At 58.7% G+C, this 454,746-nt stretch carries 440 protein-coding genes, 10 tRNA genes, 1 other RNA gene and 3 pseudogenes (1 of these 454 only partly in view); 262 read left to right on the forward strand and 192 right to left on the reverse strand.

Features of this window, described 5'->3' with window-relative positions; all coding sequences use genetic code 11:
- Positions 1–119 precede the first annotated feature (119 nt).
- Positions 120–1,391 carry an NAD(P)/FAD-dependent oxidoreductase gene (locus ACR0C6_RS00005; RefSeq protein WP_480617820.1) on the forward strand — a complete coding sequence of 424 codons (1,272 nt, stop codon included), beginning with the start codon at positions 120–122 and terminating at the stop codon, positions 1,389–1,391.
- A 2-nt stretch (positions 1,392–1,393) separates the two neighbouring features.
- Here the strand turns inward: ACR0C6_RS00005 and ACR0C6_RS00010 are convergent, their stop codons facing one another.
- Complete coding sequence (locus ACR0C6_RS00010; protein ID WP_480617821.1) at positions 1,394–2,095, reverse strand: SDR family oxidoreductase; 702 nt, start codon at positions 2,093–2,095, stop codon at positions 1,394–1,396.
- Between the two features lie 103 nt (positions 2,096–2,198).
- Between ACR0C6_RS00010 and ACR0C6_RS00015 the strand changes: the two genes are divergently transcribed.
- Positions 2,199–3,050, forward strand: a complete 852-nt coding sequence (locus tag ACR0C6_RS00015; protein WP_480617822.1) for a LysR substrate-binding domain-containing protein — start codon at positions 2,199–2,201, stop codon at positions 3,048–3,050.
- Here ACR0C6_RS00015 and ACR0C6_RS00020 read toward each other — a convergent pair.
- On the reverse strand, positions 3,041–3,943 hold the full coding sequence (locus tag ACR0C6_RS00020; RefSeq protein ID WP_480617823.1) for a LysR family transcriptional regulator: 903 nt from the start codon (positions 3,941–3,943) through the stop codon (positions 3,041–3,043). The genes ACR0C6_RS00015 and ACR0C6_RS00020 overlap by 10 nt on opposite strands.
- Positions 3,944–4,018: 75 nt before the next feature.
- On the opposite strand from ACR0C6_RS00020, the gene ACR0C6_RS00025 reads away from it, so the two are divergent.
- The 5 genes and pseudogenes from ACR0C6_RS00025 (at position 4,019) to ACR0C6_RS00045 (ending at position 11,192) form a co-directional block, all read left to right on the forward strand.
- Complete coding sequence (locus ACR0C6_RS00025) at positions 4,019–7,231, forward strand: 2Fe-2S iron-sulfur cluster-binding protein (RefSeq protein WP_480617824.1); 3,213 nt, start codon at positions 4,019–4,021, stop codon at positions 7,229–7,231.
- A gap of 125 nt (positions 7,232–7,356) precedes the next feature.
- Positions 7,357–8,223 (forward strand): FAD binding domain-containing protein, encoded by an 867-nt coding sequence (locus tag ACR0C6_RS00030; RefSeq protein ID WP_480617826.1) that lies wholly within the window; start codon positions 7,357–7,359, stop codon positions 8,221–8,223.
- Entirely contained in the window at positions 8,220–8,699 is a 480-nt protein-coding gene (locus tag ACR0C6_RS00035; protein ID WP_152458906.1) for a (2Fe-2S)-binding protein, read from the forward strand. Before ACR0C6_RS00030 ends, ACR0C6_RS00035 begins: the two co-directional genes overlap by 4 nt.
- Positions 8,699–10,954, forward strand: a pseudogene (locus ACR0C6_RS00040) (xanthine dehydrogenase family protein molybdopterin-binding subunit). The gene ACR0C6_RS00035 and the pseudogene ACR0C6_RS00040 overlap by 1 nt, the downstream one beginning before the upstream one ends.
- Positions 10,947–11,192: a MoaD/ThiS family protein gene (locus ACR0C6_RS00045; RefSeq protein WP_152458904.1), complete on the forward strand. Its 246-nt coding sequence runs from the start codon at positions 10,947–10,949 to the stop codon at positions 11,190–11,192. Before ACR0C6_RS00040 ends, ACR0C6_RS00045 begins: the two are co-directional and overlap by 8 nt.
- Here the strand turns inward: ACR0C6_RS00045 and ACR0C6_RS00050 are convergent.
- Complete coding sequence (locus ACR0C6_RS00050) at positions 11,189–11,893, reverse strand: lysophospholipid acyltransferase family protein (protein WP_480446000.1); 705 nt, start codon at positions 11,891–11,893, stop codon at positions 11,189–11,191. The genes ACR0C6_RS00045 and ACR0C6_RS00050 overlap by 4 nt on opposite strands.
- A 141-nt stretch (positions 11,894–12,034) precedes the next feature.
- Here ACR0C6_RS00050 and ACR0C6_RS00055 point away from each other — a divergent pair.
- Positions 12,035–12,110 (forward strand) — tRNA-Trp (locus ACR0C6_RS00055).
- 427 nt (positions 12,111–12,537) lie between these two features.
- Here ACR0C6_RS00055 and ACR0C6_RS00060 read toward each other — a convergent pair.
- Positions 12,538–13,464 (reverse strand): alpha/beta fold hydrolase, encoded by a 927-nt coding sequence (locus ACR0C6_RS00060; RefSeq protein ID WP_480445998.1) that lies wholly within the window; start codon positions 13,462–13,464, stop codon positions 12,538–12,540.
- Positions 13,465–13,682: 218 nt separating this feature from the next.
- Here ACR0C6_RS00060 and lptF point away from each other — a divergent pair, with 218 nt between their 5' ends.
- On the forward strand, positions 13,683–14,822 hold the full coding sequence (gene lptF / locus ACR0C6_RS00065; protein WP_171232822.1) for an LPS export ABC transporter permease LptF: 1,140 nt from the start codon (positions 13,683–13,685) through the stop codon (positions 14,820–14,822).
- A 3-nt stretch (positions 14,823–14,825) separates the two neighbouring features.
- Here the strand turns inward: lptF and ACR0C6_RS00070 are convergent, their stop codons facing one another.
- Positions 14,826–15,659, reverse strand: coding sequence for a LysR family transcriptional regulator (locus ACR0C6_RS00070; RefSeq protein WP_480445996.1), 834 nt, complete (start codon positions 15,657–15,659; stop codon positions 14,826–14,828).
- Between the two features lie 102 nt (positions 15,660–15,761).
- Here ACR0C6_RS00070 and ACR0C6_RS00075 point away from each other — a divergent pair, with 102 nt between their 5' ends.
- A complete protein-coding gene (locus ACR0C6_RS00075; RefSeq protein WP_171363862.1) occupies positions 15,762–16,364 on the forward strand; it encodes an HD domain-containing protein in 603 nt (200 codons plus the stop codon).
- 39 nt (positions 16,365–16,403) lie between these two features.
- Here the strand turns inward: ACR0C6_RS00075 and speB are convergent, their stop codons facing one another.
- From speB to ACR0C6_RS00125, 10 genes are all read right to left on the reverse strand, one after another.
- Positions 16,404–17,246 (reverse strand): agmatinase, encoded by an 843-nt coding sequence (gene speB / locus ACR0C6_RS00080; protein ID WP_480617829.1) that lies wholly within the window; start codon positions 17,244–17,246, stop codon positions 16,404–16,406.
- Positions 17,243–18,412, reverse strand: coding sequence for a carboxynorspermidine decarboxylase (nspC, locus tag ACR0C6_RS00085; protein ID WP_480617831.1), 1,170 nt, complete (start codon positions 18,410–18,412; stop codon positions 17,243–17,245). Before nspC ends, speB begins: the two co-directional genes overlap by 4 nt.
- A gap of 105 nt (positions 18,413–18,517) precedes the next feature.
- Positions 18,518–19,741 carry a saccharopine dehydrogenase family protein gene (locus ACR0C6_RS00090; protein WP_480617833.1) on the reverse strand — a complete coding sequence of 408 codons (1,224 nt, stop codon included), beginning with the start codon at positions 19,739–19,741 and terminating at the stop codon, positions 18,518–18,520.
- A gap of 25 nt (positions 19,742–19,766) precedes the next feature.
- A complete protein-coding gene (speA, locus tag ACR0C6_RS00095; protein ID WP_171206199.1) occupies positions 19,767–21,656 on the reverse strand; it encodes a biosynthetic arginine decarboxylase in 1,890 nt (629 codons plus the stop codon).
- Positions 21,657–21,757: 101 nt separating this feature from the next.
- The gene (locus ACR0C6_RS00100; protein WP_480445989.1) at positions 21,758–22,840 is read right to left on the reverse strand and encodes a DUF1513 domain-containing protein; all 1,083 of its coding nucleotides are present in this window, start codon (positions 22,838–22,840) and stop codon (positions 21,758–21,760) included.
- A gap of 3 nt (positions 22,841–22,843) precedes the next feature.
- A complete protein-coding gene (locus ACR0C6_RS00105) occupies positions 22,844–23,854 on the reverse strand; it encodes an imelysin family protein (protein WP_480617835.1) in 1,011 nt (336 codons plus the stop codon).
- Positions 23,855–23,857: 3 nt separating this feature from the next.
- Complete coding sequence (locus ACR0C6_RS00110) at positions 23,858–25,348, reverse strand: di-heme oxidoreductase family protein (protein ID WP_480618803.1); 1,491 nt, start codon at positions 25,346–25,348, stop codon at positions 23,858–23,860.
- 16 nt (positions 25,349–25,364) lie between these two features.
- On the reverse strand, positions 25,365–25,850 hold the full coding sequence (gene bfr, locus ACR0C6_RS00115; protein WP_170346155.1) for a bacterioferritin: 486 nt from the start codon (positions 25,848–25,850) through the stop codon (positions 25,365–25,367).
- A complete protein-coding gene (locus ACR0C6_RS00120; RefSeq protein WP_480617836.1) occupies positions 25,798–26,091 on the reverse strand; it encodes a (2Fe-2S)-binding protein in 294 nt (97 codons plus the stop codon). The genes bfr and ACR0C6_RS00120 overlap by 53 nt, the downstream gene beginning before the upstream one ends.
- 86 nt (positions 26,092–26,177) lie before the next feature.
- Positions 26,178–27,449: an imelysin family protein gene (locus tag ACR0C6_RS00125; RefSeq protein WP_480617838.1), complete on the reverse strand. Its 1,272-nt coding sequence runs from the start codon at positions 27,447–27,449 to the stop codon at positions 26,178–26,180.
- 249 nt (positions 27,450–27,698) lie between these two features.
- On the opposite strand from ACR0C6_RS00125, the gene ACR0C6_RS00130 reads away from it, so the two are divergent.
- Positions 27,699–28,256 (forward strand): ZrgA family zinc uptake protein, encoded by a 558-nt coding sequence (locus ACR0C6_RS00130; protein ID WP_480617840.1) that lies wholly within the window; start codon positions 27,699–27,701, stop codon positions 28,254–28,256.
- A gap of 51 nt (positions 28,257–28,307) precedes the next feature.
- Positions 28,308–28,478, forward strand: a complete 171-nt coding sequence (locus ACR0C6_RS00135) for a hypothetical protein (RefSeq protein WP_480617842.1) — start codon at positions 28,308–28,310, stop codon at positions 28,476–28,478.
- Positions 28,479–28,731: 253 nt separating this feature from the next.
- Here ACR0C6_RS00135 and ACR0C6_RS00140 read toward each other — a convergent pair whose 3' ends face one another.
- A complete protein-coding gene (locus ACR0C6_RS00140; protein ID WP_171206193.1) occupies positions 28,732–29,682 on the reverse strand; it encodes a GlxA family transcriptional regulator in 951 nt (316 codons plus the stop codon).
- Here ACR0C6_RS00140 and ACR0C6_RS00145 point away from each other — a divergent pair.
- Genes ACR0C6_RS00145 through ACR0C6_RS00165 form a run of 5 tightly spaced genes read left to right on the forward strand, consistent with a single transcriptional unit; the run spans position 29,681 to position 34,325 of the window.
- Positions 29,681–29,854 carry a hypothetical protein gene (locus tag ACR0C6_RS00145; protein ID WP_480617844.1) on the forward strand — a complete coding sequence of 58 codons (174 nt, stop codon included), beginning with the start codon at positions 29,681–29,683 and terminating at the stop codon, positions 29,852–29,854. The two genes, ACR0C6_RS00140 and ACR0C6_RS00145, sit on opposite strands and share 2 nt — an antisense overlap.
- Positions 29,851–30,561, forward strand: a complete 711-nt coding sequence (locus ACR0C6_RS00150) for a GntR family transcriptional regulator (protein ID WP_480445976.1) — start codon at positions 29,851–29,853, stop codon at positions 30,559–30,561. Before ACR0C6_RS00145 ends, ACR0C6_RS00150 begins: the two co-directional genes overlap by 4 nt.
- A gap of 7 nt (positions 30,562–30,568) precedes the next feature.
- Complete coding sequence (locus ACR0C6_RS00155; protein WP_152458886.1) at positions 30,569–31,486, forward strand: dihydrodipicolinate synthase family protein; 918 nt, start codon at positions 30,569–30,571, stop codon at positions 31,484–31,486.
- A gap of 5 nt (positions 31,487–31,491) precedes the next feature.
- Positions 31,492–32,988, forward strand: a complete 1,497-nt coding sequence (locus tag ACR0C6_RS00160) for an aldehyde dehydrogenase (protein WP_480445974.1) — start codon at positions 31,492–31,494, stop codon at positions 32,986–32,988.
- Positions 32,985–34,325 carry an NAD(P)/FAD-dependent oxidoreductase gene (locus tag ACR0C6_RS00165; protein WP_480445973.1) on the forward strand — a complete coding sequence of 447 codons (1,341 nt, stop codon included), beginning with the start codon at positions 32,985–32,987 and terminating at the stop codon, positions 34,323–34,325. The genes ACR0C6_RS00160 and ACR0C6_RS00165 overlap by 4 nt, the downstream gene beginning before the upstream one ends.
- A 10-nt stretch (positions 34,326–34,335) precedes the next feature.
- Here ACR0C6_RS00165 and ACR0C6_RS00170 read toward each other — a convergent pair whose 3' ends face one another.
- From ACR0C6_RS00170 to ACR0C6_RS00185, 4 genes are all read right to left on the reverse strand, one after another.
- Positions 34,336–35,070 carry an SDR family NAD(P)-dependent oxidoreductase gene (locus tag ACR0C6_RS00170; protein WP_480445972.1) on the reverse strand — a complete coding sequence of 245 codons (735 nt, stop codon included), beginning with the start codon at positions 35,068–35,070 and terminating at the stop codon, positions 34,336–34,338.
- A complete protein-coding gene (locus ACR0C6_RS00175) occupies positions 35,067–35,798 on the reverse strand; it encodes an SDR family NAD(P)-dependent oxidoreductase (RefSeq protein ID WP_480446188.1) in 732 nt (243 codons plus the stop codon). Before ACR0C6_RS00175 ends, ACR0C6_RS00170 begins: the two co-directional genes overlap by 4 nt.
- Before the next feature lie 15 nt (positions 35,799–35,813).
- Positions 35,814–36,917, reverse strand: a complete 1,104-nt coding sequence (locus ACR0C6_RS00180; RefSeq protein ID WP_480445971.1) for a mandelate racemase/muconate lactonizing enzyme family protein — start codon at positions 36,915–36,917, stop codon at positions 35,814–35,816.
- Positions 36,918–36,989: 72 nt separating this feature from the next.
- On the reverse strand, positions 36,990–38,537 hold the full coding sequence (locus ACR0C6_RS00185) for a trimethylamine methyltransferase family protein (RefSeq protein WP_480617847.1): 1,548 nt from the start codon (positions 38,535–38,537) through the stop codon (positions 36,990–36,992).
- A gap of 226 nt (positions 38,538–38,763) precedes the next feature.
- Between ACR0C6_RS00185 and ACR0C6_RS00190 the strand changes: the two genes are divergently transcribed.
- The 4 genes from ACR0C6_RS00190 (at position 38,764) to ACR0C6_RS00205 (ending at position 41,687) form a co-directional block, all read left to right on the forward strand.
- Positions 38,764–40,236 (forward strand): flavin-containing monooxygenase, encoded by a 1,473-nt coding sequence (locus tag ACR0C6_RS00190; protein WP_480617849.1) that lies wholly within the window; start codon positions 38,764–38,766, stop codon positions 40,234–40,236.
- On the forward strand, positions 40,237–41,223 hold the full coding sequence (locus ACR0C6_RS00195; RefSeq protein WP_480617851.1) for an alpha/beta fold hydrolase: 987 nt from the start codon (positions 40,237–40,239) through the stop codon (positions 41,221–41,223).
- Between the two features lie 72 nt (positions 41,224–41,295).
- Positions 41,296–41,372, forward strand: a tRNA-Met gene (locus tag ACR0C6_RS00200).
- Between the two features lie 96 nt (positions 41,373–41,468).
- Positions 41,469–41,687 (forward strand): hypothetical protein, encoded by a 219-nt coding sequence (locus tag ACR0C6_RS00205; protein WP_480617853.1) that lies wholly within the window; start codon positions 41,469–41,471, stop codon positions 41,685–41,687.
- A 559-nt stretch (positions 41,688–42,246) separates the two neighbouring features.
- On the opposite strand, the gene ACR0C6_RS00210 is transcribed toward ACR0C6_RS00205, so the two are convergent.
- The 3 genes from ACR0C6_RS00210 to ACR0C6_RS00220 form a co-directional block, all read right to left on the reverse strand.
- Positions 42,247–42,864: a DUF4329 domain-containing protein gene (locus tag ACR0C6_RS00210; RefSeq protein WP_480617854.1), complete on the reverse strand. Its 618-nt coding sequence runs from the start codon at positions 42,862–42,864 to the stop codon at positions 42,247–42,249.
- 1,070 nt (positions 42,865–43,934) lie between these two features.
- Complete coding sequence (locus tag ACR0C6_RS00215; RefSeq protein WP_480617855.1) at positions 43,935–45,254, reverse strand: hypothetical protein; 1,320 nt, start codon at positions 45,252–45,254, stop codon at positions 43,935–43,937.
- A gap of 344 nt (positions 45,255–45,598) precedes the next feature.
- Positions 45,599–45,904 (reverse strand): hypothetical protein, encoded by a 306-nt coding sequence (locus ACR0C6_RS00220; protein WP_480445962.1) that lies wholly within the window; start codon positions 45,902–45,904, stop codon positions 45,599–45,601.
- 366 nt (positions 45,905–46,270) lie between these two features.
- Here ACR0C6_RS00220 and ACR0C6_RS00225 point away from each other — a divergent pair, with 366 nt between their 5' ends.
- Positions 46,271–47,986: an adenylate/guanylate cyclase domain-containing protein gene (locus ACR0C6_RS00225; RefSeq protein WP_480445961.1), complete on the forward strand. Its 1,716-nt coding sequence runs from the start codon at positions 46,271–46,273 to the stop codon at positions 47,984–47,986.
- 324 nt (positions 47,987–48,310) lie between these two features.
- Here the strand turns inward: ACR0C6_RS00225 and ACR0C6_RS00230 are convergent, their stop codons facing one another.
- The 4 genes from ACR0C6_RS00230 to ACR0C6_RS00245 all read right to left on the reverse strand — a co-directional run bounded on the left by ACR0C6_RS00230 (position 48,311) and on the right by ACR0C6_RS00245 (position 52,273).
- Positions 48,311–48,580, reverse strand: a complete 270-nt coding sequence (locus ACR0C6_RS00230) for an HlyU family transcriptional regulator (RefSeq protein ID WP_480445959.1) — start codon at positions 48,578–48,580, stop codon at positions 48,311–48,313.
- A 208-nt stretch (positions 48,581–48,788) separates the two neighbouring features.
- Positions 48,789–50,063, reverse strand: coding sequence for an O-antigen ligase domain-containing protein (locus ACR0C6_RS00235; protein ID WP_480445957.1), 1,275 nt, complete (start codon positions 50,061–50,063; stop codon positions 48,789–48,791).
- Positions 50,063–51,544, reverse strand: coding sequence for a GumC domain-containing protein (locus ACR0C6_RS00240; RefSeq protein ID WP_480617856.1), 1,482 nt, complete (start codon positions 51,542–51,544; stop codon positions 50,063–50,065). Before ACR0C6_RS00240 ends, ACR0C6_RS00235 begins: the two co-directional genes overlap by 1 nt.
- A 114-nt stretch (positions 51,545–51,658) precedes the next feature.
- Positions 51,659–52,273 (reverse strand): LuxR C-terminal-related transcriptional regulator, encoded by a 615-nt coding sequence (locus ACR0C6_RS00245; protein ID WP_480445952.1) that lies wholly within the window; start codon positions 52,271–52,273, stop codon positions 51,659–51,661.
- 330 nt (positions 52,274–52,603) lie between these two features.
- Between ACR0C6_RS00245 and ACR0C6_RS00250 the strand changes: the two genes are divergently transcribed.
- From ACR0C6_RS00250 to ACR0C6_RS00265, 4 genes are all read left to right on the forward strand, one after another.
- On the forward strand, positions 52,604–53,899 hold the full coding sequence (locus ACR0C6_RS00250; protein ID WP_480617857.1) for a WecB/TagA/CpsF family glycosyltransferase: 1,296 nt from the start codon (positions 52,604–52,606) through the stop codon (positions 53,897–53,899).
- A 20-nt stretch (positions 53,900–53,919) separates the two neighbouring features.
- Entirely contained in the window at positions 53,920–54,801 is an 882-nt protein-coding gene (locus ACR0C6_RS00255; RefSeq protein WP_480617858.1) for a UTP--glucose-1-phosphate uridylyltransferase, read from the forward strand.
- 101 nt (positions 54,802–54,902) lie between these two features.
- The gene (locus ACR0C6_RS00260; RefSeq protein ID WP_254443861.1) at positions 54,903–55,409 is read left to right on the forward strand and encodes a putative pterin-binding protein; all 507 of its coding nucleotides are present in this window, start codon (positions 54,903–54,905) and stop codon (positions 55,407–55,409) included.
- A gap of 45 nt (positions 55,410–55,454) precedes the next feature.
- Positions 55,455–57,992, forward strand: a complete 2,538-nt coding sequence (locus ACR0C6_RS00265) for an ATP-binding protein (protein WP_480617859.1) — start codon at positions 55,455–55,457, stop codon at positions 57,990–57,992.
- A 1-nt stretch (position 57,993) separates the two neighbouring features.
- Here ACR0C6_RS00265 and ACR0C6_RS00270 read toward each other — a convergent pair whose 3' ends face one another.
- A complete protein-coding gene (locus ACR0C6_RS00270; protein ID WP_480617860.1) occupies positions 57,994–59,223 on the reverse strand; it encodes a polysaccharide biosynthesis/export family protein in 1,230 nt (409 codons plus the stop codon).
- Positions 59,224–59,418: 195 nt separating this feature from the next.
- Between ACR0C6_RS00270 and ACR0C6_RS00275 the strand changes: the two genes are divergently transcribed.
- The 15 genes from ACR0C6_RS00275 to ACR0C6_RS00345 all read left to right on the forward strand — a co-directional run bounded on the left by ACR0C6_RS00275 (position 59,419) and on the right by ACR0C6_RS00345 (position 70,279).
- Entirely contained in the window at positions 59,419–60,657 is a 1,239-nt protein-coding gene (locus ACR0C6_RS00275; RefSeq protein ID WP_480617861.1) for an oligosaccharide flippase family protein, read from the forward strand.
- Positions 60,654–61,568, forward strand: a complete 915-nt coding sequence (locus ACR0C6_RS00280) for a glycosyltransferase family 2 protein (protein WP_480617862.1) — start codon at positions 60,654–60,656, stop codon at positions 61,566–61,568. The genes ACR0C6_RS00275 and ACR0C6_RS00280 overlap by 4 nt, the downstream gene beginning before the upstream one ends.
- Positions 61,569–61,588: 20 nt before the next feature.
- Positions 61,589–62,575, forward strand: coding sequence for a glycosyltransferase family 2 protein (locus ACR0C6_RS00285; protein WP_480617863.1), 987 nt, complete (start codon positions 61,589–61,591; stop codon positions 62,573–62,575).
- Between the two features lie 13 nt (positions 62,576–62,588).
- A complete protein-coding gene (locus tag ACR0C6_RS00290) occupies positions 62,589–63,500 on the forward strand; it encodes a glycosyltransferase family 4 protein (protein ID WP_480617864.1) in 912 nt (303 codons plus the stop codon).
- 591 nt (positions 63,501–64,091) lie between these two features.
- A complete protein-coding gene (locus tag ACR0C6_RS00295) occupies positions 64,092–65,297 on the forward strand; it encodes a tyrosine-type recombinase/integrase (RefSeq protein WP_480617865.1) in 1,206 nt (401 codons plus the stop codon).
- Positions 65,294–65,944: a hypothetical protein gene (locus ACR0C6_RS00300; RefSeq protein ID WP_480617866.1), complete on the forward strand. Its 651-nt coding sequence runs from the start codon at positions 65,294–65,296 to the stop codon at positions 65,942–65,944. Before ACR0C6_RS00295 ends, ACR0C6_RS00300 begins: the two co-directional genes overlap by 4 nt.
- Before the next feature lie 330 nt (positions 65,945–66,274).
- Positions 66,275–66,727: a hypothetical protein gene (locus ACR0C6_RS00305; protein WP_480617867.1), complete on the forward strand. Its 453-nt coding sequence runs from the start codon at positions 66,275–66,277 to the stop codon at positions 66,725–66,727.
- On the forward strand, positions 66,724–67,014 hold the full coding sequence (locus tag ACR0C6_RS00310) for a hypothetical protein (RefSeq protein ID WP_480617868.1): 291 nt from the start codon (positions 66,724–66,726) through the stop codon (positions 67,012–67,014). Before ACR0C6_RS00305 ends, ACR0C6_RS00310 begins: the two co-directional genes overlap by 4 nt.
- A 199-nt stretch (positions 67,015–67,213) precedes the next feature.
- Positions 67,214–67,498: a helix-turn-helix domain-containing protein gene (locus tag ACR0C6_RS00315; protein WP_480617869.1), complete on the forward strand. Its 285-nt coding sequence runs from the start codon at positions 67,214–67,216 to the stop codon at positions 67,496–67,498.
- Positions 67,499–67,520: 22 nt separating this feature from the next.
- The gene (locus ACR0C6_RS00320) at positions 67,521–68,204 is read left to right on the forward strand and encodes a helix-turn-helix domain-containing protein (RefSeq protein WP_480617870.1); all 684 of its coding nucleotides are present in this window, start codon (positions 67,521–67,523) and stop codon (positions 68,202–68,204) included.
- A gap of 244 nt (positions 68,205–68,448) precedes the next feature.
- A complete protein-coding gene (locus ACR0C6_RS00325) occupies positions 68,449–68,931 on the forward strand; it encodes a single-stranded DNA-binding protein (RefSeq protein ID WP_480617871.1) in 483 nt (160 codons plus the stop codon).
- Entirely contained in the window at positions 68,918–69,241 is a 324-nt protein-coding gene (locus ACR0C6_RS00330) for a hypothetical protein (RefSeq protein WP_480617872.1), read from the forward strand. The genes ACR0C6_RS00325 and ACR0C6_RS00330 overlap by 14 nt, the downstream gene beginning before the upstream one ends.
- On the forward strand, positions 69,231–69,452 hold the full coding sequence (locus tag ACR0C6_RS00335; RefSeq protein WP_480617873.1) for a hypothetical protein: 222 nt from the start codon (positions 69,231–69,233) through the stop codon (positions 69,450–69,452). The genes ACR0C6_RS00330 and ACR0C6_RS00335 overlap by 11 nt, the downstream gene beginning before the upstream one ends.
- Positions 69,449–69,889 carry a hypothetical protein gene (locus ACR0C6_RS00340; protein ID WP_480617874.1) on the forward strand — a complete coding sequence of 147 codons (441 nt, stop codon included), beginning with the start codon at positions 69,449–69,451 and terminating at the stop codon, positions 69,887–69,889. Before ACR0C6_RS00335 ends, ACR0C6_RS00340 begins: the two co-directional genes overlap by 4 nt.
- A gap of 156 nt (positions 69,890–70,045) precedes the next feature.
- Positions 70,046–70,279 (forward strand): hypothetical protein, encoded by a 234-nt coding sequence (locus ACR0C6_RS00345; protein WP_480617875.1) that lies wholly within the window; start codon positions 70,046–70,048, stop codon positions 70,277–70,279.
- A 419-nt stretch (positions 70,280–70,698) separates the two neighbouring features.
- Here ACR0C6_RS00345 and ACR0C6_RS00350 read toward each other — a convergent pair.
- Positions 70,699–70,773, reverse strand: a tRNA-Thr gene (locus ACR0C6_RS00350).
- Positions 70,774–70,856: 83 nt separating this feature from the next.
- Between ACR0C6_RS00350 and ACR0C6_RS00355 the strand changes: the two genes are divergently transcribed.
- From ACR0C6_RS00355 to ACR0C6_RS00435, 17 genes are all read left to right on the forward strand, one after another.
- Positions 70,857–71,012, forward strand: coding sequence for a hypothetical protein (locus tag ACR0C6_RS00355; protein ID WP_170346170.1), 156 nt, complete (start codon positions 70,857–70,859; stop codon positions 71,010–71,012).
- A 6-nt stretch (positions 71,013–71,018) separates the two neighbouring features.
- Positions 71,019–72,287 (forward strand): UDP-N-acetylglucosamine 1-carboxyvinyltransferase, encoded by a 1,269-nt coding sequence (gene murA / locus ACR0C6_RS00360; RefSeq protein WP_480445939.1) that lies wholly within the window; start codon positions 71,019–71,021, stop codon positions 72,285–72,287.
- Positions 72,284–72,760, forward strand: a complete 477-nt coding sequence (locus ACR0C6_RS00365) for a DUF2948 family protein (RefSeq protein ID WP_152458869.1) — start codon at positions 72,284–72,286, stop codon at positions 72,758–72,760. The genes murA and ACR0C6_RS00365 overlap by 4 nt, the downstream gene beginning before the upstream one ends.
- Positions 72,761–73,282, forward strand: a complete 522-nt coding sequence (locus ACR0C6_RS00370; protein WP_480445937.1) for a GNAT family N-acetyltransferase — start codon at positions 72,761–72,763, stop codon at positions 73,280–73,282.
- 61 nt (positions 73,283–73,343) lie between these two features.
- Positions 73,344–74,645 (forward strand): histidinol dehydrogenase, encoded by a 1,302-nt coding sequence (gene hisD, locus ACR0C6_RS00375; RefSeq protein WP_480617876.1) that lies wholly within the window; start codon positions 73,344–73,346, stop codon positions 74,643–74,645.
- 98 nt (positions 74,646–74,743) lie between these two features.
- Positions 74,744–75,223, forward strand: coding sequence for a UPF0262 family protein (locus ACR0C6_RS00380; protein WP_152458863.1), 480 nt, complete (start codon positions 74,744–74,746; stop codon positions 75,221–75,223).
- 3 nt (positions 75,224–75,226) lie between these two features.
- Positions 75,227–75,679 (forward strand): arsenate-mycothiol transferase ArsC, encoded by a 453-nt coding sequence (locus ACR0C6_RS00385; RefSeq protein WP_480617877.1) that lies wholly within the window; start codon positions 75,227–75,229, stop codon positions 75,677–75,679.
- A gap of 2 nt (positions 75,680–75,681) precedes the next feature.
- Positions 75,682–76,080, forward strand: coding sequence for a ketosteroid isomerase-related protein (locus tag ACR0C6_RS00390; RefSeq protein WP_152458860.1), 399 nt, complete (start codon positions 75,682–75,684; stop codon positions 76,078–76,080).
- On the forward strand, positions 76,073–76,666 hold the full coding sequence (locus ACR0C6_RS00395) for a GNAT family N-acetyltransferase (protein WP_171230692.1): 594 nt from the start codon (positions 76,073–76,075) through the stop codon (positions 76,664–76,666). The genes ACR0C6_RS00390 and ACR0C6_RS00395 overlap by 8 nt, the downstream gene beginning before the upstream one ends.
- Positions 76,667–76,729: 63 nt before the next feature.
- Positions 76,730–76,999, forward strand: a complete 270-nt coding sequence (locus ACR0C6_RS00400; protein WP_152458857.1) for a DUF4242 domain-containing protein — start codon at positions 76,730–76,732, stop codon at positions 76,997–76,999.
- Between the two features lie 67 nt (positions 77,000–77,066).
- Complete coding sequence (locus tag ACR0C6_RS00405) at positions 77,067–77,942, forward strand: carbon-nitrogen hydrolase family protein (protein WP_480617878.1); 876 nt, start codon at positions 77,067–77,069, stop codon at positions 77,940–77,942.
- 91 nt (positions 77,943–78,033) lie between these two features.
- Positions 78,034–78,252, forward strand: a complete 219-nt coding sequence (gene infA, locus ACR0C6_RS00410; RefSeq protein WP_005978431.1) for a translation initiation factor IF-1 — start codon at positions 78,034–78,036, stop codon at positions 78,250–78,252.
- An 11-nt stretch (positions 78,253–78,263) separates the two neighbouring features.
- Positions 78,264–78,842, forward strand: coding sequence for a Maf family protein (locus tag ACR0C6_RS00415; protein ID WP_480445929.1), 579 nt, complete (start codon positions 78,264–78,266; stop codon positions 78,840–78,842).
- On the forward strand, positions 78,839–79,861 hold the full coding sequence (locus ACR0C6_RS00420) for a ribonuclease E/G (protein WP_480445927.1): 1,023 nt from the start codon (positions 78,839–78,841) through the stop codon (positions 79,859–79,861). Before ACR0C6_RS00415 ends, ACR0C6_RS00420 begins: the two co-directional genes overlap by 4 nt.
- On the forward strand, positions 79,858–80,040 hold the full coding sequence (locus tag ACR0C6_RS00425) for a DNA gyrase inhibitor YacG (protein WP_152458850.1): 183 nt from the start codon (positions 79,858–79,860) through the stop codon (positions 80,038–80,040). Before ACR0C6_RS00420 ends, ACR0C6_RS00425 begins: the two co-directional genes overlap by 4 nt.
- A gap of 79 nt (positions 80,041–80,119) precedes the next feature.
- Positions 80,120–80,194: transfer RNA gene (locus ACR0C6_RS00430), tRNA-Phe, on the forward strand.
- A 61-nt stretch (positions 80,195–80,255) separates the two neighbouring features.
- Positions 80,256–81,434: a DUF6538 domain-containing protein gene (locus ACR0C6_RS00435; protein ID WP_480617879.1), complete on the forward strand. Its 1,179-nt coding sequence runs from the start codon at positions 80,256–80,258 to the stop codon at positions 81,432–81,434.
- 513 nt (positions 81,435–81,947) lie between these two features.
- On the opposite strand, the gene ACR0C6_RS00440 is transcribed toward ACR0C6_RS00435, so the two are convergent.
- The 6 genes from ACR0C6_RS00440 to ACR0C6_RS00465 all read right to left on the reverse strand — a co-directional run bounded on the left by ACR0C6_RS00440 (position 81,948) and on the right by ACR0C6_RS00465 (position 89,035).
- Positions 81,948–82,781, reverse strand: coding sequence for a protein NO VEIN domain-containing protein (locus ACR0C6_RS00440; RefSeq protein WP_480617880.1), 834 nt, complete (start codon positions 82,779–82,781; stop codon positions 81,948–81,950).
- Positions 82,782–82,810: 29 nt separating this feature from the next.
- The gene (locus ACR0C6_RS00445; RefSeq protein WP_480617882.1) at positions 82,811–84,709 is read right to left on the reverse strand and encodes an SNF2-related protein; all 1,899 of its coding nucleotides are present in this window, start codon (positions 84,707–84,709) and stop codon (positions 82,811–82,813) included.
- 2 nt (positions 84,710–84,711) lie between these two features.
- Positions 84,712–86,058, reverse strand: coding sequence for a hypothetical protein (locus tag ACR0C6_RS00450; RefSeq protein ID WP_480617883.1), 1,347 nt, complete (start codon positions 86,056–86,058; stop codon positions 84,712–84,714).
- A gap of 10 nt (positions 86,059–86,068) precedes the next feature.
- Positions 86,069–86,524, reverse strand: coding sequence for a BglII/BstYI family type II restriction endonuclease (locus ACR0C6_RS00455; RefSeq protein ID WP_480617885.1), 456 nt, complete (start codon positions 86,522–86,524; stop codon positions 86,069–86,071).
- A gap of 2 nt (positions 86,525–86,526) precedes the next feature.
- A complete protein-coding gene (locus ACR0C6_RS00460) occupies positions 86,527–87,351 on the reverse strand; it encodes a DNA-methyltransferase (protein WP_480617886.1) in 825 nt (274 codons plus the stop codon).
- A gap of 1,108 nt (positions 87,352–88,459) precedes the next feature.
- On the reverse strand, positions 88,460–89,035 hold the full coding sequence (locus ACR0C6_RS00465; RefSeq protein ID WP_480617887.1) for a hypothetical protein: 576 nt from the start codon (positions 89,033–89,035) through the stop codon (positions 88,460–88,462).
- 547 nt (positions 89,036–89,582) lie between these two features.
- On the opposite strand from ACR0C6_RS00465, the gene ACR0C6_RS00470 reads away from it, so the two are divergent.
- On the forward strand, positions 89,583–89,717 hold the full coding sequence (locus ACR0C6_RS00470; RefSeq protein ID WP_480617888.1) for a hypothetical protein: 135 nt from the start codon (positions 89,583–89,585) through the stop codon (positions 89,715–89,717).
- Between the two features lie 137 nt (positions 89,718–89,854).
- On the opposite strand, the gene ACR0C6_RS00475 is transcribed toward ACR0C6_RS00470, so the two are convergent.
- From ACR0C6_RS00475 to ACR0C6_RS00525, 11 genes are all read right to left on the reverse strand, one after another.
- The gene (locus ACR0C6_RS00475; protein ID WP_480617889.1) at positions 89,855–92,515 is read right to left on the reverse strand and encodes a molybdopterin-dependent oxidoreductase; all 2,661 of its coding nucleotides are present in this window, start codon (positions 92,513–92,515) and stop codon (positions 89,855–89,857) included.
- Positions 92,515–92,847, reverse strand: a complete 333-nt coding sequence (nirD, locus tag ACR0C6_RS00480) for a nitrite reductase small subunit NirD (RefSeq protein ID WP_170713628.1) — start codon at positions 92,845–92,847, stop codon at positions 92,515–92,517. The genes ACR0C6_RS00475 and nirD overlap by 1 nt, the downstream gene beginning before the upstream one ends.
- Complete coding sequence (gene nirB, locus ACR0C6_RS00485) at positions 92,844–95,279, reverse strand: nitrite reductase large subunit NirB (RefSeq protein ID WP_480445883.1); 2,436 nt, start codon at positions 95,277–95,279, stop codon at positions 92,844–92,846. Before nirB ends, nirD begins: the two co-directional genes overlap by 4 nt.
- 4 nt (positions 95,280–95,283) lie before the next feature.
- On the reverse strand, positions 95,284–96,963 hold the full coding sequence (locus ACR0C6_RS00490; protein WP_480445882.1) for an ABC transporter ATP-binding protein: 1,680 nt from the start codon (positions 96,961–96,963) through the stop codon (positions 95,284–95,286).
- A 5-nt stretch (positions 96,964–96,968) separates the two neighbouring features.
- Complete coding sequence (locus ACR0C6_RS00495; RefSeq protein WP_152458841.1) at positions 96,969–98,051, reverse strand: ABC transporter permease; 1,083 nt, start codon at positions 98,049–98,051, stop codon at positions 96,969–96,971.
- 71 nt (positions 98,052–98,122) lie between these two features.
- On the reverse strand, positions 98,123–99,487 hold the full coding sequence (locus ACR0C6_RS00500; RefSeq protein ID WP_171172771.1) for a CmpA/NrtA family ABC transporter substrate-binding protein: 1,365 nt from the start codon (positions 99,485–99,487) through the stop codon (positions 98,123–98,125).
- Positions 99,488–99,757: 270 nt separating this feature from the next.
- Positions 99,758–100,927: an ABC transporter substrate-binding protein gene (locus ACR0C6_RS00505; protein ID WP_480617891.1), complete on the reverse strand. Its 1,170-nt coding sequence runs from the start codon at positions 100,925–100,927 to the stop codon at positions 99,758–99,760.
- A complete protein-coding gene (locus ACR0C6_RS00510) occupies positions 100,924–101,508 on the reverse strand; it encodes an ANTAR domain-containing response regulator (protein ID WP_171227792.1) in 585 nt (194 codons plus the stop codon). Before ACR0C6_RS00510 ends, ACR0C6_RS00505 begins: the two co-directional genes overlap by 4 nt.
- An 830-nt stretch (positions 101,509–102,338) precedes the next feature.
- Positions 102,339–102,413, reverse strand: a tRNA-Gln gene (locus ACR0C6_RS00515).
- A gap of 89 nt (positions 102,414–102,502) precedes the next feature.
- Entirely contained in the window at positions 102,503–103,492 is a 990-nt protein-coding gene (locus tag ACR0C6_RS00520) for an NADPH:quinone reductase (protein WP_480445878.1), read from the reverse strand.
- Between the two features lie 96 nt (positions 103,493–103,588).
- Positions 103,589–104,050 carry an SH3 domain-containing protein gene (locus ACR0C6_RS00525; protein ID WP_171205541.1) on the reverse strand — a complete coding sequence of 154 codons (462 nt, stop codon included), beginning with the start codon at positions 104,048–104,050 and terminating at the stop codon, positions 103,589–103,591.
- Positions 104,051–104,248: 198 nt separating this feature from the next.
- On the opposite strand from ACR0C6_RS00525, the gene ACR0C6_RS00530 reads away from it, so the two are divergent.
- The 6 genes from ACR0C6_RS00530 to ACR0C6_RS00555 all read left to right on the forward strand — a co-directional run bounded on the left by ACR0C6_RS00530 (position 104,249) and on the right by ACR0C6_RS00555 (position 112,061).
- Positions 104,249–105,235, forward strand: coding sequence for a 2-hydroxyacid dehydrogenase (locus ACR0C6_RS00530; RefSeq protein ID WP_480618804.1), 987 nt, complete (start codon positions 104,249–104,251; stop codon positions 105,233–105,235).
- A gap of 20 nt (positions 105,236–105,255) precedes the next feature.
- The gene (locus tag ACR0C6_RS00535; protein WP_480617892.1) at positions 105,256–105,645 is read left to right on the forward strand and encodes a GFA family protein; all 390 of its coding nucleotides are present in this window, start codon (positions 105,256–105,258) and stop codon (positions 105,643–105,645) included.
- 108 nt (positions 105,646–105,753) lie between these two features.
- Positions 105,754–107,541: a gamma-glutamyltransferase gene (gene ggt, locus ACR0C6_RS00540; RefSeq protein ID WP_480617893.1), complete on the forward strand. Its 1,788-nt coding sequence runs from the start codon at positions 105,754–105,756 to the stop codon at positions 107,539–107,541.
- 94 nt (positions 107,542–107,635) lie between these two features.
- Positions 107,636–109,045, forward strand: coding sequence for an FAD-binding oxidoreductase (locus ACR0C6_RS00545; protein WP_480617894.1), 1,410 nt, complete (start codon positions 107,636–107,638; stop codon positions 109,043–109,045).
- Between the two features lie 87 nt (positions 109,046–109,132).
- On the forward strand, positions 109,133–109,411 hold the full coding sequence (locus ACR0C6_RS00550; RefSeq protein ID WP_480617896.1) for a hypothetical protein: 279 nt from the start codon (positions 109,133–109,135) through the stop codon (positions 109,409–109,411).
- A gap of 142 nt (positions 109,412–109,553) precedes the next feature.
- Positions 109,554–112,061: a GcvT family protein gene (locus ACR0C6_RS00555; RefSeq protein ID WP_480617897.1), complete on the forward strand. Its 2,508-nt coding sequence runs from the start codon at positions 109,554–109,556 to the stop codon at positions 112,059–112,061.
- Between the two features lie 42 nt (positions 112,062–112,103).
- Here ACR0C6_RS00555 and ACR0C6_RS00560 read toward each other — a convergent pair whose 3' ends face one another.
- The 3 genes from ACR0C6_RS00560 to ACR0C6_RS00570 all read right to left on the reverse strand — a co-directional run bounded on the left by ACR0C6_RS00560 (position 112,104) and on the right by ACR0C6_RS00570 (position 114,235).
- The gene (locus ACR0C6_RS00560) at positions 112,104–112,439 is read right to left on the reverse strand and encodes a carboxymuconolactone decarboxylase family protein (protein WP_171329503.1); all 336 of its coding nucleotides are present in this window, start codon (positions 112,437–112,439) and stop codon (positions 112,104–112,106) included.
- A gap of 72 nt (positions 112,440–112,511) precedes the next feature.
- The gene (locus ACR0C6_RS00565; protein ID WP_480445867.1) at positions 112,512–113,165 is read right to left on the reverse strand and encodes a DUF938 domain-containing protein; all 654 of its coding nucleotides are present in this window, start codon (positions 113,163–113,165) and stop codon (positions 112,512–112,514) included.
- Positions 113,162–114,235 carry an NAD(P)/FAD-dependent oxidoreductase gene (locus ACR0C6_RS00570; protein ID WP_480617898.1) on the reverse strand — a complete coding sequence of 358 codons (1,074 nt, stop codon included), beginning with the start codon at positions 114,233–114,235 and terminating at the stop codon, positions 113,162–113,164. The genes ACR0C6_RS00565 and ACR0C6_RS00570 overlap by 4 nt, the downstream gene beginning before the upstream one ends.
- Positions 114,236–114,397: 162 nt before the next feature.
- On the opposite strand from ACR0C6_RS00570, the gene ACR0C6_RS00575 reads away from it, so the two are divergent.
- Positions 114,398–114,826 carry a hypothetical protein gene (locus ACR0C6_RS00575; RefSeq protein WP_480617899.1) on the forward strand — a complete coding sequence of 143 codons (429 nt, stop codon included), beginning with the start codon at positions 114,398–114,400 and terminating at the stop codon, positions 114,824–114,826.
- Positions 114,823–116,055, forward strand: a complete 1,233-nt coding sequence (locus ACR0C6_RS00580; RefSeq protein WP_171639030.1) for an HlyD family secretion protein — start codon at positions 114,823–114,825, stop codon at positions 116,053–116,055. Before ACR0C6_RS00575 ends, ACR0C6_RS00580 begins: the two co-directional genes overlap by 4 nt.
- 60 nt (positions 116,056–116,115) lie before the next feature.
- Here the strand turns inward: ACR0C6_RS00580 and ACR0C6_RS00585 are convergent, their stop codons facing one another.
- From ACR0C6_RS00585 to ACR0C6_RS00615, 7 genes are all read right to left on the reverse strand, one after another.
- Positions 116,116–117,261, reverse strand: coding sequence for an iron-containing alcohol dehydrogenase (locus tag ACR0C6_RS00585; RefSeq protein ID WP_480617900.1), 1,146 nt, complete (start codon positions 117,259–117,261; stop codon positions 116,116–116,118).
- A 67-nt stretch (positions 117,262–117,328) separates the two neighbouring features.
- Entirely contained in the window at positions 117,329–118,711 is a 1,383-nt protein-coding gene (locus ACR0C6_RS00590) for an aldehyde dehydrogenase family protein (RefSeq protein ID WP_480445860.1), read from the reverse strand.
- A gap of 94 nt (positions 118,712–118,805) precedes the next feature.
- Positions 118,806–120,158 carry a glutamine synthetase family protein gene (locus ACR0C6_RS00595; RefSeq protein ID WP_480617901.1) on the reverse strand — a complete coding sequence of 451 codons (1,353 nt, stop codon included), beginning with the start codon at positions 120,156–120,158 and terminating at the stop codon, positions 118,806–118,808.
- Positions 120,159–120,247: 89 nt separating this feature from the next.
- Positions 120,248–121,279: a TRAP transporter substrate-binding protein gene (locus tag ACR0C6_RS00600; protein WP_170343589.1), complete on the reverse strand. Its 1,032-nt coding sequence runs from the start codon at positions 121,277–121,279 to the stop codon at positions 120,248–120,250.
- Between the two features lie 67 nt (positions 121,280–121,346).
- Complete coding sequence (locus tag ACR0C6_RS00605) at positions 121,347–122,672, reverse strand: TRAP transporter large permease (protein WP_171205339.1); 1,326 nt, start codon at positions 122,670–122,672, stop codon at positions 121,347–121,349.
- On the reverse strand, positions 122,672–123,190 hold the full coding sequence (locus ACR0C6_RS00610) for a TRAP transporter small permease subunit (RefSeq protein ID WP_171114702.1): 519 nt from the start codon (positions 123,188–123,190) through the stop codon (positions 122,672–122,674). Before ACR0C6_RS00610 ends, ACR0C6_RS00605 begins: the two co-directional genes overlap by 1 nt.
- Positions 123,191–123,206: 16 nt before the next feature.
- The gene (locus ACR0C6_RS00615) at positions 123,207–123,992 is read right to left on the reverse strand and encodes an N-formylglutamate amidohydrolase (RefSeq protein WP_480617902.1); all 786 of its coding nucleotides are present in this window, start codon (positions 123,990–123,992) and stop codon (positions 123,207–123,209) included.
- 103 nt (positions 123,993–124,095) lie between these two features.
- On the opposite strand from ACR0C6_RS00615, the gene ACR0C6_RS00620 reads away from it, so the two are divergent.
- From ACR0C6_RS00620 to ACR0C6_RS00645, 6 genes are all read left to right on the forward strand, one after another.
- The gene (locus tag ACR0C6_RS00620; protein WP_171114706.1) at positions 124,096–124,968 is read left to right on the forward strand and encodes a MurR/RpiR family transcriptional regulator; all 873 of its coding nucleotides are present in this window, start codon (positions 124,096–124,098) and stop codon (positions 124,966–124,968) included.
- A gap of 93 nt (positions 124,969–125,061) precedes the next feature.
- Positions 125,062–125,135 (forward strand) — tRNA-Gly (locus ACR0C6_RS00625).
- Positions 125,136–125,264: 129 nt separating this feature from the next.
- Positions 125,265–127,085, forward strand: coding sequence for an ABC transporter transmembrane domain-containing protein (locus ACR0C6_RS00630; RefSeq protein ID WP_171329516.1), 1,821 nt, complete (start codon positions 125,265–125,267; stop codon positions 127,083–127,085).
- Positions 127,086–127,245: 160 nt separating this feature from the next.
- Positions 127,246–129,135 carry an acyl-CoA synthetase gene (locus ACR0C6_RS00635; RefSeq protein WP_480617903.1) on the forward strand — a complete coding sequence of 630 codons (1,890 nt, stop codon included), beginning with the start codon at positions 127,246–127,248 and terminating at the stop codon, positions 129,133–129,135.
- Positions 129,136–129,147: 12 nt separating this feature from the next.
- Positions 129,148–130,071 carry an alpha/beta hydrolase gene (locus ACR0C6_RS00640; protein ID WP_480617904.1) on the forward strand — a complete coding sequence of 308 codons (924 nt, stop codon included), beginning with the start codon at positions 129,148–129,150 and terminating at the stop codon, positions 130,069–130,071.
- A gap of 99 nt (positions 130,072–130,170) precedes the next feature.
- Positions 130,171–130,974, forward strand: a complete 804-nt coding sequence (locus tag ACR0C6_RS00645; protein WP_171329522.1) for a class I SAM-dependent methyltransferase — start codon at positions 130,171–130,173, stop codon at positions 130,972–130,974.
- Between the two features lie 23 nt (positions 130,975–130,997).
- Here ACR0C6_RS00645 and ACR0C6_RS00650 read toward each other — a convergent pair whose 3' ends face one another.
- From ACR0C6_RS00650 to ACR0C6_RS00715, 14 genes are all read right to left on the reverse strand, one after another.
- Positions 130,998–131,834 carry an alkaline phosphatase family protein gene (locus ACR0C6_RS00650; protein WP_171114717.1) on the reverse strand — a complete coding sequence of 279 codons (837 nt, stop codon included), beginning with the start codon at positions 131,832–131,834 and terminating at the stop codon, positions 130,998–131,000.
- A gap of 154 nt (positions 131,835–131,988) precedes the next feature.
- Positions 131,989–133,626 (reverse strand): ABC transporter ATP-binding protein, encoded by a 1,638-nt coding sequence (locus ACR0C6_RS00655; RefSeq protein ID WP_152458795.1) that lies wholly within the window; start codon positions 133,624–133,626, stop codon positions 131,989–131,991.
- Positions 133,623–134,438, reverse strand: coding sequence for an ABC transporter permease (locus tag ACR0C6_RS00660; RefSeq protein ID WP_152458793.1), 816 nt, complete (start codon positions 134,436–134,438; stop codon positions 133,623–133,625). The genes ACR0C6_RS00655 and ACR0C6_RS00660 overlap by 4 nt, the downstream gene beginning before the upstream one ends.
- Positions 134,435–135,391 carry an ABC transporter permease gene (locus ACR0C6_RS00665; protein ID WP_152458791.1) on the reverse strand — a complete coding sequence of 319 codons (957 nt, stop codon included), beginning with the start codon at positions 135,389–135,391 and terminating at the stop codon, positions 134,435–134,437. The genes ACR0C6_RS00660 and ACR0C6_RS00665 overlap by 4 nt, the downstream gene beginning before the upstream one ends.
- A gap of 15 nt (positions 135,392–135,406) precedes the next feature.
- Positions 135,407–136,993 carry an ABC transporter substrate-binding protein gene (locus ACR0C6_RS00670; RefSeq protein ID WP_152458789.1) on the reverse strand — a complete coding sequence of 529 codons (1,587 nt, stop codon included), beginning with the start codon at positions 136,991–136,993 and terminating at the stop codon, positions 135,407–135,409.
- 236 nt (positions 136,994–137,229) lie between these two features.
- A complete protein-coding gene (locus ACR0C6_RS00675) occupies positions 137,230–138,333 on the reverse strand; it encodes a glycerate kinase type-2 family protein (RefSeq protein ID WP_480445850.1) in 1,104 nt (367 codons plus the stop codon).
- Positions 138,333–138,770: a D-aminoacyl-tRNA deacylase gene (gene dtd, locus ACR0C6_RS00680; RefSeq protein WP_480445848.1), complete on the reverse strand. Its 438-nt coding sequence runs from the start codon at positions 138,768–138,770 to the stop codon at positions 138,333–138,335. Before dtd ends, ACR0C6_RS00675 begins: the two co-directional genes overlap by 1 nt.
- 42 nt (positions 138,771–138,812) lie before the next feature.
- Positions 138,813–139,481: a nitroreductase gene (locus ACR0C6_RS00685; RefSeq protein ID WP_371814331.1), complete on the reverse strand. Its 669-nt coding sequence runs from the start codon at positions 139,479–139,481 to the stop codon at positions 138,813–138,815.
- Positions 139,482–139,582: 101 nt separating this feature from the next.
- Entirely contained in the window at positions 139,583–140,698 is a 1,116-nt protein-coding gene (locus ACR0C6_RS00690) for a TFIIB-type zinc ribbon-containing protein (protein ID WP_480617907.1), read from the reverse strand.
- 147 nt (positions 140,699–140,845) lie between these two features.
- Complete coding sequence (locus ACR0C6_RS00695; RefSeq protein ID WP_480617908.1) at positions 140,846–141,994, reverse strand: SPFH domain-containing protein; 1,149 nt, start codon at positions 141,992–141,994, stop codon at positions 140,846–140,848.
- Positions 141,995–142,016: 22 nt separating this feature from the next.
- Positions 142,017–142,937, reverse strand: coding sequence for a DUF2927 domain-containing protein (locus ACR0C6_RS00700; protein ID WP_480617909.1), 921 nt, complete (start codon positions 142,935–142,937; stop codon positions 142,017–142,019).
- 49 nt (positions 142,938–142,986) lie between these two features.
- Positions 142,987–144,177, reverse strand: coding sequence for a toxic anion resistance protein (locus tag ACR0C6_RS00705; protein WP_480617910.1), 1,191 nt, complete (start codon positions 144,175–144,177; stop codon positions 142,987–142,989).
- Positions 144,178–144,206: 29 nt separating this feature from the next.
- Entirely contained in the window at positions 144,207–145,121 is a 915-nt protein-coding gene (locus ACR0C6_RS00710) for a 5-bromo-4-chloroindolyl phosphate hydrolysis family protein (protein ID WP_480617912.1), read from the reverse strand.
- 175 nt (positions 145,122–145,296) lie between these two features.
- The gene (locus ACR0C6_RS00715) at positions 145,297–146,112 is read right to left on the reverse strand and encodes a pseudouridine synthase (protein WP_171167082.1); all 816 of its coding nucleotides are present in this window, start codon (positions 146,110–146,112) and stop codon (positions 145,297–145,299) included.
- A 62-nt stretch (positions 146,113–146,174) separates the two neighbouring features.
- Here ACR0C6_RS00715 and ACR0C6_RS00720 point away from each other — a divergent pair, with 62 nt between their 5' ends.
- The gene (locus ACR0C6_RS00720; protein WP_480617914.1) at positions 146,175–146,639 is read left to right on the forward strand and encodes a nucleoside deaminase; all 465 of its coding nucleotides are present in this window, start codon (positions 146,175–146,177) and stop codon (positions 146,637–146,639) included.
- A gap of 15 nt (positions 146,640–146,654) precedes the next feature.
- On the opposite strand, the gene ACR0C6_RS00725 is transcribed toward ACR0C6_RS00720, so the two are convergent.
- Positions 146,655–147,347: a metal-dependent hydrolase gene (locus ACR0C6_RS00725; protein ID WP_480445836.1), complete on the reverse strand. Its 693-nt coding sequence runs from the start codon at positions 147,345–147,347 to the stop codon at positions 146,655–146,657.
- 60 nt (positions 147,348–147,407) lie between these two features.
- Between ACR0C6_RS00725 and ACR0C6_RS00730 the strand changes: the two genes are divergently transcribed.
- Positions 147,408–148,079: a ceramidase domain-containing protein gene (locus ACR0C6_RS00730; RefSeq protein ID WP_480445834.1), complete on the forward strand. Its 672-nt coding sequence runs from the start codon at positions 147,408–147,410 to the stop codon at positions 148,077–148,079.
- A 71-nt stretch (positions 148,080–148,150) separates the two neighbouring features.
- Here the strand turns inward: ACR0C6_RS00730 and ACR0C6_RS00735 are convergent, their stop codons facing one another.
- Together ACR0C6_RS00735 and ACR0C6_RS00740 are read right to left on the reverse strand one after the other, a co-directional pair.
- Positions 148,151–148,714 (reverse strand): DUF4202 domain-containing protein, encoded by a 564-nt coding sequence (locus ACR0C6_RS00735; RefSeq protein WP_171231191.1) that lies wholly within the window; start codon positions 148,712–148,714, stop codon positions 148,151–148,153.
- Positions 148,715–148,870: 156 nt separating this feature from the next.
- Positions 148,871–149,029, reverse strand: coding sequence for a hypothetical protein (locus ACR0C6_RS00740; protein WP_171167089.1), 159 nt, complete (start codon positions 149,027–149,029; stop codon positions 148,871–148,873).
- A gap of 228 nt (positions 149,030–149,257) precedes the next feature.
- On the opposite strand from ACR0C6_RS00740, the gene gatC reads away from it, so the two are divergent.
- The 5 genes from gatC to rnpB all read left to right on the forward strand — a co-directional run bounded on the left by gatC (position 149,258) and on the right by rnpB (position 152,958).
- A complete protein-coding gene (gene gatC, locus ACR0C6_RS00745; RefSeq protein ID WP_171092525.1) occupies positions 149,258–149,545 on the forward strand; it encodes an Asp-tRNA(Asn)/Glu-tRNA(Gln) amidotransferase subunit GatC in 288 nt (95 codons plus the stop codon).
- Positions 149,546–149,548: 3 nt separating this feature from the next.
- Positions 149,549–151,036: an Asp-tRNA(Asn)/Glu-tRNA(Gln) amidotransferase subunit GatA gene (gene gatA, locus ACR0C6_RS00750; protein ID WP_152458765.1), complete on the forward strand. Its 1,488-nt coding sequence runs from the start codon at positions 149,549–149,551 to the stop codon at positions 151,034–151,036.
- A 38-nt stretch (positions 151,037–151,074) separates the two neighbouring features.
- A complete protein-coding gene (locus ACR0C6_RS00755; protein ID WP_480617916.1) occupies positions 151,075–151,773 on the forward strand; it encodes a hypothetical protein in 699 nt (232 codons plus the stop codon).
- The gene (locus ACR0C6_RS00760) at positions 151,730–152,434 is read left to right on the forward strand and encodes an N-acetylmuramoyl-L-alanine amidase (protein WP_480617918.1); all 705 of its coding nucleotides are present in this window, start codon (positions 151,730–151,732) and stop codon (positions 152,432–152,434) included. The genes ACR0C6_RS00755 and ACR0C6_RS00760 overlap by 44 nt, the downstream gene beginning before the upstream one ends.
- 124 nt (positions 152,435–152,558) lie before the next feature.
- An RNA gene (gene rnpB / locus ACR0C6_RS00765) (RNase P RNA component class A) lies at positions 152,559–152,958 on the forward strand.
- A 6-nt stretch (positions 152,959–152,964) separates the two neighbouring features.
- On the opposite strand, the gene ACR0C6_RS00770 is transcribed toward rnpB, so the two are convergent.
- The 3 genes from ACR0C6_RS00770 to ACR0C6_RS00780 form a co-directional block, all read right to left on the reverse strand.
- Positions 152,965–153,297: a GYD domain-containing protein gene (locus ACR0C6_RS00770; protein WP_152458759.1), complete on the reverse strand. Its 333-nt coding sequence runs from the start codon at positions 153,295–153,297 to the stop codon at positions 152,965–152,967.
- A 67-nt stretch (positions 153,298–153,364) separates the two neighbouring features.
- Complete coding sequence (locus ACR0C6_RS00775; protein ID WP_480617919.1) at positions 153,365–154,207, reverse strand: DUF2182 domain-containing protein; 843 nt, start codon at positions 154,205–154,207, stop codon at positions 153,365–153,367.
- 13 nt (positions 154,208–154,220) lie between these two features.
- Positions 154,221–154,856: a DUF1326 domain-containing protein gene (locus ACR0C6_RS00780; RefSeq protein ID WP_480445829.1), complete on the reverse strand. Its 636-nt coding sequence runs from the start codon at positions 154,854–154,856 to the stop codon at positions 154,221–154,223.
- 278 nt (positions 154,857–155,134) lie between these two features.
- Between ACR0C6_RS00780 and ACR0C6_RS00785 the strand changes: the two genes are divergently transcribed.
- A complete protein-coding gene (locus ACR0C6_RS00785; RefSeq protein WP_480445828.1) occupies positions 155,135–155,842 on the forward strand; it encodes a DUF533 domain-containing protein in 708 nt (235 codons plus the stop codon).
- A 127-nt stretch (positions 155,843–155,969) separates the two neighbouring features.
- On the forward strand, positions 155,970–156,137 hold the full coding sequence (gene rpmG, locus ACR0C6_RS00790) for a 50S ribosomal protein L33 (protein WP_037309480.1): 168 nt from the start codon (positions 155,970–155,972) through the stop codon (positions 156,135–156,137).
- A gap of 74 nt (positions 156,138–156,211) precedes the next feature.
- On the opposite strand, the gene ACR0C6_RS00795 is transcribed toward rpmG, so the two are convergent.
- Positions 156,212–156,367, reverse strand: coding sequence for a hypothetical protein (locus ACR0C6_RS00795; protein WP_480617921.1), 156 nt, complete (start codon positions 156,365–156,367; stop codon positions 156,212–156,214).
- On the opposite strand from ACR0C6_RS00795, the gene ACR0C6_RS00800 reads away from it, so the two are divergent.
- Positions 156,357–156,851, forward strand: a complete 495-nt coding sequence (locus ACR0C6_RS00800) for a hypothetical protein (RefSeq protein WP_480617923.1) — start codon at positions 156,357–156,359, stop codon at positions 156,849–156,851. The genes ACR0C6_RS00795 and ACR0C6_RS00800 overlap by 11 nt on opposite strands.
- A gap of 136 nt (positions 156,852–156,987) precedes the next feature.
- On the opposite strand, the gene ACR0C6_RS00805 is transcribed toward ACR0C6_RS00800, so the two are convergent.
- Both ACR0C6_RS00805 and ACR0C6_RS00810 read right to left on the reverse strand, forming a co-directional pair.
- Positions 156,988–157,767: a Bax inhibitor-1/YccA family protein gene (locus ACR0C6_RS00805; RefSeq protein ID WP_171114763.1), complete on the reverse strand. Its 780-nt coding sequence runs from the start codon at positions 157,765–157,767 to the stop codon at positions 156,988–156,990.
- A 184-nt stretch (positions 157,768–157,951) separates the two neighbouring features.
- On the reverse strand, positions 157,952–158,110 hold the full coding sequence (locus ACR0C6_RS00810; RefSeq protein WP_480617924.1) for a DUF1127 domain-containing protein: 159 nt from the start codon (positions 158,108–158,110) through the stop codon (positions 157,952–157,954).
- Between the two features lie 175 nt (positions 158,111–158,285).
- Here ACR0C6_RS00810 and ACR0C6_RS00815 point away from each other — a divergent pair, with 175 nt between their 5' ends.
- A complete protein-coding gene (locus ACR0C6_RS00815) occupies positions 158,286–159,167 on the forward strand; it encodes a LysR family transcriptional regulator (protein ID WP_480445825.1) in 882 nt (293 codons plus the stop codon).
- Positions 159,168–159,173: 6 nt separating this feature from the next.
- Here ACR0C6_RS00815 and ACR0C6_RS00820 read toward each other — a convergent pair whose 3' ends face one another.
- Complete coding sequence (locus tag ACR0C6_RS00820) at positions 159,174–160,130, reverse strand: NADPH:quinone oxidoreductase family protein (RefSeq protein ID WP_480445823.1); 957 nt, start codon at positions 160,128–160,130, stop codon at positions 159,174–159,176.
- A gap of 362 nt (positions 160,131–160,492) precedes the next feature.
- Between ACR0C6_RS00820 and ACR0C6_RS00825 the strand changes: the two genes are divergently transcribed.
- The 3 genes from ACR0C6_RS00825 (at position 160,493) to ACR0C6_RS00835 (ending at position 163,145) form a co-directional block, all read left to right on the forward strand.
- Positions 160,493–160,864: a helix-turn-helix domain-containing protein gene (locus ACR0C6_RS00825; protein ID WP_152458749.1), complete on the forward strand. Its 372-nt coding sequence runs from the start codon at positions 160,493–160,495 to the stop codon at positions 160,862–160,864.
- Positions 160,865–160,904: 40 nt separating this feature from the next.
- Positions 160,905–161,696 (forward strand): histidinol-phosphatase, encoded by a 792-nt coding sequence (gene hisN, locus ACR0C6_RS00830; protein ID WP_480617926.1) that lies wholly within the window; start codon positions 160,905–160,907, stop codon positions 161,694–161,696.
- Between the two features lie 114 nt (positions 161,697–161,810).
- The gene (locus ACR0C6_RS00835) at positions 161,811–163,145 is read left to right on the forward strand and encodes an 8-oxoguanine deaminase (protein WP_480617927.1); all 1,335 of its coding nucleotides are present in this window, start codon (positions 161,811–161,813) and stop codon (positions 163,143–163,145) included.
- Here the strand turns inward: ACR0C6_RS00835 and guaD are convergent.
- Positions 163,142–164,428 (reverse strand): guanine deaminase, encoded by a 1,287-nt coding sequence (gene guaD, locus ACR0C6_RS00840; protein WP_480617928.1) that lies wholly within the window; start codon positions 164,426–164,428, stop codon positions 163,142–163,144. The genes ACR0C6_RS00835 and guaD overlap by 4 nt on opposite strands.
- A 136-nt stretch (positions 164,429–164,564) precedes the next feature.
- Here guaD and mgtE point away from each other — a divergent pair, with 136 nt between their 5' ends.
- Together mgtE and ACR0C6_RS00850 are read left to right on the forward strand one after the other, a co-directional pair.
- The gene (gene mgtE / locus ACR0C6_RS00845; RefSeq protein ID WP_171114777.1) at positions 164,565–165,959 is read left to right on the forward strand and encodes a magnesium transporter; all 1,395 of its coding nucleotides are present in this window, start codon (positions 164,565–164,567) and stop codon (positions 165,957–165,959) included.
- Positions 165,956–166,513, forward strand: coding sequence for a 5-formyltetrahydrofolate cyclo-ligase (locus tag ACR0C6_RS00850; RefSeq protein ID WP_480617929.1), 558 nt, complete (start codon positions 165,956–165,958; stop codon positions 166,511–166,513). Before mgtE ends, ACR0C6_RS00850 begins: the two co-directional genes overlap by 4 nt.
- 3 nt (positions 166,514–166,516) lie before the next feature.
- On the opposite strand, the gene ACR0C6_RS00855 is transcribed toward ACR0C6_RS00850, so the two are convergent.
- Positions 166,517–166,744, reverse strand: a complete 228-nt coding sequence (locus ACR0C6_RS00855) for a putative hemolysin (RefSeq protein WP_224853568.1) — start codon at positions 166,742–166,744, stop codon at positions 166,517–166,519.
- A 133-nt stretch (positions 166,745–166,877) separates the two neighbouring features.
- Between ACR0C6_RS00855 and ACR0C6_RS00860 the strand changes: the two genes are divergently transcribed.
- From ACR0C6_RS00860 to ACR0C6_RS00870, 3 genes are all read left to right on the forward strand, one after another.
- The gene (locus ACR0C6_RS00860; protein ID WP_171329562.1) at positions 166,878–167,693 is read left to right on the forward strand and encodes a TIGR00282 family metallophosphoesterase; all 816 of its coding nucleotides are present in this window, start codon (positions 166,878–166,880) and stop codon (positions 167,691–167,693) included.
- An 87-nt stretch (positions 167,694–167,780) separates the two neighbouring features.
- The gene (locus tag ACR0C6_RS00865) at positions 167,781–169,559 is read left to right on the forward strand and encodes an SLC13 family permease (RefSeq protein WP_171231204.1); all 1,779 of its coding nucleotides are present in this window, start codon (positions 167,781–167,783) and stop codon (positions 169,557–169,559) included.
- 95 nt (positions 169,560–169,654) lie between these two features.
- Positions 169,655–170,392, forward strand: coding sequence for a YbaY family lipoprotein (locus ACR0C6_RS00870; protein ID WP_254443803.1), 738 nt, complete (start codon positions 169,655–169,657; stop codon positions 170,390–170,392).
- A 13-nt stretch (positions 170,393–170,405) separates the two neighbouring features.
- Here the strand turns inward: ACR0C6_RS00870 and ACR0C6_RS00875 are convergent, their stop codons facing one another.
- The 4 genes from ACR0C6_RS00875 to ACR0C6_RS00890 all read right to left on the reverse strand — a co-directional run bounded on the left by ACR0C6_RS00875 (position 170,406) and on the right by ACR0C6_RS00890 (position 175,532).
- A complete protein-coding gene (locus ACR0C6_RS00875) occupies positions 170,406–172,067 on the reverse strand; it encodes an FAD-binding dehydrogenase (protein WP_480617930.1) in 1,662 nt (553 codons plus the stop codon).
- Positions 172,068–172,077: 10 nt separating this feature from the next.
- Complete coding sequence (locus ACR0C6_RS00880; protein ID WP_480617931.1) at positions 172,078–172,935, reverse strand: bile acid:sodium symporter family protein; 858 nt, start codon at positions 172,933–172,935, stop codon at positions 172,078–172,080.
- Between the two features lie 73 nt (positions 172,936–173,008).
- Positions 173,009–173,743: a glutamine amidotransferase gene (locus tag ACR0C6_RS00885; protein WP_480445811.1), complete on the reverse strand. Its 735-nt coding sequence runs from the start codon at positions 173,741–173,743 to the stop codon at positions 173,009–173,011.
- A 16-nt stretch (positions 173,744–173,759) separates the two neighbouring features.
- The gene (locus ACR0C6_RS00890; protein ID WP_480617934.1) at positions 173,760–175,532 is read right to left on the reverse strand and encodes an SLC13 family permease; all 1,773 of its coding nucleotides are present in this window, start codon (positions 175,530–175,532) and stop codon (positions 173,760–173,762) included.
- A 110-nt stretch (positions 175,533–175,642) separates the two neighbouring features.
- On the opposite strand from ACR0C6_RS00890, the gene ACR0C6_RS00895 reads away from it, so the two are divergent.
- Complete coding sequence (locus ACR0C6_RS00895; protein ID WP_152458737.1) at positions 175,643–176,383, forward strand: YebC/PmpR family DNA-binding transcriptional regulator; 741 nt, start codon at positions 175,643–175,645, stop codon at positions 176,381–176,383.
- A 149-nt stretch (positions 176,384–176,532) separates the two neighbouring features.
- The gene (locus ACR0C6_RS00900) at positions 176,533–177,810 is read left to right on the forward strand and encodes a permease (protein ID WP_171639064.1); all 1,278 of its coding nucleotides are present in this window, start codon (positions 176,533–176,535) and stop codon (positions 177,808–177,810) included.
- An 11-nt stretch (positions 177,811–177,821) separates the two neighbouring features.
- Here ACR0C6_RS00900 and ACR0C6_RS00905 read toward each other — a convergent pair whose 3' ends face one another.
- Together ACR0C6_RS00905 and ACR0C6_RS00910 are read right to left on the reverse strand one after the other, a co-directional pair.
- Entirely contained in the window at positions 177,822–178,511 is a 690-nt protein-coding gene (locus ACR0C6_RS00905; RefSeq protein ID WP_480445807.1) for a nitroreductase family protein, read from the reverse strand.
- Between the two features lie 26 nt (positions 178,512–178,537).
- Positions 178,538–179,431, reverse strand: a complete 894-nt coding sequence (locus ACR0C6_RS00910; RefSeq protein ID WP_480617936.1) for a LysR family transcriptional regulator ArgP — start codon at positions 179,429–179,431, stop codon at positions 178,538–178,540.
- An 87-nt stretch (positions 179,432–179,518) separates the two neighbouring features.
- Between ACR0C6_RS00910 and ACR0C6_RS00915 the strand changes: the two genes are divergently transcribed.
- The 7 genes from ACR0C6_RS00915 to ACR0C6_RS00945 all read left to right on the forward strand — a co-directional run bounded on the left by ACR0C6_RS00915 (position 179,519) and on the right by ACR0C6_RS00945 (position 186,004).
- Positions 179,519–180,118, forward strand: coding sequence for a LysE/ArgO family amino acid transporter (locus ACR0C6_RS00915; RefSeq protein WP_480617937.1), 600 nt, complete (start codon positions 179,519–179,521; stop codon positions 180,116–180,118).
- Positions 180,119–180,158: 40 nt separating this feature from the next.
- Entirely contained in the window at positions 180,159–181,067 is a 909-nt protein-coding gene (locus ACR0C6_RS00920) for a DMT family transporter (protein ID WP_480617938.1), read from the forward strand.
- Positions 181,068–181,154: 87 nt separating this feature from the next.
- Positions 181,155–181,727, forward strand: coding sequence for a choline-binding transcriptional repressor BetI (gene betI / locus ACR0C6_RS00925; RefSeq protein WP_171167131.1), 573 nt, complete (start codon positions 181,155–181,157; stop codon positions 181,725–181,727).
- Complete coding sequence (gene betC, locus ACR0C6_RS00930; RefSeq protein WP_171227851.1) at positions 181,724–183,232, forward strand: choline-sulfatase; 1,509 nt, start codon at positions 181,724–181,726, stop codon at positions 183,230–183,232. Before betI ends, betC begins: the two co-directional genes overlap by 4 nt.
- Before the next feature lie 70 nt (positions 183,233–183,302).
- Positions 183,303–184,961, forward strand: coding sequence for a choline dehydrogenase (gene betA / locus ACR0C6_RS00935; protein WP_480445800.1), 1,659 nt, complete (start codon positions 183,303–183,305; stop codon positions 184,959–184,961).
- Between the two features lie 97 nt (positions 184,962–185,058).
- A complete protein-coding gene (locus ACR0C6_RS00940) occupies positions 185,059–185,664 on the forward strand; it encodes a thermonuclease family protein (RefSeq protein ID WP_480445799.1) in 606 nt (201 codons plus the stop codon).
- A gap of 100 nt (positions 185,665–185,764) precedes the next feature.
- The gene (locus tag ACR0C6_RS00945) at positions 185,765–186,004 is read left to right on the forward strand and encodes an HP1242/YdcH family protein (protein WP_152458727.1); all 240 of its coding nucleotides are present in this window, start codon (positions 185,765–185,767) and stop codon (positions 186,002–186,004) included.
- A gap of 81 nt (positions 186,005–186,085) precedes the next feature.
- Here ACR0C6_RS00945 and ACR0C6_RS00950 read toward each other — a convergent pair whose 3' ends face one another.
- A complete protein-coding gene (locus tag ACR0C6_RS00950; RefSeq protein ID WP_480445797.1) occupies positions 186,086–187,486 on the reverse strand; it encodes a helix-turn-helix domain-containing protein in 1,401 nt (466 codons plus the stop codon).
- A gap of 63 nt (positions 187,487–187,549) precedes the next feature.
- Complete coding sequence (locus ACR0C6_RS00955; RefSeq protein ID WP_171666368.1) at positions 187,550–188,755, reverse strand: multidrug effflux MFS transporter; 1,206 nt, start codon at positions 188,753–188,755, stop codon at positions 187,550–187,552.
- A gap of 183 nt (positions 188,756–188,938) precedes the next feature.
- On the opposite strand from ACR0C6_RS00955, the gene ACR0C6_RS00960 reads away from it, so the two are divergent.
- From ACR0C6_RS00960 to ACR0C6_RS00970, 3 genes are all read left to right on the forward strand, one after another.
- Positions 188,939–190,471 carry an acyl-CoA carboxylase subunit beta gene (locus ACR0C6_RS00960; RefSeq protein ID WP_152458724.1) on the forward strand — a complete coding sequence of 511 codons (1,533 nt, stop codon included), beginning with the start codon at positions 188,939–188,941 and terminating at the stop codon, positions 190,469–190,471.
- Between the two features lie 108 nt (positions 190,472–190,579).
- Entirely contained in the window at positions 190,580–191,065 is a 486-nt protein-coding gene (locus ACR0C6_RS00965) for a DUF6497 family protein (protein ID WP_171114817.1), read from the forward strand.
- Between the two features lie 133 nt (positions 191,066–191,198).
- The gene (locus ACR0C6_RS00970; protein ID WP_171639072.1) at positions 191,199–191,552 is read left to right on the forward strand and encodes a hypothetical protein; all 354 of its coding nucleotides are present in this window, start codon (positions 191,199–191,201) and stop codon (positions 191,550–191,552) included.
- A gap of 86 nt (positions 191,553–191,638) precedes the next feature.
- Here the strand turns inward: ACR0C6_RS00970 and ACR0C6_RS00975 are convergent, their stop codons facing one another.
- Both ACR0C6_RS00975 and ACR0C6_RS00980 read right to left on the reverse strand, forming a co-directional pair.
- Entirely contained in the window at positions 191,639–192,373 is a 735-nt protein-coding gene (locus ACR0C6_RS00975) for a DcaP family trimeric outer membrane transporter (protein ID WP_480617939.1), read from the reverse strand.
- 9 nt (positions 192,374–192,382) lie between these two features.
- Positions 192,383–192,790, reverse strand: a complete 408-nt coding sequence (locus ACR0C6_RS00980) for a hypothetical protein (RefSeq protein ID WP_480617940.1) — start codon at positions 192,788–192,790, stop codon at positions 192,383–192,385.
- 650 nt (positions 192,791–193,440) lie between these two features.
- Between ACR0C6_RS00980 and ACR0C6_RS00985 the strand changes: the two genes are divergently transcribed.
- The gene (locus tag ACR0C6_RS00985) at positions 193,441–193,644 is read left to right on the forward strand and encodes a hypothetical protein (protein ID WP_152458720.1); all 204 of its coding nucleotides are present in this window, start codon (positions 193,441–193,443) and stop codon (positions 193,642–193,644) included.
- A 116-nt stretch (positions 193,645–193,760) separates the two neighbouring features.
- Positions 193,761–195,809, forward strand: coding sequence for an acetyl-CoA carboxylase biotin carboxylase subunit (locus ACR0C6_RS00990; RefSeq protein WP_480617942.1), 2,049 nt, complete (start codon positions 193,761–193,763; stop codon positions 195,807–195,809).
- A gap of 76 nt (positions 195,810–195,885) precedes the next feature.
- Here ACR0C6_RS00990 and ACR0C6_RS00995 read toward each other — a convergent pair whose 3' ends face one another.
- Complete coding sequence (locus tag ACR0C6_RS00995; RefSeq protein ID WP_152458718.1) at positions 195,886–196,332, reverse strand: DUF4174 domain-containing protein; 447 nt, start codon at positions 196,330–196,332, stop codon at positions 195,886–195,888.
- 168 nt (positions 196,333–196,500) lie between these two features.
- Between ACR0C6_RS00995 and scpA the strand changes: the two genes are divergently transcribed.
- From scpA to ACR0C6_RS01025, 6 genes are all read left to right on the forward strand, one after another.
- Complete coding sequence (gene scpA / locus ACR0C6_RS01000; RefSeq protein WP_480617943.1) at positions 196,501–198,627, forward strand: methylmalonyl-CoA mutase; 2,127 nt, start codon at positions 196,501–196,503, stop codon at positions 198,625–198,627.
- Between the two features lie 105 nt (positions 198,628–198,732).
- Entirely contained in the window at positions 198,733–199,335 is a 603-nt protein-coding gene (locus tag ACR0C6_RS01005; RefSeq protein ID WP_171231223.1) for a VOC family protein, read from the forward strand.
- Positions 199,332–199,820, forward strand: a complete 489-nt coding sequence (locus ACR0C6_RS01010) for a GNAT family N-acetyltransferase (protein WP_171231224.1) — start codon at positions 199,332–199,334, stop codon at positions 199,818–199,820. The genes ACR0C6_RS01005 and ACR0C6_RS01010 overlap by 4 nt, the downstream gene beginning before the upstream one ends.
- 45 nt (positions 199,821–199,865) lie before the next feature.
- Entirely contained in the window at positions 199,866–200,546 is a 681-nt protein-coding gene (locus ACR0C6_RS01015; protein WP_171114829.1) for a molecular chaperone DjiA, read from the forward strand.
- Positions 200,547–200,550: 4 nt separating this feature from the next.
- A complete protein-coding gene (locus ACR0C6_RS01020) occupies positions 200,551–201,552 on the forward strand; it encodes an endonuclease/exonuclease/phosphatase family protein (RefSeq protein ID WP_480618805.1) in 1,002 nt (333 codons plus the stop codon).
- Positions 201,553–201,589: 37 nt separating this feature from the next.
- Positions 201,590–201,964, forward strand: a complete 375-nt coding sequence (locus ACR0C6_RS01025) for a hypothetical protein (protein ID WP_171231225.1) — start codon at positions 201,590–201,592, stop codon at positions 201,962–201,964.
- Between the two features lie 12 nt (positions 201,965–201,976).
- Here the strand turns inward: ACR0C6_RS01025 and ACR0C6_RS01030 are convergent, their stop codons facing one another.
- From ACR0C6_RS01030 to ACR0C6_RS01050, 5 genes are all read right to left on the reverse strand, one after another.
- Complete coding sequence (locus tag ACR0C6_RS01030) at positions 201,977–203,521, reverse strand: Ppx/GppA family phosphatase (RefSeq protein ID WP_480445790.1); 1,545 nt, start codon at positions 203,519–203,521, stop codon at positions 201,977–201,979.
- Between the two features lie 49 nt (positions 203,522–203,570).
- Positions 203,571–204,260, reverse strand: coding sequence for a P-loop NTPase family protein (locus ACR0C6_RS01035; protein ID WP_480617944.1), 690 nt, complete (start codon positions 204,258–204,260; stop codon positions 203,571–203,573).
- A complete protein-coding gene (locus tag ACR0C6_RS01040; RefSeq protein WP_171227865.1) occupies positions 204,261–205,334 on the reverse strand; it encodes an AI-2E family transporter in 1,074 nt (357 codons plus the stop codon).
- Positions 205,335–205,423: 89 nt separating this feature from the next.
- Positions 205,424–206,398, reverse strand: coding sequence for an isopenicillin N synthase family dioxygenase (locus ACR0C6_RS01045; protein ID WP_171227866.1), 975 nt, complete (start codon positions 206,396–206,398; stop codon positions 205,424–205,426).
- Positions 206,398–207,762: an FAD-dependent oxidoreductase gene (locus ACR0C6_RS01050; RefSeq protein WP_480617946.1), complete on the reverse strand. Its 1,365-nt coding sequence runs from the start codon at positions 207,760–207,762 to the stop codon at positions 206,398–206,400. The genes ACR0C6_RS01045 and ACR0C6_RS01050 overlap by 1 nt, the downstream gene beginning before the upstream one ends.
- 190 nt (positions 207,763–207,952) lie before the next feature.
- On the opposite strand from ACR0C6_RS01050, the gene ACR0C6_RS01055 reads away from it, so the two are divergent.
- Together ACR0C6_RS01055 and proS are read left to right on the forward strand one after the other, a co-directional pair.
- The gene (locus tag ACR0C6_RS01055; protein ID WP_480617947.1) at positions 207,953–208,771 is read left to right on the forward strand and encodes a methyltransferase domain-containing protein; all 819 of its coding nucleotides are present in this window, start codon (positions 207,953–207,955) and stop codon (positions 208,769–208,771) included.
- Between the two features lie 71 nt (positions 208,772–208,842).
- Positions 208,843–210,183, forward strand: a complete 1,341-nt coding sequence (proS, locus tag ACR0C6_RS01060; RefSeq protein ID WP_152458706.1) for a proline--tRNA ligase — start codon at positions 208,843–208,845, stop codon at positions 210,181–210,183.
- Between the two features lie 116 nt (positions 210,184–210,299).
- Here the strand turns inward: proS and ACR0C6_RS01065 are convergent, their stop codons facing one another.
- Both ACR0C6_RS01065 and ACR0C6_RS01070 read right to left on the reverse strand, forming a co-directional pair.
- Complete coding sequence (locus tag ACR0C6_RS01065) at positions 210,300–210,659, reverse strand: hypothetical protein (RefSeq protein ID WP_152458705.1); 360 nt, start codon at positions 210,657–210,659, stop codon at positions 210,300–210,302.
- A 17-nt stretch (positions 210,660–210,676) separates the two neighbouring features.
- Positions 210,677–210,997 carry a hypothetical protein gene (locus tag ACR0C6_RS01070; RefSeq protein ID WP_480617948.1) on the reverse strand — a complete coding sequence of 107 codons (321 nt, stop codon included), beginning with the start codon at positions 210,995–210,997 and terminating at the stop codon, positions 210,677–210,679.
- A gap of 18 nt (positions 210,998–211,015) precedes the next feature.
- Between ACR0C6_RS01070 and ACR0C6_RS01075 the strand changes: the two genes are divergently transcribed.
- Positions 211,016–212,311, forward strand: coding sequence for a lipoprotein-releasing ABC transporter permease subunit (locus ACR0C6_RS01075; RefSeq protein WP_480617949.1), 1,296 nt, complete (start codon positions 211,016–211,018; stop codon positions 212,309–212,311).
- Positions 212,304–212,990, forward strand: coding sequence for an ABC transporter ATP-binding protein (locus ACR0C6_RS01080; protein ID WP_152458702.1), 687 nt, complete (start codon positions 212,304–212,306; stop codon positions 212,988–212,990). Before ACR0C6_RS01075 ends, ACR0C6_RS01080 begins: the two co-directional genes overlap by 8 nt.
- Here the strand turns inward: ACR0C6_RS01080 and ACR0C6_RS01085 are convergent.
- Positions 212,974–213,411, reverse strand: coding sequence for a DMT family transporter (locus ACR0C6_RS01085; protein ID WP_171114855.1), 438 nt, complete (start codon positions 213,409–213,411; stop codon positions 212,974–212,976). The two genes, ACR0C6_RS01080 and ACR0C6_RS01085, sit on opposite strands and share 17 nt — an antisense overlap.
- Before the next feature lie 97 nt (positions 213,412–213,508).
- On the opposite strand from ACR0C6_RS01085, the gene ACR0C6_RS01090 reads away from it, so the two are divergent.
- Positions 213,509–213,916 (forward strand): c-type cytochrome, encoded by a 408-nt coding sequence (locus tag ACR0C6_RS01090; protein ID WP_480617950.1) that lies wholly within the window; start codon positions 213,509–213,511, stop codon positions 213,914–213,916.
- Here ACR0C6_RS01090 and ACR0C6_RS01095 read toward each other — a convergent pair.
- Together ACR0C6_RS01095 and ACR0C6_RS01100 are read right to left on the reverse strand one after the other, a co-directional pair.
- Positions 213,913–214,605 (reverse strand): hypothetical protein, encoded by a 693-nt coding sequence (locus tag ACR0C6_RS01095; RefSeq protein WP_480617951.1) that lies wholly within the window; start codon positions 214,603–214,605, stop codon positions 213,913–213,915. The two genes, ACR0C6_RS01090 and ACR0C6_RS01095, sit on opposite strands and share 4 nt — an antisense overlap.
- A 42-nt stretch (positions 214,606–214,647) precedes the next feature.
- Entirely contained in the window at positions 214,648–215,310 is a 663-nt protein-coding gene (locus ACR0C6_RS01100; protein ID WP_480617952.1) for a DNA-3-methyladenine glycosylase I, read from the reverse strand.
- 419 nt (positions 215,311–215,729) lie between these two features.
- Between ACR0C6_RS01100 and ACR0C6_RS01105 the strand changes: the two genes are divergently transcribed.
- The 5 genes from ACR0C6_RS01105 (at position 215,730) to ACR0C6_RS01125 (ending at position 221,162) form a co-directional block, all read left to right on the forward strand.
- Complete coding sequence (locus ACR0C6_RS01105) at positions 215,730–216,680, forward strand: ABC transporter substrate-binding protein (protein WP_480617953.1); 951 nt, start codon at positions 215,730–215,732, stop codon at positions 216,678–216,680.
- 24 nt (positions 216,681–216,704) lie between these two features.
- Complete coding sequence (locus ACR0C6_RS01110) at positions 216,705–217,739, forward strand: quaternary amine ABC transporter ATP-binding protein (protein WP_174829323.1); 1,035 nt, start codon at positions 216,705–216,707, stop codon at positions 217,737–217,739.
- Positions 217,736–219,802 (forward strand): ABC transporter permease, encoded by a 2,067-nt coding sequence (locus tag ACR0C6_RS01115; protein ID WP_480445777.1) that lies wholly within the window; start codon positions 217,736–217,738, stop codon positions 219,800–219,802. The genes ACR0C6_RS01110 and ACR0C6_RS01115 overlap by 4 nt, the downstream gene beginning before the upstream one ends.
- 102 nt (positions 219,803–219,904) lie before the next feature.
- Positions 219,905–220,570 carry an NnrU family protein gene (locus ACR0C6_RS01120; protein WP_480445775.1) on the forward strand — a complete coding sequence of 222 codons (666 nt, stop codon included), beginning with the start codon at positions 219,905–219,907 and terminating at the stop codon, positions 220,568–220,570.
- A 70-nt stretch (positions 220,571–220,640) separates the two neighbouring features.
- Entirely contained in the window at positions 220,641–221,162 is a 522-nt protein-coding gene (locus ACR0C6_RS01125; protein WP_171114871.1) for a DUF2478 domain-containing protein, read from the forward strand.
- Between the two features lie 78 nt (positions 221,163–221,240).
- Here the strand turns inward: ACR0C6_RS01125 and ACR0C6_RS01130 are convergent, their stop codons facing one another.
- Together ACR0C6_RS01130 and ACR0C6_RS01135 are read right to left on the reverse strand one after the other, a co-directional pair.
- Entirely contained in the window at positions 221,241–221,915 is a 675-nt protein-coding gene (locus ACR0C6_RS01130) for a VPLPA-CTERM sorting domain-containing protein (protein WP_480445773.1), read from the reverse strand.
- A gap of 151 nt (positions 221,916–222,066) precedes the next feature.
- Positions 222,067–222,150: transfer RNA gene (locus ACR0C6_RS01135), tRNA-Tyr, on the reverse strand.
- Positions 222,151–222,266: 116 nt separating this feature from the next.
- Between ACR0C6_RS01135 and rlmB the strand changes: the two genes are divergently transcribed.
- From rlmB to ACR0C6_RS01155, 4 genes are all read left to right on the forward strand, one after another.
- Positions 222,267–223,037: a 23S rRNA (guanosine(2251)-2'-O)-methyltransferase RlmB gene (gene rlmB, locus ACR0C6_RS01140; protein ID WP_480445772.1), complete on the forward strand. Its 771-nt coding sequence runs from the start codon at positions 222,267–222,269 to the stop codon at positions 223,035–223,037.
- Positions 223,021–223,335 carry a hypothetical protein gene (locus ACR0C6_RS01145; protein ID WP_253283489.1) on the forward strand — a complete coding sequence of 105 codons (315 nt, stop codon included), beginning with the start codon at positions 223,021–223,023 and terminating at the stop codon, positions 223,333–223,335. The genes rlmB and ACR0C6_RS01145 overlap by 17 nt, the downstream gene beginning before the upstream one ends.
- A gap of 79 nt (positions 223,336–223,414) precedes the next feature.
- Positions 223,415–223,891 carry a YHS domain-containing (seleno)protein gene (locus ACR0C6_RS01150; protein WP_480617954.1) on the forward strand — a complete coding sequence of 159 codons (477 nt, stop codon included), beginning with the start codon at positions 223,415–223,417 and terminating at the stop codon, positions 223,889–223,891.
- A gap of 196 nt (positions 223,892–224,087) precedes the next feature.
- On the forward strand, positions 224,088–224,558 hold the full coding sequence (locus ACR0C6_RS01155; RefSeq protein ID WP_480445769.1) for a CoA-binding protein: 471 nt from the start codon (positions 224,088–224,090) through the stop codon (positions 224,556–224,558).
- On the opposite strand, the gene ACR0C6_RS01160 is transcribed toward ACR0C6_RS01155, so the two are convergent.
- From ACR0C6_RS01160 to ACR0C6_RS01175, 4 genes are all read right to left on the reverse strand, one after another.
- On the reverse strand, positions 224,555–225,127 hold the full coding sequence (locus tag ACR0C6_RS01160; RefSeq protein ID WP_480617955.1) for a hypothetical protein: 573 nt from the start codon (positions 225,125–225,127) through the stop codon (positions 224,555–224,557). The two genes, ACR0C6_RS01155 and ACR0C6_RS01160, sit on opposite strands and share 4 nt — an antisense overlap.
- Positions 225,128–225,196: 69 nt before the next feature.
- Entirely contained in the window at positions 225,197–225,514 is a 318-nt protein-coding gene (locus tag ACR0C6_RS01165; RefSeq protein WP_170343689.1) for a phosphoribosyl-ATP diphosphatase, read from the reverse strand.
- Positions 225,511–226,272 (reverse strand): imidazole glycerol phosphate synthase subunit HisF, encoded by a 762-nt coding sequence (hisF, locus tag ACR0C6_RS01170; protein ID WP_480617956.1) that lies wholly within the window; start codon positions 226,270–226,272, stop codon positions 225,511–225,513. Before hisF ends, ACR0C6_RS01165 begins: the two co-directional genes overlap by 4 nt.
- A 107-nt stretch (positions 226,273–226,379) precedes the next feature.
- Complete coding sequence (locus ACR0C6_RS01175) at positions 226,380–228,602, reverse strand: fused MFS/spermidine synthase (protein WP_480617957.1); 2,223 nt, start codon at positions 228,600–228,602, stop codon at positions 226,380–226,382.
- Positions 228,603–228,882: 280 nt separating this feature from the next.
- Here ACR0C6_RS01175 and ACR0C6_RS01180 point away from each other — a divergent pair, with 280 nt between their 5' ends.
- Positions 228,883–229,275, forward strand: a complete 393-nt coding sequence (locus ACR0C6_RS01180; protein WP_171116471.1) for a DUF302 domain-containing protein — start codon at positions 228,883–228,885, stop codon at positions 229,273–229,275.
- Positions 229,276–229,286: 11 nt separating this feature from the next.
- On the opposite strand, the gene ACR0C6_RS01185 is transcribed toward ACR0C6_RS01180, so the two are convergent.
- Positions 229,287–229,751, reverse strand: coding sequence for a DUF2867 domain-containing protein (locus ACR0C6_RS01185; RefSeq protein WP_480617958.1), 465 nt, complete (start codon positions 229,749–229,751; stop codon positions 229,287–229,289).
- Positions 229,752–229,755: 4 nt separating this feature from the next.
- Positions 229,756–230,478: a 1-(5-phosphoribosyl)-5-[(5-phosphoribosylamino)methylideneamino]imidazole-4-carboxamide isomerase gene (hisA, locus tag ACR0C6_RS01190; RefSeq protein ID WP_480617959.1), complete on the reverse strand. Its 723-nt coding sequence runs from the start codon at positions 230,476–230,478 to the stop codon at positions 229,756–229,758.
- 134 nt (positions 230,479–230,612) lie between these two features.
- Here hisA and ACR0C6_RS01195 point away from each other — a divergent pair, with 134 nt between their 5' ends.
- Positions 230,613–231,014: a DUF2147 domain-containing protein gene (locus ACR0C6_RS01195; protein WP_152458683.1), complete on the forward strand. Its 402-nt coding sequence runs from the start codon at positions 230,613–230,615 to the stop codon at positions 231,012–231,014.
- Between the two features lie 3 nt (positions 231,015–231,017).
- On the opposite strand, the gene hisH is transcribed toward ACR0C6_RS01195, so the two are convergent.
- Both hisH and hisB read right to left on the reverse strand, forming a co-directional pair.
- Positions 231,018–231,656, reverse strand: coding sequence for an imidazole glycerol phosphate synthase subunit HisH (gene hisH / locus ACR0C6_RS01200; protein ID WP_480617961.1), 639 nt, complete (start codon positions 231,654–231,656; stop codon positions 231,018–231,020).
- Complete coding sequence (gene hisB, locus ACR0C6_RS01205) at positions 231,657–232,244, reverse strand: imidazoleglycerol-phosphate dehydratase HisB (RefSeq protein ID WP_480617962.1); 588 nt, start codon at positions 232,242–232,244, stop codon at positions 231,657–231,659.
- Between the two features lie 154 nt (positions 232,245–232,398).
- On the opposite strand from hisB, the gene ACR0C6_RS01210 reads away from it, so the two are divergent.
- Positions 232,399–232,638, forward strand: a complete 240-nt coding sequence (locus ACR0C6_RS01210; protein ID WP_050602861.1) for an Lrp/AsnC family transcriptional regulator — start codon at positions 232,399–232,401, stop codon at positions 232,636–232,638.
- On the opposite strand, the gene ACR0C6_RS01215 is transcribed toward ACR0C6_RS01210, so the two are convergent.
- From ACR0C6_RS01215 to ACR0C6_RS01225, 3 genes are all read right to left on the reverse strand, one after another.
- Positions 232,635–233,495, reverse strand: coding sequence for a GNAT family N-acetyltransferase (locus ACR0C6_RS01215; protein WP_480617963.1), 861 nt, complete (start codon positions 233,493–233,495; stop codon positions 232,635–232,637). The two genes, ACR0C6_RS01210 and ACR0C6_RS01215, sit on opposite strands and share 4 nt — an antisense overlap.
- An 81-nt stretch (positions 233,496–233,576) precedes the next feature.
- A tRNA-Gly gene (locus tag ACR0C6_RS01220) sits at positions 233,577–233,651 on the reverse strand.
- A 33-nt stretch (positions 233,652–233,684) separates the two neighbouring features.
- A tRNA-Gly gene (locus tag ACR0C6_RS01225) sits at positions 233,685–233,759 on the reverse strand.
- A 150-nt stretch (positions 233,760–233,909) separates the two neighbouring features.
- Here ACR0C6_RS01225 and ACR0C6_RS01230 point away from each other — a divergent pair.
- A complete protein-coding gene (locus tag ACR0C6_RS01230; RefSeq protein ID WP_171167198.1) occupies positions 233,910–234,062 on the forward strand; it encodes a hypothetical protein in 153 nt (50 codons plus the stop codon).
- Between the two features lie 15 nt (positions 234,063–234,077).
- Here ACR0C6_RS01230 and ACR0C6_RS01235 read toward each other — a convergent pair whose 3' ends face one another.
- The 4 genes from ACR0C6_RS01235 to ACR0C6_RS01250 all read right to left on the reverse strand — a co-directional run bounded on the left by ACR0C6_RS01235 (position 234,078) and on the right by ACR0C6_RS01250 (position 241,075).
- Complete coding sequence (locus ACR0C6_RS01235) at positions 234,078–234,461, reverse strand: MAPEG family protein (protein WP_480617964.1); 384 nt, start codon at positions 234,459–234,461, stop codon at positions 234,078–234,080.
- 79 nt (positions 234,462–234,540) lie between these two features.
- Entirely contained in the window at positions 234,541–237,978 is a 3,438-nt protein-coding gene (locus ACR0C6_RS01240) for a pyruvate carboxylase (RefSeq protein ID WP_480617965.1), read from the reverse strand.
- Positions 237,979–238,138: 160 nt separating this feature from the next.
- Positions 238,139–239,260, reverse strand: coding sequence for an alpha-hydroxy acid oxidase (locus ACR0C6_RS01245; RefSeq protein WP_480617966.1), 1,122 nt, complete (start codon positions 239,258–239,260; stop codon positions 238,139–238,141).
- Positions 239,261–239,299: 39 nt separating this feature from the next.
- A complete protein-coding gene (locus tag ACR0C6_RS01250) occupies positions 239,300–241,075 on the reverse strand; it encodes a sensor domain-containing diguanylate cyclase (protein ID WP_480617967.1) in 1,776 nt (591 codons plus the stop codon).
- A gap of 179 nt (positions 241,076–241,254) precedes the next feature.
- Between ACR0C6_RS01250 and ACR0C6_RS01255 the strand changes: the two genes are divergently transcribed.
- Positions 241,255–243,648: an ATP-dependent helicase gene (locus tag ACR0C6_RS01255; protein ID WP_480617969.1), complete on the forward strand. Its 2,394-nt coding sequence runs from the start codon at positions 241,255–241,257 to the stop codon at positions 243,646–243,648.
- Between the two features lie 19 nt (positions 243,649–243,667).
- Here the strand turns inward: ACR0C6_RS01255 and ACR0C6_RS01260 are convergent.
- Together ACR0C6_RS01260 and ACR0C6_RS01265 are read right to left on the reverse strand one after the other, a co-directional pair.
- Positions 243,668–243,943 (reverse strand): annotated as a pseudogene (locus ACR0C6_RS01260) (DUF1330 domain-containing protein); the annotation flags it as partial.
- A gap of 373 nt (positions 243,944–244,316) precedes the next feature.
- Positions 244,317–244,541 carry a DUF1127 domain-containing protein gene (locus ACR0C6_RS01265; RefSeq protein WP_152458673.1) on the reverse strand — a complete coding sequence of 75 codons (225 nt, stop codon included), beginning with the start codon at positions 244,539–244,541 and terminating at the stop codon, positions 244,317–244,319.
- Positions 244,542–245,506: 965 nt separating this feature from the next.
- Here ACR0C6_RS01265 and mraZ point away from each other — a divergent pair.
- The 10 genes from mraZ to ACR0C6_RS01315 all read left to right on the forward strand — a co-directional run bounded on the left by mraZ (position 245,507) and on the right by ACR0C6_RS01315 (position 255,430).
- Positions 245,507–246,010 (forward strand): division/cell wall cluster transcriptional repressor MraZ, encoded by a 504-nt coding sequence (gene mraZ, locus ACR0C6_RS01270; protein WP_480617970.1) that lies wholly within the window; start codon positions 245,507–245,509, stop codon positions 246,008–246,010.
- Positions 246,011–246,014: 4 nt separating this feature from the next.
- Positions 246,015–247,010 (forward strand): 16S rRNA (cytosine(1402)-N(4))-methyltransferase RsmH, encoded by a 996-nt coding sequence (gene rsmH / locus ACR0C6_RS01275; protein ID WP_480618806.1) that lies wholly within the window; start codon positions 246,015–246,017, stop codon positions 247,008–247,010.
- Positions 247,007–247,375 carry a cell division protein FtsL gene (ftsL, locus tag ACR0C6_RS01280; RefSeq protein ID WP_152458671.1) on the forward strand — a complete coding sequence of 123 codons (369 nt, stop codon included), beginning with the start codon at positions 247,007–247,009 and terminating at the stop codon, positions 247,373–247,375. Before rsmH ends, ftsL begins: the two co-directional genes overlap by 4 nt.
- The gene (locus ACR0C6_RS01285) at positions 247,372–249,159 is read left to right on the forward strand and encodes a peptidoglycan D,D-transpeptidase FtsI family protein (protein ID WP_480617971.1); all 1,788 of its coding nucleotides are present in this window, start codon (positions 247,372–247,374) and stop codon (positions 249,157–249,159) included. The genes ftsL and ACR0C6_RS01285 overlap by 4 nt, the downstream gene beginning before the upstream one ends.
- 22 nt (positions 249,160–249,181) lie before the next feature.
- The gene (locus ACR0C6_RS01290; protein WP_480445745.1) at positions 249,182–250,681 is read left to right on the forward strand and encodes a UDP-N-acetylmuramoyl-L-alanyl-D-glutamate--2,6-diaminopimelate ligase; all 1,500 of its coding nucleotides are present in this window, start codon (positions 249,182–249,184) and stop codon (positions 250,679–250,681) included.
- Complete coding sequence (locus ACR0C6_RS01295; RefSeq protein WP_480445744.1) at positions 250,678–252,072, forward strand: UDP-N-acetylmuramoyl-tripeptide--D-alanyl-D-alanine ligase; 1,395 nt, start codon at positions 250,678–250,680, stop codon at positions 252,070–252,072. Before ACR0C6_RS01290 ends, ACR0C6_RS01295 begins: the two co-directional genes overlap by 4 nt.
- A 36-nt stretch (positions 252,073–252,108) precedes the next feature.
- On the forward strand, positions 252,109–253,191 hold the full coding sequence (mraY, locus tag ACR0C6_RS01300; protein WP_152458667.1) for a phospho-N-acetylmuramoyl-pentapeptide-transferase: 1,083 nt from the start codon (positions 252,109–252,111) through the stop codon (positions 253,189–253,191).
- Between the two features lie 13 nt (positions 253,192–253,204).
- Positions 253,205–253,546, forward strand: a complete 342-nt coding sequence (locus tag ACR0C6_RS01305; RefSeq protein WP_171639104.1) for a hypothetical protein — start codon at positions 253,205–253,207, stop codon at positions 253,544–253,546.
- A gap of 3 nt (positions 253,547–253,549) precedes the next feature.
- Positions 253,550–254,950 (forward strand): UDP-N-acetylmuramoyl-L-alanine--D-glutamate ligase, encoded by a 1,401-nt coding sequence (gene murD / locus ACR0C6_RS01310; protein ID WP_480445742.1) that lies wholly within the window; start codon positions 253,550–253,552, stop codon positions 254,948–254,950.
- 105 nt (positions 254,951–255,055) lie between these two features.
- Positions 255,056–255,430: a glycine zipper family protein gene (locus ACR0C6_RS01315; protein ID WP_245217959.1), complete on the forward strand. Its 375-nt coding sequence runs from the start codon at positions 255,056–255,058 to the stop codon at positions 255,428–255,430.
- Here ACR0C6_RS01315 and ACR0C6_RS01320 read toward each other — a convergent pair.
- Positions 255,427–256,608: a BaiN/RdsA family NAD(P)/FAD-dependent oxidoreductase gene (locus ACR0C6_RS01320; protein ID WP_480617972.1), complete on the reverse strand. Its 1,182-nt coding sequence runs from the start codon at positions 256,606–256,608 to the stop codon at positions 255,427–255,429. The two genes, ACR0C6_RS01315 and ACR0C6_RS01320, sit on opposite strands and share 4 nt — an antisense overlap.
- A 189-nt stretch (positions 256,609–256,797) precedes the next feature.
- Here ACR0C6_RS01320 and ACR0C6_RS01325 point away from each other — a divergent pair, with 189 nt between their 5' ends.
- The 17 genes from ACR0C6_RS01325 (at position 256,798) to ACR0C6_RS01405 (ending at position 274,173) form a co-directional block, all read left to right on the forward strand.
- The gene (locus ACR0C6_RS01325; protein ID WP_171205418.1) at positions 256,798–257,133 is read left to right on the forward strand and encodes a cupin domain-containing protein; all 336 of its coding nucleotides are present in this window, start codon (positions 256,798–256,800) and stop codon (positions 257,131–257,133) included.
- A 226-nt stretch (positions 257,134–257,359) separates the two neighbouring features.
- Entirely contained in the window at positions 257,360–258,523 is a 1,164-nt protein-coding gene (gene ftsW, locus ACR0C6_RS01330) for a putative lipid II flippase FtsW (protein WP_480617974.1), read from the forward strand.
- Complete coding sequence (locus ACR0C6_RS01335) at positions 258,523–259,620, forward strand: UDP-N-acetylglucosamine--N-acetylmuramyl-(pentapeptide) pyrophosphoryl-undecaprenol N-acetylglucosamine transferase (RefSeq protein WP_480617976.1); 1,098 nt, start codon at positions 258,523–258,525, stop codon at positions 259,618–259,620. Before ftsW ends, ACR0C6_RS01335 begins: the two co-directional genes overlap by 1 nt.
- Positions 259,617–261,026, forward strand: coding sequence for a UDP-N-acetylmuramate--L-alanine ligase (gene murC, locus ACR0C6_RS01340; RefSeq protein ID WP_480617978.1), 1,410 nt, complete (start codon positions 259,617–259,619; stop codon positions 261,024–261,026). The genes ACR0C6_RS01335 and murC overlap by 4 nt, the downstream gene beginning before the upstream one ends.
- A 75-nt stretch (positions 261,027–261,101) precedes the next feature.
- Positions 261,102–261,350 (forward strand): DUF2484 family protein, encoded by a 249-nt coding sequence (locus tag ACR0C6_RS01345; RefSeq protein WP_480617979.1) that lies wholly within the window; start codon positions 261,102–261,104, stop codon positions 261,348–261,350.
- A complete protein-coding gene (locus ACR0C6_RS01350; RefSeq protein ID WP_152458657.1) occupies positions 261,347–261,613 on the forward strand; it encodes a DUF2484 family protein in 267 nt (88 codons plus the stop codon). The genes ACR0C6_RS01345 and ACR0C6_RS01350 overlap by 4 nt, the downstream gene beginning before the upstream one ends.
- A gap of 24 nt (positions 261,614–261,637) precedes the next feature.
- Complete coding sequence (locus ACR0C6_RS01355) at positions 261,638–261,931, forward strand: hypothetical protein (protein WP_480445733.1); 294 nt, start codon at positions 261,638–261,640, stop codon at positions 261,929–261,931.
- Entirely contained in the window at positions 261,928–262,854 is a 927-nt protein-coding gene (murB, locus tag ACR0C6_RS01360; protein ID WP_480445732.1) for a UDP-N-acetylmuramate dehydrogenase, read from the forward strand. Before ACR0C6_RS01355 ends, murB begins: the two co-directional genes overlap by 4 nt.
- Positions 262,855–262,962: 108 nt before the next feature.
- Positions 262,963–263,880 (forward strand): D-alanine--D-alanine ligase, encoded by a 918-nt coding sequence (locus tag ACR0C6_RS01365; RefSeq protein ID WP_480617981.1) that lies wholly within the window; start codon positions 262,963–262,965, stop codon positions 263,878–263,880.
- Entirely contained in the window at positions 263,868–264,875 is a 1,008-nt protein-coding gene (locus ACR0C6_RS01370; protein ID WP_480617983.1) for a cell division protein FtsQ/DivIB, read from the forward strand. Before ACR0C6_RS01365 ends, ACR0C6_RS01370 begins: the two co-directional genes overlap by 13 nt.
- A gap of 8 nt (positions 264,876–264,883) precedes the next feature.
- Positions 264,884–266,218: a cell division protein FtsA gene (gene ftsA / locus ACR0C6_RS01375; RefSeq protein ID WP_170344711.1), complete on the forward strand. Its 1,335-nt coding sequence runs from the start codon at positions 264,884–264,886 to the stop codon at positions 266,216–266,218.
- Positions 266,205–266,624, forward strand: coding sequence for a hypothetical protein (locus tag ACR0C6_RS01380; protein ID WP_152458652.1), 420 nt, complete (start codon positions 266,205–266,207; stop codon positions 266,622–266,624). The genes ftsA and ACR0C6_RS01380 overlap by 14 nt, the downstream gene beginning before the upstream one ends.
- Before the next feature lie 348 nt (positions 266,625–266,972).
- A complete protein-coding gene (gene ftsZ, locus ACR0C6_RS01385) occupies positions 266,973–268,577 on the forward strand; it encodes a cell division protein FtsZ (RefSeq protein ID WP_480617985.1) in 1,605 nt (534 codons plus the stop codon).
- A gap of 213 nt (positions 268,578–268,790) precedes the next feature.
- Positions 268,791–269,711 carry a UDP-3-O-acyl-N-acetylglucosamine deacetylase gene (gene lpxC / locus ACR0C6_RS01390; protein WP_171231262.1) on the forward strand — a complete coding sequence of 307 codons (921 nt, stop codon included), beginning with the start codon at positions 268,791–268,793 and terminating at the stop codon, positions 269,709–269,711.
- Positions 269,712–269,837: 126 nt separating this feature from the next.
- On the forward strand, positions 269,838–270,701 hold the full coding sequence (locus tag ACR0C6_RS01395) for an outer membrane protein assembly factor BamD (protein ID WP_152458649.1): 864 nt from the start codon (positions 269,838–269,840) through the stop codon (positions 270,699–270,701).
- Positions 270,702–270,737: 36 nt separating this feature from the next.
- Positions 270,738–272,387, forward strand: a complete 1,650-nt coding sequence (recN, locus tag ACR0C6_RS01400; protein WP_480617987.1) for a DNA repair protein RecN — start codon at positions 270,738–270,740, stop codon at positions 272,385–272,387.
- A 100-nt stretch (positions 272,388–272,487) separates the two neighbouring features.
- The gene (locus ACR0C6_RS01405) at positions 272,488–274,173 is read left to right on the forward strand and encodes a chloride channel protein (RefSeq protein WP_171114940.1); all 1,686 of its coding nucleotides are present in this window, start codon (positions 272,488–272,490) and stop codon (positions 274,171–274,173) included.
- A gap of 3 nt (positions 274,174–274,176) precedes the next feature.
- On the opposite strand, the gene ACR0C6_RS01410 is transcribed toward ACR0C6_RS01405, so the two are convergent.
- The 5 genes from ACR0C6_RS01410 to cobS all read right to left on the reverse strand — a co-directional run bounded on the left by ACR0C6_RS01410 (position 274,177) and on the right by cobS (position 280,967).
- Positions 274,177–275,544 carry a DUF3179 domain-containing protein gene (locus ACR0C6_RS01410; protein WP_480617989.1) on the reverse strand — a complete coding sequence of 456 codons (1,368 nt, stop codon included), beginning with the start codon at positions 275,542–275,544 and terminating at the stop codon, positions 274,177–274,179.
- A gap of 91 nt (positions 275,545–275,635) precedes the next feature.
- Complete coding sequence (locus ACR0C6_RS01415; protein ID WP_480445721.1) at positions 275,636–275,977, reverse strand: DUF427 domain-containing protein; 342 nt, start codon at positions 275,975–275,977, stop codon at positions 275,636–275,638.
- 63 nt (positions 275,978–276,040) lie between these two features.
- Positions 276,041–277,831 (reverse strand): aminopeptidase P family protein, encoded by a 1,791-nt coding sequence (locus ACR0C6_RS01420; protein WP_480617991.1) that lies wholly within the window; start codon positions 277,829–277,831, stop codon positions 276,041–276,043.
- A gap of 150 nt (positions 277,832–277,981) precedes the next feature.
- Positions 277,982–279,859: a cobaltochelatase subunit CobT gene (gene cobT / locus ACR0C6_RS01425; RefSeq protein WP_480617993.1), complete on the reverse strand. Its 1,878-nt coding sequence runs from the start codon at positions 279,857–279,859 to the stop codon at positions 277,982–277,984.
- Between the two features lie 121 nt (positions 279,860–279,980).
- Positions 279,981–280,967, reverse strand: coding sequence for a cobaltochelatase subunit CobS (gene cobS, locus ACR0C6_RS01430; RefSeq protein WP_152458642.1), 987 nt, complete (start codon positions 280,965–280,967; stop codon positions 279,981–279,983).
- Between the two features lie 454 nt (positions 280,968–281,421).
- On the opposite strand from cobS, the gene ACR0C6_RS01435 reads away from it, so the two are divergent.
- Entirely contained in the window at positions 281,422–282,309 is an 888-nt protein-coding gene (locus ACR0C6_RS01435; RefSeq protein WP_480445716.1) for a Hint domain-containing protein, read from the forward strand.
- A 160-nt stretch (positions 282,310–282,469) separates the two neighbouring features.
- Here the strand turns inward: ACR0C6_RS01435 and ACR0C6_RS01440 are convergent, their stop codons facing one another.
- Positions 282,470–282,916: an NYN domain-containing protein gene (locus ACR0C6_RS01440; RefSeq protein ID WP_480445715.1), complete on the reverse strand. Its 447-nt coding sequence runs from the start codon at positions 282,914–282,916 to the stop codon at positions 282,470–282,472.
- A 275-nt stretch (positions 282,917–283,191) separates the two neighbouring features.
- A complete protein-coding gene (locus ACR0C6_RS01445) occupies positions 283,192–283,818 on the reverse strand; it encodes a J domain-containing protein (protein WP_480445713.1) in 627 nt (208 codons plus the stop codon).
- Positions 283,819–283,925: 107 nt separating this feature from the next.
- On the opposite strand from ACR0C6_RS01445, the gene ACR0C6_RS01450 reads away from it, so the two are divergent.
- Entirely contained in the window at positions 283,926–284,180 is a 255-nt protein-coding gene (locus ACR0C6_RS01450) for a BolA family protein (protein ID WP_171167246.1), read from the forward strand.
- 13 nt (positions 284,181–284,193) lie between these two features.
- Here the strand turns inward: ACR0C6_RS01450 and ACR0C6_RS01455 are convergent, their stop codons facing one another.
- The 7 genes from ACR0C6_RS01455 to pepN all read right to left on the reverse strand — a co-directional run bounded on the left by ACR0C6_RS01455 (position 284,194) and on the right by pepN (position 293,319).
- Positions 284,194–285,270 carry a PLP-dependent cysteine synthase family protein gene (locus tag ACR0C6_RS01455; RefSeq protein ID WP_480617996.1) on the reverse strand — a complete coding sequence of 359 codons (1,077 nt, stop codon included), beginning with the start codon at positions 285,268–285,270 and terminating at the stop codon, positions 284,194–284,196.
- A 185-nt stretch (positions 285,271–285,455) separates the two neighbouring features.
- A complete protein-coding gene (locus tag ACR0C6_RS01460; protein ID WP_480617998.1) occupies positions 285,456–285,875 on the reverse strand; it encodes a DUF4177 domain-containing protein in 420 nt (139 codons plus the stop codon).
- Between the two features lie 80 nt (positions 285,876–285,955).
- Entirely contained in the window at positions 285,956–287,212 is a 1,257-nt protein-coding gene (gene pepT, locus ACR0C6_RS01465) for a peptidase T (protein ID WP_480618000.1), read from the reverse strand.
- 147 nt (positions 287,213–287,359) lie between these two features.
- A complete protein-coding gene (gene gatB / locus ACR0C6_RS01470; protein ID WP_480618002.1) occupies positions 287,360–288,871 on the reverse strand; it encodes an Asp-tRNA(Asn)/Glu-tRNA(Gln) amidotransferase subunit GatB in 1,512 nt (503 codons plus the stop codon).
- Between the two features lie 81 nt (positions 288,872–288,952).
- Entirely contained in the window at positions 288,953–290,212 is a 1,260-nt protein-coding gene (locus ACR0C6_RS01475; protein WP_480618004.1) for a hypothetical protein, read from the reverse strand.
- 129 nt (positions 290,213–290,341) lie between these two features.
- On the reverse strand, positions 290,342–290,770 hold the full coding sequence (locus ACR0C6_RS01480) for a hypothetical protein (protein ID WP_480618006.1): 429 nt from the start codon (positions 290,768–290,770) through the stop codon (positions 290,342–290,344).
- Positions 290,767–293,319 carry an aminopeptidase N gene (gene pepN, locus ACR0C6_RS01485; RefSeq protein ID WP_480618008.1) on the reverse strand — a complete coding sequence of 851 codons (2,553 nt, stop codon included), beginning with the start codon at positions 293,317–293,319 and terminating at the stop codon, positions 290,767–290,769. The genes ACR0C6_RS01480 and pepN overlap by 4 nt, the downstream gene beginning before the upstream one ends.
- Before the next feature lie 206 nt (positions 293,320–293,525).
- Between pepN and ACR0C6_RS01490 the strand changes: the two genes are divergently transcribed.
- The 6 genes from ACR0C6_RS01490 to ACR0C6_RS01515 all read left to right on the forward strand — a co-directional run bounded on the left by ACR0C6_RS01490 (position 293,526) and on the right by ACR0C6_RS01515 (position 298,972).
- Complete coding sequence (locus tag ACR0C6_RS01490; protein ID WP_480445702.1) at positions 293,526–295,661, forward strand: malate synthase G; 2,136 nt, start codon at positions 293,526–293,528, stop codon at positions 295,659–295,661.
- 71 nt (positions 295,662–295,732) lie between these two features.
- Positions 295,733–296,158 carry a GlcG/HbpS family heme-binding protein gene (locus ACR0C6_RS01495; RefSeq protein WP_152458631.1) on the forward strand — a complete coding sequence of 142 codons (426 nt, stop codon included), beginning with the start codon at positions 295,733–295,735 and terminating at the stop codon, positions 296,156–296,158.
- Between the two features lie 219 nt (positions 296,159–296,377).
- Positions 296,378–297,157 (forward strand): gamma-glutamyl-gamma-aminobutyrate hydrolase family protein, encoded by a 780-nt coding sequence (locus ACR0C6_RS01500; protein WP_171227922.1) that lies wholly within the window; start codon positions 296,378–296,380, stop codon positions 297,155–297,157.
- 532 nt (positions 297,158–297,689) lie between these two features.
- Positions 297,690–297,884, forward strand: coding sequence for a hypothetical protein (locus ACR0C6_RS01505; RefSeq protein WP_480618010.1), 195 nt, complete (start codon positions 297,690–297,692; stop codon positions 297,882–297,884).
- Positions 297,885–298,112, forward strand: coding sequence for a hypothetical protein (locus tag ACR0C6_RS01510; RefSeq protein ID WP_480618012.1), 228 nt, complete (start codon positions 297,885–297,887; stop codon positions 298,110–298,112). It begins immediately after the preceding gene.
- A gap of 50 nt (positions 298,113–298,162) precedes the next feature.
- Complete coding sequence (locus ACR0C6_RS01515) at positions 298,163–298,972, forward strand: autotransporter outer membrane beta-barrel domain-containing protein (protein WP_480618014.1); 810 nt, start codon at positions 298,163–298,165, stop codon at positions 298,970–298,972.
- A 58-nt stretch (positions 298,973–299,030) separates the two neighbouring features.
- On the opposite strand, the gene ACR0C6_RS01520 is transcribed toward ACR0C6_RS01515, so the two are convergent.
- A complete protein-coding gene (locus ACR0C6_RS01520) occupies positions 299,031–301,271 on the reverse strand; it encodes a xanthine dehydrogenase family protein molybdopterin-binding subunit (RefSeq protein WP_480618016.1) in 2,241 nt (746 codons plus the stop codon).
- A gap of 3 nt (positions 301,272–301,274) precedes the next feature.
- Positions 301,275–301,739, reverse strand: coding sequence for a (2Fe-2S)-binding protein (locus tag ACR0C6_RS01525; protein ID WP_152458626.1), 465 nt, complete (start codon positions 301,737–301,739; stop codon positions 301,275–301,277).
- 99 nt (positions 301,740–301,838) lie between these two features.
- Between ACR0C6_RS01525 and ACR0C6_RS01530 the strand changes: the two genes are divergently transcribed.
- Positions 301,839–302,417, forward strand: coding sequence for a TetR/AcrR family transcriptional regulator (locus ACR0C6_RS01530; RefSeq protein ID WP_480618018.1), 579 nt, complete (start codon positions 301,839–301,841; stop codon positions 302,415–302,417).
- Here ACR0C6_RS01530 and kynU read toward each other — a convergent pair.
- Positions 302,410–303,603: a kynureninase gene (kynU, locus tag ACR0C6_RS01535; RefSeq protein ID WP_480618020.1), complete on the reverse strand. Its 1,194-nt coding sequence runs from the start codon at positions 303,601–303,603 to the stop codon at positions 302,410–302,412. The two genes, ACR0C6_RS01530 and kynU, sit on opposite strands and share 8 nt — an antisense overlap.
- A 174-nt stretch (positions 303,604–303,777) precedes the next feature.
- Between kynU and ACR0C6_RS01540 the strand changes: the two genes are divergently transcribed.
- The 6 genes from ACR0C6_RS01540 to ACR0C6_RS01565 all read left to right on the forward strand — a co-directional run bounded on the left by ACR0C6_RS01540 (position 303,778) and on the right by ACR0C6_RS01565 (position 310,504).
- A complete protein-coding gene (locus ACR0C6_RS01540; protein WP_480618022.1) occupies positions 303,778–304,227 on the forward strand; it encodes a methyltransferase family protein in 450 nt (149 codons plus the stop codon).
- A gap of 129 nt (positions 304,228–304,356) precedes the next feature.
- Complete coding sequence (locus ACR0C6_RS01545; protein ID WP_480618024.1) at positions 304,357–305,928, forward strand: Re/Si-specific NAD(P)(+) transhydrogenase subunit alpha; 1,572 nt, start codon at positions 304,357–304,359, stop codon at positions 305,926–305,928.
- Positions 305,929–305,941: 13 nt separating this feature from the next.
- Entirely contained in the window at positions 305,942–307,396 is a 1,455-nt protein-coding gene (locus ACR0C6_RS01550; protein ID WP_152458621.1) for an NAD(P)(+) transhydrogenase (Re/Si-specific) subunit beta, read from the forward strand.
- 161 nt (positions 307,397–307,557) lie between these two features.
- On the forward strand, positions 307,558–307,914 hold the full coding sequence (locus ACR0C6_RS01555; RefSeq protein WP_480618026.1) for a VOC family protein: 357 nt from the start codon (positions 307,558–307,560) through the stop codon (positions 307,912–307,914).
- 107 nt (positions 307,915–308,021) lie between these two features.
- Positions 308,022–309,299, forward strand: coding sequence for a DUF3422 family protein (locus ACR0C6_RS01560; RefSeq protein WP_480445692.1), 1,278 nt, complete (start codon positions 308,022–308,024; stop codon positions 309,297–309,299).
- Positions 309,300–309,367: 68 nt separating this feature from the next.
- A complete protein-coding gene (locus ACR0C6_RS01565; RefSeq protein WP_480445691.1) occupies positions 309,368–310,504 on the forward strand; it encodes an MFS transporter in 1,137 nt (378 codons plus the stop codon).
- Between the two features lie 7 nt (positions 310,505–310,511).
- Here the strand turns inward: ACR0C6_RS01565 and ACR0C6_RS01570 are convergent, their stop codons facing one another.
- From ACR0C6_RS01570 to ACR0C6_RS01580, 3 genes are all read right to left on the reverse strand, one after another.
- A complete protein-coding gene (locus ACR0C6_RS01570; protein ID WP_152458617.1) occupies positions 310,512–311,492 on the reverse strand; it encodes an ABC transporter permease in 981 nt (326 codons plus the stop codon).
- Positions 311,485–312,492 (reverse strand): ABC transporter permease, encoded by a 1,008-nt coding sequence (locus tag ACR0C6_RS01575; RefSeq protein ID WP_171114986.1) that lies wholly within the window; start codon positions 312,490–312,492, stop codon positions 311,485–311,487. The genes ACR0C6_RS01570 and ACR0C6_RS01575 overlap by 8 nt, the downstream gene beginning before the upstream one ends.
- Before the next feature lie 94 nt (positions 312,493–312,586).
- Positions 312,587–314,293 carry a peptide ABC transporter substrate-binding protein gene (locus tag ACR0C6_RS01580; protein WP_152458615.1) on the reverse strand — a complete coding sequence of 569 codons (1,707 nt, stop codon included), beginning with the start codon at positions 314,291–314,293 and terminating at the stop codon, positions 312,587–312,589.
- 285 nt (positions 314,294–314,578) lie between these two features.
- Between ACR0C6_RS01580 and ACR0C6_RS01585 the strand changes: the two genes are divergently transcribed.
- The 5 genes from ACR0C6_RS01585 to ACR0C6_RS01605 are packed head-to-tail and all read left to right on the forward strand — an operon-like array spanning position 314,579 to position 321,147.
- Entirely contained in the window at positions 314,579–316,399 is a 1,821-nt protein-coding gene (locus ACR0C6_RS01585; protein WP_171227932.1) for an ABC transporter ATP-binding protein, read from the forward strand.
- 5 nt (positions 316,400–316,404) lie between these two features.
- Entirely contained in the window at positions 316,405–317,574 is a 1,170-nt protein-coding gene (gene argE, locus ACR0C6_RS01590; protein ID WP_480618029.1) for an acetylornithine deacetylase, read from the forward strand.
- Positions 317,575–317,614: 40 nt separating this feature from the next.
- Entirely contained in the window at positions 317,615–318,781 is a 1,167-nt protein-coding gene (locus ACR0C6_RS01595; protein WP_480445686.1) for a M20 aminoacylase family protein, read from the forward strand.
- A gap of 16 nt (positions 318,782–318,797) precedes the next feature.
- The gene (locus ACR0C6_RS01600; protein WP_171722943.1) at positions 318,798–319,961 is read left to right on the forward strand and encodes a M20 aminoacylase family protein; all 1,164 of its coding nucleotides are present in this window, start codon (positions 318,798–318,800) and stop codon (positions 319,959–319,961) included.
- Between the two features lie 22 nt (positions 319,962–319,983).
- Positions 319,984–321,147, forward strand: coding sequence for a M20 aminoacylase family protein (locus ACR0C6_RS01605; RefSeq protein ID WP_480445684.1), 1,164 nt, complete (start codon positions 319,984–319,986; stop codon positions 321,145–321,147).
- Positions 321,148–321,219: 72 nt separating this feature from the next.
- Here ACR0C6_RS01605 and ACR0C6_RS01610 read toward each other — a convergent pair whose 3' ends face one another.
- Both ACR0C6_RS01610 and moaA read right to left on the reverse strand, forming a co-directional pair.
- Positions 321,220–322,518 carry a 3-deoxy-D-manno-octulosonic acid transferase gene (locus ACR0C6_RS01610; RefSeq protein ID WP_480618031.1) on the reverse strand — a complete coding sequence of 433 codons (1,299 nt, stop codon included), beginning with the start codon at positions 322,516–322,518 and terminating at the stop codon, positions 321,220–321,222.
- 1 nt (position 322,519) lies between these two features.
- Positions 322,520–323,527: a GTP 3',8-cyclase MoaA gene (gene moaA / locus ACR0C6_RS01615; RefSeq protein WP_480618033.1), complete on the reverse strand. Its 1,008-nt coding sequence runs from the start codon at positions 323,525–323,527 to the stop codon at positions 322,520–322,522.
- Between the two features lie 90 nt (positions 323,528–323,617).
- Between moaA and ACR0C6_RS01620 the strand changes: the two genes are divergently transcribed.
- A complete protein-coding gene (locus tag ACR0C6_RS01620; protein WP_480618035.1) occupies positions 323,618–324,049 on the forward strand; it encodes a hypothetical protein in 432 nt (143 codons plus the stop codon).
- On the opposite strand, the gene ACR0C6_RS01625 is transcribed toward ACR0C6_RS01620, so the two are convergent.
- The 4 genes from ACR0C6_RS01625 to glmU are packed head-to-tail and all read right to left on the reverse strand — an operon-like array spanning position 324,037 to position 328,454.
- A complete protein-coding gene (locus tag ACR0C6_RS01625; RefSeq protein WP_480618036.1) occupies positions 324,037–324,723 on the reverse strand; it encodes a DNA alkylation repair protein in 687 nt (228 codons plus the stop codon). The two genes, ACR0C6_RS01620 and ACR0C6_RS01625, sit on opposite strands and share 13 nt — an antisense overlap.
- A 5-nt stretch (positions 324,724–324,728) precedes the next feature.
- Positions 324,729–325,271: a pyridoxamine 5'-phosphate oxidase family protein gene (locus ACR0C6_RS01630; protein ID WP_480618037.1), complete on the reverse strand. Its 543-nt coding sequence runs from the start codon at positions 325,269–325,271 to the stop codon at positions 324,729–324,731.
- A 3-nt stretch (positions 325,272–325,274) separates the two neighbouring features.
- Entirely contained in the window at positions 325,275–327,098 is a 1,824-nt protein-coding gene (gene glmS, locus ACR0C6_RS01635; RefSeq protein ID WP_480618039.1) for a glutamine--fructose-6-phosphate transaminase (isomerizing), read from the reverse strand.
- Between the two features lie 3 nt (positions 327,099–327,101).
- The gene (gene glmU / locus ACR0C6_RS01640) at positions 327,102–328,454 is read right to left on the reverse strand and encodes a bifunctional UDP-N-acetylglucosamine diphosphorylase/glucosamine-1-phosphate N-acetyltransferase GlmU (RefSeq protein ID WP_480445674.1); all 1,353 of its coding nucleotides are present in this window, start codon (positions 328,452–328,454) and stop codon (positions 327,102–327,104) included.
- Positions 328,455–328,588: 134 nt separating this feature from the next.
- Between glmU and ACR0C6_RS01645 the strand changes: the two genes are divergently transcribed.
- The 3 genes from ACR0C6_RS01645 (at position 328,589) to ACR0C6_RS01655 (ending at position 331,819) form a co-directional block, all read left to right on the forward strand.
- Positions 328,589–329,260, forward strand: a complete 672-nt coding sequence (locus ACR0C6_RS01645; protein ID WP_480445672.1) for an HAD-IA family hydrolase — start codon at positions 328,589–328,591, stop codon at positions 329,258–329,260.
- A 39-nt stretch (positions 329,261–329,299) separates the two neighbouring features.
- Complete coding sequence (locus ACR0C6_RS01650) at positions 329,300–330,490, forward strand: DegT/DnrJ/EryC1/StrS family aminotransferase (protein WP_480618040.1); 1,191 nt, start codon at positions 329,300–329,302, stop codon at positions 330,488–330,490.
- A 165-nt stretch (positions 330,491–330,655) separates the two neighbouring features.
- The gene (locus ACR0C6_RS01655) at positions 330,656–331,819 is read left to right on the forward strand and encodes an isovaleryl-CoA dehydrogenase (protein ID WP_480445669.1); all 1,164 of its coding nucleotides are present in this window, start codon (positions 330,656–330,658) and stop codon (positions 331,817–331,819) included.
- A 52-nt stretch (positions 331,820–331,871) separates the two neighbouring features.
- Here the strand turns inward: ACR0C6_RS01655 and ACR0C6_RS01660 are convergent, their stop codons facing one another.
- A complete protein-coding gene (locus ACR0C6_RS01660) occupies positions 331,872–332,474 on the reverse strand; it encodes an OmpW/AlkL family protein (RefSeq protein ID WP_480618041.1) in 603 nt (200 codons plus the stop codon).
- A gap of 136 nt (positions 332,475–332,610) precedes the next feature.
- On the opposite strand from ACR0C6_RS01660, the gene ACR0C6_RS01665 reads away from it, so the two are divergent.
- The 30 genes from ACR0C6_RS01665 to ACR0C6_RS01810 all read left to right on the forward strand — a co-directional run bounded on the left by ACR0C6_RS01665 (position 332,611) and on the right by ACR0C6_RS01810 (position 361,271).
- Entirely contained in the window at positions 332,611–334,221 is a 1,611-nt protein-coding gene (locus ACR0C6_RS01665) for an AMP-binding protein (RefSeq protein ID WP_480618042.1), read from the forward strand.
- On the forward strand, positions 334,218–334,745 hold the full coding sequence (locus ACR0C6_RS01670; protein WP_480618043.1) for a lysozyme inhibitor LprI family protein: 528 nt from the start codon (positions 334,218–334,220) through the stop codon (positions 334,743–334,745). Before ACR0C6_RS01665 ends, ACR0C6_RS01670 begins: the two co-directional genes overlap by 4 nt.
- A gap of 87 nt (positions 334,746–334,832) precedes the next feature.
- Positions 334,833–336,437, forward strand: coding sequence for a carboxyl transferase domain-containing protein (locus ACR0C6_RS01675; RefSeq protein WP_480618044.1), 1,605 nt, complete (start codon positions 334,833–334,835; stop codon positions 336,435–336,437).
- Between the two features lies 1 nt (position 336,438).
- Positions 336,439–336,864 carry an ASCH domain-containing protein gene (locus tag ACR0C6_RS01680; RefSeq protein ID WP_171615922.1) on the forward strand — a complete coding sequence of 142 codons (426 nt, stop codon included), beginning with the start codon at positions 336,439–336,441 and terminating at the stop codon, positions 336,862–336,864.
- Positions 336,865–336,869: 5 nt separating this feature from the next.
- Positions 336,870–338,804: an acetyl/propionyl/methylcrotonyl-CoA carboxylase subunit alpha gene (locus tag ACR0C6_RS01685; RefSeq protein WP_480618045.1), complete on the forward strand. Its 1,935-nt coding sequence runs from the start codon at positions 336,870–336,872 to the stop codon at positions 338,802–338,804.
- 78 nt (positions 338,805–338,882) lie between these two features.
- Positions 338,883–339,734: a hydroxymethylglutaryl-CoA lyase gene (locus ACR0C6_RS01690; protein WP_480618046.1), complete on the forward strand. Its 852-nt coding sequence runs from the start codon at positions 338,883–338,885 to the stop codon at positions 339,732–339,734.
- Position 339,735: 1 nt separating this feature from the next.
- Positions 339,736–340,518 carry a crotonase/enoyl-CoA hydratase family protein gene (locus tag ACR0C6_RS01695; protein ID WP_480618047.1) on the forward strand — a complete coding sequence of 261 codons (783 nt, stop codon included), beginning with the start codon at positions 339,736–339,738 and terminating at the stop codon, positions 340,516–340,518.
- A gap of 194 nt (positions 340,519–340,712) precedes the next feature.
- Complete coding sequence (locus tag ACR0C6_RS01700; RefSeq protein WP_068335558.1) at positions 340,713–341,078, forward strand: NADH-quinone oxidoreductase subunit A; 366 nt, start codon at positions 340,713–340,715, stop codon at positions 341,076–341,078.
- Positions 341,069–341,602: a NuoB/complex I 20 kDa subunit family protein gene (locus ACR0C6_RS01705; protein ID WP_010442777.1), complete on the forward strand. Its 534-nt coding sequence runs from the start codon at positions 341,069–341,071 to the stop codon at positions 341,600–341,602. The genes ACR0C6_RS01700 and ACR0C6_RS01705 overlap by 10 nt, the downstream gene beginning before the upstream one ends.
- 11 nt (positions 341,603–341,613) lie before the next feature.
- Positions 341,614–342,219: an NADH-quinone oxidoreductase subunit C gene (locus ACR0C6_RS01710; protein WP_171227954.1), complete on the forward strand. Its 606-nt coding sequence runs from the start codon at positions 341,614–341,616 to the stop codon at positions 342,217–342,219.
- On the forward strand, positions 342,219–342,392 hold the full coding sequence (locus ACR0C6_RS01715) for a hypothetical protein (protein ID WP_010442775.1): 174 nt from the start codon (positions 342,219–342,221) through the stop codon (positions 342,390–342,392). The genes ACR0C6_RS01710 and ACR0C6_RS01715 overlap by 1 nt, the downstream gene beginning before the upstream one ends.
- A 123-nt stretch (positions 342,393–342,515) precedes the next feature.
- Complete coding sequence (locus ACR0C6_RS01720; protein ID WP_171115034.1) at positions 342,516–343,739, forward strand: NADH-quinone oxidoreductase subunit D; 1,224 nt, start codon at positions 342,516–342,518, stop codon at positions 343,737–343,739.
- Positions 343,739–344,896 carry an NADH-quinone oxidoreductase subunit E gene (locus tag ACR0C6_RS01725; protein WP_480445661.1) on the forward strand — a complete coding sequence of 386 codons (1,158 nt, stop codon included), beginning with the start codon at positions 343,739–343,741 and terminating at the stop codon, positions 344,894–344,896. Before ACR0C6_RS01720 ends, ACR0C6_RS01725 begins: the two co-directional genes overlap by 1 nt.
- A 30-nt stretch (positions 344,897–344,926) precedes the next feature.
- Positions 344,927–345,148, forward strand: a complete 222-nt coding sequence (locus tag ACR0C6_RS01730) for a DUF5337 domain-containing protein (RefSeq protein ID WP_171092174.1) — start codon at positions 344,927–344,929, stop codon at positions 345,146–345,148.
- A gap of 12 nt (positions 345,149–345,160) precedes the next feature.
- On the forward strand, positions 345,161–346,459 hold the full coding sequence (gene nuoF, locus ACR0C6_RS01735; protein ID WP_152458587.1) for an NADH-quinone oxidoreductase subunit NuoF: 1,299 nt from the start codon (positions 345,161–345,163) through the stop codon (positions 346,457–346,459).
- Positions 346,460–346,464: 5 nt separating this feature from the next.
- The gene (locus ACR0C6_RS01740) at positions 346,465–346,881 is read left to right on the forward strand and encodes an MAPEG family protein (protein ID WP_171115040.1); all 417 of its coding nucleotides are present in this window, start codon (positions 346,465–346,467) and stop codon (positions 346,879–346,881) included.
- 37 nt (positions 346,882–346,918) lie between these two features.
- Complete coding sequence (locus tag ACR0C6_RS01745; protein ID WP_480445657.1) at positions 346,919–347,269, forward strand: hypothetical protein; 351 nt, start codon at positions 346,919–346,921, stop codon at positions 347,267–347,269.
- Positions 347,270–347,367: 98 nt separating this feature from the next.
- Positions 347,368–347,772 carry a DUF5333 domain-containing protein gene (locus ACR0C6_RS01750; protein ID WP_171227957.1) on the forward strand — a complete coding sequence of 135 codons (405 nt, stop codon included), beginning with the start codon at positions 347,368–347,370 and terminating at the stop codon, positions 347,770–347,772.
- A 5-nt stretch (positions 347,773–347,777) separates the two neighbouring features.
- Positions 347,778–349,799: an NADH-quinone oxidoreductase subunit NuoG gene (gene nuoG / locus ACR0C6_RS01755; RefSeq protein WP_480618048.1), complete on the forward strand. Its 2,022-nt coding sequence runs from the start codon at positions 347,778–347,780 to the stop codon at positions 349,797–349,799.
- A gap of 204 nt (positions 349,800–350,003) precedes the next feature.
- Positions 350,004–351,041 (forward strand): NADH-quinone oxidoreductase subunit NuoH, encoded by a 1,038-nt coding sequence (gene nuoH / locus ACR0C6_RS01760; RefSeq protein ID WP_152458581.1) that lies wholly within the window; start codon positions 350,004–350,006, stop codon positions 351,039–351,041.
- A gap of 1 nt (position 351,042) precedes the next feature.
- Positions 351,043–351,537, forward strand: coding sequence for an NADH-quinone oxidoreductase subunit NuoI (gene nuoI / locus ACR0C6_RS01765; protein WP_152458580.1), 495 nt, complete (start codon positions 351,043–351,045; stop codon positions 351,535–351,537).
- Positions 351,534–351,944, forward strand: coding sequence for a carboxymuconolactone decarboxylase family protein (locus ACR0C6_RS01770; protein ID WP_152458579.1), 411 nt, complete (start codon positions 351,534–351,536; stop codon positions 351,942–351,944). The genes nuoI and ACR0C6_RS01770 overlap by 4 nt, the downstream gene beginning before the upstream one ends.
- Positions 351,941–352,543 (forward strand): NADH-quinone oxidoreductase subunit J, encoded by a 603-nt coding sequence (locus ACR0C6_RS01775; RefSeq protein ID WP_171115048.1) that lies wholly within the window; start codon positions 351,941–351,943, stop codon positions 352,541–352,543. Before ACR0C6_RS01770 ends, ACR0C6_RS01775 begins: the two co-directional genes overlap by 4 nt.
- A gap of 4 nt (positions 352,544–352,547) precedes the next feature.
- A complete protein-coding gene (gene nuoK, locus ACR0C6_RS01780; RefSeq protein ID WP_005984024.1) occupies positions 352,548–352,853 on the forward strand; it encodes an NADH-quinone oxidoreductase subunit NuoK in 306 nt (101 codons plus the stop codon).
- A 6-nt stretch (positions 352,854–352,859) separates the two neighbouring features.
- A complete protein-coding gene (nuoL, locus tag ACR0C6_RS01785; protein WP_480445653.1) occupies positions 352,860–355,010 on the forward strand; it encodes an NADH-quinone oxidoreductase subunit L in 2,151 nt (716 codons plus the stop codon).
- Positions 355,010–356,554 carry an NADH-quinone oxidoreductase subunit M gene (locus ACR0C6_RS01790; RefSeq protein WP_480618049.1) on the forward strand — a complete coding sequence of 515 codons (1,545 nt, stop codon included), beginning with the start codon at positions 355,010–355,012 and terminating at the stop codon, positions 356,552–356,554. Before nuoL ends, ACR0C6_RS01790 begins: the two co-directional genes overlap by 1 nt.
- A gap of 15 nt (positions 356,555–356,569) precedes the next feature.
- Positions 356,570–358,012 carry an NADH-quinone oxidoreductase subunit NuoN gene (gene nuoN / locus ACR0C6_RS01795; protein WP_171115054.1) on the forward strand — a complete coding sequence of 481 codons (1,443 nt, stop codon included), beginning with the start codon at positions 356,570–356,572 and terminating at the stop codon, positions 358,010–358,012.
- Positions 358,013–358,066: 54 nt separating this feature from the next.
- The gene (locus ACR0C6_RS01800; protein WP_480618050.1) at positions 358,067–358,816 is read left to right on the forward strand and encodes a biotin--[acetyl-CoA-carboxylase] ligase; all 750 of its coding nucleotides are present in this window, start codon (positions 358,067–358,069) and stop codon (positions 358,814–358,816) included.
- Between the two features lie 11 nt (positions 358,817–358,827).
- Positions 358,828–359,607, forward strand: coding sequence for a type III pantothenate kinase (locus ACR0C6_RS01805; RefSeq protein ID WP_152458573.1), 780 nt, complete (start codon positions 358,828–358,830; stop codon positions 359,605–359,607).
- Entirely contained in the window at positions 359,604–361,271 is a 1,668-nt protein-coding gene (locus ACR0C6_RS01810; RefSeq protein WP_480618051.1) for a ribonuclease J, read from the forward strand. The genes ACR0C6_RS01805 and ACR0C6_RS01810 overlap by 4 nt, the downstream gene beginning before the upstream one ends.
- Before the next feature lie 10 nt (positions 361,272–361,281).
- On the opposite strand, the gene ACR0C6_RS01815 is transcribed toward ACR0C6_RS01810, so the two are convergent.
- Together ACR0C6_RS01815 and ACR0C6_RS01820 are read right to left on the reverse strand one after the other, a co-directional pair.
- Positions 361,282–361,983 (reverse strand): NUDIX hydrolase, encoded by a 702-nt coding sequence (locus tag ACR0C6_RS01815; protein ID WP_480618807.1) that lies wholly within the window; start codon positions 361,981–361,983, stop codon positions 361,282–361,284.
- A gap of 25 nt (positions 361,984–362,008) precedes the next feature.
- Complete coding sequence (locus ACR0C6_RS01820; protein ID WP_480618052.1) at positions 362,009–362,407, reverse strand: DUF983 domain-containing protein; 399 nt, start codon at positions 362,405–362,407, stop codon at positions 362,009–362,011.
- Positions 362,408–362,626: 219 nt separating this feature from the next.
- Between ACR0C6_RS01820 and ACR0C6_RS01825 the strand changes: the two genes are divergently transcribed.
- From ACR0C6_RS01825 to ACR0C6_RS01840, 4 genes are read left to right on the forward strand one after another with little or no spacing between them, the layout of a single operon-like run.
- On the forward strand, positions 362,627–363,097 hold the full coding sequence (locus ACR0C6_RS01825) for an EF-hand domain-containing protein (RefSeq protein WP_171205470.1): 471 nt from the start codon (positions 362,627–362,629) through the stop codon (positions 363,095–363,097).
- 6 nt (positions 363,098–363,103) lie between these two features.
- Positions 363,104–363,721, forward strand: a complete 618-nt coding sequence (locus tag ACR0C6_RS01830) for an RNA polymerase sigma factor (RefSeq protein ID WP_480618053.1) — start codon at positions 363,104–363,106, stop codon at positions 363,719–363,721.
- A complete protein-coding gene (locus ACR0C6_RS01835; protein ID WP_480445643.1) occupies positions 363,711–364,064 on the forward strand; it encodes a hypothetical protein in 354 nt (117 codons plus the stop codon). The genes ACR0C6_RS01830 and ACR0C6_RS01835 overlap by 11 nt, the downstream gene beginning before the upstream one ends.
- Positions 364,061–364,534: a periplasmic heavy metal sensor gene (locus tag ACR0C6_RS01840; RefSeq protein WP_480445641.1), complete on the forward strand. Its 474-nt coding sequence runs from the start codon at positions 364,061–364,063 to the stop codon at positions 364,532–364,534. The genes ACR0C6_RS01835 and ACR0C6_RS01840 overlap by 4 nt, the downstream gene beginning before the upstream one ends.
- Before the next feature lie 5 nt (positions 364,535–364,539).
- On the opposite strand, the gene ACR0C6_RS01845 is transcribed toward ACR0C6_RS01840, so the two are convergent.
- Entirely contained in the window at positions 364,540–365,940 is a 1,401-nt protein-coding gene (locus ACR0C6_RS01845; protein ID WP_480618054.1) for a diguanylate cyclase, read from the reverse strand.
- An 88-nt stretch (positions 365,941–366,028) separates the two neighbouring features.
- Here ACR0C6_RS01845 and ACR0C6_RS01850 point away from each other — a divergent pair, with 88 nt between their 5' ends.
- The 5 genes from ACR0C6_RS01850 (at position 366,029) to ACR0C6_RS01870 (ending at position 370,403) form a co-directional block, all read left to right on the forward strand.
- Positions 366,029–366,313, forward strand: coding sequence for a DUF3572 domain-containing protein (locus ACR0C6_RS01850; RefSeq protein WP_480618055.1), 285 nt, complete (start codon positions 366,029–366,031; stop codon positions 366,311–366,313).
- 24 nt (positions 366,314–366,337) lie between these two features.
- Entirely contained in the window at positions 366,338–367,030 is a 693-nt protein-coding gene (locus ACR0C6_RS01855; RefSeq protein ID WP_480618056.1) for an HAD family hydrolase, read from the forward strand.
- A gap of 118 nt (positions 367,031–367,148) precedes the next feature.
- Positions 367,149–368,708, forward strand: a complete 1,560-nt coding sequence (locus ACR0C6_RS01860; protein ID WP_480618057.1) for a trimethylamine methyltransferase family protein — start codon at positions 367,149–367,151, stop codon at positions 368,706–368,708.
- Positions 368,709–368,826: 118 nt separating this feature from the next.
- Positions 368,827–369,414: a heme NO-binding domain-containing protein gene (locus ACR0C6_RS01865; RefSeq protein ID WP_171227970.1), complete on the forward strand. Its 588-nt coding sequence runs from the start codon at positions 368,827–368,829 to the stop codon at positions 369,412–369,414.
- Entirely contained in the window at positions 369,411–370,403 is a 993-nt protein-coding gene (locus tag ACR0C6_RS01870; protein WP_480618058.1) for a diguanylate cyclase domain-containing protein, read from the forward strand. The genes ACR0C6_RS01865 and ACR0C6_RS01870 overlap by 4 nt, the downstream gene beginning before the upstream one ends.
- Before the next feature lie 37 nt (positions 370,404–370,440).
- Here ACR0C6_RS01870 and ACR0C6_RS01875 read toward each other — a convergent pair whose 3' ends face one another.
- The 8 genes from ACR0C6_RS01875 to ACR0C6_RS01910 all read right to left on the reverse strand — a co-directional run bounded on the left by ACR0C6_RS01875 (position 370,441) and on the right by ACR0C6_RS01910 (position 378,014).
- On the reverse strand, positions 370,441–371,139 hold the full coding sequence (locus ACR0C6_RS01875; protein ID WP_480618059.1) for a CbiX/SirB N-terminal domain-containing protein: 699 nt from the start codon (positions 371,137–371,139) through the stop codon (positions 370,441–370,443).
- A gap of 61 nt (positions 371,140–371,200) precedes the next feature.
- Positions 371,201–372,133, reverse strand: a complete 933-nt coding sequence (locus ACR0C6_RS01880) for an AEC family transporter (protein WP_480618060.1) — start codon at positions 372,131–372,133, stop codon at positions 371,201–371,203.
- A 54-nt stretch (positions 372,134–372,187) separates the two neighbouring features.
- Positions 372,188–372,985 carry an MBL fold metallo-hydrolase gene (locus tag ACR0C6_RS01885; RefSeq protein ID WP_171115079.1) on the reverse strand — a complete coding sequence of 266 codons (798 nt, stop codon included), beginning with the start codon at positions 372,983–372,985 and terminating at the stop codon, positions 372,188–372,190.
- The gene (locus ACR0C6_RS01890; protein WP_480618061.1) at positions 372,982–373,788 is read right to left on the reverse strand and encodes a TatD family hydrolase; all 807 of its coding nucleotides are present in this window, start codon (positions 373,786–373,788) and stop codon (positions 372,982–372,984) included. The genes ACR0C6_RS01885 and ACR0C6_RS01890 overlap by 4 nt, the downstream gene beginning before the upstream one ends.
- The gene (locus ACR0C6_RS01895; protein WP_480618062.1) at positions 373,785–374,906 is read right to left on the reverse strand and encodes a DNA polymerase III subunit delta'; all 1,122 of its coding nucleotides are present in this window, start codon (positions 374,904–374,906) and stop codon (positions 373,785–373,787) included. Before ACR0C6_RS01895 ends, ACR0C6_RS01890 begins: the two co-directional genes overlap by 4 nt.
- A 3-nt stretch (positions 374,907–374,909) precedes the next feature.
- Positions 374,910–375,536, reverse strand: a complete 627-nt coding sequence (gene tmk, locus ACR0C6_RS01900) for a dTMP kinase (RefSeq protein WP_480618063.1) — start codon at positions 375,534–375,536, stop codon at positions 374,910–374,912.
- Positions 375,533–376,699 carry a D-alanyl-D-alanine carboxypeptidase family protein gene (locus tag ACR0C6_RS01905; protein WP_480618065.1) on the reverse strand — a complete coding sequence of 389 codons (1,167 nt, stop codon included), beginning with the start codon at positions 376,697–376,699 and terminating at the stop codon, positions 375,533–375,535. The genes tmk and ACR0C6_RS01905 overlap by 4 nt, the downstream gene beginning before the upstream one ends.
- 16 nt (positions 376,700–376,715) lie before the next feature.
- A complete protein-coding gene (locus ACR0C6_RS01910) occupies positions 376,716–378,014 on the reverse strand; it encodes an SPOR domain-containing protein (RefSeq protein WP_480618066.1) in 1,299 nt (432 codons plus the stop codon).
- A 202-nt stretch (positions 378,015–378,216) separates the two neighbouring features.
- Here ACR0C6_RS01910 and ACR0C6_RS01915 point away from each other — a divergent pair.
- Positions 378,217–378,306: transfer RNA gene (locus tag ACR0C6_RS01915), tRNA-Ser, on the forward strand.
- 422 nt (positions 378,307–378,728) lie between these two features.
- On the opposite strand, the gene ACR0C6_RS01920 is transcribed toward ACR0C6_RS01915, so the two are convergent.
- Both ACR0C6_RS01920 and ACR0C6_RS01925 read right to left on the reverse strand, forming a co-directional pair.
- Positions 378,729–380,366, reverse strand: coding sequence for a GMC family oxidoreductase (locus tag ACR0C6_RS01920; protein ID WP_480618067.1), 1,638 nt, complete (start codon positions 380,364–380,366; stop codon positions 378,729–378,731).
- Positions 380,367–380,376: 10 nt separating this feature from the next.
- Positions 380,377–381,405: a LacI family DNA-binding transcriptional regulator gene (locus tag ACR0C6_RS01925; RefSeq protein WP_171228342.1), complete on the reverse strand. Its 1,029-nt coding sequence runs from the start codon at positions 381,403–381,405 to the stop codon at positions 380,377–380,379.
- Positions 381,406–381,643: 238 nt separating this feature from the next.
- On the opposite strand from ACR0C6_RS01925, the gene ACR0C6_RS01930 reads away from it, so the two are divergent.
- The 8 genes from ACR0C6_RS01930 to ACR0C6_RS01965 all read left to right on the forward strand — a co-directional run bounded on the left by ACR0C6_RS01930 (position 381,644) and on the right by ACR0C6_RS01965 (position 390,608).
- Complete coding sequence (locus tag ACR0C6_RS01930) at positions 381,644–383,110, forward strand: aldehyde dehydrogenase family protein (protein WP_480618068.1); 1,467 nt, start codon at positions 381,644–381,646, stop codon at positions 383,108–383,110.
- A gap of 55 nt (positions 383,111–383,165) precedes the next feature.
- Positions 383,166–384,140, forward strand: coding sequence for an ABC transporter substrate-binding protein (locus tag ACR0C6_RS01935; RefSeq protein WP_171167374.1), 975 nt, complete (start codon positions 383,166–383,168; stop codon positions 384,138–384,140).
- Between the two features lie 67 nt (positions 384,141–384,207).
- Positions 384,208–385,743: a sugar ABC transporter ATP-binding protein gene (locus ACR0C6_RS01940; protein ID WP_254705297.1), complete on the forward strand. Its 1,536-nt coding sequence runs from the start codon at positions 384,208–384,210 to the stop codon at positions 385,741–385,743.
- Positions 385,728–386,705: an ABC transporter permease gene (locus tag ACR0C6_RS01945; RefSeq protein ID WP_480618070.1), complete on the forward strand. Its 978-nt coding sequence runs from the start codon at positions 385,728–385,730 to the stop codon at positions 386,703–386,705. The genes ACR0C6_RS01940 and ACR0C6_RS01945 overlap by 16 nt, the downstream gene beginning before the upstream one ends.
- Positions 386,706–386,708: 3 nt before the next feature.
- Complete coding sequence (locus tag ACR0C6_RS01950) at positions 386,709–387,707, forward strand: ABC transporter permease (protein ID WP_480618071.1); 999 nt, start codon at positions 386,709–386,711, stop codon at positions 387,705–387,707.
- Positions 387,704–388,804, forward strand: a complete 1,101-nt coding sequence (locus ACR0C6_RS01955) for a mandelate racemase/muconate lactonizing enzyme family protein (RefSeq protein WP_480445620.1) — start codon at positions 387,704–387,706, stop codon at positions 388,802–388,804. Before ACR0C6_RS01950 ends, ACR0C6_RS01955 begins: the two co-directional genes overlap by 4 nt.
- Positions 388,801–389,841 carry a zinc-dependent alcohol dehydrogenase gene (locus ACR0C6_RS01960; protein ID WP_480445618.1) on the forward strand — a complete coding sequence of 347 codons (1,041 nt, stop codon included), beginning with the start codon at positions 388,801–388,803 and terminating at the stop codon, positions 389,839–389,841. Before ACR0C6_RS01955 ends, ACR0C6_RS01960 begins: the two co-directional genes overlap by 4 nt.
- Positions 389,838–390,608 carry an SDR family oxidoreductase gene (locus ACR0C6_RS01965; protein ID WP_480445616.1) on the forward strand — a complete coding sequence of 257 codons (771 nt, stop codon included), beginning with the start codon at positions 389,838–389,840 and terminating at the stop codon, positions 390,606–390,608. Before ACR0C6_RS01960 ends, ACR0C6_RS01965 begins: the two co-directional genes overlap by 4 nt.
- A 30-nt stretch (positions 390,609–390,638) precedes the next feature.
- Here the strand turns inward: ACR0C6_RS01965 and ACR0C6_RS01970 are convergent, their stop codons facing one another.
- The 7 genes from ACR0C6_RS01970 to ACR0C6_RS02000 all read right to left on the reverse strand — a co-directional run bounded on the left by ACR0C6_RS01970 (position 390,639) and on the right by ACR0C6_RS02000 (position 397,402).
- Complete coding sequence (locus ACR0C6_RS01970; protein ID WP_480445614.1) at positions 390,639–391,058, reverse strand: secondary thiamine-phosphate synthase enzyme YjbQ; 420 nt, start codon at positions 391,056–391,058, stop codon at positions 390,639–390,641.
- A 112-nt stretch (positions 391,059–391,170) separates the two neighbouring features.
- Positions 391,171–392,034 carry a sugar phosphate isomerase/epimerase family protein gene (locus tag ACR0C6_RS01975; protein WP_480445612.1) on the reverse strand — a complete coding sequence of 288 codons (864 nt, stop codon included), beginning with the start codon at positions 392,032–392,034 and terminating at the stop codon, positions 391,171–391,173.
- An 11-nt stretch (positions 392,035–392,045) separates the two neighbouring features.
- Positions 392,046–392,936 carry an NAD(P)-dependent oxidoreductase gene (locus ACR0C6_RS01980; protein WP_480618072.1) on the reverse strand — a complete coding sequence of 297 codons (891 nt, stop codon included), beginning with the start codon at positions 392,934–392,936 and terminating at the stop codon, positions 392,046–392,048.
- Positions 392,937–393,160: 224 nt separating this feature from the next.
- Entirely contained in the window at positions 393,161–394,342 is a 1,182-nt protein-coding gene (gene uxuA, locus ACR0C6_RS01985; protein WP_480445608.1) for a mannonate dehydratase, read from the reverse strand.
- Complete coding sequence (locus ACR0C6_RS01990; RefSeq protein WP_480445607.1) at positions 394,339–395,391, reverse strand: Gfo/Idh/MocA family protein; 1,053 nt, start codon at positions 395,389–395,391, stop codon at positions 394,339–394,341. The genes uxuA and ACR0C6_RS01990 overlap by 4 nt, the downstream gene beginning before the upstream one ends.
- Positions 395,388–396,389, reverse strand: coding sequence for a Gfo/Idh/MocA family protein (locus ACR0C6_RS01995; protein ID WP_480618073.1), 1,002 nt, complete (start codon positions 396,387–396,389; stop codon positions 395,388–395,390). Before ACR0C6_RS01995 ends, ACR0C6_RS01990 begins: the two co-directional genes overlap by 4 nt.
- Positions 396,386–397,402, reverse strand: a complete 1,017-nt coding sequence (locus ACR0C6_RS02000; RefSeq protein WP_480618074.1) for a Gfo/Idh/MocA family protein — start codon at positions 397,400–397,402, stop codon at positions 396,386–396,388. Before ACR0C6_RS02000 ends, ACR0C6_RS01995 begins: the two co-directional genes overlap by 4 nt.
- Before the next feature lie 123 nt (positions 397,403–397,525).
- On the opposite strand from ACR0C6_RS02000, the gene uxaC reads away from it, so the two are divergent.
- The gene (gene uxaC / locus ACR0C6_RS02005) at positions 397,526–398,869 is read left to right on the forward strand and encodes a glucuronate isomerase (RefSeq protein WP_480618075.1); all 1,344 of its coding nucleotides are present in this window, start codon (positions 397,526–397,528) and stop codon (positions 398,867–398,869) included.
- Positions 398,870–400,066: a mannitol dehydrogenase family protein gene (locus ACR0C6_RS02010; RefSeq protein ID WP_480618076.1), complete on the forward strand. Its 1,197-nt coding sequence runs from the start codon at positions 398,870–398,872 to the stop codon at positions 400,064–400,066. It begins immediately after the preceding gene.
- On the opposite strand, the gene ACR0C6_RS02015 is transcribed toward ACR0C6_RS02010, so the two are convergent.
- From ACR0C6_RS02015 to ACR0C6_RS02060, 10 genes and pseudogenes are all read right to left on the reverse strand, one after another.
- Positions 400,053–400,916 (reverse strand): sugar kinase, encoded by an 864-nt coding sequence (locus ACR0C6_RS02015; protein WP_480618078.1) that lies wholly within the window; start codon positions 400,914–400,916, stop codon positions 400,053–400,055. The two genes, ACR0C6_RS02010 and ACR0C6_RS02015, sit on opposite strands and share 14 nt — an antisense overlap.
- The gene (locus ACR0C6_RS02020) at positions 400,913–401,794 is read right to left on the reverse strand and encodes a DMT family transporter (RefSeq protein WP_480618080.1); all 882 of its coding nucleotides are present in this window, start codon (positions 401,792–401,794) and stop codon (positions 400,913–400,915) included. Before ACR0C6_RS02020 ends, ACR0C6_RS02015 begins: the two co-directional genes overlap by 4 nt.
- 3 nt (positions 401,795–401,797) lie before the next feature.
- Positions 401,798–402,721: pseudogene (locus ACR0C6_RS02025) on the reverse strand (NAD(P)-dependent oxidoreductase); the annotation flags it as partial.
- Positions 402,722–402,823: 102 nt separating this feature from the next.
- Entirely contained in the window at positions 402,824–403,828 is a 1,005-nt protein-coding gene (locus ACR0C6_RS02030; RefSeq protein WP_480618081.1) for a Gfo/Idh/MocA family protein, read from the reverse strand.
- Positions 403,825–405,327 carry a UxaA family hydrolase gene (locus ACR0C6_RS02035; RefSeq protein ID WP_480445592.1) on the reverse strand — a complete coding sequence of 501 codons (1,503 nt, stop codon included), beginning with the start codon at positions 405,325–405,327 and terminating at the stop codon, positions 403,825–403,827. Before ACR0C6_RS02035 ends, ACR0C6_RS02030 begins: the two co-directional genes overlap by 4 nt.
- Before the next feature lie 24 nt (positions 405,328–405,351).
- Positions 405,352–406,302, reverse strand: a complete 951-nt coding sequence (locus ACR0C6_RS02040; RefSeq protein WP_480445590.1) for a phytanoyl-CoA dioxygenase family protein — start codon at positions 406,300–406,302, stop codon at positions 405,352–405,354.
- A 10-nt stretch (positions 406,303–406,312) separates the two neighbouring features.
- Entirely contained in the window at positions 406,313–407,935 is a 1,623-nt protein-coding gene (locus tag ACR0C6_RS02045) for a TRAP transporter large permease (protein ID WP_171227998.1), read from the reverse strand.
- Entirely contained in the window at positions 407,935–408,777 is an 843-nt protein-coding gene (locus ACR0C6_RS02050) for a TRAP transporter small permease subunit (RefSeq protein ID WP_174829330.1), read from the reverse strand. The genes ACR0C6_RS02045 and ACR0C6_RS02050 overlap by 1 nt, the downstream gene beginning before the upstream one ends.
- Before the next feature lie 16 nt (positions 408,778–408,793).
- Positions 408,794–409,963, reverse strand: coding sequence for a mandelate racemase/muconate lactonizing enzyme family protein (locus ACR0C6_RS02055; protein WP_171228346.1), 1,170 nt, complete (start codon positions 409,961–409,963; stop codon positions 408,794–408,796).
- A 79-nt stretch (positions 409,964–410,042) separates the two neighbouring features.
- The gene (locus ACR0C6_RS02060; RefSeq protein WP_152458529.1) at positions 410,043–411,056 is read right to left on the reverse strand and encodes a TRAP transporter substrate-binding protein; all 1,014 of its coding nucleotides are present in this window, start codon (positions 411,054–411,056) and stop codon (positions 410,043–410,045) included.
- A 198-nt stretch (positions 411,057–411,254) separates the two neighbouring features.
- On the opposite strand from ACR0C6_RS02060, the gene ACR0C6_RS02065 reads away from it, so the two are divergent.
- A complete protein-coding gene (locus tag ACR0C6_RS02065; protein ID WP_171231342.1) occupies positions 411,255–411,905 on the forward strand; it encodes a GntR family transcriptional regulator in 651 nt (216 codons plus the stop codon).
- Here ACR0C6_RS02065 and denD read toward each other — a convergent pair.
- On the reverse strand, positions 411,902–412,870 hold the full coding sequence (gene denD / locus ACR0C6_RS02070; RefSeq protein WP_480618082.1) for a D-erythronate dehydrogenase: 969 nt from the start codon (positions 412,868–412,870) through the stop codon (positions 411,902–411,904). The genes ACR0C6_RS02065 and denD overlap by 4 nt on opposite strands.
- Positions 412,867–413,751, reverse strand: coding sequence for an NAD(P)-dependent oxidoreductase (locus tag ACR0C6_RS02075; protein WP_171232015.1), 885 nt, complete (start codon positions 413,749–413,751; stop codon positions 412,867–412,869). The genes denD and ACR0C6_RS02075 overlap by 4 nt, the downstream gene beginning before the upstream one ends.
- Before the next feature lie 190 nt (positions 413,752–413,941).
- On the opposite strand from ACR0C6_RS02075, the gene ACR0C6_RS02080 reads away from it, so the two are divergent.
- The 5 genes from ACR0C6_RS02080 to ACR0C6_RS02100 are packed head-to-tail and all read left to right on the forward strand — an operon-like array spanning position 413,942 to position 418,876.
- Positions 413,942–414,700 (forward strand): SDR family oxidoreductase, encoded by a 759-nt coding sequence (locus ACR0C6_RS02080; RefSeq protein WP_480618083.1) that lies wholly within the window; start codon positions 413,942–413,944, stop codon positions 414,698–414,700.
- A complete protein-coding gene (locus ACR0C6_RS02085) occupies positions 414,697–416,493 on the forward strand; it encodes an IlvD/Edd family dehydratase (RefSeq protein ID WP_480618084.1) in 1,797 nt (598 codons plus the stop codon). Before ACR0C6_RS02080 ends, ACR0C6_RS02085 begins: the two co-directional genes overlap by 4 nt.
- A gap of 11 nt (positions 416,494–416,504) precedes the next feature.
- Complete coding sequence (locus ACR0C6_RS02090; protein ID WP_480618085.1) at positions 416,505–417,353, forward strand: fumarylacetoacetate hydrolase family protein; 849 nt, start codon at positions 416,505–416,507, stop codon at positions 417,351–417,353.
- A complete protein-coding gene (locus ACR0C6_RS02095; RefSeq protein ID WP_480618086.1) occupies positions 417,346–418,269 on the forward strand; it encodes a 2-hydroxyacid dehydrogenase in 924 nt (307 codons plus the stop codon). The genes ACR0C6_RS02090 and ACR0C6_RS02095 overlap by 8 nt, the downstream gene beginning before the upstream one ends.
- A gap of 16 nt (positions 418,270–418,285) precedes the next feature.
- Positions 418,286–418,876 carry a LysE family translocator gene (locus tag ACR0C6_RS02100; RefSeq protein ID WP_480618087.1) on the forward strand — a complete coding sequence of 197 codons (591 nt, stop codon included), beginning with the start codon at positions 418,286–418,288 and terminating at the stop codon, positions 418,874–418,876.
- Positions 418,877–418,924: 48 nt separating this feature from the next.
- Here the strand turns inward: ACR0C6_RS02100 and ACR0C6_RS02105 are convergent, their stop codons facing one another.
- Positions 418,925–419,692 carry an SDR family oxidoreductase gene (locus ACR0C6_RS02105; RefSeq protein WP_480618088.1) on the reverse strand — a complete coding sequence of 256 codons (768 nt, stop codon included), beginning with the start codon at positions 419,690–419,692 and terminating at the stop codon, positions 418,925–418,927.
- Positions 419,693–419,761: 69 nt separating this feature from the next.
- Here ACR0C6_RS02105 and ACR0C6_RS02110 point away from each other — a divergent pair, with 69 nt between their 5' ends.
- The gene (locus ACR0C6_RS02110; protein WP_480618090.1) at positions 419,762–420,820 is read left to right on the forward strand and encodes an L-idonate 5-dehydrogenase; all 1,059 of its coding nucleotides are present in this window, start codon (positions 419,762–419,764) and stop codon (positions 420,818–420,820) included.
- Positions 420,813–421,634 (forward strand): phytanoyl-CoA dioxygenase family protein, encoded by an 822-nt coding sequence (locus tag ACR0C6_RS02115; RefSeq protein ID WP_480618092.1) that lies wholly within the window; start codon positions 420,813–420,815, stop codon positions 421,632–421,634. Before ACR0C6_RS02110 ends, ACR0C6_RS02115 begins: the two co-directional genes overlap by 8 nt.
- Before the next feature lie 533 nt (positions 421,635–422,167).
- Here the strand turns inward: ACR0C6_RS02115 and ACR0C6_RS02120 are convergent.
- Entirely contained in the window at positions 422,168–422,950 is a 783-nt protein-coding gene (locus ACR0C6_RS02120) for an MOSC domain-containing protein (protein WP_480618094.1), read from the reverse strand.
- A 400-nt stretch (positions 422,951–423,350) separates the two neighbouring features.
- On the opposite strand from ACR0C6_RS02120, the gene ACR0C6_RS02125 reads away from it, so the two are divergent.
- The 10 genes from ACR0C6_RS02125 (at position 423,351) to ACR0C6_RS02170 (ending at position 433,840) form a co-directional block, all read left to right on the forward strand.
- The gene (locus ACR0C6_RS02125; protein ID WP_480618095.1) at positions 423,351–424,670 is read left to right on the forward strand and encodes an ABC transporter substrate-binding protein; all 1,320 of its coding nucleotides are present in this window, start codon (positions 423,351–423,353) and stop codon (positions 424,668–424,670) included.
- Between the two features lie 80 nt (positions 424,671–424,750).
- Positions 424,751–425,698, forward strand: coding sequence for a carbohydrate ABC transporter permease (locus tag ACR0C6_RS02130; protein WP_171115163.1), 948 nt, complete (start codon positions 424,751–424,753; stop codon positions 425,696–425,698).
- Entirely contained in the window at positions 425,695–426,633 is a 939-nt protein-coding gene (locus ACR0C6_RS02135; RefSeq protein ID WP_152458516.1) for a carbohydrate ABC transporter permease, read from the forward strand. Before ACR0C6_RS02130 ends, ACR0C6_RS02135 begins: the two co-directional genes overlap by 4 nt.
- Positions 426,630–426,818: a hypothetical protein gene (locus ACR0C6_RS02140; protein WP_480618096.1), complete on the forward strand. Its 189-nt coding sequence runs from the start codon at positions 426,630–426,632 to the stop codon at positions 426,816–426,818. The genes ACR0C6_RS02135 and ACR0C6_RS02140 overlap by 4 nt, the downstream gene beginning before the upstream one ends.
- Positions 426,819–426,820: 2 nt before the next feature.
- Complete coding sequence (locus ACR0C6_RS02145) at positions 426,821–427,918, forward strand: ABC transporter ATP-binding protein (protein WP_152458515.1); 1,098 nt, start codon at positions 426,821–426,823, stop codon at positions 427,916–427,918.
- Positions 427,911–428,903, forward strand: coding sequence for an ABC transporter ATP-binding protein (locus ACR0C6_RS02150; RefSeq protein WP_171115168.1), 993 nt, complete (start codon positions 427,911–427,913; stop codon positions 428,901–428,903). The genes ACR0C6_RS02145 and ACR0C6_RS02150 overlap by 8 nt, the downstream gene beginning before the upstream one ends.
- Before the next feature lie 11 nt (positions 428,904–428,914).
- Positions 428,915–430,537, forward strand: a complete 1,623-nt coding sequence (locus ACR0C6_RS02155) for a dihydroxyacetone kinase subunit DhaK (protein ID WP_480445571.1) — start codon at positions 428,915–428,917, stop codon at positions 430,535–430,537.
- A 37-nt stretch (positions 430,538–430,574) separates the two neighbouring features.
- Positions 430,575–431,603, forward strand: coding sequence for a LacI family DNA-binding transcriptional regulator (locus tag ACR0C6_RS02160; RefSeq protein WP_367397080.1), 1,029 nt, complete (start codon positions 430,575–430,577; stop codon positions 431,601–431,603).
- A 27-nt stretch (positions 431,604–431,630) separates the two neighbouring features.
- Entirely contained in the window at positions 431,631–432,686 is a 1,056-nt protein-coding gene (locus tag ACR0C6_RS02165) for a sugar phosphate isomerase/epimerase family protein (protein ID WP_480618097.1), read from the forward strand.
- A complete protein-coding gene (locus ACR0C6_RS02170) occupies positions 432,686–433,840 on the forward strand; it encodes a Gfo/Idh/MocA family protein (RefSeq protein WP_480618098.1) in 1,155 nt (384 codons plus the stop codon). Before ACR0C6_RS02165 ends, ACR0C6_RS02170 begins: the two co-directional genes overlap by 1 nt.
- Before the next feature lie 113 nt (positions 433,841–433,953).
- Here the strand turns inward: ACR0C6_RS02170 and ACR0C6_RS02175 are convergent, their stop codons facing one another.
- Genes ACR0C6_RS02175 through ACR0C6_RS02190 form a run of 4 tightly spaced genes read right to left on the reverse strand, consistent with a single transcriptional unit; the run spans position 433,954 to position 436,946 of the window.
- A complete protein-coding gene (locus tag ACR0C6_RS02175; protein WP_480618099.1) occupies positions 433,954–434,520 on the reverse strand; it encodes a TetR/AcrR family transcriptional regulator in 567 nt (188 codons plus the stop codon).
- A complete protein-coding gene (locus ACR0C6_RS02180) occupies positions 434,511–435,587 on the reverse strand; it encodes a flavin monoamine oxidase family protein (protein WP_480618100.1) in 1,077 nt (358 codons plus the stop codon). Before ACR0C6_RS02180 ends, ACR0C6_RS02175 begins: the two co-directional genes overlap by 10 nt.
- A gap of 3 nt (positions 435,588–435,590) precedes the next feature.
- Positions 435,591–436,274 (reverse strand): SDR family NAD(P)-dependent oxidoreductase, encoded by a 684-nt coding sequence (locus ACR0C6_RS02185; protein ID WP_480618101.1) that lies wholly within the window; start codon positions 436,272–436,274, stop codon positions 435,591–435,593.
- Positions 436,275–436,277: 3 nt separating this feature from the next.
- Positions 436,278–436,946 carry a cupin domain-containing protein gene (locus ACR0C6_RS02190; RefSeq protein WP_480618103.1) on the reverse strand — a complete coding sequence of 223 codons (669 nt, stop codon included), beginning with the start codon at positions 436,944–436,946 and terminating at the stop codon, positions 436,278–436,280.
- 603 nt (positions 436,947–437,549) lie between these two features.
- Between ACR0C6_RS02190 and ACR0C6_RS02195 the strand changes: the two genes are divergently transcribed.
- The 4 genes from ACR0C6_RS02195 (at position 437,550) to ACR0C6_RS02210 (ending at position 442,233) form a co-directional block, all read left to right on the forward strand.
- On the forward strand, positions 437,550–438,500 hold the full coding sequence (locus ACR0C6_RS02195; RefSeq protein ID WP_152458505.1) for an ABC transporter substrate-binding protein: 951 nt from the start codon (positions 437,550–437,552) through the stop codon (positions 438,498–438,500).
- Between the two features lie 78 nt (positions 438,501–438,578).
- The gene (locus ACR0C6_RS02200; protein WP_152458504.1) at positions 438,579–439,616 is read left to right on the forward strand and encodes a quaternary amine ABC transporter ATP-binding protein; all 1,038 of its coding nucleotides are present in this window, start codon (positions 438,579–438,581) and stop codon (positions 439,614–439,616) included.
- The gene (locus ACR0C6_RS02205) at positions 439,609–441,198 is read left to right on the forward strand and encodes an ABC transporter permease (protein ID WP_171115188.1); all 1,590 of its coding nucleotides are present in this window, start codon (positions 439,609–439,611) and stop codon (positions 441,196–441,198) included. Before ACR0C6_RS02200 ends, ACR0C6_RS02205 begins: the two co-directional genes overlap by 8 nt.
- Positions 441,199–441,252: 54 nt before the next feature.
- On the forward strand, positions 441,253–442,233 hold the full coding sequence (locus ACR0C6_RS02210) for an arginase family protein (protein ID WP_480618105.1): 981 nt from the start codon (positions 441,253–441,255) through the stop codon (positions 442,231–442,233).
- Here ACR0C6_RS02210 and ACR0C6_RS02215 read toward each other — a convergent pair.
- Positions 442,230–443,198: an agmatinase gene (locus ACR0C6_RS02215; RefSeq protein WP_480618107.1), complete on the reverse strand. Its 969-nt coding sequence runs from the start codon at positions 443,196–443,198 to the stop codon at positions 442,230–442,232. The genes ACR0C6_RS02210 and ACR0C6_RS02215 overlap by 4 nt on opposite strands.
- A gap of 73 nt (positions 443,199–443,271) precedes the next feature.
- The gene (locus ACR0C6_RS02220; RefSeq protein ID WP_480618109.1) at positions 443,272–444,792 is read right to left on the reverse strand and encodes a trimethylamine methyltransferase family protein; all 1,521 of its coding nucleotides are present in this window, start codon (positions 444,790–444,792) and stop codon (positions 443,272–443,274) included.
- A gap of 181 nt (positions 444,793–444,973) precedes the next feature.
- On the opposite strand from ACR0C6_RS02220, the gene ACR0C6_RS02225 reads away from it, so the two are divergent.
- From ACR0C6_RS02225 to ACR0C6_RS02245, 5 genes are all read left to right on the forward strand, one after another.
- On the forward strand, positions 444,974–447,409 hold the full coding sequence (locus ACR0C6_RS02225) for a GcvT family protein (protein WP_480445552.1): 2,436 nt from the start codon (positions 444,974–444,976) through the stop codon (positions 447,407–447,409).
- A gap of 90 nt (positions 447,410–447,499) precedes the next feature.
- Complete coding sequence (locus ACR0C6_RS02230) at positions 447,500–448,471, forward strand: LysR family transcriptional regulator (RefSeq protein ID WP_171615803.1); 972 nt, start codon at positions 447,500–447,502, stop codon at positions 448,469–448,471.
- Positions 448,472–448,693: 222 nt separating this feature from the next.
- Positions 448,694–449,302 carry a carboxymuconolactone decarboxylase family protein gene (locus tag ACR0C6_RS02235; RefSeq protein WP_480618110.1) on the forward strand — a complete coding sequence of 203 codons (609 nt, stop codon included), beginning with the start codon at positions 448,694–448,696 and terminating at the stop codon, positions 449,300–449,302.
- A gap of 261 nt (positions 449,303–449,563) precedes the next feature.
- Positions 449,564–450,487 carry a polyphosphate kinase 2 gene (gene ppk2, locus ACR0C6_RS02240; protein ID WP_171205518.1) on the forward strand — a complete coding sequence of 308 codons (924 nt, stop codon included), beginning with the start codon at positions 449,564–449,566 and terminating at the stop codon, positions 450,485–450,487.
- A gap of 119 nt (positions 450,488–450,606) precedes the next feature.
- Complete coding sequence (locus ACR0C6_RS02245) at positions 450,607–451,965, forward strand: MATE family efflux transporter (protein WP_480618112.1); 1,359 nt, start codon at positions 450,607–450,609, stop codon at positions 451,963–451,965.
- Here ACR0C6_RS02245 and ACR0C6_RS02250 read toward each other — a convergent pair.
- Together ACR0C6_RS02250 and ACR0C6_RS02255 are read right to left on the reverse strand one after the other, a co-directional pair.
- Positions 451,962–452,363, reverse strand: a complete 402-nt coding sequence (locus ACR0C6_RS02250) for a hypothetical protein (RefSeq protein ID WP_480618113.1) — start codon at positions 452,361–452,363, stop codon at positions 451,962–451,964. The genes ACR0C6_RS02245 and ACR0C6_RS02250 overlap by 4 nt on opposite strands.
- Positions 452,364–452,365: 2 nt before the next feature.
- The gene (locus tag ACR0C6_RS02255) at positions 452,366–453,568 is read right to left on the reverse strand and encodes a pyridoxal phosphate-dependent aminotransferase (protein ID WP_171167473.1); all 1,203 of its coding nucleotides are present in this window, start codon (positions 453,566–453,568) and stop codon (positions 452,366–452,368) included.
- Positions 453,569–453,660: 92 nt separating this feature from the next.
- Here ACR0C6_RS02255 and ACR0C6_RS02260 point away from each other — a divergent pair, with 92 nt between their 5' ends.
- The 3 genes from ACR0C6_RS02260 to ACR0C6_RS02270 all read left to right on the forward strand — a co-directional run.
- A complete protein-coding gene (locus ACR0C6_RS02260) occupies positions 453,661–454,053 on the forward strand; it encodes a helix-turn-helix domain-containing protein (protein WP_171115209.1) in 393 nt (130 codons plus the stop codon).
- Positions 454,054–454,082: 29 nt separating this feature from the next.
- Positions 454,083–454,307, forward strand: coding sequence for a succinate dehydrogenase assembly factor 2 (locus ACR0C6_RS02265; protein WP_170344713.1), 225 nt, complete (start codon positions 454,083–454,085; stop codon positions 454,305–454,307).
- Positions 454,308–454,384: 77 nt separating this feature from the next.
- Positions 454,385–454,746, forward strand: partial view of a MarR family winged helix-turn-helix transcriptional regulator gene (locus ACR0C6_RS02270; protein ID WP_299894401.1) — the 5' portion only. 136 nt of this gene lie beyond the right edge of the window; the window shows 362 of its 498 coding nt (coding positions 1–362); it begins with the start codon at positions 454,385–454,387; the stop codon falls past the right edge of the window.

Below are 454,746 nucleotides of genomic sequence, written 5' to 3' on the forward strand. Positions count from 1 at the left end.
GGCCCGGGCAAAGCCCGGGCCTGCCGGGCCTGTTTCGTTGTCGCAGCACGGGTCAAAAGGCCGCTTGCAAAGGGGGGGTGTCGGTATGATGATCCGCCGACAAGACTCAGAGGCCCGACGTGAACGATCCCGAACATGCGCTTTGGCAGACCACCTGCACCGAAACAGTCCCCGCACCGCCCCTGACCGCTGACGCAGCGGTTGATCTGGCTGTCATCGGAGCTGGCTACACCGGCTGTTCAGCGGCTTTGACCGCAGCCCGCGCCGGCGCGTCGGTCTGCTTGCTCGAGGCGCAGGAGATCGGGTTTGGCGGTTCGGGGCGCAATGTCGGTCTGGTCAATGCGGGGCTGTGGTTGCCGCCGGACGACATCCGGGCGCATATCGGTATTGAACCGGGGAACCGTTTGATCGACTTGCTGGCCAAGGCGCCGTCGGATGTGTTCGCCTTGATCGATGAATATGGCATTGCCTGTGAGCCCGTGCGCAACGGAACCCTGCATTGCGCCCATTCCGCGTCGGGTTTGAAAGACCTGCGAACGCGTCATGCGCAGTTGAGCGAAGCCGGAGCACCGGTTGAGCTGTTGTCGGCGGACCAGGCCGGTGAGCGCACCGGCAGCCAGGCCTTTCACGGTGCCTTGTTCGATCCACGGGCAGGAACCATTCAGCCTTTGGCCTATGCGGTGGGTTTGGCGCGCGCGGCGTCACAGGCCGGGGCGCGCATACATACGCAAAGCCCGGTGCAGACCATGACATATGAGGGCGGGCACTGGGTTCTGGTGACACCGGGCGGGGCGGTTCGGGCAAGATCGGTCATTCAGGCGACGAATGCCTATCATCTTGCGCTGCCGGATACCGCGCCTGCCTATGTGCCGGTCTACTATTTCCAGTACGCCACGGCCCCGCTGACCGACAATTTGCGCGCCAGTATCCTGCCAAGGAAAGAAGGGTGTTGGGATACCGGGCTGATCATGACGTCATTCCGGCTGGATCAGGCGGGTCGGATGATCATTGGCGGCATGGGGGATCTGGAACATGCCGGCCGGGTTGCACATTCCGGTTGGGTCCGGCGCAAGCTGGCCGAGCTCTATCCGCAATTGGCCGACCAGTCGTTTGAACACGGGTGGCACGGGCGGATCGCAATGACATCGGATCATATTCCAAAGATCACGCAGATCGGCCCCAACGCCTTGGCCGCACATGGGTATTCCGGTCGCGGCATCGGCCCGGGCACGGTGTTCGGTCGCATGATGGCCCAAAGCCTTCTGGCCGATGATCCCTCGCTTCTGCCGGTTCCCGCCGTGTCGGAACACCGCGAAAACTGGACGCGCGTGCGCCGCGCCTTTTTCGAATCCGGCGCGGCGCTGACGCATCTTGTAAAGGCGCGGTTCTAAGCTCAGACAGACCGGGTGATACCGCCGTCCACCCGGATATTCTGTCCGGTGATGTAACCGCCGCCCTCCGAGGCGAGCAGAGCGACGACCGAGGCGATCTCGTCGTAGCTGCGCCCATAACGACCCATCGGAATGCGGCTGCGGAATTCTTCTTTCTCGGGCAGGCTGTCAATGAAGCCCGGAAGAACGTTGTTCATGCGGATATTCGCGGCGGCATATTTGTCCGAGTACAGCTTGGTGAAGGCGGCCAGCCCGGCGCGGAACACGCCCGACGTCGGGAAAACCGGATCCGGCTCGAACGCGGCAAAGGTCGAGATGTTGATGATCGAGCCTCCCCCCTGCGCCTGCATGATCGGGGTCACAAGCCGGGTTGGGCGCACCGCGTTCAGGAAATAGACATCCATGCCGGTGTGCCAATCCTCATCCGTCAGCTCGAGGATCGGGGCGCGGGGACCGTGACCGGCAGAATTGACCAGAACGTCAATACGCCCCCAATGGGCCATGGCGGCATCGACAAGTTTCTGCAAATCCTCGGTGGACTGGTTCGAGCCGGTAATGCCGACGCCACCCAGCTCTTTTGCCAAAGCTTCCCCTTTGCCCGAGGAGGACAGAATGCCGACCTTGAAACCGTCCGCCGCCAGCCTCCGGGCGGAATCTGCCCCCATGCCGCTGCCGCCCGCCGTGATAAGTGCTACTTTTTCCATCTGACATCTCCGTTTTCAGTTGATCCCAAGATGGCCGTCGGACAGTGGTTTGACCAATCAGTTCTGCTGCCTCTATTCTGTAGAAAATCTACAGGATAACAGCATGACCGCCCTTCCACCCCTTAACGCCTTGCGCGCTTTCGAGGCTTCGGCCCGTCACTTGAACTTTCGACTGGCCGCCGAAGAGCTGGGCGTGACGCAGGGCGCCGTCGCGCAGCAGGTGCGCGGGCTTGAGGCGCGATTGAACGAGGTTCTGTTCGACCGCCTGCCGCGCGGGTTGCGCCTGACGGATGCCGGGCGGCGGTTTCACGCGCCCCTGCGGCGTGCTTTCAGGTTGATCGAAGAGGCTGTGGCCGACCTGTCTCCGGACCGGCGGATCACATTGTCGGTCACGCCCAGCTTTGCCTCGAAATGGTTGGTGCCGCGTTTGTCGGGCTTCACGGACCTGTATCCGGACATCTCGGTTCAGGTGGATGCGCGCGAGCGTCTGGCGGATTTCAGTTCGGATGGCGTCGATCTTGCGGTCAGGCAGGGTCGGGCGCCGTTTGCGGCGGAACTGGAGGCGGTGCCTTTGTTCTCGACCGAATTCATCCCGGTATGCAGCCCTTCTGTTGCGGGCGGAATCAGCACCCCTTCTGACTTGATGAAGCAGGTATTGCTGAACGATACCCACGGATTGTGGCCCTTGTTCCTTGAACGGGTGGGTGCAAGCGGAAAGCCCAGAATGATGAGCTTCAGCCAGACCAGCCTTGCGATCGATGCCGCAGTTTCGGGGCAGGGGATAGCACTGGCCAATGCGCCTCTTGTCGTGCCCGAGGTGGCCTCGGGCCGTCTTGTTCAGCCGCTCGCGGATGTCCTGGTTGCAGATATGGGGTTTTACGTGGTTGCGCCCCGCAAGCCGCGCCAGCCGCAACTGGTCAGGATCATGCGCGACTGGCTGTTGTCTCAGGTCTGAAGAGACGCGGCGATCGCCTCGATCCGGGCCCGCACCCAGCGATGGGCCGGGTCATTGGCCGACCTTTGGTGCCAGACCATGTAGATCGACACCGGCGCGCATTCGAACGGCAGTGGCGCGCAATCCAGCATGGCCAGCGGGCCCTGTTTCATCAGCGCCGTGTCGGTCGAGATCAGGTCGCTGCCGAGTATGAAGGCCGGAATGGCGTTGAAATGCGGCAGGGTCACCACCGCTGGCCGGATCTGGCTTTGATCGACGCCACGCATGACGGCGCGGGCATTGCGGCCATCGGCAAAGCGAACCTCGACATGATCGCAGTTGCAATAGGCGTCCCAACTGTCCGGGGGCGTGCGCTGTGTGGCGTCATAGAACAGCATCAGCGGGCTGGTCATCAGACGTTTTTGAAAGATATCCGGCCCGTCCGGCGGCAACGGGGTCAGCATCAACTGGCATCTGTCACTGCGCAACAGCTCGGGGTCGGGCACGCCTGAAGGAATGAATTCCAGCCGCAGACCTGCGTCTTCGGCACGTGTTTCTCGAAGCAGCTGCGGAAAGATCAACTCGCGTGGCATGTCATTGGTGGCGATGCGGATCCTGATCTGTTCAGACTGCGGGTCGAACGGCCGCCCTTCGGTCAGCGCCCGCATTCCGTCCAGCACCTTTTGTGCGGGCTCCTTCAGGGACAAGGCGCGCTCGGTCGGGGTCAGGCCCTGACCGGAACGAACAAACAACGGGTCGCCCAGCACCAGCCGGAGCTTGGCCAGCGTGTGGCTGATGGCCGATTGCGTGACGCCCAGCCGATCCGCAGCTTTCGAAACCGAGCTTTCCTCGAGAATGGTCAGAAAGGTGCGCAGAACCTTGCCGTCGAGATCGGTGAAATCGATTTTCTTCATACCGCTTATGATTATGCATGAATGGTTTCGCTGTCCACGACGGGGTAGGGGATGAGTGGCAACAGGAGGCGTACAATGGGAATCCGCTTTTTCTCGGACAAGAACCGGCCCGTTCACATGGGGCGATACCCGTTGGAGCGTTTGGCCCGACAAGATACCATGCCGGATTTGTCGCGCGTGCCCGCCATGGGCGAACTGAGCTTCCACCGGCCGGAACGGCCCGACAGCATCGTCAACGCCATGGGCGAGTTTCAGGCGATGCTGGACGCGATCCGCGACGGGTTGGTGAACCCGATTGCATCCGAGATCCCCTCAGATCCGCAGGAGCGCGCAAACCATCTGAAGGCATTTGGGTATTTCAACGACGCATCGATGATGGGCTGTGGGCCGTTGCCGTCGGATGCACTGCTGGACGAACCACGCCGCAACCCCGATATCGACCGGCTTGCCCACGCGCTGCGCACGCGCCAGACCAAAACGCTGGCCTCTGGGATCGATCTCATCATGGCCGATCTGAAAGACAGTATGGAGGCCGCGCCCAAGCCGATTGACGACCACCGTCACGCCATCGTCTTTCTTTTCGAACATAACCGCGACCCTGACCCTTCCGAACCCGGTGCGGACTGGATCATCGACGCGCAGGATCACCGTGCCTGCCTGCTGGCAACCGAGAATGCCGTGGTCATCGCCAACTATATCCGACTGCTGGGTTTTGACGCCCGCGCGCACAGCGTGATGTCGTCCGAAGTTGATCTGGGCAAGCTGGCCTTGGCTGCCGGTCTGGCCTCGGTCGAGGGCGACCAGCTGGTTGCGCCTTGGCTGGGCACCCGGTTTGGCCTTGCAGCCGTGACGACCGAGATGCCCATCGCGCATGACCGGCCGCTGAGGCCCATGGCGCAACAGCCGTGGTTTCGAACCCAAGGTCCGGCATGGTGGCTGGGCACGGAATTTGCCAAGAACGCCCTCAACCGTGACCCATATGCCAAACGACGCTATGTGGACGGGGCCCATCCCTTCGAAAAGCTCAAACGGGTCGAGGCTCCGACAACCTATATCGACGAAGAAAATGTTGCCCGCGTTCCCAAGCGCGCCGACATGTTCGCCCGCGCCCAGTTCGGCGACATGGGCAAGTCATTGCAAGACGCCGCGAAAGGCGGGTACTACGTGCGCAAGGCCGCGCCCAGCTTTGCCCAGCGTCGCGCGCTGGGTGCATTCGTTCTGTTGCAGGATGGTGAAAGCGCCGAGGTCGCCGGATACACCGATGCCGAGCGCAATGCGGCGAACATCAAGGCGGCGACCTATTTCCTCGGGGTCGATGCGGTGGGCCTCAGCCGCTGCCCGGAATGGGCGTGGTATTCTCATGACGCCACGGGCGAAGAAATCGTGCCGCCTCATGATCAGGCCATCAGCATGATCATCGATCAGGGCTATGAAACGATGGAAGGTGCCAGCGGTGACGACTGGATCAGCGTCGCCCAATCCATGCGTGCCTATCTGCGCTTTTCGCTGCTGGGCGGAGTGATTGCCCAGCAGATCCGCAACCTGGGCCACAAGGCCAAGGCGCATACGGTGATGGATGGCGAGGTGCTGCAACCGCCGCTTTTGTTGCTGTCCGGTTTGGGCGAGGTCAGCCGGATCGGAGAAGTGATCCTGAACCCCTATCTGGGCCCGCGCCTGAAATCAGGCGTGGTGACGACCGACATGCCGATGGCGCATGACAAACCCATCGATTTCGGCCTGCAAACCTTTTGCGCATCCTGCAACAAATGCGCCCGCGAATGTCCCTCGGGCGCGATCACCGCGGGACCGAAGCTGATGTTCAACGGTTATGAAATCTGGAAATCCGACAGTCAGAAATGCGCCACGTACCGTGTGACGACCCCGGGCGGTGCGATGTGCGGGCGCTGCATGAAGACCTGCCCGTGGAACCTCGAAGGTCTCTTCGCCGAGCGCCCCTTCCGGTGGGCTGCGATGAACATCCCCGCCGCCGCGCCCGCGCTGGCCAGGCTGGACGATGCGGTCGGCAATGGCGGGCTGAACGACATCAAGAAATGGTGGTGGGATATCGAGTTGCAGCCCGACGGCGCCTATCGCCCCACGACGCACCCGTTGAACCGGCGCGATCTGCAAAAGGATCTGGACCTGAAATACGAGGATCAGACCCTGGCCGTCTATCCTGCTTATCTGGCTCCGCACCCCTGGCCCTATCCCTTTGCAATGGACCGAGAGGCCGGGATTGCAGCCTATGAGGCCATGGTGACGGCCGACGAGTACGAGGCCCGCAAGGCAAGCGGGGACATGTCGATCATCCATCGCTATCAGATCGCCGGTGATGCACCTGTGATGCGGGTCGCCGTGACCAAGGTTGAAAAGATGACGGCGGATGTCACGAAATACGAATTTGCATCGCTGGACGGTGCGCCCCTGCCGGGATGGACAGCGGGCGCACATCTGGACGTCCTGGTCGCGCCGGAATTTCTGCGGCAATATTCCATGTCGGGCGACCCGTCGGATCGTACGAAATATCAGATCGGCGTGCTGCGCGAGAATGACGGGCGTGGCGGGTCCGCGCTGTTGCATCGCATCTTCACCGAGGGCCGAAAGGTTTTCGTGTCCAAACCGATCAACCACTTTGAATTGGATGAAACGGCAACCAGAACATTCCTCATGGGCGGCGGCATCGGAATCACCCCGATGATCGCATTTGCCCATCGCCTGCATGCGCTGGGCCGCGAGTTCGAATTGCACTATTCGGCCAGCACACGGGGCGGGGCGGGGTATCTGGATGATCTGGCCTCCATGCCCTGGGCGGATCGAATACATTACCATTTCTCGGATGAAGGCACCCGCGCTGAACTGAATGTGATTCTGTCCGGTTACCAAGATGGATGGCATGTCTATACCTGCGGGCCGGATCGTTACATGGACGGCGTGATTCAGGCGGCCGAGAAGCAGGGCTTTCCCGAAGAGGCACGTCATCTGGAATACTTCTCGGTTCCTGAAACGCCTGAATATGAAAACCACGCGTTTGAGCTCAAGCTTGCGCGTTCGGGCCGGACACTGCCCGTGCCCGCGGACAAGGACGCGGCGCAAGTTCTGAACGAATCCGGTTTTCATGTGGATGTGAAATGCGCTGACGGCATCTGCGGTGTCTGTAAATGCGGTGTCATTTCGGGCGAGGTCGAGCATCGGGATTTCGTTTTGTCCCGCAAACAGCGCGAAGGCGCCATGATCCTGTGCCAAAGCCGCGCGGCGGAACCTGATGGTGTGATCGAGATCGATCTCTGAACCCTGTCCAAAAGCGACATTTGGAAGTTGAATTTTGGTCGCTCGGCCCATGGACGCCGGACGAGGGGTGAATTAACGTCGCCGCGAACCCAGATATTCCTGACCAACAGGTACGAGGTAGCTTCATGGATTATCACAGCCCCGCCAGCTTTGCCGAAGCTTCGGCTCTGGCCGCGAACGCGACGGGCATCACACGTTTTCTGGCGGGCGGTACGGATGTATTGGTACAACTGCGCTCGGAACTGGTGACGCCCGATACGCTGATCGACATCAAGAAGATCGACGGCGTGCGTGACATCAACCGCAATGCCGACGGCAGTTGGACGATCGGCGTGGCCGTCATCGGCGCCGAGATGAGCGAGCACCCCGAGCTTGGTCGCGACTGGCCCGGTGTGGTCGAGGCGATGGACCTGATCGGTTCAACTCAGATTCAGGGCCGCGCGACGTTGACGGGCAATCTGTGCAATGGCTCTCCTGCGGCTGATTCCGTGCCCGCCATGGTGGCCGCAGGCGTGACCGTCACCGTAACCGGCCCCGATGGCACGCGTGACGTTGCGGTCGAGGACATCCCGACCGGGCCCGGCAAGACCTCGCTGGCGAAGGGCGAGTTGATCTCGGCCGTCAACATCCCTGCACGCGGCGAGAATGGGGGCGACGCCTATCTGCGGTTCATCCCCCGTACCGAAATGGACATTGCGGTGGTGGGCGTTGGCGTGAACCTCCGTCTGGATGGTGACGTCATCACCGAGGCGCGCGTGTCGCTGGGTGCCGTGGCACCGACCGTTCTGTTGGTTGAAGACTGTGCCAACGCGATCATCGGCAGCACATTGGACGATGCCGCCCTTGACGCACTGGCCGCGGCCGCGTCGGCCGCCTGCAATCCGATCGATGACAAACGAGGTACGATCGCATTCCGTACCGAAGTCGCTGGCGTTCTGGCCAAGCGTGCCGCAAAGATCGCCTATGCCCGCGCGAAGGGAGAAAACGCATGAGCAAGCTCCATGTATCCACCACCGTGAACGGGGACGCAGTCGAATACCTGTGCGACCCGCGCGAAACCCTGCTGGACTGTCTGCGCGACAAGCTGAACCTGACCGGCGCCAAAGAGGGCTGCGGCACCGGCGATTGCGGCGCGTGTTCGGTCACCGTCGATGGCCGCCTTGTGTGCTCGTGCCTGATGCTGGGTGTCGAGGCCGAAGGCAAGCAGATCGAGACCGTCGAAGGGATTGCGGATGGTGACATCCTGCACCCGTTGCAGAAGAAGATGATCGAATATGCCGCGCTTCAATGCGGCATCTGTACCCCGGGTATTCTGGTGGCGGCGAAGTCGCTGTTGGAGAAGAACCCCAATCCGACCGAGGAAGAAACGCGCTATTGGCTGGCGGGCAACCTGTGCCGCTGCACCGGCTATGACAAGATCATTCGCGCCGTGATGGACACGGCCGCTGAGATGCGGGAGGCGTCATAATGGCTCTGGACGATCGCAAAACTGATTTCACCTTCGTTGGCACCCGCCCCGATCGCCCTGACGGTCTGGACAAGGTGACGGGCCGGGCCAAGTTCGGTGCGGATATCTCGGCCCCCGGCATGTTGCACGGCGCGATTCTGCGCTCACCCCATGCCCATGCCCGGATCGTCAGGATTGATACCTCGAAAGCCGAGGCATCGAAGGACGTCAAAGCCGTCGTGACCCGTGCCGATTTCGCCGATGTCCCATTCAAGCCCGGGCTCGAAGGTGAATTCTGGAATGTGCTGGAAAACGTCATGGCGGGGGAAAAGGCGCTCTATGACGGGCACGCGGTTGCTGCGGTGGCGGCCACATCTGCCTTGGCGGCACGTGACGCGCTGAAACTGATCGAGGTCGAATACGAGGTGCTGCCGCACGTCACCGATGTGGACAAAGCGATGGCCCCGGATGCGCCGGTGATCCGGGAAGGTGCTGCGGATTATTCGGTGCCGGAAGGGATGCACCCGAACGTCGTGCGTTATCACGAAAGCGGGCACGGCGATGTCGAGGCTGGGTTTGCCGAGGCCGATCTGGTCATCGAAGACAGCTTTGTGACCGAGGCGACCCATCAGGGGTACATCGAACCGCATGCCTGTCTGGGCATGCTGGGCAATGACGGCAAGGGTGAGCTGTGGTGCACAACTCAGGGCCACTGGATCGCGCAGAAAACCTGTGCGGCGTTGCTGGGGATCGAAACCTCGCAACTGCGCGTGACTGCGTCTGAAATTGGCGGTGGTTTCGGCGGTAAGACCACGGTGTTCATCGAACCCGTTGCTCTGGCGCTCAGCCGCAAGGCAAACCGACCGGTCAAGATCGTGATGACCAGGTCCGAGGTTTTCCGGGCCACCGGGCCGACCTCTTCGGCGTCAATGGACGTGAAGATCGGCATGAAGAAAGACGGCACGATCACGGCGGCGCAGGGTGTCTTCCGCCTGCAAGGCGGGGCCTTCCCCGGCGCCCCGGGCGATATGACGGCCATGTGTGCCTTTGCGCCCTACAACCTGACCAACGTCAAGCAGATCGGTTACGATGTGATGTCGAACCGTCCGAAACAGGCCGCCTACCGCGCGCCGGGTGCACCCATGGGCGCCTTCGCCGTTGAATCCGTCATTGATGAGCTCTGCAAAAAGCTGGGCCTTGATCCTATTAATGTGCGTATGAAAAATGCCGCGCATGAAGGCACGAAGGCCAGCTATGGCCCGACCTACGAACGCATTGGTCTGGTCGAAACCCTTGAGGCTGCCAAAGCGCATCCCCATTACTCGGCCCCGCTGAAGCCGGGGCAGGGGCGCGGGGTTTCCTGCGGTTTCTGGTTCAACCACGGGGGCGAGACCAGCGTTTCACTGGCACTGTCCGAGGATGGTTCGGCGCAGTTGATGGTCGGAACACCCGACATCGGCGGGTCGCGCGCATCCATGGCCCTTATGGCGGCCGAGGTTCTGGGCATTCCGTATGAAAACATCCGCGTGACCATCGCCGACACGGCGACGCTGGGTTACAACGACGTGAGCCATGGTTCGCGCGTGACCTACGCGTCGGGCCTCGCGACGATCAAGGCCGCAAGACACGCGGTCGAGAAACTGTGCGAACGTGCGGCGGCCAAGTGGGGCATCCCGGTCGATGCGGTGAAATGGGAAGACGGCTGCGCGGTGCCCTCGGGGCCCAATGCAGGGGATTTCGACCCGATGCCTCTGGCCGACATCACGGCGGATATGGGATCGACCTGAGGCCCGATTTCGGGCCATTTCGAAGCCACCCCCGAAGGCGCGGGCGTATCCTTTGGCACCCATATCGTCGATGCCGAGGTCGATCCGGAAACCGGCAAGACATCGATCACCCGCTACACGGTCATTCAGGACGCCGGAAAGGCGATCCACCCGACCTATGTGGAAGGGCAGTTCCAAGGTGGTGCCGCACAGGGCATCGGCTGGGCACTGAACGAGGAATACATCTATGGCGAAGATGGCCGGTTGCAGAACTCGATCTTTCTTGACTACCGGATTCCCGTTGCCAGTGACCTGCCGATGATTGACACGGTGATCGTCGAAGTGCCCAACCCGGGCCACCCGTTCGGGGTGCGCGGCGTGGGCGAGACGGGCATCGTGCCGCCCCTGGCCGCCATCGCCAATGCGGTGTCCAATGCGGCGGGTGTTCGGATGAAGCAACTGCCGATGTCTCCGCCGCGCATTCTGGCGGCCCTGAAGGAAAATGGTTGAGGTCCACCTCTGGTCCGGCCTCCGGTCACTGACCGGGGGCCAGCAAGTGGTTGAGGTCGAGGCCAAAACCACCGGAGAGCTTTTGCGGGCTCTGGTCCGGGCCCACCCGCAGTTGCAGGCCCCCATTGACGCGGGGGTCTCCATCGCGATCGACGGGCGTGTCATTGCCACAGGGCTTACCGAGCCGATTCCCGAAGGCAGCGAAGTCTATCTGATGCAACGTCTCAGGGGCGGTTAGGCGTCAGGTGACCAGGGCTCGCGCCCGACCATCCGGTCAGCTTCTGCCGTGATGTCGTTCATATGCTGCTCCAGGCTCAGGCGCAGGGTCTCGATTTCCTCTTCGCTGGCCTTGCGGGGCACTGTTTCAGCCCATTCCCGGCACAGAAACACGCCTTCATTTCGCCAGGGGCGGGGCATCAGAAGGTGATCCCAGGTTCCCGCTTCGCGACCATGTTTCGTGGAAAAGGTGATACCGAATACGCGCTTTCCCGAGGTGCGCGCCCATACCAGCGGAACCGTCGACAGAACCCGTTCCGGCCCGCGCGGTCCGTCTGCCGCGATCCCGATAGAGATACCCTGCTTCATCTTGCCCAGAACCTGACGTGACAAGGCGACGTGGCGTGTCTTGCTGGCCATGGCGATCGTGTCCATGCCAAACAGCTTTTGTACGCGACCCACCATGCTGCCCGCCCGGGCAGAGGAGGTGATCGAACAGATGCGCCCCTTGTCCAGCGGGAAGAAATAGGGCGACTGCGCCAACCGTTGGTGCCAAAGCACAACGATGACAGGTTCACCTTGTTCGACCAGCTGATCCAGTTCTTCGTATCCGATGCGCTGCCAGCGTGTGTTGCGGTTGACCAATCGAATGTAAGTGGCGATCCGGCGGGCCACCCAGTTCAGCACGGCTTCGCTGTCTGCGATCTTCTTGCGGAGGTTCACACGGGGTTCCTTTTGCTGACCGGACCTTGTCTTAGCGCACTGCACATTTTGCGCAACTTGTTTGTCGGCTCAGATAGTGGTGTGGAATTCGAAAAAGCCTCTTGAGTCCGCCGCGCGGCTGTCATATCTGGGGCTCACCACAGGGGTATAGCTCAGTTGGTAGAGCGACGGTCTCCAAAACCGTAGGTCGCGGGTTCGAACCCTGCTGCCCCTGCCATCCGCATCAAAACACCAATCGGCAATCGTGCCTGGCGCGTTTCCAGCGCGCGCGGCTTTCGACTATGGCAGGGGCGAACCGGCAATCAGGACGCATGCAGGCATAGTGAGCCGCAGTGCAACCAAACCCTATATGCCATCAAAAAATTCCGGCCCAGAGTGTGAACAGCGTCACTGACTGACATCGGGAAGTCTGGTTATCTGAGGATGTCAAAGAGTTGGCGTTCAGGTTCTGCACAGAACGCAGGTTTTCAGTTTCTCCCTTGTGACTGGGGCGCGCTTGTGGTCGAGCGCGCCCTTTCCGTTTCTGGTCAGCAACGCATACTGACGATATCAGAACGTGCAGAGAATCTGCCCAAAGGCGGTGCTTGAGCAAAACCCTAAAAATCGGGCTTTGCGCCAGAGAAAGGCGTGTGGCGGCCGGTCAGTCAGGCCAGCAGCGCCAGATCCCCGATATTTGTCTTGTGCCGGGTCGGCATCGTTTTTGCCGAATGGCCGTCGATCGTCAGGGCGAGGTCCTCATAAAACCCGCCGCTGTCGAACCACCAGCGATGCGACTTCATCATCTTGCGCTGCCCTTTGGGGACGTCTCGTTGATATTGGTGGTCACAGAAAATATCCCAATGCCCTTTCGAGGTCAGCTTCGGCATCCCGACACGGCCCGCCCGCGGCCGCCCTCCGTTTACAATCCCGCCGGCCAGGGCCAGCACCTTGTCTTTCCGGCTGTAGTAATTGGTGAATCGCTTGCACCGTTTTTTCAGAACCAGATCGCCCCATGCGCCCTTTTCCAGCCATTCTGAATCGATGTCCGCTGACGCGAACATGACCTGATCCGCCGACCATATCTTGTTGCCGGGCCCGGCCGAATCCCCGAAGTCAGAGAATGCGCGCAGTACCACCAACGCTCCCATGGAATGAGCGATCAGATGCACCTTGGGGCGCGGCGACATTCCCAACAGCGGCAAGATCCCGTCCCCCACCAGATGCGGTGCCACCGCCTTGGCATCGGAGCGGTCCGAGTCATAGGTGTGCACCGATCCGTCGCTGGGCCAGTCAAAGGCAACGACCGCGCCCTGATACCCGTTGCCCCTGAGATTGGTTTCTATTTTCCCCAGCCGGTCCAGCATGCCCTTCTGGTTGGTGTTGAACCCGTGAACATAGATCAGGACGGCCGAATCCCCGCCCTCCTGTCGCACGAGATCCAGCCATTTGGCTTTTTTGACAATACTTCCCTTACGAATTTTTCCACCGGGGCTTTGCTGGGTGATGTGAACATATCTCGTCTTTGCCGCCGGCTTTAACGTGAACTTTTTCTTCTGCGCGTTATAGGTGCGGCGTGAAAAAAACAGTGCCATTATCCAAACTCCATTCTAATCAATTCGTAAAATGTGCCATGAGCCGCTGTTTTCACAAAGCGTAATCTCCCGGCCCTTCTGATGCCAAAACGGGGATGTGCGATGAAGCCGGTATGCGCCAAGGTTGCATACAGGCGCATCCTGACGTCCAATGCCTGTTTCCTCTGCCGGCTTAATGCCCTAGTGTCCGCTGCAAACGAACACACGCACGAGGCCCCATGTCGCGTTTTGATGGATATTTCCTGCGGCAATTGCTGATTCTGTTTGGCTTTTTCACCCTGGTGCTTGTCGGTGTGTTCTGGATCACCCGGTCTGTCAGCCTGTTTGACAGGGTGATCAGCGGTGGGCAGTCGGCAATGGTCTTTCTGGAATTCACCGCGCTGACTTTGCCGACCCTGATCCGCACGGTCATGCCCATGGCCGTGTTTGCCGCCGCCGTCTATGCCACAAATCGCCTGAGCCGCGAAAGTGAGCTGACGGTTATGCTGGCCACCGGATCCAGCCCTTGGCGGCTTGCCCGGGCGGTGCTGCTGTTCGGTGTGATTACCGGGGTGATGATGGCGATCATCAGCGTGTTCCTGCGCCCGGCCTCGGTGGAACAGCTGGAAATCCGGCAGGCTGAAGTGGCCGGAGATGTGACGGCTCAACTGCTGAACGAAGGCGAGTTTCTGCACCCCGCCGAAGGTGTCACGGTTTACATAGGCAGCATTGATCTGGACGGCACACTCCACGAAGTGTTCGTGTCTGACCGCCGCGATCCTGAAAACGCGGTCAGCTATTCAAGCGTAACGGCCTATCTGGTCAATAATGATGCGGGCATCCACCTTGTGATGGTTGATGGGGTTGCATTGCGCCTGAACAAGGAAGGCAAGGTGTTGTCATCGACCCTGTTCCAGGACGCGTCCTACGACATCTCGGAACTGACGAATACAAACCCGATGGCCCGGCGCAGCCTCGAAGCCATTCCAACGGCGGACCTGATCCGCAACCGGGATGAGGTTTCAGCCACGGAAGGGTTCAGCCAAGGCAAGCTGATCGAAGAGCTGCACCAGCGGTTCTCGTGGATCGCGATTTGCATCGCCGTGGCGCTGGCCGGGTATTCAACCCTGATGCTGGGCAGCTTTTCCCGGTTTGGATTGTGGCCTCAGATATTGGGCGCCTTCACCATTCTTGTGCTGCTTGAAGGTGTGCGCGGGTTTGTTTCCCCGGTGGTGATCGATGACCCGGAGCTTTGGTTTCTGCTGTACCTTCCCGCAATCATAGGGGTGCTGATCTCGGGCCTGTTCCTGCTTGTTGCTGGTCGGCCGCTGATGCGAAAACGGCAGCGCGCGCCCCAGATCATGCCGACGCCGGCCTGAGTTCTAGCCGCGAAGATCCACCAAACAGCTGTGAATGTTGTCAAATTCCTCGCGATCACCGCGGGTGACCAGATACATGGGCAGCGGCAAGCTGATACTGTCCTCGACCCGCTCCAGAGCACCCGAGGCCAGATGTTCGGAAATGACGTAATCGGGGAAATAGCCGTTTCCGCCTCGGTGCAGAACATATCGCAGCGCCATCATGCAATTGCCAAGAAACACTGTCTGACCCGACGCCCGTCGCGCAGCCGATCTGACGTGGTCCTGATAGACCTCGCCCAGTTCAAGGTTGACGAAGATCATGTCAGCGTTCGTGCCGTCAGTCTTTGGCGTCCGGACCAGGGACAAAAGCTCGGGTTCAAGCGCGTACCACGTGACACGCCGGTCCGCCGGCTTTTCATGTGTGATCGCCGCGTCCAGAACATGGGTTGCCACCGCTTCGACCATGTTCAGGTCGTGGTCATAGTTCAGCGTCAACAGCAATTTGCCGAAGCGCTGTTCGAACCGAACCGCCAGGTCCACCAGCAACGGATCCCAGATGCTGAGCTGGCCCCCCAACCGCAGCGCCGGGCGGTTCTGTGCCTGTACCGGCAGGTCGCGCGACGCAAAGCCCCAAAGGGACAACATCTGTTCCGCATAGGGTTTGAACTGCCGGCCGAACTCGGTCAGCGCCGTTCCGCCGGCACCGCGCGTGAACAGCGCCCTGCCGGTTTCCTCCTCGATCAGGCGAATACGCGCGCTGACAGCGGTCTGCGTCACGTTCAACTTGCGGGCGGCGGCGTGAAAGCCACCGGTTTCGGCCACGCAGAGAAAAGTTTCCAGAGCTTTGAATTGCATGTCGAAAGTATTTTTTGATCATTGTGATAAAATCAATTCATTTTTTTTGGAGGTTGGTTTCGAACTACGCTTCCGTTCAGGACACATGCCAAAGGATCAGCCATGCTGGACAAAAGCCACAAACCCACCTGGACCAGTTTCGAAACAGCCACCAAGGCCGACTGGGACGCCGTGATGGAGTATGAAGAGGCGTATAATGCAGCCCTGCCAGACCGCATCCTCGATGCCATCCGCTCGTTGGACGAAGAATGGACGCCCTATCCGGTGAACCGCTACCAGCACAGCCTGCAAGCCGCGACCCGTGCTTACGAGGACGGTGCAGATGAAGAACTGGTGGTGGCTGCGCTGATCCACGATACCGGCGATATCCTGTCACCCTACAATCACGGAGAGCTGTCAGCGGCGATGATGAAGCCTTACGTCAGCGAAAAGACGTATTGGATTCTCAAGCATCATTGCGTGTTTCAGGGGTACTACTACAACCACCATCTGGGCGGCGACCGCAACGCGCGCGACAAATATCGCGACAGTCCTTATTGGGAAGATTGTCGCTATTTCTGCCATGAATACGATCAGAAGGCGTTTGACCCGAATTATCCGACCAAACCGCTGGAGTTCTTCGAACCCATGTTGCGCCGCGTTCTGAGCAGGGGCGAAGGCCATATGGAGCTGAACGAAACCGCCGATGACGGCAAAACCGGCTAGGAACCGGATCAGGCGGGCCAGCCCGGCCCGCCTGCCTGATCAGCAGCTTGCCATCAGGCGATAGACGATCTGCGCCGCGGTGAAATCCCAGGCGGCATTGCCGTCGGGGGCCAGTTCGACCACGTCGAAGCCGACGCAGCGGCGGCCCTTCAGGGCGTGTTCGACGAGGCGAAGCGCCTGATAGTATCCCAGCCCGCCCGGAACGGGCGTGCCGGTCGCGGGCATCTGCGCCGGGTCCAGCCCATCAACGTCAAAGCTGACATAGACCAGTTCGGGGAAATCCTCGGGCAGGTCGACGGCATGGATGTTGTCGGTGACCAACTCTTCGGCATCCACGTGGAAGACGCGGTTCCTCAGACGGCTTTTTGCTTCCTCGGTGGAAAAGGCGCGCACGCCGAACTGGGCCAGTGGGATACCTTCCTCGGCCAGCAGGTGCATGACCGAGGCATGGCTGTGCCTTTCCCCCTGGTAGGCGTTGCGCAGGTCGGCATGGGCGTCGATCTGCACGATACCGACGGGCTGACCCAGGGCGCGGGTCACCCCCATGACCGCGCCATAGCTGAGCGAGTGTTCACCGCCCAGCGTGACCGGCACCTTGCCGGCGCGGATGGCGGCCTCGGTGCGCTGGGCGAGGCGCTCCATGACATCCGGCAGCGGGCCGTCGCAATCCAGCGGGGCTTCGGTAAAGATGCCTTCGACGCAGGGTTCGACGTGGCCGGTGATGCGTTCGAGTTCATTGCTGGCCGCGATGATTGCGGCGGGGCCGTTTGCCGTGCCCGAGCCGTAGGAGACCGTGCGTTCCAGAGGCACAGGGATCACGCGGAACCGGGCGTCTTCGCTGCGTTCGGCGTCGGTCAGTTCGCTGTCGAGGAAAATGCTCATGAAAGTCTGTCCTTAAAGTCGTCATAGCCGAATTGCCTGATGATTTTCAGATCGTCGGTTTCGCTGTTCCACAGGGCGATGGTGGGCAGGGGCACGCCGTTGAACGTGTTGGTCTTGACCATCGAGTAATGCGCCTGATCGAGGAAGGCAAAGCGCTGCCCGATCCGCAGCGGCTCGGGCCAAGTGTAGTCACCGATCACGTCGCCCGCCAGGCACGAGGGGCCGCCCAGGCGATAGGTGTGGCCGGTTTCAGCCTCGTCCATCAGGGCGGGGCGATAGGGGGCCTCGATCACGTCGGGCATGTGGCAGGTGGCCGAGATGTCGGTGATCGCCAGATCCATGCCGTTGTGAGGCAGGTCGAGGATTTCGCCCACAAGGATGCCCGCATCCAGCGCCACCGCCTCGCCGGGTTCCAGATAGACCTCGATGCCGTATTTGGCGCGGATGGCCTTGATGAACTCTACCAGCCCGTCGCGGTCATAGTCGCTGCGGGTGATGTGGTGGCCGCCGCCGAAATTGAGCCATTTCAGGCCATTCAGAAAGGGGGCGAGTTTAGGTTCAACCGCCGCCCATGTGCGTGCCAGCGGCTCGAACCCCTGTTCGCAGAGCGTATGCATGTGCAGGCCATCCACGCCCTCCAGCGCCTTGGCGTCCAACTGGCTGACCGGGGTGCCGAGGCGCGAGCACGGGGCGCAGGGGTCGTATTTCGCAACCTCGCCTTCGGAATGCTCGGGGTTGATGCGCAGCCCGACCTGCCGCCCGGCGGCCTGTGCCTTGGCCAAAAAGCGGTCTTTCTGGGCGGGGCTGTTGAAGATGATGTGGTCCGACAGCGCGAGGATTTCGTCGATGTCGGAATCCTTGTATCCCGCGCAGAAGGTCGCGACCTCGCCGCCGTATTCCTCGCGGCCCAGCCGGGCCTCGTAGATGCCGCTGGCGCAGGTGCCGCCGAGATACTGGCGGACAAGCGGGGCCAGCGCGAACATGGAGAAGGCCTTGAGCGCGGACAGGATATGCGCGCCAGAGCGCTCACCGATATCGGCCAGTACCGCCAGATTTCGCTCCACTGCCTTTTCGTCAACGACGAAGCAGGGAGAGGGGACGCGTGTCAGGTCGAATTTGCGGAAGGCTCCGGCGTCTCCGGCCTGTGTGGTCATCATGTCGGACATGTCGGGCGTCTCCGATTGGTGGAGAGGCCGGGGGCGCTGCCCCCGGACCCCCGGGATATTTTTAGCCAGATGAAGCAGGGCAGTCGTGCGGACCGCCCCGAGGGATCAGAAGTCGACGGGGCCGTCGAGTTCGTGGACCTGCCACGGCAGGCCGTGTTCGTTCAGCATGTCCATGAAATCGTCCGGGTCGAGCTGTTCCATGTTCCAAACGCCCGGCTCGCGCCAGTTGCCTTTCAGCACTTGCGCCGCGCCGATCATGGCGGGGACGCCGGTGGTGTAGCTGACGGCCTGGCTGCCGACCTCGCGATAGCATTCTTCGTGGTCGCAGATGTTGTAGATGTAATAGGTTTTCTCGCCCGAGCCGTCCTTGGCCTGACCCGTGGCGATGTCGCCGATGCAGGCCTTGCCCTTGGTCTCCGCCCCCAGATCGCCGGGATCGGGCAGCAGGGTTTTCAAGAACTGAATCGGGATGATTTCCTTGCCGTCATGCATCACCGGGTCGATGCGGGTCATGCCGACGTTTTCCAGCACTTTGGCATGGGTGATGTAGGCATCGCCGAATGTCATCCAGAAGCGGGCGCGCTCGATCTCGGGGAAATGGGTGCTGAGCGATTCCAGTTCCTCGTGATACATCAGGTACATGTTCTTGGGGCCGATGGCGGGGAAGTCGAATTCGACCTTGTGGGTCATGGCGGGAGAGTGCTTCCATTCGCCGTTCTCCCAGTGGCGCACCTCAGACAGGACTTCGCGCAGGTTGATTTCCGGGTTGAAGTTGGTGGCGAATTCCTGATCGTTCTGGCCGCCATTGGCGTCCAGCACGTCGATCTGGCGGATCGTGTCCAGCTTGTGTTTCTTGAGCCACTTGGCGAAGACGGATGTAACACCCGGATCGAAGCCCGAGCCGAGGATCGCGGTCAGGCCGGCCTGTTTGAACCTGTCCTGATAGGCCCATTGCCAGTGATATTCGAACTTGGCCTCGTCCTCGGGCTCGTAGTTCGCAGTGTCGAGATAGTGGCACCCGGCCTCGAGGCAGGCGTCCATCAACACCAAGTCCTGATAGGGCAGGGCCAGGTTCACCAAGATTTCCGCGCCTGTTTCCTTGATCAGCTTGACCGTGTCTTCGACCTTGTGGGCGTCAAGCTCGGCGGTGGCGATGTCAACGCCCACGCGCTCTTTCACCGATTTGGCGATGGTGTCGCATTTCGACTTGGTCCGGCTGGCCAGTGTGATTTCAGTAAAGATGTCCGAATTCATCGCCATCTTGTGCACGGCGGCGTGGGATACGCCGCCCGCGCCGACAACCAGTGTTTTGCCACTAAGTGAACCCATGGGGGTAATCTCCTCTCACAGGGGGTTATTCGTAATAGGTGTAGCCGTTGATCGAGTCGCGATAGGCGCTCATCAGGGTTTTGCGGTCCTTGGCTTTCAGAGTACCGGTCGAGATCGCCTCGTCCACCATTTTGCGGAAGGCGGCGACGCAGTCGGTGGGGTCGAATTCGACATAGGACAGCACCTGGCTGATCGTGTCGCCCTCTTGTTCGTGCAGCAGGTCGAACCCTCCGTCAGCGCGCAGGTCGATGGTGACGACGTTGGTGTCGCCAAAGAGATTGTGCAGATCGCCCAGCGTTTCCTGATAGGCGCCGACGAAAAAGACGCCCATGAAATATTCATCATCTTCGGGCAGGGTATGCACCGGCAGACTGGGTGAAACACCGTCGGCCAGGATGAACCGGTCGATCTTGCCGTCGCTGTCGCAGGTGATGTCGGACAGGACTGCGCGGCGGTCGGGCGTTTGGTTCAGGCCCTGCAAGGGCACGATCGGATGCAGCTGGTCGATGGCCCAGACGTCTGGCAAGGACTGGAACAGCGAAAAGTTGCAGTGATAGATATCGGCCACTTTCTCAAGCTGGTCGTCCACGTCGGTTTCCAGATCGTCACTGGCCGCCAGCGCCTTGAGGCGGGCCATCAGCGACAGGTAGATACGTTCGGCCCGGGCCATCTGGCGCAGGTCTACATATCCACGGCGGAACAGGGCGCGCAATTCGTTGCGATAGAAGGTGGCGTCGTTCCAGCATTCCTGAAGACGGTCTTTGCTGAGATAGCCGTGCACCGCGGCAAGGTCTGAAACCATGTGGTGATCGTCGGCTTCAACCTCGGGGCCGTTGGGCGCATCATAGAGCGTGCTTTCCAGCACGTTGAACACCAGCATCGACGACGTCGCCACCACCGCGCGGCCGCTTTCGGTGACCAGCGTCGGGTGGTCCACCTCGGCCTCGTCCATCGCATAGGCCACGGTTTCCACCACGTTGGCGCAGTATTCCTCGACAGTGTAGTTGATCGAGTTCTCGGCCGCCTTCTTTTCACCGGTATAGTCCACGCCCATTCCACCGCCGAGGTCCAGATGGGTCAGCGGCACGCCCTCGCGCGTCAGTTCGGTGTAATAGCGGCAGGCCTCGCCCACCGCGCGGCGCACGTCGTTGACGTCCTGCACCTGAGAGCCCAGATGCGAGTGCTGCAACTTCAGGCAATGCAGAAGGCCCGCGTCGCGCAACTTGTCCACCGTGGCCACCAGTTGATCGGTGTTCATACCGAAAGCCGAGCGGTCGCCCGAGCTTTCTTCCCATTTGCCGCTGATCTGGTTGGTCAGTTTCACCCGCACGCCAATAAGCGGTTCGACCTCCAATTCTTTGTAGACCTCGATCACCGTGTCAGCCTCTTTCGGGCTTTCCAGAACGATCACCGTGTTGAACCCGATCTTGCGGGACAGGATGGCCAGCTGGATGAACTCGGCATCCTTGACGCCGTTGCAGACGATCAGCGCTTCGCTTGCCAGCCGATGTGCCAGCGCGATCACCAGCTCGGGTTTGGACCCGGCCTCGAGCCCATAGTTGTACTTCTTGCCGAATTCGACGATCCGGTCGACGACCTGGGCCTGCTGGTTCACTTTGATCGGGAACACACCGCGATAGCTGCCCCTGTAACCGACGCGGGCGATGGCGTCGCGGAAGCTTTCGTTAAGATGCGCGATCTCGTGTTCCAGATAGGAAGACACGCGCAGAACCATCGGGGCCTTGATGCCGCGGTCGTCCAGATCGCTGAGAATACCGGGCAGGCTGATCGCGCCAACCTCGGGAGCCAAGGGATTGCGCAGACCGATTTCGCCCTGCTCCGTCACCTCGATGAGGCCTTTGCCCCATTTCTCAACTCCGTAGATGGAATGCGGTGCGTCGGGCGTCTGTTTCAATCAAGTCGGTCCTTAACGTAGGGGTGCCAGTTTCGCGCCCGCCAATACGGCAGCTGTTTGATTCTTCCAAGCCTAAACTATGTGACGGAAAAATCCGAGTTTCATGCCGGTGGGGTGATCCGGACCAGATGATTGTCCCACTGGCACTTCGCGCGGGTCCGGATCTTGGGGTGCGCAGTGGTCAACGCGCCGAACACACCGGTTCCGGTGGTGAAAACCAAGCCGCTGCCGGATCCAAGCCCGCAGACATCCTCAAGCTCGAACGCATCCCTGAATGTGCCACTGGCCACGTCGAACCGATGCAGCGCGTTGCCGCGCGGACAGGTGATGGCAACGGTTGCGCCATCCGCCGAAAACGCGATGCTGCCCGCATAACCCTGTAGCGTGGCTTGGTCCTGCTCAGGCGCTGACAGAAGGTGCGGGGTTTCCCCCTGACGGTGCAGGCCCAGCAAGGGCGGATGTTCGGCCTTGCTGCCCTGCCACTGCATCGCAAAGCCCACCAGCCCGTCGCGACGGACCGCCAGATGGCGGATCGAGTTCTTGTGAAGGGCAGCCGCCAGCGACACCTGTTCCTGAACCAGACCCGACAGGGAAAGGTAGGTCAGGTTGGGCTCCATCGTCGGCAGGTTCAGCTTCGTGCGCCCGGTTTCGGGATGGGTTTCGATCCCGCCATTGGCAATCACAAGCGTTTTCCCACCCGGCATCAACCGCATGTCATGCGGCCCGACGCCGCCGGACGGGAATTCACCCGAGCGCGCAAAGGTTTCGGCGTCCCAGACGCCTATGATACCTTCTCCGGCCTCGTAATCGTTTTCGGTGGCAAAGAAAATCGCGCCATCGGCTGAAAAAGTACCGTGACCATAGAAATGCCGGCCTTCCGGCGCCGTCAGCCGCGCGATCGGTGATCCCGTCACGCAATCAATCACCACGGCAAAGGTGCCCGGACGGCGCGCAAAGGCCACGGCCTGTGGTTTGACCGGATGTGCCGCCGCCGCATGACCGCGCGCGGGCAGGGGCACGGAAAACAGCAGCGTTCCCTGTGCATCCAGCCCGGCCAGTCGATACGAACCATCCGGAAACAGCGCTGCGGCCAGAAACTCCGGCCTGCCCACCGAGGCCCATCCATGGATCGGAGGCAGAGAGGTTGCAGCAAGCCCTGCAAGAAAACGGCGGCGCGATGTCATGGGTCAGTCCCCGTCCAGTGAATTGAAGCCTGCGCTGATGCCCAGCGTCGGGCCAAGTTCAGTCGACGCAATGGCGCGAATATCGTGGATGGACTGTTGCAGGGCCTCGATACGGAACCGGGCCTGCGGATCCGAAACGCCCGCCAGCGCCGGGTCGTCAATGGCCTGGGCATTCTCGATGGCGCGCGCAAAGGCAGCGTCCAGATCCGCGGCGATATCGGGATGATCAAAGGCCAATCGCGATGCAAGATCACGAAGGGCCATCAGTGAAAGCTCGACATGGCGCAAGGATCGCTTCGACCGCCACGCTTCGGCGCGGTTCGGGCGCGGGCGGTCGAACGTGCCCAACGGGCGACCAAGCCGTGTGTCGGCCGTGAATTCAAGACCCGTGGACAAAGCCTTGAACAGTTCCTGCATCGCTTCGTCCTGCGTTCGGTATCGGCCGTTCTCGCCGGGCCGGGTCAGGCCGGGGGCATAGCTTTGCCAGTCATCGGCCATCGCCCGCGCGTTGGCATCAATATCCGCCGCGATCGCCTGAATCAGCGCGCAGCGGTAATCCGCATTGCCCTGCTCTGCAAAGGCGGGATCGAACAGCATCCGTTCGAGCGCAAAGAACCCGCGCCCCGCTATGGATGTCTCGGCATAGGCTTCCGGGTCTTGCACGGCGTCATCCTCGGTCGCGATATGCTGGGACAGGGCTTTGGTGGTGAATCCTTTGGTGTCGGGCCAGAACGCCATGGCAAATGCACGGTCATCGACCTCGGTCGGACCGAACCGCAGGTTGCTGGCGGAAATCCAGCTGTCGAAGGCCGCATCATAAGCCGCGCGCAACGCCGGTGAGGTCGGATCGCAATCCACCCGCGAAGCACTGAGCAGAGCCCGGGTCGTTTCCGGCAGCTTGTCGAACCTGGGCAGGATATGTGTCTCGGCAACGTCCATCAGGATCGGTGCGCGGTCCTGCGCCTGTGCGGCAAGCGGCATCATCAACGCGGCAACAAAGGTAAGAATACGCATGGGTCAGAGGCTCTCCAGAAAACGGATCAGGGCGTCGCGGTCAGTTTTCGGCATCGACACAACCGCATCGCGCGCGGCCTGGGCTTCGCCGCCGTGCCACAGGATCGCCTCGAGCAGATTGCGTGCCCGCCCGTCATGCAGAAACTGCGTTTGGCCCGAGACGCGTTCGGTCAGACCAATGCCCCACAAAGGCGGCGTCCGCCATTCGCGCCCCGTCGCGCGGGCCTCGGGGCGGTGATCCGCCAGACCTTCGCCCATGTCATGCAGCAGCAGGTCGGTATAGGGCCAGATCAACTGAAAGCTGTGCTCGGGCCGGTCTTCCAGCCGGTGGGTGACATGGGCCGGAGTATGACAGGATGCGCAGCCGATCGTGTGAAACACCTCTTTGCCGCGCAACACCTCGGGGTCGTCGACATCACGGCGGCCGGGCACGCCCAGATTGCGGCTGTAGAAATCCACCAGGTCCATGCCCTGCTGATCGATCTCGAACGCGCGGGTATCGGTGTCGCCATGCGGGGCCTCGACGCAGTTCACCTGCAAATCCGTGCAGTCCCCCTGAGGTGCCGGGTAAAGCGGGCTTGAAATACCGATATCCCCGGCAAAGGCCGCGGCGGATTGCTCCATGACCGTCGGCATGCCTGCCTTGTGCCCGAACCGGCCCATCATCGGGGCGCCGTATTCAACAGACCAGACGATGTTCGGGCGGCCCGAGATGCCATCCCCGTCCACGTCATCGGGATCAGCCCGGGCCAACAGGTCTTCGACCGGGATCGCCTCCAGCAGGCCAAGCCCGATCATCTGCGGTGCGACCCGCGGGCTCAGCATCGCATCCGGGTGCAGCGGGCCATAGCCCAGATCAGCGGCCCTGTAAGACGGGCGGCGCAGTGACGCGGTTTCGCCGTCAGAAAGTTCAACAGGGACTTCTTCGTAAGAGATATCCAGCCGATATTCCGCAGGATGTCCCACAAGCGCGAAATCCTGCATCTGCCCGCCATAGTTGGGTTCGGGCCGGGTGGCGATGTAGTCTTCGATCCCGGCATACCCGTCTTCCGGCGCACCGGGGATCGAGACCCGAAGGAACATCGAGACCGCGTTGTCATCAGGGCCGTTGGGAGTGTGCCCCCGCCCATCCTTGATATGGCAGCGCTGGCAGGATCGCGCGTTGTACAGCGGCCCCAACCCGTCAGAGGCCAATGTGGATGATGGTGACGACACCCAGATTTTCTTGAACAACCCGTTGCCGACCTTGAAATCCAGCTCCTGCTCGAAGCTCAGATTGTCCGAGGGTTGCGAAAACGCATCCGCGTCGTTGCGGACCCGGACAGTCGCCGCCCCGGCAGAGAGTTCTTCGAACGGCTGCGACACGCCATAATCCTGCGGGGGCGCGGTCGCGGCCGCAATGCGGGCGCGTTCCTCGTCGGTGCGGGGGGTGAATTTCAGATGCAGGTCCCGCAGCTCGGCTGACAGGGAGGGGGTGGCCGCCAGGGCGACCACCGACAAGGCAAGAAGGCTATTCGCCTTCGTCCATTTTCGATGCGTTGAGTTGCGCATAATTGGCTTCGCCGATCCTTTCATACAGGTCGAGCTGCGTTTCGAGGAAGTCGATATGTCCCTCTTCATCGGACATCAACTGTTCGAACAGCGACATGGAGACAAAGTCGCCGGCCTCCCGACAATATTCGCGCGCTTCCTTGTAAAGTGCCCTGGCGTCGATCTCGGCCGCCAGGTCGCATTCCAGCGTTTCCTTCGGCGTCTGACCGATCCGCAACGGGTCCAGTTTCTGAAGGTTGGGGTGACCTTCCAAAAAGATGATCCGTTCGATCAGCTTGTCCGCGTGGCCCATCTCTTCGATGCTTTCCTCGCGGCTTTTCTTGGCCATATGGCCAAGGCCCCAGTCTTCTTGCAGGCGGTAATGCAGCCAGTATTGACTGACGGCAGTCAGCTCATGCCGCAGAGACTTGTTCAGATATTCGATGACCTTCGGATCGCCCTTCATCAGCCTTCTCCTGTGTTGCTCCGACACGCAAAGTGCGGAGTTGCATGGGGACTTCCAGATTATCGCTGGCCCGCATTGTGTCTAGGAACAACGGCATGCACCCGCCACAATCCGCCGATTTGCCAAGGGCATGGTAGATTTTGCCGGGGGTTATGATGGTCCGCGGATCCGCCGTGCGCATCCAGTCGATGGCGGCACGGATGTCGTGATCGGATATGTTGGTGCAGTGGCAGACAATCATTGGTCTTGGCTCGTTTCGCCGCCTTTACAGACGATCAGTAAGGTTTGCAGGGGCCGGAAAGAAACCCTCTCCGGCCCGCTTGAAGATTAATGGAAGACGGCGTCCGGGTTATCCAGGCTGTCTGACCCTTCAAATGCAACCCCGTCCAGTTCCAGTGCGGCTACGATACGTTCGATCGTTTTGGTCTGATCGATCAGGCCGTTGACGCCGCCCATGATCAGGGCTTCACCGCCTTCGTTGCCGCGCTCAAGCATCTGGTCATAAGCAAATCCCGCCTCGGCTGTTGTCTTGATCTTGCCCAGGGCCTGCATGGTGGCGGCCAGTTTCGCTTTCATCTCGGTATCCAGTGCTGGATCCGTGGCGATGACCAGATCGGCCAGAGATGCGCCCGAAACCGGGGTGCCATCGATGCGGGTATAGCTGCCCAGATAGACGTTCTGGATGCCCAACCCGTCATAGTAATGGCTGTTGTGGGTGTTGTCAGAAAAGCAGTCATGTTCTTCTTCGGGATCGTTCAGCATCAGGCCAAGGCGCATCCGTTCGCCGGCTTGCTCACCATACGAGAGAGAGCCCATGCCGGTCAGGATCGTGCTGATGCCTGCTGCTTCGTTTTCCATCAGGGCTGCGCGCGCCGCTCCGCCGTCTTTCCACTGATCCGCCATCCAGGCCAGATCGCTGACCAGCAGTTCGGTCGCAGCGCTCAGGTATTGCGCGCGACGGTCGCAATGGCCGCCGGTACAGTCCTCGCCCTGCGCATAATCGGTCGCTGGGCGGTTGCCGGCACCGGCGCCATGGCCGTTCATGTCCTGACCCCACAGAAGGAACTCGATGGCGTGATAGCCGGTTGCCACATTCGCCTCGATACCGTCGGCTTCGTGCAAGGTGTCGCTCAGCAGTTCGGGGGTGATTTCGCTGGCATCAATGGTCTCGCCCGACAGTTGGAAGCTGGGGTTGGCGATGACGTTCAGCACGGCAAATTCGTTTTCGTCCGTCGCACCGCCATAGGCCGCGTCGACATAGTCGATCAGACCTTCGTCCAAGGGCCAGGCGTTCACCTTGCCTTCCCAGTCATCAACGATGGCATTGCCGAAGCGATAGACTTCCGTCTGCTGATAAGGGACACGCGCAGCAACCCAGGCCGCGCGCGCCGCGTTCAACGTTGCGTCCGAGGGATCGGCGATCAGTGCGTTGACCGCATCCTGCAATTTCCTGGCTGAAATCAGGCTGTCCTCAAATTTGGCTTCCGCAATATCGGCATAGGTGTTCAGTACATCTGCCTTGGTGGGGGCATCACCCGAGATTGCGGCGGTCGCCATGCAAAATGTCAGGGCGCTGGCAGTGGTGAATAACTTGGTCATAGGAGTTCGGTGCTTTCCTGTCAGAACTGTCGGATCGCGCGGGGATGTACCGCGGGTTTCGCGAAGAAATAACTGAGTGATTTAGTCGGCAATGTCAACCTGAGTTTTATTGTCGGATATAGACAATGATGGTTGAATCCCACGCTCCTCCCCAAATCTGGCGAGCTCCGATCCGAGGGTTAACGTTGCGTAGCAGGTGATTCGCGGTAAAATCACTCTTGTGATTCTGTTAAAGGCGGTTTTTGGTTAATGAAGTGCTCTGTTCTGGCGTTGTCTCTTTTTCCGGCAGCTCTTGCCGCTCAGGCGACGCAGATCACGCCCACCCATCAACATGGGTCCGGTCAATTGGAAGTCGTGTTTACGGGCACGGAATTTACGCTGTCCCTTAGGGTTCCAAGCATTGACATCATTGGGTTCGAGACCCCGGTGGCAAGTGATGACGAGCGTACGCGTGTCGCCATCGCGATTTCCGAACTGTCCAAACCACTGGATCTGTTTGTCGTCCCGCCCGAGGCCGTGTGCTTTACCGCATCTGCAAACGTGATCCTGACGCATGATATTTCGGGGCAGCAGGATAACGCGGGCGAGGGGGGCACGTCATTCGCAACGGGCGAACATTCGGAATTCCAGGCTGACTACGTTGTTCAATGTCAGGATATGGATGCGCTAACCACGATGGAATTTGCGTATTTCCAGCGGTTCAGCGGGACAGAGAAGCTGAACGTTCGCGTCGGATCAGGCGCGGCGACCAGCGCCCATGAAATCACGCGCGCCGCGCCCAGTCTCGATATGACGCAATTCCGCTAGAGATGGTGCTTGTACGCCCGTTTGGCGTTTTGAAGCGCGCAACCGAAGCAGTTGAGCCAAGATTGCCTTGCCCATGCCTGGGGCTGCGCAGAAAACGAACACGCTGGATTCAAGGCGGAAAAACTGCTCCTCAATGCGGTCCTTGAATGCAGCAATGAGCGAAACCCAAAAATTATTTTTTCACAAGTGGATATGGACTTTGAGGTTGCCGGACTTCGCTGAATCAAAAGTCTCCAATTGAGGCAAAGATTAACGAATAAGGGCACAAGAATCGCATGTATGACAAGTTCTCGCAAAACTTATGCCAATATCCAATTCTAATGGTACATCATCCTGCCGATCTGTTGACTAGTCCGGTTTTAATGAGGGGGTATCTCGGCAGGGTTAGGGGGATGCCCGTTCAGGCCCGTCATGGGCCGACAAAGCGCGGCATCCCCTGCCGTATCGATTTCGGCAAGTCCACTACCCGATACTGTCAGTCGATCTTGTTGCGTTGCGCGTGCGGGGTGACGCCAAAGCTTGACCGGTAGACGCGCGAAAAATGGCCCGGGTTTTCAAAGCCACAGGCCACGGCAACCTCGGTGACGGATGCTTCGGTCTGAAGCAACAGTTTCTGGGCGCGCTCCAGCCGCATTTCCATGAAGTATTTCTTGGGCGACGTGTTGAGGTATTTGCCAAACAACCGCTCAAGCTGTCGGGTTGAAATGCCAAGCTCTTCTGCAATGAACGAAGGCGAAACCGGGGTTTCGATACTGTCCTGCATGATGGTGATCGCCTTGGCGAGGTGCGCATTGCGCATTCCGTTGCGTGATTGCAGGGAAACCCGTTGTTTGGCCGTGGCATTGCGTACCGCGTTGTAGACCATCTGATCCGCCACATCGATGGCCAGTTCCTCACCGTGATCGCGTTCGATCAGGTGCAGCATCAGATCCGCCGTTGCCGTTCCGCCGGATGCGGTAATGTGCTTTTCATCGGCCACGAACACGCTGCGCACCAGGTTGACCTCGGGAAAGGCTTCCATGAACGCGTCGTGATATTCCCAGTGGATCGCTGCCTGCATTCCGTCGAGAAAGCCAGCCTCGGCCAGCACCCATGCCCCCGAGCACAGGGCACCGATTTTCGTGCCGCGCGCGCGTTCGCGGCGCAGGGTTGCAAGCAGGGGGCGGGTGACGTGGTCACGCATGTGAATGCCCGACAGAACAAACAGCTGATCACATTTGGCCAGGCCCTGAAGGCCGGAATGCACCAGCGTTATGGATCCGTTCGAGCACACGGCCTGCTCGCCATGTTCGGACACAAAGGACCAGCGGTACAGTTCTTCGCCGCTCACAAGATTGGCGATCCGCAAGGGTTCGACCGCGCATGAAAACGCAAGGTGCGAGAACTCCTCGACAAGGATGAAAGTGATGTGCCGCGTCTGAGGCATGAGCAGTACCGTTTGCAAGCTGGGACAAAGCCCGGAACATGAGTCTATTTCGCAGGCTCCCATGCTGCACGAATTTTTATTGTATACAAGTTGTATTTTTATAGAATACAAAACCGTGACCGCACGCGATTCGACCGCGGTCGCCGAACAGAAGGATGAGGCCAAAGCATGAAAGACGAAGCCAAGTCTCGTAAAAGCGCGCTGAGAGAGCACCTGAAAGTGTCCATCCTTACGCTGCGCCTGCGCCCGGGTGCCGATCTGGACGAGGCGCATTTGTCAGAGGAATTCGGCTTGTCGCGCACGCCGCTGCGCGAAGTGTTTCGACAGTTGGCTGGCGAAGGCTATCTGGATCTGCGGACAAACCGCAGCGCCCGGGTTTCCGAGATGTCCTATACCACCCTGCGCGACTTCTTCCTTGCCGCGCCGATGGTATACGGAGCGATCCTGCGTTTGGCGGCTTTGAATGCGTCGAATGCCCAGATCAATGATTTGAAAGAGGCTCAGCAGGCGTTCAAGGCGGCCCTTCGGTCCGGGTCCGGCGAGGACCGGGCCTTGGCCAACAACCGCTTTCATGACGTGACCGGCGAAATGTCCGGCAATGTCTACCTGCTGCCGTCTTTCAACCGGTTGTTGATCGATCACGCCCGGATCGGCATGACGTTTTACCGGCCACAGACCGGAGAAATGTCGGAAAACCTGTCGCTGGCCAGCCAACAGCATGATGCGATCATCGCAGCCATCGAGGCGCGCGATGAAGCGACGGCGGCCAGGCTGGCCGAAGATCACTGGAACCTGTCACGCGATCAGATCGAGATGTTCGTGATGCCTGACGCGCTGGATGTCCCGATGGGCGTCCCGCCCCTTTCGAAACCTGCATGAGGACGGAATGAACCCGATTTTCAAGTTTGAGGGGATCTATACCCCTGTGGTCACGCCTTATCACGACGATGGCAGCGTGAATTGGGACGCCTTGTCCGACGTGATCGAATACCTGATCGAAAACGGCGTGCATGGCCTGATCTCGGGTGGTTCGACCGGTGAGAACTATGCCCAGACCGTCCACGAACGTGTGGAACTGGCCCGGTTCACGCATGAGCAGTTGAAGGGCCGGTTGCCATTGGTGGTTGGCACAGGCGCGATGCTGACGCCGGATTCGATTGCCCTTGCCGCCGGCGCGCGCGAAATCGGCGCCGATGCGATCCTGCTGGCCAGCCCGCCGTATTCGGTGCCGACTGATCGGGAAAACGCGCTGAATGCGCTGGCCATCGACAAGGCCGCCGATCTGCCTGTTATGCTGTACAACTACCCGCACCGCACCGGTACGATGATGGGCGAAGAGTTCCTTGACCGTGTGGGCCGCAGCCGCAACTTCTGCGGCATCAAGGAAAGCTCGGGCGATATCAACCGGGTGCATTTGCTGGCCCGCGACTATCCGCATATCCAGCTTGGTTGCGGAATGGACGATCAGGCGCTCGAATTCTTTGCCTGGGGTGCGCCGTTCTGGGTGTGCGGCGGGTCGAACTTCCTGCCTGCCGAACATGTGGCTCTGTATCAGGCCTGCGTGGTCGAAGGGAATTTCACCAAAGGCCGCCGGATCATGTCCGCGATGATGCCGCTGATGCGGGTGCTGGAACAGGGTGGCAAGTTCATCCAGACCATCAAGCATGGCGTCACCATGAATGGAATTGATGCCGGCGCTATGCGACCTCCGCTGAAGGGCCTGAACAAGGACGACAAACGCGCGCTGGAACAGGTCACGCGCGTGCTGAAAAAGACAATCGCCGACATCGTGGCTGAAGGGTAAGAGACATGGATCTGCTGACACAGGACGAATACAAATCCATCGCCGCAGGCCTGACCCTGCCGACCGGGGCGTTCATCGACGGGGCATTCCGCCCGGCGATCTCGGGTGAGACGTTTGCAAGCGTGAATCCGGCCACCGGCGACAAGCTTGCCGATATCGCATCCTGCGGCGCAGCGGATGTGGATTTTGCGGTCGAAAAGGCGCGTGAGGCCTTCGACGATGGCCGCTGGTCGAAACTGCACCCGTCCGAGCGCAAGGACGTGCTGATTCGGCTGGCCAAGCTGATTACCCGCAATGCCCGTGAACTGGCGGTGATGGAAAGCCTCGACAGTGGCAAGACCATCTATGACTGCGAAACCGTGGACGTGCCCGAAACCATCCACTGCCTGAAATGGCATGCCGAAGCGATCGACAAGATCTACGATCAGGTCTCACCTGCCAGCGACGACCATATCGCCATGGTGGTGCGCGAACCGATCGGTGTCGTGGGGCTGGTGCTGCCGTGGAACTTCCCCCTGCTGATGCTGGCGTGGAAGATCGGGCCTGCCTTGGCGGCGGGATGTTCAGTGGTTGTGAAACCCGCGGCTGAAACCACACTGACCGCGCTGCGTATGGCCGAACTGGCGATGGAGGCTGGCCTTCCCCGCGGCGTGCTGAACATCGTACCGGGTGGCGGTGCCGACGTGGGCGAACCCATCGGGCGGCACATGGATATCGACATGGTTTCCTTCACCGGCTCGACGGTGACGGGCAAGCGGTTCCTGACCTATTCGGCGGAAAGCAACGCCAAGGAAGTGGTGCTTGAGATGGGCGGCAAGAACCCTGCCATCGTCATGGACGACGCCGAAAACCTCGACCGGGTGGCGGCGCATGTGGTGAACGGTGCGTTCTGGAACATGGGAGAGAACTGCTCGGCCTCGTCGCGCCTGATCGTGCACAAAAACGTGAAAGCTGAACTGCTGGACCGCATCGCGCATCACGCCAAACAGTGGAACATCGGCGACCCGCTGGATCCTGAAACCCGCATGGGCGCGCTGGTCAGCGAAGGGCATTACGACAAGGTCTGCGGATATCTCGATCAGGCCGAGAACGTGGTGATCGGCGGCAAGGCCGATAAAGGCTTTGTCGAGGCCACCGTCGTCGAAGTGCCGGGCAATGACTCGACATTGGCGCGCGAGGAGATCTTCGGCCCGGTCCTGTCGGTGATCGAAGTGTCGGGCTTTGACGAGGCCATCAAGATCGCCAATGACACCGACTATGGCTTGTGTGCCTCGATCTTCACCGCCAACGCCAAACGGGCCATTCGCGGCGCGCGGGCCATCCGGGCGGGCACCGTGACCGTCAACAGCTTTGGCGAAGGCGACATCACCACGCCGTTTGGCGGGTTCAAGCAATCGGGCTTTGGCGGGCGTGACAACTCGATCCATGCGCATGATCAGTACACCCAGCTGAAAACCATCTGGATCGATCTTGCAGACGATGCCGACGAGGCCGTCGATTGACACGATACGAGGCCAAAAGACTGCCGCGGCAGACCGGTCCGGCGGGGTGGAATGCCATCCTGCCGCCCCAGGAGCCTCTGCCGGTGCTCGAACAGGACCTGACCGCCGACATCACCATTGTCGGCGGAGGGTTTGCCGGGCTGACGGCGGCGCGGCGGTTGCACCAACTGGACCCTTCGCTGAAGATCGCCCTGTTGGAAGCGGGCCGATTTGCCGATGGTTCGGCGGGGCGGAATTCGGGATTCATGATCGACCTGCCGCATGATCTGGCCTCGGACAATTACGCAGGCGATGGGCTGGAAGCGGATCGCGCCGCCATTGCCCTGAACCGCAAGGCCATCGCTTTCGCGACCGAGGTCGCCGCCGATTGCGACCTGCCGCAGGAAATGTTCGACCCTTGCGGAAAATACAATGCGGCCGCCACACGGGCAGGAGACGCCCATAACCGCGCCTTCGCCGAGCATCTGACCAAACTGGGTGAGCCGCACACGCTGTATGACCAAAAGCAGATGCAAGAGATCACGGGCAGCCCGCATTATGTTTCGGGGCTGTTTGCGCCGGGGACGGTGATGATCCAGCCCGCAGCCTATGTACGGGCGTTGTCGGGCCAACTGGCTGGCCAAATCAACGTATTCGAGAACGCGCCAGTCATCAGCTTTGAAAAGCAGGGCGCAGGCTGGGTGGTCAACACCGCCAGGGCCAAAGTCAGCACCGGGCGGATCGTTCTGGCCAACAATGGCCATCTGGAAAGCTTCGGATTTTACCAACGGCAATTGATGCATATCTGCCTCTACGCCTCGATCACGACCTCGCTGACCGAGGCACAGATCAATACACTGGGCGGGCAACCGCGCTGGTCGGTCACCCCGGCGGATCCGATGGGCACCTCGGTCCGGCGTATTTCGGGCAGCTACGGGGATCGTATTTTGATCCGCACCGGATCCAGTTTTCACCCGACGATCGAAACCAGCCGGATGCGGTTGCGCAATGCCGGCTGGGTGCATGACCGGAAGTTCCGGGAACGCTTTCCGCATCTGTCGGATGTCCGGATGGAGCATCGTTGGGCCGGGATGCTGTGCCTCAGCCGCAATGGGTCTGCGGCCTTTGGCGAATTGGAGGATGGCGTGTTCTCGGCCTGCTGTCAGAACGGCCTGGGCATCGCCCGCGGCACCCTGCAAGGCATGGGCATCGCAGAGCTGGCGCTGCAAGGCGGATCAGAGATCGCGGATCACTTTCTGGCGCAGCCGGATCTTCCGCGTTTGCCGCCCGAGCCTTTCGCCTCGCTTGGGGCGAACAGCTATCTGATCTGGAAAGAATGGCGGTCCGGCAAGGAATGACGTGTGGGCGTCAGGGCAAGCTCAGCTTGGCCATGCGCCCACCGTCCACCGTATAGACCTGCCCGGTGATGAAACCCGCATCCCCGGACGCCAGAAACGCGACGAGCGCTGCAACTTCTTCAGGCCGTCCCGTTCGGGCCACCGGGTGGATCTTGGCGATGTCGCGACGGAATGCGGACGGGTCGGGCATGGATTCGATGAAATCCTCGTTCAATTCGGTATCGATCCAACCGGGCGCGACGGCGTTGCAGCGGATACCTTCGCCCCCGTGATCCACGGCTACGGCGCGGGTCAGGCCGTGCAACCCTGCCTTTGATGCGCAATAGGCGGCGTGACCAGGATTGCTGCCCAGGCCTTCGATGGATCCGGTGTTGACGATTGCGCCCTTTGTGTCGCGCAGATGCGGCAGCGCGGCTTTGATCATCAGGAACGGGGCGGTCAGGTTCACCGTCAGGTTGAGATGCCAGTCCTCAACGCTCATTCCCTCGACCGAGGCTTCCTGCATCATGCCGGCGTTGTTGACCAGCACGTCCAGACGCCCGGCTTTCACGATCACTTCGCCGACCACCTGTGCCGGGCTGTCGGGAAGGGTGAAATCCGCAGCGATGCCGTGGAATTCGGTGTCCTCTCCACGTTGGGCGGTAAAGACCCGTGCGCCTTCGTCGTGCAAACGCCGGGCAATGGCCTTGCCGATGCCGCTGCGCCCGCCGGTGACCAGTGCCACCTTTCCATCGAACCGCCTCATGATACCGGTTTTCCTCCGTTGACCTCGACGAGCGTGCCGCAAACATAGCGCGACGCGTCCGAGACAAGGAACATGATGACATCGGCGATGTCCTCGGGCTCGGCGATCCGGCCCAGCGGCACGGTCCGGCCCAGTTCGGCCACGGCTGTATCGGGGTCAAAGCCGCGCTTTTCAAAGCCTGATCGCAGCATCGGTGTATTCACCTCGTTCGGGCATACCGCGTTGATCCGGATGCCCTGATGGGCATGATCCATACCCATGCACTGGGTCAGGGACGCGATGGCCGCCTTGGTCATGCAATAGACCGCATGATTGGGGCCGGGGCGCAGCCCCCAGCAGGACGCGGTGTTGACGATGGTCCCGCCGCCAACGTCCGCCATGATCGGAATTGCCGCACGACAAATGCGGAACGGGGCTTCGACATTGACACCCAATGACAGAGACCAATCCGCATCAGTCGTATCCGTGACCGACCCGCGCGTGATGACGCCCGCATTGTTGATCACGATGTCAAGTCCGCCCAATGCGGACGCGGCTGCGCCGGGCAGCTGGTCTGCATATTCGGGATCAAGCAGATCACCGGGCAGATGTGCCTCGGCCTCGATGGCATCGACAGCCCGGTCGGCGACGGCGACCCGCGCCCCGGCGTTGCGCAGGCGTTGAACGATTGACGCCCCGATGCCGCCAGCCGCGCCAGTGACCAGAGCCGATTTTCCTTTCAGATTCATAACGTCATCCATTTTTTAGAATGATGCGACAGGTGTGCCGAGCAGGCTTTCATCAGGAACCACGCCCAGCCCCGGCCCGGTTGGCAGCGCGATATGCCCGGCCTCGACCCGGATGCCGTTTTCGGGATCGTAGTTGCCTTCGATATATGGCGCAGCCAGCCAGGCGCCTTCCAGCAGGTCGGGCCGAACGGTTGCACCGATATGGGTGCATGCAGCGGCGATGATGTCCCCGCCCCAGCTGTCATCGCAGGTATGGGGCAGGTTGCGCGCCTCGCAGATGTCGCGGAAGGCGCGCATCGGATGCAGGCCGCCGATGCGGGTGACCTTCATGCCGAACCCGTCGACCAGACCGGTGCCCGCCGCCGAAATCACGGTGTTCAGGCTGGTGCTGTTTTCATCCATATAGATGCCATGCGTGACCTGAGGCCGGATCTTTTTCAGGTCTTCGATAGTGTTGCAGGGCTGTTCCATGATGAAGGGGATTTCGGGGCACTCGCGGCTGACCCGCAGGGCGTCTCGTGTGGTCCAGCCCCGGTTGCCGTCGACGGCCAGACGCATACCCGATCCTTTGACCACGTCCCAGACCTTTCGAATGGTTTCGATGTCGATCTCGACCGGGCGACCTCCGACCTTGATTTGCAGACGCGGGTAGCCTTCGGCCATTTTCTCGGCAGCCAGTTTCGCGATGTCGTCGGGTGCGCCGACGCCCGTGGCATAATAGGACGGCACCTTTTCCGAGACCGCTCCACCCAGCAAATCGGAAACCGGAACACCCAAGTGATTGCCAAGCAGGTCGTGCCCTGCAATGTCGACGGCCGCCTTGGCATAGCCATGACCGTTCAACAGCCCATCCATCCGGCGATGCAAGGCCAGAGGCAGGACTTCTGTTCCGATAAGGCCCGGGGCCATTTCGACCAGAGCGGCGCGCGCCCCGGCGGCGTGCGCCTCGGCATAGGTCGGGCCAACCGGGCAGGTCTCGCCCCAGCCGATCAGACCGTTGTCCGACACGATTTTGACCAGCGTGGTGTCCAGCGCCCAGACCCGAGCGTTGGCCATGGTATAGGGCCCGTTTTTGACCGGCAGGTCGTGGCTGTAGATATGCAGTTCGGCGATCTTCATCTTGGTTTACGTGTCTTGACCGGAAAAAAGGGCCCACCCGGATGACGGGTGGGCAAGTACGGGGAGTGTGGATCAGTATGTTTGGTTCAACTCGTCCGCCGCCGGGATTTCCCTTTCGCGACGCGCGATATAGTCCAGAAGGGCCTCGTTCCTGGCCTCGTCCAGCTTTGGTTCTTCATATTCGGCCAATAGTTTCCGTGCATGTTTCAGGGCGCGTTCGGTGATCTCAACTTCGCCTTCGGCGACCCATTGTTCGATCGAGTTGTTGTCGAACAGCTCCGGCATAAAGAACGCGGTTTGAAAGTTGTCCTGCGTGTGCGGATGACCCAGATAATGCCCGCCGGGCCCCACATCCGGAACCGCTGCCAGGGCCTGATCGAAATCGTGCCACTTTGGACCTTCCGCCATCCGGCAAGCCATCGCGCATTGTTCGGCGTCGACGATGAACTTGGCGACCGAACAATGCATGCCCGCCTCGTTCCAGCCTGCCGAATGCCAGATATAGTTGGCCCCGGCGTGAATGACCGCGCTGAGCGTCGTGGCGGATTCGTACCCGGCCTGTGCATCAAAGGTCTTGGCCCCACCCAGAGTGTTCGAAGTGCGCCACGGTACGTCGTAAAAGCGCGCCATCTGGCCGATCATGAAGTTCATAAGGCTGATCTCGGGCGTGCCGGCCATCGGCGCGCCGGATTTCATCGATACGGTCGACAGGTAATGTCCCCAGATCGCCGGGCAGCCCTTGCGGATCACCTGCGTATAGGCCAGTGCCGAAAGCGCCTCGGCGGTCAGCTGCGCCACGGTCGCGGGCACCGATGCCGGGGTGTTCGCGCCACCCAGAACGAAGGGCGAGCACAGAACCGGCTGATTGCGGCGGCAGAAGGCCCGCATCGCACCCAGCATGGTTTCGTCCCACACCAGAGGGCTGTTGCCGTTACAGTTGCCGGTGGTAACCGGATGATCGTCAATGAACCCTTCGCCGAACAGGATATCGCACATATCCATCACATCCTCGGCATTCCTGGGCGAGGTGGTCATGCCCATGAAGGTCTTGTCCGAGTATTTCATCGACGAATAGGTGATGCGCAGGTGTCGCTGGCTGATCGGGTGGTCGTAGGGCTCGACAATGTGATGGGCCGAGCTGTGCAGCGCCGGCATCATGTGCGACAGCTTGTGGAACATCGCCAGATCATCCAGCGTCGGGTTTCGGCGTACATCGTCCAGATCGCGCAGGAATGGCGCGCCGGTCATCGGCACGAAGATCGCGTGCTTGCCGCCCAGTGCAAGGTTCTTTTTCGGATCACGCGCGTGATAGGTGAACTGCGCCGGAATGGTCGAGATCAGCTCGCGCACCATATTGCGGTCCAGATAGACCAGTTCGCCGTCAACCTTGGCTCCGGCTTTTTTCCAGTCTTTCAGCGCGATGGGGTCGCGGAACTGAACGCCGACATTTTCCAGAATGTCCATCGCCGCATTGTCGATGCGTTCTACCTGGGTTGCGTCCATGACTTCGCAAACGGGAATGCCTCGGGTCAGGCCCGGCAGCATGTCAAAATTTGGAGCGGTGCGTTGGGCTCGGCGGGCAGAACGTCCGCCGGAACGCGTGGCAGTGCGAGTGGTCAAGGGGCAATCCTCCAATTTTGAAACAAACTGACGGATTCGCGGCGCAACCACCTCTCTGATTGCGATATGTGCTTGCAATAAGCGACACGGGTCATTCCAAATAGTTTTGTCCCTGCGTAACGAAAAGACGCCGGGTCATTGTTACCTGTGTGACCTACTTCACAGCCAAGCAAGTGCATACATCTGCAACAGATAAACGCAGGGTTGTTTCAGAAGGCACTCACTCATGCACCACAGAACACAGATGCTGATCGTCGGCGCCGGGTTTGCCGGGCTGACGATGGCGCTTGAGGCACGCAAGCGCGGCATCAAGGATATCGCGATTTTGGAAAAGGCCGATGATATCGGGGGGACATGGCGCGATAATACCTATCCCGGTGTCGCCTGTGATGTGCCGTCGCATCTGTATTCCATGGCGACCCATCTCAACCCGCATTGGAGCCGCGCATATGCCGGTGGCGCGGAAATCCAAGCTTATCTGCAAAATGTCGCGCGTCGGGAAGGGTTGTATGACCTGTGCCATTTCCGGCAGGAGCTGAAATCGGCCAGGTGGGATGGAACGCGATGGCAAGTTGAAACGATGGATGGCCAGTACTGGTCGGCGCGGTTTCTGGTCTCGGCCATTGGTGCACTTCATTATCCCAGCATCCCGGATATCCCCGGCGCCGACAGTTTTTCGGGGCCCAGTTTCCACTCGGCCGAATGGAATCACGATGTCGATCTGACCGGCAAGCGCGTGGCGGTCGTTGGAACCGGCGCATCCGCCATTCAGTTTGTACCCGAGATCGCCAAGATTGCAGGCCACGTCACGATCTTTCAACGCAGTGCGCCTTACGTGATGCCGCGTCCGGATGGTCCGATTGCGCCCTGGGTGCGCAGCCTTTACGCCCGGTTTCCCATTTTGCCCCGCATTCGGCGCAAGCTGATATTCATGATCTTCGAATTTCGCCACCGCGTGTTTCGCGGTGAGGAACGCGCGGTGAATTTTGCCTTGAAAATGTGGCGAAAGGCATTGGAGCGCGCCATCACCGATCCGGCCGAACGGCGGATTCTGACCCCCGACTACCAGATCGGCTGCAAACGTATCCTGAGTTCGAACGATTGGTACCCGACCCTGGCCCGCGACAATTTCCGCGTTGTTCCGAAGGGCGTCGCTCGAATCGAAGGTGACACGGTCATCGCGGCGGATGGCACCCGGACCAAGGCGGATGTTTTGATCTGGGGCACCGGGTTTCACGTAACCGACGTGGTCGAGCGTCTGGACATTACCGGTACAGACGGGCTGACGCTGCGCTCTGCCTGGTCGGATGGCATGTGCGCGCATTTGGGTACCGCAGTTGCGGGTTTTCCAAATTTCTTCCTGCTTCTGGGGCCTCATACCGGGCTGGGGCACAACTCGGTCGTGCTGATGATCGAGGCCCAGGTTGGCCACATCGGCCGGGTCCTGAGCGAGATGCAGCGCGAAGGGCTGTCCGCAATCACTCCTGACGCCGCAAAACAGGCGGCGTTCACGCGGGAAATGCACAGCCGCCACGCGGACGGCGTCTGGCAGGCCGGAGGTTGTACATCCTGGTACATGGATGCGGAAGGCCGAAACACGACCTTGTGGCCCGGCACCGTTGCCGAGTTTCAGAAACGCATGGCACAATCAGGGTTGGAGCAATACAGACCCGCCGCCCTTGGCAATGGAGAAAACTGAATGACAACCGTTCTGATCGTAATCGCCGTTTTTGTTGCCTTCCTGTTTGTCATGAACCTGTGGACACGGAAGATTACCCGCCGCGGTCTTGAAACCGTGCCGCAGCTAGGTCAGATCACACCCGTTCGCGGCGGCAGCATCCACTATGTGGAAAAGGGAAACCCCGAGGCGCAGACCATCGTTATGATCCACGGCTTGGCCGGGCAGTTACAGCACTTTGCCTATGCGCTGGTGGATCTTCTGGCCGACGATTACCACGTTATCGCGCTGGACCGGCCGGGATGCGGGTATTCAACGCGCGATACGGCCGAGCTGGCGCAATTGCCCCACCAGGCTGGCATGATTGCCGAGTTTCTGGACAAAAAAGGCGTGGACCGCGCCGTTCTGGTCGGCCATTCACTGGGGGGCGCGGTTTCACTGGCGATGGCACTGGACCACCCGGCCCGGATCGCTGGTCTGGCGCTGCTGGCGCCGCTGACGCATAAACTGCCCGAAACCCCGGCGATCTTCAAACCGCTCGAGATCCGCTCCGAATGGATGCGCAGCCTGATCGGCAACACGCTTGCCGTTCCCCTTGCGTCCAAAACCGCGCCGCACACGTTAAGTGCCGCGTTTGACCCGGAAACCCCGCCTGATGACTTTCTGGACCGGGCAGGTGGCGCGCTTGGCCTGCGGCCCTCCGCCTTTGTCACGGCCTCTCAGGACGTCGCCGGCGTCGATGCCAGTATCAACGCGCAGGTCGCGCGCTATCCGAATCTGACCGTCCCAGGGGGCATCTTGTATGGCCGCCAAGACGCGATACTGTCGCCGCCGCTGCACGGGCCGACAATGACCGAATTCGGGTTGAGTTACGAAGAGCTGGACGGGTTCGGCCACATGATTCCGATCACAGAGCCCGAAATCTGTGCCGCCTTCATCCGCAGGATGACCGAAGCGACCACATCCCCCCAGACATCCTTGCAGGACAAGCCATCAGAGCAGGCGTGAAAGAAATCTTGAGGTTGGTTGATTTCCCTCTTGACCCTCCCGGGCCCCTCGCTTAAATCGCCTCTCACTCAAGGCGGAGTAGCTCAGTTGGTTAGAGCAGCGGAATCATAATCCGCGTGTCGGGGGTTCAAGTCCCTCCTCCGCTACCAAATCTCTCAAGTCCAACATCTGATTTCAGAAGCAATTCATGTTCTGTCTTTAGGTTGCCCTGCCATCATTACCACCACTTGGGTTTTCAAAACCAATTGGAAGGAAAAATGATTCAAAATGGATCACTTAAGGAATCCAGTAGCGTAGTGCTCGGTGTGGATTATCAAGCTGCTGGTTTGGCGGTAGCGCTGGACAACGCGATTTTCCTCGACAACTGCAAGCTGCAAGACGTACACCTCCAAGCTTTAGAGGCCTCGGACGGCACAGAAAAAGCGTTGTACAGATCCACGGACGTGCTCCTCGACCAGATATGATCTTTCGATCTGGCAATCTATTGGGCAATGACAACTGATGAACGTCCACAACTGGTGAAGAACGGATAGAAGAAAGAGCCCGGACAGAGCCAAGGATAACTCGCGGCGATCTATGAATGAGCACAAGTTTTGTCGGCCCATTATCCGTGCGGCAAGACTTTGTGAAGACTACCATTGCTGAGATTGACGCAGCCGCTGCGAAATTTCACCTTGTCCGCGCTTTCCCTTTTCACCCAGCGGAACTGAACGTCCGAACTGTGCCGTCTGCGACTTGCTGCGCGAGGATGGAAGAAAATGTCGCAAAGGCAGCAAGTGACCCATCCCGCCTTGCACACAGCACTTCGGATGGGTGGGACGCCAACATAGTTTCTGTTTCCACAACATGGTGATTGGCCTTCAGTCTTCGCAAGAGCAAGAAGACCGAGTGTTGTCAGCGCAGGAAAATCCGAGGGGAAAAGAACCGTTCACGCGAGTGTCAACCGCTCTCTTCCTCGGATCCTCTTACTTGTAGTCTTCAGTATCGTAGCAAGGTAACGGTTTCGTGGGCTCTTTGCCCCAACTAGTCATTCTCGTATTCGAGAAGATCTTCATAAGAGTAAACCGATGAGATTTCCCCTTCCAAACCCGGAACGAAACCAGGGTCTTTTGGCAAACATCCGATATCGCAGATTTGTCTCACTTCCATTCGCTCCGTATCGACGTACCACAAACGTCCACCCGGAGTTGACACAAAGCCGTCGATGCCCTCGTCTTCATCGGCCTCAATGTCTGCAACGCTTGGAACTTCCGAACTATATTCCGGGTCGAACCTCCCGTGCGTGTGGTAAGATAAGACAAGCACCAAACCATTTTCTGCTTGATCCCAAACGCAGCTTTTGTTGTCGCCACGTTGAGCAGGAGTAGCAACAAGTTTCCCGGCTGGGTCATATGCAAGGTAGCCGCAATACTCTGTGTCATTGTTGAAAGAAATACCCTGTAGGCTAGACAGTGTTGCTTTCGCTACGCTGATTTCTTCCTGTGATTGGGCCAGGGTGGCCGCGGGTGGCCAGAGTATCAAGACAACTAAGGTATAGCGAAGGCGGCGTGCGGCTTCACATTTGCCTTCTGCAAGACCAAGTTGACGAGCCGCACAAAGAAGGCAAAGTCCTGACAACGCAATAATGCTAAACTCGATCATGTTTTGCTCCTTATTATGAACTTATTAAAGCAGCGCTAACGCTGTAGGGATAGCTTGAAGAAAGGTGCTGACTGCGACCAAGGCAATCCATCCATCGCTGTTGCATACTCCTAGACATCGTTTTGCGCCTTCCTAGTGTTTTCCAGTCCGCCTTATCGTTCGACACTAATCTATCTGCGTTGTCTTCGGTCGCTGCATGTACAGCGAATAAGCAGCTCTACCTGCCGCTATCAACGTTACCGTGGAACCAAACAACGTTAACAACGGCGACCTGTTTCAACCATAAATCTCAAGCCGTTTCGCTCCGTTAGTCTTTTCGAAAGAACCGGTGCAGCAGCATAGGCCAACAACACCCAACACAACCAATTGCTCGCAACCTGTGCGTTTCAGGGACAGCCAAACAAAAAACCGCTATGAAGGCGAATGCGAGCAGACAAACAAACGCGGCCACCCAAAAAACACCAAGCAAATCCTGCATCTAAGTTGCTCCAATTCTTTGCAAACGGAAGTACTATGCCGATGATCCGGTCTGTCGTGCTGCGCAAAGTGTTTGCAAGATTGATCCGATCAGCCAGCAGCGGCGTACACCTGTCACCCCGAACACTTGCCCCGCGCTTGCTCCTATCCCTCAGCAGCGCGGGTTTTTTCTTGCCTGCGGCGCTACGACACGGGGCCGGTTCAGGCCACAACGCTACATCCTTTTTACTACCACCCTTCGGGGGGCCCGCGTTGCTCTTGTCCCCTCTAGCTTGCTTGCAGCGCGGGTCTATTTCAGGCGTGATGTGAACTTGAATTATTGAACTGTTTAGACAGCCAGCCTGTCGCTTAGGCCCTCTCCATTAATCACCAAGGTCTCTCTCGCCCAAAATATCTGGGTCTGGTATACCTCCGGCGTGACCCAGATTTTCTCGATTTCGGTTAAGCAGTCTCCAAATCTCTTGGCCGGTTTTCGGTTCAAAGCGAAAGACCCCAGTTTTGAACAGCAGAATTACGCAGTTCATCCTTTGGCAAACCACCAGCACACAAGGAAATCACATCAAACTCACGGTCGCCAAATACCCGAAGTCAAATCACTCGTCATTGCCTGTGCTGGACCTAGTAAGCAGGCGTTCTCGGATGGTGCGCCAAGAGTCTGGAACAAGAAACGCAGTTCCGTTGGGAGTTAAATTGTAAATCCGGTACATTAACGCCCTGGGATTCCCTACTGATTTGCGAGCGACTAAATCGAATGCAGCTGGTTCATTGAGCGCTACGCCCTCGTCACCAACGTGAGGCACAGTCAAGAAGTTGTGCGCAATTTCGTGGGAAACTAAGGTGCCGAACGAATTGTCCATAGGAGGGTCCACATTCAGAGTAACCCCCGCGATGCTCCCGTTTGGTCCAGATTGGGCACTTCCGCCAAGCGGCATTTCTCCGGGTTGTTGAGTGCGTATTGTCAGGACATGCTCGGCCCGATCCGGCCTGCCAGCAGCAGACTGCTCCTGGTTGAATTCGGCCAGGCGCTGCGCAACGGGAGTCCGATCAGGCCACGCGAAATCAATTGGTATCGGCTCAATTCGGTAGCGCAGCCCGGCTTCCTGATCCCCATCCAGAGGCGCCAAACCTGATCGAATAGGAAAAATTCGAGACAAGTCCTCCAGAGCCTGAAATAGAATTTCCCATTTCTCTGCAGGAAAGGGAAAGATCTCAACGACAACAAGAATTCGCAGATCCTTCGTCGGATGAAACTGTGGTTGCCCAAGAGACTTTTCGCCGACAAGAGTACCGTTGCGATAAAGCCGTGCAGTAAAACGATACCGTCCAGGCTTTGAGATTTCCCGACCGCGGATATAGAAGTTGATATTGTCGTCTTCGGAGAAACTCTTGGTATCATTTGAGAATACGCCATCACCAATATCACCTGGAATAACTGTTGTCCCAGATGGGCCGGAAATCTCAAGTTCGGCATAATCAATCCGGGCTGGATTGAAGGGCAACGAATGGATTGGAAGGGAATTCAGATCAAATCCGAGGGCTTTAGACGAATAGTCAGAGTCCGCGTCATCCAAAAGTTCTGATGCCATAACAACTACGGGTGGGCGGCGACCAACAAATATTCTTGCAAGAGTATCTTTACCCGCGACAAGCTCGTAACCAGGGATACCTTGAGTCACCTCAGAACCGAAATCTGACATATCCGCCGGAACTTGCGGCAATGGGGGCCCGCTCTCCTCACACGCCTTAAGAGCCCCCCTTTTTCGCTGAAGCAGTGACAGCGACTGCTTTCTAAATCGAAAAAGCGCAGACTTTTGTATTGGGTCAACAGTGTTTTGAATCTGAATATCGAGAATTTCAATACTTTGCTCAAGCGTCTCAATTTCATCCCGAATACTTTGACAATGCGCAGACATACGGCCACCTGAGGAGGTTAGTGTTGAGTAGAACTTGTTCAGAAAACTACTCTAGCACGAAAACCAAAAAAGAGACGAATCTGGCTGGTCGAGAAATGTACTTGCAGGAATAATTCGTTTGTTTGGCAAGTTTAAAGCAATGAAAAATAAGCCAAAACAAAAACTTCCCGAAAGACAGGCCTTTGTAGCAGGCACAACGCGTGGAGCGTGACAAAGGTATTTTCTGTACGATCCGGATCCAAGGAGCAGGCATTAGAGGCAGGCTTTTGCTGCGGTTTCAAACTGTTTGCGGTTTTTCGAGCCAGAGAAACGAAAATCCGTTTAACTCCAGATTTGAATTTCCTTCAAATACCTAAAGAATGATTGATAAATCGGCCATTACGCCGCTTGAACGGCTTGGTGGCTTCTCCTGCTGCGAATTCAAACTCCTTTCCGACCGGCTTGCCAGATGCGTTGAGTTCGCGACGTTCTCGATTGCAGGCGCGGATGAACCCATCGATGCAGATTGGCTTTGACAACTCTTTCCCTAGTTCCCCTGGCAGGGCGTGCCCGTTCTTGTCGATGCAAACCTTCCCATTGTTTTTGCAGGAGCCTCTCTCTTCGGTCGTCGAGCAACGGATGGCCGTCACCGTCAGGATCAGTTTGTCCAAGGTCTGATTTTGAAACTGCGCGTTTCAGCCGTTCGCTTTCATTCTTAAGCGGTTCCAGTTCCTTATATTGATCAACACCCATTCCACCGTTCTTGTTACTTCAGCGGTGGTGGGGCTGTTAAGCGCCGACAATCTGCCTGATTGCATCAAGACGGGACATGCCGTGCCCCAGATTCCTCAATGCAACCATGGACCAGATCAGTTGGGTAGGCTCAGTCAACTACGACAAACTATTCCAAACAGCGGCCGTTCAGAAAATTATAGATTGGAACAGGTTTGCCCACAAAGTGGCCGGTTGGCGTTTGTGCAGAGTCTCTAAAAATAAGATGTCTTTTCCATGCAACGCGTTATGCGTTACGAATAGACATGAACGGGAACCGCAGACTTTCCGCAGTACTCTCGGCCGATGTAGTAAACTACTCGGGTCAGATAAAGGCGGATGAGAACAGGACTCTCAGCGAACTCCGTGTCCTGCGTCGAGAGTTGTTCGATCCATTGGTAAGTGATCATCGCGGCAATATCGTGAAGAGGATGGGCGATGGATGGCTGGTCGAGTTCAGCTCGGTCTCGGACGCAGTGCGGTGCGCCCTCGATCTTCAAAGCCAAGTGTCAGCCCAGTCATCGCTTAAACTTCGCGTGGGCGTTCATCTGGGAGATGTCGTATTTGACGAAGATGACATCTTCGGCGATGGGATCAACATAGCCGCGCGGCTACAAGAGGCTTCCAACGAAGAGGCTGTGTTAATTTCCGATGTCGTCCATCGCAGCCTTGATGAGAGGCTCGCCGAGCGATTCCACCGCGCTGGCGAACGGCAGTTCAAGAATGCCCCGTCACCAGTGGAAGTGTTCCAATGGTCGCCACCCGGTTCCGCCCCACCGCGAGTGACTCCAGCCAGTCACTCGAAGTCATTGCTGATCGGCGTTCTACCCTTTGACAATCTTTCTTCCGACCCCGATCAGGAATTTTTTGCCGATGGCATTACCGAAGAGATAATTACCACTCTGTCAAAACTCCCGAACTTACTGGTCGTCGCGCGCAACTCTACGTTCGCCTATAAGGGGCGCTCGGTAGACGTGAAACAAGTCGGACTGGAGCAGGGCGTCGATCTTGTTCTCGAGGGAAGTGTCCGCCAAAGCGGTAGTCGAGTGCGAATTACCGCGCAGCTAATCGATGCGAAGTCCGGAATGCACATTTGGGCAGATCGGTTTGATCGCCTGATAGAAGACGTATTCGAGGTTCAGGATGAAATTGCCCTGAGAATTGCGACTGAACTTCAAGTCGAATTACTGGCGGGCGAGATGGCCCGCTTCAGAGGTTCGGGGACTAAACATCTGGATGCCTGGACTGCTCAGCTGCAAGCTGTGGAAGCCTCGCGCAGAATAACTAAGGAAGCACAGGCTGACGCTCGTCGGTTTGCTCAACAGGCAATTTCCCTGGATCCTGGCTACTCCGCGCCATATTGCACTTTGGGGTTCATTTGTACTGTCGAAGCAAGGCACGGTTTTGTAGCAGACCGAAATGCGGCGCTGGCAGAGGCCCGCGACTGCGCTCGACGTGCTCTGGAGATAGACAGCTACAACCCAGAGGCTCACGCAATTGCGGGTTTCGCGGATGCAATCGACGGTAAACTGGAATCTGCTATCGGGAAGTTCAACAAGGCACTGCAGCTAAATCCAAACCACGCTGATGTGGCTTCAAGGCTGTCGATTACATTGGCATTCAATGGGCAGGCAAAAGAAGCGATCCGCGTGGCGCGGCAAGCCATTACTCTCAACCCTCACTATCCGGGCTGGTATGCTGGCGTATTGGGTTTGGCACTTCGGCTCGACGGTCAATATGAGGAAGCCAAGAAGGCATTCACCGAATACGGTCAAAGAGTTGAAGGCTTTGGGCACCTCGACCTCGTAATCGTACACATGGAAACGGATAACGTTGAGGCCGCTCGCGATGAGGCGCGGAATGTGATGAAATACCGCCCTCAGTTTTCCATATCGGACTGGGCAAAAACTCAGCTTTTCTCTGATGCAGAACGATTGGAGAAAGACTGCGCGTCTCTGCGTTTGGCCGGTTTGCCCGAATAAGTGCCGCGCGGATTTCCGGCAAAGCGATTTTTCCTGGAAAGTGACACCCAACGCATCGGCTATGGGTTCGAAGCTAAAGCCCGACAAATATGACCGATCACCCCCTCTGGGGACAAACCTGCAATCCAATGTTTTACGCGATTGCCCGCTTTATGCGCTTTGCGACGGCAGCTAACACAACAACAGGGCAGATAAACTGCTGCACGACTACTTCTTCGCCGAACAAAGTTTGACCAATGGTAACCTTTTGAGTCCGTTCAGAATTATACGCATAAGCATACTCATCGGTTCCGCTCGTAGATCAGGCTTCAAGCTAGGACCTCCCTAGCTGAAAATGCTGTCGCCTTGCTCATCAATGACCTGTTTCGCCTTTGCTATACTAAAGCTTTCGGCCTGTTCCCGACTGTCGAAGACATCCGCCCTGATCACCGTATGTGTCTTTCGATCTCCGCCGATGGTCTTTTCGATACGGGCCATCAGGCGAAATTTGCTGCCCTCGGCCATCAGGTCGGGGAATATCTCGAACCCTTTGTAAGAAACCGGATCTGGCTTGGACTTCTCAACGCCGCCGAAGAGTTTTGAGAAGAGGGACATCGGGTGGCTCCTTTCAGCGTTGTTCAGGGCAGAGACTAGCGCCGCTCAAGGCCGGAGTGAAGGGCGTTGCACGGTCAGGTCACTGGTTCCAGGGTTCGGAAGCGCGCACCGTTCAGAGTCACAATGCCCCAAAAAAAGCGGCGAAGGATCCGCCCTTGAAAAGCAACGGCAAACACCGCGCTTGCGTTTCAACAAACCAGCCGACATGTCAGTTTCCCCGATTTACCGATTTGACCTCTCTTAGATGGCATCCGAGCATTAGGAGGCTTGGCCAGAGCAAATAGGTTTGAATCTCAACGTTTTCTCCAAAAGTTAGGAGGACAATGGTAAGCAGTAGTCCCAGCGGAAGCTTGCCACGTTCACACTTTATTGCGTCCAGCGTGACGACCCAGAAATGAACTGACAAAGGCACAAGGAAAGCTGTAAATCCTGTCAGACCTTTGACGAATAAAAGCCCGTACCAAGTGTGGTGACTGCCGATCGGCATGTATTCAACAAGATGCGCTCCGGGTCTGACTGTGCCATGCCCGAAAACCATTGCATCCGATTGCCACCGTTCATACGCAATGCGCTGCAGAGTTTCGCGCACGCGGGTACTGTCGGCGCGCGCGGATTTGAAGCTGTAGAGGGCTCTGTTCCCGAACTCGACAAAGGCGACACCCCGAACGGCAACGGCTGTTGTGACTGACGACAATAAGACCCACCCCAAGCTGCGGGCGACAAGGGGCAAGAGGCGGGGTGACATTGAGCAGAACACCAATCCGACTAAACCCATACGGGACTTGGACATCAAGATCATCAGAACACCCGCAGCCAATCCGATGATCTTCCACCTGGGGTGTTTTTCCTCCAACGCAAACAAGACCAAGCAGACACCAAGCAGGGCGGCGAAAGGAGACCAGGGCGCAAAGAACTGCCAGCGCGGCGTGCCGCTGGCTGGGTCAATTGTATAAAGGTAGACCGAGAAATATTCGGGTCCCGGACCGCCTACTGCTTTCAGCGGGGACGTAAACAACAGGTGCGGTAGGCCCACATAGGGGGCGACAGCGAGCAACGGCAAAAGGCACAAGGTCCAGAGGCCCAGAACGCTTTGCCCTCTGACCAGAAGCTCGCGTCGGATTGGCAACACTGCTCCGGCAAGGATGAACAACGGTATCAGCGCCCAGCCTTTGGCCCATCCGATGCTCGATTTGATCGTTTTGGTTGTGCCTAGGTTCCAATCCGCATGGCCTGCCCAAAGTGAGACCAGCATCACCAGCATGCCTGCGCTCCAGACCCAAACCACGGCAGGCACAGGGCCCGTTGCTTGCATATCCGAGCGGATCACCGGACCGAGATAGAGCGACAACCCGGCCATCGCAGCCAGTGTCCAACCCAGAACCGGGCCGACGACATAAAGCGCGCCAAGCCCGTAGAGTGGCCATGTCCAGATCAGTGTATGCCAGACGATTTTTTCGGCTGGGGTTTGAGGGGACACGTGCATTATGCAGCGGCCTCTTTCTGGTCCTTCAGCAGCTTTGAAATCAATGGGTTTCGGATCCAGGCCAGCGTCAAACCCATCAGCAGCATAAGGCTCGCAGCGATTCCGGCGGCAATCGATATTTTCTTGTTCGGTGAAGATGGGTGTGTCGGCAGCGAAGGATTCTCGAGCACTTGGATCAAGGGGTAGGAGGCATAGACATCGGTCTTTTTCGACTCGGATCGGGCTATGGCAGAGGCGAACACGGCTTCCGCCACGGCGAAATCTCTTTGCCGGTCTTCCAATTCGGCGGCGATGGGTGCGAGGTCTGACAAGCGCAGAGTATCCAGACGGACTTGTTCACGCAGCGTCGCAACATGCTTCTCCAACCCGGCACGCAAGGCGTCTTCGCGCACCAATTCACTTAGCAATTGGGCTCTTTGCCCTTCCGGCGCACGATCCAACCCGCCGAGTTGCTCGACCGCCAGACCAGTCACTTGCGACGCTCGTTGCAAAGCTACTGATCGCGCGCCTTCATAGTCGTTCTGAGCATTCACATAGATCGGGTGGCGTGCTCCGTAGGTCGCATCGGCTTGTGCCAGCTTTGCAGCCCCCACCGACACGTCCTCAAGCAAGGATAGGTACTGAGCATCGGCATAGAGCTTAAGCGTTGCCGCCGCTGCATCAGACGGCAGATCCAACGCGACCTGAAGCGCGGCGACACGTTCAGATTGCCGTGCGAGTTCGCTCTCCTGCGCACGCAATTGCTGCTTTGCACTGTCATTTGCCGCGACCTGCTCTTGGTATTGCGCGACTGATATCAGACCGCTTTGCGACTGCAGTTGCTTGATCTCGTGTCGCGTCGTCTGAATTGCACGGGTGTAGTCTTCAATCGCGCCCGTATTGCTGGCCTCGCGCGTGGCTATTTCGTCGGCGCGCAGGGCGTCAATCTCAGCGAAAAAGGCGACCACTAAGGCGTCACCATATTGCTGTGCATCAGCAGGAGAGGCCGCTTGAAGCTCGATATGAATCAGGCTGGTTTGATCAACCAGTTGTACCCGCGGCTTGCCGAACGCATCCCGATCAGCATCCACAGCCTTTGCAGCCGCATCGAGGATGCGATCTGCCGACAACAGACGTTTGTACGTCTCGGTTGGGCTGATCGACCCATTGGCAAAGGCTGAATTCGCGTAAGAGGACGCCTGACCGATATTGGCCAGATTGACCGATGCCGATGCGCCGGATCCGGGCAGGATAAGTGAGGCGTGGGAGGTGTATTTGACAGGCGCGGTTGCCAGATATCCGCTGATCGGGGCCCAGATGCAACTTGCCCCCAAAAGGAACAGCGCCACATAGCGCGGGAGGCGGCCCGCATCGCTGAGACGACCGCCTTTTACGATGCGACGCCACCCGGGCGATCTGAAGTTGGATCGGGATATGCGCGCCCAATTCAGAAATTGCGTGTCGTGCGTGGATTCAGAGGTGTTCGAAATCTGTTGCGGCATAGAAAAACCCTTTCTTGAAAGGGTGATACACCGCATCCCATCGCTGTTCAGTTGCCCAGCGGGCTAGGGGGTGAGGGGATTGGGAGCGCACCCTATCCCTTCGGATAACGAGGTTTAGAACAATCCAGCTTCGCGCGCCGCCAGGGCGGCCTGTGTTCGGTTGCTGACACCGACTTTACGATAGAGTGTTTTCATATGCAGTTTGATCGTCGGCTCGGACAGGTCCAGATCACGGGCGATTTCCTTGTTGGATTTGCCCTCAGTCAGCCCTTTCAGAACCTGCCGTTCGCGCTCGGTCAGCTTTTGGGCCATGGGATGTGAGTCTTCCGGCTGCTCTGCGTTCATGAACCCCGCAGGAAGGTACTGTTCCCCCATTGCCATAAAGCGGATCGCATTCACCAGGGATTTTGCCGGCAGAGTTTTGGGGACGAAACCAGCAGCCCCAAGTTCCAGCGCGCGTTGCGCTAGATCGCGCGAAGTATCGCCGGTAAACAAGGCCACGTGCTGGGCGCCGTCCAAGGCGATGCAGGTTTCAAGCCCGCTCAACCCGTTCATGCCGGGCATGTTGAGGTCCAGAAGGACCAGATCAAAAGCTCCGTCGTTCTCAATCAAAGATTTCGCGGCGGGAAAATCCGGCGCGGTCTCAACTTCGATCCCACCTGCGGCATCTATGAAGGCGACGAGCGTGTCCAAAATAAGCTCGTGGTCGTCAGCAATAAGAACTTTCATCTCAAATCTCCGTCTTCCCCCAACCACACATGGATGCGTTAATAAATCATTGAACGCATGGTATGAAGCCTGCCTGAAGGACAGGTAAATATCCAATCGGATAGGTCATAGGGCCGTTTCCTCCACGCTATGTGCTGCGGGGTCGTTTGGATAGACCTATTCTCCGATCCCTCTCCGGATGCTCGCCTATCGGTTGCGCGATCACATTGGCAGTCTGATGACACAGATTGTTATCGTTGATCGGAGAGTTCCATGCAGTTCCTGTCAGTCCAAGATATGTATAAGGGCGCGCAGCCAGCACCCGGACCAACCCTTGAAAAAACCGCGATTTTGGGTTTGCCAGTTGTGAATGCCCAATCCGGGCAGGTGATTTCAAAACTGCTGGACGGGACGCGCCAGACGGTGTTTTTCCTGAATGCTCATTGCGCAAACATCCGGGCCCGCAACCTTACCTACCGAGCAGCATTGGCCCGTGCAGATATGATCCTACCTGATGGAATTGGGGTAGAGGTCGCGGCAAAGTTGCAAGGTGTCCGGCTGACCGAGAACCTGAACGGCACTGATTTTGTTCCCAATCTATTGAAACGGGCCGCGCGTCTGGGGCAGTCGGTCTACCTGTTGGGGGGACGTCCCGGAACAGCTCAGACGGCAGCGGCCCGGTTGCAGCATATGATCCCCGATTTGACCGTGGCTGGTGCGCGCGATGGTTACGAGGGGGCTGCGCGAGTTGATGAGGCGATCGCCGATATCAACCAGTCGGGCGCTGACATTCTGTTGGTTGCAATGGGCGTCCCGCTGCAAGAGCTGTGGATCACGCAAAACCGGCACCGGCTAGACCCTCGTATCGCGTTGGGAGTGGGTGCTTTGTTCGACTTCCTGGCCGGCAATGTGCGCCGGGCACCGCGTATCGTTCGCCGCGCCCGGATGGAGTGGGCATGGCGGTTGGCGATGGAGCCGCGCCGTATGGCCCGCAGATACATACAGGGCAATTTTGAGTTCCTCGGGCGTGCCGCACACAATTCTCTTTCTAAGGTCACAGCATGTCGTTTGCTGGACATCACTTTGGCGGCGGTCGCGCTTTCTCTTCTGGCCCTGCCCATGGCAGCAATCGCGGCATTGGTGCGATTGGACAGTCGCGGCCCCGCCTTTTTTCGACAAACACGGATTGGTCGAAACGGGGTACCCTTCACAATGTACAAGTTCCGCTCGATGGCGCAGGACGCCGAAGCGCGGCGTGCAGATCTGCTCGCCCACTCAGATCGTGAGGGCGTGTGCTTCAAAGCCAAGAATGACCCGCGCGTAACCCGCGTAGGGCAGGTTCTTCGCCGGTTTTCGCTGGATGAACTGCCGCAAATCCTCAACGTTCTCAGAGGCGACATGTCGCTGGTTGGCCCGCGCCCGGCTTTGCCCGAAGAGGTCGCCGCGTATCCTGAACAGGCGCTGGAGCGCTTGCAAGTGCGCCCTGGTATCACCGGCCTTTGGCAGGTTTCGGGTCGTGCGGGCGTCGGATTTGACCGCATGGTCGAGCTGGATACGGCCTATGTCCGCTCTCGCTCGCCGCTATTGAACCTCATCCTCATCGCAATGACCGCGCGTGCTGTTGTGTCGGGCAACGGCGCTTACTGATCAAACCCAGGAGCATTGAAATGACACGTATTCGCAAAGCCGTTTTTCCGGTCGCTGGATTGGGCACAAGGTTTCTGCCCGCGACCAAATCGGTGACCAAGGAGATGTTGCCACTTATTGACCGGCCGTTGATCCAATATGCGGTCGACGAGGCCCGCTCGGCCGGAATTGATGAGTTCATCTTTGTCACCTCAACCGGCCAATCGGCGCTTGAGTCTTACTTCGGGTGTAACTCGGTGCTGGAGCGCAAGCTGAAAGATGGGGGCAGAACCAGCCTGCTAAACCGCTTGCGCCAAACGAACCTTGAAGATGAGACATACAGCTTTATCCAACAAGACAGCCCCCGCGGATTGGGTCATGCTGTATCTCTGGCGCGCGACGTCGTCGGTAATGAGCCCTTTGCGGTGATCCTGCCGGATGATGTGATCCACGCGCAGCGCTCGGTCCTGGCGCAAATGGTAAAGAACTTTGAAGGCAGCCACATGATTGCGACCCAAGCCGTTTCATCCGATCGGATCAGTGCCTATGGCGTAGTCGATATCGCGCAGAAATCAGGGCAGGTACAGCACTTGCGGGGTTTGGTTGAAAAGCCTTCCGCCGATCAGGCTCCGTCAGAGTTTGGTATTGTCGGGCGGTATCTGCTGCAACCTACGATCTTTGATCGTCTGGATGGCCTGGCACCCGGCGCGGGCAACGAAATCCAACTAACGGATGCGATAGCTGCGGATATCGGGGGGGTGGGATGCAATGGCTTTGCCTTTCACGGAGAGCGCTTCGATTGTGGTTCGGTCGCTGGATACCTTGAAGCAACCACTGTCTTTGCGTTGGAGCGTGCCGAACTGCGAGACGGTTTCCAATCCATGTTGCGTCAGCGCATGAACCTCCTTTCTGTCGCCGCATGAGATCCAGGCACCTATCCGTTCGGATAGGTGCTTATCCCCATGCCCATCTGTCGCCGCCGACCTCTTTCTGGTTTCTTGGGGTCAAAGAGATGGAGATTAAGATGCGTCTGTTTTTTGCGATCATTGCAGCGGCTTTCACCTTTTGCCTTACGTCTGCTCAGGCCAAGGAACTGGTGACCCCGACAGGGGAGGTCGTCTTGACCATTTCCGGCAACATCGGGCAAGCCGGACCCGATGGAACTGCGCAGTTTGATATGGAAATGTTGCAAGCACTGCCGCAGCGCAGCTTTGAAACCTCGACGATCTGGACCGAAGGCAAGGCCAGTTTTGTCGGCGTCCCTCTGTCGGTCTTGATGAAACGGGTCGGGGCAGAGGGCTCTGCGATCCGGGCAACGGCGATCAACGATTATGCGGTTGAGATCCCTGCGGACTCAATCTCGGCGCAGGATCCGATAGTAGCCTATGAGATGGACGGCGCGGCGATGTCCCGACGGCAGAAGGGGCCGCTTTGGATTGTTTATCCGTATGACAGTGACACCAAGTACCAGACCGAGGTGATCTACTCTCGCAGTATTTGGCAACTCGACAGGTTGGAGATCGTTAAATAGCGTGGGGTTACAATAAAGTATGAAGTGGTTGTTGCAGGCGAAACATTGACAAGAGAATTCCAAAACCACTCGCGACGCCGGTGGGCCTTCTGGCTCATCGGTATCGCCGTTTTATGCGCCCTTGTTTTGGTCGTCTTGCTGTCGGTCAAGGTGATGTCCGACCTGCGCGACCGGCAGTCTGCCCGAACCGACAACGTCCAATGGACGCTGACGCAGGTTGAGGTTGAGTTCCTGTCCTATCTCAACGCGCTTGAGGCAGGTGTATCGGATGCGGAGTCAAAGCAAGAAACCCTGGACATTGTCCGCCGCCGTTTCGACCTTTTTTACAGCCGCATCGATATTCTGAGCACTTCGCGTCTGTTTGAAACGCTGCGTGCTGATCCGAAATTCGCCGAGCCTCTGGCGCAGGTTTCTGATTATCTTGAAGCATCGGTTCCCACAATCGATGCGGCAGATGCGAAACTGAAAACCGGGTTGCCTGATCTCTATCAAGGCGCCCGAGAAATATCTCCGCAGGTGCGTGAGCTTTCGGTCTCTGCGATCTCTTACTTTGCAAGCCAGTCAGATCAGCGCCGTGAGGAAACCGCGCTAAGCCTGTTTCAACTGGCCATTTTGTCCGGTGGGTTGTTCCTGACTCTCGCTGCAGTCAGCGCCTATCTTTTGGCGGTCAACCGCAAGGCCGAAAGGCGCGGGCGGGCGATCCGGCAGGCCAACCAACGTATGAATACGATCCTCTCGACCTCATTGGATGCAGTCATCGTGGTGGATGCCGCCGGTAAAGTGCTGGAGTTCAACGCTGCTGCACAAGCGATTTTTGGACATTCCGAGGATGAGGCCAAAGGGCATTTGATCGGTGATCTGATCGTGCCTGCGCATCTTCGCGACGCTCATACCGCCGGAATGGAACGTATGCAGCGCGGAGGTGATCGCCACGTCGTTGGCAAGGGCCGTGTTCAGCTTGAGGCGATGCGCAAAAATGGTGATGTCTTTCCTGTCGAACTCGCCCTGCAATCCGCCCAGGCTGGCGACGAAGAAATTGTTATCGGCTTTGTCCGCGATATCTCGCAAAGCGTGGCGGATCAGAAAGAGCTTGTCTCGGCCCGCGACCGCGCCCTTGCCGGGGAAAAGGCCAAGTCGGATTTCCTGACCGTCATGAGCCATGAGATCAGGACACCGTTGAACGGGTTGCTGGGCAATCTGACCCTGCTCAAAAACACACGCACGACCAGGCAGCAATCCCAGTTTGTCCGCAACATGGAGATCTCGGGACAGATTCTGCAAAATCATGTGGATGCGGTGCTGGATATCGCTCGGTTTGAGGCCGGTAAGCTGTCTATTGCGCGTGAACCGACTGACCTGAATGCGATGCTGCAGGACTTGGTGGATGGCCAAAGCGGCAATGCGGCCTCGCGCGGCAACTCGATTTCGTGGCAATGGGTGGGCGGAGCGTTTCCGAATGTCGCAACTGACGCACAGAGGCTACGGCAAATTTTGCTGAACTTAGTAGGCAATGCGATCAAGTTCACCGAAAACGGCCGAATATCGATTGAGGTTGAAAGATGTGAAGCTGCGGATCAGGGAAAGGCACATATCTACGAAGTGCGTGTGATCGATACCGGGGTTGGCATCGCCGAGGATGAAATCGACGCCATTTTTGATGACTTCTACACCAGCGATCCCTCAATCGGTCGCACGGCCGGAGGGACCGGGCTTGGCCTGGGGATCGCCCGTCGGTTCGCGCAGGCGATGGGTGGCGAGCTTGGGGCAGAAAGCACATTGGGCGCCGGCAGCGTTTTCTGGTTGCGGTTGCCATTGCAGTCGTCGGCGCCCGACCAGTTGCTTGACGCTGCTCAAATCAGTACCAAGACCGTTCGCCCCCTGAACCTGCTGGTTGTCGAAGACAACGAGATCAACCTCGAGGTTATCTGCAACATGCTGGCGCTGGACGGTCACTGTGTGACGACAGCAAAAAACGGGCAGGTCGGCGTCGAAAAGGCCAAGGGACAGCGCTTTGACGCGATCCTGATGGATATCAGTATGCCAGTGATGGATGGGCCAACCGCTGCGCATCATATTCGTAACGGTCAGGGGCAATCGGCAGATGTGCCGATTATTGCGGTGTCGGCCAACGTTCTTCCAGACGCAGTTGAGGCCTTTCGCGCCGCTGGAATGACGGCTTTCATCGGCAAGCCAATTTCTATTGACGCACTGCGCAGGGCGCTTTCGATGGTAACGCAACCCGAGATGCAGGTTTCGCAGAGTGCGCAGCCTGATCCATTGGCAGAATTGAAAGACAGCGTCGGGCCTGAAGTCTTTGCCCGCCTTCATGCCCAGTTTATTGCCGAAGGGGATGAGTTCATTGGATGGCTCGAAACCCGAGCATTTGATCGGTCAGATTCGAATGACCTCGCACGGGCCTGCCACAAACTGGCCGGTAGTGCGGCGACCTTCGGAGCGGAAGAGTTTCGAGAGGCGTTAGTTGCGGTAGAGATTGCAGCAAAAGAACACAAAGACATCACTGACAAGCTCGCTGCAGTCTCCACCGCTTGGGAGCGGGCGAAATCATCGCCCGCTCGGGATTGATTTACGGGGCCAGCAGCGCCGCAGCACCGACGATACCAACCGCACGGGCAACCTCGGTCAAGCCGGTCACCTTACTGTCGTAGCAGGCAATGGCATCACCCGGCAGAACATAGGGGTCATAATCATCCCGATCCCCGCGCCGCAGCAGTTTTTCGATATTGCGTTCAATGACGATCGAGTTGCCTGTCATTGGGTTGCGGGTGAACAGGACCGCGCTGCGATTGGCATTGGTGGTCTTGGCTCCGCCGACGCAGTTGGTGTCGACAACTGCCTGAAGATAGCGCGTGCCATAGGGAACTTCGCGCACGTCGCGTCCGATGGCCGATTCCGCGTTTCCGGTGGCTGGTTGAGTGAGGTTTGACATGTACAGCGTTACACCGGGCGGGCTGATCGGACTGGGACGCATCAAGTCATCCTGGAAACATCCCCGGCTGTTGACCACGATCTTGTCCCCGGTCAGCAGCATAATGTCGGTCGGGTCGGTGCCTTCGAACACACCGCGCAGATCCATACGATAGATCGTGCCATGACGGTGCAGTTCGACCGCTGACAGATCAGCATCCGGGCGTACGCCTCCAGCGGAACGAATGGCAACCGACAGGTTGCGCGCCTCGGTCGAGGCCCCCAACACACCCTGACGTCCTCGATCCAGCGCGTCGCCGGGGATGCCTCCGATCTCAACCGAGTGGGGTTCAAACACTGCACCTTGCACGCCGACAGTAACCGAGGCGAAGTCGCTAATGCGCGCCGTTACGCGCGGCGTGCTGTCATAGAACTGCGCCTCCACCAGAACACGGGCCACATCCCGCTCCACCTGCTCGGTTGTTCGACCCTGCGCGCGCACCGGTGGCAGGTAGGGCAGCTTCAGGTCGCCATCGCGAGACACAACGTAGGTGTCGCTGAGAAGTTCGTCACCGTCGATTGTGATCTGCACCATGTCATTGCGCGAAAGCTTTTCGCCCAACAGCGGACGAAGAGCAGGCTGTGACCATTTGGCAAAGGCGCTTGCGCCTTGATCCCCGGCCTGAGACCGACATGCGCGCCCGTTCATATGCTCCGATTGCAGCAAAGGCGCGTTTGCAAGGCGCCGCGATGGGGACCGGTACTGCGCTTGATAGCTTTCGCCTTTCGCGACGGATTCGATGTTGCGCGGGGTCTTCATGCTACTACAGCCCGACAGAGCAATTGCGCTGACGGTTCCTAAAACCAAAACTTTGAAATGTCGTATCATTTTCAACTCTCCTGAACTGCATCCACAGCTACAGCAGTGCTTTCCTATGTGTCAGACCGGCATCGGGATTGCCGCCTATCCCATTCGGATAGGTCGCTCACCGGATGGTTCGTTCGGCTGTCCACCCGCGTCTGGGACAGAGACTTCGCCGCCAATTAAAACTGAGCTCAACACTGTTTTTGGACATCTGGTGAGATGACTCAGCGATTGGCACATTCCGGTTTCTTGCAGCACCTGCTGGCTTACGCGGCGTCTGAAGTTGCGGCAAAAGCCTCGCGTCTTGTTGTGGTCGTCGTAGTGGCCCGCAATCTCAGCCCCGAGGCGATCGGTCTGGCTGCTGCTGCCCTTGCGGCGGGGGATATCCTCAAGGCGCTCACCGAGAACGGTGTAGTTCAAAGGATCATCCAAGCCCCGCGGGCCGAGCTGGAACAGCGTTGCAACTCCGCAAATCGTATTTTCTGGGGCTGGTGTGGAGGACTATTTCTGCTGCAGGTGACTATCGCTGCGGTCCTCTACGCGATGGGGCATCAGACTTTGGCGCTGCTTCTCGCCATTCTGGCCGGAGAATATCTGTTTATGCCTGCAGGTTTGGTGCAGGCTGCGCTTGCGATGCGCGAAGGCAAGCTGCAACAGACTGCCGCCATTGCCGGAGGTCAAGTGGTTGGTGCGAATGTCATGGCGGCTCTTCTGGCGCTGCTCTGGGCCTCGCCGCTGGCCTTGGTGCTGCCCCGGTTGCTGGCCGCCCCGATCTGGCTGGTCTTGATGCGCCGCCTGCGCCCCTGGGCGTCGGACGCGAAACACGGGTTTGCCGCCCTGCGTCCCTTTGTTGGTTTCGGCTGGGCCGTTCTGGGGGTCGAGATTGTCAAAGTTCTGCGTCTACAGGCCGACAAACTTGTCGTCGGTGCGATGCTTGGGGCTGAAAGCCTTGGCATCTACTTCATGGCCTTCAACGCCGGGCTCGGTTTGGCGACTTCTTTCACGCAAGCTTTCTCGGTTGTTCTGTTCCCACACCTTTGCGCGGCTGAGGACAAGACCAAGGCGCTGCGTCACGGGCTCGGCACGTCCCTCCTGGTGCTGAGCCCGCTTGTTCTGCTGCAAGCTGCTCTTGCGCCGGTCTATGTGCCACTGCTGCTGGGCGCAGAGTGGCAGCAGATTTCACCGGTGGTCACTGTTCTTTGCCTTGCGGCTTTGCCCAGTGTCATCTGGTCCGCTGTAGCGGGTTGGCTGCGGTCCGAGAACCGCGCGATCACTGAGCTGCGGGTAAGCGCTGCACTTGCTTTTGCACTGATCCTCAACACCGCGGTCATGGCTCCTTTCGGGCTGATGCCGGTGGCGATCGGATACCTGCTGACCAGTACTGTCCTGATGCTGACGGCTTCTTGGGTGCTGCTGCCTCGGGATCACAAAACAACAGAAAGGTTCGGCTTCCAATGACCCGCTTTACCATCATCATTCCGTTTCACAGCGATGCGGACACAATCGCCGACACGCTGACCAGCATTCGCACGCAAAGCTTTCCGAATTGGGAGGCGATCTGCGTCGGCGACCGCCCCTCGAAGGCATGTTTGTCTGTGGTGTTGGATCACATCGCGCAAGACCCACGCATCCGGGTCGCTGGCAGCCCGCTTGATGGCCCAAGTGCGGCCCGCAACTATGGGGCCGAGTTGGCCAAAGGTGACATACTGGCGTTCTGTGATGCAGACGATCTGTGGCACAAGTACAAGCTGGCGCAGCTAAACGAGGCCTTCCAACCCGCCTCTACGGATGCAGTCTTTGGGCAGATCCGGTTCTTCGCCGATCAGCCCGGAGATTCTCAGACGTGCTCGACCGTTCCTGACGCACCACTGACCATTCAGGACCTGTTGGCCGAGAACCCGGTCTGCACCATGTCCAATCTTTCGATCCGCCGCGAAGTCTTCAACGCGATCGGCGGCTTGGACGCAAGAACGGTGCATAACGAAGACTTGGAGCTGTTGATCCGCCTCGCAGGTGAGGGCTTTACCATCAAAGGCGTCGACCGGTTTCAGGTCTGGTATCGCACCAATGCCGGTGGATTGTCCTCGAACCTTAATGCAATGCGCGCTGGGCGGGCCTACGCGGTAAAAACGGCTGCGTCATATGGCGTTTTCCCGTCGCGGTCGTCCGAAGCCGTCTATTTGCGATATCTCGCGCGCCGGGCATTGCGATTGGGGCATCAGAGCCAGGCTCTGTCCTATACACGCAACGGCCTGGGTTTGCATGCGCGTAGTTTCCTGCTGCCTCTGCGCCGGGGTCTGCCCACCGCGGCAGGGGCAACACTGGCCCCGATCCTGCCGGAAGTGATCAAACGCACGTTGTTTTCATGAGAATTCTGAAGGAGATCACCATGCCCACCGCATCTATTGTCGTACCTGCCTACAATGCCGAAACTACTTTGGCCGAAACACTCGCCTCGCTGCAGGCGCAGACCCATGACGATTTTGAAATTATCATCGTCGACGACGGATCCCAGGATACAACCCCGACGATTGCCCGCGCGCATCAAAGCGACCCGCGCGTACGACTTGTTCAGCAGGCCAATCGAGGGCTGGCGGGCGCCAGAAACACCGGCATCGCTGCCGCGTGCGGAACGTTCATCGGCTTTTGCGATGCCGACGATCTGTGGATGCCCGAGAAGCTTGCGGCTCATATTCACCATCTCAAGAAAGAGCCGGACGTGGGGATAAGTTACTCCGGCAGTGCCTTGATCGACGAGGCGGGGTGTATGATAGGGATCAAACAAACACCCCGCCTGAAGAATGTGACCGCAGCCCATGTTCTGAACCGTAACCCGATTGGCAATGGATCGGCGGCCGTTATTCGTAAGACTGTGCTTGAGGCTCTGGCCTATCGCCCGACTTTTGAGACCGAGCGGGATTGGGTCTTCGATGAGACCTTCAGGCAGTCCGAAGACATCGAATGCTGGATGCGGCTGATGTTGACGACCGACTGGCAGATCGAAGGCGTTCCGGGGCTTATGACCCACTACCGGATCAGCGCGGGCGGGTTGTCGGCGGCTTTGGATCGTCAACTGGAGGCGTGGGAGAGGATGGTCGCGAAACTACGTCCGCTCAACCCTGAATTCTTCGCCCGGCACGAACACTCGGCCCGTGCTTATCAGCTGCGCTATCTGGCACGGCGGGCCATCACCAACCTCGACCGCGACATAGCTTGGGAGTTGTCTGAGCGCAGCTTCAACGAAAGCCTCCGCCCCGTGCTGGAAGAACCTCTGAAGTCGTTCAGTACTTTCGCCGCAGCCATTGTTTTGAAAACGTTCGGACCCGGCCCGATCAACCGAGTTGGGCAAATGAAATCCAAGATTCTGTCGATCTAAGAAGGGCATCATCGTGAAAAAGAAAAAGATTCTCCATCTGGTTGACGATACGACGGCGGGCGGTGTGATGCGGATGCTCGACCATCTTATGACGCAACCCGATCTGTCTGAGGCGGTTGAGCAAAAAGTTTTGAAGGTCAAGCGTACCGCGTTTTCTTGGGGCAATCTGAAGGCGGATGTCATTGTATCCCATGTCGTGCCAAGCTGGAGAAGCCTGCCAGCGTTCTCAGCCCTTCGCGCCTTGCATGTCGACACAGAACTGGTCCATGTCGAGCACAGCTATACCCGGGCGTTCACCACCCTGAACGTCCCGCATAAACGTCGGTTTTTTGCGATGCTTCGCGTGATCTATTCCTTATTTGATAAGGTTGTCGCGGTCAGCCATACGCAGTCGGAATGGATCAAGGAACGTCGTCTGACAGAGCCGGAAAAGCTGGCCGTTGTTCCTCCTACCGTTGATCTTGAGCAGCTGGCTCGCAATACGACGCCCCCCAGATCCACGACCAAAATCGGTGCCATCGGGCGTCTGGAGCGGCAGAAAGGCTTTGACATCCTGATTCAGGGTTTCCGATCAACCTGCACGCCAGAGGCGCGTTTGTTGATTTTTGGTGAAGGCAGTCAGCGATCATACCTTGAACAGTTGGCAGGGGGTGATCCGCGCATTGAATTTCGGGGCCACGTGGATGACCCAGCAGAGGCCTATCAAGCAGTCGATGTCGTCGCGATCCCGTCGCGGTGGGAGGCGTATGGGCTTGTGCTGGACGAAGCGCTTGCAGCACAGCGGAACGTGATAGCCAGTAAAGTTGATGGCTTACGTGACCGTGAGGGAGATACGAGAGTCTCTTTCTGTAACCTTGACCCTCATGAATGGGGGCGTGCGATCAATGAATTCCTGTTTTCTGGCGGTATTGAGATAAGCAGCTGAAACAAAGCCTGAAATATAAATTTTTTGGGTTTCAACTGTTTTGGCATTCGAGGTTACAATAAATTTTTGAAGACAGAGGGGAAAATTCTGAAGTTTCAGCGATGGAAATTGGATGGTTTAGGTTTTGGGTTCGATCACCATTGGTACATGATTGTCTCAAATGATACGCAAGCCTGGCGAACAATCGCTCAGCCTGCTTGAGGGTTGCCGGGGGTGAGTGAGACGGGTTCGACTGCCTCGCCGAGTACGAAACCAATCATAGTTCAATAGTATTGTCTTGGCGCCGAATGCGTTGAGCAAACGAATCTTTTTGCGACTAAGCTTGCGCAGTGGTCGCCATTTGGTCGCCACACAATCATTTTACCACCAAATGCGTCGCGATTTTCTGAGAAGATGGTGCTGCTGGAGAGAATTGAACTCTCGACCTCTCCCTTACCAAGGGAGGTGTGTTATTTGCCAGACGCTGCCACATGCCGTCAAAACCCTTTTAAATATGGGTTTTTGTTGCTATCTGGATGACGGGAGCCGCCACAGCTACGCAGATGTGTGTTACCCCGGTGTTACCCTGCCAACTGATGAAGCGATGAGACGATGACAACAAAGCAAACGCCGGGCGTAGTGCGCCTGCGCCAGAAACCGGCCCAGCCGGTTCCCCTCACCAGCACTCGGGTGCGCAACCTGAAACCACGCACCCAGCGCTATGAGGTGCGCGATGCGCAGACACCGGGCCTGCTGGTGCGCGTGTTTCCCAGCGGTGTGAAATCATATTGCCTGCGCGCCCGTGTTGGGCATGGCCGGAAGGCACCGATGCGCAATGTCAGGATTGGCAGCGTTGCCGAGGTGAGTTTGGCCGATGCCCGCGCTGAGGCCCTGCGCCTGCTGGCGCTGATGCGGCAGGGCATTGACGTGACAGACGGCAGGGAAGCCATAACCGTTGCCCAGTTGATTGAGGCATACGCGGGCAGTCTGGAGGCGCGGCATGTGGTGAAACGTGCTGACGTGGTTTCCAACCTCACCCGCAACCTGCACAGCCACCGAAACCGGCCAGCGGTGGATTTGACGCGCGCGCATATCACCGCGCAGATGGCGGCATTGGAAGCGGCTGGGCAGCAGGCTGATTACTTCCGCAAATGCCTGTCTGGGCTGCTGACGTGGGCGGCAAATGATGGGCATGTGCCTGCCAACGTTCTGGCCGGGTATCGCCAACCCAAAGCAACTCGCGCGGCAAAACTGAATGCGCGCGCCAAAGTGACGTTCACCACGGCTGAGGAAATCAAAGCGTTCTGGGCTGCAACTGCCACGCTGAACAACCCAACACACCGGGATTTGATGCGGTTTATGCTGCTGACCGGGCAACGGCGCAGTGAAACGGCGTGGATAACGCGGGCCGATGTGGCCGAGGGTGTTTGGACGGTTCCGGCTGCACTGCACAAGATGGGCGAGGCGGTGAAGGTTCCGCTGGGCGTGCATTCACAGCACCTGCTGGACGCGCAGCCAATATTGGCCGGTGTTGGGCTGTATTTCCCCGGCAGGCACGGCAAACGCATCAGCGGCTATTCCCAACTGCTGCGCCCTGTGCGGGACGCGTTGGGCAATCCTGACGTTGGGTTTCAGGCGCTGCGCAGGACGTACCGCACCGGACTGGAGGAACTGAGCGTACCGGAACGGATTTGCGAGTTGATGATTGGCCACCGACGCCCTGACCTGATGCAGCGCTATTCAGCGGCTGAACTTTGGGCGCAGCGGGTTGAGGCGCAGACGCAATGGGAATGGCACGTGCATGAGGCGACGCGATGAGCCCGGGCAAAAAAAACGCGCAGGAGCGCGTCACGCTTGGCCATGTGCGGCTGAACAGTCTGGGCGACGCAGAACGGCTTGCGGCTGCTGCTGGGGAACTACTTGATGCGCTGGGCGTGGCCAGCAACCCGGGCGTGTCACAGGCGGCACAGGAGGGCGTCGCGTTACGGGGCGTGCTGGCGTTTGTGCAGGAGGCGTTGCCTGACTTGCGGTACACCACGCTGCTGGACGGGCTAAAACGGCGGGCAGATTGCGTGTTGCAGGAGCAAGTCACCGCGCAAACGCGGGCCGATGGCAGGCCCCCGGTGCAAGCGTCTGAGGCACTGTTGCGCTGTCATGCGGTGGGCTGTGTGCGGTTTCTGGTGCAGCACGGGCAGATGAACAAAACCAAGGCCCGGCAAGAGGTGGCCGATGTGCTGAGAAAATCGGGCCGCAGTGTTGCGCCCAGCGCCGTGAAAAACTGGGAAACCCGGTGGGTTCCAGCGCAAGAAATCTCGCCCGAGTTTGGCCCGGTGATGCGCGCCGCCAGCCCCAGCGTAACGGTGGAAACGGTGCAGGACACGTTGGCCGAGGCGTATCAGAGTCGCGGCGGTGATCCGGTGCGCATGGTTGCAAACGTGTTGCGCGCGGTGTTGGGCGTCAGGTAGCGATCACGTTAGACACTTGTGGCCGTGCATGGTGCGAAGCTGGGATGCGATCACGGCGGAGTAGGGTGAAGCGCTTTCATCAGAAACGGCGGCGCTTTATAAGGCGGCAACGTTGCGCAGCCACAAGCATCTAACGAGCCTTTGGTATTACCGGAAGTTTGGCAGTGTTTGGCAACAGATTGGCACGAGTTCACAAGTGTTTCCGTCCAGTTGCCTCCAATTTCCGTGAATGCGAGGCAGCCGGAAGAACGAATCCAGGATCAATGCTGGTTTCACATTGTAGGTGATCCTCGTCGTAACATCACTGAAGCCGTGAAAGGAACCGGACCAATGAAAAATCTGATAACCGCCGCCCTGATTGCGGCGGCAGCCTCCCCAGCCGCCGCCATGACGCCGCTGCTGGACACCCTGATCGAGAACCGCGACGACCCGGTCACTTACTCGACCATCGTCGGCACTCGATGCGCAGCGGTCTACGGACAGGCCGCTTCGGACGCCATGAACACACCCGCCATGAACCACATGGCCGATGGGTTCGCCGCTCTGGCCAATGAGTTCTTGGCGCTGGGCGCAATGGCCATCCAGCAGGGCAACCCGAGCCTGTCAGTTGAGCAGGCCACAGAGGTCGCCGCTGGCCGCTTTGAGATCGCGTTCAACGCATACGGGGCAGAGACTGAGGCCGCGCGCACATTGCATGGCGCAGCCACCCCGGAGAACACGAACTTCTGGAACGACATCGCGGTCTGCAAGCAGATCGCCACAGAAATGGGGATGGGCGCATGAATAACGCACGACGCAAAGACCTGAGCATCGCTCACCGACTGCTGGAGATCGCCCGCGAGATCGTCGAGGACGTCAAGATTGAGGAATTTGATGCGCACGAGAATCTGCCTGAGAATATGCAGTTCAACACGGAGCGCAGCGATGAAATGCAGGAAGCCATCAATGCCATGGGCACGATCATCTCCGAGATCGAGTCCGCTGAGCATGGTCTCGTACCGTTCACAATCGACATAAGCTCGAAAGCCATTCAGGACTTAGTGACGTTGAGGGCAGTCGGACAACCATAAAATTACGTGTGCTGGTTTTCAAACCGCTAAAATGCCCGTCCGGTTCCAGCCGGGCGGTTTTTTTACGCCCCGCTCCGCTCCGCGTGAATGAATTTCAACGAACTAGTTGGTAGGTGCCAAATAGTTACCTTTCCACCATCCAATTGAACCGGGTTTCCGTGCCATGCCGGAGGGGTAACGCTTTGCGGAGGTAGCGCACATGACACACGACACCGACACCGGTGCAATCCCAGGCGAGTTGAGCGGTGAGGTTCTACAGCCGGTGAAGCCCAGCGTTCTGGCAACCTCAGACGGACGGATTGAACCGGATGTTTTGTATTCCACGTCCGAAGCCGCGCAAATACTGGGCCTCAGCGTCCGTAGCTTGGAGCGTTGGCGCAAGGATGGCCGAGGGCCACAAATCACCCGTCTGTTTGTGAACGCACCGCCCCGCTATCGCGGCCTGCATCTGCTGGAGGCGATGGACCGGAGTGCGGAGGGTTGAGGGCTGGGTTGCAGGCGGGGCGATGAACCCCCGCCTGCGCCAACTGTCACCGCAGCAACGTTTGCACGAGGCTGATGCAGTGAACGATGCAAAAACATATGCACATCAGGGCCACAGCGCGCAACCGGGGTTGGCGCTGGGCGAGGTGGTGAGGTTCAGCAATCAAAAGCAGGCGCGGAAATGGGCTGAGACTGTTATGGCGCTGAACCCCGGCAAAGCTATGACGCCAACGGCGCGGTTGGTTCTGCTGGCATTGGCAACGCGCTGGCATGGAAAGCATGACCTGCACGGCATACGCGGTTCAGTCCGGTACCTGCAAAAAGTGCTGGGCTGCGGAAAAAACTCGATTGAACGCGCGTTGAAGGAACTCCAGCAGGGCGGGGCGATTGAAAACATAGAAACCAACCCGGACAAATCCGCCCGATGGATACTGAACCCGCGCGGCGGCGAGGTGGTGGAGTGTCCCCAAAATGCAGACACCCCGGCAGATGGAGGGTGTCCCCAAAATGGGGACACCCCCAACCCCAAAATGGGGACACCCCCAACCCAACAGTGTCCCCAAAATGGGGGCGAGATGTATAGAAGCGCCCCAGCGCGCGGATTTGAGACACCAAACGGCACCGCAGAAACCGGGTGCAAAGTGGCCGATGACAGCGCGCCATATCCGCCCGGTTATCCGTGGCCGGGCGATTGGATGCCGGAATGACGGGCCGTGCAACATACCCACCAACGGACCACCCAGTGGCATCTGTTGTTCAGGTGCTGGGGAATGGATGCGAGGGCCGAGGCCGTAGCGCTTCAACGCCCAGCGCTGGGCAGGATGTGCGGCCGATTGCTCCCGCACAACCATTCACAGCGCCGGCGCAACATGGCCACGGGCGCAACACCCGAGTTTCTGGGCGGGCGGCAAAAAAAGCATGACCAAACACCAACGCAGGAGGAAAACAGCAATGGTGCAGAAGTCAGGGGCAACCGTCAGCTTTGGCGGGTTCATCGTGAAGGGCGCGACACTCAGCAACGCGGGCAACAGCGTGGTTGCCAACTTCCGGGCGCAGTCTGGACGCGGCGAGGTTGCTGAAACGTTTGATTGCGCGCTTTGGGGCAAACGTGCTGAGGCGCTGGCACCGTACCTGAAGCAACGGATGCCGGTTCATATTTCAGGCTATCTCGGGCGCAGTGAGTATCAGGGCAGCACGACGTTGACCTGCAACGTGCTGGAAATCGCCCTGCTATCCAATCTGGAGACGCTGGAACGGGAACGGCAGCACCACATTGCCCGGCGCGAGGCCAAAAAGCAGCAGCAGGCACAGCAGCCCGAACTGCCGCACACGCAACAGCAGGGCAAGCGCAACGTGATTGCCGAGGGCGGCGGGCCGAACGGCGATGATGTGATTGATGATGTGTTTGGGGGGCGCGGCGATGGCGAACGCTAGACACACGGCAGGGCAAATCATGCCGGACGCAGCAGAACGGCGCAGCGATGCCCGGCAGGCGATAGAAACTGACGCGCAATATTATGCCTGTGCTTTTGTGGATGCGATGACGGTTGACGATGGCGAGGCGGCATTGGCGGCATTGCCCGACGCGGAAAGCGCCTCAGGGCTGGCCGTGGCTGCGTCTCAGGGTTGGTATGGCATCGCAGCGCCTCAGCAGGCTGAACTGCTGCGTTCCCTGCGCCGTTGGGCAGCTGATGAGTTGCACGCGCTGGGCGCACCGCTGGAGATTGAGGCCGATGACGGATGAACCCAGCACCCCGGCCCAGAAACGCGCATTCACTCAGGGCAAAGTTGCGTATCTGGCGGGGGAAAGCATCATTGATAACCCGCATATGACGGACACCGCTTTCCGGTGGTGGCGTCGGGGCTGGAAAGCGCAGGAACAGACGGAAACCGCAGGGCAGGACAGATGCCCATATTGCAAACGCCTGCTGCCACAGCAGGAGGAAACGCGATGACAGAACCCAAACAATGCCCGGTGTGCGGTGAAGCGCTACAGAACGACAACCCGGTGTATTCAATGCCCCTGCGACGTTCCCACCCGGCGTACCGCTGGCGGCGGGATTTGCCGTTGTACACACGCCGAATTGTACCGGCAATGCACGATGCCGCCAACCGGCTGAACTGCTGCACCAAAGCCTGCGCCAACCGGGCGCTACAGCGCAGCGATGAGGGATTGCCCCTCAGTGATGCGGATACAGCCCAGATGCGCGAGGCCGCCAAACGGCAAAAAAAAGCGGAACATCAGCAGCAGCGCCTGCAACAAAAGCAGGACGCAGGCAAACGCGCCCGGCTGTGTGATTGGTGCGGCAAAGCGTTTGAGATACGACGCATCACCGCAAAGTTTTGCAGCGCCTCCTGCCGGGCCAAAGCTGACCGCGCCAAAGCTGGATAACGGGCTATAGCGGCAGAATAACGGTCTAGCGCGCCGACGCGTAGCACCACACAGCGGCGAAACGCCCGTCTGGGATTGGGGCATGTATTGTGGCAGGAACGCTTTCGTGACAATCCTGGGCCATAACCTGACCCGGAGACTGAAATGCTTAGAACGATGGCACTTGTTGCACTGTTTGTGATCGCTGCCTGTGACAGCAGGACTGAACGACTGACGCAGGAGTATCAGATCGGCGAAGAGTTGATGATTGATTGTCAGGAAAATGGGCAGCGCTGCCCCGAGTATCTCGATTTCAAAAAACGCTTCGAAGCAAATGTAAACAACGTCACCACCTTTGAGCGCAGTCTAGCGGCCCACAAGGCTCGGATAGCGCGGGGCGCTCCGGTGTAACTTCCAGTTGTTTTGACGGGTTATCAGGTTCGGGTTCTGGGATGTCGCCACGGACGGAGATTTCCCCGGCTTTACCCCCTGACCATGGCTAGCACGGCATCTGGGGCAGGATGAATGCGGCACCGAACGATAAAAACGCGGGTGAAACTGTACCATTTGAGGCGGCAGGTATCTGGGAACGCTGGAAAAACCCCTCAGTACTCAGCACCAGCACCCGGTTTATGCTGCGTTTGGGGTTCTGGGGCGTGAGGCAAACGGCAAAACGCAGGGTGAAACAGCCAGTTGAGGTGGCGCATGTGGCTGGGATTGCTGGGGAAAGCGTCCAGCGCTTCACTACCCATTTTTTTGGCGTGGTGATACCCCGGTGTTACCCCAACAGCGTTGGGATTTGGTGAATGTCGCGTAAATCATTGAAAAGATGGTGCTGCTGGAGAGAATTGAACTCTCGACCTCTCCCTTACCAAGGGAGTGCTCTACCTCTGAGCTACAGCAGCGCTGTGGGCGGGTGATTAGACTCAAACGAAACGCGGCGCAAGGGTGTCTGGACGGTTTTTTTCGCCTCCTGTAGAGAAAGATCATGACGGATAAAAATTCACCCAAAAAACAAGGCAAATCCGGGGATGCGCGCGAAGAGCGGCTGAAAGCGGCGCTGAAGGCCAATATGGCGCGGCGCAAGGCGCAGGCCAAGGCGCGGGCGGCCTCTGGGGACAAAGCCGACAAGGACGAGGGATAAGAGCAGATGGATTCGATTCTGGTGACGGGCAACGGCCCGCTGAACGGTCAGATACCGATTGCGGGGGCCAAAAACGCGTGTCTGACGCTGATGCCCGCGACCTTGCTGAGCGAAGAACCGCTGACGCTGACCAACGCACCACGTCTCAGCGACATCAAGACCATGACGGCTCTGCTGCAATCGCTGGGGGCCGAGGTGTCGTCGCTGCAAGATGGTCAGGTGATCGCGATGTCGAGCCATAACCTGACCAGCCAAACGGCGGATTATGACATCGTGCGCAAGATGCGTGCCTCGAATCTGGTGCTGGGACCTTTGCTTGCGCGATTTGGACAAGCGGTCGTTTCTCTGCCCGGTGGCTGCGCGATCGGAGCCCGTCCGATGGACCTGCACGTGGAAGGGCTCGAGGCGCTGGGCGCCGAGATCGAGCTGAAAGACGGGTATCTGCACGCCAGGGCTCCGGGAGGGCTGAAAGGGGCGGTGCACGAGATGCGCTTTGCCTCGGTCGGGGCCACCGAAAACATCGTCATGGCGGCGACGCTGGCCAAGGGCACCACGGTGCTCAAGAACGCCGCGCGCGAGCCCGAGATCGTCGATCTGGTCGAATGCTTGCGCAAGATGGGTGCACAGATTTCGGGCGAGGGCAGCTCGACCATAGAAATTCAGGGTGTCGACCGGCTGCACGGTGCCACCCATCAGGTTGTCACCGACCGGATCGAACTGGGCACCTATATGCTGGCCCCGGCGATTTGCGGCGGCGAGGTCGAACTGCTGGGCGGGCGCATGGCGCTGGTTGAATCCTTCGCGGCCAAGCTTGACGCGGCGGGGGTCAGTATCACCGAAACCCAAAACGGCTTGAAAGTGGCGCGCAAGAACGGCCGGGTGCAGGCTGTGGATGTGGTGACCGAACCTTTCCCGGGTTTCCCGACCGACCTTCAGGCGCAGATGATGGCGCTGATGTGCACGGCCGAAGGCACCTCGGTTCTGGAAGAGCGTATTTTCGAAAACCGTTTCATGCATGCCCCGGAACTTGTGCGCATGGGTGCGAATATCGAGGTGCACGGCGGCACCGCCACCGTCACGGGTGTCGAAACCCTGAAAGGCGCCCCAGTGATGGCGACGGATCTGCGGGCTTCGGTGTCGCTGATCCTTGCCGGATTGGCGGCAGAAGGTGAGACAACGGTAAGCCGGGTCTATCATTTGGACCGCGGATATGAACATGTGGTTCGCAAGCTGGAAGGCGTGGGCGCAAAAATCGAACGGATCAAAGGCGAATGACGGACGCAAGTTTTGAAGACGGGCGCGAAGCCCCGCTGAATTTGGGGGCTGAGGATGCAGAAGATCTGAAGGTGATCTCGACCCTCGTGCAGGATGCGGTTTTTCCCGTGACCGAGATGAAATGGCAACCGTCGCACCGCCGCTTTGGCCTGTTGCTGAACCGCTTTCGCTGGGAAGACAAGGATGCCGCCGCCCGCCGTGACCGCCCGTTTGAACGGGTGCAGTCGGTGCTGGTCTTCGATTCCGTTCTGTCCGTGGCCAGCCAGGGCATTGATCGCAGCGAGAAGGACATGGTCATGTCGCTGCTGTCCGTCGAGTTCGAACCCGGCGAGGATGGCGCGGGCCAGGTCTTGCTGACCCTGGCGGGTGACGGCGCGATCCGCCTGAAGGTCGAGGCGTTGGATGCCACGCTCAAGGACGTCACGCGCCCGTATCGGGCCCCATCCGGCCGGGCGCCGCAGCACCCCGAATAGATGCAGAACAAGCGCGGCATTTCTCAGGCGTTTTCAAATGTGCCCGAGGGTATTGCCCTGCGTCCGGCGACGGTGTTCGATGTGTTCGACATCAGCCGCGTGCTGATCCGGTCGATCACGCAGCTTTGTGTGGCCGATCACAACAACGATCCCGACCATCTGGAACAATGGACCGCGAACAAAGACCCGGCGACCATCCGGGGCTGGTTCAAGCCGGGATCACAGATCTGGCTGGCCGAGCGTGAAGGGCGGGTGGCCGCGGTCGGTGGGTTGTTCGAAACCGGCAAGATCACCTTGCTCTATGTTGACCCGGATCACGTCGGCAGCGGGGTGGGGGCCGCGTTGCTCAACCGGCTGGAACGGCAACTAGCTGCGTGGGGCTGTACCGAGGTGCATCTGGACGGCACGAAAACCGCCCGGGAATTCTATTTGCGCCACGGCTGGAAGGTTACCGGTCAATGCAGCGACAGTCAGGATCTGACCTGCTTTGCCATGCGCAAATCGCTGCACCCCCAGGGCTGAGGGTTGAGGCCGCGCCCCGTGGGCGATATGTCCCGTGGCGCAACGCCCGGAGTGCCAGATCATGCCTGTTTTCCTTGACGCCACATCACCCGATTTCGAAACCGCCTTTCAGGCTCTGCTGTCCGCCAAGCGCGAGGACAGCCCGGATGTGGACGCGGTTGTGGCGCAGATCATCGACGATGTCCGCAACCGGGGCGACGCGGCGGTCATTGAATTGACCGCGAAATTCGACCGGCTGGAGCTGACGCCCGAAACACTTGCCTTCAGCGCGCAGGAGATCGCAGACGCCGTGGCGCAGGTCGGGGCCGAAGACCGCGCGGCGCTGGAACTGGCCGCCGCCCGCATCCGGGCCTATCACGAACGTCAGATGCCCAGCGATCACAGCTGGACGGATGAGGTCGGGGCCACCCTTGGCTGGCGCTGGTCAGCCGTTTCGGCTGCCGGGTTGTATGTGCCGGGCGGGCTGGCTTCTTACCCGTCTTCGGTTCTGATGAACGCCATCCCGGCCAAGGTGGCGGGGGTTGAACGGCTGGCCATTGTTGTGCCCACGCCGGACGGGCAGGTGAATCCACTGGTTCTGCTGGCCGCGCAACTGTCGGGCGTGGACGAGGTCTATCGCATCGGCGGCGCGCAGGCCGTGGCGGCGCTGGCCTATGGCACCGACACCATCGCGCCGGTCGACAAGATCACGGGCCCGGGCAACGCCTTTGTGGCGGCGGCCAAACGGCGGGTATTCGGCAAGGTGGGCATCGACATGATCGCAGGCCCTTCCGAGATTCTGGTCATCGCCGACAAGGACAACGACCCCGACTGGATCGCGCTGGACCTGCTCAGCCAGGCCGAACACGATGAAAGCGCGCAGTCGATCCTGATCACGGATGATGCCGCTTTTGGCCAAAGCGTCGCGAAGGCGGTCGAAAAACGCCTCGAAACCCTGCAACGCCGCGCCATTGCCGGGGCCAGCTGGCGCGACTTCGGCGCCATCATTACCGTTCGTGATCTGGATCAGGCTGCAATCCTGTCGAACCGTATCGCCCCGGAACATCTGGAGCTGTGCGTCGCGGACCCGGTGGCGCTGAGCGAAAAAACCATCCACGCCGGGGCCATCTTTCTGGGCCAGTACACGCCCGAAGCCATCGGCGACTATGTCGGCGGCCCCAACCACGTGCTTCCGACGGCCCGGTCCGCGCGGTTCTCGTCCGGGCTCAGCGTGATGGATTTCCTCAAACGCACCACGCTCAGCCAGATGACCCCCGAGGCCCTGCGTGCCATCGGGCCCGCCGCTGAACAGCTGGCGCAATCAGAAAGCCTCGAGGCGCACGGCCTTTCTGTCACGGCGCGTCTGAATCGCCTGAATGGCTGAAATGACGCAAAGACCGGACACATATGGCTCATCTCTGCGTTGCCGACTGGATTCCGTTGATATAGGTCTGTGCTGACAAAAGGATTGTAGCCATAACGATGACCCGCATTTCGCATATCGAACTGGATGACCGAAACCTGCCGCCGCCGACCCCTGAGATCGAGCAGGAACGCAAGGTTGCCATCTATGATCTGCTGGAAGACAACAGCTTTTCGCTGCCCAATCGGGATGACCGAGTCATTCCTGATGGGCCTTACCACGTGCAACTGTCGATCCGCGACAAACGGCTGGTCTTTGATATCGCGACCGAAGAGAATGAAAAAGCCGCCGAATTTCACCTGTCGCTTGGCCCGTTCCGGCAGGTGGTCAAGGATTACTTCCAGATCTGCGAAAGCTATTTCGACGCGGTCAAGTCGCTGCCTCCCAGCCAGATCGAGACCATAGACATGGCCCGCCGCGGCATCCACAACGAAGGCAGCCGTGTGCTACAGGAACGGCTGGAGGGAAAGGCAGAAGTGGATACCGATACCGCCCGGCGCCTGTTCACGCTGATCTGCGTGCTGCATTTCGGGGGCTGACGGGTGACGCCTCTGCCGCAGTCGGTCCTGTTCTGTTGCGACCACAACTCGGTTCGATCTCCGATGGCCGAGGGGCTGATGAAGAAGTTTTACGGCACGGGCACCTATGTGCAGTCCGCAGGCGTGCACAACGATCTGGAAATCGACGGGTTCTGCATCGCGGCCTGCCACGAGGTGGGTGTGGAACTGTCCCGTCACCGTTCGCGGTCCTTTGACGAGATGCAGGAATGGGGCGACGATCTCAGCTCGTTCGATCTGGTGGTGGCGCTTTCGCCCGCCAGTCAGCGCCGGGCGCTGGAACTGACCCGGGTTTTTCACCTCGATGTCGATTATTGGCCAATAATGGACCCTACCGGGTTGGGCGAGACCCGCGAAGAAAAGCTACATCACTACCGACAGACCCGCGATCAGATTATCAAACATCTGAAAGACCGCTGGGGCGAACCTACGGAGTGACCATGAACCAGACCGTCAAAACCTATTTCGAAGCCTTCAATGCCGGTGACGTGGATGCCATGCTGGCTTGCCTGTCCGATGACGTGGCCCATCACGTGAACGAAGGCCAGATCCGCATCGGCAAGGACAAGTTCGCCGCGTTCTGCGCGCACATGAATCGCTGCTACAAAGAAAACCTGACCGACATCGTCGTGTTCGAAGCCGAAGGCGGCACCCGCGCAGCAGCCGAATTCATCGTCAACGGAACCTATCTGGAAACCGATGACGGCCTGCCGGATGCGCATGGCCAGACGTACCGCCTGCCTGCGGGCTCGTTCTTCGACCTGAAGGATGGCAAGATCACCCGCGTCACCACTTTCTACAACCTGGCGGACTGGACCAAACAGGTTTCGAATGGCTGAGGTCACCGCCGTCCGCCCCCTGACCGGAGCGGCACTGGAAGCCGCCCTGGATGACGTCGCCCGGCTGCGCATCAAGGTATTTCACGCCTGGCCGTATCTTTACGATGGCGACCTGGAATATGAACGGAAATACCTGCAATCCTACCGCGACAGCGACAAGGCCATCGTGGTGGGCGCATTCGACGACGACCGCCTGATCGGCGCATCAACCGGCGCCCCTCTGACCGACCACGCCGAAGATTTCGCGGCGGCCTTCGAGGGCACCGGGTTTGATCTGAAGGACATCTTCTATTGCGCCGAATCGGTGCTGCTGCCCGACTATCGCGGGCAGGGTGTCGGTCACAAATTCTTCGACGCCCGCGAAGCCCACGCCCGCGCGCTGGGTTTCACCAAATGCGCGTTCTGCGGCGTGCAACGCCCGGCAGATCATCCGATGCGGCCCGACGATTACCGCCCGCTGGATGCCTTCTGGCGCGCGCGGGGGTATGAACCATTGCCCGGTGCGATCGCGCAGTTTTCGTGGAAAGATATCGGGCAAGAGGGCGAGACCCAGAAGCCGTTGCAGTTCTGGATCCGGGATCTCTGAATGCCAAACGCAGAAGAAATCCCCGAATCATGGTAGTGTTGGGTTTTCTGTGGGGGAATTGCCATGAAACGCTATGTTATCGAACGCGATCTTCCGGGTGTCGGTTCCATGTCCGGTGACGAACTATGCGGCGCGTCTGCGAAGTCGAACGAAGCGCTGGCGCAAATACCCGGCGTACAGTGGGAGCATTCCTATGTTGCTGGTGACAAGACCTTTTGCATCTATCTGGCCGAGAGCGAGGACGCGATCCACAAGCATGCGGAACTCAGCGGGTTCCCGGCCAACACGATCACCGAAGTGACCACGATCATCGATCCGACGACCGCAGGGTAAATGGGCTGTACTCCGGTCTGCGTCCGCGACTAAGGTCATGCGAATTTGACCGCACGGGGACGCTGCCATGAAAGTCGCAACCGCCGCCTATGATCTCGACTGGCTCGACAGTTGGGCGCAATACGAAGACAAGCTGAACCGCTGGGTATCCCAGGCCGCAGGGCAGGGGGCCGAATTGCTGGTCTTTCCCGAATACGGCGCGATGGAGCTGTCGACCCTGGACGGGGCCGAGGTTGCCGGCGATCTGGAACGTTCGATCCGGGCCGTGTCCGACCGGATGGAGGATGTACAAAACCTGCACACCCGCCTCGCCAGGACGTACAAAACCTACATTCTGGGTGCGTCCGCGCCGGTTGTGGATGGCCCTGGGCGTCCGGTGAACCGTGCCGCCTTCTATGCGCCGGATGGCAGTTGCGACCATCAGGACAAACAGATCATGACCCGGTTCGAACGCGAGGATTGGGACATCGCCCCCGGTGGTCCGCTCAAGCTTTTCGACACCGCGCTGGGCAAGATCGGTGTGTTGATCTGTTATGACAGCGAGTTTCCGTTGCTGGGCCGCGCGTTGAACGAAGCAGACCTGATTCTTGTGCCATCCTGTACCGAAGCGCTTTCAGGTTACTGGCGCGTGCGGATTGGCGCAATGTCAAGAGCTTTGGAAAATCAATGTGTTACGGTTATGGCCTCGCTGGTCGGGAACAACGAGTGGTCCGAGGCGGTGGATAAGAACACCGGGACCGGAGGCGTCTTTGGCCCGCCCGACAAGGGGTTTCCGGCCACCGGTGTGCTGGCCGAAGGCACTTTGAATCAGCCGGGCTGGACCTATGCGGATGTCGACCTGTCAGCCATCGCCGAGGTCCGCGCAGACGGTCACGTGCTGAACCGAACCCATTGGGAGGAACAGGCCGCTCGAGTCGAATCGGTCACAATATCCGCTCTTTAGGTGATTCCGCCCTTGAAATAAGGCCGAAATAGGCTCATTTAAGCGCAAACCCCCGCAGATTCTGCGGGTGCAACGTAATGATGGAGACAACATGGCCAAGGAAGATACGCTCGAATTTCCCGGTGTCGTGAAGGAACTCCTGCCTAATGCGACGTTTCGGGTCGAGCTGGAAAACGGCCATGAGATCATCGCACATACGGCAGGCAAGATGCGCAAGAACCGCATCCGTGTTCTGGCCGGCGACAAGGTTCAGGTCGAGATGACCCCATATGATCTGACCAAGGGTCGGATCAACTATCGCTTCAAGTAACGCCTGCCGCAATGGCGTTCATTCTCGGATCGGGCAGCCCAAGACGGCTGGACCTGCTGGCCCAGCTTGGCGTGCGGCCCGATGCCATTTGCCCTCCTGACATCGACGAAACGCCTTTGAAGGGCGAGCTTCCAGTTCCGTATTGCCACCGCATCACGCGCCAAAAAGTGCAGGCTGTTCAAGCGGATAGGGACGACGTTACCCTCTGTGCAGATACCACCGTGGCCTTGGGACGTCGGATTCTGGGAAAGCCCGAGGATGCGGGGCAGGCGGCGGAGTTTCTGCATTCCCTGTCTGGTCGCCGTCACCGCGTGATCACCTCGGTTGCGGTCCGGCGCGGAGACCGTGTACTACAGCGTGATGTCGTCTCACAGGTCAAGGTCAAACGTCTGTCGGATGTCGAGATCAACGCCTATCTGGCGACCGGAGACTGGCGCGGCAAGGCAGGTGCTTATGCGATTCAGGGCCCCGCAGGGGCTTTCATTCCATGGATTTCGGGGTCGTTTACCGGCATCGTCGGCCTGCCCCTGTCCGAGACCGCGGCCTTGCTGCAAGGCATCGGCTATCCACTGTATCGAGAGGCATCATGAAAGGTCGCACCATTGTTCTGGACCACATCCAAGGCCGCGAAGCGGCTGCGCTGATGGTCGACGGCAAGCTGGATGACTTCCTGATCGCCGCGGACGCCCCTGCGCCCGGCACCATCTACCGCGCCCGTGCTGACCGCCCGGTCAAGGGGCAGGGCGGAATGTTCCTGACCACGCCAGATGGCCCTGCGTTCTTGCGACAAGTCAAGGGCTTGGGTCCCGGCGCCCTGTTGTTGGTACAGGTCAGCGGGTTTGCCGAGCCCGGCAAAGCCATCCCGGTGAGCAATCGCATCCTTTTCAAAAGCCGCTATGCGATTGTCACGCCGGACGCTCCGGGCCTGAACATTTCGCGCAGTATCAAGGACGAGGACATACGTGATCAACTGCTTGAAATCGCCCATGAACAGATGGGTGACAGCGCCTATGGTCTGATCCTCCGCTCCTGTTGTGCAGGAGCAGATGCCGAGGATATCTCGGAAGATATTTCGGCCATGTTGGCGCAGGCCGAGCAGGTGATGAGTGACGACGGGTCCGAGCCGGAACTGCTCAGCGAAGGTGACAGCCCCCATATCCTTGCCTGGCGCGACTGGACCGACCCGGCCGAAGTCGTGACACAGGCGGGCGGGTTCGAAACCCACGGCGTTCTGGATGCGCTGGATACGGTGCGTGGAGCGTCCGAGCCTTTGCCGGGCGGGGGGCATCTTTTCATCGAACCCACACGCGCATTGGTCGCCGTGGATGTGAACACCGGAGCGGACACCTCGCTCGCGGCGGGCACCAAGGCCAATTTCGCCTGCGCCAAGATGCTGCCCCGTGCTTTGCGCGTACGTGGGCTGGCTGGTCAGATTACGCTGGACCTCGCGCCCATGCCAAAGAAGGATCGTCGCGGGTTTGAATCCGCTTTACGCGCCGCGTTCAGATCAGACCCAGACGAGACGATTCTTGCAGGCTGGACCCCGCTGGGCCACTTTGAGTTGCAGCGAAAGCGTGGTCGCGTTCCTGTGATGGAGGTCCTGAAATGAGCTGCCCGATTTGCGGTGCCGAGACCGAGCAGAAATTTCGTCCGTTTTGTTCCAGGCGGTGTGCGGACATTGATTTGGCCAAGTGGCTGAACGGGTCCTACTCGGTTCCGTCGCAGCGCGAAGAGGACCTTGAAGTTGAGGATGACACGCAGGACTTCACGCCAAAGCGACCACATTGAAAAAATGTGAAAAAGCCTCTGGACACCGCTGGTAGCAAGTCATAGAAGGCCCCCACCCAACGACGAACGTCGTTCCCGTGCCCGGGTAGCTCAGGGGTAGAGCAGTGGATTGAAAATCCTCGTGTCGGTGGTTCGATTCCGCCCCCGGGCACCACTTCCTCAGGTAAACCCTTGGTTTCACTCCAGCTTTTAACAGCAGGTTGGAGCCGTAGACCATGTCAGAGACCATTTCTCCCAAGTACACCTTCGTGAAAGAGGGTGTTTTTTACTTCAGTCGCCGCATCCCCAAGGAGCTTTGCCGCTACTACTCGTCTTCTCGGATCGCATTTTCTTTGCGTACTCACTCGGCAAACGTAGCGGCGACGAGAGCAAGAAGAGCGGCTGATCAACTGGATGAGTATTGGTTTCACCTGAGGTCGCAGGATACAGAACTGCCTGGAAAGCACATGTTGCGTCTTGGCGCATCCAACTCCGCCGTAACACCAGTTGTTCAGAACGAGACTTCTGCTGCCTCTGTACTGTTGTCTGAGGCAGTCGAGATTTATCTTACACAGAAGGGCCAAGGACGCCCCGTGACGTTTCACCGGGGCGCTCAGAGAGCGTGTGGCTACGTGATTGATGCCTGTGGCGACAAACACCTCGAAGTCTATACCAAAGCGGACGCGAACAAGTTCCGCGACGCACTCATCGCGCGTGGTCTCGCCGGTAGCAGCCTCACAAGGATTTTCGGTACAGTCAGAGCCGTAACCAACTTCGCAGCGAGTGAGCAGGGGCTTTCGCTGCACAACCCTTTCTCAGGAGTTTACTACGACCGCTCCGCTGGAGTCGCTGGACGCAACCCATTGCCTAGAGAAGCGATAGTGACCGTTCAGGCGAAATACAGGGAACTTGATGACGACTTGCGTTGGTTGGTGGCTTTGGTTTCAGACACAGGCATGCGGCTTGCAGAAGCTGCTGGGCTGGGAAAAGAAGACTTCATTTGTGCGGACGATGGTTCTCTCTCAGTTCGCGTTCGCCACCATCCATGGCGTCGTTTGAAGACGCAGGACAGTGAGCGTGATGTACCACTTGAAGGAAACGCTAGATGGGCAGCGCAGCGCATACTCAAAGAAGCCGGCTCGTCTCGGTTCGCATTCCCAAGATACAACAGGTCCGATACCACCAATGCCAATGCGGCTAGTGCCGCCTTGAACAAGTGGATGAGGGAACTTGTCCCAGCGGGATACACCATGCACGGTTTCAGGCACTCAATGCGGGATCGTCTAAGAGCCGTAGAGTGTCCGGCAGACGTGGTCGATCAGATCGGAGGCTGGCGTACAGATGGTGTAGGCCATTCCTACGGGACAGGTTACCCGCTTGAGGTTCTCAGAAAGTGGATGAAACAGGTAACCTGAGCTGACATGGTCTACGGCTCCAACCTGCTGTTAAAAGCTGGAGTGAAACCAAGGGTTTACCTGAGGAAGTGGTGCCCGGGGGCGGTGTTCTATTCCCGTTACAGGCACTTCTTCAGCCGGTCTCTCCAGCAAAACAAGGGGTATGCGACGGGCTGTGTCGCTGTCAACAGGCACCATATGGTCTACGGAATGGTCTACGGCTGCTGTGAACGTCCCTCAGTGACTCCCTGAGGCCCCGTTCGATTCCCGGGGGCGTACCCACATCGACTGCCGGTAGGCCACTGTGTGAGTCCCTGCAGGCCTCTCCGCGCCCCCTCTGTGTTCATCTTAGAATTGGCTGGTTGGTCACCCTGGGAGGGGGAGCAGACTAAGGCCACGACTTGTAAAAGGCGCAGAGATTTTTTTGCCGGGATAATCCGGTGTTTCTGATCGACACCGCAATACATGTACTTGGGTACTCACGTAGATTGGCAGAAAAAGCGACGATCTCTAGTCGATGCGGTCAACATCTGCCTAAAATTCTTGGATCGAATATTTCAAACAGATTTCTTCTTCTTTCAGTAAGTCAAAACTTATTTCGCATTTTTCCCACTTTATTCCATCCGCTTCAGGAAACGGAATTAAGGAAAGCAAACTCCTTGAGTGGTAATAGCAAACTTCTTTTTTGATTACGCTGACAACTACCAGCTGCCATTCCGCACCCAAAATCTTAGCCATCCTGGCCTCGCGCCAAGTCAAAAAAAATGTTCGATCGTTAGTTGTCGTCTTAACCTCTAGATAAATTTTGGAATGAGTTCCCGATCCGTCTCGAAATGATGTGATATCCCAACCTTTGAAGTTGTCCTCAAACGAAACTAGTTCAGGAGTGGGGTTCCCCACTAAGTTACGACAAAGCTTCTTTTCATTCTGAAATACGAGTAGTTCACCTTTTCGACCCAGCTTACTCTTATCTAGGTCTGGTTGATCAAATGATCGCTGTTGGGCCAAGTCTGAGATGCTACACCACCAACTGTCTACGAAACCACCAGGTTCATAGCTACCGAGTAGTTGAGCATGTCGAAAAATGTCGTGAAGATCGCGATCGAAATTCAATACAGAGTTCAGTACTACCTCTCTGCCATAATGGGCGGAGCGAAATACCGGCGGATCAGTTACTTCTATCCAACGGTAGACGATCTCTCTGCAAAATTGGGCATAACTATCAAGAAAGCCAGTGCTGTTGTGCCGTGGATACAGCTCCAGCAAGGGGACTAATTTATTAGATAAGTGAGGCTTACTTTCGCGAATAAAGCTGACAGTATCCTCACCGTCAGGCTTTCGATTAAGCTCTGCGTACAGGATGCTCAAATCGGAGTTCGTTAAGGAGTGAACTTGCATTAGTCCAAGTCCCTATCCTCGAACTCAAGATGCGATTTTCGTAAAAGCTGTAAAGTGGCGTAGAGATCAGCTTTGTCAGCAAACGTAGCTGCATCATCTTCGTCATCGGTATCGGAGGACGCCTCATACTCGAACTCGACAACATCCTGAATTTCCTGGTCATTCAACAATTCGTTCATCGCCGATATCTTCTCGTGCATTCTCCGTGCGACGGCTAGATCAATACTCGGAACCTCCGGGGAGACCGTGCTTTGAAGGATGGTGACATTTGTTTTTTGATCGTCATCGATGCCGAGTCTGTGAATTCTGTCGATTGATTGAAGGTAATGCGCCGCATTGAATGTGCGATCCAGGTAGATTGCATCATGGCAAACCTTGTGAAGCGACATTCCCTCGGAACAAGCCGCGGGGTTCGCAATCAAAACATTGTGGTCGTCGCCGTGAAATAGCCAACGGTTATATTCTCTGGTGTTTGGCGTTTCTTGGTCTCCCACGGGTATTCCACCGTTCATCGGTAGTGGGTTCAAATGTGATAGGCGGCTTTCAAGTATCTCTCCGTTTGAGCGGAAGGCGGTCCAGACTAAGGCTTTCTTACCCGACGCAATTAAGTTCTCGACTTCGTCTACACATCGGTCAATTTTTGCGGAGTGCCCCTCGGCGGCTGCTCGCTTTAGAAGTTCGAGCATACCAACGTTGTTGCTTAATCGTGCTTCAAACTCGAGCCTTCGAATTGCCACGAGGGGGTTTGTCATCAAGACCAAAAGCGTGAATACAGACTTTCTCAGTCTTTGAACCGACGCATTGTCTTCATAGTCAAAGTTCATTCTCTGACTTACCAAATCATCTTTTACCATCGCATAAAGTAGCGCTTGATTTGTGCTCATCGGAACGCGCACAAACGACTTATCCGCCGGAGGAAGCTTTAGGTCTGCTTTTGTGGTTCGTACGTAGTAGTCACCAATTGTTCTTTGGATATCTTCACCGAAAGTTATTCCGTTCGTGATCTTTGGGTCATTCCATAGGAACTCAAACTGGCTTATGAAGTCGGATTTCGATTGCGGTGCGGGCGTTCCAGAAAGAATGTCTTTCCGTCCATCGACGTCACTTAGATCGAGAATAACCCTGCCACGGGTGCTGTTGCGGCCCGCCTTTATGCGATGGCTTTCGTCTACGACAAAATGCGTTGGCCTGCTGTGTAAGAACTCAGCGAAGTCGTTTCGATTGTTGACGAGATGTTCATAGTTTGTGATTACCCGACGATGGTTGGCCAACAGAAGGCGTAGAGCGTTTCCTCTCAAACCATTAGCGGTGACAAACTTTTGCGAAAGCCAGCCCGTCGAGGTCTCGTCTAGGCATTCCCCAACCACATCCCTCCAAGCGCCGAAGGCACTAGGTGGACAAACGACCAGAAAGTTCCAATCAGGGCCAGCTGAAAGACTGTGAATTGCAAAGGTAACGGTGGTCTTTCCGGCGCCAGGAACAGAAAAATTCGCGCCGTGCGGTAAGGACATCAGTTTGACCGCGTCGCGAAGCTGTGGATCGCGCAACTCGCGCTTCCACCCTAGATGAAGTAGTCTCTTTTCGATGTCTTCTTTGCTCAGGGTTTGCGCGGCTTGATCCCGGCGCTTGCGCTTGGCCAGGTAGGATTTAATTTTTTCTCGCGCCAGAGCGTCGGGAAGAATTTCTATCCCGTTGGTGGATAAAGATCGAATACTTGGCAAAATGCGCAAGAAACTCGGCCATGGTAGTTCCAAAGAAAAACCTTCAGAAAAAACACATTCATCCATTGCCGAGAACACAGATCTAACCCACGGCCAATCGCTCTCGCTACCAGTAAACTCTACTCCCGCGAAATTGCCGAGTTTCTTTCGAACAAACTTAATCGAAAGGGCAGTCATTTTCAGTCTTCTGGGTCCAAATGAGCTTCAGCGCCTTCGATCAAAACGAAAAGCTTCTCACAAAGAGCTTCAGCTTGCGCTTTTAACTCCTTGGCGTGTTCTGGCGACACATCATCCGCACCAAATGGGTGTAAGTCTCCAAGTGTTTTCCGAATGACCTTGAGCGGTTTTTCTTTCAATGCACCCTTTTGTTTCGCGGACAACATATCTTGGGCTGCGTTCTTGACTGGTTCGAACACTTGTTCGGAGTTTTCCGGTGAACCAAGGTAGTTCACTGCCGAGAAGCGGAGACTATCTCCTCGTTCATCTTCTAAGTCCGCAAAAAGGTCGTCTTCGGACGGGGCGGACTGGGCTTCCACTTTGTAGTCCTCAGGAAGCTCAAACTCTTTTCTTTTTTCAAGAGCAAGCCAAAAGTTCTGGACGTTTTCGGTTTTTCCCAAAGGTTGAATAAAACTGTAAAGGCGCTCGCCGAGTGTAGGTGCCTGTTTAATGAGGACGTGCGCAATTGCGCGAACTTCTGCCTTACCCTGATCATCCTTGGATGATTTCACAGCTTGGGCAAGGTTCTTGAATGCAGTTTCAGATTTTTCGAGCAACTCATAATCGCCGGGCCTTTGCACATAGTGAGCTAGATAGATATCGGCCTCGGTCAAGGAATCTAGACTATTCCTGACTTTCGGTGCAGTGACTCCATGGCCAACGCGTTTGGCGATCTCATCGGCCGAAATTCCTTCGTCTTCAAAGCTCCGATAAGTTAGGCCATCGTTGATCCAAGTGTACTTAAGCTTGGTTTCAGGTGCCATTTGCACAGCTACCTCAAGGAACCGGACATCTAGGTCCGTCACCTCTGGGGGAAGAACCGCACAAAGCGCGTATTGATAGTCTGAGAATTGCTCTGCGTTTAGCTCAACCAGCTCGCGCATCGTTGCAAGACGACGGTTTCCATCTACAACAGTTCCATCGGAAGTAATGAGGAGTTCGCTCGTCTGAACTTTTGAGGTGCTCAATGCGCTAAGTATTGAAATTCCCTCTGAACCTGCCCGGCGTTGGGCGAGCTCCCACAAGAAAAGGTGCTGCTGGTATTGCCTTGTTTGATCCTCTTCGTGGTCCGTAAACCAAGAACGGTCTTCACCAAAATGGGAAGCAAATGCCGCTTGCTGCGAGCGTGTCCGTCCATTGTCCAGTCGATACATCAGATCAGCCGTAGCCAACCTCTTTATGGGAAGAGGTTTTGTTATTGAAAATGCTGGAAATATCTTTTCGGATATGGCCGGTTGCTCAGAGATGTTTCCACGCCGAACATTTTTGGAGTTGTAGGCTATAGTTTCTAGTTTTGGTTCTTCCACCATCACGATGCCTTTAGTCGTTTATGCCTAAGATCAATAGAGGCATTGCATGTGCTCTCGTAAGAAAATCAGCTTCTCGCGAGACGCGCTCAAAAAAAGTCTTGTTTCCGCTCCCGTTGATCTCATGCATGGGCGCAATGAAGATAGCAACGTCTACCGAACCAGTGCCGTAAAGACCGCTAAGCTTTAGGATATCGTAAGCTGCTCTTGCGATGTTACCTGTTTGAAATGCTATTGCCGTGCGTTCTTTAACTGCCGAAAGCGTTATTTTCAGTTGCTGATCCAGGATACAATTTGTCGCCCAACCTCGGCAAGCAAGGGCGGCCAAGAAGTTCTTTTTCGGTTCAACCCAACCAGCCTTACTCACACGGTGTATTTCGCCAATGGCCTCCTCTATTTCGGATAGCGAAGCTAGGTTCTTTGCAATTTCAGTGGCTCCACGAATGTCGTGCCTTTCTTGAATGCGCATGGTTAGCTTCTTTGACTTGGCGGAACATAGGTTTCTTGGTTCATCGCGCGAAGTTTCAGTTGCCCTTTTTCAAGTTGTCGCAGCCTTTTGCGGGCGATTTTCGCGTACTTGGGACTAGTGTCGCATCCGATACCACGACGACCGTTCTTTACGGCAGCTATTACAGAACTACCGGTACCAACAAACGGATCGAACACCAGACCTCCGGGTTCGGTCAAAGCAAGAACCAGACGCTCGATCATCCCGACAGGGAACTGGCAGGGGTGGTCAGTCTTTTCTACATGGTTAGATTTAACATTAGGGATGTCCCATACATCACCTGGGTTCATGCCCTTCGGATTGCCGGAGAATTCACCTTTTCGTTCACCTTTGAAGTGTTTCTTGTTTGGGTATCTGGACGGAACGCGAACTTCGTCAAGATTGAATGGATAATCGTCGCCGTTCGTAAACCAGAGGATCACTTCGTGGCGTCCCGAAAAGCGTGTCGTTTCGTTGAGGCCATGCCGGAAATGCCAGACAATCCTGTTTCTGAAGACTAGGTCCGGGCAGTGGTCCTGAATTAGATCGAAAAAATAGTAATCAAGCGGTCGAAATCTTCGGCGTTTGCCGGATGCAGAAGCAGTTGGCTTCTCGACAAACGTCCCAACTTGCCAACACAGTGAGCCACCGTGCGCTAGGACACGGCCACATTCCTCAAGCACCTTTGCTTGCCAAACAAGGTACTCTTCAAAGCTCATCTCATCTTGGTGTTTGTCGTAGGGTTTTCCTACATTGTAAGGAGGCGAGGTAACTACAAGATCGACCGAATTGTCTTTCAGCTTTTTCATGTACTTAAGGTTGTCGGTGCACTTGATATCCCATTCGAACTCCAACGTTTTATCACTCTCCCTACAATCGAACGGTGACATTTCTTTCTGTACGCCTCTGCTTACTCCTTGGGCAGCCAACCTACTCAACCTGAAGTATCTTACAAGGCGGAAGTCGCAAAACAGCGGTAATAACCGACGCCACTAGAAATTCAGCCTTTTGAGATAGGCTGGAAAATGTAGTCGGCAATTCTCAAAAAAGGTAGGATCAGTGACGCGCTAGAGAATACCGCAATTCAATCCAGATGGCTGTGGGCAATGCCCTCATCATATTGAAAAGGGCTCTTCACTTAAGCAGCGACGGCGTCACCAATCGAAACACCCCAGTTTGTCGTGACAAACCTTGAGGCCTCTTGAGGTATCGTCGGATATGCTCTGGATCCTCGGTAGTTGTAGACCTTACTCCCTTCCTTGGCCTTCAGGAGATACAAGTTGGTCAGAATTTCTTTGACACTTTTGTCGCCATTTCGCGCTCGGTCGATCAAACCTTCAAGGTAGTCCGGGCGGTCTGCGGGAGGCATCCCATAGTATGTTTTGCACAGGATCATGTGGAGGTTGAACAATTCGTCCTCTCGACGGCGTTTTGTCGGCGAAGTCCTACGGTTCTCTGGAACGCCTCCTCGTGACGCAGCTTTGCGACAAGTTGAGTTGCAGAACTTTGATGATGAGCGTTGCGCATAGAAATACGCCCCGCACTGTTGGCAGGTTTTGGATATCATTAAGTGTCCTTTGGGAGTTAGCGTGACGCCACTATAGAGAGAGGACCTGAGGGTTAAGACGCAGGCCTTTTCACGACGTCACTAATGATTATGGAGTGCATCTGGGTGTAATGATCAGGCAATTACCTGATGTTCAGACCAGATGTGGTAGACCAAAGATGAGGTTGTAGGAGGTGGACCTACGACCAAATATAACAATTCAACATAGCGAAATTTCATGATCGAAAGACACTCTGAGAGGTGTGTTTCAGGTGTTATTCGATGTGGAAGACTAGTGTGTCTTTGTTCGACGATGTTACGACGACCACCTTCTTTATTGTTGCTCAATGGGTATCTGCCATCTTCGTTTGCTACTTTTGACTAGTTGGTTTTGCAGGATTGCGTTTTAGCAATATCCGCTTACGCTTGGTCTCGATCTTTGGGTAAGGTCTACTCTTGTTCGGACCTAGCTTGGTCTTGGAGGGCTTTTTCGTCACTGGCGCTTCATCAGTCTTAGAAGCTGGTCGGCAACCTTCGAGCTTCTGTCTTTTGTCCTCACCGTCGTCGTTGATACCATGACAAGTGATCACGTTTTTCTTTGCCGCTTTCTGGTCTGCGTAACGCTTCTTAGCTGTTCTTCTTCTTTTTTGGTCTCTTTCTTTTCGGTCTTGCCACTTAGCTTCTATGAGAACTCTGAGTTCATCATCGGAGAGATGTCGAAGATGATCCTGATTGCGATGCCAACGTAGAGAGTGTTGCATTCGCTCTTCGTATCTAACCGATGCGTCAACGGCTTCAGTTTTGCGCTTATTGTGCGCGAGAACTCGACAGCTGTCGGAGCAGTATTGGGAGGTCTTTCTGTAAGGCGTGTATCGCCGTTTGCAGTGCTTGCAGCTCTTACGTGCCTTTGGCTTCGCTGTTTTGGTTCTGGTTTCGTCAGCGGTCATCTCATCAGTCTCATGTCGGGTGAAAAGCCTAGCGTTTTGTTGTATTCATGGGTGGGGTGAAATTGAATTATCTTTTGTTTCAGATGTTTGAGAGAGTTGCGAAATTAACGCTAAGAGAGGCCCAGCAGCTGTCTCTCAGGCATTCCGCGAGATGCAACGTGGTCTCTACTCAGACTGACCCTGTAGCACCCACTGTATTTCCCGGCAAAAAAATCTCTGCGCCTTTTACAAGTCGTGGCCTTAGTCTGCTCCCCCTCCCAGGGTGACCAACCAGCCAATTCTAAGATGAACACAGAGGGGGCGCGGAGAGGCCTGCAGGGACTCACACAGTGGCCTACCGGCAGTCGATGTGGGTACGCCCCCGGCACCACTTCCTCAGGTAAACCCTTGGTTTAAATCGAGCTTCAAACGGCAGGGTGGAGCCGTGGACCATGTCAGAGATCCTTTCACCCAAGTACAAATTCGTAAAAGATGGTGTGTTTTACTATAGTGCCGCGTTCCCAAAGAGTATTGCCGCTACTATTCGTCTTCTCGAATTGCATTTTCTTTGCGTACTCATTTGGCGAACATCGTGGCGGCGAAGGCAAGAAAGGCTGCTGATCAACTGGATGAGTATTGGTTTCATCTGAGGTCGCAGGACACGAAATTGCTCAGTAAGCATATATTGGCGCTTGGAGCGTAGGACGACGCCATCCTTCCACCGAATTGCCCGAACCGGTGAATCACGTTCAACCAGGTTTTGGGTATCGAGTGAGTAGAAACCGCTCCTACCTTGATAACCTACCAAAACAGACTGTCGTCCAGCTCCAAAACCCGGGTCTATCCTAACTGTTCTTGCGAGAAACTCTTCGGTGTATTGCGTTTCAACTTCGAATGCTCCGCGACCAATTCAGCCAACTCTGGCCGGCATGAACCGCAGTTTGTTCCAGCTTGAAGGGCATCTCCGATATTGTTCACATCAATCAAACGTTTGTCGCGAATGGCGTCGATGATGGTTTTTAGTCCGACCCCAAAACACGAACAGATAATTGGTCCACAATCTTCAGAAGCAGCAGATGACCGGCCAGACAGTATCTGGATGAGCGAAACCTCAGGCAAACTTGCCAAATAGTCTCGCATCAGAGTGATAGGTTGGCGGGAGACGAAAAGCGCTGCCAAGAGGCGCTGTCCGTCTGACAGCGCGATCCTATGCGAGCCGCGCTTGGGGTCTTCGATTGAAGTCACCATGGCATCAGGTAGTCCAAACCACTCGCGGGCTTTGTGTTCCCAATCGTCGATGTCCTGCTTACCTGCCAACTCCATCCTGTAGCCTTTGTCCGTTTTGCTCATTGCCCAGTATTCTGCCGTAGGCAAGGCCGCATCGACGGAAATGGCGAAGCCGTACCAGGAAGCATTCAGACGCCGCACAGAAACAGCCGTCGCCTTGCTTTCAGGCTGTCCAGATATCGGGTCAGTCACACTTGGAACAAGCACATCCACACGGGCTGAAGGTGCCGTTTCACCCGTCCAGTGAATTGGTGCGAACACTTGCCCGGGCGCGACAGCTTCCGAGATTCGAAGGCGAAAGACACCGCTTCCAACTGAGCTGTCGAGTTGTACCAAATCTGCGGCGCTAAGGCCCAACCGATCAACGTCCGTTGGATTCATGTCAACATAAGGTTCGGAAAGGTGGGCTGATAAACGAGGCGACAAACCTGACCGTGTCATGGTATGCCACTGATCCCGGTTTCGCCCTGTGTTTAAAAGAAACGGGAATTGTGCACAGGTTTTCACTTTGGGCGGCTTGTGAGAAACCGGAACAATACGCGCTTTGCCATCAGGATGAAAAAACTGTCCATCGCCAAAGAACCGCTTGTCGGTCGCACCAAGTGTCGTTGGCCATTGTGTGGGGCTCAGCGAATCATAGTCTTCATCCCCAATGTCGGACAACTCGGTAATATCGAAGTCCTTGCCAAAAGACGCCGCAAGTGAGGTCATGCTCGCGTATTCTCTGAAAATCTGCGCCGGAGAGTCGTAGTTAAATGCCTCTTCCCAACCCATCCTACGGCCGACCTCGGCCAAGATATCCCAGTCCGAGCGGGCTTGCCCCGGAGGCCTCAAAACGGCACGTTGTCTGCTTATCGTGCGATCTGAATTGGTTACAGTCCCCGATTTTTCTGCCCATCCCGCCGCTGGCAGCAGCACGTCTGCGATACGCGCGGTATCTGTCCGCGCGGTAAGGTCGCTGACAACTGTAAATGGGCAGTTTTCGATAGCTGCGCTCACTCTGTCCGCGTCCGGCATGGTAGCCGCAGGGTTGGTGTGGATGATCCAGAGCGCCTTGATCTGACCGTCTTCGATGGATCGGAACAGATCGACAGCTTTCAATCCTTGCCTCCGAGGGATGTTGGGCGAATTCCAAAAGTGTTTCACCGCCTGACGATGGTCCTCGTTTTCTATGTCCAGATGGCAAGCGAGCGTATTGGCCAGACCACCCACCTCTCGACCGCCCATGGCGTTAGGCTGACCTGTGACCGAGAACGGCCCCATCCCTTCGCGACCAATTCGACCGGTGGCCAGATGGCAATTCAAGATCGCATTGACCTTGTCGGTACCGCTGGAAGACTGGTTTACACCCTGACTAAAGACCGTAACGACCCGCTCAGTACCGATCCACAAATCGCAAAACGCCTCAATCTCAGATGGGCTGAGCCCCGTCTCGTCAGGATCGTCAAGCTGCGCCAGTTCGAGGGCTTCAGAGAACCCATTGCTTCGTTCCAGGAATTCGGCGGATACATGGCCGGTGTGGTGAATTCTGCAAAGCAATCGGTTGAAAAGCGCTACATCGCTGCCTGGCTGAAGCGCCAGATGAAGGTCCGCCTGATCACAACTCGCTGTGCGGCGTGGGTCAATGACCACGATCTTCGTGCCACGCGCCTGACGCGCCGCCATGACCCGCTGATAGAGAACGGGATGACACCAGGCAAGGTTTGAACCAACCAGCACAACCAAGTCAGCGTGATCCAGATCTTCATAAGTTCCGGGCACTGTATCGGTTCCGAAGGCGCGTTTATGCCCGGCTACAGTTGACGCCATACACAACCGCGAATTGGTGTCGATATTGGCTGAGCCGATGAAGCCTTTCATCAACTTGTTGGCAACATAGTAGTCTTCGGTCAGCAATTGGCCCGAGACGTAAAAAGCTACGCTGTCCGGTCCGAACTCTCTGATCGTGGTCGAAAAGCGATCGGCAACCAATTGCAGTGCTTTATCCCAACTGGTGTCCTGGCCGAACGCGCGTGGGGTCAACAACCGGTGGTCTAGACCCACGGTTTCGTCCAAAGCCAACCCTTTCGAGCATAGACGCCCGTAATTCGCCGGGTGGTCCGGGTCGCCTCGCACTGTCAGACCACCGGCACCATCGGGGCGCAAAAGAACACCGCAGCCGACGCCGCAATAGGCACATGTTGACCGGACCTCTGGCAGGCTAGTTCCGTCCATCAGGCCGCACTCCGCCGGGTGACGGCGCTGTCGTCAAGCAGGATGCGCCCATCTTCCAAACGTACGGGGTAGGTGGTGATGCGACCATCATCTGCGCCCTGAGCCTCGCCCGTATTCAAGTCGAAAACCCAGTTGTGCAGGGGGCAGGTGACCGACTGGCCGTGGACGATGCCTTCAGACAAAGGGCCACCCTTATGGGGGCAGCTATTGGTTGCGGCGTACACTTCAGCCTCAGCAGTACGGAATACGGCGATGCAGCCGATATGGGTTTTCACCAACCGCGCCCCGCGCAAGGGAACCTCGTCGATATGTCCGATGTCGATCCAGCTCATTCCGCTGCCTCCAGTGTGAAATCTGCAATCGGCGCGTAGGTCTGCGCTTTTTCTTTGACGTGTTCGGCCCACGGGTCTTTACGGTAAATGCTTTGCGACAACTCGAACCTGGCGACCAAGCCGGTGCGGTTTTCAAGGTCGTCCACGACCTGAGCTTTGACCCAGTCCATGCCGACCTTACCCAGCCATTTATACAATCGATCCAGATATTTGCCGCCTTCGCGATAGGCTTGCGTGACGGCCATCACCACCTCAATCGCTTCGCCCTCGGTCTGGACCTGACACAGCAATTCGGTCTCTTTCACGTCCATACCGGCGGCCCCTCCGATACTGATCTGATAGCCTGAGTCCACGCAGACAACGCCGATATCCTTGCAAGTCGCCTCAGCGCAGTTGCGAGGACAGCCCGACACGGCCAGCTTCAGCTTATGCGGAGTCCAAGACCCCCACAGGATTTTCTCAAGCTTGATGCCGAGGCCGGTGCTGTCCTGCGTGCCGAACCGGCAATGATCGGTTCCGACGCAGGTTTTGACCGTCCGCAGGCCCTTGGAATAGGCGTGACCCGAGACCAGACCGGCCCTGTTCAGATCCGACCAGATCGCAGGCAGGTCTTCACCCTTCACGCCCAGCAGATCGATGCGTTGGCCGCCGGTGACTTTTACGGTTGGCACGTCGTACTTGTCGGCGGCGTCGGCAATGGCACGCAGTTCTTCGGGTGTGGTGATCCCGCCCCACATGCGCGGCACGACGCTGAACGTACCGTCTTTCTGGATATTCGCGTGTTTGCGTTCGTTAACGAAGCGGCTTTGTGGATCATCCTGATATTCCAGTGGCCAATCCGCCAGAAGGTAATAGTTGATCGCCGGGCGGCAGACATGACAGCCGTTGGGCGTATTCCAGCCGAGTTCCTGCCAGACTGCGGCCTGGCTTTTCAGTTCCTGCCCTTTGATCAGACGGCGTACATCTTCATGCGTCAGGTCGGTGCAACCACAGATCGGTTGTGCCGCTGGCATCTGGAACGCATCGCCTAAAGTGACCTGCAGGACCTGTTCGACCAGACCCGAACATGTTCCGCAGGAAGCGCTGGCCTTGGTACTTGCCCGCACCGCGCCCAGATCGCCGGCCCCTGAATGGATCGCCTCGACAATGTCGCCTTTGCATATGCCGTTGCAGCCGCAAATCTCCGCCTCAGGCGGCAATGCTGCAACGGCTGAGAGAGGGTCCGCGGTGTCGCCCCCCTGGTAGGCCGGGCCGAAGATCAGCGTCTCACGCATGTCTTCGATGCTGGTGCCATCCTTGATCAGGCCGAAAAACCAGCCGCTGTCGGCCGTGTCACCGTACATGACAGCGCCGATCAGACGGTCCTGTTCGATCACAAGACGCTTGTAGACGCCCCGCGATGGGTCGCGGAACACGATATCCTCACGCCCCGGTCCATCTGCGAAATCGCCAGCGCTGAACAGATCGCAGCCGGTGACTTTCAACTTCGTTGAAAGAGTTTTTTGCTCAAACGCGGCCTCTTTATCCAATAAGGCATGCGCCGCCACTTTCGCTTGATCGTAGAGCGGCGCGACAAGACCAAAGACCTCTCCGTTATGCTCGACGCACTCACCCACAGCGTAAATATCCGGATCCGAGGTCAACATTTGGTCGTCCACATGAATGCCACGCCCGGTGGCCAGACCGGCCTCCTGCGCCAGCGCTGTATTGGGACGGATGCCAACGGCCATGACCAGCAGATCACAGGGCAGCTCGGTCCCGTCGTCCAGCAAAAGTGCGCGGACCTTGCCATCTTGCCCAAGGATTTCCTTGGAGTTCGCCTGTAGGCAGATTTTGATTCCTTTGTCTTCCAGCGACTTCTTCAGCAGGTAGCCTGCGGCTTCATCCAACTGACGCTCCATCAGGTGGCCCATGATGTGGACCACGGTGACGTCAACGCCGTGCGCGGCCATGCCCGCCGCAGCTTCAAGCCCCAGCAAGCCGCCGCCGATCACGACGACCTTGTTGTCGGGGCCCATGTCCATCATCTGCTGGGTGTCTTCCAGGTCGCGATAGGCGATGACACCGTCCAGATCATGACCGGGCAGGGGGATGATGAACGGGTTCGACCCAGTCGCGATCACCAGCTTGTCGTAGGGAAGGTGTCCGTGCTCGCCCTCGACAACTTTCATCTCGCGGTCGATCTTTGCAGCTTTCTCACCGAACCGGCAAGCAATCCCCCGCTCGGCGTACCAGGCGTCATCATGTGTGACGATCTCTTCATAAGTCTTCTCACCCGACAGAACCGGGCTCAGCATGATGCGGTTGTAGTTCCCGCGGGGCTCGGCGTTGAACAGGGTGATGTCGAACGCATCCGGCGCGGCGTCAGTCAGGTGTTCCAGCACCCGACCCGAGGCCATGCCTGCGCCGATGACAACAAGTCTTTGTTTCATGGTTTCACTCCGCTGCAATCGCCTTGGGGGCGGGTGTTTTTGGCTTGGCGCCGTGTTCGTATTCTTCGAGGAAATCGAGGACCTCCTGCCGGTAGGCGTAGTAGTCCGGATGCTCCAGCAGCGCTTTGCGGGTGCGCGGGCGCGGCAGGTCGACCTTGGTGATCTTGCCTATGGTCGCTTGTGGGCCATTGGTCATCATCACCACGCGATCGGCCAGCAGGATCGCCTCATCCACGTCATGGGTCACACAGATTGCGGTGACCTTGGTGCGGGACCAGACCTCCATCAGCACTTCCTGCAATTCCCAGCGGGTCAGACTGTCGAGCATCCCGAAGGGTTCATCCAACAACAGCAGTTTGGGCGATAGGGCAAAGGCGCGGGCGATGCCGACGCGTTGTTTCATGCCGTTCGACAGGTCGCTTGCGGATTTGTCCATCGCATCGGCCAGACCGACGCGTTCCAGATAATATTCAACGACATCCTGACGCTCGGCGATGCTGGCCTTGGGATAGACTTTGTCGACCCCGATCGCGACGTTTTCCTTGGCAGTCAGCCATGGGAACAGGTTGGGGGATTGGAACACCACGGCGCGTTCGGGATCAGCCCCCTCGACATGACGACCATCCAGCTTGATCGCGCCCTTCGATATATCGTTTAGCCCGGCGGCCATGGTCAGAACCGTAGATTTTCCGCAACCTGAATGGCCGATCAGCGAGATGAACTCGCCCTTATCGATCTTCAGATCGAAATCCTCAACAACAGTCAGAGGGCCCTTGGGCGTCGGGTAGACTTTATGAAGCTGTGAGAAGTCGAGGAAACGACTCTCGATCATCCCCATTTGTGCCTCGGCCACCGCCGTTGGCACTCCATGGATCGGTGTAACATCGGGCAGGATGCGCGAGCCTTCGACCTTGGCTTCGATCCCCACATCCATCAGGTACTTGGTGACGTCGGCGCGCAGGCGCTTGAACGTCTCGTCGTTGTTCATTGCACCGCGTTCGCGAGGGCGCGGGATCGATACGCGGAATTCCTGGCCCAACGTACCATCGGGGTTCAGGGCGATGATCCGGTCGGCCAGAATGATCGCCTCGTCCACGTCATTGGTGATCAGAACGCAGGTCTTTTTGTCGGCCTCCCAGATATGTTCGATCTCATCCGCCAGATTGGCACGGGTGAGCGCGTCGAGCGCCGACAGAGGCTCATCCAGCAACAAAACCTCGGGGTTCATCGACAAGGCACGCGCCACGTTGACCCGCTGACGCATCCCACCCGACAGTTCCGCCGGGCGGCGCGTGGCAGCGTGGCTGAGACCCACCATCTGCACATAATGCGCGACCTTCTCGGCCTTCTCAGTCTTGCCGAGGCCCGGAAAGACCGTATCGACCGCCAGCCCCACATTGCCGCTGACCGTCAGCCAAGGCATCAGTGAATAATTCTGAAATACTACGCCACGTTCCGGGCCCGGCCCCTTGATCGGAGTGCCTTTGAACGTGACCTCTCCGCCAGTTGGAGTATCCAGACCGGCCATGAGGTTAATCAGGGTCGTTTTTCCGGTGCCGGAAAAGCCGAGGATCACCAGAAACTCGCCCTTCTGCACGTCCAGATCGATGCCTTTCAGCACATCCGTCCGCGCGGCGCCTTCACCGAAGGATTTCGTGGCGTTTTTGAAGCTCAGTATGCTCATCGCGCTCACCGGTTGTTCGTGAATGTGAAGAGGGATTGCAGTGCGTACATCACCCGGTCCAACAGGAAACCGATGATGCCGATGGTGAAGACCGCAACCATGATCTTGGCAAGCGAGCTGGACGAACCGTTCTGGAACTCATCCCAGACAAACTTGCCCAAACCGGGGTTCTGCGCCAGCATTTCCGCCGCGATCAAAACCATCCAGCCGACACCAAGCGATAGGCGCAAACCTGTGAAAATCAGCGGCAACGCCGAAGGCAGCACCAGCTTAGTGACTTTGGTATAGGTGTTCATTTTCAGAACCTTGGAGACGTTCACCAAGTCCTTGTCGATGGTCGCCACACCCAGCGCGGTGTTGATCAGGGTTGGCCAAAGCGAACACAGGGTCACGGTGATGGCCGAGATCAGGAAGGACTTGGCGAACCAACCGTCGTTGGTGACGTAGACGGCCGAAACGATCATGGTCACGATCGGCAGCCATGCCAGAGGTGAGACCGGTTTGAATATCTGGATCAGCGGGTTCAGCGCCGCATTGGCGGTCGGCGACAGTCCGGCAGCGATCCCAAGGGGAACGGCCACAACGGTCGCGATCAGAAACCCGAAGAACACGGTTTTGATAGAGGTCCAGATTTGCTGGTAGTAAGACGGCGCGCCGGTGTAGGCGACTTGTTTGACCTCGTCCGCGCGGCCCGTATCGATCAGCTTCTGGTTCCGTTTCTCAACCATTGCCTCGAACTTGGCGCGCTTGGCGGCCTTGGCCTGTGCGTCCTCGTTGAGGTTGACCATTTCTGCCCAGACCTGAGCTGGGCCTGGTACGGCGCCCAGGGAAGTTTGCACTTTCGGGGCGAGCGTCCCCCAAAGCAGCAGGAAGGCGCAGATCGACAGCAGGGGGACGACCAGAAGACGCCAGATTTCGGTCATCTGAGCGCGGGGGTTGTCTCCGGCGGCAGCTTTCAGGACCGGGGTGGCCCAGCTTAGGCCAAGAATCTGGAACCATTTGTCGGCGGCGTTGATGCGGGTGAACAGGCGGGTGCGACGCGCCTCTTTGGCGGCGTCTGCGTTGAATTCGGGATCGACCGTTGTCATCTAATGTGTCCTTGCGATGGCGGGGCACTTTGGGGTGTGCGCCCGACTGATACCGGGCGCGACGCATGGGATTAGCCTTGCACGTCCGAGCCGACGATCTTCTGATCGCCCTTCAGACCAATGGACAGGCTTTCGAGATAGGCGTTGGGGGTGCGGCCGTCATAGGTGATGCCGTCGATTATATCCTCGGCCGGGGTGGGCGCTTTGTAACCATCACTGTCCCAGGGGAAGTCGGCCTCATTCGCCAGGCCTTCATCGACTAGCAGGCGCGCGGCTTCCAGATAGATCTCGGGTTTGTAGACAGATTTGGCAACCTCGTCATACCAGCTGTCGGGCTTGGATTCAGGGATCTGACCCCAGCGGCGCATCTGTGTCAGATACCAGATCGCGTCCGAATAGAACGGGTATGTCGCGTTGTAGCGGAAGAACACGTTGAAATCAGGAACTTCGCGCTTGTCGCCTTTTTCGTATTCAAATGTGCCGGTCATCGAGTTGGCGATCACGTCATAATCTGCGCCCACATATTCCGCGCGGCTGAGGATCTCGACCGCCTCGGGGCGGTTGGCGTTGTCGTTCTCATCCAGCCACATCGCGGCGCGGATCAGGGCCTTGGTCACAGCCAGCGTGGTGTTGGGATACTCTTCTGCGAACTCGGCTGTGATGCCAAAGACCTTCTCAGGGTTGTTCTTCCACAGCTCATAGTCCGTGATGACCGGCACGCCGATACCCTTGAACACAGCCTGTTGGTTCCAAGGCTCGCCCACGCAGTAGCCGTATATCGTGCCGGCCTCCAACGTGGCAGGCATCTGCGGCGGTGGCGTTACTGACAGGAACACATCTGCGCCGATCTGGCCGGTTACGTTGTCAGGGCTGTAGTAGCCGGGGTGCAGTCCACCGGCGGCAAGCCAATAGCGCAGTTCGTAATTATGGGTCGAAACGGGGAAGACCATGCCCATGTTAAAGGGCTTACCTTCGGACTTGTATTTCTCGACGACTGGAGCAAGCGCCTCGGAGCTGATAGGGTGTTGGGGACGACCATCCTCCATCACCGGGATGTTCGGTTTCATCTCTTCCCAAATCTCGTTCGAGACGGTGATGCCGTTGCCGTTCAAGTCCATCGAAAATGGCGTGATGATATGCGCCTCGGTGCCGTAACCGATGGTCGCGGCCAAAGGCTGCCCGGCCAGCATGTGCGCGCCATCCAGCTGCCCGTCGATCACGCCATCCAGCAGCACTTTCCAGTTGGCTTGTGCTTCCAGCGTCACGAAAAGGCCTTCGTCAAGAAAGTACCCATTCTCATAGGCGACAGCCAGCGGCGCCATGTCAGTCAGTTTGATAAATCCAAACGTTAGCTCGTCTTTTTCCAGTTCCAGTTCGGCCAGTGCCGGTGACACAAGCGCCGTCGTCGCAGCAAGGCCTAAAAGAAGCTTTTTCATCTCGTTCCCTTTCGGTTCAGCCCAACCCGTTGGGCAAACAAAAAAGCCGCCGACACAGTCCGCCGGGAGGAGGTGGCGGATGGTCGAGCGGCTTTGCTCTTGTGAGGTGCCCTGGACTATGGGCGAATTCCGTCGGTGGGCGTCGTTGCCTTCCGATGTTCCGATTTAGCCAGTCACGCAGCGGCGCGTCATCAATTTTCCGCGTTTTCACCTCGAAAATTCTGCGTCGCAGCAATAACAGATGCTGCACTGCAAAAATTTTGTGCAGACTTACCCCGCTGGCTCGAAAATGCGTCGGTCGAAAAAGACGTTCCGAGACAGAATCAGGCTGCCATTGGTCGAGGCAACCGCCGTCGACTCGGGTAACGCCCCTTCAAGTTTCTCGGACGCGCCGGGTGTTTCCACACCAAGCCCTTGCAATTCGCGACGATAGAGATCACTGCGAAAGACCTTTGCGGATTGTCGTTCCGCAGTTCCGGCGTCCAGCCCGTTTCGTTGCGCCAATTGATGCGCAACCCATTTCGCCTGACTGCGCCATGGGAAGGTGGCAGCGCCGTCAAAAAACTCGACAAACCCATCGACATGGCGCTGCTCGCCGCGGGCCGATATAGTGAATTCGCCCATCAGCGCTCGGTCAATCAGCTCGGGTGAGACGTTGAGATAGGTTTTACGCGACAGCATCTCGGATGCAGTTGTTCGGCTGTCAGTGTTCGAAAGCCAGCGTCCTGCGCGCCAAACGGCCCGCATAAGGCTGCCCAGCAAATGTGGTTCGGTTTCGGCCCAGTCGTTTCTGACCGCCAGCACCTTTTCAGGTGCACAGGACCAGATCGCCTTGCCGGGCAACAGCAGTGCACCGACATTGTCGTCTACAGCGAATGAGCCCCAGGGCTCACCCACACAGAAGGCATCGATCTCACCACCTGCGAGCGCCTGCGCCATGAGTGGAGGCGGGACGGTTCGGATTTCGACCTGTTTCGAGGCCAGTTCGGTTCCAGCGACCCAATAACGCAACAATTCAACATGCATCGAAAACGGAAAAGGTACACCGAACACCAAAACGTCGCCGGCGGCCTGTGCCAGTGCAGCCCCAGCTGCAGCAGCATCGGAGAAATCGAAGCCGTAGCCCTGGTCGGCCAACCGCCCAGCCAATTGAGTTCCAACACCTATGACATTGCCATTGAGCGACAGGACAGACACGGCGGATAACGGTGTCGCAATGCCTCCAAGACCCAAAGCCATCGCAACGGGGACGGGTGACAGCAGATGTGCCGCGTCCACGTGCCCAAAGGCCAGCATATCACGCAGAGACGACCAAGATGGAGCTGGTCGCAGGTCCAACGAGATGCCTTCGGCGTGGTCAAACCCCATCTCGCGTGCCACGATCAGTGGAGCGGCATCAACCAAAGGCATATAGGCGACAGGCAGGGTTACCGTTCTCATGACAACAAACCTGATGCTGTGACCAAGGCTTCGGACACCTCGGCAACCCGGCGATTCTGATTCATCGCGGTTTTACGGAGCAGGGCATAGGCTTCATCTTCCGAAACGCCCTTGGCCTTCATTAACAAGCCCTTAGCTCGGTCAATCACTTTGCGCTCTTCCAGCGCACGGCGGGTTTCGGCCAGTTCGGTCCGCATCTGACGTAACACCTGAAACCGGGCAATAGCGGTATCGATCACAGGTTTAATGCGCTCGGCTTGCAAACCGTCGACGACATAGGCCGACACCCCGGCCTCAACTGCGGCTTTCGCCAACCCGCCCGCAGCGCTCGAGACAAACATCGCCACGGGACGTTCCAATGGACCTGAAGCAACGGTGAGTTCTTCCAGCATATCCCGCGATGGATTGTCGATGTCGATCAGGACAATGTCTGGGCTATGCGTTGCAATTTTACGTGCCAGACCGGAGACATTGCCAATTACAGAAACGTCTACGTCGCCAGCCTCTTTTAGGGCATCTACGATCGCAAAAGCACGCTCTTGGTTCTGTTCGACTACAACGACAGTCAGATGTTGATTCATAGAGTCTCAACTGAGACCAAGGTTCATTGATCGCAATTCCAAGGCCAATAATATGTTCACCAGGCTGCCGGTTCGCCCATAATATCAGCATATTTTCGCATTTAGCGGAATGTCTGCACAGTTTTTCTACATGGCATCAAAGAAATCTGCGGTGAGCGCTGCAGTGGCGTCTCGCATCGAACCTTGTGTTTTTCACTTGCTCTAACGGTCGTAGGATTTTTCAACAACTCTGATCTGTCCGATCGCATCAAGACGGGGCATGCCTTGCCCCATCAGAAGTTCAAACTGCCGCAACTTCGAATCTACCTCTTCTGGCTTCGGTCGCTTGTTTGCTATTCGTGGTTCTCCGTTTCCTAAACATAACGGTGGACCAGTTCAGTTGGGGAGGCTCAAAGCTGCGCATCCTGCTTTGTTCTGCCAGGACCCCTACCAGTTCCGCTGAGAGATCTTCAGTCAGCAGGGCTCAGGTCTTGAGAGGCGTGGGCGTACACGATTTCTTTCTCCATTCGCTCATAGATCGTGAGAAGCTTGGCGGCTCGTTTCACGGCGTCGAGCGGGAGGTCGGTACGCAGGGAAAGGTACAGAGATGAGTTTGATTGTAAGTTTGATCGCGCCCTGGGAAGGCATTTGCGGAAATGGAATGCCCGACCCATTCGCATGAGGTAAGGGCCGGCGCAGTGTTTTGGCTTCTGATGGGACGAGCCGGAGCGCTTGCGCGCATAGTGCGCAACGGTTAGTGTTGCACCCTCTGTCACAGTTTCGGGCGACTGAGACGCATTGTCTAAGATGAGCTTGGGAAAGCTCTTATTTTCTCGACATTTCATGGAAAGTGGCTGGGGTGGTAGGATTCGAACCTACGATACACGGTACCAAAAACCGCTGCCTTACCACTTGGCTACACCCCAACAGTGAGCGGCTGTCTACGATTGTTGTTGGCAGGGATCAAGAGCGTTTTGTCAAAAAATCTCACGTTGAACAGTTTTTTTCAGGGCGGTCATTTGGTGTCGATCAACACGGCTCCGGTCCGGTTTCCATCCTGCACCATTGCATGCGCAGACGCGCATTCCTCAAGTGCAAAGACCTTTTGAACAGGGCAGGTCAAAGCGCCATCCGTCAATGCTTTGTGAAGGATCTTCACGGCATTGGTACGAAGATCCGGCGGAAGAAGATAAATCAAAATGGTCTCAAGCGTCATGGCTTTGAACATCATCGGTCCGAACGGAAACACGGGGGTCATGTCTTGGGCAGAGCCATAGGCGTTGATGCGACCGTTCTCGGCGATGACCGTGGCGTTTGTTTGAATATTCCGGCCGAATTCGACGTCGATGATTCGGCCGATTGTCTTTCCTTTATTTGCATCGAGAATTTCGGTGGACAGATCCTCGCTGGCGTAATCAATCACGATATCTGCGCCGGCTTCCCGGACCCGGTCAAAGTTGCGAGGGCTGGCCGTCGCGATCACGCGCGCGCCTGCCCATTTGGTAAGCTGAACGGCCAGAAAGCCGACGGTGCCCGCGCCACCATGTATCAAGATCGTTTGCCCATCGGGACGGCCGCCTGAAAACACCGCGTGGCAGGCGGTAAGACCGGGAATGCCCAGAATCGCGCCGGTCTGCAACGATACTGCATCCGGCAAAGCCACGGCCTGCGCATCGGGAAGGGTGATGTGGCTGGCGGCGGTGCCGAAAGGGCGTTGCCATTGCCCGTTCCAGATCCACACGCGCTGACCGATCCGAGATGCGGAAACTCCGTCGCCAACGGCCGAGATCACGCCAGAGCCATCACTGTGCGGGATGATCAGGGGGAACGGGGGCTCCGTCACGCCCGGTCTGGTCCCGGCGCGGGCTTTGACGTCGGAAGGGTTCACCCCGGAAAAGGACAGCTCTACCGTGACCTCGCCCGGACCCGGCGGGACCGGAGGGAGGTCCTGTATCCGCAGGACATCGGCCGGGTCTCCGAAGGTGGAATATGTAACTGCGCGCATGATCGCCTCCGTTTCGGTCGAGTTTCACAGCATATCGGCGGGAAACTCAAACACCTTGTCGCGTGTCCGCAACGCGGGGGAAGGTCGGCCCTGTGGTTATTCGCGAATCTCGGACGGGTCGACCCCCCATAGATTCGACTTCAAGGTCCACCCCCGATACCCGCCAGCGGTGATCCGGCACCAGTCCAGCGAACAGGTTCCCAGTCGGGCCACGACCCCGGATTCGAAATGCGCATTCACGGGGGAGGTCGGATCGGGTCGGGCATAGACAGGCAGCATTTCAGATTCAATCAGTACTGTCCGAACACCCGACAATAGGGCGTAGTGAACCCAGCCTCCAGCGCCGTCGCGGTCCTGAACCCGTCGCCAGTTGCCGTATTCGGCAGTGACCTGAAGCGGCATTCCGCGCCGTTTGAACACCCAGTCGATTCGATGTGTCAAAGAAGGTCCGCGCCGCACGTTGCCTTCTGCTGCTTTCATCGAGACATAACGGGGCAGGGGGAGGTTGGTGACGGATCCTCGTTTCACGTCGGCATGAGCAGCCCATGCGCCGAACATGATCAGAAATACGGATAGTGCCGCCAGACAGCGGCGATTTACCGGTCGAATACCACTCACTGACTGCCTGCTCTTATGCCTGTTGATCCGGTTCCGAAAAAAGGTCGACTCAATGCCAAAGGGGTTCTTGTGCCCCGCCTTATCCTGCGCCACGATGCCATGGCGCGCGTCCGTTTGCAAAGCAGTGGGAGGGCCGAGGTGCCAAGAGAACGTTTGAGTGTTGTCGTTACGCGACGGTTGCCCGAAGCGGTCGAAACACGTTTGAGCGAGTTGTTTGATGTGCGCTTGCGCGACGATGACACTCCGATGACGCGCGAAGAACTGGTGGCCGCAGTGCAGGAAGCTGATGTCCTGGTGCCTACGGTAACCGATGCGATTGATGGCGGTCTGCTGGGCCAGGCGGGCGAAAGGCTTAAGCTCATCGCCAATTACGGTGCCGGTGTCGACAATATTGACGTGTCCACCGCGCGCCAGCGTGGGATTCTGGTGTCGAACACGCCGGGGGTTCTGACCGATGACACCGCCGACATGACCATGGCCCTGATTCTTGCCGTCACCAGACGCATTCCTGAAGGTCTGAGCGTGATGCAGCAGGGAGATTGGTCCGGCTGGGCGCCCACCGCCTTTCTGGGAGGCCGTATCGGAGGTCGTCGTCTGGGCATTCTGGGCATGGGCCGGATCGGGCAGGCGGTGGCGCGACGTGCGAAAGCATTTGGAATGCAGGTTCATTATCACAACCGCCGCAGGCTGCGCCCCGAGACCGAGCAGGAGCTGGAGGCAACCTATTGGGAAAGCCTGGATCAGATGGTCGCGCGGATGGATGTGATCTCGGTCAATTGCCCCTCAACGCCGTCGACCTTCCATCTGATGAACGCTCGTCGTCTGAAACTGATGAAACCCTCGGCGGTGATCGTCAACACGTCACGTGGTGAAGTCGTGGACGAAAACGCCCTGACCCGGATGATCCGCGCAGGTGAAATTGCGGGGGCGGGGCTGGATGTCTACGAACAGGGCACTGACGTGAACCCGCGCCTGCGGCAGCTGCCCAATGTGGTTCTGTTGCCTCATATGGGATCGGCAACGCTCGAAGGCCGGGTGGAGATGGGCGAGAAGGTCATCATCAACATCAAGACCTTCGAAGACGGCCACCGCCCGCCGGATCAGGTTGTGCCGGCAATGCTCTAGCGCTCTGGAAAGGAGCAGGAATGGACGTCTATGAAGGAGGGTGCCGTTGTGGAAATCTGCGCATCATGGCTTCGGGTCGTCCATTGCGGGTCGGAATCTGTCACTGTCTGGACTGCCGCAAGCATCATGGCGCGGTGTTCTATGCGGCGGCCGTTTTCCCGGACGACAGAATAGAGGTTTCCGGCGAAGCGCGTGGTTATGCTGACAGGTTCTTTTGCCCCGGGTGCGGCTCTCCGGTCTTTGCGCGTAGCGGAACCGAAGTGGAGGTGCATCTTGGATGCCTTGATGCGCCAGATCAGTTGACGCCAACATATGAAAGCTGGGTCTCCCGGCGTGAAGCGTGGTTGCCCGAGTTCCGCGGTATGACCCGCTATGATCAGGATCGATTGGTGGGCGAAGCAAAGCCTTAACGCGTGCTGCGGACGTCGGCCATGTGTTGATGGTGCAGCTTGGACTTGTTCAGAGCGTGTTCGGCGCGCAGTTTTGAAAATCAGGGATGTATTGGAGGATTAGATCAGATGAGACGTGTTTCAGTTCTACTGTTTTCTGCATTTTGTTTTGCAGCTCCGGGGGTCGCTCAGGAAGCGGCCGATGCCGTTGCCCCCGAAACGGCCACGGAAGGGCAGGTACAGGCCATGACCGACGAGGTCATCGCGGCGCTCGAGGCCAAACTGGATGGCGTTCCGGTCACATCCCAGAACTGGATGGTCGCCGCGGCCAACCCGCTGGCGGTGGAAGCCGGTGCCAGAGTATTGCGCGCAGGTGGATCTGCCGCAGACGCCATGGTTGCGGTGCAGGTCGTGCTGGGCCTGGTCGAGCCGCAATCCTCGGGCTTGGGCGGCGGTGCGTTTCTGGTCTGGTACGATGCAGCGACCGGTCGGATGACAACTCTGGACGGGCGAGAAACGGCGCCGCTGGCCGCCACACCGACCCTGTTTCAGGACGAAAACGGTGAGCCGCTGAAATTCTTCGATGCGGTTGTCGGCGGGCTGTCCGTGGGGACGCCGGGCACACCTGCCTTGCTGGAAGAGGCGCATCGCCGCTGGGGGCGTTCCTCGTGGCCCGGATTGTTTGCCGATGGAATCCGGTTGGCGGATGAAGGGTTCCTGGTGTCCCCGCGTCTGGCCAGCCTTGTTGAAAACGATGCCGAGCGTTTGTCGCGCTTTCCAGAAACCGCTGAATATTTCCTGCCGGGGGGCGCGCCGCTGCAACAGGGACAGCGCCTGATGAACCCGGCTTATGCCGAAACTCTGCGTGTGCTGGCCCGCGATGGGGCGGCCGGTTTCTATGGCGGTGAGATTGCAGCGGATATCGTGCGCACGGTTCGCAACGCGCCGGGCAATCCCGGTGTTCTGTCCGGTGCGGATCTTGCTCTGTATCAGGTGATCGAGCGCGAGCCGGTTTGCGCGGCATACCGCGCCTATGAAGTCTGCGGCATGGGCCCGCCGTCGTCGGGTGCGCTGACCGTGGGGCAAATTCTGGGGATGCTGAACAGTTATGATCTGGCGGCCATGGGGCCGGAAAGCGCCGAGGCCTGGCGGTTGATCGGGGACGCTTCGCGCCTCGCCTTTGCGGACCGCGGCCGGTACATGGCTGACAGCGATTTCGTGCCCATGCCGACCAAGGGGCTGGTTGATCCGGCCTACCTGTCGCAACGAGCGGAATTGCTGAACACCGAAGGCGCGCTGGCAGATGTCGGGCCCGGTCAGCCGGAATTCGACCACGCGCTGAACTGGGCGGATGATGTGTCGCTGGAGCTGCCTTCGACCTCGCATATCTCGATTGTGGACAGCTATGGCAACGTGCTGTCGATGACCACGACCATCGAAAACGGCTTTGGCTCACGCCTGATGACGAACGGGTTCCTTCTGAACAACGAATTGACGGATTTTTCGTTCAAGACCCACAGCGATGGTGTGCCGATCGCCAACCGGCTGGAGCCCGGAAAACGCCCGCGTTCGTCCATGAGCCCGACCATCGTGATGCAGGATGACGCGCCGGTTCTGGCGATTGGCTCGCCGGGCGGCAGTCGGATCATCGGCTATGTGGCCAAATCGATCATCGCATGGGCCGACTGGGGTATGGATGTGCAACAAGCTGTGTCGCTGCCGCATCTTGTCAATCGTTTCGGGACATATGATGTCGAGGTCGGCACCTCTGCCGAAGGCTTTTCCGACGGGCTGACCCAGTTTGGGTTTGAGGTAAACCCGCGTGACCTGACATCTGGCCTTCACGCCATCGAAATCGGCGACGGGCTGAGCGGTGGTGCCGACCCCCGTCGCGAAGGTATTGCGCTGGGCGAATAGGGCCTCGGTATTTGTGGGGATTGCCCGCATTTGGTGGGCCCTTTAGTCATGAACTGAAGGGCCCGCGACGTGCCGGGGACAGGGGAGGATGACGATGGTGCAGGCGACCGCTTTGCCTCGGAATGAAACAGGTATCGAAACCGTCATAGGCGTTCTGAAACAACGTTTTGGCGACAGGCTGCAAACGGGTGCCGCGATCCGTGAACAGCACGGGCACACCACGACCTGGATCGAAAACCAGAGCCCGGATGCCGTGGTTTTCCCGCATACTGCGCAGGACGTGTCGGAAATTGTCAAAACCTGTGCCGCGCACCGGGTGCCGGTGATTCCCTTTGGCACGGGAACGTCGTTGGAAGGGCATGTGAATGCGCCAGCGGGGGGGATCTCGGTCGATCTGATGCAGATGGACAAGGTGCTGGCCGTCCACGCCGAGGATCTGGATTGTGTCGTGCAACCCGGCGTCACGCGCGAGGCGCTGAACACCCATTTGCGGGATCAGGGTTTGTTCTTTCCGATTGACCCGGGGGCGAATGCCTCGCTGGGCGGTATGGCGGCGACCCGCGCATCGGGCACCAATGCGGTGCGATACGGAACGATGCGCGACAACGTTCTCAGCCTCGAAGCGGTCATGCCGGACGGCCAGATCATCCGTACCGGTCACCGGGCCAAGAAGTCATCGGCCGGGTATGATCTGGCACGCCTTCTGATTGGGGCGGAAGGCACGTTGGGTATCATCACCGAGCTGACTCTGCGCTTGCAGGGCATCCCCGAAGCGATCAGCTCGGCCAGGTGTTCCTTTCCTTCGGTCGATGCCGCGTGTCGCGCGGTGATGATGACCATTCAGTATGGCATTCCGGTCGCCCGAATAGAGTTGCTGGATGAAATGTCGGTTCAGGCGGCAAACGCCTATTCCGGGCTGAGTCTTCCGGAAACGCCATTGCTGCTGCTTGAATTCCATGGCTCTGAAACCGGTGCGGCGGAACAGGCTGAAACCTTTGGTCAGATCGCCGAGGAGTTCGGCGGTACGGATTTTGCTGCGACCTCGACCACCGAAGAACGGAACAAGCTTTGGCAGGCGCGCCATGATATGTATTGGGCTTGTCTGCAACTGCGCCCCGGCGCGCGTGGTATTTCAACGGATGTCTGCGTGCCGATCTCGCGCCTGGCGGAATGTGTGACAAGTACTCAGCAGAAGGCAGCGGATCTTGGCTTGCTCGCGCCAATTGTGGGGCATGTGGGGGATGGGAACTTTCACACGCTTATTTTGATCGACATGCGGAACACCGAAGAAGTTGCCAAAGCCGAAGAGTTTGTCGGATGGTTGAACGACCTGGCAATTTCAATGGAAGGCACCTGCACAGGTGAACACGGAATCGGCCAGGGCAAACGGCCATACCTTATCAAGGAACTGGGCGCCGCCACGCAGTATATGGCCGCAATCAAGGCTGCTTTGGATCCCGAGAACATCATGAATCCCGGCAAGGTATTATCCGGCCAATCCTAGCGGTTTTCGCGTTCTGGCCCGCATTGCGCCTTCAAATCGTCCACATGTTCTGGTTTCACAATCCTCGATTGAGAACAGGTGGTCGACATGAGTGCAAAATATCTGGCAGGGTTTGCAGCAGTCTGTGGAGTTGTCGTTGCTGGGCTGGATTATTATCAGCAGGCCAAGGCATCCGAGACCGGGCTGGGCCTCAAAGGTTATGTTGCCTCGGTATCCACGCGTGTCGGGATTTCGGACGGTCGGCTTGATGCAAAGGCTCAACCTGTACAGCCAGAGGAACCTGCGGCGAAGACACCGGCAGAGGAGACTAAGAAACTCGTCTGCACCACGATCGGGACAAGCAAGCGCTGTCGCTCCAGCGGTTGAGCTCACGGGTTTCATGACCGATCTGCGGCCCGCATTCGATGATCGGGTCGTTTTTTTCATATCACTGGTCGGATGAATGTCGCGCGATCCCCCTCAAGTGCGCCATATGGTGTCAACTGATTTCAAGGGGAGACGCCCGGTTATGAAAACCCAAGTCAAAGCACTGGTCGTTGGCGGCGGCGCCGTTGGGACCTCGATTGCCTATCATCTGGCCAAAGCGGGCTGGGACGATGTGATGTTGATCGAACGGGACGAGCTGACGTCCGGGTCCACCTGGCACGCGGCTGGTCTGCTGCCATTGTTCAACATGTCCTATGCGACAACGCACATCCACAAGTACTCGGTCGACTTCTACAAGACGCTGGAAGAAGAAACCGGGCTGAACGCGGGCTTCGCCGTCGTCGGCAACCTGCGCATGGCACAGACGCAGGAGCGTATGGACGAGTACATGCTCTACGCCTCCACCGCCGAAACCTGCGATGTTGCCTATGAGTGGCTGACCCCCGAGCAGATCAAAGAACGCTGGCCGCTGATCGAAACATCGGATCTGAAGGGTGCGATCTACCACACCGAAGACGGTTACATTAACCCCGCTGATGTGACGCAGGCGATGGCCAAGGGGGCCCGTCAGCGTGGCGTCGAGATCGTGCGCAAGATGCAGGCGGATGCCTTCCACTGGAACGGCACCCATTGGGAAGTCACCTGCACCAAGATGGTGGAAAAAGGCGGCAACCTTGTCGAAAGCGACGAAAAGGTCGTGATCACTGCCGAACATGTCGTCACTGCATCGGGCAACCACGCACAGCGCACCGCCAAGATGCTGGGCATCAAGATGCCTGCGATCCCGGTCGAACACACGTTTATCGTCATGGACAAGGACCCTGAACTGGTCAAATGGCGCGAAGCAGGCAACCCGGAACACCCCGTCGTGCGCGACGCCGACAACGAATCCTACGCCCGTGAAGAACGCGGCGGCTGGATTCTGGGTATCTATGAACATGGCGCCCCCGCCCGGTTTGAACACGGTGTGCCGGACAGCTTCCGCGCGGATCTGTTCCCGCTGGATCTGGATCGGATCGCGGATCAGTACATGGCCATGGCCGAGCGCGTGCCGTCCTGCGCTGAATCCGGTCTGAAAGACGACTTCAACGGCCCGATCTGTTATACGCCTGACGGCAACCCGCTGGTCGGCCCTGCGCCGGGCCTGCGCAACATGTGGCTGGCCGAAGGTTTCAGCTTTGGCATCACCGCGGCAGGCGGCACCGGCTACTATCTGGCGCAGATGATGGTCGATGGCGAAGCCGAGATCGACATGGCCTCGCTGGACCCCAAACGGTATTCCAGCAACTGGATGACCACCGAGTTCGCGGCCCGCAAGAACGAAGAGTGCTATGAGCACGTCTACATCCTACACCACCCGGACGAAGAGCGTGAAGCCTGCCGCCCGCTGCGGACCGTTCCGGCATATGATCGACAGAAAGCACGCGGTGCCCAGTTCGGCTGGGTCAACGGCTGGGAACGTCCGAACTATTTCGGCCCCGTCGATGCGCCCGAGAACTTCGACAAGGAAAGCCGCTCGTTCCGTCGTGGCGGCTGGTGGCAATATGCCGTCGAAGAAGCCAAGGCGATCCGCGAAGGCGTTGGCCTGATCGACGCGTCGGCCTTCACCAAGCACGTCGTCAAAGGCCCCGGTGCCACCCAGTTCCTGGATTGGTTCACCTGCAACAAGCTGCCCAAGGTCGGCCGCATCAATCTGACCTATGCGCTGACCTCGCACGGCACCACCCGCACCGAATACACCATCGTCCGCAATGGCGAGAACAACTATTACCTCGTCTCTGCCGGAGCCTGGACCGAGTACGACGCCGACTATCTGCGCAAGGCGGCCGAGGACAAGATGGAGGAGTTCGGATATATCGAAATCCAGGACGTGACCACGCAATGGGGCGTCTTCGCCATCGCTGGACCCAAGTCGCGTGACGTTCTGAAAGAGGTCATCAAGGACGCCGATCCGGAAACCGCCCTGTCGAACAAGCGCTTCCCGTGGCTGTCGGCGCGCCAGATCGAACTGGGCATGTGCCCTGTCAATGCGATCCGCGTGGCCTATACCGGCGAGCTGGGCTGGGAACTGCACCACCCGATCGAGATGCAGAACTACCTGTTCGACCTGCTTGAAAAAGCCGGCGAGAAGCATGGCATGAAGCTGGTCGGTGCCCGCGCTCAGAACTGGCTGCGGCAGGAGAAATCCTATCGCGCCTTCGGCACCGAACTGGGCCGTGACGCGAGCCCGCTGGAGGCCGATCTGCCGCGCTTTGTCGATCTGTCGAAAGACTTCCACGGCAAGGCCAAGCTGGAAGAGACCGGTGTGCGCGTGAAATGCTGTACCCTGCTGATCGACGGGCCGGAGGATGCCGACCCATGGGGCCGCGAGGCATTGTACACACCGGAAGGTGAACGCGTGGGTCGATTGACCTCGGGCGGGTATTCCGTGGTGTTCGAGAAATCCATCGGCATGGGCTATGTGAAGCCCGAGCTGGCAGTCGAAGGTACAAAGCTGAAGGTCAAGATGCAGGACAAGCTGTGGGATGCGGTCGTGACCTGCGACAGCCCCTACGACCCGAAAAACGAAACCATCCGCAAGGACGGTTGATCGCAGAAAGGCCCCGGAAACCTTCGGGGCCTTTTCTTTTTGTCATCCAGACAGTTCGTCGAAACATTCCAACGCCTTGGCCGCGTACATCATGGCTGGGCCGCCGCCCATCTGGATCGCCATGGCCAACACGTCGGACACTTCTTCCCGTGTCGCACCGGCCTTGATCAAAGCTTCGGTGTGCAGGGTGATGCAGGGTTCGCATCGCAGGGTGACTGACATTCCCAACGCAATGAGTTCCTTGGTCTTGTAGTCGAGGGTCCCGCCCTCTTTGACGGCTTTGCCAAGCGCTCCGAATGCGCGTGTCGTATCGGGAATGGATCCGTTCAGGTTTCGCAAACTCTTTCGTGTTGCCGAGAGTTTTTCTTGCCATGCCATTGCTGAGTGCCCTTCTTCATATCTAGCAACCGGAATATGAAGTGGGTTGCGACTGTTTGACTTTGATCTCGATCAGACGTCAGGGCGTTCGGCAATGAATGCAAGATTGTTGGCAGGCATTTCGACCGGTGCCAGCGTGTGAAGCCCGACGTTTTTGAACAGGTCCAGAATGTCCGCGTCGTTTTTGTAGCCGATTTCCGGGTCTTGCTGGATCAAAGCCTTATGAAAGCGGACATCCCCGTCACTGGTGAGTTGGCCCGAGCGTTTGAACGGACCGTACAAGATGAACCGCCCCTTTGGTGACAGGGATTGGGCGACTTCTGAAACGATGGTTCTGGCTTCCCGCCAACTGATCAAGTGAATCAAGTTTATCAGAACGATCAGATCCTGGTCGCAAAACCGCCTGTGCCAGCCCGAAAGCGTTGCATCCAGTTCTGCGACCTGCGCGACATTGGGCAGGTCGCGGGTATAGGCATCGATACTCACGCGCCGCTCAGGGTCAACTTCCGAAGGCTGCCAGGCCAGCCCGGGCAGCTCTTCGGCGAAGGCCCTGACATGCTGACCAGTCCCGCTTGCGATTTCCAATGCCTGGCCCTGGGAGGGGCCCCATTCTTGCAACACTGCACACAGCGCGTCGGTGTTCCGGGATGCTGCCGGGGCCACCAGCTTGCCATCTTCAGACTCATTGGCGACGCTTGCAGACGAGGGGAGGCTGCGTTTGATCATCGCTTCAGCCTGTCAGGGGTCAGCATATCCACTATGTCAGGTTCCAGTTCAGGTGTGTTTCCGACAACAAGATCGCACAGCAGTTGCGAGGCCGCCGGTGAGGTTTGAAAACCATACCCGCCCTGACCGCCACACCAGACAAACGAAGGGTCCAGCGGGTCGCGCCCAAGCACCAAGGTTCCGTCCGGGGCAAAACTGCGCAAGCCCGCCCAATTCGTTTCAACTCTTGTGACAGGTTCGGTCATCAACTCCTCATACCGTGCCAGACCCTCTGCCAGCACCATATCATCGGCATAAGCATCCTGTGGCGCAACCGGATCGGCTTCGGATGGTGAGACCAGCAGCTTGCCCGCATCCGGTTTGGCGTACCATGTTTCGCCGGCGCCCAGCATCATCGGCCAGACAGATACGTCATGCCCTCCGGGTGCGGGTAGGCGGGCCATCGACCGGCGGCGAGGTGTGATACCGATACCGGGCAGCCCTGCAAGCTGTGCAACCTCATCCACCCAGGCCCCGGCTGCGTTGATCAGAGTGCGGGCTTCAAAGATCTCACCGGCCTCAACCGCCCAGTGTTTTTCTTTTCGAATGCCGGTGACTCTGCTTTTCGTCGAAACCGTTCCCCCGTTTTGCCGGATGGTCCGGGCGAAATCCTGCAACAGGCGATCCGTATCGATGTCAAACGCCGCTTCGCTGATGGCCGCAGACCCGACCTTGTCCGGGTTCAGGATCGGAACGCGCGACATGGCCTGATCCATCGGTATTTTCACCATGTTGAGATCGGCACAATCGGCTTCGAACATGTCGGGCTGGTCAATTGCTCCGACCAGCATCAATCCGCGCGGGGTCAGGTAACCGCCATTCTGCGTATGAAGAAAGGCAGCCCCCGCTTTGTTCAGGGCGACGACCGAAGGCGGTCCATAGCTTTCTTCGAACAAGGCCGCTGACCGGCCCGACGCGTGATAGCCCAGGGCGTCTTCCGCTTCCAGAACCATCACGGTTCCGTGCTGCGACAGGCGCGCACCGGCGCTCAGCCCGGCGATGCCGCCTCCGATTATCAGAAAATCAATCATGACTTGCGATCCATCCTGTACAGAGACGCAACAGGTTTCTTGAGTTTCATGCTGGCGCCAGAGCTCCTCATTCGCCACGCGTTTGGGTTCCCGGACTATAAGCAGCCTTGAAATTGTGCTTCAACCCGGTCAAAGACGTATCAAATTATACAGGAGGGTAAGGTGACCGCAGCAGACCTTCATCCAATGGCCGCAGGGCATATTCCAGGGTATGTTGTCGCAGCTGACGGAAGCGATTACCTTTTCTCCGCCATGGTCGTTTTTTTCGTCGTTCTGGTGGTGCTGATTGGTGTCGGATACCTGACGCTGCATTCGGTTCCCGAAAAAATGGCCCACGAAAACAATCACCCGCAATTTCAGTTGGTGGGCATTCTGGCGCTGCTGGCGTTGTTTACACATAACGGGCTTTTCTGGATTGCCGCGATATTGGTGGCAGGGTTTCAGTTTCCGGATTTTGCCACCCCGCTTCGAAACATTGCCGATGCCATTCGTTCTTTGGGTCGGTCACCTGTTCCGGAACCGGTGCCTGAAACAACGGTGCCGGCATCGCCAGAATCCGAATCCAGCGACGCGCAGGAGCAAGCCACATGATCGAGACCATGCTCTGCGCCCTGATAACGGTGCTGCCCGACTATCTGTTCCGCCGTTTTGTACAGGGCAAGCGGATCGGTCACGAGATCACCTTGTTCACCATGTGGTACGAACTGCGTTGGGGGTTGACCACCTGTGCCATTCTGGCGCTGACCGTCATCACCACGCTGTTTTACTTCCATCCGGCCAGCAAAACCGCGGCATCCTATTTCCGGACGGTGACCATTCTGCCGCAATTGGGCGGCCGTGTTTCCGAGGTTTTCGTCAAGAACAACGAGCTGGTAACTGCGGGTCAACCGATTTTCCGGATCGAGGATTTCAGCCAGACTGCCCAGGTTCAGGCGGCAAATGCGCAGATTGCACAGGTGCAGGCCTCGCTTAAGGTTGCGGAAACCGATTTGGCCGAGGCGGAAGCTGGAATTGCAGGTGCCAAGGCAGCCCTTGCGCAGTCTCTGGAGGATCTTGAACGCAACACGACCTTGCGCGACGAAGGTTCAAGCGCCGTGAGGCTGGCCGAGATTGAGAGGCTGGAAAACCTTGTCGCCGAGCGAGAGGCCCAGGTTCTTGCAGCGGAATCCAAACGTGCCGCGGTTGAGCAGCAGATCGAAGAACTGATCCCCGCGCAGCTGGCCAGTGCCATTGCGCAACTGGATGCTGCACAGACCGAGTTGGACAAAACGGTGATCACCGCGGGCGTCACAGGGCGGGTCGAACAGTTCGGCCTTCAGGTCGGTGACTACGTAAGCCCGTTGTTGCGCCCCGCGGGCATTCTTGTGCCATCGCACACAGGGCATGATCGTTTTCAGGCTGCTTTCAGCCAGCTTTCTGCCCAGGTGATCAAGCCGGGCATGATTGGTGAATTGGGTTGCATGACAAAGCCATTCACCGTGATCCCCACCGTGGTGGTCGAGGTGCAGGATGTCATCCCGTCTGGCCAGATCCGCCCATCGGACGAATTGCGGGACGTGCAGAGCAACAACAATCCGGGCTCGATTCTGGTCTATATGGAACCGCTGTACAAAGGTATGGCCGATGACATTCCGCCGGGCAGCAATTGTCTGGCCAATGTCTACACAGACAACCACGAGCGGTTGGAGCACGAGGATCTGGGCTTTTGGGAGGCGGCCTTCCTGCACGTGGTCGACACGATCGGCGTGGTGCATGCCGCGGGTCTGCGCCTGCGTTTGATCCTGATGCCGGTGAACACTCTGGTTTTGACCGGGCATTGATCTGATCTTGGCAATCCGAACGCAAAGGGCCCGGCAAGTTTCGCCGGGCCCTTTGGTTTCTTACAGCGCTGCTTTGAACAGCTGCGTCAGGTTGTCTTTCGTCAACTCAATCGGGTTGCCGCCGCATGACGGATCGATGATCGCCCCTTCGACAAGCTCTGGGATTGAAGCTTCGGTCACACCCAGGTCGGACAATCTGCGGGGGATGCCAAGGCTGTCGTTGAAATTCTGCACGAAGGCGCGGAAACCGTCGAAGCCGCCGTCGATGCCCAGATATGCCGCAGCTTGCTGGAACCGGTCTGCAATGGCCGGGGCGTTGAAGTCCAGCACCGCGGGCATGCAGACCGCGTTCGTGGTGCCATGATGGGTGTTGAATACCGCGCCAATTGGGTGGCTCATCGCGTGGATCGCGCCAAGGCCCTTCTGGAAAGCCGTTGCGCCCATGGCAGCGGCGCTCATCATCTGGGCGCGGGCTTCGATATCGGTGCCGTCAGCATAGGCACGGGGCAAATACTCCTTCACCAGTCGCATACCCTCCAGCGCGATGCCCTGGCTCATCGGATGATAATGCGGGCTCGAGAAGGCTTCGACGCAATGCGCGAAGGCGTCCAGGCCTGTTCCCGCCGTGATGAACTTGGGCATCCCGACGGTCAGCTCTGGGTCGCAAATCACCACGGTCGGCAGAACCTTGGGATGAAAGATGATCTTCTTGGCATGGGTCTCGGAATTGGTTATGACGCTCGCGCGGCCCACTTCCGATCCTGTCCCTGCGGTGGTCGGAACCGCAATGATTGGCGCGATCGCGTCGGCATCGGCTCGTGTCCACCAGTCGCCGATATCCTCGAAATCCCAAACGGGGCGCGTCTGACCGGCCATGAAGGCGACCATCTTGCCCAGATCCAGCCCAGAGCCGCCGCCAAAGGCGATCACCCCGTCATGGCCACCCGCGTTATAGGCCGCAACTCCGGCTTCAAGGTTCTTCTCATTCGGGTTGGGGTCCACATCGCTGAACAGGCCGCGGCCCAGTCCGGCGGCTTCCATGATATCCAGTGTTGCGGTGGTGATGGGCAGATCGGCCAGCCCCTTGTCCGTGACCAGCAATGGTTTCTTCATTCCGGCGGCGGCGCAGGCTTCGGGCAACTCCCTGATGCGCCCGGCTCCGAATTTGATGGCGGTCGGATAGGACCAGTTTCCAACAAGTGTCATGTCAGGTTTCCTTTGCAAAATAAGGCCTGCTTCGGCGAGGGGGTGGATCCGAAGCAGGCCGTCGTCCTTAGCCCGTTACCTTTTTGAGGTGGTAGGATTTGGGACGTGTCAGGTTGTGATATCCGATGACGGACAGACCGCCGCCGCGCCCGGTGTTCTTGCAGCCCGTCCAGCACAGGCCGGGGTCCAGGTAATCGGCGCGGTTCATGAACACGGTCCCCGTTTCGATCCGGTCACCCACCCGCGCCGCACGATCCACATCGCGGGTCCACAGGCTGGCAGTCAGGCCAAACTCACTGTCATTCATCAAGGCGATGGCCTCCTCGTCCGAGGACACTTTCATGATGCCCACCACGGGCCCAAAGCTTTCGTCCCGCATCACGCGCATGTCATGAGTGACATTGGTCAGGATTTGCGGTGTCAGGTACGCGCCACCGTCGTCTTCAGCAAAGGTGTCGATATGCGCAACCGCGCCGGCTGCAACCGCCTCGGCGATCTGGGCCCGCACCTCATCGGCAAAACGCACATTGGCCATCGGGCCAATCGTTGTCTCGGCATCCAGCGGGTTGCCCAGCTTGTAACCCTTCACGATGTCCACCGCCTTGGCGACAAAATCATCATAAAGGCTCTCGTGAACATAGATCCTCTCGATTCCGCAACAACACTGGCCCGAATTGAACATCGCACCGTCAATCAGCGTGTCGACCGCGGCATCCAGGTCGGCGTCGTCCATGACATAGCCGGGATCCTTGCCGCCCAGCTCGGTGCCGACGCCGGTAAACGTGCCCGCCGCAGCACGTTCCATCGCCTGACCGCCGCCGACTGATCCGGTGAAGTTCACGAAATCAAATGCATTGCCCGCGATCAGGTCGTTGGTCACGTCATGGCTCAGGAACACATTCTGGAATACGTCCTCGGGCACACCTGCCGAATGGAACGCCTTCGCCATGCGCTCGCCCACCAGCAACGTCTGTGTCGCGTGTTTCAGAACGACCGTATTGCCCGCGATAAGCGCCGGAGCGACCGTGTTGATCGCCGTCATATAGGGATAGTTCCATGGCGCCACCACAAAGACCACCCCATGAGGAATGCGCTTGATGTAGCGCTTGAACGTTTCGTCTTCACCGACGGCGATATCTGCCAGAGACGTCTCGGCAATCTCCGCCATATGGCTGGCACGTTCGTTGAATCCACCGAACTCGCCGCCATAACGCACCGGGCGACCCATCATATGGGCCAGTTCCGGCACGATCTCATCGTTCATGGCGCCAATGGCGGCCACACCCGCCATCACAAGATCGATCCGCTCCTGCACCGGACGAGCTGCCCATTCCGCCTGAGCAGCCCGAGCACGCGCCGCGGCCCTGAAAGCGGCCTCTCGCGACAACACTTCACGTTCGGCATAAACCGATCCGTCGATCGGCGAGACACATTTCAACATCTGCCCCATTTTCACTCCATTTCCGAAAGAAACAGGATCCCTGCTTCATCTGGCCCAAAATATCCCGGGGGTCTGGGGGCAGAGCCCCCAGCGCGACCCGACCTTACGCCCGCTCGAATCCGCGGGCGATTTCCCAATCCGTGACCACGCGTTCGAACTCCTCGATCTCGACCTCCGCGGAACGGGTATAGTGGTCGACGACGTCATCTCCCATGGCCGCGCGCAACATGACCGATCCGTGCAGCGCATCCCGCGCGGCGCGAAGGTTGCCCGGGATCATGGCAGTCTCACCCTGGTAAACGTCGCCCTTGGTCGGCGGTTGCAGATCCAGCCCTTCCTCGATGCCCGCGATCCCTGCCGCCAGCATGCCAGCCATCGCCAGATAGGGGTTCATATCTGAGCCCGGAATTCGGCACTCGACGCGTACGGCCTTGGTACCGTCACCGCACAGGCGGAACCCGGCGGTGCGGTTGTCCACGGACCAGATGATCCGCGTTGGCGCGAAGGTGCCTTTCATGAAGCGTTTATAACTGTTGATGTAAGGTGCCATGAAATAGGTGTAATCAGGGGCATATTTCAGCAGCCCAGCCATATAGCTTTTCATCAGCGCCGACATGCCCAGATCGTCCCCGGCGTCATAGAAGGCAGGCTGTCCATCCGCCCATAGTGACTGGTGCACATGGGACGAGCTACCAACTTTCTCGTGGTGCCATTTCGGCAGGAACGTCGCTGCGTGACCATGTTGCCACGCGATCTCTTTCACAGCGTTCTTGGCGATCGAATGATACTCGGCTGTTTCCATCGCGGGTGCGTATTTGATGTTCAGCTCTTCCTGCCCGGTCTCGGCCTCACCTTTGGAGTTCTCAACCGGAATGCCCGCATCCCACAGATGGTTGCGGATCGGACGCATCACATGCTCTTCCTTGGTGGTCTGAAGGATATGATAGTCTTCGTTATAGCCCGAGATCGGCTCCAAATCCCGGAAACCTTCCTTGCGGATCTGGTCAAAGCTTTTCTCAAACAGGAAAAACTCAAGCTCGGTCGCCGTCATGGCGTCATAGCCCATGGCTTTCAAACGGCTGACCTGTCTTTTCAGGATTGAGCGCGGCGCGTGCAGCACTTCCTCGTGCGTGTGATGATCCAGCACGTCACACATCACCATCACCGTGCCTTCAAGCCACGGCACCGGGCGCAGGGTGCTGAGGTCAGGTTTCATGACATAATCGCCATAACCCCGTTCCCAACTGGTCGAGGCATAGCCATCGGGTGTCGCCATCTCCAGATCGGTGGCCAGCAGGTAGTTGCAGCAATGGGTCTCTTCCCATGCGCCTGCCACGAAATGGCCCGCGTGAAAGCGTTTGCCCATCAACCGGCCCTGCATGTCCACCATGCAGACCAGAACCGTATCAACCGAACCTTCGGATACCTGCGTTTTAAGATGTTCGAACGTGAGCATGTGCCACCTTTGTCTTTGCCGAAATCCTTCATCGGCCATTCGTTCAGTCAGACCCGCCCCATGCAAGGGGCGGGTCGCTTGGCCAAGTCTTAGCCGTAGCGGTAGGGCCGTCCAGCCTTGAGCATGTCGGCGTTGTACTGTTTGAAGATTTCAACAACCTTCGCCTTGGTTTCAGATTCGGCTGCGATCTCGTCCCAGAAGGCAACGGCCGCAGCTTCGACGGTTGCCCATTCTTCGTCCGGAATCGACGTCAGCTGCATCTTGTCTCCGTTGACGCGCAGGCTGGCTTCACCGCCCCAGTACCACCATTGACGATAATAGTGGGACTGATCGGTGCAGACGCGGAACAGGGTCTGCAAATCTTCGGGCAGCTCGTTCCAGCGGTCCATGTTGGCAAAGAACGAACCGGCCCAGGCACCCGAGATGTTGTTGGTCAGGAAGTAGTTGGTCACATCCGCCCAGCCGACTGTGTAGTCTTCGGTGATACCGGACCACGCGATGCCGTCCAGCTCGCCGGTTTGAACCGCAACTTCGATGTCTTCCCAGGGCAGGGTGACCGGCACAACGCCGAACTGAGACAGGAAGCGGCCCGCGGTCGGGAAGGTAAACACACGTTTGCCCTGAAGGTCTGCCAGGCTGTTGATCGGGTCTTTCGTTGCAAAGTGGCACGGGTCCCAGGCACCGGCCGAAATGTGCTTGACGCCGACTTTCGAGTATTCCTCGTCCCAGATCTCGTTCAGCCCGTACTGGTTGAACAGAACCGGCACGTCCAGCGAGTAGCGCGAGGCAAAGGGGAAATAGCCGCCGAACACGGTGACCTCGGTGGGCGATGCCATCGAGTCATCATCCGACTGCACGGCATCAATCGTGCCGCGCTGCATGGCGCGGAACAGCTCGCCCGTCGGAACCAGCTGGTCGGCATAGAACAGCTCGATCTGCATCCGGTCTCCGGCGATCGTGTTGAACATCTTGATGGCCGGGTCGATCACGTGTTCGGCCAGCGCCGGGCCGGCATAGGTCTGCATCCGCCATCTGATGGTCGATTGCGCCAGTGCAGGCGTCGCCAGAGCAGCGGCGGGAGCGGCCGCAGCACCTTTCAGAAATGTACGTCTGTTCGTCATTCTCTCTCTCCGTTGGTCAGTTTCGATTGTGCGGGGATTGCCCGCGAAGCCCCGGTTTGATCCGGGATCATTTGTTGTAGATGTATTCAGGCAGCCACAGTGCGATCTGCGGGAACGTCATGATGATCGCCAGCGCCAGCGTCATCACCATCACGAAGGGCAGGATCGAACCGTAAATGTCGCGCAGCGATATCTCTGGTGGCGCCATCGCGCGCATCAGGAACAGGTTGTAGCCGAAAGGCGGCGTCATATAGGCGATCTGGGTGGTGATCGTGTACAGAACCCCATACCAGATCAGGTCGAACCCCAATGCACCCACGAGCGGCACGTACAAAGGTGCGACGATCACCAGCATGGCCGTATCGTCCAGAAACGTGCCCATCAGAATAAAGCTGAGCTGCATCAAGATCAGGATCACCCAAGGGTTGAGGCCCAGCCGTTCGGTAAACAGGTTCTCGATTGCCCGAACGGCGCCCAAACCGTCGAAAACAGCGCCAAAGGCAAGCGCAGCCAGGATGATCCACATGAACATACAGGTGATGCCCAGCGTTGACCGTACAGACGTCTCGAAAACCTCACGTGTCATACGGCCCTTGAGGATGGCCGCGGCGAACGCCGTCAACGCTCCGATGGCCGAGCTTTCGACCAGCGAGGTCCAGCCGTTGACGAAGGGCACCATCATCGCGGCGAAAATGCCCAAGGGCAGCAGGCCCGCACGCAACAGGCGCAGTTTCTCTGCCATGGGCACGTCGCGCTCCTCGGCTGACAAGGCGGGCCCCAAGGCCGGGTTGATGCGGCAGCGGATCACGATGTAAAGGATGAACATGGCGGCCATCATCAGCCCGGGAAGCAGCCCTGCAAGCCAGAGCTGCCCGACAGGCTGGCGCGCGATCATCGCGTAAAGAACCAGCACGACGGAGGGCGGCACAAGGATGCCCAATGACGATCCGGCTTGTATCACACCGGTCACCATTTTCTTGTCATAGCCACGTTTCAGCAGTTCCGGCAGCGCAATGGTCGCGCCGATGGCCATGCCCGCGACACTCAGCCCGTTCATGGCCGAAATCAGCACCATAAGACCGATTGTGCCGATTGCGAGCCCACCGTTCAGGCCGCCCATCCAAACGTGGAACATCTTGTACAGATCGTCTGCAATTTTGGATTCGGCCAGAACATAGCCCATGAAGATGAACATCGGCAGGGTCAGCAGCGGATACCATTTCATCAGCTTCATGGCGGCCGAAAAGCCAATGTCATAGCCGCCGCGATCCCCCCACAGAAACAGGGCGGCCATCACGGCGACAAAACCAATCGCGCCAAAAACGCGCTGCCCGGTCAGCAGCATCAGCATCATGGTCGAAAACATCAGGATGGCGATCAATTCGTACGACATCAGATCACCTCGCGCGGGATGTCATCGCCCCTGAGGCGCAGAATATCTTTGAACAGTTCCGAGATCGCCTGAAGCAACATCAGGAACAGGCCCACGACCATGATGACCTTGATTGGCCACAGGTATGGACGCCACGCGGTTGGGCTGCGTTCGCCATATTGCAGCGAATAGCTCAGCGAGTCGTATCCGCCGTAGATCATCACGCCCAGGTAGATGATCAGGAAAAGGACGGTGATCGCATCCGTCCACGCGCGACGACGGTCGGACCATTCGCCGTACAGAAGGTCCATGCGGACGTTGGACCCCATCTGGATCGAATAGGGGCCGCCCAGAATGTAATAGGCGACCATTGCGAACTGGGCCATTTCCAGGGTCCACAGCGATGGCAGGAAAAAGGTTTTTGAAATCGAGGACCAGAGCAGGATGCCCATCATGACGAAGATGCCGTACATGACGAAGCGTCCGACCCAGCGGTTCGTGCGGTCAATGACCGCCACATATCCCCGCATGAAATTCATCCCGATACCTCTGCTCTCATGGTTTCGCCTCTGCGTGCGATAAGTCTTGGATGACCGATTGCAGAATTGGCGTAAGCAATCCCGCAATGCGGTTCACGCCGTCTGCTGTGTCGATCAGATCGTTTCGAACCTCGATCATGACATTTGGAAGCCCGCGCCGGACCGCGTGTTCGCGCAACGTGTGCGTGACGCCATCCGTCGCCGAGTAAGGTTCGTTCAAAGCCACGCGCAATCCCGAGCTTTCCGCGTGGCTCAGCATCAGCTGCGCGGCGCGGTCGTCTTCGTCATGAAGAATCCCTAGCTCTACCGTTCGGGGGGCTCCCTTGTAGACGGGCGTGAAACTGTGGATCGTGATGACAACCGGAGGTTCAGGCCGTTCGTCCAAAGTGGATGAAACCAGCGTTTTGAAAGGCTCATACACGTCGCGTACCCGCTGGGCGCGCTGAGCATCTGTCAGGTTCATGTTGCCGGGAATGGAAAACACTTCGCTGACTTGCGGCATGGCATCTTCGCGTTCGGGCGGGCGGTTGCAGTCATAAACAAGGCGACTGACGCGCGAGTGGACCAGCGGCGCATCCAAAGCGCCCATCAGCTCCACCGACAGGTCCAGCGCGCCGATGTCCCAGGCCGCGTGAGAGCTGGCCGCCGCCTCATCCAGCCCCAGTCCATCCAGCGCGGCCGGAATAAACCGGCTTGCATGTTCGCATATCAGCACGGCAGGCGCGCGACCGTGCGCATTGAGCACGCGGGCTGCCGGGGCTTCGGTCGGCAAAAGCAATGATGACTCGGTCTCGTGACGCATAGGTAGCATTTGTTACAGCAACTTCTCACCTGTCAAGAAAATTTCTGTAGACAAAATTTCAAACGAACATATCCTGTAACAAATTCAAGAAACGAGGGCGCCGATGGCCACCGTTGCCAAACTTGTCAAACAGAGGATTCAGGATGAGCTGGACGATCTGACACGGTCTGAACGTCAATTGGCCTCGGTCCTGTTGCAGGATTATCCGATGGCCGGTTTGCAATCGATCACCAAGCTGGCCGCTGCGGCGCAAGTTTCGACCCCGACCGTCATTCGCATGGCGCGCAAGCTTGGGTTTGACGGGTTCCCCGACTTGCAGGATGCGCTGCGCGAAGAGGTTGCGGCGCAGATCAAAAAGCCGATCTCAAAACGGGACGCCTGGGTTGTGGATGACGAGGCAGAACATCCGACGACGCGTTTTGCCCAGGCCGTATGGACCAACATGCGCCACACGCTGGAACGTCTGGACAAAGAGATGTTCGATGCCGTCGCGCGTCTTTTGGCCGAGACAGAGCGTCATCTTTACGTCGTTGGTGGCCGCATCACGCGGTCAAATGCGGATTATCTGTTCAATCACATGCAGATCATCCGGCCCAACGTCACGATGCTGGGCAATTCGGCGAATGTCTGGCCGCAATACCTTCTAGATATGGATGAATCATCCGTTCTGGTGATCTTCGACATCCGCCGTTACGAGGCGCATCTGGAGAAGCTGGCACAGGTTGCCTCGGGCCGCGGCGTCACCGTTGTTCTGTTTACGGACCAATGGGGTTCGCCGATCGGAAAGACCGCCAATTATTCTTTCCACGCATTGGTCGAGGCGCCATCCAGTTGGGATTCGACCATTGCGTTGCAGTTGATCTCGGAAACGCTGATTGCCGAAGTGCAGGAGGCACGTTGGGAAGAAAGCAAGGAGCGGATCGAAGAACTGGAGCGGTTCTTTTCCTCGACCCGGATATTTCGCAATCAGGACTGACGGGCCGAGCAGTGTCGGAAGAATTGCGCCACTAAATTTGCCACTTCCGGCTTGACGATCCCGAAAGCATGACTTAACCAGCGCAAACCATTTGCGGGTATAGCTTAATGGTAAAGCCCCTGCCTTCCAAGCAGGCTATGTCGGTTCGATTCCGTCTACCCGCTCCACGCCTTCCCTGAAATTCTGCGTCAAATGGCCCTTTCGACCTGCCGATTGCGGTTGTGATGCTTGACCATACCTGCCGCTACCTCCAAGAAAGCGGTCACTCAGTACGGTTCAGGATACAAGGGCCAGACATGGCAAGACAAGCCGCCAGCAAGCCAACGCATACCGCCGCGCCCGGAGCCTCCGAGGAACGCGCCCGTTCAAAGAAGATTGGGGTTCTGGCCTCGCTTTGGCCGTTCATGAAACCCTACAAATTCCTGATGATCGGCGCGACGCTGGCGTTGATTCTGACGGCCAGCATGACCCTGACGCTGCCATTGGCGGTGCGGCGCGTGGTCGACAATTTCCGAATTCAGGATGGAGAGCTTCTGGATTGGTATTTTCTGGCCGCGCTGGTCATCGCTGCCGTTCTGGCCGTGGGTACCGGTATTCGGTATGCGCTTGTGACCCGTCTGGGCGAACGGGTAGTGGCCGATATCCGCAAGGCGGTGTTTGATCGGGTCATCGGCATGAGCCCGGAATTCTATGAGCGAATCATGACCGGTGAGGTGCTGAGCCGGATCACCACTGACACGACGCTGATCCAATCTGTTCTCGGCTCGTCCGTGTCCATTGCCCTGCGAAACATACTGATGTTCGTCGGTGGGCTGGTTCTGATGCTACTGACATCCGCCAAGCTGACCGGGCTGGTATTGTTGCTGATCCCGGTGGTCATCGTGCCGATCCTTGTACTTGGTCGCCGTCTGCGCGTGATCAGCCGCGAGAATCAGGACTGGATCGCGGCCTCGTCCGGCAACGCGGGTGAGGCATTGGGTGCGGTACAGACCGTTCAGGCATTTTCTCATGAACAGGCCAGCCGCCAGCAATTCAGTGAGATGACCGAGACATCTTACAGCGTCTCGCTGCGCCGCATACAGACCCGCGCGGTGCTGACGGTGATCGTGATCTTCCTGGTTTTCTCGGGCATCGTGGGCGTTCTGTGGATGGGTGCCAATGACGTACGAAATGGCGTGATGACCGAAGGCGTTCTGATCCAGTTCGTCATCTATTCGATCATCATGGCGGGCTCGGTCGCCGCCCTGTCCGAAATCTGGAGCGAACTTCAGCGTGCCGCGGGGGCCACCGAACGTCTGGTCGAGCTGCTGCATGCAGAAGATACCGTGACCGACCCTGCCAATCCCAAAGCGCTTCCCAAGAACATTCAGGGCGAAATCCGGTTTGAAGATGTCAGCTTCCGCTATCCCGCGCGGCCCGATACGGTTGCATTGGATCATCTGTCACTTCTGGTGAAGCCAGGCGAGACGGTCGCATTCGTCGGGCCATCCGGGGCAGGAAAAACAACCGTGATCCAACTGATCCAGCGGTTCTATGATCCGAACTCGGGCCGCGTGACGCTGGACGGTCTTGATCTGCGCGACATCAACCGGTCAGATTTCCGCCGCCACATGGCTCTGGTGCCTCAGGATCCTGTGATCTTTGCTGCATCCGCGCGGGAAAACATCCGCTTTGGCCGTCTGGATGCCTCGGATGCTGAAGTCGAGGCCGCCGCCCGGGCCGCTGCCGCGCATGATTTTATTGCGGCCTTGCCCCAAGGATATGACAGCTTTGTCGGCGAACGCGGTGTCATGCTGTCTGGCGGGCAGAAGCAGCGTATTGCCATTGCCCGCGCAATCCTGCGCGACGCGCCGGTTCTGCTGCTGGACGAGGCGACTTCAGCGCTGGATGCGGAAAGCGAACGCGCAGTGCAGGGCGCGGTGGACAAGATGCGTGCCGGGCGCACGACCCTGATCGTCGCGCACAGATTGGCGACCGTTAAGAAAGCGGACCGCATCATCGTGCTAGAGGAAGGCCGCATCGTTGCACAAGGCAGTCACGAGGATCTGGTGTCTCAGGACGGGCTGTATGCACGCCTTGCCCGGTTGCAGTTCACCGATGGTGTCGCCGCAGAATAAGAGTGACGCTCCGGCACTTGCGAATTCGCCGTAGCGTCATTCTACATTTTACTCCCCTTGAAGGCTAAGGCCTCGCTTGCGCGAGGTTCGTTTTGCTTCCATCTTGGTTGCGAACAACAAGCCCGCGCAAAACGCGGGAGAATAATACGGGAGGAACCACATGGCCTTTGTGGGTTTGGAAGACAAGAAGCGCATGGAACAGGAAATGCCGTGGGAGGATCGGGATTTGCCCGTCACCTTCCATCAGCTTTTGTCGCGCACAGCAGGGAAGTTCCCCAACCACAATGCCATAAGCTTCCAACTGTTCTCGGGCCCGAATGACAAGGCCGAGACTCTGACCTGGTCGCAACTTCTGGCTCAGGTCAACCAGGCGGCGAACCTGTTCCGCTCGCTGGGTGTGGGTGAAAAGGACGTGGTCGCCTATGTGCTGCCCAACTGCAACGAGACACTGGTGACGATGATGGGCGGCGCGGTTGCGGGGATCGTGAACCCGATCAACCCCTTGCTTGAACCGGAACAGATTGCCGCGATCCTGCGCGAGACCGGCGCCAAGGTCGTGGTGACGCTGAAATCTTTCCCGAAAACAGATGTCGCGCAGAAGGTCGAAGAGGCGGTGCGCCACGCACCCAAGGTCAATACCATTCTGGAAATCGATCTGAACCGGTATCTGACCCCGCCCAAATCATGGCTGGTGCCGTTTCTGCGCCCCAAGATGGGCGACAAGGAAAAGCTTGCCCATGCGGATTACAAGAACTTCCACACGGAACTGGCCAAGCAACCGACGACGCTGACGTTCGAAGACAGCAAGGAAGATCGTGTCGCCTGTTATTTCCATACCGGCGGCACCACGGGTATGCCGAAGGTGGCGCAGCACAAGTATTCTGGCCTGATCTACAACGGCTGGTTGGGAAACACGCTTCTGTTCGACGAAAACGACGTCATCATGTGCCCGCTGCCCATGTTCCACGTTTTTGCGGTGCATGTGATTGTGATGGCGGCCGTATCATCCGGTGCCCATGTGGTTTTCCCTACACCACAGGGATATCGCGGCGATGGAGTATTCGACAATTTCTGGAAGCTGATCGAGCGTTGGAAGGTGAGCTTCATCATCACCGTGCCAACCGCGATTTCAGCCAAGATGCAGCGCCCGGTCGATGCCGATATCTCAAGCGTAAAAACGGCCTTCTCGGGCTCGGCCCCGCTGCCGGTGGAACTGTTCCGCCGCTTTGAAGAAGCGACCGGCGTCACCATTGTCGAAGGGTACGGTCTGACAGAGGCCACGTGTCTGGTTTCGTGCAACCCGGTGGATGGTGAGAAAAAGATCGGATCGATCGGTATTCCGTTCCCCTATACAGACGTCAAGATCTTGCAGGATGGGCCAGACGGACCGACCGAGTGCGACACTGATCAAATCGGTGAGATCTGCATCTCGAACCCTGGTGTCTATGCGGGCAATACTTACACTGAGGCCGACAAGAACGTTAACCTGTATCACTTCGACAAGTACCTGCGCACGGGCGATCTGGGGCGCTTCGACGAAGATGGATATCTCTGGATCACCGGTCGCGCCAAGGACCTGATCATTCGTGGCGGTCACAACATCGACCCTGCCGAGATCGAAGAGGCTTTGCTGGGTCACGAGGCCGTTGCTTTTGCCGGTGCCATCGGCCAGCCGGATGCGCATTCCGGTGAAGTTCCCTGCGCCTTTGTCGAACTGGTCGAGGGCGCGTCTGTCACCGAAAAAGAGCTGATGGATTACTGCAAGGTTCACGTGCATGAACGCGCGGCGCAACCCAAGCACATGACCATTCTGGATGAGCTACCCAAAACGGCCGTTGGCAAGGTGTTCAAGCCTGAACTTCGGAAACAGGCCATCACTCGTATCTACAACGGCGCCCTCGAGGATGCCGGTTTGGCGGCGCGGGTGGTTTCCGTCATTGATGATAAGAAACGCGGCCTTGTCGCGCAGCTTGACGCGAACGGATCTTCGGAAGACGATGTCGCAAAAGTGCTGGGCGTATACACCCGGCCATGGGAGTGGACTGAATAAGCCGGAGGGACAATGGACTATGAACGCCTGATCGACGAAGAAACCTGGGCGTTCATACGTCGCACGGCCGAAAGCTATCCCGATGACGCGGTCGAGCTGTCGATCGAGGATCAGCGCCGTGTCTATGACACCATGTGTCAGGACTTTCGCCAACCACGCCCGGCTGGCGTGGAAACTCAGGACCGGGCGGCCGATGGTGTTCCGGTTCGAATTTACTCTGCCGGGCAACCAACCCGAACCGTCATCTATTTTCATGGTGGCGGTTTCGTTGTTGGTGGTCTGGAAAGTCACGACGATGTTTGCGCTGAATTATGCGCCCAAACCGGGTACCGGGTCGTCGCCGTCGATTACCGGCTGTGCCCTGAACATGTGCACCCGGCACAGTTTGATGACTGTTGGAGCGCTGCGAACTGGGCGGCAAATGAATTCGGAGACCCTTTGATTTTGGCCGGTGACAGCGCGGGTGGAAATCTGGCTGCTGCCGTATCCCATTACGCGCGCGGGCGTTTGGACGGGATTCTGGGGCAGGCGCTGATCTATCCGGGCCTCGGAGGGGACCGCAGTCAGGGGTCCTACCAGGAACATGCTCAGGCCCCCTTGCTGACGTTGGATGAAATCAGGTTCTATGAAACCATCCGATGCGCGGGCGATCCGCCCCAGGGCGATCCGACCTATGCGCCATTGCAGGAAAGTGACTTTTCAAACCTGCCGCCGACCGTGGTTGTAACGGCTGATTGCGATCCGCTGCGTGACGACGGGCAAGTATATTGCAGTCGGATCAATGCGGCTGGCGGGCAGGCCCACTGGATCAATGAATTCGGTCTTGTGCACGGATATCTGCGCGCACGAACTGCGGTGAAACGTGCGGCCGACAGTTTTGAGCGTATCTCGGTTGCGATAGAAGCGCTGGGGCAGGGGATCTGGTCCTACGACTGATGCAGTGAATTGAAGGCTCTGGTCCTTTTTGGGGCCTGTATGCCGAAAACCGGCTGGCTGTGGTAAGCTCACTCAAATTTTCCGAGGAGATATTACCTTATGGCCGACCCCTTTCAGAACGTCGATGCCGCAGGGCCTGAATTCATCAAGCTGTTTGCAGACTCGATGGACCAGCGGCAAGCGGACCCGACGATGGAGCGGATCGTGGCCGCGTATCTGGGTCACCTGAACGTCACGGATGCATCGACGGTTGTTGAAGTTGGCGCCGGTGCAGGCGCCGTCACACGTCGCATCGCATCACACTGCCACCCGGCGAAGGTCATAGGTTTCGAACCTTCGAAAGGATTTGTCTCGGAAGCCAGCACGCGGGCCAAGGAATACTCGAACCTGACTTTCAAGGTTGCCGACGGTGCCGCGCTTCCGCTGGAGGATGATGCCGTCGATGCGGTTATCATGCACACGGTGCTCACGCATGTGGAAGACCCCAAATCGTTGGTTGCCGAGGCCTTCAGAGTGCTGAAACCCGATGGGATCTTGATCGTCTGTGACGCTGATTTCTCAAAAGCGACCTTCAGTGCCTTTCCAAATGATCCACTGGATATATGCGCAAAGGAGTTTGTGCGCGAGTTTGTGACCGATCCTTTTATCGTCGCAAAACTCAGGTCAATGATTTCCGATGCCGGACTTTCCGTGCAACATTTTGACGTGCAGAGCAGAGTTGTCTCGACAGCCGAGCAGATGTTGCCTTGGGTCGCCCTTACCACCAAGCAAATGTACGAGCGGGGTGATATCGGAAAAGAACTGGCAGAAGGGCTTGTGGCCGAGCACGAAAGACGTGCTCGAAACGGGTCTCTTTATGGATATCAGGTGTTTGCGACAGTGGTAGCTGCGAAGGCCGCATAAGCGGCCCCGAAGCTGCTTGCGTGTTACCGCAGAAACGGTTCGGCCTTCATTGTCTCTGCAATGGGGGCGCCCATTCGGCTCAGGATGGTCGGGGCCAATTGCAATTGGCTTATGACGGTCTCGGAGTCCGGTCCTTCGGCGTCGCCGAAATAATACAGCGCCGTTTCCTGTTGCAGCGGGCCGCGCCCGCCGTGGTGCCCACGCTCGTCCTGGCCGTGATCCGCGGTGACGATCACTTCATATCCCAACTGGCGCCAGCGGGGGATGAAAGGGGCCAGCATCTCGTCGGCGACAAAGCAAGCGTGATCCATTTCTTCACAATCGTGGAAGAAACGGTGTCCCATACTGTCCAGCGTGCAGGTGTGCAGAATGCCATAGTCCAGCCCGAAACGAAGGCACAGATTGGTCAGAGTGGCATACAGGTCGACATCGGATGGCGTCATCTGATTGGCTTTGCCATAGCCCGTCATGCTGTGAAAACGGCCATGGTTGATCGTCGCGCTTTCGGGTTCGTCATATTCGATGTCGCGGACGTAATCGAAGGGATGACGGTTGAAGAACTGCGACCAATAGCTGTGTGTCACCGCCCCGGTCACCCCACCGGCTTCACGCACCTGACTGAATACGTCCTTGTGGCTCAGCCGGAAGACGTTTCCATTTCCGGTACAGCCATGCTCTTGCGGCGTCACGCCCGTGTGGATCGACGCATAGCAACTGGCCGATGTCGAAGGCAGCACCGCGCGCAGTTTCCAAAGCCGTGCTTCTCCGCTGTCGACCCAGCCTTCGAGATTGCCGAACAGGCGACGAAAGTTGCGATAGGGGACACCGTCCAGAATGATGAGAAGTAGCTTGCGGTCCATGTCGAGGCCCTTTGAGAGACATTGCGTTCCGGCGACCCTAAGGGATTTGACGTCCTCGGGCTGCCACTTTGCGCCCCCAATAGCAAAATCCCGACACCTGTCTTCAAACAAGGTGCCGGGATTTCAAACCTACATTGAAATGTCACGAACCGGATCAGTTGCCGGCGCTTTCCATCTTGCGATGGGCGACAACCTCTTCCAGCCAGCCCAGATGCATTTCAGGCACCGAACTGAGCAGCAGGTCGGTATAATCGTCGAAGGGCGGGCTCAGCACCTGGCTCTTCGAGCCATAACGGGCCACGCGACCCTGATACATCACCGCGATGCTGTCGCTGATCGCGCGTACCGTCGCCAGATCATGGGTGATGAACAGATAGGCCACATCTTCGATCTTTTGCAGGTCCAGCAGCAGCTTGAGGATCCCGTCTGCCACCAGCGGATCCAGCGCCGAAGTGACCTCGTCACAGATGATCATCTTGGGCTTGGCTGCCAGTGACCGAGCGATACAGACACGCTGTTTCTGACCTCCGGACAGCTCCGCAGGATAGCGGTCGATGAACTTTTCGCCCAACTCGATCTCATCCAACAGCTCGATGATCCGCTTGCGCTTTTCAGCGCCACGCATGTTGAAATAGAACTCCAACGGGCGGCCGATGATGGTGCCGACGGTCTGGCGTGGGTTCATTGCCACGTCTGCCATCTGATAGATCATCTGCAACTCGCGCAGATCCTCGCGAGAACGCCCCGCAAGGTCCGGCGACAGCGTGCGACCGGCAAAACGGATCTCGCCATCGCGCGGCGGCAACAGGCCGGTGATCACCCGGGCTAGCGTGGATTTGCCCGAACCGGATTCGCCCACGACCGCCAGCGTCTGCCCCGGATGAAGTTCGACGTTGACGTTATGCAGCACGTCGAAGTTCAGCCCCTTGTAGCGCGCGGTGATCCCGTCAACGGTAAGCAGTGGTTCCGGTGTGGGCTGCTTTTCTTCGTGCTCGATCGAACGCACCGAGACCAAAGCCTGAGTATATTCTTCCTGCGGGTTGTTGATGATCTGATCGGTGCTGCCGTATTCGACTGTGTCACCCATCCGCAAAACCATGATATCGTCGCTGACCTGCGCAACAACCGCCAGGTCATGCGTGATGTACAAAGCGGCAACGCCGGTATCGCGTATGGCATCCTTGATCGCCATAAGAACATCGATCTGGGTGGTAACATCCAGCGCCGTGGTCGGTTCGTCGAACACCACCAGATCGGGTTCAGGACACAGTGCCAATGCGGTCATGCAACGCTGCAACTGACCGCCCGAAACCTGGTGCGGATAACGGTTGCCGATGTTGTCAGGGTCAGGCAAGCCCAGCTTTGCGAACAGCTCACGCGCGCGGGCCTCGGCCTCTTTGCGCGAAAACTTCTTGTGCTCGACAGCCGCTTCGACAACCTGATCCATGATCTTCTTGGCCGGGTTGAACGACGCGGCGGCAGATTGCGAGACATAGGCAACCTCACCCCCGCGCAGATTCCGAATATCGCCATGCGATGATTTCAGGATGTCGCGCCCGTTGACCCAGACTTCGCCGCCGGTGATTTCAACGCCACCCCGGCCATAGGCCATCGAGGCAAGACCGATGGTGGATTTCCCAGCGCCGGACTCACCGATCAGACCCAATACCTTGCCGCGCTCGAGGTCAAAGCTGACCCCGTGCACGATTTCGATGTCATGGGGTTTCTCACCCGGTGGGTAAACGGTCGCACCGATCTTGAGGTCACGGACCTTGAGAAGGGTATCACTCATCCCCGACCTCCTTTCAGCGATGTAGTACGGTTGAGGATCCAGTCAGCCACAAGGTTGACCGAGATTGCGAGCGTCGCGATGGCCACCGCGGGGTACAGGGCCGCGCCAATGCCATACACGATGCCGTCCTTGTTTTCCTTCACGATGCCACCCCAGTCGGCCAGCGGCGGTTGAACGCCGAGACCCAGGAAGGACAGGGTCGAGATGAACAGGACCATGAAAATGAACCGCAGGCCGAACTCGGCCACCAGCGGTGACAATGCGTTCGGCAGGATTTCCCGGAAGATGATCCACGTCCGCCCCTCACCACGCAATTTGGCGGCTTCGACATAGTCCATCACGTTGATATCCACGGCGACGGAGCGCGACAGGCGATAGGGGCGTGTCGCATCCAAAAGCCCCATGACAAGGATCAGGATCGGAACAGTGACAGGAACGATGGCCAGAATGACCAGCGCAAGGATCAGGGTAGGGATCGACATGATCAGATCGACCGTCCGGCTGAGGGCCTGATCCGCCCAACCGCCCAGAACGGCGGCCAGAAGACCAAGCGATGTACCGGTCAAGAAGCTGAGCAATGTCGCTGCGGCGGCAATGAAGATCGTCGTGCGACCGCCATAGATCATGCGGGTCAGCAGGTCGCGGCCGATATTGTCGGTGCCCAGCAGGTGTTCGGCGCTGGCCGGCTCCCATACATCGCCGACCACTTCCGCCATCCCGTAAGGCGCGATCAACGGGGCAGCAATGGCCACGAAGAAATAGGCGCCGGTGAATATGAGGCCAATCAGAGCCGAAATAGGGATGTTTTTCATTTCGGATGCCTCAGTCTTGGGTTGGCGAGGATCGAGACGATATCCGCGACCATGTTCAGACCGATGTAAACAGCCGCGAACACCACGCCGCAGGCCAGAACAACCGGCACGTCACGCTTGGTCACGGCGTCCACAAGGTACTGCCCCATGCCGGGATAGACGAACACGACTTCGACCACGACGACGCCGACAACGAGGTAGGCGAGGTTCAGCATGACAACGTTCACGATGGGCGAAATTGCGTTGGGAAAGGCATGCCGCGCAATGACCTGAAACGTGCTCAGGCCCTTGAGTTCGGCCGTTTCGATATAGGCTGATTGCATGAGGTTCAGAATTGCAGCACGGGTCATCCGCATCATCTGCGCAAGGACCACCAGTGTCAGAACGAAGGCAGGCAGCGCAATCGCGTTCAGCTTTTGCCAGAACGACATCGAGTCGTTGATCATCGCAAGCGAGGAAAACCATCCCAGTTTGACCGAGATGTAGTAGATCACGACGTAGCCGATCAGGAACTCGGGGATGGAAACCGTTGTCAGCGTGACGGCGGAAATCAGTTTGTCGGGCCAGCGATTGCGGAACCGGACAGCCAGCAGACCCAGAAAGATCGCAAGCGGGACGGATACGATTGCCGCGACACAAGCCAGGAACAACGTGTTCCCGAGGCGTTTTCCGATGCTCTCGGCAATATCAAGCTTGTTGGTCAGCGATTGGCCAAGGTCGCCCTGAACGATGCCGCCCAGCCATTCAAAATAACGGGTCAGGGCCGGGCGGTTCAGGCCCATTTCTTCGCGAAGGTTGGCCAAGGCCTCGGGGGTTGCGGACTGCCCCAGGACGGCTTGCGCGGCGTCTCCGGGAAGAGCTTCGGTAAGGCCAAAAATCAAGGCCGAAGCGCCGAACAGCAATAGAATTCCCAGCGCGAGGCGCTGGGAAACCAGTTTTATGATAGGATGCATTATCCGATGCCCGTATCAGACGAACCACATTTTGCGGGACATGTTGCCGTTCATCATTTCCTGTGTCGGGTCGCTTTCCCAACCATCCAGTTGGTTGCTGACACCTTCGACAAAATCGTTGAACATCGGGCAAATCAGACCGCCTTCATCACGGACCATGCGGCCCATCTGGCTATAGATGCCCTTGCGTTTCTCGACATCCAGTTCTGCACGAGCCGCGAACAGCAGGTCGTCAAATGCCTGAACTTTGAAACGTGTATCGTTCCAGTCAGCCGTCGACAGATACGCGGTCGAATACATCTGGTCCTGCACCGGACGACCGCCCCAGTAAGAGGCACAGAAGGGCTGTACGTTCCAAACCTCGGACCAGTAGCCGTCATTTGGCTCGCGCTTGATTTCCAGCGGAATTCCAGCCTGGGCCGCCGTCTGTTGGAAAAGGGCTGCGGCATCCACGGCACCCGGGAAGGCACCGTCTGCAACACGAAGAATAATCGGCGAACCGTCATGACCGGACTTCTTGTAGTGCTCGGCGGCTTTTTCCACGCTGAACTCGCGCTGTTCGATTGTCTCGTCAAACAGTGGATAGGCTGCGTTAATCGGCATGTCGTTACCGATCGAGCCATAGCCGCGCAGTACTTTGTCCACTAGATCCGCACGGTTGATGGCATACTTCAGGGCCGTGCGCAGTTCGTTGTTGTCGAACGGTGCGGTATCGCAGTGCATGATAAAGACATAGTGGCCGCGGCCAGCGGTCGAGTGCACGGTCAGATTGGGTGCGCGCCCCAGCAGGTCCGCGACCTTTGGTTCAACACGGTTGATGGCGTGGACCTGACCCGATTGCAATGCAGCGGTACGCGCTGTTGCGTCATTGATAACCACGACTTCAACACTGTCGAAGTTACCAAAATCAGAGTTCCAGTGGTTCTCGTATTTTGTGAACAAGTGGCGCACACCGGGTTCGTCTACTTCCACCTTGTACGGTCCGGTTCCGATACCTGCTCCGGGATTGTCCATGCCGCCATCGGGCTGAATGATCAGGTGGTAGTCGGCCATCAGATACGGAAGGTCAGCGTTTGGCTCGGACAGAGTGACCTGGAAATTGTCGCCATCGGCTTTCATTGACTCGATGCCCTTCATGATACCAAGGGCACCAGACTTGGAGTCTTCGTTCGAGTGGCGCTGCATTGTCTTCAGCACGTCCTCGCTGGTCATGGTTTTGCCGTTGTGGAATTCGACACCCTGACGCAGTTTGAACGTCCAAACCTTGGCATCCGCGCTGCCTTCGACGCTTTCCGCCAGACGCGGTTCGATGGACCCATCGGGTGCAACTTCCACAAGCTGGTCGCCAAACTGTTTGCCGTTCTGGAACGGAACCGAGCTGGCATAGGTCGCGGGATCAAGCGAGTTGGTGGATTCGCCACCCTGAAGGCCAAATTTCAGGTCACCGCCTTTTTTCGGGCCAGCTGCGCGTGCTGCGTCTGCGAACATCGTGCTGGCCACCGCCGCCGAAACACCCAGGGCCGCGGCTTTCCCCATGAATTCGCGGCGAGTCATCTTCCCGGCTGTGACCTGACCGGCCATATGCGTTATTTGTTCATTCATTGAGTGTCTCCCTATTGAGTGGTTCCAGCCCCTTGGGGGGCTTTTTGTTGACGCATGAGTCAACGTTGGCTTATTTCCGCGAACCGGGCAAGGTTATTTCTCCTAAATGCCGAAGGCCGAAGCCTTCGCTTTGTTGCCCGGTGTGCGGCAATTGCTGAGTGGGTGTTCAGATACATTCTGCATTTTCGGGTAGTTTCTGGTCGATTGCGGGCCAAAGCGGCATGATAAGCGTCAATTCATCCACGTATCGCGACAACCAGATCCATGACATTGGTGCCGGTTGGCCCGGTTGTCAGCAGGCCTTGGACTTTTTCCAGGAAAGACCCGCTATCGGCGTTTTGAAGGGCGCGTTCGGCGCCCTCACCCCAGGTTGTCCCTGTTATGATTCCACCCGCCGCATTGGTCGGGCCATCCGTGCCGTCGGTGCCGCCCACAATCACCGCAAGATCCGTTTGTCCCGCGATCTCTTTTGCCAAAGCAAGCGCAAGGGCCTGATTTCTGCCGCCACGTCCCGGGTGATCAGGCAAGACCACGGTCGGTTCTCCGCCAAAGATCATCACGCCCTTTTCCATTCCACGCAGCATGGGCCCAAGACGCGCCGCGACCTGCAAATAGTCGTCGTGCAGGGCCTCATCATTGGTCAAAACTCTCAGCCCCATTGTTTCCGCTGCTTTGACAGCGGCATTGCGGGCATGCGCGTTCGAAGCGACGATCCGGGTGCTGGCGTCAAAGGAATGCTTGTCGGGCAATGCTCCGATCCCGGAACCGATGACGTTCAGATCGTCTCCGGGCACATCCGAAATCGCCAGAACCGTGGCGCGGTCTCCGGCGAAATGGGATAGGAGGCCGCCGCCCTTGATACGCGACAGCTTGCGCCGCTCGGCATTCATTGCGCGGATATCCAGCCCTTTGGACAACAGTTCGCGGTTCAACGCCTCGAGATCCGCCAGCGATGTTCCGGGAAGCAGGTCCTCGGCCAGGGATGACGCGCCGCCCGAGACCAGCAGCAGAACATGTGATCCGGGCCCCATCTGTTCCATGGCCAGGCGCAGTGCCCGTCCGCCCGCCAGGCTGCGGTCGTCCGGAACGGGGTGTGACGCTTCGATCACCTCGACCCCGGCCGGCAGGTCGTGGCCATGCCCGTCTTTGGTGACCACAAGCGTGGGGATGGCGCCGAAATGCTCCAGCGCAGCCCGCGCCATGGCTGCGGCGGGTTTGCCCACGGCCAGAATACGGTCTGGTTTCGGGACATCAGGCAAGGCGGCCAGGGTGGCCTTATACCCGCCGACGGCATCAACACCGGCCTGCCACAACCTGACAGCTTGCTTTTCAATATCCATCAATTCTCCACCCAGATCGTGACCGGCCCGTCATTTACAAGCTCAACCGCCATGTCCGCGCCGAACTGTCCGGTTTCCACCGCGATACCCTGCGCGGCAAGGTGCTCTGCGAAGACCTTGTACAACTGCTCTCCCAACTCGGGCGGGGCTGCGTTTGAAAATCCGGGGCGATTGCCGCTGGAGGTGTTCGCCGCCAGTGTGAACTGGCTGACCACCAAAGCAGATCCTTCAACATCCAGAAGCGAGCGGTTCATCTTGCCGGCGTCATCCTTGAAAATCCGCAGTTTCGCGGTTTTTTCGGCCAGTTTTTCTGCCTGTGCCTTGCTGTCGCCCTGCATGGCGCAGACAAGAATCATGAGCCCGGGACCAGTTTTGCCGATGACGGTGCCTTCGACCGACACTTTGGCCTGTGTCACCCTTTGCAGCAATGCGCGCACTTGGTTCCTCCCCCGAAACGTTGAGCCTGCCTGAGCGATGGTTTAGCCGCGCCAGTCCACAAAGTCACCCAATGCCGCGCGTTCCGTACGGAAGCTGTTTGCAGGATGATCCATATCCGAATAGCCAAAGGAAATTGCGCACAGGATCAACCGGTCATCGGGGATCTGAAAATACTGATGCAAAAAAGGGCTGTACGCCGCCAATGCCGCTTGCGGGATGGTTGCCACGCCCAATGCCTGAGCGGCGAGCGCAAAAGCCGTGACAAAGCCGCCGCAATCCATTGCGCCATAAGGTCCCAGCTCTGCCGGGCTTGAGATGATGGCACAATGTGGTGCGCCAAACAGGGCGAAGTTCTGCATCATTTGCTGCGCCGATCCTTCACGGTCCCCCCGTTCTACGCCAACCGCGCTGTAGAGCGCCCAGCCGCACGTCCGGCGCCGGTCTTGATACACGCCGGAGTAGGAAGCGGGAAAAGGAAGATCGGGGGCTGGCGTGCCGTTCCTGGCTTCGTTTGACATCGCGTCGCGGAACCTGTCGGTTTCGTCTTTGCTGGTGATGACCAATTGCCAAGGTTGCGCATTGCACCAGCTTGGCACTCGCGACGCGCTGGCCACGATCTGTTCGATGTCACCACGTGGCACCGGGTCGGGCCGAAAGGCGCGGCAGGAATGGCGTGCGGTCAGAAGCGTGTTCAGGTCGGCCAGGGTCACGTCGTCTTCTCCTCCGGGGCAGCCGGCGGCAGGATGGGTGAGAAGCCGGGGATGTTCAAGGGGTTCCGCCGCAGAGTTTTCGGCGGAGGAACCCCCGAAGGTCATTGCTGTCCGGTCGCCATCAGGTATCCGATGCCCGCGGCAACCAGCAGGCCAAGCACAACGGCGATCGTGATCTTGATTGCCGACCAGGGGCGTTCTCCCTGAACCCGGCCGGTCCGGCCGTTCACCACGAAACGATAGGTCTGACCGCGATACTTGTACGCCGCCAACCAGACCGGCAGCAGGATATGTTTGAACGTGACATCGCGCACATCGGTGTCCACTGCATGGATGCGTTGCCTGTCGCCCCCAATATCAAAACGCACGTCCTGCTCGATCACGCGGGCCATATATGCGCGTGCTTCGGCATATCCATCTTTCAGCTCGACCGTATAGGCCTCGGCCCGAAAACCGGCGAGGTACTCTGGCTGGTAAGGTTCCAGAGCCGGGAGATCCCAAGGCTCCAGAGCATCCGTGTAAGCCTTGGGCAGGGACCTTGAGGCCAATACCAATACGTCGTCAAAAAATCGCGCCACCCGGCCTGACTTGGGCGTCCAGCGGATCTTGGGAACCTGTTGTTGCACCCGTTTGCCATCCCGCATGACGGTGCGGGTTTCATAGTAGACTATGCCGCGCTCTCCGCGATAGGCCGACTTCGTATCGGCGTCGAAGGTCCAGTAGGGCACATAGATGCCCTGCATCCTGCGGCCCTTGCGGGCATAATCCTTCAACCCGTTCGGCGCGAACCACAGCCGCCCCAGCCAGTCGCTCATGGCTTTGTGGGCGGCGCGCTCGTCCAGCGCAAAGGGCAGAACGCCCTTCGGTTTGATATGCCGGTTTATCCCGGTGCCCGTCACGACCGGGGTTGCACAGAACGGGCATTCCGCAGCATGGGTGTTGGGATCGAATTCAACCTGCGCTGCACAGTTCGGGCAGGACAGAACCCGCGTCTCTTCGATTTCGCTGTCGGGCAGGCGGTCGGCGATGGCAGCGTCGAAATCCAGCTCGCGCAGGCTGGCGCCGCCCCAGGGGCCGGCACCGATCGGTTCGGAATGGCCGCAATGGTCACAGGTCAGAGTGCCGGATTGCGGGTCGAATCGATAATCCGCGCCGCAATTGTCACATGGAAAACGATGTTCCGCAGAACCGGATGGCGGGGCAGGAGGCTGGGTCATAGGTGGTCACTTGTCGAGGGGATAGTGAAGATAGGCCCCGCGCTCGGCTAGGGTGACATAACCGCAGCAAGGGCAGATGAATTGCGGCTGCGGCGCTTTGCGCCCGCCTGTCTTCGAGCGTTTCCGCGATGCGGTCATGCCGATGCCTCACGCCCCGGGCGGCGGAGGCGGCAGGATCGTGAACAGCTGCGCCAGTTCCTGCACCTCACCCGCCTTCTTCCAGCCGTCCTGACCGGGCGTCCACACGTAGGTGTCGCGCGTGATCTCGCCCTCACTGGCCATGCGACCCATCTTGGCCTTCGAGAACGGGCCGCTGGTCTGTCCGTCCACCGCGATATGCCACACATGCTCCACCGGCGGGGGAGGCGGCGGGGCCACATGCGTGGATGGTTGCGGGGCAGCGGGTGCGGGCGCGCCCCACGGGCCTGACGACTGACCCGCTGCCATGTTCGACATCTGGTTCGCCATCGCCATGCCCATTCCCATACCAAGGCCAGCGCCCATGCCGCCGCCACCGCTTGGGTTGCTGGCTGCCGCCGTCATCGCCTCGGCCGCGGAATACTGGGTGAACTTGCCCAAATCCCCCGCCAGCCCCATCGAGGTGCGCTTGTCCAGCGCCGCCTCGACCGCCGGCGGCAGTGAGATGTTTTCGATGTAGAATTCCGGCATTTCCAGCCCATAACCGTCGAGCACGGGCGAGACCTCGGCCGCGATCAGCTTGCCCAGATCGGCGGTGTTTGCAGCCATGTCCAGAACCGGGATGCCCGAGCCCGCGATCACCCGGCTGAATTCCTGCACGATGATGTTGCGGATTTGAAAGCTGATCTCGTCCATCGTGAATTCACCGTCGGTGCCCACGATCTCGACCAGAAATTTGGCCGGGTCCTTCACCCGGATCGTGTAGGTGCCATAGGCGCGGATCCGGGTCGGGCCGAATTCGGGATCGCGCAGCATGATCGGGTTCTTGGTGCCCCATTTCAGATCGTTGAACCGGGTCGTGTTGACGAAATAGATCTCGGACTTGAACGGCGACTGGAACCCGTGATCCCAATGTTGCAGCGTCGTCATGATCGGCATGTTGTTGGTTTCAAGCATGTAGAGGCCCGGCGTGAACACGTCGGCCAGCTGGCCTTCGTGCACGAATACGGCCGCCTGGCCCTCGCGCACGGTCAGCTTGGCGCCATACTTGATCTCGTGGCCCTCACGTTCGAACCGCCAGACCATCGTGTCACGGGTGTCGTCCACCCAATGAATGACATCAATGAATTCTCCGGTCAGAAAATCGAATATTCCCATTTGGGTTCTCCTGTCCTTGGGGTCAGAGCGACTGCCCCATCAATTCATGTGCGATAATTCGTACAATGGGTCGCGCTTCATCAACGTCTACGCCGGGCTGCAACCGTGGGTCGTACAACATCGTCAGCAGCTTTTCGTCGTGACTGGTCAGCAGGGCAAATTCGTCATCATCGTTGAAAATCGAAGGTCGCGCTGCCGGGCTGTCATTAGATAAACCAAGACCCTGAGCAATTTCTTCGTGAATGCAGCTTTGGCGGCCCAGATCCGTCAATTCCGCCCGAATGAGGGACACGGCACGTACGTATCTGTGTGGTGATGAAGTCGTCGCCGATGCAAACACCAGACAGTCGAAATTAGCACGTGGATTGGCCACCAGATTCAGCGAGTCCTGACTGATATTCGGGATCAGCTGCTTCAGGCGGGACACGACATAGGCGCTGTCATCCTTGCCTGCAAAAAAGACATGGAAATTGGCGTTGCGGGAGACAACGGAAACCGGATGATCGGTCAATCTGGCCAGTCGGGTTGCAAAGGACCGCACCTGATCTGCATCTTTCTGCCGTGCAGAGGGAAGCACGGAGGGCCCGAACTCGGTCTGTATGCGGACAGAGCCGGACCATCGGCTGAGTTGCCCATCCGTCTGACGCGAGCCAACCGCGACGCTTTGCGTCGGATATTCGCTGTAGAACGCAATCGCTTCGAAATTCCGCGCCAAATCGTCGGCATCATAGGGGGTGTCCGGGCCACCCCCATCGGTGCGCAACAGCCCCCGCACCAGCAAATCCCGTTCAACCCGCTGATAAAAACGCGCCAGATCCTGACTTGCGGCCGACGGCGGCACATAGGCATTGGCTGCCGCGGGGGCGGGTGTCGGGCGAGGTTGCGGAACAACGGATGACGTCAGCGTCTCGTCGCAATTGGCCAGAGCCAAAAGCGACACCATCCCCAAGGTCCCTTTCAAGTAAACGAAGGCCCGCACGCCGATCCCGCCCTTAGCCGGGAACCGCCGTACCGGCAGTGTCGCCGGTTCCGTCGCGGCGCGCTTTGGCGGCCGCCAAAGTGTCGCGCAGTTCCTTTTCCATCTTCTGCAACTCAGCTTCGGCTGCGGCGCGTTTGGCCTTGCCTTCGTCCGCAATGGCAAGGCTTTCGTTGATGGTGCCAATCAGGTCGGCATTGGCCTGCTTGACCGCTTCGATGTCGAACACGCCACGCTCCATCTCTTGGCGGATCATCTTGTTCGATTCGCGCAGGTTGGCTGCATTCGAAGTCAAAAGCTCGTTCGTCAGATCGTTGGCATCCCGCACCGCAGCGGCGGCTTCGGCACTGCGTTGTATCGTAACCGCCTGGGCCAACTGCGTTTCCCACAGCGGTACCGTGTTCACCAGTGTCGAGTTGATCTTGGTGACCAGCGATTTGTCGTTTTCCTGAACCAAACGGATCGATGGCAGGGACTGCATCGTGACCTGTCGTGTCAATTTCAGGTCATGAACCCGGCGTTCAAGGTCGTCACGCGCCGCGCGCATGTCACGCAGCTCCTGTGCCTTCATCACTTGCTGATCTTCCGGAGCGGCCTGAACTTCGGCTTCCTTTTCAGGGATGTCGTGGCTGTCCAGCTCGGTCAGCTTCTCTTCGCCCGCAGCGATGTACAGCGCCAGTTCGTCATAAAAGCCCAAGGTCTTCTCATAAAGCAGATCCAGAGATTTGATATCCTTGAGCAGCGTATGCTCATGCCCCAGAAGATCGTCGGTAATGCGATCGATCTGGCCTTGAACCTCTTCGTATTGCGCTGTGAATTTTGCAAACGGTGCAGCCCTGCCCAACAGTTTCTCCCACCAGCTGCGCTCGCGCCGCACGTCAAGTTCACTGACCGAGAAACCGCGGATTGTGGTCACGATATTGCGCAGGCTGTCTCCGGCCGGGCCGACATCCTTGTTGCGCACATCCGCAAGCATGGCCTGGCTGATTTCCTGCAGCTCGGCCTGAGCGGACGAGCCAAACGCGACAATCGAATTGGTGTTGTCCATGTCGATTTCATTCATCCGCTTGCGAATTTCGGCGCTGACGGGTTCGTCGGCTTCCTCCAACGACACGACTTCGGCTTGCGGTTCGGGTAGGGCAACTGCGGTGACTTCCTGTACCAGAGTCTCGGCCTGAACTGCCTTGTTCTTGATCTCATCGGACATGGGTATGTTCCTCGCTCAAATATGGCCGGTCAGTCCAGCCGGACGCCTTCGCGCTGCAATCTTTCACGCAACACGTCGATTTCGACCGTCAGATCACTGCGGTCATCCAATAGCATTTTCCGCGTACGCGCGGCAAAATTCTGTTCCAGATCGTCCAGAAGGGCGGAATAGCCGGCCAGTGCCTGCGCGTCGCGGGTGCGCGCATAGACATCAGCAAATTTGACAGTCGCATCACGCGCGCCCTGTAGATACACAGTCAGATATTTTCTGGCACCGGCCAGATCGCGGGGGTCTTCCTCGACCGTGCGGAACAGGTCACGTGCGGTGTCCTGAAATCGCTCGACCCGGGCTTCGATACGTCGATCGCCAGCGCGTTTTATGGCATCCGTCATTTCCGACAAGTGTTTCTCGGCATCATCGACCACGCGCGCCACGCGGTCTTGCTGAAAGGTGTCGACTCCCTCCATGCCCTTGTTCTTCATCGGATCAAGCCCGAATGAGACAGAATGCAGAACGGTCGCTGCAACACCAAACAGCACGGGGGCCAACAGACTAACCTGCGCTGCCGCTTCAGCGTCCAGAAACTCGGACCTGTAAGACGCAAGGCCAGCACCAAGGCCGGTGAGAACACTGGCAAATATCTTCCGCGGAAAAGCAGGGCGTCGGGCGGTTTTGCGGGCATTGTACGCGGCCTCAGCTCTCAGACCTTCTCGCAGCAAGAATGCGGCCGCCGTCAGAAAACCAGCGGCGACCAGCCCCAGTGTCATACCAATCGCGCCGTCGTTCAGGGACAGAAACACCAAAGGAATGGCGGGTAGAAACAGAATATTCGCACGTGCGCCAGCGGGCTCGACCCGTGCGCCGTCAAACTGACCCCTCGGCAGTGGGGCGTTTTCCGATTCATCTCCCTGTGGGCTGTATTTGCCGCCGAACCGCTTTGCCATGGCTTAAAGACCTCCGAGCAAACCAGTGCAGACGCCAAACAACAGCACCAACAGCACAGCGTAGGCCAGTTTTTGCACTCCGCTTCCGGACATCACGCCCCCCAAATAGCAGCTTTCACTGAAAATTTAGGGTATGCGCGGGCTTAGCGCTAGGGGGAAGGTTGCCGAACCCACATCACTTACGGGGATTCTTGCCGATCTGAGGTCGTTTTCTTTTGGGCCGCGACGGGCGTTTGGGCGGGTTGCCGGGTTTGTCTTCGGCGTCCAGCCCCAGCTGGTCCCGCATGACCCGGCGACGGACTTCTTCGACCTCGCCCTGTTTCAACGTCCCAAGCTGGAAGGGGCCGTAGGACACGCGCAACAGACGATTCACGGTAAAACCAATATCTTCCATCGCGCGGCGGATTTCGCGGTTCTTGCCTTCGCGCAAACCGATCGTCAGCCAGGCATTTGCGCCCTGCTGGCGATCCAATGAGACGGTCATTGGCTGGAACCGTTCTCCCTCGATTACCAGCCCCTTGCGCAGCGGTTCGAAATCTTCGTCCTTCGGGCGACCGTTCACCCGTACGCGGTACTTCCGCAACCAGCCGGTCGAGGGCAGTTCCAGCTTGCGCTTGATGCCGCCATCGTTGGTCAACAGCAGCAATCCTTCGGAATTCAGATCCAACCGACCGACGCTCATTACCCGTGGCATGTCGTCGGGCAGCTTGTCGAATATGGTCTCTCGTCCTTTTTCGTCGCGGGTTGTCGTCACCAACCCGGCGGGCTTGTGATACAGCCACAGACGCGATGGTTCCGGTTCCGAGACCGGCCTGCCGTCGACTGCGATCTTGTCTTTCGCGGTCACGTTCAGGGCGGGGCTGTCGATGGTCTTGCCATTCACTGCCACGCGGCCCGCTTCTATCATGCGTTCAGCCTCGCGCCGGGATGCTACGCCGGCGCGGGCCAGGACTTTGGCGATCCGATCGCCGGGGGGTGGGGTCTTGTTCATGTCAGGGCCATACCGCATCCCGGGCGCTTGCGAAAGGCGGGTTTCTGCGGCAGTCAGGGGGCATGGTGTTCAAATCGCATATGCAACAGGCCCTGGCCGAGGCGCGCGCAGCCGCTGACCGCGGCGAGGTGCCCGTGGGGGCCGTTGTCGTCGGACCGGACGGAACGGTCGTGGCCGCGGCCGGGAACCGGACGCGCGAGTTGAATGACCCCACGGCCCATGCGGAAATCATGGCCTTGCGTGCAGCCTGTGCGCAGGCGGGCTCTGAACGGCTGCCGGATCACGATCTCTACGTCACGTTGGAGCCTTGCGCGATGTGCGCCGCGGCCTTGGCGGCCGCGCGCATCCGGCGGATCTATTACGGTGCGGCAGACCCCAAATCCGGGGGCGTGGCGCATGGCGCGCGCGTGTTTTCGCATGCACAGGCGCATCACGTGCCCGAAGTCTATGACGGGATTGCAGGCGAAGAGGCTGCCGCGCTTTTGAAGGCCTTCTTCGAAGCGCGCCGCCAGGACAAGCCGTGCTGACGCGCTGCGCTGTCGTCAGACGGCGATGGCTTTCATAACCTCAGGTTCGATCACGTCGACCCCGGGCAACCCGTCGATCAATGCCTGTGCGGATTGTTCCAGAATGGGGAACGTCTTGTAGTGACATGGGATGACCGTCTTGAAGTCAAAGTACCGTTTCGCGGCATAGGCGGCGGCTTTCATATCCATGGTGAAATGCCCGCCGGCCGAAAGGATGCCGATATCGGGCTTGTAGTAATCCCCCATCCAATCCATGTCCGCCATGATGTCGGTATCGCCCGAAACATAGAGCATACGCCCCTCGGCCGCGATCATGAAGCCGACCTCACTGCCGCCGGTGCGCAGACCATCCGGTGTTGAAAAAGTTGAGCTGTGAGAGGCCGGAACCATTGTCACCTTGACGCCGTTCAGGTCGACGGTGCCGCCTTTGTTGAAACCGATGGTCTCGATTCCTTCCGCTTCGCTCCAGTATCCCATCAGGTCATACTGTCCGACAACGGGGATTTTCAGGTGTTTGGCCAGCGGCAGAATATCAACCACGTGGTCGAAATGCGTGTGGGTCAGAAGGATATGACTCGCACCATCCAGCGCTGCATCATGCTGATTTTCTGGCAAGACCGGGTTGCCGGTCAGCCACGGGTCGATCAACAGAACCTGCCCCTGAGTTTCAATGCGAAAACTGCCATGGCCCAGCCAGATAATGTTCATTCCGGTTTTCCTCCCATAAGGTCTCTTGGCAGCAGCCTAGCATCGGCTATGTAAAATTCCATGGACTGGATTCGAGAAATTGATGGCTATTGCGAACGCGTGTCGGCGGACTATTGGGCCGAGCCGATCAATGCGATCACGAACGCTGCTTTTCTGATTGCCGCATGGATCATGTGGCGGCGCGTGCGCGATCAGGACATGCCGCTGGCCAAGGGTCTGGTCGTGATTTTGGCCATGATCGGGGTCGGAAGCTATCTGTTTCACACCCATGCCCGGGTTTGGGCTGCTTTGGCGGATGTGGCGCCGATCCTGCTGTTCATATTGGTCTATATATTTGCGGTGAACCGCGACATCTGTCGCATGTCGTCCGGAATGGCGATCTGCGGTACGATTCTGTTTCTTCCCTATGCGGCGGCCGTTGCGCCCCTGTTCCAGCTTGTGCCGGGGCTTGGTGGGTCGGCGGCTTATGCGCCGGTCCCTTTGTTGATCCTGATCTACGCGTTCCTGCTGCGGGGCAATGATCCGAACTTGGCCAGAGGGATGACGCTCGGGGCCCTGATCCTGATTCTATCGATCACGTTCCGTGCGCTGGATTTGCCTATTTGCGGACAATGGCCAATGGGGACGCATTTCATGTGGCACATCCTGAATGCCATAATGCTGGGATGGATGATCGAGGTGTATCGCGCAGCTCTTGTCAGGGGCCGTTTCTGCAAAGGCCCGGCGTCTTGAGGCGCGGGAGGATCGCTTGTGTCCTCCGAGCCTCGTGACAAGGAGGTCAACGAAACCGCCGTGGTCCGATTCTAGTTCTGAAAGGCTGCGGCCAGATGGTCGGGCAGATCAAATTCGTTCAACACCCGAGCGCGGCCTTCGGGCGACATCTTGCGGGCGGTTTTTTCAACGATGCTCTGGATTTTCTCGGCCGAGTGTTTTGCGGCAAAGGGCTGGAAATACCATTTCAGAAACACAAAGCAGATCACGTCTTCCAACGCCTGCACTTCCGCGTCCCGCTTGATGCCCTGTTTGCGCAACATGCGCCCTGCGGCCTCGACCTGTTCTGAATCGTAACCTTCGCGGGTCATCAACCCCATGACCACGTCGGCATGGTGTTCGCCCTGCGCCTTGCGCCATGACAGATATCCAACCCGGCCTTCGGGATATTCACTGCGGGCAAGTTTCCAACGTTCCACATGCTGCCCGCGCGCGGCGATTTGAAGGGCGTCAGAAGCGTCCGGAAACAGGCGGCCCAGCTCGGCACTCATGCGTTCGCCATACAACAGCGCCGCGGGGCGGCCCTCGTCTTGGTTGGGGTCATTTGCATTGGCTGCGTCGATTGCGTCCAGAACCGCTTGTTTTTGCGCGCTCATCATCTGCTCCACTGGCTTGCCTGAACTACGAAACCTTGGCGCAGTTCTGTTCTGTATTCGACGTCATGCTAGCGGCTTACTCTGGGATGTGCATCCTCGAAAATGCAAAACAGCCGGGTCAGAGAGGGGATATCTGACCCGGCTTGGACCTGCGCGTTACTTGGCAGGTTTGACCTGATCCTGCGTGACCGGTTCCGTGATAGGGGACGGGAAGGTCAACGTGCGTGTCAGGTTGCTTGTGTCGATACCCAAAGCCATGGCCGGTGCGGCCAAAATCGTGGCGGACAAGACTGCGGCTGTAATCAGGGGTTTCATGTTTTTTCTCCGGTTTGCGTTATGTCGCATAAATAAAATGAACAGTACAGTTTAGTTTTCAAGATCGATAATGAACTACTCGGTTTACTTTTTTGCATACCAGTCATTCAGTTTTGAATAGCCTCAGAAAAGGGGGGAGTTCCAAACTCGGACCTGCCCAAGGCAGCCCGGTCTTGCGACTGCCGCTACAGACGGGTAAACGCCCCCTAACATAGATGAGGGAAGCCGATGTCGATTGACCAAAGCACCGCCGCCAAAGTGGCCAAACTGGCCCGGATCAAGGTCGAGGATGACGCGCTGCCGGCGCTGGCATCCGAGTTCAACACCATCCTTGGGTTCATCGAACAGCTGAACGAAGTGGATGTGGAAGGTGTCGAGCCGATGGTTTCGGTCACACCCATGCGCCTCAAGCGTCGTCAGGACGAAGTCACCGATGGCAATCAGCAGGACAAGGTTCTGGCCAACGCCCCCGACGCCCGCGAAGGGTTCTTCGCAGTCCCCAAAGTGGTGGAGTAAGACATGAGCGATCTGAACAAAATGGGCCTGGCCGAGGCCCGCGACGCGTTGCGAGCCGGCGACGTCACGTCGGTTGAGCTGACGGAAGCCTGCTTGAAAGCCATTGATGAAGCAGATGCGCTGAACGCATTCGTCCACAAGACGCCCGAGATCGCGATGGAGCGCGCCAAGGCTGCGGATGAACGGATCAAGGGCGGGGACGCACCGTCAATGTGTGGCCTGCCGATCGGCATCAAGGACCTGTTCTGCACCAAGGGCGTGCCTTCACAAGCCGCGTCGGGCATTCTTGAAGGCTTCAAGCCGGAATACGAATCCACCGTCTCTCAGCAACTGGCTGACGCAGGCGCAGTCATGCTGGGCAAGCTGAACATGGACGAATTCGCCATGGGTTCGTCCAACGAAACATCGGTCTATGGCAACGCGGTCAGCCCGTGGCGTCGTGGCAACGATGATGCGCAGCTGACGCCGGGCGGTTCGTCGGGCGGATCTGCGGCCGCCGTTGCTGCCGATCTGTGCCTTGCAGCAACGGGTACCGATACCGGCGGTTCCATCCGGCAGCCCGCGGCTTTTGTCGGGATCACCGGCATCAAGCCGACCTATGGTCGTTGCTCGCGCTGGGGCATTGTGGCGTTTGCGTCCTCGCTGGATCAGGCCGGTCCGATGACCAAGAATGTCCGCGACGCCGCGATCATGCTGGAAACCATGTGCGGCCATGACGCCAAGGATTCGACCAGTGCGGATCTGGCCGTTCCGAATTTCGAAGCGATGCTGACTGGCGACATCAAGGGCAAGAAGATCGGTATCCCCAAGGAATACCGCATGGACGGCATGCCCGCCGAGATCGAAAAGCTCTGGGCCGATGGTGCCGCGATGCTGAAGGATGCGGGGGCCGAGATCGTCGATATCTCGCTGCCGCACACCAAATATGCGCTGCCGGCCTACTATGTGATCGCCCCGGCCGAGGCGTCTTCGAACCTCGCCCGCTATGACGGTGTCCGCTATGGGCATCGTGCACAGCTGGCGCAGGGGGATGGCATCACCGAGATGTACGAAAAGACCCGCGCCGAGGGCTTTGGCCACGAAGTGCAGCGCCGGGTCATGGTCGGCACCTATGTTCTGTCGGCTGGATTCTACGACGCCTATTACAATCGTGCCCGCAAGGTGCGCACGTTGATCAAGAAAGACTTCGAAGACGTGTTCGCGGCCGGTGTCGACGCCATCCTGACCCCGGCAACCCCATCGGCGGCCTTCGGTCTGGGCGAAATGACCGAAGCAGATCCTGTTCAAATGTATTTGAACGATGTGTTTACCGTGACCGTGAACCTGGCCGGACTGCCCGGTATCTCGGTCCCCGCAGGGCTGGACACACAAGGTCTTCCGCTGGGATTGCAGCTGATCGGGCGTCCTTGGGAAGAAGGCGACCTGCTCAATACCGCCTATGCGCTGGAAAACGCGGCCGGTTTTGTGGCCAAGCCCGGGAAATGGTGGTAAGCCTCGGGCAACTGAAGCACTAGACACGGAGCCAAACAATGCGCGTTTTGCTTTTGGTCCCCGCTCTTGCACTGGCAGCTGCGTGCACGGATGTCGCGCCGCTGACCAGCACGGGTTTCAACACGCCTGAATACCAGGCCCAGCGCGAGGCTCAATTGGCAGGTCAGGGCGTGGCCGGCAACCCTCTGCTGGCCCCGGTCGACGTTTCACAACAACCGCTGGGCGCCCCGGCTACGGCGGCTGTTGCCACGGGTGAAAACGCGGACATCGCCAACCAGGCCGCGGCGGCATTGGCCAGCACGTCTGGCCAAAACCCAGCCGCGGCGGTTCCCGTGGCGAACACTGGCGCGATTTCGGATGAACAGGATTTTGCCGCCGTGTCCGAGCGCCGCAGCATCGAATCCGACGCCGCCCGGATCGAGCAGAACCGCCAGACGTATGAACTCGTGGCCCCGACGGCAGTGCCCGAGCGCACGGCGAGCGGCCAGACAAACATTGTGCAATACGCGCTGAGCACGTCCAATCCGGTAGGTGTGCAACTTTACAGCCGGTCCGGTTTCAACCTTCAGGCCAAGGCTCAGAGGAACTGCGCGCAATTCCCATCCCCTGATCAGGCTCAGATCGAGTTTCTGTCCAATGGCGGCCCCCAGCGCGACCGCAAAGGTCTGGACCCGGATGGGGATGGCTATGCGTGTGGCTGGGACCCGAGCCCGTTCCGCAGTGCCGTCAGCAACTGACCCCCTGAACCCGATCTGGCATCCGTCACCCAATTTTGGTGAGCGCCGAGATGGTCTGACACCATCCTTGATCGTGATCCATTACACGGCGATGGACAGCGCTCAGACGGCTTTGGATCGTCTGTGCGACCCAAAGGCCGAGGTCTCGGCCCATTACCTGATCGGCAATGATGGCACGCTGTGGCAGATGGTGCGCGAAGAAGACCGGGCTTGGCACGCGGGTGCCGGAGAATGGCACGGTCAGACCGACATCAACTCGCGTTCCATAGGCATCGAGCTGGACAACGCTGGCAAGCATCCGTTCCCTGAACCCCAGATGCACCGGCTGGAACAGCTGTTGCGCCAGATAATGCACCGTTGGGCCATCTTGCCAAACGGTGTCATCGGCCATTCGGACATGGCGCCCGGGCGCAAATTTGACCCCGGTCCGCGATTTGACTGGTTGCGGCTCGAGCGCAACTTGCTGGCCGCGCCCCGTGGATATGCCGCTGGTCCGCAAACTGCATCAAAGGGCCAGTTCCGAAGCCTGGCTCGGGCCGCCGGTTTCAGCGCTAATGCGGACGATGATACACTGTTGCATTCCGTCCGCCTTCGATACCGCCCATGGGGCAGGGGGCCTTTGCAGCAAGCCGACCTTGCACCGCTGATCCCGCACTCCTGATCCGCCCTTCATCTGGCTGAAAATATCCCGGGGTTGAATTGGCCGCAGGCCAAGAAGGGGCTGGCCCCTTCTCTGAACCATCCACCCTTGACGCCGCCGACCGCAGAGCCTACCCAACCCACGCGCGGAGGGCCGGATGGCCGCTGGGGTCGCAAGGCCCGAGAGGAAAGTCCGGACTCCACAAGACAACGGTGCCGGGTAACGCCCGGGCGGGGCAACCCGACGGAAAGCGCCACAGAAATCAGACCGCCCGGAACCTTGGTTCAGGGTAAGGGTGAAACGGTGGGGTAAGAGCCCACCGCGCCCCTGGCAACAGGGGCGGCACGGCAAGCCCCACCGGGAGCAATGCCAAATAGGGTCCCCGCGCGGGCCGGTCGGCGCAAGCCGATACCGCCGCTAGGCACGTCTTGGCCGAGAGGGACCGGGTTGGCAGCTTGAGCCGCGCAGCAATGCACGGCCTAGAGGAATGGTCATCGAAGGGGGCGACCCCGGAACAAGATCCGGCTTACAGGCCCTCCGCGCGTATCCGCCTATCCTCCGGGAGGTGTGTAGGAACCGGTCAGCGCCGCCGCTTTCTCGGTTATCGACGTGAACTCGTCCGCGGTCCAGGCGCGAACGGTTTCGATGTTCGTCACTGCACCCGACGCGGCGACAGCCATGCCAACGGCCACGGCGTCTGTCCCATCTGGGGCTTCGCTGATCACAACCACGTCGTTGCTGCCGGTCGTCATGTAAAAGGACAGCAGCCTGCCGCCTACTTTTTCCAGCAGAGCCTTCACCGGACCGGTACGGTTCTCGGGCTTTTGCAACATGCCTTTGACACCGGCTTGTGAGTAAGATGCGTAAGTAATGAAAATGGGCATTGATACCTCCTGTTGCGTCAAATCGTTTTTGGGTCTTCAAGTCAGCCGACCCCGGGGCCGTTCAAAATCAGTGGCCGGAAAACAACGGCGCCGTGATGAACCAAAGGCCAGCGCCAATCAGCGCAAAACCTGTTACCGGCACAAGCCACCGGGCCCCGGGCAAAAGTTTTTCCAGCGCGACATAGGCGGCAATTCCAACAATCCAGTAGAGGTTCATGATCCCTCCGACGAAAAGCAGCAGCATCAGTGCCCAGCAGCACCCCAGACAATACGTGCCGTGCAGGATACCGGTGCGGAATGCACCGAATGTTCCGGGCCGGTTGTGATTGGCCAGGAAACGTGCGGGGCTCTGACAGTGGCGCAGGCATGCGTTTTTCAAAGCTGAAAACTGATAGGCGCCAGCCGCCAGCAGAACGCTTCCTGCGAAGACACCCGAACTGATTGTCATCATCGGTCCGTCGGACAACCCGATTTGTTCCAACCCCCATTGCAATGCGGTTGCAATCAGGCTGAACGCCCCCCAGGCCACCAGATAGCCGGATAAAAACCACAGGCTGAACGCAACCGTCCGATGCGTTTCAGGCCCTGTCCGCTTGACCGCGATAAACAGAAGAACGGCAGGCGCAGCGCTTGGAGTCATCATGGCGATCATCATGATCCACCACATCAGAAAGATCAGCAAGGCATAGCTTGCGCTCCACGCTGCTGCCGGGCCCATTTGCATGGGGTCGCCGACCGGGCCGGCCATCCGGGTCATCTCGACCGCGGACATGTTCATCCCGACGCCGGCTATCGTGTACCAGGTTGCACCGAGGATGATCAGAAGGACACTTCCCAGAACAATCGCGCTGTCCTGTCTCAGCAACCACTCAACCGTCCCGCCCTGGGGCGATGCGTTCTGTTTGGTCATGGGTGTTCTCTGCTTATGCGCCCAAGACGCCATGGCCCGAGATGTTCAGATGCGCCAGATGAGCATGGGTTGCGTCAAAGGTCAGCTGGATCTGACCACCCGTCGTAGTCGCACTGCCTGATGCCGCTTCGGCATGGCGGTATTCAAAGCCGTTTGGCAACTGTATCGACGCGCGGTGAGGCGCGCCCGATACGATATGAGGGATCGGATTGACCTCAACATCAAAAACTCCGGCAACTTTGGCGTATCCGCTGCGTTCTTCGCGGTTCCAGTCCAGTTCAATCGGAACAAACAGAGTTTCATGTTTCAAAGGCGCCATGGCGCTGAAGACATACCAGAACGTGGCCATTTCATCCGTATCCTGACCGGTCATGATCGCTTGCAACGCGGCACGCTGTTCAGCTGTTGCACTTTCATCAATGATCAGCTGCATCTGACCGTTGCCCTCATGAATTGGTCCCGGCCAATGATAGACCCCTGCCGCCCGAAGACCGCCCAGATCAGTGTCACCGTAGTGACCGCTTTGAATGTCAAAGACCACAACCGCCTCGCAATTGCCGTGTGACGGCAGTACGCTGAACTGACACGGGCAACCGAAGTTGCAATTGCAATTGGCCAGTTCTTCGGCCTGAATAGCCCATTCTGTCATGATAGCCCCCCAAGAAAAGTCGCATAAAACAGCTCTGCTCGTTGCAGGTTGACCCCATTCACGCTGCCTCGGCCTTCGAGCCTGAATTCGGCTTCTTGGATGGGCGAACCTATCACGAATCCGTGATATGTACAAACAAGACCGCAAATTAAATGCCTTCTTTGGGCTTTATCATGTGCCGGGCTATGGGCCGGTCGCGTTCAGGTTGAGCACGGTATTCGGGATTGCATTCGGCTGTTAGACTTTCGGAACCAATTTGAAGATATGGGAGGTTGATTATGAGCTTTATGAAAACACTGGCGTCCGTGGCCATTGGTTTTGCTGCGGCCAAGGGCATGGAAAAATATCAGAAGATGGGCGGCATGGCTGGGCTGCAAGACATGATGCAAGGCGCCGGCGGTGGTTTTGGCGCGGATCAGCTGGGCAAAATGGCAGAACAATTTGGCCTGCCCGGTGGCGCGTCAGGCTTGCAGGACATGATGAGCAAGATGGGGGTTGGCGGCAGCACAGCCGGAGCCGCTGGTTTGGGTGGGTTGTTGAACGCCATGCAAGGGGCCGCCAAAACTGCCAATCAACACACAGGTGACATGATGGAAACCGTGTTCGGCGGCACGCCCGCGGGTGCAGCGATGGAAGAGCAGGCAAAACTCATGCTGCGCGCAATGATTCAGGCTGCCAAGGCAGATGGCGAACTGGACGAACAGGAAAAAGAAATCATCCTGGGTGAATTGGGCGATGATGTCAGCGAGGAAGAGCGCGCGTTCGTGCAAGAGCAGCTGAACGCACCGATTGACGTCATGGGGTTGGCGGCTGATTCTGGTGCGCCGCTCAAGACGCAGATCTATGCAACTTCCCTGGCTGCGATCCGTCTGGACAACGCGCGCGAGGCATCTTACCTGCGGCAATTGTCCACCGCTCTGGGTCTTTCCGACGCGGATAGAGACCAGATTCACACGTATATGGGCGCGCCAACCCTGCCTAGTTGAACCTGCACGAGATTCCTGTGCCTGTATCATCCGATTGGCCTTGACATAGGCGGTGCAGCGCGTAAAAGCGCACGCTCATAGGAATTCAACCGAAAGGCCCCTGCCTTTTCGGACGCAGGAGATAACCATGGCGAAGCCGACGACAATCAAGATCCGTCTGAACTCGACCGCGGGCACGGGCCACTTCTATGTGACCAAGAAGAACGCGCGCACCATGACTGAGAAAATGACCATTCGTAAATACGACCCGGTCGTTCGCAAGCATGTCGAGTACAAGGAAGGCAAGATCAAGTAATCTGCCATTCCATTTGGAATTCCGAAAAAGGGCTCTGTTGTACAGAGCCCTTTTTCAGTTCCGGTTTCCTGATTTCAGCGGATGGCAAGCTGCGGCAGTCCGTTGCAGTGGCGCATCAGCATTTGGGACAATCGCATCCCCTGCGGCTTGCTTTTTGTGGGAACCTGCAAGTACGCTTCAGCAAACCGCCACAAAATGTTGACCGCCATGAAAAAAATCTTGTTATCCACAATTGCCGTTCTGACCCTAGCGGCCTGTGAAGACCCGTTTAACCGCGAAGGTGTCGGGTTTACTGGAATCGATGGCGAACCGCGCACGATTTCGGACGTACCCGGTGCCGTCGCCTTTCTGCCGGACGCGACCAACGTTCCGGCAGAGTTGGCGGAACTGCGGACAGTCACGCTTTTGAGTGATGAGGTTGAGCCGTCCAAGGTGGCTTCGGTTGCAATAGACAATGGCGGGCAGACGCCAAACACGGCTGTTCAACTGCAAGGAAGCGACACAAACTTGTTCCTCAGCACTGTCAGTGTCAACGGCACCTTGTTTGGTGTGCTGCGCACGAGTTCGAACAGTGTGAAGGTCGACAATTCGATCGGTGTAGGCTTTGCGGAAGAAACAGAGCGTTTTACCGGCTGTCTGCCAGCTGGCGGTGTATTCCGCAAAGGAACCTCCGAGAAAAGTTCCGGCTTTGCCATCCCGCTGAACTGTAGCTGAACCCGATTACGTTCCAGTATCTCAAAGCCCCGCCTCGACGGCGGGGTTTTTCATTTCCGGGCAAAAGAAATCCGTCGCGCAAAAGAAAAGGGCCGGTCGTGGACCGGCCCTGAACCAATTCGGTTGTCGGCAAGGCCTATTCTTGCTGACCCATGAACATCAGCAGGAACTGGAACATGTTCAGGAACGAGATATACAGGCTCAGCGCGCCGTCGAAGGCGGCTTTGTCCAGCCATTCCTGATCGCCATGTGCAGCGTGGGCGACGTAAGTGTTCTTGATGTCCTGCGTATAGAACGCGGTCAGACCGGCAAAGATCAGGATGCCGATGGCCGAGATGGCCAGCATCATCACGCCGGATTGCAGGAACAGGTTGATGATCATCGCAACCAGCAGACCGATCACACCCATCATCAGGAAAGTGCCCATTCCGCTGAGGTTCCGCTTTGTGGTGTAGCCATACAGGCTGAGGCCAGCAAAGGCGATCGACGTCACCAGGAAGGTCTGGGTAATCGAGTAGGGCGTGAAGACCAGAAAGATCGAGCTCATCGAGATGCCCATCACGGCGGCAAAGACGAAGAAGCCAAGCTGAACTGTCGCGGCTGAGCCACGGCGCATCAGGGCACCCCATCCAAACAAGATGAAGGCCAGCGGAGCGAACATTACCACCCATTTCAGCGGCGACAGGAACAGCGCGCCGCCCAAGCTCGTCAGATAGCGGTCAGCGCCGATCTGAGCAACCGCGTTGCTTGGATCGCTGGTTACTGCCAGACCGGCAATAGCCCATGCCGCCAGTGCCGTGATCAGCATGCCGACGGACATGGTGCCGTAGACTTTGTTCATGTGGGCGCGCAGGCCCTGATCAATCTCGGCGGCGCGCGCGCCGGATGCCGTCCGGATCGTGTCGAATTGTGCCATCAAAGGGTCTCCCTAGTCGTCAAGTTAGAGCGCCCCGGCAGAGCGGGGCGGTTTTCCATCTAAATATCGGCAACAAGGGGCTGTGTTTCAAGAGATTCCGGGCGAAAACCGACTAAAACACGCAACAAAAATGCCAACAGGCGACTCAAGGTCGCCCATCGCCACAAAAATATGAGAGTCACAGTCACCTTTTCCAGAATTGAGGTGCATCCCAGAAAAAGCGTTTTGCTTCTGCGGATGCTTCCTCGCGGGTGACTCCGATATCGTCCAGCACGGCGGCATCCAGTTGTGCCAGCTTTCGCCGCTGTCTGGACAGTTCGAACGCTTGAGAGATCAGGGACACCAGGGAGCGTTTGGCCGGTTTGCAGGGATTATGGATTGCGAGTTGCGTCATAACTTGTCCTTTCTGTATTCTCGATGGTTTTACTGGCTGATATCAATTTCCTTGATTGATATGGGCGAGTGTGACACATTTTAAAAACGAATATTTTTGATGGAACGCATAAGGAATCGTGAAGATGCGAAATCTGGACATTACAACCCTGCGGTCTTTCGTGGCGGTGGCGGATCAGGGCGGTGTGACCCGCGCCGCCGGATTTCTGCACCTGACGCAGTCTGCGGTGTCCATGCAACTCAAGCGGCTGGAGGAGCTGCTGGGCCTGGAGTTGCTGGACCGAAGCGGCAGGACAATTGCCCTGACCGCATCCGGTGAGCAGCTGCTGGCCTACGCGCGCCGCATGGTTGCCCTGAATGACGAGGTAATCTCAAAACTCACCGATCAGGCCTTTGAGGGCGAAGTGGTTCTGGGCGTTCCCCATGACATCGTCTACCCTGTGATCCCCCGGGTCCTGCAACGGTTCAACGCCGATTTTCCCCGAGTCAGGGTGCAGTTGGTGTCGTCCTATTCACTGCAATTGAAAGACATGTACAAGCGAGGCGAATGTGATGTGATCCTGACGACCGAACCGTCTTCGGCCGATGGCGCAGAGACCATCGCAGAGCTGCCGCTGCGCTGGATCGGCGCGCCGGGCGGATCCGCATGGCGCAAGCGCCCGTTGCCTCTGGCGCTGGGGCGGCGCTGCTTGTTCAGACCGCAGGTCATATCAGCGCTGGATGCGGCCGGAATACCGTGGGAGCTGTCCGTGGAAACCGAAAACGACCGTACCATAGAAGCCACGGTCAGTGCCGATCTTGCGGTTCACGCAATGCTGGACGGAACCGAGGCCGCACATCTTGAACAGATCGACTCGGGTGGGGCTCTGCCGGATTTACCTGCGCATATGATCAACCTCTACGGTGGCGAGCATGGCCGGGATGCGGTTGTCGAAGCTCTGGCACAGTTGGTGCGTCAGAACTTCAGATTGCTGGGCGGTACCCAGTTGCGGGCCGTGGTCGGATGACCGCGATCAGGGCGTGATCACGATCTTGCCCGTTGATTTTCGCTCTTTCAGCAACTGCATTGCATGCGCGACATCTTCAAGTGGCAGGACGTGACTGATGTGCGGTTTTATCCTGCCCTCTGAATGCCACTTGAACAGGGTGTCAAAACTGTTGCGCACAGTTTCGGGGCGGAATTTCAGATAGCCGCCGATATACACCCCGATCACGGTCAGGTTTTTGACCAGCAGATGATTGGTCGGAATCTGCGGGATGTCGCCCCCGGCGAATCCGATGGGCAGCAAACGCCCTTCGGGATTGGTGGCCCTGAACGCGGCCTTGAACACATCCCCGCCGATGACGTCATAGACGACATCCGCGCCACCCAGCGATTTGACCCGCTCGCGCAGGTCTTCGGAAGCATCGATCAGATGATCGGCACCAGCGGCACGGGCAACGGCAAGCTTGTTCTCGCCGCGCGCCTGCGCGATGACCGTGGCGCCCATGAGTTTGCCGATTTCGACGGCAGTCAGGCCGACGCCTCCCGCTGCGCCGGTGACCAGAAGGGTTTCACCCGGTTGCAGGCGTGCCCTGTGATCCAGGGCCATGTGACTGGTGGCATAAGCGATCTGGATGGCGGCGGCGTCTTCGAATCCGGTGTCGTCCGGCAGCACGATCGCACGATCCGCGTCGAATACACCGTACTCGGCCAACCCACCCTGACCGGAATAGACTGCGATCCGGTCGCCTGGGCTGAGCGTTGAAACGCCGGGCCCGACTGTCTCCACGATACCGGCGATCTCCATGCCCAGGGTGAATGGGGCAGGTGGCGTGTCCTGATAGGCCCCCGTCTGCATCAGCAGATCGGCGAAATTCAGGCCGCAAGCTTTTATCGCGACCCGCACCTGACCTTCGCCCGGCTCGGGTATTTTCACGTCACAAAGCTGGGCAGACGCCCCGTCGGATGGAATGCAATAGGCCCGCATATTGTTCCTCAAGAGTTTCCGACATAGGCGCGTGTGCCGCCAGAAAAGTCAATCCGTTTGCTGCGCGGGCGCAAAAGGCAACCGATTTTGAAGGAGGATTCAGTTGCAGGAATACGGTTTTGTAGAGACTTGGGGTAATACTCTGTAAAGGCTTGGGGTAATACAACCACAAATCCCTGTCAGGGGCATTCGACTCAACCAGCTTGAAAAAAATTTCAAAACCGGCATTATAAACAATCAGTGCTGTAAACGGGGGGCGGTACAGTCCGTATTAGGGAGCGGTTAAGGGGAGCTCTCTAAAACTGCGATATCGGACGTCGCAAAATCCCGTGCAGATGTTTGTGTAGTATAGGAGAATACCAATGACTCATCACGTCGATGTCCATGTGGGCAAGCGCGTTCGGCATCGCCGCTGGCTGATTGGGATGACCCAGCAGCAGTTGGCGCAGCAAGTTGGTATCAAGTTTCAGCAAATCCAGAAATATGAGACCGGTGCCAACCGAATCAGCGCATCCCGCCTGTGGGACATCGCCGAGGCGCTGGATGTTCCGGTCAGCTTTTTCTTCGAAGGTCTGGAAGAAGCCCAGAAAGGCGATGCGGACAAGAAATCCGTCCCTGCCGACCTGATGGGTGACAAAGAAGCTTTGGATCTGGTGCGCTCTTACTATGCGATTCCGGAAAACCAGCGTCGCCGCCTGTTCGAGTTGGCGCGGGTTCTCAGCGACGTTGCCTGACTGACTTGACTTTGTCGCGGATTGCTCGCACCTCAGGGCCATGCAACCGACGACACAGAGCGATATCGAAATTGCCGAAGAAATGGCCGAAGCTGCGCGTGAGGCCATACTCCCCTTTTTTCGTCAAACAAATCTGGAAACCACGAACAAGCTGGCCGATGGGTTCGACCCGGTCACAGTGGCGGATCGTGCCGCTGAACAGGCGATGCGGGACGTTCTGGCGCGGCGGCGCCCGGATGACGGTGTGCTGGGCGAGGAGTTCGGTGCACATACGGGCACCAGTGGCCGCACCTGGGTACTGGACCCCATAGATGGGACCCGCGGGTTTATCAGCGGCACGCCAACCTGGGGTGTTCTGATTGCGCTGAGCGATCAGGACGGGCCTTTTATGGGTGTAATCGATCAGCCGTATATCGGAGAGCGCTTTGTCGGATCGTCTTCCGGTGCTCACATGACCGGTCCGCAGGGCACCAGAAGAATGCGAACGCGCGATACCAGAGCGCTGGATCAGGCGACCTTGTTTACCACGTTCCCCGAAGTTGGAACCCCGAAGGACCGCGCAGGGTTTCAGGCGGTGTCCGAGCAGGTTCAGCTGACGCGCTATGGAATGGATTGCTATGCCTATGCGCTTCTGGCCGCCGGGCAGGCGGATTTGGTGATCGAGGCGGGCTTGAACTCCTATGATATCCAAGCACCGATTGCCGTTATTCAGGCGGCCGGTGGTATCGTGACCGATTGGCAGGGCGGCCCCGCACATCAAGGCGGCCGGGCGCTGGCTGCGGCAAACGCTGAGCTTCACGCCGCAGCGCTTGAGATACTCCGCCACTTCTGAATTCTGTTGCCCGGCGCATCAAAGGCAACTACACCGGTGATGGCCGGTTCTTGCGCCCGTTTTCCACCGGCCGACGCACTTCTTGCATGAGACGGGTAGATGCAGGAGCGCGATATGACGGAAACCCTACTCAAGAATGCTGATCTGATCCTGACGATGGACGAGTCCCGGCAGGAATTGTCCAAGGCCGATATTTTGGTCCGCGACGGGCAGATTGCCCGGATCGGGCAGCGACTGGAAACACAGGGCGAGGTGCATGATGTTTCGGGCTGTCTGGTGACGCCCGGCCTGGTGAATACCCACCACCATCTTTATCAAACCCTGACACGGGCGGTGCCGGGCGGGCAGGATGCGTTGCTGTTTGGTTGGCTGCAAACGCTCTATCCGATCTGGTCGCGTTTCGGGCCGGAGGAAATGTTCACCTCGGCCCAGATCGGTTTGGCCGAACTGGCGCTGTCGGGGTGCACGCTCAGTTCCGATCACCTTTACCTCTATCCCAACGGCGCGCGGCTTGAGGATACGATCGCGGCCGCGTCCGAGCTGGGGATGCGGTTTCATCCGACACGCGGCGCGATGAGCATCGGCGAGACCGACGGGGGCCTGCCGCCGGACCATCTGGTGGAAAAAGAGGCCGCAATTCTGGACGACATGGTACGTGTCGTGGATGCGTTTCACGACCCGTCGGAGGGGTCCATGTGCCGCGTTGGCCTTGCCCCGTGTTCACCGTTTTCCGTCAGCCGGGATCTGATGCGCGATGCGGCGTTGCTGGCGCGGGACAAGGGCGTGATGCTGCATACCCATCTGGCCGAGAATGATGAGGATATCGCCTATTCGCAGGCGCAATTCGGCTGCCGCCCGGGGCAATATGCCGAGGAATTGGGCTGGACCGGCCCGGATGTCTGGCACGCCCATTGCGTCAAGCTGGACGGGGCCGAGATTGATCTGTTCTCGCGCTCGGAAACAGGCGTGGCCCATTGCCCCTGTTCAAATTGCCGCCTCGGATCGGGTATCGCATCGGTGCGGGCGATGCGCGATGCGGGTGTCAAGGTCGGCCTCGGCGCCGATGGATCGGCCAGCAATGACAATGGCAACCTGATGCTTGAGGCGCGCCAGGCCATGTTGCTGCAACGGGTCGCCAATGGTGCAGATGCCATGTCGGCCCGCGAAGCGCTCGAGATCGCGACGCGCGGCGGCGCGGATGTGTTGGGACGTCCCGATTGTGGACGGCTGATGCCCGGAAAACGTGCCGATATTGCGGTGTGGGATACCCGCGGCATCGAAAGCGCGGGCAGTTGGGATCCGGCGGCGCTGCTTCTGGCGGGGCCGATGTCTGTGAAACACCTGTTCGTCGAAGGCCGCCAGATCGTACGTGACGGGCACATAACGACCATCGACCTGCCCCGCGTGATCGAACGCCAGAACACGCTTGCCCGGGCGTTGCAGGCCTAAGTCGCCTGCTGTCCGCCGATCCAGACCTCTGCCACGGCGCGATCATCGCCCATCATGATGGTTGGGAAGATCGCTTCCCAAACATCTTCTGCATGGGCTTCGCGCTGGGCGATGGCGGGGGTCGAGGCGAGGTCGATCACGACCAGATCCGCCTCCATTCCCTGAGCGATGTTTCCGATGCAGTCGTCCATGCGCAGGCTCCGGGCGGATCCGACCGTGCCCAACCACAGCAATTGCGCCGGATGCAGGGGACGGCCGCGCAATTGGCCGATCTCATAGGCGGCGGCCATGGTGCGCAGCATCGAAAAGCTGGACCCGCCGCCGGTATCCGTGGCCAGACCGATCCGGTGGCCATCATGGATCAGCCCGTTCATGTCAAACAATCCCGATCCGATGAAGGTGTTCGACGTGGGGCAATGGATCAAAGAGGCATCGACTTCGCGCAGCCGATCCCGCTCCCGGTCTTCCAGATGGATGACATGGCCATACAGGCCGTTCTGGCCCAACAGGCCGAATTTCTCGTAGGTATCCAGATAATCCCTTGCTTCAGGGAACAGGGATCGAACCCATTCGATTTCATCCGTTTGCTCGCTCAGGTGCGTTTGCATAAGACAATGGGGATGCTCGGCCCAAAGCGCGCCCATGGCCTCGAGCTGTTCCGGGGTCGAGGTCGGTGAAAAGCGCGGCGTGATCGCATAGGACAAGCGGTCGACGCGATGCCATTTTTCCAGCAGGGCGGCGGATTGGTCGTAAGCCGTCTGCGCAGTGTCGCGCAGCCCTTCGGGCGCGTTCCGGTCCATGCAGGTCTTGCCGGCGACGACGCGCTGCCCACGCTGTTGCGCCGAGGTGAAAAAGGCATCCACGCTTTCAGGGTGAATCGTGCAAAAACTGCACATGGTCGTGGTGCCGTGGGCGGTCGTCAGGTCCAGATACCGGTTGGCGATCTCGGTCGCATAGTCGAAATCGCCGAACTTCATCTCTTCCGGGAAGGTGTAGGTGTTCAGCCAGTCGATCAGCCGTTTGCCCCAGCTGGCGATCATCGCCGTCTGTGGATAATGCACATGCGGATCGACGAACCCAGCCATGATCAGGCGCGTTCCGTGATCCTTCGTGACTGCGTCAGGATGGGCTTGTTTCAGCGCATCGGCGGTGCCGACCTCTGCAATTCGCCCGTGTTCGATCACGACCGCTTCGTCCAGCCGGGTCGCCTCGGTCGGCTCTCCGTCGAAGGGTGATCCTGTGAAACTCAGAACACGCCCCTTCAAAAGCGTCTTTTGCGCCATTTTCCCTGTTCTCCACCTGTTTGGAACCGCACACCAGCATAGGCGGACGAAAGAAGTGGGTAAATCGGCGCATTGTCATTGTTTTCCGGTAGCTGCTTCTTCTATTTAGGGGCAAATCGCAAAAAAGGGGCAGAGCATGACGACGGGCAGAGACGAAGCCGGACACGATCAGCCCCGGGATGAAGACGCCTATGCGTTGGACCCCAAGGCAGTTGCGGCGATCCTGTACGCGGTGGATATAGACGACCGCGACAAGCTGGTTGAGTTGATGGAGCCGCTGCACTCGGCGGACATTGCCGACCTTCTTGAACAGATCAATCCGTTTGACCGGGCGCGCCTGATCCGCCTGTACGACAAAGAGTTTGACGGCGACATCCTGTCTGAACTAGATGAATCGGTTCGTGAAGAGGTGATCTCGGTTCTGAACCCGGATGTTCTGGCCGAAGCCGTGCGCGAGATGGAAAGCGACGATGTCGTTGACCTGCTGGAAGACCTTGAGGAACCGCAGCAGGAAACCATTCTGGACGCATTGGAGGATTCCGAAAGGATCGCAGCCGAGCAGGCATTGTCCTACCCCGAGAACTCGGCCGGTCGTCTCATGCAGCGCGAAGTCGTCATGGCGCCCGAACATTGGAGCGTTGGGCAAGCCATCGACTTCATGCGCGCCAATGATGATTTGCCCGAGCAGTTCTATCACGTCGTTCTGGTCGATCCGCGCCTGAAACCGGTTGCTCAGGTGACGTTGGGCAAGCTTATGGCGGCGCGTCGTGAAGTGCCGCTGATTGATCTGGCAGAAGAAGAGTTTCATATCATCCCCGTCGATCAGGATGAGGAAGACGTGGCTTATGCCTTCAACCAATATCACCTGATCTCGGCCCCGGTGGTGGATGCGGATGGCCGTTTGGTCGGTGTCATCACTATTGACGACGCGATGGTCGTTCTGGATGAAGAGCATGAAGAGGATATCCTGCGTCTAGCCGGTGTTGGCGACGAAAGCTCGCTGTCTGACAGCGTGGCGGCGACCAGCCGGCGAAGGTTGCCCTGGTTGGCGGTGAATCTGTGCACAGCGATCTGTGCCTCTTTGGTGATTTCGCAATTCGAGGCTGCGATTGATCAACTGGTTGCTCTGGCAATCCTGATGCCCATTGTCGCGTCGATGGGCGGTAACGCGGGCACGCAGTCGCTGACGGTGGCCGTGCGTGCGCTGGCGACGCGCGACCTGACCAATGCAAACGTTATGCGAGTGATCCGACGGGAATTGCTGGTTGGCATGCTCAACGGGCTCTGCTTTGCCATCGTGTTGGGGACCGTGGGGATGCTGTGGTTCGATTCCCCGCTGCTGGGTGTCGTGATCGGGGCGGCCTTGGTCGTGAATATGATCATCGCCGGGTTCGCAGGTACGGTAGTACCTGTCTTGCTGGACCGCTTGGGCATCGACCCTGCGCTGGCATCGGGAACCTTTGTGACAACCACGACGGATGTCATGGGTTTCTTCATATTTCTTGGGCTTGCCAGCGTGGTGCTACTGTGACCGATCTGACCGACATCAAAGCCGCAGCGCGCAAAGCGGCCTTTGCCCGCCGCAAGGCCGCGTTTGATGCCCGCCTGCCGGGTGCAGCCGGGCGCTTGTCCGAGGTTCTGGCAGGACATCGCGGCGTGCCCCTGTCAGGATACATGCCGATCCGAACCGAGATCGACCCGGTGCCCGCGATGGCCGAAGCATCGGCTTATGGCCCGGTGGGCGTGCCTGTCATCCAGGCAGCCGGTCAGCCGCTGAAATTCTCTCGCTGGGCGCCGGACTGTGTGCTCAAGGATGGCCCGTTTGGTGCAAAAGTGCCCCAGGTGGATGATTACTTCGACCCCGAAATTCTGATCGTTCCACTGGTCGCCTTCGACGCAAATGGTGGCCGCCTGGGGTATGGCGGCGGGTTTTATGACCGAACGCTGGAAGGCTTGCGCGCCAAACGCCCGACGCTTGCCATCGGTTTTGCTTTTGATGCGCAAGAGGCTGCGGACCTGCCGCTTGAGCCAACCGACCAACCGCTGGACATGGTTGTCACGGAAAGCCGCGTGCTGACCTTCTAGCTGCTACTGTTCGAAATGGCTGCGCAAGTAATCCCAGGCATCCACCTCGGTGCCGTCCTTCAGGATGCAGACGCCATAGACACTGCCGTCTTCGTTTTTGCGAAGCTGGTAGGTCCCGTCGTTTTCAATGCAAAAGGTCGCGGCGGGGTTGGGCATGGATGTCTTGGTGCCTTCGGCAGCGGCAGCAGTTGCCGCCAAAAGGCAGCCGGTCAGAACAATTGACGACTTCACGAAGAATTCCTTCTGTATTCAAGAGGCGTATCGAAACATTGCCACGGCAGAATTTGATTTCAACCCCCAAGTCTGCCGTTAATTTCACGCTTCCGCCTTGTTATTGCCCAGTACAGCCCCTACGACCCGGATCATGAGGATTCTGTTTCTTGGTGATGTCATGGGGCGCGCGGGCCGCGCTGCCGTTCAGCAGCATTTGCCGCGCCTGCGCGACGAATGGCGGCTGGATTTTGTCGTGGTCAATGGCGAAAACGCGTCGAACGGCATGGGGCTGAGCGGAGATCACGCCAGGCTGTTGCTCGACGCCGGAGCGGATTGCCTGACGCTGGGCGATCATGCTTTCGACCAGAAAGACATGCTGCAATTCATCGAGAAGGAACAGCGCATCATACGGCCTGTGAATTTCGCCAAAGGCGCGCCTGGGCGGGGTCATCGGCTGTTCACGGCGCCGGGTGGGCGCAAGGTTCTGGTGGTTCAGGTGCTGGGTCAGGTCTTTATGAAACGCCCGTTCGACGATCCGTTCTCGGCTATCGAACCGATCCTGAAATCCCATCCCAGAGGCGGGCAGGCGCAGGCGATCATCGTGGACATGCATTGCGAGGCCACGTCCGAGAAGATGGCGATGGGGCACTACTGCGACAAACGTGCAAGCCTTGTGGTGGGAACGCATACTCATGTCCCGACGGCTGATTCCCAGATTCTGCCGGGCGGCACCGCGTATTTGACCGATGCCGGCATGTGCGGAGATTACGATTCGGTCATCGGCATGGACAAGCAGGAGCCCATGCGACGGTTCATCACCGGTATGCCCAAGGCGCGCTTTACTCCTGCAAACGGCGAGGCCACACTAAGCGGCGTGTTCGTGGAAACCGATGATCGTGACGGACAGGCCAAAACCGTGCGCATGGTGCGCGTCGGAGGGCGCCTGGAACAAGCCGGGCCCGAATAGTCATCGTCAGGCTTGCTCTGTCGGGCGCAATGCGTGAAACTGCATGTCATCAGGCGCTTGGGCCCGGGTTCGGACAGAATACCACGAATGAATTTCCTTTCACTGACAGACACCGGAAGCGCAGTTCTGGCGCTGGTCATAGTTGCGGGCATGTTCATCATGTTCCTGCGCGAGGTTTATCCGACCGAGGTCGTGGCCATTGGTGGTGTTTCACTGATGCTTGTGACCGGCATTCTGCCCTATCAAAATGCGCTTGCAGTTCTGTCCAACCCGGCACCCTGGACGATTGCCGCGATGTTCATCATCATGGGCGCTTTGGTGCGGACCGGAGCCTTGGACTCGTTCACATCGACCGCGCAGAAGCAGGCTCAGGTGAATCCGCGTATCGCCATCGCTTTGCTCATGGGGTTTGTTGTGCTGGCCTCGGCGGTGGTTTCGAATACGCCAGTGGTCGTGGTGATGATACCGGTCTTTGTGCAAATCGCCCGCACCCTGAATGTTCCCGCGTCCAAATTGCTGATTCCGCTGAGTTATGCGGCCATTCTGGGCGGCACGCTGACATTGATCGGCACGTCCACCAACCTGCTGGTCGATGGTGTGGCCCGCGCGCAGGGGATGAAACCTTTTACGATTTTCGAAGTCACACCGCTGGGGATCGCGCTGGTGATCTATGGCATGATCTATTTGCGGTTCATCGCGCCCAAACTGTTGCCCGAGCGGGACAGCATGGCGTCGCTGCTCAGTGATCGGTCCAAGATGAAGTTCTTTACCGAGGCCGTCATTCCGCCGGATAGCAACCTGATCGGGCGCGAAGTGACCGGCGTGCAGTTGTTCAAACGCCCCGGCGTGCGCCTGATCGATGTCATCCGGGGGGATGAGTCGTTGCGGCGCAACCTGAAAGGCGTCGAACTTAAGGTTGGCGACCGGGTGGTTCTACGAACCGAGATGACCGAACTTCTGAGCCTTCAGCGCAACAGGGAACTCAAACGTGTGGATCAGGTATCGGCCGTTGAAACCAAGACGGTTGAGGTGTTGATCACGCCCGGATGCCGTCTGGTGGGTCGGACCCTTGGGATGATGCGGCTTCGGCGTCGTTATGGTGTTTACGTGCTGGCGGTGCACCGTCGCAACCAGAATATCGGCCGTCAGCTGGATGACTTGGTGGTCAGGGTTGGGGATACGCTGCTTTTGGAAGGTGCCCCGGCGGATATCCAGCGGCTGGCGGCGGAAATGGACATGGTGGACGTCACCCAGCCATCGGCTCGTGCCTTCCGTCGCAGCCATGCACCGATAGCGATTGGGGCTCTTGTCGGGATTGTTGCCCTTGCCGCGCTGGGCATTGCGCCCATCCTGTTGTTGTCGATCGTGGCCTGCGCCGTGGTTCTGCTGACCCGCTGTATCGATGCGGATGAGGCGTTTTCTTTTGTGGAAGGTCGCCTGTTGGCGTTGATCTTCGCGATGCTGGGCATAGGGGCTGCGCTGGACAGTTCGGGCGCGGTTTCTCTGATCGTCGAGGCCGTTGCGCCGGGGCTCAGTGTCTTGCCACCATTCCTTATTATCTGGGCGATTTACCTGCTGACCTCGGTGCTGACGGAACTGGTTTCCAACAACGCCGTGGCGGTTGTGGTCACCCCGATCGCCATCGGTCTGGCGCAGGCGGTCGGAATAGATCCGCGTCCGCTGGTCGTCGCGGTCATGGTGGCGGCCTCGGCATCTTTTGCTACTCCGATCGGATACCAGACGAACATGATGGTCTATGGCCCCGGGGGCTACAGGTTCACCGACTTCATGAAGGTCGGTGTGCCGCTGAACCTGACGGTCGGATTGTTGGCGTCTCTGCTGATCCCGTTGATCTGGCCGTTATGACATCGGCACAGATTTGCCGCTTTATCCGCGGCGTACTTGTAAATGTCGGATGAACAGCAATCTTTTGTAGAAATATTACTTTAAGGGGTACTGCCATGCTGACACTCGGCCGCACCATGTTTCCTGCGGTTGCTTTCGCCACCGTGTTGAGCGGCGCATCGCTTGCCGGAACCGTCGAAGGAACTGCAACCTACCGAGAGCGTATTGCGCTTCCGCCTGACACGACCTTGTTCGTCGAGCTTCAGGATATCTCATTGGCGGATGCGCCGGCCGAAACGCTTGCCGCGCAGAGATATGCCCTGACCGGTGTGCCGGCGCAGTTCGAACTGACCTATGATGACGCATTGATTCAGGACGGGCGCAGATACGCCGTGCGTGCTTCGGTCATGCAGGGGCAAAAGCTGTTGTTCACCACCGATACCGTTTATCCGGTACTGACACATGGGGCCGAGAATTCTGCTGACCTGCTGATGATACAGGTGCAACACCAAGGTGCCGCGATGCTGGAAAACACCGAATGGGTCGCTTCGGGCCTCAATGGTGCGGCTGTCGAGACAGAGAAACGACCTGAACTTGCTTTTGGGCAGGGCGGGGCATTTTCAGGCAGCGGCGGTTGCAACCGGTTCAGTGGCCAGGCCGAGATTTCTGACAATCGGATCGCGTTCCCGGACAATATGGCTGCAACGCTCATGGCTTGTCCACCCCCGCTGGATGAGGTCGAGCGGCAGTTTCTTAAGGCGATGCAAAGTGTCACGACCTTCGCAATGCAAGGCAACGCGCTGGCCTTGCTGGATGCTCAGGGTGAGCCGGTGATCAAAATGATGCGCAAGTAATAGGGCAGGGCCGTCACGCGATGGCCCTCGATCGCCCGGCGTTGCGACCCGAAAAGATGCAGCCGCCCAAGAAAGTTCCCTCAAGCGCGTTGTAGCCGTGATAGCCACCGCCACCGAACCCGGCGACTTCGCCGGCTGCGAACAGGCCCGGCACAACCTGACCATCGGTGCCAATCATCTGACTGTCCAGATTGGTCTGCAAACCGCCCAGTGTCTTGCGGGTCAGCACGTGCAGCTTGACCGCGATCAGCGGGCCATTCCTGGGGTCCAGGAACTTGTGCGGTTTGGCGGTGCGGATCAGCTTGTCGCCGCGATAGTTGCGCGCCGCCAGGATCGCCATCATCTGCGCATCTTTTGAGAACGGATTGTCCACCTGTGAATCCCGTGCTTCGATCTGGGCGCGCAGATGCGCCTCGTCGATCAGACCCCCGCCCAGATGGTTCATGCCGCTCACCAGTTCGGTCAGCGTGTTGGCCACGACGAAATCCTCGCCGTGTTCCTTGAACGCCTCGACCGGTGCAGTTGCCTTGGAACCGGACAGAATGCGCTGACGGATCACCTCTTTCCAGCTGCCCGAGGTGAAATCGGGGTTCTGTTCGGACCCGGACAGAGCGAATTCCTTCTTGATGACCTTTTGGGTCAGAACAAACCAGCTGTATTCGTATCCAGTTTTCAGGATTTCCTTCAACGTTCCCAGCGTATCGAATCCCGGCAGGCAGGGCGGTTCCAGACGGTTTCCCTTGGCGTCGAACCACATTGAACTGGGGCCGGGCAGAATGCGAATGCCATGGGCGGGCCAGATCGGATCCCAGTTGCACACACCTTCGGTGTAATGCCACATACGGTCGCCGTTGATGACATGGCCACCGGCCTTTTCGCTGATGGCGATCATCCGACCATCCACATGGAAGGGCACACCCGCCACCATGTCCTTGGGCGGTTCGCCCAGGCGGTCGCGGGGCCAATTCTGGCGCACCATTTCGAAATTGCCACCAATCCCGCCCGAGGTGACGACGACCGAGGGTGCATAGACCTCGAACTCGCCCACCTCGTCACGGTTGGTCTTGGCGCCGCGCGGGGCCGCGTCATCGGCCAGAACCTCGCCCGAGACGCCCTTGGCCTCGCCGTTCTGCATGATGATATGGCTGACCTGATGGCGGAACTTCAGCTGGATCAGACCGGCGCTGACATGGGCGCGGACCCGGCGGATGAAGTGCTCCAGCACGCCGGGTCCGGTGCCCCAGGTGATGTGAAAGCGCGGGGCGGAATTGCCATGCCCGTTTGCATAAGACCCGCCACGTTCAGCCCAGCCCACGACCGGAAACCAGCGCAGGCCCATGTCATGCAGCCAGGGGCGCATTTCACCGGCGGCGAACTCGACATAGGCCTCGGCCCATTTGCGGGGCCAGGTGTCTTCTTCGCGGTCAAACTGTGCGCTTCCCATCCAGTCGCGCAACGCCAGATCGTGGCTGTCGCGGATACCCATGCGGCGTTGTTCAGGCGTGTCGACCATGAACAGGCCACCCAGGCTCCAGAAGGCCTGACCGCCCAGAAAACCTTCTGGTTCCTGATCGAGTATTATTACCTTTTTGCCTCGGTCGCCCAGTTCGGCTGCGGCGGCCAATCCGGCCAGACCAGCACCGATTACGATCGCATCAGCAGTGTTGTTTGTCATAACGGTCCTTTCAGCGCCTGCGGAACCAGACAAGAAACGGCAGAACCACGGCGTACATCGTAATGCCATAAACCGCCGAGGGCAGGGCCAGCGGGCTGAACCCGCTTTCGGTATTCGTGATCAGCGCCGCCAGTGTAATGCCCAGCGTGGAGTTTTGAATTCCGGTTTCGATCGAGATCGTCTTGCACTCATTCCAGGACAGGTTTGATATCCGCGCCAGCCCCAACCCGATGAACAGCAGGGCGATATTCAAAGAAATCAAGCCTGCGCCCATGATGCCAAGATTGTCGACGAACAATTGCCAGTTCCCGGCCAGTGCCGCGGCAACGATCAGCACGAACAAAACGGTCGCGAGCGTCGACAATCCCGGCTCTACGCGGTTTGCAAACCCTGTTGCAAAGTTGCGAACTCCGACCCCGATGCCCACGGGAAGCGTTGTTATCAGAAACAATGCAACAGCCAGCCCGGTGATCGAAACCTCGGGGGCTTCGTCGCCCATGAAATGCGCGATCGACCACGCGGCCAGTATTGGCACGGTCACCATCGACAAAAGGCTGATCACGGCGGTCAGGCTGACCGAAAGCGCGACATCGGCTTTGGCGAGCTTGGAGAGGATGTTGCTGGTTACGCCGCCCGGGCAAAAACTGAGCAGCATGAAACCAACCGCGATCTCGGGGGGCAATGCTAAGATTGTGACCGTCACGAAGGCCGCGACTGGCAAGAGAACAATCTGGCTTGCCGCCCCTATGGCAAAGGCGCGTCGTCGGCTCAGGACACGACGGAAGTCTGCCACTTCCAGCCCGATGCCCAGAGACAACATGATAATGGCAAGCGACACCGGCAAGCCGACATTCAAAAGCAAATCCAAGGACAACTCCTCCCAAAGTTGCGTCAGATCAGCCTATGCGAGGGGGCAAGGCGCAGGCAACCGCGCCGTTGGGTCATTCGTATCGTCGGACGAACCGGCGCAGGATCTCGCCCGGCTGTGTGACATCGGCCGAATGGCAGTGATCGATTAGTTTTTGCGCGTCTTCAGGCGGGAAATAGCCGTGGTTCTTGTAGATATTGATGCGCTGTTCAAAATCCCTAGCGTCGGCTTCGGGGTGGAACTGCGTGGCGTATACGTTCTGCCCCCAACGGATCATCTGGAACGGGCAGGGGTCTGACGCGACAAGGTGCACGCATCCCTCTGGCAGAGCCTGAACCGCTTCCTTGTGGCCAACGAAAGCGTCGAAGGTGGGTTCCAACCCGGCGGTCAACGGATCCCGCTGCCCTTCCGGGGTCAAATGGCACGTGGATGGCCCAACGGGTTCGCCATACCGCGCCTTGCTGACGTCGCCGCCCAGATACGCCGCCAGAATGCCAAGGCCATAGCAGCAGCCCATGAACGGGTGATCTTGCGCGATGATCTGCGGCATCAACCCCATGATCGCAGCCTCGATCCGGGCATCCAGCGGGGATTTGGTCGCCGGGTCGTCACTGACGCATCCCGGTCCGCCGCCTACGATGACACCGGCATAGTCCGTGACATCCAACCCTTCTGGCAGGTCGTCGCAATCCAAACGAATGCGATGCGTCTGTTCAGGAGACAACCCGCTCCGGTTCAGGATCGAGGCATATTCGGCGTCGGACGCATCTGTTTCGGGGCGCAGTTGCAGGATCAAAAACGGTTTCATGCGCAGCCTTTACCCGTCACAGCGGCCAGAATACAAGGATGGCGGGAACAGAAACGGCTATGATCAGCAATTCCAGCGGCAATCCCATGCGCCAGTAATCTCCGAATCGATAGCCTCCGGGACCCAGAACCAGCGTGTTGTTCTTGTGCCCGATGGGGGTCAGGAACGCAGCCGAGGCCGCAACGGCCACGGTCATCAGGAACGGGTCGGGTGACACCTCAAGCGTGCGTGCCATTTGTATCCCGACCGGCGCGGCGACAATGGCGGTGGCGGTGTTGTTCAACACGTCCGACAAAGTCATCGTGACAACCATCAATACGGTCAGAATGGCCCAGGCGGGCAGACCATCGGTCAGCTGGATCAGGGCGTTTGCGATCAGTTCGGTGCCGCCCGAGGTCTCCAAGGCGCTGCCCAGCGGGATCATAGACCCCAGCAGTACGACCACCGGCCATTCGATGTGATTGTAAATGTCGGTGATCGGCATGATCTTGGTCAGCACATAAGCAATCACGACCAGCCCCAAAGCAATGGGCAAATAGATCAGACCAACACTGGCGGCCAGAACGGCAGCGGCAAACAGACCGATGGCCAGCCATGCCTTGTCATTTGCAGTGACGTTCAGCCCGCGTCCGGCAAGGGGCAGGCAGCCCAGCCAATCCGTGACATCTGCTGCCCGGTCGCGCGGGCAGAGCAGCAGCAGGATGTCACCGGGTTCAACCTCGGTCTTGCGAACCTGCTCGGTGATCCTGCGCCCCTGGCGAGAGATGCCCATCAGAACGGTGCTTTGCCGCCAGGCCAGCCCAAGCCCTTGTGCCGTGCGACCTGTGATGCGCGCGCTTTCCGGCACGACAACTTCGATCACTTCCAGCCCGTCACCCTCGGCCGTCAGCAACTCCTGCCGGCGCGTGTCCGAGAAGTCGAGATTGAGCGCCGCGCGGAACTCGTCCAGCGCCTCGGGTCGGGCTTCCAGAACCAGCGCGTCACCTTCCTGCAAAACGGCGTGCGCCGACCGGCCATAGCGACGCTTGCCATCCCGGATCAAACCGATGATGGCCACGTCTGATTTCTCGGCCACCTCATAAAGTTCACTGACCCGTTTGCCGATATGGGCGGATTCCGGGGGAACGGTCAGCTCGGCGATGTATTCGGCCAAGGTTTCCGATGTCTCGGCCTGCGGTCCGCGATCGGGGATCAGGCGCCAGCCCACCAGTGCGACAAAGGCAAGACCGGTGATTGCGGCCAGCCCACCGACCGGGGCAAAATCGAACATGTGAAACGGCTCGCCCAGTGTTTCGGCCCGGATCGACGCGATGATGATGTTCGGGGGGGTCCCGATCAGCGTCGCCATCCCGCCGAGAATGGTGGCAAAGCTCAGCGGCATCAGCGACAGGCCCACCGATCGTCCGGCCTTGCGTGCGGTCTGGATGTCCACGGGCATCAGCAGCGCCAGCGCCGCCACGTTGTTCATGAAGGCCGACAGAACCGCGCCGATCCCGCCCATCAGGGCGATATGCGCACCTAAGCCCCGCGAGGCATCAACCAGCGTGCGGGTGATCAGAAACACTGCGCCTGATCGGACCAAACCGGCGGAAACCACCAAAACCAGCGCCACGATGATGGTCGCCGGATGGCCGAACCCGGCAAAGGCGCCATCCACGGGCACGACACCCAGCACGACGCCGATCATCAGCGCGGCAAAGGCCACAAGGTCGTATCGAAACCGGCCCCACAGCAGCATTCCGAAGACGGTGATGAAAAGCGCAAAAAGAATGATCTGGTCTGTCGTCATGCCGTCACCATACTAGCCGGTGAAGCCGTCGCAAGCCGCTCTCTTGATCCTGCCCCCTGCAAACGTCTATATGAGCGCCGAACACGCAATCACGATGACGAGGACGCATTATGGCAGGCCACTCAAAATGGGCCAACATCCAGCACCGCAAGGGGCGTCAGGACGCCGCGCGGTCCAAACTGTTTTCCAAACTGTCGAAAGAGATCACCGTTGCCGCCAAGATGGGCGACCCCGATCCCGACAAGAACCCGCGCTTGCGTCTGGCCGTGAAAGAGGCCAAGTCGAACTCGGTTCCCAAGGATGTGATTGACCGCGCGATCAAAAAGTCCACCGCCGGTGAAGGCGACGATTACGAAGAAATCCGCTATGAGGGCTATGGCCCCAACGGCGTGGCCGTGATCGTTGAAACCATGACGGACAACCGCAACCGCACCGCGTCGACCGTGCGTTCGACCTTTTCCAAGAACGGCGGCAATCTGGGCGAGACGGGCTCGGTCGGGTTCATGTTCGAGCGCAAGGGCGAAGTGATTTACCCGGCAACGGCGGGTGACGCAGACACCATATTCGAAGCCGCCATCGAGGCCGGCGCGGAAGATGTCGAAAGTTCAGAGGATGGACACATCATCTGGTGTGCGGATACGGATCTGAACGACGTTTCGAACGCGTTGGAAGCTGCGCTGGGTGAATCGGAATCCACCAAATTGGTCTGGAAGCCGACCACCACGACCGAGCTGGGTCTGGAAGACATGCAAAAGCTGATGAAACTGGTGGATGCGCTGGAAGACGATGACGACGTACAGCGTGTCACGACCAATTTCGAAGCCTCGGATGAGGTGATGGCACAGCTCTGATCTGTTGCGGATCTTGACGGCAAAACCCGGCTCAACCGCCGGGTTTTTTCGTTTTCGGACAGTTTCGAAGAGTTGTTGGCTGAACCCTTCGAAACGCATAGGCTGGAAAAACCCGGAATTTCCGAGACAACGCCACCGAAAGATCCACGATGGATGCGACTGCTGAAAAGGCCAAGCGAAACGTGCCGGTTCTTGCTGGGCAGAGTATCGTGTCTCAGGTCGCGTGGACTCTGGGCAGCCCATCGGTGGTTTTGCCGTTTCTGGCCGTGTCATTCGAACTGCCGATGTTCGTGGCGGGCGCGCTGGTTTCGGTGCGAATGATTGGCAGCATGATTTCCGATTTCTTTCTGGCGCAATCCGTCGCGGCGAAATCGCAAAAGAAACGCGCAATCGCTCTGACCGAAGCGATCATCGGATCCTGTCTGGTCCTGGCAATGGTGGCCGCCGCGACCGGGGTCGTTCCGTTGATCGCAGTGGTTTTCGTGGCGGTCTTTTTCGTGATCGGTCTTGTGGACGAGGTGCAGAACCTGATGTTCACCGATCTGCTGGGCGATCATGTCCACTCGCGTTCGCGCATGGTCCTGCATTACCTGCAACTTGGGGGCGGAGGCCTGTGTGCCATCGGTCTTGCCATGCTGGTGCATCAGATCACCAAGGAAAACCCACCTTTTTCGCGCCATTCAACCATGATCGGCGTATCGGTTGCGTTTTTCATGCTGTCAGGGCTTTTGATGCTGGCCATGACAGAGAATGCCCGCTCGGCGGAGCCGGCAAACAAGACCGGACCCAAAGCAAAGCTGTCGTTCAAGGCCAATGCACAGGGTATTCTTGGCATGTTCGAATACTCGTGGTTTCGGCGTTACATGGTCATGCGAATGCTTTTGGTGGCTGTTTCGCTCTCTGTCCCGTTCTTCGCGCTGATCGCGGCCGAAGCGCATCACAGCTCGGCCAGGGGACTGACCGCGATGATTGTTTCATCTGCTTCGGGCTATCTTGTGTCCGGGCCTTTGTGGCAGGTCGTGAACATGAAGTCTCATCGTGCCGTCATGGTGGTCGGGACACTGATGGTGGCCGCAACCGGCGGTGTACTTCTGGCATTTCACTACTTGGGTATCGATCACGATGTGCATCTGCACGCGATCGCGCTGTTTGTCGTCACCGTTGCGGTGACCGGGATCAGCAGCGCGCGCAAGCTCTATTTCCTGGACGTCGCGCCCAAGGAACAGCGCGTTCAGGGATCAGCCGCGATCAAGTCTTTTACCCGTTTGTTGGCGGTGCTGCTTTCGGCGGCCTTGGCCGCAGTCGCCCATATGCACGAGGTTGTATTGGCCGTCGCGTTCATAGTCGCAGCCAGCCTGGTGGCCTGCGTGACATGCTACCTGACAATGTTGCCGGACCGAAAGGACGCCTCTGGCACACAGGGCTGATGCGGCTCCGCTCAGAAAAAGGAAGAAATCTCGTCCAGGGGCTTTTTCAGCTTTGCAACGGACGGCACGGTCGCGGTTTCCGAGGGATGTCCAACTGCTATGATCATTGTCGGTTTCTCTGAAGCGGGCCGACCCAGCGCATCGGTCAGAAACCGCATCGGGTTCGGGGTATGTGTCAACGTGCTGAGACCGGCGTGATGCAATGCCGCCAGCAGAAAGCCGGTGGCAATGTTCACACTTTCCGGCACGTAGTAATTCTTGTACCGCGTCCCGTCTTCGAATTGCCCCCAGCGTTGGGCAAAGACCACGATCAGCCACGGGGCGACGGTCAGATGTTCCTTGACCGCGTTTGTCCCGATGGGTTCCAGAGCCTTGATCCATTCATCGCCAGCCCCTCCCGCGTAAAAGTGACTCTCTTCTTCTTCGGCTTCCTCGCGGATGCGCAGTTTCAGCTTGGGGTCCGAGACGGCAGTAAAATGCCAGGGCTGGTGGTTTGCACCTGACGGGGCCGTTCCCGCGGTGCGCAGGCAGGTTTCGATCACATCACGAGCCACCGGGCGCGTAGAGAAATCCCGAACGGTATGACGCCGCCGCATCTTTTCAAAGAAAGCCACAGCCGCGTCCTGCATGTCAGCATCACTGATCTCGCATCGGTCGGGCAGGGGAATGGGGTCATAACTGAGGGCGTCGCGCGAGAACATTGGTTCCTCCAATCGAATAAGTCTAACTATTTGCCTTGTGATGGTAGCAAAACCCGTTGCGCAGCATGCTGGACCGCTTGTGTAAGGGGTTTGAGCGCCGGGGCAAGAACCCGCCCGACCTGCCAGCTGAGCGCGATGTCCAGTGGCGCATCGGGCACGATCGGGCTCAGCAGCCCACGTGCTATGGCGTCTTGCACTAGGGTTGCGGGGTTCATGCCCCAGCCAATTCCGGCGACTGCGGCATCAACGAACCCTTGCGAAGATGGCAGGAAGTGGAAAGGCGGTGACAGATGTTTGCCGGTGTGATGTGCGATCCACGCTTTTTGCAGACCGTCCTTCCTGTTGAAGACAAGGCAAGGCGCTTTGCCGAGGGTTTCCTCGGTCACGCCGTTCTTGAACCAGGTGTTGACAAATTTCGGGCTGGCGGTGGGCAGATACCTCAACACGCCCAGCTCAATCGCGTCACAACCGCTTACGGTTTGTCCGCCGACGGTGACGGCGGCGCTGACCTCGCCGCGCCTCAGCCAGTCTGCCGAATGGTCCTGATCGTCGATCACAAGGTCGAACAGCATGTCGGGCACCTGCGCCATCGCGTCAATGAACCAGGTGGCCAGAATGTCGGCGGGTACCGCAACGCGAACCCTTGCGGAATCGGGTTCTTGTACCAGAGCCAATTCCCGTGCCAGCTGCGCCTCCAGCAGACCGACATCTTCGGCGTAACGTGCGATGCGCTGCCCGGCTGGCGTTCCGGTGCAAGGGGTTCCCCGATGTATGAGCGAGGCGCCCACGCGATCCTCCAGCGCTTTTATCCGCTGGGATATCGCCGAAGGGGTTACAGCCAGTTCCGCCGCCGCCGCATCAAAGCTGCCATGGCGCAGAATGGCTGACAAAGCAGCCAATTGGTGAGGGTCCAGCAGCATTAGCAAAACTTAACTGAGGGCAACATCTTTAATTTGATAGATCGTATCGCGGCCATTAGTCAACGCAATGGCAACGCAGGAGGTACCATGCCTACATCCGTGATCGCCGGTTTCGCGCTGGGTTTCAGCCTGATCCTCGCCATCGGGGCGCAGAACGCCTTTATTCTGAGGCAGGGCCTGCGGCGCGAACATGTGTTTTTTCTGTGCCTGACCTGCGCGGTGTCTGATGCCATCCTGATCGGAGCAGGGGTAGCGGGTTTTGGCACCCTGGCACAGGCCGCACCCTGGTTCGAAACCGTGATGCGATACGGTGGGGCGGCATTCCTGATCTGGTATGGCCTGCGCAGTCTCCGGTCGTCCTGGCTGGGTGGTTCGGTGATGGAAATCGGCAATGGCAAGCGAACCAGCCTCAAGGCCGCGCTGCTGACGGTTTTCGCGTTCACCTGGCTGAACCCGCATGTATATCTGGATACGGTCGTGCTGATCGGTTCGATCTCGGCCCAATATGACGACCGGCTTGGATTCGCCCTCGGTGCGATGTCATCCAGCTTTGTATTCTTCTTTTCGCTTGGCTATGGGGCAAGCATCCTGTCGCCTGTTTTTGCGCGCCCCAGGGCGTGGCAGGTGCTGGATGCAGGGATTGGCGTGGTCATGTTGGGTATCGCGCTGAAACTTGTTACCATGTGAAGGGTTGTTCCCGGCCGGGTTTCGGTGTTCAACCTTGAACATGACTTCATCCACCGTATCGTCCCGCCCGCTTGCCGGCATGTTCTGGATGTTCGCCGCCGGCTTGTCCTTTGTCGTGATGACCGCGCTGGTGAAGTCGCTGGGCACATCGATGAATTCCATCCAGGCCGCCTTTCTGCGATATGTGCTGGGGTTGGTGTTTCTGTTGCCGGCCATGCGGTCGATCATGGCGACGCATCTGACCCCCCGACTGCTGACGCTGTTCGGTCTGCGAGGCGTCGTGCATGCGGTTGCGGTCATGCTCTGGTTCTTTGCGATGACGCAGATCCCACTGGCCGAAGTTACAGCCATGAATTACATGACGCCGGTTTACGTCACATTGGGGGCGGCCGTGTTTTTGGGCGAAAAGCTGGCCTTTCGCCGGATTGCGGCGATTCTGGTCGCTCTGGTTGGCGTCCTGATCATCCTGCGGCCCGGGTTTCGCGAAGTGTCATCAGGCCATCTGGCCATGCTGGGAACGGCCCTGACCCTTGGGGGGTCGTATTTATTGGCCAAAATTCTGGTGCGTGACGTACCGCCCGCCGTCGTTGTGGCACATCTGTCGATCTGGGTGACCATTGCCCTGATACCCTTTGCGATCGCCGTTTGGACGCAGCCAAGCCTGCGGGATATCGGGGTTCTTTTTCTGGTGGCCAGCTTTGCGACCGCCGGGCACTATTTCATGACCCTGGCGCTTCAGGCGGCGCCGGTGGCCGTCACGCAGCCGGTGACGTTTCTTCAGCTGATATGGGCCACGATCCTGGGCGCCGCGGTTTTCCATGAAAGCGTTGACGTGTGGGTTGTCGCGGGCGGCACGCTGATCCTTGCCGCCGTAAGCTTTATTTCATGGCGCGAATTCGTGTTGAACCGCAAGGACTTGACGCCTCCGAGTATTGCGCCGAAGCTGTAACGACATCGCTCCCTGATTTTTCATTAATTGACGAGTCAATAAAAACCCCCTAGCGTGGTTCCGTGACGCCTGTTCAAGGGGAGAACGATGCCAAAAGTCGGAATGGAGCCAATCCGCCGGGATGCGATTGTTCGCGCGACAATCGCTGAGCTGGGCGTGAAGAAATCCCTTGATGTAACCGTAAGTCAGATTGCCAAACGTGCCGGCATGTCCAGCGCGCTGGCGCACCACTATTTCGGCGGCAAGGATCAGATTTTTCTGGCCGCCATGCGCCGGATCCTGTCGGACTTCGGCGAAGAAGCAAGGGGCGAGTTGAAAGCGGCGGCGGCGGACGAAAGGGCGCAGGCGATCGTCAGGGCGTGTTTTGCGCCCTCTTGTTTCACACCTGATGTGATCGCGGCCTGGATGACCTTCTATGTGTTGGCTCAGACCAATGATGATGCCCTGCGCCTGTGGCAGATCTATCAGGCCCGCATCAAATCCAATTTGACCCACGCCCTGCGGCACAAGTTGGCTGACCCGCAAGAGGCGGCCGAGAACATGGTTGCCCTGATTGACGGTCTGTACATCCGTGCCGCACTCAGCGCCCCTGAAGAACCGCAACTGGCCGTGAACCACGCGATGCGTGTGCTCAACACTCTGCTCGAGGCTGAAAAATGACAAAACCGAACATTCTGATCCTGATGGTGGATCAGCTCAACGGGACTCTCTTTCCAGACGGTCCCGCTGACTGGCTTCACGCTCCGAACCTGAAGAAACTGGCGGAACGGTCAACCCGATTTGCCAACGCTTACACGGCGTCGCCCTTGTGCGCGCCGGGGCGGGCCAGCTTCATGTCCGGTCAATTGCCGTCGCGCACAGGGGTCTATGACAACGCGGCCGAGTTTCGCAGCGACATCCCCACATACGCACATCACCTGCGCCGCGCGGGCTATTACACCTGCCTGTCGGGCAAGATGCATTTCGTCGGCCCCGATCAGTTGCACGGGTTCGAAGACCGCCTGACCACCGACATCTACCCGGCCGATTTCGGCTGGACCCCGGATTACCGCAAGCCGGGTGAACGCATCGACTGGTGGTATCACAACATGGGGTCCGTCACTGGCGCGGGCGTTGCCGAGATTTCCAACCAGATGGAATATGACGACGAGGTCGCCTATAACGCCAAGGCCAAGCTCTATGATCTGGCGCGCGGCAAGGATGACCGCCCGTGGTGCGTGACCGTCAGCTTCACGCACCCTCATGACCCGTATGTTGCCCGCCGCAAATACTGGGACCTTTACGAAGATTGCGCACATCTGCTGCCCGAGGTCGCCGATCTGGGTTATGACAATCAGGACCCCCACGCCAAGCGCATCTTCGATGCCAATGACTGGCGCAGTTTCGACATTACCCAAGAAGATATCCGCAAGTCGCGTCGCGCCTATTTCGCCAATATTTCCTATCTGGACGACAAGATCGGCGAAATCCTCGAAGTGCTGGAAACCACCCGGCAAGAGGCGATCATCCTGTTCGTTTCGGATCACGGCGACATGCTAGGCGAACGCGGGTTGTGGTTCAAGATGAACTTCTACGAAGGCTCGGCGCGTGTGCCGCTGATGATCGCCTCGCCTGATCTGCCCGCCGGCCGGATAGATGCTCCGGTATCGACAATAGACGTAACGCCGACCCTGGGGGCGCTGGCCGGCGTAGACATGGCCGAGATCGCCCCCTGGACCGATGGCGAAAACCTCGTGCCGTTGGCACTGGGCGAAGAACGAACCACACCGGTGGCCATGGAATACGCGGCCGAGGCATCCTACGCGCCGCTGGTCTCGCTGCGATATGGCAAGTGGAAATACAACCGCTGTGCGCTGGACCCTGATCAGTTGTTTGATCTTGAGGCCGACCCGCACGAACTGAACAATCTGGCAGACAGCCCCGAACACGCAGGCACGTTGCAAACACTGCGTGCCAAATCCGAGGCCCGTTGGGATCTGGATCGCTTCGATGCCGAAGTCCGTGCCAGCCAGGCTCGGCGTTGGGTTGTGTACGAAGCGCTGCGGCAGGGCGGATACTACCCGTGGGATTATCAGCCGCTGCAAAAAGCGTCGGAACGCTACATGCGCAATCACATGGATCTGAACATCGTCGAGGAAAGCGCCCGGTTCCCGCGCGGCGAATAACCTCTTCATCTTTTCGAAAATACTCCCGCCGGAGGCATCCAACCTTCTCGGCGGGGCAGGAGTTGTGGAAATGGAAGCAGATTTTGTCATCGTCGGCGCAGGGTCCGCAGGCTGCGCAATGGCATATCGTCTGAGCGAGGCCGGGGCCTCGGTTCTGGTGATCGAACACGGCGGCACCGACATGGGGCCGTTCATTCAGATGCCGGCGGCGCTGAGCTATCCGATGAACATGTCGCGCTATGACTGGGGCTATCAGTCCGAGCCCGAGCCGCACCTGAACAACCGTCGCCTGGCCTGTCCGCGCGGCAAGGTGATCGGCGGGTCGTCCTCGATCAATGGCATGGTCTATGTTCGTGGCCACGCGCGCGATTTCGATACCTGGGCCGAGATGGGGGCTGACGGTTGGTCTTACGCGGATGTTTTGCCTTATTACAAACGGATGGAAACCTGGCACGACGGCGGCCATGGGGGCGATCCGGCATGGCGCGGCACTGACGGTCCGTTGCACGTGTCGCGCGGCCCGCGCGAGAACCCGTTGTTTCAGGCCTTTGTGGACGCCGGTCAGCAGGCCGGTTACGAAGTCACGGGCGATTACAACGGTGAAAAGCAGGAAGGCTTTGGCCCGATGGAACAGACCGTCTGGAAAGGGCGGCGCTGGTCTGCGGCGAATGCCTATCTGAAACCCGCGCTCAAGCGCGACAATTGCGATATCGTGCGCGGTCTTGCGTCTCGGGTTGTCATGGAAAACGGCCGCGCCACAGGGGTCGAACTGATCCGTGGCGGCAGGAAAGAGGTCATCAAGGCCCGGCGCGAAGTCGTTCTTGCTGCATCGTCGATCAATTCACCCAAACTGCTGATGTTGTCCGGTATCGGCCCAGCGGCGCATCTGGCCGAGCATGGGATCGACGTCGTGGCGGATCGCCCGGGGGTCGGTGCCAACCTACAGGACCATCTGGAGCTGTATATCCAACAGGCGTCGCTGCAACCGATCACGCTCTACAAGCACTGGAACCTGTTCAGCAAGGGCCTGATCGGGGCGCAATGGCTGTTTACCAAAACGGGATTGGGCGCATCGAACCAGTTCGAAAGCGCGGCGTTCATCCGGTCGAAACCGGGCGTGGAATACCCCGACATTCAATACCACTTCCTGCCGATTGCCGTGCGCTATGATGGGCAGGCCGCTGCCGAGGGGCACGGGTTCCAGGCGCATGTCGGCCCGATGCGGTCGCCGTCACGCGGGGCGGTCACATTGCGCTCTGCCCAAGCCGCAGACGCGCCGGTGATCAAGTTCAACTACATGAGCCATGAAAAGGATTGGGAGGATTTCCGCACCTGTATCCGGCTGACCCGCGAAATCTTTGGGCAAGCCGCCTTCAAGCCCTTTGCGGGCAAGGAAATTCAGCCCGGTTCCGCTGTCCAAACGGATGAAGATCTGAACGCCTTTATCGCGGAGCATGCGGAAAGCGCCTATCACCCCTGCGGTACGTGCCGGATGGGGCGCGCGGATGACAAGAATGCGGTAGTCGACCCCCAAGGCCGTGTCATCGGCGTGGACGGGTTGCGCGTTGCGGACAGTTCAATCTTTCCGCAGATCACCAACGGCAACCTGAATGCGCCGTCTATCATGGTGGGTGAAAAAGTGTCGGATTCGCTTTTGGGCAAAGATCCGTTGCCGAAAGCCAATGATCGTCCGTGGATTCACCCCAACTGGGCAACCGCTCAACGTTAACCTTTCCAAACGGCCCCCGGTTGAATGCGCGTGAAATACCGCGCATATCGGGGGCATGTTAAGGATTTGTTTAGCCTTTGTTCTTCTGCTTCCAGGTTTGACCCATGCCGCAGAGCAACTTGCAGGTCGGGTTCACGTAATCGATGCGGACACCTGGAATGTCGGTGGTGTTCGGGTGCGGCTGCACGGTATCGATGCGCCCGAACTGGATCAGACCTGTCAGGATTCCGACGGATCAAGCTGGCCATGCGGGACGTGGGCCACTCATATGGTTCGGGAACAGTTTCAGGGACGGATGACCACTTGTGTCCCGGTGGATCGGGATCGCTACGGTCGCATCGTTGCTCGGTGCAGCGTGGAACGCGAAGACGTCGCCACCCGGATTGTAGAGCAGGGCTTGGCCTTTGCGTACCGCAAATATTCGGACACGTATGCAGGTGCCGAACAGGTCGCGAGGATTGGAAACAGGGGATTGCACAAGACACAGATACAGGTGCCTTGGGTGCACAGGGCACGCAAGAAACCGAAATCCTCTGAAACATGCCTAATCAAAGGAAATGTTTCGTCAAAGGGCGAAAAGATCTTTCACGAACCGGGCCAGAGGTACTATGCCAAAACCCGGATCAGTGCAGCCAAGGGCGAGCGATGGTTCTGCTCTGCTGCCGAAGCACGTGCAGCGGGTTGGCGTGCTGCGCGACGCTGAATTCTGAATTTTTCCTGTATGAAATTGATCCGCGTCAAAGTGGGCGGCGCGTCACGCTTCTACCACTGATATGCAACGACATATGAAGGAGCGAACAGACATGTCCCACACCCCGCATGAACTGGCCGAAGAGTTTCCGGACAAGGTTGAACTGATGAGCCAGCTCAAGCAAACGGACGCGCATTTTGCCCGTCTGGCTGATGAGTATCACGAGGTCAATCGCGTTGTGCATCGGGCTGAAACCAACGTCGAGCCCATGGAAGACCTGGCCGAAGTTGATTTGCGCAAGAAACGGGCAGCGCTGAAAGACGAAATCTGGGCGATTTTGTCCAAGGCCTGAACATTATGGCTGGGGGATACTGTCCCTGTCCTTTCCCGGCCCGGGTCGGGGCTCCCCCCGTTAATTTCTGGCCATACGAAATCAGGTGACTTCGTATGGCAGGGTGCCGCGCGTATGGGTGTCGATGCTGAGACGGCGTTCCAGCGGCGGGACTGAACGCTGATGGCAGTTTTGCCGCTCGCAGATGCGGCAGGAAATGCCGATGGGCTCGTAAGCGCTGGCGTTGTTTATGTCGAGGTTGTCGGCATACACGAGCGCCGGGGCGTGGCGCACCTCGCACCCCAGCGCAATTGCGTACCGCCTGACCGGTGCGCCGAATGAACCACCTGATTTCGACACATCCCGAGCCAGCGAGATGTAACGCACACCATCCGGCGTTTCTGCCAGTTGCCGAAGGAAATGGCCCGGCGTTTCAAAGGCCCGATGCACGTTCCAAAGGGGGCAGGCGCCACCGAACCGTGCAAATTGCAGACGCGTGGCCGAGTGCCGTTTCGTGATCGTTCCGGCCTGATCCACGCGGACGAAAAAGAACGGGATACCTTTTGCACCGGGGCGTTGCAGCGTCGACAGTCTATGCGCAACCTGCTCAATCGATGCGCCAAACCGGTTGCTGAGTAGCTCCAGATCGTGGCGCTCTTCCTGAGCAGCGGTCAGGAATGCGGAATAGGGCATCAAGGAAGCGCCGGCGAAATAATTGGCAAGGCCGATCTTTGCGATGGACCGTGCCTCGTCGCTTTGGAACTTGGCAAAATCCAGTGTCGCTTCCAGCAGTTTGTCCTGACTGATCAATGCGACCTGCAACAGCAGTTGAAACACTTGCGTTTGCGGGGTCGAGCGGGAGGAAAGGCGCAGGATTTTGCTTTCGGCGTCATAGGTGCGCAAAGGGGCGATGTCAGAGAACATCACTTGAATGCCACGCTCAGTCAGGCTGTTCAAAGCCGCCTGCCGGATGCTCCCCGGGTTTTCCGCGCGATTGGCGAACAGCTCTGCCGCCCGGTCCACGGCGTCGATGTAGTTGTCGCAATAATGGAAGAAGTCCCGCACCTCTTCCCAGGGGCTGGCCTGCATTCGGGCGTCCTCTCGCCCCAGGGCTTCGTCCAGTGAGGCGAGGCGTTCATGCGTTTGCCGGTAGGTTTTGTGCAGCTCGATAAATGCGCGGGCCAATGCCGGAGCGTTTGATGCCGTCAGGCGTAAATCGGCAAGTGGCGGCAGAATATCCGCAAAAACCGGGTCGGCCAAAGCTTCGCGCATATCCGACACCAGTCGCTCGCTGTCGCCGGTGCTGAGCTCGGTGACATCCAAGCCGAATTCTTGTGCCAGAGCCAACACAACCGTGGTCGAGATCGGCCGGTTGTTGTTCTCCATCTGGTTCAGGTATGGGAGTGAAACACCCAGTTTCGCCGCGAATTCGCGTTGTGTCAGGGCCAGTCGCGTGCGCATTTCACGCAGTTTCGCGCCGGCATAGAGCTTTTGGGTGGCCATGAGGTGCCTTTGCAAGTTTTCTGTTTTGGAAGATTAACTTTGCAAAGTTTTCGGAGCAAGTCGTTACAGCCCCAATTGACGCTCTCGCCGAATGACGGATCCAATTGCGAAAATCGCCAGAACTGCAGAGGTTAGCATCAGCCAGAGCAAGGGCATGGCGCCGGTTTCCCGGGTCAGCAGGGTGCCTGCCAGCGCGCTCAGGCCCGCGCCGCCGCCCAGCATGATTGCGCCGCTCAGCCCTGAGGCGGTTGCGGCCAGATGCGGACGAACGGACAATGCGCCGGAGGTGGCATTGGGAATGGCCATGCCGTTTCCGACGCCCACAAAGGTCATCAAGCTGAAAAAGCTGAGTGCGGTGCCCAGACCTGTGAGGAACAAGGATGCCGAAAGCGCAACGCCCAAGGCGTTCAGCAGGCTGCCCCACAGCACCATCCGGTTGATGCCAATCTGTACGGAAAAGCGACCGCTCAGAAAGTTGCCAACAAAATAGCCCACTGCGGGGGCGCCGAAATATATGCCGACCTGTGCCGCGCTTAGTCCGAACAGTTCGGTTCCAATAAATGGCGCGCCACCGAGATAGGCAAAGAATGTGCCCGAAGACAACGCGCAGGACAGTGAATAGCCCCAGAACCGTGGCGAGGTCAGAAGTTCAGGGTATTCCTTGAACTGCTGAACAAGGGTCTTGCCGCTTTTGGCTGACGTTTCCCCAAAATCCGCGAAGGTCAAGGCAAGCGTCAGGGCGCCCAGGGCGAAAGGCAGCCAGAAATTCGCTTTCCAGCCAAAGCTTTCCTCCAGCAGGCCGCCGATCGCCGGGCCGATCATCGGGACCACGGCCATACCCATTGTCACGTAACCGATCATCGATGCCGCCTGATCCTGATCGTACATATCCCTGACCGCAGCCCGGCTGAGAACCATGCCGACAACCACGACCGCCTGGCACATTCTGAACGCCAGAAAGACTTCAACGTTGGGGGCATAGATGCATCCAAGCGTGGCCAGCAGGAACAAGCCGATCCCCCACAGCAGAACTGGCCTGCGACCTGCCTTGTCCGCGAGCGGCCCGATCAGGATTTGCAGAACGGCGTTGACCAGAAGATACAGCGCGATCGATAGCTGCATGACCTTGTAATCGGCGCCAAAATACGCGGCCATGTTCGGCAGGCTCGGCAGAAACAGGTTCATGCTCAGCGCAGACAAGCCCGCGAGCAATACAAGTGTCGCCAATGTGGGTGGTGTGCGGCGAACCGCGCGAGAGCTGAACTGCATAGTTCACATGTATAGTCATGGAATTTTGGATTGCCAGCCATCCAGCGATCTCAACAAGAGACTTTGCAAGTTTACAGTTATCCAGATTGTTGTTGCTGAATATTTGCAAATTTGCCGAAAAGAGCTTTGGATGAGAGGCGCGAAAGGGTAGGGTCCCCGCAAATTTTACAGGGGATAATCGTCATGAAAGACATCCTTTCCGAGTTGGAAAACCGCCGCAACGACGCACGACTGGGCGGCGGGCAGAGGCGGATTGATGCCCAGCATGCGCGCGGAAAGCTGACGGCGCGAGAGCGGATCGAGTTGCTGCTGGATGAGGGCAGCTTTGAAGAATTCGACATGTTCGTCAGTCATCGATGCACCGAATTCGGAATGGAAAATCAAAAACCTGCGGGTGATGGTGTTGTCACCGGCTGGGGCACCATCAACGGCCGCATGGTCTATGTGTTCAGCCAGGACTTTACGGTCTTTGGTGGGTCGCTGTCCGAGACGCATGCCCAGAAAATCTGCAAGATCATGGATATGGCGGTGCAAAACGGAGCACCGATTGTCGGAATCAACGACTCGGGCGGTGCACGAATCCAGGAAGGCGTGGCTTCGCTGGCCGGCTATGCCGAAGTGTTTCAGCGCAACATCACGGCCTCGGGTGTGGTTCCGCAGATCAGCGTAATCATGGGCCCATGCGCTGGCGGAGCGGTTTACAGCCCCGCGATGACTGACTTCATTTTTATGGTCAAAGACACGTCTTACATGTTCGTGACGGGCCCCGACGTGGTCAAAACGGTTACCAACGAGGTTGTAACGGCCGAAGAACTGGGTGGCGCCTCGACCCACACCAAGAAATCCTCGGTCGCCGACGCCGCGTTCGAAAACGATGTGGAAGCATTGGCAGAAGTGCGCCGTCTGGTGGACTTCCTGCCGCTCAACAACCGCGAGAAACCTCCGGTGCGTCCGTTCTTTGATGACCCTCACCGGATCGAGGATTCGCTGGACACTCTGGTTCCGGACAATCCAAACACGCCCTATGACATGAAGGAACTCATCACAAAAATAGCCGATGAAGGCGATTTCTACGAAATTCAGGAAGATTTCGCCAAGAACATCATCACCGGCTTTATTCGGCTGGAAGGTCAGACCGTTGGTGTCGTGGCGAACCAACCGATGGTTTTGGCGGGATGTTTGGATATTGACAGTTCACGCAAGGCGGCGCGGTTCGTGCGGTTCTGCGACTGTTTCGAAATTCCGATCCTGACGCTTGTCGATGTTCCGGGCTTTCTGCCGGGCACACAGCAGGAATATAGCGGCGTGATCAAGCACGGCGCAAAGCTGCTTTATGCATATGGCGAGGCGACCGTGCCCAAGGTCACGGTGATCACGCGCAAGGCGTATGGCGGTGCCTATGTTGTTATGGCGTCCAAACATCTGCGCGGCGATTTCAACTATGCCTGGCCGACAGCCGAAATCGCGGTGATGGGTGCCAAGGGTGCAACCGAGATTATTCATCGGGCAGATCTGCATGATGCGGAAAAGACCGCACAGCATGTCGCCGATTACGAAGATCGGTTTGCAAACCCCTTTGTCGCGGCCGAACGCGGTTTCGTCGACGAGGTGATCATGCCGCATTCGACCCGCCGGCGCGTGTCCAGAGCCTTTGCCAGTTTGCGCGGCAAACAGCTGAAGAACCCTTGGAAAAAGCACGACAATATTCCGCTTTGACCCATTCGGGGCGGCGTTGTCCGCCCCGGTTGTTGGCACTGGCAGTCCGATTTTTAGCGAAAATGCTCAAAATTGCGGCGGAATTGACAAAAAGCGACAAATAGTTGAATGATCCGACCCGTCAGACATAGAACCGCGCAGGCCAAAAGCACTGCGCGCGCGATCCCGGAAGGAGGAGCCTGCCTTCGGTGGGTCCGGGATCGTGCCATATGTCTGGTGTTGTGTGCGCTCGGCGTTCCTGTTTTTGCCCAGACAGACAGTTCATTGCCGGTGCCGTCCGGTCAGCCGGTGCATCTGAGCGATGTCCTGCTGGACAACAACCCCGGTGAGCTATGGGTGCGCTTTCGATTTGTCGCCCCGAAGATCGGAGCGTCAGTGGGACGGATCGGCTATGACGTGGCGTCCAAGGATATGGAGCATCTGTGCCAGGTTCTAGCCGTTCCTTATGTGGCTCTGCACGAATTGCAGCCATCCAGAGTTGTCATTTCCCTGTCTGATCGCCCGGTGGAATTTGGCGACACCGCTCCGGACGCGACACAGTATTTTGAAGCCTACCGGCTGGAGCAGTCCCGGTGTATCTGGGAAGGGCTTTGACCATGAACTTACGCTGTCATGACGTCAAAGCTTCTCAGACCAACGGTGCGGCTTTGGAGGTGCGCAACATGATCCCATCCAAGTTCGGGTTCGAACTATTTTTGTCTGCAAAACAAAGCTGTGGAGTGTCGCCATGCTGAAACATCGCGGGTTTCCGGGGCGTCTTTCAGGCACCGATTTTCAGTTCACTATTCGCCGCGCCAATCCCAAGGGTGTGACGCCGCTTACGCGGCGGGAACGGTTCCGGGATCGCAAACCAGCGGACAAACGCGCCGATGTCGCCTTCATGGAGGCCCTTTGGGCGCATTTCGGCGATCAGCCGTTCGAGCGGGGCAATCTGGATGCCGGACGTCTCAGCTGGCTTTTCGGGCGCGAAGTCATCCCGGCGGAAGATCCTTTTGATCCGGCCAGCTATGACGCAATGCTGGTAATCGATGTGGACGCCGCCCGTGCGTCCTTTCCCGACGTAATCGACGGGACAGGCTAATCGTGATCCAAGCCGCCGCATATCAGCCCTTCAAGACCGGTTCCGGGATGACCCTGCCCGAAACCGGGCAGGATCCGTTTGCGGCATCAGAAGTTCAACTGAGCGGCCAGCTGAACGCGGTTTCCGTCAAAGGTTCTGCCGGTCGGCGCGTCGTTCCGTTCGCCATAGATGTACTCGGCGCTAAGTGTCAGATCCTCGGTTGCCTTGTAAAAAGCGTTGACGTGGATCGTTTCCAGTTCGGTAAACGACAGGGTTCCGGTCGAGGTCGGCAGGTCATAGTCTTCTTTGCCGTATGCAATGCCAACATTCCATTTCGGGCTCAGATCCTGCCGGAATTCGAGGGTGTATCCATCCACGTCATTGGCCTGGCCGTTCACGATGGGATCACCAAGGCCGATCAGGTACGGGCCGAGTGCCTCGCCGTTCACATAGTTGACCTGGAACAGACCGCCCTGCCATGGGCGAACCGAGCCGGATATCGTGAACCCGGTCTGATCAACTTCGACATTGCCGGATTCCGCCTTGCCATAAAGGCCGGACAAACGTGCGACATAAGTCCCGTCATTGTATTCGGCGGATGCGGTCAAAACCGGATCGTCCGAATTCGAACCGCCGACATTCTCTTCGATCGAAACGGCGAAGGACGTGTTCGTTCCGAAAGAGTTGGTATAGCGAACCTGCGGAACCCGCGCGAAAGGGATACCAACGGGGCCGTTGAATTCCACCGAGGTCGGGTAGGTGTCCAGCGGCATGAAGTTGGTCCAGGTCTGTCCGATCAACCAGTTGTCACCGATGGTGATATTGGCGTGGCGTACACGCAATTCGGCCGTTCAGCCGGAACCGAACAGATCCAGTTCCAGTTGTCCGCCGATATCGCCGATACCGCTTGGGGTGGTGGTGCGCAGACCGATCCGCGATTGGCGGACGGTGGCACCAAATGTGCCATCGGTCGCGGCCGACGGTTCCCCGATGACATTCACGAACGCCGTGTCGCCCTGATCGAACTCGAAATCGTAGAAGAAGTCGGCCTTTACATATCCGTAAACGTCCAGAACGGTGTTGCCGATGCGGAAGTCACCGTTGGCAGGGCCGGCACTGGCGGATTCCAGCGCCTCGACCCGGGCGCGCAAGGCATCCAGCTCGGCTTGGGTTTGGGCATCCTGGGCAAATGCAAGCGTGCTGGTCACACAAAGCGCAGAGGCAGCAAGCAGGAGTGCCTTTTTTCTAGTCTTCGTCATGTGGGTATTCCTTTGAGTGCGAGTGTGCACACAGACCGTTTCACGAGGTCCAAACCTTGGGAAATCACGAGAATGGGAAGTGAAGATGTTGATTTTTCAAGCAAATGTGTGTTTTTCACTGCGCTGAAACACGACGTCTTGAGCCGCTTGGATAACGCATTGGCGCAAGGCGGTTCTGTATGTCCAACGCTGACCGAGAGTCGTGATGCTGCAACCGCGAAACGCGCGGAAAGCGGCTTGATCTGTCACGAAACTGTGACGGCAAAGCGGCCTCAAACACCCGAGCAGTATCGAACCGGTATCGGCGCGAAGTTGCGCGGCATTTCCGGGTGTGGGCAGATTCCAGCCGAAATCCCGATTGGAAACAATACTGTGTTTGCCGCCAATATTGTGCTGTGCAAACTGGATAGGCCGTGCGGCTCTACTTTGCCTGCGCCGCACATGCACCTACTATTCCGTACCCCTTCCTTGCGCGGGCAGGCTTGTGTTCCCCACATAGTCCTGTCCGCGTTTTTCTTTTTGCCTGTAGCGGACAGAAAGAGGCAAAATCCCGCACAAAAATCGCCGGCGCACCCGTTGATATTGAATAACAGGGCGTGTTTCGCGCATCTGACCCGAAAAGGATCAAGAAACCAAAAAGGGCAGATACTATGCGATTCTCACGCTTCATCCTTGTTGCGACGACCTGCGCGGGTCTGGCCGCCTGCGGAGACACCACGGGCGAACAGGCAATCCTCGGCGGCGGTGCCGGGGCAGTGGGGGCGGCCGTCCTCAACGCGGACCCGTTGTTTGGCGCAGCCGTCGGTGCGGCGGGCAACGTGCTGTACTGCAAGACACAGAACACCTGTAACTAACGCATATTTTGCGGGGCGCATGTCGTTCCGCCCGTCATCGCGCATCACGCCGCCGTGGGGATTGTTCCCTGCGGCGGCGTTTTGCGTTTCCAGAACACCAAGCCAAAGGACGTTCCATGTTCAATAAGATCCTGATCGCCAACCGGGGCGAGATCGCCTGCCGGGTTATCAAGACCGCCCGCAAGATGGGTATCGGCACCGTTGCCATTTTCTCGGACGCGGACAAGAACGCGCTGCATGTGTCGATGGCGGACGAAGCCATCCATATCGGCCCGCCACCTGCAAACCAGTCCTATATCGTGATCGACAAGGTGATGGACGCCATCCGCCAGAGCGGCGCGCAGGCGGTCCATCCCGGTTATGGCTTCCTGTCCGAAAACGCCAAGTTTGCCGAGGCGCTGGAAGCCGAAGGCGTGGCGTTTGTCGGTCCTCCGAAAGGCGCGATCGAGGCGATGGGCGACAAGATCACCTCGAAGAAAATCGCGCAGGACGCGAATGTGTCGACGGTTCCCGGATATATGGGGCTGATCGAAGACGCCGATGAGGCGGTCAAAATCTCGAACGAGATCGGCTATCCTGTCATGATCAAGGCCAGCGCCGGCGGCGGCGGCAAGGGCATGCGGATCGCGTGGAATGACGACGAGGCGCGCGAGGGCTTTCAGTCGTCAAAGAACGAAGCCGCAAGCTCGTTCGGGGATGATCGGATCTTCATCGAGAAATTCGTGACCCAACCGCGTCACATCGAAATTCAGGTTCTTTGCGACAGTCATGGAAACGGCATCTACCTGGGCGAGCGCGAATGCTCGATCCAGCGCCGGAACCAGAAAGTCGTGGAAGAGGCGCCGTCGCCGTTTCTGGACGAAGCAACACGCAAAGCCATGGGGGAACAGGCCGTGGCCCTCGCCAAGGCCGTGGGCTATTCCAGCGCGGGAACGGTAGAATTCATCGTTGACGGTGAAAAGAACTTCTATTTCCTGGAAATGAACACGCGTTTGCAGGTGGAACACCCTGTTACCGAATTGATCACCGGCGTTGATCTGGTCGAACAGATGATCCGCGTGGCTGCGGGTGAAAAGTTGTCGATCACGCAGGACGACGTGACACTGACCGGATGGGCGATCGAAAACCGCCTGTACGCCGAGGATCCGTATCGCGGCTTCCTGCCCTCGATTGGCCGTCTGACCCGGTATCGCCCGCCTCAGGAGACGGCAGCCGGACCGATGCTGGCCAACAGCAAATGGCAGGGGGATGCGCCCGAAGGCGATGTTGCTGTTCGAAATGACACCGGCGTCTATGAGGGCGGTGAGATCAGCATGTATTACGACCCGATGATTGCCAAACTGTGTACCTGGGCTCCGACCCGTGATCAGGCGATCGAGGCGATGCGCGTGGCGCTGGACAGTTTCGAGGTTGAAGGCATTGGCCACAACCTGCCGTTCCTGTCCGCCGTGATGGATCATCCGAAATTCATCAGCGGCGATATGACCACTGCCTTCATCGCCGAGGAATACCCCGACGGGTTCGAGGGCGTCGAACTGGCCGAGGCAGACCTGCGCCGGATTGCAGCGTCCTGCGCAGCCATGCATCGCGTCGCAGAAATTCGCCGGACCCGCGTGTCGGGTCGGATGGACAATCACGAACGCAAGGTCGGCACCGATTGGGTTGTCTCCTTCGGGCGCGAAATCCAGTGGCCTGTCAAGGTCAACGCGGATCAGGATGGGGCCACGATCAGGTTTGACGACGGTCAGGAAATGCGGGTGACGGGTGATTGGACACCGGGTGATCAGCTTGCCGTCATGACGGTCGATGACGCGCCGCTGGTCATGAAGGTGGGCAAGATCTCGGGCGGGTTCCGCATCCGTAACCGCGGCGCGGATCTCAAGGTGCAGATACGTACCCCGCGTCAGGCGGAACTGGCGCGGCTGATGCCTGAAAAACTGCCGCCCGACACCTCGAAAATGCTGCTGTGCCCGATGCCCGGCCTGGTCGTGAAGATCGACGTGGAAGTGGGGCAAGAGGTGCAGGAAGGTCAAGCGCTGTGCACCATCGAGGCGATGAAGATGGAAAACATCCTGCGCGCCGAGAAGAAGGGCATCGTTGCCAAGATCAATGCAGGCCCCGGCGACAGCCTCGCCGTGGACGAAGTGATCATCGAGTTCGAGTGATCATGACCGCGCTTTTGCCATACCCGTCAAAGACTCCGGCATTCTGTGCCGGGGCCTTTCGGGGTGGCGAAAGCGGTCAGCCGCCTTCGCGCCGATCGCGGATTTCGCGTTCGCGCAGGGGGGTCTTGTCGATGGACCGGCCAATCTCGCGCACGCTCCACGGAGAAGGTTTGCGCAGTTTGACCACGCCGTCCTTGTCGACGAATACCATCTGGAACCCGCGCGGGCGCAGCTGTGACCGGATTGGAGACCGCGCCGATGGGTCGGTATCGGTCAGAACCACCACGTCACGCTCACGCATTGCGGCTTCGCCTTCGAGCAGCATGTCGATCTGTTGCTGGAACCGCGGGTCCGCTGGCGTGTCGGCAAAGACCACGATGGGTCGGTTGACCCAAAGAAACTCGCTGAGTTCGCTGTCACCCACCGGGCGGACAAAACTGTCATCCGTCGTCGCCGTGCCATCCGCCGCCCAGACAGACATCGGGATTAGTGCCAAGAAAACAAAGGCAAGCGTGCGTGTCATGTGGCCTCCTGTTCCTTCGAATATAGCCTCTGTGACACCGATTGCGACCGACGATTTGTACCAAACACTCAAAATGTCGCGCTTGCGGCTGAATGAAACGGCCAAGCGCAAGACCTCAATGCGGAAGCTTTCGACTGCCGCCATCCGAATTGACAAGAGGAAACCGAAATGACCGACACCAAGGATTGGAAAGCGCTGGCCGAGAAAGAGCTGCGCGGACGTCCGCTGGACGACCTGACCAAAGAGACGCTGGAAGGCATTGCGGTCAAACCGCTCTATACGCAGGAAGACACCGCCGGTTTGCCGCATATGGGTTCGCTGCCGGGCTTTGGTCCGTTTACACGCGGTGTGAAGGCCACGATGTATGCGGGCCGTCCGTGGACGATCCGTCAATATGCGGGCTTTTCGACTGCCGAAGAATCCAACGCCTTCTATCGCCGCAACCTGGCGGCGGGCCAGCAGGGTGTTTCGGTTGCCTTCGACCTGGCCACCCACCGCGGCTATGACAGCGACCACCCGCGTGTCGTCGGTGACGTGGGCAAGGCCGGTGTGGCCATCGACAGTGTCGAGGACATGAAAATCCTGTTCGACGGCATTCCGTTGGATCAGGTCTCGGTCTCGATGACCATGAACGGCGCGGTGATCCCGATTCTGGCGAACTTCATCGTGGCAGGAGAGGAACAGGGGCACGACAAATCGGTTCTGTCCGGCACCATTCAGAACGACATTCTGAAGGAATTCATGGTGCGAAATACCTATATCTACCCGCCCGAGCCCTCGATGCGGATCATCTCGGACATCATCGAGTATACCTCGAACGAGATGCCCAAGTTCAACTCGATCTCGATCTCGGGCTATCACATGCAAGAGGCCGGCGCGAACCTGGTGCAGGAGCTGGCCTATACCCTGGCCGACGGGCGCGAATATGTCCGTGCAGCGACACAGGCCGGGATGGACGTGGACAAGTTCGCAGGCCGGCTGTCGTTCTTCTTTGCCATCGGCATGAACTTTTTCATGGAGATCGCCAAACTGCGCGCCGCGCGCACGCTGTGGCACCGGGTGATGACCGATTTCGGCGCGAAATCCGAACGGTCAAAAATGCTGCGCACCCACTGCCAGACGTCAGGTGTTTCGTTGCAGGAACAGGACCCTTACAACAATGTCATCCGCACCGCCTATGAAGCGATGAGCGCGGTTCTGGGCGGGACCCAGTCGCTGCACACCAACGCATTGGACGAGGCGATTGCGCTGCCCACCGACTTTTCGGCGCGTATCGCCCGGAACACGCAGCTGGTGTTGCAGGAAGAGACCGGCGTGACCGATGTGGTCGACCCGCTGGCGGGGTCCTATTACGTCGAAAGCCTGACCAATGAGCTGATCGAAAAAGCCTGGGCCCTGATGGAAGAGGTCGAGGAAATGGGCGGCATGACCAAGGCCGTGGCCAGCGGCATGCCCAAGCTGCGCATCGAGGAAAGCGCCGCGCGCCGCCAGGCGATGATCGACCGCGGCGAAGAGGTGATCGTCGGGGTCAACAAGTACCGCAAAGAACAGGAAGATCCGATCGACATTCTGGACGTCGACAACGTGGCCGTACGCGAAGCGCAGGTCGCGCGATTGGAACGTATCCGTGCAACCCGTGACGAGGCTGCTTGCCAACAGGCGCTGGACGCCCTGACCAAGGCTGCCCAAGAGGGCGGAAACCTGCTGGCTGCTGCGGTCGAGGCCGCCCGCGCCCGCGCATCCGTAGGAGAGATCAGCATGGCAATGGAAAAGGAATTCGGCCGCCACCGCGCCGAAGTGAAAACCCTGGCCGGCGTTTATGGCGCGGCCTATGAGGGCGACGAAGGCTTTGCCGCGATCCAGAAATCCATCGAGGAATTCGCCGAGGCCGAAGGCCGTCGCCCCCGTCTGCTGGTGGTCAAGATGGGGCAGGACGGTCATGACCGTGGGGCCAAGGTGATTGCCACCGCGTTCGCCGATATCGGGTTTGACGTAGACGTTGGCCCCTTGTTCCAGACCCCGGCCGAGGCCGCGCAGGACGCGGTGGACAATGACGTGCATGTGGTCGGTATTTCCTCGCAGGCGGCAGGGCACAAGACATTGGCTCCGCAACTGGTGGAAGAGCTGAAAAAAGCCGGGGCCGAGGACATCATCGTGATCTGCGGCGGGGTGATCCCGCAGCAGGATTACCAGTTCCTTTATGATCATGGGGTCAAGGCCATCTTTGGCCCGGGCACCAACATTCCCGAGGCCGCTCAGGACATCCTGCGCCTGATCAGCGAAGCGCGCGGCTGACGAAGGTCGGGTTATTCGTCGAAACATCTTGTGATCGCGCCTCTTTGGCGGAAACATACGGCCAGATCCGCAAGGGTCTGGCCGTAAACTTGCAGGAGGTGGCACATGTTACTGGATCATCTGGCCGTCGCGGGTGAAACATTGGAAGACGCATCTGCCCATATCGAACAAGCGCTTGGCGTTGCGCTGCAACCCGGCGGCAAGCACGAGACGTTCGGGACATACAACAAGTTGCTGGGCCTCAGGGGCGGGCTCTATCTGGAGGCGATTGCGATCGACCCGCAGGCGCAAACACCTGGCAGAACGCGGTGGTTCGATCTGGACCGTTTCGAGGGCAGCCCGCGTCTGACCAACTGGATTTGCCGGGTCGAGGATATCGAAGCCTCGCTTGCGTTGTTTCCCGATGGTGTCGGACAACCGATCGATCTGACCCGGGGCGCGCTGCGGTGGCGCATGGCGGTTCCACCAACCGGGCGCTTGCCGTTCGACAACCTGTTTCCCGCACTTATCGAATGGCAGGGCGACCTTCACCCGGCCGACATGCTGCAAAACAGCGGCTGTCGGCTGCGGCGCTTGGTTGTGTACCACCCGGATGCGTTGACGCTGGCCAGACATCTTGGTGCATTGGATCAGGTGGTGTTCGACACCGGTCCGGCCGCGCTCAGGGCGGAGTTCGAGACACCTCATGGGGTCCGGGTGCTGGAATGATCATTCGCCCGGCCATGGCGGCGGATGCGCCCGCAATCGCCAGGATCACCAATGCGATCATCCGCGAGTCCTTGATCACCTTCACGACCGATGAGCGCAGCGCGACGCAAATCACCGAGGATATTACGGCGCGGGGCACCGGCTTCCTGGTCGCCGAACATGATGGGCACGTTGTTGGTTTTGCCACCTATGCCCCGTTTCGTGCGGGCCCCGGATACGCGCAGACGCGCGAACACTCGATCCAGCTGTCACCGGACGCGCGCGGAAAAGGCGTTGGGCGGGCTTTGATGCAAGCGCTTGAGGCGGCCGCACGAACCGACGGGGCGCATGTGCTGGTTGCAGGCATTTCCTCGGCCAATCCGGGCGCCGTGGCGTTTCACGCGGCGCTGGGCTTTTCACAGGTTGGTCGCATGCCCGAAGTTGGGTTCAAATGGGGTCAATGGCTGGATCTTGTGCTGATGCAGAAAATTCTTTCGCCTGAATGATCTGTCGCACCTGACAGTCCTGAATTGTGACGCTAGTGTACGCCCATGTCGATCTGGACCCGCATATCCGATGCGCTCAGCGCGCTGGCCCAAGGCGAAAGCCTGGCCGCAGTTTTTGAAAAGCTGCGAACACCTCCGGAACGATCGGTGGCGTTCACGATTGCGGTGATTGCCCTGGGCGCAAAAATGGCCAAGGCAGACGGCCAGGTGACACGAGATGAAGTCACCGCATTCCGCGATGTGTTCCAGATCGCGCGCGAAGACGAAGAAGACGCTGCGCGGGTCTTCAACATGGCGCGCACGGATGTGGCGGGGTACCAGGATTATGCCCGCAAGATCGCCCGGATGTTCGCCGAAGACAGCACCACGCTTTGCGACCTGATGGAGGGGCTGTTTCACATCGCCATGGCCGATGGGTTCTACCATCCCAATGAGAACGCGTTCCTGGAGGAAGTGAGCAAGATCTTCGGGCAGTCCGACGCTCAATTCAAAGCATTGCGGGCGCGATTTGTGCCGGATGCGCCAAAAGATCCTTACACGGTTCTGGGCGTGCCGCAGGACATGCCCTTGCCCGATATCCGCAAAGTCTGGCGAAGGCTGGTCCGCGAAACGCATCCGGACGCCATGATGGCGCGCGGTGTCCCGGAAGAGGCGATCAGACTGGCCGAGAAAAAGATGATCGACATCAACCGCGCCTGGGATGAGATCAACGGCGCGCGGGCCTGACAGGATGCGGCTGGCGACCTACAATATCGAATGGTTTGCCAATCTTTTTGATCAAAATGACAATCTGATCGTCGATGACACCTGGTCCGGTCGGCATGATGTCACCAAGTCGCAGCAGGTCGAGGCGATTGCAAAAGTGCTGATCGCGATTGACGCGGATGCGGTATTGATTGTCGAGGCTCCGAACACCGGCAAACGCCAGAACACGGTGCGGGCCCTGCAAACCTTTGCCGAGGCGTTCGATCTGCGCATCTCTGACGCGGTGATGGGATTTGCCAACGACACCCATCAAGAGCTGGCGCTGCTCTACGACAGGACCATTCTCACCGTGCGCCATGATCCCAAGGGTGACATCGACGACCCCTTGGCCCCCCGGTTCGATGGTGCGTTCAGAATCGATCTGGATATTGATGCGACCGAGGATGTCGTGCGGTTTTCCAAACCACCGATGGAATTGGCGGTGACGACGCAGTCGGGACACGACGTCCGGCTGATCGGAGCTCATTTGAAATCCAAGGCTCCGCATGGGGCCGGGTCGCGGGATGAGGCGATCCGGATCTCGATTGCCAACCGCCGCAAGCAACTGGCGCAGGCGGTCTGGCTGGCCAGGCGGGTCGAGATGCACGTTGCCAGCCAGGAACCCGTCATTCTGCTGGGAGACCTGAACGACGGCCCCGGGCTGGATGAGTTCGAGCATCTGTTCGGCCGCTCTTCGGTTGAGATTTTGCTGGAGGCAGGTTTGTTCGACCCGCACGCGGTGACGGCTCATGGTTTTCGGCCGGGATCGATACCTTCCACGGCGCGTTTTGCCCGCCCGGAAGAAGGCAGGTTTCTCGAGGCTCTTCTGGATTACATAATGATAACCCAGGATCTGCGTGCATACCGCCCGGCCTGGCGCATTTGGCATCCGTTTCGCGACGCGGCCTGTTGGTCCGCACCGGACCTGCGACAGGCGCTGCTGACGGCGTCGGATCATTTCCCGGTCACACTGGACATCGACCTGTGACCTTTCACGCCTGCGGCTGGGGCGCTATATTCTAGGTATGAAACACGTTTTGCTGATCAGCATGATCACTGCCGGCATCGCCGCGCCCGCCCTTTCGCAGGAAGACAACAGCAAATCCCTGATGGAGCAGGGGGCCGAGCTGTTTTTCGAAGGTCTGCGCAAGGAAATGGAACCGGCGCTGGATGATCTGCTGGGCCTTGCGGATGAGTTTGGCCCGGCAATGCAGTCGTTCTTGCGGGAAATGGGCCCCGCACTGGCCGAGCTGGGGGCCGAGATCAAGGATTGGAGTGCTTATGAAGCGCCCGAGATCTTGCCCAATGGCGATATCATCATCCGCAGGAAACAGGCCGAGGATCCGCCGGAGCCTGAAAATGAAGGTGAAGAATTGCCCGAAGGGGCAACTGATATCTGATCGGATCGAGGGTCAGCCCTTGATGATCACGCGCGTATCGGATTTCAGGGCGTTCGCCAGTGAATTAAGGCGCGCTTCGGCAACTTCGCTGAACAGGGGGGCTGCTGCTTCGGGCAGGTACAGCTCCAACTCCCGCTTTTTGGGATAGAATTTCAGGCGCCCCATATTGGCGTCATTGTGCATCCACAGCATCGCGCCAAAGCGCATGGCCTTGCCCAGAATCTCGGCGTCTTTCTGGCCTTTTTCGTCCAGCAGATCATACAGGGGTGCAAAGCGGTTGCCCTCGCGTTTGTTGCGATACCGGTGCTGCAAGGCCAGCCCGATAAAGACACGTTCTGAATGCTTCAAGCCACCCAGATTGGCGCGGGTGACGTTGTCGAAACAGACTTCGGCCCGGTAATCGGGATGAGCACGCCAGCTGACATCGTGCAGCAGGCACGCAGCCTTGATCAGTCGAACGCTGCTGGGGGGCGCTGATTTGAACAGCGGCATCACGAAATCATAGAGGTTTCGGCCAAATCCGGGCAGGCGGGCATCCTTGGATTCGGAAAAAAGGCTGGCTTCGATCAACGGGTCCCGGTCGCGCAACTCCTGCGACATCTGTTCATACAGCAATCCCTCACGGATCCCATAGCTGGATATGGCGATGTCCTTCGGTTTGAACGTTCGGATCAACCGGGCCAGAACATCCATCGCGTAGGGGATGAGCGACATCCGCGAGCTGGATACACCGGCCTGGCCGCGCAGCTTTTCATGATCGTTCTTTTCAATGAACTTGATCGTTTCACGAACCTGTTTTGTCGTCATCCGGTATTCATGCAGCACGTTCAGCGGATAGCCGCGCCGCAGCATGTCCAGCCGGGCAAAGGCCCGCCAGCTGCCGCCAACCAGAAACAGACGATCCCGCTGCGGACCCATTTGATCGCGCAGCTGTTCCATCGTGCTTTTGATATGGGCCTTGCGTGCGCGCCGCCCGCCCTTGATATCGCGCAGTTTCAACGGCCCGAGGGCCGAAGTCAGGCGGCGGCCGACCTGACCGTCTCCGATCTCGGCCAGTTCCATCGACGACCCGCCGATGTCGCAGATCAGGCCATAGGCTCCAGGCCATCCCAGCAGCACTCCCTGAGCTGATAAACGGGCTTCTTCTTCCCCGTCGATGACTTCCACGTGCAGCCCGGTCTCTGCCTTGACTTGATCGCAGAAATCCGGCCCGTCCTTGGCCTCGCGCACCGCTGCCGTGGCCACGACATGCAGGCCCGGCAATTCCAGATCAACTGCCAGATTCTGAAACCGTCGCAGCGCCGCCAGTGCCCGTTCGCGCCCACGCGGGTTCAGTCGCCCGGTCTCGGACAGGCCCGCGCCCAATTCACACATGACCTTTTCATTGTAGAAATAGGCCGGCGATCGGGCCGCACCGTCAAAGATGACCATCCGGACCGAGTTGGATCCGACATCGACAACTCCGACACGCGACAATGCCCGGGTTCCAGGCTCGTCGAACAGTGGCTTTCCGAAAGGCCCCCAATCAGGGATGTCGGTTGCAGCGGTCTGATCCATGTGTCTTCCAGATAATGCTGTGTGAGGATGCGAAATTGGCGGGTGCGGGTCAATCACCCGACTCGATCTCGTCCGGGCTCATGTTCAGAACCCGCACGGCCAGGGAACGGGTGATGTCGCGCTTTTCCATAAGGGCCAATTGATCCAGTTGCTCCACTACGTCGGCCGCAGTTTCAAATCGACGATCCATGTGTTTGACCAGATAGGCGATTACCTCGGGGCCGGGGTTCAGCTGCCGATCAACGAACAGTTTGGCCAGAACCGCACCCAGCAACGCATCGTCGGGCGGATCCAGCGCCACGTGATGGGCGCCTTCGACCCGGCTTTGCAGGTCGGCCAGTGGCAATTCCCAGAACTTCGGGGCCAGCCGACCAGTCATCAGCAGGGCGTTCCCCTCGGCCAGAACCAGATTATGCAGGTGAAACAGCGTTTTCTGCTGGTCGGCATCGTCGGCGATCATGGGCACGTCTTCGACGGCAATCGGCCTGCGTGCCAGATCCGGCACGTTGTCATACCGCAAATCAGCGGCCTGAATGATGCGCCCGCCGGTTTCCGCGGCCCAGACATGCGCCAGATGGGTTTTGCCCGCACCGGCCGGGCCGGTCAGAACAAGCTTGTTTCCCGGCCAGGATGTGGCCGAGATCATCGCCACGGCCAAGGCATTGGCAGGCGACACAAAAAAGTCCTCTCGCCCGAGCGCAGTTTTGGCGGGCAGATCAAAGCTGAGTTGTCGGGCCATTTACTCGGTTTCCTGATCCTGACGTTCAAGACCGGTATAAAGTCGGCTGTCTAGGTACAGCGATGTGGCAAATCGGGCCAGCACGCCCAATGCTGCGGCCACGGGCACGGCGATCAGCATGCCGACAAAGCCGAACAAGGCCCCAAAGACCGACAGTGCCAGCAGCAGCCAGACCGGGTGCAGCCCGACAGAGCTGCCTACCAGTTTGGGTGTCAGGAAGTTCCCCTCGGTGACTTGCCCGATGGCAAAGATCCCCGCGATCAGTCCGACATGTGCCCAATCACCCCAAAACTGAAACAGCGCCAGCCCGATGGCCAATGAGCCTCCGATCAGGGCGCCCAGATAGGGGATGAACGTGACCAGCCCCGCGATGAACCCCACGATCAGGCCGAATTGCAGACCGGCAAGCATCAGCGCGACGGCATAGTAGGTACCTAGGATCAGGCAGACCGTTCCCATCCCGCGCACGAAAGAGGCCAGCACGGCGTCAATCTCACCGGCCAGCCGCTTGATTGTGGGGGCGTGATCGCGGGGCAGAAGCTCTCCGATGCGGGCGATCATGCGGTCCCAGTCCAGCAGCAGGTAAACAGCCACGACGGGCACGATCACCAGAAGGACAACAATGTTTATCGCGGACCCGAGTGAGGCAAGAACCGTTTGCAGAACATCCCCGGTCTTGGACTTCAGCATGTCGCCGAAGGACACCAGCATCTGATGGGTGTTTGATTCCCGGTCCAGCAGCGACGGGAATTGTTTTTCAATGAACCCGCGCAATTGCTTGAACAGGTCAGGCAGAACGTCGATCAGATCCAGCAATTGAGTAATCAGGGCGGGCACGACCATCAGGATCGCCAATATAAACCCCAAAATCCCGATGACGGTGATGATGGCTGTGGCTGCGATGCGCGACAGGCCCAACCGCTCCAGCCGATCCGCAACGGGATCAAGGAAATACGCAATTGCCCCGCCTATGACGAAGGGCAGCAGGACATCCCCCAAAGCCCAGAGGATCAAAACAAAAACCGCAGCGGCGACGCCCCAGTATCTCAGCTGATCCTTTACCGGCAAAGCCATGGTGATCCCCTTGTTCAGGCCCTTGGAGGCGTTCTTGGCGCATCAAAGCCCATGATGCAAGCGCTTCATGGGCAAGGGCTTTGCCCGTTTCAATCGTGCAACGTCCCCAGTTCAGGGGTGTCTTCTTCTGCGGCTTCATCGGGCCAGTTGGTGCGCCAGATTTCTGCCGACCAGTGCCCACAATGAACCGCCGGGCGGTCGAAACCGGGCAGGGCGGGCAACAAGGGTTCAACAATGACGTCATGGCGGGGTACGGCGAAATAAGGGAAAGAATATCGTTCCTTGCCCGACCGGTTGACCACCCGATGTGGCGTGGATTTCAACCGCCCGCCTGACCACAGCTCCAGCATGTCGCCGATATTCACCACGAAACCACCGAGTGGGCAGTCTGGTGAAATCCACTTGCCGCTGCGGGTCTGCACCTCGAGCCCGCCCACCGGATCGGGCGCGATGATGGTCAGTGCGTCCGTATCCTTGTGCGGATGGATGCCATAGCCCGCTTCTTCCGCGGCCTGCGGGGGATAGTGCAGCAATGTCATATTGGTCATCGGGTAGCGGAACGCGTCGCGCAAAATGCCAGAGGTCAAGTTCAGGCCGGATTCCAATGCGCCCAACAATACATCAGTGACCTGATCCAATTGACGCCAATAGTCCAGGATGACCTCTTTGGCGCCGGGAACTTCGGCGGGCCACAGGTTCGGGCCGTACAGGGCACATTCAGCGCGCACAGGGTCGGTGGCGGCAACCTCGTGGTGCAGCTTGTACCCCTCGTATTTGTCGGCTTTGCCGGATCCATCGTTGGGAGTGAAAAAACCCATCGGGATATAACCGCGATAATTCTCGCGCGTGATGGCCTGATCCCATTTGCGGGATTCATTGATGGCAAAGATCTCTCGTGTGGTCTGACGGACCTGATCCACCGTCTGCTGGGACACACCTGTCCCGGTGATGGACAGAAACCCGATTCCTGTGCAGGCCTCAATTATGCCTTGTACCGTTTCGGCAAAGGCTGCGCTGCTGGGATCGGACAGCGGCGAGATGTCTATTGTCGGAATTCTGTCCATCAGTGAATCCTGACCCCCTGACGCTCTAGTTCCGTGTGTACAGGTGCCAGGTTCAGTTGATCCAGGCCCTGATTGCTTTTCAGTGACATGGCCGCCGCAACGCCCGCGCCCTGACCCATGACGGCGCAGCAGGCCATGTTGCGCGTGGCGGCATGGGCCACCCGGTCCGCACCATGCGACCGCCCAGCGACCAGCAGGCCCTTGACGCCCCTGGGCAGCATCGAGCGGTAGGGGACCTGCATGTACCGCCCCGTGGTCGGCAGGATCAGAATGCCATAGCCGTCGATGAATTCGGGATAGATGCCGATCGTGTCCTCGAACCGGCCCTGATGACGGGCGTCGTTTTCGGTCATGTTGTAGACCGCATCGATCTTGCGGGTGTCGCGGATACCGATGGTCATCCCGAAATTCCGAAGCCGCGCGTTTTCGCATCCCGGCATGAACCGGCGCAGCGCCTCGATGGCCAGCATAGTCTGACGGCGGCCTTCGATCTCGCCACGTGTCAGGCTGTCGGGGTCGGTCCCATCAATCTCGGCCAGATGGATGAGGTTCATGTAGGTCAGCTCGCCCGTGTCATGCATTGCGCCCCAGGTGCCGGCAATGGTATTCAGATGCGGCGGGATCAGCCCCTGATCGATGGCCTGCTGGAAGGGCTTGTGCACGAAGGGCGAAAACATGTCGTCCTCTTTGCCGCTGGTTTCGATGTTCCACTCACCGCCGCCGCCCCAGTCCTTGTAGGTCTGCGGATCGGCTTTGACGCCTTCCATAAAGGCGCGCTTGTCCACCCCGGCCAGATGGAACATGACAGAGGCCGCCATCATGTCCTCTCGTGGTGTTTTATGCGTCGGGGCCCCCGCGCGATGGGCCACATCGGCGTCGCCGGTGGCATCGATTACCACCTTGGCCAGTATCGCCTCGCGCCCGGCCTTGGATTCGGTGATGATGCCAGTGATCCGGTCGCCGTCCATTATCGGGGCGACGAATTGCCGGTGCAGCATCGGATGAACACCCGCCTCTTCGACCAGCTTGTCCGCCACCAGCTTGAACCCTTCGCTGTCCAGTTCATAGCTGAGCGACTGGCTTTCGGGCACCGCCGCGCCCATCTCTTTGGCGCGGGTTTCGAACTCCATCCCGATGCCGCCGGCCTCGACGGTTTGCTCGTGCCGGTACCAGGCGAATCCTTCGACGCCGACGGCAGTGATGTTGCCGCCCATACAGCCGAACCGGTCAACTAGCGACACGTCTGCGCCTGCGCGGGCCGCTGCCAGCGCTGCTGCCAACCCGGCCGGGCCAGAGCCCACGACCAGAATATCGGTCTGGTGGATGACAGGTATCTGCCGGGCGGGTTCCTGAATTGTCTGCAACAGCGCCTCCTGGTGTTTGTGTTCCCGCCACAATTGAAATTCCCAATTGGCGGGTCAATCAAAAACCCGACTGACCTTGGGTCGCAAATGCGCCATTGTCCGGCGTCGCTTTCACAGCCCGCCAGCGCAGAGAGCCGACGTGCCGGGCCGAAACGTGCTATACTGACGCCCTGCCTTGGGGGACGGAGCAATGCCCGACATCTATCAGAGCCTGGATCAACAGGGGGAAGACACGGTTCGCGTCGTCGCGGACCGTCTGGAGTTTCGCGGCGAAATGCCGGATTTCGTGAAAATGCGCGAACGCTATTTCGACCGGCTCGACTGGGCCTCGTGCCACCGCATTGTCGATCTGGGCTGTGGCACGGGCGTCGTGACACGGGCGCTGGCTGACCGGGTCGGCCCGGAATGCGAGATTGTCGGGTCGGATCTGGCAGCGGAACTGATCAAGGTAGCAATGGAAAAGACGGATGCCGCGGGGTTGGCGGGGCGCATTCGGTACGAGGTTGCGGATTCCCGAAACACCGGTGACGGCCAAGGCAGCTTTGATATCGTCATCGCGCATACGGTGATCAGCCATGTGGCGGACCCGGCGGCGATGCTGGAGGAAGCCGCGCGGCTGACGCGGCCCGGCGGCATGATCGCCATTTTCGATGGCGACTATGCGTCGTTGACGATCGGCGCTGGCGACCCTTGCGCCAACGCGATGGCGGTGGACGCAATCTTGCAGACGGTTGTCGGCAATCCGTTCGTTCTGCGGCATCTTCCGTTCCTGGCCCGGCAGGCGGGGCTGGAAGTTGCCGGTTTCATCCCGGAATTGCTGGCCGAGGCTGGCCAGACCTCGTTTTTCGGAAATATGATCAACGCCTATGTCGGCCCCTGCATTCAGGCAGGCGCAATCGACGCCGAGACTGCCTTGAAATGGGCCGAAGGTCAGAAAACAGCCGCGCGGGAAGGCACGTTCTTCGGCTCGTGCAACTATTACACTTATTTGCTGCGCAAGCCTGAATGATGCGCCGCCTTGCCTAGCCTTTGTGGATCGCGTAGAGCATTCGGGCTTTCGCTAGACAAATAGGATCGTTCATGCGCCTCAGCCGTTACTTTCTGCCCGTTCTCAAGGAAAACCCGTCCGAGGCCCAGATCGTTAGCCACCGGCTGATGCTGCGTGCCGGGATGATCAAGCAGGCTTCTGCCGGGATATATTCCTGGCTGCCGCTGGGTTTCAAAGTGCTGCGCAAGCTGGAAAACATTGTCCATGAAGAACAGGCCCGGGCCGGTCACATCGCGATCCAGATGCCCATCATCCAATCGGCGGATTTGTGGCGCGAATCCGGCCGCTATGACGATTACGGGCAGGAAATGCTGCGCATGAAGGACCGGCATGACCGGGACATGCTGTTCACGCCCACGGCCGAAGAACTGGTGACCGATATTTTCCGCGGCCACGTGAACAGCTACAAAGACCTTCCGCTGACCCTCTATCAGATACAGTGGAAATTCCGCGACGAAATCCGCCCGCGTTTCGGCGTGATGCGGGGCCGCGAGTTCTATATGAAGGACGGCTACAACTTCGACCTCACCAAGGAAGATGCGCTGCACGCCTATAATCGCCATCTTGTCAGCTATCTGCGTACCTACGAGCGTATGGGCCTTCAGGCGATCCCGATGCGCGCGGATTCGGGGCCCATCGGCGGCGATGACACCCATGAGTTCCTCGTGCTGGCTGACACTGGTGAATCCGAGGTCTTCTATGACAGCGCCGTCACCGATCTGACCTTTGGTGATCGTGAGATTGACTATGACAGCCGCGAACAGTGTCAGGCGATCCTGGAAGAGTTCACCTCGAAATACGCGCGCACGGATGAAACGCATGACGAGGCGCTGTTCAATCAGATCCCCGAAGAACGCCGCCGCGTGGCGCGTGGTATCGAAGTTGGACAGATCTTCTACTTCGGCACGAAGTATTCCGAGCCGCTGGGCGCCACCGTGCAGGGCCCGGATGGAAAACCGGTTCCGGTGCATATGGGCAGTCACGGGATTGGTGTCAGCCGCCTGGTCGGCGCGATCATCGAGGCCAGCCATGACGACAAAGGCATTATCTGGCCCGAGGGCGTGACCCCGTTCCATTGCGGCATCGTGAACCTGAAGCAGGGCGATGAAGAAGCGGATGCGGCCTGTGACAAAATCTACAATGCTCTGACAGCCTTGGGGCTGGAGCCGCTTTATGATGACCGTAATGAACGGGCAGGGGGCAAGTTTGCGACCATGGATCTGATTGGTCTGCCCTGGCGGATCACGGTCGGGCCGCGTGGCCTGAAGAATGGTGTCGTTGAACTGACTTGCCGCCGGACCGGCGAAAGCGAGGAACTGAGCCCCGAGGCGGCCGTTACCAAAGTTGCTGAAATCTACCAGCAGATTGCCTGAGCACCGTCACCGGTGACGGGTCTTGCTGTCACGCAACACAGATCCATTTCGCGAAGGTGGCCATGCGATTGGCTTGGCCACCAAATGTGATCTGACCAATTCGATCGGTTGAGACGTCAGTCTTGGTCTGCCGTCGGGCGCGTTGCAAGGATATCTCCGTTGGCGCCATCGCCGCGTGCGACCACGATCGGACGGCCCAGCCGGTTGACCAGGTCGCGAAACTCAAGACCTAGAAACCGCAACCCGCAAACCCGCGCGTCCGTAGTGCGATCCGTGATACACAGACGCCCTTGCCGGAAAACCAGACGGTACCCTTTGTCTTTCAGGATATCCGTCAAGTTGCCCCAGCTTGCCGCGCTGGCAAAGATCGGCCGAATGGCCGCACGCAGCAGCGCCGCTGTTTCACAATCCAGTTCTTTTGATGCTTGGCGAGACGGAATAACCCCCGCACCGTTGGTTGAAATTTGAAAATTCATTGAGCGACCCCCGCTCCTTAAATGTGTTCCCCCACATACAGGGTGACAAAGTTTCTGAAAATAATCAAAAAGAGTAATAAAATTTCGCGCCCATTGTTGCTTTTTCGATTCAGGAGCTCACAAAGCGCGATGATTAACTTCATACATGAAACAATACCGGTTTGTCTGTGATGCGCTTCACAACTCATGGTGTAGCACCAGATTTCCAAGTCATCCGTTTGGCCCAGCCGCCGTGCTGGGCAACCGGATTGATTCGGCTCGTTCAGGCTGAGGAACGTGTTCAAAGCGACAACCGGCTTGACCATCGGGTGAAATGCCGAAACTGTCCCCGCGAACATGAACACCCCGGAGCAGGCATGGCCAACACACCCCCGCCCTTTGCCCCTTTTGAATGGAAAATCGCATGGCGTTATCTGCGGGCCCGCAGGGCCGAGGGCGGCGTCAGTGTGATGACCTGGATTTCTCTGATCGGGATCACATTGGCAGTGTTTGCCCTGATCGCGACACTGGCGGTCCGGTCCGGCTTCCGTTCCGAATTCGTCGGCACCATCCTGGGCGCCAACGCGCATGTAACGGTCTATTCGTCAGGCGAGATTGACGCGCAGGGGCGGGTGGATCGCACAATCGCCGACTACGAAGAGCGCGCGGCCCGGATCGCACAAGTGCCCGGTGTTCAACGCGCGGCTCCTTTGGTGAAGGGGCAGGTTCTGATCACCAACCACGACCGCAGCAGCGGGGTTGAAGTGTTTGGAATCCGACCCGACGATCTGCGTGATCTGCCCGGAATTGCCCGGGCAGAGCAGGCTGTAGGGGACTTGTCTGAATTCCAGACGGGTGAGGATGTCATCGCAATTGGTTCAGGCGTGGCGCGCAGCATCGGGGCAACGGTCGGGGATGTCGTCAAGTTGACGTCGCCCAACGGCGTCAAAACCGCCTTTGGTACGTCGCCCCGCGTGAATGCCTATCGCGTTGTCCATGTGTTCTCGGCCGGGCGCTATGACATCGACCGCACCCGCGTCTACATGCCGTTTTCGCAGGCGCAGGGCTTTTTCAATCGCGAAGGTGTGGCTGACGAAATCGAAGTGATGGTGGACAACCCCGAAGACCTGGGCCCGATCCTGATTTCGATTCTCGAGGCCTCGGGCGAGCGCAGCCAGATATGGACCTGGCAGGATGCATCCGGTGGGTTCCTGCGGGCATTGGAAGTTGAAGACAACGTGATGTTCATCATCCTTTCGATCCTCGTTCTGATCGCCGCGATGAATATCGTTTCGGGCCTGATCATGCTGGTCAAGAACAAGGGCCGCGACATCGGCGTCCTGCGCACCATCGGCTTGAGCGAAGGATCGGTTCTGCGTGTCTTTTTCATCTGCGGCGCTTTTACCGGCCTGATCGGAACGGCAATGGGGGTCATCCTGGGGTGTCTTTTTGCGATCTATATCGATCCGATCTTTTCCTTCGTGAATTACGTGATGGGCGGCGGCGTCTGGGATCCGTCGATCCGGGGCATCTATACCTTGCCCGCCGAGCTGCATCTGAGCGACGTGCTCAAGGCGATCGGCCTGTCGCTTGGCCTGTCTTTTGTCGTCACCTATTTCCCTGCCCGTCGAGCGGCGCGGCTGAACCCGGTCGAGGCGTTGCGCTATGAATGATGTCACATTGCGTCTGAAAGGTCTGACCAAGACCTATCTGAAAGGCAAACCGGGCGAGGTGCAGGTCCTGCGCGGAGTTGATCTGGATCTGCGCGCGGGTGAGGCCGTAGCGATGGTCGCGCCCTCTGGGGCAGGTAAATCAACGCTTCTGCATATTGCCGGTCTGCTGGACATGCCCGACGAAGGAACCGTCGAAATCGGCGGGCAGAACGTATCGGGCAAGGGCGATCGGACCAGAACCGCACTGCGTCGGCAGGATGTCGGGTTCGTGTATCAATTCCACCACTTGCTGCCGGAATTCACCGCATTGGAAAACATCACCCTTCCACAACTGGCCAATGGTGTGCCGGACAAGGCCGCGCAGGCCCGGGCGCTGGATCTGCTGGACCGTGTCGGTGTGGCCGCACGCGCCAGCCACCGCCCCGCAGCGCTCTCTGGCGGGGAACAACAACGGGTGGCATTCTGCCGGGCCTTGGCCAATGCGCCCCGTGTTTTGTTGGCGGATGAACCGACGGGCAATCTGGACCCCGAAACCTCGGATCAGGTTTTTGATACATTGATGAAGCTGGTGCGGGACGAAGGGTTGTCGGCGTTGATCGCAACGCACAATCTTGACCTGGCGGCGCGCATGGACCGGATGGTCCGGCTTGAGGGCGGAGTGCTCAGGCCAGTTGAGTGATCGCAACGCCAATGGCCATGACGGCGATCCCGCCCATCCGCATGAGCGTAAGCGGTTCGACCTGTGCGCCGAACAGGCCGAAATGGTCGATGGCCGCAGCGCTGATCAATTGCCCGAGCAGCACAAAGAACACGGCATTGCCCACTCCGAAATGTGGTGCGACGTGGGTGATCGACAGGACATAGAACGCAATCAGGACACCTGCAAGCAACAGGTGTTTCGGCGCATTGGCAATCTTGGACAAGGCCGCAAATCCGGGAAACAGCGCCATGACCAAGGCCGAGGCGGCGAAGGCAATGGCAAACAACACTACAGCTGCCGCAGTTGGCGACCCGATGACCTTTCCCAGCGCCGCGTTGAGCGCGGCCAGGATCGGAATTCCAAATCCGGCTGCCAGCATGATGGCGGCGTATTGTGTCATTGCCCGAAACCTCTGTACCTTTTTCGTTGATCTGGATCATTGCGCCAAGACGGTCATCGGGCAACCCTGCAAATGCCAATCCAGGCAGGAGGATACGATGTTCAAGGCAACAATCAGTGTAATGGTTCTTGGGGTTTCGGCTGCTGCCTCGCAGGCCGCCTGGGCTCAGGACGCGAAGACAGGAGAGGAACTCTATATGCACCATTGTGCGACCTGCCACGGAATAGATGCGATGGGCAAAGGTCCGATGGCAGCCGTGCTGGTGGTTCAACCGAGCGATCTGACCGCTTTGTCCAACGAAGAGGGCGTGTTCCCGACTGCCCGCGTTGTCGCCCGCATTGATGGTCGGGAGCCGCTGGTCAGCCATGGTAGCCCTATGCCGGTTTATGGTCCTTATTTTGACGGGCAGGACACATCCATGAAAACGCCGCAGGGTCAGCCAATTCTGACGAGCCAACCCATCGTGGATCTGGTGGCCTATCTGGAGACCCTTCAGCGGAATTAGGTTCCGCTGCAAATCCCGTCGGTCTCGGCCTCGCTCCAGGGAAGCAGGATTGCGCGCTCTCGCCCTTTTTGCGGAAGCGGGGACAGATCAAAATGCGCGCTCAGCATCCTGTGCAGCCGTTTGGTTCGGGTGGCCTGAGGGTCCAGCGCACGGCAGCAAACGTATTCCTCGACGATGGCGCCCTGCTGTTCAAACCCGTAGGACAGGAAGTCCGGCGAGGTTTCGAGGTCAAAAAGATACGGGTCGCTGCGCCCACCATGTTCCGCCGCTGCTCGCAACGGGTGGTAACCGGTGGTCCGGCGATTCTGCCACTGCCAGACATGCGTCAGTTCATGGGCCAGCAGCATCGCAGCCACCAGATTCATCTGATCCGGAAAATCGGACATGTAGTCTTCAAGATACCAATCGCGCGCAAAGTAGACTTTGTTGAACAGGGCCACGGCCGCGGGCCTGCCGGTCACGGGCCCGGGCTCTACCGGAGGAAGGATGCGCTCGCGACAGGCCAGACGTGGCCGCTCTTCGCGGAAATACGTCACATTGGCAACCGGCGCACCTTGGACCAATCGCACGCTGTCAAGATTCAGGGTTTCGCCCTGAATGGCATCCGCAAAGTTGCGCTCTTGCTTTGTCAATGGACGGCCGCAAGAGGACAGCAATAAAAGAGCACACAGGAATACGCGCAGAACCATGAGGTGAATCCTAGTCCTCTGCTTGCGATCCTCAAACCGTTTTCACAGGCTCATGGCCAGAACCCGGCTGATTTCCGTCAAAGACCGCCCGGATTGATCCATCCAGGAATTGAAGGCCCGTTGCACCGCCGCCATGGCTTTTTTCGACGTGGCGGGTTTGTCGATCACACCTTCGGCGATCAGACGGGCGGTGACGTCCCGCGACAGAATGAAACTGTCGCGCCCCGCAAATCGCATCGCATATTGCGCCGAAGCCCCGCCAAGACGAGACCCGCGTTTGGCCAGCATGGCAAGAAGGCTGACATAGTCATCAGAGGGCCAGCCCCCCAGAACCTGGCCTGCGCCGCCTTCGTTGCGCAGTTCCAAAAGGAACGCCGCGTTGTCCCGCGCTGCTGCGATCTTGGTTCCATTGCGGACAATGCGTGTGTCTTGCAGCAGGGAATCGAACTTTTCATCATCCATGAACGCACACCGGCCCACATCGAAACCGTCAAAGGCGGCCTCGAATCCATCCCATTTGTTTTCGATGACCTTCCAGTTGAAACCGGCCTGAAAGACGCATTTCGTGATGATCGATAGCCACCGGTCGTCGGGCATCGCCGCCAGTTCTTCGTGGCTTTTGGGCTTGGTCAGCTGTGCTTCAAAGGCTTCGACCCCACCGTGGCGAGAGGCGGCAATATCAAAGATCTCGTCAAATGAACGCATGAACCCAACCTAAAAGCTGTCTTAGGAAGAGTGTTTTGTTTTGCCTTCCTTTTGCAATGGGAATTTTCGGTGTTCGAAAGCCACCCGACCGGAAATGAAACTCGGCCCGAACAAGAAAAAACACTGAACTGTCAAAGAAATCCTCGACAAACGGGTTCAAAACGGTTTGTGATTGACTCGTCAGTCAACATTCCGTGCCCCGGGGCAGGGGATATTGGCGGGTCGGGCAGGGGCCCTTGCGGCGCCTGCGGGGGAAAATCAACGCATCAGCGGCAAGAAAGCTGCGCTGTTACAAACTGATCACTTTCCTTTTCCGACCAATTTTGTGCATGTTGCGGCATGGTATTGTCATCAGACAAAGATACCGGCGGGAAACCCCTGCCGGGGTGGGCAAAACAAATAAGACAGGGAGAAAATCCATGAAAAAACTGAGTGTAAGCCTTATGGCCCTGACCGTTGCCGGTGCGGCGCATGCGGCGGATATGGGGGCCGTGGACGAGCCGATCAAACTGGCGATCAACGAATGGACCGGTCAGCACGTAACCACGCATGTGGCGGGTGAGATGCTCAAGGCCGCCGGTTACAAAGTGGAATATGTGACCGCCGGCATGATGAACCAGTTCCAGGCGCTGGCCGATGGAGACATCGACGCGACGCTGGAAATCTGGTCGTCCAATGTTTCGGATGAATATGCCAAGAAGATCGAGGAAGGCACGGTTGTCGAAATCGGCGATCTTGGCCTGGATGCCAAGGAAGGTATCGCATACCCGGCGCATGTCGCTGATCTGTGCCCCGGCTTGCCGGCGTGGGAAGCGCTGAAAGACTGCGCGCAGGTGTTCGCCACGGCGGAAACTCTGCCCGGTGGCCGTCTGGTCGACTATCCGGCCGACTGGGGCACACCTGGTGCGGATCGCATGGCCGGCCTTGAGCTGCCGTTCAAGGCTGTCCCCGCCGGTTCCGAAGGCGCATTGATCGCTGAACTTCGCGCATCGACCGAGCGTAAATCGCCGCTGCTGATCACATTCTGGCAGCCGCACTGGGCGATGTCTGCCTATGACGTGCAGTTCGTTGAACTGCCCGCAGGTGAAGAGGCGTGCTTTAACGATCCGGCGTGGGGCCCGAACCCGAACGCGGTAAACGATTGCGACTTTTCGCCATCGCGCATCTTCAAAGCCGGCTGGAGCGGCCTGGAAGAAAAATGGCCGGCCGCCTATGAAATCCTGTCCAACTATCAACTGGCGGTCGAAGACCAGCAGCCGATGATGGGCGCGATCGATGTTGACGGCGGCCAGGTCGAAGAAGTTGTCGCTGCATGGATAGCCGAGAACGAAGACAAATGGCGTCCTGTTGTCGACGCGGCGACCAAGTGAGCCACTTAGGTGACTAACACGACTATGCCAGCCATTGCCTGCCGGAATCTCTGGCAGGTCTTTGGCCCGGGCGCTGACAAAGCCCTGACCGACGCGCTGTCTCGGTCAGGGAATGACGCTGACAAGGCCGCCGCAGACCTGCGGGAAAACGGGTTCATTCCGGCGGTTCAAGATGCCAATTTCGAGGTCAGGGAAGGCGAATTGTTCGTCATAATGGGCCTGTCGGGCTCGGGCAAATCCACGCTGATCCGCTGTATCTCGCAACTGCTGCCTGGCACCGGTGGTGAAATTCGGGTGGATGGCGAGAATGTCATAGGCGCCTCGAAAAAGGCCCTGACCGAGCTACGCCGGAAAAAACTGGGCATGGTGTTCCAGCATTTCGGCCTGTTCCCCCACATGACCGTTGCTGAAAACGTCGCATATCCTCTGCGCGTTCAGGGCGTGGGTAAAAAGGAACGACTTGATCGTGCGCAGGAAGTGATCTCGCTGGTCGGTCTGGAAGGGCGCGAAGACAGCTTCCCGCGACAGCTTTCCGGCGGGCAGCGGCAGCGGGTGGGTATTGCCCGCAGTCTTGCCGTAAACCCTGACATCTGGTTTCTGGACGAACCGTTCTCGGCGCTTGATCCACTGATCCGTCGCCAGTTGCAGGATGAATTCCTGCGCATTCAAGCGACGTTGAAGAAATCCATCGTCTTCATCACGCACGATATTCAGGAAGCGCTGAAGCTGGCAGACCGCATCGCCATCATGCGGGATGGCAAGATCGTGCAGATCGGCACGCCCACGGATATCGTCCTGCGACCCGTCGATGACTATGTGCGCGAATTCTCGAAGGATGTCGCCAAGGGCCAGCATGCCAAGGTCGCCTCGGTCATGCGAAACGAGGCAGAGTGCGGCCCGGACGATCCCGGCCTGACCACGTCGATGACACTGGACGCGGCCCTGGCCCATTGCATGGAACTATATGAACCCGTGCCGGTGCGGGATGCCGATGGCAATGTCGTTGGCACGGTGCACCCGTCCGATCTGGCTGCCGCGCTTCAGGTGGACGAAACATGACCGCCTTAACTGAGGTTCCGACGCAGCACGGCGCGCGGCTGACGGCGGGCGCCAAGGCCGCCCTGATCACGGTTGTCGTCGGTGCGGTTTGCCTTGCACTCGAGGGCATCGCCCCATGGCTGGTCAAATGGCCTGCCGCATGGGAACTGCCTGCAACCCAATGGGTTGGTGCATTTTTTGACTGGTTTCTCAACCTGATCAAACCGGCGATGCGGTTGTTCTCGGACATGATGACCTATCCAATGAACTGGGCGAATTTCGTGCTGGGCAATACACCATGGCCCATCCTGATCGGAATTGTGACCGCGTTGGGGTGGTATCTGGGCGGCTTGCCCATGGCGGCGTTGGGTTTTCTGGGGCTCAGTTTTGTACTGGCGTCGGGGTATTGGGCTGAGAGCATGAACACTCTGGCCTTGGTCGCAGTATCCGTTCCGGTGGCGTTGATACTGGGTGGTGGCATCGGCATCCTCGCCAACGAGGTGCCGCGGGTGAAATCCTTCGTCCAGGCGGTTCTGGACGTCATGCAGACCGTGCCGACCTTCGCATATCTGACACCGCTGTTGCTGCTTTTTGGCTTTGGCCCCGTCGTCGGTCTGATCGCCTCGGCCATCTATGCCGCGCCGCCCATGGCGCGCAACGTGATGCTGGGGCTGGAACGGGTCGAGCCCGAGATCAAAGAGGCCGCGATCATGTCCGGTGGCACGCGGTTTCAGCAACTGTTTCAGGTCGAAATTCCCGCCGCCACGACGCAGATCATGGTCGGTGTGAACCAATGTCTGATGGCGGCCTTGTCGATGGTCATCATTGCCGCCGTCATCGGCGGGTTCAACGACATCGGCTGGGAGGTTCTGCTGACCATGCGCAAGGCGCAGTTCGGGGAGTCTCTGATGGCGGGTCTGGTCATCGTGGTCTTTGCCGTGGTGATCGACCGGATGAGCGGCACCTTGGCGACCGAGCGCAAACGTTATGACAGCCGGGTTGTCTGGGCGATGTTGGGTTTCGCCGTGGTCTTCACCGCCGCCTTCTGGGCGTGGTTGCCGAACCCATCCGAACTGACCTTGCTGGATCCGATGGCCGAGGCCGTGGACAGCGGTCTGACCGCGTTCACTCAGGCCAATGGCCCGTGGTTGGATGCGCTCAAGAACAACTCACTGTTCTATGTGCTGCTGCCTTTGCGGATCGGTCTGGATCAGGCGGTGCTGCCCTTCACCTGGGGCTTCCAGTGGACGGCGGGCATGAGCTTTGGCCTGTTTGCCGCAGGTGCCGGGATCGCGCTGTTGATGGCATGGCGTGGGCGGCTGACGGGTGGTCTGATCGTCCTGATCCTGATTGGAATGCTGGAAACCGGCATTGCCAACCTGCCGTGGCCCTTTGTCCTGACCGGTGCCGCTGCTCTGGGCTGGGTCGCGGGGGGCTGGCGCCTGGCGGCGCTGTGCGTGGGGCTGCTGTGCACCATCCTCGTTTCGGGCCTGTGGGAGAGAGCGCTCTTGTCGCTTTACCTGAGCGGTGCGGCGGTGTTTTCCTGTGCCGTGGTCGGAGGCCTGATCGGCCTTGCCAGCGCGATTTGGGAGCCGGTGTGGAAAGTGGTCCGTCCGATCTGCGACATGTTGCAGACAATCCCTCTGTTCGTGTTCCTGATCCCGGTCCTAATGGTGTTCCAGATCGGAGAGTTCTCGGCCTTTCTGGCGATCTGTGCCTATGCGATCGTGCCCATGATCCGCTACACGCGGCACGGGCTGGTCAACACGCCGGACGAGATGATGGAGGCCGCGATCTCCAGCGGTGCGACCGAGTGGCAGATCATGCGCGACGTGCGCGCGCCCTATGCCGCGCCCACGATCCTGCTGGGGTTGAACCAGACCATCCTCTATGCCTTTGCGATGCTGGTGATCGCCGCATTGATCGGCACCACGGGTCTGGGGCAGTCGATCTATCTGGCGCTAGGTCAGGCGGATGTGGGGCTTGGCATTTCCGCCGGGGCCGCGATGGCGATTCTGGCGCTGATTGCCGACCGCATCGTGCAGGGCTTTGCCGAAGAACGCCGCGCGGCGCTTGGGTTGTAAACAGGGCAGGGGCGATGCATAGCCCCTGCGCCGAACTTGATTTTGGACAAGGATACCCGTGCCGTCCTGATCTAGACCGATCCCAATAACGCGGAGATCACCATGACCGGTTGGGTCCTATTCCTTGCAGCGCTCGTCACATTCCTTCTCAGCCACGCGATTCCGGTGCGGCCTGCTATACGCGGACGGCTGATCGATACACTCGGACGCCGGGGGTATTTCACGGCCTATTCGGTTCTGTCGCTGGCCGTCCTGGCGTGGTTGATCATCGCCGCTGCCAACGCTCCTTATGTCGAGGTCATCCCGCCATTTGCGTTTTTGCGCTGGGCGCCGGTTCTGATCATGCCGGTGGTCTGCTGGCTGGCTGTCGCGGGGCTGATCATTCAGAACCCGTTCTCATTCGGGGGGCTGGGCAATCGGCCATTTGACCCAGAACAGCCCGGTATCCTGCGCACCACCCGACACCCGATCCTTGCCGCGCTGATGCTGTGGGCGGTGGCACATCTAATTTCCAATGGCAGCCTGTCTCATGTGATTCTGTTCGGCCTGTTTGCCGGTTTCGCAGCCATGGGCATGGCCCTTGTCGACCGGCGCAAGTCGCGGGAAATGGGCTTTGAATGGGTCCGCTTGTCCCGCAACACGGCGCGGTTCTCATTGCGCGCTCCGCGCCCCTGGCCGCGTCCCGGGGTGTGGCTGGCCGCGCTCGCCGCCTATGCGGTTCTGCTTCACCTGCACGCCCCTGTGATTGGCCTGTCCCCGCTTCCGTGAACGAGGGAGTGGCCGGGCGGTGCCTTGCGTGCTATTTGAAACGTCACAAACGAATTACAAGAGGTCCAAGATGCATCTGGCCTATGTCACCACCACCGATCGCGGCGCGACGGACCGCCTGCTGAGCGCCGTTGCGGACCGTCTGCTGGCCTCCGGAGCAAAACTGGCCGGTGTCGTGCAAACAAACACGGAGTGCGCCGACAGCAGCAAATGCGATATGGACTTGCGCGTGCTGCCCGACGGTGAAACCATCCGCATTTCGCAGTCGCTGGGCACCCAGTCGCGCGGCTGCCGTCTGGACCCGGCTGCGCTGGAACAGGCGGTGGGATATGTGACTGCCTCGCTGGAGGGCGCCCCCCAATTGCTGATCATCAACAAATTCGGCAAGCATGAGTCCGATGGGCGTGGATTCCGCCCCGTGATCGGCGAAGCGCTGGCGATGGATATCCCGGTTCTGGTCGGCGTGAACGGTTTGAACGAAGAGAAATTCCAGACCTTCGCGGATGGTGCAGCGGAAGCCCTGCCGGCGGATCTGGATGCAATCGAGGCGTGGTTCAACAAGGTCTCGGAACTGCGCCCGGCGGCAGAATAGAACCTTCCAAACAGTTGGTTAAGAGACAAAAAACGGCACTGACCAACAAGCAGCGCCGTTTTTTGATGTTGGGTGCAATTAGGTTGTCTTAAGCCTGCGGTATCCGAACAGGCCCAGAACGGCCCCGATCAAAAGCAGCCCGCTTGCGGGCAGGGGGACCGGTGCGACAACAAGATTGTCCACATGAAATTCACCGCACCATTGGCTACACCAAGCAGTGTTTGGTGTGGTAGGATAAATTCCCCAGGTCGGTGCCGGGCTGTTAAATGTGATCTGCAACGCATCAATTGCTGAGAACGCGCCGTTGAGGCCAACTGTGCTTAACGCCATAGGTGCGAAGGTTTGGCTTGCCACGACTGCACCATTCCTCAACCCGGAAAAAGTCAGTGTCGGAAAAGCGGCAGGGCCTCCTGTCAGCCATTGGTAATAAGCTGAAGTCCCAAAAGTAGGCGCGGGGCCGGATCCAGTTGTGTATGCTAGGGACCACCCGACCAAGTCTACGGTATGCGCCGCGAACCTTTTTCCATCAACCGGCCTGATTGTTGTAGAAAGAACCCCGTTGTCATCGTGAAGGTTTATGAAGTTTCCGAAGTTGTAAACCGTCGCGTAGTTGAATGTGTAACCTTGGCTTGTGCCTTGATTTATATTGGGGCCAACAGTTTGGTCATTTGCTAAATCAATATCGAACGTAACGGTCAGCGCATTCGCTGCGCCTGCGACACAAACGGCAAGTGCCGCCAAAAGCAGTCTCATAACATGTCCCTCGCAAATACGTTAACAGACTAGCGGGCGATGCCCGGTTTCGCAACTTTTACGAGTCTTTGCAGCCGTCATTGTGCGAATACGTGCAATTGAGAACGCGCGGGCAATGCATTCTGACCATCTTTGCAACCTGCTGGAAAGATGGTGGGCGACCCTGGAATCGAACCAGGCGTGCGTCTCCGCGAGGGAGTTACAGTCCCCTGCCACACCTTGCGGCCTGTCGCCCACTGTCAGGCGTTGCACCTGACGTGGAGGCGTGATTACTAGCGCACCAAAGGAGCGTCAACAGGAAAATTTCGCTTTGGCGCAGGAAACCGAATTCCCGGCCCGGAGGCCCGCAAAATGAAGAAACCCAAATGGGTCGTTGAGAAGGAACAGGCGCGCAAGGCCGCGGCTGCTGAAACCGTTTGGCTGTTCGGTCTGCATGCAGTTCGCGACGCTTTGATGAACCCCAATCGGCAGAAATTGCGCTTGATCGTAACGCGCAACGCGCGGGACAAACTGGCGGAAGCGATTGAATTCTCTGGTATCGAGCCCGAGTTGGCTGATCCGCGCAAGTTTACGGCGCCCATCGATGCAGGCTCGGTGCACCAGGGTGCCGCGCTGGAGGTAAAGCCGCTGGATTGGGGCGGTCTGGCCGAAAATTGCATCGGTCGTGAAAATCCACGCGTCATCCTTCTGGACCGCGTTACGGACCCGCACAATGTCGGGGCGATTCTGCGCTCGGCCGAAGTTCTGGGTGCCAGTGCCGTCATAGGCACCCGCCACCATTCCGCGCCCGAGACTGGGGCCCTCGCAAAAACCGCCAGCGGCGCGCTGGAGCGTCAACCCTATCTGCGGATGCGCAACCTTGCCGACACAATTGTTGAACTACAGAATATGGGATTTCTGGTCCTTGGGCTGGACGGTGAAGCAGAGGTAACGATCGAAGGCGCGCTGAGCGACGGTCGGGACCGCCCCGTCGCACTTGTTCTGGGGGCGGAAGGCCCGGGATTGCGCCAAAAGACGAAGGAAACCGTGGATCAATTGGTGAAAATTGACGCAGCCGGGGGATTCGGATCGCTGAACGTCTCAAATGCCGCGGCAATCGCCTTATATGCATCCCGGCCCTGACAAAAAGGAGAGCGTTATTTCCGGTCCATCCAAAATTGCGACCTGCTGCTACTGCGGGACCCGGGCTGCGCTGGTCCTGAGGGGCAAAGAACGGCACGAGCTGAGCTGTTCCAGTTGTGGCGCACCTTTGCATGATCTGAAGATGCTGCCCAAGCGGAAGGCTGCGCCTGCCAAAACGGTGCGATCTGCGGTTTCTCATGCCCCTCCGCGGAAGACCAAGCGAAAAAAGAAGAAAAAGAGCATGTTCTCGCGCGTGTTCGATGAAGCCTGGGATGTGATCGAAGACATTTTCGATTGACCGTTTTTGGGTGAAGATCGTTCACATCCACGTCAACAGGGGTTCCGCATGCAGCAAAAAATTGCATCTTGATACCCCAGTGAATTCAGATTCTGACATGGCAATGCTGACCCGACGTTCCACACTTGGCGCGCTGTGCGCTTTTTTTCTGGCGCCTGCCACGTATGCGCAGGAAAGGCCCGTTTACTACACCACCGAAGGGGTGGCGTTGGCCGGGTATGATGCCGTGTCCTTTTTCGACGGTTCTGCGCCGATCATGGGCATGCCCGAGAATTCCGTGATGTGGAAAGGGGCGCGGTGGCATTTCACCTCGCAGGAAAACCGCGAGCTGTTCGAAAGCAATCCCCGTGCTTTCGCACCGCAGTTCGGCGGGTATTGTTCATATGCGATGGCGATGGGAGTTCTGAAGAGCTCGGACCCCAAGGCCTGGAAGGTCGTGGATGGTCGTCTGTACCTGACGCATTCGATCGAGATCGAGGAAATCTGGCAGCAGGATCAGACAGAATACATTGAGTTGGCTGAAGAAAACTGGCCGGCAATCCTTTATCGAGAGTAAGCGAGAATCAGCTATTTGTGAAGAGTCATCACAAAAATGCGCTGCCCCTCTTTTTTTTACCAAATATATGCCTAAATGTCACAATGACCGCGGAATGGAACTGCCGCGGGTCATTTCACTGTCCCTCGTTCCAACAACTGGCGCCCAAGGCTTCTTGGGCGCTTTTTTCTTTTTGGAACCCTGCTAAGGATAGGGTATGCCAGACTATTCCGATCAGCAGCTGAGAGCCATTCTGCAACGCACCAAGTCCGTTGCCGTTGTCGGGGTGTCCATGAACCCGGTGCGGCCCAGCTATTACGTTGCCCGCTACCTGTCGTTGAAAGGGTTCAACGTGATCCCGGTCAATCCGGGCCATGCCGGGAAAGACCTGTTTGGCCAAAGGGTACGCGGCAGCCTTTCGGAGATATCCGAACCCGTGGACATGGTAGACATCTTCCGACGGTCCGAATCCGTGCCGCCCATTGTGGACGAAGCGTTGGAGGTGTTCCCGTCCCTCGGAACGATCTGGATGCAAATCGGGGTTGAACACCCTGAAGCGGCAGCCAAGGCCAAGGCCCGCGGTGTGGACGTCGTGATGAACCGCTGTCCGAAGATCGAGTATCAGCGCCTGTTTGGCGAGCTGCGCATGGGTGGGTTTTCCACCGGGATCATCTCGTCCAAGCTTTAGGGCGTTGCTGGCTGATAGGGTTTCAGGCGGGCCACCTGTTCCTGTCGTCGTTTTTCCAGCACCACGTCCCGAGGGACCCACTCATATCGGGTATCCTCGACCAGAGGTGACCAGAACAACACCCCGCCATAGCGCCACGGGTCCAGCACGACGCCCTCATACAGCGAGTCTCCCTTGCGACTGATAATCGCGGTGCTGTGGTCGATCCTCAGCGGATTGTCGGCGTTGGCGATGGCGCGGTGCAATTCCAGCGTCTGGAAGTTTTCCTTTTTCAAACGACGCTCGATATCCTCGGCCCAATGCCAGCACAGACCACGCGGGCGCAATCCCTTGTTGACCTTCGCATTGTGGATCAGCGGCGGGTCGGTGATCTGGTATTCGTCCACCAGTTGCGCGGTATAGGAATAGGCGACTTGCGCTGCCCGGCGGGCTTCTTCCGGATCGATATCCGGGCCAAGACGCTGAATCTCGGCTGTCAGGCGTTGTACCTCATCCCCGGTCGAGGGGGGAGGCGCCGCACATGCCGCAACGATGGCAAGCGTTGCCACAAGCATCAAAATTCGGATCATGTCGCGCCCTCGGCCTGCCATTCTGACGCCCGAGTATAGCGGCCGTTGCGGCGGCGCGGAACCCGGCCGTTACCCTTTGGGGCGGGCGGCCTTTTCAGCAATGCCGCTGATGCCCTGACGGCGCGCAAGTTCGGCCAGAACATCCTCCAGCGCCACGTCTCGGGCGGCCAGCATGACCAGCAGGTGATACAGCACGTCTGCTGCTTCGGCGGTCAGCTTGGCCTGATCGCCCTTCGTGGCTTCGATGATGGCTTCGATGGCTTCTTCACCAAATTTCTCGGCGCATTTCTCGGGACCCTTTGCAAGCAGCTTGGCTGTCCAGCTTGAATCGGGGTCAGCCCCTTTACGCGCCTCAATCGTGGCAGCAAGGTCGTGCAGAATGCTCATGTCAGCCTCATCGGAATGCCTGCGGCGGCCATGTGTTCCTTGGCTTCGCGGATCGTGTATTCTCCGAAATGGAAGATCGAGGCTGCAAGCACCGCACTTGCGCCACCTTGGGTGACGCCTTCGACCAGATGATCCAGATTGCCGACACCGCCGCTTGCGATTACGGGCACGTCCACTGCATCGGAAATCGCACGGGTCAGGGGCAGGTTGAAGCCAGCCTTGGTGCCGTCGCGGTCCATCGAGGTCAGCAGGATTTCTCCGGCGCCTTTGGCGACAACGGTTTTTGCGAACGCGACCGCATCAATGCCTGTTGGCTTGCGGCCGCCATGCGTGAAAATCTCCCACTTTCCGGGGCTGACCGTCTTTGCGTCGATGGCGCAGACGATGCACTGGCTGCCGAATTGATCTGCTGATTCCGCGATCACGTCGGGATTGGCAACGGCTGCCGAGTTGAAGCTGACTTTGTCTGCCCCCGCCAGCAACAGGGCGCGGACATCATCCTTGGTGCGAACCCCGCCGCCGACGGTCAGAGGTACAAAGCACTGCTCGGCGGTGCGCTGTACCACATCGAACATGGTGCCGCGGTTTTCGTGGGTTGCGTGGATATCAAGAAAACAGACTTCGTCCGCGCCTGCGGCGTCATACGCCTTGGCCGATTCCACGGGATCGCCCGCATCGCGCAGACCGACAAAATTCACGCCTTTGACCACGCGGCCATCGGCAACATCAAGGCAGGGAATGATCCGGGTTTTCAGCATCTGATCGTCCTTCGTTGCCGGACCTTTACCGGCAAAGCGCCGCCGATGCCACAGACGTTTTGCCGCCCACGGCCCTGGTAGCACGGGCCATGGGCGGAGCGGGGGGCTTAGTGATCCCGGTTCTTCAGCAGCTTCAGTGCCGAAAGCAGGTTTGCCTTGTCATCGGTCCATGGCAGCGCGCCGTCGGTTTCGACGATTTGCCAGTTGCCATCCTGCGCAAAACTCTCAATTCGGGATTTGTCGGGGCTCAGGATCACAACGCTGCTGGTGGCGGCTCCGGTTTCAACCTGCTCTTCACCCACGGCCAGCCGCTGATGCGCAGCGGTCAGGTTCAGGCTGTCGGCAATTCGGGCCAAAGGCAGGACCAGATCGTAGAACCGGTTTGTGATGTGGAACACCAAAACCCCATCATCGGCCAGGCGGCTGGTATACATCTCTACCGCCTCGCGTGTGATCAAGTGAAGCGGAATCGCGTCTGAGCTGTACGCATCCAAAACCAGGATATCGAAGGCAAAAGGCTTTTGCTTCAGAACGATCCGGGCATCACCCAGATGGGTCTCGGAATCGGGCGTGCATTCCGACAGATAGGTGAACAGCGAAGAGTCGCGTGCGATCTGGTCAACGGTCGCGTCGATCTCGAAGAAGTCCCAGTTTTGCGCAGGCTGCCGATAGCAGGCCAGTGCACCTGTTCCCAGACCGACAATTCCGATGCTGTCGGATTGCTTGCCGAAGTCCGACGTGATGACCTGCGCCATCGGTCCTTCGGGGTGATAATAGGACAGCGGAGTGGGCCGAGTACCATATTCGGATTCGCGTTGCCAGCCATGCACCGTGGTGCCGTTCTTGTAGACACGGTAGCCCTCGCTTGAATACACCGAATGCACGCCGAAAAAGCTGCGATCTTCAAACACCGGATTGTTCTTTACCGCAAATGCGGGCAGCAGAACGACGGTAAGAACCACAGGGATACGCATGGCCTGTGCCCGAAACAGGTACAGCACCGCGAATATCAGCGCGAACAGGGCACCTGCACGCGGGATGTCCGCGCTCAGCGCCGCGACGCCGCGTGTCGCACCTGCGATGACGAGGATGAAAACACTTGCCGCGATGCCCATTATGACATGGCGAAGGGCAAATCCCGGTGCGCGGACAAGAAACAATCCTCCGGCCAGGATCATGGTGATTGGTGCCTCCAACTCACGTGTGAAGGCAATCGGCGCAACGATCGAGTTGAACAACCCGCCAATTGCTCCGCCCACGGAAAGGGCGATGTAGAACACTGTCAATTGCTCGGCGGATGGGCGCATGTCGTACAGCAGGCGGTGCGCAAAAAGGGCGATGATGAACAACACCGGGACATAAAGCAGAATAACCACCGGCGCGTCATGCTCGCTGACCACCTTGGACACCAGTACGACACCCGCCGCCAGCGCCGCCAGCATGGGCAGGTTCAAGGCGTCAAGCGTCAGGTGTTTCCATTTGGCAAACGCGATGATGAAGGACAGGATATAGACCGCCAGCGGAACAACCCAGATCAACGGGAGAGCACCCAGATCCGTGCTGACCCGCGTTGTGAAGGACAGCATCAAGGAAGAGGGGATGAAGGCGACGAACACCCAGACAGCGATCTGCCGCAGGGTCGGGAAACTGGCCTTGAGCGCCGTTTGGGCCGACGGCTTCGTGTGCCGTGATCCCCGCAAGGCGATCATGCCACTGCCAAGCAAAAGCGCGCCGAACAGCACGAAGCCGACCAGCCAGGCACGGCTGATCTCGGCCGCGCCAAAAAATGGATCCGCAACCAGGGGGAAGGCCAACAACGCCAGCAAGGATCCGACATTGCTGGCGCTGTAAAGGAAATACGGATCATCCGCCGAAGGCCCGCCCGACCTGGCGTACCAAGCCTGCAACAGGGGCGCATTTGCCGACAATACTGCAAAGGGTACACCCACACCCACGGCGAACAGGCCAAGCGTTTGCAGCGCGGTCGAGGTCGAGGCGTCATAGCTCCAGCTTTCGCTGGTGGACAGCGGCAGGAAAGTCAGCGCCGCCACCCAAAAGGCAAAATGGGTGATGATCTGCCAGCGCAAGGGCAGAAACTTGGTCAACAGGTGCGCGTAAACATACCCGAGTATCAGCACCACTTGGAAAAACAGCATTGCGGTCGTCCAGACCGCCGGGGCGCCGCCGATTTTTGGAAGAACCAGTTTGGCAAAAAGCGGCTGGACAAAGAACAGCAGACTGGCGCTCGTGAAAATCGCCGCGCAGAAGATCGCAATGGTTGCTGATCCGAATCTGGACGTCTTGGGAACGTCTAGGTTGGAAATACTCACGTTTGCCACCCGGGTTGTTGTGTTTGACGAAGGAGTTAAGCGGGGATTCCGCCCGAATTATGGCTCAACACAGTAAAATGTTTGGCTTCTGGTCGGATTGTTCTCGAAAACAAGGGTAAAATGGGCGCCTTCAATTCTGGCAAAGCTTTGCTGATGCCAGACTTGTGATTGTCAGATTTCCAAAACCTGTGAGAATTGGAGTGAATATTACAGAAGGAATACCGACATGCGTAGCTTGATACTTGCTTCAATTTTTTCGCTCGGAGCGGCATGGGCCGCCATGGCTGACGACATCATCAAAGTTCAAACGAACAAATCCGTAGCCGAAGCGCTGGATGCGCTGGAAGCGGCGGTTGGCAACGCAGGGGCCACCGTCTTTGCCCGCATCGACCACGCGGCCGGGGCGGAAAAGGTCGGTACGCCCATTCCGGCCAATCAAGTGCTGATTTTCGGCAATCCTGCGCTGGGCACGCCGGCCATGCAGATCGATCCGCGAGCAGGGTTGTTCCTGCCGCTCAAAGTGCAGGCGTATGAGGATGGGAACGGTCAGGTCTGGTTGGCCTATGAAGACCCCAAGGAAACGATGGACGAGTTGGATGACGTCGAAAAGTCACCAGTCATCGAGAAGATGCGCGGTGCGCTCGCCAAGTTGACTGCTGCGGCCGCGGGCTAAGACCTTTTGGGTTATGCGCTTGCGCTTTTCACACGTGCAAGCGCGTTTCGCGCGATCAGGATGTGAAATGGCAGGATCGCAGCCAGGTACAGGCGCCCGCCAAGGTTATGGCGTCGGACCCACGTGGCCAGCGAGATGCGGCCGTTTTCCGACAGGACGGAAACCCGGAAATCCAGGTGGCGATCATTGAATCCTGCGATCACCTCGGTCCTGCCATCATGTTCGACCGGGAAGATCCCCAGCTTGTCGCCGGCATCCGGGCCTGTCGTGCTGAGGCCAAAGGGTGTCACCAGCAGGCCGCGCAGCCGAACCAGTGCCATCGCCCATCCGGGGAACGCGGTGATGATTTCCGCGGCCCGGCGCGGCGGAAGATTGGATTCAACACTGAAGCAGTCCAGAAAGTCGCCGGTTTTGAACCGTTCGTTCAGCAGGCTGTGCGCGGACAGTTCGGAACGCTTTACCGGCGAATGAAACATAAAGCTATCCTCTGAGCGTGGTCAGAGCCTCTTGCAGATCAATCGCTCCATCATAAAGCGCGCGGCCGGAAATGGCACCGTTCAAAGCTGCGCCACAATCGCGCAGCGCGATCAGATCGGCGATCGAGGACACGCCGCCAGATGCGATGACCGGAATATCGACCGATTTGGCAAGCTCTGCGGTGGCCTCGACATTGGGGCCCTGCATCGCGCCGTCCCGGTTGATGTCGGTGTATATGATCGCAGCGACGCCTGCGTCTTCGAAGCTGCGGGCCAGATCCGTTACCTGAACGTCGGTTTCTTCGGCCCAACCCTTGGTGGCAACCAGACCGTTGCGCGCGTCGATGCCCACGGCGACCTTGCCAGGAAAGGCTTTGGCCGCTTCGCGCACCAGATCGGGGTTCTCGACCGCGACCGTGCCCAGAATCACGCGGGCCAGACCTTTGTCGATCCAGGTCTCGATGGTGGCCATGTCGCGGATGCCGCCACCCAATTGCGCGGGCACGGCGCAGGCTTTCAGAATCGCCTCGACCGGGGCGGCGTTGACCGGCTCACCTGCAAAAGCGCCGTTCAGATCGACCAGGTGCAGCCACTCGCACCCGGCCTCGACAAAGGCGCGGGCCTGTGCGGCGGGGTCTTCGTTGAACACGGTGGCCTTGTCCATTTCACCACGCAGCAGGCGCACGGCATTGCCGTCTTTGAGGTCGATGGCGGGGTAGAGGATCATGTCGGGCGGCCCTATATCTGTGTTGCACGCGCGGGATATCGCACAGGCGGGGCAGGGGATGCAACGCGACGCTGGGTCATTCTTGCCCGCAGCTGGCTGCCGGGTCAGACTGCCATCAGAACAGGGAGACAATCATGAAGAAATTTACGTTTGCAGCGGGTTTGATGTTTCTTGCGACCAGCGCGATGGCTGCGGATCCCGTCGACGGTCTGTGGAAGACTGCACCCGGTGATACCGGCGGCTATCTGCACGTGACGATTTCCGGATGCGGCAGTGCGATCTGCGGAACCATCGACAGCGCCTTTGATGCGGATGGCAACGAGCAGCTGGAATATGAAAACCTGGGCAAGCAGATCATTTGGGACATGGTGCCCGATGGCGGCGGAAGCTATGACAGCGGCAAGATCTGGGCACCGGACCGGGACAAAACCTACAATTCTAAAATGTCACTGGACGGCCAGAACAAACTGACCGTCAAGGGATGCGTGGCGGGCGGTCTGATCTGTCGCGGTCAAACCTGGACGCGTGTTCAGTAAGCCTCAGGGTTTCCAGGTCAGGAAGTTGCCCAGCATGCGCAGGCCGACGTCTTGGCTTTTCTCGGGGTGAAACTGCATTCCAACCATCGTGTCACGGCCAATCACGGCCGTGACCTCCTGCCCGTAGTCCACATAAGCCAATCGCTGTGCCGGGTCGGACACCCGGAAATGGTACGAGTGGACGAAATAGGTGTGATCGCCGGTTTTCACCCCGTCGAACACCGGGTGATCGCTGTCCAGAACAAGATCGTTCCAGCCCATATGCGGCACTTTCAGCGATGTGTCTGACGGTTCGATCCTGACGACATCGCCGGCAATCCAGCCCAGACCATCCGTTTCGCTGTATTCATGGCCTTTGGTTGCCATCAACTGCATGCCCACACAGATGCCCAGAAACGGGCGGCCTTTCTGTTCGACCGCCTCGACCATCGCGTCATAGATGCCCTTGTGCCCACGCAATTCGGCAGCGCATGCCGGAAACGCCCCGTCGCCGGGCAGAACCAAGCGATCGGCGCGTGCCACAACATCCGCGTCCGAGGTGACGACAACCTCACCGGCGCCGACCTCTTGCGCCATGCGCTGAAACGCTTTTTCCGCCGAGTGCAGGTTGCCGCTTTCGTAGTCGATAATGGCGGTCAGCATTTACAACGCGCCTTTGGTCGACGGAACCGCGTCTGCCTTGCGCGGATCGGTTTCAACGGCGTCGCGTAGCGCGCGCGCGACGGCCTTGAAGGCGGCCTCGGCGATGTGGTGGCTGTTGAAACCGTGCAACTGGTCGATATGCAGCGTGATGCCGCCATGGGTGCTGAGCGCCTGAAAAAACTCGCGCACAAGTTCTGTGTCGAACGCACCGATTTTCTGCGTCGGCAGGTCCACGTTCCAGATCAAATAGGGGCGGCCCGACAGGTCCAGCGCACAGCGTATCTGGGCGTCGTCCATCGGCAGGTGGCATTCTCCGTACCGCCGGATCCCTTTCTTGTCGCCCAGAGCCTGCGTCAAAGCCTGCCCCAGCGCGATGCCGGTATCTTCAACCGTGTGGTGATCATCAATGTGATAATCGCCCTTGGCGCTGATCGTCATGTCGATCAGCGAATGGCGCGCCAGCTGATCCAGCATGTGATCAAAAAAGCCAACTCCGGTCTGGTTGTTATACATGCCGGTGCCATCCAGATTGATCTCGACCGAAATTTCGGTTTCGGCAGTCTGGCGGCTGATCTTTGCGCTGCGCATGGGCGAATTCCTTTTGCTACAGGCGCGCTTATAGACGGGGAAGGTCGGGGTTTTCCAGACCGCGCGTTGCGATCGCTGCAAACTGTTGCAGGGGATTGCACCCGGCTTGGCCCCGTGTCAGCTTGCCAACAACACGAACCGATAGGGTCAAACCATGTCCACCTGCGTTTTCATCCAGATCCGTTGCAAGCCCGGAACCACCTACAAGGTCGCCGAGGAAATCGCCCTGCGCGAAATCCACTCTGAACTGTATTCCACCAGCGGTGAATATGATCTGCTGCTCAAGCTCTATATCCCCGAGACCGAGGATGTGGGCCATTTCATCAACGAACACCTGCTGGTGATTCCCAATATCGAACGCTCGCTGACCACAATGACGTTCAAGGCGTTTTAACCCAGTTCGAATGAGGTGACGCCAAAGACACGGCTCAGATCGATATCCGGCGCGCGGCCGGAATACATCCGGGCCGTTTCAAACACCTTTTCCAACCCCAGCTTTTCGGCCAGCGCAAACGCGGCCGTGTTGGGCAGAGGCATGTCGATGAAAACGGCGTCCCGTGAATGATGGGGTGGTACGGTTTCCAGCAAACTGGCCAGCAGGGCTTGGGCGATGCTCTCGCGATCTGCAAAAAGCGGCCCGATCTTGTACCCTGTCCGGCAGGGGCGCAACGTTGCATACCCCTTGATCTTACCATCCTCGGAATACACGCGGGACACATGGCCAGGTGCGCTGATCCAGCCCTGCAAGAATGCGTCGCGGCGGGCCGGAAAAAGGTGCCGGTCGTAGGCGAACAAAGCCTCGGACGCCGCCGTCAGTGGCTCAACGCCGGTTGATGGGGTCAGAGCCTGCTGCAACGTCTCCACGGTCGCCGTGAAACGATAGTTGTTATAGGCGAAAGAAAACCCCGAGCTGCGGTAGTTGTGTTGCTGGTCGACGACCCCATCCAGGCCGATATTGCCCGCTTTGCAGTTTTCCAAGGCGTGCTGCCAGATTTTCAGCCCGTGGCCCGATCCGCGAAACGCGGGCCGGACGATGTAGAAGCCAAGGAACGCAAACGCGTCATCATACTGAACGACCGAGATGGAAGCGATCATTTCGCCATCCAGGAATCCCCCGAGAAACCCGCGAGTATCCGTGCCGTGGAAGCAACGAGCATCGTGATGCCCCGGGTTCCACCCTTCGCGCCCGGCCCAATCAACGGCCTTTTGCACCTCGTCAACGGTAAGAGGGCGGATGACGTAATCAGACATGGGTGAATCCTGCGTTGGGCAATGCAACCAGAATGACGCAATGTCTTGTGAAGAGCCAGCATGTATGGAGAGTTTGGTATCTGGAGCGGGCGAGGCGATTCGAACGCCCGACCCTAACCTTGGCAAGGTTATGCTCTACCCCTGAGCTACGCCCGCATCAGATACATATGTGGTCCGAAGACCTCTCAATGGAGCGGGCGAGGCGATTCGAACGCCCGACCCTAACCTTGGCAAGGTTATGCTCTACCCCTGAGCTACGCCCGCGCCGTTGAGTGAGGAGGGATTTATAAATTCCCACGCGGGGCTGCAAGCGGAAAAACACAAAAAAGAGGAAAAATATTTCGACGGAACTGGGCATCCGGCCCGTTCAATCTCAAACACGGATCAAAAAAGGACACAGGCAGAGGGGCTTTCATGATTTCTGTTGCAGACATGAAGATAATGGCGCTGGCCGCAATGATCTTGCTGGTCACCGCGATGCCGAAATCGGACGATCACGAACACAACCGGATCACGCCCGTTTTGTTGAAAGCGCCCCTTGTGATGACGACGGATCTGACCGGATAACACCCGCCAACCGAGCTACAGCGCCAGAATCAGGTTGGCGATGGCCGCAACCAGAATGGCCAGGAACGTCAGGCTCATGCCAGCCTGCCGTAGGATGACGATCTGGGGCGTGCGCCCGAATCCGTAAGCGTGCAGCAGACGCCCAGCCAGCAACATCAAACCCAGTATATGCACAAGCAACCCTCCGGCGCCCTGTAATTCCACCATGGCGATCAGCAAAAGGGCGATAGGGGCGTATTCGGCGCAATTGGAATGTGTCCGTATCGCCTTGATCATCAATTTGCTGCCCCCATCCCCGACCGAGATTTTGTCGCTGCGGCGCAGAAGGATCACTTTGACGCTGAGTGCCACGTAAAGAATAGCGATCAGGGCCGCATAGATCGGGGTGATAGCAAGCATAGTGGGTCTCCGTTCCAGCATAGAAAAAGGGCCGCGCGGTTTCCCGCGCGGCCCTTTGAACTGTAACCGGTTCGGCAGGTTATTCCAGCTCGACCAGAAGGTCCTTTGCGTCAATCTGGCCACCGGGCTGCACATGAACGGCCTTTACGGTCGCATCGCGCTCGGCGTGGATGCCGGTTTCCATCTTCATCGCCTCGATGGTCAGCAACATGTCGCCTTCCTTGACCTGCTGGCCCGCTGTTACGGCGACGGTGGCAACAACACCGGGCATCGGCGCACCGACATGATCCGGGTTGCCGACCTCGGCCTTGGGCCGCGCCTGCGTGGCCGAGGTGACCAGCCGGTTCGGAACCCGGATCACGCGCGGTTGGCCGTTGAGTTCAAAGAACACTTTGACCTCGCCCTTTTCATCCGTTTCGCCGATGGCCTGACACCGGATTTCCAGCGTCTTGCCGGGGTCGATTTCCGCGGTAATCTCTTCGCCCGGCTCCATGCCGTAGAAGAAGGTGCGCGTCGGCAGGGTACGAACCGGGCCGTAGATCCGGTGGCGACCCATGTAGTCCAGGAACACCTTGGGATACATCAGGTATCCGTTCAGATCCTCGTCATCGACCTCTTTGCCTTCCAGCTGCTTGGACAGCTCGGCGCGGGTGGCTTCAAGATCGACCGGGGGCACGTCCTTGCCGGGGCGCTGCGTGTTGGGAACCTCGTCTTTCAGCACTTTCTTGATGATGGTCTCGGGGAAACCGCCCGGAGGCTGACCCAGATTGCCGCGCATCATGTCCACGACCGAATCGGGGAAGGCCACGTCGGTATTCGGGTCCTCGACCTGTTCACGTGTCATGTTCTGGCTGACCATCATCAGCGCCATGTCACCAACGACCTTGGAAGACGGCGTGACCTTCACGATGTCACCGAACATCTGGTTCACGTCAGCATACATCTGGGCCACTTCGTGCCAGCGTTCTTCCAGACCCAGGCTGCGTGCCTGTGCCTTGAGGTTGGTGAACTGACCGCCCGGCATCTCGTGCAGATAGACCTCGGACGCGGGGGCCTGAAGGCTGGATTCAAAGGCCGCATACTGGCCACGCACAGCCTCGAAGTAATCGCTGATTTCACGAATGGCCTTGATGTCCAGCCCGGTGTCGCGGTCGGTATGGCGCAGCGCCTCGACCACGGTGCCCAGCGTCGCCTGGCTGGTGTTGCCCGAGAAGCTGTCCATCGCGCAGTCAACTGCATCCACACCCGCCTCGGACGCGGCCAGAATGGTCGCGCTGGCAATACCGGCGGTGTCATGGGTGTGGAAATGGATCGGCAGCCCGACCTCTTCTTTCAGCGCACGGATCAGGATCTTGGCCGCGGCCGGTTTCAGCAGGCCCGCCATGTCTTTGAGGCCCAGAATATGCGCGCCGGCGTCGCGCAGCTCTTTCGCCATGCCGACATAATATTTCAGGTCGTACTTGGCGCGATCGGGGTCAAGAATATCGCCAGTGTAACAGACGGTACCTTCGCAAATCTTGCCGCTCTCGACGACCGCGTCCATCGCCACGCGCATGTTTTCGACCCAGTTCAGCGAGTCGAAGACGCGGAACACGTCAATTCCTGTCGCCGCCTGGCGCACGAATTCCTGCACCACGTTGTCAGGATAGTTCGTATAGCCCACGCCGTTTGCGCCGCGCAGCAGCATCTGGGTCATCAGGTTCGGCATCGCCTCGCGCAGGTCCCGCAGGCGCTGCCATGGGCATTCCTGCAAGAACCGATACGCCACGTCGAAAGTCGCGCCGCCCCAGCATTCGACCGAGAACAGCTGCGGCAGGTTCGCCGCATAGGTGGGAGCCACCTTGATCATGTCGATCGAGCGCATTCGGGTCGCCAGCAGAGACTGGTGCCCGTCGCGCATGGTGGTGTCGGTGATCAGCAGTTGGCGCTGCGCCTTCATCCAGTCGGCCACCGCCTGCGGGCCCTTCTGCTCCAGCAGGTTGCGCGTACCCATCTGCGGTTCGGCCTTCAGCGCCGGAGGCCTGGCCTCTTTCAGGTCGGCGCGCGGGCGCGGGCGGTCCTTGGTTTCGGGATGCCCGTTCACGGTGATGTCCGCGATATAGGTCAGAACCTTGGTGCCGCGGTCGCGCCGCTTCTTGAAGGTGAACAGTTCGGGCGTCGTGTCGATGAACTTGGTGGTGTATTCGTTCGACAGGAAGGTCGGATGCTTGAGCAGGTTGATGACGAAGTCGATATTCGTCGAAACCCCGCGGATGCGGAACTCGCGCAGGGCGCGGTCCATCCGGGAAATCGCCTTTTCGGGCGTCGGGGCCCAGGCCGTAACCTTGGTCAGCAGCGAGTCATAATAGCGCGTAATCACCCCGCCCGCATAGGCCGTGCCGCCATCCAGACGGATGCCCATACCGGTGGCCGAGCGATAGGCGGTGATCCGGCCATAATCGGGGATGAAGTTGTTCTGCGGGTCCTCGGTGGTGATCCGTGTCTGCAACGCGTGACCGTTGAGCTGGATATCCTTTTGGCTGGCCATGCCGGTCGCCTCGGCCAGCGTCTTGCCCTCGGCGATCAGGATCTGCGCCTGCACGATGTCGATACCGGTGACTTCTTCGGTCACGGTGTGTTCGACCTGTACGCGCGGATTGACTTCGATGAAATAGAACTTGCCGGTGTCCATATCCATCAGGAACTCGACCGTGCCGGCACATTCGTAATTGACATGCGCACAGATCCTTCGGCCAAGCTCGCAGATCTCGGCGCGCTGTTCGTCGCTCAGATACGGGGCAGGGGCGCGTTCCACGACCTTCTGGTTCCGGCGCTGGACCGAGCAGTCGCGTTCATACAGGTGATAGATTTCACCGTGCTTGTCGCCCAGGATCTGCACCTCGACGTGGCGCGCACGAATGATCATCTTTTCCAGATAACCCTCGCCGTTGCCGAATGCGGCCTCGGCCTCGCGACGGCCTTCCAGCACTTTCTCTTCCAGCTCTTCTTCCGACTGGATCGGGCGCATGCCGCGCCCGCCGCCGCCCCAGGACGCCTTGAGCATTAGCGGATAGCCGATTTCGGCGGCCTCCTTGCGGATCGCGTCCATGTCATCGCCCAGAACTTCGGTGGCAGGAATGACCGGAACGCCGGCTTCGATGGCTACGCGTCGCGCGCTGGCCTTGTCGCCAAGCGCGCGCATGGTTTCCGCCTTGGGGCCGATGAAGGTGATGCCGTTCTTGACGCAGGCATCGACGAAATCCGGGTTCTCGGACAGCAGGCCATAGCCCGGATGAATCGCGTCGGCACCACATTGCTTGGCAACACGGATGATCTCGTCGATCGAAAGATATGCGGCAACCGGCCCCATGCCTTCACCGATCTGATACGCCTCGTCCGCCTTGAACCGGTGCAGGCCCAGTTTGTCTTCTTCAGCGTAGACGGCGACGGTTCGTTTTCCCATCTCGTTTGCTGCGCGCATGACGCGGATGGCAATCTCGCCGCGGTTGGCGATCAGGATCTTGTTGAAGTCTGTCATGATAGGTCCCGGTCTTTTGTGTATGGGCGTCTTATTGGGCGGAGAATACGCGCAGGTATATCCGTTCTTCTGGGTAGAACCGGCATGTTATCGCTCGCAAACGCCCTATGATCGCAGCGCCCTTATACTTTTGCTGCGCCGCAGCATCAAATGTTTAACGTTAACTCTCAATCTGACACAGGCTTGCCAGGCCCATCTGGCCCATATTTGCATGCAGGTCCTGCCTGAGAATCTCGATGACATGTGCAGGCCCCCGCGCGCCAAGTGCCGCGAGACCATACAAAAAAGCCCGCCCGAGCATGACGAAGTCTGCGCCCAGCGACATGGCCCGCAAGATATCCAGACCGCCTTCGACACCACTGTCGAAAATCAGGGGCAGGCGGGTTGCATCCCGGACAGAGGGCAGAACCTCGATGCTGGCCGGGGCCGCGTCAAATTGACGGCCGCCATGATTCGACACCCACAAGGCATCGACACCGACCTGTTCCAGCCTGCTTGTATCCTCTGGTCGCAGGACACCCTTCAGGACAAGCGGCCCGTCCCAATGGTCGCGCAGCCATTTGACATAGTCCAGATCCGGCGAGGTTCGAAGCAGGTAACCGATATGAGCCGTGGGCGGCAGATTTCCGGGGTTTTCGATATATTTGTCCAGCGTTCGCATATGCGGCACACCGTTGCGCAGCATGCCCATCGCCCAGGCAGGTCTCTGGGCGATCTGCGCCAGAATGCGCGGGGTCAGCTTTGGCGGTTGCCGCAGGCCCGATCGTGTCTGCCTTTCCCTGCGCGAAGCGACGGGAACATCCGCAGTGAGGATCAGGGTCTTGAACCCGGCCTTGCGGACCCGGTTCAGCAGGTCTTTTCGAATATCCGGATCCCGGGGCGGGTAAAGCTGGAACCAGGCATTGTCCCCAAGATGCGGTGCCATGTCTTCGGGGCTTTGGCTGGCTACGGTCGACAGGGTATAGGGAATACCCGCCTTTGCGGCCGCGCTGGTAAGCAGTTGCTCGGCGCGGGGCCAGACCAGCCCGGACATTCCGATCGGCGCGATTCCGAACGGCAGCGGATACGAAGCGTCGAGAAACGACTTTGACGTATCAAAGTTCAGCTCGCCATGCAGGATCGACGGGCAGAGGCGCACCTCATCCAGCGCCTGGCGATTCCGGTGCAGTGTCGTTTCAATCCCGGTTCCACTGTCGATATACTCCCACACGAAATGCGGCAGACGACGGCGCGCACGGTGTTTCAGATCCGGTATGCCGGGATAGGTGCTGTGCAAGTCCATGCAGATTGATCCGACCTGCCATGCGATTCGGCAAGTTTTTTAAGCTGCATCCTTAGGTGGTTGCCGGTGTTCAGGCGGCGCATTTTTGGTCTGGTTCCTGGTGCCGCTTGCAACATGCACCTGGTTGCGCCCCTTGTCCTTGGCGACATAAAGCGCATCGTCTGCCGCGCGCATCAGGTCCTGCGGCATGGTGCCGTGGGCCGGGTAATGTGCGACCCCGACCGATATCGTAATGCGCGGCAATGCCTTCTCGCCATATCGTACGGTGACGGCTTCAACCGCCTGGCGCAGTTGTTCGGCTCGGGTCACGGCATCTTCGGGGCTGTTGTCAGGCAGGATCAGCATGAACTCTTCACCCCCGATGCGGCAGGCGACTTCGTCCCGGTCGCACCCTTGTTCCAGGGCGGCGCCGACGGCGCGCAACACCATGTCGCCCGCATCATGCCCATGAGTATCGTTGAACTTCTTGAAGTGATCCACGTCCACGGCGATCAGGCTTAGCGCGGCGCCCGTCTGCTGGCTGCGGCTGATGGACTTGCGCAGCGTCTCGGTCATATGGCGGCGATTGAACAGCCCGGTCAGGGGGTCTCGTACCGATTGGTCGTGAAGCTGATCCCGCATGCGGACATTGGCGATCGCCATACTGATCTGTTCGGCGCATAATTGTGCCAGCTTGCGGCTCTTGTTGAAGCAGTCTTCGCGCCCCTCCAGTGCCCGCAGATGCAAAAGACCAACGGTTTCGCCATGGGCCAGAATGGGAAAGCAGAAATAAGGCCGCCCGTCATGCGGTTCGGCGTGTTCGCATACAAAATCAATCTCGGATGCGCCGAACTCGTAAGTCCGGCCGCGCCGCAAGCCCCAGCAACCTTCGGGGTGAATGTGGGATTTATGAGTTCCACCGTTCCAGCTGGCGCAGCCATCCAGCACATCGCGTGAGTTTGAATAGACATACACGCTGCCTTCGGCCTCTGGCAGGATGTGGGTCATGAAGCGAGACACCATGTCGAACAGTTCATCCAGCGACCGGCTTGATTGCAGCCATTCGTTCAATTCACCCAGCAGGCGGACCTCTCGGGCCAGGCGCAGCTGCTCGTCCATCAGCTCCCTCTCTTTCTGGGCCCGTTTGCGAAGGTCGCGAACCTGACGACGGTTGGTGCGATGGACAATCAGGATGACAGTCGTCAGTGCCAGCAGGGCGACCCCGCTCAGCAGCGCCAGAGACAGGCGAACGCGCGTGATGAACAGGTTCCGCAGGTCGGTTATGTCGGAATAGAACTCAATCGCGCCCAGGAACGTCGCGTCCTTGATGATCGGCGTATAGACCTCGGCCACATGGCGGCTGCTCAGTTCCGTATCCCGGGAATTGTCGACAACAAAGGAATCAACTTCGGTAACCGGCTTCTCTTCGTGTTTGTAAAAAAGCCCTCCGGCGGCGACGATCGACTGGAAATAGGGTTTCGTATTCACGAACCCGATGTCGCTGGCTCGGGTCGACCAGAACACCTGCCCCGAAGCATCAAACAGCTTGAAGCGGTAAATGTCCGTGGTTTCGGGCAGTAGCTCCAGAAACTCCTGGTCATGATCGGTCAATGCGTGAAAACGGAATGCCTGTTCAAGATCGTTCAGATGGCTTTCGACCTGGCGGCTCATCCGCATCGCGTTTTTTCGCAGGTCTGCTTCCAGCATGCGATCAACCACTGGCGCCGGGGCGGCGTAGATCCCCCAGCACGCTGCTGCCGTCAGCGCAAGCAGCATCAGGGCCACGCCCATCATTTTAAGCCTCGAGGATTGACCCGTCAGTTCCGCCTGTTTCATTTGTCCGCTCCCACAACACTCTGCCAAACATCCCAGTCAGGATTTGACAGAGAGTTAACGGGGGTGCAGCGCGGTGGCGTGTTTGTTTAGAATTGAATGTAAGAAGAAGTGCGAAAAGTCTGTGAACAAGCCGTGAACAAACCCTTTCCCTTCGCGCTTATCCGGCGTAGTTTGGGGCCATGAGCAGTTTTGACGAAATGGACGCCTTCGAGGGCGCATCGCTGTCGGCGCGGGCCATGGCCGTGCGCCCTTCGCCCTATCTGGATGATCTGAACCCGGCGCAACGGGACGCGGTCGAGCGGCTGGATGGCCCGGTTCTGATGCTGGCAGGTGCCGGGACGGGCAAGACCAAGGCTCTGACCACCCGGATCGCGCATCTTCTCAACACTGCGCGCGCGCGCCCGAACGAAATTTTGTCGGTAACCTTCACCAACAAGGCCGCGCGCGAAATGAAGGAACGGGTGGGCCGCCTGCTGGGACAGCCCGCCGAGGGGATGCCATGGCTGGGCACCTTTCATTCGATCTGCGTCAAACTGCTGCGCCGCCATGCGGAACTGGTCGATTTGAAATCGAACTTCACCATACTGGATACCGACGACCAGCTGCGCCTGCTCAAGCAGTTGGTGCAGGCCGCAAATATCGACGACAAACGCTGGCCTGCGCGGATGTTGCTGGGAATCATCGACGATTGGAAGAACCGTGCGCTGACGCCCGACAAGGTGCCAGCCGCCGATGCCGGGGCTTATGACAACAAGGGCATTGAGCTCTATGCCCAATATCAGACCCGCCTGCGCGAATTGAATGCAGTGGATTTCGGCGATCTGCTTCTGCACATGGTTACGATCTTCCAGACCCACCCAGACGTGCTGGAGCAATACCAACGCTGGTTCCGCTATATCCTGGTGGACGAGTATCAGGACACCAACATCGCCCAATATCTGTGGCTGCGGCTGCTGGCGGGCGGGCACAAGAACATCTGCTGCGTCGGCGATGACGATCAGTCGATCTATGGCTGGCGCGGGGCCGAGGTGGGCAACATCCTGCGGTTCGAAAAGGATTTTCCCGGCGCGTATGTGGTGCGGCTGGAACAGAACTACCGCTCGACCCCGCATATTCTGGCGGCTGCTTCGAACGTCATTCGCGGCAATGAAAACCGCCTGGGCAAAGAGCTGTGGACCGAAGCCGAGGAAGGCCACAAGGTCAATCTGATCGGCCATTGGGATGGCGAGGAAGAGGCCCGCTGGATCGGCGAGGAGATCGACGCGATGCAGGGCGGTACGCGCGGTATTCGCCCGATGAACCTTGATGAGATCGCCATCCTCGTCCGCGCCAGCCACCAGATGCGCGCCTTCGAAGACAGGTTTCTGACCATCGGTCTGCCCTACAAGGTGATCGGCGGCCCGCGATTCTATGAGCGGATGGAGATTCGCGATGCCATGGCCTATTTCCGGCTGGTGGTCAGCCCCGAGGATGATCTTGCGTTTGAGAGAATCGTAAACACGCCAAAACGCGGCCTTGGCGACAAGGCGCAGCAGACGATCCAGATGACCGCGCGCGAAAATGGGGTGTCACTGGTCGAAGGGGCTCGGATTGCCGTCGATAACGGGCTGATCAAGGGCAAGGGCGGCAAGGCGCTGCGCGAACTGATCGACGGTCTGGCGCGTTGGAATGCGATGACGCGTGGGCCACGGATCGAGGTGGACGACGATTCGGTGATCGATGACGGTTCACCCCTGCGGTTCGGCGCACCCGAGCATACGCATATCGAACTTGCGCAGATCATTCTCGACGAATCCGGCTATACCGCCCACTGGCAGAACGACAAGACGCCCGAAGCGCCGGGGCGCCTTGAAAACCTCAAGGAACTGGTGAACCAGCTGGACAATTTCGAGAACCTGCAAGGATTTCTGGAACATGTCAGTCTGGTCATGGACAACGAACAGGACAGCGACGGCGCCAAGGTTTCGATCATGACCCTGCATGCGGCCAAGGGGCTGGAGTTTCCCGCCGTCTTCCTGCCGGGCTGGGAAGACGGGCTGTTCCCTTCGCAGCGGTCAATGGACGAATCCGGGCTCAAGGGGCTCGAGGAAGAACGGCGCCTGGCCTATGTCGGCATCACCCGTGCCGAAGAAGTGTGTACCATTTCTTTTGCCGCCAACCGGCGGGTGTTCGGGCAGTGGCAGAACTCCATGCCCTCGCGCTTCATCGACGAATTGCCGGACGATCACGTTGAGGTTTTGCAAGGGGCCGGGTTACACGGCAACAGTCAGATGTCGGCTGGTATCGAGACCCGCGCGGCCGAAGCGAATGTCTACAACTCGCCGGGCTGGAGGCGGATGCAGGCGCGGCAGGGGCAATACGGTATGTCTCAGCCGCGCGAATCCCGCAACACGGTGATCGACGCGACCGCCGTGGCCAGTTTCACGCTGGGGGAACGGGTGTTCCACCAGAAATTCGGCTATGGCGCGGTTGTCGGGATCGAGGGCGACAAGGTCGAAGTCGAGTTCGACAAGGCAGGCACAAAGAAAGTGGTCTCACGTTTTCTGACCAACAAGGATAACGTCCCGTTCTGAGGCGTCTTATCCCTTCGACCAGAACCAGATTGATCGAGGCGGTAACTTGCCGGATCTTCGCCAGCTCGATGTAATCAGGGTCGTCTTTCCAGGCTTTCGCCGCGGCAAGGTCCGGAAACTCCATCAGCACAATGCCACCTTCGGGCCAATCGCCTTCGATCCGTTCAACCGGTTTCGATGAGACCGTGAGCAGGCGGCCTTTGTGGCGGTCGAAGATCGGCATGAAACCCGCCAGATAATCCTGATACCCATCCGGGTCGTGGATGTCGATCTGCGCGATGAAATAGGCGGCCATTGTTTCCTCCGGATCAGAAATCAGAGGGCCTTCTTACACCTATGTCAGAAAAACAAAAAAACGGCGGTTCCCAGGGAGGAGGAAGGGGAACCGCCGTCTTGTCAACATCAGAGCAGGGAGGAGGAGAGCCCCGATGTATTTGAACCCGGGGTTGAGCCCGGTATGGAGAAGACGCGGCGACGTCAGGGAGGAGGAAGGCGTCGCCGCGCGCTTTCAACATCAAGGCAGGGAGGAGGAGAGCCTCGATGTATCAGGATCCGGCGGGTTGAGGCCGGTATTTGGTGCGGCAACGTCAGGGAGGAGGAGAGACGTTGCCGCTGATAACAGACCCTAAGGGAGGAGGAAGGGCCTGATCTCGGTATTCGTGGCGCGCTTATTGCGCGATGTGATCATTGGCGGCCTGCATGGCCACCCGACGGATCATGGACCGATGCAGGCCCAGATCGGCCAGTTCACGGTCCGACAGTCCTGCCAGCTCATTGACGGTCTGGCGATACATACGATAGCGGGCAAAACGCGCCTTTGCGTTTTCGATCAAAGTTGCGATTCCGAACGCCGGTGCGCTCTTCGAGGCTGTATGTGTGCTTGCGACTGCCATGCTCATCATCCGTATTCATTTGCTTTGCCGATTACGCTCGGCCCTTGCTTGAGGTTGAAAATAGGCAAATGCTGCGATTGCACAATAGGTCGCGTCGTCAATGCTGCTATGCAGCAAGCGCATAGATTGGTTCAGTTTTTTCCTTCAACTCGAATTGCGCCTTGAAACATTGGGTCTTCCCTTGGGTCACGGGTGACAGCGGAAACATGGCCTTCTGATGGCTTGCCGTCTAATTGAGCGGTGTTGGCTGGAATTTGTGCGCAATAAAACAATTCTAGGCGTGCGCGTGACCGAAGCGTCAGGCAAAGCGCGGCGGTTCAACTATTCCCTGTTGCCCAGTTTACCGGTTTCGCAAGTCGTAGGGCCTATTGCCTGAACGCCACGGGATTTCATGGGCCGATGCGGTTGTCGGGGGCGAAGTCCTGTCGGAATTGCGCGCGAAAAGCGAATGATTCTGCGAGATCGCTGCCCAAGGATGCTGGGTTTTTCCAATCAAAACGGAAATTCTTTAGGTTTTTTGGGAAATCGTGGGAAAAAAATTTTAGCCTCAAATTATCTATATCTTGAGGGTAGCGTGTTAATCCGGCCTATAGTTAGTGTTGTTGCGTTCAAGTTTCAGGTGGTATTGTTCCTGAAGCGTGATTCATGGAACACGGTTCGCAAAATTCCTATTGATTTCCATGAATTCCCATGGCATCCCTAATACATCCGATGAGGACGAGGCAGCAGGGGCGCCAAACGACCCCGACCAAAAATAATCAGGTTTCATACAGGCATCTCGCTTTCATCAATCAAGAGATCCGGCGCGCGGGCGAGCAGACATCCCCCCAGGTGGCGCGTGCAGCTGGACATCCCGCAAAGCGGGTCAATGCGGCGGGTTGATCAGTGGCAGCAGATCAACCCGCCGTTTTTCATCCGGGGGAACGCGAATTTCAAGTGGGGCGCAAGCGAAAGGGACAGTCGTCTTGGCGCGCAGGTTTAGAGGTGAAAGCCACCATAAGGTGGATGCGAAAGGCAGGGTGTCGATCCCGGCCTCGTTTCGCCGCGTGCTTGAATCCTCCGATCCCAACTGGCAACCCGGCGACAATCCAGAGCTTGTGATCGTCTACGGGGATCATCGCCGCAAATACCTGGAATGCTATACCATGCAGGCCATCGACGAGGTCGATGCCAAGATCGACGCGCTGCCACGCGGCTCGATGAAGCGCAAAATGTTGCAGCGCCTGTTCCACGGGCAGTCCTTCCCGACCAATGTCGATGAAACCGGGCGGCTGGTCCTGCCGGCAAAGCTGCGCAAGAAGATCGGTCTTGAGGGCGAGGCATTTTTTATCGCCGCCGGGGATACTTTTCAGATCTGGAAGCCCGAGACCTACGAATCCGAGGAATTAGCGGCGACCGAGGAATGGCTGGACGGCCTTGGCGACGATGTTGATCCGCTGGAATTCCTCGATGAAGTCGAGGGCGGGTGACGGCATGGCGGCCGCGGATCACCCACAACCGGACGCGCCTCACATCCCTGTCTTGCTGCGCCCGCTCCTGGCGGCGGTGGCGCCGGTCACGGGCGTCTGGCTGGACGGCACCTTCGGCGCAGGCGGGTACACCCGCGGATTGCTGGAGGCCGGGGCCGACAAGGTGATCGGCGTGGATCGCGATCCCTTGGCTTTTGAGATGGCGTCAGACTGGGCGGGCGCCTATGGTGATCGGCTGGTGATGCAGCCCGGCGTGTTTTCTCGTATGGATGAATATGCGCAGAACCTGGACGGCGTTGTTCTGGACCTTGGCGTTTCCTCGATGCAACTGGACCAGGCCGACCGTGGATTTTCCTTCATGAAGGATGGCCCTTTGGACATGCGCATGAGCCAGGACGGCGAAAGTGCCGCCGATCTGGTCAATACCGCGACCGAGGCGCAACTGGCCGACATTCTGTTCCACTATGGTGAAGAGCGCGCCAGCCGCCGGATTGCCAGGGCGATCGTCAAAGAGCGCGCGGAAGAGCCGATCACCACGACCCTGCGTCTGGCCGAGATCATCGAATCCTGCCTGCCGCGTCCTAAACCGGGTCAATCCCACCCGGCCACGCGCAGCTTTCAAGGGCTGCGGATCGCCGTGAATGCAGAATATGAAGAGCTGTTTCAGGGGCTGATGGCCGCTGAACGTGCTTTGAAGCCCGGCGGGCAACTGGCCGTTGTCACTTTCCACTCCATTGAAGACCGAATGGTGAAACGGTTTTTCCAGTCCCGCGCGGGCAAGACGGGGCGCGCGAACCGCTATGCGCCCGAGATTGAACAGGAACAGCCGCAATTCACACTGAAGACCCGCAAGGCGGTGGGGCCTGACGAACAGGAATTGCAGGAAAACCCGCGCGCGCGCTCGGCCAAACTGCGCGTGGCGATCCGAACCGATGCTCCGGCAGGGGAAATTGAAGCGCGGGCCATCGGGATGCCGCAACTGGGGGGAAGGGCAAGATGAAGAGTGTTTTGTATGTGTTGACTGCTCTGTCCGTGTTCGGGTTGGCGTTGTGGGCCTATCAGGAAAACTACCGGACCCAGCAAGTGGTAAAGGAAACCCAGTCTTTGCAGCGCGAGATCGGAATGGCACAGGTGCGATTGGCCGTTCTGAACGCGGAATGGGCCTATCTGAACCGCCCGGACAGGCTGCGCGAACTGGCCGACCTGAACTTTGAACGCCTTGGTCTGCTGCCGTTGCGGGCCGAGCAGTTCGGACGCGCGGATCAGATCGCCTATGCCGAAGACCCGGACCTGCCCGTCGTCGATCCGATTGAATTGCAGGCCATCACTGACATTCAGGCTTTGGGCGAGGTGCAAATTCCATGACACGCACCCCTCTGCGCCCCCTGGCCCGAATCCTGGATGCCCGCGCGCGGGGCGAAAACCCCAAGGCAATCGAGCGCGAGAACATCCGCAAGCGTCACGAGGATATGAAAGATCGCGCTCGCGCTCGTGCCGAAGGGCGTCTGCTGGTGCTGGGCCTGTTCTTCTTCTGCGCTTTTTCCGTTGTCGGCTTCCGCATGGGCATGCTGGCGACCTCGGAAGCACAAGAGCCTCTGGCCAGCGCGCCGGGCGCAGCGATTGCCATGCAGCGCGCCAACATCGTCGATCGCGAAGGGCGCATACTGGCCACCAATCTGGACACCTATTCCGTTTACGCGCAGCCCCCTTTGATGATCGATCCCGTCGCAGCCGCAGAGCAGTTGGTTGCGATTTTTCCTGATCTGGACAAAGAGCGGCTGATCAAGGACTTCACCGGCAACCGCAAGTTTTTGTGGATCAAGAAACGCATTTCGCCCGAGCAGAAGCAGGCCGTGCACGACATCGGTGATCCCGGCATCCTGTTCGGTCCGCGTGAAATGCGGCTTTACCCCAACGGGCGGCTGGCCGCTCATATCCTGGGCGGGTCCGGTTTTGGTCGTGAAGGCGTCAGCGCCGCCGAAGTGATCGGCGTGGCTGGTGTGGAAAAGCAGTTCGACGATTATCTGCGCGATCCGGCCAACGGTAACAAGCCGCTGCAACTGTCGCTGGACCTGACGATTCAAGCCGCAGTTGAACAGGTTCTTTACGGCGGTATGAAGATCATGAACGCCAAGGGGGCTTCGGCCGTTCTGATGAACGCGCATACGGGCGAGGTTATTTCGGCTGCTTCGCTGCCTTCTTTTGATCCGAATGACCGTCCGCGCCCGCCGACCTCGGGCTTTGACCCCTCGGACAGCCCGCTGTTCAACCGTTATGTGCAAGGCGTGTATGAACTGGGATCTGTTTTCAAGATTTTCACCGCGGCCCAGGCCGTTGAGCTTGGATTGGTGAATTCGAACACCATCATCGATACGTCCGGGCCGATGAAGATCGGCCGCTTTCCCATCGGCGAATTCAACGGCAAGAATTACGGCAAGATCAGCGTAGCGGATGTGATCGTCCACAGCTCGAACCGAGGCACGGGGCGTCTGGCCTTGCAAATCGGCGCCAAACGGCAGCAGGAGTTTCTGGACGCGCTTGGCATGTTCGATCCGACCCCTTTCGAGATCGTCGAGGCCAAGGGCGGTGTGCCGCTGAAACCGAAGAAATGGGGCGAGCTCAGTACCGTGACAATTTCCTATGGCCATGGCCTGTCGACCAGCCCGATGCATCTGGCCGCGGGATACGCGGCGATTGCCAATGGCGGGCATTACGTCAGCCCGACCATTCTGCGCCGGAACGGTCCGCAATACGGGCCTCGTGTCATGTCGCAGAACACTGCACGGCAGGCGCAAAAGATGCTGCGCAAAGTGGTAACGGACGGCACCGCCAGCTTCGCCGAGGTCAAGGGCTATGACGTGGCGGGCAAGACCGGTACGGCCGACAAGCCCAAACCGCGCGGCGGGTACTATGATGACAAGGTCATTGCCACCTTCGCGACGATCTTCCCGGCCTACGATCCGCAATACGTTCTGATCGTGACGTTGGACGAACCTTCGATCGTGGCCTACGGTGAAAAACGCCGCACGGCCGGTTGGACCGCCGTGCCTGTTGCCGCCGAACTCATCGGCCGCGTCGCACCGTTGTTGGGGTTGCGTCCCCGGCTTGAGCCTGAGGCGGGCGCTGCTATAACGCTGACCTCAAACTAGGCTGTCCGGCAAGAGGTGGGTCATGGGCACAAGGACGAAGAAACTCAGCCAGCTGGCCCTGACCGCAAGAGAGGGCGCAAACCCGGATATCACTGGTCTGGCCGTTGACAGCCGCGAGGTGAAAGAGGGCTTCCTGTTTGCCGCGCTGCCCGGGTCCCGCGTTCATGGCGCAGAGTTCATTCAGTTTGCCCTGCGCATGGGGGCCGCTGCGATCCTGACCGATGCCGAAGGGGCAGAGATCGCCGAGGCCGAACTGGCAGCTTCGGACGCAGCGCTGGCCGTGGTGGAAGACCCGCGTCAGGCGCTGGCCGGTGCCGCGGCGCTGTGGTTCGGCGCGCAGCCGCAAACCATCGTGGCCGTCACGGGAACGAACGGCAAAACATCTGTTTCCACCTTCGTCCGGCAGATCTGGTCCGCGCTTGGTCACGCCGCCGTCAACCTCGGCACCACCGGGGTTGAAGGTGCGTGGACAGCGCCACTGGCCCATACCACGCCCGAGCCGATCACCTTGCACCGCTGTCTGGCCGAGGCGGCCGAGAACGGCGTGACCCATGCCGCAATGGAGGCGTCGTCCCACGGCCTTGAACAGCGCCGTCTTGATGGCGTTCACCTGACCGCCGCCGGTTTCTCGAACTTCACGCAGGATCATCTGGATTACCACGAAACCTTCGAGGCTTATTTCAACGCAAAGGCTGGTCTGTTCGACCGGGTTTTGCCGCAGGATGGAACGGCCGTCGTCAACCTGAGCGACCCTAAAGGGGCCCAGGTCCGGCGGATCGCCGAGATGCGCGGCCAGTCGGTGCTGACGGTGGGGCTGGGCGATGCCGACCTGTGTCTGATCAACCAGCGGTTCGACGCCACGGGGCAAGACCTGCGCTTTGCGTGGCAGGGCCGAACGCTCCAGACCCGCCTGAACCTGATCGGCGGGTTTCAGGCCGAAAACATCCTGCTGGCCTGTGGGCTGGTGATCGCTGCCGGGGACAGCCCCGAACGGGTGTTCGAAACTCTGCCCCATCTGACGACGGTTCGCGGGCGGATGCAACTGGCAGCCACGCGTGACAATGGAGCGGCGGTGTTTGTGGATTATGCCCACACGCCTGATGCTGTTGCCACGGCACTCAAGGCGCTGCGCCCGCATGTGATGGGCCGTCTGATTGCCGTTATCGGTGCGGGCGGGGATCGCGACGCCAGCAAACGACCTTTGATGGGCAGGGCGGCAGCCAACCATGCAGACGTGGTCTTTGTCACCGATGACAACCCGCGCAGCGAAGATCCCGCAGTCATCCGCGCGGCCGTAATGGCAGGCGCGTCAGAGGCAGCAGGTGACGCCAGCGTGACCGAAGTCGGCGACCGCGCCGAGGCCATCCTGCGCGGCATCGATGCGCTGCAACCCGGTGATGCGCTGCTGATCGCCGGAAAGGGGCATGAAACCGGTCAGATCGTGGGGGATCAGGTTCTGCCCTTCGACGATGTGGAACAGGCCAGCATTTCCGTTGCAGCGCTGGACGGGAGGGTCGCATGACGCTCTGGACTGCATCCGAAGCGGCCGCGGCGACGGGCGGTCAGGCGACGACCGACTGGACCGCAAATGGCGTATCCATCGACACCCGCACTCTTCGACCCGGCGATCTGTTCGTGGCGCTGAAAGCGGCGCGGGACGGGCATGATTTCGTCGCACAGGCGCTGGAAAAAGGAGCAGGCGCCGCACTGGTTTCCCGTGTTCCGGACGATGTGCCCGAAGGTGCCCCCCTGCTGATCGTCAAAGACGTTCAGGCGGGGCTAGAGGCCCTGGGGAAAGCAGCACGGGCCCGAACGGATGCGCGCGTGGTCGGCGTGACAGGCAGTGTGGGTAAAACATCGACCAAGGAAATGCTGGCGACAATTCTGGAAACCCAAGGGAAAACCCACGCCAGCGTCGCCAGTTACAACAACCATTGGGGCGTGCCCCTGACCCTCGCGCGGATGCCTCGCGATACGGAATTTGCGGTGATCGAGATCGGCATGAATCATCCCGGTGAAATTGCCCCGCTCGCCGAACAGGCCCGCCCGCACGTGGCGCTGGTGACGACCGTGGCGGCAGTGCATCTAGAGGCTTTCGAGTCGGTGGCTGGTATTGCCCGGGAAAAAGCGGCGATCTTTGAAGGGCTTGAACCTGGCGGGGCTGCGATCGTCAATGCAGATATCGACCACGCGGACATCCTGCGCCAGACAGCGCAGGCGCAGGGGGCCGGGATTGTTGATTTTGGGCGCAGCGCGGCGGATTACCGGCTGACCGATGTTCAACCCGAGTCCAACGCAGTGAAGGCCAGGGCACTGGTCGGTGATCAGGTGATTCAATTCGAGGTGAACTCCGCCGGCACGCATTTCGCGATGAACGCGCTTGGCGCTTTGGCGGCCTGCGTCGAATTGGGGGTCGATCTGGATCAGGCCATCGCGGGCCTGCCAGCGTGGTCACCCGTCAAGGGGCGTGGGGTACGCGAAAGCTTGCCATTGTCAGGGGGTGGGCAGATCGAGCTTTTGGATGACAGCTACAACGCCAACCCGACCTCGATGGAGGCTGCGCTGGATGTCTTGGCCGCCTCCAAAGGCACCCGCCGCATTGCGTTTCTGGGTGACATGAAGGAACTGGGTGCCCAGGAAGAGGCCATGCATGCCGCCATGGCGGATATCGAGGCGATGGCGCGGGTGGATCAGGTTCATTGCATCGGGCCGTTGATGCAGGCGATGCACCGCGCGCTGCCCGAGAAGAAACGTGGGCTCTGGTTCGCAACCAGTGCGCAAATGGCGGAACATCTGCCTGCTTTGATCCGGGATGGAGACACGGTGCTCGCCAAGGGCTCACTCAGCATGGCGTTGGCCGCGATTGTTGACGGTCTGCGCAAAATGGGGCAAGGGGGCGCGCTTGATGGGTGAACTTGCCCGCGCGCCTCGTGTGAGAAAGGTATTGTCATGCTGTACTGGTTGACCGCTCTGTCGGACGGAGGGGATTTCTGGAACCTCTTCCGGTATATCACCTTCCGCGCAGGCGGCGCCTTCATGACCGCGCTGATCTTTGGATTCATCTTCGGAAAACCCCTGATCAACGTGCTGCGCAAGAAACAGGGCAAAGGCCAGCCGATCCGTGACGACGGCCCCGAAGGGCATTTTTCCAAGGCAGGCACGCCGACGATGGGCGGATTGCTGATTGTCGGAGCTCTGGTCACGTCAACCCTTGTCTGGGCACGGCTGGACAATCCGTATGTCTGGATGGTTCTTTTTGTAACCTTGTCTTATGCGGCCATCGGATTTGCGGACGACTATGCCAAGGTTTCAAAACAGAACACGCAAGGGGTCTCGGGCCGGATGCGCCTGGCGTTGGGCGTAATCATCGCCGTGCTGGCATCGCTTTGGGCGACGTTGCACCATCCCGAAGCCTTGCAGAACCAACTGGCTGTACCCGTTTTCAAGGACACGCTGGTCAATCTGGGCATCTTCTATATCCCCTTTGCGATTGTCGTGATCGTGGGGGCCGCCAATGCGGTGAACCTGACCGACGGTCTGGACGGGCTGGCTATTATGCCAGCGATGATCGCAGCCTCGACCCTGGGCGTGATCGCCTATGCGGTGGGTCGGGTCGACTTTACCGAATATCTCGATGTGCATTACGTCCCGGGCACCGGTGAGATCTTCATCTTCACCTCCGCGTTGTTCGGAGCCGGCCTCGGGTTTCTCTGGTACAACGCCCCCCCGGCGGCGGTGTTCATGGGTGACACCGGATCGCTGGCCCTGGGCGGCGCGCTGGGTGCCATCGCCGTAGCCACCAAGCACGAGCTGGTTCTGGCCGTGGTCGGCGGCCTGTTCGTGGTCGAGGCGCTGAGCGTGATCATTCAGGTCCTCTACTTCAAGCGCACGGGCAAACGGGTCTTCCTGATGGCCCCGATCCATCATCATTATGAGAAAAAAGGCTGGGCCGAGCCGACCATCGTGATCCGCTTCTGGATCATCTCGCTGATCCTGGCGATGATCGGTTTGGCGACGTTGAAGGTAAGGTAGAGGAATACAAAAGATGCATTTTGACTTCACAGACTCGAGCACAAACTCAGGCCGGGTTGCAAATTTCGCTCGTGGATTTGGGGGAATGCTGGGGTTCGGCATAGCAACGCTTTGGTTTGCTGAAAAATTTGCCTTTTCTTTGTATGGTGCGGCTTGTGCGTTTGGCGCTTTTATTTGTTTTGCCGGTTTTCTTTTGAGCCTTGCCTATACTTATGATTCCGGTCTGAAAGTTTTGAGCAAAGGCGAGAGCTTAGAACTGCAATTCGTGAACTACATGGGGTGGAGGTCGCTCGCGATAGTAGTGTTTACTATTATTTCCATAGTAATCGTACTCGTCAGGTACTTCGGTGACTAACAAATGATCCCGGTCAAAGGCTTTTCAGGACAGAAAGTCGCCGTTCTGGGGCTGGGCCGGTCCGGTCTGGCCACTGCACGTGCGCTGCGCGCGGGCGGGGCGGAACCGGTGTGCTGGGATGACAACCCGGCCGCCCGTGAAACCGCCGAAGGCGAGGGTTTCACCTGCGCCGACCTGCGCAAGCATGGGGCATTTGACGACATCGCCTCGCTGATCGTCTCACCGGGCATTCCGCATCTCTATCCTGAACCGAACCCCGTGGTGGCGGCAGCCCTGGATGCAGGCGTGCCGGTGGACAATGACATCGGCCTGTTCTTCCGCTCCTTTGCCGGACCGGAATGGAACAACTACGACACGCCTCCGCGCGTGATCGCGGTGACGGGCTCGAACGGCAAATCGACGACTGCCGCTTTGATCCATCATATCCTGACCGAGGCCGGGCGCGAGGCGCAGTTGGCGGGCAATATCGGGCGCGGGGTTCTGGATATCGATCCGGGCGGTGATGGTTCGGTCGTGGTGCTGGAGCTTTCCAGCTATCAGACCGAGCTGGCCCGCGCTCTGACCCCCGATGTGGCGGTGTTCACCAATCTGTCGCCCGATCATCTGGACCGCCACGGCGGCATGGGTGGATATTTCGCGGCCAAGCGGCGCCTCTTTGCCGAAGGCGGCCCGGATCGCGCGATCATTGGCGTCGACGAAACCGAAGGTGCGTTTTTGGCCGGGCAACTGTCCGAAGGGCCATCGGATGACCGGGTGATCCGTATCTCGGTGGCGCGGAAGCTGACCGGGCCGGGCTGGCAGGTCTTTGCGCGCAAAGGGTTCCTGTCGGAATACCGCAAGGGGCGGCAGGCGGGGTCTATCGACCTGCGCGCGATCAAAGGTTTGCCCGGTGCACACAACCACCAGAATGCCTGCGCGGCCTACGCGGCCTGCCGGTCGCTGGGCCTTGCGCCGCGCGTGATCGAAGATGCGCTGCATTCCTATCCGGGCCTGCCGCATCGCAGCCAGATCATCGCCGAGGCCGATGGGGTTACCTATGTCAACGACTCCAAGGCGACCAATGTCGACAGCGCCCTGAAAGCGCTTATGGCGTTCAAAAAGATCCGATGGATTTGCGGCGGTCTTGAGAAAGAGGGCGGCATATCAGCCGTGAACACGGCGACGGGCGAGGTCATCAAGGCATATGTCATCGGACGCGAAGCCGCGAGTTTTGCGATGCAGCTCGAGGCTGATACGCAGGTCTGTACGACGATGGAGGCCGCCGTGGCGCAGGCCATGGAAGATGCCGAGGCAGGCGACACTGTGCTGCTGGCCCCGGCTGCTGCCAGTTTCGACCAATATGACAATTTCGAACAGCGCGGCGAGGATTTTGCAGCGCAGGTCAAGCGCAGGCTGACAGAATAGCCATTTGCAATAGACCGCCGGCTGGGCCAAGCTTGGATGCTATCAGCTTGACGCGGCACCATTATTGGTTTTGCCTGCCAGCAGATTCAACACGAGGTTATGACCATGCCATTTCGTAGACTTTCTCTGATCCTGCCTGCCATTCTTGTTGCTGGGGCCTGTACGAACACGGGTGCCAACTATCAGCCCATCGTGGACGGCCCGGTCGGTCCGAACTACAACGTGGACCTGCAGCAATGCCAACAACTGGCGGCATCGCAGAGCAGCGTTGATGGCTCTACCGCAGGGAACGCAGCAATTGGCGCAGCGGGTGCCGCGGCCGTTACCGGGATCGTTCAGGACAGCAGCGACAATCTTGGTCGCGCGGCTGTGGCAGGTGCCCTGGTTGGCGCTGGCGCAGACGTCATCAATAAAAACCAGAACAAGGAAGTGATCGTGCGCAACTGCATGCGCGGGCGCGGCTACAACGTCGTAGGCTAACACCCTGCGGCAATTGCAACACCTGCGGCATGGCCTGACGACCATGCCCACTGGAAGTTGTAGCCGCCCAACCAGCCGGTGACATCCACCGCTTCACCAATCGCATAGAGGCCGGGGACATCCTTGGCCTCCATCGTTTTCGAGGACAAGTCATCCGTGTCGATCCCGCCCAAGGTGACTTCGGCGGTGCGATACCCTTCGGTTCCCGACGGCACCAGTTGCCACGCGGACAAGGCCGCGGTCAGCTCGGCCAGTTTCGCGTCCGACTGATCCGCCAGCTTCCCGGACATCGGAATGATCCGGCACAGGTGATCGACCAGCCGGGCCGGCAGATGCCGCGCCAGTTCAGTGGTCAGCGCCTTGCGCCCTGCGCTTTGCCGCTGTGTGCGCAACAGATCAAGCAGAGGCAGATCGGGGATCAGGTTCACCCGGATCGGCTCACCTTCGCGCCAGTAAGACGACAATTGCAACACTGACGGTCCGCTGAGGCCGCGATGGGTGAACAGCAGCGCCTCGTCGAAGCTGGCGCGATCATTCGACAGTCGCACGGGCAGTGAAACGCCGGACAGGTCCTTGAACCGCCCGTCCGAGAAGGTGAAAGGCACCAGCGCCGCCCGAGTCTCGGTCATCCGCAACCCGAACTGGCGCGCGATGTCATAGGCCAGCCCGGTAGCGCCCATCTTGGGGATCGATTTCCCGCCTGTTGCCAGCACCAGATTGGTGCAGGTCAGATGCTGCCGTTGCCCCTCACGCTCCACCTCCAGCGCAAAGCCGCTTTCGGTCTTGCGCAGATCGCGCAGCGAGGTTTGAACCCACAGCTCTGCTCCTGCACCGCTCATTTCATTCAGCAACATCCGGATGATCTGTTTCGAAGAGCCATCGCAGAACAATTGGCCCAGGGTTTTCTCATGCCAGGCGATGTTGTGACGTCCGACCAGATCGATGAAATCCCATTGCGTGTACCGTGCAAGGGCGGATTTGCAGAAATGCGGGTTTCGCGACAGGAAGTTGCCCGGCCCGGCATGGATGTTGGTGAAATTGCAGCGCCCCCCGCCCGAGATGCGGATTTTTTCGCCGGGTGCCTTGGCGTGGTCAATCACCAGCACGCGCCCACTGCAATGGGCCGCACACATCATGCCGGCAGCCCCGGCCCCAAGGATGATCGTGTCGTAGGTCATGCGCGGGGGATGGCGTGGATTAAACAAGATGGCAAGAGCCCATGCCGAAGTCGCGCGGCGCGCGCTCGCCGCGTTCTCGCAAATCTCAGGTCGGCTGACAGGGCGATTGCCAGAGTTTCAGCGCACTGACATGCTGTGGCCATACCGCAAAGATGTTTTGACAAGACAAACTGGCAAAAGGAACTCTGAATGCAATTCCCCGAATTTATTTCGTCATTTCCAAAACTGGATGTGCCTTTTCCTGAAGATGTGGTGCAGACGGCCGTCATTCGATCAGATGCAGGGCTGGTCGCTTTCTTCACTTTTCTCAAAGACATGGAGCTTCCCCTGCATTCGCATGGTGCCCAATGGGGGACGGTGGTTGAGGGTGAAATTGAACTCACGATCGGTGGCCAGACCCGCATCTACCGCCCCGGCGACAGCTACTCGATCCCAAGTGGAGTTGAGCACGGAGGGACCATCAAGGCGGGGTCTCGTGTCATTGACGTGTTTGAGGAACCCGACCGATATCCGATCAAGGAATAATGCATAGCGACCCGCCTTGTGGATCAACGCGCGCCACTCCGCTGAGCGGCGTGTCCAAAGCTGCAATAACCGCAGGCCGCCACGTGAAGCTGGGGGTGCATCGGGCCTGGAAGGTCGATTTATGCCTTGTGGCTTCATCCTACTAGCCCAAACACAAAAATCCCTGTAGAGTCTCAATCAGACCCCGAAAACGGGGCGTTGACGAGGCAGAGAGTGGCGGTATCTCATGACTGAGATGGTGTATGGCGCGGTCCAGGACCAGCGCGGAGAACCGATTCTACCGAAATGGTGGCGCACAATCGATCGCTGGACGATGTCCTGTGTTCTGATCCTGTTTGCCATCGGTCTGTTGCTGGGGCTGGCGTCTTCGCCGCCGCTGGCCGGGCGAAACGGGTTCGATCCCTTCCACTATGTCGAACGTCAGGCCGTCTTCGGCGGATTGGCGCTGATTGCGATGCTGCTGACCTCGATGATGTCGCCGACGCTGGTGCGTCGTTTGGCGGTGCTGGGTTTCCTGGGGGCCTTCGTGGCACTGGTTTTCCTGCCCGTGTTCGGGACCGATTTCGGCAAGGGCGCGGTGCGCTGGTATTCGCTGGGGTTCGCTTCGCTTCAGCCGTCCGAGTTTCTGAAGCCCGGCTTCATCGTCGTTGCTGCATGGCTGCTGGCGGCCTCACAAGAGATCAACGGCCCGCCGGGGCGGATCTGGTCATTTGCCCTGTGCATGGCGATTGTCGGCATGCTGGTGATGCAACCTGATTTCGGTCAGGCCTGCCTGATCCTGTTCGGCTGGGGGGTGATGTATTTTGTCGCCGGCGCGCCAATGCTGCTGCTGGTTGGAATGGCCGGGTTTGTTGTTCTGGGCGGTATGTTCGCCTACTCCAACTCTGAACATTTTGCCCGCCGAATCGATGGCTTTCTGAATCAAGAGGTCGATCCGACCACCCAGTTGGGCTATGCCACCAACGCCATCCGCGAAGGGGGGCTGTTTGGCGTCGGCGTGGGTGAGGGGCAGGTCAAGTGGTCGCTGCCGGACGCGCATACCGATTTCATCATCGCGGTCGCGGCCGAAGAATACGGCCTGATCCTGGTACTGATCATCATCGCGCTTTATTCGTTGGTCGTGGTACGCTCGTTGCTGCGCCTGATGCGGGAACGCGACATGTTCATCCGTCTGGCGGGCACCGGTCTGGCCTGCATGTTCGGCGTGCAGGCGATGATCAACATGGGTGTTGCGGTTCGTCTGTTGCCCGCGAAGGGCATGACGCTGCCTTTTGTCAGCTATGGCGGCTCATCCCTGATTGCAGGGGGTATTGCGATCGGAATGCTGCTGGCCTTCACCCGAACCCGCCCACAGGGCGAGCTTGGCGAAATTCTGCGCGGACGAGGATAATGGGGACTCCATACCTGTTGATTGCTGCTGGCGGGACCGGGGGGCACATGTTCCCGGCTCAGGCGCTGGCCGAGGCGATGCTGAACGAGGGCTGGCGTGTACGCCTGTCTACCGACCCGCGCGGCGCCCGCTATACCGGTGGTTTCCCGCATTCGACCGAGATCGTCGAGGCATCATCGGCCACTTTCGCGCGTGGCGGTCTGGCGGCCAAGGCCATGGCCGGCCCCAAGATTGCCGGTGGCGTGGCTGGCATGGTGTTCCAGATGATGCGGGACAAGCCCGACGTCGTTGTCGGTTTCGGCGGGTATCCCTCGATCCCGGCGCTGAGCGCTGCGACCATGCTCAAAATCCCCCGCATGATCCACGAACAGAACGGGGTGCTGGGGCGTGTGAACCAGTTGTTCGCCACCCGTGTCGCGCAGGTGGCCTGCGGTGTGTGGCCCACGGACCTGCCCGAGGGCGCGCATGGCATCCACACGGGCAACCCGGTCCGGTCCGCCGTTCTGGACCGCGCCGCGGCCGGTTATATTCCACCCGGTGATTATCCGATGTCGGTCCTTGTCATGGGCGGTTCGCAAGGCGCACGCATCCTCAGCGATGTGGTGCCGGGTGCCATCGCCGCACTGCCCGAAGAAATCCGCACTCATATCCGCGTGGCACATCAGGCCCGGGACGAGGATGGCGAGCGCGTCACAGCCTTCTACAACGAACACGGCATCCGCGCCGATGTGCAGCCCTTCTTTGATGATGTCCCCCGTCGCATGTCGGATGCCCAACTGGTGATCTCGCGGTCTGGCGCGTCCAGTGTTGCCGATATCTCGGTCATCGGGCGCCCGTCGATTCTGATCCCCTTTGCCGCCGCCGCCGGAGATCACCAGACAGCCAACGCACGGGGCTTGGTGCAGGCGGGCGGGGCCATCATGATCCCGGAAAAGGCTCTTGACGTTCCTGCGCTGACACAGCAAATCACCACGGTTCTTACGAACCCCGAAGCCTCACAGAAAATGGCCCATGCCGCCTTGTCCGTCGGGGCACCTGACGCCACCGAGCGTCTGACCGCTCTTGTCGAACAATTGGCGCAGAAGGAGACCACATGAACCCAGCAACCAAACTGCCGCAGGACGTAGGGCCGATTCACTTTGTGGGGATCGGCGGGATCGGGATGTCAGGTATCGCCGAGGTGCTGCTCAATCTGGGGTACCAGGTTCAGGGCTCGGACCTGAAGGCATCGAAGATCACCGACCGGCTGGCGAGTCTGGGGGCCGAAATCTTTGTCGGTCAGCGCGCGGAAAACCTTGAAAACGCGGCCGTTGTGGTGGTCTCGACCGCGATCAAACCGGGCAACCCCGAGCTTGACGGCGCCCGTGCCCGCGGTCTTCCGGTGGTGCGCCGGGCTGACATGCTGGCCGAACTGATGCGGCTGAAATCCAACATCGCCATCGCCGGGACTCACGGCAAGACCACCACGACCACGATGATGGCCGAACTGATGGTGGCGGGGGATTTTGACCCGACCGTGATCAATGGCGGCATCATCCATGCCTACGGCTCGAACGCCCGGATGGGGCAGGGCGAATGGATGGTGGTCGAAGCCGACGAGAGCGACGGCTCGTTCAACCGCCTGCCCGCGACCATCGCCATCGTCACCAATATCGACCCCGAACATATGGAGCATTGGGGCGATTTCGACAAACTGCGCGCGGGTTTCCATGAATTCGTCTCGAATATCCCCTTCTACGGGCTGGCTGTGTGTTGCACCGACCATGCCGAGGTGCAGGCGCTTGTCGGCCGCATCACCGACCGCCGCGTGCGCACCTATGGCTTCAACGCGCAGGCCGATGTGCGGGCCGAGAACCTGACCTACAAGGGCGGCGTTGCGCATTTCGACATCCACCTGCAATACGAAGACAAGGTGATCGAAGGCTGCACCCTGCCGATGCCCGGCGACCACAACGTTTCCAACGCTTTGTCCGCCGTGGCCGTTGCCCGCCATCTGGGCATGAAAGCCTCGGAAATTCGCGACGCGCTGGCCAATTTCGGCGGCGTCAATCGCCGCTTTACCAAAGTCGGAGAAGTCGACGGCGTCACCATCATCGACGACTATGGCCACCACCCGGTCGAAATCACCGCAGTCCTGAAAGCCGCGCGACAGGCGACCGAAGGCCGCGTGATCGCCGTGCACCAGCCGCACCGCTATTCGCGCCTGTCCAACCTGTTTGACGATTTCTGCACCTGCTTCAATGACGCCGACGTCGTGGCCATCGCTGATATCTTCGCCGCCGGTGAGGACCCGATCGAAGGCGCATCGCGCGACGATCTGGTACAGGGCCTGATCCGTCACGGCCACCGCCACGCCCGTGCGCTGTTTGACGAAAACGAGCTTGAACGGCTTGTGCGCGAGCAGGCCCGCCCGGGCGATATCGTCGTCTGCCTCGGGGCCGGTACGATCAGCGCCTGGGCCAATGGTCTGCCTGAGAGATTGCAACGAAAACAAGCTGTTTGACTTCGCTTCTGTTTGGTGCACAACCTGAAAGTGTAGCAAATGCCCGCAGCCGCCGCATGTCCTAAGAGGGGACAGATGGACTATTCGATGATCCTTGCCGCCCTTTGGGTGATCTGCGCCACGATCGTGGCGTTCTTGCCGATGCGAATGCAGTTTCCGCCGGGCGTGACCCTGCTGATCTGCGCTCCGGTTCTGATCGTCTGGCTGGGTTATGATCACGGTTGGTTCTGGTCGGTTTTCGCCTTCGGCGGATTCGTTTCGATGTTCCGCAACCCCATCCGGTATTATTGGAAAAAATGGGTGCGCGGGGAGGTCATGGAATGAACTGGTCCATCGTCCTTGCCGGTCTGTGGGGCGTTTCCGCGAATCTGCTGGCAATGATCCCGAGCAAAGACAACCACTGGACACGCGCCTATATCCTGATCGCCGTGGGCATTCCGATTCTGGGGTATGTCACCTATCAGAACGGCCCGTGGATCGGCTTGCTGGTGCTGGCCATGGGTATGTCCGTGCTGCGCTGGCCCGTGATTTATCTGACCCGTTGGACAAAGATGAAAATGCAGGGCATGAAGGCGGCTGACGAATAACCGGCCAGTTTCAGGAGGTCCGCCATGGCGTCCGTCGCCACATTTGCCTATCTGCCAATTCTTTCTTTCCTGCTAGGTGTCGCCGCTGGTTTCACGGCGGGCCGTTGGCTGGGCCTGCGCGGCTTGTTGTGGCTGATCGGTCTGGCCTCGGCCGTCGGGCTGGCGTTGATCGTGGTGCTGGCCGGTATTGGCACCGGCGAAGAAGAACAGGCGTTCGGCCCGCTGGTCTGGCTGACCGCCGGCGTTCTTCCCTTTCTGTTCGCCGCGATCATGGGCGGTGTGGGCGGACGCAGCCTGGCGGTGCGTGCAGACGCATGACAACGCTTCCCGTTCCGAAAGGTCGCCTGTCTCGGGCGCGGCCTCTCTCTGAGCTCACATGGCTTCGCGTTGGCGGCCCGGCCGATTACCTGTTCCAGCCTGCCGATATCGAAGACCTGCAAGCCTTCCTGCGAGAACTGCCGGCACAAACCCCGATCTTTCCGATGGGTGTCGGTTCGAACCTGATCGTTCGGGATGGGGGGCTGCGGGCCGTGGTGATCCGGCTGGGGCGCGGGTTCAACGCGATCTCGGTTGACGGCAACACGGTAACGGCAGGGGCTGCGGCACTGGATGCGCATGTTGCGCGCAAGGCGGCAGATGCCGGTGTCGACCTGACCTTTCTGCGCACCATTCCGGGCTCGATCGGCGGCGCGGTGCGGATGAACGCGGGCTGCTATAGCAGCTATACGGCGGATGTTCTGCGCAAGGCCACGATTGTCACCCGGCAAGGGGATATTGTGGACCTGACGCCCGAAGACTTGAACTTTCGCTATCGCCAGACCGACCTGCCGGAAGGCGCAGTGCTGGTTTCGGCCACGTTCGAGGGCCCTTCGGGCAATCCCCAAGACCTCCATGCCCGTATGGAGGCACAGTTGAAAAAGCGCGACGAAACCCAGCCCACCAAAGATCGCAGCGCAGGGTCGACCTTTCGCAATCCAGCCGGGTTTTCTTCGACCGGGCAGGCGGATGACGTGCATGACCTCAAGGCGTGGAAAGTGATCGACGACGCCGGAATGCGCGGCGCGACGCTTGGCGGTGCGCAGATGAGCCCGAAGCACTCGAATTTCCTGATCAATACCGGCTCGGCCACCGCAGCCGACCTTGAAGGTCTTGGCGAAGAGGTGCGAAAAAAGGTTTACGAAACAAGCGGCATCACGCTAGAGTGGGAAATCATGCGGGTCGGTGATCCGCTGACAGAATAAAGCCCCAACCGTCAGACCATAACAGGCAAATTCAGGCGACGGATCAAAGGCATAAACGCAGTACGGACCACCACGTAAGGTCCGGGGACATTGAGGCGCACATTGGGTATGTCGAGCAGGACAAACCCCAAAGTGGCGGTATTGATGGGTGGACCCTCGGCGGAACGCGAGGTGTCTCTCAGCTCTGGGCGCGAATGCGCGGCCGCCCTTGTGGGAGAAGGCTTTGAAGTGGTCGAACTGGACGCAGGTCCCGACCTCTGCGCGCGCCTTGTGGACATCAAACCGGATGTGGTTTTCAACGCCCTGCATGGCCGCTGGGGCGAAGATGGGTGTGTGCAAGGCCTGTTGGAGTGGATGCGTATCCCTTACACCCATTCCGGTGTTCTGGCCTCGGCGCTGGCAATGGACAAGCAGCGCAGCAAAGAGATTTACCAAACCGAAGGGCTGCCCGTCGTACCGAGCGTGATCGTGCCCAAGGTCGAGGTGGTCGAAGTTCACGTGATGGAGCCGCCCTATGTGGCCAAGCCGAACAATGAAGGCTCCAGCGTTGGGATTTACATCGTCCACGAAAATGCCAACGGCCCGCCGCAGCTGGACGAGGCGATGCCCGATCTGGTGATGGTCGAGAAATACGTGGCGGGCCGCGAGTTGACCGTGACCGTGATGGGCGACCGCGCCCTGACCGTGACCGAAATCATGACCGATGGCGGCTGGTACGACTATGACGCCAAGTACAAGCCCGGCGGCTCGTGGCATGTCCTGCCCGCCGACATCCCGCAGGACATCTTTGACCGCTGCATGGACTATGCCGTGCGGGCGCATAATGTGCTGGGGTGCAAGGGTGTGTCCCGCACCGATTTCCGCTGGGATGACAGCATGGGTGCCGATGGGTTGTTCCTGCTGGAAACCAATACCCAGCCCGGCATGACGCCGACCTCTCTGGTCCCGGAACAGGCCGCTCATCTTGGAATGACATTCGGCCAGCTCTGCGCCTGGATGGTGGAGGACGCCTCATGCGACCGCTGACCGCCAGCCGCGCGTTGGAAATCCATCGAACCAAACCTGTTGCAGGGCCGGATGCGGATTTCGCTTCGGCCGACACGGACTCGCACGAGGCCGAACCGCTTTTGCGCCTGCGCGGTGCGCGTGTGTTTTCCCGCTCTGCAAGACGCAGTGACCCTGCGCCGTCCCGTCTCAGCTATCGGCTGCAACGTTGGATGCTGACGCCGGGCATTCGCCTTGGTGTCAAGGTCGGCCTGCCGATCTGCGCCATCGCTGCCGCGCTTGGCATCTTCTTTGCCTCGCAGGACCGTCGCGACGCACTTGCCGCTTATATCGCCGACGTGCGCACTTCGATTCAGGAGCGCCCCGAATTCATGGTCAACCTGATGGCCATCGATGGGGCGGGAACCGGCCTGTCCGAGGATATCCGCGAAATCGTGCCACTGGATTTCCCGATCAGTTCCTGGGATTTGGATGTTGAACAGATCCGCGACACGATAACCGGGCTGGACCCGGTAAAATCCGCAACCGTCAGAATCCGCCCCGGAGGCATCCTGCAAGTCGATGTCGTCGAGCGTCAGCCGGTGATCGTCTGGCGAACGCGCGAGGGGCTTGAGCTGCTGGATGAGACAGGCGCGCATGTCAAGGAAGCCACCTCTCGCAAGGACCACGCCGATCTGCCGTTGATCGCGGGGACAGGCGCCGACGATCACGTCGGAGAAGCACTGGAGCTTCTGCGGACTTCGCGCAGCCTGGGCAATCGCGTGCGCGGCTTGGTGCGCGTGGGAGAGCGGCGCTGGGATCTGGTGCTGGACCGTGGTCAGCGCATCATGCTGCCGACCGAACGCCCGGTGCGTGCGTTGGAACGCGTGCTTGCCGTGAACGAGGTACAGGACCTTCTGGAACGTGACGTGGCCGTGGTCGACATGCGCCTTGGGCAGCGTCCGACCATCCGAATGACCAAAGCCGCCAGCGAAGACTGGTGGAACACAAAAGTGACAGTGAGTAACGGGCAGTAACGACCATGATGACCGATCTTTATCAGTCCCAACGTGCCATGCGTCAGATGCGGCGGCAGGCTTTGCAACGCGGTGTGATTGCGATTCTGGATGTGGGCAGCTCGAAAATCGCCTGTCTTGTGCTGCGCTTTGACGGAACCGGTCGGCTGAGCGAGGACAATACCATCGGTTCCATGGCGGGGCAGACCGGTTTTCGCGTCATCGGTGCCGCGACCACCCGGTCGCGGGGTGTCCAGTTCGGCGAAGTCACAGCCATGCAGGAAACCGAACGTGCCATCCGCACCGCGCTTCAGGCCGCACAGAAGATGGCCGACATCCGCGTCGATCATGTGATCGCCTGTTTCTCGGGCGCGAACCCGCGCTCTTACGGGCTGGATGCGCAAGTCGATCTGGACGGTCAGATCGTGACCGAGGCCGAAGTGGGCCGGGTTCTGAACGCCTGCGACGTGCCGGATTATGGTGACGGGCGCGAAGTGCTGCATGCTCAACCGGTGAATTTCGCGCTCGACAACCGGTCGGGCCTGATCGACCCGCGTGGGCAGATGGGCCAGAGCCTTGCGGTCGACATGCATATGCTGACCGTGGATTCGTCAGCGATCCAGAACATCGTGCGTTGTATCAAGCGCTGCGATCTTGAACTTGCGGGTATTGCCAACTCGGCCTATGTCTCGGGCATCTCGGCGCTGGTCGAAGACGAGCAGGAACTGGGCGCGGCCTGTATCGACATGGGCGGAGGCACCACAAGCGTTTCGATCTTCATGAAAAAGCACATGATCTATGCCGATTGCGTGCGCATGGGCGGCGATCACGTGACCGCCGATATCTCGATGGGCCTGGGTGTGCCTGCCGCCGTGGCGGAACGGATCAAGACATTCAATGGTGGCGTTCATGCCACCGGGGCCGACGACAGGGATATGATTGATATCGGTGGTGATACCGGCGACTGGGAACACGACCGCCGCACCGTCAGCCGTGCCGAACTGATCGGTATCATGCGCCCGCGTGTCGAGGAAATTCTCGAAGAGGTCCGCGTCCGGCTGGACGCCGCCGGGTTTGAACATATGCCAAGCCAGCAGATCGTACTGACCGGCGGCGGCAGCCAGATCATGGGGCTGGACGGGCTGGCCACGCGCATCCTTGGTCAGCGCGTTCGCCTGGGCCGCCCGTTGCGCGTGCATGGGCTGCCGCAATCAGCCACCGGGCCCGGGTTCTCGTCCGCTGTCGGCCTCAGCCTGTTTGCGGCCCATCCTCAGGATGAATGGTGGGATTTTGAAATCCCGGTCGACACCTATGCCGCGCGCCCATTCAAGCGCGCCGTACGGTGGTTCCGTGACAACTGGTAGAGTCCTGCGCGGGGGTGCTCTGTGCGCGGCGCTGCTGCCTTGCTGGGCCTCGGCCCAGACCATGATCACGCCCGAAGCGTTTCTGGACGCGGCGGTCGGCAAAACTCTGACATTCTACGAAATCCGCAGCGGTGGCCTGGTGGGAACCGAACAATTCCTGAATCGCCGCATGTCGGTCTGGCGCGAAGAGGGGCAGGGCTGTGTCTACGGGCAGATCACGACGCCAAACGGTCAGTTGTGTTTTCTGTACGACAATGACCCGGACGGCATTCCGGTCTGTTGGTGGCCATTTTTGCATGAAGGTCGTTTGATGGTGCGGCTTGCCTCATTCGTCGATGGGGAAATACAGGAAGTGCGTTCCATGACTGACCGCGGCCTGGACTGTCCAAATGCACCGCTCAGCTGAAGAAACCGGTTGCAGCGTTTCGATTTATCCCGCAAGATATCCACAAGGCCCGAAAGAGGCCTCGCGGCAGGACCTGAGCAGTTTTCCGCAATGTAGATGACAGTCGATCAGAGCGCGATGAACGAATGTGTCCTCGCGTTCATGCCGGTTGTCTAGTGATGGTCGCCGTTGTTTCCGCTATATCTGGCATGGCCTGCGAAATGCCGCCGGTTTATGCCTTATTTCCTCCATATTTTGTGGGAAAACGCGATTTTTGACGTGACCTTTTGGCATCAGGCCGTTAGAATCGAACAAGGATAGGTAAGAAAAACACCGCTTTGGCGGGACATAAATACAGGCGGACAGAGCATGACATTGAATCTTTCGATGCCCGGGCACGACGAACTGAAGCCTCGGATTACAGTATTTGGCGTTGGCGGTGCAGGCGGGAACGCCGTCAACAACATGATTGAAAAACAGTTGGACGGCGTTGATTTCGTGGTCGCCAACACCGACGCACAGGCACTGCAACAAAGCCAGTCCTCGGCGCGGGTGCAGCTGGGCGTGAAAGTCACCGAAGGTCTGGGGGCAGGGGCCCGCCCGACCGTAGGCGCGGCCGCCGCCGAGGAAAGTATCGAACAGATCGTGGACCACCTTGCCGGCGCGCATATGTGCTTCATCACCGCCGGTATGGGCGGCGGTACCGGAACGGGGGCTGCTCCGATCATCGCGCAGGCCGCGCGTGAGCTGGGTGTTCTGACCGTCGGTGTCGTCACCAAGCCCTTCCAGTTCGAAGGTGCCAAGCGGATGCGTCAGGCCGAAGACGGCGTCGAGGCGCTGCAAAAGGTCGTCGATACGCTGATCATCATCCCCAACCAGAACCTGTTCCGTCTGGCCAATGAAAAGACCACTTTTACCGAGGCATTCTCGATGGCTGACGACGTTCTGTATCAGGGCGTCAAAGGCGTGACCGACCTGATGGTGCGCCCCGGCCTGATCAACCTCGACTTTGCCGACGTTCGCGCCGTGATGGACGAGATGGGCAAGGCGATGATGGGCACCGGCGAGGCAACAGGCGAAGACCGCGCCATCCAGGCGGCGGAAAAGGCCATTGCAAACCCGCTGTTGGACGAAATCAGCCTCAAGGGCGCCAAAGGCGTGCTGATCAACATCACCGGCTCGCACGACCTGACCCTGTTCGAGCTGGACGAAGCCGCCAACCGCATCCGCGAGGAAGTGGACCCCGAGGCCAATATCATCGTCGGCTCGACGCTGGATACCGCCATGGAAGGCGGAATGCGCGTGTCGGTTGTTGCGACCGGCATCGACGCCAGCGAAAAAACGACCGAAGTCCCGGTGGCCCGCCGTTCGATGTCCGAACCGCTGACCCGCACGGTTTCGGCTGAAGAGCATGTTCAGGAAGAAGCGCGCGTAGCTGCCGACGCAGCAGAGCCCGCCCCGCAGCCGGAAGAAAACCGCGAACCTTCACTGTTCGAAGCCGCCGAAGAACCGGCGCAGCCGCAATTCCAGCCGCGCGACGAGCGAGACGATGATGGCCTGCCGCCACCTGCTTATCAGCCGCGTGTGGCCGAATTCGAACCGCAGCCCGAGCATGTTGAGCCCGCGCCCGAGGCATTTGTGGCACCACGCGGGCATGCTGCCGGCACCCCGTCGCCCGAAGCGTTGCAGCGTTTGCAGGCTGCTGTGCAGAAGGTTCCGTCGGCGCCACAGCGACCGGCAGCGCCCCGCCAGCCCGAAGCGGTTTCGCAACCGGAACCCGAGGAGCGGTCGCGTTTTGGCTTCAATCGTCTGATCGATCGGATGACAGGTCATGCCTCGGATACACCGGCCCAACCGCCGCGGCAGCAACCCGTTTTGCGACAGTCCGAGGCGACCGCGCCGCTTCAGGAAGAGGCCGATCCGGATCAGGACCGCATCGAAATTCCGGCCTTCCTGCGCCGTCAAGCCAACTGATCACGGTAACAAAATCCACTCAAAGGGCTGCCATTTGGCGGCCCTTAATTGTTTATTAACAGTAACTTGCAACTATGTGAGCAGGGTTTTGCCGATCTGTTACATACATGTTTCAATCGGTTGCAAAGAGTGAGTTGAGCCTTGACGCGGGCTTCCTTAACTCAGTGTCCAACACGGCCCAAGCAGGCTGGACACTACTCACCGAGGCCCATTTTGCAACATACGCTCAAATCTCCGGTCACGTTTAAAGGCGTCGGGCTGCACAGTGGTAAGCCGGCGACCATGGTCCTGAAACCGGCGGCGGCTGGTCATGGCATCTGGTTCAAGCGGACGGATATTCAACTGGGCGACGCGATGATCCCGGCGATCTACTATGCGGTTGAACGGACCCCGCTTTGTACGCGTCTGGTGAATGATGCCGGTGTTTCGGTTTCCACCGTCGAACATATCATGGCTGCATTGGCCGGATGTGGCGTGCACAACGCGCTTGTCGAGATCGACGGCCCGGAAGTTCCGATCATGGACGGCTCTTCGATCGAATTTGTGCGTGGCATTATGGCCAGAGGCGTGCGCCGTCAGGCCAGCCCGGTATTGGCCTATGAGGTTCTGAAAACCGTCACCGCATCCCGCGAAGGCGCGAGCGCCAGCCTTGCGCCCGCTGACGGGCTGATCATCGACTTCCATATCGATTTCGAAGACGGTGCCATTGGCAGCCAGAGCAAAACGCTGGACATGCGCAACGGTTCCTTCGCGCGTGAACTCAGCGATTGTCGAACGTTCTGCCGTCGCACGGATGTCGAGGCGATGCGCGAAAACGGGTTGGCTTTGGGCGGCACGCTTGAAAATGCCGTGGTCGTTCAGGGCGTCGAAGTTCTGACACCGGGCGGTTTCCGCCGGGTCGACGAGGCCGTGCGTCACAAGATGCTGGATGCTCTGGGTGATCTCTATCTGGCTGGTGGGCCGATTTTGGGTCACTTCACCGGAAACAAGTCGGGTCATTCGCTGACCAACACATTGCTGCGCAACCTGTTCGAAACGCCGGGCGCCGTACGTCCGGTACTGTGCACGCCGGAACAGGCCGCGCGCCTGCCGGGGCAGGGGCTTGTTGTCAACGAAATTCCCGAAGTGGCCTGATCAGATCAACTCTGACGACATTTGCGCCAGAAGTCGCATAAGGCGTTTTGCACCGGAATTTTCTGTGCTAGACCATGGCTCAAATCGGGGCAAACCCCATTAAGCAAGACGACAAGGATGGGCGGTATGGTTGGCAGCAAAGCGGCAGTCAGATTCGCGGGTGCGATTCTTCTGGCAGCAGTTTTGACGGCATGCGGCAACGCCGGCGGCCTTTTTGGCAACAAGGGCGCGGACCGTGAACAGAATCTGGAAGGGTTCACGCCGGAACAGATCTATACCCGAGGTGAATACGAACTGTCGCAGAATCGCTCGGACGATGCGGCGTGGTATTTCTCGGAAGTAGAACGTTTGTATCCATATTCGGATTGGGCCAAGCGCGCGCTGATCATGCAGGCGTTTTCGTTCCATTCGGACCAGAATTACGAAGAAAGCCGCGCGGCGGCGCAGCGCTATATCGACTTCTATCCGACGGATGAAGATGCTGCTTATGCGCAGTATCTGCTGGCGCTCAGCTATTATGATCAGATCGACGAAGTCGGTCGTGACCAGGGCCTGACCTTCCAGGCGCTGCAATCTCTGCGGACCGTGATCGAGGTCTATCCCGACAGCGAATACGCCACATCGGCGGTTCTGAAGTTCGATCTGGCCTTCGACCATCTGGCAGGCAAGGAAATGGAGATCGGGCGCTACTACCTGCGTCAGGATCACTATGTCGCGGCGATCAACCGGTTCCGAGTTGTGGTCGAAGACTTTCAGACCACATCCCACACCGCCGAAGCACTGTATCGTCTGGTCGAGGCCTATCTGTCGCTTGGCCTGCTGGACGAGGCGCAGACCGCAGGTGCCATTCTTGGCTACAACTACCAGTCCTCGGAATGGTATGACGATGCGTACAAACTGTTGACCTCTCGCGGGCTCGATCTCAAGAGCCGCGGTAACAACTGGCTCAGCACGATTTATCGTCAGACCATCAAAGGTGAATGGTTGTAATCGCGATGGCCTTTGGTCCGGGACGCTGAAGACCACATGCTGCGCGCCCTTGATATCCGCGATATGCTGATCATCGACCGGCTGGAACTGAGCTTTCAGCCGGGCTTGAACGCCCTGACCGGCGAAACCGGTGCGGGCAAATCGATTCTGCTGGATTCGCTTGGCTTCGTGTTGGGCTGGCGAGGGCGCGCGGAACTGGTGCGGCAGGGGGCCGCGCAGGGTGAGGTCGTCGCCGAATTCGAGCTCTCTGCCGATCATCCCGCACATGCGATTCTGGCCGAAGCCGGCCTGCCGGGGGGCCAGGAACTGATCCTGCGTCGCGTCAACACGGCCGAGGGGCGCAAGACCGCCTGGGTCAATGACCGCCGTTGCTCGGGCGAAGTTCTGCGGGCGCTGTCTGAGACTCTGATCGAACTGCACGGACAGCATGATGACCGCGGTTTGCTGAACCCACGTGGTCATCGGGCAATGCTGGACGAATTCGCACAGGTTTCAGAGCAACTGACAAACGTGCGAACCGCCTGGGCCGCGATGTCCCGTACCCGCAAGGCGCTGGCCGAGACCGAGGCCGCTCTGGCTGCCGTCCGCAGCGAGGAAGAATTCCTGCGTCACGCGGTCGCCGAACTTGACCAGCTAGACCCGCAACCCGGTGAGGATGCCGAGCTGGATGCCCGCCGCCGCATGATGCAAGGGGCCGAGCGGATTCGCGACGATGTTGCGCGTGCCTTTGCCCTGTTGTCCGTGGACGGGGCGGAAGGGGCCATGTCCGACGCCATCCGCTGGCTGGAAGGCGTCTCGGACAATGCGGGCGGCCAGTTGGAAGAACCGATAGCAGCGCTCGGGCGCGCGATGATAGAGTTGGGCGAGGCGCAGGATGGCGTGAATGCCTGCCTTCAGGCGCTGGACTTCAACCCGGCAGAATTGGAACAGGCCGAGGAACGCCTGTTTGCCATCCGTGCGCAGGCCCGCAAACATGACGTGGCCCCGGATGATCTGGGTTCGTTTGCCGACACTCTGCGTGACCGGTTGAACCGGTTGGAGGCAGGGGATGCCGACCTGGCAGACAGGCGAGCGGCCGTGGACGCGGCGCAACAGGCCTATGACGCCGCCGCAGCCGACCTCAGCGCCGCGCGCAAGGCCGCCGCCGGACGGCTTGACGCGGCCGTCATGGCGGAACTGGCCCCGCTCAAGATGGAACGCGCCGTGTTCCAGACCGAGATCACCCCGGCTGAAGCCGGCCCCGAAGGCACCGACGCGGTGGCCTTCACCGTGGCCACCAACCCCGGTGCGCCGGCAGGACCGCTCAACAAGATCGCCTCGGGGGGTGAGCTCAGCCGCTTTCTGCTGGCCCTCAAGGTCTGCCTGTCTGGCGACGACAGTGCCCGAACGATGATCTTTGACGAAATCGATCGCGGTGTCGGTGGGGCAACAGCCGATGCCGTCGGGCGCAGGCTGGCCTCGCTGGCGCAGGGCGGGCAGGTTCTGGTTGTCACCCATTCCCCTCAAGTCGCCGCACGGGCGGCGCATCACTGGCGGGTGCAGAAACAGGTCACCGACGGACAAACCCTATCCACCGTCATTCCTCTGGCCGAACCGGATCGGGTGGACGAAATCGCGCGCATGGTGGCCGGCGACACCATCACCGAAGAAGCCCGAGCCGCCGCCCGGGCTCTGTTGCAGGCCTGACGCGGCGATGGCGTGAATTGGTGCTCACACTGTCGCTATCTCACTTTTATATGGGCGCTCCGTGGCTTACTAAGGGTTAAGTGATGATCCCCGAGGGCCAATGACCCAATCGACCCGCACCGTTCTGCGCAACCAGTTCAATCAGGCTCTGGCCGCGATCAAGGATGCGTGGCGGGTCATGCTGCGCCGGGGGCCAAGCCAGATCCAGTTCTGGTTCATTGCGCTGGCCATCGGGATCGCGGCCGGTTTCATGGCGCTTGGCTTCCGCAAGGCCATCCGCGCGCTGCAAGCCTATCTTTACGATACCGATGACATCCTGCTGCTGCACAGCCACGCCGAGAAACTGCCATGGTTCATGGTTCTGATCATTCCCATCTTCGGTGGCCTGGTCGTCGGCATCATCCTGAACCGGTTCACCAATGACGGCCGCGTCCGGTCGGTTGCCGACGTGATCGAAGGTTCGGCCATCACCGACGGGCGGGTCGAGGTCAAGGCGGGCATCGCGTCGTTCTTCGCCTCGCTGATCACGCTCAGTTCGGGCGGGTCAACAGGCCGCGAGGGGCCGGTGGTGCATATGGCCGGAGTGATTTCCACATGGGTCAGCAACCGCATACACGCGGACGGGATCACGGGGCGTGACCTGTTGGGATGTGCCGTTGCCGCGGCCGTGTCGGCCAGCTTCAACGCCCCCATTGCGGGGGCCTTGTTCGCGCTCGAGGTCGTGCTGCGCCATTTCGCCGTTCACGCCTTTGCCCCGATCGTCATCGCCTCGGTCGCGGGAACGGTGATCAACCGGCTGGAATATGGCGACGTTACCGAGTTCACTCTCGAGACGCCGGGATCGCTGCAATTCTATGTCGAGCTTCCGGCCTTCCTGATCCTGGGCCTGATCTGCGGGCTTGTCGCGCTGCTGCTGATGCGGTCGATTTTCTTTGCCGAGGATATTGGCAGCCATATCCAAAACCGCCTGTCGATTCCGGCCTGGCTGCGCCCTGCGGTGTCCGGGGCGATGCTGGGGCTGATGGCGATCTGGTTTCCGCATATCATCGGCGTGGGGTACGAGACGACAATTCGCGCCCTGACCGGTGATCTGGTGCTGACCACGGCCATCCTGTTTGCGGTGATCAAAACGGTCGCGGTGGCGATTACCATGGGCGGGCGCATGGGCGGTGGGGTGTTCTCTCCGTCTCTGATGGTCGGGGCGTTGACCGGGCTGGCCTTCGGTCTGATCGCCACCGGGTTGCTGCCGGATGTGTCGGGCACGCATACGCTTTATGCCTTTGCCGGAATGGGCGCCGTGGCTGCGGCGGTGCTGGGCGCGCCCATCTCGACCACTTTGATCGTTTTTGAACTGACCGGCGATTGGCAGATCGGCCTTGCCGTGATGGTTAGCGTGTCCATGTCCACGGCCTTGGCCTCGAGACTTGTGGACCGGTCTTTCTTCCTGACGCAGCTGGAACGGCGTGATGTCCACCTGGCCGCGGGGCCGCAGGCTTATCTGCTGGCAATGCTTCGCGCCGGAGCGGTGATGCGCCCGCTTGGGGATCCGCGGTCGATCACGAAGGAAGAGGCGCAGGGGCTGATCGACCAGGGCCTGTGCATTCAGGCCAGCGCCACGCTGGAAGCCGCCATGCCCTATTTTGATCGTGACGACATCCCCTGCATTCCGGTTGTCATTCTGGAAAACGACGGCTCTGAAACTCCGGTTGGGGCGCTCTATCACGTCGATGCGCTCAAGGCATATAACAGGGCGCTTGCGGCCACGGCTGCCGAAGAGCATTCCTGAGTTTCACTCACCATACACGCTGGCTGCGTCGCCCAGATAATTGTCCCACGCAAACCAGTAGGAAACATGACCGGCGACTCGTGGCAAACGCGTTCCATCCGGCCCGATCAAAGCCTCTTCCGTGACGGTCCAACCGTTCCCCGCGCTATCCTGCAACCCGCCTTGCGTCGCCCGGAACGCATGCGTTTTTCGCTCATAGGCCCGCACGCTGCGCTCTTTGGGATCGCCAATCAGAACCAGAGGTGTCCGACCGATTGCATCGTTGATCACCGGTTTGCCCTTGAACGCATCCAGAGGCCAGGCGCGGGCTGCACCAAACTGGCGCACGGCAAAGATGTAATCCTTCTGCCGATGCCGGGACTGATCCACAACCGCCGGGAACATCAGCTCGCTCGAGGCGAAATAGTCGCGATAAACGACCCCTGATCCGTAATTGCGCCGATGCCCGGTGTTCAGCGACAGAACACGGGTTTTGGGATGCGAGGTCCTCCAACTGTCCCATGTCGTGATCACCACAGGGCGCTGTTTCAACGTGATGCCGCTGTTCGCCAAAGGCCCCACAACAGGCCTGCCGGTATACTGGTTCCACAGCGAATGCGTCTCTCGGTCAAACATCAGCTTGTTCGAGCGATAGAGGAAACCTGACGACCCGAAAATGAACGGCTTTCGCCGCCCCGCCACCCGGGTTTCAAACAGGATGCCCGACCCGCAAAGCGTGCAATAGGCCAGCGCCACGGGCACGCCTCCGATCACCTCGTTGAACATCTCGTGCCAGCCCATGACCCGCAGGGGATAGGCACGCTCATCCCCGTTGATGGCCACGCCGAATACCAGATCATCGCCTTTCAGATACCCCGCATTCGAAGCAGAGATCAGGGTGGGATTGTCCAGAGACGGAATGCCATCCTTGTACACACCGCCCCAGGCGATCTCTTCCAGCCGGATCTTCATCTTGTCGCGTTGCAGATATTCGGGCCGCAGGAACAGATCGAAATTCGGGTCGATCCCCAGAAGAACCTCGCGCTTGAAGGGGATCAGCGACGGATGAGGGGTAATCTGCGGGTTTCGTTCTTGCCACAGCATCCACTCGAACCAGTCATTGCCGTGCCGTTGCCCGGTCAAGGCCTCCATCACATCGACAATCTCACCCCGTCGCCTGTCGGCATAACGCATCGCAGTCAGCAACCCGGCCACGACATCCGGCTGGTCGCGGTCCTTCAGATACGCCATCTGCGCCTCAAATGCGGTCCGACGCCCGCTCAGCGTGCTGCGCAACGCGTCCAGAACCGGATCCTGCTGCGCCCACAGCACACCGGGTGCCATTGCACCAGCCCCGATCATCCCAGCAAAACCGCGACGTGACATCGACATGGAAGCCTCCGGTGTTACCCCGGAGCAAGTGTGCCGCAAATGCCGTTCACATGCATGCCACAGCTGCGTGAGGTGGGCGCGGGGGCTGGCGTTAAATCTGCTCCACCTTCACCGATTCAGCCGGGTAGAATGCCAGATGGTCCTTGATCTCGGCCACTGCCTGAATCGGTTCCTCATAGCTCCAGACCGCGTTGTCGGTCACGGATGACTTGTTGACGATGGAAAAATGCGTCGCGTCGCCCTTGCCGGGGCAGTGGGTCACCTTGTCGGTCCGATCCAGAAACGCCATCGCAATATCGTTGCGCGGGAAATAGATCACCGGATCCTTGTCGCCTTCAAGCAGTTCCAGCGCATTGTTCGTTTCGCCCAGGATCGCACCGCCCGAGCGGACAGTCCATTTGCCCGGCGCTTTCCGGATCGTGATCTCAGCCATTCCTCTTCCTTCCGTCGTCGTATCAGGGCCACCCCTCTGCCTGTTTTATGTAACAGACCCGTGTCAGATTGGGGCAGTTGCGGCATCCAACCACAGTTGTGCGTCATGTCCCAGCCTTGGGCGGATTTTTTCCGCAACGTCGCGGTGATAGGCATTCAGCCAGTCGCGTTCGTCGGTCGTCAACATATCGACCATGATCAGTCTGCGGTCAATCGGTACATAGGTCAGCGTGCGCCAGTTCAGCATCGCGCGTTCGGCATCGCCACCGGGAAGCAGAGGAGCGTCTTCCACCACCACAAGGTTTTCGATGCGAATGCCAAAGGCGCCTTCCCGGTAATACCCGGGTTCGTTTGACAGGATCATGCCGGGTTGCAGCGGTACATGGCTGACTTTGGACAGTCGCTGCGGCCCTTCATGCACGCTCAGATAGGCGCCGACCCCATGTCCGACCCCATGGTTGAAATCCTGTGCCGCAGACCACAGCGGCACGCGGGCCACACATTCGATATCCCGCCCGGCAAGGCCCGCAGGCCAGCGCAGCATCGACATGGCAATCATGCCCTTCAGCACCCGGGTGAAACAGGTTTTTTCCTCGGTTCCGACGTCACCGATGGCGATGGTTCGGGTGATGTCGGTGGTGCCGTCCAGATACTGCCCGCCACTGTCCAGCACCAGAATATGGCCGTTTTCCAGGCGGCTGTCGGTCTCTTCCGTCACGCGGTAATGCATGATCGCGCCGTTCGGACCCGTGCCTGCAATGGTATCGAACGAGATGTCCTGAAGCGCATTGTCCTTGCGCCGGTTTTCCTCCAGCCGGGTGACAACCTGTGTTTCGGTCACGCTGCCCGGGGCCTGTTGGTCCAGCCAGCACAACGTCTCGATGACCGCAACCGCATCGCGCAAATGCGCCTCGGCGCTGCCTGCGATTTCAGCCGCATTCTTGCAGGCTTTGGGCAGGGCGCAGGGATCGCCGCCATCCGTCATCGCGTCACCCAGCGCATCGGCCACGATCTGAGGTACCGAAGCGGCATCCACCTGCACCGGACCGGCCAGAGCCGCAACCGCATCCAGAAATTCGCCCACAGCGCGCAAAGTCACCTGAGAGCCCAGATGATCCTGTACCCCGGCCAGTTTTTCTGCCGCCATGAACAGATCGACCTGACCACCGGCATGAAGAATGGCAAAGCCGTGGGCCACCGGGTTATAGGCGATATCCGACCCACGGATATTCAACAGCCACATGATGGAATCCGGCAGGGTGATCACCGCTGCCTTGTGCCCGGCCCGCCGAAGGTCTTCGGCCAGACGGGCGATCTTGCTGTCCGCACCTTCCCCGGCAAATTCGATCGGATGCGCCTTGACCGGGTTCATCGGCGGTGCGGGTTGATCGGCCCAGATCCGGTCCACAAGGTTTTCGCATCTCACCAGTTCGATGTCCGATCCTTCCAGATCACTCAATGTGCCGGAAATCTGCCCCGCCGCATGCAGCCACGGGTCAAAACCGACCTTGCCGCCGTTGGGCAATTGCTGTTTCAGCCAGGCGCTCAGGCTTACCTCGGGCCAGGGGACCGGGGTGAAATCTGCGGCAACTTGTGCCTTGACCTGGGTGCGATACCGCCCGTCGATGAAAACTCCGGCCACGTCGCGCAGGGCGGCGCAAAACCCGGCCGAGCCCGTGAACCCGGTCAGCCAAGCCAGACGTTCATCGCGCGCTGCGACATACTCTCCCTGATGCGCATCCGCCCGCGGGATCAGAAACCCGTCCAGCCCTTCTTGCACCATCTGTTCGCGCAAGGCGGCCAGCCGCGGTGGCCCCTGTTCCGGGCGGGCGGTCACTTCGAAGGATTGGAACATGGGCGGCCTCATTCACAGCATTTGAGCGTGACCCTGAGGCGCATTTCAAAAAATGTCCAGACGGGAACACCCCGCCTGAGCAAGCCGATGATCAGCAACGAAAAACATGTCGCCCTCGGGGAAACACGCCCGCCGGGCAGAAGATCAGCCTCAGCCGGCCTTTCTCATCCCCATGACCCGCGCCCGCGCCCGCGGGTCACTGTCAAACAGAGCTGCCAGTTGTTCGGTCATCGCGCCGGCCAGTTGTTCGACATCGGTAATCGTCACCGCCCGGTCGTAATACCGTGTCACGTCATGGCCGATGCCGATGGCCAAAAGTTCGACCATCTTGCGTTTTTCGACCATCGCGATCACGTCGCGCAGGTGTTTTTCCAGATAGTTGGCCGGGTTCACGCTCAGTGTCGAATCATCGACCGGCGCACCGTCCGAGATCACCATCAGGATCTTGCGTTGTTCGCGGCGTGCCAGCATCCGGCGATGTGCCCATTCCAGGGCTTCTCCATCGATGTTTTCTTTCAGCAGGCCCTCTTTCATCATCAGACCCAGATTGGGCCGCGCGCGACGCCAAGGGGCGTCCGCGCCCTTGTAGATGATGTGGCGCAGGTCGTTCAAACGGCCGGGCTGCTGCGGACGTCCATCGTTCAGCCATGCCTCGCGCGCCTGACCGCCTTTCCACGCCCGCGTGGTAAAGCCCAGAATTTCGACCTTTACATTGCACCGCTCCAGCGTCCGCGCCAGAACATCGGCACAGATGGCGGCGATCGAAATCGGACGTCCGCGCATCGACCCCGAATTGTCCAGCAGCAGCGTCACCACCGTGTCGCGGAACTCGGTGTCTTTCTCGACCTTGAAACTCAGCGGAGTGGTGGGGTTCGCGACCACACGTGCCAATCGACCCGCGTCCAGAATGCCTTCTTCGCGGTCGAACTCCCAGCTGCGGTTCTGCTGCGCCTGCAGCCGGCGTTGCAGCTTGTTGGCCAGACGCGACACCGCGCCTTTCAACGGCTCCAGCTGCTGATCCAGATAGGCCCGCAGACGTTCCAGCTCGGCCGGTTCGGCCAGATCCTCGGCGGCGATCTCTTCGTCATGGGTGTCCAGATAGACCTTGTAATCCGGGTCCGCTTCGGATGCCGGCGGCGGGGCAGGCGGCTCCAGAGGCGCCTCGCCATCCGGCATCTCAGCCTCGTCACCCATCTCGTCTTCGGCCATTTCGTCCATCGAGACCTGGGCCTGAGACTGATCCTGCTGCTCTTCCTGCGTCTGCTCAGGGGTCGCGTCGGCGTCCTGTTCGTCCTGATCATCCTGACCGGTGCTGTCCGGATCGGGCTGTTCTTCGGCGTCTTCCTCGGCCTGGTCTTCCTGCTCGTCGTCCAACTCATCGGGGTCATCCCCAAGCTGGTCGCCATATCCCAGGTCCTTGATCACCTGACGGGCGAATTTGGCAAACTCCGCCTGATCCGAGAGAATCTCGTCCAGATTCTCCAACGTCCCACCCGCTTGCTCTTCGATGAACCCACGCCACAGGTTCATGATGTTTTCGGCGGCAGAGGGCATATCACGCCCGGTGGCCAGATGCCGGATCAGGTAGCCTGCCGCAACCGAAAGAGGAGCATCGGCGGGTTGCTTGCACTGATCATACCCACGCCGGATTGCTTCATGCCCGATCTTGACGTCAATATTGCTGGCGGTGCCCGGCATGTCCCGCGCGCCCATTGCCTCGCAGCGGGCGGTCTCCATCGCCTCGTACAGATCCCGCGCCATATCGCCCGGGGGCGCATAGCGCGCATGGGTCGCGTCGTCATGATACTTGCGATGCAATGCCAAGGCGTCTGCCGTGCCACGCGCCAACAGCACTTCTTCGCGCGTCATCCGGCGCGAGACCTGAGGCAGCCGCATCGACTCGCCCGTCATGCCCGAAGGGTCCACTGTATAGGTCACCGACAGTTCGGGATCATCGGCCATGACTTTGGTCGCCTCGGCCAAGGCCTTCTTGAACGGATCGGCGGGGTTGTCGTTCTTCTGTGCCATGTCCTTAAGCCCTCATAGTACTGGCCTGCCCGGCGTCGAAAACAGTAACGGATCCGTCTTCATCTGGCCAAAAATATCCCCGCCGGAGGCATTGCGCCCGCTCCGGGCGCAATTCGGGTGCTTACCCCAAGCTTGCACTCGCGGCGCTTTCAGGCAACTCCTCATCGAAGCAGCGCTGATAGAACTCGGCCACGGTCTGACGCTCCAGCTCATCGCATTTGTTCAGGAAGGACAGGCGGAACGCATAGCCCACGTTGCGGAAAATCTCGGCGTTCTGGGCCCAGTTGATGACGGTCCGCGGGCTCATGACGGTGGACAGATCGCCATTCATGAAGGCGGTCCGTGTCAGGTCGGCGACGGTGACCATCTGGCTGACGGTCTTGCGTCCCTCGGCGGTGTTGTAATGCGGCGCCTTCGACAGAACGATCATCGTCTCGGCGTCGTGGCTCAGATAGTTCAAGGTCGACACCAGCGACCAGCGGTCCATCTGCGCCTGGTTGATCTGCTGCGTGCCGTGATACAGACCCGTGGTGTCGCCCAGACCGACCGTGTTGGCGGTGGCAAACAGGCGGAAATTGGGGTTCGGGGTGATGATCTCGTTCTGGTCCAGCAGGGTCAGCTTTCCGTCATGCTCCAACACACGTTGGATCACGAACATCACGTCTGCGCGGCCCGCATCGTATTCGTCGAACACGATGGCAACCGGGTTGCGCAACGCCCAGGGCAAGATGCCTTCGTGGAACTCGGTCACCTGCTTGCCGTCGCGCAGTTTGATCGCGTCTTTACCGATCAGGTCGATCCGGCTGATATGGCTGTCCAGGTTCACACGAACGGCGGGCCAGTTCAGACGGGCAGCGACCTGTTCAATGTGGGTCGATTTGCCGGTGCCGTGATAGCCTTGGATCATCACGCGACGGTTATGGGAAAAGCCCGCCAGAATCGCCAGCGTGGTTTCCGGATCGAACTTGTAGGTATGATCGATCACCGGCACCCGGTCGCTGCGCTCGGCGAAACCTTTGACCGCCATGTCGCTGTCAATGCCGAACACGTCACGGACCGAGATATCCTCGGTAGGTTTTGCGTTGATATCGATCGATCCGTCAGCCATGCGCCTAGTCCTTATCCTTTGGCCCGTTCACCGGGTATGAACCCGTGTGTGGTGCAACATATTGCGGGCAAGGGCAAGGGAAAGCGAAAGACGCCCAAAGGTGCGCATGTTTTTCTTGCAAACTGGCCCTATCGTTGCGCGTGGGGTGTCATTCCAGATTGATGACCCACGCTACGATTTGGCACCTCGCGTTAACAAGCTTTGAGACCGATTGCGCATAACCCAGAAGTCCTCGGTGAAAGGCTGGCAACAACCTTTGTGCCTCGTTCAAATGCAAACATTAACATACTATCATTGAAATGCTACTTCGGCGCGTTAACATGACTTTTAGATGTGGTTTTTGGCGTTCTTTGTGAGTTTGTGAGGTCTGTGGTGTTCTGTTCAGTCAACACACGGAGGGAACTTGTTCATTGCGAGTTCCCTTTTGGTCCAACCTGCTTGGCGGATACAACGTATGTCGTTTGATGTCTTACTTCATTCGGTCAACACAAGCGGGCAAGGCGACTTGATCGTCCAAAACATGACCGATCCAGCCACGGTCTCGGGTCAAACGATTTCGATCAACGGTGGTCCGTTCGTACCCTACACGTATCTCGGACAAGGTAACTACAGAGGTACCGGCGAATCTGGTGAATTTATTCAGGTTGGGACCGAAATCTATGCCTGGGACACCAACAACCCCACCGGGCCAATGACAACCGGAAACTGGCAAATCACAACCGGAGATCTTGATCCAAACAATCCGCCCTGTTTTGTTGCTGGAACCCTGATAGAGACCGAGGCCGGTCCACGCCCGGTCGAGAACCTGATGATCGGTGACAGAGTTTGCGTGTCAGGTGGGAAAACGCTGCCGATTTTGTGGATCGGGAAAAAAGTGCTGAGTGCACAAACACTGGCTTTGCAACCAAAATTTAGACCCGTTCGCATTCGGCGCGACGCGATTTGCAAGGGTCAACCCAACCAGGATGTTTTTGTGTCCCCGCAACATCGGATCATGCTGGAAGGCTGGCGCGCCGAGTTGTTGTTCGGACAAGATCGGGTCTTTGTTGCGGCAATCCACTTGGTGAATGACGGAACAATTCAGCAGGTGCACACAGGTGAAGACATCACATATTACCACATTGCCTGCTCTCGACACGCGGTACTGCACTCGCAGGGGCTACGTAGCGAAAGTCTTTTTCTGGGCGACACAGCGCTGAAGTCTTTCTGTCGTGAAGACGTCGAAGAACTGCTCGCACTGTTCCCCGAATTGCGTGACGGCACTGCAGAGTCGCAACAAACTCGCTTAAGTTGTTTGAAGCGCCGGGAAGCAATTGCATGGCGAAGCTCATACCCGGACTAAAGCGCGAATAGTTGTAATCCGAACCGCCCCTGGTTTGATCCCTGGCCTCAACAAACCCCTTCAAATGTGTTCTCTCGGATCAGTTGCCTTAGGCAATTTCTCAGTGCAGCACCGTTGTGATGGCCTTACACATCTGTGCCTTGGGTCAACTGTTGCTTGACTATAGCGAAAACCAAAGCTCGTCTTTGCGAAAGCCACCTTTTACCAGACGGTCAGCTTTCAACACATCCGGAAACTCGTCTACCCAATCCCGAAACCGGTCATTTGTGACGATGCGTGCCTTGCTATCCCGCGCCGCCTGCAAGATCAGCGGGTCCGCAGGTGTCCCTTTGGGGGCCACCATGACCTGCTTGGATCGTAGGCCCAGGGCGCGGCTCAGCTTCCGGTCGTCCATATAGTGGCCTTCGACTTTGTACCCGACATTCGCATCGAACATGACGCCCGGTTTGAACCCTGCGCGCTTCAACGTCTCAAGGACCTTCTTCAACGTACCCAGATCCGGCGTGCCATCTTTCCAGTGCATGACGTTCGAGCCGTCCACGATGATCCATGTATTGGCCCGGCGCCACCTGAACCAGGCCCGTATGAACAGGATTGTGCTGGCCATCACGCAAATCAGCGCCAAAAGGAACAACCAATCTGCGTCAGTCGGAATGAAACTGGCAGCGATGAGCCCGCTTAGCGAGACGAGCAACAGGCAAATGGATGTGCGCAACGAAACTGATCCCTGGAAACTCCTGTCCCAAATCCTCCACCACTTTCGTGTGGAATGAAACAGGGTTCCATACGGAGCTTGCGCAGTTTTTTCAGGTTGTGTCGTCTGCGGCACCCAACCATTCAGGCGGTGCGCGCCGCGAACGCAAAGCAGGGAAAGCCGTGCCCTTACTTGAAGTTTCGGCTGTCCTTGATCTGATCCCAGGCCCAGACAACTTCCTGCAACTGCTCTTCCTGCGAGCGGTCGCCGCCGTTCATGTCCGGATGCAGCACTTTGATCAGCTTCTTGTACGCTTTGCGAACCTCGGCCTTGGTCCAGCTGTCATTGGCCTCGAGAATCTCGATCGCACGGCGTTCGGTCGGCGGCAGGCGTCGTCCGCCGCCACCCGTCGTGCGGCCTTTGTTCTGCGTGCTGTTGGCACCAAGAACCTGATGCGGATCCTCAATCCCCAAACGGGCCCATGCACGTGCTTCGGGGTCGCCCATCGGCTTGGTTTCGCGCTCCCAAACCTTGTCTTTCGAACGCTGTGCGTTCAGCTCGGCTTCGGTGGTGCCGTCAAAGAAATTCCACTTCTGATTATATTCCCGCACGTGTTGCTGGCAGAACCAGAAATAATCATCCAGGACATCCGGTGCTTTTGGCGCGCGGAATTTTCCCGGCTCGTCACATCCCTCGTGGTCACAGATCCGGACCGAGGTTTCGGACGCACCCGACATGCCCCGGCGCCCCCGCGGATTCTTCTTTTTGGCGCTGGAAACGGACATATCGAATCCGAAGGGGTCTGATTTCGCCATGCTCTAATCCTCAAGAACGCGTCTTTTCGACTCGGAGGCAGCAGTTTAATCTAAGCAGCCGAAAGTAGAAGAGGGGTGCGGCAATATTTTTGCCGCTGAGCAAAAAAATGAGCGTGACCGACGAGATCCGAACCCGCCTGCAAGCCGCCTTTGATCCGCGCGAGCTTGAAGTGATCGACGACAGCGAAAGCCATAGGGGCCATGCGGGATATCAGGAAGGTGGTGAAAGCCACTTCAACGTTCGTATCCGGGCCAGCGCATTCGAAGGCAAATCCCGCGTCGCCCGCCACCGCGCGGTACACAAGGCGCTGGGCGACATCGTGCCGCGCATCCACGCGCTGGCCCTGGATATCGGCGTCTGAAGACCTTTGCGCGTCAACCCATCTCCATCTGCGCGGACGGCGTCGATGCCGAGATGGCGTATTCCTCTTTTGTCATGACCTCTTCGATTCCCTCGAACAGGGGGGTCGACAAGTATCGCTCGCCGGTGTCCGGCAACATGACCAGCATGACAGAGCCTGCCGGCGCGGATTCGGCCAGCTTCATGGCCACCGCAAAGGTCGATCCGCCTGAAATCCCGGTGAATATCCCTTCTTCAGCGGCAAGCCGGCGCGACCATGCGATCCCTTCGGGTCCGGGAATGGGGATCAACTCGTCATAGTATGAATTGTCGATGGCTTCCTGAAGAACCCAGGGGATGAAATCCGGTGTCCAGCCCTGAATCGGGTGGGGCTCGAAATCGGGGTGGCTTTCGGTCGGCTGATGGTCAGCGTTGCGCGTATTGACGTAACCTGATGATACGATTGAGGCATTTGCCGGTTCGGTCAGGATGATCCTGGTGTCGGGCCGCTCTTTCCGCAAGACACGCGAAACACCTGAAACGGTGCCTCCGGTCCCGTAGCCCGTCACCCAATAATCCAGCCGTTGCCCTTCGAAATCGGCAAGAATTTCGCGCGCCGTCGTGTTTTCGTGAATATCGGCGTTGGCAGAAGTTTCGAATTGGCTGGCAAGGAACCATCCGTTTTCCTCGGCCAATTCCTTGGCCTTGGTATACATGCCGAACCCTTTTTGCGCCTTGGGGGTCAGAACAACCTTGGCGCCCAGAAACCGCATCAGCTTTCGCCGTTCGACCGAGAAGCTCTCGGCCATTGTCACGACCAGAGGATATCCCTTGGCCGCACACACCATGGCCAGCCCGATCCCGGTGTTGCCGGATGTCGCTTCGACAACGGTTTGTCCGGGTTTCAGCCGCCCGTCACGTTCCGCCGCCTCGATGATGTTCAGCGCCAGCCTGTCCTTGACCGAGCCTGCCGGGTTGAAGGCCTCGAATTTCACATAGACGGTCACATGCTCTGGCGCGATCCGATTGACCCGAATGCAGGGCGTGTCACCGACCGTGTCGAGAATGCTGTCATACAGGCGTGTCCGCCCTTGTGTCTGCCGAATAGCCATTTCGATGTCCCTCCAGAATATCCGGCTAACATGCCACAGATTTCCCGAGGGTGTAGCCCTTATTGCTTTCCAATGTGGTTGGGCCGTCCCAGATCGACTTGACGTATGTCAGAGCGAACACGGATGTCCTGCACAAGGCCACAGGGCATTTGCAATCGTTCTGGCGGTCGTACCAGCCCCCAAGCCTATGTTTTCGAAGGGCCGTTTTCATCAACGGCGTCATCAGACCGCTTCAACGACAAAGGCGGCTCGTCCGTCTCTGCGGCAATTGGTTTCGGGGCCTGTACCTCGTCGGGGCCCGGAATCGGCTGGGCCAGCGGGGTGTCATCCATCTCAGGTACTGCGCCGACCCACGAGGCATCGACTTCCTCTTCCACCACGCGGCGGAACACCAGCACATTGCGCCAGTTCGTGGTCGATCCGGTCAGACCCGAGCGTTCCTCGCTGGGCAACAGCTCGGCCCGCTGGTATTCCCAGCCATCCTGACCCATCTGATTCAGCAGTTGCTCGACCGAGACGGCAAAGCGGCCCTCGGCCGTTTTCACGCCTTTGGCTTTGACACCTTTTTGCGGGGCGGGGATGACCTTGTATTCGTAGCGCTTCATCTACTGTTCCTAAATGCGTTTCCGCGCCAACTTAACACGCTGCCCCCCGGGTGAAAGAGCCCTTGCCCATCCGGCGGAATTCAGCTCTGACCATTCGCTTCGGCCTGTGCCGCCTTGGCCACAACCGACAGGCACAGTTCCGTCGCCAGCGCCATGTCCTGCACTGAAATCCATTCCAACGGGCCGTGAACGCACTGCATCCCGGTGAAGATGTTGGGGCAGGGGGTGCCGAATTCGGTCAGGCGGGATCCGTCCGTGCCGCCCCTGATCGGTACCGACAGCGGTTCAACCCCCAGTTCGCGACACGCATCGCGCGCCAGCTCGACCGGAGTCATGTCGTTTTCCAGCCAATACCGCATGTTGCGGTACTGGTGGTTGATGTCGCAGGTGATGGTCGCGCGCGGTTCCGTGGCCTGCACGGCGGCGCAGACCTGCCGCACGATGTTTCGTTGCGCCTCCAGCCCGTCCATCTCGAAATCACGCAGGATCAGCTTGATCTCCATCTCGGATGATCCGCCGTTCATGTCAGTGACATGGATGAAGCCGTCGCGCCCGTCCGTGGTTTCCGGCGTCATGGTGGCCTGAGGCAATGTCTGCACGATCTTTGCCGCCAGATGCGTGGCGTTCACCATCTTTTCCTTGGCCAGGCCGGGATGGATCGAAACACCCTCGATCCGGATTACGGCGCGGTCGGCCGAGAAGCTTTCATACTCGATCTCACCCACTTGCTGCCCATCCAGCGTATAGGCAAAATCCACGCCCAGATCCTTGGGAAGTTGTTCCGTGACGCCCCGGCCGATCTCTTCATCCGGAGTGAACGCGATACGAATAGGGCCATGTGGAATATCCTGATTTTCGATCAGGTGCCGCACCATCGTCATCAGAATCGATACACCGGCCTTGTCGTCCGCGCCCAGCAGGGATGTGCCCGACGCGGTGATCAGGTCGTGGCCGATCTTTTCGGCCAGATAGGGGTGGTCATCCGGAGAAAGAACCAGATCCGGGTTGTCCGGAAAGGTGATGTCGCCACCGTTATACCCCTTGATCACCCGCGGCTTGACGCCGGTTGCGTTGAACTGAGGGGCCGTATCGACATGGGCCAGAAAGCCCACGGTCGGCCCCGGCGCCGTTCCGGGAATGGTCGCGACGACAACACTGTCGCCCGTCATCTCAACATCCTGCGCGCCGATCTGGATCAGCTCATCACGCAACAGGTTCAGCATGTCGAACTGGATCTGAGTGCTCGGGGTCGTCGGGGATGTCTCGTCACTTTGACTGTCGATGGCGGCATAGCGCACCAGCCGGTCTTCGAGTTCCTGATCAAATCTGCTTTGCATAATACCTCACCTCTCTGTGGCGGAGGAAAGGGCGCGAACAGCAGGAAGTCAAGCCGATGGCTTGACCCCAAGTCTTGAGATTTCGTGAGAAACCGGATTGTACAAACCCGCCAAAGATTGCCGGCAGGCTTGTACAAAAAGAAAGGTTTACGAGCCCAGCTTCTTGCTGACCAGTTCGTTGACGGCTTTCGGGTTCGCCTTGCCGCCGGTGGCTTTCATGACCTGACCCACGAACCAGCCCGCCAGTTTCGGGTTCACCTTGGCCTTCTCGACCTGCGCCGGGTTGGCGGCGATGATCTCGTCCAGCGCGGCCTCGATCGCGCCGGTGTCGGTCACCTGCTTCATGCCGCGTTCCTCGACGATCTGCGCCGGGTCGCCGCCTTCGGTATAGACGATCTCGAACAGCTCCTTGGCGATCTTGCCCGAAATCGCGTCCGAGGCGATCAGGTCGATGATCCCGCCCAGCTGCGCGGGCGAAACCGGCGAGCCGGTGATGTCGCGGTCGTCTTTCTTCAGGCGGCCGAACAGCTCGTTGATGACCCAGTTCGCCGCCAGTTTTCCGTTGCGGCCCTTGGCCACTTCCTCGAAATAGGCGGCGGATTCGACCTCGGCGGTCAGCACGGATGCGTCATAGTCGGTCAGGCCGAAGTCATTGATGAAACGCGCCTTTTTCTCGTCGGGCAGCTCGGGCAGCCTGGCGGCGATATCATCGACCCAGGCCTGCTCGATTTCCAGAGGCAGCAGGTCGGGGTCGGGGAAATAGCGGTAATCATGCGCTTCTTCCTTGGACCGCATCGAACGGGTTTCACCCTTGTCCGGATCGTACAGACGCGTTTCCTGCTCGACCTCGCCGCCGGCCTCGACGATGGCGATCTGACGACGGGCTTCAACCTCGATCGCTTGCTGGATGAAGCGCATCGAGTTCATGTTCTTGATCTCGCAGCGCGTGCCCAGATGCGAAAAATCCTGTGTTTCCTGATACTTCTCATAAGCACCCGGCAAACAGATCGAGACGTTCACATCGGCCCGCAGGTTGCCGTTTTGCATGTTGCCGTCGCAGGTGCCCAGGTAACGCATGATCTGACGCAGCTTGGCGATATAGGCCGCGGCCTCTTCCGGCCCGCGGATGTCGGGGCGGCTGACGATCTCCATCAGGCAGACACCGGTGCGGTTCAGGTCGACGAAGGACATATGCGGATCCATGTCATGGATCGACTTGCCCGCGTCCTGCTCCATGTGGATACGCTCGATCCGCACCTTGCGCGCGGTACCGTCGCCCAGTTCGACCAGCACTCCGCCTTCGCCCACGATCGGGTGATACAACTGGGAAATCTGATACCCTTGCGGCAGGTCGGGGTAGAAATAATTCTTGCGGTCAAAGGCCGATTTCAGATTGATATCCGCTTTCAGGCCCAGCCCGGTGCGCACGGCCTGTTCCACGCAGTATTCATTGATCACCGGCAGCATCCCCGGCATCGCCGCGTCCACGAAGGCCACGTTTGAATTCGGCTCGGCCCCGAATTGGGTGGATGCACCCGAAAACAGCTTGGCATTGGATGAGACCTGAGCATGCACCTCCATCCCGATCACCAGTTCCCAATCGTGCTTGGCCCCGGCAATGGTTTTGGGTTTGGGCATTTCGTATGTCAGATCGAGCATGGCGCGCCTCATTTCCGCAGAAGTCTAAGCCTGCGTATTAGGCCCGGGAGGGCCTAGGGGCAAGGGGGAATCCTGTCGTGTTCAGTTCTGGGAAAACCGCAGGCCCGACGGTGTGAATGTCACATCCATTCCGCTGCGCAGTTCTTCCCGGAACAGATCCGAGATGGCGCGCAAGGCATCGCGCTGACCGCGTGCTGCAAATCGTTCGGGAGAGTTTATGCGGACGGAATTGTTGAAACCGTTGGCCGCATGCGCCCAGATCAACGGGTGCAATTCCGTCAGGTGATCGCGGATAAGCCGGTTTGCCGTGTCGCGCATCTGCGAACGGACAAGGTCGGCCTGATCGTTCAGGCCAAATCCGTTCTGGACAGTGATCGCGCAGTAGGATGACAGCATGTTGATCATCTGCTGATCGGGCCGCAGGCGCAGGATATCGCGCAGACCTTCAAGGAAATACTCGATATCGACGCGGGCACAGGCCTCTTCGTCCAATGCAATGGCGTCGAACTGAACCCATGTGTATCCGCCCGCGCCCCAGATATCCTGTGTCCTGGCGGCTGTACGCAAGGCTTGCAGCTCCAGCTCTTCGTAGCTGCCGAACCACCGGGGCAGAAGGTGGCTGCCCATCGCGCGCATGTGGCGCTGATTGCATGGATCCAGCGTGATCAGCCGTTCGTATTCTTCGGCCACCCGCGCGTTGGATTTGCGCTGACCAGCCAGCAGCGCACATCCGGTCGCTGCAATCAGGGGGCTGTCGGGAGCATCCTTTCTGCATTTGGGCAGGATTGCTGCGGCCCGGTCGAAATGCGCGGCGCAGCGTGACCGGTGCAAAGGTGGCAGCGTCGCGTCCGAGGCCGTTCCGCGCCATGCCCAAGCCAAATCGATATGGGCAAGGGCAACGACGGTGGCGATCATCGGGTCATCAGGGTTGTCCGCCATCTCGCCTTCAAGTTCCGAGATGCCACCCAACAGGTCGTAATCCGAGATGGCCGCGCCATCCGAGAGCGCATGTTCAGCGGCCAGAACAACGTCCGATCTGGCACCGAACGCCAGCAGATCGGCCACCGGCATACCATCTGCAACGGCGGCGCGATCCTGATCAGCCACGCGCATTTCCTGCGACAGCTCTGCCCAGCGGTCCTGCCGGGCGAGGTAGCGGCCATGTTCGATCGTGGAATGTCCGATCAGATCATCGTGGTCGGGTTTTGCAACGGGAATATTGAGCTGACCCTGCTCGGGCAAGGCGGCCGCAAGCGCGGATTTCGTCGCGCACAGGTCTGCTGAAGCATTTGTAGGAGTAGCTGTGGATGGGGCGAACAGTGCCCTTAGCGACCGAAACATGGCGATACTCAAAACTGTAAAAACGTATAACTGACACCGAAGTCTGGCGGGATATCGGGTTCAAATCAAGTAAATTGCCTATTAATTTCTTTCTTTTGTGTCCAATTCGCCCCTCAAAGGTCCAGTGTTTCAGAAAACAGTGAAATGATGCCGTTCTACGCGAAATCCGGCTTGTTTCAGAAGGGTTTCCAAATCCAGATGCGCCGGAAGCGACTCATCCGGCAGACGGGTTCGTTTGCCGGAATGCAAAACAATCGACACTCGAACCGAGAAATCCCAACGGGTGTCAAACCGGAAATGGTCAATGTCGCGCAGCGCGACCTCTGCTTGCTGGTTCCCCGTGAACCAGCTTAGCGCATCCTGATCCAATTGCATGCCCGCGCTGGTGTTCTGAACCACGTCCCAAAGCGCGGGCAGGGTGGCCAAAGACAGCAGCCCCGCGATCCACCAGGCCGCGTCAAACAGGACAACCAGCGCCAGCAACGCCGCATAAACACCGACCAAGATGGCCAGCGTTCGCAAATTCCGGTTGCTGCGGGCAAAGCTGTAAGGCGTCATGCGCCGAGGATGCGGGACACCATTTCGGTCGTGTCCCGCGACAGGTTCGGTGTTTCCGCGATGCGGGAAAGCTGCGCACGCATTAGGGCCTGACGATCCGGATCATACCGTTTCCAGGTCTGGAACGCCGAGCACATTCGGGCCGTGGTCTGTGGGTTCACCGGGTCCAGACGGATCAGCCAGTCGGCCAGCAGGGCGTATCCGGCGCCATCCGGTTGGTGGAACCCTGCGTGGTTCAACGCCAAGGCCCCCATGACGGCGCGGAACCTGTTCGGGTTTTTCCAGTTGAAATCCGCATGCTCGGTCAGGGTCGCGGCAATCGCGGGTGTCGCCTCGGGTGCTGCCATCGCGACTTGCAGGCCAAACCATTTGTCCATGACCAGCCGGTCATGCTGCCACTGTTCGTAGAATGCGTCCAACTGCGCCTCACCCTTGCGGGCACGTAAAAGGCAAGACAGCGCAGTCAGTTGCAATGTCATGTTGTCGGCTGTGTCGTACACCTCAGTCGCCATCGCCCCACCATCCAGACGAGAGGTCAATGCCAGCGCAGCGCTGCCAAGTGCCCGTTTGCCGGACTGCTCGGCGTCCGGGCTGTAGGGGCCGTCCACAAAGGCCTCACTGTGCAGGCGGGGCAACAAATCCTGTACATTCTGGGCTGTTGCCTGCCGCAACGTTTCCACCGCGGTCCAGATCGCCATGGGGTCGGGTGTGTGGCCACGGTCATGCAAGGCCGCTGCCAATTCCGATTGTGTCGGCAATCCCAGCATCAACGCACGATAGGCCGGGTCCAGTTCGTCATTGCGCAGCACAGTCAACAATCCGTCAAGGTAATCGGTATCCGGTGCCGCATCCTGAAGGATCATCCGCATCAGGGTGTCCTGCGCCAGATCCCGTCCTGCCTGCCAACGGTTGAACGGGTCCGTGTCATGCGCCAGAAGAAACGCGCGTTCCGCGTTCGACTGGTCATGTTCCAGAATGACAGGTGCCGAGAAATCGCGCAGGATCGATGCTGTGGGTTTCGCCGCGAGACCAGTGAACGCAAAGCTGTGTTCGGCCTGCGTCAGTTCCAGCACCTCGGTCGCGCGAACCTCATCGCCGTTGGGCCCAAGCAGGCCGACTGCAACCGGGATGACCTGAGGCAGTTTCTCCTCCTGTCCCGGCGTGGGATCGGTTCGCTGTTTCAGCGTAAGTGTATAGGTGCCGTCGGCCCAGTCTTCCTGAACCCTTATGCGCGGAGTGCCCGACTGGCTGTACCAACGTTTGAATTGTGTCAGATCGCGCCCAGTGGTGTCTTCGAAAACCTTCAGCCAGTCCTCGATCGTGCAGGCCTGACCGTCATGGCGATCAAAATACAGATCAAGCGCCTTGGCATAGGCCGCATCCCCGACCAACCGTTTCAGCATGCCGATCACCTCGGCGCCCTTCTCATAGACGGTGGCGGTGTAGAAGTTGTTGATCTCCTGAAAGCTTTCGGGGCGCACAGGATGCGACAACGGACCGTTGTCCTCGGGGAACTGCCGGGCACGCAGGTCTATGGCATCGTGGATGCGCTTCACCGGGGCCGAGCGCATGTCTGAGGTGAATTGCGCATCCCGGAAAACTGTCAGACCTTCCTTGAGGCACAGCTGGAACCAGTCGCGGCAGGTGATGCGGTTGCCGGTCCAGTTGTGGAAATACTCATGCGCGATGATCGCCTCGATCCGTTCGAAATTGGCGTCGGTCGAAGTTTCGGGACTGGCCAGAACGGCCGAAGAGTTGAAGATGTTCAGCCCCTTGTTTTCCATCGCGCCCATGTTGAAATCATCGACGGCCACGATGTTGAAGACGTCCAGATCGTATTCACGGCCATAGACATCCTCGTCCCATTTCATCGACTTCTTCAACGCCTCCATGCCGAAAGCGCATTTCCCCTCGTCTCCGGGACGGACCCAGAGGTTCAGTTCTACGGTGCGACCTGATCTGGTGGTGAACTGACCGGGATGTGCGATCAGGTCTCCGGCGACCAGAGCGAACAGATAGGCGGGTTTTGGCCATGGATCGACCCATTCGGCCCAGCCATCGCCCTTGCCCGACGGGTTGCCGTTCGACAGCAGAACCGGCAGGTCGCCATTGATCCGAACGGTGAAGGTGGACATCACGTCCGGCCGGTCGGGGTAGAAGGTGATTTTGCGGAACCCCTCGGCCTCGCACTGGGTGCAGTACATGCCGTTCGACATGTACAGACCTTCCAGCGCGGTGTTGTTGCCGGGGTCGATTTCAACCTCGGCTTCCCACAGGAACGGTGCGTCCGGGACATCTGCGGTTAGTCCTTTGTCGGTCACGTCTGGCGTGATCTCGGCCCCGTCAATGGCGGCGCGGATCAGTTTCAGTTCTTCCCCGTGCAGAAAGAAGGTGCGGTCAGTGGCGTCAGGATTGGGCCGGAACGCAATGCGCGAGGTGACGCGCGTGGCGTGCGCGTCCAGATCAAAGGTCAGGTGTACGCTGTCCACCAAATAGCCAAACGGTGTGTAGTCTTTCAGGTAGATCGTGGTGGGGGCAGCGTCGCGCATCTTGGGCCTCGTATCTGTTCGGGACTGGCGCGACGTTAGGGGCTTCGTTCGGGCGCTGCAACCGGCCCTGCCATTGCCTTGAGGTTTTTGAAACAGCTTCAAGCCGAAGCGAATGCCCCAAATGACGGGATGAAAGTTGCCTATCGGAAACTTTCCGCCTAAGTCACAGTGCATACAATGGCGCACAATCGCAGGAGAGCAGGAATATGACGGACAGACAGACCCTGAGCGGACTGCAAATCGATCCGGTTTTGGCTGAGTTCATCGAGACGCAAGCGCTGCCGGGCACGGGCGTCTCTTCGCAGAAGTTCTGGGCCGGCATGGCGCGGATGGTGAACGAACTGGGGCCGAAAAACCGTGAGCTGCTGGCCAAACGGGCCGAGATCCAAAGCCGCATCGATGGGTGGCACATGTCCCGTAAGGGGCAGAACACCGATGCCGCTGAATATGAGGCTTTTCTGAAAGAGATCGGGTATCTGGTCGAAGAAGGCGACGAATTCCAGATTGAAACGGCCAATGTCGACCCCGAGATCGCCCTGACCCCGGGCCCGCAACTGGTTGTTCCGATTACCAATGCACGCTTTGCCCTGAACGCGGCCAACGCGCGCTGGGGCAGCCTTTATGATGCGCTGTACGGAACGGATGCAATGGGGGATCTGCCGGCAAGCGGTGGCTATGATGCGGCGCGGGGCGCGCGGGTGATCGCATGGGCCAAGGCGTTTCTGGATGATGCCGTGCCTCTGGCGTCGGGATCATGGGCGGATGTCAGCGAATTGGGTGTAACCGACGGTGCGCTGACCCCTGCGCTGGGCGATCCCGCCCAATTTGCCGGGTTCGGCGGTTCGGCGGACAAGCCCGACTTCGTGCTGTTGAAAAACAACGGTCTGCACATCCAGATCATAATCGACCCTACAAGCAACATAGGCGCGACCGATCCCGCGGGCATCGCAGATGTCCGGTTGGAATCCGCGCTGTCCACCATTATGGATTGCGAAGACTCGGTTGCCTGCGTCGATGCTGCCGACAAGGTCGTGGCCTATGGCAACTGGTTGGGCCTCATGAAAGGCGACCTGACCGAAGAGGTCACCAAGGGCGGCACCACGTTCACTCGAAAACTGGCCGAGGACTTGAGCTTTACCACTCCGTCGGGTGATCAGGCCAAGCTGAAAGGCCGGTCGCTGATGCTCGTGCGCAACGTGGGTCACCTGATGACCAACCCGGCCGTGCTTGACGCAGAAGGGCGCGAGATCGGCGAAGGCCTGATGGATGCTCTGTGCACCACCCTGATCGCCATGCACGACCTGAAGCAAGACGGGGGCAATTCTGTCGAGGGCTCAGTCTATGTGGTGAAGCCCAAGATGCACGGACCTGAGGAAGTTGCGTTCTCGGTCGAGATATTCGACATGGTCGAAGACATTCTGGGCCTGCCGCGCAACACGGTGAAACTGGGCATCATGGATGAGGAACGCCGCACCTCGGTCAACCTCAAAGAGTGCATTCGCGCCGCAAAATCACGGGTCGCCTTTATCAATACGGGTTTCCTGGACCGGACCGGCGATGAAATTCATACCTCGATGGAGGCCGGTCCGATGCTGCCCAAGGGCGACATCAAGAATACGCCATGGATTGCGGCCTATGAAGATCGCAATGTCGATATTGGTCTGGCCTGTGGCCTGAAGGGCAAGGCGCAGATCGGCAAGGGCATGTGGGCCATGCCGGATCGCATGGGCAATATGCTTGAGGCCAAGATCGGCCACCCAATGGCCGGAGCGACATGTGCCTGGGTGCCGTCGCCCACGGCCGCGACCCTGCACGCAACGCATTACCACAAGATCGATGTGCTGGCCCGTCAGGACGAGCTGGCCGCAGGCGGCGCACGCGGTGCGTTGAAGGATCTGTTGACCATCCCCTTGCTGGCTGGGCGCAATCTGAGTGACGAGGAAATCACGCGTGAACTTGAAAACAATGCGCAGGGTATCCTCGGCTATGTCGTACGTTGGGTCGATCAGGGCGTGGGTTGTTCCAAGGTGCCCGACATCAACGATGTCGGCCTGATGGAAGACCGCGCGACGTGCCGGATTTCGTCGCAGGCACTGGCCAACTGGCTGCATCACAGCATCGTGGATGAAGCTCAGGTTATGGCCGCACTGCAAAAGATGGCCGCCGTCGTGGATCGCCAGAATGAAGACGATCCGAATTACACGCCGATGGCGCCGGGATTTGACGGTATCGCCTTTCAGGCCGCATGCGATCTGGTGTTCAAGGGCCGGGTTCAGCCCTCGGGCTATACCGAGCCGGTCCTGCATGCGCGCCGTCTGGAATTGAAAGCCAGCCAAAGATAACACCGACAAAAGCCCACAGACTGATCGTTTGCGGGCTTTGTCGAACTTCAATCTGACGAGAGGACCTTCAGATGTCAGTTTCCCTACGCAAGGCCCGCACCATCATCCGAAAAACCCTGGAAAAGGGCCGAGAGATGGAGTTGAAGCCGCTCTCCGTCGTGGTTCTGGACGCCGGTGGGCATGTTATTGCGTTCGAGCGCGAGGATGGTGCAGCACCGGGCCGGTTCGGGATTGCGCAGGGCAAGGCCTATGGGTCGGTCATGCTGGGAATGGCGGGCACCGCGCAGATGCAGCGCGCTGAAACACAGGCCTATTTCATGGCCTCTGTGAATGGCGTCTATGGTGGTCAGGTCGTGCCTGTTCCGGGTGGCGTGCTGTTGCGTGATCGCAAGGGGGCCGTGATCGGCGCCGTCGGGGTTACCGGAGACACATCAGACAATGATGCGCTGGCCGCAATGGCGGGGATCGAGGCAGCCGGCCTGATCGGCGAGATTTAACGAGAGCGTTGTATTTATACGTCTTTCCATCTGAGTGGGGAAATTATTCCCCCGCGTAGCTGTTTGTTGGAAAATTTTTCCAATTAAGCTGGGCAGACCAGAACGTACAGTGCGTCTTCGAACACGTCCCTGCGCTTTCATGCAGGGCGTGTATTCTTGCACGTTAAAACCGCTGCCGCTAGCTTCCTTGACAGGCACAACAACAGCAGGGAAAGCGGAATGTCTCGGCCTGTCGTCGGTATCATCGGCAACTCGTACCTCATGAACGATCAATACCCCACACATGCTGGGGGAACGATGAATTCGGATGCCGTGGCCAACGTGTCAGGATGTCTTCCGTTATTGATACCCGCAGATCCGCGTTACGTGTCGGTCGATGAGTTGCTGGAGGTCTGTGACGGCTTTTTGCTGACCGGCGGTCGCCCGAATGTGCACCCGGAAGAATACGGGGAACCTGCAACCGATGCCCATGGCGAATTCGACCGGGCACGAGACGCCATAACTCTGCCGCTGGTTCGCGCCTGCGTTGAAAGGGGACAGCCGTTTTTGGGCATCTGCCGGGGGTTTCAGGAAGTCAACGTTGCCATGGGCGGAACGCTTTATCCCGAGATCCGCGATCTGCCGGGGCGGATGAACCACCGGATGCCGCCCGATGGAACCCTGGAGGAAAAGTTTGCCCTGCGCCACGTGGTGACACTGGAAAACGGCGGCGTTTTCCACAAACTGTTCGGCGCAACCGAGGTCATGACCAACACCTTGCACGGTCAGGGCATCAAAACGATTGGGCAGCGCGTGGTCATTGATGGCCATGCACCGGACGGGACGCCCGAGGCGATTTACATCAAGGATGCGCCCGGCTTTACCCTGTCGGTTCAATGGCACCCGGAATGGGACGCGATCAATGACCCGGTCTCTCGCCCCCTGTTCGAAGCCTTCGGCGATGCGGTTAGAAACTGGAATTGTAGAAATCGTTCTGCAAGGCTAAGGCAATCTGCTTGACCGGCGCCAGCGGGCTGCCCTCGCTTCCCCGTCTCTGAATCGCAACATTCGAATAATTGTTTATGAGACGAGCCCAATACCCTTGTTTATCCGCCAGCAGGTCTGAATGCTTGCCCCCGATGCTACGAAACGGTGCGAGATTGAGATATGCAAGGATCAACCCAAAGACGACTGTGTTCAGTTAGGTTTCTCGCAGCGACATTTTGCGCAACTTCCGGTTTTTCAGCTGACGTGATGGCGCAGCAGTGTGGTTCTTTAGGTGAGTTGCTCTACATCGGACGCACGCGTGATTCAGCATCCTCCGTTTGGTTGTCTGCGACTGAGCAAGGCGGTTTTCGTTTGGAAGCCGCGCAAGGCAACACAACGGTGGACACGTGGAACAAGCCTCGCAGAGGCGTTCATCTAAGCTTTTCACCCTTTGTCTCAAACGGAAATGGTGGAGTACACCGATTGTTCGAAATCGGTGGAGCGCCAAATGGCAAGGATTGCCTGATCGATACTCAAAACCAACAGAGAAACTGGAGCTTGCCCGGTGGAGGTGGTGGCGGAGGCGGCTCCGGTGGCGGTTCAGGTGGCTCTGGCGGCGGCTTTGGCGGTGGTGGCGGTTCAGGTGGCTCTGGTGGCGGCTTTGGCGGCGGAGGCGGTTCAGGTGGCTCTGGCGGCGGCTTTGGCGGTGGAGGCGGTTCAGGTGGTTCTGGCGGCGGCTTTGGCGGCGGAGGCGGTTTAGGTGGCTCTGGCGGCGGCTTTGGCGGTGGAGGGGGCTCAGGCGGCTCCGGTGGCGGCTTTGGCGGCGGTGGAAGTTCAGGTGGCTCCGGTGGCGGTTCCGGTGGCTCTGGTGGTGGTTTTGCCGGAGGTGGAACTGCGGCCGCTATACCTCGTACTCGACCACAAAGTGCTGCTGACGGGGTATACGCTGTCGGTGTTGAGTGTGTTGACGCAGCGACGGGTAAATTAGACGCGGCATTATGTGATCCCTCTGTTACTGCTCCTATTGTGGGCCCTCCTTTGACCGAAGGCCGAGATCTCGCGCCGCCGTCCACATGGAATGTATGGACAGATTTCACCTATACCGAAATCGAAGACACGCGCGGGGTCAGAGAAGTCGACATAAATGACAACTATTTCGCGGCGGGGTTCGACAGGCTTGTCAGGCCGGACTTGGTCGTTGGATTTCAGGTTGAATATGAAAACCTTGATGTCGAAGGCTTTCAGGGTCAATTCAGACAAGACACTAAAGGGCTTGCTGCGGGACCCTATTTTGCCTGGCGCATGTCCGAGAGATGGGTGCTGAATGGACTGGCGACCTTCGGCGAGTTTTCGACGGATGTGAACGTGCTGGGGTTAAGTGGCGATTTCGACCGGACCCGGTGGCGAGCCAATCTGGAGGCGATCGGTCAGTACGAGGCCGGGAATTTCCTGTTACGTCCGTCGATTGCCTATGACTATTACAACTACAGCGCAGAAGACTATGATCTGAGCGGCACTGTGGCAGGTGTTCCGGTCAACATAGTTGGCGAAGTTGCTTCAGCGAGTTACAGCGCCTTAACACCTGAGTTGGAAATCAGCAGGCCATTTGTCACTTCGCGATCGATTGTGTCTCCGTTTGCGACGCTGAGCGCGACCTACTGGTTCGACCGTGAAAATGTTGGATTAGGCGCTGGATCGCAGACCGACTTGACTTGGGCATCGCGCGTGGGGGTGCGCGCGCGCGCGAGTGAGGCCGTTTTTGTCGAGGCGACACTGGGATATCTGAGTTTGTTCGAAGATGATTTGGATACGGCCGAAGCGTCCATTTTTCTTTCTGTCAGCTTCTGATCCTCAAGGGGCGAAAAAGGAAAGCGCCGCCTCAAGTCAAAAGGCGGCGCCAAGACGATCAGATCAATAGGTTGAACTGATTGATCAGCGGAAGGGAACGTGCGCGCTTGCCCGTCAGGTCGAAAAGCGCATTGCCAAGTGCCGGCATCGAAGGCGGTGTTCCGGGCTCGCCAGCACCACCCATATGCCGATTGGTTTCCAGCACGCGCACCTCGACCTGCGGGGCTGTGTGCATCCGCATCGCGTCATAGTCGGGGAAGTTGAACTGCTCGACTTCGCCTTCCGCAAAGGTGATCTCGCCAAAACATGCGGCAGACAGGCCGTAAATCATGCCGCCGAACATCTGTGCCTTGACGTTTTCCGGGTCCAGCGCCAGCCCCATGTCGCAGGCAATCCAGGCCTTGCTGATGCGGATGGTGCCGTCTTCGTCGACCACTTCGATGACCTGGGCCACCGGGGTGCCGAAGCTGTATGTGAAGGCCACGCCCCGGCCGACGCCTTCGGTCGTCTGACCCGTCCAGCCTGACATTTCCTTCACCGCTTCCAAACATCCCGCCGACGGCGCGTGTTCGTTCTTCATCAGGTCCAGCCGGAACTCCAGCGGGTCACGGCCTGCGGCATGAGCCATCTCATCCATGAATGTCTCGTGAAAAAAGCCGTTATGGCTGTTGCCGACCGAACGCCAGAACCCCACGGGAACAGCCAAATCGGCAATGTGGCCGCTCATGCGGTAATTGGGTACCGCGTAGGGCTGGTTGAAGAAACCTTCGACCAGCACCTTGTCAGGACCGCCGCCGGGGAACCCGGTGTAGCGCTCGACCGCCTGTTGGGTCGGAGATTGGGCCGCGACTTTCCCGTCAATGACCACGGCCTTGCCGTCCCGAACCGCGCCGCGCATCCGGGCGATGGCGCCGGGGCGGAAATAGTCGTGACGCATGTCCTCTTCGCGGCTCCAGGTTGTCTGAACCGGTGTGCTGGGCATGGCCATGGCAACCTTGGTTGCGATTTCGCCGAAATCCAGTTCGCCCCTGCGACCAAACCCGCCACCCAGATAGGTGGTGTGGATTTGGACGGCTTCGGTATCTAGACCGGCAGTGTTGGCAACGCGGAACTGAATCAGTGTGGGGGCCTGGTTGCCGCACCAGAGTTCCAACGCATTTCCCGTGTAGAGCGCGGTGGCATTCATTGGCTCCATCGTTGCATGGGCCAGATAGGGCACGCGATACTCGGCGGTGATTTCAGTGGCGTTCTCCGGGCTTGCGCTGACATCGCCGTCGTCGCGCATGGTCGAATTCGGTGCGTCGTCAAACGCCTCGGCGATCCTGGCAAAGATCTCTTCGGTTTCCGGCGGATAGGGCGCGTCGCCCCAATCGACATCAATGGCCTCGACTGCCTGGTTGGCCAACCATGTGTTGCTTGCGATCACGGCCACGCCTGTGCCCAGATCGACGACCTTCTCAACCCCGGGCATGGATCTTGCGGCGCTATCGTCAAAGCCGTTCATCGCGCCGCCCAGTTTGGGGTTCATTCGCACGCTGGCGAATTTCATGCCGGGCAGGCGGACATCGACGCCGAATTCAGCGGTGCCCGTCGCCTTTCCCACCATGTCGAGACGCGGTTGGCTTCGGCCCAGATAGCGCCATTCAGACGGGTCTCGCAACGGTACCTCAACCGGTTCCAGCCCGGCGGCATCCTCGGCAAGCATTGAATAGGCGATCTTGTCGCCGTTGGGGGCAATGACATGGCCTGACGCCGTTTTCAGATCCGAAGGATCGACGCCCAACCGGTCTGCGGCAGCGCGTTTGAGTGTTTCACGGGCCGAAGCACCGGCTTGCCGCATCCGGTCGAACCCATCTTTCATCGAGGTCGAGCCACCGGTGACTTGCAGGCTGAGCGTCTTGCCCAGAACACCCAGCGCCTCGCCCAGATTGTGCTGGAAATTCGAGATATCGTATCCCTTGTTCGGCAAGCCTTCGCCCACAAGGGCCGAATTGTAATAGGCCGCCGCTGCGGGGCCGTGCAGAACGGTGATCTGATCCAGATCGACATCCAGTTCCTCGGCGATCAGCGCGGCCCATGTGGTTCGGACCCCCTGACCCATTTCCGCGCGGGGCGCGAACACGGTGACGCCGTTCTGGTCAATCAGCACAAACGGGTTCAGTGCTGCCTCGCCTTCCCGGGGTTTCAAGGGGTTGGCCGCGGGGCGGGTCACGTAATAGGCCCCGAAGGCCACGCCGCCAACGATCGCGGCAGAGCCGATCAGGAACGTACGGCGGAGGATTTTTCCAACGGAAGCCATTGCTTACGCCTCCTTCAGCTTGGATGCCGCGTCATGGATTGCTGCGCGGATAAGGGGATAGGTGCCGCAGCGGCACAGGTTGCCCTGCATCGCCTCGTCGATGTCTGCGTCAGTGGGGTCCGGGTTTTCCGCCAGCAATGCCGCGGCCTGCATGATCTGGCCCGACTGGCAGTATCCGCACTGCGCGACCTGATGATCGATCCAGGCCTGTTGGATCGTGGCCAGCGCGTCCGGCGAGCCGAGCCCTTCGATCGTGGTCACGTCACCCCAGACATCCGACAGCGCCACCTGGCACGAGCGTACGGCCTCGCCATCGATATGCACGGTGCAGGCCCCGCATGCGGCCACGCCGCAGCCGAACTTGGTGCCGGTCAGCCCGACCTCGTCCCGCAGAACCCAAAGAAGGGGGACGTCATCAGGCAGATCCACCTGATGTTGCTTGCCGTTGATCTTCAGGGTCGTCGCCATGGCGCACCTCGTGTTGCTGTGGCTGGTTTCTGACATAATTGTACGAAAGTGTCAGGATGTCAATTGACAAATTGAACAAAAAATGTCAGGGCTTCGAATATGAAAGACAATGGTGACGGCTCACGGCAACAGGCGATCCTGAACTCGGCGTTTCAGGCGTTTTCCACTTATGGGTATAGAAAGACCTCGATGGACGATATCGCGCGCGGCGCGGGGATGTCTCGGCCGGCGGTGTATCTGCATTACAAGAACAAAGAGGCGATCGTCAGCAAGCTGACCGAGCTGTACTATGCCGAAAAGAGCGTTGCGGTGGCCGAAGCGCTGGCGACGCAAGGGTCCGTGCCCGAGGTTCTGACCCGCGCAATTCAGGCGCAGACCGAGGGGATGGCAAAAATTCTGGCCTCGCCCCACGGGCTTGAAATGCTCGACAACACAAAATCCCTGTCTGCGGAAATCATCGCGGCGGGTGAGGCCAAGCTGGCCGCGCTCTATGCGGACTGGCTGACGCAACAGGAAAAGGCGGGCCGGGTTCGCCTGCTGGCTGACGCGGCAGAGACCGGTCGGACGATCACCGCCACGCTCAAGGGGCTGAAGCTGATTGGCGCCGGGGCCGAGGTCTATGAACAGCAGGTCGCACAGGTCGCGGCGCTTTTCGGCGCCGGACTCGAAGTCAGGTAACGCGCTGACGGATCCTGTATTCGGGCGTGTCCCACAGGCGGTTCTGCATGATATCGGCCATAATCCCGACGGCGCGTTCGACATCGCATTCGTCGATATACAAAGGTGTAAAGCCGAACCGCATTATGTCGGGTGCTCGAAAATCTCCGATCACGCCACGGGCGATCAGGGCCTGCATGGCGGCATAGCCGTCCTTGAAACGGAACGAGATCTGGCTGCCGCGCTGCTGCGGATCACGGGGGCTGGCCAGTTGCAGATCCGGGCAGGTTGCCTCGACGCGTTCTATGAAAAGCTCGGTCAGTTCAATCGATTTGGCCCGGACGTCGGTCATGTCCGCCAGATCCCAGATGTCCATCGCAGCCGACAAGGCCGTCATCTGGATGATGGGGGGCGTTCCCACCCGCATCCGTTCAATGCCGCTGCCGGGGCGGTAGTCGAGATCGAAGGCAAACGGCGCTTCGTGCCCCAGCCATCCGGACAGGGCGGGGCGGGTGCGTTCCGCCAACCTCGGCGCGACATAGATGAAGGCTGGAGCGCCGGGGCCGCCGTTGAGGTATTTGTACGTACACCCGACCGCGAAATCTGCGTTGCACCCTGAAAGGTCCACGGGGATGGCCCCCGCGGAATGGGCCAGATCCCAGACCGTTATCACGCCGTTGGCATGCGCCAGTTCGGTCAGCGCCTTCATGTCGTGCATCCGACCCGAGCGGTAATCCACCTCGGTCAACATAAGAACAGCGACCTCTTCGGTGATTGCGCCGGCCACGGCTTCGGGATCAACGACGCGCAACTCATACGCGTCCCCAAGCGAGCGCAGCAAGCCATCCGCCACATACAGGTCCGAAGGAAAGTTGCCGTTATCCGACAGAACCACTTTGCGATCCGGATTCAGTTCAAGGGCCGAGGCCACGGCCTGATAGACCTTGATCGACAAGGTGTCTCCGGTCACCACACTGCCGGGCTCTGCTCCGATCAGGCGGCCAATCCGGTCACCAAGCGCGGTGGGCAGGCCCATCCAACCAGCCTTGTTCCATCCGGTGATCAGCATCTGGCCCCATTCTTCCGTCAGCATCCGTTGCACTCGGGCACCTGCCGATTTCGGCAGGGGGCCCAGAGAGTTGCCATCCAGATAGATGACGCCCTCTGGCAGGTCGAACATGGCTTTGGTTGCCGCAAAATCAGTCATGAAGGCTCGCTAACTCGTGTGAACGTCGGTGATTGCTTTTGAGGTAGTCGATCCGCGATAATGAGTCCATGCGATGCGACATACTGGTCTTTTGCCATTTTGGCTCAAAAGCGGTAGGACATCGCACAGAAGCGACATGTGCTTGATCTTGTCGTCATTCAATGAGGGCTTTGCATGCGCTGGATGGACGTTCCGCCGGTTTGGTTGATTGCTTTTGCAGCTCTTGCCTGGTTGCAGGCCAGGTATCTGAATCTGGGCCTGTCGCTTGAGGGTGGTTTGACGGATCTTCTGAGCGGGGTGTTGATCGGAGGCGGAATCCTGATGGCTGTTCTGGCGGTGGTCGAATTCCGCCGTCACAAGACAACCGTCATCCCGCACGAAACCCCGTCAACGATGGTGCAATCCGGCATCTACAAGCGCAGTCGCAATCCGATCTATGTGGGCGACGTTCTGATTCTTGCGGGTCTTGTCCTTCGGTTTGATGCCGTCCTGTCCCTGGTTCTTGTGCCAGTCTTCGTCTGGGTGTTGGAGCGTCGGTTCATCCTGCCGGAAGAAGACCGCCTGCGTCGTACCTTTCGCGCCGACTTCGCGCGTTACGAACGCAAGACACGGCGCTGGATCTAGGGTGGAGTCCGCAATGACATCACGTCAAAAATGCTGCGCTTGCGAAATAATGTTGCGCAGGATACATCTTTGCTTAACAAAGAATACCGATCACCCGCTCAGACCGAGTAAGAATTAGGGGGACTGCCAGTGAAGATAGGCACGCCAAAGGAAATACTGGACGGCGAGAACCGGGTCGCGATGACACCGGACTCGGCCGTGCAACTGCAAAAACTGGGCTATGAGTGCCTGATCGAAAAAGGCGCAGGTGCTGCCGCCGGTTTTTCGGACGCGGCGTATGAGGCCGTGGGCGTTGAGGTTGTCAAGACCGCGGCATCGCTTTGGAAGGCCGCAGATATCATCGCCAAGGTTCGTATCCCGACCGAGACGGAACTGAAGCGTCTGACCAAGGGCAAGACGCTGATTTCCTTCTTCAATCCTGCCGGCAACGAAGAAGGAATGGAACTTGCCAAGTCCAAGGGCGCAAATGTGATCGCCATGGAAATGGTGCCGCGTATTTCACGCGCGCAGAAGATGGACGCGTTGTCGTCGATGGCCAACATTGCCGGCTACCGCGCCGTGATCGAAGCCGGCAACAACTTTGGCCGTTTCTTCACCGGTCAGGTGACTGCGGCTGGCAAGGTGCCGCCTGCAAAGGTTCTGATCGTCGGGGCCGGTGTTGCCGGGCTTGCCGCGATCGGCACGTCGACCTCGCTGGGTGCAATTACCTACGCGTTCGATGTGCGCCCTGAGGTGGCCGAGCAGGTCGAATCGATGGGGGCTGAGTTCGTCTATCTGGACTTCGAAGAAGAACAGCAGGATGGTGCGTCCACCGGTGGGTATGCGTCCGTCCAGTCAGAAGAGTTCCGCAATGCGCAGCTGGCCAAGTTTCGAGAGCTGGCCCCGGAAATGGATATTGTCATCACGACGGCCCTGATCCCCAACCGTCCGGCGCCAAAGCTGTGGCTGGAAGACATGGTCAAGGCAATGAAGCCGGGCTCGGTCATCGTTGACCTTGCGGCCGAGCGCGGCGGGAACGTCGAAGGCACCGTGCCGGACGAAAAGGTCGTGACGCCCAACGGCGTGACCATCATCGGCTATACCGACTTCCCCAGCCGGATGGCGGCGCAGTCTTCGTCTTTGTACGCGACAAACATCCGTCACATGATGACCGATCTGACGCCTGAAAAGAACGGCCAGATCAACCACGACATGGAAGATGACGTGATCCGCGGCGCGACCGTGACCTATGAGGGTGAGATCACCTTCCCGCCGCCGCCACCCAAGGTGCAGGCGATCGCGGCGCAGAAAAAGCCCGAGGTCAAGGAACTGACCCCGGAAGAAAAGAAGGCGCAGGAAATCGCGGCCTTCAAAGCGCAGACCAAGCAGCAGTTCACCCTGTTGGGTGTCGGTGGCGCGCTGATGCTGCTGGTGGGGCTGATCGCTCCGGCCAGTTTCATGCAGCACTTCATCGTCTTCGTGCTGGCCATTTTTGTGGGCTTCCAGGTGATCTGGAACGTCGCGCACAGCCTGCACACTCCGCTGATGGCGATCACCAACGCGATCTCGTCGATCATCATCGTCGGGGCTTTGATGCAGATCGGATCGGGGTCGTTCCTGGTCATTCTGCTGGCGGCACTGTCCGTCTTCATGGCCGGGATCAACATCTTCGGCGGCTTCCTCGTAACCCGGCGCATGCTCGCCATGTTCCAGAAATCTTAAGGAGGCCGGGCACATGGATTATGGCTTCACCACTGCCGCCTATGTTGTTGCGGCTGTCCTTTTCATCCTTTCGCTCGGCGGTTTGTCGAACCAGGAAAGCGCCAAGCGCGCGGTCTGGTATGGCATCGTCGGTATGGCGCTGGCGGTTTTTGCCACACTGGTTGGCCCGGGCTCGGGTCTGTGGCTTCTGTCGCTGCTGCTGATCGCGGGCGGTGGTTTCATCGGCCAATATGTTGCGCAGCGCGTGCAGATGACCGAGATGCCGCAGCTTGTTGCGGCGATGCACTCGCTGGTCGGTCTTGCGGCCGTGTTCGTCGGCTTCAACGCGCATTTCGAGATCGGAAACGTGGCGCAGGTCATGGCCATTGCTGACAGCGCCAGCCAGGCGGACCTGTCCGACCTTGGGTCTTTTGCCAAGCTGATTGCCAAGAAAACCCCGGCTGAGCTGGCAATCCTGCATGTGGAACTGTTCCTGGGCATCTTCATCGGTGCGATCACCTTTACCGGGTCGGTCGTCGCCTATGGCAAGCTGGCGGGCAAGGTGACCTCGGCAGCGACAAAGCTGCCCGGTGGCCATGCGCTGAACGCGGCGGCGGCGGGTCTCTCGCTGATCTGCCTGATCTGGTACACATCGACAGGCGGTCTGTTCCCGCTGATCCTGATGACGCTGGCGGCGTTGTTCATCGGCTATCACCTGATCATGGGTATCGGCGGCGCCGACATGCCGGTGGTTGTGTCCATGCTGAACAGCTACTCGGGCTGGGCGGCTGCGGCGATCGGCTTCTCGCTGGGCAACGACCTGCTGATCGTGGTCGGTGCGCTGGTGGGCTCGTCGGGTGCGATCCTGTCCTACATCATGTGCAAGGCGATGAACCGCCACTTTGTCAGCGTGATCCTTGGCGGTTTTGGTGGCCCGCAGGGCGAACAAATGGCCGTTGAAGGCGAACAGATCGCCATCGAGGCTGATGGCGTTGCTGCGGCTTTGAACGACGCAGACAGCGTGATCATCATTCCGGGCTATGGGATGGCCGTGGCACAGGCGCAGCAATCGGTTTCCGAACTGGTGCGCAAGCTGCGGGCCAAGGGCAAGAACGTTCGTTTCGCAATCCACCCCGTGGCGGGCCGCTTGCCGGGCCACATGAACGTTTTGCTGGCCGAAGCGAAGGTGCCGTATGATATCGTTCTGGAAATGGACGAGATCAACGACGACTTTCCGGACACCGATGTGGCCATCGTCATCGGTTCGAACGACATCGTGAACCCGGCGGCGCAGGAAGATCCCAACAGCCCCATCGCCGGAATGCCGGTTCTGGAATGCTGGAAAGCCAAGCAGGTGTTTGTCTCGAAACGTGGTCAGGGCACCGGGTATTCCGGCATCGAAAACCCGCTGTTCTTCAAAGAGAACACCCGAATGTTCTACGGCGACGCCAAGGAGTCGCTGGACAAGCTGCTGCCGATGATCGATTGATCGTCGCGTTTGATCAGATTGCAAAGGGCGCCTTTGGGCGCCCTTTTCTTTTTGAGTGTGCATGGGGGCGTTGCCCCCAAACCCCCAGGATATTTCCAGCCAGATGAAGCAGGCGGAGTGTGGTAGTCTGGAGTGGCGGCACAGATGGCAGGAGGTCGAGGATGGAGAAAGTGAATGGTATTGGCGGTGTGTTCTTTCGCGCCCGCGACCCTGAAGCGCTGAGCGCCTGGTATGAGAAGCACCTGGGCGTCAATCATTATGACCCCGTGCCCCGGAAGCAGCGAGAAGGCTATACGGTCTTAGCGCCATTCGCGGAGGACACCGAATATTTCGGACGGGCCGATCAGCAGTGGATGATCAATTTTCGTGTCGATGACCTGGGCGCGCTGACGGCGCAGCTTGAGCAGGCTGGAATCACGGTGGAAACCAATCCTGACTGGGACAGCGAAGTTGGAAAATTTGCCCGCATCCATGATCCCGAAGGCAACCCCATCGAGCTGTGGCAGCCAAATCAATGAGATAGCAGGGTTGTATACCGTTGTATCCCTCTAAGTATATGAAATAAAAAGAGAATTGATGTATCAATTATGTGCCGTATAGTGCGCGTGACGAGGCGGAGCCATACATGACACCGATAGACGACCATCCCCTTCGCTATGCGCTGGCAAATGAACTGCATGCGCGACCCTTCCCGGTCGCGTCAATGCCCTGTACGGTGGTCTTTCTTGCGATCAAAAAGCCCGAGGCCGCCGTGGCGCGCGATCGACGTGAGGATTTGGCTCATTTGATCGACCTGCTGGATCGCCACGGTGCGCAGCACCCTCGGCCGGATGCCACGCATTACGCGGGCCAGATTGGCCGCCATTGGTTGAAGTGGGAGCAGCATACCGAATTTGTGACCTACACGGCGATCGCGCAGAATGTGAGTGATCGCGCCTTTGATCCGGCTGACTTTGAGGTCTTTCCGCCCGATTGGTTGATCGCCAGTCCGGGCCAGAGGGTTACATCAGTATTGTTGCGCGTCGTTGAGCGCGACAGTGACGACGTGGTGAAGTCGAAACTGCTGGATTGGTTCGAGCCGGAAAGTCTGGCCGTGTCCAGGGTATTGGACGATGCCGCAGTTTGTGCCAGTGATTTTCGGATCGATCCGGCCGGTCACATGCGCTTTGCCTTGTTCGTGGCCGAGGGCACCGGACGGCGCCGGACGGGACGGATCATTCAGCGACTTTGCGAAATTGAAACGTACAAGGCGATGTCGATGCTGGGTTTCGCGCGCGTCAAGCAGCTGATGCCGCGTATCGGAGAGCTGGACGGGCAACTCACCCGATTGATGGGGCAGATGACTGGCAACTCGACGCAGCCTGACGCGCTGTTGCAGGATTTGCTGGCAACGTCGATCGAGCTCGAAACTTTGTCGGCCCGGTGTTCCTTCCGGTTCGGGGCCACCGGGGCCTATGAGGCCATCGTCAACCAGCGGATCGAAGTGTTGCGAGAAGAGCGTTTCGAAGGTGGTCAGAATTTCGCCGATTTCATGATGCGCCGATATGACCCTGCAATTCGCACCGTGAAATCCACGGAACGCCGGCTTCAGGCTTTGTCGGATCGGGCGATCCGCGCGGGTGAGTTGCTGCGGACAAGAGTGGATGTGGAACGCAGCGCGCAAAACCAGGCGTTGCTGGAAAGCATGGACCGTCGGGCTGATCTGGCACTGCGCTTGCAACATACGGTCGAGGGGCTTTCCGTGGTTGCCATCAGCTATTACGCGGTTTCGCTGGTCAGCTATCTTTTGTATCCGCTGACGGCCTCGGGCATCAGCAAGGGCATGCTGACGGCGGCGGTTACGATCCCGGTTGTCGCCGGGGTGTGGTACTCGGTGCGACGCATTCGCAAGCGGCTTGGTTGAGTGGCAATTGCCAAGTTTCCTCTGACCTGTAGAACAGGGGCATTGGGCAAGCAGAGCGAGGGCTTGGGATGATAAGCATAGTTGCAGCATGGCGCGCTGTCGCCGCCATGTTCATTCTGAATGGTGCCCTGTTCGGAATCTGGGCGTCGCGCATTCCCGCCATACGTGACCGCCTGGAACTGTCCCATGAGGCGCTTGGATATGGCCTGTTGTTCATGGCTGCGGGGGCTGTCTGCTCGTTCCCGATAACCGGGCGGCTTACGGATCGTTTCGGCGCTGTTGCAATCACCCGGATCATTGCGGTTCTGTATACGGGGTCGCTGATCCTGCTTGCCATGGCTGATGGGCTTTGGGGGCTGGCAGTGTTTCTGTTTGTCTTTGGCGCCTTTCACGGGTCGATGGATGTTGCGATGAATGCATGGGCCGCCGAGGTAGAGCAGGCCTATGACAAACCCGTTATGTCCTCGTTCCACGCAATGTGGAGCCTTGGTGCTGGACTTGGCGCGCTCAGCGGATATGCCGCGGTTCAGATGGGGCTGACGGTTCTTGTGCACTTCCTGTTGGCGGGTGGCGTGGTTGTTGGCCTTGCGCTTGCGTCATCCTGGGTAAGCTGGACCTCGCGCCGATCCCAAGGGCCTCAGAGTACGGTTTTCGCCTTGCCATCCGGTGCGTTGATACTGGTTGGCATAGCCGCCTTGTGCGGGGCATTGGGCGAAGGGGCCGTCGCGGACTGGAGCGCGATATATCTGCGTGACATCACGGGGGCGTCCGAAAGCGTCGCTGCCTTGGGCTATGCGGTGTTTTCAGTGACCATGGTGGCGTTTCGACTTGCAGGCGCGCTTGTCATCACCCGGTTCGGTCCGGTCGTTTCCGCCCGGTTCGGCGGTATTTGCGCGGCTTTGGGCGTTTTCACGGTGGTTTCAACAGTAACGATCTTGCCCGTGCTGGCCGGCTTTGCATTGATGGGAATAGGTTATGCCGTGATCATGCCGCTGGCATTCAGCCGGGCGGCCAGCGATCCGAATGTGCCACCGGGGCAAGCCATCGCAAGTGTGGCGACATTGGGGTATGGGGGGCTGTTGATCGGTCCGCCGTTGATCGGCTTTTTGGCCGAAGTGTTCGGCCTGCGTCTGGCCTTCGCTGTGCTGTTGCCATTGGCCGTTCTGATCGTGCTGTTGGCCGGCGCGCTGAGGCGCGCCGACTGAACTTGTTTCAGCGTCCGCGAATGCGGGGATCCAGCGCATCGCGCAGACCGTCACCCAGATAGTTGACGCTCAGGACAGTCAGCGAGATTGCCAGACCAGGCCAGAACACACGCTCGGGGTATTGCTGTAGATAATCGACTCCGTCGAACAGCAGGCGGCCCCATGTCGGGAAGTCGGGCGGAAAGCCCAGACCCAGGAAGGAAAGCGCGCTTTCGGTAATGATCGCCGTCGCAATCCCCAGCGTCGCCGATACCATGATCGGAGACAACACGTTCGGCAGGATATGCCGCGTGATGATCTGAGTGTTGCTGGTGCCGATGGACCGGGCCGCCAGAACGAATTCACGCTCTTTGATGGCCAGCACGTCACCCCGTACGATCCGCGCCGTAGGCATCCACGAGGTGATACCGATGGCGCAGACGATCAGGATGAAGATCCCGCGCTCCAGCCCGAACGCGGCCGACAGGGGTTCACGGAACAGCAGCATCATGACCAGCAGCAAGGGCAGCAGGGGCAGGGCCAGAAACAGGTCCGTCAGACGCATAAGCGGACCATCCAGCCGTTTGAAGAACCCGGCCAGAACGCCGATAAAGGATCCCAGGAACAGTGCCAGCAGCATCGCGGTGATGCCCACCGATACCGAGGTTTGACCGCCCGACATCATGCGCGCCAGAATATCCCGGCCCAGTTGGTCGGTGCCGAAAGGATGCGCCCAGCTTGGCCCCTGATTGCGGGCCCGGATATCGATCTGCGTTGGATCAATGCTCCAGAGATAGGGGCCCAGATAGACGCCCGCCACGATCAGGATGAACAGCACCGCACCTACCATGGCGCCCTTGTGCGTCTTGAACTGATCCCAGACGTCGCGCCATTGGCTGCGCGGCGGGGTCGTGAGTTCCTCCATCACATCAGCGGTTGGCAGCGCGGTGGATGCCGGGGCCAGACCTTCGTCGGGGATCAGCGTGTCTGACTTGTCGTGATCAGTCATAGCGAATCCTCGGGTCCAGAATGCCATACAGGACGTCGGCGATCAGGTTGAACAGCACGATCAGCACGGCAAAGATGAAGGTCAGGGTTTGTACCATCGGCAGGTCGTTGGCCTGAATGGCGCCAATCAGCAACTGGCCGATACCATTCACCTTGAAAACCTGCTCGGTGATGATGGCGCCGCCGAAGATGGCCGGGATACCCAGTGCAATGACCGTGACCACGGGAATCATCGAGTTCCGCAGGACGTGGACCATGACGACCGTGTATTCGCTGAGCCCCTTGGCGCGGGCGGTGCGGACGTAATCCTGGTTGAGATTGTCCAGCATCGAGGCGCGCATGAAACGGCTGAGCTGTGCCGTGATCTGCAACGCCAGCACCATGACCGGCATGATCATCTGTTTCAGCTGCACGACGAAGCTGTCCCAGCTGTTGACCACATGCGTGGTGTCATAGATCGACGGGAACCAGCCCAACTGGACTGAAAAGATCACGATCACCAGAACGCCCGAGAAAAACGGAGGGACCGAGAAGCCGACCATCGACACGAAGGTGCCCATCTGGTCGAACCAGGAATACTGGCGATAGGCCGAATAGATGCCGATGGGCAGCGCGATCAGGATGGCGACAACGTAGGCGGTGCCGACAACCCACAGGGTCTGCGGGATACGCTGAACGACGATGTCCATGACGGGCGAGCGGGTCTGCCAAGATATCACGCGCAGGTCGCCTGCGGAAAAACTGGTGCCGAAGATGTGGTCGATCAGAACCTGCGGTTCGATCCAGAAGAATTGCACGATCCATTTCCAGAACCGGATATGCATCGGCTGGCCAAGGCCGAGCGCCTCGCGCATCTTCTCTTTGACTTCGGGGGGAACGGTGAGCGGAACCTGCGCCATCGGATCGCCGGGTGCGAGTTCGAGGAGCAGGAAGATGACGAGGCTGATGAACAGCAGCGTTGGAACGGCCAGCACCAGTCGTCTGATTGTGAAATTAAGCATTAAGAGGCGCCTTTATATGCGTCTTCTTGTTGGGGTGGGATGCAAATGACCGCGCCCCGATAACGATCGGGGCGCGGTTTTGCAAGGTCAGTGCTTAGGAACCGGTCTTGCGGTACCAGTCCGCAATGTTCCACAGCTCGCTGTCCCAAACGTTCAGGACAACGCCACCCAGGGTGTTTGCATGTGCCGACAGGCGACCACGGTGAACCAGCGGGATCATGCCACCATTCTGAACCATGATGTCATTCAGCTGCTTGGCGATTTCCGCACGCGCTTCCAGACCAGCGGTTTCGGCCAATTGAGCGTGCAGCTTGTCGAACTCTTCGTTGCAGAAGCGGCTGATGTTTTCGCCCTGCCACTGCGTCTCGGGACGCGGTGCCTTGTCGCACAGACCATTGCCCAGATAGGATTGCGGGTCGGTGCCGTTGAAGGTGTTGGCGTACATCTCGACGTCGGCATAGAACTTCTGGAACGTGTCGGGCGAGCCCGGGTCACCACCGAAGAAGACCGATGCGTTGATGTTGCGCAGTTCGGTTTCAATGCCGATCTGGCTCCACCATTCCTTGATCAGCGCCTGGAAGTCCTGACGGACGGCGTTGGTCGAGGTCTGATAGACGATCTTCAGCGGAACGCCATCCTTCTCGCGGACGCCGTCGCCATCGGTGTCGACGATGCCGGCATCATCCAGCAGTTTCTTGGCGCCTTCGATATCCTGGGTGTCGCAGGTCATCGAGGTCGAGTTGAACGCGGCAGGGGCCGGAACCCAGTTGCAGGTCACTTTACCAGCCTGACCATAGCCGATTTCCACCAGCAGCGGACGGTCGATGGCCATGGACATGGCCTTGTAAACGGCCGGGTCCTTCAGGAATGGGTGCGGATGCTTGGCCGTCGAACGCTCGCCTTCCGGCAGCTCGGGCGACGGGTTGGTCTGGTTCAGCATGATGCGCTCGACCAGCGGGCCGAAGCCTGCAACCGGCGTACCTTTGCCACCTTCCTGCATCTGTGCGATCACTTCCGGAGCCAGTTGCAGGTTCCAGGCATAGTCAAATTCACCGGTTTCCATGACGGCACGACCTGCAGCCGTCGCGTCACCGCCGCCTTTGAAGGTCACGGTCGCAAAGGCAGGTTTCGCCGGATCACGATAGTTGTCGTTGGCCTTGAAGGTGATCACGTCGTTCGGCTTGAACTCGGTGACGACAAAGGGGCCGGTGCCGATCGGGTTGAAGTTCTGTTCGGTGCATTCCGGGGCTTTGGCTCCCATGCAGTTTTCGAACTGGGCCTTCTGCAGGATCGGGCTTTCACCGCCGACGAACGGGCCATAGGGGAATGGGGTCGGTGCGTCGAAAGTGACCTTGACGGTCAGGTCGTCAACAGCTTCTACCGAGGTGACGCCTTCGAACTTGGTCACCTGCGCGCAGCCACCTTCCGGGTGCATACAGTAATCGGCGGTGAACTTCACGTCAGCAGCGGTGAACGGAGAGCCGTCAGACCATGTGATTCCCGGCGCGATTTTCCATGTGATCGACGTCAGGTCTTCACTGACACCGCCATTTTCCACGGTCGGGATTTCAGACGCCAGATATGGCACCATGTTGCCGTCCTGGTCGTAGCGGGCAAGTGGTTCGATCACCAGCGAGGCCGATTCCACGTCTTTCGTACCGCCGGACAGGAACGGGTTCAGGATCGACGGAGCCTGCCAATAGATGATGCTGACATTGCCGTCCGAACCGCGCTCGGCAAAGGCCATCGGGGCCATTGCCGTGCTTGCGATCGCACCAAGCAAAAGGGTTTTGATTTTCATAAGTCACTCCCGAATTGGACACGTTCGTGTCTCGATTATCTCCGCAAGGCCTGCGGGTTTGGCGTTGCCGCTTCGGGGTAAGTTTTTGATCAATAAAGATAATAGCGCTAACGACATAAATCGGCGCTGCCTCCCCAAGGCGGTTACGTTGGGTATCGAAACAGAACTTGAGAAAAATGCAAGTGGTGCCGTCGCGAAAATGTGTAATGGGTTTGACTTTTCCCGGTGGCCCGCCGTAGCGTTCGGCATTCAGAACAAGAATAACCTCGTCAAGGGAGCGCGCACGTGCTGGATCAGCCTATTGCTCAAATCAAAAAACTGCGGGTGGAGTTTCAGACAAAAGACGGTCCCGTTGTTGGTGTTGAGGACGTCTCGTTCGAGGTCAAACCAGGCGAAACCGTTTGTATCGTTGGCGAATCGGGCTCGGGGAAGTCGGTTTCATCGTTGTCCTTGATGCGTCTGGTCGAGTTCGGTGGCGGCGAAATCGCGGGCGGTGAATTGCTGTTTGATCGTCGCGATGGCGAAGAAATGGATCTGGCGAAGGCCGATCAGGATCTGATGAAGCAGATTCGCGGCAACGAGATCGGGATGATCTTTCAAGAGCCGATGACCGCGCTGAACCCCGTTTTCACCGTGGGCCGCCAGTTGACCGAAGGTCTGCGCATCCACAAGGACATGACGAAAGCGCAGGCCGAGGAACGGGCGCTGGAATTGCTGCGTCAGGTTCGTATCCCAGAGCCCGAGCGCCGTCTGAAACAATATCCTCACGAGTTGTCGGGCGGGATGCGCCAACGTGTTGTCATTGCGATGGCGATGGCTTGTGAGCCGCGCCTGTTGATTGCCGACGAACCCACTACGGCGCTGGACGTGACAATTCAGGCCGAGATTCTGGCCTTGATGGACCGCCTCAAGCGGGAAACCGGAACTGCGGTGATGTTCATCACCCACGACATGGCCGTGGTTGCCCAGATGGCTGACCGCGTTGTTGTGATGTTCCGCGGCAACAAGGTCGAAGAAGGCACGGTCAAGGAAATCTTTGAAAACCCGCAGCACGACTATACCAAGGCGCTGCTGGCCGCGGTGCCGAAACTGGGCGAGATGCAGGGTAAATCTGCGCCCGAGCCGATGAAGCTGCTGGGGGTCGAAGGGCAGAGCATTGCGCCAATTCCGGGTACGGAAGAGGTTCTGCTGACCGTCAAGAACCTGACGACACGGTTCCCGGTCAAAGGCGGGCTTTTGCGGCGCACGATTTCGAACGTTCATGCGGTCGAGGATGTCTCGTTCACTCTGAACAAAGGTCAGACGCTCAGTCTTGTCGGGGAATCCGGTTGCGGCAAGTCTTCGGCGGGGCGTTCGATCCTGCGGCTGGTTGAGCCGTTGGCGGGCGAGATTGATCTGGACGGCGTCGACATCATGAAGCTTGATCCATCCGGTTTGCGCAAGGCGCGGCTGGACATGCAGATGATTTTCCAGGACCCGTTCGCCTCGCTGAACCCGCAGATGCAGCTGGTCGACCAGGTCGCCGAGCCGATGCGCAATTATGGTGTGGCGTCGGGATCCGAACTTCAGGATCGTGTGGCACAATTGTTCGACAAGGTGCAATTGCCGCGCAGCTTCATGCGTCGCTTCCCGCATGAAATGTCGGGCGGTCAGCGTCAGCGGATTGCCATTGCCCGCGCTTTGGCCCTGAATCCCAAGCTGATCATTGCGGATGAGGCGGTCTCGGCCCTTGACGTGTCGGTGCAGGCGCAGGTTCTGAACCTGATGATGGAATTGCAGTCCGAGCTGGGCCTGTCGTACCTGTTCATCAGCCACGACATGGCCGTGGTCGAACGGGTCAGCCACTATGTCGGGGTCATGTATCTGGGGCGCATTGTCGAACTTGGGCCCCGGGCGCGGGTGTTCGAGAACCCGCAGCATCCCTATACACAGGCGCTGATGAAGGCGGTTCCGATCGCGGACCCGAACAAGCGGAAATCGGAAAAGGATCTGAATTTCAAACCGATCCCTTCTCCTATTCATCCCACCAACTACACGCCGGAACCTTCGCAATATCAAGAGGTTGAGGCAGGGCACTTCATCCTGACCACGGACAGCGGGTATTGACCCCAATGGCGAAACGCCTGACCCCGCTTGAGATCATGACACAGTTGATCTCATTTCCGACCGTAAGCCGTGATACCAATCTGCCGCTGGTGGATTGGGTTCAGGACTACTTGCAGGGCCACGGAATCGAAAGCCACCGCTGGCCGGATCCGGACCAACCGCACAAGGCCGCGATCTTTGCGCATGTTGGTCCATCCGAAGAAGGCGCGGTGGTTCTGTCCGGTCACACGGATGTCGTGCCGGTGGACGGTCAGCCGTGGGACACTGATCCTTTCACGGTGACCGAGAAAGACGGCAGATACTTCGGTCGCGGCACCTGCGACATGAAGGGGTTTGACGCCTTGGCCATCTGGGCCCTGGTCGAAGCACACCATGCCAATATCAGCCGGCCGCTTCAGTTGGCGCTCAGCTTTGACGAAGAGGTCGGATGCACCGGTGCACCGCCGATGATTGAAGCAATGCAACAGGTTCTGCCCAAGGGATCGGCAGTGATAGTGGGTGAGCCGTCGATGATGCAGGCGGTAACGGGGCATAAGGGCGGGTTCGGCATCGATACACATATCGTCGGGTTCGAAGTGCACAGCTCGATTATGCACACTGGCGTGAACGCTATCATGGCGGCGGCGCCTTTGATCGATTGGGCAAATCACAGAAATGCCGAAAGCATGGCTGCTGAGCAGAGCGAAATCGCGGCTGTATTTGATCCGCCTTGGACAACCTGTCATGTCGGCATGATTGAAGGCGGAACCGCCCATAACATCACCGCCAAAGACTGCACTTTCATGATGGATTTCCGCACGGTGCCGGACGAAACGCAGGCTGAATGGCGCGATGCCTATATCGAACAGGTCCGCCAGGTCGAAGCTCGGATGCAGGCCGTTCACCCCGATGCGCGCATCGAACTGTCTGAGCATTTCGCGATCCCGGGGCTGGTGCCCGAACAGGACGGAGAAGCCGAAGCTTTGGTGCGAGCCCTGACCGGGGACAACGCAAGCCACGTCGTCAGCTATGGGACCGAAGCGGGGCAGTTTCAGGCGGCCGGGTATTCGGCCGTGATCTGCGGCCCCGGCGATATCGCGCAGGCTCATCAGCCGAACGAGTTCATATCGATCGCGCAGTTCGAAGCTGGGCATGGGTTCATGCAACGATTGGTTGAAAGGCTGAGCGCGGCGTAACATTCAACGTGGCCTCAGTGGTTCAGGGGAGGGTCTTGAGATGCCTGTCAAAAACAGACTTGCAGAGATGCATGGCGATATTACCAAGTGGCGCCGCCACCTGCACGCACATCCTGAACTGATGTATGACGTGCATGAAACGGCTGCTTTCGTTGTCGAGCGTCTCAGGGAATTTGGTGTGGATGAGATCACGCCGGGAATTGGCAGGACGGGTGTCGTGGCCGTGATCCGGGGACGGCAGGATACGACCGGGCGCGTGATCGGATTGCGCGCTGACATGGACGCATTGCCGATCGAAGAAGCGACGGGGTTGGATTATGCGTCGACCGTATCGGGCAAGATGCACGCCTGCGGGCATGACGGGCATACCTCGATGCTGCTTGGGGCCGCCCAGTACCTGGCCGAAACGCGAAACTTCGATGGCACTGTGGTTCTGATTTTCCAGCCGGCAGAAGAAGGCGGCGCGGGTGGCTTGGCCATGTGTCAGGACGGCCTGATGGACCGCTGGGGCATTGATGAGGTCTATGGCATGCACAACATGCCGGGGTTGCCGGTGGGCGAATTCGCGATCCGACCCGGCGCCTTGCTGGCCTCATCTGATGAATTCGAGATCACGATCACCGGCAAGGGCGGACACGCCGCTGCACCGCATGATGCGGTAGACACCACGCTGGCGGCCTCGCATATCGTCGTGTCATTGCAATCCGTCGTGGCGCGCAACGTCGATCCGATCAAACGCGTGGTGCTGACCGTGGGCACGTTCGAAACGGACAGCGTCGCGTCGAACGTGATCGCGCATACCGTCCGCTTGCAGGGGACCGTCCGGACGCTCGACCCCGAATACCGCGCCATTGCGGAAGAACGCGTGCGCAGGATCGCCGAGGATACGGCCTCGGCCTTCGGCGCAAAGGCGGATGTCGTCTGGACGCCCGGCTATCCTGTGACTGTGAACTCCGAGGCCGAGACGGCATACGCCGCCGAGGCAGCCGAGGCCGTGGCGGGCAAGGTCAATGACAGCACTGATCCGATCATGCCGTCGGAAGATTTCGCCTACATGCTTGAAGAACGGCCCGGAGCTTACATCTTTATCGGGAACGGGGACACGGCGATGTGCCATCACCCGGAATACAATTTTGACGACAATGCGATTCCCGCCGGTTGCAGTTGGTTTGCCGAGATCGTGGAACGACGATTGCCCGTCGCATAATTTGAGGGAGAGTGACATGCCGATCAAAAACCGCCTCGCAGAGATGCATGAAGAGATCACAGGCTGGCGGCGTGACATTCACCAACATCCGGAAATTCTGTACGACACGCACCGCACCAGCGCCCTGGTGGCGGAAAAGCTGAAGGAATTCGGCTGTGATGAGGTCGTTACAGGCATCGGTCGCACCGGCGTGGTCGGGGTCATTCGGGGAAAGAGCGACACGCAGGGCCGTGTGATTGGCCTGCGCGCCGACATGGATGCGCTGCCGATGCAGGAACAGACCGGGCTGGACTATGCCTCGAAGACATCAGGCGCGATGCATGCCTGCGGGCATGACGGGCATACCGCCATGGTTTTGGGGGCGGCAAAGTACCTCTCTGAGACGCGCAATTTCGATGGCACTGCAATCGTGATCTTTCAGCCCGCCGAAGAGGGCGGGAATGGCGCCGAGGCCATGTGCAAGGACGGTCTGATGGACCGGTTCGGCATTCAGGAAGTCTATGCGATGCACAACGTACCGGGCCTGCCGACCGGGCAGTTCGCGATCCGTTCGGGCCCTTTGCTGGCCGCGGCGGACGAATTTGATATTCATCTTGAAGGGCGCGGCGGTCACGCTGCAAAACCCCATGAGACGGTCGATACGACGGTGATGCTGTCGCAATTGATCGTGGCATTGCAGACGATCGTGTCGCGCAATGCCGATCCGATCCTGCAAGCCGTGCTTTCGGTGACGTCCGTCGAGACGTCATCGAAAGCGTTCAACGTGATCCCGCAGTCGGCGCAGATACGCGGCACGGTCCGGACCCATTCCAACCAGATGCGAGATCTGATCGAACAGCGCCTCAAAGAGGTCGCCGAAGGGATTGCAGCAACATTCGGTGGTTCCGTGAACGTCAATTACTCGCGCGGCGTTCCGGTGACGATCAATGCCGAAACTCAGACCGGATATGCGGCAGAGGCCGCAGTCTCGGTCGGGGGCAGCTGCATCGAGGCGCCGATGGTGATGGGGGGCGAGGATTTCTCGTTCATGCTGGAGGAACGGCCCGGAGCCTTCATCGTTCTGGGCAACGGTGACAGCGCCGGGTTGCATCACCCTGAATACGATTTCAACGACGAGATCATCCCGATTGGATGTTCGTGGTTCGCAGAAATGGTCGAGCGCCGAATGCCGGCGGCTTGAACTGAATTAGGAGAGAATAGACATGCCAGTCAAAAACCGCTTTGCCGAATTGCAGGATGAGATCACCGCCTGGCGACGGGATCTGCACCAAAACCCTGAAATCCTGTTCGAAACGCACCGCACCAGCGCAATGGTGGCCGAGAAGTTGCAGGAGTTTGGTTGCGACGAGGTCGTCACCGGCATCGGTCGCACAGGGGTTGTTGGCGTGATCAAGGGCAAATCGGACAACAGCGGCAAGGTGATCGGTTTGCGGGCGGATATGGATGCGCTGCCGATCCATGAGGCGACGGGGTTGGACTATGCCTCGAAAACGCCGGGTGCCATGCATGCCTGCGGCCATGATGGTCACACGGCGATGCTGCTTGGTGCGGCGAAGTACCTGTCTGAAACCCGAAATTTTGATGGCACGGTTGTTGTGATCTTCCAGCCTGCCGAAGAGGGCGGCGGTGGTGGTCGTGAAATGTGCGAAGATGGCATGATGGACCGCTGGAATATTCAGGAAGTCTACGGCATGCACAATTGGCCGGGACAACCTGTGGGCAAGTTCGCCATCCGCCCCGGTTCCTTCTTTGCCGCAACCGATCAGTTCGACATCACTTTCGAAGGGCGCGGCGGTCATGCTGCCAAGCCGCATGAAACAGTAGATACCACGGTACTGGCCGCGCAGGCGGTGTTGGCGCTTCAGACCATTTCGTCGCGCAATGCCGATCCGATCGACCAGGTCGTGGTGTCGGTGACGTCGTTCGAGACCTCGTCGAAAGCGTTCAACGTGATCCCGCAGACTGTTCAGATCAAGGGTACCGTGCGCACCATGAGCAAGGATATGCGGGATCTGGCCGAAAAGCGGATCAATGAGATCTGCAATGGTGTGGCGGCAACGTTCGGAGGCACCGCCGATGTGACCTATATCCGCGGGTATCCGGTGATGGTGAACAGTGAAGAGCAGACAGAGTTTGCCGCAGCTGTTGCCCGGTCGGTATCGGGTGATTGCGACGATGCGCCTTTGGTCATGGGCGGCGAGGATTTTGCCTTTATGCTGGAAGAGCGTCCTGGCGCCTATATCCTGGTGGGTAACGGCGACACGGCCATGGTTCACCACCCGGAATACAACTTCAACGATGAGGCGATTCCCGCCGGGTGCAGCTGGTGGGCAGAGATCGTCGAGCAGCGGATGCCGGCGGCTTGATGGGGCGGGTGGGGGCTCTGCCCCCACACCCCCGGGATATTTTTGGCCAGATGAAGAGGGAGCCCGCCCCGGTCACGTAAGGTCGAGCGAACGGCACAGCGTTTCCAAGACGGAGTCCAGTGCGTTGCTTTGCGTCTTGACGCAGGATTGGGCGGCGCTGCGGGCCCGGGTCAGGGCTTGATCGTCTGAAAGCCAATGGTCGACCGCCGCAGAGAGATCTGTTTCGGTCCGAACTTCGATGGCGCCACCGGTTTTGATCAACGGCGCGAAAGTTTCAGCAAAATTGAAGTATCCGGGGCCGGTTATCACGGCGGCTCCGGCCTGGGCCGGTTCGAAAGGGTTGTGGCCGCCGATGTTTTTCAGGGAGCCGCCCAGGAACACGATGGGAGACAGAGCGTACCATGTGCCGGTCTCGCCCAGTGTATCGGCGACATATACCTGGGTTTCGGTTTTGATCGGGGAAGTTTCTGATCGGAACGCGGCGTTGAGATCGGAGGCGTCCAGTAGTTTTGCGATATCGCCGCGGCGCTCTGGGTGGCGGGGGATCAGCAACAGCAGCAGATCGGGCCAGCGTTCCAGAAGTGATTTATGCGCGGCCAGAACGATTTCCTCTTCACCGGCATGGGTTGAACTGGCGATCCACACAGGTCTGCCAGAAATCTGAGAACCGATGTCTTCGAGCGTGCCGTGGTCTATGGGAAGAGGGTCTGACATGGCCTTGAGATTGGTGCCGGGCCGGACGCGGTCGGCAGGGGCACCCATGGCTGCCAGGTTGGCTGCGGTTTTGTCGTTTTGCGTCAGGAACAGGTTGAACTTGTTCAAAACGAACCGCGCTGTTCTGGGGCGTTTTTTCCAACCGGCAACGGACTTGTCCGACAGTCGTGCATTCAGAAGTGCCAGCGGAACGCCGCGTTTGGCGCTTTCGACGATCAAACGCGGCCAAATCTCACTTTCGACGAAAACCCCGCCCTCTGGTTGCCAATGGTTCAGAAAGCGCCGGACCGGGCCTGCCGTGTCAAGCGGCGGGAATTGATGCCGTGTACGGGGCGGCAGGCGTTTTTCGATCAGAGCCGCTGAGGTCGGGGTGCCCGAGGTGATCAGAAACTCGGCCTCGGGCAGGCGGTCTGCCAGACGTCTGATCAGGCTGAGGACCGAGAGGCTTTCACCGACGCTGGCGGCGTGGAACCAGACCAAACGCCCATTCGGTCTGGGCAGGCTGGCATGGCCAAGGCGTTCTTGTTGCCGCTTGTCAGGTACGTTTGCTGCACGCAGCTTGTTCCGAACGACCCGCCATATCAGGGGCGCGGCCAGAGACGTGAAGGCGCAGTACACATGGTACAACGCCGTGGGGCGGCCGTCATGATCCGGCATATCAGCCGCCTGTATGGCTCATGTGACGGCTCATCCGGCCATCGACGGCTTGGCGGGAATAGTCGAAGTCATGCCCTTTGGGTTTGAGATTGATCGCAGATCGGATCGCGTCTTCAAGTGGCTGTTCGGTATCGGGATGATCGCGCAGGGCGCCGCGCAGGTCGGCCATGTCTTCCTGACCCAGGCACATGTAGAGTTCGCCCGTGCAGGTCAGGCGGACCCTGTTGCAGCTTTCACAGAAATTGTGCGACAGCGGCGTAATAAAGCCGATTTTCTGGCCGGTTTCCTCGAGCCGCACGTAACGGGCCGGGCCACCGCTGCGTTCGGCCAGATCGGTGACCGAATAGTGGTTTTCGTATTCTTTCCGCACGTCCTTGAGCGACCAGTACTGATCCAGGCGGTCTTCGTTGCCGATATCGCCCATGGGCATGACCTCGATCCAGGTCAGATCCATATCCCGCTGGGCGCACCATTCCGTGATTTTGGGAAGTTCGGGCTCGTTGAACCCTTTCAGGGCAACGGCGTTTATCTTGATCCGCAGGCCAGCTTTTTGCGCGGCGTCGATTCCGTTCAAAACCTGTTTCAGGCGACCCCAGCGCGTTACCTTGGCGAACTTGTCATCATCCAGAGTGTCCAGCGAGACATTCACCCGACGCACACCGGCCGCATACAGGTCTTCGGAAAATCGGTGCAGTTGCGAACCGTTGGTTGTCAGCGTCAACTCCTTCAATGCACCGCTGTCCAGATGACGTTTCATCGAATTGAAGAACGTCATGATGTTGCGACGCACCAAAGGCTCACCACCCGTAATGCGCAGCTTTTCGACCCCCATTCTGACGAAGGTCGAACACATCCGGTCCAGTTCCTCCAATGTCAGCAGGTCTTTCTTGGGCAGAAAGGTCATGTTCTCGGACATGCAATACACGCAGCGGAAGTCGCAGCGATCCGTGACGGAGACGCGGAGATACGTGATGGCGCGGGCAAACGGGTCGATTAGCGGAGCTGTCATGCCACATAGGTAAAGCTGGAACATGGCCGCGACAAGTGCGAACTGCGCTTTGCGCTGGAACAGGTGGGCGCAGGGTTGTAGGTTTCCGGCATGAAGAAAATACTTGTTTTGACATGCGTAATGACGGCCGGATGTGACGCCGTGCAGTCAACGACTGACCGAGTGTTCGGCGGGGGCGACGCGCCCGCCCAGACGGTGCCTGACGCGGAAACGGGCACGGCGGTTGCCGAAGAGGTGTTGCAACCCGAACCGGTTTCCGCGCGCCCGAACTGGGTTGGGGCGAAAACCACCATCGCCGGGCTTGGGGATCCGACCACTCCGGGGCGCTGGATGCAGACGCCCTTGGTGGACAGCGAAGTTACAGCGCGTGTCGTCGTGCCACGGACCGGGGCGCAGGCCTATATCACGTTGGTCCCGGTTTCCGGTCCGGAAAGCGGCGGCAGCCGCTTGTCACTGGACGCCATGAGGGCCCTGTTGGTGCCCTTCGACGAACTTGTCGAGCTTGAGGTCTATGTGAACTGATTTTTCAGGTATTTGCCTGCTTCGCGGCGGGCAAACGGCTTCATGGCATCACCGTGCTGTTTCAGAAAGGCGATCACGCGTTCCGGGTCATGTTTGGACAGTTCGCGCAGCCACCAGGCGATGGATTTCTGGATGAACCAGTTGCGGTCCGAAACATATCCCGCAGCCCAGCCAAGGATGCTGTCACGGCGGTGCAGATCGTCAGGCTTGGGGTGGTTCTGTTTGGTCCAGGGCAGGGTTGCGACCAAGGCCGCGCGCCGGGTCCACATGTGATCGGACCGGGTCCAAAGTTCAACCTCGTCCAACCGTTCGGGATCTGCTGAAAGCCGTTTTTGCATCGCCATGCACGCGTGGTCCGCAACGGCCCAGGCATCGAAATCCGGCAGCCAGCTTTGAAGCAAATTCCAAACCGCCGCATCCGGTCGGATGCGTGCCTGAGTCAAAAGCTTGGATGCGGCAAGTCGCCCTTCGTGGATGTTGCTTTGCCATAGCCCGTCCGCCAATGCGACCCGCGCCGGTACGTCCAGTTCTTTCCGCCACGCCTTGGTCAGGTCGTTGAGAACCGGGTTCGCGACGCCCAGATAGATGCGATCCGCCTTGTGGTAACTGGCCATCTGGGTTGCCCGCTCGGGGTCACCATGCGCTTTGATCTGATCGAGATATCCACTCAGCATTGGGCTCACGTCGGTACGCCGGTTGGCTTTCCATCAATCGTTTGGCTGTTCCTTTCCACCCAATACGAGCGGATGTCCTCGTCTGATTTTCCATCCACCCAATTCTGCATCGTATCGCGGTCGGATTGGAATTCCATGAAAGGCACGGCATAGCCGCAAGAGGTCTGCACCATGTCGATCGAATGGTCATAGATCTGCCGTGCGCTTCGGTGATCAGGAAATAGACCGGCAAGGTCGTCCCATCCATCATCCCCGACATGCAGGCAACGTGCCGTGCCATAGGTGCGCAGGATCATCGGACGTGTGGTGAAGGAACACCACATCAGCGTCATCCTGTTGATCTGCAAAAGATGCCCCGCCGTTTCATTGCCACTGCCGGTCAGGTTCATCCAGACGATGCGGTTCGGCCCCAATACCCGCAGCGAATCCATTCCCTTGGGGGAAATATTGACACGACCTTCGGCCCCAGCGGTCCCGACGAAGAACATGTGCTGATCTTCGATGAACTTTTGATGCGCTTCCTCAAGCTGTGGGAACTGCTTGGCCATAATTCACTCCACCGTGACCGACTTTGCCAGATTGCGCGGCTGATCCACATCGGTGCCCTTGGCAACCGCCGTGTGATAGGCCAGCAATTGCGCGGGAACCGAATACAGGATCGGTGCAAGACTGGTGTGAACATGCGGCATGCGGATGGTGCTCCAGACGCCGTCGCCGGCCTCGTCAATGCCGTCATCATCAGAGACCAGGATCACCTTGCCCTTGCGCGCCATCACTTCCTGCATATTCGATACGGTCTTGTCGAACACGGTGTCACGGGGTGCCATGACAACCACGGGCATATGCTTGTCGATCAGGGCGATGGGGCCGTGTTTCAACTCTCCTGACGCATAACCTTCGGCGTGGATATAGCTGATTTCCTTCAGCTTCAGCGCGCCTTCCATTGCCAGCGGATACATCAGGCCACGGCCCAGAAACAGGACGTCGCGCGCCTCGGACAGGCGTTGGGCGGCTTTGCGGATTGCCCGGTTCTGATCGAGTGCGGCGTTCAGCACGGTCGGCAACCCGCGCAGCGCGGCGGCATGATCGGCGATGTCCTCATCCGTCATCGTGCCCCGGTCTGCTGCGGCCTTGAGCGCCAGCATCAGCAGCACGCTCAGCTGGCAAGTGAAGGCTTTGGTCGACGCCACGCCGATTTCGACACCGGCATGGATCGGCAAGGCGATATCGCTTTCGCGAGCAATCGAGCTTTCGGGCACGTTGACGACCGAAACGATCTTGTCTGCCTTGCCCTCACAATATCGCAACGCGGCCAGCGTGTCGGCGGTTTCGCCCGACTGGCTGACGAAAAGCGCCAGTGTTCGATCCGTGATCGGAGGCTCGCGATAGCGGAACTCGCTGGCGATATCGACTTCAACGGGCATCTTCGCCAGTTGCTCGAACCAGTATTTCGCGGTCAGGCAGGCGTAAAACGCGGTGCCGCAGGCCACCATGGTCAGACGATCCAGCTTGCTGAAATCCAGATCCGTGTCCGGCAGGACCACGCGGTCACCGCCCGTGGGCAGGTAGGACCGGATTGCTTCGGCCACAACGATGGGCTGTTCAGCGATTTCCTTGGCCATGAAATGCTTGTGCTCGCCCTTGTCCGCGCGCGCATGATCCAGCTTGATCTTGCGCTTTTCCCGGTTGGCCAGCTCACCGGCTTCGTTGCGGATTTCAAGCGACGTTCGGGTCAGAACCGCGCGGTCGCCTTCTTCCAGATATGTGATCTGGTTGGTCAGAGGCGCCAGGGCGATGGCGTCAGAGCCCACATACATCTCGCCATCCCCGTGACCGATGGCCAGTGGCGATCCCTTGCGGGCCGCCACGATCAGATCGTCCTCACCGTCGAACAGAAAGGCCAGCGCAAAGGCGCCCTCCAACCGGTCGATCGTCTTGAACGCGGCCTCAACCGGGGACAAGCCCGAGTTCAGGTGGTGTTCCGTCATGAGGGCAACCGTTTCCGTGTCGGTTTCGGTTTGGAAATCAACACCATGTTCGGCGAGTTCGGCCCTCAGGTCGCGATAGTTTTCGACGATGCCGTTGTGAACGACGGCCACTGGGCCCGCCTTGTGCGGATGTGCATTGTTGACCGACGGGGCGCCATGCGTGGCCCAGCGGGTATGGCCTATGCCGGATTTTCCGGGAAGAGGATCATGCACCAGAAGGTCGCTGAGGTTGACCAGCTTGCCAACCGCGCGCCGCCGGCCCAATGCGCCGTCGTTGACGGTTGCAATCCCGGCGCTGTCATAGCCGCGATATTCAAGCCGTTTCAGGGCTTCTACCAGAATAGGGGCGGCCTCGTGCTGCCCCAAAACACCTACTATTCCACACATATCTCAGGCCTTTTTATCGCGGCGAGCCTTTTTCGCCTTCAACATATCAAACAATTTGCGCGCATATCCGGGCTTGTTTTCCTGCTTGGCCCGCGCAACGGCTAGCGCATCAGGGTCCACATCCCTGGTCACGACAGTGCCCGTCGCGGTCATCGCGCCGTCGCCCACTGCGACCGGCGCCACCAGCATGGTGTTCGAGCCGACAAAGACATTCTCACCAATCGTGGTCTTGTGCTTCATCACTCCGTCATAGTTGCAGGTGATCGTGCCCGCACCGATGTTGGTCGCCGCGCCAACCGAAGCGTCCCCGATATAGCTGAGGTGATTGATCTTTGCGCCTTCGGCGATTTCGGCATTCTTGATCTCGACGAAATTGCCGACCCGCGTGTTTTCGGCCAGTTCGGCGCCGGGGCGCAGGCGCGCGTAGGGGCCGACGACAGCGCCCCGGCTGACATGGCAGCCCTCAAGATGCGAGAAGGCGCGGATCGTTGCGCCGCTTTCGACCGTGACGCCCGGGCCGAACACCACATTCGGTTCGATCACCGTATCGCGCCCGACCACCGTATCCGCGGCCAGATACACCGTGTCAGGCGCCATCAATGTGACGCCCAGATCCAGCAGTTCGGCCCGGGCGCGGGCCTGGAACACGGCATCGGCCGCAGCCAGATCGGCGCGAGAGTTCACGCCCAGCGTCTGCGCCTCGTCGCACGAAACGGCAGTGACCTTCAGGCCGCGGTCGCGCGCGATCTCGACCACGTCGGTCAGGTAGTATTCGCCCGACGCGTTGTCGTTTCCGACCGCGTCGATCAGGTCGAACAGAGTGCCTGCGTCACAGGCCAGAAGGCCCGAGTTGCAGAAGGTTATGGTGCGTTCTTCATCTGACGCATCCTTGAACTCGACGATCCGCTCCAGGGCGTCGCCCTTCATCACCAAACGGCCATACCGGGCCGGGTCGGCGGCCTCGAAGCCCAGGATCACCAGATCGTTGTCAGCCCGTGCCTCGATCATTCTTTCCAGGGTGTCGGGCTGCAAGAACGGGGTGTCGCCGTAAAGAACGACCACATCACCTTCGAACCCGCTCAATGCGCTCCGGGCCTGGGCGACCGCATGGGCCGTACCCAACTGGTCTTCCTGCACTGCGATCTGCGCCCCTTCATCCTCGGCCCGTGCAACCTTTGCCACGGCTTCGGACCCGTGGCCGGTGACGATCACGGTATGTTCGGGCGACAGGACAGATCCGGCGCGCATCGCATGGATCAGCATCGGAACCTGAGCGATGGGATGCAGAACTTTGGGAAGGTCCGAATTCATCCTGGTGCCTTTTCCGGCGGCGAGGATGACAAGGGCAGTGGTCATGAATTCGTTTTCTCTTTGTGTTTTGTTGCCGTCCGTTTTATCCGCTGAGGTCAAAGGCGCAAGCCGTTCGGCCATCAAACAAGATTGCCGATTGAAACAGGATACGGCGAAAACCTGCCGAGCAAGGGGGCGAAATGCGCACCGTCATCTTCGATCTGGACGGCACTTTGGCGGACACATCCGGTGATTTGCTGGCGGCCGCGAACCATTGTTTCCGCAAGATGGGACACGGGGATGTACTGGTCCACGGGCCGGATTCCGGTGTGGCGCTGCGAGGTGGGCGCATGATGCTGACTCACGGGCTGAAACGTGTCGGGGCCTATGACGAAGATACGGTACAGGCCTATTATCCGGTTCTTCTTGAGGCCTACGCGCAGGACATCGACACCCACACCAGTTTCTATCCCGGCGCACTACAGGCGGTCGAGTTACTGAGTGACGCGGGTTACGGTGTGGGCATTTGCACGAACAAACCGGAACATCTGGCCGAATTGTTGCTGACACGCATGGGGGTGCGGGACCGTTTTGCATCTTTGGTCGGGGCCGATACGCTGCCGGTCCGAAAACCGGACCCGGCGCCGTTGCGTGAAGCCGCGCGCCGTGCCGGGGGCGATCCGGACTTGTGCGTGCTGGTCGGAGACTCGGATACCGACCGCAACACCGCCAGAGCGGCGGGCGTTCCTTCGGTGCTGGTTACCTTCGGGCCATCGGGGGATGACATGGCGGCGCTGGAACCCGAAGCCCTTCTGCATCATTTTGACGACTTGCCCGGCCTCGTGCCTGATCTGATCGGTGCGGCAGCCTGAAACCTTGACCGGACCCTTTCGGAGCCTCAGAACAAGACCATGACCGACGTATTCTCTGGCAGCTTTACGCAGCAGGAACCCCTTCCGGAAGATGCAATCGAAGCGGCACTGGCCGTTCTGCGCCATGGGCGTCTGCATCGATACAATGTCGTCCCTGGAGAGTTGGGGGAAACGGCCCTGCTGGAGCAGGAATTTGCGGCGCAGATGGGGGCCAAATACTGTCTTGCGGTTTCGTCTGGCGGTTACGCTCTGGCCACGGCCCTGCGTGCGGTTGGCGTGCAGCCAAGCGACCCGGTATTAACCAATGCGTTTACGCTGGCCCCGGTCCCGGGGTCCATCGCCTCGGTCGGAGGGCGGGCAATATTTGTCGGAGTGACGGAAGACCTGACCATTGATCTGGATGATCTTGAGGGCAAGCTGGATCAAGCGCGTGTTCTGATGCTCAGCCATATGCGCGGGCATCTGTGTGATATGGACCGGCTGATGCAGATGTGTGACGCAGCCGGGGTGATCGTGATCGAGGATTGCGCACACACGATGGGTGCAGCCTGGCGCGGTCAGTTGTCAGGACGGCAGGGCGCGATCGGGTGTTATTCCTGTCAGACCTACAAGCATGTCAATTCCGGCGAAGGGGGCTTGCTGGTCACCGATGACGAGGAACTGGCGGCCAAGGCCACGATGTTGTCGGGGTCCTACATGTTGTACGAACGCCATCTGGCGGCGCCGGGGCCTGAGGTGTTCGAGCGGATCAAATACACCACGCCCAACGTTTCTGGCCGGATGGACAATTTGCGCGCGGCGATCCTGCGCCCGCAATTGCGGGATCTGGACCGACAGGTGGCCCGGTGGAACGAACGTTATCGCGAGATCGAAACCGGGTTGCGGGGTACGCCGGGTCTGACGATCGTCGAACGGCCCGAAGAAGAAACTTATGTCGGGTCTTCGATTCAGTTCCTGCTGCTGGATTGGGCGCCTGAACGGATAGCCGAAGTCATCAGCCGTTGCGCGGCGCGCGGGGTTGAGCTGAAGTGGTTCGGCGGTGCCGAGCCGACAGGATTCACGTCGCGCTATGACAGTTGGCGATATTTCGACAGCGAACGGATGCCCGAAAGTGACCGCGTTCTGGCCGGCGTGATGGATATGCGCGTGCCTTTGACGTTTTCCCTGGAGGATTGTCGATTGATCGCCCGGATCATCCGGGCCGAAGTGAGCGCGGTTTATCAGTCTTGACCAAGCGGAGTGCGCCTGCGGCGCACGCTCGATCTTTTGAAACGCCGCCCTTTTGGGGGCGGCGTTTTTCCGTTTCGGACGCGCTGTCACAAAGATTGACCGGCAGCAGATTCGCTGCTAGAAATTTATTGAACACTTGTTCATTAAAGCGGAGGGAAGACGCAGATGTTCATGGCCACGATGAAGTTCGATCTGGGTGAGGATGTGAATGCCCTGCGCGAGATGGTGCATCGCTGGGCGCAGGAGCGTGTCAAGCCGATGGCGGCCGAGATCGACGCCAACAATGCCTTTCCGAACGAGCTGTGGAAAGAGATGGGAGAGCTTGGTCTGCTGGGTGTTACCGTGCCGGAAGAGTACGGCGGTGCAGGCATGTCTTATCTGGCGCATACGATCGCCGTCGAAGAGGTCGCGCGCGCTTCAGCTTCGGTTTCTTTGTCATACGGGGCGCATTCGAACCTGTGCGTGAACCAGATCAAGCTGAACGGCAATGAAGAACAGAAGCAAAAGTACCTGCCGCGGCTGATCTCGGGCGAGCATGTGGGGGCGCTGGCCATGTCGGAACCTTCGGCCGGGTCGGATGTGGTGTCGATGAAGCTGCGCGCGGAAAAGCGGAACGACCACTACCGTCTGAACGGCAACAAATACTGGATCACCAACGGGCCGGATGCGGATACTCTGGTGGTTTATGCCAAGACGGACCCCGATGCCGGATCGAAGGGTATTACCGCATTTCTGATCGAAAAAGAGATGAAGGGTTTTTCAACCTCGCCCCATTTCGACAAGCTGGGTATGCGCGGGTCGAACACGGCTGAGCTGATTTTTGAAGACGTCGAGGTGCCGTTCGAGAACGTGTTGGGCGAAGAGGGCAAGGGTGTTGCCGTGCTCATGTCGGGTCTGGATTATGAGCGGGTCGTGCTGGCAGGCATCGGGACCGGCATCATGGCCGCCTGTCTGGACGAAGTGATGCCTTATCTGGCTGAACGCAAGCAGTTCGGCAAACCCATCGGCAGTTTTCAGTTGATGCAGGGCAAGATTGCCGACATGTACACCGCGATGAACTCGGCACGGGCCTATGTCTATGAAGTCGCCAAGGCGTGTGACCGCGGTGACGTGACCCGGCAGGATGCGGCAGCGTGCTGCCTTTACGCGTCGGAACAGGCGATGGTTCAGGCCCATCAGGCGGTTCAGGCGTTGGGCGGGGCGGGCTTCCTGTCGGATGCGCCGGTCAGCCGGATTTTCCGGGATGCCAAGCTGATGGAGATCGGTGCAGGCACCAGCGAGATTCGCCGGATGCTGATCGGCCGCGAAATGATGAATGAAATGCTCTGAATGAAAGAACGCCCTGCGGACGAGGTAACCGCAGGGCGCTTTCGAAACGGGATCAGAACCGATGGACGTAGGAAACACCGACCAGCCAGGGATCGATTTCCGCGGTGCCGATGGGGGCGCCGTTGAGCGAGACGTCCGAGTCAATGTCGAACCAGCGCACGTTCAGGCGGATCGCCCCGTTGTCGGTGACCATGTAATCCAGACCGGCCTGCAACGAGACGCCGAAGGAGTCATCGACCTTAATGTTACCCAGGGGCGATTGCTCGTCGAAGAAGATCGTATAGTTGAGACCGGCGCCGACATAGGGTTTCCAGGCGCTGTTGGTCGGGAAGTGATAGTTCAGCGACAAGGTGGGCGGCAGGTGCTTGACCGTTGCCGCGTTCGTACCGCCAAGGGCTACGGTGTGCTTGAACGGGGTCGCTGCCAGAAGCTCGATGCCCAGGTTGTCGCGAATAAAGTACTCGGCGGTGAAAATCGGGCGGGTGTCCGCGTCGATCGTCGCTGGCGCACCGGCCAGCGTGCCGTTGTCGGATTTCGGGTCCAGATAGCCAACACCGATACCCAGCGTCCAGTCCCCTTGCGACTGGGCCAAAGCCGGAGCCGCCAGGGCGACCAACGCGGTAGACAGTGTCAAAGCGGCGAGTTTCTTTGTCATATTCTTGCCTTTGGTTATGTTGATGCTCTTGGTTTCGCAAAGGCGGTGTCCGGCCACTCTGATCTGCATCAAGTTTGCGTGATGTGTCCGCCCAAAGTCAGGTCGCGAAGCATCAGGAAAACAAGGGGAATTCGCCTTGCTGCACGCTGAGCGCATACCGGGTTTGCGCTCAGGTGGGGGCTGGGACATACCGGACCGGCTGAACATGGCGCAGCAATGTCTGAACCATCCGGGTGATCAGGTGGCGCTTATCGATCTGACCGGATCAGGGCGGCGGCTTATAACCTATGGGCAACTGGCACAGATGGCTGATGGGATCGCCCGCGCCCTGCTGGCCCGCGTCCGGCCCGGTGATCGGGTCGGAGTGCTGCTGAGCCAGTCTCCCTGGTGTGCGGCAGCTCATTTGGCGATCTGGAAGATCGGCGCGATTTCGGTGCCCTTGTTCAAGTTGTTCAAACGGGATGCGCTGCGGTCGCGGGCGGGCGATGCGGGCGTTCAGATCGTGCTGACCGATGCCGAAGGGGCGGATCTGCTGGGCGATCTGGCTGAACCTCTGATCGCATCCGACATTGGCGTGACCGGTCCAGCGCTGCCCTATGCCGCGACAGGGCCCGAGGATCCTGCCGTATTGATCTACACCTCTGGTACAACCGGCAGCCCGAAAGGCGCGCTGCACGGGCATCGGGTTCTGACCGGGCATTTGCCGGGTGTCTCGATCAGCCACAATCACCTGCGTGAAGGAGACTGCCTGTGGACCCCGGCGGATTGGGCGTGGATCGGCGGGTTGTTCGATGTGCTGATGCCGGGCCTTGCGCTGGGTATCCCGGTTGTCGCGGCACGGCTTGAGAAGTTCACCCCCGAAGCCTGTGCCGAGATCATTGCGCGGGGCGGGGTGCGGAATGTGTTCTTTCCGCCGACCGCCCTGCGGATGCTCAAGGCGGCGGATCAGGCGATCCCGGGTTTGCGCTCGGTCGCGTCCGGGGGTGAGCCGCTGGGGGCCGAGATGCTGGCCTGGGGCCAAGGTGCGTTTGGTCTGACGATCAACGAATTCTACGGCCAGACCGAATGCAATATGGTCGTATCCTCCTGCGCCGAGGATTTCCCTGTTCAACCCGGCTGTATCGGCAAGCCGGTGCCCGGGCATGAAGTCGCGGTGATCGACGATGACGGCATCCCGACCAGCGAGGAAGGCGATGTCGCCATCCGGCGGGGTTCGGCCTCGATGCTGCTGGAATACTGGAACAATCCGCAAGCGACGGCCGAGAAGTTCCGGGGTGATTGGCTGATCACCGGAGATCGCGGCGTGTGGGAAGGCGACTATCTGCGCTTTGTAGGCCGCGACGATGACGTGATCACCTCGGCCGGCTACCGCATTGGCCCGGCCGAGATCGAGGATTGCCTGCTGACCCATCCGGCGGTGGCCACCGTGGGCGTGGTCGGCAAACCTGACAAGCTGCGGACCGAGATCGTCAAGGCGTATGTGGTGTTGAAACCGGGGGCCGAGGCCACGGGTGCCGAGTTGCAGGATTGGGTCAAGGACCGTCTGGCGCATTATTCCTATCCGCGCGAGGTGGCATTTCTGGAGGAACTGCCGATGACGGTGACGGGGAAGGTGATCCGCAAGGAGTTGAAGGCGCGGGCGGCGGGGGAGACTGCAATTTCAACTAATGCGGGAATTGATGCTTTGGCTGAAGCACCGTATTCGTTTGGTACACAACCACAAAAACACGAAAAAGGAATAAAATGAGAGCCTTAATCTCAACTATAGTTTTCAGTGTGTTCAGCGCGTTTCCAGCGGTAACACTCGCTCAACCGTTGCAGTCTATTGATGACTTTAATTCCGAGACTCATCTCAATTTGGCTGAGTGCTTCAATTGGGAATACTCCGACCAACTGACGTGCTTTGAGCACGCCCTAAGTCGCTGCAATCGGTTTACACAAAATCTCTCTACGGCGGGTGGCGCATATTATTGTAGCTACGCCGCATTCGAGGAAATTGATGCAAAGCTCAATGAGATTTACCCCATTTATTTGGCGGCTGCACGAAACAACGCCTATGGTTCTGAACGGACTGCCGAAAGTGAAGAGATGTTGCGAGCGGCGCAAAGAGCCTGGATCGAGTACCGAGATGCGATGTGTGAGATTGAAGCGACTTGGAATGCCATTAACTCCGGCTACGGCGCAGTCGTAGGCGATTGCAAATCGCGGCTTTCACTCATGCAGATGCAAACGCTTCAAGCTGAATTGGGCGGTTTTGTCGACAAGCAATAAATCAACCAAGTCGCAGGTTGGACCAAGATGCTTCGGCCTGCGCAGCTTACTTGTAGTTTATCGAACGGATAACGGGATAGCACTGATATGAAACTCACATCCAAAGCCATGCCCGCTTCCGAGGGCTTTAGAGCAAACCGCGCGGCCCATCTTGACGCGCTGGTCCAAATCTCTGCCGCCGCCGAAGCGGCCCGCATTGGCGGAGGAGAGAAGTCCCGCGCGCGGCATGAATCCCGCGGCAAGATGCTCCCCCGCCGGAGGGTGGCGAACCTGCTTGATCCGGGGTCTCCGTTCCTCGAAATCGGGGCGACGGCGGCGCATGGGATGTATGGCGATGCCGCGCCCTGTGCTGGCGTCATCGCGGGCATTGGACTTGTGCAGGGGCAGCAGGTCATGGTGGTCTGCAACGACGCCACCGTGAAGGGCGGCACCTATTACCCGATGACGGTCAAGAAACACCTGCGGGCGCAGGAGATTGCCGAGGAAAACCATCTGCCCTGCATCTATCTGGTCGACAGCGGTGGCGCGAACCTGCCCAATCAGGATGAGGTCTTTCCCGACCGCGATCACTTTGGCCGCATCTTCTACAACCAAGCGCGGATGAGCGCGAAGGGGATCGCTCAGATCGCCGTGGTCATGGGGTCATGCACGGCCGGTGGCGCCTATGTGCCGGCGATGTCGGATGTGACGATCATCGTCAAAGAACAGGGCACGATTTTTCTGGCCGGCCCGCCTCTGGTCAAGGCCGCGACGGGCGAGGTTGTCAGCGCCGAAGATCTGGGCGGCGGCGATGTACACACGCGCCTGTCCGGCGTCGCCGACTATCTGGCCGAGGATGATGCGCACGCGCTGGCCTTGGCCCGTCGGGCGGTTGGGTCACTCAATCGCCGCAAGCCGCAGACGGTGGACTGGGCCAGCCCCGAAGATCCGGCCTATGACGCCGAGGAAATCCTGGGCGTTGTCCCTGCTGATCTGCGCACGCCCTATGACATCCGTGAAGTGATTGCGCGTCTGGTCGATGGGTCTCGGTTCGACGAATTCAAACCGCGCTTCGGCGAAACGCTGGTCACGGGGTTTGCCCATGTCAAAGGCTGCCCGGTGGGGATCATCGCCAATAACGGCGTGCTGTTTTCCGAAGCGGCGCAGAAGGGTGCCCATTTCGTCGAGCTGTGTTCGCAACGCAAAATCCCGCTTGTGTTCCTGCAAAACATCACCGGGTTCATGGTCGGTCGCAAATACGAAAACGAAGGCATCGCGCGGCATGGGGCCAAGATGGTTACGGCGGTGGCCACGACGTCGGTGCCCAAGATCACGATGCTGGTCGGCGGCTCGTTCGGGGCCGGGAACTATGGCATGGCCGGTCGTGCCTATCAGCCCCGGTTCCTGTGGACCTGGCCGAATTCGCGCATTTCGGTGATGGGCGGCGAGCAGGCCGCTGGCGTTCTGGCCACCGTCAAACGCGACGGGATAGAACGGCAGGGTGGCACGTGGTCCGCCGAAGAAGAGGCCGAGTTCAAACGCCCGACGCTGGATATGTTCGAGGAACAGTCGCATCCGCTCTATGCCTCGGCGCGGCTGTGGGATGACGGCATCATTGACCCGCGCAAAAGCCGCGATGTGCTGGCCCTGTCGCTCAGCGCCGCGCTGAATGCCCCGATCGAGGAGACACGTTTCGGCGTGTTCCGGATGTGAGATGAGCGAGAGTTTGAAAGACATAATCGCCCGCTATCCCGGTGCACAAACCTTCAAATTCGGCGACAACCCCGTGCTGAGTTCAGAGCTTCTGGCCTTGGTCCGTTCTGGCCGTAAAACAGCGACCTGCGACGCGCTCAGAAACTATCCTGATGACAGCCTTGAGATGCCCAAGTCCGGTCGCCGCGATATTGCGCTGAACTGGGATGACACTCCGGCGTTGGTCATTGAAACCGTTGATGTTTCGATCCAGCGTTACTGCGATGTGACCGAGGAATTCGCCTTGGCGGAAGGTGAAAATGAAACGCTTGAAGGATGGCGGGAAGATCATCGTCGATATTTCCAGCGAAACGGCGGCTTTGATCCCGAGATGAAACTCGTGTGCGAACGGTTCCGTCTTGTCGAAGATCTGGCATTGGAAGGGTGAAGGCCATGTTCAACAAAATTCTGATTGCCAACCGGGGTGAGATCGCCTACCGCGTCATGGAAACGGCCCAGTCCATGGGCGTGTCCTGCGTTGCTGTTTATTCCGATGCGGATGCAGCCGCAAAACATGTTCAGATGGCGGATGAGGCGGTTCATATTGGCGGCCCCGCCCCGGCGGACAGTTATTTAAAGGGTGATGTGATCATTCAGGCCGCGCTGAACACCGGCGCACAGGCGATCCATCCGGGGTATGGCTTTCTGTCCGAGAACCCCGATTTCGTGGATTCCGTACAGGCGGCGGGGCTGACGTTCATCGGCCCCTCGGCTGATGCGATCCGCAAGATGGGCCTCAAGGACGCGGCCAAGGTTCTGATGGAGAAGGCCGGCGTTCCGGTCGTGCCAGGTTATCATGGCGACAATCAGGACCCCGAGCATCTGGCCGGTGCGGCGGATGCGATCGGCTATCCGGTTCTGATCAAGGCCGTTGCGGGCGGCGGCGGCAAGGGGATGCGCCTTGTTGAACGCCCTGAGGATTTCGCGACCGCGCTTGACAGCGCGCGGGGCGAGGCCCGGACCGCCTTTGGCAATGATGCCGTGCTGGTCGAAAAATTCGTGGCCAAACCCCGCCATATCGAAGTGCAGGTGTTCGGCGATGGTACCCATGCCGTTCATCTGTTTGAAAGGGACTGCTCGTTGCAGCGCCGCCATCAGAAGGTGATCGAAGAAGCCCCCGCCCCGGGCATGACGTCTGAAATGCGCGAGGCTATGGGGCAGGCCGGCGTGCGCGCCGCCGAGGCGATCGGCTATAAAGGCGCGGGCACGGTCGAATTCATCGTCGATGCCTCTGACGGGCTGCGCCCCGACAGGTTCTGGTTCATGGAAATGAACACGCGCCTTCAGGTGGAGCACCCGGTGACAGAGGCCATCACGGGGATCGATCTGGTCGAGTGGCAGCTTCGCGTGGCCGCAGGCGAGAGTCTTCCCAAGAAACAGGATGATCTTGCGATCTCTGGCCATGCCTTCGAGGCTCGTTTGTATGCCGAGGATGTGCCGAAAGGGTTCCTGCCCGCGACGGGAACGCTGACTCATCTGGTTTTCCCCGGCAACTGTCGCGCCGATAGCGGCGTTCGCGCCGGGGACACGATCAGCCCGTGGTATGACCCGATGATTGCCAAGGTGGTGGTGCATGGATCGACGCGTGCCATTGCACTTGAGACGTTGAACCGGGTGCTGCAACAGACCGAAGTTGCAGGTACTGTTACCAATCTGGCCTTTCTGGGCGCGTTGACGCGTCACGAAGGATTTGCCTCGGGAGATGTCGATACGGGGCTGATCGGGCGAGACCTTGAAACGTTGGTGCAGGAACCCGAGCCGTCGGATGTTACCGCGGTCGCGGCTGCGATGACGGCATTGGATCTGGTGGATGTCGATCCGGAAACCGGGTTTTCGCTGTGGGCGCCGCTGCATCGTGCCGTGCAATTGTCCCGTCGCGACGACGTGCTGGATCTGGATGTGCAGGTCGATGGGCCGGATCGCCAGATTTGGCAGGTTGGCGAAAACCGTGTCGCTGCGGAACGCACTGCCGGGCGCTGGGTGTTGAACGGCACGCCGATGCCTCGCGTTGCCGCACATAACGGGACCCTGACGGTTTTCACCGATTACGGTCAGAGCTTCGACGTCATCGATCCGCTGGACCGGGATACCAGCGCGACCGGCGACACCAATGTGATCGAGGCGCCTATGCCCGGTCTGGTCAAAGCCGTCTTTGCCACAGCGGGACAAACCGTACAGAAAGGCGATCGTCTGGCCATTTTGGAAGCGATGAAGATGGAGCATTCGCTGCTTGCGGCGCGGGACGGGATCGTTGCCGAAGTGCTGGTCGAGGATGGTTCGCAGGTCGAAGCCGGGGCTGCTCTGGTGAGGTTGGAGGACGAAGCTTGATCTGTACCCGCGCAACGCGGCGTGCCAAGGTCAGACGATAATTGCTTGAAACGACGACAATCCAGAAGGGGGGCGGACATGGGTGAGCTGGTCGAAATCTATGAGGTCGGGCCGCGCGACGGGCTGCAAAACGAAAAGCGCGAAATACCGGTCGCGGACAAGATCGCCTTGATCGATTGTCTCAGCCGTGCGGGGTTTCGCCGGATCGAAGTTGCAAGCTTCGTGTCCCCGAAATGGGTGCCGCAGATGGCGGGTTCCGCTCAGGTGCTGGGGGGGATCACGCGTGCGAATGGGGTGCGCTATGCCGCGCTGACGCCGAACATGCATGGCTATGGCGACGCGCTGGCGGCCAAGGCGGACGAGATCGCCGTGTTCGCCTCGGCCTCCGAAGGATTCTCGAAGGCCAATATCAATGCCTCCATCGCCGAGTCGATCGAGCGGTTCACGCCGATTCTGGAGGCGGCGCGCCATATCGACCTGCCGGTTCGTGGCTATGTCTCATGCGTGACGGATTGCCCGTATGACGGTCCGACGCCGCCCGAAAAAGTGGCTGAGGTTGCTGATCGGCTTTTCGCGCTGGGCTGTTACGAGGTTTCGCTGGGCGACACGATTGGGCAGGGAACTCCGGACAAGGTTGCACATATGCTTCTGGCAGTGCGCGAAAGGGTTCCGGTGACGCGGCTGGCGGGGCATTTCCATGACACCAACGGGCGCGCGATCGACAACATTGATGCGGCATTGGCGCTGGGCGTGCGGGTGTTCGATGCAGCCGTGGGTGGGTTGGGCGGTTGCCCTTACGCCCCGGGTGCGGCCGGTAACGTGGCCACCGAGGAAGTTGCGGCGCATTTGCAGCGGCTGGGGTATGAAACTGGCCTGGATATCGACGTTATTAAAGAGGCCGCGCAGATGGCCAGGGCTTTGAGGGGCTGACATGTTTTCAACGATCACGATCTCGACGGATATGCGCGGTGTCGCGACGCTTACCCTGAACCGGCCTGAAAAACACAATGCCATGTCGGGGCAGATGATCACGGAATTGACCGACGCCGCATCGCAACTTGGTCAGGATGACGCGGTCCGGGCGGTCGTTCTGGCCGCGGCGGGCAAGACGTTTTGTGCCGGCGGTGATCTGGGGTGGATGCAGGACCAGATAGCGGCTGACAAAAAGACGCGTTTTGTCGAGGCGCGCAAGCTGGCCGAGATGTTGCAGGCTCTGAACACGATGCCAAAGCCTCTGATCGGGGCGTTGCAGGGCAATGCCTTTGGGGGCGGGGTGGGCATGGCGGCCGTGTGCGATGTCGCGATCGGGGTCGACAGTCTGAAGATGGGGTTGACCGAAACGCGCCTGGGGCTGATCCCCGCAACAATTGGCCCCTATGTCATCGCCCGCATGGGCGAAGCCCGCGCGCGCCGGGTGTTCATGTCAGCTCGTCTGTTCGATGCGTCCGAGGCCGTTGATCTGGGCCTGCTGGCGAAAACCGTTTCGGCAGATCGGCTTTCGGACGCGGTTGAGGACGAAATTCGCCCCTATTTGTCTTGCGCGCCCGGGGCGGTTGCCTCTGCCAAGGCGCTGGTACGCGCTCTGGGTCCGCGCATCGACGATGCCGTGATCGATCAGACCATAGGCGAGTTGGTCGAGCGCTGGGAAACACAAGAGGCACGCGAAGGGATCGCGGCGTTTTTTGAAAAACGAAAACCTGCATGGAATAAGTAGGTTTTACCAGGTTCCGCCAAGCCAAAGTCAAACGCCGGTGCTGCGATTCTATGCCGCGCTGTCAAACGCAGGTTTGATCGCGAAGGGGGCTGTGTTCGGTTGACCCTCTGACCCCGCAGAGATAGAGAATGTCCAGTCAACACGCCAATTGACGGCGCACCCGACAAGACATGTGCGCAGGAAAGGAGCTATTCGTGGAAGACCTGCTGCGGGAGTACCTCCCGATTCTGGTGTTTCTGGCCGTTGCCGTGGGCCTTGGGATCGTCTTGATTCTGGCCGCCGTCGTACTGGCCGTCCGCAATCCCGACCCCGAAAAGGTCAGCGCATATGAATGTGGTTTCAATGCCTTCGACGATGCGCGGATGAAATTCGACGTCCGATTCTATCTGGTTTCGATTCTGTTCATCATCTTCGATCTAGAGATCGCTTTCCTGTTTCCCTGGGCCGTGGGCTTCAGAGACATCAGCGATGTCGGGTTCTGGTCCATGATGGTGTTCCTGGGTGTTCTGACCATCGGCTTTGCCTATGAATGGAAGAAAGGGGCGCTGGAATGGGAGTGATGACAGGTGCCAACACTGCCGGTGTCGACAAGGAAGTCGCCACTCAGGCCCTGAACGCCGAGTTGCAGGACAAGGGTTTCCTGCTGACCTCGACCGAAGACATCATCAACTGGGCCCGCACCGGCTCGTTGCACTGGATGACCTTTGGACTGGCCTGCTGCGCGGTTGAGATGATGCATACCTCGATGCCACGTTATGATGCGGAACGGTTCGGCATCGCGCCCCGGGCGTCTCCGCGCCAGTCGGACGTGATGATCGTGGCGGGAACGCTGACCAACAAGATGGCCCCGGCGTTGCGGAAGGTCTATGACCAGATGCCCGAGCCGCGCTATGTGATCTCGATGGGCTCCTGCGCGAATGGCGGGGGGTATTACCACTATTCCTATTCCGTCGTGCGTGGCTGTGACCGGGTTGTTCCGGTGGACATCTACGTGCCCGGCTGCCCTCCGACTGCTGAGGCACTGCTTTACGGTCTGATGCAGTTGCAACGCAAAATCCGCCGTACCGGCACAATTGTCCGCTGAGGAGAGAGCTGATGAGCGAAGCACTCAAGGAACTCGGCGCACAGCTGGAAATCAAACGCTCTGATTGCGTTCTGTCATGGGACGTGACCCATGGCGAACTGAACGTGGACGTGGCACCGTCGAATCTTGTGGAATTCGTCGAATTCCTGAAATCCGACCAGAGCTGCAAATTCTCGACGCTGGTGGATATCACTGGCGTGGATTACCCCGAACGCGCCAAACGGTTCGATGTGGTCTATCACTTTCTGTCGATGTACCAGAACCAGCGCATCCGGCTGCGAGTCTCGATCCGTGAAGAAGACATGGTGCCGTCCATCGTTGACGTGCACCCCTCGGCCAACTGGTTCGAGCGTGAGGTGTTCGACATGTTCGGCATCCTGTTCTCGGGCCACCCGGATCTGCGGCGCATCCTGACGGATTATGGATTCCGCGGCTACCCGCTGCGCAAGGATTTCCCGACTACCGGCTATACCGAGGTCCGCTATGACGAGGCGCAAAAGCGCGTGGTCTACGAGCCCGTCAGCCTGGTGCAGGAATACCGTCAGTTCGATTTTATGTCCCCTTGGGAGGGTGCGAACTACATTCTGCCGGGGGATGAGAAACAGGGGACAGAATAATGGGTGGCATCTGGTGGTTGATCCTGTCTGCACTGACAATCATTCCGATGGTAAAGATTTTACCGTTCTTCGGGATCAACAAATACTGGTGTCTGCTGTGTCTGGTTCCCTTTGGCACGATCGCCCTGCTGTGGTGGGTCGGGCTGAAACTGCAAGAGTTGGAGCGCCGCTGAGATGATGGGTGAGTTGATCATTCTGGGCGCGTTGGGGGTACTGCTGGCCGGGGCTGCAGCCAAAGCGGCCGGGGCGGAAAAGGTTCGGGTTCGGGCCGATGCGAAAAAGAAACGAGGGCGTTGATGGACGGCTCAAGATACGATGACGGCAGCACGGACGCGCTGAGCGGAGAACAGAAGATCCGCAATTTCAACATTAACTTCGGCCCGCAACACCCTGCGGCGCACGGGGTTCTGCGCCTTGTGCTCGAGCTCGACGGTGAGATCGTCGAACGCTGCGACCCGCATATCGGCCTGCTGCACCGCGGCACCGAAAAGCTGATGGAAAGCCGGACCTATCTGCAAAACCTGCCCTATTTCGACCGTCTGGATTACGTGGCGCCGATGAACCAGGAACATGCCTGGTGTCTGGCCATCGAAAAGCTGACCGGGGTCGAGGTGCCGCGTAGGGGGTCGCTGATCCGGGTTCTGTATTCCGAGATCGGCCGCATCCTGAACCACCTGCTGAACGTGACCACGCAGGCGATGGATGTGGGCGCGCTGACCCCGCCGCTTTGGGGTTTTGAAGAGCGTGAAAAGCTGATGGTGTTCTACGAGCGTGCCTGCGGGGCCCGCCTGCACGCGGCCTATTTCCGCCCCGGCGGTGTACATCAGGACCTGCCGCCCGAACTGCTGGACGATATCGAGGCGTGGAGCCACGAGTTCCCCGCCGTTCTGGACGACATTGACGGTCTGCTGACCGAAAACCGCATCTTCAAACAGCGCAACGCCGATATTGGTGTCGTGACTGAAGATGACATTCAGAAATACGGTTTCTCGGGCGTGATGGTGCGCGGGTCGGGTCTTGCATGGGACTTGCGCCGCGCGCAGCCCTATGAATGCTATGACGAGTTCGAATTCCAGATCCCCGTCGGCAAAAACGGCGACTGCTATGACCGCTATTTGGTGCGCATGGAAGAGATGCGCCAGTCGCTGTCGATCATCCAGCAGGCCATCGTCAAAATCCGCGAATGCCCCGGTGACGTGCTGGCGCGTGGCAAGATCACCCCGCCGAAACGCTCGGACATGAAGACCTCGATGGAAAGCCTGATCCATCACTTCAAGCTGTATACCGAAGGCTTCCACGTTCCCGCAGGCGAGGTCTATGCCGCCGTCGAAGCCCCCAAGGGCGAGTTCGGCGTCTATCTGGTTGCCGACGGCACCAACAAGCCTTACCGCGCCAAACTGCGCGCGCCCGGTTTCCTGCACTTGCAAGCCATGGACCACGTCGCCAAGGGCCACCAACTGGCCGACGTCGCCGCCATCATCGGCACCATGGATGTCGTTTTTGGAGAGATTGACCGCTAATGCTCCGCCGTCTTCATCCCGAACAACCCGAAAGCTTTGCCTTCACAGCTGCCAACCAGCAATGGGCCGAAGCGCAGATCACCAAATACCCCGAAGGCCGTCAGGCCAGCGCGGTCATTCCGCTGCTGTGGCGCGCGCAAGAACAGGAGGGCTGGCTGAGCCGCCCGGCGATTGAAGCCATCGCCGACATGCTGGGCATGGCCTATATCCGCGTGCTCGAGGTTGCGTCCTTCTACTTCATGTTCCAGCTGCAACCGGTTGGATCTGTGGCGCATATTCAGGTCTGCGGCACGACGTCCTGCATGATCTGCGGGGCCGAAGATCTGATCGCGGTCTGCAAGGAAAAGATCGCCGCGAAACCGCATGAACTTTCTGCCGATGGCAAGCTGAGCTGGGAAGAGGTTGAATGCCTCGGGTCCTGCACCAACGCGCCGATGGCGCAGATCGGCAAGGATTACTACGAGGATCTGACCGCCGAGAGCTTCGGCAGGATCCTCGATGATCTGGTGGCGGGCAAAGTGCCGACGCCCGGCCCTCAGAACGGGCGTTACGCGGCCGAGCCGTTGAAAGGGCTTTCCAGCCTGTCCGAATATGAAGCCGGCAAGCCGAAATACAACGCAAGTGTTGAACTGGCGACTGAGCTTGGGGACACGGTCAAGCGTATTGACGGAACCGAAGTTCCGATCCTGACACCTTGGCTTGGCAAGGATGGCAAAGCCGAAGCTTCCGGTTCCGCTCCTCAACCGCCGAAAAAGCCGGAGCCCGGCAAGACGGCGGCACAACAGAGTGGAACCAAAAAATCGACCCATACCGAACCGGCATCTCCCGAGGGCGCTGCAGCAAAGACGGATAGCCAAGACGTTCAGGAAACCCAGCCTAACACTCTAACCGCCGCACGCGACGGCAAGGCGGATGACCTTAAATTGTTGAAAGGCGTCGGCCCCAAGCTGGAAGAAACGCTGAACGAGCTGGGTTTCTATCACTACGACCAGATCGCGGCCTGGACGCCCGAACATGTGGCCTGGGTCGATGCGCGATTGAAATTCAAAGGCCGGATCGAACGCGATGGCTGGATCGAGCAGGCGGCCAAGCTTGCTGCCGGTGAGGAAACCGAATTCGCCAAACGTGCCAAATCCGAGGGCACATACGAAGACTAGACGGATGCCCGTTCCGGGCTTCGGGGGAAGATGGACAAGGACAAGGAACAGGCCATAGCCCGCAAGGGCCGACATATCGGGGTGGTCATCGCCGTGACCATGCTGATCTGGCTTGCGATGAACCTGTTCATTGGCCCCGCGCTGGGTTTGACGACCCGGCATGCGCTGCTGTTTGATCTCGCCGCTCTGGCGGGGTTCATCTATGCAGGCATCAACATTTTTCAACTCTGGCGCATGCGTCAGGATAGCTGAAGGTAACACGCGATGCTGAAGGATCAGGACCGGATCTTTACCAACATCTACGGGATGCATGAACGCACGCTGAAAGGTGCGCAGGCCCGCGGGCATTGGGACGGCACTGCTGGCCTGATTGAAAAAGGGCGCGACTGGATCATCCAGACGATGAAGGATTCCGGGCTGCGCGGACGCGGCGGCGCGGGTTTCCCGACTGGTCTCAAATGGTCGTTCATGCCCAAGGAAAGCGACGGGCGCCCGTCCTATCTGGTGGTCAACGCGGACGAATCCGAACCCGGCACCTGCAAAGACCGCGAGATCATGCGCCATGATCCGCATACGCTGATCGAGGGCTGCCTGATCGCGTCTTTCGCCATGAACGCCCACACCTGCTACATCTATCTGCGTGGTGAGTACATCCGCGAACGCGAGGCGTTGCAGGCCGCGATTGACGAGGCCTATGACGCGGGTCTGTTGGGCAAGAATGCCGCCGGCTCGGGCTGGGATTTCGACCTGTTTCTGCACCACGGGGCAGGCGCCTATATCTGTGGCGAGGAAACCGCGCTGATTGAAAGCCTCGAAGGTAAAAAGGGCATGCCGCGGATGAAGCCGCCGTTCCCCGCAGGTGCGGGCTTGTATGGCTGCCCGACGACCGTGAACAACGTCGAATCCATCGCCGTCGTGCCCACGATCCTGCGCCGTGGGGCGGATTGGTTCGCAGGTTTCGGCCGCCAGAACAACGCGGGCACCAAGCTGTTTGCGATCTCGGGTCACGTTAACAACCCCTGCGTGGTCGAAGAGGCGATGTCGATTTCCTTCGAGGAACTGATCGAGACTCATTGCGGCGGCATTCGCGGTGGCTGGGACAATCTGCTGGCCGTGATCCCCGGAGGATCCTCGGTTCCGTGTGTGCGCGGTGAGAACATGCGCGACGCGATCATGGATTTCGATTATCTGCGCAACGATCTGGGCTCGGGGCTTGGAACGGCGGCGGTGATCGTGATGGACAAGTCCACCGACATCATCAAGGCGATCTGGCGCCTGTCGAAATTCTACAAACACGAAAGCTGCGGCCAGTGCACGCCCTGCCGCGAAGGCACCGGCTGGATGATGCGGGTCATGGACCGCCTGGTGCGCGGCGAGGCCGAGCTGGAAGAGATCGACATGCTGTTTGATGTGACCAAACAGGTGGAAGGTCACACGATCTGTGCTCTAGGCGATGCGGCCGCTTGGCCGATCCAGGGCCTGATCCGGAATTTCCGCGAAGAAATCGAAGACCGCATCAAGGCTCAGAAATCGGGCCGTATGGGTGCGATGGCGGCGGAGTGATCGGGATGGACATGTTTGCGGAATACAGCCACGCGATTTCATCGGTTGTGCTTTTCACGCTGGTGGTTCTGTTCCTGGCCCCGTTTTCAGCGCTGGCCAAGCAGGGCAAGGGCCTCGCGCCGGGGGCAACCCCTGAGCAGGACTATTCTGATCAGGCCTATCGACTGAACCGGGCCTATCTGAACGGAACGGAAACGCTTCCGGCGTTTGTGGCCGTAGTGACTGCGGCGGTATTGCTGGGCGCCAGCCCGTTCTGGGTCAATCTGCTGGCGTCTGTCGCTTTGGTTGCGCGGTTGGTGATGCTGGTGGTGCACATCAAAGGTATAGGCAAGCCGAACAGTGGCCTTCGGTCCGTGCTGTATGTGTTGGGCTGGGCCTGCATGTTTGTGATTGGGCTTATGGCATTGGTGGCGGCGTTCTGATGGCGTCCCGGCAGATGAAAACACGAAGAGGGATAGTATGAAGGCCCCAAGAACCCTTTTAGTCCTGCTGGCACTGGCAAGCGTGTCCGCCTGCGGCATCATCAAGCCGTCGGAAGATCGTATTCTGTTCGATGGAAAGGCGTTCAAGGCAAAGGCGAAGGCGGTCGACAAGAAAGCATCGCCAACGGATTTTACCGTTGTGGTGAAGGGTGCGTCCGCATCGCTGGATGGCGCGCGTGAGGCCGGCCGACACGAAGGAACCAAGTTTTGCGTGCAGAATTTCGGGTCTTCGCGGATCGATTGGAAAGTGGGGCCGGACACCGAACCGCAAAACCTGCGCATTAGTGATGATCAATTGACCTTTGCGGGAAAATGCCAACGGCCATGACGCGCGGTTTTGCATATCACGACACGGATTGCCGGCCGCTATTGCCTAGCAAGACCGGACCGGTTCGTTTTGGTGCGTCCAAAACGAAGGGAAGATCCATGTCTTTTGCCAAAACACTCGCGCTGGCTGCCTTGATCACATTGCCTGCCGTCGCAAATGCGAAGCCGCCCTTGAGGGATGTCAAAGAGATCGATAACGAACTCTATTACATCGCCATCGCAAATGAAATTTCGGAATATTGCCCCTCGATCAGCGGGCGTCGATTGAAAGCGATCAGTGTGATGTGGGGGCTGCGGTCCAAGGCGAACAAGCTGGGGTATTCGGATACCGAAATCCGCTCTTACGTCGAATCGGATGCTGAAAAGGACCGGATGCGCGCCAAGGGCGAGGCGTATCTGGCTTCGAATGGCGTGACCTATGACAACCCCAACACATTCTGCACTCTGGGGCAGAAGGAAATCCAAAGAAACAGCGCCATTGGCGTTTATTTGAGGGCGAATTGAAAGCCATGTCTGACCTCCGCAAGATCAATATCGACGGACAGGAAATCGAAGTCGATGGCGCGATGACCCTGATCCAGGCTTGTGAACAAGCCGGGGTCGAAGTGCCGCGCTTTTGTTATCACGAGCGTCTGTCGATTGCTGGCAATTGCCGGATGTGCCTAGTCGAGGTCGTCGGCGGGCCGCCGAAACCTGCGGCATCCTGCGCGATGCAGGTGCGTGACCTGCGTCCGGGGCCTGAAGGCCAGCCCCCGGTGGTCAAGACGAACTCGCCCATGGTCAAAAAGGCCCGCGAAGGCGTGATGGAGTTCCTGCTGATCAACCATCCGCTGGATTGCCCGATCTGCGATCAGGGTGGCGAATGCGACCTTCAGGATCAGGCGATGGCCTATGGCATGTCCGGATCCCGCTTCAAGGAAGCAAAGCGGGCGGTCGATGATCTGGATCTTGGCCCGTTGGTTGGCACCGCAATGACCCGCTGCATCAGCTGTACGCGCTGCGTGCGCTTTACCACCGAAGTTGCCGGGATAACTCAGATGGGTCAGACCGGGCGCGGTGAGGATGCCGAGATCACCTCGTATCTGAACCAGACGCTGGATTCGAATTTGCAGGGCAACATCATCGATCTGTGCCCTGTCGGGGCGCTGACCTCCAAGCCCTACGCCTTTACTGCGCGTCCGTGGGAATTGACCAAAACCGAAAGCATCGATGTGATGGATGCGTTGGGATCGAACATACGCGTCGATACCAAAGGCCGTGAAGTCATGCGTTTCCTGCCGCGCAATCATGACGGCGTGAACGAGGAATGGATCAGCGACAAGACACGTTTCGTCTGGGATGGCCTGCGCCGTCAGCGTTTGGACAAGCCCTATGTCCGTGAAAACGGCAAGCTGCGCCCGGCTTCATGGTCCGAGGCGCTGACCAGGGCCGCAGAGGCGCTGAAGGGCGCCGAGAAACCTGCCGGTATCGTGGGTGATCTGGCTCCGGTCGAGGCGGCGTTTGCGCTGAAACAGATGATCGAAGGGCAGGGTGGTGTTGTCGAATGCCGTACCGATGGTGCTAAGCTTCCGGCGGGCAATCGTGGCGCCTATGCCGGTACCGCCGCGATTGAAGATATCGACACCGCGGAACGCATCCTGCTGATCGGTACAAACCCACGTGACGAAGCGCCTGTCCTGAACGCGCGCATCCGCAAGGCGTGGGCGCATGGGGCCGAAGTCGCTTTGGTCGGTCCTGCGGTCGATCTGACATATGACTACCACCATGTTGGCGATGATCGAACAGCGCTGCAAAAAGTTGTCGACATGGGCGGAGATGACGAGATCAAGAGCAAACGTTCGTTGGTCATCATCGGGCAGGGCGCTTTGCAGGAAGCGGACGGCGCCGCCGTGCTGGCTGCTGCGCAAGCCATCGCGGCCAATACGGAAAGTGGTCTGATCGTTTTGCACACTGCGGCGTCGCGCGTCGGTGCGATGGATGTGGGTGCCACGAACGAAGGCGGAATGGACGCGATCAGCGCCGCCGATGTGATCTACAACCTTGGTGCGGATGAGGTCGAGATCGGCGAAGGCGCCTTTGTGATCTATCAGGGCAGCCATGGTGACCGGGGCGCGCACCGCGCCGATGTGATCCTGCCAGGCGCGGCCTATACCGAGGAAAACGGCGTGTTCGTAAACACCGAAGGTCGTCCTCAGTTGGCGATGCGAGCCGGTTTTGCGCCGGGTGAGGCGAAGGAGAACTGGGCCATCCTGCGCGCCTTGTCGGCCGAACTGGGCGCAACACTGCCCTACGACTCTCTGGCACAGCTGCGCACGGCCTTGATCGAGGCGGTTCCGCATCTGGCCCGCATCGACGAAGTGATCGAGAACGAAGTGAAAGCTCTCGACGCCGGTGCTCTGGGCAACGCAACTTTCCGCTATGCGATCAAGGACTTCTACTTGACCAACCCGATCGCACGCGCTTCACAGCTGATGGCCGAGCTGTCGGCACAGGCGCAGGCCCGCAAATCCGAGAAGATCGCGGCGGAATGACCCAGACCTGTTTCATATCGCAGGCAAAAGCGGCTGCCGGGTGGCAGTTCGCCGCGCCAGATTTGCGTGTGAAACCGAATATTAAGGGTGGCGCAATGGCGGCAGATGCTGTTTACACCAACGCGCCGACCCAGCCGCAGTTTGCGCAGGCTTCTGGCCTTTGCATCGCGCGCGGAAAACGGAATACCCACGGTGTGAGGACCAATGGCTGAATTCTTTAACACCCCAGGCGGAATAGCCATCATCATTTTGGCGCAAGTGCTTGCCGTTGTTGCCTTTGTGATGATTTCACTGTTGTTCCTTGTTTACGGGGACCGCAAGATCTGGGCCGCTGTCCAGATGCGCCGCGGCCCCAACGTGGTGGGCGTCTATGGCCTGCTGCAATCGGTGGCGGATGCCCTGAAATATGTGGTGAAAGAGGTCGTCATTCCTGCGGGCGCCGACCGGACGGTCTTTATCCTCGCACCGCTGACATCCTTCGTTCTGGCCATGATCGCCTGGGCGGTGATCCCGTTCAACGATGGCTGGGTTCTGTCGGATATCAACGTGGCCATCCTCTATGTATTCGCCGTGTCCTCGCTCGAGGTTTATGGCGTGATCATGGGCGGTTGGGCGTCTAACTCAAAGTACCCGTTCCTGGGCTCGCTGCGCTCGGCCGCGCAGATGATTTCCTACGAGGTTTCGATCGGCCTGATCATCATCGGTGTGATCATCTCGACCGGCTCGATGAATTTTGGTGACATCGTGCGTGCTCAGGACGGCTCGTTCGGCTTCTTCAGCTGGTACTGGCTGCCGCATTTCCCGATGGTGTTCCTGTTCTTCATCTCGGCCCTGGCCGAAACCAACCGCCCGCCCTTCGACCTGCCCGAGGCGGAATCGGAACTGGTTGCCGGTTATCAGGTCGAATACTCGGCCACGCCTTTCCTGCTTTTCATGGCAGGCGAATACATCGCCATCTTCCTGATGTGCGCGCTGACCTCTCTGCTGTTCTTCGGCGGCTGGCTGTCGCCGATCCCGGGCCTGCCCGATGGCGTGCTGTGGATGGTCGCCAAGATGGCGTTCTTCTTCTTCATCTTCGCGATGGTCAAGGCGATCACGCCCCGCTACCGCTATGACCAGCTGATGCGGCTGGGTTGGAAAGTGTTCCTGCCATTCTCGCTGGCTTGGGTGGTTTTCGTGGCCTTCGCGGCGAAATTCGACTGGTTCTGGGGCGCATTTGCCCGTTGGAGCGTAGGAGGCTGATATGACTCAAATTGACTATACCCGCGCTGCCAAATACTTCCTTCTGCAAGACTTCTGGGTCGGCATGAAACTGGGGCTGAAGTATTTCTTCGCCCCCAAGGCCACGGTGAACTATCCGCACGAAAAGGGGCCTCTGTCCCCACGTTTCCGCGGCGAACACGCTCTGCGCCGCTATCCGAATGGTGAAGAACGCTGCATCGCCTGCAAACTCTGCGAGGCGATCTGCCCTGCGCAAGCCATCACCATCGACGCCGAGCCGCGCGAAGACGGCAGCCGCCGCACCACGCGGTACGACATCGACATGACCAAATGCATCTATTGCGGTTTCTGCCAAGAGGCCTGCCCGGTCGATGCCATCGTCGAAGGCCCGAATTTCGAATTCGCGACGGAAACCCGAGAAGAGCTGTTCTATGACAAGCAGAAACTGCTGGACAACGGCGAACGCTGGGAAGCCGAGATCGCCCGCAATCTGGAATTGGACGCGCCTTACCGATGACTGACAGCCCGACAAATCCGTTCGAGCTGATGATGAAGCAGGCTCAGGACATGGCCAAGGCGATGAACCCGGCGATGGAAAGCTTCTCGCCCAAGGGGTTCGAGGCGCTGTGGCCGACCATGCCGAAAGAGGTCATGGAGATGATGTTCGGCAACACCGTCAACAAGGACGGGCTGGATGCCAAGACTCGCCTGTTGCTGACGCTGGCCGGGCTGACCTGTCAGGGCGCTCAGGCGGACTCGGCCGTACGCCAGACTGTGCGCCATGCACTGGAGGCAGGCGCAAAGAAACAAGAGATCGTGGAAACGATCGGTCAGATGTCGGTCTTTGCCGGCATCCCGGCCATGACCCGCGCGCTGGATCTGGCGCAAGAGGTCATGGGCGACAACGAGGATGAGGATCAATGACCGTCTTTGCCTTCTATCTGTTTGCCATCAGCGCCATCACCGGCGGGCTGTTCACGGTGATCAGCCGCCAGCCGGTGCACTCGGTGCTATGGCTGATCCTGGCGTTTCTATCCTCGGCGGGGCTGTTCGTGCTACTGGGGGCCGAGTTCGTGGCGATGCTGCTGATCATCGTTTACGTGGGCGCGGTCGCGGTTCTGTTCCTGTTTGTGGTGATGATGCTGGACGTGGACTTTGCCGAGCTTAAAGCCGAGATGGCGCGCTATATGCCGCTGGCCTTGCTGATCGGTCTGGTCATCCTGATGCAGTTCGTCATGGCCTTCGGGGCTTGGGACAGCGCGCAGGGCGCAGCGGCCAATTTGGCGCAGCCGGTCCCGGCGGACCGTCACAACACCGAGGCGCTTGGCGTCATTCTTTACGATCAATACTTCCTTCTGTTCCAGCTGGCGGGCCTGATCCTGTTGGTAGCCATGATCGGTGCCATCGTGCTGACGCTGCGCCACCGTCAGGACATCAAGCGTCAGGACATCGTCGGCCAGATGATGCGCGACCCGGCCAAGGCGATGGAATTGAAGGACGTGAAACCGGGGCAGGGACTTTGAGACCATGATCGGACTTGAACACTATCTTACGGTCGCGGCGACGCTGTTCGTCATCGGCATCTTCGGTCTCTTCCTGAACCGCAAGAACGTCATCATCCTGCTGATGAGCATCGAACTGATGCTGCTGGCGGTGAATATCAACCTCGTGGCGTTTTCCAGTTTCCTCGGCGATCTGGTCGGGCAGGTCTTCACGCTGTTCGTGCTGACCGTTGCGGCGGCCGAGGCGGCGATCGGGTTGGCCATTCTGGTCTGCTTCTTCCGCAACCGCGGCACCATCGCGGTTGAAGACGTCAACATGATGAAGGGGTAAGGGATCATGGAAACCACAATCCTCTTTGCCCCGCTGGTGGGTGCGCTGATCTGCGGCTTTGGCTGGAAGTTCATAGGTGAGAAAGCGGCCATGTGGTCGGCCACGGGCCTGCTGTTTCTGGCCTGTCTGCTGTCATGGCTCGTGTTCTTCTCGTTTGACGGGCACACACAACAGATCGAGATCATGCGCTGGATAGAAAGCGGATCGCTCTCGACCTCGTGGGCCATCCGTCTGGACCGACTGACCGCCATCATGCTGATCGTGGTCACCACGGTTTCGGCGCTCGTGCATCTCTACAGCTTTGGCTACATGGATCACGACCCGCAATGGCGCGAGGGCGAAAGCTATAAGCCGCGTTTCTTCGCCTATCTGTCCTTCTTTACCTTCGCCATGCTGATGCTGGTGACGGCGGACAACCTTGTGCAGATGTTCTTTGGCTGGGAAGGCGTGGGTGTCGCATCCTACCTCCTGATTGGTTTCTACTATCGCAAGCCTTCGGCAAATGCGGCGGCGATGAAGGCGTTCATCGTCAACCGTGTCGGCGACTTCGGCTTTGCTCTGGGCATCTTCGCGCTGTTTTTCCTGACCGACAGCATCAACTTTTCGGACATTTTCGCATCGGCACCCGCGCTTGCTGAAGAAGAGCTGCATTTCCTGTGGGGCGAATGGACCGCGGTCGAGGTGATCTGTGTTCTTCTGTTCATCGGTGCGATGGGTAAATCCGCGCAGCTGATCCTGCACACCTGGTTGCCCGACGCGATGGAAGGCCCGACGCCGGTGTCGGCCCTGATCCACGCGGCCACCATGGTCACAGCGGGCGTGTTCTTGGTCTGCCGCATGTCGCCGCTGATGGAGTTCGCGCCGGGCGCGACCGGGTTCATCACCTTCCTTGGGGCCTCGACTGCGTTCTTCGCGGCGACCGTGGGTCTGGTACAGACCGATATCAAGCGCGTCATTGCGTATTCGACCTGTTCCCAGCTGGGATACATGTTCGTGGCCGCGGGCGTCGGCATGTACTCGGCGGCCATGTTCCACCTGTTCACGCACGCTTTCTTCAAAGCGCTGCTGTTCCTGGGCGCCGGTTCCGTGATCCACGCCATGCATCACGAGCAGGAGATGACGGAATACGGTGGTCTGCGCAAAAAGATCCCTTACACCTTCTGGGCAATGATGATCGGAACGCTGGCCATCACAGGTGTCGGCATTCCGCTTACCACAATCGGTTTTGCCGGGTTCCTGTCTAAAGACGCGATCATCGAAAGCGCCTATGCGGGTGGAACCGGGTACGCCTTCTGGATGCTGGTGATCGCGGCGATGTTCACATCGTTCTATAGCTGGCGTCTGATCTTTCTGACCTTCTATGGTAAACCGCGTGGCGACAAGCATACGCATGACCACGCACATGAAAGCCCGATGACCATGCTGGTGCCGCTGGGCGTTTTGTCGCTGGGTGCGGTGTTCGCCGGGATGATCTGGTATGGCAATTTCTTTGGCCATGCGGACAAGGTCGGCAAGTTCTACGGTATTCCGGTTGCCGAAGCGTCAGAACATGCCGAGGCCGGTGATCATGCGGCGGCGGATGCTTCGCACGGCGAAGACAGCCATGCGGATGAAAGCCACGCGGCTGACAGCCATGCCGATGAAGGTCATGGTGAGAAGGATGCCAAGGGTGGCGATCATCACTATGTCTTTTCGGGCAAACCGGGCGAGGGCGCGCTTTACATGGCGCCTGACAACCATGTTCTGGACGATGCGCATGCGGCTCCGAAATGGGTCAAGGTTTCACCCTTCGTCGCCATGTTGCTTGGCTTTGTCGTGGCCTATTGGTTCTACATCGTGAACACGTCGCTGCCGGCACGTCTGGCTGCAAATCAGCGTCCGCTGTACCTGTTCCTTCTGAACAAGTGGTATTTCGACGAAATCTACGATGCGGTCTTCGTAAAACCCACTGTAGCGCTTGGCCGCTTCCTGTGGAAACGCGGTGACGGCAATACAATCGATGGCTTCCTGAACGGAGTAGCAATGGGCGTCGTTCCCTTCTTCACCCGCCTCGCCGGCAAAGCGCAGACCGGGTACATCTTTACCTATGCCTTCTGGATGGTGCTGGGCATCGCGGCCCTTGTGACCTGGATGTCGATCGGCGGAGGGGCCCAGTAATGGACTATATCCTTTCGATCGTCACGTTTATCCCCGCCATCGCCGCAGGCATTCTGGCCTTGTTCCTGCAGGGTGACGATGCGGCGGCACAGCGGAACGCCAAGTGGATTGCTCTGCTGGCCACCACGGTAACCTTCCTGGTTTCCATCGGCATCTATACCGGCTTTGACCCGTCGAACCCCGGCTTCCAGATGGTGGAAGAGGGTGAATGGCTGATGGGCCTCAAATACAAGATGGGTGTTGATGGCATCAGTGTCCTGTTCGTTCTGCTGACGACCTTCATCATGCCGCTGACCATTCTGGCCAGCTGGAATGTCACGGACCGAGTCAAGGAATACATGGTCGCCTTTCTGCTGCTGGAAACGCTGATGCTGGGCGTCTTCATGGCGCTTGATCTGGTACTGTTCTACCTGTTCTTCGAGGCAGGTCTTATTCCGATGTTCCTGATCATCGGGATATGGGGCGGCAAGGATCGGATCTACGCCAGCTTCAAGTTCTTCCTCTACACCTTCCTTGGCTCGGTCTTGATGCTGGTCGCCATGGTTGCGATGTATGCGGATGCGGGCACCACGGATATTGCCGCGCTGATGACGCACCAGTTCTCGTCCGAGGGCTTCAGCGTGCTTGGCATTTATGTTGTCGGTGGGATGCAGACCCTGATGTTCCTGGCCTTCTTTGCTTCGTTCGCGGTGAAAATGCCGATGTGGCCGGTGCACACCTGGTTGCCGGACGCCCACGTTCAGGCGCCCACGGCGGGATCGGTCGTACTGGCGGCGATCCTGCTGAAGATGGGCGGCTATGGCTTCCTGCGGTTCAGCCTGCCGATGTTCCCGGTGGGTTCGGCCGTGATGACCGATCTGGTGCTGTGGATGTCTGCCATCGCGGTTGTCTATACCTCGTTGGTGGCGCTGGTGCAGGAGGATATGAAGAAGCTAATCGCCTATTCCTCGGTCGCGCATATGGGCTTTGTGACCATGGGTATTTTCGCGGCAAACCAGCAGGGCATCGATGGCGCGATCTTCCAGATGCTCAGCCACGGGTTCATCTCGGCGGCGCTCTTCCTCTGTGTCGGCGTGATCTATGACCGGATGCACACCCGCGATATCGAGGCCTATGGCGGTCTGGTGATCCGGATGCCCGCATACGCGCTGGTCTTCATGCTGTTTACCATGGCCAATGTCGGCCTGCCGGGCACATCGGGCTTCATCGGCGAATTCCTGACCCTGATGGGCGCGTTCCAAGTCAACACCTGGGTAACGGCGGTGGCTGCGACCGGTGTGATCTTCTCGGCGGCTTATGCGCTGTGGCTCTACCGTCGGGTCGTGTTTGGCGATCTGATCAAGGAAAGCCTCAAGGCGATGACCGACATGAGCGCGCGCGAGCGGTTGATCTTCGCCCCTCTGATCGTGATGACCATCCTGCTGGGTGTCTACCCGTCGCTGGTAACCGATGTGATCGGGCAATCCACAGCGGCTCTGATTTCGAACTATGACACGGCTCTGGCCGCGGCTGAGGCTGCTACCCAGACAGCCGCTTCGCATTAAGGGAGCTTTGGAGACATGATCCAGGCTGATCTGACAATCATCCTGCCGGAAATCGTTCTGGCGCTTTATGCGATGGCGGCGCTGCTGGGCGCTGTCTACACGACAAAGGACGGGTTGGCGCCTTTGTTGGTCTGGACCACGGCAGGTCTTATGGCCCTTCTGGCAATCTGGATTGCAACTCAGGGCGGCGGTACAAACGTGGCCTTCAACGGCATGTTCGTCGATGACGGCTTTGCCCGCTTTGCCAAGGTTGCCATCCTGCTGTCGGCGGGTGCCGTACTGGTCATGAGCCAGGAATACATGGCGCGCCGTGATCTGCTGCGATTTGAATATCCTTTGCTGGTGGCACTGGCCGCCGTGGGGATGATGATGATGGTCAGCGCAGGCGATCTGATGTCGCTTTACATGGGGCTCGAGCTGCAATCGCTGTCGCTCTATGTCGTGGCTGCTCTGCGTCGTGACAGCGCGAAATCGACCGAGGCAGGTCTGAAGTATTTCGTGCTAGGTGCGCTGAGCTCGGGGCTGCTGCTTTATGGTGCGTCGCTGGTCTATGGCTTCACCGGCACCACGTTGTTCTCGGGCATCATTCAGACAGTTCACCATGGCGATGTTTCGTTGGGGCTGCTGTTTGGTCTGATCTTCCTGATCTCGGGTCTGGCCTTCAAGGTCTCGGCCGTTCCGTTCCATATGTGGACGCCGGACGTTTACGAGGGGTCTCCCACGCCGATCACGGCCTTCTTTGCCACGGCGCCGAAGGTTGCGGCGATGGCGTTGTTCGCGCGCCTGTTGCATGACGCGTTCGGCGGTGTTGTCGAAGACTGGCAGCAAGTGATTGTTCTGCTGTCCGTACTGTCGATGTTGCTGGGCGCCGTGGCCGCGATCGGGCAGCGCGACATCAAGCGTCTGATGGCGTTTTCGTCGATTGCCCATATGGGCTATGCGCTGATTGGTCTGGCCGCCGGTACCGAGCTGGGTATCAAGGCGATGCTGATGTATCTGGCCATCTACGTGACCATGAATATCGGCACCTTCGCCTTCATTCTGATGATGGAGCGTGACGGCAAACCCATCACCGACATTGACGCTCTGCGGCAATACTCCAAGCGTGATCCGGGCAAGGCACTGGCGGTTCTGATCCTGATGTTCAGCCTTGCGGGCGTGCCTCCGATGCTTGGTTTCTTTGCGAAATTCGGCGTCTGGCAGGCGGGCGTCAGTGCGGGTCTGACCGGTCTGGTCGTCGTCTCGGCCATCGCTTCGGTCATCGGTGCCTTCTATTACCTGCGGATCGTGTTCTACATGTATTTCGGGGCCGAGAACGAAGAGCCGATCGAAACCCGGTCGACCCCTGTTTTGTGGGTGGCATTGATGGGGTCTGCGGCCCTGATGCTGGTCGGTATCTTCTATCAGTTCGGCGTCGAGGGCGCGGCAGCTGCCGCGGCGGCCACGCTTGTCAACTGATCGTTTTGCACAACCTGAAAGAGGGGCTCGGTCGCGCGACCGGGCCTTTTTGATATGACAAAATGGCCCCAAGGCTATGGCTTGCACGAGGTGCAGGAAGTCGACAGCACGCTGAATGAAGCGGCGCGGATTGCTCCGAATGCGCGTGGTCCCGTCTGGATCATGGCGCATCACCAGACGGCGGCGCGCGGGCGGCGCGGACGAAGCTGGGCCAACCCGATGGGCAACCTGGCGGCGACCTTGCTGATGCGTCCTCAGGGCGCGCCGGAACAGGCGGCTTTGCGCAGTTTCGTGGCGGCGCTGGCTCTTTTTGACGCGTGCGTCGCCGTTACCGGGCGGGCTGCCGGACTGTCGCTGAAATGGCCCAATGACGTGCTGCTGAACGGCGGCAAGCTTGCCGGTATCCTGCTGGAAAGCACGGGGCAGGGGCGCGGCGTGGCGCATCTGTCCATCGGCATCGGAGTGAATCTGGCCAATGCCCCGGATGCGGACGCGGTAGAGCCCGGCGCGGTTCGTCCCGTGTCACTTCTTTCGGAAACCGGGGCAAATGTCTCGCCCGAGGATTTTCTGACCGAACTGGCCGCGGCCTACGCCGCGTATGAAACCCAATTCGTCACCTATGGGTTCGAACCGATCCGCACCGCCTGGCTGTCCCGCGCGGCCCGGTTGGGCGAGGTCATCACCGCGCGGACCGGTACGTCGGAAACGGTTGGAACCTTCGAAACGGTGGACGCAAGCGGTAACCTTGTCTTAAACACCGCCAAAGGCCGCGTGAGCATTCCTGCGGCGGATGTCTATTTCTGAGAGGGGCACGGATGCTTCTGGCCATCGATTGCGGCAATACCAATACCGTCTTTTCTATCTGGGACGGTGAGGAGTTTTTGTGCACCCTGCGCACCTCGACCCACCATGCGCGCACGGCAGACGCTTATTTCACCTGGTATTCGACGCTGGTGAAGCATTACGGGATCGAGGCGGACATCACCGATGTGATCATCGCCTCGACCGTGCCGCGCGTCGTGTTCAACCTGCGTATCTTCGCCGATCGTTTTTTTGGGTGCAGACCATTGGTTGTGGGCAAGCCCGATTGCCTGTTGCCGGTCCCGCCGCGTGTGGATGAAGGCACGGTGCCTGGCCCGGATCGACTGGCCAATGCGGTTGGTGCCTTTGACCGGCATGGTGGCAATGTGGTTGTCGTGGATTTCGGAACCGCAACGAATTTCGACGTTGTCGCCGCCGACGGCGCATATGTGGGGGGCATTATCGCCCCCGGTGTGAACCTGAGCCTTGAGGCCCTGCATCAGGGTGCCGCGGCGCTGCCGCATATCGATGTCTCCCGACCTGACAAGGTGATCGGTACGAATACGGTTGGTTGTATTCAATCGGGCGTGTATTGGGGATATTCCGGTTTGATCGAGGGGCTGATCGCCCGGATCAAGGCCGAGTATGGAATGCCGATGAAAGTCGTTGGAACCGGAGGGCTGGCCCCCTTGTTCGATCAGGCCGACGTGGGGTTCGACGCAATCGAGGATGATCTGACGATGCACGGCCTGACCGTGATCCATCGCTACAACAAGGATAATGGCTCCGTATGAGCAGTGAAAGATTGATCTACCTGCCGCTGGGTGGCGCGGGCGAAATTGGCATGAACGCCTATGTGTACGGCTACGGTGAACCGGGAAAGGAACGCCTGATCCTTGTGGATCTGGGCGTCACTTTTCCCGATATGGACACGACGCCGGGCGTTGACCTCATCTATGCCGATATCTCATGGTTGAAAGAGCGTGCCGACCGACTGGATGGTGTTTTCATCACGCACGCCCATGAAGACCATGTCGGTGCCGTGGCCCATTGTTATGAAGCTCTGGGCGCGCCGGTCTATGCGCGCGCCTTCACGGCCAATATCGCGCGCCGCAAGATGGAAGAACACGCAAACCCGACCGAGGCGGTCACGACCGTTTCCGCCTGGCCTGAACAGGTGTCCGTCGGGCCGTTCACAGTTGGTTTCCTTCCGGTTTCGCACTCGATTCCCGAAAGTGCCGCATTGGTCATCGATACACCCGCAGGGCGTGTCGTGCATTCGGGCGACTTCAAGCTGGATGCAGCACCGGTCGTTGGCGAGGCCTTTGACCCTGACCTGTGGGCCGAGGTCGCCAAGCCCGGCGTCAAGGCGCTGGTCTGTGACAGTACGAATGTGTTTTCGACCCATCCGGGGCGTTCAGAATCCGAAGTTGGCCCCGAGATCGTCAAGCTGGTCGAAGGCGCGGAAGGCATGGTCGTGGCAACCACCTTTGCCTCAAACGTCGCGCGGGTCAAAACGCTGGCCGAGGCGGGTGCGCGGGCCGGGCGTTCCGTCGTCCTGCTGGGGCGCGCGATGCGTCGGATGATCGAAGCCGCGACCGAAACCGGTATTCTTGCGGATTTTCCCAAGGTGATCAGCGCCGAAGAGGCTCTGGACCTTCCGCGCCAGAACCTGATGCTGATCGTGACCGGCAGCCAGGGGGAACGACGGGCCGCAAGCGCCCAACTGGCCCGTGGCAAGTACCGTGGTCTGGAGCTGGCCGAGGGCGATCTGTTCCTGTTTTCCTCGAAAACCATTCCCGGGAACGAGCGGGGCGTGATCTTTATCATGAACCAGCTCAGCGAAAAGGGCGTGGATGTCGTCGATGACAGTTCGGGCCTTTATCATGTCTCGGGCCATGCGAACCGGCCGGACCTCGAGAAAGTGCACGCACTGACCGATCCGCAATTCGTGATCCCGATGCATGGCGAACACCGGCACCTGCGCGAGCATGTCAAACTGGCAGAGCAGGGTGGCAGAACCGGAGTGCTGGCGGTGAACGGCACCATGCTGGATCTCAGCGGCAATGCGCCTGTGGTCGTCGATTATGTTGAAACCGGTCGCACGTATCTGGACGGCACCGTGAAGATCGGCGCCCTTGACGGCGTGGTGCGGGATCGTATCCGCATGGCTTTGAACGGCCATGTTACGGTGACGGTGGTTCTGGACGAAGAAGACGAACCGCTGGGCGAGCCGTGGTGCGACACCATGGGGCTGCCCGAAACTGGCACGTCCCGTGCCGCGTTGGTCGAAGTGCTGGAAGAGGATCTGAACCAGTTCCTGATGCGGGCCGCCGCCAAGACCCTGCGCGATGACGACAAGCTGGAAGAAGAAATGCGCCGCATCGTGCGGCAGACAGCCAAAGCCGAAATTGGCAAAAAGCCCGAAGTGACGGTGGTGGTCAGCCGGATGCGGTGAAACCGATCCGTCAGTCGTGGGTTGGCATCGGATAGCCCCTGAGACGCAGGAACAGGTTGGCTTCTTCGTTGTTTTTGTAGAATGGAACCGACGATGGCGGCTCGGGGGACGTAACCCGGGCCGCTATTTCCGCCAGAACGACCTCGGTGATAAACGGCAGATCCAGATCCCGTGCCCGATCCAGTGGCACCCATTGCAGGTGCGACAGCTCATCCGAGGCGTGACTGAAATCATCCACATCACCTTGCAGAGCGTCGGCGTCGACCAGAAAGAACCGCGCATCGAACCGGCGGGGACGGCCCGGTGGAGTTACCGCGCGAAAGACGAACTGAAGCGCAGCCGCAGTTGGCAGGTAACCCAACGCGGCAAAGTTTTGCCAATCGTCAGGTGCATGACCGGGCCATGTGCCCGGCTGGCCAAGAACAAGACCGGTTTCTTCCCAAAGCTCGCGTATGGCGGCCGCGGCGAGGGCGTGTTGAATCCCCGGCTCGGCCTGTTCGCCCAAACGTTCAAAGCACAGATCCGGCAAATCCGTTGCCAATGGAACATCCGCGTCAGCCGGATCAACCGCGCCACCGGGAAAGACAAACTTGTTCGGCATGAAGGCCGCTTTGGACCCGCGCTGCCCCATAAGGATCGAGGGGTTTGTCCATCTGTCCCGCAGTACGATAACCGTCGCTGCGTCCCGGATGGCTGTTTTGTCGGGTGTCATGTCCAAACTGGTCAACTGGGTCGGGTCACGCGGTTTTTCCAAAGCCATGCATGCGGCGCGCCCACTGATAGGCCACCACCGCACCTTTCAGGCGTGGCAACAGGTACAGGGACAGGGCAACGCAGGCGAAGGAAAAGCCGATGGCCATGGTCCACGGATCGGGCCGCCAATGCACGTACGACACGTGCAGAGCGGGAGCCAGCAGGTGGCCGACCAGCAGGATTGTCAGGTAGGCGGGCCCATCATCTGCGCGATGGTGAAACAACTCCTGCCCGCAGTTCGAGCAGGAGTCATTGACCTTGAGATAGCTGTGCAACAGCTTGCCTTCCCCGCAGTTGGGGCATTTGCAGCGAAACCCCTTGACCAGGGCGGGCCATGTCCCACGCTCATCTTCAGAGGTCGTTTCGATCGTCTGATCCGTCATAATGTAACTCGCGCAGTAATCTTTTGCGGATAATGGGCCTGATCGCGAAAATTTAAAAGGGGGGTGCGTCGCTTTGCAACGTCTGCCCGACACGTCGGCATGGGGCGACCCCGAACCTTTCAAAAATAAAATTGATTTCAGCGACGGAATTCCTGGCGCCGCCCGTTTGAATGGGTATGAGCGGCGGCACTCGGGCCGCGTCAACAAAAGGAAACGGAAATGAAAAACGTTACATTCATCTCGGCAATTGTTATGTCGGCTGTTGCGATTACCGGTACTTCTGTTCTGGCCGCTGGCCCGGGTGGCCGCGAGCCGGTGTCCTTTCAGGAACTGGACGCCGATGGCGATGGTCAGGTGACGCAACAAGAGATGGAGGCGCATCGCACCGCTCGTTTCACCGAGGCGGACACCAATGGGGATGGAAAGCTGAGCCAGGAAGAAATGCAGGCTGCCGCCCAGAAGAAAGCCAGCGATCGGGTTGCCAGGATGTTCGAAAACAACGACGCGAACAAAGATGGCTTCCTCAGCCAGGATGAGTTGCCGAAACCGCGCCGGGCTGACAAGATGTTTGATCGGATGGATGCGGACAACAGTGGCGGAATCTCGGAACAGGAATTTGCCGATGCCAAAGATCGGATGGGACGGCACCATAAGAAAAAGCATCAAAAATCGAATGCAAGCGATAACTGATGCAGGATGGAGGATCTGACCTCCCACCCACAAGATGTTCGCGGTGCGGATTGCGCCGCGAACACACTCAGCGACGATGCGTTGCTGAGGCAATTCGCCGACGGCGAGGCGGGGGCGGCACGGATCCTGACCGATCGTTTGGGGCCACGCTGTTACTCGGTTGCTTTGCGTATGTTGGGCAATCGGGCCGAGGCGGAAGACGTGACGCAGGATGCGATGATGCGGTTATGGCAGATGGCGCCGAATTGGGTGTCGGGTCAGGCCAAGGTTTCGACCTGGCTGTATCGGGTGACGCTGAACCTGTGCGTGGACATCAGGCGCAGGAAGACACCTGACAGGTTGTCGGACGTTCCAGAGCCCGAAGATGGCAAGGCCAGCGTTGTTGACCGCATACAGGACGAGGCGCGCAAGGATGCCTTGCAGTCGGCTTTGGCAGAGCTGCCCGAGCGGCAGCGACAAGCGGTCGTGCTGCGCCATATTGAAGAGCTGCCCAACCCCGAGATTGCCGGGATAATGGGCATTTCGGTAGAAGCAGTTGAAAGCCTGACCGCAAGAGGCAAGCGCAGCCTGACCGCGATCTTGGCCGGACGACGCGAAGAACTGGGGTATGACAATGGCGGATGAAGACCTGGAACTTGATCATTTGTTTGCACAGGCACAGCGGCAGCGACCGACACTGCCGGACGATCTTGCCGTGCGCATCCAGACGGATGCTGAAACTGTTCGCCTCAGTCGTCTTGCGCCTGCACCGCAACCGATGCCTTCGATATGGAACAGGTTGATAAGCAATGTAGGAGGATGGCAGGGCCTTGGCGGGCTTGTCGCCGCAAGTGCTGCCGGGGTCTGGATCGGGTTTTTCGCACCGGCCTTTCTGCCGGACCCGGCCAACCTGTTGACGTCAGAGGAGACACCCTTCCTCGTGGCCGACCTTGGATTTGACTCGAGTTTTCTGGAGAGCACGGAATGAACGCTGATCCCAAGCCCAAACGCAGGTGGGTGCCTGTCGTCCTGGCCCTGTCACTGGCGCTGAACCTGCTGGTTGTCGGTGTCGCTGTGGGCACCGTATTGCGCCTCAAAGGTGGGGATCATGCCAAATCACCGCCCGGCTTCGGCCCCACGTTGTACCGGGCCCTGCCCAAGGATGATCGAAAGGCGATGCGAGGCGAGCTGACGGGCCTGCACAAAAAGGGATCCAAGGGTCGTGCTCAGGATTTTGAAGCGCTCAGTCAGGCGTTGCGTGCAACGCCCTTTGACCCGGTGGCCGTTCAGGTTCTGTTGCAACAACAAGCACAGGCCACCGCCGATTTGCAGCAGGCCTTGCAAACGCAATGGCTGGCACGTGTGACCGCCATGAGTGATGATGAGCGGCGGGCCTATGCAGACCGATTGCAGGAGGTCGTCAAACGCGGGCCGCATGGGCACAAGAAAAGAGACTGAACAGATCAGGCGGCACTTTGCCTGATACTCACCTGATTGCGCCCTGCCTTCTTCGCAGCATAAAGCGCTTTGTCCGCGGATTTGATCAGGTTTTCCACGCTTTCAGCCGCACAGTCTTGCGGGGCGAAACCGACCTGAGACAACTTCAACCCGATACTGACCGTCACATCAACTTGTGCCCCATGGTCCGGTAACAGGAACGGGGACTGGCAGATGCTGTCACAAACGGTTTCGGCCAGGTTCAACGCCTGTTTCGGCGATACATCGGGCACGCCGATCATGAACTCTTCCCCTCCGATGCGGGCGACAAAGCCACGAGATCCCAAGGCATTTTGCATACGTTCCGCCGCTTGCGTCAAAACGTAATCGCCGCTTGCATGGCCATGGCCATCATTGATTGCCTTGAAGTGATCCAGATCGGCCAGCATTATCGCAAAACTGCGCCCCGTTCTGGCGGATTGGCGCGCGATCTGATCCAGCGCGCGCATGGCGTAGCGGCGATTGTGCAGCCCGGTCAACGGGTCGATCCAGGATTCCGCGATGCCTCTTTTGAGAGAGACGCGCATCTGATCCAGTCGCGCTTTGCGGGCAATCTGGTTTTCAAGCCGCAGCAGGATCTCCTGCGCGCAGAACCCGCCCAGACAGACAGCATCGGCCCCTCGGTCCAGAGCTTCCGAAGCCTGTCCGGAGTCTTCGTCCTTCAGCACCCCGATCAAAACCGTGTGCCGGGTCACGCCGCGTGATCTCAGGTCGGCAAGGATATTCAGGCCGGCCGGGTTCGAGCCCAGTTCAACCACGATCGCATCAGGAACAGAGCCGGACAAAACACCCCGCAGGTTTGACTGAAGATGCCAGTTCAAATCAAATTGACGTTGATCGTCCAGGGCCTTTTGCCAAAGCGCGCCGGTTCGGGCCGTGTGGGTCAGAATATCAACCCGCGCCGCCTTGGACGGTCTGATCATAGGTTGGGCCGGCTCTGCGAAGCCAACCGGTTGCGATCCGTTGCCGACCTGCAAATCCTGAGTGGCCGCACGGGCACGCAGAAGGCTGCGAACCCGCGCCAATAATAAAGTGTCTTTGAACGGGTGCGTCAGAACATCATCCAGCCCGTCCTTCAACGCCCGCAGCCGGGCGTCCCGGTCATTTTGCGCGGCAATCACCACGACCGGAACGTCGTCAAGGCCGGGTTCCTTCGCGATCGCCTTCTTCACATCCGCAGCCGTTCCGTCCGGCAACGTCTGGGCCGTCAGAACCAGATCCGGTTGCGTACGCCGCACGAGTGCGGGCAACCCTTCAAGCTTTTCCCCCTGCACCACGTGATACCAGGCCGCCGTCAGCTGTACCTTCAGCATGATGCGATTGGTCGATACCCCGTCGAGGACAAGGATGGTTCCCTGCACAGACATAGTTGTTCACCGTTGATTGCATGCGTGAACAAAGTGTTTATGACTCTGGTTAACAAACCCTTTCCAAGACTGGATCTGACCCAAGTTTATGCCGATATCCCCTGATTCCGCCGAAACTCTTGCGCTGACGGCCCTGGCCTGGCTGGTCAGCAATGACGAGCTTTTGCCTGTTTTTCTGGGCTCTACGGGCGCATCGATCGAGGATGTGCGCGATCGGGCAAGCGCTACCGAGTTTCTGGCGTCGGTTCTTGATTTTCTGGTGCTTGACGATTCGTGGGTCATGGCGTTTTGTGACGCCAATTCACTCGCCTATGATCTTCCCGCCCAGGCAAGGGCGGTATTGTCCGGCGGCGCCGAGATACACTGGACATAACCATATATTCCGCAGGAGCACCGGATGCCGATAGATGCGATCATCTTTGACAAAGATGGCACGCTGTTTGACTTTGCCAATACGTGGGGAGGGTTCGGGCGCGCGATGCTGTTGCGCCTGTCCGACGGGGACGAAGATCGCGCGACCGAGCTTGGCCGTGTCATCGGATATGATTTCGAGCAAGGGAAATACACCGAAGACAGCATTGTAATCGCCGCCACGGTCGAGGAAATCGCAGAAGTTCTGATTGCCCATGTCGTTGGCGTGACCTTGCAAGAGATCATCGATTTGATGAACTCCGAAGCCGCCTCGGCCCCGCAGGTGCCTGCCGTGCCATTGGTTCCTTTCCTGGAAGGTCTGCAAAACTCCGGAATCAAGCTGGGCGTTGCGACGAATGACAGTGAACATCCTGCTTTGCAGCATCTCGAATCTGTCGGGATAAGGGGGCATTTCGATTTCGTCGCCGGGTATGACAGCGGTCACGGGTTCAAGCCGGGACCGGGCCAGTTGCTGGCCTTTGCCGCCCATATCGGGGTCGAGCCGTCTCGTATCGCGATGGTGGGGGACAGTCTTCATGACTTGCAGGCCGGGCGTGCGGCGGGGATGACCACGATCGGTGTTTTGACCGGTTTGGCCGAGGCGGATGCATTGGCTCCGTGGGCGGATGTGATTTTGCCGGATATCGGACATATTCCCGAATGGTTGGCCAAAATTTGATTTTCAAATCCGGGATTCGACAAAACGGAATGAAAAACCGACATATTCTGTCGCAGACGGAGCGGCCATAGGCGTCTCTTCGGGGCTTGCTTGACGAAAGCAAGAACAGGAGGCACTGATGGCCGAGACCAAATCACGCAAGCGCCGCGGAGGAGGGCGCGCAGGGGCGGCTGCGCGCAGGGGCAGTGCAGCGATTGACCAGATGCCCTGGGATCCGCCGGTCAATATCGATCGACCCACAGAACCTTTGGATCAGGCCGGCATCGAAGCGATCCATGAAGGGGCGATGCGCATCCTCGAAGAGATCGGGATCGAGTTTTACAACGAAGAGGCAATAGGCCTCCTGCGCGAAGCCGGTTGCACCATCGACGGCGACAATGTCCGCATGGGGCGGGACTTTGTCATGGAGATGATCGCCAAGGCTCCCAGCCGGTTTTCGATCACCCCACGCAATCCGGATCGCAAGATCGAAATCGGCGGGAAGAACATCCTGTTCGGCAACGTCTCTTCCCCGCCGAATTACTGGGACATGGAGATCGGGAAAAAAGTACCGGGCAATCGCGAGATGTGCCGGAACCTTCTGAAGCTGACGCAATACTTCAACTGCATCCATTTCGCCGGCGGATACCCGGTCGAGCCGGTCGATATCCACGCCAGCGTGCGCCATCTGGACGTGCTGTACGACAAGCTGACCCTGACCGACAAGGCGATGCACGCCTATTCGCTGGGCAAGGAACGCGTCGAAGATGTCATGGAAATGGTGCGCATCGCAGGCGGTTTGAGCCACGAGGAGTTCGAAGCCGCTCCGCGGATGTACACCAATATCAACTCGACCTCGCCGCTGAAACACGATCACCCGATGATCGACGGGTGTCTGCGCCTGGCGCGGCGCGGTCAGGCGATTGTTGTCACGCCCTTTACGCTGGCGGGTGCGATGGCCCCCGTAACCATGGCGGGTGCGGTGGCGCAATCCTTGGCCGAGGCGCTGTGTGCCATTGCGCTGTTCCAATACTTGCGCCCCGGTATTCCCTGTGTGATCGGTACATTCACGTCGAATGTGGATATGAAATCCGGCGCGCCGGCCTTTGGAACACCGGAATACATGCGTTCGACCCAGATGACCGGCCAGATGGCGCGGTTCTATGGTTTGCCCATGCGGTCTTCGGGTGTTTGTGCGGCAAATGTGCCGGACGGGCAGTCGGTGTGGGAGACTTCGAACTCGCTTTGGGCCGCCGTGCAATCGGGCACCAATATGGTCTACCACGCAGCCGGTTGGCTTGAGGGCGGCCTGATCGCCAGCCCGGAAAAGTTCATCATGGACTGCGAAATCCTACAGCAAATTCAACGCTATATGAACCCAGAGTTGACCGCCACAGGGCCGGACGAGATTGCACTGGATGCGATCCGGGCAGTCGGCAATGACGGTCATTTCTTTGGTATTCAGCATACGCAGGATCGCTATACCACGGCCTTCTATCAACCCTTCCTGAGTGATTGGAAAAACTATGAAGGATGGGAGGCCGCCGGCGGTATCTGGACGGCAGAACGCGCGCATCACATGTTCAAGGAGATCATCTCGAGCTTTGAAGCCCCCCCGATCGATGAAGGCATTCGCGAGGAACTGGCCACCTTTGTCGAACGCCGCAAAGCGGAAGGCGGCGCGCCCACGGATTTCTGACCGGACAGGTGGTATCGCGCTGATACTCGGTTGAATTCGCTACAACTCAGGGTGGATTTTGGCTATTTGTTAAGGTTTTTCCGGCCACAGTGCACAGGACACCAAACTGGGGCATCTGATGCATGGTCTGATCAATCGGGCGATACAGTCCTTTGTCTGTGCGACCTACGGGCGATCCTGCTGGTTGCGCGTGACCGACGCCGCGCGGCTGGGGTTTGTCGAGTTTGAAGCCATGCTCGTCTATGACGATGACATGACGTCCAAGGTAATGGAGGCGCTGAGCGCCGACCTCGATCGGCCGCAAGCCGAAGTCTTTGAGGACCTGGGAACGTATCTCGTGTCTCATCCGAATATGGAAGGGCTGCGCCGCCTTCTCAGGTTCGGCGGCGTCAGCTACGTGGAATTTCTTCACTCGCTCGACGATCTGGCGGACCGCGTGCGGCTGGCCGTGTCTGATTTGACCCTGCCGGCCTTGGAACTGAGAGAGCTGTCAGCCACGGAATTTCAGCTGAGTTGCTCTCCGGGCCTGCCAGGGTATTCCAATGTCATGGTCGGGGTCCTGCGCGCAATGGCGGATGACTATGGTGCGCTGGTGATGCTGTCACACGAGGGGCAGCAGCAAGGCAGTGATGTAATTTCCATCATGTTGGTTGAAAGCGCCTTTGCTGAGGGGCGGCATTTTGATCTGGGGGCTCGGAACGGATGACAGATACCCAAGAACTGGCAGGACTGCTGGAAACGCTTTGCCCGATGTTCCTGTTGGTGGACCAAAACGGGCATATTCAGCAAGCAGGTCCGACCCTGCAAAAGTTGCGACCTGAACTGCCGCTGGTGGGGCAGGGATTTCTGGATGTGTTTGAACTGATCCGCCCCAGAACGATCACCACCATTCCCGCCCTGATGTCAATGGCGGGGGCGAAGCTGCATCTGAGGTTTCATGATGAACCGCGCACAACCCTCAAAGGCTTGGTCGCTCCTTTGCCGCATTCCGGTGGCGCGGTCATCAATCTGTCATTTGGCATCTCGATTTTGGATGCGGTACGGGACTATGCGCTGACAAGTGCTGATTTCTCGGGCACGGATCTGGCGATTGAGCTGCTGTATCTGGTCGAAGCCAAATCCGCCGCGATGGAGGCATCCCGCTCTCTCAACCTTCGGCTACAGGGTGCGATGCTTGCAGCCGAAGAGCAGGCCTTTACCGACACATTGACCGGACTGAAGAACCGCAGGGCGATGGATCACTTGCTCGAGCATTTGATTTCGGGAAATTCAACTTTCGCGCTCATGCATCTGGATCTGGACTTTTTCAAAGCCGTGAATGACAAGCTGGGTCATGCGGCGGGTGATTTCGTCTTGCAGCAGGCCGCCCGCATCATGCAGCAAGAAACACGAAGCAACGACACCGTGGCCCGGGTCGGCGGGGATGAATTCGTCATTATTTTCAAAGATCTGACTCGGGAAGATACTCTGGCCTGCATTGCCGGTCGTCTGATATCAAGGTTGAATGAGCCGATGACCTTTCAGAATCAGAGTTGTTCGATCTCGGCCAGTATTGGCACCGCCTTGTCCACGCAGTTCCACTGCCCCAACGCCGCCGACATTCTTCACGCAGCAGACTTGGCCCTTTATCAGGCCAAGCGCGACGGCCGGTCTTGCCATCGCATGTATTCAGCGTTGAGCAAGGCGCAAACCTGAATTCGTTCAGAAAACACGATGGGCACGTATCGGGGCTTCAGGCTGAATCGAATGCCGCATTTATCTTTTTGGCAATCTGTTGCCGGATCGGAGGCAACTCTCCCACCACCGGCAGGACCACGCCTGAAAACCCCGCGCGATCCAGCTCTTGCGGGACGTCTTCCTGCACATGCCCTCCGGCACAGGCAAAGAACGGAAGGCACAGCGCCTGACCTTCGGTACCGTTTGCAACGTCAGATATGGAAGGTGGCTCTTCGACGAAACCGACGCGAACGGACTTGAACGCAATCAGTTCCGCAAGCTGTTTCGCAAACTGCAACGCCACGGTCGACGGGTTCCGGCTGCGCCCGGAACCATGCGCGGCAATGACCAGATCGGTGGACAGAGCGGCCCAGTGTTTGTCGGACAATTCCGATCGCAGGGCTTCTGCGGTCAGGTCCGGCAGGTCCGGGTCAATTCCAAGCGGGTCCAAGATCTGCGCCGGATGATCCCCAAGCCGTTTGGGTAGCGCGCTGGTGACAAACCACCCTTTTGCCATGAAAAGTGGATAGATGACCGCGTTTGCGGGCGCGCGGTCCAGCTTCGCCTCCAACGCACCCGGCGCTGCCAGGGTGGCCGAATCCACCGCTACATGCCCGGTAAGCGCGTTGACCTTGGCGGCGAATGCCGCAAGTGCAGCTTCGGCCGGTTCCGGGTCTGACGGTTGGCCATGAGCGACAATTATGGCATGTGACATTCGGATCTCCTGCTGCGTTGCGCGATAGGTGTTTCACATCAAACTGAAGTCAACACCTCAGTTAGCCCAGAAGTGTCAGCCATAGCCACACGGTCAGAATGGACGAGGCTGTTCCGATAAGGACCGCCGACGCTGCGACCCGTTTTGCGCGACCATACATGTTGGCGAAGATATAGGCGTTGAAACCCGGAGCCATGGCCGCATTCAAAACCCCCGACCGAAACAGATCCTGCGGCAGGCCCGTGGATTTGCCGAACACCCACACCAGGCTGGGATGCAGCATCAAAGAGATACAGCAGACATAAGCAATGGTGCGCAGGTCGCCCTCGGGCTTGTATTTGACCAGCACACCGCCCAAGGCAAACAACGCTCCGGGCAGGGCAGCACGGGTGATCAACCCCAGCGCTTCGTCGACCACGGCGGGGATCGCCTGGCCGGACAGGTTGACCAGAAACCCAAGGGCGATACCAAGGATCAACGCGTTCTTGAACATTGCGGACAAAACAGACCGTGCCATGCGCACGCCACCGTGACCGCGATTTCGCACGACCTCCATCACCGTGATCCCGACGCCGTAACAAAACGGAGAATGGAAGGCGATGATCGCGTAGTTGCCGGTCAGGTTCTCGGGCCCATATGCGCGTTCGGTTATCGGCAAACCCAACAGGACAGAGTTTGAGAACAGGCAACAAAACCCGATGGCAACGCAATCTTCCCAATCGCGCCCGAAAATGATGCGTGCGCCGAACAGGCCTGCTGTGAAACACAGGGCGGCAGCGGAATAGAAACTGGCCAAAAGCCGGGGGTCGAAACTGGCGCTGAGGTCCAGATGCGCGATGGCCAGGAACAAAAGGCAGGGAATCGCAAAGCCTTGGGTGAACTTCATCAGCCCATCGACATGCGTTTCTTTGAAGTATCCCGTGCGGGTTGCCGTATACCCGGCCCCGATCACAAGGAAAACCGGAAGAATGACGTCGATCAGGCTTTGCAGCATGTGGCCCCCGTGCGACGGGCCTGCTGCGATATCATGCGGGCGACGGGCAGCGGCCTACTGCGACTGATGGATCACCATCCCGTCGAAGGCGGGGGTGATGTGGTCGGGGGTTTCCGCATCGACGGTCGCATAGTCGAGATCGATATGCATGTTGGTCAGAACCGCGCGCTTCGGTTGGAGTTCTTCGATCCACCCAAGCGTCTTTTCCAGATGCGCATGTGTTGGATGAGGTGAACGGCGCAGGGCATCGATGACAAGGCAGTCCAGCCCTTTCATTTCGGGCCAGGCATCGTCGTAGATCTCGGCGACATCCGGAAGATAGGCAAGTTGCCCAATGCGGAATCCAAGGGAATCGATCGAACCGTGATTCACTTTGAAAGGACGAAACGGAATCGGGCCGCCGGGGCCGTCGATTTCAAATGGACCGTCGATGGACTTGAGCTCGAGTATCGGAGGATAAGGAGAGCCTTCCGGCTGAATGAACGCGTATCCAAACCGCCCCAACAAGGCGTTCTGGGTGTCGCCATCCGCCCAAACGGGAACGCGGGTTTTCATGTTGAACACGATCATGCGCAAATCATCGATTCCATGCACATGGTCTGCGTGCGAGTGCGTATAGACGACCCCGTCCAACCGCCCTGTACCTGTATCCAGCAACTGGCTGCGCATATCCGGCGTGGTGTCGATCAGAACCGAGGTTGTCCCATCTGGCCCGTCGCGTTCGACCAGCATCGAACAGCGGCGCCGGATGTTCTTGGGGTTCGCAGGGTCACAATCGCCCCACTGACCGCCCAGCCGCGGCACGCCGCCAGAGGACCCGCAGCCCAGAATTGTAAATCGGAAGCCGGTCATGCGGCGGCCTTGTACGATGCCGCTTTGGTAAACAGCCGGTCGAAGTTCGCCTGTGTCTGGTCAGCAAAGGCGGCATAGTCCATGCCAAAGATTTCGGCCCCCTTTTGGGCCGTGTGCACAGTATAGGACGGCTCGTTTCGTTTACCGCGATAGGGCGGCGGGGCCAGATAGGGTGCGTCAGTTTCCACCAGAATGCGGTCCACCGGAGCGTTTGCGAAGATATCGCGCAACTCCTGACTTTTGGGAAAGGCTGCGATGCCGGACATGGACAGATAAAACCCCAGCTCCAGCGCGGCCTTGGCCAATTGAGCAGACGATGAGAAGCAGTGCATCACGCAGGAATAGGGTGCGTTGCGATATTCTTCGGCCAGAATGCGGGCCATATCTTCATCAGCTGCGCGGGCGTGAATGATCAGGGGCAACCCGGTGCGCTGGGCCGCTTCGATATGGATGCGCAGTGACTGTTTCTGCACTTCGGCACTGTCGGCGGTATAGTGGTAGTCCAAGCCGGTTTCACCGATACCGACGAATTTAGGATGCCGTGTCAGGGCGACCAGATCATCGACCGAGGCCAATGGCTCGTCCGCGGCGCTCATCGGGTGTGTGCCGGCGGCATAGAAGACCGGCGCGTGGGCTTCGGCAATCGCACGGACGGCCGGTTCGTTGCGCAGTTTGGTGCAGATCGTCACCATCCGGGTCACTCCAGCCTGGGCAGCACGCGCGATGATGTCGTCCAACTGGCCTTCGAAATCCGGGAAGTCCAGATGGCAATGGCTGTCGGTAATCTGGGGGGTGTCGCTCATCTGTTCTGACCGGCAGTTTCCTGTATCTTGAACACCGTATCTAGGACCAGAGCGGCAGGGTCAAGGTTGACTGCCTGACCATGTCGCGCTCGGGCTGTGATCGTTGCGGCGACCTCGGCCCAGCGACGGGCTTGATTTGGCGATGCTGACAGACGCGCCAGTGTTTCACCCTCGTTGGGGGCGGCTTCAGGAAGCGGGGGCGTGCCCGTTGCCCCGGTCAGGGCCAGCCGTGACAGAGCGATGTCGATCAGGGTAAGCAAAAGTTCGAACCGGTCCGCCGCGCCGCGCTGTGCTGCCGCTTCGGCCAGGGCCAGCGCGCGCTGGCGGTCCATGCGGGGCAGGGTGCCCAGAATGGCGATCAGTTCGGCATAGATGTCCAGACCACCCAGATTGATCAAACGCACGGCGTCTCCGACTGAACCTGCGGCAAGCGCGGCAAGGTGTTCTGTCTGCGCGGGAATTTCGGTTTCCGTTTGTGACAGGGCGGCTTGCATGTCTTGCGCGTTCAGCGGACCGAGGCGCAGCGTGCGACAGCGTGAACGGATGGTTGGCAACAGGCGTGAGGGTTGATGCGATACCAGCAAAAGGGTGGTGCGGGCAGGCGGCTCTTCCAGCATTTTCAGCAATGCGTTGGCGGCGCTGACGTTCATTTCGTCTGCTGAATCCACGATCACGACGCGGCGGCCGCCGTCCGCAGAGGACAGGCCAAAAAATTTCCCGAGCTTGCGGATGTCATCCACGACGATCTCACTGCGCAGCCGTCCCTGATCGTTCAGCGACCGGGTTATCGCCGCCAAACCCGGTTCTGCCCCGGCCTGAATGCGATGGGCCACCGGGTGATCAGGATCGATATCGAGCGTCTCGGGCGGAGGCGGCGCGCCGAACAACCCGCCATCCTCGGCCGGCGGAGTGGTCAGCAGAAATCTTGCAATTCGCCAGGCAAGGGTCGCCTTGCCGACACCGCGTGGCCCTGTCAGCAGCCAACCGTGATGCAAACGGTCCGAGGTGTAGGCGGTCAGAAATGCCTGTTCAGCCGCGTCCTGACCAAAAAGCCGAACGGTTTCGCGCGGATGTGGTGCGCCCGGCACCTGATCCGGAGAAGGGATATCGTCGTTCATCGTCTACCGCAGTGCTGCCTGGACGATTTCTGTCACATCCTGCGCAACGCTGTCCATGTCCCTGTTGCCATCCACGATGTGAAACCTGTCGGGGAACTCATCGGCCAGCGCCAGAAAGCCGGCGCGCATCTTCTTCTGCAATTCCGGGCCAAAATCCTCGAACCGTTCTTCGGTGCCTTGTCGCCCCTTGGCGCGTGCCAGGCCCGTTTCAGGGTCCATATCGATCAGCAGCGTCATGTCCGGTTCGCGCCCGATCATCAGGCTGTGCAACTGATCCACCAGATTTCGCAGGTCACCCCGGGACAAGCCCTGATACATACGTGTGCTGTCAGCAAAGCGGTCGCAGATCACCACCTTCCCTGCCGCCAGCGCGGGCTCGATTGTACGCTCCAGATGGTCGCGGCGGGCTGCTGTGAACAGCAGGATCTCGGTCTCGGCCGACCAGCGATCCGGGTCGCCCTCCAAAACCAGGCTGCGAATTTCCTCGGCCCCCGCAGAACCGCCGGGTTCGCGCGTCAGTACCACCTCGTGACCCTGCGCGCGCAGATGTTCCACCAGCATCCGCGCCTGTGTTGACTTTCCTGAACCGTCAATACCTTCGAAGGTCAGAAATAACCCCGCTTTCGTCACATCGACTCCAGCGGGTTGTTGATCACGTCCTTCAATACGATACCGCCGACGGTCAGCATACGCACCACAAACCCGCCAATCGCAACATCTTCGGCTGCCACAAGCGGGCGCCGGATTTCCGGCAACCCTTCGGGCTTGATCACCAGTTCGGCCAGTTGCTGACCTTTTTTGACGGGCGCGTTGATCGGGCCCTCATAGACCACTTCGGCCTCGACATTCTGAGTGCCCAGAACCGGGAACAGCACATTCAGATCACCTTCGGGAACAAGCCCCACGGTCTTTTTCTCGCCCATCCACAGTTTGCCTTCGGCTATCGGCGTTTCCGCGGTGGCAACTGTCCTCTCGACAAAATTTCGAAACGACCAGTTAACCACGGCCTCAGCCTCCTCTGCCCGTTGGCCGGTGCTGTCGAGACCCGTCAGCACAAAGATCACACGCCTGTCGCCTTGTTTGGCGGACCCGACAAGGCCATAGCCCGCTTCTTGTGTATGGCCGGTTTTCAGGCCATCTGCGCCGATATCCAGCCGCAGCAGCGGGTTGCGGTTGCGGGCGTTTGACGGCGCGCGGCCATCGAATTCGAAAACTTCTTCGGCGAAAAGGGGATAGTATTCCGGAAAGTCGGTAATCAGCCGGTCTGCAAGAACGGCCAGATCATGAGCCGACATCATATGCCCGGCGGCGGGCCAGCCGTTCGAATTTGCGAAGTTCGAATTGTTCATACCCATCTGCTTGGCCCGCTGGGTCATGTATCGCGCAAATCCCGCTTCGGTTCCATCCGGGCTGAGCGCCTCGGCAATGACGACGCAGGCGTCATTGCCCGACAAAACGATAATGCCGCGCAGCAGATCTTCGACACGAACGCGATCCTGCGTATTCAGGAACATCGTCGAGCCGCCATAGCTCATCGCGTGTTCTGAAACAGGCAGGGTTTCGTCCAGCGTCAAGCGTCCGTCCCGCAATGCTTCGAACGCAACATAAAGCGTCATGAGCTTGGACATCGACGCAGGCGGCAACGGTTGGTCGGCTTCTTTCGACAGCAGCACGGTACCGGTGGTTTGGTCGATCACGTAAGCCGCGCGGGCGGATGTATCAAAAGCCTGGGCTGGTATCGCCAGAACGGCAAGCCCAAGAGCCAGAACAGATGTTCGTATTGAGGACAGCATGTTACGCCTCCCTGAATTAGTCGGTTACCGTGAACGCATCTTTGAAGCCAAGGTCTTTCACGTCCTTTTGAAAGGCTTTGCGCTCGGCCCGGGTTGTGGCGGGGCCGACCAGCACGCGCCAGACTGTACTATTCGCTGTTTTCAGTTCCCGAACAACTGTGGGCAATCCGTTGCGACGCACCTTTTGGGCTGCTGACTTGGCGTTTGCCTCAACGCTGAAGGTTCCAATCTGAACATACGGTTTGCTCAAAGATGTCGCCGACGTTGTGGCTGCTGCAACAGGAGTGGCGTCTGACGCATCAATAGCTGCTGCGGCCCCCTCTACCGGGTCCAGCGGTGTTTCGGTGATCGCGGCGGGGTCTTTCTTTTGCCACCATTTCCGCTTGGCAGGTTGCTCGGCAGGGGGCGTGACCGGTGCATCCGACAAAGAGGGCGACGCCACGGCCGCAGCGGCTTCGGCGGCTACGTCTGCGCTTTCGGTTGCTGTGTCTGCCGCGGCCACGGCCGTTCCCGCAGCCGCAGCGGCGGGGGCTTTCTTCTGCCACCATTTCCGCTTGGCAGGTTTTTCCGCAGGTGCTTCGACCTGATCGTCGGTTGATGTGGCAGTCTCGGCATCTTCGCTGGCGGGCTCGATGTCTTCAGCCGTTTCATCGGATGAACTGGCCGCACCGGCTGCAACCGCAGTCGTACCAGCCGCGGCGGCGGCTGGTTCCTTTTTCTGCCACCACTTCCGTTTGACCGGTTTTTCCGGCTCTGCGGACGCTTGCGTGTCGGAAGCTCCATCAGCAACCGCGGCCGTGGTTTCGGCGGCTGATTCTTCTGCTTCTGGCGCATCCTCCGACGACGGTTCTTCCAGCTTCTCCCGGCGCAGTGCGACGACACTGACTTTTGTCGGCGCACCCGCGAGCATTCCCAGCTCTTTCGCGGCAGCGGACGAGACCTGAAGCGCAGGCCCGGGCAAGTTGCGCTCGCGCCGGAACAGGGCGCCGGTCACCGATTTGTTGTTGGACGTGTTTTTGATCACGACACGCTCAGGTTGGGACGCATCCGGGTGCGCAACCCATATCCCGCCAAGAGAAGGCCGGCCATCCCAAAGCCCTGCTTCGGTTGTCTGAAAAACCTCAGGGGCCTCGACATCACGCTGAGAGCCGGAAGTCACCTCGGGCAGGAGTTCTGTTTTTCCCGAATTGTCTTCCGGTTTTTCAGTCGATTCAGAAGTTGACAAAACTTCTTCGCATCCGGCCAGTATCGTCAAAGTCAACGCCAGATACGCCAGCCGTTTAGGCCCCGGGCGTGTCTCGATCGCTCGCTTCATCTGCTTTTCCCTTGCCTGAAGGGGTTTCGTTTTCCGAACCCCACTGCCGATCTGCTGGTTCTGTTTGCCAGCCTGTTGCGGTCTTTCGTACGGATCATAACGTGGCTGAAGTGTCATGGAAAGACCGCTGCACAGGCTTCGGCAAGATTTCCCGATTTCGACTTGCCTCTGCGCGAACTTCGCCTTAGACCCTGCTTTCGACGGGGAGGTGGCAGAGTGGTCGAATGCGGCGGTCTTGAAAACCGTTGGGCGTGAGAGCGTCCCCAGGGTTCGAATCCCTGTCTCCCCGCCACTCATACCCGTCTCATTTCAGTTGTGTTTTCTGATCCGGAATTGAGCCGAAATTCCAGCGATTTGACGCATGCGCTATCCATCAGAGGCGAAGCAGACCGTACCCTCGGTGCACGAGACAGGCCCCGGGCTCAGCGTCGCGTTTTGGGAGGGTCGCTTTGGGTGGGACTTGTTGACAGCCTGATCATTCCGTCCGGTGCAAGCCATGGATGTGTTTGCCTGACTGCCGGAGAGTTGATCGATTGTTTCACGCCCGGGCGGGACAACTTTCTGTAGGGCGTTTGCCACACGCTCCTGCACCTTTAGCGGGGAACGTCCTGACGGCTTGAGGCAGGGTATTCTGTTTTCGTTGCAACGGGCAGGGCGGGGGCCATATCATTGCGCCAGAAGTTGGATCGACCAATGGTGACGCCGCAGCTCAGGTCAGGAATTGCGTATCTCGCGGGCCGATCCGATGCCAAGGATCAAGTCGGCACATCGTTCACCCAGCATCATGGCAGGCGCGTTTGTGTTGCCGGCGTTGATGTCCGGCACGGCGGACATGTCGCACACCCGCAAGCTCTCGATCCCGCGCACGCGCATTCTGGCGTCCAACACGGCCATTCCGTCGCCGTCCCGGCCCATTTTCGCGGTGCCCGCCGGGTGATAGTTGGTTTTCACGAACCGCTTGCAATGTGCTCGCAGCGTCTGATCGTCATCCGCTGTTGGAATGACGATTTCGCGGATCCTTCGCGCAAGCGGGCCGGACGTGAATGCCCGGCGAAAAAACCGCTGCCCCCGGATCATCTCCTGCATGTCGTCTTCATGCTTCAGAAGGTTGGGCGAGACCACCGGCATGGCGTGAGGATCGGCCGAGCGAAGCCGAACCTCTCCGCGTGATTTCGGTTTGACCACCACGGTCGTAACGGTCAGGCCAAAGTCATCCTGCACCTCGTCCAGCGCGTCGCGATCCAGATAGACGATGGGCACGCAAAAGGCCTGAATGGTCGGTTCTCCGTCGGGATTTGACGGATTGACAAAGGCGCCGGCTTCGACCCCCGCGGAAGTCACCGGGCCGCTGCCGAACAGTTTGAACTGGATGCCGTTGCGCAGCATCCGCCAGCCTTCACCTTGTTTGAAATATCCGTAAGGACCATTGGCAAAGGCGGTGATGGGAACTTCGGGGTGGTCGATCAGGTTCTGTCCGACCCCGGGCAATGGGCAGATGACGGGAATACCGTGTTCTGCAAGTTGTGCATCCGGTCCGATACCTGACAGCATTAGGATTTTCGGCGTGACCAGAGCGCCCGCAGCAAGGACAACCTCACCATCGCACCGGACGGTGTTTGCTCCGCGTTTGTCCCGGTACTGCACCCCGACGGCCCTGTCGTTCTCAATGATGACTTTGCTGACCGTTGCGCCAAGCCGGATGGTCAAGTTCGGGTTCATCTCTAGAGGGGCGAGGAAAGCATAGGCCGACGAGCTGCGCTTTCCAGCGCGATTGGTGAACTGATAGAACCCGACACCACGCTGCGTTGCGCCGTTGAAGTCCGTGTTGAATGGTTCGCCAAGGGCCTGAACCGACTGGACGAACCAACGGGACATGTCATCGATATGCCCCGGATCCGAAACCTGCACCGGACCGTCGCTGCCATGCAGGTCATTGTGAAGCCTGTTATTGTCTTCCATCCTGCGGAAATAGGGCAGTACATCGTCCCATCCCCAGCCGACCCCGTCATTGGTCTGTCGTAGCAGGTCGTCCCACGCGTCATAATCAGAAGGGCGACCACGCATATAGACCTGCGCATTAACGGAAGACCCGCCGCCCAACACATTGGCCTGCGGAATGTCATGCACACGACCGTCCAGATGGTCTTGCGGTTCAGTTTTGTGATAGGTCATGAACTTTGACCCGTTGATCATCTTGAAGATGCCCGGCGGCATGTCCAGCAACGGATGGCGGTGCGCATGACCGGCCTCTAACACCAAAACCCTGCACTTGCCTTGGTTTACCAGTCGCGCTGCAGCTGCGGCGCCGGCAGAGCCGCCGCCGATGACGATGTGATCGAAGGTTTCCGTCATGATTTCGTCTTCAGGTCCGGCGTTTGGGTTCGCTGATCGAGTCGCGCTCGACCAATTCGCATTCAAGCTTCACGAGAGGGTGCCGCTGACCATCCAACGGTCCGTGGAACAGTTGTTCGACGACCCAGCGTCCCATCGCCCGAGTAGGAAGGATCATCGAGGTCAGGGGCGGCGACAGGTGTCGCGCGGTTTCGTCATCGTCAAATCCGATGACCGAGATGTCCTCGGGGATGGACAGGCCAAGTTCCTTGAGCGCTTCATAGCAGCCGATCGCCATGCGGTCATTTTGGCAGAAAATGGCGGTTGGCGGAGAGTGCAGGTCCATCAATTCACGCGTGGCAGCATAGCCTGCGCTGGGCAGCCAGTTGCCCTCGATGACCAAGTCCTCGTCAAATGGAATGTCGGCAGAAGCCAAAGCGTTTCTATATCCGGTCGTTCGTCCTGCGGCGCATTCCATGAACGGCTCGCCGGTGATGGTGGCGATTCGCTTGTGCCCAGCCTTGATCAGGGCGTTGGTCGCCGTATGTCCAGCAGCGACTTCGCCGGGGATCACCGCAGGAAAAGAGAGGTCGTCACAAAAACAGTTCAGCAGCAGAACCGGGGTAGCGGTCTGCCTGAGGATTTCCGGAACAACCACCCGCCGGGTGAAAACGGTTGCGTAAATGATGCCCGCAACCTGTTGGTCGAGGAAATAACTAAGCGTTCTGGGCTCGACCTCGGGGTCGTTTTGGGTTTCTGCCAGCAATACAAGATTTCCGGTGTCCCGAACGGCCTGTTTCACGCCGTTGAACGCGTTTACCATTTCGGGGCTCGACGCCAGATCATCCACGACAAAAGCGATGGTTCCGTCCAACGCCGCTGGCCGGCGCGCGCTGTCCTGGGGTTTCCTGAGTTGAGAGGGCATGGCGTATCCAAGCGTGTTGGCGGCGTCCAGGACTCGTTGCTTGGTGTCCTCGGAGATTTTGACGGAATCGTTTTTGTTGAGGACCAGCGATACTGTCGTCTGCGAGCATCCGGCGACGCGTGCAATGTCGTGCATCGTTACGCGCTGCCGGCCCGCGACTCGTCCCACACCCCTGTGCTGCCCGGCTTTGTTCGCTTGATTGTTCATCGCTCAACCTTTTTGTTCGCATCCTTTTTATCGACTATGCAGAAGGTGCGCAACTAATATTAGTAACTAATAATTAATATTAGTGTTGACGAAATAATATTATTAGTGTTTTGATCGACGGTGCGGTCGCCACTGTGGCTTGGCCGAGCAAGCGCGGGAGGCGAAATTGCGATCTGTAGTGGGGGAGTTGGGTCAAGTCATTCGCCATTCGATGTTTGTCGATGGTCGCTTTGCCGACTTTGACACGGGCACGGTTGATGTCGAGAACCCTGCAAATGAAGAGATCGTTGCGCAAGTTCCAGATGGCACTGCCGCTCATGCGGATGCAGCGGTCGAGGCGGCCCGCCGCGCATTTGGCGCGTGGTCTTCGCGCCCGGCGATCGAGCGGGCGCGATTGGTTCTGAAGCTCGCCGAGGCTATCCGGGCCGACGCCAGTCGTCTGGCAGCTCTGATCACGGCCGAGCAGGGCAAGCCGATCTCGCAAGCCCGAGGTGAAGTAGATGCCGCCGTCACTTTTCTTTGCCATGCAGCTGAAGAGGCCCGGAGGATTTCGGGTGACATAGTGGCATCGGACAACAAGTCCGAGGAAATTCAGATCCGGCGTCATCCTTATGGCGTTGTCGTTGCGTTGACGGCCTGGAACTACCCATTGGCATTGGCCGCCAGGAAGGTCGGACCCGCGCTGGTCGCGGGCAACACCGTTGTTCTGTTGGGGCACGAAATCACGCCGTTGTCCGGTCTTGCGGTCGCCGAGCTTGCCGACAAGGTCGGGTTTCCGCCCGGTGTTCTGAATGTTCTGACGGGGAAGGGGCCGGTGGTGGGGCAGCGGCTGGTCGCACACCCCGATACGTCACTGATCACGATGACCGGCAGCACACGCGCCGGGAAAGAGATATTTCGCGCCGCGGCCGACCGGATCAAGGTTGTCCGGCTCGAGCTTGGCGGTAAGGCTCCGTTCATAGTGATGGAGGATGCGGATATTGATGCCGCAGTCTCGGCCGCCATTGGCGCCCGGTTTGCCAATTGCGGCCAGATTTGTACCTGCAACGAGCGGATGTATCTGCATCACGACATTGCGGATCAGTTCCTTGAAAAATTCGTGTCCGCAGCCCGCGCTTTGTCGATCGGGGATCCCATGGAAGACTGCGATCTGGGTCCCAAAGTCAGTAAAGTCGAGGTGACCAAGGTCGCTAATATCATCCAACGCAGCATCGCCGAAGGTGCCACGGTCCATCTCGAAGGTGGGCCCTTGACGGACGGTGCGCATCGCAAGGGGCACTGGATGTCCCCGACGGTTCTCGAGGTCTCCGACAACGGCAATGCCGCGATGCAAGAGGAGGTCTTTGGTCCCGTCGCGACAGCCATGCGAGTCGAGGATTTTGATCAGGCGATAAGTTTTGCGAATGACACTTCATTCGGGCTGTCTGCCTATCTCTTTACGGCATCGCACCGCCGATTGATGGAGGCCCCGAGCCGATTGAAGTTCGGCGAATTGTACCTGAACCGCTCGAATGGCGAAGCCGTGCAGGGATTTCACACCGGTTGGGGGCTGTCCGGTGTTGGGGGTGAAGACGGCGCTTATGGCTTCGATGGCTATCTGAGGAAACAGACGACTTACATGAATTGGGCATGACCTGAAAACTTGCGGTCAAAACGGAGGCGACCGCACCAATGGAGGAGGAATCACCATGAAACGCAGAACTCTTTTGATCTCGACTGTTGTCGCGGGTGCGCTCTTGGGCACTACGGCGATGGCACAGGATCTACCACCGCTTGAGCAGAAGGATCGCTACAAGGTCGGCTTTGCGCAGATGGAGTCGAACAATCCGTGGCGCATTGCTGAGACGAAATCGTTCCATGACACGGCCGAGGCCTGTGGCTGGGATCTGATCGCGACGGATGCGGCTGGATCTGCTGCCAAGCAGGTTGCGGATGTGGACAGCATGATCGCGCAAGGTATCGACGTTCTGTTCCTGCCCCCGCGGGAAGAAAAGCCGCTGATCCCGGCCGTTATGAAGGCTCGTGCCGCCGGCATTCCGACCTTTCTGGTGGATCGCTCGGTTGATCCGGCCGTTGCCAAGCCGGGCGAGCATTTCGTGGCATTCCTTGGGTCCGACTTCATTGATCAGGGCAACCGGGCCGCGCAATGGCTGATGGAGAATTTCGACGGCGACAAAGGCATCATTGTACAGTTGGAAGGCACGACAGGGTCTTCACCTGCAAATGACCGCAAAAAAGGTTTCGACGACGCGATTGCAGCGGATGACCGTTTTGAGATCGTGGCCTCTCAGACCGGTGATTTTGCACGCGACCTGGGTCGACAAGTGATGGAAACCCTGCTTCAGGCGCATCCAGACGTGAACGTGGTTTACGCCCATAATGACGAGATGGCGATCGGCGCGATTCAGGCTTTGGAACTCGCTGGCCGCAAGCCCGGCGAGGACGTGACCATCGTTTCGATCGACGGGACACGCGACGCGCTTCAGGCCATTATCGATGGCAAGATGGGGGTAACGGTGGAAAGCTCGCCCTTCTTTGGCCCATTGGCCTGTGAAGTCATGAAGAAATACGCGGCTGGCGAGACGATCCCGGAATGGGTGAAGGTCGAAGATCGCATCTTTACCAAGGACAATGCGGCCGATCACATCGACGAAGCCTATTGATTCTCCCTGGTGGGTGGTGCTGGCCTGTGGTCGGCGCCGCCTGCAAGCAATCGGAGGAAGACATCTCATGAATGCGCTCGTCTCGATGTCGGGAATTGAAAAGTCCTTTGCCGGTGTACCGGCACTCAGCCAGGCCAGCCTTGAGATCGCACCCGGCGAGGTTCATGCGCTGATCGGCCAGAACGGTGCGGGTAAATCGACGATGATCAAGGTTCTGACCGGAGTGTACGACCGGGATGTCGGTGACGTCCATCTGGCCGGTGTGCCAAGCCGCATTTCCACCCCGCGCGAAGCACAGGAATCCGGAATTGCCACGATCTATCAAGAGCTCAACCTTGTGCCTCTGCGGTCCGTGACCGAGAACATCATCATGGGGTACGAGCCCAAACGTCTCGGCTTTCTGGTCGACTGGCGCGAGGGCAACAGGCGCGCACGCGAGGTTCTTGCGCGCTTTGGCATAGATATCGACGTGACCGAGCCGCTGGGAAATTTCTCGACAGCGATCCAGCAGTTGGTTGCGATTGCGCGGGCCGTTTCGCTGGACGCGAAACTGGTCATCATGGACGAACCTACGTCGTCACTGGATGCCAGCGAAGTCGAAGTTCTGTTCGGTGTGGTACGCGAGTTAAAGAAACAGGGCGTTTCCGTCCTGTATGTCTCGCATTTCCTCGATGAGCTGTTCCAGATCTGCGATCGGGTCACTACGATGCGAGACGGGCGCACCGTCAGCACGCGCAACGTCCGGGACACGACCAAACTGGAAATGATCGCGGACATGCTGGGCCGCAACAAGGACGAGATTGCGGCAGACGGGCTGACGGATTTCGCCGGCGCAAAGGCCAAGAAAGGCGATATCGTCTTGCGGGCCGACTCTGTTTCGACAGGCCCGCGGCTGACGCATTTTGACCTCACGCTCCACCGCGGAGAAATCGTTGGGCTGGGCGGGCTTCTGGGCTCGGGTCGGACCGAGGCGGCGCGCGCTTTGTTCGGTGTAGACGGGGCACGCAGCGGCGCAATCGAGCTGCACGGTGCGGTCGGGCAACCGTCCGGTCCGGGTGACGCAATCGCAAACGGGGTTGGCTTTCTGACCGAAGATCGCAAGGCCGAAGGGATCATTCCAGACATGTCCGTGCGCGAGAACATGACGCTGGCCCTGCTGCCGAAACTGGCCAGCCGTGGTCAGATCGACTTTGCCCGCGAGCGCGAGATCGTTCAGGCGTTCATCGACGATCTGGGCATCAAGGCAGCGCATATGGACCAGCCCATTCGCGAGTTGTCCGGCGGCAACCAGCAAAAGGTGCTGCTTGCCCGCTGGCTGGCGACACAGCCCGACATCCTGATACTGGACGAGCCGACCCGAGGCGTGGATGTCGGCGCCAAGCGAGAGATCCAGTCGTTCATTCGGTCTTATGTCGAAAAGGGGTTCGGCGTTGTCCTCATCAGTTCGGAGTTCGAAGAACTGGTGGAAGGCGCCGACCGCATCGTTGTCATGCATGAGGGGCGCTCGGTCAAGGAACTGACAAACCCCGGGATTACCGAGAACATACTGGTGCGCGCGCTTGCGCATCATGAAGAAGGAACTGGTTCATGGACCGCGCAATGAAGTTGCCGCAACGGGTCGCATCGATGCCCTTCCGCTTTCACGGCGGCATCGCCGCGTTGGTCGCCCTGCTGGTGTTCAACGCGTATTTCACCCCCAATTTCCTGCAACTGCAAACTTTGTTCGTAAATATCAGCCAGGTTGCCACGATCGCCATCGTGGCCATGGGTATGACGTTGGTCATCGCCACGGGTGGAATTGATCTGTCGGTTGGCGCGGTCATGGCTCTGGCGGGGGCGCTGGCCCCGCTGATATTTCTGTCGGATCTGGGGACCGCGAATCCAATGCTCGGCGTCACTTTGGCCATTATCCTGCCGCTGTTCATCGCAGGGTTATGCGGGGTATTCAACGGAGTGATGGTTGCCATATTGAACGTTCAGCCCATTGTGGCAACGCTCATTCTCTTCATCTCTGGTCGCGGTATTGCCCAGGTTTTGACGAACGGGAACCTACAGACATTTTCAAACCCTTCATTCAGTTATCTTGGAACCGGAAAAGTGCTTGGCTTGCCGTTTCAAGGCTGGCTGGCGCTGGCCATTGCCTGTGTGCTGTTCTGGGTGATCACCAGAACCACATGGGGCCGTTACCTGCTGGCGATAGGCGGCAATGAACGCGCGGCTTACCTGTCGGGTGGTCCCGTCCGGCGGGTCAAGATCGGGGCCTATGTCATCTGCGCGGTGCTTGCGGGCCTGGCGGGTCTGATCGTGGTTGCGATCAACTCGGCCTCGGATGCTGCGCGCAACGGCAATCTGATGGAACTTGATGCCATCGCGGCCGCGGTTGTCGGCGGGGCTCTTTTACAAGGCGGGCGGGCGCCGATCTTTGGTGCCATACTGGGAGCCGTGATCATCCAGTTAGTCAAATATACATTGCTGGCCAACGGGGTAGAGGACGAAGTTGCACTGATCGCCAAAGCTGTCATCATTATCCTGGCCGTTTGGGTCCAGCAGTTCCGGAGGGCTTGATCGATGTTGGATGAAACGGCTTTTGACCTGCGAAAGTACATTCGGCGCAATTCTGCCTCGGTGACAGTGTGGATCGCACTGCTGGCTTTGATCCTGTTTGGGTTGATGCGCTATGACAACTTTGGCAGCGCCTACAACTTCTCGTCTTTCCTGAATTACAACGCGATGTTCATCGCGATTGCGCTGGGCATGTGTTTTGTGATCATGACCGGCGGAATTGATCTGTCGGTTGGATCCGTGGCGGCCTTTACCTCGGTTGTTGCGGCCTATCTCAGCCCATACGGGATTCAGGTTGCGCTGCCGGGGGCCGTGCTTGCCGGGGTGGGCTTCGGAGCGATTAACGCCTTTTGCATCATCATCCTTCGGATTCCGCCCTTCATCGCCACATTGGCGACCATGCTGGCCGCCAAAGGCGGCGCATTGGTGATTTCGGGCGCCCAGACAATTTCGGTTGATTGGGGGTCAAATTTCACCAAGCTTGGCATGGGGCAGGCGTTCGGCCTGTTTCCATGGGCAATCGTCATCGTGGCCGGACTGACGCTGGCACTTTGGCTGGTGCTGGAAAGAACAACCATCGGGCGGACCGTGTTGGCGATCGGGGGCAGCGAGGATGCCTCGAACCTCATGGGCCTGAAGGTCAATCGCGCCAAGGCTTTTGTCTACCTGCTGTCGGGGGGCTGTGCGGGGCTGGCCGGAGTCTTTCTGGCCTCGGGCTTTGGAGCCGGACAACCCCTTGAGGGCATAGGATGGGAATTGTCGGCCATCGCGTCCGTCGTTGTGGGCGGCACCTTGTTGACAGGTGGGATGGGGTCGATCCCTGCGACCGTGGCCGGAGCGCTTTTGCTGGGTCTGGTGTTCAACGTTCTGAACTTTGAAAACGGTCAGGGGACCATCAGTTTCAGTGCCTATTGGCAGATGGTCATACGTGGAGGCTTTCTTTTTGCGGTCATCCTTTTACAGTCTCGGGTTATTGCCAGGCAGCAGAAGGTCTTGGGTTCGTGAATCGCATAGAAAGTGTTTCAGCGCGGCTGTTCAACGTCCCGCTCGCCGAAGTCCTGGTCGATGCCAAACATGGGGATCACACGTTCTTTCAATTGATCACCGTCACCATTCAAACGACGGATGGGGTCGGGGGGGTTGGGTATACCTATACGGGCGGCAAGGGCGGTCATGCCATTCTGGCGATGATCCAGCATGACCTAGCGCCGTTCCTGGTTGGGCAAGACGTCGAACAGATCGAAAGCCTGTACGATGCCATGCAATGGCATGTGCACTACGTTGCACGGGGCGGGATCGCCTCGTTCGCCATCTCGGCCGTGGATATTGCCCTTTGGGACATTCGTGGCAGAACGCAGAATGCACCACTGTGGCAAATGGCTGGTGGAGCGTCCAAACGGTGCAAGGCCTACGCCGGCGGGATCGACCTGAATTTCTCGTTGGAGAAACTGCTGCGGCAGACCGAAGGCTACCTTGCGCGTGGGTTCAACGCGGTCAAGATCAAGGTTGGGCAACCGGATCTGGCCGACGATCTTGCACGTGCCCGGGCAGTGCGCGAGATGCTGGGGCCGGACCGGTTCTTCATGGTCGATGCGAATTACTCCATGAGCGTCGAGCAGGCCATCGAGGCCGCCCGAGGGTTCGCCGACTGCGATATCCTGTGGTTCGAGGAGCCGACAATTCCAGACGACTATAAAGGCTATGGCCGAATTGCCGAAGCCACGGGCGTTCCCCTTGCCATGGGTGAAAACCTGCACACGATTCACGAATTCGAGTACGCCTTCGAAGACGCAAAGCTGAGTTTCATCCAGCCCGATGCCTCAAACTGTGGCGGGATCACTGGCTGGCTGCGCGTGGCCGCGCTGAGTGCCCAGCACGGCATTCCGGTTTGTAGCCATGGTATGCAGGAGCTGCACGTCAGCCTTGTTTCGGCGCAACCCAATGCGGGTTGGCTGGAAGTACACTCATTCCCGATAGACCAGTACACGACCCGTCCGCTTGTCGTGGAAGACTGCCTGGCCGTGGCCCCGGATACGCCGGGGACCGGAGTGGAATTCGACTGGGACAAACTGAATGCGGAACACAGGGAGATGCATACATGACGACCCAGACGATCTCTGCGGCGTATTATCGGGGCAATAAGAGCTTTGCCGTAGAACAGGCCGCGGCGACAGCTCCGGGCCCCGGCGAGGTCTCCATTCGCGTTGCCTATTGCGGGATTTGCGGGACGGATATGCACGTCTACCACGGCAACATGGATGCCCGCGTCGGCCTGAACCGTGTGATTGGGCATGAGATGTCAGGTGTCGTCGAAGCGGTGGGCGAGGGCGTCGATACGGTCGAACCCGGCCGGAAGGTCGTTGTCCGACCGCTTGATCACTGCGGAGAATGCCCAGCTTGCAAGCGGGGGCATCAGCATATCTGTCAGAATCTCAAGTTTCTCGGCCTCGACACCGATGGCGCGATGCAAGAGATCTGGACTGTTCCGGCCCACACGTTGCACGTTCTGCCGGATGACTTGCGCATGGATCACGCGGCGCTGATCGAGCCGGTCGCCGTTGCCTGCCACGATGTGCGGCTATCCGGCCTGCAACCTGGCGAGGACGTTGTCGTCATCGGCGGCGGCCCGATCGGCATACTGGTTGCCATGGTCGCGCGGGACGCGGGTGGCAATGTCGTGATCTCCGAAGTGAATCCGAACCGTCTGGCGATTGCTGAAAAGCTTGGTTTTGACACGATCAACCCAATCGAAACCGATCTGGTGACGACGATCAACGCGCGCACGGGCGACAAAGGGGCGGATGTGGTTTTCGAGGTATCGGGAACGCAGCCCGGTGTTGATGCGATGACCGCCGTTGCCGCGACGCGGGCCCGGATCGTGATGGTCGCGATCCATGCCCAAAAGCCCCAGATCGACCTGTTCCAATTCTTCTGGCGAGAGCTGCAACTGATCGGTGCTCGGGTCTATGAGCCGGAGGATTACGAGAAAGCCATCGCAGTTGTCGCTTCGGGCGGAGTGGACGCGGACGTTGTGATTACCGACGTCAGTCCTCTGTCAGACATTCAGGCTGCGTTCGAAGCACTGGATCGCAGCCCAACCGCAATGAAAAGCCTGATCGAAGTAGGACCGCGTTCATGAGTGTTTTGCAAAGTTTCGACCTGACGGGAAAGACTGCGCTTGTGACCGGGTGCAAACGCGGCATCGGGCGCGGCATGGCCGAGGCATTGGCATCGGCCGGAGCTGATATCATCGGAGTGTCGGCCTCGCTCGAGCTGTCCGGGTCTGATGTCGAAAAAGCCGTGACGGCGATGGGACGCAATTTCCGGGCTTACCAATGCGACTTCTCGGATCGCGCTGCGCTGCATACGTTTATTGATCAGTTGAGGGCAGACGGACAAGCTATTGATATCCTTGTCAACAATGCCGGCACGATCAAACGCAAACCCGCCGCCGAACACCCGGACGACTGGTGGGACGAAGTGATCGAGGTGAACCTGTCCTCGCAGTTCGTTCTGTCCCGAGAGATCGGCAAGGACATGCTGGCGCGCGGCTCGGGGAAGATCATCTTCACTGCATCGCTGCTGACATTTCAGGGTGGCATCACCGTGCCGGGCTACGCGGCCTCGAAAGGCGGGATTGGACAGCTTACCAAAGCTTTGGCCAACGAATGGGCCGGGCAGGGCGTGAATGTGAATGCGATCGCCCCCGGTTACATCGCGACCGACAATACCCAAGCCCTGCAGGACGATCCGGTCCGGTCGAAGTCGATCCTGGAACGAACACCTCAGGGCCGCTGGGGTACGCCTGGTGATTTTGCCGGACCGGTGGTCTTTCTGGCTTCTGCCGCGTCGGACTACGTCAACGGTGAAATCCTTGTCGTCGACGGGGGCTGGATGGGGCGGTAGCACCGTCAACCCTCCATGGGACCCAAGGCATCAATCCCCGATGTAGTGCACCTTCAATCGGCGGGTTTTAGGTGCCTCGCGATGTTCGAACAGGTACAGGCTTTGCACGCGGCCCAGCGGAAGCTGCCCCTGTTCGACCGGGATCGATACCTGAGTTTGCGTCAACAGCGCCCGCAGATGCGACGGGGCGTTGTCGTCTTCGGTCGGGCGGTGGTGATACTTCCCTGGTGACTTGGGTACGATTTTCTCGAAGAACGTCTCGATATCCTTGACCACTTCGGGATCGGCATTGGCTTGCACCAACAGCGCGGCACCTGTGTGGACGCACCAAAGGGTCAGCAGACCCGAGCCAAATCTATGTTCGGACACCACACGCTGAACAATCCCGCTGATGTCGGTGAGCGATTTGCCGGGCGTTTCAATGGACAGCTCAAAAAACTCTTGCTTCATCCATCAGACCCTTTCCTTGATCTTGCGCGAATGCGCCCAGCTACCCGCACCCCATTCGGCACGCAACCATGAGGCTCAAGTGTATGATTTATAACGTACATTAGCGCTTCATTCATGCAAACAGGCTCTTGAACCTGTCTACACACAGACGAAACCCTTCTTCGAAATTTCCGTTGCCGGGGTGATAAACACTCTCGAAGGAAATGACGCCATCATAGCTGTCGGATCGGAGCGCGCCCGCGATGGGTTGGAACAGAGGCGCAAGCTGACCTTCCCCTATGCGGCGCACTTCCAGCGTTGCCCGCGGTGTGTCGACCTTTACGTCCTTGATGTGAATGTGACCCAGATAACCACCGCGCAACTCTTCATAACCGTCCGGATATGCCAGTTCATGGCACCAGCAGTTGTTTCCGGGGTCCCACAGCACCTTCAAAGCATCTTTTGCGTCCAACTCGTCAATCAGCTTGCGGGCTGTATAGTTGGAGTTGACCAGGGTGCCGTTTCCGGTTTCTACGACTAACGTCACGCCCTCGGCCCTTGCCAGTTCAACCGCTGGCGCGATTAACGGAGGCATCGAGTCCCATACCCCATGTGCTACATTCCACTTTTCGGCGCCGTTTTTTCCCCAGAGTATCTGCTCTTTTCGTTGGGTCATGATCCGAACCAGCGGAGAACCAACAACATGCGCCATGTCGATTACGCGTTTCAAGGCGTCCATGTGCCGAGTGTGCAGGTCGTCACCGGACCTGTTGGCAGCTGTCATCCCGGCAAAGATATGACGCGACAGACAGGACACAGGCTTGCCCCGGTCGCGCAAGAGCGCGTCGATCTCGGCAATTTGCTGCGGGGAGTGGTCCCCGACCTCGGTGTCGCCAACGAACTGAAGCTCTGCATAGTCCAGACCGAATTCGTCCATAACGTCCACGGCATGCCGCAAATCGCGGGAAATGCCGTCGCAAATCACACCTAGTTTCATGTTCAGCCCCCTCAGCGATGCAATTCTGCGCCAACGATCTCTTCGATGACGCGCGTACACACCCAATTGTCGCCGTTCGGGTATTTGGTTTTTCCGGCGTGAAAGATCTGCATTGCGGACGAGGCTGTGTGCATCGGAACACCCAATGCACCGGCCACTGCCAGAGAGATCGTCAGGTCCTTGTGCATGGTTGCGATGTGGCTGCCGGTAGCCTCGAACTTGCGATCAATGATGTTTTCAAGGGCGGTATTCACCACACCGCACCCCGCGCTGGAGGATGAGAACACGTCAAGCAATGCTTGACCGCTGACACCGGCTTTGGCCGCCAGGGCCGCAGCCTCGAATGTGGCGGAAAAGATCGATCCGATCAGGGATTGCAGGCAGGCTTTCACGGTTTGCCCGTCGCCAGCGTTTTCTCCGACTCGATGAATTGTTGCAGACACTGCCTGCATGACTTCGGCGTTTCGGTCCAGCACATCCACAGCACCGGCAGCCATCATCGTCAATGTGCCGTTCTGCGCGCCGGGAAACCCACCTGAGACCGGCGTGTCGATCAGATGTATGCCTGAGCCTTCCATATCCTGCCCGATGGCGCGGGCTTCGGCCGGGGTAATGGTCGCCGACAGGATGACCGTTCCGCCTTTGGCCATGTTCGCAACCAGCCCGTTTTCACCCAGAATGACATCGCGGGCCTGATCTCCGTTCATTACCATGACAAACACACTGGCGGCGTGTCGACCGACCTGTCCCACGCTGTCCTTGGGTCGGCCGCCCATGTCAGCAAATGCCGTCATGCGCGTCTCGCTCAGGTCGAAACCTGATGTTTCGAAGCCATTCTTGATCAGGTTCTTGGCAAGGCCGCTGCCCATGTCGCCAAGACCTATTACGCCTGCAGTATTCATTTGGGCTCCTCCCGATATTTCGCCGTTGCCGTATGGCAGGCGTTTCGAAAAATGATGCCTAATCGCATCGGTTTTCGCGGGAGTTTCACGCGTCTTGAACAGACGTCGGGCGAGTCCGGAAGACACCCCGCTGCCCGTTTACGTACCGTAATTAAACGAAGAATGCGGCGCCCAGGCAAGCATAGAAGTGTTGCGGGCGAAAAGAAACCGCCTGATCCGACGCATTACGAGAACGCCGCCATGATGCCGCGCAGTTCCGCAAGCCCGCGCATACGCCCGATCAACGGATAGCCGGGAGTACTGTGTCCACCCAGATCGCTCAGCAGTTCTTGTCCGTGGTCGGGCCGCATCGGAATTTGCCAGTCGCGACGCCCTTGGGATTTGCGGCGGCGCTGTTCGTTCATCAACTCGCGAATTGTGCCGACCATGTCGGTGTCGCCCTCCAGATGCGGAGCCTCATAGAAATCCGGCTTCTGTCTGTCCGACCCCGCGATGCGTTGGGTATTTCGCAAGTGAACAAAGTGAATCCGGCCGCCATGCCGGCGCACGAAATCCGGCCCATCGAATTCCGGGGAAACACCCAGGGACCCGGTACACAACGTTGCGCCATTCGACGGTATATCGACGGCATCCAAAACGGCGCCGTAGTCATCGGACCTGGACATGATCCGCGGCAGGCCAAGCAACGAGAATGGCGGGTCATCAGGATGGCAGCACAAGCGCAGCCCCAGTTCTTGGGCCACCGGAGCGACCTCGGACAGGAAATCGATGAGGTTTGCGCGCAGCCGGTCACGGTCGATATGCGCATATGTCTGCAACAAAGCGCGCACGTCCTGCACGCTCCACTGATCGTTGGCGCCGGGCAATCCCGCAGTGACATTGTGCTGTAACTGGGCTTTGGATTCATCCAACATGTGCAAGAAGCGATCCTTGGCCGTTTGCTGGACGGCGCTGGAATAGTCTTCGGGCGCGCCCGGACGTTCGAGAATATGTATGTCAAATACAGCAAAGTCGGTCAGGTCGAACAGCATGGCCGTTCCGCCATGCGGCTGCGGGGCGCGAAGGGCGGTGCGCGTCCAATCCAGGATCGGCATGAAGTTGTAGCAAACGACTTTGACGCCACGGGCGGACAGGGCCCGAAGGCTGGATTTGTACGCCTTCAGATGTTCGGCCATGTCTTCGGACTGTGTCTTTATCGCCTCGGAGACGGGCAGGCTTTCGACAACGTCCCAACTGTACCCGGCCGCGGCCAGAACGGCCTGCCGGTCGGCTATGCTTGGTTCATCCCAGGGCTGTCCCGGAGGGATGTGATGCAGCGCGGTGACGATGCCCTGAACCCCGACCTGATGGAGATCGGCCAGGGCGATCGGATCATCGGGTCCGAACCAACGCCAGCATTGTTTCATGGCAGCCATCCTTCATACAGCGGGTGATCAGGCCTGATAGGAAGAGCAACGCGCTGCCCGGTGCGCGCCGCGTGATAAATCGCCGTCACAAGGCCGATGGACGCAGCGCCATCCTTCAACGTAACGGCCGAATTTGCCTCGGACCGCAGCGCCTTGCCGATTTCAGTAAAGAACCCTTCGAACCCCGTTGGTTCGGCAGCGGCGGCTGCAAGGGCCTCGTCGATAGCGGATTGATCCACAGGGTCCCGCGCGACGAATGTCCAGGGCGTTTGACCCGGAGCGTAAGGTTCGGTGCCAGAAGTGGCAGTCACCTTTTCAAAGACGAACCGCAGGCGGGTTTCGTCCGTGGCTGCGCCCAAGGTGATATTGCTTGTGCACAAAGCGCCGGAAGTCATGCCGAAGCAGATTGCGGCGCAGTCTTCGGTCTCGATCGGGTTGACCCGCGTTGTGGTCATCGCAGACACCCAGGCGATATCACCCGCAATATGAGTCAGCAGATCATGGTTGTGGATGGCGTGGCCCAGCACCGCGCCGCCGCGTTCACCCGCCCATGTTCCCCGCCACGGCACCGCGTAATAGTCTGCCCCTCGGGACCAATGGGTTTCAAGCGCGGCAGTTTGGACCGCTCCGGTCAGGCCTGTGCGTTGCAAGTGGCGCAATTGGGCCAGTGACGGTCCCCACCGGTATTGAAAAACCGGAAACACCTCCTTGCCCGCGTCGCGTGCGGCTGCCGTGATCCGATCCACATCCCGCATCGAATTCGCAAGAGGCTTTTCGCAGACAACGTGTTTACCTGCGGCCAGTGCCGCGAGCGTGGATGGTACATGCAGATGCGGCGGTAAGCAGATGTCGATGACATCAATCGCCGGATCATCCAGCGCGTCCTGAATATTGGTCAGTGCTCGAAAATCCGAGTTCTGCCGGATCTGGTCGATCCGGTCCTTATTTTGGTCGACCACGGCGGTTACCCGGAAAGTACGGTCAAGCCGTTCCAGTGCGCTCAGATGTTGCGCACCGATACCTGCGCCAAGGATCGCAACGTTGATCATCTGCGTTCCGCCATTTCCTGCGCGTACAGTGCCAGTTCCATGACCGTAAAGCAGTGGGTCTGCGACATCGCAGTTTCGGTCCGGTTGCGAATGTCATCGGCCAGGCGCGCAAAGTATGGAAGGCCGGCGTCGGATGCGTCGATCTTTTGGCAGGTTTCACCATTGACGAGGATCAGATGATCTGTCCCCGGTGCTCCACCCACATCGACGTATTTCCGCAACTCGATAAATCCTTCGGTGCCCAGGATCGTCAGACGACCATCCCCCCAGTTCGGCAAGGCCTCCGGCGTGAACCAGTCAACCCTGATGTACCCGGTGCCATCCTCACTGCGCAGATTGACCTCGCCGAAATCCTGCAGTCCGGGATCTTGAGGGTTTGCATAGTTCGCCACATAGGCGTTCGTGATTTCTGCGGTTTTCGAACCCGTGTAGTGCAGGAACTGATCAATCTGATGAGAGGCGATGTCGGTCAGAATGCCGCCATAGCGGTCACGCTGAAAAAACCATTCTGGCCGGGTCGCCCGGTTCAATCGGTGTGGGCCAAGTCCGACCGTCTGGATCACGCGCCCGATGGCACCGGCCTCGACCAACTCGGTCGCCCGGGTGCTGACGGGCGTTTCGAACCGTTCGGAGAAGTTCACCGACCAGATGCGACCGGTGTCCGCGACCGTTTGCTTGATTTGCTCGAGTTGTTCGAACGTCGTGCAGCCCGGCTTGTCGCTCATGACATCCATGCCATTCTGCATGGCGCGGATCGTCAACGCGGCCCTATCTGCCGGTATTGCCGAAATCAGCGCGAGATCCGCCCCGCAGGTCAGGGCGTCTTCCAGTCGGGCCAGCCGCGGAATATCGGGAAACCTTTTGACGTAGCCCACCAGCGTTTCCGGATCGCCTTGTGTCCAATAGCCAACGCAGTCCACGCCGATTTTGCGCATGTTTTCTGTCATGCCATAGATATGGCGGTGGTCCAGGCCAAGGGCGACGCAGGTCAGGCTCATGAGATGACCCGTGTTTTCTGGCCGGTTTGATTGGCGATCTGCATCGCGTCTATGACCGCGTGTGTCAAAAGGGCGCTGCGTCCGGTGGCCATGGGCAGCGTTCCACTGGAAACGGCCTTGGCAAAATCCTCGATGACCGTCTGATGCCACGCATGCGTGAACGCCATGGGATCGGCCCCTCCGCCTGTGGCGGCGGTTTCGCCAATGGTGGATTTATGACCGTCGAAAGTGGTCAGGGTCAGGACACCTGACTCCAGATGCGCCTTGGCGCGCGTGCCCTGGATGGTGATTGATTCAGCGGCCCCGGGGAATTCGGCGGTGGTTGCCATCAACGTGCCCACCGCGCCGCTGTACATTTCAAAGACGGCACCTGCCCAATCCTCGGCCTCGAGATCGTGTAGTGGAGTTTTTCTCATCACGGCCTGAATGTCCGAGATCGGCCCTAGCATCCACATCGCTAAGTCAAGCGTGTGGATTGCCTGCGAGATCATGACGCCGCCACCGTCGCGTGCATATGTGCCGCGACCCGGTTCGTCATAGTAGGTTTGATCGCGCCACCAGGGGACACGGATTTCGACCGTGGCGATCGGGCCCAACTCGTCCTGTTCGATGGCTGCTTTCAGCGCCTGCGAGGCGGCGCGGGCGCGGTGCTGAAAGACGATGCCCAGCGGCACGCCTAACACCTCGCACTGCTCGACAATGGCTGTCGCGGCGTCCAGCGTTCTTTCGATGGGTTTTTCAATCAGGATCGGTTTCGAAGCGGTCGAAAGAACCCGCACCAACTCTGTGCGCTGATCGGGCGGGGTTGCGATGATCGCAAAGTCAACGTTTGGGTCGTTTGCAATTTCCTCGACCGAGCCGAATGCGCGGGTATCGTTTCGCCGCGCGAACTCAGCTGTTTTTTCAGGATTGTGCCCGAGGACGCCGGCAAGACTGAGGCCTTGTTCCGATGCCCGAATGGCGGCGACATGCGTGCCAGAAACCATCCCCAAACCAATCAACGCTATATTCATTCAATCCCCCGGATCACCCGGTCAGTCTGCGGGTTCGAACGGGAAAGATGCAACCATTAAAAACTGTGTTAACAATTGCGGGCGGCAGTATCGGAGGCAGAATTGACTGGCAATTTGAATGGGATGGCAGAAGACCTGTATCTGTGCATCAAAGACCTGCCGATCGTGTCTCCGCATGGTCACTGCGATCCGGGGTGGTTTGCAACCGATGCGCCGTTTCCCAACCCGGCAGAGCTGTTGGTGGTTCCTGACCACTACGTCTTCCGTATGCTTTATTCGCAGGGCGTTCCCTTGTCCGAACTTGGCGTTGGGGAAGAGGGGCGAAAGAAGGATCCTCGCGCCGTGTTCCGCGCCTTTGCCGAGCACTGGCATCTGTTTCTGGGAACGCCATCCCGGATCTGGATGAACTACGTTCTGCATGAAACGCTGGGCGTGTCTGACGAGTTGTCTTCGCGCACGGCTGATCTGATCTATGAAAAGATCTCAGAAAAGCTCGCGCAACCCGAATTTCGCCCGAGGGCTTTGTTCGACAGGTTTGGGATCGAGGTTCTGGCCACCACGGATTCCGCTCTCGACGGCCTCGTGGAGCATCAGGAGATCCGTGCAAGCGGTTGGGGCGGGCGGGTTGTTCCGACGTTCCGCCCAGACGGGGTTTTGGATGGGGCGGATCCGGAGTTCGTACAGAACCTGAACAAGTTGGCCGAGCTGACAGGCTGCGATCTGGACAGCTATGATGGCTATCTCGATGCGCTCCGGATGCGGCGGGCTTATTTCATCCAGCTTGGTTGTACCGCCACAGACCACGGTATCGAACGCGTACAGACTGAGTGGCTGGAGGACCCGGATGCGCTGTACCAGCGGCTGAGACGGCGGGAAGGGACCGAACAGGACGCGCACCGGTTCTATGGGCATATGCTGATCGAAATGGCACAGATGTCTGTCGATGATGGTCTTACCATGCAGATACATGCTGGGAGCAAGCGCAACACGAACCCCGCTGTAATGCGGGACTTCGGACGGGATAAGGGGGCCGACATTCCAATAGCGATGGACTGGGTCACGGGCCTTGAGGCACTGTTGAACCGGGTCGGAAACACGGCGGAACTGCGCATCATTCTGTTTACACTGGACGAAAGCACCTATGCCCGTGAACTGGCCCCGATGGCGGGACATTGGCCATGCCTTCGGATAGGGCCGCCTTGGTGGTTCCATGACAGCCCAGCCGGGATTGCGCGGTATTTCGATCAGGTTGTTGAAACGGCCGGATATTTCAATTTGGCCGGATTCAATGACGACACGCGAGCCTTTCTGTCCATTCCTGCACGACACGACCTTTGGCGGCGGGGCGTAGCGATTCATCTGGCCGGGCAGGTTGCGCGCGGTTACTTCAGTCGGGACAGTGCCGAGCATCTTGCGCGGTTGCTGGCGGTTGATCTGGCGAAACAGGTTTACGGGTTGCAAAGCTAAATGGGTACAATTCTTCATTTCGGCCTTGGAAACTTTGCCCGGGCGCATTTGCTGGACTACACCGATCAAGCGGGCGGATGGGACGTTGTCGGCGTCAGCCTGCGTTCATCCTCGGTTCGGGATGGATTGGCCCGTCAGGGTTTCGAGTACGACCTGTGCGTACAGGGGCAGGGCGTCCGGCGCATCAAGGCTCTGCGGGACGTTCTGGTCGCGCCCGAGGATCGTGCAGCGGTATTAGACGCGATGGCGGATGCCGAAATTATCTCGGCAACCGTGACCGAGAAAGGTTATCATTTGGACTCCTCGGGCAAGCTGAACCTCCAGGACTCGGCGATTGCCGCCGATCTGGCGGGGCAAGGGCCTGCGACGCTGATCGGGTTTCTGGCTTTTGGCCTTGCGGAACGGCGCAAGCCAGTGACGGTGCTGAGTTGCGACAACCGCATGGAAAACGGAAAAACGCTCGAGATGGCCGTTTCCGATTTTGCGAATGCAGCCGGTCTGGACGTCAATTGGGATGCCGTTCGCTTTCCCAACGCGATGGTCGACCGGATCACCCCGGCCACTACGGACGCCGTTCGCGCAATCTGCGGCGATCCTATGGCCGTACCGACCGAAGCGTTCTCGGAGTGGGTGATTGAAGACAATTTCGCCGGTCCGCACCCGGAATGGCCTGGCGTGCAACTGGTCGATGATGTGGCACCGCACGAGATGCGAAAGCTGCGCATGTTGAACGGTGCCCATTCCCTGTTGGCTTATGCAGGTTTGGAGCGGGGCCTGACCTACGTTCACGAAGCGGTTCGAGACCCGGTCTTGCGCCCGCTGGTTTCCGGGTTGATGAAGGATGCGGGTGCAACGCTGCCCGCTGCGCTGCAAGCGCAGGTCATGGACTATGCCGAGGCTCTGTTGCGCCGGTTTGAAAACCCCGAGCTGGCGCACCGTTTGGACCAAATAGCGATGGATGGCAGCCAAAAGCTGTCCTATCGGTTTATTCCCACACTCCGTGAAACCGGGTCTCAGGCGGTGATCGCGGGGGTGCGGGCCTGGATTTCCTATTGCACGTCCGAGACCGCCAAGGGCAGGGCGCTGAATGATCCTTGCGCGTCGGAGATTGACGCGGCGGTAAAGCAGCAAGATCCGCTAGTGCCGCTTTTGCGTCTTGTCGGCGCCGAAGACCTCGCGCCACTTATCCGGGAATGATGGCGCCGCGGAACTGAACAACGGTGGATGCCAGATTGTGTCCAGCCATCAGGGCCTCGGCCTGTGATTTCCCGGTCAGCAAGGCCGCGAGGTACCCACCGTTGAAACTGTCGCCCGCTGCTGTGGTATCCAGTACGCTCTTGGCAGGTTCATAGGTTTGTTCAATGTTCTGACCGATGGACAGAGGGCCATTCTCTCCGCGTTTCAACGCACCGATGCCGTGATGGACGGCAAAGCGTGCTGCCACCTGATCCGCGCTTTCCCCGAACAGTGCCATCTCGTCGTCGATGGATGGCAGGGCAATGTCCGCACGCCGCCAAAGCCGTTGGTTGATCTGCCGGGCGTATTCAACGCTGTCCCAAAGACGCGGACGAAAGTTGCTGTCATAGACCAACCGGACGGAAGAGCCTTCGAGCCAGTCCAGAAGCGCAAGCCGAACCGCATGCGGAAGAATGGCCACGGAAATACCTGACAAGTACAGCACGTCATAACCGTTCAACGAGCTGAAATCGTGATCGGCAAAAAGCTGGCGGGCGGCCGCCTCACTGCGCCAATAGGTAAAGCTGCGTTCACCGTCCGCGGATGTCGTGATTGCGTATAATCCAGGAGAGGCGTTCGGAATGATGCGGATGCCGGATGTCCCGATGCGATGGCTGTCGATGAAGTCCGCGATGCGCCCCGAAAACGGGTCGTCACCCAGACATGTCACATACTCCACCTGCATGTCAGGCGCTGCGCGGCGCATGTAGATGGCTGTGTTCAGCGTATCCCCCGCGACGCCGACCTGTGCGCCGGTTTCCAGCATGGACAATTCGATCATTGCTTCGCCGATGCAGGCAATTCGCGTCATTTCTTTTCTCTTTTCCAGATGATTAGCCCGGCGACCATGATCAGCGCAGCTCCTGCCAACGTGAATGCATCCGGTACCGTGTTAAAGAACAGATAACCCCAAATCGCAACATAGACTAGGAACGAATAGGTGAATGGCATCAACTGGTTGGCCGTTCCGAATCGATGCGCGTTCGTCAGAAGTTGATGTCCGCACCATCCGAAGACGCCAAGGCCGATCAGGACAATCAGGCTCCAGGTGTTTTCCGGCTGGACCCAGAACCAGAGGGCGAAGGGCAACAGAACCACAGTCCCGGTAAGTCCGAGGTAGAATTGCATGGTGTCCACGGCAACAACTCCGGACAGCCTGCGCGTCATGATCGAGTACAGGGCCAACGCGGTGGCGTTGTAGACGATCAGCAGCATGGTTGGATGAAAGGCCGAACCAAACGGCCGCACGACAACCAACACCCCCAGAAAACCGAGGATGATGGCCGCCCAACGCCATGGGCCCACGCTTTCTTTCAATACAAAGACGGACAGAAAACACACGATGACCGGGCTGGAAAACATGATTGCCGATACGACGGTCAGAGGCAAAAACCGCAGGGCATAGAAATTAAAAACGGTCGCCGAGATCAGCAACAAGGCCCGGCTTATGACTTGCCATGGATGGTCCGTTTTGAACCGGCCGGCCTCAATCCCACCTTTGGCGATCACGCCCACCGAGATCATGAAGTGCCCCGCATAGCGCATGAACGCCAACTGAAATGCCGGCACGCCGGCCAACGCCAACCACTTGGCCCCAAGGTCCACCAGCGAAAAGAACAGCCACGCCATCAGCATCAGCACGATGCCAAGGCGCGGCAGGTCCGCAGTGGGGTTGGCGGTGACGCCCATCGATCAGGTGTTGAAACGCTTGACGTAGTAGTCAACCATCTGGCTGACCATGTCATCCGCCTGACCGTGGTCGCGCGCGTCGTTCAGCGCCGAAAGCGCCCCCTGCGACATCACACTTTTAACGCCGGCCTCGCGCGCCATTCGATCATAGTAACCAAGGTCTTTTGCAGCGTTCTTGATGGCAAAGGCCAGCTGGTTTGGGTCATTCTCGACACCGTAGGCCTTCACGAAATCCATCATTCCGGAATGCAGCGGCCCTGCGGCCATTACGTCATACAGCTGCTTGCGGTCAACACCGGTGATGTCGGCCATGGCAAAGGCTTCGGCCATCGCGTTCGCGACCGTCATGCCGAAGAAGTTGTTGATCAGTTTGATCGTGTGTCCCGATCCGACCGGGCCAAGGTAAAAGACGTTCTCGCCCAGGTCCTTTAGTGTCGGCTCGGCCTTGTCGAAGGCAGCCTTGTCGCCGGACGTCATGATGTTGAGCTTGCCTTCCAGCGCGTGCGAGGGCGTCCGGCCAAGCGGCGCATCAAGATAGCTTCCGCCGGCTGCTGCAACCTCCTCGGCCAAGGCGCGTGTACTGCCCGGAAGCGAGGTGCCAAAGTCGATGACGATCGCCCCGGGCTTCAGTCCCGCGGTCACTCCATCAGCACCGCGCATACGGCCTTCGACCTGTTCAGAGGTTCCCATGCACAGCATCACGATGTCGCTGGCCTGAGCCAGCTCCCGGGCGTTTTGCGCCTCGCGGGCGCCCCGGTCAATGGCGGCGTCCAGATGTGTGCGGTCTCGGTTTCCCAGCACGGTGACCGAGTATCCCTGGTCCAACAGCCGGCTCACCATGGCTCCGCCCATGAGACCCAGGCCGATAAACCCGATTGATGGTTTGCTCATTGGTTTCCCTTTCCGTGAATGTGTCTGGTTTTCATTCTTGTGTCTGGCGTGTGCGGTTTCGCGGTTTGGATGCTAATTCGCCGCGGAGGACAATCGCTGGTTCTTGAGTGGCAGGTATATTGCCGGACCGCATGTACATCAGGCCGGCGCCCGCATTCGAGCTGATCGCGCCTTAAGCTCCATTTCGATCCTTGATGTGACTTCGAGCGTCCGGGCCGCATCCTCGACGTCGATCAGTGGAGACGCGCCGTCGATCACGTCAAGAAAGTGATCCAGTTGCGCCTCCAGCGGTGCGCGTTGCTGTTCCGTTCGTGTAAGTTGGTTTTTTTGGGCCGCAGTGCTCCAATCATTTCCGCGCCACAGGGTCATGGAGGGAAAACTGACAGCGCCGCTGGTTCCCGTGATCCACATCATGTCCTGGTGGGTCGTGCCGATGTTCGGATTTTCGCCGGTTCCGGCTTCAAACCCCCAGGGACTGGGCGCGGTGTCAGCAAAGCTGATGGCGCCCGTCGCGCCGTTTTCGAACGCAATCGCGACCGCGCCGCTTTCTATCCGATCCGATCCGCGGATCGACGCGCCGGGCAGGGCGACGACATCCGAGATTTCTCCGATCACATAGCGCAGAACATCGATATCATGCACCAGGTTGATCATGACCGGGCTGCCATCCGAAGTCCGCCAGTTCTGTTCAAAATAGCTCTCGGGTTTACGCATGGCCCACAACAACGAGACGTTGATGACTTGTCCGATCGTACCGTTCTCGATCACTTTTTTCAGGTGCTGCAAGGTGCTGTGATACCGCCGGTGGTGGCCGACCAGGCTTCGGACATTGGCCTCGCTAACGGCCGTCTTAAGGCGCAGGGCATCTTCGACCGACGCGGCAACCGGCTTTTCGATCAGCATGTGCCAACCGCGGGATGCGGCCAGAATGCCATGTTCGGCATGCAGGCGGGTCGGCGTCGCGATGATGACACCATCCACCGGGTCCCGCACCTCGTCCATACCGGCAAAACGCGGCGCGCCGATCTGGATCGAGCCGTCTGGATCGGCCAACCCGACCAACGTGCAGCCGGGATGCTCGATCACGGCGCGGACGTGGCGGATACCTATCAACCCGCCGCCGGCTACAAGGATCCGTTTCACATCACCGCTCCGATCTGCCAGGGAACGAACTCGTAATCACCCAAGCCCTGCGCCTCGGACTTGGTTCGCTCGCCCGAGGCGACTTGGAGCAGTCGTCGGTATATTTCCTGTCCTTTTTCTTCGACGCTGACGCCTTTGGTCAGGATGTCGCCTGCATCCACGTCCATGTCTTCGGGCATGCGCGCTGCCAATTCCGAATTGGTGGCGATTTTAAGCGTGGGCGCCGGTTTCGATCCAAATGCAGAGCCGCGCCCCGTGGTGAAGCACACAAGGTTGCACCCAGCCGCGATCTGGCCTGTCACCGAGGCTGGGTCATATCCGGGGCTGTCCATAAAGGTGAAGCCCTTTGCGGTGATGGGTTCGGCGTATTTGAACACACCGGTCAAAGGGCTGGTTCCGCCCTTCGCCGCCGCCCCCAGCGATTTCTCAAGGATGGTCGTCAAACCCCCTTGTTTGTTGCCGGGGCTTGGGTTGTTGTCCATCGAACCGTGATTGCGGGCGGTGTAGTCCTGCCACCAATCGATCAGTCCGATCAGCCTTTCCCCGGTTGCGCGATCAAGGGCACGGCGGGTCAAAAGGTGTTCGGCTCCGTAAATTTCGGGCGTCTCCGCCAAGACACCCGTGCCGCCTTGGGCGACCAACAGATCGCAGGCGCGTCCAAGCGCCGGGTTCGCGGTCACTCCGGACCAGGCGTCCGATCCACCGCATTGCAGCGCAACCATCAATTCGGACGCAGGGGCTTCGCTGCGCCGTGCCTCATTGGCAATGGGAAGCATCTGATTAATCTTGGTAATGCCCATTTCCACGGTCCGGCGCAGTCCGGCGATGTTCTGGATGTTCATCGTCTGGAAAGTGGGGCTCTGTTTCAACCCATATGCATTCAACAGCCAGTCGATCTGGTTCATCTCGCAGCCCAGACCGACCATCAGAACGGCAGCGTGATTGGGATGTTTGGCAAACCCCCACATGACCCGTTGGAGAGCTTCGAAACCGTCGCCTGAATCGGCCATTCCGCAGCCCGTTCCGTGGACAAAGGCCACCACGCCGTCGACATTTGGATACTCGGCCAGCTTGTCCGGCGTGAAGTGATTGGCGATCATGCGAGCCGCCGTCGCCGAACAGTTCACGGTGGTCAGAACCGCGATGTAATTCCGCGTACCGACCCGACCGTTGCCCCGATGGTAGCCCATGAATGTATCGACCGAGGCGGCGGGTCTCATAGGCCTGTGATCAGTCGCATACTCGTAGTCCACGCTGGTGTTGCGGAACTCGACATTGTGGGTATGCACATGATCGCCGGGGTGGATCATTTGGGTCGCGTAACCGATGATCTGGGCATATTTTCTCACCGGATCGCCCGGTACAATCATCTGCGTGGCGACCTTGTGGCCTGAGGGGATGCGCGCATTGGTCGTGACATCCTCGACCACACTGCCGGCCCCCAGCAGCCGAGTTGCAACCACCACGCTATCCGTTCGATCTAAACGTACAAAAGTCATAATCAGCTTTCCTGGCAGCCGAATCTAAGCGCAAAAGGGCGAGTCCGATGTCCACCGGTGAATATCTATGTGCGGCTGCCCGGACAGCCTTGCCCGCGCCGCCTCCCAATTTGACTTGCAGACACGCCAATCCCGCAGCTCGGTTTCGGGGCGCGATCTGGACCTCGCGATGAAGCTGGGGAAATGATCTCGACCGGTGGGTTGGCCTGCTGCACTGAAGCGGATGTCGAACGACCAGCGGAACCGGTCCGTTTCATTGACCAGCGACGCATGTGGCGTCAGAGGGTGAAACAGGATGATCCCGCCCGCCTTGACAGGCAGGGGCAGGGCGCGGTCTTCGTCAATGAACCCGTCGGCTATGCCTGTCTGCGTCCGCGCACAATGCGGCAGGATAGATTGGTCCTGTGCCATTGGCAGCACTTGCAGGCAGCCGTTTTCGACCGTTGCATCGTTGACGGCGATCCAAACCGTGACCATGTCGGTCTGGTCCGCATCCTCCAACGCAACTGCCCGGTCCTGATGCCAGTCCGTTGCGGTGATATGCGCCCGCACCTCGTCCTTGGACAGCTTGAGGGCAGGGGGCTTCAGCCGAACATGCTGGATCGGATTGCTGACCAACTCTGACCCGATCAACTGCTCGACGATGTCCAGCATGGGTTGGGCCGTCAGCAAGTCGAACACGGCGGGCCCAATATGGAAAGGTGTGTCCGCCATGATCCGGTCGCCGGGCAATGAGATGTCCAGCGGCTGGAAATAGTCGCAACCGGCCTGATAGGCGGACAGGAGTTTGTCCCAGAAGGACATTCCGGACGGCTCGTCCTTGACCAGCCCTTTATCGTACCAACCGTCATATAGCCGGTTCAGGACATCCGAGTATTCGGACTGCACCCGATCCAGGACATCGCCGGGAATTACATCCTCGACCACGAGGTATCCATCGGTCTGGAACTTGCCAATCTGATCTTGTGTCAGCATGTGTGCGACCTCACAAAAGCAGCGCGATGATGCCCGGCCAGATCAGAAGAACGGAAAGCGCCAGCAACTGGATCCCGATGAATGGCAGGAAGCCGCGGAAGATATCCGTCAGGCTGATATGCGGCGGGGCCACCGACTTAAGATAGAACGCAGCCGGGCCGAACGGGGGGGACAGGAAGCTGACCTGCATGTTCATACAGAACACGACGCCAAACCAGATCGCGACATGACTCGGTTGCAACTCGCCAATGAGACCGATTTCCTCGATAGGAAGGCGCAGGACGATCGGCAGAAAGACCGGAATGATTAGCAACACGATGCCGACCCAATCCATGAACGCGCCCATGAACAGCAGGATCAGCATCATTACCAGAATGACCAGCATGGTCGGCAGGTCTTGCCCGACGATCAGGTCGGCCACGTATTGGGGTCCGCCGGCAATGGTGTAGGCACCCGCCAGCGCGGCGGCCCCGATGGTGACCCATATGATGGTGCCTGTGGATTTGAGCGTCCGCATCAAGCTGTCCCAAACCAGCTCGAACGATCCTTCGCCCCGCAGGATGGCGATGATTAGAACGGCGAAGGCGCCCATGCCTGCAGCCTCGGTGATGCCGGTGATCCCGCCATAGATCGAGCCGAGTACGACGCCGATGACGACCAGCGGCGCGACGAGACCTTTGCCCATTTCCCACCCGATTTTGGCGCGCTGTCTGCCAAAGACGAAGAAGATCAGCAGTAGCGCGATGATCGTGATGCCGGCAAACCAGGGCAGGTAGTCAGCCGTACCCAGCCGTGCGGGCTCGCCCTGGCTGGCAGCGTTCGAGCCGGAAAGCTCGAAAAACGCGGCCCGGATAAAAAGAACAGTAGAAAACCCAGCGACGACGATGCTCATGAAGGCCGCAAACAGTTTGCGCTTTTCGGCCGGTTCGGGGTCGCTCGGGTCCGGCTCCGGCAGCGGCGCGTGGTGAGGATTCAGCCGCGTGCGAATGATGATGTACAGGATGATCATCGAGGCCAGCATGAAGCCGGGAATGAAAGATGCGGTGAACAGCGACTTGATCGAGGTTTCGGTGATCAGCCCATAGATGATCAGAACGATCGAAGGCGGGATCATTGTACCCAGCGACCCCGAGGCGCAGATGACGCCGATCGCGAGGTTCTGATCATAACCGAGGCGCAGCATCTGGGGCAGGGCGATCAGGCCCAGCAGGACAACCTCACCGCCGATGATGCCGGACATGGCCGCCATGATCACTGCCATGATCGAAGTCACGATCGCGATACCGCCCCGTGTTCTGGACAGCCAGACATTCAGCGACGAATACATGTCGCGCGCGATCCCGGACCGCTCTAGCAGCGACGCCATGAAGATAAACAATGGCACGGATATAAGCACGTAGTCCGTTAAGAGCCCGTATATTTTTTGCGCCAGGATGTAGAGCGGCCCAGTGCCTGGCCGCCCGGTGAGAATCCCGTCGCCGAATGAAAACGGGTTCAAAAGGAGTGTCGGTTCGAACTTCAGGACAAGAACCAGAACCGCAAGCGAAGCCGAGGCCAGACCCAGGGGCATCCCGATCGCCAGGAGAATGATCAGGGCGACCATCAGGATGAGTGAGATTGTTCCAATATCCATCAGTCTTGTCCCACCGCCCGTTTGATCATTTCAATTTCGTCCTCGTCCGGTTCATCTGTGTGGATTTCCGGTTCTTTGTTCCAATCCGCGACCAAGTTCAAAATTGCCTGCATTGCGACAAGCGTAATCACGATCAGTACCATCGGCTGCAACGTCGCCGGGATCGGAGGATTGAAGGCGGAGCCGTAAAGCTCCCATTTATAGAGCTTGTTGACGAACACCTGTTTGTAACTGCCGTAGACCAGAAAGAAGGCAAACAGGACGATCAGTATTGTTGAAACCGTGTCAAAAACGCGCTGAAGCCAACGTGGAACTGCGTCGTAAAGCAGGAATATTCGTATGTGACTGCGTTGCTGCATGGCGTAGTAGCCAGACATCAAAAACACAAAGCTGGCGAACCAAAGTGTCATTTCGTTGGCCCACTCGGTCGGCTTCTCAAGGATATAGCGCATGAAGACTTCGTAGAGCATGACGACAGTCATGATTGCGATCATCATCATCGTAACTCGGCCGATGAACAGGGCGAAACGATCCATAACCGTCGAGCCTTCGAACTCCATCGTCGCCGGGCGCACGGTCTTTGTACCAATCACTGCAAGAAACGGCAGAAGGACGAGCGCAGCCACGTCGATGATGTCGACAAACCCCCCGAACACACCAGGCAATTCGGGCGTGACGTCGCTGCGTAGATATATTTCCGTTACCTGACTTTTGAGGGATTCAGAGGTGTAAGGCAGCCAATCCAACAGGAATGCTGGAAGATGCCAAACAAGCCAACTGGCAGTCGCGACGAAGGCCAACGGTATGAGCCATTCAATTGGTCCGCCTGAATTCTTGTGCATCGCGTAACCCTCGTCCCTATCCTTCGATCCTGTAATGATCGATAAAGTCTCGATCCGGCTCGACACCCAGTCCGGGGCCAGTCGGGATCATGACACGGCCATTATTGGCCTTGACCTGATTTTGAATTTCCAGCGGTACGGTCAGCAGATCGTCCCGAAACTTGTTGTCCGTTGTGTCGAACTCCAGCATCGGCTCCCAAGGATGCAAACCGCCTGGAATTGCTGGCATGGCCGCCAGTAGGTGCAGATTAGTTGCGACGGCGATGGCGCTGCCCCAGACGTGATTTACGACCGGAGTGAAATGTGCGTGGCATAGGGCCAGTACCCTGAGATACTCTGAAACACCGCCCAAAGCGCATACTTCTGGCTGTGCTATGTCTATACCTCGATTTTCAAGAAGACTGCGCCAGGCCCAGCGATTGAATACCGCCTCTCCGCCCGAGATGTTGACTTTAAGCGAAGCGCGCAATTCTCGGTATCCTTCCATGTCTTCTGGCGCGACGGGTTCTTCGAACCAATATGCGTCCAGTTCTTCCAGCGCCCGACCGACAAAAAACGCGTCCGAAGTCGTATAGGCATGGTTCGCATCGACCATAAAAGGAAAGTCGTCACCAACTCCGCGTCGAACTGCTTCGCACAGTTTCACATCAGGCTTCGGGCCAAAGCCCGTTTTCATTTTGGTGGCGGTAAATCCCATTGCCTTGATCTTAGCGGCTTCATCCTCAAAACGGCTGGCCAGATGAGAAATCGGTTCATCCCGGAGCATCATTCCGTAGCCGTAGCAAGGAACGCTTTTGCGATGCGCGCCCCCGACAAGTTTATGGAGGGGGAGGCCAGAGATTTTTCCGGTGATGTCCCAAAGTGCGATGTCCACCCCGGACAAAGCCTGTATTGGCATTCCGCCTTGGCCATGGTCTCGCAAAAGGTTGTACACCTTGTGCCAGATCACGTCTTTGTCCAAGGGGTCCAAGCCGAGGACCATTGGTTGGATTACCTTTTCGACGATGGACTTGTTGGCTATGGCTACGTTTCCGGGACCAAAGCACTCGCCCCAACCGGTTACCCCTTCATCTGTCTGAATCTCGACCAGATGGGTTGTGCGCCTGTCATAATACTGTTGCGAGTAGCCCAGAACTTCCGGCATGTCGTACTGCAGTACATGACTTATAATTCTGGTAATTTTCATGAAGTTCTGAACCCTGGCGCAGATGCGGAGAGGCCGCTGATGCGGCCTTTCCGAGTGTCCTAATGCGGTCGAAGCCTGATTACTGCATTGCGCCCAGGTCACGCAGGAAGTTGATGTGGCTTTCCAAAAGCGCCTGTGCCTCGGGAGTCGTTGCGAACTCAGTCCAACCAACCTGAACGGCCGCGCGATACGCTGCCAGGTCTTCAGGCGACCATTCGTACAACTGAACACCTTTTGCCTTCAGGTCTTTTGCAGTCTGAGCGTTCTGCACTTCATTGATTGTCGCATTGTGCAATGCCAGGCTATCCATTGCGACTTCCATGATCTTCTTGTGGTGCGCAGGCATCGCTTCCCAGACGTCTTTGCGACAGGCTAGGTGATCTGCGGGCATCGAGTGGAAACCGGGATAGTTTGTATGACCTGCGATCTCGTACAGACCGAGGCCCACGTTGTTAGTCAGGTTCGCAGCATCCGCACCGTCAATGATGCCGGTTTCCAAAGCCGTAAAGATTTCGTTGAAGTCCATCACGATCGGAGAAGCCCCAAGTTCCGCGAACACTTTGGTTGCAAGGCCCGGAGGCGAGCGGAATTTCCAATCCTTGAAGTCTTCCACTTTTGCAATCGGCTTGGTCGAAGAAAGCGACTCCGGCCCGGGAATCCACCATCCGATGAACTCCATGTCGTAGCCGTTGTATAGATCGTTTACAGCTTCTCTTCCGCCGCCATGAAGAAGCCAAGCCATTTGCTGGTATGGGTTCTGATATCCGCCGAGCAGGTCACCCGCAAACTGGAAGGCCGGGTTTTTCCCGGTCTGATAGCCGCCGCCCGTCATGTCGCAATCCAGAATTCCCGTAGCTGCGGCATCGAAGGTTTCAACTGATTTGACCACCGAAGAGGAATAGAACATTTCAACTTCGATTTCGCCGTTCGACATTTCCTGAATGTCTTCAACGAATTTTGCAGCCATCTGGCCAGACAGAGTTTCGGGCGAAAAATGGGTTTGAATTCTAAGCTTCGTTGTTTCGGCCATCGCGAAACCGGCTGCCATTGTCGTGGCTACGGCCGCCACGGCCGCTGTCTTGACTATTTTCATATTGTCCTCCCAGACGTTGTGCGTTGCGCGGTGTGGAAGATCTTGCCGCCTCCTTTGCTGTCACGCAGGTAAACGTTAAGCCGACGAATCGAATGCAACAAGAAAAAATTGAAATTTCTAAAAATTTCGAGATTCTTGCGATAATTCGAAAATAAGGTTAGGACGCTACTTGGACAAAACTTTAAGGTGCATGCCGGGATGAACGAAGAAATAGATATTTATCAAGACCTTAAGATGCGCCTGATCTCTAATGGATTCGAGCATGGAGCCAAGGTGCGGGCCGAAGAACTACGTAAAGTGTATGGCTGTTCCGCAAGTGCGGTTCGTGAAGTCCTTTTTCGTTTGGCCGCTGTTGGTCTGGTGGACTTTCAGGAACAAAAAGGTTTTCGCGTACCAAAGCGTTCACCGCAGAAGCTTATCGAATTGACGCATGTCCGTGTTCTGTTGGAGGCCGAAGGCACCGCAATGTCGATCCGAAATGGCGGGGTGGATTGGGAAGCAAGACTGACGGCTGCACATCACAAACTCAGCCATATCGAAAAACGCATTCACGCCACGGACGACCCAAGCGACCTTGTCGAGATCTGGTTTGCCTCGGAAAAGGAGTTTCACCAGACGCTTATTTCTGCCTGTGGCTCGGAAACCTTAAAACAATTGCATAGCCGGATTTACGCGCAATTCAGACAACAGTTGATGGTGGCAGACCGGAACTTTGAGTTCATTTCTCAGAACATAAGGCATCATGCAGATATACTTGAAGCGGCATTATCAGGGGATGAGCAGTTAACACGGGAGAAAATCCACAATCATCTGAAACGCCATCTAACCGGAAAGACGATGGGCGACTAAGGCCGAAAATCGTCTTCCAAATAGACCTGAATGATTTCATCAAAACTTGATTCCGCCTCAAACCCCAGCTTCAGAGCGCGATCTGTTTGAAAGTCGCGCGGCCAATTCTTGACTATTCCTTCAATTGCCTTGTCCGGTTTTCGCCTGATTAGGCCAACAGCGTCTTGACCGGCGACATTGCGCAGAGCTTCGATTTGTTCGGCGACGGTGCAACTGACACCTGGCATGTTCAAGGCGCGTCGGTCATTCAAAAGCTGCGTGTCCAATGTTGCAGCGTGGGTCAAAAAAGTCGCAGCGGCGCGGGGGCTAGCGTGCCAGTGTCGAACAGTTTCGGCAACTGGCAAGACAGCCTCATCCCCATTCAATGGCTCGCGGATTATTCCTGAAAAGAAGGACGAAGCGGCAGCGTTGGCCTTGCCCGGGCGCACACACAATGTGGGTAAGCGCAAGGAAACACCGTCGATGTATCCTTTCCTGCTAAAATCCGTGATCATCAGTTCAGACGCCGCTTTCTGCGCTCCGTAACTGGTCAAAGGTGCCGAAAGGAACTCATCGCTTATCTTTTCAGGGAACGGTGACCCGAACACCGCTATGGATGAGGCAAAAACCAGGCGAGGAGTGTACTCCCTTCCTGATGCCTCGTGTTCATCCTTAAGTGCATTCAGCAGTGCCCACGTCGCCATAAGGTTTACATCCCAGCCCAACGCAAAGTCTGTCTCGGCTTGGCCAGAAACGATCGCTGCAAGATGGAAAATGACATCCGGTCGCTGCGCAGCAAAAGACTTAGCCATGCCTGACGCGGTCAAGTCCCCTACAATTTGATTACTTGCCGCACTATCGGGTGGGAACGAGAGATCGAACAGTGAAACTTGGGCATCCGCTCCAAAAGTTTCATGGGTCGAAATGCGATGGGCCAGTTTCTGACCCAGCATTCCTCCACCGCCTATGACAAGGATCCGCGTCATAACAATCCGTTCCGTTTTTTGAGTTCCAGATACAAAGCTGAATGATCCAGTTCGGCCCCATCCATTTCGTCTATCAGATATTCGAAACGGTCGCGCACAGATTGGGTGCTAGGTAGCTCAACGCCAAGGCTTCGCGCTTCCTCCAGCGTGTTGTCCAAATCCTTTAACTGAAACTTGGACAAACCTCCGGGTACAAAATTTCCGTCAGACATGCGTTCGCCATGTTGTTGCAAGATAATGCTATCAGCAAATCCCCCCTTCAGTGCGGCCCTCAACGCGGCAGGGTGAGCCCCGCCTCGCTGAGCCAGTAAAGTCGCTTCGGCGACAGCCGATATAGTCACAGCGACAATCGTCTGATTGGCCAATTTGCACAATTGACCAGAACCACTTGGGCCTACATGCACAGGGCGGCCCATTGCTGACAGAACTGGTCGCACGCGCTCCATAACGTCCTGATCACCACCGACCATGATCGCAAGCGTGGCAGCTTCGGCACCTTTGGTGCCGCCGGAAACCGGGGCATCCAGATGCTGCAACCCCATCGAAGACAATTGCGCGGATTGTTCTCGGGCGTGTTCGGGTTTGGCGCTGGACATATCAATCCAGATCATTCCGGGTTTGAGTTGTTTGCGGAAAGCCTCGTCAGAAAGTAGCGCGCCGGTCGCGTATCCGTCCGACAGCATCGTTACAATTACGTCTGCACCTGAAACCGCCAGCGGGGCAGTTTCCGCCAATGTCGCGCCTTCCGCCGTCAACGGTTTTGCCTTATCCAAGCTGCGGTTCCATACAGTTAGCGGAATTTCGGCGCGCAAAATATTCCTCGCCATAGGAGCGCCCATCAAGCCGGTTCCCAATAGAGCTACTTTGAACTGCTTGCTCATAATCCTCTGTCCTTCCGAAGGTGCGCCACGCATGGTTATGGCCAAACCAAAATCTCTGTCATACGCTAACGGCTCTGGGCCCACATGCCAGAAGTCGTTGCAAATCCACCAAGGTTTCTTTGCTTCTCGGTTGATCTGTGGGACGAAGCAACACTTGTCCAGTCGCCACTTTTAGGGTCGAAAAATATATATGTCAGAGAGACTTAAGAGAAAAAACGTCCTGGTTACAGCTGCCGCACAAGGGATCGGACTTGCAAGCGCAATTGCGATGGCAAGAGAGGGTGCGAAAGTCTATGCGACGGATATTAACCCTGAAAAACTAAATTTGATTCGCGATCGGAATCTCGAAAATCTCGAAATTTTCGAGATGGATGTGACAAATAATGACAGTATTCATTATGGGGTCGCGCGAGCGAAGCCGGATGTTTTGTTCAACTGCGCCGGGTTCGTGCATCACGGAACTATTCTGGATGCAACCGACGAAGAATGGGACTTCGCCATGGACCTGAATGTGCGCTCAATGGTGCGCACAACAAAGGCTGTATTGCCGGGGATGCTAGAGCGCGGAGGAGGCTCGATTATCAACATGTCTTCCGCACTGGGTTCCATAATCGGTGCGCCAAATCGTTTTGTATATGGAACGACTAAGGCTGCCGTTGTTGGGCTGACGAAATCGGTAGCCGTGGACTTCATAACACAAGGAATTCGGTGCAATTGCATTTGCCCGGGAACAGTCGACAGTCCCAGTTGGCGTGACCGTGTAGATGCGTTGGGCGAGCAACTGGGCAGCAGAGAAGAAGCCCTTGCACAATTTGTGGCGCGTCAGCCCATGGGGCGTGTAGCGAAGGCAGAAGAGATTGCTGCATTGGTCGTCTATCTGGCGAGCGATGAAAGTGCATTCACCACGGGACACACGCACATAATTGATGGGGGGTGGTCAGGCCAATGACTAAAATATCAAAAAATGATCTGCGATCTCGCAAGTGGTTCATGAATTCTGAGAACCTTGAGATGACGGCATTGTATCTTGAGAGATACCTGAATTACGGATTGACCCGCGCAGAACTGCAATCGGGCAAGCCGATCATTGGGATTGCTCAGACCGGGAGTGATTTGAGCCCCTGCAACCGGCATCATATCGAGTTGTCCAAACGCGTTCGCGACGGGATCATCGCCGCCGGGGGAACGTGCATCGAAATACCGGTCCACCCGATACAAGAGACCGGTAAACGGCCAACGGCCTCTCTCGACCGCAATCTGGCTTATCTGTCCCTGGTTGAGAGTCTATTCGGGTATCCGATTGATGGCGTTGTTCTGAACATTGGTTGCGACAAGACCACGCCCGCACTTCTTATGGCCGCTGCGACCGTCAACATCCCAGCGATTGCCCTGTCGGTCGGCCCAATGCTCAACGGCTGGTGGAAAGGTGAGCGCGCAGGATCAGGAACGGTTATTTGGAAAGCGCGCGAAGACCTTGCGGCTGATGAAATCGACACCGATGAGTTCATGGAGATCGCAGCCGCCGCGGCACCTTCGGTGGGTTATTGCAATACGATGGGAACAGCAACGACCATGAATTCGCTTGCTGAAGCCTTGGGTATGCAATTGCCAGGATCAGCAGCCATACCAGCCCCGTACAGAGAGCGCGGTCAAATCAGCTATGAAACGGGTAAACGCATTGTGGACATGGTCTGGGAGGATTTACGCCCTAGTGATGTGGTGACACGTCAGGCTTTTGAGAATGCGATTGTCATAAACTCGGCGATCGGTGGATCGACGAACGCGCCGATACACCTGAATGCGATCGCCCGGCATCTTGGTGTTCCATTGAACAACGATGATTGGCAGAAACTTGGCCACGACGTTCCTCTGTTGGTTAACATGCAGCCTGCGGGTAAATATCTGGGCGAAGATTACCAACAGGCTGGGGGTGTTCCCGCCGTTGTCGGAGAGCTTCTTGATGCTGGATTGCTGCCGCATCCCGATGCGATAACGGTGAACGGTAAGACGATAGGCAAAAATTGCTCGACGCGCCGGTCTCAGAATGGCGACGTGATCAAGCCTGTCAGTAGCCCGGTTAAGCCACAGGCGGGGTTCATCAATCTCTCGGGCAACTTGTTCGAGAGTGCGATTATGAAGACATCTGTGATTTCGCAGGCATTTCGAGAGACCTACTTGTCGAACCCGGATGATCCTAATGCATTTGAGGGCAGGGCGGTTGTGTTTGATGGGCCCGAGGATTTTCACCATCGGATCGATGATCCCGCCGAAAAAATCGATGCAAACTGTATTCTGATTATGCGCGGAGCAGGACCAAAAGGTTACCCGGGTGCCGCAGAGGTCGTGAACATGCGTCCGCCTGCATATTTGTTGAAACAAGGCATCGAAGCCCTTCCTTGCATCGGTGATGGCCGGCAATCCGGCACCTCAGGAAGCCCGTCTATCCTGAATGCTTCACCAGAAGCTGCAGAGGGCGGTGGGTTGGCCTTGGTGCGAACTGGCGACCGACTGCGCATCGATCTTGGCAAAGGCACAGCAGATATGCTGGTTTCGCTTGAAGAACTGCATGAACGCGCCCGCGATCTGGAGGCAAAGGGTGGGTATACAATGCCGCCCAACCAATCCCCGTGGCAGGAAATATTCCGCGAAAAAGTAGATCGGTTGGATCGCGGTATGACGCTCAAGGGTGCCGAAAACTACCGCGATATCGCGCGAGGCTTCATGCCACGCGACAATCACTAAAAGGAACAGAAATGAAACTTGTTCGTTACGGAGCCGAGGGCTCGGAAAAGCCTGCTTTGGTCGATTCCCAGGGTCAATTGCGGGATTTGTCCGCCCACATCAATGATGTTACGGGCGATGTTCTGGATGACGGAACGCTTGATAATCTGCGCTCATTGGATCCAAATAACCTGCCAATTGTCGAGGGGGATCCTCGTATTGCACCGTGTGTCGGCGGCATCGGAAAATTTCTTTGCATCGGTTTGAATTACTCGGACCATGCCGCAGAAACCGGCGCAGATATTCCAGAGCATCCGATACTTTTTTTCAAGGCAAACTCAGCCGTCATTGGTGCCTATGATGATGTTGTCATGCCGCGCGGATCTACTCACACCGACTGGGAATGCGAACTGGGCGTCGTCATCGGCAAAACGGCCAAATACGTGTCCAAGGCTGATGCGCTCGAACACGTTGCGGGCTATTGTATCGTGAACGATGTGTCAGAACGGCATTTTCAGACTCAACTGACCGGTCAATGGACCAAAGGCAAGTCTTGCGACACATTTGGCCCCACAGGTCCTTGGCTAGTGACCCGGGATGAGGTGCCGGATCCTCAAAGTCTTGGTATGTCACTGGATGTAAACGATCAGCGCATGCAAACCGGGAATACTTCTACGATGATCTTTTCCGTTGCCGAGATCATTGAACATCTAAGCCAACTATTCACACTGCATCCCGGCGACGTCATTTCAACTGGAACACCGCCCGGCGTCGGAATGGGGATCAAACCGGAACCAGTTTACCTGAAAAAAGGCGACGTCATGGAGCTTCGCATCGATGGGCTTGGTGTTCAGCGGCAAACGGTCGGCCAAGATGATTGACTTATTGCAAATCGGCGGGATCACTGAACGGATGCGAGAACGTCTGTCCGCAGCGTTCGACATTCATCAATTGGACGATTTCAACGCGGATAGTATTACGCATATCGTAACGAACGGGCACGATGGTGTTCCGCATGACCTAATGACATCACTCAGTAATCTGAAGATGATCAGTGTCTATGGGGTCGGTTACGACGCCGTCGACGCAAATGCCGCGGCTGAGCGTGGAATTGTTGTGACGCACACACCCGATGTTTTGAACAAAGAAGTCGCAACCACCGCCGTTCTGCTATTGCTGTCATGTTACCGAGAGCTTCTACGTGACGACAATTACGTTCGGTCCGGACGGTGGGAGGTTGAAGGCAATGCCCCTTTGACCCGATCAGCAGACAATCAAAAGATAGGCATTCTTGGTCTTGGTCGCATTGGTCAGGCGATCGTTGATAAGTTAGAGCCGTGGGCCCCCGAAATCTCCTATCACACCCGCAATCAAAAGGATGTCCCGTACCGCTATTTCGACAATTTGGTTGAAATGGCTGAACATGTTGACGTCCTCATATGCATCACGCCCGGCGGTCAGTCGACCAATAGGCTGGTCAACGCTGAGGTGCTTCGCGCGTTGGGGGCGGGCGGCACTCTGATAAACGTTAGTCGAGGTTCGGTCATCGACGAAACTGCCCTTATCAACGCATTGCAAAACGGTGAGCTTGGGTGGGCGGGGCTTGATGTTTTCGAGGACGAACCGCGTGTTCCAAAAGCGTTGCGCGAGATGTCCAATGTCGTTCTGCTACCTCACGCTGGTAGCGCGACTATTGAGACGCGTGCAGCTATGGGTGACCTAACCGTCGACAATCTTCTGCAACACCTTAAGGACGGATCGGTGATCACAGCTGTGCCAGAATGCAGAGATCTGTAAAAGGCCAATCTGAAGAGTGTTTGAGTTTGCTGTCGCGGTTTTCTTTCTGCTGATTACGCCGGGCCCAGGCGTTCTAACAACTGCGGGTATTGGATCAGCATTTGGTTTTCGAGCTGGGCTCGCCTTCGTGGCTGGTTTGATGCTGGGCGGGTTCATCAACATGATGTTGGTTGTCTCTGGAGTCGCTGCGGTAGCTTTGGCTATACCGGCGCTCAGAACTTTGCTGCTATTCGCCTCAGTCGGGTATTTGGTATTTCTGGCCTGGCGAATTGCCAGCGCTGGCTCAAAGGTCGGGTTTTCTCCAGCGGTTTCGCCACTTGGTTTTGCGAATGGGCTGACACTTCAGTTCATTAATCCCAAGGCTTACGTGGTCAGCACAGCATTGTTTTCAGGGTTTGCTTTTTTGCCCGATGCGCCTGTTTGGGAGGTCGTCATAAAAATAATTGTTTTCAATATGATATGGGTGCCAGTGCACATGATCTGGCTGGGTGCTGGCGCAAAACTGGGCAGCCTTGATATAAGCCAAAGATCGCATCGAAGGATCAACTTTGCGATGGCGGCTTCCTTGATTGTTGTTGTGGTGATTGCTTTAGCGTCGGCGCTGTAAACGATATCTACGGTCAGTCGCATTTAGCAGAGGATTGAAAGCCACAAATCAAAGTGACGCCGTTATTCCACCATCGACATAGAGAGTATGTCCATTGACGAAACTGGATGCAGGGGACGCAAGGAATATGGCGGCACCGACAAGTTCTTCTACATTTCCCCAGCGACCGGCTGGAGTACGTTTCTCGAGCCATGCACTAAACGCTGGGTCGGCAACCAAGGCGGCGTTCAAAGGTGTATCGAAATATCCGGGCGCAATGGCATTGCAGTTCAGACCATACTTGGCCCAATCAGTTGCCATTCCTTTTGTAAGGTTGGTCACGGCACCTTTTGTCGCCGTGTAAGGCGCAATACCCGGTCTTGCCAATGCGGATTGAACCGACGCAATGTTAATGATCTTGCCAGACTTTCTTTCAATCATGTGTCGTGCCACTGCCTGACCGACATGAAAGACGGACGCGACATTTGTCTGTAGTAGGCGCTCGAAGGCATCAGCGGGGAAATCCTGTAACTCCGTCCTGTGTTGCATTCCGGCGTTGTTTATCAGGATGTCTATCGGGCCGACCTTTTCTTCAAAGTCGTCCACAGCAGACCGGACGCCTTCATGATCGGTCGCATCGAACGAAAGTTTGCGTACCGAGGCGCCTGTTTCACTGAGTTCGGAGGCTGCCGCCGCCAGTTTTGTGGTGTCGCGCCCGTTTAACACGACCCGCGCACCGGCAGCGGCCAAACCTCGCGCCAGTGCAAATCCAATTCCCTGACTGGAGCCTGTTATCAGCGCCCGAGTTCCACTTAGGCTGAACATTTCAAGCGTCATGCAAAAATCCCTTGGTTGTCGGCACCGACTATCCGTATCTTTTGGCGATGTGTATAGGGAGTCTGGGCAATGTCTTCGACCAGTGTTGCTGTTGTTATCCATGCTGCGAAAGATCTGAGGTTGGAAAACCGGGATGTACGCGACCTGGGACAAGACGAAGTTTTAATTGCATTGCGTGTGGGTGGGATTTGCGGCTCTGACCTGCATTATTACAACCACGGTGGCTTCGGCGCCATCAAGTTGCTTCAACCGATGGTGCTTGGACACGAAGTGTCCGGGGAAATCGTAGAATTCGGGTCAAGTGTGCAGGGGCTTAACCTAGGTCAATTGGTTGCAGTTTCTCCATCCCGCCCCTGCCAAGCCTGCTACTATTGTCTGAACGGGCAGCAAAACCATTGTCTTGATATGAAATTCTATGGCAGCGCAATGCCGTTCCCGCATATCCAAGGCGCTTTTCGGAGCAAACTCGTGGCGAAAGCCAGTCAATGTGTTCCGGCAGACGGGTTGAGCCCTGCACAGGCCGCTATGGCAGAACCGCTGGCGGTTTGTTTGCACGCGATTAAACAAGCCGGGAGCCTCTTAGGTAAAACGGTACTTATCACGGGATGCGGTCCAATCGGCTGCCTCACGATCTTGGCGGCGCGTCGTTCTGGGGCGGCCAGAATAGTGGCGACGGATATCTCGGACCAGACCCTCGCTCTGGCGCGTGAATGCGGGGCAGACGATGTCATCAACACCTACACCGATCCGCAAAAACTGGAGCAGTTTGAAAACGACAAGGGTCAGGTTGATGTACAACTTGAGTGTTCTGGGGCTCAATCGGCTCTGGCTTCTGGCGTCGCATGCTTGCGCCCGGGTGGAACATTGGTTCAGCTTGGTCTCGGCGGAGACATGACAGTGCCGATGCAGGCGTTGACTGCAAAAGAGATTGTACTTCGCGGGTCTTTCCGTTTCCATTCCGAGTTCTCAGTCGCGGTCGAGATGATGCGAAGCGGACTAATAAATGTAGACCAGTTGGTGACGCATTCCTTCGAGGTTGGCGAGGCCATCACCGCTTTCGAGGTCGCGTCTGATCGAACCCAATCAATGAAGGTGCAGTTAACTTTTCCGGATAATGACAATGGATAAACGAACGCGTGATATTGCAAAGACTTATGAACGAGATGGTTTCGTAGCTCCGCTGGATATCCTGACAGCTTCTGAGATCCAAACGCTGCGTGATGATTTTGAGAAAGCAGAGCGCATTCTCAGAGACGACCCAGAGAAACTCAAGCATCTATATTCGTATCCGGACAGGCTGATACCATCATTCGATGCACTTCTTCGCCATCCGAAGCTGATTGAGGCTGCTTCAACGGTATTGGGGCCGGACCTCATGGTTTGGAGCGGTGCACTTTTCGTTAAAGAAGCGCGATCATCGAAGATAGTCTCGTGGCACCAAGACTTGACCTATTGGGGATTGGATGATGCTGAAGAGGTTACGTGCTGGGTTGCGATTTCAGAAGCGTCTGAGCAAAGCGGGTGTATGAAGTTTGTTCCCGGCAGCCACAAAAGCCGTATCGTGCCTCACGTGGACACCTTCAGCGAAAACAATCTGTTGTCACGTGGGCAGGAAATCGCAGTCGAGGTGAACGAACAAGATGCAGTCGCTGCCGAATTGCGTGCTGGGCAGGCGTCCATGCATCACGGGCATCTTTTCCACGCATCGGGACCCAATAACACTGACGACAGACGCATTGGCGCGGCGTTGCGTTTCATAAAACCCTCAATGAAACAGAAAAACGGCGTGAAAACTTTGGTTGCGCTAGTCGCAGGGCGAGATGATTTTGGGCATTTCTTAGTTGCGCCTTCCCCTCGGGGCTTTTTGCATGAGTGCGATTTCGATTTGTGTCAAAGGGATGCAGACCGCAAGAAACAAATACTTTTCGCCGGAGTGCAGTGATTTCCTTCGCAAGCTCTGAACCATTATTACACCAACCCCAAAGCAGACCTGAATTGCGAGAACAGGTGGACATCTAAAAGGGTCTTGTCAGAAGAACTCGGGTTGAAACGGGTAGGGGCTTTCGAAGCCTCCACCTATGACCAACTCAAGCCCATTCAAGGAATTCAAGACCAATCCCAGGATCATTCGTCAGGCCGTGATACTGTACCTTCTGTTTCCTGTGCCTTTTACAATGTCGAAGACCTGATGAATGAGCGTAGGATAAACGAACACGCACAGTCGCTCTTGCCGGGCCGCGCGAACTTGGTGTGACAAAAAGGGCAGCTATACTGGCTTAGCAGAGACTGGTTCCAATTTGTCTTACAGCACCGCCATTTGTATCCGTTTCGCATCATTTCCATTCGACGATCTGGATTCATGCTGCAATTTTCGCGCGTTGCATAGCGTGATTCTGAGCACAGGTTGGTCTGATCACGTCCGACGAATGCCAAAAGAACTCCGGCGACGTGTAAGTGTCGGATCAATTGGGCCACTTATTCCTGCGGGCATTTTCCTTTTTGGCCAGCAAAGAGGGTGCCGCCATCCAGCACTTCTACGTAAACCCCCATATCCATATGGCCCAGATGGGTTCGAAGTAAGAACGGAATGTTCAAGTCTCGTAGGGCCGTCTCAGGATTCACCTCGGTAGCGGCGCATCTTTTCGTCCGCGAGAGTATCCGCAGCCTGACATCGCCAAACACAAAGGTGGAACCGACAGAGTTCAGCTCGGAAAACGGTGGCAATCCGTCAATTTCGATATTCGCCCGAAATCTGTCCGGGTGAATGTCTGTGCGCAACTTTCTGCTCAACGCATCAACAGAGCTTAAGTTGAGAACCGATATCGCATTCATCATCTTCGGTGAAACGACTGAAACATCCGTGAAACGATGCGGGTGCGAAGACACGAATCTAGGCGGTTCAGGATCCTGTAGTTCCAGCGTATCGTAGAGGAGTCTGGCGGCATCCGTTTTTCTTTGGGGCTCGCTCATGCGGAAGCAGTGGGTGCGGCCGTCCACATCAATTTCCAACTGCTGAGTTGTTGCGTCGAAACGTGTCCTGAGACCCGCAAGCCCAGCTTCTTTCAGCAAAACAACAAAGCGGTCTTTAGGAAGTGGCTTTGGGTCAGTCGGGTCAAAGCCGGAGTTGTAGCGAGCAAAGCCGAAAAGGCGGTCACCAGGTACACCCTCACCCGCGCTCAGGTTGACTGTGTTCAGCGGCTCCGGACTCAGACCCTTGATAGGGTAACGCTTCATTCTGACAATGGTGAGTTCGCTCATGCGTTGGTTTCCGATCCGTCGTGTATAGCCGAATTTGGCTCGTCTTGCGTCTTCTGGTCCATCGATTTCCGCGCGTTCGGGCGGGGGGCGGAAAGCCGAAAATCCAGCAATGCAAGGCCTTTGAGAACTGGCTATCCAAAGCTGCCAGCAGGTCAGTTTCAAAGAACTGTTTTGAGACTATCGGTTTTTCCTGTGGATTGTTGGAAAGTATGCGGAAGGAAATGGTGCAGCGTAAATTGTTCAAAAACAATGAATTAGTAGCGTAAATTTAAGTTACATGGGACATTTTGAGGTACGAACCTCAAAATTATCTAGACTTGAGGTGCGTACCTCAAATAGCCTTGGAAGTATGCCGCGATTCGCACATCCTCGATTGACGGCGTTAAAAAGGGAGGAATGGATGACTTACACAAAACTGGCCTCGGCCAGCGCAATAGTCCTTGCCGCTACTACTCTTTCTACCAAGGCAAATGCTGAAGACCTGACACTGTGTTGGGCGGCATGGGACCCGGCCAACGCGCTGGTTGAGCTATCCAAAGAATTCGAGGCCGAGTCTGGCCACACAATGAACTTCGAGTTTGTGCCCTGGCCGAACTTTGCGGACCGCATGCTGAACGAGCTGAATTCCGGAGGGAAGCTTTGTGACCTGCTGATCGGGGACAGCCAATGGATTGGCGGCGGAGCTGAGAACGGTCACTATGTAAAGCTGAATGACTTCTTTGATGCTGAGGGCATCAGTATGGATGATTTCGCGCCGGCAACTGTGTACGCTTATTCGACTTGGCCAAAGGGCACGCCAAATTACTATGCGCTGCCTGCAATGGGTGATGCGAACGGTTGGTTCTATCGCAAGGACTGGTTCGAAGATCCCGATATCCAAGCCGCCTACAAAGAAGCAACCGGTCAAGATTTGCGTGAACCGGAATCCCAGAAAGAGCTGTTGCAGATTGCGCAATTTTTCCAAGGTCGCGAGATCGACGGAAAAACCGTTTACGGCGCTGCGATCTTTACCGAGCGCGGTTCGGAAGGGATAACAATGGGTGTGACGAGTGCGCTTTACCCTTGGGGGTTCAAGTATGAAAATACGCCGGGCTCGTATGACATGGAAGGCGCCGTGAATTCACCCGAAGCCGTCGAAGCGCTGGAATTCTACAAAGAGTTCTACAAAACAGCGACACCTCCGGGGTACACAAACTCTTACATGGGTGAAAGCTTGGACGCCTTTAAGTCAGGTCAGGTCGCCATGGCCATGAATTGGTTTGCATTCTTCCCGGGCCTCTATGCCGATCCCAATACCGGTGGCGACAAGATCGACTTCTTCGTGAACCCGCCGCAAAATCAGGCAGGTTCAACGTTGGGCGGGCAAGGGATTTCTGTCGTCAGCTATTCTGACAAACAGGATGCCGCGCTTGAGTACATCAAATGGTTCGCGCAACCCGAAGTTCAGGCCAAATGGTGGGAACTGGGCGGTTATTCAGCACATAATTCCGTGCTGGAAGACCCCGGCTTCGTGGACAGCCAACCCTTTGCCGGTGACTTTCTGGAAGCCATGTCAGGTGTGCAGGACTTCTGGCAGGAGCCTGCTTATGCGGAATTGTTGTTGGCCATGCAGAAACGTATCCATGACTACGTTGTCGCCGATCAAGGCACCGCCCAAGAAGCGCTTGATCTTTTGATCGAGGATTGGACCGAAGTCTTCGAAGACGAAGGCAAGCTTTAATCCGGAAGCAGGGCAGGAGCGGGTTCAAGCCCGCTCCACCATGACCCGTGTGTCCCAAACCGACAAGAACTGGCAAAGAAATGTCTGACCGGACCATAGATCGCGTTGCACAGGCAACGCCCACGCGAGTTGCGCGCAAAATCAGAGGGTTATCCGATCGAGCAATTGCTTGGATATTCATTTCCCCGACGATCTTCCTGCTGCTTGCAATCAACATTTTTCCGTTGATTTGGACAATCCAGCTTAGCTTTACCAACTACAAAGCCAATCGGATAGGGCGCGAGGTCAAGGATGTCGGGTTCAGGAATTACGAGCGTATCCTGACGGATTCCGACACCTGGTTGAATATGCAGGCGACGGCGCATTTTTTGTTCTGGACGATCTTTTTTCAGGTTCTGATTGGGTTCACCTTGGCGTGGCTAATCAACAAGAAGTTTAAGGGAAATGACCTTTGGACCACGATTATTGTCTTGCCAATGATGCTGTCCCCTGCTGTCGTCGGGAACTTTTGGAAGTTTCTCTATCAGCCTCAGATCGGCCTGTTCAACTATATCGTTTCGTGGTTCACCGGCAAAGACCCGTCAAGTTTTGAGATGCTGGGTTCTGTGACGTTGGCGCCCTGGGCCATCGTCATCGTCGACACTTGGATGTGGACGCCGTTTGTGATGCTGATCTGCCTGGCCGGGCTGCGCAGTATTCCCGATTACATCTACGAGGCGGCCGAGATCGACAGGGCCAGCAAGCTGCGGCAGTTCTTTACGATTACGATCCCGATGGTGCTGCCATTCCTGATGCTGGCGGTGCTGTTTCGAGGGATCGAGAACTTCAAAATGTTTGATCTGGTGGTGCAGTTGACCGGCGGTGGGCCGGGGTCCGTTACGGAACTCACTTCGATCAATCTCAAGCGGGAGGCTTTTGAAAAGTGGCGTACGGGCTACGCGTCAGCCTATGCGATCATCCTTTTCGTCACCGTGTTCGGCCTTGCGTCGATCTACGTCAAAGCCCTGAACAAGGTGAAACAGAGATGAGTAGCTTTTCCGTCACTGAACCTTCGAACCGGTCCAAATGGATCGCAGGAATCCTGGTCATCACTTATGCGCTGATCACGATGATCCCGCTGGTGTGGATTTTGCTGACCGGGTTCAAATCCCCCGCCGACGCGATCAGCTACCCGCCCAAAGTGGTCTTTGACCCAACGCTCGAAGGTTACGTCAATCTTTTCACCACGCGCACCAGGCAGACGCAGGAGTTTCTGGAAGCCAACCCGCCGCAGAACTGGGCCGATGAGATCGTCCGCCAATATGACATGGTGATCGTTGGGCCCTCCAAGTTCGGCGAGCGTTTCATGAATTCGGTCATCATCGGATTTGGCTCCACGTTCTTGAGTATCTTCCTCGGCACGCTGGCCGCCTATGCGTTCAGCAGGTTCAAGGTACCGCTCAAAGACGACCTTCTGTTCTTCATTCTTAGTACAAGGATGATGCCTCCGGTTGCTGTCGCCATCCCGATCTTCCTGATGTTCAGAAACCTTGGGCTGAGCGACACGCATCTGGGGATGATCCTCCTGTATACGGGCGTGAATATCTCCCTGGCGGTTTGGTTGCTGAAGGGTTTCATCGACGAAATTCCAAGAGAGTACGAGGAAGCCGCCCTCATAGATGGCTACACGAGGTTTCAGGCCTTTTACAAAGTGGTGCTGCCGCAAGCCGCCACAGGCATTGCGTCAACTGCGATCTTCTGCCTGATCTTCGCATGGAATGAATATGCTTTCGCCGTGCTGCTGACTTCGGCCAACGCGCAGACAGCGCCCCCGTTCATCCCCACCATCATCGGTATTGGCGGTCTGGATTGGCCTGCGGTTGCGGCCGGTGCGACGATCTTCCTGATCCCCGTCATGATTTTCACCATCCTGATGCGCAAACACCTGCTGCGCGGGATCACATTCGGAGCCGTACGCAAATGAGCGAGTTTCTTACCGGATTGATGCGGCTCCGCCGCGGCCCGTGGGAGATGGTCGCCACCATCCTGATCGCACTAGGTGTCTTCATGCTGATGCAGCCCTTTGTCCTTTGGGCGTTCACCTATTCCTTCATCGTCACGCTGATCGGAACCGTCATGTTCATCATCGCCAGCCATTTTCCGGAGTAGAAATGGCCCAGATCATAGTCAAAAACGTAAAGAAGATGTTCGGCGATTTCACTGCTGTGCGCGAAAGCTCTTTTACAATTGAGGACGGTGAGTTCTTCATGCTGCTTGGGCCGTCGGGATGTGGAAAGACGACAACGCTCAGGATGATTGCGGGGTTGGAGCTTCCGACTTCCGGCGAAATCTATCTGGATGGTGAGGAAATAAGCCAAAAGCCGCCTTCAGAACGTGACATAGCGTTCGTTTTCCAGATGTTTGCGCTGTATCCGCACATGAACGTTCGCAAGAACATCAGCTATCCACTGATTTCACAAGGCATGTCACGCGCAGCTGTCAAAGCCAAAGTTGAAGAAGTTGCCGGAATTCTGGGGATAACTGACATTCTGGAAAGCCCGGTGGGGGGGCTTTCGGGTGGCGACAGGCAGCGCGTGGCACTTGGGCGGGCGATCGTTCGCGAGCCCAAGGCGTTCATGATGGACGAACCTCTCGGCGCTTTGGACGCCGAATTTCGCGAGCACATGGCTGAAGAGTTGCGCGCGCTTCACGATCGCATGGGAGCGACAACGGTTTACGTCACACATGATCAGTTGGAAGCCATGCAAATGGGCGACAAGATCGTTGTGATGAATAACGCTGTGATCGAGCAATTCGGGACACCCCAGGAAATCTACGACAAACCAGCTACGATGTTCGTTGCGGATTTCATAGGATCTCCGTCAATGAACTTCTTGCCGTTTCAGGGAAAAGTGGCACCCGGCTCTGAAAGGGTCAGGCTGAACGGCCATGACGAAGCGGTCCCGAAGCTGATGGAGGGGGCGGAAGGGGAACTGGTCTTCGGTGTCCGGCCGGAACATGTATTTTTGTCCGACGACAGTGACTATCGGGCCAAAGTTCTGGCAGCTGAATACCTGGGGACAACCCAGATCGTGACATTGCAAAGCCCGAACGGTGAGTTGAAGGCCCGCATCGGCGCAGGTGAAAAGGTTGCGCCGGGTGAAACCGTGGGATTGGATTTCCGTTCGACAACGGTGACTCTTTTTGAGCGCTCCACGGGCCGGGCGCTGAAATCCGCCCTGAACGAAGAGGTGCTGAGCAATGGCTGAAGTCATTTTGCAGAACATCTCGAAGTCATTCGGAACTGTTCAAGCCGTCGACGGTATCTCGATGACAATTCCCGATGGTGCCTTCGTCGTGCTTTTGGGTCCGACAGGTGCGGGAAAAACGACAACGCTTCGATTGATTTCCGGACTCGAGAAGATGGACTCGGGATCGGTACGCATCGCCGGCCGAGATGTTGGCCTGGAAACGCCTGCCCAACGCGATGTGGCGATGGTTTTTCAGCAATATTCGCTGTACCCGCATATGACGGTGCGCGAGAATTTGTCGTTTCCACTGCGTTCGCCGATCCTGAAAACTCCTGAGGATCAGATCACGCAGAAGGTGAACGAAGTCGCGGAAATCCTGCAAATCCCGCACAAGCTGGACAACAAGGCCACGGAATTGTCCGGCGGAGAGATGCAGCGTGTTTCGATTGGCCGCGCATTGGTGCGGGATCCCCAAATTTTCTTGATGGACGAGCCGCTCAGTTCACTGGATGCCAAGCTGAGAGCGGATCTGCGCGTTGAGCTCAAGAGAATTCAGGCCGACCTTGGGTCCACGCTTTTGTATGTGACTCATGATCAGGTTGAGGCCATGACAATGGCAACGCATATCGGAGTTCTGGAAGAGGGCAGGCTGGTTCAGTACGGCACGCCAAGGGACATCTATGAAAACCCGTGCAGTGTTTATGTTGCCAGTCGATTGGGTCTGCCGCGGATAAATATCCTTCCGTCGGAATTGTTCGGAGGAGATCACAAGGGCCCGCAGATTGGTCTTCGCCCGGAAAACATCATTGAAGGCGAAGGCAGTGATGCGCGCGTGATACGTGCCGAACACCTGGGTGACCAAACCCGACTTCATCTGGACTTGAATGGCCATCCGGTCGTGACGCTGATCGATGTCCATCAAGATTACCCCGCAGGTAAGACTATCAAAATTAGCCCACGAAACCCGTTGTATTTTGACGCGTCCGGCGCGCGCGTGAATTAAGGAGCAAAAGCATGGCCCAGTTCCTCAACACAAAAGAAACCCTCGTGACCGAGGCGATAGATGGTCTTCTTGCATCCTCAGGTGGGGCACTGACCAGATTGGATGGGTACCCTCATATCAAGGTTGTCTACAGATCGGATTGGGACAAATCGAAAGTCGCCCTGGTTTCGGGCGGAGGTTCCGGCCACGAACCTGCCCATGCCGGGTTTGTGGGCGCCGGAATGTTAACTGCGGCCGTATGCGGAGAGGTTTTCGCTTCCCCATCGGTAGAAGCTGTCCTGGCGGGCATTCTGGCCGTGACCGGTGAGGCGGGGTGTTTGCTGATCGTCAAGAATTATACTGGCGACCGGCTGAATTTTGGACTGGCGGCCGAGCGCGCCCGCGCATTGGGGCGCAAGGTGGAAATGGTGGTGGTCGATGATGACATCGCCCTTCCTGACCTTCCGCAACCGCGTGGCGTGGCAGGGACCTTGTTCGTGCACAAGATTGCCGGAGCATTGGCAGAACGTGGGGCTGATCTGGAAACTGTAACCAAGGCCGCTAAGAACGTAGTCGAGAAAGTAGTCAGTATCGGGATGAGTTTGGACACCTGCACCGTTCCGGGTTCCCCGAAAGAAGACAGGATTGCCCCCGGCAAAGCAGAGCTCGGGTTGGGTATTCACGGTGAGCCAGGTGTTGAGCAGGTGGAGTTCGCAAATGCCGTGACCGCAATGTCCACCGTCGTGGAAAAGTTGAAGCAGCGAGTGGGGGCGGGTGACTGCGTGGCGCTGTTAAACAACTTGGGGTCTACAACACCGCTTGAGATGTCTGTTTTGACGCACGCCTTGTCCGAAACCGGTATCGCGGGACATATTATCGGTCCGGCACCGATGATGACTTCGCTGGACATGCATGGATTTTCTGTGTCGATTCTGCCGGTTGATCCGAATGACTTGTTGGCGCTGGAAGAACCGGTCGAGTTGGCGGCATGGCCAGGGGTCAAAACGATAAAGTCGGTTCGAATTGCCCCTTTGCCAGATGGTTTGACCCCGATTGACCCCATCCCGTCGAACAATCCGGCGACCAAGGAAACAATAAATCGCTTGGCAGAGCTGCTGATCCAAGCCGAGAAAGACCTGAACGAATTGGACGCGAAATCCGGAGATGGAGATACAGGCAGTACCTTGGCGACAGCAGCCAGATCTTTGCAGGGAAGCCTGGATCGAATGCCTCTTGCGGACCTGACGCAATTGTTTCCCGCGCTGGGCAATGAGTTGAGCCAGACCATGGGGGGATCTTCCGGTGTGATCCTGGCGATCTTTTTCAATGCCGCCGGAGATGCCTGTGCCAGTGGCGCTTCCATATCAAAGTCTTTGGTCGAAGGTCTGAACCGGGTCAGCCAGGTAGGTGGGGCCAAAGTTGGCGACAGGACAATGATTGATGCTCTGGCACCTGCGCTTGAGGCGCTGCCTTCAGGGCTGGTGCAAGCCGCGAAAGCCGCGCGTGAAGGTGCTGACAAAACCGCAAATATTCACCGTGCCAAGGCAGGCCGTGCAGCCTATGTTCCCGAAGAAAATCTGATCGGACATAACGACCCGGGTGCAGAAGCTGTTGCATTGCTGTTCGAAGGCTTGGCACGGGAGATTGAGGGCTGAAAGACACGTGGAAGACCAAAAGCAAAAACTAGAATTGGTGAAAAAGCCAACCGTAAACGACATCGCGCGCGTTGCGGGTGTCAGTCTGGCGACTGTTGACCGGGTCTTGAACAGGCGTCCCGGTGTGCGGGCGGTGACCGTGCAGAAAGTGCAAAAGGCGATTGATGAACTTGGGTATGTGCGCGACACCGCTGCCGCCAACCTCGCGCGGAACCGTGTCTACAATTTCGTCTTTATTCTGCCGGATGCCGGCAATGAATTTGTCGAGGCCATATGCGATCAGATAGCTGAACAATCGCGCGATCAGTTCATCGAAAGAACACGGGTCACGATAAAAAAGGTCGCTCCGTTCGAGCCTCAGGACATAGTTAACATTCTGGATGGAGTCGACCACCTGAGCGTCGACGGGGTGGCCGTATTCGGGCCGGAAACGCCTTCGGTCCGCGACGCTGTGAAGAGGGTCAGGGATAAAGGCATTCCAGTGGTTGCATTGGTGTCGGACTTGCCAAGCTCGGACAGAGATCATTTTGTCGGGATCGATAACGTTTCGGCCGGGCGAACCGCAGCTCAGTTGATGGGGCGCTTTGTGCATCGTCCGGGTAAGGTTTTGGTTCTGACGGGTTCACGTTTGGCACGTGATCATCTGGAGCGGCGCCAGGGATTTGATCTTGTTGTCGCTGAAGAATTCCCTCATCTCGAAGTCGTGGCGTCTGTCGAGGGCAGGGATGACCCGGATCTGATCTACAAGATGATGCCTGGGATATTTGAGACCTACCCCGACCTGGTCGGAATATACTCTTCCGCCGCGGGCAATGCGGGTTTGGTCCAATTTCTGTCAGAGAGCAGGATCAGCAAGGATCTGGTCATTATCGCGCATGAACTCACGCCGCTTAGTCGTGATGCGCTTCGCCGTGGCACCTTTGACGCGCTGATCTCGCAGGACTCCGGGCATCTGGTGCGGTCCGCCGTGCGTCTGTTGCGTGCAACATCGGACAAAGTCCCGTTCAACAAATCACAGGAACGCATCCGCATCGACATCTATCTGAAGGAAAACTTGCCGCCATAGAGGCATTGGTTTCGGGGAGGAAACTGAATGAAGACGATCAAAGGGCCTGCATTATTTCTTGCACAATTTGCCGGTGACGAAGCGCCGTTCAATTCATGGGATGCCATAACCAAATGGGCGGCGGATTGCGGATACAGGGGCGTTCAAGTGCCCAGTTGGGACGAGCGGTTGTTCGACCTTGAAACGGCCGCGACAAGCAAAGACTATTGCGATGACTTCAAGGGCAAAGCCCAAGAGAACGGCGTTGAAGTCACAGAATTATCGACGCACCTGCAAGGCCAACTTGTCGCTGTTCACCCGGCCTATGATACGGCGTTTGATGGTTTTGCGGCCGAAAGCGTCAGGGGAGATCCCAAAGCCCGGCAGGAATGGGCCGTTGATCAGGTCAAGAAAGCGCTTTCAGCCTCTCGGAATTTGGGAATCTCGGCTCACGCAACATTCTCTGGCGCGCTGGCCTGGCCTTACGTGTATCCCTGGCCTCAACGTCCTGCTGGCCTAATTGAAACCGCATTTGATGAGCTCGCCCGTCGTTGGGTGCCGATCTTGGACCACGCCGAAGATTGTGGCGTTGATGTTTGTTATGAAATCCACCCCGGCGAGGATCTTCATGACGGGGTGACATACGAAATGTTCCTTGAACGAACAGGCAACCATGCGCGGGCGTGCATGCTGTACGACCCGTCGCATTATGTCCTGCAATGCCTCGATTACCTTGACAATATCGACATCTATAGAGACCGCATCCGGATGTTTCACGTAAAGGATGCCGAGTTCAATCCGACCGGAAGGCAAGGTGTCTATTCCGGCTATCAAAGCTGGGTCGATCGCGCAGGGCGGTTCAGGTCACTTGGTGATGGACAGGTGGATTTCGGGGCTGTCTTTTCCAAGATGGGGGCAAACGACTTTGATGGCTGGGCCGTGGTCGAATGGGAATGCTGCCTGAAACATCCCGAGGACGGCGCGCGTGAAGGTGCGCAGTTCGTTTCCGATCACATTATTCGCGTGACCGAGAAGGCCTTTGACGACTTTGCCGACGGCGGCACCGACGAAGCGGCCAATCGGAAAATGCTGGGGATAGGCTGATGGTAACAGGACGCAACGAAGAAAGAACGGGGCGCATTCGCCTTGGTATGGTCGGCGGCGGAAACGATGCTTTCATCGGCGGTGTCCACCGCATAGCTGCGCGACTGGATGACAAGTTCGAGCTGGTTGCAGGCGCGTTGTCCTCGACGCCCGAAAAATCTCGGGAAAGCGGCGAGGCGCTGGGCCTCGAGCGGGTTTACGATGACTTCAAGCAGATGGCGATGCGAGAAGCGCGTTTGAAATCCGGGATCGAAGCGGTTTCGATCGTCACGCCAAATCACGTTCACTATGCTGCCGCGCGTGAGTTTCTGAAACGCGGCATTCACGTGATTTGCGATAAGCCGCTTACGTCGACCCTTGGTGATGCGAAGAAACTGGTCAAAACCGCTGAAAACTCAAACGCGCTGTTCATCCTTACCCATAACTACACGGGCTATCCAATGGTTCGGCAAGCGCGTGAGATGGTTGCCAACGGGGATATCGGTAAAATCCGCGTGGTTCAGGTTGAGTATCCGCAAGACTGGCTGACCGAGCCGCAGGATTTCAAGCAGGCCGAGTGGAGGACTGATCCGGAACGCTCCGGTGCCGGAGGATCAACCGGTGATATTGGAACTCATGCGTATAATATTGCCTGCTTTGTAACCGGATTGAGGGCAGAAAGCCTTGCGGCGGATTTGCAGGCTTTTGTGCCGGGTCGTCAGGTCGACGATAACGCGCATGTGTTGCTGAGGTTCCAAGGCGGAGCCCGTGGCATGCTGTGGTCTTCGCAGGTTGCGCCCGGTAACGAAAACGCTCTGCGATTGCGTGTGTACGGCGAAAAGGGCGGCATCGAGTGGGCTCAGGAAGACCCGAACTATCTTTGGTTTACTCCTTACGGAGAGCCAAAGCGTCTGATCACCCGAAATGGGGCTGCGGCAGGGGATGCGGCCAATCGGCTCAGCAGAGTGCCCCCGGGACACCCCGAAGGTTACCTGGAAGGGTTCGCCAATATCTATGGCGAAGCAGCCGAAGCCATACTGGCGTTCAGAAACGGAAGTTCACCTGACGCATCTGTCGTCTATCCAACGGTCCAGGATGGGCTTGAGGGCGTCAGGTTTGTGGCCGCATGCGTGCAAAGCTCTGCCAGAAATTCGGCCTGGGTAAAGCTGGAGTGAGGCTTTCTGCTTTGCGGGTTGAATTGCTGGCCTTGTATGAAAAAAACGGGTTGAGGCAGTTATTTGCCTCAACAATCGACGCGGCCACTCTGTATGAGCAAGCATAGGCCGTCTCACAAACATCGCGCGGTTAACGTTTCCATAGCGTCATCAAAGGTTTGGGCGCTATTCTCGGCCCGAGCCGTCAGATGAGCGCCTTCCAGCAAGGCCAAAGCCGCGCGTGCTTCTGCTTTCGGATCTTCAACGCCGGTGATCGAATGATCGGTTTTGCCAAGCGCAAAGACATTCTCGATCCAACGGGTCATCATGCGCCGGAACTCGCGGATTTTGTCGGTGACCTCATTCGACAAGCTTTCCCGGCTGATGATCAGCGAGACACATAAGCACAGGGTTTTTCCGTCGTTCAAAGCCGCGCGATACAGCGCGATCAGCGCACGCATGCGCCCGCCCGCCGTGTCACAAGTTTCCTCGATCTCGTCGCAGCGTCCCGTAAACTCGGTATGGTAGCGTGTCATCAAAGCGGCTGACAGCGCGGCTTTGGTCGGGAAGTGATAGTGGATCGATGCCTTGCGGATGCCCACATCATTGGCAAGGTCGGCATAGCTGAAGCCGTCGAAGCCTTTGCTGCGTACGGCAAATTCGGCAGAATTCAGCAAAGCGGTTTTCGTGTCTAATTCCATGCCACCTTCATCCTATTTGCGCTCAACAATGCCGCGGTGTTTTCTGCTGCTTCCAATGCACCTTCAAGATATCCCCCAAATTGCGCGGCTGTTTCGGTGCCACTGAAAACGATCCTGTCTTCCCAGATCCGCGTCATGGCCTTCGGCAGACCGTATTGCGGATGGGCATATACGGGCTGAAGATCCAGGTCTGTCGCTGTGAAGCGATCAAACGCCCAGTCTTTTAACAAAAGCACGCTGGGGCTGGTCGCCTTGCGCCCGAACAAGCACCCCAGCTGAGCCAGAACCTGCAGCCGCAACGCCCCTTCATCCCGGCGCGCTTGCGCAGGGATGCCGATGAAACCGAACAGCGCGAAGGGACCACCGCTGGCAGGCGATGCGTCGTGGATTTCCACCATGGGGCCGTGCCGGCTCATAGCGTCCCCTGACAGCCCGTCTTCGCGCCAGAACGGAGTGTCATAGACCGCAACCGCTTTGGCCTGCCCGGCCATCCAGGTCGGGATGTGCCGCATGGCTGACAACGTGCCATCGGGCAGGGCGGGCTCATAGATCAACTCGGCCGCGATGCGTGGGGGCACGGCAAGTACCACACGGTTTGCCAAAATATGCTGCCCAGATTGCGTGGTGACCCGAACCCCGCCTTCGGTGCGGGCCAAGGCGGTGATCTGCGTGGACAGGTGAATTGCCCCATCCGGCAACCGTGCCGACAGCGCATCTGTCAAAGCAGCGAGCCCCCCGATCAGACGATAAGACCCTTCCATGGATGAAAACCCGCGGCCCCGCTCAACACGGCACTGTTCATCTTCGAAACTCAGCGCGCCGGAACTGAATTGGTCAAACCGGTGCAGGCCCAGCCGGTCTGTCAGCGTTGCGATACGTGGCTGGCCGGGCCAGAACCAAGCCGGACCCATGTCCAGATGGGCGTTCCCCTGAATCTCGGTCAGAATGCGTCCGCCCAGACGGCTGCGCGCCTCAACAACCAGAACTTCCTGACCCTGATCCACAAGCTGTGTCGCCAGGCTGAGCCCAGAAAGCCCGCCGCCGATGATGAGCGTATCGGTGCGCATGGGTCAGAACCCCTCAGTTGCAGGACGCAGGTCCAGCTCGTGGGTCCAAGTCGACCTGGGTTGTTGCGCCAGTTGCCAATATACCTCGGCAATGTCTTCGGGCTTCATCATTTTGGCTGGGTCCAGACTGTGCCGGCCGCGTGACCGGGCCGTGTCGATTATGCCGTCTAGAATGACATGCGTGATATGCACGCCCGCCGGTTGAAACTCTCGTGCAAGCGATTGTGTCAGCCCGCGCAGGGCAAACTTGGCTGAAGCAAATGCTGAAAACTGTGCACCACCGCGCAGAGAGGCGGTTGCACCCGACACGATCAAGGTTCCGCCACCGCCACGGACCATCGGCTGCATCACCGATTGCGCCAGCACGATCAGCGTTTGCACCATCGACGTCCAGCTGCGCTGGTAATCGTTCAGCGTTGTTTTCAAGAAGGGTGAGATCACCAGTTCTGCGGTGTTGTGCACCACGGTCTTGGGCGGCCCGTAAGTGGCAATCAAATTGGCTATGACCGGTGCCGTTTCGCCGGGGTCGGACAGATCGACCTGATGAAAGGAACCGATTGAGTTGTCGGGTTGGGTTCGGCCCAGACCCACGGTCACCATGCCTTCGGCCTGGAAACGCGACACCAACGCCTGGCCAAGCCCAGCCCCCGCTCCGGCGACAAGCGCCAAGGGTTTTTGTTCAGCCATCGGTTACACCGCCGGCGGTTGGGCGTAAGGCAGGTGGCCTGTCTTCATCCAGATATTGGCCCCGTTCGCCCCCGCAACGGCCGTCAGGCTGTGGCCTTCAGGCAGGCGCAGCCAATCGTTTTTGACCAGTTCGTCCCCGCCTTCAGTGACCGACCCGTCGATGATCAGAACCTCGATCCCGCCAGGGGCGTCCGAGCGCAGCGTCGCGCCCGCGTCCAGATGGGAGTAGGTCACAATCTCGCGCGCATCCTCATGCAGGACAGCGGTGGCGATATCGTTTGTGGGCGCGCGCAGCTCATCCACCATGTTTTTGCGAAACTGGGTTCGATCGTTCATGTCGAACTGCCAGAGCTTGACGAAGATCGTGCATCCCGGTTCCGACCCCGGTGTGTGTTGCGAGGTTGGCGGATTGCGCACATAGGTCCCAGCCGGATAGTCACCGTGTTCATCCTGAAATACACCGTCAAGGACAATGAATTCCTCACCGCCGGTATGGGTGTGGGCAGAGAAATGACTGCCCGGCGCATAACGCACGATAGTGGTGGCCCGTGCGACCTCGCCTCCGATCCTGTCCAACATCCTGCGATCCACACCCTTCATAGGAGAGGCCTGCCATTCCAGCTGGTCTGAGTGAACGACAACGCGGTCAGAGAAGTCCGAATTGATTTCCATGGGGTCGGGTCTCTTCCTTGGTTACGACGCACAGTAATATCTACTAGTAGGTAGGTAAACGCCAGCAGCAAAACTAGAATACTCGACACGTTTCACAGAGTGTTGAACGGTTTCTTGTCAGGGGGGCTTGGTCGCACGGTTAGGTGGCGCAACCGCCACGGAGAGGTTTCACGCCTCGTTTTGAGGGCGGGGCGTGCGCGACACGCATTATCAGGTGCAGCAATATCTGCTTGATATCAATTGCTTCCTGCAAAAGGAAAGCATCAAAAGCCGTTTTGAAACTGGCTGTGGTTTTCGTGCGAGGCAATTCAGTGCCTAAGAAACCAGCGGGTATCTTCGGTTTCAGAGGTTTCGGAAGTACCGCATTGAATTGCAAGAAGTCGAAACAAACTTATGATAATATCGCATTCATGAGGTAGAAGGACGTAACCCTTGATGGGCAACGCATCCGCATGCTTCACTTTCGGGGCTATGTCAGCATTTGGTTTTGCTGGCGCCAAAAAACCGAAAGGCACTACCTTTCCACACCAAAAACCTGAGCGCACCGCTGCCCGAGAGGGTGAGAAAAACAAGCGCGGAAGCTACCCAACACGGAGATATCAGATGAAAAAAATTGCAACGCTACTTGGAAGCGCGTCCTTCGCGATTGCCGGGCCGGCCATGGCCGCGGATATCGTGATCGGTGTGCCCAACTGGGCCTCGGTGAACGCCACGGCACATATTCTTGAGGTCGTGATCGAAGAAAACCTCGGCTTGGACGTGGAATTGCAAAATGGCACCAACCCGATTGTCTTCGAGGCGATGGACAGCGGTTCGATGCATGTCCATCCGGAAGTGTGGATGCCCAATCAGCAGAACCTGCACGATACCTATGTCAAGGAAAACGGCACCGTCGTCATGAACCAAAACCCGGTTCAGGCCGAACAGGGCATGTGCGTGCCGACCTATATCGCGGAACAATATGACATCAAATCGATTGATGACCTGAGCGACCCCGACAAGGTTGCGATCTTTGACACCGATGGCAACGGAACACCCGAGGTATGGATCGGTGCGCCGGGTTGGGCGTCGACCGTCGTCGAGAAGATCCGGGCCAAATCCTATGGCTATGACCAGATCTTCGAGCTGACGGAATACGAGGAAACCATTGCCTATGCCAATCTGGCAAATGCGACCAAAGCGGGCGACCCGTGGATCGGGTTTTGCTACAGCCCCCACTATATCTTCGTGACACAGGATCTGACGGTTCTGGAAGAACCGCCTCATGATCCGGCCACCTGGACAATCGTTCAGCCCACGGATGATCCGGATTGGTTGTCCAAGTCCGAGGCGTCCTCGGCCTGGAACGGAGCAACGCTTCACTTGCACTACGCCAAGGAACTGGAAGAGAGCTATCCCGAAGTGGCCGCCCTGTTCAGCAACTACCAGATGACAGGCGACGATCTTAGCGCGATGGGTAAGGCGCTGGCCGTCGACAACATCGAAGCTGCGGATTTCGCCAAGGAATGGGTGGCTGCGAATGAAGACACCGTCATCGGCTGGCTGACTAACTAAATCACCACTCTTCAGGCCGTCGCGCAAAACCGCGGCGGCCTTTTTCTGTCGGGCAGGGCATCGCCCTGTGGGGGATAAATGGACGAACCTGTCGTAAAATTAGAAAACGTTTGGAAGATCTTCGGCTCGCGTGCGGAAGAGGCAATGGAAGCGGTCAGAAACGAAGGCATAGGCAAGCCGGAGGTTCTGGAGCGGTTCAACTGTGTTGTCGGCGTTCAGGGCGCCACGTTCGAAGTGCCGAGGGGTGAGATTTTCTGTATCATGGGGCTGTCCGGCTCGGGCAAGTCCACATTGGTGCGACATGTGAATCGATTGATCGAACCCACGGCGGGTCGGATCGAGATTCTGGGTCACGACGTTTCGAAACTGTCGGAATCCGAGTTGCGCCGCATTCGCGCCCAGCAAATCGGTATGGTCTTTCAGCACATGGCGCTGATGCCGCATCGTTCCGTGCGCGACAACGTGGCCTATCCGTTGGAGATCCGAAAGGTGTCCAAGTCAAAGCGCTGGGCCGTCTCGGATCACGCGCTGAGCCTGGTGAATCTGACAGGTTACGAGGACCGCCTGCCCAAAGAGCTTTCGGGCGGGATGCAGCAACGCGTGGGGATCGCGCGGGCGCTGGCCTCGGACCCGGAAATCCTGTTGATGGATGAACCGTTCTCTGCCCTTGATCCGCTGATCCGCCTGCAGTTGCAGGACCAGTTCAAAGCACTTGTGGCGCAGCTCAAAAAGACTACTCTGTTCATCACCCACGATCTGGACGAAGCCATTCGGATCGGCCACCGGATTGCGATCATGAAGGATGGCGTCATCGTACAGATCGGAACCCCCGAAGACATCGTCATGAACCCGTCCGACGATTACGTGCGCGAATTCGTTCAGGGCATCTCAAAACTCAAACTGGTCAAGGCGCATTCCATCATGGAGCCGGTGGACAGTTATTCAGGGCCACTTGACGGTGCGCCCCGAGCCGACGAGGGCGCGGATCTGGATCAATTGATCGACCTGGCCGTGAATTCTGATCTGCCGGTCGTCATCACGGATGCGGGTATCGATGTGGGTGTCGTGACCAAGCCGCGCCTGTTGCGCGGTATCCAGGGGGGCAAAAATGACTGATGCTGCAACAGAGATGAAAGTAACCGCCGCCTCTGATATCGAGGTCGATCGCGAGGCGCTGGACCTTTCCATCAAAGAGTTCGCGGGCCCGAACGGTGACTACTATGTCAATGCGTTCCACAAGATTCATGATGCGACCAGCGCAATTCCCAACACATTCAACAAGTGGGCCGCGGTGCTGGGGCCATTCTGGTCTGCGTCACGCGCCATTTGGGGCATGTTCTGGACCTTTCTGATCCTTGAGATCATCGCGTGGGTCCAGATCGGCAGGGGCGCGTGGGGCAATCCCGGCGCGGATTTCGCCGAGCGCGCTGCGCGTCAGCAGGAACGTGCGGCCGAACTGTTGGCGCGCGCAGCGGATGCCACGGAACAGGCCGACATCGACCGTTTCACCAAACTGGCCGAGAACATACAAAAAGCAGCGGCCACAAGTCTGGAAAGGGCTGCCGCCGCCCAGTCCGAGGCGGCAGGAATCCTGATTACCGGGTTGTTGATGTTGCTGGTGTTCAAGTTGGTTCAAGGGTTCTACGCCGACCGCGTCTACGAGAAACAGTATTCGAACTGGCGTATCGATCCGGAAAGCACTGAAAGTGGGCGTTCGACCCGTAACATCGTCATGGGCGCGATCCTTGTTGCGGCAATCGGACCATTGATTGTGTACAAGTTCACAGTGAACGCATCTCTTCCATTGTTGGACGCGTTCCCGGAACAGCAAGTGTCTGCGATGTTTCTTGGGGAAGGCAACGGCACGCTGTTCTCGAGCCTGGCAAACTGGATGGAGGCCAGGATTGATGCGGCCGCTGCGGCGGGCGGCGATATCTTTGACGGGATCGTGGCGGGCGTGCGTTCGGTGCTTGATGCGCTGACAATTGCACTGATCGGGTCGCCCTGGCCGGTGGTCATGCTGGTCATCTGTGTGACGGCCTGGCGTGCGGCGGGACCAAGGGTTGCCATCTTCACCGCGTCTTCCCTGGCCTATATCGCGTTGCTGGGGTATTGGGACGTGGCGATGGAAACGGTTGCTCTGGTCGGTGCGGCGGTGTTGCTGTGCGTCGTCTTCGGCATTCCGCTGGGTATCTGGTTCGGAAAGTCGCAGCGCGCTTATCGCGCGGCGGAACCGGTTCTGGACCTGATGCAGACGCTTCCCGCCTTCGTCTACCTGATCCCGATCATCGCCTTCTTCGGCACCGGCAACCCGCCGGGGATTCTGGCCACCATCATCTTTGGCATGCCGCCGGTGATCCGCCTGACGGCACTGGGAATGCGGGGGGTTCCGGAGAGCATCAAAGAAGCTGCCGTCGCCTTTGGCGCGTCGAAATGGCAACTGTTGAAGGATGTTGAAATCCCGCTGGCGCTGCCATCGATCATGACCGGTGTGAACCAGACGATCCTGATGTGCCTGTCCATGGTCGTGATCATCTCACTGATCGGCGGGGGCGGTTTGGGCAAGGAAATCCTCGAGGCGCTGCAATACGCGGCCAAGGGGCCGGGCCTGCTGGGGGGCTTTGCGATCCTGTTCCTTGCCATGGTCATGGACCGGATCGTGCAGGGCGCGTTCCGACGAGAAGACGAAAAACTCTGAACGCAAACGCCCCCGGTTCTGATCGGGGGCGCTTTTCTTTGATCCGAGGAAACCATGACCGACCCGTATGAACAATCGATGATGGACAACCTGTATTGGTGGGGCGTGCCCACACTGTTCCGGTGTCCCAATGTCGGGCCCGAAGGGCAGGATATCGCACTGGTGGGCGTGCCGCATTCGACGGGCAACGGCACGACCGAAAGGGACCAGCACCTGGGACCACGCGCGTTGCGGCATGTCTCGGCCGTACAACGCAGGGTGCATTCGGTCTTTGAAATTGATCCCTGGCAGAGTGCGCGGATCGCCGATGTTGGTGATGTGCCTTTTCCAAAGGCCAACGACAACGAAGACTGCATCGAACGCATCACTGAATTCTACAAGGCCATAGACACGGCCGGAGCGCGCCCCGTTTCCGTCGGAGGCGACCATTCCATCACCGGTGGCATTGTTCAGGCTTTGGGTAACGGCAAGCTTGCAGGCGGGCAGCCGGTCAGCTTTCTGCATCTGGACGCGCATACGGATGTCTTCACCAAGGTTGATCACTTTCTTGGCGCTAAGAAATCCGCGGCCCACTGGGGGGCCTATCTGGCCGATCAGGGGCAGGTGGATCCAACCCGGTCGATGCAGATCGGTCTGCGGGGCCATCCACGCAGCCTGGACTGGCTGCAACCGTCTTATGACTACGGGTACAATATCGTCACCATGCGAGAGTTCCGACAGCGCGGGTTGGCCGATGTGGTCGCGCAGACCAAAGAGGTTTTGGGTGACCGCCCGGTTTACATCACCTTCGATCTGGACTGTCTGGACCCAACCGTCGCGCCGGCCGTGTCCAATCTGGAACCGGGTGAGAAGGGGTTTGACATAGATGAGGCGGTCGGCATCCTGCGCGCGACGCGCGGATTGAACATCATCGGCGGCGATGTGGTCTGCATGATGCCCACCAAGGACAGCCCCAACAACATCACCGCGCTGACGGCGGCGGCGGTGATGTTCGAGATGATTTCGATGATCGCCGAGAACGTCGCGCGGGCCTAGCGCCGCGCGTCGATCGCCTGTGCCAGAACACACAGCAACTCGAACATCAGCGAGATGCCAAGCCACGCCGTCCCGCCTTGGGGGTCGAATGGCGGTGACACTTCGACAAGATCGGCGCCAACAAGGTTCAGGCCGGACATCCTGCGAATGACCTGCTGGGCCTGAAAGCTGTTGGGCCCGCCGATTTCAGGTGTTCCTGTGCCGGGGGCGTAAGTTGGATCGACAAAGTCGATGTCATAGGTGCAATAGGTCGGCTGCATGCCAACGATATCGCGAACCTCGTTCATAACGTCGTCTATGCCCCGGTCGAACACCTCTTCGATACGGATGATGCGGATGCCCTTCGCCTCGCCCCATTCGATATCTTCAGTGTTGTAGGCCGTGCCGCGAATCCCGACTTGTACAAAACGCTTCGGGTCCACCAACCCTTCCTCGACCGCTCGGCGGAACGGGGTGCCGTGGGTGAATTTGTGACCTCCGAAATAAGTGTCGAACAAGTCCGTGTGACTGTCGAACTGGATCAGGCCAACCGGACCCGAAGCGGCCACGGCTCGCAGGACGGGCAGGGTGGTCAGGTGATCCCCTCCGGCGGTCAATGGTGTGATGTTGCGGGTTCGAATATCCGTGTAGAAACGCGTGACCCGATCCAGCGTGTCTTCTATGTCGACGGGATTGGGGGCGACGTCTCCTAGATCTGCGCAGTTCACCATTGAGAACGGTGCCACACCTGTAACCGGGTTCATCGCCCTGATCATGGTGGAATAATCTCTTAATTGCCGCGGACCATGCCGGGCGCCGGGGCGATTGGTGGTTCCGCCGTCCCAAGGGATACCGACGATGCCCAGTTCGACTTCCGAAATCCGTTCGTGCGCCAGATCCAGCATGGGCAGGCGCATGAATGCGGGAATGCCGGCAAATCGGGCCAGTTCCATGGCGGACACCGGTTGAAAAAATGAATCGGCCATGATGCCCCATCCTCTGCAAGTTTCCTCAGTGACCCTAACGGTTCAGGACCGGGCTGGAAATGCCCGCCGCTCTTCAAGACAGGATATGAAAACGCCGGCGGATTTCGGCGTCTTGTTCCGGGGTGAGATATTCGGGGTAATGCGTGCTCAACACCTCTTGAGCGGCGCGCCGTGCGGATGACCACGCATCCATCGCACCATCGGTTTGCCAGGTGCGGGGCTCCTGACGATCGGCGAGTTTCGGATAGAAATAGTCTCGTTCCATGGCCTCATAGGTTTGCTCGCTGCCCAGAAAATGCCCATCGCCCAGAACCGAATGGCATATGGCGTCAAAGCCAAGATTCGCTTCGGTGACCTCGATCCCGCGCAAGACACGATAGGTGTGCGAGTGCATTTCGTTGTCCAGAACGAAAGCCTCGAAGCTGACCCCGAGCAAAGACGCCGTCATCCCCGAGCTTTCATAGATCAGATTGCCTCCTGCCAGCGCTGCCGCCAGCGACGTGATGCCTTTTTCAGCCCCATGCTGGGCGTCGATGGCTTTGGCATCGGCCATCGAAGCGGCCACGCCCGACGGCAAACCCAGCCAGTTCGTGATTTGCGCCGACGCCGCATTCAGGATTGCGGTCTCGCCGCTGCCCCCTGCGAAAGAGCCGGTCCTGAGATCCACGATGAAGGGCCAGTTGGAAAAGACCATCGGAAAGCCGGGTTTGATCGCATTGACCATCACGAGACTGGCCAGCGTTTCGGCCAGTGATTGCGCCAGAAATCCGGCCAGAGTTGCCGGGGCGGTTGCGCCCGCCTGCGCGGCCGTGATGCAGGACATGGGTATGTTATGGGCGATGCATTCATAAACCACGTCCACGGCATCCTCGCCGTATCGCATTGGCGAAATGATCGGGCTTATATGCGCTTTCAGGAAGGGGCGTTTGGCGAATTCCCCGGCCCCTCCGGCGACGATATCCAGCATCGCGACGATCGGGCCGACATGTTCCGCCAACGTGAAAGACGTTGCCATTGGCTTGGTTGTGTTGCGTACCAAAGCGTAAACGGTGTTCACGTCCAGATCGAACACATCCGGGATGTCGGTTGCCACGCAGCATCGGGTAAACCAACTGACATTGGCCAGCGTGTCCTGTAGCCGGGTGAAATCATGCAGATCGGCCAGGGTGGAGGGGCGATAAAGCCCACTGTTGATATCAAGGGTCTGAACCGCAGCACCGCCGGTGCCAAAATACACGCGGTCGCCACCCACCTCGATGGATCGTTTTTCATCCCGGCCATGAAAGGTGAAGCTCTTCGCGGCCGAGGCGATGGCCTGTTCGACCATTGAACGGGGAAAAACCAGGCGGTTCTGTTCCCGATCCTGGGCACCCGCCGCCCTGAGGTCGAAGGCCAGCCTGTCCGGCACGTCTCCCATCCCCAGCTCTTCCAGCAAACGCAGCGCCGTGTCATAGATTTTCTCGATTTCCGATAGGCTCAAGGGCTTGAATGCCCCGCCTTTCTGACCGGGCGGGCAAGGATCAATGACGGGTTTGGCCGCACGCTGCGCATGCCGTGCTTTGCGTCCGCTTCGTTTGATGCTGTCGGATGGCATGTGTTTTCGTCACCTTGCGTTTTCCTGCACCGTAGGACCCAAGTTGTCCCGGTATCAAAGAAGAAGTGCCGTTTTCAGAATCCGAAATCGCGGTTTCGATTTTCCGGCACCCGCATCTGCCCTGTTGTCTGCCCATCCCGTTATTCAGCAAGACTGGTGCCGAAGTTGAAGGAGCAATGCCATGAAGTCGCGTACCAGAGCCGTTGTGATAGGGGGCGGGATCGCCGGATGTTCGACGCTCTACCACCTGACCCGGGAAGGGTGGACCGATGTGGTTTTGGTCGAACGGAATGAACTGACCTCGGGCACGACATGGCATTCGGCGGCGCAGGTCACCAATTTCGGCATGAACCAGACGATGGTCGGCCTGAAATCGCATTCGATCCGTCTGTACAAGGAACTGGCCGACGATCCGGATTACCCGATCAACTATCACCACGCAGACGGTGGGATCCGTCTGGCCAACACCGAAGGGCAGATGCAGGGCTATCGTCACTTTGCGTCCATGGCGCGGGGGATGGGCGTGCATTTCGAGGTGATAGACGCGGATGAATGTGCCCGGAGACACCCGTTGATTTCGACCGAAAATCTCATCGGTGGGCTTTGGGATCCGCTGGACGGCGACATCGATCCGGCGCAATTGTGCCAGGCCCTTGCGCGCCGGGCACGCAACGCGGGTGCCGAGGTGTATCGAAATACGCCGGTGACCGCGCTGACACAGCACAGCGATGACACCTGGACCGTGCATACCGAGAACGGGGATATCGACTGTGATGTCGTCGTCAACGCCTGCGGCTACAGGGTCAACGAAGTCGGCGCCATGATGGGTGTTCATCATCCCGTGTCGTCCATGGAACATCAGTATTTCCTGACCGAAGAAATCGAGGCCATCCGGGATGCCGGACACCGGATGCCGCTGCTGCGCTGCCCGATCAGCGATTACTATTGCCGGCAGGAAAAGAACGGCCTGTTGCTCGGGTTCTACGAGCAGGGATGCAAAACCTGGGGTATGGACGGGATTGATCCGAACTTCGTGAACGCATTGTGCCCGGATGATCTGGACCGGGTAACCGATGTGCTGGAAGGGGCCTTTGCGCGCATGCCCGCCTTGATGGAGGTTGGTATTCACACCGTGGTCAACGGACCGATCACCTACACCATTGATGGCGCCCCATTGGTCGGTCCGATTCCGGGCAAGCGCAACGCGTACTGCATCATTGGGCTGCGGGCCGGGCTGGGTGAAGGTGGCGGTCACGGATGGTTGCTGGCACAGCAGATCGTGCATGGCGAGGCATGTTATGACACGTGGTGCCTCGACCCGCGGAGGTTTTCGGGTCATGCCAATGTGGAACTCACCGCGCTCAAGGCGATTGAGGATTATCAGAACGAATTCAGGTTCCACTTTCCGCATGAACATCGCCCCGCGGGCCGACCCGCTAAGACGACCCCTTTGACGCCTGTTCTGGCATCCGAAGGGGCCGAGTTCACTGTGGTCAACGGATGGGAAAGGGTGGACTATTTCAAACCCGATCCCGATTTCTCGCCGACGCTCAGTTTCGATTTTGACGAAACCTTCGATTTGGTGGCCGCCGAAGTCGAAAGCATTCGAACCGGCGTCGGGCTTGCAGAGGTCAACGGGTTCAACCGCATCGAGATCACAGGATCGGACAGGCACGCATTCCTGGATCGGTTGTTTTGCGGGCTTGTTCCTCGGCGTGAGGGGCGTGTCGGGTTGGGATACCTGTTGAATCACTACGGTATGATCAAGGCAGAAGCGACGATTGCCAATCTGCCCGCCTGCGACAGGGGGCCGGCCCGCGTTTGGTATGGTTCCGCCGCGGCGAGCGAGTTTCACGACATGGATTGGTTGCGCCTGCATCTGCGCAGCGATGAGGACGTTCAGTTGCGCAGCCTGACAAATGATCAGACCATTCTGGTTCTGGCTGGCCCGAAGTCGCGTTCTGTCTTGTCAGCCTGCGCCAGAGGAGATTGGTCGGCAGATGCGTTCCCGTGGCTCAGCGTGCGCGAGTGCTTTGTCGGTATTGCTCCGGCGACGGTCATGAACCTGAGTTACTCGGGCGAGCTGGCCTATGAAATCCATGTTCCAAACGCCTCGCTCTATGCGGCCTATCTTGCCTTGCGCGAGGCCGGCGAAACGCACGGGCTGAACCTGTTCGGTGCCAGGGCCGTAGAATCCATGCGCATGGAGAAGAGCTTTTTGCACTGGAAAGCCGATCTGATCACCGAATTTGATCCTTTTGAAACCGGGCTGGATCGGTTCGTCCGACTGGACAAGGGCGCCTTCGTGGGGCGTGATGCCCTGTTGAATCGGAAGTCGGAAGGACCACGACGCAAGCTGGTCCCGTTGCGCATCGATTCAACCCTTGGCCCGGCGCATCCCGGCGCATCGCTGATGCAGGGTGATACTGTCGTTGGCACCATCACGTCGGGCGCATGGGGGTATCGCACCGAGCTGAATCTGGCGCATGCTTTCATTCATCCGTCCCTGGCGCAGCTTGGCCGCGAAATGGAGCTGGACAGCTGCGGGAAACGGATTGGTGCGACGGTTATCAGCCCAAGCCCGTACGACCCGGATTTTGTGCGGATGAAAGCCTAGAATCGACCGTTTCGATCAACTTCTTCATTGCCGCATGGGCAAAACTTTGCTTCGCTAGTTTCGAACAAATCGAAACAATGGTCGGTTGCCGTGTCCAAATCTCTGAGTCTTCGATGGCTGGAAGTGTTTCAGCTGATCGCCAAATCCGGATCGATTCAGCAAGTCGCATCAGAAACAGACTTGTCGATCAGCACGGTTTCGAACCACCTGCGCAGCCTTGAACGCGCGTTGGGGATTGAATTGGTCGACCATGGGCGTCGCCCGATGGGCCTGACGCCGGCGGGCGAGGTGTTTGCCCGCTATGTGCGTGAGGGTCTGACTGTGCTGAAACGCGGTGAGGCCGAGATACGAACGGGAAACTGGCAGCATGCGACGGATCTGCGGCTGGCTTTGATCGATGACTTCGACAACCAGATCGCACCCGACCTTGTTCGTTTTCTGGCGCAGGCTCTGCCACGGTGCAATTTCCGCCATTTCACACGCCCGAGCCACGAAATTCTTGCCAAACTTCAGGAACACAAGCTTGACGTGGGCGTCGCCACACGACCGCTGGGTCGTACCGAGGGGCTGATCGAATATCCGTTGATGAGAGACCCCTTCATCGTCGTGGTTCCCAACAAGTTCGAAGGGTCCCCGGACGAGCTGTTCAACCCGGATGCCGACCTGCCATTGTTGAGGTATTCGCGTGACTATGTGATCGGCAAGCAGATTGAAACTCAACTGGCCCGAAGCAAGTTCAGCCTGCCCAACCGGTTTGAACTGGAGTGCAACCAATCCATCATCGGCCTGGTCGCGCAGGGCAGTGGCTGGGCAATCACGACGGCGGCGTGCTTTCACCGAACGCAGAGGTTTCACAACAGCGTAAAGGCCATGCCGTTCCCCGGCAGCAACTTCGTTCGCACGGTGTCGCTGTTTACAACCGAGGTATACCCGGCAACGACGTCGGTGCTGATCCAGAAGGCCATGAGCAAATTGATACGTCAGCATTTCACAAGACCGATGTGTGCCCGACACAATTGGCTGAAGAATGAGTTCCGCACCATGGAGATAGAGGGCGTCTAGCCCAATCTGACCGGGGTGCCGAACGGCTGATGGTTTAGGGCGGATGCTCGCAGGGCTTAAACTGGACTTGCCTTGTTGGTGTTTCGGGAAACCGGGCCGATGTTCGAATTGCGGTCTGTGCTGGTCCGGGTTCTTTCTGACGGGGTGTCGAATTCGTCTCGCCTCGGGCTCAAAGCGCTTCTAGTCTCTGAAGGACAGGCAATCACGTCAACAGGAAGCCAAATGAGCTGGATCAGAACCATCCCATTCGAGCAGGCCACAGGCAGGCTGAAGAAACTCTATGACCGCGTCACGGGCCCGGGCAACAATGTGGACAATATCATGATGTCGCATTCGTTGCGTCCGCATTCGATGGAAGGGCACATGGCGATCTACAAGGCGGTGCTGCATCACTCGGGCAACAAGATACCGAAATGGTTTCTCGAGGTGCTGGGCGTGTGGGTCAGCTCTCTGAACCGATGCGGATATTGCGTCGAACATCATTTCGCAGGGTTGCAGCGGTTGCTGGCCGACGAAGAACGGGGAAACGCGATCCGGGCGGCGATCGAAGCCCGCGATCCGGCCGCCGCGCCATTGGATGCAGCGCAGGTGGCGGCCATGGCCTATGCGCGCAAGCTGACCGAGGATCCGGGCGATCTGGTCGAAGCGGATGTGATCGCGCTGCGCATGGCAGGTTGGGATGATGGAGAAATCCTCGAGATCAATCAGGTCTGTTCCTACTTCTCTTATGCGAACCGTACGGTTCTGGGGCTGGGATGTTCGACGGAAGGCGACGAATTGGGTCTGTCGCCCAACAACTCTGACAACCCTGACGATTGGGGGCATAGATAAAGCCCGAAACAACGGGATCAGCGATCCGGTGCGCCAAACGGGCGCCAGCCTTGGCCATGTTGGCCGACGTCGATTAGACGATCCTATTGAGGATTCAGGCAAGGGCCGCTCGCGCGCAGCTTGAAAAACGGCGTTTGTATCGGAACCTTGTATCCAGTGCGGAATTTATGGGTTTTTAAGGCATCAATTTGACCCCAATCAAAGCGCATCCGTGGCCTTTCTGCTAGCTCCTTTCCGGGACAACAGAAAAGGAAAGATTTCATGGAAGCCATTGCTCGGGTCGAAACAAATTCAACTCAGGTCAAGACCAGGCCGACGCCGGTTGCAGAGGTCGCAGAGCCCAGCCCTGAAAAGATCCGGCAGGCGTTTGAAAGCGGCAAGTACCCCTATGGCCGCAAGATGGCGCGGTCGGTGTACGAAGAACAGAAGGCCAAGCTTCAGGCAGAGTTGCTGAAGGTTCAGTTGTGGGCGCAGGAAACCGGGCAGCGTTTCGTTCTGCTGTTCGAAGGGCGCGATGCTGCCGGCAAGGGCGGTACGATAAAGCGGTTTATGGAGCACCTCAATCCGCGTCAGGCCCGGGTCGTGGCCTTGAATAAACCCACTTGGGAGGAAAAGGGGCAATGGTATTATCAGCGCTATATTCAGGAACTGCCAACGGTTGGCGAAATGGTGTTCTACGACCGGTCCTGGTACAACCGCGCGGGTGTCGAGCGGGTGATGGGCTTCTGCTCTCCCAATGAATATCTGGAGTTCATGCGGCAGACGCCAGAGTTGGAGCGGATGCTGGTGCGTTCGGGCATCCAGCTTTACAAATACTGGTTCTCGGTCACGCAGGAAGAACAGCAGCGTCGTTTCAAAAGTCGCGAGACGGATCCTCTGAAACAGTGGAAATTGTCACCGATTGACAAGGCCAGCCTCAGCAAGTGGGACGATTATACCGAAGCTAAAGAGGCCATGTTCTTTTACACCGATACCGCGGACGCACCGTGGACGATCATCAAGTCGAATGACAAGAAACGCGCGCGGCTGAATTGTATGCGCCATTTCCTGTCGACGCTGGACTATCCGGGCAAGGATCACGACATTGTGGGTGAACCCGATCCGTTGATCGTGGGGCAGGCGCATCACGTGATTCACCGATCCGAGCATATTCTGGGTACAGCGCTGCATCCGGACGCTCGTTAATCACGCCGGTGCCCGCCTGGACTGCGCAAGCGGGCACCGAAGTATCATGTTGACATTTTAGCGATCGTCTCTTGTCTCGCGCCAAGCCCGCGCATATGGCTGGGGCAATGACAAAAGTGATGACATATCCGGCCCACTTTCGGGCAATTGCCGTGCTTGGCCTGCCGTTGATCGGTGGTCATCTGGCGCAGTTTGCCATCGGCCTGACCGACACGATCATGCTGGGCTGGTACGGGGTCGAGGCGCTGGCGGCGGTTACCCTGGCCAGCAGCTATTATTTCGTTCTGTTTTTGTTTGGTGCCGGGTTTGGCTGGGCCGTCATGCCGATGGTTGCCACCGCAGCGGCAGAAGGGGACGAAACCAGCATTCGCCGCTCGACCCGCATGGGGCTGTGGTTGTCGCTGCTATACGCTGCGGTGGTCATGCCGTTGTTGTGGTGGTCCTATCCGATCCTGATCGCCATGAAACAAGAGCCGCATATCGCTGAAACCGCGTCGGAATATTTGCGCATTGCCGGTTGGGGGTTGTTTCCGGCGCTCATCGTGATGGTGTTGAAATCCTACCTTGCGGCTCTGGAGCGAACTCAGATCGTGCTGTGGATCACGGTTACGGCGGCGGTTGTGAACGGGTTTACCAACTATGCGCTGATCTTTGGCAATTGGGGCGCGCCGGAACTGGGCGTGATGGGCGCTGCGATCGCTTCGATCACGACGCAGGTCGTTTCACTGGTCGCGGTTGTCGTCTATGTGGTCCGGACCTTGCCGGAACACAGCCTGTTCCAACGCTTCTGGCGTCCGGATTGGGAAATGTTCATCAGCGTGTGGAAACTGGGCGTGCCCATTGGCCTGACCACCCTGGCCGAGGTGTCGCTGTTTGCAACATCCGCCGTGATGATGGGCTGGCTGGGTCAGGTCCCGCTGGCCGCGCACGGGATCGCCCTGAATCTGGCGTCGGCCACATTCATGGTGCATCTGGGGCTGTCAAATGCGGCCACCATCCGGGCCGGCAACGCGTTGGGCCGCCGGGACAAGGCGCATCTGGAGAAAGGGGCGATTGCCGTGACGGTCATGTCGCTGGTCATGTCCGTCGTGACCGTCATCCTGTTCCTGACATATGCCGAGCCGCTGATTTCCCTGTTCATGGAGGCCGATGATCCGCAGCGCGGACAAATTCTGGCAATCGGGACAGGGTTGCTGGCCATGGCTGCCCTTTTCCAACTGGTCGACGGGGCGCAGGTGATTGCGCTGGGACTGTTGCGTGGTTTGCAGGATGCCAAGATACCCATGGTTATGGCGGCACTCAGCTATTGGGTGGTGGGAATTCCGGCGTCCTACTATTTCGGCTTCGTCCGTCAGATGGACGGCATCGGTGTCTGGCTGGGGCTGGTGCTTGGCCTGGCCTTCGCGGCGGTGCTGCTGATGGCCCGGTTCTGGATGCATTCGGTGCGGCAGATGCAGGCGCCGGCGGAACCTGCCTAGTCTTTGCTCAACCGGTCGGCCTTTTTCCGAACCAGAACCGTGCGCAGATCGTGCATCGCCATCAGCAACCTGTCGGTTACATCCTCAAGCTGTTCGTCGCTTGCCTTGGACTGCGCCCATTGCGTTGTCAGATTCAGATGGTCGACAGCGCGGTGAATGTCGTCGATGTCGCGCTGGGCCAGTATGGCCCGGCGCTCGTCCATCCATTGGGCGATCTCTGCCTGATCCCGTTCGGACAAAACCCGTTGCCCGTGCGGCTTGACCTCACCGTTGCGGATGTTGATGACGGCGATCTGGTCCATCTCGATCCGGCGCTGGCGGTTTTCCGTATCGATCCGAAACACCGCGGCCCCGTTTTCACGGATGCGAAAATAGTATTCGGGCAGGTCGGCAGACATGTTTACCTCAGAGATGCACAAAAGCGCTGTATACGAGCGCAAGCTTCGGTCAGGGCTGCATCGGACGTCGCATAGCTGACCCGGAAGTTGGGTGACAGGCCGAAGGCCGCGCCAAACACGACGGCGACATCCGCCTCTTCCAGCAGGGCCGTGGCAAAGGCTTCATCGTTTTCGATGACGGTTCCCGCGGGTGTCGTTTTGCCAATCAGCCCGGCGATCGAGGGGTAGACATAAAACGCGCCCTCGGGTGTCGGGCAGGTTATGCCGTCAATCTCGTCCAACATGCGCACCACCAGATCACGGCGGCGTTTGAACGTTTCATTGTTCGGCGCCAGAAAATCCTGTGTTCCGTTCAGCGCTTCCACCGCCGCCCACTGGCTGATCGAGCAGGGGTTCGAGGTGGATTGCGACTGGATCTTGCGCATCGCCGAGATGAGTTCAACCGGACCGGCTGCATAACCGATGCGCCAGCCGGTCATGGCGTAGGCTTTCGAAACACCGTTGCAGGTGAGCGTCCTGTCATACAGGCCGGGCTCCACTTCGGCAGGCGTGCAGAATTCAAACCCGTCATAGGCCAGGTGTTCATACATGTCGTCCGACATGATCCAGACATGCGGATGGCGCATCAGAACATCGGTGAGGGCCTTGAGCTCATCCCGGCTGTACCCTGCGCCTGTCGGGTTCGAGGGCGAGTTGAAGATGAACCACTTTGTCCTTGGGGTGATGGCGGCTTCCAGTTGTTCTGCCGTCAGCTTGAAGCTGTTGGCCAGCGTCGTTTCAACAACAACCGGCGTTCCACCTGCCAGCAAAACCATGTCGGGGTAGCTTACCCAATATGGCGCGGGGATGATCACCTCGTCACCGTCATTCATTGTTGCCATCAAGGCGTTGTACAGCGTCTGCTTGCCGCCCGTTCCAACCGAGATCTGCGCGGGCGTGTAGTCCAGCCCGTGATCGCGCTTCATCTTGGCGCAAACCGCCTGCTTCAGTTCCGGAATGCCGTCCGGTGCGGTGTACTTGGTTTTTCCGGCTGCAATCGCTGCAACGGCGGCGTCCTTGATGTTTTGCGGGGTGTCGAAATCCGGCTCACCCGCGCTCAGGCCGATCACGTCGCGCCCGGCGGCTTTCAACTCGGCGGCCTTGGCTGTCATGGCGATCGTGGGCGATGGTTTGACGCGTGACAGTGTCGCAGACAGGAAACTCATGGATGGCCTCGGTTTGTATGTTCAACCCGACTGTCATAGGGTGCGCCGGAATGACGATCAAGCCGAATGGACAATGTGAATTGGAGACCCCGATGAATGATGAAAAAGACTGGTATGGACCTGAGTCTGCGACATTCGGGGACCGTTTGGCGGGCGCGCGCGAAGCGGCCGGAATGACCCAGGCAGAGCTGGCGCGCCGCCTTGGCGTCAAGAAGACGACGATTGTCGATTGGGAAAACGATCTGTCCGAGCCGCGTGCGAACCGGTTGTCGATGATGGCGGGGCTGGTCAATGTCTCGATCATGTGGCTGCTGACCGGTGAGGGCGATGGCATGGATGCCCCGGTGGAAGAGGGCGAAGGTGGAATGGAACTGTCGACCGCGGTAGCTGAACTGCGCGCCATCCGAGGAGAGATGCGGGTTTGCGCTGAACGTGCGGCGCGACTGGAAAAGAAAATGCGTCTGATGCTGGAGCAGAAGAATTGAGTGAACCCCGGGACGTACGCATCAAGCGAATGAAAATGCGATCCATGCGGCGCGGGATCAAAGAGATGGACATCATTCTGTCCGCTTATGCCGATCGCAACCTGGCCGATATGGATGCCGCCGGGCTGGATGTCTTTGACGCGCTGCTGCACGAAAACGATCAGGACCTTTATCAATGGGTCACAGGTCAGGTGCAGCCGCCGGCGCAGTTTGCCAGTCTGATTTCAAACATCGCGCAGACCTTTCAAAAATAAGAAAAAACCGGCTTAACCGATTTTTCGGACTTTCAGGTCATCGTGTCTCAAACAGCACGATTGAATCGGAGGGTCGGATGAGTATGGAAATGCAGGTCTCCGGGCTGGGAGCCAAGGGGTTCATGACCAGCTATCTTGAGGCGCTGGCCCTGGTGGAGCGGCTGCACCGGTTGCTGCTGGATGTCATCAAGGATGAATTCGAGCGCGTCGGCGTGCTGGAAATCAACGCGGTTCAGGCGTTGCTGCTGTTCAATATCGGCGATCACGAAGTGACGGCAGGTGAGCTGAAAAGCCGCGGCTACTATCAGGGCAGCAATGTCAGCTACAACCTCAAGAAGCTGGTTGAGATGGGGTATATGCACCACCAGAGATGCGAGATTGACCGCCGCTCTGTCCGCGTGCGTCTGACACCACGAGGCAGGGAAATCCGCAATATCGT

The organism is Ruegeria sp. AL12, assembly GCF_056540885.1.

Bases quoted from the DNA above. Each gene is read 5' to 3' on its own strand.
- ACR0C6_RS01715 (WP_010442775.1), top strand. From the start codon at position 342,219: ATGGGTGGCATCTGGTGGTTGATCCTGTCTGCACTGACAATCATTCCG.
- ACR0C6_RS01125 (WP_171114871.1), top strand. From the start codon at position 220,641: ATGCATCTGGCCTATGTCACCACCACCGATCGCGGCGCGACGGACCGC.
- ACR0C6_RS01770 (WP_152458579.1), top strand. From the start codon at position 351,534: ATGACTGACAGCCCGACAAATCCGTTCGAGCTGATGATGAAGCAGGCT.
- ACR0C6_RS00905 (WP_480445807.1), bottom strand. From the start codon at position 178,511: ATGTTCTCGCGCGACGCCCTCAGTTATGACCCCATTCCCCTGCCCGAC.
- ACR0C6_RS01285 (WP_480617971.1), top strand. From the start codon at position 247,372: ATGACACGCACCCCTCTGCGCCCCCTGGCCCGAATCCTGGATGCCCGC.
- ACR0C6_RS01265 (WP_152458673.1), bottom strand. From the start codon at position 244,541: ATGGCAGTCGCAAGCACACATACAGCCTCGAAGAGCGCACCGGCGTTC.
- ACR0C6_RS01325 (WP_171205418.1), top strand. From the start codon at position 256,798: ATGCAATTCCCCGAATTTATTTCGTCATTTCCAAAACTGGATGTGCCT.
- ACR0C6_RS00595 (WP_480617901.1), bottom strand. From the start codon at position 120,158: ATGCTCACGTTCGAACATCTTAAAACGCAGGTATCCGAAGGTTCGGTT.
- ACR0C6_RS02035 (WP_480445592.1), bottom strand. From the start codon at position 405,327: ATGACTTTTGTACGTTTAGATCGAACGGATAGCGTGGTGGTTGCAACT.
- ACR0C6_RS00195 (WP_480617851.1), top strand. From the start codon at position 40,237: ATGACAACCGTTCTGATCGTAATCGCCGTTTTTGTTGCCTTCCTGTTT.
- ACR0C6_RS02225 (WP_480445552.1), top strand. From the start codon at position 444,974: ATGAAGTCGCGTACCAGAGCCGTTGTGATAGGGGGCGGGATCGCCGGA.
- ACR0C6_RS00990 (WP_480617942.1), top strand. From the start codon at position 193,761: ATGTTCAATAAGATCCTGATCGCCAACCGGGGCGAGATCGCCTGCCGG.
- ACR0C6_RS01645 (WP_480445672.1), top strand. From the start codon at position 328,589: ATGCGCACCGTCATCTTCGATCTGGACGGCACTTTGGCGGACACATCC.
- murD (WP_480445742.1), top strand. From the start codon at position 253,550: ATGATCCCGGTCAAAGGCTTTTCAGGACAGAAAGTCGCCGTTCTGGGG.
- ACR0C6_RS00630 (WP_171329516.1), top strand. From the start codon at position 125,265: ATGGCAAGACAAGCCGCCAGCAAGCCAACGCATACCGCCGCGCCCGGA.
- hisB (WP_480617962.1), bottom strand. From the start codon at position 232,244: ATGCGCAGCGCAAAGATCAGCCGCCAGACTGCCGAAACCGAAATTTCG.
- ACR0C6_RS01525 (WP_152458626.1), bottom strand. From the start codon at position 301,739: ATGGCGACGACCCTGAAGATCAACGGCAAGCAACATCAGGTGGATCTG.
- ACR0C6_RS00240 (WP_480617856.1), bottom strand. From the start codon at position 51,544: ATGCCGCAACAGATTTCGAACACCTCTGAATCCACGCACGACACGCAA.
- ACR0C6_RS01355 (WP_480445733.1), top strand. From the start codon at position 261,638: ATGGCGTCCGTCGCCACATTTGCCTATCTGCCAATTCTTTCTTTCCTG.
- ACR0C6_RS00910 (WP_480617936.1), bottom strand. From the start codon at position 179,431: ATGCTGCTGGACCCTCACCAATTGGCTGCTTTGTCAGCCATTCTGCGC.
- ACR0C6_RS00330 (WP_480617872.1), top strand. From the start codon at position 68,918: ATGGCGAACGCTAGACACACGGCAGGGCAAATCATGCCGGACGCAGCA.
- nuoN (WP_171115054.1), top strand. From the start codon at position 356,570: ATGATCCAGGCTGATCTGACAATCATCCTGCCGGAAATCGTTCTGGCG.
- ACR0C6_RS01155 (WP_480445769.1), top strand. From the start codon at position 224,088: ATGCCAGACTATTCCGATCAGCAGCTGAGAGCCATTCTGCAACGCACC.
- ACR0C6_RS01455 (WP_480617996.1), bottom strand. From the start codon at position 285,270: ATGGCTATTCGGCAGACACAAGGGCGGACACGCCTGTATGACAGCATT.
- ACR0C6_RS00420 (WP_480445927.1), top strand. From the start codon at position 78,839: ATGAAAGGTCGCACCATTGTTCTGGACCACATCCAAGGCCGCGAAGCG.
- ACR0C6_RS00585 (WP_480617900.1), bottom strand. From the start codon at position 117,261: ATGACACTTGTTGGAAACTGGTCCTATCCGACCGCCATCAAATTCGGA.
- ACR0C6_RS01245 (WP_480617966.1), bottom strand. From the start codon at position 239,260: ATGGACTTGCACAGCACCTATCCCGGCATACCGGATCTGAAACACCGT.
- ACR0C6_RS00305 (WP_480617867.1), top strand. From the start codon at position 66,275: ATGAAAAATCTGATAACCGCCGCCCTGATTGCGGCGGCAGCCTCCCCA.
- ACR0C6_RS01675 (WP_480618044.1), top strand. From the start codon at position 334,833: ATGAAACTCACATCCAAAGCCATGCCCGCTTCCGAGGGCTTTAGAGCA.
- ACR0C6_RS01365 (WP_480617981.1), top strand. From the start codon at position 262,963: ATGTCGAGCAGGACAAACCCCAAAGTGGCGGTATTGATGGGTGGACCC.
- ACR0C6_RS00365 (WP_152458869.1), top strand. From the start codon at position 72,284: ATGACGGACGCAAGTTTTGAAGACGGGCGCGAAGCCCCGCTGAATTTG.
- ACR0C6_RS00960 (WP_152458724.1), top strand. From the start codon at position 188,939: ATGAAAGACATCCTTTCCGAGTTGGAAAACCGCCGCAACGACGCACGA.
- ACR0C6_RS00505 (WP_480617891.1), bottom strand. From the start codon at position 100,927: ATGAGAACGGTAACCCTGCCTGTCGCCTATATGCCTTTGGTTGATGCC.
- ACR0C6_RS01075 (WP_480617949.1), top strand. From the start codon at position 211,016: ATGGCCAACACACCCCCGCCCTTTGCCCCTTTTGAATGGAAAATCGCA.
- ACR0C6_RS01990 (WP_480445607.1), bottom strand. From the start codon at position 395,391: ATGATCAACGTTGCGATCCTTGGCGCAGGTATCGGTGCGCAACATCTG.
- ACR0C6_RS00105 (WP_480617835.1), bottom strand. From the start codon at position 23,854: ATGCGTATTCTTACCTTTGTTGCCGCGTTGATGATGCCGCTTGCCGCA.
- rsmH (WP_480618806.1), top strand. From the start codon at position 246,015: ATGGCGGCCGCGGATCACCCACAACCGGACGCGCCTCACATCCCTGTC.
- ACR0C6_RS02040 (WP_480445590.1), bottom strand. From the start codon at position 406,302: ATGCTGACACAAGATCAGATTGGCAAGTTCCAGACCGATGGATACCTC.
- ACR0C6_RS00230 (WP_480445959.1), bottom strand. From the start codon at position 48,580: ATGTCCCTCTTCTCAAAACTCTTCGGCGGCGTTGAGAAGTCCAAGCCA.
- murA (WP_480445939.1), top strand. From the start codon at position 71,019: ATGGATTCGATTCTGGTGACGGGCAACGGCCCGCTGAACGGTCAGATA.
- ACR0C6_RS01530 (WP_480618018.1), top strand. From the start codon at position 301,839: ATGAAAGACAATGGTGACGGCTCACGGCAACAGGCGATCCTGAACTCG.
- ACR0C6_RS01440 (WP_480445715.1), bottom strand. From the start codon at position 282,916: ATGGCCAGCACAATCCTGTTCATACGGGCCTGGTTCAGGTGGCGCCGG.
- ACR0C6_RS00620 (WP_171114706.1), top strand. From the start codon at position 124,096: ATGGCCACCGTTGCCAAACTTGTCAAACAGAGGATTCAGGATGAGCTG.
- ACR0C6_RS01090 (WP_480617950.1), top strand. From the start codon at position 213,509: ATGTTCAAGGCAACAATCAGTGTAATGGTTCTTGGGGTTTCGGCTGCT.
- ACR0C6_RS01970 (WP_480445614.1), bottom strand. From the start codon at position 391,058: ATGAAGCAAGAGTTTTTTGAGCTGTCCATTGAAACGCCCGGCAAATCG.
- ACR0C6_RS02120 (WP_480618094.1), bottom strand. From the start codon at position 422,950: ATGAGCGAACTCACCATTGTCAGAATGAAGCGTTACCCTATCAAGGGT.
- ACR0C6_RS01845 (WP_480618054.1), bottom strand. From the start codon at position 365,940: ATGTCTGTGCAGGGAACCATCCTTGTCCTCGACGGGGTATCGACCAAT.
- ACR0C6_RS00140 (WP_171206193.1), bottom strand. From the start codon at position 29,682: ATGCCTCAGACGCGGCACATCACTTTCATCCTTGTCGAGGAGTTCTCG.
- ACR0C6_RS01555 (WP_480618026.1), top strand. From the start codon at position 307,558: ATGGAGAAAGTGAATGGTATTGGCGGTGTGTTCTTTCGCGCCCGCGAC.
- glmU (WP_480445674.1), bottom strand. From the start codon at position 328,454: ATGACCACTGCCCTTGTCATCCTCGCCGCCGGAAAAGGCACCAGGATG.
- ACR0C6_RS01210 (WP_050602861.1), top strand. From the start codon at position 232,399: ATGTCCACCTGCGTTTTCATCCAGATCCGTTGCAAGCCCGGAACCACC.
- hisN (WP_480617926.1), top strand. From the start codon at position 160,905: ATGCAACCGACGACACAGAGCGATATCGAAATTGCCGAAGAAATGGCC.
- infA (WP_005978431.1), top strand. From the start codon at position 78,034: ATGGCCAAGGAAGATACGCTCGAATTTCCCGGTGTCGTGAAGGAACTC.
- rlmB (WP_480445772.1), top strand. From the start codon at position 222,267: ATGAAGAAACCCAAATGGGTCGTTGAGAAGGAACAGGCGCGCAAGGCC.
- glmS (WP_480618039.1), bottom strand. From the start codon at position 327,098: ATGTGTGGAATAGTAGGTGTTTTGGGGCAGCACGAGGCCGCCCCTATT.
- ACR0C6_RS00985 (WP_152458720.1), top strand. From the start codon at position 193,441: ATGCGATTCTCACGCTTCATCCTTGTTGCGACGACCTGCGCGGGTCTG.
- ACR0C6_RS01160 (WP_480617955.1), bottom strand. From the start codon at position 225,127: ATGATCCGAATTTTGATGCTTGTGGCAACGCTTGCCATCGTTGCGGCA.
- murC (WP_480617978.1), top strand. From the start codon at position 259,617: ATGAACCCAGCAACCAAACTGCCGCAGGACGTAGGGCCGATTCACTTT.
- ACR0C6_RS01840 (WP_480445641.1), top strand. From the start codon at position 364,061: ATGAACGCTGATCCCAAGCCCAAACGCAGGTGGGTGCCTGTCGTCCTG.
- ACR0C6_RS02010 (WP_480618076.1), top strand. From the start codon at position 398,870: ATGGGTACAATTCTTCATTTCGGCCTTGGAAACTTTGCCCGGGCGCAT.
- rpmG (WP_037309480.1), top strand. From the start codon at position 155,970: ATGGCGAAGCCGACGACAATCAAGATCCGTCTGAACTCGACCGCGGGC.
- ACR0C6_RS00180 (WP_480445971.1), bottom strand. From the start codon at position 36,917: ATGAAGATCGCCGAACTGCATATCTACAGCCACGACCTGCCGGTCAAA.
- ACR0C6_RS02115 (WP_480618092.1), top strand. From the start codon at position 420,813: ATGGATAAACGAACGCGTGATATTGCAAAGACTTATGAACGAGATGGT.
- ACR0C6_RS01065 (WP_152458705.1), bottom strand. From the start codon at position 210,659: ATGAATTTTCAAATTTCAACCAACGGTGCGGGGGTTATTCCGTCTCGC.
- betC (WP_171227851.1), top strand. From the start codon at position 181,724: ATGACAAAACCGAACATTCTGATCCTGATGGTGGATCAGCTCAACGGG.
- ACR0C6_RS00490 (WP_480445882.1), bottom strand. From the start codon at position 96,963: ATGAGCATACTGAGCTTCAAAAACGCCACGAAATCCTTCGGTGAAGGC.
- ACR0C6_RS01015 (WP_171114829.1), top strand. From the start codon at position 199,866: ATGTCGATCTGGACCCGCATATCCGATGCGCTCAGCGCGCTGGCCCAA.
- ACR0C6_RS00400 (WP_152458857.1), top strand. From the start codon at position 76,730: ATGAAACGCTATGTTATCGAACGCGATCTTCCGGGTGTCGGTTCCATG.
- ACR0C6_RS01920 (WP_480618067.1), bottom strand. From the start codon at position 380,366: ATGACGGAAACCTTCGATCACATCGTCATCGGCGGCGGCTCTGCCGGC.
- ACR0C6_RS00460 (WP_480617886.1), bottom strand. From the start codon at position 87,351: ATGAAAAAGCTGAAAGACAATTCGGTCGATCTTGTAGTTACCTCGCCT.
- ACR0C6_RS01935 (WP_171167374.1), top strand. From the start codon at position 383,166: ATGAAACGCAGAACTCTTTTGATCTCGACTGTTGTCGCGGGTGCGCTC.
- ACR0C6_RS02020 (WP_480618080.1), bottom strand. From the start codon at position 401,794: ATGGGCGTCACCGCCAACCCCACTGCGGACCTGCCGCGCCTTGGCATC.
- ACR0C6_RS00805 (WP_171114763.1), bottom strand. From the start codon at position 157,767: ATGGCACAATTCGACACGATCCGGACGGCATCCGGCGCGCGCGCCGCC.
- ACR0C6_RS00560 (WP_171329503.1), bottom strand. From the start codon at position 112,439: ATGGCATGGCAAGAAAAACTCTCGGCAACACGAAAGAGTTTGCGAAAC.
- ACR0C6_RS02265 (WP_170344713.1), top strand. From the start codon at position 454,083: ATGAAAATGCGATCCATGCGGCGCGGGATCAAAGAGATGGACATCATT.
- ACR0C6_RS00955 (WP_171666368.1), bottom strand. From the start codon at position 188,755: ATGCAGTTCAGCTCTCGCGCGGTTCGCCGCACACCACCCACATTGGCG.
- uxuA (WP_480445608.1), bottom strand. From the start codon at position 394,342: ATGAAACAATGCTGGCGTTGGTTCGGACCCGATGATCCGATCGCCCTG.
- ACR0C6_RS00300 (WP_480617866.1), top strand. From the start codon at position 65,294: ATGAGCCCGGGCAAAAAAAACGCGCAGGAGCGCGTCACGCTTGGCCAT.
- ACR0C6_RS01595 (WP_480445686.1), top strand. From the start codon at position 317,615: ATGCCTGTCAAAAACAGACTTGCAGAGATGCATGGCGATATTACCAAG.
- ACR0C6_RS00270 (WP_480617860.1), bottom strand. From the start codon at position 59,223: ATGATACGACATTTCAAAGTTTTGGTTTTAGGAACCGTCAGCGCAATT.
- ACR0C6_RS00645 (WP_171329522.1), top strand. From the start codon at position 130,171: ATGGCCGACCCCTTTCAGAACGTCGATGCCGCAGGGCCTGAATTCATC.
- ACR0C6_RS00150 (WP_480445976.1), top strand. From the start codon at position 29,851: ATGAAAGACGAAGCCAAGTCTCGTAAAAGCGCGCTGAGAGAGCACCTG.
- ACR0C6_RS01790 (WP_480618049.1), top strand. From the start codon at position 355,010: ATGGACTATATCCTTTCGATCGTCACGTTTATCCCCGCCATCGCCGCA.
- ACR0C6_RS00635 (WP_480617903.1), top strand. From the start codon at position 127,246: ATGGCCTTTGTGGGTTTGGAAGACAAGAAGCGCATGGAACAGGAAATG.
- ACR0C6_RS00640 (WP_480617904.1), top strand. From the start codon at position 129,148: ATGGACTATGAACGCCTGATCGACGAAGAAACCTGGGCGTTCATACGT.
- ACR0C6_RS00345 (WP_480617875.1), top strand. From the start codon at position 70,046: ATGGCACTTGTTGCACTGTTTGTGATCGCTGCCTGTGACAGCAGGACT.
- ACR0C6_RS01960 (WP_480445618.1), top strand. From the start codon at position 388,801: ATGACGACCCAGACGATCTCTGCGGCGTATTATCGGGGCAATAAGAGC.
- ftsL (WP_152458671.1), top strand. From the start codon at position 247,007: ATGAAGAGTGTTTTGTATGTGTTGACTGCTCTGTCCGTGTTCGGGTTG.
- pepN (WP_480618008.1), bottom strand. From the start codon at position 293,319: ATGCGCGACGCTGCCCCCACCACGATCTACCTGAAAGACTACACACCG.
- ACR0C6_RS01410 (WP_480617989.1), bottom strand. From the start codon at position 275,544: ATGTCGATGTCACGTCGCGGTTTTGCTGGGATGATCGGGGCTGGTGCA.
- ACR0C6_RS00425 (WP_152458850.1), top strand. From the start codon at position 79,858: ATGAGCTGCCCGATTTGCGGTGCCGAGACCGAGCAGAAATTTCGTCCG.
- ACR0C6_RS02250 (WP_480618113.1), bottom strand. From the start codon at position 452,363: ATGTCTGCCGACCTGCCCGAATACTATTTTCGCATCCGTGAAAACGGG.
- ACR0C6_RS01565 (WP_480445691.1), top strand. From the start codon at position 309,368: ATGATAAGCATAGTTGCAGCATGGCGCGCTGTCGCCGCCATGTTCATT.
- hisA (WP_480617959.1), bottom strand. From the start codon at position 230,478: ATGATCCTCTACCCCGCCATCGACCTCAAAGACGGCAATGCCGTGCGC.
- betA (WP_480445800.1), top strand. From the start codon at position 183,303: ATGGAAGCAGATTTTGTCATCGTCGGCGCAGGGTCCGCAGGCTGCGCA.
- ACR0C6_RS01335 (WP_480617976.1), top strand. From the start codon at position 258,523: ATGGGGACTCCATACCTGTTGATTGCTGCTGGCGGGACCGGGGGGCAC.
- ACR0C6_RS01695 (WP_480618047.1), top strand. From the start codon at position 339,736: ATGTTTTCAACGATCACGATCTCGACGGATATGCGCGGTGTCGCGACG.
- ACR0C6_RS00235 (WP_480445957.1), bottom strand. From the start codon at position 50,063: ATGCACGTGTCCCCTCAAACCCCAGCCGAAAAAATCGTCTGGCATACA.
- ACR0C6_RS01835 (WP_480445643.1), top strand. From the start codon at position 363,711: ATGGCGGATGAAGACCTGGAACTTGATCATTTGTTTGCACAGGCACAG.
- ACR0C6_RS00310 (WP_480617868.1), top strand. From the start codon at position 66,724: ATGAATAACGCACGACGCAAAGACCTGAGCATCGCTCACCGACTGCTG.
- ACR0C6_RS01185 (WP_480617958.1), bottom strand. From the start codon at position 229,751: ATGTTTCATTCGCCGGTAAAGCGTTCCGAACTGTCCGCGCACAGCCTG.
- ACR0C6_RS01710 (WP_171227954.1), top strand. From the start codon at position 341,614: ATGAGCGAAGCACTCAAGGAACTCGGCGCACAGCTGGAAATCAAACGC.
- ACR0C6_RS00945 (WP_152458727.1), top strand. From the start codon at position 185,765: ATGTCCCACACCCCGCATGAACTGGCCGAAGAGTTTCCGGACAAGGTT.
- ACR0C6_RS00025 (WP_480617824.1), top strand. From the start codon at position 4,019: ATGGGAATCCGCTTTTTCTCGGACAAGAACCGGCCCGTTCACATGGGG.
- ACR0C6_RS00690 (WP_480617907.1), bottom strand. From the start codon at position 140,698: ATGACCCAGCCTCCTGCCCCGCCATCCGGTTCTGCGGAACATCGTTTT.
- pepT (WP_480618000.1), bottom strand. From the start codon at position 287,212: ATGCAAAGCAGATTTGATCAGGAACTCGAAGACCGGCTGGTGCGCTAT.
- ACR0C6_RS00145 (WP_480617844.1), top strand. From the start codon at position 29,681: ATGAGCAGTACCGTTTGCAAGCTGGGACAAAGCCCGGAACATGAGTCT.
- ACR0C6_RS02205 (WP_171115188.1), top strand. From the start codon at position 439,609: ATGACTGATGCTGCAACAGAGATGAAAGTAACCGCCGCCTCTGATATC.
- ACR0C6_RS01235 (WP_480617964.1), bottom strand. From the start codon at position 234,461: ATGCTTGCTATCACCCCGATCTATGCGGCCCTGATCGCTATTCTTTAC.
- ACR0C6_RS00770 (WP_152458759.1), bottom strand. From the start codon at position 153,297: ATGCCCATTTTCATTACTTACGCATCTTACTCACAAGCCGGTGTCAAA.
- ACR0C6_RS01165 (WP_170343689.1), bottom strand. From the start codon at position 225,514: ATGAGCATTCTGCACGACCTTGCTGCCACGATTGAGGCGCGTAAAGGG.
- ACR0C6_RS02150 (WP_171115168.1), top strand. From the start codon at position 427,911: ATGGCTGAAGTCATTTTGCAGAACATCTCGAAGTCATTCGGAACTGTT.
- ACR0C6_RS01825 (WP_171205470.1), top strand. From the start codon at position 362,627: ATGAAAAACGTTACATTCATCTCGGCAATTGTTATGTCGGCTGTTGCG.
- ACR0C6_RS02155 (WP_480445571.1), top strand. From the start codon at position 428,915: ATGGCCCAGTTCCTCAACACAAAAGAAACCCTCGTGACCGAGGCGATA.
- ftsA (WP_170344711.1), top strand. From the start codon at position 264,884: ATGACCGATCTTTATCAGTCCCAACGTGCCATGCGTCAGATGCGGCGG.
- kynU (WP_480618020.1), bottom strand. From the start codon at position 303,603: ATGACTGATTTTGCGGCAACCAAAGCCATGTTCGACCTGCCAGAGGGC.
- ACR0C6_RS00280 (WP_480617862.1), top strand. From the start codon at position 60,654: ATGACCCGCTTTACCATCATCATTCCGTTTCACAGCGATGCGGACACA.
- ACR0C6_RS00565 (WP_480445867.1), bottom strand. From the start codon at position 113,165: ATGATCAAACGCAGCCTCCCCTCGTCTGCAAGCGTCGCCAATGAGTCT.
- ACR0C6_RS00535 (WP_480617892.1), top strand. From the start codon at position 105,256: ATGGACGTCTATGAAGGAGGGTGCCGTTGTGGAAATCTGCGCATCATG.
- ACR0C6_RS00920 (WP_480617938.1), top strand. From the start codon at position 180,159: ATGACTTCATCCACCGTATCGTCCCGCCCGCTTGCCGGCATGTTCTGG.
- ACR0C6_RS01030 (WP_480445790.1), bottom strand. From the start codon at position 203,521: ATGGATCAGACCGCTGCAACCGACATCCCTGATTGGGGGCCTTTCGGA.
- ACR0C6_RS01600 (WP_171722943.1), top strand. From the start codon at position 318,798: ATGCCGATCAAAAACCGCCTCGCAGAGATGCATGAAGAGATCACAGGC.
- ACR0C6_RS02065 (WP_171231342.1), top strand. From the start codon at position 411,255: ATGAACGAAGAAATAGATATTTATCAAGACCTTAAGATGCGCCTGATC.
- ACR0C6_RS01460 (WP_480617998.1), bottom strand. From the start codon at position 285,875: ATGAAGCGCTACGAATACAAGGTCATCCCCGCCCCGCAAAAAGGTGTC.
- recN (WP_480617987.1), top strand. From the start codon at position 270,738: ATGCTGCGCGCCCTTGATATCCGCGATATGCTGATCATCGACCGGCTG.
- ggt (WP_480617893.1), top strand. From the start codon at position 105,754: ATGAGACGTGTTTCAGTTCTACTGTTTTCTGCATTTTGTTTTGCAGCT.
- ACR0C6_RS00130 (WP_480617840.1), top strand. From the start codon at position 27,699: ATGAAGTGCTCTGTTCTGGCGTTGTCTCTTTTTCCGGCAGCTCTTGCC.
- nirD (WP_170713628.1), bottom strand. From the start codon at position 92,847: ATGAGCTGGATCGACATCGGACATATCGACGAGGTTCCCTTGCGCGGG.
- ACR0C6_RS01195 (WP_152458683.1), top strand. From the start codon at position 230,613: ATGAAGAAATTTACGTTTGCAGCGGGTTTGATGTTTCTTGCGACCAGC.
- ACR0C6_RS01005 (WP_171231223.1), top strand. From the start codon at position 198,733: ATGTTACTGGATCATCTGGCCGTCGCGGGTGAAACATTGGAAGACGCA.
- ACR0C6_RS01685 (WP_480618045.1), top strand. From the start codon at position 336,870: ATGTTCAACAAAATTCTGATTGCCAACCGGGGTGAGATCGCCTACCGC.
- ACR0C6_RS02135 (WP_152458516.1), top strand. From the start codon at position 425,695: ATGAGTAGCTTTTCCGTCACTGAACCTTCGAACCGGTCCAAATGGATC.
- ACR0C6_RS01480 (WP_480618006.1), bottom strand. From the start codon at position 290,770: ATGACGCCTTACAGCTTTGCCCGCAGCAACCGGAATTTGCGAACGCTG.
- ACR0C6_RS01370 (WP_480617983.1), top strand. From the start codon at position 263,868: ATGCGACCGCTGACCGCCAGCCGCGCGTTGGAAATCCATCGAACCAAA.
- ACR0C6_RS00720 (WP_480617914.1), top strand. From the start codon at position 146,175: ATGGTGTTCAAATCGCATATGCAACAGGCCCTGGCCGAGGCGCGCGCA.
- ACR0C6_RS00705 (WP_480617910.1), bottom strand. From the start codon at position 144,177: ATGTCCGATGAGATCAAGAACAAGGCAGTTCAGGCCGAGACTCTGGTA.
- ACR0C6_RS00870 (WP_254443803.1), top strand. From the start codon at position 169,655: ATGCTGACACTCGGCCGCACCATGTTTCCTGCGGTTGCTTTCGCCACC.
- ACR0C6_RS01395 (WP_152458649.1), top strand. From the start codon at position 269,838: ATGGTTGGCAGCAAAGCGGCAGTCAGATTCGCGGGTGCGATTCTTCTG.
- ACR0C6_RS00600 (WP_170343589.1), bottom strand. From the start codon at position 121,279: ATGACGAACAGACGTACATTTCTGAAAGGTGCTGCGGCCGCTCCCGCC.
- ACR0C6_RS01350 (WP_152458657.1), top strand. From the start codon at position 261,347: ATGAACTGGTCCATCGTCCTTGCCGGTCTGTGGGGCGTTTCCGCGAAT.
- ACR0C6_RS00555 (WP_480617897.1), top strand. From the start codon at position 109,554: ATGAAAACCCAAGTCAAAGCACTGGTCGTTGGCGGCGGCGCCGTTGGG.
- ACR0C6_RS01320 (WP_480617972.1), bottom strand. From the start codon at position 256,608: ATGACCTACGACACGATCATCCTTGGGGCCGGGGCTGCCGGCATGATG.
- ACR0C6_RS00900 (WP_171639064.1), top strand. From the start codon at position 176,533: ATGGATGCGACTGCTGAAAAGGCCAAGCGAAACGTGCCGGTTCTTGCT.
- ACR0C6_RS00775 (WP_480617919.1), bottom strand. From the start codon at position 154,207: ATGACCAAACAGAACGCATCGCCCCAGGGCGGGACGGTTGAGTGGTTG.
- ACR0C6_RS02180 (WP_480618100.1), bottom strand. From the start codon at position 435,587: ATGCGCACCGATACGCTCATCATCGGCGGCGGGCTTTCTGGGCTCAGC.
- ACR0C6_RS01875 (WP_480618059.1), bottom strand. From the start codon at position 371,139: ATGTCACATGCCATAATTGTCGCTCATGGCCAACCGTCAGACCCGGAA.
- ACR0C6_RS01620 (WP_480618035.1), top strand. From the start codon at position 323,618: ATGAAGAAAATACTTGTTTTGACATGCGTAATGACGGCCGGATGTGAC.
- ACR0C6_RS01415 (WP_480445721.1), bottom strand. From the start codon at position 275,977: ATGGCTGAGATCACGATCCGGAAAGCGCCGGGCAAATGGACTGTCCGC.
- ACR0C6_RS00860 (WP_171329562.1), top strand. From the start codon at position 166,878: ATGAGGATTCTGTTTCTTGGTGATGTCATGGGGCGCGCGGGCCGCGCT.
- ACR0C6_RS01950 (WP_480618071.1), top strand. From the start codon at position 386,709: ATGTTGGATGAAACGGCTTTTGACCTGCGAAAGTACATTCGGCGCAAT.
- ACR0C6_RS01905 (WP_480618065.1), bottom strand. From the start codon at position 376,699: ATGCTGTCCTCAATACGAACATCTGTTCTGGCTCTTGGGCTTGCCGTT.
- ACR0C6_RS01810 (WP_480618051.1), top strand. From the start codon at position 359,604: ATGAGCAGTGAAAGATTGATCTACCTGCCGCTGGGTGGCGCGGGCGAA.
- ACR0C6_RS01995 (WP_480618073.1), bottom strand. From the start codon at position 396,389: ATGAGCCTGACCTGCGTCGCCCTTGGCCTGGACCACCGCCATATCTAT.
- ACR0C6_RS01445 (WP_480445713.1), bottom strand. From the start codon at position 283,818: ATGGCGAAATCAGACCCCTTCGGATTCGATATGTCCGTTTCCAGCGCC.
- ACR0C6_RS00120 (WP_480617836.1), bottom strand. From the start codon at position 26,091: ATGATTGTCTGCCACTGCACCAACATATCCGATCACGACATCCGTGCC.
- ACR0C6_RS00090 (WP_480617833.1), bottom strand. From the start codon at position 19,741: ATGGGTTCACTTAGTGGCAAAACACTGGTTGTCGGCGCGGGCGGCGTA.
- ACR0C6_RS01240 (WP_480617965.1), bottom strand. From the start codon at position 237,978: ATGACAGACTTCAACAAGATCCTGATCGCCAACCGCGGCGAGATTGCC.
- ACR0C6_RS00015 (WP_480617822.1), top strand. From the start codon at position 2,199: ATGACCGCCCTTCCACCCCTTAACGCCTTGCGCGCTTTCGAGGCTTCG.
- ACR0C6_RS01655 (WP_480445669.1), top strand. From the start codon at position 330,656: ATGTTCATGGCCACGATGAAGTTCGATCTGGGTGAGGATGTGAATGCC.
- nspC (WP_480617831.1), bottom strand. From the start codon at position 18,412: ATGTCCGACATGATGACCACACAGGCCGGAGACGCCGGAGCCTTCCGC.
- ACR0C6_RS02145 (WP_152458515.1), top strand. From the start codon at position 426,821: ATGGCCCAGATCATAGTCAAAAACGTAAAGAAGATGTTCGGCGATTTC.
- ACR0C6_RS01850 (WP_480618055.1), top strand. From the start codon at position 366,029: ATGCCGATATCCCCTGATTCCGCCGAAACTCTTGCGCTGACGGCCCTG.
- cobT (WP_480617993.1), bottom strand. From the start codon at position 279,859: ATGGCACAGAAGAACGACAACCCCGCCGATCCGTTCAAGAAGGCCTTG.
- ACR0C6_RS01750 (WP_171227957.1), top strand. From the start codon at position 347,368: ATGTCTTTTGCCAAAACACTCGCGCTGGCTGCCTTGATCACATTGCCT.
- ACR0C6_RS00665 (WP_152458791.1), bottom strand. From the start codon at position 135,391: ATGCATCCTATCATAAAACTGGTTTCCCAGCGCCTCGCGCTGGGAATT.
- ACR0C6_RS01965 (WP_480445616.1), top strand. From the start codon at position 389,838: ATGAGTGTTTTGCAAAGTTTCGACCTGACGGGAAAGACTGCGCTTGTG.
- ACR0C6_RS00395 (WP_171230692.1), top strand. From the start codon at position 76,073: ATGGCTGAGGTCACCGCCGTCCGCCCCCTGACCGGAGCGGCACTGGAA.
- ACR0C6_RS00030 (WP_480617826.1), top strand. From the start codon at position 7,357: ATGGATTATCACAGCCCCGCCAGCTTTGCCGAAGCTTCGGCTCTGGCC.
- ACR0C6_RS01055 (WP_480617947.1), top strand. From the start codon at position 207,953: ATGCCCGACATCTATCAGAGCCTGGATCAACAGGGGGAAGACACGGTT.
- ACR0C6_RS00755 (WP_480617916.1), top strand. From the start codon at position 151,075: ATGCGCGTTTTGCTTTTGGTCCCCGCTCTTGCACTGGCAGCTGCGTGC.
- ACR0C6_RS01305 (WP_171639104.1), top strand. From the start codon at position 253,205: ATGCATTTTGACTTCACAGACTCGAGCACAAACTCAGGCCGGGTTGCA.
- ACR0C6_RS00950 (WP_480445797.1), bottom strand. From the start codon at position 187,486: ATGGCCACCCAAAAGCTCTATGCCGGCGCGAAACTGCGTGAAATGCGC.
- ACR0C6_RS01095 (WP_480617951.1), bottom strand. From the start codon at position 214,605: ATGGTTCTGCGCGTATTCCTGTGTGCTCTTTTATTGCTGTCCTCTTGC.
- lptF (WP_171232822.1), top strand. From the start codon at position 13,683: ATGTCGCGTTTTGATGGATATTTCCTGCGGCAATTGCTGATTCTGTTT.
- ACR0C6_RS01745 (WP_480445657.1), top strand. From the start codon at position 346,919: ATGAAGGCCCCAAGAACCCTTTTAGTCCTGCTGGCACTGGCAAGCGTG.
- ACR0C6_RS02110 (WP_480618090.1), top strand. From the start codon at position 419,762: ATGTCTTCGACCAGTGTTGCTGTTGTTATCCATGCTGCGAAAGATCTG.
- ACR0C6_RS00730 (WP_480445834.1), top strand. From the start codon at position 147,408: ATGGACTGGATTCGAGAAATTGATGGCTATTGCGAACGCGTGTCGGCG.
- ACR0C6_RS00010 (WP_480617821.1), bottom strand. From the start codon at position 2,095: ATGGAAAAAGTAGCACTTATCACGGCGGGCGGCAGCGGCATGGGGGCA.
- ACR0C6_RS01865 (WP_171227970.1), top strand. From the start codon at position 368,827: ATGCATGGTCTGATCAATCGGGCGATACAGTCCTTTGTCTGTGCGACC.
- ACR0C6_RS02245 (WP_480618112.1), top strand. From the start codon at position 450,607: ATGACATATCCGGCCCACTTTCGGGCAATTGCCGTGCTTGGCCTGCCG.
- ACR0C6_RS02235 (WP_480618110.1), top strand. From the start codon at position 448,694: ATGAGCTGGATCAGAACCATCCCATTCGAGCAGGCCACAGGCAGGCTG.
- ACR0C6_RS02055 (WP_171228346.1), bottom strand. From the start codon at position 409,963: ATGAAAATTACCAGAATTATAAGTCATGTACTGCAGTACGACATGCCG.
- ACR0C6_RS01560 (WP_480445692.1), top strand. From the start codon at position 308,022: ATGACACCGATAGACGACCATCCCCTTCGCTATGCGCTGGCAAATGAA.
- ACR0C6_RS00380 (WP_152458863.1), top strand. From the start codon at position 74,744: ATGACCCGCATTTCGCATATCGAACTGGATGACCGAAACCTGCCGCCG.
- ACR0C6_RS01145 (WP_253283489.1), top strand. From the start codon at position 223,021: ATGCATCCCGGCCCTGACAAAAAGGAGAGCGTTATTTCCGGTCCATCC.
- ACR0C6_RS00670 (WP_152458789.1), bottom strand. From the start codon at position 136,993: ATGAATGAACAAATAACGCATATGGCCGGTCAGGTCACAGCCGGGAAG.
- ACR0C6_RS01625 (WP_480618036.1), bottom strand. From the start codon at position 324,723: ATGCTGAGTGGATATCTCGATCAGATCAAAGCGCATGGTGACCCCGAG.
- ACR0C6_RS00355 (WP_170346170.1), top strand. From the start codon at position 70,857: ATGACGGATAAAAATTCACCCAAAAAACAAGGCAAATCCGGGGATGCG.
- ACR0C6_RS01800 (WP_480618050.1), top strand. From the start codon at position 358,067: ATGACAAAATGGCCCCAAGGCTATGGCTTGCACGAGGTGCAGGAAGTC.
- ACR0C6_RS01040 (WP_171227865.1), bottom strand. From the start codon at position 205,334: ATGGCTTTGCCGGTAAAGGATCAGCTGAGATACTGGGGCGTCGCCGCT.
- ACR0C6_RS02220 (WP_480618109.1), bottom strand. From the start codon at position 444,792: ATGCCATCCGACAGCATCAAACGAAGCGGACGCAAAGCACGGCATGCG.
- ACR0C6_RS01420 (WP_480617991.1), bottom strand. From the start codon at position 277,831: ATGTTCCAATCCTTCGAAGTGACCGCCCGCCCGGAACAGGGGCCACCG.
- ACR0C6_RS01630 (WP_480618037.1), bottom strand. From the start codon at position 325,271: ATGGCCAAGCAGTTCCCACAGCTTGAGGAAGCGCATCAAAAGTTCATC.
- gatB (WP_480618002.1), bottom strand. From the start codon at position 288,871: ATGCTCGATCTGACATACGAAATGCCCAAACCCAAAACCATTGCCGGG.
- ACR0C6_RS02260 (WP_171115209.1), top strand. From the start codon at position 453,661: ATGAATGATGAAAAAGACTGGTATGGACCTGAGTCTGCGACATTCGGG.
- ACR0C6_RS02060 (WP_152458529.1), bottom strand. From the start codon at position 411,056: ATGAAAATAGTCAAGACAGCGGCCGTGGCGGCCGTAGCCACGACAATG.
- ACR0C6_RS00035 (WP_152458906.1), top strand. From the start codon at position 8,220: ATGAGCAAGCTCCATGTATCCACCACCGTGAACGGGGACGCAGTCGAA.
- ACR0C6_RS02200 (WP_152458504.1), top strand. From the start codon at position 438,579: ATGGACGAACCTGTCGTAAAATTAGAAAACGTTTGGAAGATCTTCGGC.
- ACR0C6_RS00060 (WP_480445998.1), bottom strand. From the start codon at position 13,464: ATGGCACTGTTTTTTTCACGCCGCACCTATAACGCGCAGAAGAAAAAG.
- ACR0C6_RS01115 (WP_480445777.1), top strand. From the start codon at position 217,736: ATGACCGCCTTAACTGAGGTTCCGACGCAGCACGGCGCGCGGCTGACG.
- ACR0C6_RS02105 (WP_480618088.1), bottom strand. From the start codon at position 419,692: ATGACGCTTGAAATGTTCAGCCTAAGTGGAACTCGGGCGCTGATAACA.
- ACR0C6_RS00415 (WP_480445929.1), top strand. From the start codon at position 78,264: ATGGCGTTCATTCTCGGATCGGGCAGCCCAAGACGGCTGGACCTGCTG.
- ACR0C6_RS00710 (WP_480617912.1), bottom strand. From the start codon at position 145,121: ATGGCAAAGCGGTTCGGCGGCAAATACAGCCCACAGGGAGATGAATCG.
- ACR0C6_RS01435 (WP_480445716.1), top strand. From the start codon at position 281,422: ATGTCGTTTGATGTCTTACTTCATTCGGTCAACACAAGCGGGCAAGGC.
- ACR0C6_RS00495 (WP_152458841.1), bottom strand. From the start codon at position 98,051: ATGACAACGGTCGATCCCGAATTCAACGCAGACGCCGCCAAAGAGGCG.
- ACR0C6_RS01975 (WP_480445612.1), bottom strand. From the start codon at position 392,034: ATGAAACTAGGTGTGATTTGCGACGGCATTTCCCGCGATTTGCGGCAT.
- ACR0C6_RS02215 (WP_480618107.1), bottom strand. From the start codon at position 443,198: ATGGCCGATTCATTTTTTCAACCGGTGTCCGCCATGGAACTGGCCCGA.
- ACR0C6_RS01605 (WP_480445684.1), top strand. From the start codon at position 319,984: ATGCCAGTCAAAAACCGCTTTGCCGAATTGCAGGATGAGATCACCGCC.
- betI (WP_171167131.1), top strand. From the start codon at position 181,155: ATGCCAAAAGTCGGAATGGAGCCAATCCGCCGGGATGCGATTGTTCGC.
- ACR0C6_RS01610 (WP_480618031.1), bottom strand. From the start codon at position 322,518: ATGCCGGATCATGACGGCCGCCCCACGGCGTTGTACCATGTGTACTGC.
- ACR0C6_RS00885 (WP_480445811.1), bottom strand. From the start codon at position 173,743: ATGAAACCGTTTTTGATCCTGCAACTGCGCCCCGAAACAGATGCGTCC.
- ACR0C6_RS01105 (WP_480617953.1), top strand. From the start codon at position 215,730: ATGAAAAAACTGAGTGTAAGCCTTATGGCCCTGACCGTTGCCGGTGCG.
- ACR0C6_RS01720 (WP_171115034.1), top strand. From the start codon at position 342,516: ATGGACGGCTCAAGATACGATGACGGCAGCACGGACGCGCTGAGCGGA.
- nuoL (WP_480445653.1), top strand. From the start codon at position 352,860: ATGGAAACCACAATCCTCTTTGCCCCGCTGGTGGGTGCGCTGATCTGC.
- nuoH (WP_152458581.1), top strand. From the start codon at position 350,004: ATGGCTGAATTCTTTAACACCCCAGGCGGAATAGCCATCATCATTTTG.
- ACR0C6_RS00570 (WP_480617898.1), bottom strand. From the start codon at position 114,235: ATGATTGATTTTCTGATAATCGGAGGCGGCATCGCCGGGCTGAGCGCC.
- ACR0C6_RS00590 (WP_480445860.1), bottom strand. From the start codon at position 118,711: ATGGGGCAGATGTTGAAATGTGTCTCGCCGATCGACGGATCGGTTTAT.
- gatA (WP_152458765.1), top strand. From the start codon at position 149,549: ATGAGCGATCTGAACAAAATGGGCCTGGCCGAGGCCCGCGACGCGTTG.
- ACR0C6_RS01885 (WP_171115079.1), bottom strand. From the start codon at position 372,985: ATGACCGGCTTCCGATTTACAATTCTGGGCTGCGGGTCCTCTGGCGGC.
- ACR0C6_RS00695 (WP_480617908.1), bottom strand. From the start codon at position 141,994: ATGGGAATATTCGATTTTCTGACCGGAGAATTCATTGATGTCATTCAT.
- ACR0C6_RS00275 (WP_480617861.1), top strand. From the start codon at position 59,419: ATGACTCAGCGATTGGCACATTCCGGTTTCTTGCAGCACCTGCTGGCT.
- ACR0C6_RS00780 (WP_480445829.1), bottom strand. From the start codon at position 154,856: ATGACAGAATGGGCTATTCAGGCCGAAGAACTGGCCAATTGCAATTGC.
- ACR0C6_RS01020 (WP_480618805.1), top strand. From the start codon at position 200,551: ATGCGGCTGGCGACCTACAATATCGAATGGTTTGCCAATCTTTTTGAT.
- ACR0C6_RS02195 (WP_152458505.1), top strand. From the start codon at position 437,550: ATGAAAAAAATTGCAACGCTACTTGGAAGCGCGTCCTTCGCGATTGCC.
- ACR0C6_RS01570 (WP_152458617.1), bottom strand. From the start codon at position 311,492: ATGACTGATCACGACAAGTCAGACACGCTGATCCCCGACGAAGGTCTG.
- ACR0C6_RS00835 (WP_480617927.1), top strand. From the start codon at position 161,811: ATGACGGAAACCCTACTCAAGAATGCTGATCTGATCCTGACGATGGAC.
- ftsZ (WP_480617985.1), top strand. From the start codon at position 266,973: ATGACATTGAATCTTTCGATGCCCGGGCACGACGAACTGAAGCCTCGG.
- ACR0C6_RS00340 (WP_480617874.1), top strand. From the start codon at position 69,449: ATGACAGAACCCAAACAATGCCCGGTGTGCGGTGAAGCGCTACAGAAC.
- ACR0C6_RS01670 (WP_480618043.1), top strand. From the start codon at position 334,218: ATGAGAGCCTTAATCTCAACTATAGTTTTCAGTGTGTTCAGCGCGTTT.
- cobS (WP_152458642.1), bottom strand. From the start codon at position 280,967: ATGGCTGACGGATCGATCGATATCAACGCAAAACCTACCGAGGATATC.
- ACR0C6_RS00965 (WP_171114817.1), top strand. From the start codon at position 190,580: ATGATCCGACCCGTCAGACATAGAACCGCGCAGGCCAAAAGCACTGCG.
- ACR0C6_RS01895 (WP_480618062.1), bottom strand. From the start codon at position 374,906: ATGAACGACGATATCCCTTCTCCGGATCAGGTGCCGGGCGCACCACAT.
- ACR0C6_RS01860 (WP_480618057.1), top strand. From the start codon at position 367,149: ATGGCCGAGACCAAATCACGCAAGCGCCGCGGAGGAGGGCGCGCAGGG.
- ACR0C6_RS00825 (WP_152458749.1), top strand. From the start codon at position 160,493: ATGACTCATCACGTCGATGTCCATGTGGGCAAGCGCGTTCGGCATCGC.
- ACR0C6_RS00335 (WP_480617873.1), top strand. From the start codon at position 69,231: ATGACGGATGAACCCAGCACCCCGGCCCAGAAACGCGCATTCACTCAG.
- ACR0C6_RS00315 (WP_480617869.1), top strand. From the start codon at position 67,214: ATGACACACGACACCGACACCGGTGCAATCCCAGGCGAGTTGAGCGGT.
- ACR0C6_RS02045 (WP_171227998.1), bottom strand. From the start codon at position 407,935: ATGGATATTGGAACAATCTCACTCATCCTGATGGTCGCCCTGATCATT.
- ACR0C6_RS00245 (WP_480445952.1), bottom strand. From the start codon at position 52,273: ATGAAAGTTCTTATTGCTGACGACCACGAGCTTATTTTGGACACGCTC.
- ACR0C6_RS00605 (WP_171205339.1), bottom strand. From the start codon at position 122,672: ATGTCGTACGAATTGATCGCCATCCTGATGTTTTCGACCATGATGCTG.
- ACR0C6_RS00215 (WP_480617855.1), bottom strand. From the start codon at position 45,254: ATGTCTGCGCATTGTCAAAGTATTCGGGATGAAATTGAGACGCTTGAG.
- bfr (WP_170346155.1), bottom strand. From the start codon at position 25,850: ATGAAGGGCGATCCGAAGGTCATCGAATATCTGAACAAGTCTCTGCGG.
- ACR0C6_RS01010 (WP_171231224.1), top strand. From the start codon at position 199,332: ATGATCATTCGCCCGGCCATGGCGGCGGATGCGCCCGCAATCGCCAGG.
- ACR0C6_RS02255 (WP_171167473.1), bottom strand. From the start codon at position 453,568: ATGAGTTTCCTGTCTGCGACACTGTCACGCGTCAAACCATCGCCCACG.
- ACR0C6_RS00725 (WP_480445836.1), bottom strand. From the start codon at position 147,347: ATGAACATTATCTGGCTGGGCCATGGCAGTTTTCGCATTGAAACTCAG.
- ACR0C6_RS01500 (WP_171227922.1), top strand. From the start codon at position 296,378: ATGTCTCGGCCTGTCGTCGGTATCATCGGCAACTCGTACCTCATGAAC.
- ACR0C6_RS00260 (WP_254443861.1), top strand. From the start codon at position 54,903: ATGCGTCTGTTTTTTGCGATCATTGCAGCGGCTTTCACCTTTTGCCTT.
- ACR0C6_RS00675 (WP_480445850.1), bottom strand. From the start codon at position 138,333: ATGGATATTGAAAAGCAAGCTGTCAGGTTGTGGCAGGCCGGTGTTGAT.
- nuoF (WP_152458587.1), top strand. From the start codon at position 345,161: ATGCTGAAGGATCAGGACCGGATCTTTACCAACATCTACGGGATGCAT.
- ACR0C6_RS00895 (WP_152458737.1), top strand. From the start codon at position 175,643: ATGGCAGGCCACTCAAAATGGGCCAACATCCAGCACCGCAAGGGGCGT.
- murB (WP_480445732.1), top strand. From the start codon at position 261,928: ATGACAACGCTTCCCGTTCCGAAAGGTCGCCTGTCTCGGGCGCGGCCT.
- ACR0C6_RS01775 (WP_171115048.1), top strand. From the start codon at position 351,941: ATGACCGTCTTTGCCTTCTATCTGTTTGCCATCAGCGCCATCACCGGC.
- speB (WP_480617829.1), bottom strand. From the start codon at position 17,246: ATGAGCATTTTCCTCGACAGCGAACTGACCGACGCCGAACGCAGCGAA.
- ACR0C6_RS02090 (WP_480618085.1), top strand. From the start codon at position 416,505: ATGAAACTTGTTCGTTACGGAGCCGAGGGCTCGGAAAAGCCTGCTTTG.
- ACR0C6_RS00655 (WP_152458795.1), bottom strand. From the start codon at position 133,626: ATGAGTGATACCCTTCTCAAGGTCCGTGACCTCAAGATCGGTGCGACC.
- ACR0C6_RS00650 (WP_171114717.1), bottom strand. From the start codon at position 131,834: ATGGACCGCAAGCTACTTCTCATCATTCTGGACGGTGTCCCCTATCGC.
- ACR0C6_RS00995 (WP_152458718.1), bottom strand. From the start codon at position 196,332: ATGACACGCACGCTTGCCTTTGTTTTCTTGGCACTAATCCCGATGTCT.
- ACR0C6_RS01940 (WP_254705297.1), top strand. From the start codon at position 384,208: ATGAATGCGCTCGTCTCGATGTCGGGAATTGAAAAGTCCTTTGCCGGT.
- ACR0C6_RS01475 (WP_480618004.1), bottom strand. From the start codon at position 290,212: ATGTTTCGGTCGCTAAGGGCACTGTTCGCCCCATCCACAGCTACTCCT.
- ACR0C6_RS00550 (WP_480617896.1), top strand. From the start codon at position 109,133: ATGAGTGCAAAATATCTGGCAGGGTTTGCAGCAGTCTGTGGAGTTGTC.
- ACR0C6_RS00465 (WP_480617887.1), bottom strand. From the start codon at position 89,035: ATGACCGCTGACGAAACCAGAACCAAAACAGCGAAGCCAAAGGCACGT.
- ACR0C6_RS02080 (WP_480618083.1), top strand. From the start codon at position 413,942: ATGTCAGAGAGACTTAAGAGAAAAAACGTCCTGGTTACAGCTGCCGCA.
- ACR0C6_RS01730 (WP_171092174.1), top strand. From the start codon at position 344,927: ATGGACAAGGACAAGGAACAGGCCATAGCCCGCAAGGGCCGACATATC.
- ACR0C6_RS00820 (WP_480445823.1), bottom strand. From the start codon at position 160,130: ATGCGGGCCTATTGCATTCCATCCGACGGGGCGTCTGCCCAGCTTTGT.
- ACR0C6_RS00525 (WP_171205541.1), bottom strand. From the start codon at position 104,050: ATGTTCGGCGCATGGGCTGCTCATGCCGACGTGAAACGAGGATCCGTC.
- ACR0C6_RS01180 (WP_171116471.1), top strand. From the start codon at position 228,883: ATGGCTGACGACATCATCAAAGTTCAAACGAACAAATCCGTAGCCGAA.
- ACR0C6_RS01870 (WP_480618058.1), top strand. From the start codon at position 369,411: ATGACAGATACCCAAGAACTGGCAGGACTGCTGGAAACGCTTTGCCCG.
- ACR0C6_RS01945 (WP_480618070.1), top strand. From the start codon at position 385,728: ATGGACCGCGCAATGAAGTTGCCGCAACGGGTCGCATCGATGCCCTTC.
- ACR0C6_RS01045 (WP_171227866.1), bottom strand. From the start codon at position 206,398: ATGGACAGAATTCCGACAATAGACATCTCGCCGCTGTCCGATCCCAGC.
- ACR0C6_RS00170 (WP_480445972.1), bottom strand. From the start codon at position 35,070: ATGAGGCGGTTCGATGGAAAGGTGGCACTGGTCACCGGCGGGCGCAGC.
- uxaC (WP_480618075.1), top strand. From the start codon at position 397,526: ATGGCAGAAGACCTGTATCTGTGCATCAAAGACCTGCCGATCGTGTCT.
- ftsW (WP_480617974.1), top strand. From the start codon at position 257,360: ATGACTGAGATGGTGTATGGCGCGGTCCAGGACCAGCGCGGAGAACCG.
- ACR0C6_RS00370 (WP_480445937.1), top strand. From the start codon at position 72,761: ATGCAGAACAAGCGCGGCATTTCTCAGGCGTTTTCAAATGTGCCCGAG.
- ACR0C6_RS00475 (WP_480617889.1), bottom strand. From the start codon at position 92,515: ATGGACGGAACTAGCCTGCCAGAGGTCCGGTCAACATGTGCCTATTGC.
- ACR0C6_RS02130 (WP_171115163.1), top strand. From the start codon at position 424,751: ATGTCTGACCGGACCATAGATCGCGTTGCACAGGCAACGCCCACGCGA.
- ACR0C6_RS01490 (WP_480445702.1), top strand. From the start codon at position 293,526: ATGACGGACAGACAGACCCTGAGCGGACTGCAAATCGATCCGGTTTTG.
- proS (WP_152458706.1), top strand. From the start codon at position 208,843: ATGCGCCTCAGCCGTTACTTTCTGCCCGTTCTCAAGGAAAACCCGTCC.
- mgtE (WP_171114777.1), top strand. From the start codon at position 164,565: ATGACGACGGGCAGAGACGAAGCCGGACACGATCAGCCCCGGGATGAA.
- ACR0C6_RS01255 (WP_480617969.1), top strand. From the start codon at position 241,255: ATGAGCAGTTTTGACGAAATGGACGCCTTCGAGGGCGCATCGCTGTCG.
- ACR0C6_RS01880 (WP_480618060.1), bottom strand. From the start codon at position 372,133: ATGCTGCAAAGCCTGATCGACGTCATTCTTCCGGTTTTCCTTGTGATC.
- ACR0C6_RS01830 (WP_480618053.1), top strand. From the start codon at position 363,104: ATGGAGGATCTGACCTCCCACCCACAAGATGTTCGCGGTGCGGATTGC.
- ACR0C6_RS01025 (WP_171231225.1), top strand. From the start codon at position 201,590: ATGAAACACGTTTTGCTGATCAGCATGATCACTGCCGGCATCGCCGCG.
- ACR0C6_RS01130 (WP_480445773.1), bottom strand. From the start codon at position 221,915: ATGAGACTGCTTTTGGCGGCACTTGCCGTTTGTGTCGCAGGCGCAGCG.
- nuoK (WP_005984024.1), top strand. From the start codon at position 352,548: ATGATCGGACTTGAACACTATCTTACGGTCGCGGCGACGCTGTTCGTC.
- ACR0C6_RS01520 (WP_480618016.1), bottom strand. From the start codon at position 301,271: ATGGCTTCCGTTGGAAAAATCCTCCGCCGTACGTTCCTGATCGGCTCT.
- guaD (WP_480617928.1), bottom strand. From the start codon at position 164,428: ATGGCGCAAAAGACGCTTTTGAAGGGGCGTGTTCTGAGTTTCACAGGA.
- ACR0C6_RS00405 (WP_480617878.1), top strand. From the start codon at position 77,067: ATGAAAGTCGCAACCGCCGCCTATGATCTCGACTGGCTCGACAGTTGG.
- ACR0C6_RS01100 (WP_480617952.1), bottom strand. From the start codon at position 215,310: ATGCGTTCATTTGACGAGATCTTTGATATTGCCGCCTCTCGCCACGGT.
- ACR0C6_RS01890 (WP_480618061.1), bottom strand. From the start codon at position 373,788: ATGAGCGACACCCCCCAGATTACCGACAGCCATTGCCATCTGGACTTC.
- ACR0C6_RS02140 (WP_480618096.1), top strand. From the start codon at position 426,630: ATGAGCGAGTTTCTTACCGGATTGATGCGGCTCCGCCGCGGCCCGTGG.
- gatC (WP_171092525.1), top strand. From the start codon at position 149,258: ATGTCGATTGACCAAAGCACCGCCGCCAAAGTGGCCAAACTGGCCCGG.
- ACR0C6_RS01660 (WP_480618041.1), bottom strand. From the start codon at position 332,474: ATGACAAAGAAACTCGCCGCTTTGACACTGTCTACCGCGTTGGTCGCC.
- ACR0C6_RS02085 (WP_480618084.1), top strand. From the start codon at position 414,697: ATGACTAAAATATCAAAAAATGATCTGCGATCTCGCAAGTGGTTCATG.
- ACR0C6_RS01855 (WP_480618056.1), top strand. From the start codon at position 366,338: ATGCCGATAGATGCGATCATCTTTGACAAAGATGGCACGCTGTTTGAC.
- ACR0C6_RS00500 (WP_171172771.1), bottom strand. From the start codon at position 99,487: ATGAAAAAGCTTCTTTTAGGCCTTGCTGCGACGACGGCGCTTGTGTCA.
- ACR0C6_RS00190 (WP_480617849.1), top strand. From the start codon at position 38,764: ATGCACCACAGAACACAGATGCTGATCGTCGGCGCCGGGTTTGCCGGG.
- ACR0C6_RS01315 (WP_245217959.1), top strand. From the start codon at position 255,056: ATGCCATTTCGTAGACTTTCTCTGATCCTGCCTGCCATTCTTGTTGCT.
- ACR0C6_RS00545 (WP_480617894.1), top strand. From the start codon at position 107,636: ATGGTGCAGGCGACCGCTTTGCCTCGGAATGAAACAGGTATCGAAACC.
- moaA (WP_480618033.1), bottom strand. From the start codon at position 323,527: ATGACAGCTCCGCTAATCGACCCGTTTGCCCGCGCCATCACGTATCTC.
- ACR0C6_RS01805 (WP_152458573.1), top strand. From the start codon at position 358,828: ATGCTTCTGGCCATCGATTGCGGCAATACCAATACCGTCTTTTCTATC.
- ACR0C6_RS02125 (WP_480618095.1), top strand. From the start codon at position 423,351: ATGACTTACACAAAACTGGCCTCGGCCAGCGCAATAGTCCTTGCCGCT.
- ACR0C6_RS00210 (WP_480617854.1), bottom strand. From the start codon at position 42,864: ATGATCGAGTTTAGCATTATTGCGTTGTCAGGACTTTGCCTTCTTTGT.
- ACR0C6_RS00450 (WP_480617883.1), bottom strand. From the start codon at position 86,058: ATGGTGGAAGAACCAAAACTAGAAACTATAGCCTACAACTCCAAAAAT.
- ACR0C6_RS01680 (WP_171615922.1), top strand. From the start codon at position 336,439: ATGAGCGAGAGTTTGAAAGACATAATCGCCCGCTATCCCGGTGCACAA.
- ACR0C6_RS01085 (WP_171114855.1), bottom strand. From the start codon at position 213,411: ATGACACAATACGCCGCCATCATGCTGGCAGCCGGATTTGGAATTCCG.
- ACR0C6_RS00175 (WP_480446188.1), bottom strand. From the start codon at position 35,798: ATGAATCTGAAAGGAAAATCGGCTCTGGTCACTGGCGCGGCTGGCGGC.
- ACR0C6_RS00700 (WP_480617909.1), bottom strand. From the start codon at position 142,937: ATGGTGTCGCTTTTGGCTCTGGCCAATTGCGACGAGACGCTGACGTCA.
- ACR0C6_RS01405 (WP_171114940.1), top strand. From the start codon at position 272,488: ATGACCCAATCGACCCGCACCGTTCTGCGCAACCAGTTCAATCAGGCT.
- nirB (WP_480445883.1), bottom strand. From the start codon at position 95,279: ATGAAACAAAGACTTGTTGTCATCGGCGCAGGCATGGCCTCGGGTCGG.
- ACR0C6_RS02185 (WP_480618101.1), bottom strand. From the start codon at position 436,274: ATGGCTGAACAAAAACCCTTGGCGCTTGTCGCCGGAGCGGGGGCTGGG.
- ACR0C6_RS01650 (WP_480618040.1), top strand. From the start codon at position 329,300: ATGACCGACGTATTCTCTGGCAGCTTTACGCAGCAGGAACCCCTTCCG.
- ACR0C6_RS00325 (WP_480617871.1), top strand. From the start codon at position 68,449: ATGGTGCAGAAGTCAGGGGCAACCGTCAGCTTTGGCGGGTTCATCGTG.
- ACR0C6_RS00615 (WP_480617902.1), bottom strand. From the start codon at position 123,992: ATGCGTCACGAGACCGAGTCATCATTGCTTTTGCCGACCGAAGCCCCG.
- ACR0C6_RS01450 (WP_171167246.1), top strand. From the start codon at position 283,926: ATGAGCGTGACCGACGAGATCCGAACCCGCCTGCAAGCCGCCTTTGAT.
- ACR0C6_RS02095 (WP_480618086.1), top strand. From the start codon at position 417,346: ATGATTGACTTATTGCAAATCGGCGGGATCACTGAACGGATGCGAGAA.
- ACR0C6_RS00435 (WP_480617879.1), top strand. From the start codon at position 80,256: ATGTCAGAGACCATTTCTCCCAAGTACACCTTCGTGAAAGAGGGTGTT.
- argE (WP_480618029.1), top strand. From the start codon at position 316,405: ATGGCGAAACGCCTGACCCCGCTTGAGATCATGACACAGTTGATCTCA.
- ACR0C6_RS02175 (WP_480618099.1), bottom strand. From the start codon at position 434,520: ATGGAATTAGACACGAAAACCGCTTTGCTGAATTCTGCCGAATTTGCC.
- ACR0C6_RS02210 (WP_480618105.1), top strand. From the start codon at position 441,253: ATGACCGACCCGTATGAACAATCGATGATGGACAACCTGTATTGGTGG.
- ACR0C6_RS01295 (WP_480445744.1), top strand. From the start codon at position 250,678: ATGACGCTCTGGACTGCATCCGAAGCGGCCGCGGCGACGGGCGGTCAG.
- ACR0C6_RS01070 (WP_480617948.1), bottom strand. From the start codon at position 210,997: ATGTTCGCGGGGACAGTTTCGGCATTTCACCCGATGGTCAAGCCGGTT.
- ACR0C6_RS00890 (WP_480617934.1), bottom strand. From the start codon at position 175,532: ATGACGACAGACCAGATCATTCTTTTTGCGCTTTTCATCACCGTCTTC.
- ACR0C6_RS00875 (WP_480617930.1), bottom strand. From the start codon at position 172,067: ATGACAAACAACACTGCTGATGCGATCGTAATCGGTGCTGGTCTGGCC.
- ACR0C6_RS00390 (WP_152458860.1), top strand. From the start codon at position 75,682: ATGAACCAGACCGTCAAAACCTATTTCGAAGCCTTCAATGCCGGTGAC.
- ACR0C6_RS00075 (WP_171363862.1), top strand. From the start codon at position 15,762: ATGCTGGACAAAAGCCACAAACCCACCTGGACCAGTTTCGAAACAGCC.
- ACR0C6_RS01690 (WP_480618046.1), top strand. From the start codon at position 338,883: ATGGGTGAGCTGGTCGAAATCTATGAGGTCGGGCCGCGCGACGGGCTG.
- ACR0C6_RS01725 (WP_480445661.1), top strand. From the start codon at position 343,739: ATGCTCCGCCGTCTTCATCCCGAACAACCCGAAAGCTTTGCCTTCACA.
- ACR0C6_RS02015 (WP_480618078.1), bottom strand. From the start codon at position 400,916: ATGACGCGAATTGCCTGCATCGGCGAAGCAATGATCGAATTGTCCATG.
- ACR0C6_RS01120 (WP_480445775.1), top strand. From the start codon at position 219,905: ATGACCGGTTGGGTCCTATTCCTTGCAGCGCTCGTCACATTCCTTCTC.
- ACR0C6_RS01820 (WP_480618052.1), bottom strand. From the start codon at position 362,407: ATGACGGATCAGACGATCGAAACGACCTCTGAAGATGAGCGTGGGACA.
- ACR0C6_RS01550 (WP_152458621.1), top strand. From the start codon at position 305,942: ATGGATTATGGCTTCACCACTGCCGCCTATGTTGTTGCGGCTGTCCTT.
- ACR0C6_RS00865 (WP_171231204.1), top strand. From the start codon at position 167,781: ATGAATTTCCTTTCACTGACAGACACCGGAAGCGCAGTTCTGGCGCTG.
- ACR0C6_RS01980 (WP_480618072.1), bottom strand. From the start codon at position 392,936: ATGAATACTGCAGGCGTAATAGGTCTTGGCGACATGGGCAGCGGCCTT.
- ACR0C6_RS02050 (WP_174829330.1), bottom strand. From the start codon at position 408,777: ATGCACAAGAATTCAGGCGGACCAATTGAATGGCTCATACCGTTGGCC.
- ACR0C6_RS02190 (WP_480618103.1), bottom strand. From the start codon at position 436,946: ATGGAAATCAATTCGGACTTCTCTGACCGCGTTGTCGTTCACTCAGAC.
- ACR0C6_RS00070 (WP_480445996.1), bottom strand. From the start codon at position 15,659: ATGCAATTCAAAGCTCTGGAAACTTTTCTCTGCGTGGCCGAAACCGGT.
- ACR0C6_RS00980 (WP_480617940.1), bottom strand. From the start codon at position 192,790: ATGACGAAGACTAGAAAAAAGGCACTCCTGCTTGCTGCCTCTGCGCTT.
- ACR0C6_RS00100 (WP_480445989.1), bottom strand. From the start codon at position 22,840: ATGACATCGCGCCGCCGTTTTCTTGCAGGGCTTGCTGCAACCTCTCTG.
- ACR0C6_RS00125 (WP_480617838.1), bottom strand. From the start codon at position 27,449: ATGACCAAGTTATTCACCACTGCCAGCGCCCTGACATTTTGCATGGCG.
- ACR0C6_RS01580 (WP_152458615.1), bottom strand. From the start codon at position 314,293: ATGAAAATCAAAACCCTTTTGCTTGGTGCGATCGCAAGCACGGCAATG.
- nuoI (WP_152458580.1), top strand. From the start codon at position 351,043: ATGACTCAAATTGACTATACCCGCGCTGCCAAATACTTCCTTCTGCAA.
- ACR0C6_RS00020 (WP_480617823.1), bottom strand. From the start codon at position 3,943: ATGAAGAAAATCGATTTCACCGATCTCGACGGCAAGGTTCTGCGCACC.
- ACR0C6_RS02170 (WP_480618098.1), top strand. From the start codon at position 432,686: ATGGTAACAGGACGCAACGAAGAAAGAACGGGGCGCATTCGCCTTGGT.
- ACR0C6_RS00915 (WP_480617937.1), top strand. From the start codon at position 179,519: ATGCCTACATCCGTGATCGCCGGTTTCGCGCTGGGTTTCAGCCTGATC.
- hisH (WP_480617961.1), bottom strand. From the start codon at position 231,656: ATGCTGACCGCCATTATCGACTACGAAAGCGGCAACCTGCACTCGGCG.
- ACR0C6_RS00735 (WP_171231191.1), bottom strand. From the start codon at position 148,714: ATGAGCGCGCAAAAACAAGCGGTTCTGGACGCAATCGACGCAGCCAAT.
- ACR0C6_RS00660 (WP_152458793.1), bottom strand. From the start codon at position 134,438: ATGAAAAACATCCCTATTTCGGCTCTGATTGGCCTCATATTCACCGGC.
- ppk2 (WP_171205518.1), top strand. From the start codon at position 449,564: ATGGAAGCCATTGCTCGGGTCGAAACAAATTCAACTCAGGTCAAGACC.
- ACR0C6_RS01290 (WP_480445745.1), top strand. From the start codon at position 249,182: ATGGGCACAAGGACGAAGAAACTCAGCCAGCTGGCCCTGACCGCAAGA.
- ACR0C6_RS01215 (WP_480617963.1), bottom strand. From the start codon at position 233,495: ATGTCTGATTACGTCATCCGCCCTCTTACCGTTGACGAGGTGCAAAAG.
- ACR0C6_RS00520 (WP_480445878.1), bottom strand. From the start codon at position 103,492: ATGCGCGCAGTTACATATTCCACCTTCGGAGACCCGGCCGATGTCCTG.
- ACR0C6_RS01910 (WP_480618066.1), bottom strand. From the start codon at position 378,014: ATGAAGCGAGCGATCGAGACACGCCCGGGGCCTAAACGGCTGGCGTAT.
- ACR0C6_RS00815 (WP_480445825.1), top strand. From the start codon at position 158,286: ATGCGAAATCTGGACATTACAACCCTGCGGTCTTTCGTGGCGGTGGCG.
- ACR0C6_RS00285 (WP_480617863.1), top strand. From the start codon at position 61,589: ATGCCCACCGCATCTATTGTCGTACCTGCCTACAATGCCGAAACTACT.
- ACR0C6_RS00225 (WP_480445961.1), top strand. From the start codon at position 46,271: ATGAACGGGAACCGCAGACTTTCCGCAGTACTCTCGGCCGATGTAGTA.
- hisD (WP_480617876.1), top strand. From the start codon at position 73,344: ATGCCTGTTTTCCTTGACGCCACATCACCCGATTTCGAAACCGCCTTT.
- ACR0C6_RS00045 (WP_152458904.1), top strand. From the start codon at position 10,947: ATGGTTGAGGTCCACCTCTGGTCCGGCCTCCGGTCACTGACCGGGGGC.
- ACR0C6_RS01495 (WP_152458631.1), top strand. From the start codon at position 295,733: ATGTCAGTTTCCCTACGCAAGGCCCGCACCATCATCCGAAAAACCCTG.
- ACR0C6_RS01230 (WP_171167198.1), top strand. From the start codon at position 233,910: ATGATTTCTGTTGCAGACATGAAGATAATGGCGCTGGCCGCAATGATC.
- ACR0C6_RS02000 (WP_480618074.1), bottom strand. From the start codon at position 397,402: ATGAATATAGCGTTGATTGGTTTGGGGATGGTTTCTGGCACGCATGTC.
- ACR0C6_RS00295 (WP_480617865.1), top strand. From the start codon at position 64,092: ATGACAACAAAGCAAACGCCGGGCGTAGTGCGCCTGCGCCAGAAACCG.
- scpA (WP_480617943.1), top strand. From the start codon at position 196,501: ATGACCGACACCAAGGATTGGAAAGCGCTGGCCGAGAAAGAGCTGCGC.
- ACR0C6_RS01705 (WP_010442777.1), top strand. From the start codon at position 341,069: ATGGGAGTGATGACAGGTGCCAACACTGCCGGTGTCGACAAGGAAGTC.
- hisF (WP_480617956.1), bottom strand. From the start codon at position 226,272: ATGCTGAAAACCCGGATCATTCCCTGCCTTGATGTTGCCGATGGCCGC.
- ACR0C6_RS01110 (WP_174829323.1), top strand. From the start codon at position 216,705: ATGCCAGCCATTGCCTGCCGGAATCTCTGGCAGGTCTTTGGCCCGGGC.
- ACR0C6_RS00785 (WP_480445828.1), top strand. From the start codon at position 155,135: ATGAGCTTTATGAAAACACTGGCGTCCGTGGCCATTGGTTTTGCTGCG.
- ACR0C6_RS01250 (WP_480617967.1), bottom strand. From the start codon at position 241,075: ATGAAACAGGCGGAACTGACGGGTCAATCCTCGAGGCTTAAAATGATG.
- ACR0C6_RS00610 (WP_171114702.1), bottom strand. From the start codon at position 123,190: ATGAATTTCATGCGGGGATATGTGGCGGTCATTGACCGCACGAACCGC.
- ACR0C6_RS01925 (WP_171228342.1), bottom strand. From the start codon at position 381,405: ATGCACGACATTGCACGCGTCGCCGGATGCTCGCAGACGACAGTATCG.
- ACR0C6_RS00160 (WP_480445974.1), top strand. From the start codon at position 31,492: ATGGATCTGCTGACACAGGACGAATACAAATCCATCGCCGCAGGCCTG.
- ACR0C6_RS00510 (WP_171227792.1), bottom strand. From the start codon at position 101,508: ATGAATCAACATCTGACTGTCGTTGTAGTCGAACAGAACCAAGAGCGT.
- ACR0C6_RS00715 (WP_171167082.1), bottom strand. From the start codon at position 146,112: ATGAACAAGACCCCACCCCCCGGCGATCGGATCGCCAAAGTCCTGGCC.
- ACR0C6_RS00320 (WP_480617870.1), top strand. From the start codon at position 67,521: ATGAACCCCCGCCTGCGCCAACTGTCACCGCAGCAACGTTTGCACGAG.
- ACR0C6_RS01575 (WP_171114986.1), bottom strand. From the start codon at position 312,492: ATGCTTAATTTCACAATCAGACGACTGGTGCTGGCCGTTCCAACGCTG.
- ACR0C6_RS00445 (WP_480617882.1), bottom strand. From the start codon at position 84,709: ATGACTGCCCTTTCGATTAAGTTTGTTCGAAAGAAACTCGGCAATTTC.
- ACR0C6_RS01345 (WP_480617979.1), top strand. From the start codon at position 261,102: ATGGACTATTCGATGATCCTTGCCGCCCTTTGGGTGATCTGCGCCACG.
- ACR0C6_RS02165 (WP_480618097.1), top strand. From the start codon at position 431,631: ATGAAGACGATCAAAGGGCCTGCATTATTTCTTGCACAATTTGCCGGT.
- ACR0C6_RS01540 (WP_480618022.1), top strand. From the start codon at position 303,778: ATGCGCTGGATGGACGTTCCGCCGGTTTGGTTGATTGCTTTTGCAGCT.
- ACR0C6_RS00580 (WP_171639030.1), top strand. From the start codon at position 114,823: ATGATCGAGACCATGCTCTGCGCCCTGATAACGGTGCTGCCCGACTAT.
- ACR0C6_RS00455 (WP_480617885.1), bottom strand. From the start codon at position 86,524: ATGCGCATTCAAGAAAGGCACGACATTCGTGGAGCCACTGAAATTGCA.
- ACR0C6_RS01740 (WP_171115040.1), top strand. From the start codon at position 346,465: ATGGACATGTTTGCGGAATACAGCCACGCGATTTCATCGGTTGTGCTT.
- mraY (WP_152458667.1), top strand. From the start codon at position 252,109: ATGCTGTACTGGTTGACCGCTCTGTCGGACGGAGGGGATTTCTGGAAC.
- ACR0C6_RS01080 (WP_152458702.1), top strand. From the start codon at position 212,304: ATGAATGATGTCACATTGCGTCTGAAAGGTCTGACCAAGACCTATCTG.
- ACR0C6_RS00255 (WP_480617858.1), top strand. From the start codon at position 53,920: ATGACACGTATTCGCAAAGCCGTTTTTCCGGTCGCTGGATTGGGCACA.
- ACR0C6_RS01035 (WP_480617944.1), bottom strand. From the start codon at position 204,260: ATGGCCCGACAACTCAGCTTTGATCTGCCCGCCAAAACTGCGCTCGGG.
- ACR0C6_RS02075 (WP_171232015.1), bottom strand. From the start codon at position 413,751: ATGAGCAAGCAGTTCAAAGTAGCTCTATTGGGAACCGGCTTGATGGGC.
- ACR0C6_RS00740 (WP_171167089.1), bottom strand. From the start codon at position 149,029: ATGAAACCCCTGATTACAGCCGCAGTCTTGTCCGCCACGATTTTGGCC.
- ACR0C6_RS01815 (WP_480618807.1), bottom strand. From the start codon at position 361,983: ATGACACCCGACAAAACAGCCATCCGGGACGCAGCGACGGTTATCGTA.
- nuoG (WP_480618048.1), top strand. From the start codon at position 347,778: ATGTCTGACCTCCGCAAGATCAATATCGACGGACAGGAAATCGAAGTC.
- ACR0C6_RS00970 (WP_171639072.1), top strand. From the start codon at position 191,199: ATGCTGAAACATCGCGGGTTTCCGGGGCGTCTTTCAGGCACCGATTTT.
- ACR0C6_RS00155 (WP_152458886.1), top strand. From the start codon at position 30,569: ATGAACCCGATTTTCAAGTTTGAGGGGATCTATACCCCTGTGGTCACG.
- denD (WP_480618082.1), bottom strand. From the start codon at position 412,870: ATGACGCGGATCCTTGTCATAGGCGGTGGAGGAATGCTGGGTCAGAAA.